This window comes from Pantoea sp. PGP6, from assembly GCF_053474785.1.
In genome coordinates, this window is the sequence record NZ_JBQBMA010000001.1 from 685,600 (window position 1) to 1,145,256 (window position 459,657).

Genomic DNA, 459,657 nt, shown 5'->3' on the forward strand with positions numbered 1-459,657 from the left:
GCCGGCAACAGTCCGTTTTCCAGAAACAGCGTCAGGAACATTACGCCGTACACCACCCACACTACATCCGGATTCGCCAGCGCGGCAAAATCCTGATGCCAGAGCGCGTGGACAATCTCGTGTAAAACACCCATTAGCTATTCCATCACGTCACAAGGAAAACCCGCCTGTCAGGCTGCCGCGACGGAAAAGTGCTGAACCTGCTTATTCTGCGGAAGCTCAGCGCTTCACCTTCGGCCTGCCGCCTGAACGGTCCGGGACAAATTTTAACAATAATCTTGCCGCCGCCTGGCAATCTCTGCTGGCGGCGGCCACCGCGTTTATCTTCTGTTTAGCTTACTCAGCGCGTCAGGCGCGCAAAACCCGCCTCAAGGTCGTTGAGCAGATCCTCAACATGTTCAAGGCCAATATGCAGTCGTACCAGCGTGCCCGTGAAATCGACCCCACCGGCCGGCCGAATCGCCGCCAGCTCCTCCGGCTGATTCGCCAGGATCAGCGATTCATAACCGCCCCACGAGTAGGCCATGCTGAAATGATGGAAGTGATCGAGATATTCCGCCAGTTGCGCTGGGCTAAGTTTCTGTTTCAGGATAAAGGAGAACAGCCCGCTGCTGCCGTTGAAGTCGCGCTGCCAGAAGGCGTGGCCCTTACTTTGCGCCAGCGCCGGATGGTTAACCCGTTCGACTTCAGGACGCGCCGCCAGCCACTTCGCCACCTGAAGCGCGCTCTCTTCGTGCTGACGCAGTCGGGTGCCAAGCGTGCGCAAACCCCGGCTCGCCATATAGGCGGTATCCGCATCAACCATCTGGCCCATCAGATAGGAGTTCTCACGCAGCTGATCGATGCAGCGCGCATTGGCGACGGCGGTACCGATCATCGCGTCGCTGTGCCCAATCAGATATTTGGTGCCGGCCTGAATTGAGATATCGATTCCATGTGCCAGGGCATTAAACAGAATCCCGGCGGCCCAGGTGTTGTCGATCATGATGATCGCGTCGGGTGCTTTGGCGCGAACCGCCGCAACGATGGCCGGAATATCCTGCACTTCCATAGTGATTGAGGCGGGCGACTCCAGAAACACCACCCGGGTGTTGGGCTGAACCAGCGCACCAATTTCGCTGCCAATGCAGTGATCGAACCAGCCGATCGAGACCTGCATCTTTTGCAGAATTTTATGGCAGAAGTCCTGTGTCGGCTCATAGACCGCGCCGCTCATCAATACGTGATCGCCAGCGCTGACAAACGCCAGAATCGCGTTAGCGACCGCAGCCGCGCCGCACGGGTAGAGCACACAGCCCGCGCCGCCTTCCAGCTCGGTCATGGCGTCCTGCAGGGCAAAGTGGGTCAGGGTGCCGCGGCGGCCATAAAACAGTTCGCCTTTTGCCCGACCGGCGGTGGCGCGTTTTTTGTCCGCAACCGTGTCAAAAACCAGCGAGGAGGCACGCTGAATCACGCTGTTTACCGAGCCCTGAGTATAACGCTTGCTGCGTCCTGCACTGACGAGTGTGGTATCAATTTTTTTGGTGGTCATGAGTCGCCTTTGCCGCTTCTGCCTAAGCCTTCACGTTATCACGAAACGGCCAGCAGGGTTGAGACTCAATGGCGATTATCAGAGTGCGTCGCAGGATAAAAATCGGGCCCGCTAACGGACCCGATTTGGTTGACGCTACATCACGCCCATCAGGCGCGGTAACCAGAGGGAGATGGCCGGAATATAGGTAATCAGCATCAGCACAATAAACAGCATGCCGTAAAACGGCAGCATCGCGCTGACCACCTGCTCGATTTTCTGCTTGCTGACCGCACTGGCGACAAACAGTACCGTACCAACCGGCGGGGTGATCAGGCCGATCCCGAGATTGGTCAGCATGATCATGCCGAAGTGTACCGGATCGACACCGAGTGCGGTGGCGACCGGCAGCAGCACCGGCGTGAGGATCAGAATCAGCGGCGCCATATCCATCAGCGTACCGACCACAAGCAACAGGATGTTGATGCACATCAGAATCACATACTTGTTGTCCGACAGGCTGGTAAACGCCTCGGTGATAATGGTCGGCAGCTGCATAAAGGTCATCACCGCGCCAAACCCGGCGGCGAAGGCGATCAGCACCATCACGATGGTGACGGTTTTAATGGTGCGGAACAGCAGGATATGCAGCTGGTTCCATTTAAAGTCACGATAGATAAACATTGTTACGAAGAAGGCCCAGATACAGGCAATCGCCGCAGACTCCGACGCGGTGAAAATACCGGACAGAATCCCGCCCATAATGATCACCACGGTGAACAGGCCCCAGAACGCATCAAAGAAGATCTTCAGCGCCTGACGAAATGGGATCCGCTCGCCTTTCGGGTAGCCGCGTTTATGGGCAAAACCGAGGCACATTATCATCAGACAGCCACCCAGCATCAGGCCAGGTAAGATACCGGCGACAAACAGCGAAGAGATGGTCACCAGCCCGCCGGTGGCCAGCGAGTAGATTACTGAGTTATGACTGGGCGGGGTTAATACCGCCTGCACCGAACCGCTGGCGGTAACGGCGGCGGCGAAGTCACGCGGATAGCCTTTCTCTTCCATCTGCGGAATCATCACCGAGCCGATCGAGGCGGTATCGGCCACCGATGAGCCGGAAATCGCCCCGAAGAAGGTTGAGGCGACGATATTCACCAGCGACAGGCCGCCGCGGATGAAGCCGACAAAGATGTAGGCGAAATTGACCAGCCGTCGGGCGATGCCGCCTTCAGCCATGATCGCCCCAGCGAGAATGAAGAACGGAATGGTCAACAGCGAGAATTTGTTAATACCGTTGGTAATCTGAATCACCACCGCTTCCAGCGGCAGATCGATCCACCAGGCGCCGATAAAGGCGCTCAGGCCGACCGCAAACGCCACCGGAAAACCCACCAGCAGCAACACCAGCAAACTGCCTATTAAAATCAATGCGTCCATCTTCTGCTCCGGGTTAGTGGGTGCCGCCCAGCGTGACAATCGGCCGCTGGCTCTGATCGCCGGTCAGCAATCGCTCAACAACAAACAGCAGGGTAAAGATCGCGCCAATCGGGATCGGCAGATACATCTCGCCATAGGTAACGGCGGGCAGCGAAGCCAGCGACTGCACCCACAACGCCTCGCACAGCCTGTAGCTGGCCTGAAAGATCACCAGGCAGGTGAGGATCATCAGCAGATCGCAGAACCGCAGCATCAGCCGCTGCCGGCCGGGTGACAGCCGATCGGTGACCATCGAAACGCAGATATGGGTCCCGGCGCGTAAGCCGACCGGCGCGCCGATAAAGGTAAAAATGATCATGCAGATAATGGCGACCGGTTCCGGCCAGGAGAGCGCCCCGTTCATCACGTAGCGGGCAAAAATCCCAATCGGGATCACCGTTACCATGATCATCAGCGCCACGGCGGCAACCAGCATGCACAGCAGATAGAGCCCATCCATCAGACGCGTATAAGCAGCCATAATTGATACCTGATTAAGCACGCCACACGGCAGTGTGGCGCGGGAAGGGTTATTTCACGTCAGCGATCCGGGTCATCAGATCCTGATATTTGCCGCCAAACTGATCGCGCACCGGCTGGGTGGCCTTGACGAAATAGTCGCGGTCAGTTTGCTGGAAGGTGACGCCGCCGGCTTTCATCTTCGCGATCGACTGTTCGGTATAGGTTGCCCACAGCTGACGCTCTTCATCCTGCGCCTCTTTACCGAGTTTCTTCAGCAGTGCCTGATCGTCAGGCTTGAGACGATCCCAGGCGCGTTTCGAGAACAGAATCATCTCTGGCTGAATGAAGTGGCCGCTCAGGGTGTAGTACTTCGCGACTGGCATATAGTTATGGGCGACAAAGGTCGGTGGGTTATTCTCGGTGCCGTCAACCACGCCGGTCTGCATGGCGCTGAACACTTCGCTGACGCCCATCGCCACCGGGTTGGCACCCATCGCTTTCAGCGTGGCCAGGGAGATGGCGCTGTTCTGTACCCGGATCTTCATGCCTTTCAGATCTTCGGGCTTCGCCAGCGGTTTTTTGGTGATCATGTTGCGTTCACCGGCGTCGGTCCAGCCGAGAAACACCATCCGGGCGTTGGGATCTTTATCGAATTTGTCGGCAATCTCTTTGCCGATTTCGCCATCAAGTACTTTGTGCATATGGTCGACGTCGCGGAAAACATAGGGCAGCGTCAATACGCTGGTTTCCGGCGCAATGCTGGTGACCGGTGCCAGCGATACGCGGATCATATCGATTGCGCCCAGCTGCACCTGCTGCAGGGTCTGATCTTCATCGCCCAACACGCCGCCGGCATAAAGCTTCATCTCCAGCCGTCCATCAGTTGCCTGCTTCAGTTTGTCGCCCATGTGTTGCAAAGCCACCACGGTGGGGTAGCCAGCCGGCTGCACTTCTGCCACTTTAATCACCTGTGCCGAGGCGGTGGCGCTCACCATCATTGCCGCCAGGGCACATGCCAGGCGTGTTTGGGTCATTCTCATTATGTTGTCTCCAGCAGAAGAAGGGCGGCGCTCAGGAATCCGGCGTGTGTAGCAAGGGGCCGCGTGCAGCCAGCATAGTGAAAACTGCCGCCGGAGAAATGCGCCGATGCTGATTGAATGAATGAGATCACATTTTGAAACGTTGTTTTAATAAATTTTCATGCAACATCACATTTTCGAAACGAACCTGCAACCTCTGGTGATATTGACGGCGTGGCAGGGCACAGCGAGTGCCAGAGTTTGTAAATACTAATGAGAACGACTATCAATTCGCCGTTATTTTGCTATTATTCGCGCTTGTCTCGCATCCCTGTAGATGAAGTTGGAGAAGCAGCGTGGTAGCCAGTGATTTGATGCAAACGGACCTCTCCGTTTGGGGCATGTATCAACATGCCGATATCGTGGTAAAGGTGGTCATGATTGGCCTGTTATTGGCCTCAGTCGTGACCTGGGCGATCTTCTTTGGCAAATATGCCGAACTGAGCGCCGCTAAACGTCGCCTGAAGCGTGAGCAACTGGCGCTGGGTGAAGCCCGCAATCTGAATGACGCCGCCCGCATTGCCCGGGAGTTCACCGCACACAGTCACAGCAGCGTGCTGCTGAATGACGCGCAGAACGAACTTGAACTCTCCGCTGGCGTTGAAGACACCAACGGCATTAAAGATCGTACCAGCTTCCGCCTTGAGCGCCGCGTTGCCGCCTTTAGCCGCCATGCCGGCCGGGGCAACGGCTTCCTGGCGACCATCGGATCGGTCGCGCCGTTTATCGGTCTGTTCGGCACCGTGTGGGGCATCATGAACAGCTTCATCGGCATCGCCAAAACCCAGACCACCAATCTCGCTGTCGTTGCACCGGGTATCGCGGAAGCGCTGCTGGCAACGGCAATTGGCCTGGTGGCAGCGATTCCGGCGGTGGTGATCTATAACGTCTTTGCCCGCATGATCGCTAACTACAAAGCCTCGCTCGGTGATGTGGCGGCGCAGGTGCTGCTGTTACAGAGCCGTGATATTGACCTGGGAAACGTCGCCACTGACGTTCCGCGTCCTGCGGCGACCCAGAAACTGCGCTTAGGGTAAGCTGTTATGGCCATGCGATTAAACGACGACCTGGAAACAGATGGCGAAATGCATGAGATCAACGTGACGCCGTTTATCGACGTGATGTTGGTTCTGCTGATCATCTTCATGGTGGCGGCGCCGCTGGCAACTGTCGACGTGCGCGTTAATCTGCCTGCTTCCACCAGCGCCCCGCAGCCGCGTCCGGAAAAACCGGTTTACCTGTCGATCAAGGCCGATAAACAGCTTTATGTCGGTAACGATCAGGTGACGCCGGAATCGCTGGTCAGCGTGCTGACCGGTCAGACCGGCGGCAACAAAGAGACCACCATTTTCTTCCAGGCGGACAAGTCGGTGGATTACGAAACGCTGATGAGCGTGATGGATCAACTGCGTACCGCAGGCTATCTGAAAATTGGTCTGATGGGCATGGAAACCGTGAAGAAATAGCGGGTTAACCGGCACAAAGAGAAGGCGGCTGATTCAGCCGCCTTTTTTATTGCCTCAGCCAGACCAGACGAAATCAGGCGAACCGGCTGTTGTACCGATCGGTTATGCTGGTGAAACAGTCATGTTAATTATTTGTTACCACTCAACACAATTTTGTCAAGTGCAATGGTGAGCCAGCTCACATTATTGCCGCATCAGGCAGGCTAAAACGGCTAAAAACCTTCAGGAAGCCGTTATGAGTCACACCCCGTCTTTACAAAAGTCGCCCAAAAGCGCGGCCAGAACCATCTTCAACGTTACCAGCGGTAACTTTCTCGAAATGTACGACTTTATGGTGTTTGGTTATTACGCCACCGCCATTGCCAAAACCTTTTTCCCGGGCGACGACCCGTTCGCCTCACTGATGTTAACGCTAATGACCTTTGGTGCCGGCTTCCTGATGCGTCCGCTCGGGGCGATCATTCTGGGGGCGTACATTGACCATCATGGCCGCCGCAAAGGTCTGCTGCTGACGCTGGGTCTGATGGCGATCGGTACGCTGACGATTGCGCTGGTGCCTGGCTACGCCACGCTGGGCGCGGCGGCACCGATACTGATCCTGCTCGGCCGCTTACTGCAGGGCTTCTCGGCAGGCGTTGAGCTGGGCGGCGTCTCGGTCTATCTGGCGGAAGTGGCGCCAGAAGGACGCAAAGGGTTCTTTGTCAGCTGGCAATCCGGCAGTCAGCAGATTGCGGTCATTTTTGCCGCGTTGCTCGGCCTGGCGCTGAATCATCTGCTGGCGAAAGAGGCGGTCACCGAGTGGGGCTGGCGCATTCCGTTTGTGGTCGGCTGCCTGATCGTGCCGTTCCTGTTCTATATCCGCCGGATGCTGGAAGAGACCGAAGCGTTCAGCAAGCGTAAACACCATCCGCGGATGACCGAGATTATGCGTTCGGTGGCCAGTAACTGGGCGCTGGTGCTGGCGGGGATGCTGATGGTAGTCACCACCACCGTGATGTTCTACATGATCACCGCGTTTACGCCGACCTTCGGCAAAACGGTGCTGATGATGAGCGATAAGCAGGCGTTCCTGGTGACGCTGTGCGTCGGCATCTCTAACCTGATCTGGCTGCCGCTGATGGGATCGCTGTCAGACCGCATCGGCCGTCGCCCGCTGCTGATCGTCTTTACCCTGCTGATGATTGCCACCACCTGGCCGGTGCTGCACTGGCTGGTGGGATCGGCCAGCTTCGCTCACCTGCTGGAAGCGGAATTGTGGCTGTCGTTTCTCTATGCCAGCTATAACGGGGCGATGGTGGTGTATCTGGCGGAAATCATGCCCGCCGAGGTGCGCGCTGCCGGTTTCTCTATGGCTTACAGCCTGGCGACTGCGCTGTTTGGCGGCTTTACCCCGGCGATTTCCAGCTACCTGATCCACGCCACCGGCGACAAAGCGATGCCGGGTGTCTGGCTGACCTTCGCCGCCGTCTGTGGCTTAATCGGCACGCTGCTGATTGGCCGGATGGTGAAGCAGTATCAGGCGCGCCACAGCGGTGCACCGGTCAGCGCCTCGCTCTAAAATGACAAATCCACCACCACGCTGTCGCTGTAGTTTCCGGCTGGCGGCGTGTTCTGGCTGGTCAGGACCCGCGCGGTGTAGTTAAAGCCGCGCGTCAGTCCATCTGCCGAAACCGCCGACGAGGTGGTGCTGCTCCAGCGCTCAGTCCCGCCCGGCCCCCAGCGGTTGCTGGTAGTGCTTTTGTAGATCTCATAGCTCAGTCGATTTGCGCCACTCGCCATGTTCCTGACGCTGCCGACCGGATAGCTGCCGTTGCTCAGGCCGACGGTATAGGTGCTGCCTTTGCTGCACAGTACGTTGATGGTCTGTGACACGCTGGAGAAGCTGCCGACCAGCGGCGCACTGCCAAAGCTGATATTCGGCGCGGTAATGGTGGTGCAGTCATTAGTCAGGATCGCCGTGACGGTAATCGTAATCACCCCGCTGCCGGTCTGTTCGCTTAAGCAGAGATTACCGATCGCGATACTGGTACAGATGCGGTAAGTGACCGCCATATTCAGCGTCACCTGATATGTGCCCGCCGCGACCACCTGACCGGGCACGGTGCGCAGATAGATCGGAATCGTGAAGTTCAGGCTGCCGAGCAGGCCAGCCAGGTTGATCAGGGTTTGCGAACCATAGACAAACGGGGTGCCACCGACCGTCAGTTCAGTAGCGCAGGCGCTGTCGGTACAGAGCCGGACCGGTACATTGTCGCTGCCGGTATCGCCGCTGCGCTTGAGGATGCCGCGGGTGCCGTTACTGTTGGTGGCACCGGTCAGCTGAAAGGTGATCTGGTTATTGCCCAGCAGCGACAGCGCCGCACCGGCGCCACAGTTGACGTTGGCGTTGGTAGTGACAGCGCTGACGGTGCTGTTGGCGACAAAGGTGGTGACGGAGCCGAAGCTGGCCGTGGAGGCGGGCAGGGCGCAGGCGGCGTAGCCGAGTGACGGCAGCAGCAACAACAGGCCGGCGAATAACAGACGATTTATCATGGTGAGTTTCCGGTAGTAAAAGCATCAGCAGGATGGGCGGCGCTGCCAGCCGCCGCTGTCGGCAGCGCGCAGGTCAATGGCCCATAGGTTCTCAGCGCCTGCGGCTGACCGCCGGCAATTTGCAGTTCGGTATCACAGTGGCGGCCATCCGGCGTCACGACCTGTATCGGATTGCTGGCGGTCAGATCTTCCATCCAGACAATGCCATCCCAGCCGACATATTCGGTGGCGTGATTGGGGCGCTGCACCAGGCTCGACACCGGCAACGGCTGGCCCTGCGCATCGTGCAGGATCACGCTGGCGGAGCGCAGTTTTTCCACCGGGAAGTTGAGCAGATAACCGCTCTGACGTTTCACGGCAAAACGCTGCTCTACCCGCGGTGTGGTCATATCCGCGGGCAGGTCGAGGGTATCGATATCATATTTAGCCGGATAGTAGCTGCTGATCGACGGCACCAGCAGATAGCCCTGCTGATTGGTGCGGCCCATCGACTGGTTCTCGTAACGGACCGTGACGTCGGGATAGTTGGTTTTGACCAGCACAAAGGCGTCGTTAATCTCATTGGCGATAAACAGACTGTTATCCATCAACACCAGCGCGCCGGAGAGGTCAGCCCACTGGGTGGTATTGTCATCATCGCCATAAAAGCCCGCCGAGGTATCGATCTGGTTGTTGCGATAGCGCAGACTGCCCTGACGATAATCCCCGCTGTCGCCGCTCTGATTGGCCCACGAGGCGTCCCAGGCGATGCCGCCGTCACTGGGCATAGCGCGCGAGACATAGAGCCGCTGATTATCGCGCCCCAGCTGGTCGCGTTCGGTGCTGATGGCGGCACTGCCCTGTTCGCCGAATGGGATCACCAGCGAAATAGCACCGGTCCAGCTTTTTTCCTGCTGATCGCGGCTGGCTGAAACATAGAGGCTGCTGTTACCCCACAGATTTTTACTCCACGAGAGGTTCCATAACCGGGTGCGATCGCCGCGGCCACCGGTGATGTCGATATAGGCCGCGCCGACGCTGCCGAAGCGGTTGAGCGACACGCTGGCGCTGTACTGGGCGCTGCGGCGCGACAGCGCATAGCTGCTGCCGGCGTCGGTGCCGGCGCGGCTGCCGACCAGCGCCAGATTGCCAAAGTCGCGGCTGCGCTGTGTTTGCTGGGTACCGAGGTTAAACCAGCGGTTGTTGTACTGATAACCCCAGCTGTACTGCGTGCCGGTCTGGCCGTCGAGCTGGCTTTGCGCCACCGCGCCATTCACCACGCCCCAGCTGCCGACGCGCAGCAGGCCGCCGACGCCGCCCATTGCCAGACTGTCGCTTCCTTCAGCGTGGCTCTCCAGCGTCAGCCAGTCGGTCATACCGTAACGATAAGACCCGCTGGCCGCCGCCGCGCCATAATCAAAATTCTTTATCCCGTAGTTCTGACGGATCGCCCCGGCTGAAAACGCGTAGTCGGACAGTCCCGACTTCAGCAGGCTGCTGGAAACGTAGAATGGCAGGGTGGTGGTGATGCGCCGGCCAACCGCATCGGTGGTGGTGATCACCGCATCACCTGCGCCATTCACGAACGGTACGTTGGTCAGTGACCACGGCCCCGGCTGCACATTCGCCTGGCTGGAGCGATAGCCGTTAATAAACAGATCGACGGTCGAGGGCACAGCGGCCTGGCCGGAAAAGGCGGGCAGCGGATAGGTCACCAGATCGGGACGGACGCCAAAGTCACGGCCAATCCGGACGCCGCCCAGCCGCACGCTGTTACTCCAGGCCAGCGAGTCGGTCACCAGGTCGCCGACCTGCCAGCTGATCGCCGCATTTTCGTTTTCATTACTCCACCAACTGTCGTAGCGGATATAGCCGTCATCCTGATAGCTGTTGCTGCCCTCCAGCTGCTGCTGCCAGACGCCGTTGCTGGAGAACTGTCCGGCCGCGCCAAACAGCCGCAGCTCGTTCCAGGCGGAAAGGCGGGTGCCGCTGTTATCGGTCCGGCTGGCGTAGAGGTCGTAATTGATCAGCGCTCCATTGCTGGTGCGTCCGGGGTATCGCGGTCCGTTTTGCGCCTCGCCAATCACCTGGCCAGGCAGCCAGCCCGGCGGTACGGTGAGCAGCAGGCGCTGCCGCGCATCGTCACTCTACTTTGACCTGCGGCAGCGCGCTGACGTCGATTTGTGGCTGCTGGCCCAGCTTATCCAGCGGCAGACCGGCGCGCTGCAGGTCGCCACTGCGCAGCCAGAAGTGGCCGTCACGCTGCTCGACCGTCACGATGTCACCGCGCGCCTGCTGGTTAACCACCAGCTCCAGCATATATTGCTGACCGTTTCCCTGGTTTTGCAGACTGGGCGGCGGCGGCAGGGATGAGTAGGTCTCCGCCAGCGTGGTGCCCGGCGTCAGACAGCAGAAGACGCTGGCAACCGCCAGCGTACAGCGATGGAGGGGAAAAGGTTTCATCTGGCGCTTACTTTAGGGCAGCGCTGCGCCACGAATTCTTATTCACCTCTGCCACCAGTTCACCGCTTACCGCCGCGTTCAGCGGCCAGCGATAGGTGCTGTTAGCCAGCACGTAACCGTATAAGCCTTCGCCCAGCTTGCGGCCACCGACGGTGACGTTACTGAGGCGGGCATGCCCGTTGCCGCGGTTGGTTAGCTGTAACCAGCGTTTGCCGCCTTCGCTGAGCGTCTGCCAGCTGAGATCGGGGCGGGCGCTGTCGGTGTTCAGGCCGTCGCCATAGACAAACAGCGGCACCGAATAGCGCATCTGGAAGGTCAGGCCGGCCTGGTTTTCACCCGGCTGGCGTGGCGTCGGGATCTCATCCAGCACCACCCGATAGGCCAGTTCATGACCGGCAGCCGGTGGGGTCTGCTTGATCAGCCGGACTAACTGCTTCTGGCCGGGCTCCATCCGTACCATCGGTGGACTGGCAACCACCTGCTGCTGCGTCTGGTACTGCTCCTGGCCATTGACCTGCTGCCAGCTGAAGACCCGAACCTGCATCATGGTGGTGGTGTTGCCGCGATTCTCCAGCCACAGCTCGCTGGCCTTCTCCGTCGGGTTGATGGCCGGATCGATCGGCCAGATCATCACCGAGTTGGCGGCAAAGGCCGGCGGCAGCAATGTGGTTCCGATCAGTAATAGCAGGGCGCGCAGTAACTTCATCGTCGTTTCCTTGTTGTTAATCTCGCCTCACCAGCTCAGGGTGACGGTCAGGGTGTCGGTATAGACGCCGGCGCGCGCGGTACCCGGCAGTTTTAGCTGGCCATAAATCGGCAGCGTAATGTTATTGGCATTGCTGTAGCTCAGCGGCACCGCCTGATTCACCGGAATGACCGTGGTGCGGCTGGCGTTGCTGTAGAGCGTATAGGGAACGGTATTGCTGAAGTTCGGCAGTTTCAGGTTGCGCGTCGTGGTGTAATTGTTGCCCTGGTTAATGCTCATGCTCAGCGTGGTGCCCGGCGTGCAGGCGAGGTTGAGGGTAGTGCTTTGCACATAGCTGGCGCTGACAACGCTGGTTGACACTCCCGACTGGGAGCCAAAATTGAGCGTGCCAAAAACGCCGGTATTGGTACCGGATATCACGCAGCCTGCCACAATCGAAGCGGTTACCTGGAAAGTGCTGGTCGGCAGACTCCAGGCGCTAACACTCCATATCAGCAGGGACAGACCGCGTGCAATTGTCAGGCAGGACCGCGTGACAGCCACCCACATTCACCCGTGAATGCAGTTAATAGTTCACGGCGACGTTGATGGTATCGGTGTAGGTGCCAGCCGGGATCAGCGGATTGAAACCGCCGCCGATGACCCGACCGTAAATGGCATAGTTAGTGCCTAAGGTCGGATCGGTAGTGCCGCTGGCCGCAATCGGCGTGTTATTGGCAATCGCCGTGGTAAATGAGGCATCGCTATACAGCGTATAGGCAATTCCCTGAGCGTTATCTGAGCCCAGAACCAGATAGCGCGGTGAAGTGGAGGCCGTACCATAGACGGTGGCGGGCGCAGTATTACTGCTGGTGACCACCACGTTATAGTCCTGACCGGTGGTACAACGGACAAAAATACCGTTACCCGCCGCGCCGACCAGCGTGGCGTTCAGGGTATCGAAGGTTGCCGCACTGCTACCGAAGTTTAAGGTACCGAAATTAACCCCGGCGGTGGCTGACTGACCGTTGACCAGACAACCGGTGGTCAGCGTCAGCGTCGCGTTGATGGTTCCCGAGGTGGTCGCCGCCAGCGTTAATGACGGAAGTGCTGTGGAGATGCCCGCAGCGGCCAAAAGAAAAAGCTTGAATTTCATAATCATTCCTTACCGATTATCCAGAGTCAGTGCTTTTTCACCCGGTGTTAATTTAACGGTTCAACCCAAAAATAGAGAAAATAATCACAACGATGTAAGTAATGCCGGAGTCCTGAGAAATATCCTGGACTTAAGCTAAATGATTTATATCAGTTTTATTTACTATAGAACAGTTAAAGCGTCACGCTAATTACGCCCGGCTATTTTTCATTAATCAAATTGCCTGAAGCGCCGATAACCCAGTAACGGCAAGGCATTACAGGGAGACAGGAAAGCGAAAATCATAATTTTCTTCCCCTCTATCGTCCTTTCTGCTTCGGTGATATGTTCTTGCACCAATCAGACAAAATAACGTTTTACTGCTCAGCAGCGGCCAGCGATAAAAGTCACCCTGCACAGATAGCGGGTTGCCAGGACGGCAGGACAACATCAACCCTGGCGCTAAATAACTTTCACCCGCGGGTGTTTTCAGAGTGTTTTTTCAGGCTTTACACAGCGCCCGTTCACCGGCGGGTGGTGAGGAGTTACACATGCTACTGGTCTCGTGGGATAGCGTTCTGGTCTGCGTTTCGCTAATCGTCGCGTTTATTGCCTCTTTCACTGCGCTGGACACGGCGGGGCGGGTGGCGGTTTCCCATGGCTGGATCGCCCGGCTCTGGCTGCTGGTGAGCGGTACCGCGATGGGCATTGGCGTCTGGGCGATGCACTTCATTGGCATGCTGGCGATGATGATGCCGATGACCCTGCGTTACGACGTCCGGCTGACTATTGTCTCGCTGCTGGTGGCGATTCTGGCGTCGATGCTGGCGTTTGGTCAGACGGTCGGTGGCGCCGACCTGACCCGACGTCGTCTGCTGCGCGGCAGCCTGATCCTCGGCGCGGGCGTGGTGGTGATGCACTACCTGGGCATGTATGCGTTGCTGATCTCGCCGCAGCCTGAGTGGAACCGGCCGCTGGTGGCGCTGTCGATGCTGATTGCCTTTGTCGCGTCAGGCGTCGCGCTGTGGCTGGCGTTTCATCTGCGCCAGGGAGAATACAACCTGCTGATTATGCGCGGGCTGGCGTCGCTGGTGATGGGGATTGCCATCGCCGGGATGCACTATGTCGGCATGGCCGCGGCGGAGTTCAGCCACGTCAGCGCAATGCAGCATAACGGAGTCAGCACTCAGGGGCTGGCGGTGTGGGTCACCATTATTACTCTCATCATTCTTGGCGTCACCCTGCTGAGTTCCATGCTGGATGCACAACTGCGCGCCGCGCGGCTGACCGCCAGGCTCAACCGGGCCAATCAGGAGCTGCGCCAGCTGGCGATGCATGACAACCTGACGGCGCTGCCCAACCGGGTGATGCTGGAGCAGCAGCTGGATCTGGCGATCAAGCAGGCCACGCTGACTGACAGCCGCTTTGCGGTGATGTACATGGATCTCGACGGCTTCAAGGCGGTCAACGATACCTGGGGACATCACGTCGGCGATCGGTTGCTGATTGCCGTGGCGGAACGGCTGCGCAATCAGCTCAGCGAGGCGATACTGCTGGTACGCCTCGGCGGCGACGAGTTTGTGCTGATGGCCGAGGGTTACGATATCAGCGCCGCCAGCCAGCTGGCGCAACAGCTGGTGCGGGTGATTGATGTCGCCTTTGAACTTGATCGCTACTCGCTGCACGTGTCGCTCAGCGCCGGCATTGCTATCTTCCCGCTGCATGGCCGAAACAGGCAGGAGCTGCTGTTGAATGCCGACTCGGCGATGTACCACACCAAATATAACGGGCGCAACGGCTGGTGCCTGTTTGAACCGGCGATGAGTGCCGCAACCCAGCATCAGCTTGAGCTGGCGAACGATCTGTGGAAAGCGATCGAACGCCAGGAGATGCGGCTGTTCTATCAGCCTAAATTTCGCTCCAGCGGCCGCCTGCTGATGGGCTTTGAAGCGCTGCTGCGCTGGCAGCATCCGGTGCGCGGCTTGCTGATGCCGGACCTGTTTTTGCCGCGGGCGGAAAAAACCGGCCAGATTGTTGCGCTCGGTAACTGGGTGATTAATGAAGCCTGTCGCCAGCTGAAGATCTGGCATAATCAGGGGCATAGCGACTGGACCGTCTCAGTGAATCTGTCAGCCTTACAGTTTCATCAGCGCGATCTGCTGACGACCCTCAGCCAAACGCTGGCGCGCCATCAGCTGCCGGCGGGCGCGCTGATGCTGGAGATTACCGAGGCCATCGCCATGCGCGATCCGCTCTTCAGCCAGCAGCGTATTGGTGAGTTGCAGCAGGCTGGCGTCAGTGTGGCGATCGATAACTTTGGTATCGGCTACGCTAATCTGCTGCATCTGAAACATCTGGATGCCAGTGAGCTGAAAATTGACCGCAGCTTTATCAACTGTCTGCGACCCGACAGCGAGGATGCCACGGTAGTGACCGCGATGCTGACGCTGGCTCAGAGCCTGAATCTGCGGATGGTGGCAGAAGGGGTCGAGACGGAGGAACAGCAGCGGTTGCTGACCGGCCTCGGTTTTGACGCGCTGCAGGGATATTTGCTGGGCAGGCCGACGCCAGCCGATCGGGTCGGCGAATTCAGCCTGCCGACGCCGGTGCCCCAGCTGACCGGCGTCTGACGATAGGTTTTAACGCTTGAACACATTGGAAACATGTATCGTGACAGGTTAATTATCCCGCAGATATTGCCGATAACCTGTACAACAAGACAATCCCTGATCCTTACTCACACCACCCAGCTGCTGGCACGGCTTTTCTCGGGAATGCACTATGTTAGTGACCTCATACGACTCTTTTATCGTCATCGTTTCGATTCTTGTTGCGATGCTGGCTTCGTTTACCGCGTTAGATATGGCGGGACGGGTGGTGCATTCAACCGGCAAGGTGGCGCTGGTGTGGCTGTTCGGCGGCGGTTTTGCCATGGGGATCGGCATCTGGGCGATGCATTTCATCGGCATGCTGTCGATGAACATGGAAATGGTGATGAGCTACAACGCCGGACTCACCGCGTTTTCAGCCGGCATCGCGGTCTGCGCCTCCATCTTTGCGCTGTGGCTGGTGTGCAACGGCGATTTGCCGTTACGGCGGCTGGCGGGTGGCGCGCTGATCCTCGGCAGCGGCGTGGTCGCCATGCACTATACCGGCATGGCTGCGTTGATGTTCTCACCGGGTATCGTCTGGAACTGGCGCTGGATCGCCGTGTCGGTGATCATCGCGCTGGCGGCTTCCGGCGCGGCGCTGTGGCTGGCTTTTAACCTGCGCGAAGGCCAGACCGGCCGGGTGACGCTGTTGCGTATCGGTGCCTCGGTGGTGATGGGCGCGGCTATCGCCGGCATGCACTACACCGGCATGATGGCGGCAGAGTTTCCGCTGCACAGCCACCCGACCACCCACGGCGTCAACAGCAACTGGCTGGCGATTCTGGTCACGGTGGTTACCATCTCAATCCTCGGCATCACGCTGCTGGTGTCGATGCTGGATGCCCGCATGCAGGCGCGCACCTCGATTCTGGCCAGTTCGCTGGCCGAGGCGAACCGTGAACTGGCCCAACTGGCGCTGCACGATAACCTGACGCGCCTGCCGAACCGCATTCTGCTGGAGGACCGGCTGGAGCAGGCGATCAACAAGGCGAACCGGGAGCAGACCCAGTTTGCGCTGATGTTCATGGATCTGGATGGCTTTAAGGCGGTTAACGACGCCTTTGGTCACCATATTGGCGACAATCTGCTGATTGGCGTCACCGAGCGGATGAGCCAGCAAATGACCGGCTACTACACGCTGGCGCGGCTGGGCGGCGATGAGTTTGTGCTGCTGATTGAGATTGACGATCCTAATGATGCGGCTGCGGTCGCCGATAAGCTGGTGAAAGCGGTCGATCGTCCGTTTGATATTTCGCGTTATGAACTGGTGGTGTCGCTCAGTATCGGGATTGCGGTCTATCCGGGCGACGGCGAGGATGAGCGTGAACTGATGTTCAACGCCGATGCAGCGATGTACCACACCAAAAACAACGGACGTAACGGCTACACCTTTTTCCAGCCGTCGATGAACCTGCTGGCGCAGAGCCAGCTACAGCTCAATAACGATCTCTGGCAGGCGCTGGATAACAACGAGCTGCGCCTGTTCTATCAACCTAAATATTGTGCGCCACGCGGGCCGATCCTCGGTTTTGAGGCGCTGCTGCGCTGGCAGCATCCGCAGCGCGGTCTGCTGACGCCGGACCAGTTTTTACCGATGGCGGAGAAAACCGGGATGATCGTCGGCATCGGCAACTGGGTGATCAACGAAGCCTGCCGCCAGCTGCGACAGTGGCACCTGCAGGGCCATCCGCACTGGTCGGTGGCGGTGAATCTCTCGGCGCTGCAGTTTGAACAGAGCAACCTGGTGGAGACCGTCACCCGGGCGCTGGCGCAGCATGAGATCCCACCCGAGCTGCTGACGCTGGAGGTGACCGAAACCACCGCTATGCGCGATCCAGATGAGAGCGTTCGTATCCTGACCGAGCTGACTAAGCTTGGCGTGAAAGCCTCGATTGATGATTTTGGCACCGGCTATTCCAGCCTGCTTTATCTGAAACGTTTACCGGCCAGCGAGCTGAAGATCGATCGGGCATTCGTCAATGAACTGCAGCATCACAGCGAAGATGCCACCATCGTCTCGGCGATAGTGGCGCTGGCGCAGTCGCTGCAGCTCAAAGTGGTGGCCGAAGGGGTGGAAACGCCTGAGCAGCAGGCTTTTCTGACCAGCCTCGGTTGTAACACCCTGCAGGGCTATCTGCTGGGTAAACCGATCCCGCCTGACCGGGTCAACGAACTGGCTAATTTTGTCGGCGATGAAAAAGTGGACATCAGCGCGGCGCTGAAGCCTGGTGAACCGCCGTTAGCGGCACAGGTTGCGCCAGCCTGACCCCTGCTGGCAAGATAAGTGGCAAGCCCGGCCTGTCATTAGCCGTCGTGCATGGTAAAGTCTCGCGGGTGAAAAAGGAGAGGCGACCCGTGGCGAAATACCAGCGATTGATGGATGAAATTCAGCAGCAGATAGAGGCAGGCATCTGGTTGCCGGGCACCCGTTTACCCTCGTTGCGCCAGCAGGTTGCGCAGCAGGGGCTTAGCCTGATGACGGTGCTGCACGCCTACGAGCTGCTGGAGAGTCAGGGCTGGATCGTCTCCCGGCCGCAGTCTGGCTACTACGTCGCGCCGCGTGCCTTAGCACCGGCACCGCTCAGCGTCACCATCAGCGAGCAGGTCGATATCAACGACTTTGTGTTTGATGTGCTGCAGGCGACCCGCGATCCGGCCATCGTTCCCTTTGGTTCCGCCTTTCCCGATCCCGCACTGTTTCCGCAACGCCAGTTGATGCGCTCGCTGGCAAACGTCTCCCATCAGCTGACGCCAACCGATGCGCTGCACAATCTGCCGCCCGGCAATGCCACTCTGCGGCAGCTGCTGGCGCAACGCTATGCGCGTCAGGGCATTACCCTGTCGCCGGATGAGATCGTCATTACCAGCGGCGCGCTGGAGGCGCTTAATCTCAGCCTGCAGTCGTTAACCGAGCCGGGCGATTATGTGGTGATTGAGCAGCCGAGCTTTTATGGCGCATTACAGGCGATTGAGCGGCTGAAGCTCAAGGCGCTGGCGATTCCGGTTGATGCCCAGAACGGTATCGATCTGGTGCAGCTGGAAGAGGCGCTGCAGCGCTGGCCGGTCAAAGCGTGCTGGCTGATGACAACGCTACACAACCCGCTGGGCGTCACCTTATCAGCCGAGCGTAAGCAGCAGCTGGTGGCGCTGCTGGCGCGTTACCAGGTGCCGATGATTGAAGATGATGTTTATGCTGAACTCTGGTCAGGCGACACGCCACCGCTGCCCGCTAAAGCCTGGGATCGGCAGGGTCACGTGCTGCACTGTGGCTCGTTCTCAAAGTCGCTGGTGGCCGGATTCCGCGTTGGCTGGGTAGCGGCCGGCCAGCATGCGCAGCGTATTCAGCGTCTGCAACTGATGAGCACCCTGTCAACCAGCGCGCCGATGCAGCTGGCGCTGGCCGATTTTCTCGCCACCCGACGTTACGACACCCACCTGAAACGGCTGCGACAGATTCTGGCGAAGCGCCAGCAGATGGTGCGTCAGGCATTGCTGAAAGTGCTGCCGCCGCAGGCGACGCTGAGCGAAGCGCGCGGTGGCTATTTCCTGTGGGTAACGCTGCCAGACAACATCAACACCACGCAGTTGTATCAGCAGGCGCTGGCGCAGGGGATCAGTATTGCACCGGGGCAGTTATTTTCGGCGGGGGAGCAGTTCAGTCACTGCTTTCGACTCAATACCGCCTGGCCGTGGGATACGCGGGCCGAGGCGGCAATTGAAACGCTGGGTAAGCTGATGGCGCAGGGTCAGACGCGCGCCGCTTCCTGATGTCCCCAGGTCAGGTAGTAGACATCATAAAAATCGACTTCGCCTTTTTGCGTCAGCAGGCGCTGGATACCGCTTTTAACCCGCTCTGGCGTCTCCGGCAGCGACAGGATACGTGACACCGCCTGCTCGGGAACCGGCTGGACGTAATACCATTCGCCGTTGTAGCAGACGCGCAGATCGAGCGCATCAATATCTTCGAAACGGTATTTAGGGTTGATATCCAGCAGCATTAAAAAGCTCATCACCAGCACGAACGCGGTGGCAAACCAGAAGGCTGGCCAGCCGAGCATTTCAGTCGTGAAGATCAGCGCGACGCACAGACCGTAGCACAGGTACATCACCGCCCACAGGCCGGGATGGTTTTTCAGAAATGAGAGGCTAAAGCGCGGCCGATTGTCGCGACGTTCTTCGCGGTTGAGCGTGGCGATCTCGTCGATCAGGATTTGTTTAATGGCTTCCATTTTTTTACCTCACTGTCATCTGTTAGCGATTAGAACAGATAACAGTCAAGAATATCAGAAACAGATTTGTGCACTTTTTATATAACAGTTGCCCTCATCACTGCGCCCGCCGCCTGACATTTTGCAACAATTTCGTGCAGTGATAACCACCATCCTCAACCGCTGCGCTATGGCGTCGCAACATTGTTAACGACACATTTGGCTTTAGTTAGCAATATCAGTTAATTATGTTAATTGTGCTGGCTGGCGCACATTGCATTGTGGCCGGGCTTTGCCACACTTAGAAAAAAACCGGAGAACCTGTATGACTGTTCAATCCTCCAGTCTGATGTTGCTGATGTCGTTCGCCGCGGGCACCTTCTCTGCCGGGGCTTCTGACAATCCCCAGCACCTGATGCTCGCCAGCCCGTCGGGCGGCGTGCCAAATAACCCGTTACCCCTGATTATCTGGCCGCGCGTGGCGCCGGATGAAGAAGAGGATATCGCTGCGTGGTTTGAAACCACCTTCGGACAGCACGGCTGGCCGCCAGCCTGGCGCTATCCGATCTTTCCCTATACCCATTATCACCCGAATACCCACGAACTGCTGGGTGTGGCGGCGGGCTGGGCGGAAGTGCTGTTTGGCGGCGACAGCGGCCGGATGGTGACGCTGCGCGCCGGTGATGCGGTACTGATCCCGGCGGGCGTCGGCCACAGGCAGGTCAGCGCCAGCGAAGATTTTCTGGTCGTCGGCGCTTATCCGCAGGGCATGTCACCGGAAACGCTACGTGACGAACCCGCTAAGCTGAAAACGTCGCAGGCGCAGGTCAAAAACGTTCCGCTGCCGCATCAGGATCCGTTTACCGGCAAAGAGGGTGCCATGACCGATATCTGGCAGCCGATTGCCGCGCTGACCGCACAGCAATAGGCCAGAAACGGCGGCGAGTGCCTGCCAGGGCGTAGCCGCCCGATCGGCTGTCGCCACTCTGAAGCCAGGCTGTCACCGGGCTGTCATCAAACTGTCGTAGCGTTTTGCCCACAACGTTAACGGCAGGGGCAGAATGAGATGGCGGCAATTTCGTTAACCGGACTGCACAAAGCATTCGGGGCGCAGCCGGTACTGGACGCGATTTCGTTACAGATTCACCAGGGCGAGTTTGTTGCCGTTCTGGGACCGTCGGGCTGTGGCAAAACCACGCTGCTGCGGCTGCTGGCGGGTTTTGAAACCCTCGACAGCGGTGAAATCAGCATCGGTGAGCGGCGGGTCGCGGCTGACGGACTGCATCTGCCACCGGAAGCGCGCAATCTCGGCGTGGTGTTTCAGAACTATGCTTTATGGCCGCACATGACGGTGGCGGAAAACGTCGCCTACAGCCTGAAGGTCAACGGCGTGGCACGCGCCGAACGCGAGTTGCGCACCACTCAGGCGCTGACGCTGGTCGGGCTGGAGCGCTTCGCTGCTCGCCGGCCGGCCGATCTCTCTGGCGGCCAGCGTCAGCGCGTGGCACTGGCCCGCTGCCTGGTCGCGCGGCCTACGCTGGTGCTGCTGGATGAGCCGCTGGCCAATCTGGATGTCCACCTGCGCGCCACCATGGAAGAGGAGTTCCGCCGCTTCCATCGTCACAGTGGCGCCACCTTACTCTATATCACCCACGATCAACGCGAAGCGATGGCCTTAGCCGATCGCATCGTGGTGCTCGATCACGGCAAAGTGATGCAGTTCGCCACGCCGCAGACCCTGTGGCGCGAACCGGCTAACGAGATGGTCGCCACCTTTATTGATGAAGGACGGGTACTGCCGGTCAGCGATATTGAACCGCTCGATCCAGGCAAGGCGACCGCCACGCTGTGCGGGCTGCGGGTATTGCTGCGCTGCTCGCCTCAGCAGCGTCCGCTACCGCACGGCAAAGCCAGCTTCCACAACGTCAGTTTCCGCCTGGCGGATAGCGATGAACGTCAGTTTGCCGCCCGCGTCGAGCGGATTATCTTCCGCGGCGGCTATCATCAACTCAATCTGCGCCCACTCAATCAACCGGATGTCAGCCTGTCGCTGACGCTTAACGATGCTGCATTACTGGCGGTGGATGACACCGTCGGCGTCGCCGTCGATGACGGCTGGATTCTTCCTGCATAAAGGGTTTCAGACACCATGAAAAGGGCTTTTCGCACCTCGTTTCACGCGCTGTTGTTGTTATCGGGCCTCACAGCCTCCTCTCTGTCGCTGGCGGCGGACGCGTCCGGCGGCAAGCTGGTGATCTACACCTCTCAGGCACCTGAAATTGCGCAACAGACCATCGACGCGTTTAAGGCCGCTTACCCGACAGTGGAGGTGGAGTGGACCCGCAACGGCACCACCCAGCTGATGAACGTGTTGCACACCGAGATGATGAGCGGCCAGGTCAAACCTGATGTGCTGCTGGTGGCCGACGCGATCAATCTTGGCGCGCTCAAGAAAGAGGGCCAGCTTTATGCCTGGCAGGATGCGCCGGTCAGCCAGCTTAATCCCGCCTATTACGATGCGGATAAAACCTTCTTCGGCACCAAGATTATCGCCACGGTAATCGCTTATAACACCCAGCGCGCCAAACCGGTCACGAGCTGGAAAGCGCTGGCAGTGGCGGAAAACAAAGGCCAGATTGCGGTGCCGAGTCCGCTCTACTCCGGCGCGGCGCTGTACAAGCTGCACACTGACATCAATACGCCGTCCATTGGCTGGGAATTCTATCAGCAGCTGGCCGCCATCGGCATCGCGCCGCAGGGCGGCAACGGACCGGCGCTGAAGGCGGTCGCCAGCGGCATGGATAAGTATGGCGTGATCACCGACGCCGATATTATCCGCGCCAGAAAACAGGGCTCGCCGATCGATCTGGTCTATCCGCAGGAGGGCGTTTCCTACGTCACCGAACCGGTGGCGATCATGAAGTCAGTGCATAACCTGCCAGCCGCCAAAGCGTTTGTTACCTTTATGCTGTCGGAAGCGGGTCAGCAGCTGGTGGCGAAGCAGGGCAACCGGCCGATCGATTCGCGCGTGGCGGCTCCTGAAGGTTTTGCGCCAATTGATCAGATCAAACTGCTGACGCCGGACGTGGCGAAAGCGGTGGCCGATGACGCTGCGGTACGCGAAACCTTTACCGAACTGTTTGGTGGCTGACGATGAGCGTGCTGGGCAATGAATGGCGTAGCAGCCTGGCCGCCAGGCGCGGCAGATGGCGGGCGGAACCGCTGGTACTGGCACTGCTGGTGCTGGCGATCGGCCTGCTGTCGGTGGCGCCGTTTGCCCGGCTGATCGTCACCGCGCTGGCACCCGATGGCGTGGTGGACAGCGATCGCCTGCTGAGATTGCTGGTCAGCCAGCGCGTGCTCAGCGCCACGCTGAATACGCTGGCGATCGGCATCAGCGCAACCCTGCTGGCGCTGCTGCTGGGAACGGTGGCGGCGTGGCTGGTGGCGCTGACCGATCTGCGCGCCAAAGCGGCCTGGGTATTCGCCTTTATCCTGCCGCTGATGATCCCGCCGCAGGTGACCGCGCTGGCCTGGATACAGGCGCTGGCACCGGGAAGCTGGCTGGCCGCGCTGGTCAGCGCGCTGGGGGGAACCTGGCTGGCTGCTGGCGAACAGCCGCTCTATTCGGCAACTGGCATGGTGCTGCTGCTGGGCCTGCACAATGCGCCGCTGGTGTTTCTGACGGTGCGTGCCGGGCTGCGCCGTTTGCCCGCTGAGCTGGTGGAGGCGGCGCGCATCAGCGGTGCATCGCCCTGGCAAATTCTGTTCACGGTGATCCTGCCGCTGGCACGACCCGCAATCTTCGCCGGGGCGGCGCTGGCGTTTGTCGCCGCCGTTGGTAACTTCGGCATTCAGGCGATGCTGGGGATTCCGGCGCGGGTGCCGACGCTGATTACGCTGGTTTATCAGCAACTCAATACGCTCGGGCCGGGGGCGCTGCCCAATACGGCGGTCTATTCGATGCTGATTGCGCTGATTACGCTTGCCGGCATGCTGATCAGCAACTGGCTTGGCGGACGGCGTGACGTGCGGGTCAGTGGCTCGCCGCGTCCCTGGCACCAGCCGCTGCGGCGCGCCCGGCTGCCGGGTGAAATCCTTGCCTGGCTGTGGATGGTGATCACTCTGCTGCTGCCGCTCAGCGCCTTGCTGGTCACCGCCTTAACCCGCGGTTTTGGTCAGGCGCTGAATTGGCAAACCCTGACGCTGGAGAATTTTCAGCAGGCGCTGTGGGGCTATCCGGCGATCCGCCAGGCGTTCGTGACCAGCCTGTGGCTCACCGGCCTCAGCGCGATAGTGCTCAGCGTTATGGCGCTGTTTCTGGCGTTCTTTCTCAGCTGGCGTCGCAGCCGACTGGTGCGCGGGCTGGGGTTCGCCAGTGAGCTGACCTATGCACTGCCCGGCATTGTCACTGGCGTGGCGGCGATGCTGTTTTTCCTGCGGCCTCTGCCGCTGCTGGGGGTTTCCCTCTACGGCACGGTGTGGATCATTCTCGCGGCCTATCTGGCTAATTTCCTGGCGCTGGTGCTCAGGCCGACGCTGGCCGGATTCGCGCAAATCGAACCCTCACTGGATGAGGCGGCGCGCCTGTGCGGGGCGGGGCTGATGCGGCGGATGACTGATATTCTGTTGCCGCTGGCGGCACCCTCGGTGCTGGCTGGTGCGCTGCTGGTGTTCCTCACTGCGCTGAATGAAATACAGGTTTCGGTGCTGCTGGTGACTGCGCAAACCCAGACGCTTGGCCCGACCATTATCTTCCTTGATGAAGGCGGATCGGCACCGCTGGCGGCGGCGGTTGGCTGCCTGATGATTGGCGTGGTGCTGGGCTTAATGTTGCTGGCCAGCCGGCTGACGCGCCGTCTGCCGCAGGGGGTGCTGCCATGGCAAGCCTGACGGTAATCAGCGGCGTCGGCGGTAAACTGCCGGCCGCTTTCCTGCTGGAGGTCGAGGGCTACCGGCTGCTGTGGGATTTGGGCGCCGGGCCGGAGCCTGGCGTCCGGCCCGACGTCGCCGCCATCGGCCAGGTTGATGCGCTCTGCCTGACCCATTCCCACGTTGATCATGCGGCCGCGCTGGATAGCTGGGCCGGGATTGGTTCACCGCCGGTCTATGCCAGTGACATCACCTGGCAGCAGCTGGGCGAGTGCGGCGTACCGCCTGAGGCGCGACGCATCCTGCCGCTGCGTGGCCAGTGCGCGCTGGGGCCGCTGAATTTGTTTACCGGACGCAGCGGGCATTCGCCGGGATCGATCTGGTTTCATCTGCCGATAGCAGGTGGCATCACCTATATGGGCGACTGGAGCCGCGAATCGCTGCTGTTGCCGTTTGATTGCCCGCCGCGCGCCCGGCTGCTGATCACCGATGGCTCCTATGGCGACCGCACCCAACGGCTGGCGCAGCAGGTCGACGCGCTGGCGCTGGCAGCACGCTCGGGCGCGGTGGTCACGGCGCCGCTGCACGGACGCGGACCGGAGATGGCGTTGCAGCTCAGCGCGCGCGGGCTGCCGGTGGTGATGTGCCCGCAGGTGCGGGAAGAGGTGGCGCAGCTGCTGGCGCTCAACAGCCTGCCGGTTGCCGCCACGCTGGCACTGGCCAGATTGCTGCGCGTCGCCACCCCGGACTGCTGGCGACCGGACGCGGTAATCGTCGCGGCGGATGCGGTCGCCGACAGTGGCCTGGCGGCGCAGCTCAGCCAGCAAGCCGGGTTTCGCCTGATCTTCAGCAGCCACGTCTCCGCCGGAACCCGTGCCTTTGAGATGCTGCAAACCGGTACGGCACGCTGGTTGCCGTGGAACGTCCATCCACCGCTCGACGACCAGCTGACGCTGATCAGACAGACGGCCGCCCGGCAAGTGATCGCGGCGTTCGTCGCGCCGGAACAGTGTCAGCAGCTGATAAGACAAAGTCAGGCAACGCTCTGCTGGCAGCCTCATTATCCGCTCTGCTCGCGCTGGGAAAGCGTCGCCTGACGCATCGCCATTGCCGCGTCTCTCCTCTGGCTGACGCGGCGGCACGATTGAATATTTACCCGCTGCTGCCGATAAACCTCCTACTAAGTTTGGTGATTCTTCTTATTGCGCTTGTGATCCCGGCCCATTTCGGCTGTAGTCTGCGCACATTATTAAGAACATTCCTAAGCCACTATCCGGCTACACAGCAGCAGGCTAAAAACAATGGATAATAACGCTGATGTCATCTATCGCATGCTGGTACAAAGCGTGATGGATTACGCCATCACTATGCTAAAACCGGACGGCACCGTCGCCAGCTGGAACCCCGGAGGCCAGCGCACTCTGGGCTATACGGCAGACGAAATTATCGGCCGCAGCGTCATCCTGCTTTACAGCGAAGAGGATCGTCGCCGGGGCCTGCCGCAGCGCGGACTGGATCTCGCCGCCACCGCCGGACAGTATGAAACCGAAGGCTGGCGCTATCGCAAAGATGGCAGCGCGTTCTGGGCGCATGAAGTGATCAATCCGATGCGCAGCGATGCCGGTCAGCTGGTGGGATACGCCCAAATCATCCGCGACTGTACCCGGCAGCAGGAGCATCAGCGCAAAGAACGTGAGCAGGAGGCGCGCTTTCGCCTGCTGGTCGAAGGCGTCACCGATTACGCTATCTATATGCTCGATCACGACGGCAACGTAGTGAACTGGAATGCCGGTGCCCAGCGCGCCAAAGGCTACGTTGCCGAAGAGATTGTCGGCCAGCACTTCTCGCGCTTCTACAGCGCGCAGGATCGGCTCAATCATCTGCCGGCTCAGAACCTGCAAACCGCTTATCGCACCGGCCGTTTCGAAGATGAGGGCTGGCGCTATCGCAAAGATGGCAGCGCGTTCTGGGCGCACGTGGTGATCGATGCGATCCGCGACGATCAGGGCAAACTGATCGGCTACGCCAAAATCACCCGCGACTGCAGCGAGCAGCAGCGCATCCGTAACCTGCAGCGTGACCAGGAGCAGCGTTTCCGCCTGCTGGTCGAAGGCGTAACCGATTACGCTATCTATATGCTGGATATTGAGGGGCGGGTGGTGAACTGGAATGCCGGTGCCCAGCGCGCCAAAGGCTACAAGGCGGACGAGATCGTCGGCCAGCATTTCTCCCTGTTCTACAGCGCGCAGGAACGGCTGAACCGCACGCCGGAAGCCAACCTCGGTATTGCACTGAAGACCGGTCGCTTTGAAGATGAGGGCTGGCGTTACCGCAAAGATGGCAGCGCGTTCTGGGCGCACGTGGTGATCGACGCGATCCACGATGATGACGGCAAGCTGGTGGGCTTTGCTAAAATCACCCGCGATCGCACCGAACGACGTGAACAGGAGCAGCAGGTGCTGCGCGCCCGCGATCTGGCTGAGGCGCAGAGTGCGCAGAAAACCGCGTTGTCGAAGTTCCTCGACAACATCATCGCCAATATTCCCTCCTGCGTGATCGTCGAAGATGCGATCACCCGCGAGATCCTGCTGGTCAACGATCGTTCGCAGCAGCTGTTTGGCCTGTCGAAATCGCTGATCGTCAACAAACGGCCACACGAGTGTATGTCGCCCGAGCTGAGCGACTATTTCAACAACCTTGCCGATGTGGCGCTGCGCAGTGAAGGCATCCATGAGCGTGAGCAACTGCTGATGACCGCCAGCGGCGAACGCATTCTGCATACCCGCGCGACCGCGATCAATGGCCAGGATGCGCGACGTAATTACCTGATGCTGATTGTTGAAGATGTCACCGATCAGCGTGCCGCCGACGCCCGCATTCACCATATGGCGCACCATGATAATCTTACCAGCCTGCCCAACCGCATCCTGTTTCGCCAGCGTCTGAGCGAGGCGTTGCGCACCGCCAGCCAGACTGAGCGTCAGACGGCGGCACTCTGCCTCGATCTGGATAACTTCAAGAACGTCAATGACGCGCTGGGCCACCAGATTGGCGATGAGCTGTTACGCTCGGTGGCAAAACGTCTGCGCAGTACCCTGCGCGATCAGGATACGCTGGCGCGCATTGGCGGCGATGAGTTTGCCATTGTGCTGCCTTCAGTGACCAGCAGCGAGGAAGCCAGCATCGTGGCGCAGCGCCTGATCGAGGCGATTCGGCCGCCGGTTAATATTGAAGGTCATAACCTGTCGGTCGGACTGAGCGTCGGCATCGCGCTCAGCACCACCATCACCAATACGCCGGAACAGCTGCTGCGCTGCGCCGATATGGCGCTGTATGAAGCCAAACGCAATGGCCGTAATCGCTTCGAGCATTTCACCCTGGCGATGGATGACGTGGCGCGCAGCCGGCGCGTGATTGAGAATGATTTGCGCGATGCGATCAGCGGTGGGCACCTCAAGCTCTACTATCAGCCGATCACCAACGGCGACAACAAAACCATCATTGGCTATGAAGCGCTGATGCGCTGGCATCATCCGATCCGCGGGCTGATCATGCCGAACGACTTTATACCGATCGCGGAAGAGACCGGGCTGATCCACATGCTGGGGGCTTTCGCCTTGTATGAAGCCTGCCGTGAAGCATCAAGCTGGGAAGGGGTGCAGTCGGTGTCGGTTAACCTGTCACCGCTGCAGTTCAAAAACAGCTCGCTGGTCTCCGTGGTGGAAGGCGCGCTGACGGAATCGGGGCTCGACCCGGCCCGGCTGGAAGTGGAGATCACCGAGTCGGTATTGCTGGATGACTCGCTCGGCAATATCCGTACCCTGCAAAACCTCAAAGCGCTGGGGGTTCAGATTGCGCTGGATGATTTCGGCACCGGCTACTCTTCCCTGAGTTATCTGCGATCCTTCCCGTTCGATAAGATTAAAATTGATAAGTCGTTCATTAATGATATGGGTGACAGCCGCGAGGCGCTGGCGATTATCCGGGCGATTACCGGCATGAGCCGCAGCCTGGACATTCAGATCACTGCAGAAGGCGTGGAGAGCAACGAACAGTTCGCTAAGCTGCGTGATGAGGGCTGTACGCTGTTCCAGGGCTTCCTGTTCGGACGTCCGCAGCCCTCGGAGCTGCGGCTGAAAACGCTGGATTAATCATACAGGCCATGCTGCTGGACCGGCGCATGGCTAAGATTATCGCGGATGCGGCGCACCGAATCGCGCACCACCAGTTTGCCATTCAGCAGCAGCGTGCCGGGCGGTGCGCCCGGATGCAGCCGCAGTTCCTGCAGCATTCTGACGGCCGCCGCGCCCAGTTCATCACGCGGCACCTGGACTGAGGTCAGCGGAATATCGTGGATGGCGGCCAGATTAAAGCCATCCATGCTCATCACCGAAATATCCTGCGGCACCCGCAGTCCGGCCTGCTCCAGCGCGCTGACCGCACCGGCCGCGATGTAGTCACCGCTGGCCAGAATCGCCGTCGGGCGCAGCGCTTCAGGGCAGTGGCGCAGATATTCACTCAGCCGTTCCGCCGCTTCATTGCTGCTGAAGCTGTTGAGGGTCAGCAGATGCTGACGGCTGTCAAAACGCAGATTCATTGCGTGCCAGGCGTCGCGCACGCCCTGCAACCGCTGCTCCATGGTGTAACGGCGCAGGCAGTGCAGCGACAGAATCTGCCGGTGTCCCTGCTCAAACAGGTAGCGTGCCGAAAATTCACCAATCAGCTGATGATGCGGCGAGACCGAAGGTAAACGCATCCGGCGATCCCGGGCGTTAATCAGCACGCAGGGCTTGTTCATCTCTGCCGCCAGCTGGTGGATATGCTCATCATCAATGCCGATCAGCAGTGCGGCCTCGGTCTGCTGCATCTTATCGATAAACAGCGCCGCATCACTCTCAATCTCCTCCAGCGCGCAGTAGCGCAGCCTGACCTCATGCGGTTCCACCGCCTGACTGATGCCCTGAATCACCTTGTAGTAGAAAATGTCGCTGCGCACGTCAAACGCGCGTGGCGGCGCAAACACCATCAGATTATTCAGCAGCAGGCGACCACTGTGCAGGTTGTCCAGCACGCCCTGCTGCTGAGCAATGGCCAGCACCTTGTCACGGGTGGCGGGGCGGGTATTCGCTTTGCCCGCCAGCACCCGCGATACGGTGCTGATCGAGACGCCACTTAACGCCGCAATTTCACTCACTTTCAGCCTTTGTTTCATTCTGTGATCGCCTTCAAATCTGCTGATGAAAAATTTTTCATAGCGTGCTGAATCGCGTCAGATAAGCGATTGACCACACTTTTTGCGCTGGCGTTAGCCTGCCATGAAAAGAGTTGCAAAAAAGAGGCTGTACCCACGTTTCACACTTTTCTAACGTCGTTGCACAGACACGCGGTACGCCTGCCGGCGGTGTGAGTCATCAATGCATATCAGGAGTGGCACTATGAGCCTCGATTCAACAACCAAGCCGATCAGCGCCTCGCGCACGGTGCGCGTGATTAAAAATTTACGCTGGTGGATGCTGGGGATGTTTCTGCTGGGGGTGACGGTTAACTACATCACCCGCAACTCGCTCGGTATCCTGGCACCGGAGTTAAAAAACAGCCTCAACATGAGTACCGAACAGTATTCGTGGGTAGTGGCGGGATTCCAGCTGGCCTACACCCTGTTCCAGCCGGTCTGCGGCTGGCTGATCGATGTGATTGGCCTGAAGATGGGGTTCCTGATTTGTGCGCTGATCTGGTCGGTGACCTGTCTGCTGCATGCGGGTGCCGGCAGCTGGCTGCATCTGGCGCTGTTGCGTTTCGTGATGGGCGCGTCAGAAGCGGCCGCGACACCGGCCAATGCCAAAGCGATTGGTGACTGGTTCCCGAAACAAGAACGTCCGGTGGCCGCCGGCTGGGCAGGTGTTGGCTTCTCGGTCGGCGCGATGCTGGCCCCGCCGATCATCTACCTTGCCCACATCTCTTTTGGCTGGCAGGGCGCGTTTCTGCTGACCGGCGGGCTGGGTCTGCTGTGGGTCGGGCTGTGGTGGTGGGGCTATCACGCACCCGACCGCCATCCGCGTCTTTCCGATGAAGAGCGCGCCTTTATTAATCAGGATAACGAAGCGGTGGGTGAGAAGCTGCCGTTCTTTACCGCGTTAAAAGTGATCGGCAAAGAGAAGAAATTTTACGGTATCGCCATTCCGGCCTTCCTGGCGGAACCGGCCTGGGCGGTGCTGAGTTTCTGGGTGCCGCTCTATCTGGCGAACGAACGCGGCATGGATCTGAAACAGATTGTGATGTTCGCCTGGCTGCCGTTCCTCGCCGCCGATCTCGGCAGCGTCGCCAGCGGCTATCTGACCAAACTTTATGTGCGCTGGTTCGGCCTGACCCGGGTCAATTCAATCGTCGCCAGTTCCGTCACCGGCGCGCTGCTGATGGTCTCGCTGGCGCTGATGACGCTGGTTGACGATCCCTGGCTGGCGATTGCGCTGATTTCAGTCGGCGGCTTCGGTCACCAGGTGATCTCCTGCATGCTGAGCGCGCTGGTGGTGGAGCGCTTTGATCGCCGCCAGATGGCGACGGTTAACGGTATGCGCGGCTCCTGCGCGTGGATCGCCAGCTTTATTTTCTCGCTGATTATCGGTGTCACCGCCGATACCATCGGCTTCAATCCGCTGTTTGTGGCGATGGGCTTTTTTGACCTGATTGGCGCGGTTTTCCTGGTGATGTTGATCGCCGAACGCCGCCAGCGCCCGGTAAACCATTAAGGATATCCCGATGAAAACCCTGAAGAACTGGACATTGCATCAGCAGGCTGCGCATTTCGTTGAGCTGAAGGTGGAGGATCGTCATTTTCTGCGCATCTATGTGCTCGAAGAGGGACTGATGCGGGTGCTGCTGAAGCGCGACGGCCAGCTGGCGCTGAACCGCACCTGGAGCATTGCGCCCGGTCAGGATGTGCCGTGGCAGGGCCGCGATCGTGAAGCGCTGGACGGTTTTGCGCTGCCCGACTTTACGCTGGTGCATGATGCGCAGCAGGTACAGATCGGCACCGGACGGCTGCGGGTCACGGTACATCAGCCGCTCTGCCTGAGCTGGGAGCAGTTCGATGGTACAAACTGGCAACCGCTGGCGGCTGACCGTCATACCGGTGCCTATTTGCTGAACGTCCACGGCGACGGCGTCGAACACTATCAGCGCCGTCAGCCGCAGGATCGGGTTTATGGCCTGGGTGAAAAGAGCGGCGATCTGAATCGCGCCAACCGTCGCTTCGAGATGCGTAATCTGGATGCGATGGGCTACAACGCCGCCAGCACCGATCCGCTCTACAAACATATCCCGTTTACCCTGACGCAGCGCGACGGCGTCAGTTTCGGCCTGTTTTATGACAATCTCAGCAGCAGCTGGCTCGACCTCGGTAACGAACTGGATAACTACCATCTGCCTTATCGCCGTTATCGCGCCGAGGCTGGCGATCTTGATTACTACATGATGCTGGGGCCGACGCTGCTGGAGGTCACTAAAGCCTTTGTGCGACTGACTGGCCGCACGCTGTTTCAGCCGAAATGGAGCCTCGGCTACAGCGGTTCGACCATGCACTACACCGATGCGCCCGACGCGCAACAGCAGCTGCAATCGTTTATTCGCCTGTGCCGTGAGCATGAAATTCCCTGCGACTCGTTCCAGCTGTCGTCGGGCTATACCTCGATTAACAATAAACGTTACGTCTTCAACTGGAACTACGACAAAGTCCCTGACCCCAATGCGCTGAGCGAGGCGTTTCATCGTGCCGGCATGAAGCTGGCGGCCAATATCAAACCCTGTCTGTTGCAGGATCATCCGCGCTATCAGGAAGTGGCCGCGCAGGGGCTGTTTATTCGTGATTCCGAACAGGACCGTCCCGAGCGTTCGGTGTTCTGGGACGATGAAGGGTCGCACCTCGACTTTACCCATCCGCAGGCGGTGCGCTGGTGGCAGGAGAATGTCACCCGTCAGCTGCTGGAAAAGGGCATTGATGCCACCTGGAACGACAACAATGAGTATGAGGTGTGGGATGGTGAAGCACGCTGCCACGGCTTCGGTCAGCCGATCGCCATCAAGCATATTCGGCCGGTGATGCCGTTGCTGATGATGCGTGCCTCAATGGAAGCGCAGCAGCAGTTTGCGCCCGACAAACGGCCCTACCTGATATCGCGATCCGGCTGTGCCGGGATGCAGCGCTATGTGCAAACCTGGAGCGGCGACAACCGGACCAGCTGGCAAACCCTGCGCTACAACATCCGCATGGGGCTGGGAATGAGCCTCTCCGGACTGTACAACGTCGGCCATGACGTCGGCGGTTTTTCTGGCGACAAGCCCGATGCCGAGCTGTTTGTGCGTTGGGTACAGAACGGCGTGATGCATCCGCGCTTTACCATTCACTCCTGGAATGACGATCACACGGTCAACGAACCCTGGATGTATCCGGAGGTGACGCCGATGATCCGCGAGGCGATCCGGCTGCGCTATCGCCTGATGCCGTATCTCTATACCCTGGCGTGGCAGGCCAGTGAGCAGGATGAGCCGATGCTGCGTCCGACCTTTCTCGATCATGAACAGGACCCGCGCAGCTGGCAGGAGAATGATGACTTTATGCTGGGACGCGATCTGCTGGTCGCCAGCGTGGTTGAGCAGGGCGCGCGGCAGCGTGAAGTTTATCTGCCGCATAACGGCCAGGGCTGGTATGACTGGCACAGCGGCCAGTGGTTTGTCGGTGGTCAGCAGATCACGCTGGATGCGCCGCTCGATCGGCTGCCGTTGCTGGTTCGTGCCGGGGCGGTGATTCCGCTGGGCGAGTGTGAAAGCACCACCGATGCGCAGCGGGATACGGTCCGTCAGTGGCAGTTATGGCCGGCGCCCGCTGATGCGGTATCGCACGGAGAGGTGTTCGACGATGACGGTGAGAGTTATGGCTGGCAACAGGGAAATGCGCTGTGGCTGAACTGGACGCTGAGCAGCAGCGCCACGCGGATCGATTTGACGATTGAAAAACGCGGTGATTACCAGCCAGCATGGCGTGAAATCAGCCTGCGACTGCCCGCGGGTGAAACCCGGCCGCTGTGGGTTAACGGCGAGCCAGCAGACGTTTACCGGCTGGACTAAACAGCGCAGCCGGTGGAAACACCGGCGCAGCAGAAAAAGGTCGGCCCATTTACCGGGCCGATAGTATTACGCGGAGTGGTTTTCGGTGCTCATCCGGCCAAGATCTTTATCGACCAGGAACAGACCGTTACCGCTGTTGCTCACCATTGCCAGTTTATCCAGCACGGTTTTGAACAGCTTCTCTTCTTCGTGCTGCTCAGCCACGTACCACTGCAGGAAATTGAAGGTCGGGTAGTCCTGTGAGGTCATCGCCGCATGCACCAGCTCGTTGATTTTGGTGGTGATCAGCTGCTCGTGCTCCAGCGCCTGCTGCAGGATTTCATTCAGTGAGGTGAAAGAGACCGGCGGCGCGGCAATGGTGCCCAGCACCGGCATCGCGCCAGTGTCGCTCAGATAATCGAACAGGCGCTGCATGTGTTCCATCTCTTCACGTGAGTGCATTTTCAGGAATGAGGCGGCGCCTTCAAATCCTTTGTCGCTGCACCAGGCACTCATTTGCAGATAAAGATTAGCGGAGAAAAATTCCAGGTTCAGCTGGTCGTTCAGACGCCCAGTCATTTCAGCAGTCAGCATGGCCGAGTCCTTATAAGAATATGTTAAATAAACAGGTGAGAGGCGATGAATTATGCATCAAACATGTTAGCAATGTGAAGCCTTTTCGGCAAAACAGGCTAATTTATCTGGTTGATTTAAATAGAATTATTTCACAAATTGAATGCGACGGATTCTCATTTTTCATCAACCTTATGGCTTCACCCACTGGCACCATTATAGTGCGAAACAGGACGGTCTGACTGAATCATGCTGGTGCAGGCTGTTTTCCGTTGATTTAAATTCCAGCAATCTGATTTCAGCCGGCAAATATTATTTTGCTGGTTATCCCTCACCTGCTAATTAATTTCAGCCCGTGCGCACCGAATATTGCTCCGTCAGGCTGGCGATGGCGATAAATAATCAGTCTGCTGGCCGCTCTGGCATAAATCCTGCTTAGAACTTAGTTCCATATATTGAAACTTACCGCGCCGCGAAACCGCCGGCGGGTCAGCCTTATCGGGAGAAAATAATGTCGGAACAGAGTGTGGTTAAGGCGGAAAAGGTCAGTGCCGGAAAAGGCAGCTATGTGGCGTTAATTTTTGCCATTCTGTTTTTCTCCGGGCTGTTTTATCAGGTTGATGGGCTGAAATGGCTGGGGGCATTTGACTTCACCACGCTAGGCGGCAGTTTTGGCACCATGAAAGATCCTGCCAGCAACACCTTTCTGGGGGCTGGCGGACTCAGCGCCAAAGCAGGCTTCCTGTTTGCGTTATCCCTTACGCCGACCGTGATGCTGGCGCTCGGCGTACTGGAAATCTTCACCCACTACGGGGCGATACGCGCGGCGCACCGGCTGCTGACGCCGTTACTGAAACCCTTAATGGGTCTGCCGGGACGCTGCGGGCTGGCATTAATTACCGACCTGCAAAGTACCGATGCGGGTGCGGCGTTAACCAAAGAGATGTATGACCAGAGGCAGATCGGTAAAAAAGAGGTGGTGGTAATGAGCGCCTGGCAATATTCCGGCGCCGGTTTAATCAACAACTATTTTGCTATCGGTTCGGCGCTGTTTGCCTCAATGACGCTGCCAATCATCATCCCGCTGATTTTAATGTTGGTGCTGAAATTTGTCGGTGCGGCGATTACCCGCTTCGTGTTAAACAGTGTTTATAAAAAGGATTTCAGCGATGGAAACCAATAAAGTCGTCAGCGTCAGTAATAACCCGTTTGATGTGTTTGTCACCGGCGCGCGTAAAGGCTTTCATATTGCCATTCATAATCTGATGCCCAATGTGGTGATGGCGTATGTGCTGGCGGAAGTGCTCAATCTGCTCGGTATTATGCAGTTTCTCGGCCAGCTGTTTGCACCGGTGATGGGCGTATTCGGCTTGCCGGGCGAAGCAATTACCGTGCTGCTGACTGCCTGGCTCTCCTCGTCTGCCGGGACCGGTGTGGCGGTCAGCCTGCTGACCAAAGGGCTGCTGACCGGCGCCGATGTGACCGTACTGGCGCCGGCGATCTTTCTGATGGGATCACAACTGCAATATATGGGACGGCTGCTGGGCGTGGCCGATGTGCCAAAAAAATACTGGCCGCTGCTGATGCTGGTGAGCATCATCAATGCGCTGATCGCGATGTTTGTTATGCGTCTGTTTATTCAGGAGTGAAGCCGTGTCTGAGGTATTAGAGCATTACCATTTTCTGCATGAGATCCCGGAACTGGGATTCCAGGAGGTAAAAACCTCCGCTTACATCGCCGGGCATCTGGAGCAGGCGGGTCTGAAGGTGACACGCAACATTAATAACACCACCGGCATTGTGGCGGAGATCGACAGCGGAGTGCCCGGCCCGGTGCTGGCGCTGCGCGCCGATATGGATGCGCTGGGGCACATCATCGATGGCGTGCCCTGCGCGCGTCACACCTGCGGCCATGACGGTCACTCCTCGGTGGTGCTGACGGCGGCGACGGCGCTGCTGAAAGAGGGCGCTGTGAAGCGCGGCCGGCTGAAAATTCTGTTCCAGCCGGCGGAGGAGCTGGGCGCGGGCGCGCTGGCGATGGTAGAAGGCGGCGCGCTGGATGACGTGGAGATGATTCTGGGTTTTCACCTGCGGCCGCTGGAGGAGTGCGTGGTCGGGCAGGCGGTGCCTGCGGTACTCTACTCGGCCTGCAGTACGCTGGAAGCGACCATTAAAGGTCAGCCGGCTCACGCGGCGCGCCCGCATCTCGGTGTCAACGCGCTGGATGCGGCAGTGCAGGCGGTGAATGCGGTCAACGCACTGCACCTTTCGCCGGGCCTTAACTGGAGCGTTAAAGCGACGCGTTTCCTGTGTGACGCGGGCGTGACCAACTCGGTGCCGGACGAAGCGCGGGTGGTGTGGGATCTGCGCTCGCAGGAAAATGCTCCGATGGAGCTGCTGAAAGAGCAGGTCACGCGCGCCATCGTTAACAGCGTGGCGGCGCTGGGGGCCACGGCGCAGGTCAGGGTATTGAAAGAGATGCCTGCGGCAGAGATCGATGATGAGGCGACGGCGGTGATCCGCGCAGCGATTGTCGAGGTGCTGGGAGAAGAGGGGCTGCTGCCGACTAAAACCACCCCAGGCAGCGAGGACTTTTTCTACTACCCGGTAAAACGCCCCGGCGTGAAGGCGGGCTTCTGGGGATTGGGCACCAACCTGACGCCAGGTCTGCATCATCCCGATATGCGCTTCGATCTCGATTCGCTGGAAATTGGCGTGCAGATCTTTAAAGCCTGCGTCCGCAAGGTACTGGGCTGATGATGTCGGGACGGGCGCTGGCCTGTCCCGGCCGTTTGTCGGGTTCAGCGACCTGAGCCACTGACCAAATCCCCCGCCTTCCCCTGTAGGCCGCGCGCGCAAAATATTGTATGCTATGCCGCCTTAAAGCTGACCAGGTAACCGGAATTCACGCCAATGTAACTTCGCGCTGACCCGCCGACGACGTAATGTCGCCTTCGGCACCGTTTACCCGCCGGTAAGGTTCTGCCGGCCACCGTGATTTATCAGCAGCGCCAGACAGAGAGCGCTGCTCCATTGAGAAGAATTCACTCATGTCTAATCCCTTTTTAGAAGAGGTGGCACGCCGCCGCACCTTCGCGATCATTTCGCACCCGGATGCCGGTAAAACCACCATTACCGAAAAAGTCCTGCTGTTCGGACAGGCTATCCAGACCGCCGGTACGGTAAAAGGCCGTGGCTCGAATCAGCACGCCAAATCCGACTGGATGGAAATGGAGAAACAACGTGGTATCTCCATCACCACCTCGGTGATGCAGTTCCCTTACCGTGAAAGCCTGGTCAACCTGCTGGATACCCCGGGCCACGAAGATTTCTCGGAAGATACCTACCGCACCCTGACGGCGGTTGACTGCTGTCTGATGGTGATCGACGCCGCCAAAGGCGTTGAGGATCGTACCCGTAAGCTGATGGAAGTAACCCGTCTGCGCGATACGCCGATCCTGACCTTTATGAACAAACTAGACCGTGATATCCGCGATCCGATGGAGCTGCTGGATGAGGTCGAAAGCGAACTCAAAATCGCCTGTGCGCCGATTACCTGGCCCATCGGCTGCGGCAAATTGTTTAAAGGGGTTTACCACCTTTATAACGATGAAACCTATCTCTACCAGACCGGTAAAGGCCACACCATTCAGGAAGTGCGTATCGTTAAGGGGCTGAACAACCCGGATCTCGATACCGCGGTGGGTGAAGATCTGGCGGCGCAGCTGCGTGAAGAGCTGGAGCTGGTGCAGGGCGCATCACACGAGTTCGAGCAGGAAGCGTTCCTCAACGGTGAGCTGTCGCCGGTATTCTTCGGTACTGCACTGGGTAACTTCGGCGTGGATCATATGCTGGATGGCCTGGTGTCATGGGCGCCGCGTCCGATGCCGCGTAAAACCGATACCCGTACCGTCGAAGCCAGCGAAGAGAAATTTACCGGCTTTGTGTTCAAGATTCAGGCCAATATGGACCCGAAACACCGCGACCGCGTGGCCTTTATGCGTGTGGTGTCGGGTAAATATGAAAAAGGAATGAAGCTGCGTCAGGTCCGCACCGGCAAAGATGTGGTGATTTCCGATGCGCTGACCTTTATGGCCGGCGACCGCTCTCACGTTGAAGAAGCCTATCCTGGCGACATCATCGGCCTGCATAACCACGGCACCATTCAGATCGGCGATACCTTCACTCAGGGTGAAAATATGAAGTTCACCGGTATTCCGAACTTCGCGCCGGAGCTGTTCCGTCGTATTCGCCTGCGCGATCCGCTGAAGCAGAAACAGCTGCTGAAAGGGCTGGTTCAGCTGTCGGAAGAGGGTGCAGTGCAGGTGTTCCGTCCGGTACACAACAACGATCTGATCGTGGGTGCCGTCGGGGTACTGCAGTTCGATGTGGTGGTGGCGCGTCTGAAGAGCGAATATAACGTCGAAGCGATCTATGAAGCGATCAACGTCTCTACCGCGCGTTGGGTTGAGTGCGACGATGCGAAAAAATTCGAAGACTTCCAGCGTAAAAACGAGGTTAACCTCGCGCTGGATGGCGGCGATAATTTGACTTATATCGCGCCGACCATGGTGAACCTGAATATTACCCAGGAACGTTATCCTGACGTCAGATTCCGTAAAACCCGCGAGCACTGATCGCACGCTATCCGGGCCATTCCAGCAGGAAATGGCCCTGTTTTCCCCGCTACAGACTCCTCCTAAAAAACGGCTTTTCCTCTCGTTTTGACGTGTGATCAACCAGTTAGCCAGGCAAATCGCGAAATGCCGTCTATGATTATTCTATCGGACGGCGGAAGAGACTTCTCTTGTCCTTACGTCCTGTAACCCAGCGGCGCCGTTTGCTGCTGTTGCGCCCACAGTTTTGGGCGAGTTAACTGATAGAAGGAATATATCGATGAACAAGACTAAGATTGCCAAAACCCTGATGGCTGCAATGATTGGCTCAGCACTGATCAGCGGCAGCGCGCTGGCCGACGAGTCGCTTTCCCAGAAAGCGTCGCAGACGGCAGACAGCACGGGTGCGAAAATCGATAGTTCTATGAAAAAAGTCGATGGTTATATGGATGACAGCGGCATCACCGCCAAAGCCAAAGCGGCACTGGTTGATGATGACGCGATTAAAAGTACGGATATCTCGGTAAAAACTCATCAGGGCGTGGTGACCTTAAGCGGTTTCGTCACTTCCCAGGATCAGGCCGAAAAAGCTGTGGCCGTGGTGCAGAAAATCGAAGGTGTTAAATCCGTCAGCGACAAACTACACGTTAAAGACAGCAAATCCCAATCGATGAAAGGTTATGCGGGCGATGCCGCTACGACCAGCGAAATTAAAGCTAAGCTATTAGCGGATGATATTGTTCCGTCGCGCAACGTAAAAGTTGAAACCACCGACGGCGTTGTTCAGCTTTCAGGGCAGGTTGCAAATCAGGCACAGTCAGACCGTGCTGAAAGCATCGCTAAAGCCATTGAAGGCGTGAAAAGCGTTAAGAATGACCTGACGGTTAAATCTTAATGGTAACCGTGCGGTCGCGTCACTGCCGGCCGCACGGATAAAAGATACCCATCCGGGGATGAAATAAGCAGTTCGATTTTCAATAGGGTAAGGAGAGGCTTATGTTTCGTTGGGGCATTATTTTTCTGGTGATCGCACTGATTGCTGCAGCGTTAGGTTTTGGTGGTTTAGCAGGTACAGCAGCATGGGCAGCTAAAGTTGTCTTCGTTGTTGGTATTATTCTGTTCCTCATCAGCCTGTTTACCGGCCGTAAAAAGCTTTAGCCGATGAGTCCTGCAGTTTAATGCAAAGCAAGTAAGCATAAAGCGGAGACCAGTCATCTGTAGCCAGATCAGTGAGAAGCGGGATTTTTTCACACGGCTACATGGGCAGCCCCCCTGCGCGGGCTGTCCGGCTAAAGGATTGTATGACTGGTTCTCCGGAATGCTGCTGGATAGACGTTAACATCCATCAGCCTGCCCGTCGGAACCCCATCTGAGGTTCACACAGTGGGTATTCGCATTCCTGTTACGCTCGGCGCCATTGAACCTCTTGCGCTGACCCCTTTCAAATCGCATAAAATTGCGCTGGTCTGTGAAGGCGGCGGTCAACGCGGCATTTTTACCGCCGGTGTGCTTGATGAATTTCAGCGTGCCCGATTTAATCCGTTTCAACTGCTGCTCGGCACCTCTGCTGGCGCGCAAAACCTTTCTGCGTTTGTCTGCGGCCAGCCAGGCTATGCCCGCCGCGTGATCACCCGTTACACCACCAATAAACTCTTTTTTGATCCGCTGCGTTTTGTTCGCGGCGGTAATCTGATCGATCTCGACTGGCTGGTGGAAACCACCCGCAGTGAATTTCCGCTGGCGATGACCAGCGCTGAAAAAATGTTCTCGCGCGGGCTTGAGTTCTACATGTGCGCCTGCCGCAGCGACGACTATACGCCAGGCTATTTCACCCCCACGGCAGACAACTGGCTGGAGCTGATTAAAGCCTCCAGTGCCATTCCCGGCTTCTACCGGCTGGGCGTCAATCTCGAAGGGATTAGCTATCTGGATGGCGGCATCAGCGATGCGATTCCGGTGCGGGAAGCGGCGCGCCGTGGCGCAGACACCATTGTGGTGATCCGCACCGTGCCTTCTCAGATGTTTTATACGCCGAAATGGATTAAGCGGATGGAGCGCTGGCTAAGCACCGGTGCCTTTCAGCCGATGATTAACGTGCTCAATCATCATGAAAAAAGCTACCGGGAAATTCAGCAGTTTATTGAAAATCCGCCCGGTGACTTACGGATTATTGAGATCTTTCCGCCACATGTGCTGGCCAGCAGTGCGCTGGGCAGCCGTATTTCGTCGCTGAACCAGGATTACCATCTTGGACGGCGCTGCGGCCGCTATTTTCTCGCCACGCTGGGCCAGTGGTTAAGCGACGCAGAGCCACTGACGCCGCGTATCGTCACGCCGCCGGCACCGGTGGCCAATGCACCGGACAACCGCGAGATTATTACGCCGCCGCTGGCGGATAATGATGCGGATTACGATAAAGGATCGCTGGCATGAGGTTTATCGATACCCACTGTCATTTTGATTTCCCGCCGTTTGAGGACGATACCGTCGCCAGCCTGGCGCGGGCTGCGGCGGCCGGCGTCGAGAAGATCATCATCCCGGCGATCGATGCCAGCCGCTTCAGCCGGGTGTGCGAACTGGCGGCCGGACATGCTGCGCTCTACGCCGCGCTCGGGCTGCATCCGATTGCCATAGAAGCGCATCAGGAAGCGCATCTCGATCGGCTGGAGGAGAAGCTTAAGCAGCGACCGCGCAAGCTGGTGGCGATCGGCGAGATCGGGCTGGATCTCTACCGCGACGATCCGCAGTTTGATAAGCAACAACGCTTTCTTGATGCCCAGCTTAAGCTGGCGAAACGCTACGATCTGCCGGTGATCCTGCACTCGCGTCGTACCCATGACAAACTGGCCCAGCATCTGCGTCGCCACGATCTGCCGCGTCGCGGGGTGGTACATGGCTTCGCGGGTAGTCTGCAACAGGCGCAGGCGTTTATTAAGCTCGGCTATGCGATTGGGGTCGGCGGCACCATCACCTATGAGCGCGCCAGCAAAACCCGGCAGACGCTGGCGCAACTGCCGCTCTCCTCGTTGCTGCTGGAAACGGATGCGCCGGATATGCCGTTAAAAGGCTTCCAGGGCCAGCCCAACCGGCCTGAACGGGCGCGCCAGGTGTGGGAGACGCTCTGCACCCTGCGCGACGAGCCACCTGAAGTCATTGCCGGGGCGCTGTGGCGCAACAGCCAGCAGCTGTTTCAGCTCGATTCCGCTTTTCCCGCCATCCTTAATCAACCCGCTAAGCTTTAACCTATGCCGGTCTGCGCGACTAAATGTGATAATAGTAACATTTGGCTGGCTGGCGTATAATGGGCTGTTAACGGCGTTAAATGCGATTCTGATCACGGTAAGCGTGGCATAATTGCATCATTTTCTTATTCCGATGTGACTGCTGGCACATAACAGGCCGCCTGACGGTGTTATTATTATAACATTCCGCCGGCCAGCCGGTGGATCGCACCCCGATCCTTTGGAGAGCCTCATGACCGATATCAAACAGCAAGCCCTGCGTGCCCTGAAACTGATGGATTTAACTACCCTGAATGACGACGACACTGACGAAAAAGTGATCGCGCTTTGTCATCAGGCGAAATCCCCGGCGGGTAACACAGCAGCCATCTGCATCTATCCGCGTTTTATTCCGATTGCGCGTAAAACGCTGCGTGAGCAGGGTACGCCAGAGATCCGTATCGCCACGGTAACCAATTTCCCGCACGGCAATGACGACATTGAGATTGCGCTGGCTGAAACCCGCGCCGCTATCGCCTACGGTGCCGATGAAGTGGATGTGGTGTTCCCGTACCGCGCGCTGATCGCCGGTAACAGTCAGGTCGGTTTTGATCTGGTGAAAGCCTGTAAGACCGCCTGTGCTGAGGCGAACGTACTGCTGAAAGTGATTATTGAAACCGGTGAACTGAAGCAGGAAGCGCTGATCCGTCAGGCGTCTGAAATCGCTATCGATGCCGGTGCTGACTTCATCAAAACCTCTACCGGTAAAGTACCGGTCAACGCCACGCCTGAAGTGGCGCAGATCATGATGAGCGTCATCCGTGATAAAGGCGTCAGCCAGCAGGTCGGTTTCAAACCGGCGGGTGGCGTACGCACCGCTGAAGATGCCGCCATCTATCTGCAACTGGCGGAAGATACGCTGGGTGCGGAGTGGGCCGATGCGCGTCACTTCCGCTTTGGCGCATCAAGCCTGCTGGCGAGTCTGCTGAATACTCTGGGTCATCAGAGCGAGACCAGCAAAGCCGGTTATTAAACTCATCCTGCGGCGGTCACCGATCGCCGCTGTCACACCGCATTTCCCTGAGCCAAGGGGGCTACCTTGTTCCTGCCACAAGAAATTATTCGCAAAAAACGTGACGGTCACGCGCTGACTGACGCTGAAATCCGCTTCTTCATCAACGGCGTCCGTGATAACAGCGTCTCTGAAGGCCAGATTGCCGCGCTGGCCATGACCATCTATTTTCATGACATGACGCTGCCTGAGCGCGTGTCGCTGACCATGGCGATGCGTGATTCCGGTACCGTGCTGAACTGGAAATCGCTCAATCTGAACGGGCCGGTAGTGGATAAGCATTCGACCGGCGGCGTTGGCGATGTCACGTCGCTGATGCTCGGACCAATGGTGGCCGCATGCGGTGGTTATATTCCGATGATCTCCGGCCGTGGCCTCGGCCATACCGGCGGCACGCTGGATAAGCTGGAAGCAATTCCAGGCTTCGACATCTTCCCCAGCGACGACCGCTTCCGGGAGATCATCAAACAGGTCGGGGTGGCGATTATCGGCCAGACCAACTCACTGGCTCCGGCCGACAAACGCTTCTACGCCACGCGCGACATTACCGCCACCGTAGACTCGATCCCGCTGATTACCGCCTCGATTCTGGCGAAGAAACTGGCGGAAGGGCTGGATGCGCTGGTGATGGATGTCAAAGTGGGCTCGGGCGCATTTATGCCAACCTATGAAGCGTCAGAGGATCTGGCGCAGTCGATTGTTGGCGTAGCTAACGGTGCCGGCTGCCAGACCACCGCGCTGCTCACCGATATGAATCAGGTGCTGGCTTCGTCTGCCGGTAACGCGCTGGAAGTGCGGGAAGCGGTGCGCTTCCTGACCGGTGAACAGCGTAACCCGCGCCTGCTGGAAGTGACGCTGGCGCTGTGCAGCGAAATGCTGATTTCCGGCAAGCTGGCCGCTAATGAGACAGAGGCGCGCCAGCAGCTGATGAAGGTGCTGGATAACGGCAGGGCGGCAGAAATTTTCGCCCGCATGGTGGCAGCGCAGAACGGGCCGGCCGATTTTGTCGAGCGCTACGATGCTTATCTGCCTGCGCCGACGCTGAGCAAGGCGGTCTATGCCGACCAGCCTGGCATTGTCAGCAGCATGGATACCCGGGCGCTTGGTCTGGCGGTCGTGGCACTGGGCGGTGGACGCCAGCGTGCCAGCGACAGCATCGATTACAGCGTTGGGTTAAGCGAAATGATCACTCTCGGTGAACGCGCCGATGCGCAGCGCCCGCTGGCTATTATCCACGCCAGCAACGAAGCGCAATGGCAACAGGCCGCCGCTGCGGTCAAAGCCGCGCTGGTGATCGGCGATACGGCACCAGCCGCTACGCCAGTGGTCTATCGTCGTGTGAGCGATGTCAGTTAACCGGGCAGTAATCGGTGCCAGCGGCAACGCATTCGGGTATACTGATCTGATCGCTTTTTTTTGACTTGTCACGCGCCATTGCGCAGGAGACTTGCATGAAACGTGCTTTTATTATGGTTCTCGACTCCTTCGGGATCGGCTCCAGTAAAGATGCCGATAAATTCGGTGACGCAGGTTCAGATACGCTTGGTCACATCGCTGAAGCCTGTTTCAAAGGTGAAGCGGACAAAGGCCGTAAAGGGCCTTTACATCTGCCTAATCTGACCGCGCTGGGTCTGGGTAAGGCCGCAGAGCTTTCGACTGGCCGCTTCCCGGCGGGCCTTGACCCGAATGCGAAGATCACCGGCGCTTACGCTTACGCCAGCGAAATCTCGTCAGGTAAAGATACGCCGTCAGGCCACTGGGAAATCGCCGGGGTTCCGGTGCTGTTTGACTGGGGCTACTTCAGTGATCAAGAGAACAGTTTCCCGCAGGAACTGCTCGATAAGCTGGTGCAGCGCGCTGAGCTGCCAGGCTACCTCGGTAACTGCCACTCTTCGGGGACGGTGATTCTCGATCAGCTGGGTGAAGAGCACATGAAAACCGGCAAGCCGATTTTCTACACCTCTGCGGACTCGGTATTCCAGATTGCCTGTCATGAAGAGACCTTTGGCCTGGATCGCCTCTATGCGCTGTGCGAAATTGCCCGCGAAGAGCTGACGGAAGGCGGCTATAACATCGGCCGCGTTATCGCCCGTCCGTTTGTCGGCGACAAAGCCGGTCACTTCGAACGTACCGGTAACCGTCACGATCTGGCGGTTGAGCCGCCGTCAGCCACCATGCTGAAAAAGCTGGTGGATGAGAAGGGCGGTCAGGTGATTTCGGTGGGTAAAATCGCGGACATCTACGCTGAGCAGGGCATCACCAAAAAGGTCAAAGCGACCGGTCTGGATGCGCTGTTTGACGCCACGATTCAGGAGATGAAAATCGCGCCGGATCACTCGATTGTCTTCACCAACTTTGTCGATTTCGACTCGACGTGGGGACATCGCCGTGATGTAGCCGGTTATGCTGGCGGACTGGAGCTGTTTGACCGTCGCCTGCCGGAGCTGATGGAACTGGTCGGTGAGGATGACATTCTGATCCTGACTGCTGACCACGGCTGCGATCCGACCTGGCAAGGCACCGAACACACCCGTGAGCATATTCCGATTCTGATTTACGGACCGAAAGTTGAGCCGGGTTCACTCGGTTATCGCGAAACCTTCGCCGATATTGGTCAGACAATTGCACACTATTTTGGCCTGTCCGACATGGACTATGGCAAGAACATGCTGTAACCCAGCGATTTAACAAGGATAAAGTAACAATGGCAACTCCGCATATTAATGCCGAAATGGGTGATTTCGCTGACGTCGTCCTGATGCCGGGCGACCCGCTGCGTGCGAAACACATTGCAGAAACCTTCCTGGAAAACCCGGTCGAAGTGAACAATGTGCGCGGCATGCTGGGCTACACCGGCACCTATAAAGGCCGTAAAGTCTCCGTAATGGGTCACGGCATGGGCATTCCTTCCTGCTCGATCTACACCAAAGAGCTGATCACCGACTTTGGTGTGAAGAAGATCATTCGTGTGGGATCCTGTGGTGCGGTCCGTGCAGACGTCAAACTGCGCGACATCGTGATTGGTATGGGTGCCTGCACCGATTCCAAAGTGAACCGGATGCGTTTCAAAGATCACGATTTCGCGGCGATTGCTGATTTCGACATGGTGCGTAACGCCGTCGATGCAGCCAAAAATCTGGGTGTTGAAGCCCGCGTCGGTAACATCTTCTCCGCCGATCTGTTCTATACCCCGGATCCGCAGATGTTCGATGTGATGGAAAAATATGGCATCCTCGGCGTGGAGATGGAAGCTGCTGGCATCTACGGCGTGGCGGCAGAGTTCGGTGCTAAAGCGCTGACCATCTGCACCGTATCAGACCACATTCGTACCCACGAGCAGACCACTGCGGCTGAACGTCAGACCACCTTCAACGACATGATTAAAATTGCGCTGGAGTCGGTGCTGCTGGGGGATTAATCCACCTGGCGGGTTAACGTACCTGCCTGCAGCCTGACGTTCCTGCCGGGTCCTCTTCTGATGAGGAGGACCCGAACTTATTCCGCCTTACCCGTGCTGTAACATTCACATCAAATGACACACTTTTCGCCAGGCTTGTGCATCTTCGCGCTGGTACCCCGGCGATAGCGCTTTATCATGTTGCGGAACAACAAATAATAAATAACCGCCTGATAATGCTTCCTGATGAATTTTCGTAACTTCGACGCTGAAGAGAAACTGTTTGCCCGTCGCGCGACGGTGGCTTTTGCTCTGGTCTGTCTCTGCTTCACTATTCTTGCTGTGAACCTGTATCGCCTGCAGGTACGCGACCACAGCTACTACCAGACCCGATCCAACCAGAACGACATCAAAATGATCCCCATCGCCCCGACGCGCGGGCTGATTTATGACCGTAACGGCATCCCGCTGGTACGCAACGTCAGCTGGTACGCCATCACCCTGACGCCGTATAAAATCACCGATATGCAGGCTACGCTGCGGGCGCTGACGCCGATCCTTGACCTGACACCCGATGAGATTGAGACCTTTCAGCACGCGTTAAAACAGACCAGTCGCTACAAGCCGGTGGTGCTGAAAGAGGAGCTGAGCGAGGAGCAGGTAGCACGCTTCGCGGTTAACCAGTTTCGTTTTAGCGGTGCCAGCATCGAAATTTATCAGGATCGTGAATATCCCTACGGTGCCGATCTGGCGCACGTGCTCGGTTATGTGTCGAAAATCAACGATAATGACTACAAACGGCTGAATGCGGCGGGCATCGCCGAGAACTACGCCGCTGACCACAACATCGGGAAACAGGGGATTGAAGGCTATTACGAGACCCTGCTGCACGGTAAGCCGGGCTATCAGGAAGTGGAGGTGGATAACCACGGCCGCATTGTGCGGGTGCTGAAAGAGGTGCCGCCGGTAGCCGGGAAAAACCTCACTCTGACGCTGGATCTGCATCTGCAGCAGTACGCCGAAAGCCTGCTGGCGGGCCAGCGTGCGGCACTGCTGATTGAGGACCCGCGTGACGGTTCGGTGCTGGCGATGGTTTCCAGTCCCAGCTACGACCCCAATCCTTTTGTGAAGGGCATCAGCTATCAGGCCTACAAATCGCTGTTGCAGGATAAGGATCTGCCGCTGATCAATCGCGTTACCCAGGGCCTTTATCCTCCCGCCTCGACGGTGAAGCCCTATATGGCGATGTCCGCGCTGCTGACCCATGTCATTACGCCGCAGTCGCAATTCTTTGGCGCGCCCACCTGGACGCTGCCGGGCACCGATCGCCGCTATCGCGACTGGAAAAAAACCGGTCACGGCATGCTGGATGTCACACGGGCGATTGAGGAGTCTGCGGATACCTTCTTCTATCAGGTGGCGTTCATGATGGGCATCGATCGTATTCACACCATGCTCAGTCAGTTTGGTTACGGCAAATCGACCGGCATTGACCTGAATGAAGAGTACAACGGCTTACTGCCGAGTCGCGAGTGGAAGCAGAAGGTGCACAAAAAAGCCTGGTATCAGGGCGACACCATTTCAGTCGGCATCGGTCAGGGTTACTGGATTGCAACGCCGATTCAGATGGAAAAAGCGATGGTGGCGCTGATCAATAACGGCCGGGTGATTGCGCCGCACCTGCTGCAGAAAGCGCAGCGCGGCAATCTGGTTGAGAACTATCAACCAAAACAGCCGGCGGCGCAGATTGGCGATCCGCATTCGCCGTACTGGTCACTGGTGCGCCACGCGATGTTTGGTATGGCCAATGCACCTAACGGCACCGGTTATAAATATTTTCATACCGCACCTTATGGTATCGCAGCGAAAAGTGGCACCTCGCAGGTGTTTGGTCTGCGACAGAACCAGACTTATAACGCCAAAATGATCCCGGTACGGCTGCGCGATCATATCTTCTATACCGCGTTTGCGCCGTTTAACGCGCCAAAAGTGGCGGTGACGCTGATTCTGGAAAATGGCGGCGGGGAAGGGGTAACGGCAGCGCCGGTGATGCGTGCCATTCTGGATCACATCTTTATCCCGCCCGTGTCGGAAGCACCAGAAGCGCCGGTGGCGGCAGAGAAGAAGTAGCGGTGCAGGGGTAAAAAAAGGGGCCGCGGCCCCTTTGATGTTAAGATTTCAGCGTCTCCGTGACGTGGCTGATAGCGCGCACCACATCCGTTGCGCCTTCACGAATTTCCGCAATAACGCCGCCCGCTTCCTGCGCCAGCTGCACGCCCTGATCGGCACGCTTCAGGTTCGATTCAATCCCCTTCAGCGCCTTATTCGCCAGCGAGTGGTTTTGCTGCACCCGGTTCTCAATCTCTGCGGTGGCGCGGTTGATGTTAGCCGCCAGCGTTCTGACTTCATTGGCGACTACGGCAAAACTGCGCCCATGAGTACCTGCCCGTGCCGCTTCAATCGCCGCATTCAGCGCCAGCAGGTTGGTCTGATCGGCAATGCGGCGGATGCTTTCTACTATAAAGCCGATTCGGTCCGACGATTCGCTCAGGCCGGAGATATCTCCGGAAATTCCCTGTAGTTCGCCCGCCAGCGCATGCATGGTCTGTACGCTATTGGCGATTACCTCTGCGCCGACGCGGGTGCTTTCGTTGGTTTGCAGCGCGGTGTGATAAGCCCGCTGTGCCGCCTCGCGCTCCTGCTGATTCTTCTCGACCTGGGCGGTGACGTCAGTGGCAAACTTCACCACTTTATACAGTTTGCCCTGCTCGTCGAAAACCGGATTGTAAGTGGCGCGTAGCCAGACGGTACGGCCCTGTTTATTCACCCGGGGAAACTGACCCGAGATAAATTCACCGCGATTCAACTGCTGCCAGAGTTCACTGTATTCGCGGCTGTTACGCATCGCTTCTGAACAGAACAGGCTGTGGTGCGCACCCTCAATCTCCTCACGACGGTATCCCATGGTCTTAAGGAAATTGTCGTTGGCTTTAAGCACCTCACCTTTCAGGTTAAAAGCGATCACCGCCATTGAACGCTCAATCGCATTGGTCATCGCGCGCTGTTCCTGCGCATCGTTGATGTGGCCGGTGATGTCAGTCGCCAGCTTAACGATTTTAAATACCCGTCCGTGACGATCCTGCACCGGCACATAGTTGGCTTCGAGCCACACCGGTCGGCTGTTTTTCGCGACGCGGAGAAACTTGTCGCTGAAACTTTCGCCCCGGTTCAGTCGCAACCAGAAGTCGTTGTAGTCTCTGGATTGCAGCTGATCCGGCGTACAGAACAGGCTGTGATGCTGGCCATCAATTTCGGCCAGCGTGTAGCCCATCCGGTCAAGAAACAGGGCATTGGCACCGAGAACGGTGCCTTCGGGCGTGAACTCAATCATGGCGATCGAGTCGTTAAGGGAGGTGAGGGTTGCTGCGGAGTGTGTACGCCTCTGCCAACTGAGGCGGGAAGCAATGCCTGATGTAATGGTGTAAAACATGGTGATCCTTATTATTAGTGTTGGTCTCGTCACATTTATCGGCCTGATAGCGCCACAATTCAGCCTCTGCGGCCATTCTGGTTGAAATTCCGGCAGCCAATAGCACGATTTTTACCGGCAGCGGCGGGGCGGGATGGCGGGTTTGATGGAAAAGCCGTCAGTCGATTTCATTTTGTTGAAAAGCGTTTGACGCTGTCGGGCCGCTTTGGTTTAATGCGCCCCGTTGCCCGAATAGCTCAGTCGGTAGAGCAGGGGATTGAAAATCCCCGTGTCCTTGGTTCGATTCCGAGTCCGGGCACCACTTTCACTTCAATGTACGTCTCCCAAACATCACAAAACTCAAGTATAATCACTGCTATACGCCACTTTCCAACATTACGAACTCCACTGACCTCAACTCGATTCTCTCTAAATCAAGTTGCATCCGGGGGCTTTTCAGGGGGCTCTTTGTGTTCAATGAAAATTGAGGCCCCCATATGGCACTGACAGCCCGGCAGGTCGAGACCGCCAAGCCTAAAGAGAAGGACTATAAACTCTCTGACGAACGTGGCCTTTTTCTCCTGGTAACCACCACCGGAAAACGCTACTGGCGTATGAAATACCGTATCGCCGGTAAAGAGAAAAAGTTATCTATCGGTGTTTATCCTGAAATCTCTCTGGCTGACGCGCGTGTAAAACGCGATGAAGCCAGAAAAGTGATTGCTGATGGCGGCGATCCGAGTGAGAAAAAGCAGCTCGAAAAACTCGCCAAAAAAATATCCGTCGTAAATACCTTCAGGGCACTCGCCATGGAGTGGCATAAGCATAAGTGTATCTCATGGTCGGAAAGCTACGCAGAAAGCGTTCAGGAGGCGCTGGAGAAGGATATTTTCCCGTATGTGGGCAAACGCCCTGTCGCTGAGATCCTGCCTCTGGAGATGCTGGAAGTTTTACGGCTGATTGAAAAACGCGGTTCGCTGGAAAAATTACGTAAGGTCCGGCAGTACTGCAATCAGATCTTCCGTTACGCCATAGCAACAGGGCGTGCGACGATTAATCCAGCTGCGGAACTGACCGGTACTCTGACCGCACCAAAGACCGAGCACTTCCCTCACCTACAGGCATCCGAGTTACCCGCGTTCCTTGCCAGTCTGGCTAATTACCATGGCAGTTGCATTACGCGTATGGCAACCAGTCTGCTGCTACTGACGGGGGTTCGTACGATTGAACTTCGCGCTGCAGAATGGCAAGAGTTTGATCTGGAGAATGCATTGTGGACAATCCCCGAAAGCCGGATGAAAAAGCGCCGCAAACATCTGGTGCCTTTGTCAGACCAGGTTCTGTCGATCCTGCTGGAACTCCGCACTTATACCGGTCAGTATCAACTCGTGTTTCCAGGGCGCTGCAACATCAACAAACCGATGAGTGAAGCCAGTATCAACATGGTTATCAAACGTATCGGCTACGATGGTAAAGCTACCGGACACGGCTTTCGCCACACTATGAGCACCATTTTGCATGAGCAGGGGTTTAATACAGTCTGGATCGAGATGCAGCTCGCTCACGTGGATAAAAACAGCATTCGCGGCACATATAACCATGCACAGTATCTGGATGGAAGACGAGAAATGATGCAGTGGTACGCTGATTATATTGACAATCTTCTCAGTTCATCGACAAAAAGTTAGTGGTTGTTCACCCGCACCTGAAGGTGCGGGGAACGTAATTCTTTTATTTTTTGTTTGTTCTATAACCTTCTGGCATATTTACCGCGCTGTATGGACTTAAACGTGAAGCGATCCAGTACTGCTTTCCCTGTCGGAGCAAGTTCAGGTAAGCAAGACGTTCGGTCAGATCACGCCGTATTGTTTTTTCGCAAATGCTAAATTCGTCAGCAAGGCTCCTGACGGTCAGTGACTCGCCATTGTTGAGGCGGGTTGACCTGATCCCCGTTGATTAATACACCGCGATGTTTGTAATGTCTTCATCAGCAACGTAAGCGATGAGATGGTCTACCCCCTCCTTCACGGCGACTCTCAATACCGTCATGATGGTGGTAATTCAATCAGCGTTGAAAGGGTGAGAAACCATGTCAAGGCTGAACATTATTGGAATTGATCTTGCGAAAACAAATTTTTATCTTTTCAGCCTTTCACCGGAAGGGAAGCCTGGTGGAAGGATTAAGCTCTCTCGTGAAAAGTTGATTGGCTGGTTTACGACACAGTCCAGGATGATTGTCGCCATGGAGGCATGTGGTGCTTCTCATCACTGGGCCAGAGAAATTCAAAAGACGGGGCATGATGTTGTGATGCTACCCGCTCAGCACGTCAGGGCTTATCAGCGTCGCCAGAAAAACGACTATAACGATGCTCAGGCCATTGCCGAAGCCTGCTGGCACGGAACAATTCGCCCAGTTCCGGTAAAAACGCTATCTCAGCAGGATGAACAAACCTTTTTAAAAATGCGACGACTTGTTTCTGAAGAAAGAACGCAGTTAATCAACCATATCAGAGGGTTAATGGCAGAGTATGGTATTGTTTTGCGTAAAGGCGCAACTGAGCTTCGACGTAAATTACCCGAGTTGCTTGAAGATGCAGAGAATGGATTTACGCCCCAGATGCGTGAACTGTTACAACGGCAATATCAGCGGCTGGCGGCTCTGGATGATGAACTCATATGGTATGACAACCGACAGCGAAAAAATGCCGCCGGGGATTCAGTATGCCAGCGCCTACTTTCTATTCCGGGTTTTGGTCCACTGGTTAGTCTGGCAGTGAAAAGCTGGATGGGTGATGGAAAACAGTTTAAAAGAGGTCGGGATGCTTCAGCGGCTCTTGGGTTGGTTCCACGACAATTCAGCACAGGGGGGCAACAGGTTCTTCTGGGGATCACCAAATGTGGAAACAGCTACGTCAGATCAATGCTGATACATGGTGCCCGAGCTGTTTTGTTCAGATCCGCAGGCAAAACGGATCAACTTAGCTCATGGGTTAACCTGGTCCGGGAGAAACGAGGATTTAACAGGGCAGTCGTCGCCCTGGCAAATAAGTTAATTCGTATTGTCTGGGTTATTATCACTCGTAATGAAGTTTACCGGGTTTCGGTAGCATGAAATAAGAAGTTGAAACAGGGTAATTTATACCGTTAACTCCAGCATTGCGTAGAAAGCAGAAACGATGAAAAACAGGTCAAACCTGCATATCGAAAACCTGGGATCGGGGCTTGGCCAGAATTAATCAAGGCCGTGTAAGCGTTAAGGACGATATGCGCGAATGTTTCATCAAGGCCAGAAGCAGTAGCTTCATCAACAGGCCGAATATACGAAAGCAAACCTGTTACTTTCATTGTCACTGCGTTCTTGCAATACGGGGGAAGACCATATAGGTCCCCCTATTAAGAAGCGTTTTTACAACAAAAACCTTCACATGACCGAACGCCGTTTTCCATTCAGGTTACAAAGTGCCTCATCAGCACGATAAACCTCGGCACGGAAGGCTATTCACTTCACATTTAGCATTCTCAAGTACTTACTTTTTCTATTCACGCAGGAAACACAGTGGTATTGTTTTAAGCTAATATCGATGATGTGATACGTACCACCAAACATTGGATGGTAACTTGTTGCTTTCATGAGCCATTTTCCGTACAGCTGAAAGCGCAATCGACGCAGGGACTTAAAATGACCGGAGTATCTAGCGATCAATACGCTGCTGGTGAACAGGGCTTAGGGTATATCTATCAGCCTCGTTTTGCGCTACTTAAGCTTCTTCAGTGGCCAGAAGATACATCTGTTTTGATCGAAAAAGATGATGACCTAGACTTCGTTAGTTTTGATGGTGTCAAAACACTGGCATCGCTCAAACACAAAGGGGATGGGGATACTCTAACCGACCTGTCTACCGATTTTTGGAAGTCAGTCCGCATCTGGCTTGACCGCTATAATCGTGATGGTAAAACCGAAGCAAATCTTCGTTTCTTTTTGTTTACGACCGGATCTATCTCAAACTCCTCGTTCCTGCAACACTTCTTAGTCGAACCGCCAACAAAAGACGATAATTCAGTATCAATAACTCAACTCACCAACACAGCTCTGGCTAGAAGCAAGTCAAAACTGATCACGGCAATAGCCGATGAGTTCAATAAACTGACTGATGAGCAAAAAGATGACTTCTTATCACGGATAATCATATTTGATGGCGGGCCTCGCATTGAAGACCTCCCAACAATTATCAAAAATCAACACATGCGTATCATTAGACGCGATAACCGAGACGCTATTTTTGAACGACTTGAAGGGTGGTGGAATAACACGATAGTCGATCTGCTAACAGGGAAACGTAAAGAGGCGATTTTTGGTTATGAGATTTCCGACAAACTTGCAGCATTTTCTGAAGAGTACAAATCGGACAATCTGCCGATTACGTTCAGAGGAAAAATTCCCGTTGGAGAAATCGATGCGATGAATGATCCCAGGCTCTTTGTTGTGCAACTCCGTGAAATAGGGGTTTCCTCTAATCGTATCCGAAACGCTATTCTCGACTACTACCGAGCATTTGAGCAGCGTTCTTCATGGGCGCGTGAAAACCTTTTGGTAACAGGAGAGATGGAAGATTATGAAGACCGCCTTGTTGATGAATGGAGTCGCTATAAAGACGTAGTTTTTGAAGAATTAGATGAAAATTCAGCTGACGAAGTACTTATTACTGCGGGAAAAGCATTGTATCAATGGGCCGATCTTGAAAGTGGTAATATTCACTCATTGCGAATCCGAGAACGAGTGACTGAGCCTTATGTAGTTCGAGGAGGATTTCACATCCTTGCGAACAGTAGACCACTACCCAAAATTTTCTGGCATCCCCACTTCCTAAATAGAATTGGGCAATTGTTGGGAGCCCAAGCATGAAGCAATGGGATCAGCGTCCATTCGAGATAAGGAATCTTTTCAATCCTGCATTTTGTGGTGTTGTACTATTCAGAGCAATGCAGAGCTACGAAGAGGAAAACTCACAGGGCATGCCATTTTCTCTCGCTCTTTTAGTTTTACCATTATGTCTGCAAAAAGATTCTCGCCAAGTGTTTGCTGAAAATCCTCGCCGCTACCTTTTGAAAACTATAGAAAACAATCCCAAATTACTCATTAATTTTGCTAACCGCGTCAATAATATGCTGCCATTTACGCTTGAAGCTTTTGGAGTGCTCATGGAACGAGGATGTTTTGTCGTAACGCAAGACGGCCGATTGAAAACAATACCTAATAAAGTTCGCAAATCGGTCATAGGGACTGAAGAATCAATCTCATGCCAGCGTGTCGCGCGCTATATAGGAAAAGAATTTGCCCGTATTGCAGATCGCGTTACGGTGTACACGACCTTTGGAATACGCCCATGAAAATTAAGTCGATTCATGTCTACAGCCATGATGGCCAACGTCGGGACCTGCAATTTAAGGTTAATGGTTTAAATGTCATTACTGGCCGTTCCTCAACCGGTAAATCAGCTCTTTCTGAGATCATTGAATACTGTATGGGTCGATCTACTTTTAACGTACCAGAAGGTATTATTCGCGATAAAGTGTCATGGTTCGCAGTCATTTATCAATTTTCACAGGAACAAGTACTAATCGCGAAACCAACACCAAATGCAGGAGCCACAAGCTGTGGCACCGTTATGCTGCGACGAGGAAATGAACTGACCGCACCAAATTTCAAAGACCTCTCGGTTAACACCGATGATGATTCTGTAGTCGCACTGTTGTCACGATTACTTGGCATCCGCGAGAACCGTACAGACGTGGCAATTGGGCACAGCAGAGAAAGCTTTGAAGCAAACATCAAGCATACTTTTTATTACCTTTTCCAAAAGCAGGGCCTTGTAGCAAATAAAGATCAACTTTTTTATCGACAAAATGAGGCATTTCAGCCACAAGCTATTCGCGACACATTACCGATTCTTTTAGGTATTTCATCAAATGATCGCTATGAACTTGAGGCCAAACTCCGAACAGCACAACGAGATCTGAAAATCAACGCCAAACGTCTTGAACAAGCTCGCGATACAATCGATACATCACTGCTAAAAGGTTCTGGGCTTTTATCTGAAGCCAGAGCCGTGGGTATCATCACACAAGACAAAGAGAGAATCGGAACTGACGAAGTAATTGATGTTTTGCGTTCTGCAATGCAATGGATTCCGTCCCCCCTACCTGAAGACGATGGACATAGAATATCCATTCTTGAAAATGAAATTGCTGGTTTACGACAAGACAGACGTCAGACCCAGTCCCGAATTGATTCTGCTCGGATGTATGCCAAGCAATCAGGTAATTTTGAAAACGAAGTTTTAGAGCAGCAAGACCGATTATCTTCTATCAAGGCTCTACCGAAAAATCCGGAAACTGGTGAATGGCAATGGCCATTCTGTGAAGCAAATTTAGCACTGGAATCTCCAATTGCTAAAGCACTCCTGAGCGAACTAACAACTCTCGACGCTGAAATGAGCATTGTGGCTGGCCAACGCCCTAAAATGGATGTTTATCTTACTGAACTAGAAGATGAGGTTCAGACCATTGTAAGTTCGATAAGAGCCAAAGAAGTGGAGCTTGCTGCGGCAATCGCGGCAAACGAAGTTATTGAGCAATTAGGCACACGCAATAATGCTGCGGCAAGAGTAATTGGTCGTATAAGTTTGTTCCTTGAAGACCTTGTACCTAACTCAGAACTGGCCACATATGAAGCAGAAAATCGTCGTCTAAAGCTCAAAGTCGAAGACCTACAAAGGAAATTTGGAGCTGATAGCAGCCATGAAAGACTCATATCTATTCTGAATAACATTTCGTCACAGATTACACGCTACATCCAGGCTTTTGATGCAGAATTTCAGGGGCTCCCTGCACGGTTTGATCTAAGCCAAATGACTATTATCTTTGATCGTACAGATCGTCCGGTACCAATGAGTCGAACTGGCGGTGGCGAAAATCATCTCGCTTATCACCTGTCTGCCTTGTTAGCCCTTCATCTCTTTGCTTCAAAGAACAATTGCCCCATTCCTCAGTTTCTTTTAATTGATCAGCCTACCCAAGTTTATTTCCCTTCTGAAAAAATTTACCAGGAAGCTGATGGTACTGTTCAGAAAACGGAAGCTGATGCTGACTTAGCAGCAGTACGTAGACTGTTTGCGTTACTGCTGAAGTTTACACAAGAAGAAGTCCCAGGCTTCCAGCTTATCGTGACAGAGCACGCAAATCTTCGCGACCAGTGGTTCCAGGATGCTTTAACCGAGCTTCCCTGGACCAAGCCCCCTGCCCTGGTACCAGAAGACTGGCCTTTACCGTCAGAATTACCAAATTAAGCACGAGTTTTGAAAATCCCCGCATCTTTGGTTCGATTGCGAGTCTTGCACCAAATTCATATCAACGGACCTCCATGGTGGTCCGTTTTTGCATTCTAAGCCCGCCGAAATCAACACTTCTACAATACCTTAACTCCGCCTGACCGTAAGCGCACCGTGAAGGACGTGGGGTAAAAATTAGTTTACAGAGAGGGTGACGTTCCAGGGCAGCAGTTCTTTCACGCGGTTGGCGGGCCAGGTGTTGATGACGCTGATCACATGGCGCAGCCAGGCTTCCGGCTCGATGCCGTTAAGTTTGCAGCTACCGATCAGGCTGTACATCACTGCCGCACTGTCACCACCACCATCAGAGCCGAAGAACATGTAGTTACGGCGCCCCAGCGCAACCACCCGGAGGGCGTTTTCATACTGAACCGCCCCGGTTTTCCTGGAGAGAGTTAAGTTCGGAAGTTCAGGCTGCCAGAACCTTGTTCCCGATGGAAGCGTAATACGCTTTTTCTGCCTCTATCGGAGGGATGTGACCAAGTCGTTCCAGCAACCGACGATTGTTGTACCAGTCCCCCCATGCCAGCGTAGCCAGTTCCACTTCTGAGCGCTTCTTCCAGGCCTGACGGTGGATGACCTCCGCTTTGTACAGACCGTTGATACTCTCCGCCATCGCGTTATCATACGAGTCACCGGTACTCCCCGTGGAAGCCAGCAGCTCTGCATCCTGCAACCGCTGCGTGTAGGCCAGCGAGACATACTGAGAGCCTTTGTCGCTGTGATGGATGGTGCCCGAAGGTCGCCGTGACCACAGTGCCTGTTCCAGCGCATCCAGGACGAACGACGTTTCCATCGATGATGAGACCCGCCAGCCCACGATGACGCCAGCGAACACGTCGATAATGAACGCCACATAGGCGAAGCCCTGCCAGGTGATGACGTAGGTAAAATCTGCACACCAAAGCTGGTTGGGACATTCCGCTACGAACTGGCGGTTTACCCTGTCCTGTGCTGCGGTATCTCTGCGACTGGTTGTGGTGCGGACTTTTTTGCCCTGGAGCACGCCTGCGAGCCCCATCAGTTTCATCAACCGTACCACTGTACATCTGGCCACGCCGATGCCCTCCCGCTGTAACTGACGCCAGACCTTGCGGGCTCCATAGACGCCATAGTTATCGTCGTACACCCGCTGTATCTGCACCTTCAGAAGCGCATCACGCTGCGAGCGCAGGCTGTGTTTTTCCGGCGATTGCTGACGTTGCTGATGCCAGTAATATGTCGACGGGGCAATATCCAGCTCGCGGCATACCGGCCCGACCCCGTGGGCACCACTCAGACGTTCGAGCAGTGGCATTATTTTTTCCAGTGGCGGTCGAGCTCCGCCTGAGCAAAATAGGCTGATGCCTGACGCAGAATATCATTGCTGCGACGCAACTCCCGGTTTTCCCTCTCCAGCTCTTTTAAACGTTGACGTTCGTTACTGGTCAGCTCGCCATCACCAGTCCTGACGGGGCTGATACCACCGCGTAAGTCATTTCTGTGCTGGCGTAGCCAGCCTTTCAGGGTATCGTAATGACAACCAATTTTTGACGATATGGCACGGATAGCATCCGGTTCAGAGTCATATTCATCAAGATGCTCAATGAGCATTCTGACAGCGCGCTCACGTAATTCCGGCGGGTAACGATTAGCTGATTTTGATTTCATCAGGGATCTCCTTTTACTGAGAGTTTAGTCTCCAGGATTCCCGGGGCGGTTCAATCGAAGAAGCAATACGGGGCCTCCCTGCAACTGAGCGGCTGGCAGCCAGGCAGTCCCGAAGTAAGCCGCTGCTGATATCCCTGCATGACTGGTTAGTGGAGAAAAGCGCCACTCTGTCGAAAAAATCCCGTCTGGGCGAAGCGTTCGCTTATGCCCTGAACCAGTGGGATGCGCTGTGCTACTACTGTGATGATGGCCTGGCAGAGCCTGATAACAACACAGCCGAACGAGCCCTTCGTGCCGTCTGTCTTGGGAAAAAGAATTTTATCTTCTTCGGCAGCGACCACGGCGGTGAGCGCGGAGCCCTGCTGTATGGTCTTATCGGAACATGCAGGCTCAATGGTATCGATCCGGAGGCCTACCTTCGCCATATCCTGAGCGTACTGCCGGAATGGCCCAGCAACAAAGTGGCGGAACTGCTGCCATGGAACGTGGTTCTTACCGATAAATAACCGTCAATACGGCGCTCGTTTAACGCTTACACATTCCGGCGGTGATCGCGTTGCGTATTCTGGCGGAACGTGAACGCTATTTCTGGTTTTGCGTGAACGCGTATTCCGGCGGAAAATACCCCGATTTTGCACCATGACCAGAATCACTGTTCATTTTGCCAGAATCGGTGTTCACCCGACCGGAATTGCCGTTCACGTTGCCAGAATCATTCTTAACGCATTGATTTTTGATGCTATATCTATCCCTTTTATTCCAGGGTGTGATATATGCCAAACAAGAGAATCGCAATGCATAAAATCCATGAAATTTTAAGGCTGCGTTTTGAAGTCGGCCTGTCCTTCCGCCAGATAAGCCAGTGCGCAGATGTCAGCACGGGTGCCATCCAGAAAATGCTCAAACGACTTGAAGCCGCTGGGATCTCCTGGCCACTTCCGGAAGGAATGTCAGAGCCCCTACTTGCCAGTCTGCTTTATCCTGAGTCTGACAGTCGTCCTGGCGCGCTGGAGGATCCCGACTGGGCTGAAATCCATATGGAGCTGCGTAAAAAGGCGTCACCCGCCACCTGCTGTGGGAGGAATACTGCCAGAGGATGCCGGTTCGGGCGTACAGCTACTCGCAGTTCTGCTGCCGCTACCAGACCTGGTGCCAGTCACAGAAACGCTCCATGCGCCAGCAGCATCTTGCCGGTGAAAAATGCTTTATCGACTATTGTGGACCCACAGTGTCGGTTATCTCACCTGAGACGGGTGAATGCCGGCAGGCCCAGATCTTCGTGGCGGTGCTGGGCGCATCAAACTACACCTTCGCGGAGGCTACCTATACGCAGTCGCTGTCAGACTGGCTTCTCAGCCACGTCAGGATGCTGGAGTTCTTCGGTGGAGTCCCCGAAATCCTGGTTCCGGATAACCTGAAAAGCGGGGTTAGCAAAGCCAGTCGTTACGATCCCGAACTGAATCCCTCCTATCAGCAGCTGGCTGAGCATTATCAGGTTGCGGTGATACCTGCCCGCCCCAGAAAACCCAGAGACAAGCCGAAGGCGGAAGTTGGCGTTCAGATCGTCGAACGCTGGATCCTGGCCCGGCTCCGTCACCAGGTCTTCTTCTCGCTTGCTGAGCTGAACCACTGTATCCGTACGCTGGTAACCGGGCTCAACGAACGTCCCTTCAAAAAACTGCCGGGCAATCGCCGTGAGGCCTTCGAAAGGCTGGACAAAACTGTGCTCAGGCCATTACCGGTGCAGCAGTGGCGCTACCGGCACATCAAAAAAGCGAAGGTGAATATCGATTATCACGTGGAATATGAACAGCATCACTACTCAGTCCCCCATCAGCACGTCGGTAAAACGGTGGAGCTTCATGCCTTCGACAACCTGCTTGAAGTCTGGTCTGACGGGCAGATGATCGCCAGTCACCCGCGGCGTCTTCATCCGGGCAACAGTACGGCAGCAGAACATATGCCGGAGCGCCATCGTCATCATCAGCAGTGGACGCCAGAGCGGCTGAAAAGCTGGGCGGCCGGTGTGGGCTCCGACACCTTCACGTGGGTCAGCGAGCGTCTGGCTGAAAAAGCGCATCCGGAACAGGCCTATCGCCTGTGTCTGGGGCTGCTGAGCCTGACGCGTGAATATCCTTCTGAGCGCGTCAATAACAGCTGTCGGCTGGCCAATGCAGAGGGGTTAACCCGGCTGAAGCAGATAAAGTCGATCCTGAAGAATAACCGCGACCTGGTTCCGGCGGACAAAGATCTGCACCCGTCCCGGGAGCTTCCTCAGGAACATGAAAACATCCGTGGCCCACGCCACTTCCACTGAAACAAGGGATCCGATAATGCCACATACGCTGATGAAACAGCTGACAGAAATGAAACTGACGGGAATGGCGGCCGCGCTGTCCTCACAGATGGAGCAACCCGGCACTTACGAAGAGCTCTCCTTCAGGGAAAGACTGGCGTTGCTGGTCACGCGCGAATCACTCGAAAGGGATCAGCGTAAACAGAAACGTCTGCTACAAAAAGCCCGCCTGAGGCTTGAAGCCTCGGTCCAGGACATCGACTACCAGCCAGCGAGAAACCTGGAACGTTCTCGGATCGCTCAGCTAAGCCAGAACGAATGGGTGGTCAGGGGGCAGAACCTGCTGATAACCGGCCCCTGCGGTTGCGGCAAAACCTATGTGGGCTGCGCCCTTGGCAACAACGCCTGCCAGCAGGGTTACAGCGTACAGTACTGGAGACTGAACCGGTTGCTGGTTGAACTGACGCACAGCCGCGCAGACGGTAGTTACCGAAAGCAGCTGGCTCAGCTGTCAAAAACGCAGCTGCTTATCCTGGATGACTGGGGCCTTGAGCCGTTGCTGCCAGCGCAGCGTAACGATCTGCTGGAACTGATGGATGACAGATACGGAAAGAACGCCACGGTGATGATAAGCCAGCTGCCAACGGATGAGTGGTATGGCTGCGTTGGCGATAACACGCTGGCAGACGCGATCCTTGATCGTCTGATGCATAACTCCCACCGGCTGGAAATGAAGGGTGAGTCGATGAGAAAACGACTGGCACAGGTTGACTGAAAGTGAACGGTCGGTGTAATAAAAAGAAGTTAGGGCGCGTTAGGGAATAACGCGTTCACGTTCCTCCGGAATAACCGTTCAACTTCGCCAGAATACGCACGCGTACTTAATCAGTAGCCGTAACATCATAAACCCTCACTAATCCTGTAAGTTAACTTGCCCTGCACCGACCTATCTCCCCAGCGCAATCCCGGTTTCGCGGTGTCTGTTACGGCCGTATTTTCTCATTTCTCGTCAGCCACAGTGAGGCTCTTTCAAGAGCTGGGTTGTATGAAAACGACAAAAACACAGCCGACAATAATTTACAAAATAACTTGTTGACCCTGTATTTACTACAGGGTTTTTAATACACATCAACAGGTGAGACGGCGATGACGCCGGTATCACCAGATGACCAGATGACCAGATAACCCAAGGAATATGACCATGAAAAACATCAAACTGCTTGCTGCTGCCGGTATGCTCTCCGTAGTTTCTTTCTCCGGCTTCGCCCAGTCCGTCAGCGTTACTGCTGACACCCTGAACAACGCGGAAGCGAAAATTGCCGCTATCGCCCAGGAATCCGGTGCTTCGTCCTACCGCATCACCAGTGCAGACCAGAAAAACGTTGCCCGCGTGACTGCAGTACTTGATAAGTAATCCGGGACGGTATTACCCTGAACCTGAGCAGTAAACGCGTGAGATGGTCGCAGAGGGAACTGCCGGACTGACTGCCACTATAGTGGGGGTCACCTCCGGTTCCGCCGGCGACCTCACATGCGGACACACCCTCCAGGACAACCCTATCCCTGTTGTCCGTTTTCCTTGATGACTGTTTTAGTCAGGTTACCCCCAGGTAGCCTTTTTTTTTGTCCTTATCCCACCAGAAAAAACAGCGTAAGGGTGTTGACCCTGTATGAACCACAGGGTTTTTAATACACATTAACAGGTGAAACGGCGATATCTGATGAAGAGGAATATACAGATGAAAAAATTTAGCGTGACTGCAGTACTGATTCTGACTGGCATGCTCTCATCCGGAGCTATGGCAACCTCGTTCCTGCCGGAAACTTGCTCGGATATGGACATCTCTGTCCGGACAGACTATGTCAACCATGAAGACGTGAGCCACGTCTTTGACTGTCAGCCAGTGATCTGATGTAAAAAAACGGTCGGATTAATTTTCCTTTTAAGTGCGTTAGTGCCTTTGAATTTTTTTCGGGTCCAGAACTTCACCGCGGTCAGACCCAGCGGGAGCCCTGATGTCGTCACTGCCAGGCTCGAATGCATCAGGATCCCACAATTGACACCTGCATCATTCCCCATCTTGATTAGGTGTGATTGCCTGCAAATCCTACTGCATCAGGGTTATCCCGGTGGTAGCCAAATGTTGTGGTGTCCTGAAGCAGTAGAATCTTCTCACCTTGCAGCGCATATATCCTTTGACTGGTAGCCTCGGAATGTCCCTGCAGCAGGTGCTGCTCATCAATCCTGTCACTGGAAAGGAACCGGTAAGCGGCTTTTGTTGCTGCATTATCCTGGCAGGCAAAAGGGAGGCTGTTGCCCATCCCCCGCCAGAGTTTTTGCATGAGACTTTTAAAACGACTGGCACGGCGGCGATCGCTAAAGACAGAAGAATTAATTTCCTCATCGAGCCATGAAAGCGAAGTCTGTTCCTGATTAATCATTCAACCATCCCTGAAAGTAATTTAGCTGATTATCATAATGATTACCTTAATATAATTGTGGGTAGTTGCAAGTCTCGCTGGACGCTTACAATTAACCCAATTCGCTTGATACATCAGATTGATTCCCTCCCTGAAAACAGTGCCGGTCTAAACGGAAGTCTCCTGTCTTACAACCAGCAGAAACACGGTGCATAGGGCCAATCCATGGTATAAGCAGTCAGTCTGAAAAAAAAAGTCTTGACCCTGTAGCCACTTCATGGTTTTTGATATGAACTGGATTCGTACTTAGTGCAGCGGTAAACAAATACCTCATTATTTTCTGCCATTTTCCCTTCGTGTTACCGCGTATATTGATATCAGGCAAGCTAAAGGAATTACCTGAATGAGAATAGTTACACTCGTAATATCTGCTGTAGCTTTGATGCCGGGAGTTACAGTCCCTAATGCGATAGCCGGTTTTATTGAAGACAGTAAGGCCAATCTCACACTCCGCAATTTCTATATTAATACAGATAATCGCAGTGGGGACGGGTTCAGTAAACAGGAAGAATGGGGACAGGGGTTCATCCTCAATTACGATTCAGGTTATACTGAAGGGCCAGTGGGATTCGGACTGAGCACTCTGGGGCTACTGGGCATCAGACTTGACGGAGGAGGTAAAGCAGGCTCACCGGCGTCAGGTCGGCAACCCGGTACAGTATTTCCGCTAGACAATGATGGCAGAGCGGTTCATCAGTTCGGTAGCCTGGGGGTTACCGGCAGGGCAAAAATATCTGATACGGAACTCCGTTATGGAACGCTTCAGCCCAAAAATCCCGTCGTTATATACAACGATGCCCGCCTTTTGCCCATGACATATCAGGGAGGACAAATATCATCAACAGATATCGACGATCTGAGTCTGACCGGCGGCGTTCTCACACATACAAAAGGACGTAACTCCACAGATATGCGCGGAATGTCCATTGCCGGAGCCAATGGAAGTGGTCCCACTTCACGGAGCAGTAATCGTTTTTATTTCGCCGGTGGTGACTATACTCTTATGAAAGACATGACTCTCTCATACTATTACGGTGAGCTGGATAATTTTTACAGACAAAACTATATCGGACTGGCACATAACCTGAAAATCGTTTCCGGGAACCTGAAATCAGATATTCGTATATTCATCAGCGATGCAGACGGAAAGAACGGAAGTGCTGCAGGACGGAGTGCCGGATATGTAAGTACTGGTTATTACGGAAATAATCGCACAAAGGGAGAAGTGGACAACAATGTTTATAGCGGTCAGTTGACATGGTCTTCTGGAGGTCACAGTGTGAGCAGTGGTTATCAGTGGCTGACGGGGAAAAGTGACTTTCCATATCTGAATCGTGGTGATGGAGAAGGAACAAGCACCTGGTTAATTACTGATGCACAATTGCTAAAATTCAGCAGGGCGGGGGAGCGAACCTGGCTGGCACGGTACGCCTATAATTTTGCTGATGCAGGGCTCAAAGGGCTGAATCTAAGTATCCTCTATCTGAACGCCGATAATATTGATACCGGGAATGGGCGAAAGGGGGAATGGGAACGGGATATTGCCCTGAGTTATACTATCCCCGAGGGAATACTTAACGGACTTGGCATCTCCGTAAAAAATGCCACAATGCGCAGCGCTCTGCCTGACACAAGTAGAAAAGGCTCTGCTGGACAGCGTGACCAGGATGAAACCCGGGTTACAGTCAGTTATACCCTTCCTCTTCTCTGATATAGTGTTTCCGGTCTGTTGTGCTGTTGAGCAGGACAGACCGGAATGACGTTCGCAGGCAGCAGAAGATTTATATCTGGCTGTCAGTCCGGTAGTTATTTCTGTCCCGGTTCTCCACTCAGGTCCGACTTAAAACATATCGTTTTTACTGCCATTTAAATAAAGAGTAGCCTTGCATGTCATTATTATCAGTTTTAAAGTATCCGGATCCCAAATTGAAGATCATTGCAATGCCCGTCGAACATATTTCACCGATAACCCGGCAATTTATTAAGGATATGATTACCACTATGTACGGTACATCCAGTGTAGGTTTAACAGCAACCCAGGTTGGTGTTCACCAAAGGATTGCTGTAATTGATGTCCCTGAATCGCTGGTGCAACCAATAGTATTAATTAATCCGGTAATTGCTGAGAGTAAGGAAGAAAAAAATATCACTGAGGAAAAATGTCTTTCTATACCAGGAACCAGTCGTTTTGTATACCGTGCAGAGAAAATAAATGTCACCGCTCTTGATGCTTTTGGGAATACAATAAATTTTAGTGCAAGTGGTACTCTCTCGATCTGTATACAGCATATGATAGACCATATGAACGGGATTCTATTAACTAAGAGCCTATCTCAATAGGACTTTATTCCAGACGATAAGACCACAGGCAAAATGCAACATAGCCTCGTAATTTTCGGCCTTCTTTTTCCATCGGGTCAGAACCCGGCGAAAGCGATTCATCCAGCTATGAGTCCTCTCAACGCCCCAGAGAGGGGCTTTGAAGTCCCTGTTTTTACTGGCGTCAGACTCCTCTTTACGGGACTGAATATGTGGCTCGTAACGGCGACTCTGCAGATACGTTTTCAGCCATCCAGCTTCGTAACCTTTGTCCAGACAGAGCCTGAGTTTCCCCCCGGATGCCCCGCCTGAAGGGCATCGAGCGTATCCGCAACCAATTTGATGTCGTGCGTGTTCGCTGCTGCGACGACCAGCGACAGAGGAAGCCCCCTGGCGTCCGTCAGCAGGCTGCGCTTTACACCTTGTTTCCCTTTGTCCTTAGGATTGCGACCTGTTTTTTGTTCCTGACAGCGGCGATTTGGTCATACAACCGTCCATCGACAACCAGGACCAGTCAATGCTGTCCAGATGCTCGCAGGCAAGCAAACCGTTCTGCCAGAAGCGCTCAAAAATGCCTGAATCGTGCCACTCCTTAAAGCGCCGGTGTGCAGAACTCGATGAACATATCCCGGTGGCGTTCAGACAACCAGTCCTGAGGAAGAAGAATATGGCATCCATGGCAGCGCGGTTATCAACGCGTTTCCTGTATGTATCGAGTGGATGGCTGGTTTTGTGCTCAGGGATACCCGGTCATTTTTTTAGGCTCGATGCAGAAAAACAATGAAGTTTCAATTTTATCATTGCAAGCCTTTCATTCACTAAAACTCCTCGGCCAATCCGAAACTGGTGACTGTAGTAATTTCTTACAGGCTAAGACTTGCAGTAACTTGAAGGTAAGGGGGAGGATGATAAAAATTCATGAAGATCGCACTGAAATAATTCATTAAATCGGTTATTGAGTTGGATTGGCGCAAAATAATTAAAAATGTCTTTAAAACATAGCGTTATCCATTGAATAACATCAGACCACTAAAATGGCCTGATGTAAAGGATGCTAATACCTATCTCAGGCATCAATAGTGATATCACCGGCAGGAATGCACTGGCATGTCAAACATGCACCCTCATCAGAGGGTTCCACACCATTCAGATGCTGCACGTTCCCGGCAATCACCTTAGTTGAACAGCTTTCACATTGTCCAACACGACAACCACTAGGCATTTTAATCCCAAGTTTTTCTCCAAAATTCAGCAGAGTACCTTTATCCGTGGTCCAGATCTCTTCTCTTCCTGATTTTGCAAAAATTACTTTATGACGTAATGAGGGATCATTATTTATTTTTGTCGGAGAACGAAATATCTCGTAGAAAATAGCAAATGCAGGTACACCTCTCTCCTGAAGCCCTCGGGATATCGCATCCATCATAGGCTGCGGACCACACATGTAATAACGAGCATTATTCTCAATAAGATATGCCTCGACATCTCCCGCACCAACATAACCAGCTCTATCATAATCCAATCCTGGAATATCACAGTCGAGGGGCTGGTTGTAGATATTAATTACTTTAAGCCTGTCAATAGACGCATTTAGCTCCGCAATTCTTTTCTTAAACGCATGTAGCCTACTATTTTGATTAGCATAGAAAAGCCAGATTTCCGGACCTTCCGCTTGGGGGTTAATAGACTCCAGATAGGAAATGAATGGAGTAATTCCAATACCGCCAGCAAATATTACGACAGGCTGGACGGCATTGAGCGGGACAATGAAATTCCCCCCAGGAGGCGTAAGTTCAACATCCTTGCCTATCTGCAAATGCGTGTTTATGTAGGATGACATTATTCCTTCTACATATTCACCTTTCTCATCAGTCGCTTTCTGATGACGGACAGAAATGGAATAGGTTTTACGGTCATGAACAAACGCAGGGCCTGTCAGCGAATACGCCCGGGTAACGATCTCTTCAGAATCGCTCATCGGACAACAGCTAACAGTGATATGCTGGCCCGGTTCATAATCAGGTAAGTAGCCTTCACTATTCGATTGGAAGGTAACTGTCGTAACATTATCTGCTTCTTTTTTCAGTTCAATGACTTTGAATGTTTTACGACCTTCCCAGGGGCGTCTTATCAGCTCAAAATCATTCAAGCGGCGAATGCGGCAGCGGAATGAACGCAAAGGTAAAGCACCGCTGACTGGATCATAGCTATCACCGCTGATTAAGCTATTGTAATTGCTACTGTACTCACCTTTAACCGGGTATGAAGGTTTGCCAAAATCAGGACAAGCCTGCCACCACCCAAACTCAGCAATTACAGTTTCATGAGAGAGTTTGGCTTCCACTTTTGCTCTAAATCGAGCAAGACCTGCTCTCGTTTCAATTTCTACCCAATCCCCCGTCTTGATACCTTCTTCGTCAGCCAGAGCTGCCGAAATGTCTACCGTTGGATAAGGTGCTTTTTTTCGTAGGCTAGTCAGGCTTCGATGTTGGCTATGACAGAAGAATCCGCTTTTAACGGATGTCAGCATTAGTGGATAATCAGGATCGTTGCGCTGGTATTCTTGCGGCTGTACATACTCAGGTAAAGGATTGTAACCATAGCGATGAAGGATCTCAGAGTAAAACTCTGCACGTTTTGTTTCTGTATTGAAACCTGCCAGATATCCACTATTTGGGTCTCTGAAAGCATATTTTCTGACTTTATGCTCAAGCGGGATATCGTAACCTTCTGGCTTATTTCTGAGCATCTCAACAGTCAAACCTAATGGTTCTAGTTGATAATTCCAGGCTGCCTCAATATTGCCGTCGAAGAACGCTTCATTCATTCCTAACCGGCATGCAAGATCGAAAACAATCTCAAGGTCGGAACGGCTTTCACCGCGCGGAGAGACCATTTTTTTTCTCAACTGAATGTGGTCCTGAGCAGCAGCACTACTTTCAAACCCGGTTCTTAGGCCTTCGCGCTCCCAGGCAGTGTTTACTGGCAGAAGGATATCAGCATACTTTGATGTAGGCGTTTCAAACAAATCTACATGGGCATAAAACTCAAGTGCCTCAAGCGCCTGTTGTCCGAGAGAAGTATCACTTTGTGAAAGTAATATGTTGGCACCAAAGCCAATTAACCCGCGAATTTTATAGGGTGTACCTTCTAATACTGAATGCCAGATATCCTGAGAATGAACCCAACCTTGTGAAGGCGGCCCGATAGGCCTTTCTTCAAGACCTAATGCTTTATCCCATTGTGATTTTGGCATCAGTGTCGGTGAATTAACCACATTCACCGGGTGGCTGGCATAGATTCGATTACATCCTTCCTGATCGAAACAACCGGTTAAAGCATACAGTGTCGCAATCGCACGTTCTGTTTGGGTGGCATTAGTGTGTTGTGCCACTCCAGACCAACTGTGGTAGGCGATTTTCTTGGCCCCGGCAATCAAACTCGCAGCGGCTTCAATTGATGCAACAGATACCCCGGTGATACGGCTTACGTTTTCTGGGTCATAATTAGCCAACATATCTTTAAAAGATGAAAACGCCGTTTGGCAGGAAATTTTTGCACCATCAGCTATTGCAACTTCAACATTACCCTCAAGTGCAGCTGTAGGCGTCAGCGTTTCTTCAGTTCGAGTCTCGGAATCGATAAATGTGACTTGCTGGTTGTGTTCGTCCCAAACTGTATAGCGATTACTGATGGCAAGTGGGTTAATATCTTTTTCCCGAAGAAAATAACCATTATCATTTCGAACCAACAAAGGACCATTAGTCCAGTTTCGAACAAACTCATGATTAAACAGGTTTCTTTCTACCAGGAGATGGCTTAACCCCAAAGCTAATGCACCGTCAGTTCCAGGATTGACATCAAGCCAGGCATTTGCTTCTTTCGCTAAAGGTGTCGGGCGAGGATCCACGACGATCAGTTTTGCACCGTTATTTCGACCAGTACCAATCGCACTAGCCTGGGCAAGCCAAGTATTCGCGGGGTTATGCCCCCAAAGAAGGATAAGATCGGCATGGGAATAGTCAGCAACAGGGATGCCGCAGCCAAAGGTCCATCGATGTGCAACGTCTTTATGCCAGTTACATATTTCAGTTCCATAGCTGGTGTTTGGGCTGCCATAGATACGAACAAATCGCTCTAACCATTCAATTGCATCGCTGAGGGGGGTACCGCTTGGGCTCGTAAAACCGAAAGCGACAGATTCAGCTCCGTTCTCTCGTTTAAATTTTTCCAGTTGTCCGGCTATCGTTGACATAGCCTCTTCCCAACTTATACGTTTCCAGCCCGGGTTCTCGGCACCTTTAGGATGGGTTCTCTTCATCGGGTACAGAATTCTATTTGCGCTGTCCACCAGCTCAGGTGCCGCTTTGCCCTTCATACACATGGCCTTACCATTAGGATGTTCAGGGTTGGCCCGTACCTTGATCAGGTGGTCATTTGCTACTTCATTCAACGTCCCGCAACGCGAACGGCAAAGTGTGCAATATCCGGGAATAATATCTGACATTGTAAACCTCACTACTAAAAACAGTTAATATATTTTAAAAACCACATTGCTTTCTTTTCACCCAAGAATTACTAACCCAATTAATGTTAATATCATCTTGTTTTGTGGGCGTAATTTCAGTTGAAATTACTGTCATATATGGGTAGCGGCTAAGTAATTTCAGGGCCAGAATCTGATTCCTGCAAACCGTTAACATCTGCAAGATACAGTGCACGCAAAATAGGGCATTCAGGCTTATCATCCCCTGCACAGCAATCAGAAAGCGTTGTAAGTATTGATGCCATACGCTGAAATTCTTGAATTTTTACAGTCAACTCGCGGATGTGTGACTCGACTAATTTTTTCACATCAGCGCTTTGGCGCGAATGGTTACCCCAAAGACAGAGAAGTTCTCCTGTTTGCGCCAGAGAGAAACCTAACTCCCGACATCGACGTATAAAATGCAATTTGTACACATCAATATCGCTGTACATCCGATACCCGGCTGCAGTTCTTGCAACTTCCGGTATTAATCCCGCCTCTTCGTAATAGCGGATCATTTTGGCGGAAACTCCGGATAACCGGGCAGCATCACCAATGTTCATCCTTACCTCCCAAAATGTATTCTGTTAATATCAGATCCAGTTTCAAATGACGTCGTTTCTGACACTCTTACCTTGCATACGTAGTGATACGGTTACCGTTTGGCTCATCAAGACTTAGTCGATATCCAGCCTAGACCTTCCCGTGGTGGTAAGGTCAAGAAAAAAATCATCAAGATAAGCTGTGTAAAAAACCAGATGTGACGAACATACTCATATCCCTTATGACCACATACTTAATGACTCAAAACACTCTTCTTTGGGTTTAGAAAGGATGGTTTCTCTAGTGGCATCATTTTTATATTCACCAACACTCACTAATTCCCATGATTCGACATCATTCAACAGTGCAAGCATCAACTTATTATTTAATGCATGCCCTGACTTATAAGCATGGTAGGCGCCAATAATATTATGGCCTGATACAAAGAGGTCTCCAATCGCATCCAGTGTTTTATGTCGCACAAGTTCGTTATTAAATCGCAGACCTTCCGGATTCAGAACGCTATATTCATCAAGCCCTATCGCATTGTTCAAACTTGCCCCTAACCCAAGACCTTTTTGTTGTAGAAGTTCTACATCACGAACAAATCCGAAAGTTCTGGCATCAGCAATCTCGCTAATATAGTTTTCTTTCGACACTTCAATATTTAATCTATTAGTCTCAGCAGAAATCAAGGGATGCTTAAAATCAATCATAAAATCGATCGAGAACTTTGAGTCTGGATGCAAAAGAGCCCATTTGTCGCCATCTTTTACGGAAACCGTTTTTTTTATCAGAAGATATTTTTTTAGCGCACACTGCTCTATCAAACCAGCGTGCATTATTGAGTCTATGAATCCTCTGGCACTCCCATCGAGAATGGGAAGTTCTGGAGCATCGAGCTCCACCAAGAGGTTATCAAGCCCCATGCTAGACACCGCAGAAAGGAAATGCTCGATTGTTGAAACTCGAACTCCCTGAGGGTTGATAATGCTTGTTGCCAGCATAGTGTCATGAATCTGATCGGCACGGAGCTGAATATCAACAACAGGAGTTACATCTGTTCTACGGAACCGTATGCCACTATCGGCACCAGCAGGCATGATTTTCATGTTAACGGTTTTACCGCTATGCAAGCCAATACCGTTTAATTCAACAATATTCTTGATAGTTTTTTGCTTGATCATGGAGACCTCTGTTTGCTCTAGCGACTAGGCAGAACGTCCGCAACAAGGTTCCATTGATGATTCCCCCTATTGCTCTGTTCATCGTCCTCGCTACTCTCGACTTGGTTCCATTAAAAACCATGAAGTTGATATAGGGTCAAGATTTTATACGATATACACATCAAGCATCTTGCATGAGTCGCACTGACTGACCCGGGTTAGTTACCATCATATTCTTTATGGTTGAGACCATACGGAAATCAGTGAATTAAAAATATTTATTCATCCAAAACACAAATGGTTTTAAGAAAGCCTAATGCCCTTCTTGTAAAATTATTCAAGATAGTCAAGTATGTTTTTTATATTGTCAATTAAGGCGACATGCAGGTCAGGGTCATCACATTCATCTGAATGGCAATAGGAAATATGTTGAAGTATAATTCTTTTTTTGAATTCACTAACTGTACACTCCAACTCATACACCGACCGTACGATATCAATACAAGGTTCATCATCGATTAAAAAATCCTGCATTTTATTATACTTATCAGTCAGATCTTCTATCATAGAAATTAATACGGGGTCATTAACTAACATTGGCATATCTCTCCTCATAATCTGAAAGTAAAGATGGACACAGCGCTGATAAATTCCAATTCCCTTGCTTGCGGTACCGACCGGGAGGAAGATGAAACTTGTTTTTAAAAGCTCTCGTGAAAGTTTGTTGCGAATTAAAACCATACTGAAGTGCAATGTCTAGGACTGTTCTGGAAGTCAATTTCAGATCAATCGCAGCACATGATAATCGACGAGCACGAACATATTCACCCAGCGCAACACCGGTCGTCTGTTTAAACAAACGTTGAAAATGCCATCGTGAATACCCAGACTTCTCAGCAATAAATTCTACTGGCAAGGTTGTATTCAATGAACTTTCAACCCACTGCAAAATATCTTTGACAACACTTTCAGAATATTTCCTGGTGTCCATTCTCTCCCCCCAAACCATATTCTATGAATATATTCAAACCAGAATACGGTCTCTGAGTCTGTCATCCATGAAGAACTCAGGGACCCAACTCTTTATTTTCGTAATAACCTCAGGCCATTTGCCACAACCAGAAGACTGGCACCAACATCAGCAAATACAGCCATCCACATAGTTCCCATTCCCATGAGCGTGAGTACAAGGAATACGGCTTTAATACCTAGAGCGAGGCTGATATTTTGCACGAGTAAGCTGTACGTTTGTCGGGATAATTTTACAAAGGCTGGGATTTTACGCAGGTCATCATCCATTAAGGCTACATCTGCAGTTTCAATCGCCGTATCAGTACCCATTGCGCCCATAGCAAAACCGATATCAGCTGCAGCCAGAGCCGGTGCATCATTGATACCATCACCAACCATCCCAGTGATTCCAATCCGTGAATGCTCTTCAACTGCACGATGTTTATCTTCTGGCAATTGATTCCCTCGAGCCTCATCGATTCCAACCTGAGATGCGATTGCTTTAGCTGTATGTGGGTTATCACCAGTCAGCATAATAGTTTTAACGCCAAGTTCATGAAGTTGTTCAATCGCTTCACGGCTGCTGTTTTTAACAGTATCAGCAACAGCGAACAACCCAAGCACTTGCTTACCATCATTGAGTAAAATAACTGTTTTACCCTGGCTTTCCAGCCTTTGTACTGTTGCTTTAATCTCTGATGGACAATTAAAGTGTTCTTCAGTCAAACGCAGGTTACCAAGGTAAAAATCCTTACCTGTAATCGCGCCATGCACACCTCGCCCAACAATCGCTTCAAAGCTGTCAACATCCTGCTTTTTCAAATCAGCAGAAGCATTCACAATTGCCAGTGAAACAGGGTGATCAGAGTAACTAGCGAGACTAGCTGCAGTAGTACGAACTTCACGCTCGCTCCACCCATTGAATACCATTACGTCGGTTTGTACTGGTTTCCCATAGGTAATAGTTCCTGTTTTATCCAGCGCAAGGGCTTTTAGCTTACGTCCCTGCTCAAGATAAACACCGCCTTTAATGAGAATCCCTTTGCGAGCAGCTGCAGTAAGTCCACTAACAATCGTTACTGGCGTAGAAATAACCAGGGCACATGGACACGCAATGACAAGCATAACTAAAGCTTTATAGATCCACTCCTGCCATGTTCCTGCCCCAAACAATGGTGGCAATACAGCAACCGCAACAGCAATACCCATAACGACGGGGGTATAAATCTGGGAAAAGCGGTCAACAAAACGTTGTGTAGCTGCTTTGGCGCCTTGCGCCTGCTCAACGGCATGAATGATGCGAGCAAGGGTTGTATTATTTGCAGCTGCAGTGACTTTATATTCAAAAGAGCCTGACTGATTTATTGTTCCAGCAAATACAGCATCGCCCGCAATTTTATCGACAGGCATACTTTCACCTGTAATTGGAGCTTGGTTAATGGTGGTTTGGCCTTTGACGATTTCTCCGTCGAGACCAATTCGTTCACCTGGTTTTACCCTGACAATACTGCCCGGTTGTACGCTACTGGCGTCAACTTCCTGCCATGTTCCATCAGCTTGTTGGACCATTGCAGTTTCAGGAGTCAGGTTCATCAGGGAACCTATTGCATTTCTGGCTCTATCAAGTGATTTGGCTTCTATCAGCTCGGCAATGGTGAATAACACCATAACCATCGCCGCTTCTGGCCACTGCCCAAGGACCAAAGCCCCAGTAACGGCAATACTCATTAGTGCATTGATATTCAAGTTGCCATTGCGAATCGAAATCCAACCTTTTTTGTAGGTTGTCAGACCACAAGAAAGCACTGCTATCAAAGCCAACCCAGCTTCTAGCCAGTCAGGCATATCAGCCCAGTGCATCACTTCGGCTGCAAGAGCAGCTACGCCAGCAAGAGCTAATGGCCACCAGGGCTTTTTTTTCTCCTGGGTATTTTTCTTGCCGCTAGTATTATCAGAGACTTCTGGCGCGAATCCCAACGAGCGAATTGCAGCCATGATAGCTTCAAGCGAATCCGGTGTATGGGTTACAGTCAAAACACGCTGCATCAGGTTGAAATCAAGCTCTTTAACAGCGCTCATTCCACCCAGTTTCTTTTTGATAAGATTTTCTTCAACAGGACAATCCATCTGCATAATGCGAATTTCTGTCCGTAATCCACCAGCCACAACCTGCGAGCCCCCTAGGCTACTCAATTGTTCTGGAGCAGCGGAGCAACAATCCCCCTCATGGCCGTGATCGTGGCCTTCATGAGAATGCTCTTGCGCGGCATGAGCATGGTTACATCCCTTATGATTATGCTCATCATGCGAATGCCCTTCGCCGCCATGGCTATGGGCATCATGATTATGGCCTTCATGGTTATGGCCTTCATGGTTATGACCTTCATGGGAATGATCATCACTGCATTTCTTGTGATTATGAGCCTGCTGATCATGTGCATGATCATTTGCTTTATGTGATTCACCAGTATTCTTAACCCGGAGTCCTGTCCCTAAATTGAACGTTTCACAGCAACTAGCCGCTTCGTCTCCTGCAGGGTTTTTGCTATTTTTTACACCACCACTCATTTTCATTGCCTCATCTGTTAACTATACTGACGATTAAAGACCCTAATCTAACTAGAGGGTCAAGCGCATAAGGGGGGAGGCATGAAAATTGGTGAATTGGCCCGTAAGGCGGATTGTCCGGTGGAAACTATTCGGTACTATGAGAAAGAAGGATTACTTCAGGCTCCATTAAGAGATATTGAAAATAACTATCGCCGTTACAACAATACTCATCTGGAAAAGTTATTATTTATCCGACGCTGCCGCTCTCTTGATATGACCCATGAGGAAATACGTGCATTGCTACTGGCAATGAATAATCACGGTAAAGACTGTGGCCCCATTGATGCAATAATCAGTGCCCATCTCACTCATGTTCAGCATCGTATTAAAGAATTAATAGCCCTGGAAATACAACTCAAAGAACTTAATAACTATTGCAGCTCAGACCGGAGCGTGGACGAATGCGGGATAGTACAGAAATTGACTGCTGATGAAGAGAATGGTGATCTTCCTTTAACCGTACCAACTGACCACTTGGGGGGTGTGCATTAGTGGTGTGCGCTTATAAGTTGATTAGACTGATGGCGTAACACAAGCCCATACAGCTTTGTGCTACGCCATCATGCCCTTAAAATAAGGGGTCAGGCTTTTTCCATTTCGTTACCACGAGAACGACGTTGCACTGCCCCTTCTCTCTTACCGGGATGGCTTTTAGCATCAGCGGTCATTAATGTCTGGAGTATTGGGCATTCAACTCGCTCATCCCCAGCACAGCTTTTGATCAGAGCTCTGAGTGTATCTGCCATTCGTCGCATATTTTCCATACGTCGCTCTAAATCATCCATATGCTCTTGTGCCAGACGTTTAACATCGGCGCTCTGGCGAGATTTGTCATTCCATAACTTGAGCAAATCGGCTATCTCTTCAAGAGAAAAACCAAGATCGCGCGCACTGCGGATAAAAATCAGACGATGGACATCATTGGGTGCATAATCACGGTAGCCCGCTTCGGTACGGCCAGTAGCAGGAATCAGACCAATTTGCTCGTAATAGCGAATCATCTTTGCGGAGATTCCTGATTCGTTCGATGCTTTACCAATGTTCATAGCTCCCCTTTTCTTAGTGCTCAGAGTCTTCTGCCAGCGGAGGCTGGAACCGACGCAAACGAAGTGCGTTGCCCAGGACAAATACACTGGATAGCGCCATCGCGCCTGCAGCAAAGATTGGTGAAAGCAGCAATCCATAGGCAGGGTACAGCAGGCCTGCTGCTACAGGGATCAATGCGGCATTATAACCAAACGCCCAAAAAAGATTTTGCCTGATGTTACCTATGGTTGCCTTAGACAATCCAATAGCATTAGGCACACCCTGTAGGTTGCCGGACATTAAGACAACATCAGCAGATTCCACCGCTATATCGGTACCTGTACCAATTGCAAGCCCAATATCTGCCACGGCTAAAGCTGGGGCATCATTAATGCCATCACCAACATAAGCGACCTTACCGTAAGACTCCTTCAACCGACGAACTGCTTCAACTTTCCCTTCTGGCAACACTTCGGCAACCACTTCATCAATACCAAGCTGTCTCGCAATCGCATTTGCTGTATTGGCATTGTCACCGGTAATCATTGCGACTTTGAGCCCCAGTTGGTGCAATGCATTTATGGCAATCGGCGTACTTGATTTAATAGGGTCAGCGACTGCGATAATGGCAGCCAGACGTCCATCAATAGCAACATAGAGTGGCGATTTTCCTTCGTTTCCAAGGCGTATCGCAGTCTTTGAAAAATACTCGATATCCAAGCCTAACTCACGCATAAATCGATCGGCCCCGACCTCTACGCGCTCTCCGTCTACGGTAGCCCTGACGCCCATCCCAGTAATTGAATCAAACTCAGTCAACGCTGGCAGCGATATCTCTTTTCCTAGAGCAGCTTCAACGATAGCGCGGGCAATAGGATGTTCCGAACGTGATTCAACAGCGGCAACTTTTGCTAATACTAAGTCAAGCTCAAACCCTTCGGCCAACTCCAGGTCTGTCATTACTGGGCGCCCTTCAGTCAAAGTACCTGTTTTGTCTACAGCGACAACCCTGGCATCTTTAAGCAACTGCAGAGCTTCTCCCTTACGGAACAAGATCCCCATTTCTGCACCACGCCCAGTACCTACCATGATAGAGGTTGGGGTAGCCAATCCCATTGCACATGGGCAGGCAATGATCAATACAGCCACGGCATTAACCAGTGCGAAAGACAGGGCCGGTGATGGCCCAAATGTTAACCAGGCAAGGAAAGTTAACAACGCTGCCAGCATCACCACAGGAACAAACCATAATGTCACCTTATCGACCACGGCTTGTATAGGTAGTTTAGAGCCCTGGGCTTGCTCTACCATTCTGATTATTTGTGACAACATCGTCTGGCCACCAACGGCTGTTGCACGCAACCTCAATGCTCCTTTCTGGTTAACAGTCCCGCCAACCATTAAGCTTCCGGGAACTTTCTCGACGGGGATAGGCTCCCCCGTTATCATCGATTCATCGACAAAACTTGTTCCTTCACTCACCTCACCATCAACAGGTATCCGCTCACCTGGTCGAACTTCGATAATGTCATCAAGGGCTACATCACTAATGGGAATATCGATGACAATGCCGTTACGCAGCACATGCGCCTCTTTGGCCTGCAATCCAACCAAACGCTTGATAGCCTCAGACGTTCGACCTTTAGCTCGCGCCTCCATAAATCGTCCTAAAAGAATAAGAGCGACGATTACCGCAGCAGCTTCGTAATACACATTGACGGTACCTTGAGGCAAAAGACCTGGAGCAAAGGTCGCAATCATTGAATAACCGAATGCAGCGAGAGTCCCGACGGAGACGAGAGAGTTCATGTCTGGGCCAAGTCTTAATAACGCGGGAATACCTTTCAGGTAAAAGCGCCGCCCCGGAATAGCCAACACCAGCAATGTTAATACAAACTGGAGATACCAGCTTTCCTGGAGCCCAATGGTATCCATTATCCATTGATGCATTCCCGGTATCACATGCGACCCCATTTCCAGAATAAATACTGGTAACGCAAGTACGGTCGCCAGAACTAAATCTTTCTTCAACGCAACCTTTTCAGCATCTTTTTTTTCTGCGGCACTATCATTATTCTGGCTTTGGTTATCAACCAGGCTGGCTTCATAACCGATTTTTTCGATAGCAGTTATGAGGTCATCAACTCCTGCGGTTCCACGTACAGTAGCTCTTTCAGTCGCTAAATTAACAGTGGCTTCTTTTACACCTTTAACCGCTCGGAGCGATTTTTCGACACGCCCTACGCATGATGCACATGTCATGCCCTGAACTGATAACTCTACAGAAGCTTGAGGAACCTCATAACCAACCTTTTCAACTGCTTCAACCAACGCCATACGATTAACGAATGCATTTAGGCGGATATCTGCACGCTCTGTTGCAAGGTTAACGCTTACGTTTTGTACGCCTTCAACCTTAGCCAGAGCGGCTTCAACTCGTCCAACGCAGCTTGCACAAGTCATTCCCTCAATGGGCAAGCTGACTTGAGTTTCACCATCATTAGAATGCTGTTTTTTTTGAATGCTCATGATGTATTTCTCATCGTTATGGTCAGATAAAGAACAACCTTAAGGCTTACCATCGTGGGAAGGTCAAGCGCATTATTTTGAACATGCCGATGCCGTGGAAGGAATGGATATAAAAACCCTTTACATGAACACATATTCATATGTTATATTGAAGGCATCATGTATAACCAACCGCTTGAGGCCCTATGTCACAATCACATGATCACGAGCATGACCATACTCCAGCAGTAACCAGTGCAAACGAGCGTAAAGTCCTTATCTCCTTCCTCATGATATTCACATTTATGGTGGTCGAAGCTGTTGGAGGGATACTTTCTGGCTCATTAGCATTGCTGGCAGATGCAGGCCACATGCTTACAGATGCAGTAGCTTTGGCGCTGGCTTATGCGGCATTCCGTTTTGGCCGTCGAGCTGCTGATAGCAAACGAACCTTTGGATATTTGCGATTTGAAGTCATCGCGGGATTCTTTAATGCCCTGACACTCTTCGCTATTGTGGCGTGGATTGCATATGAGGCATGGGAAAGGTTACAAGCTCCACCAATTATACTGGCAGGCCCAATGCTGATCGTTGCCATTGCAGGATTGTTGGTCAACATATTGGTATTATGGATCATGACCCGTGGTGAGACCGATCATGTTAATGTCAAAGGTGCTATTTTACATGTGATGGGTGATCTATTGGGTTCTGTTGGCGCTATTGTCGCCGCTATTGTCATTTACTACACGGGCTGGACACCGATTGACCCAATACTTTCCGTTCTTGTCGCAGCACTGGTTTTACGTAGTGCCTGGAAATTATTAGCAAAATCGCTGCACATCCTGTTAGAAGGAGCGCCTGAAGATGCCTCCCCAGACAAGGTGGAACAGAGACTAATCAGTTCTGTTAAGGGCTTAGCAGCCGTAAGTCATATTCATGTCTGGCAAATAACCTCAGGTCGGACGATGGCAACACTGGAAGTAAGAGCCAAGGAAGATGTGGACGTAAAAGACGTTGTGAAGCTTGTAAAACAAGAACTTTATGAGCAGTTCAAAATAGAACATGCAACTGTGGGAATCGACTGGAATTACGATCAAAACGATAATACATGCAGCCTTTCACCGACAAAACTGCGTAACGAACACGAACACGAACACGAACACGAACACGAACACGGAAAAAAGCATAACCATTCTAGTCCAGGCCACAAACATTAATCAGGCCTCTGGTGATGCACTATCAATTTAGGAGGGAGAATCATAATGTCCAGCACATCAGATTGCGGCAACATACAAGACTGTTCCGCGACAGATCATGTCGCGGAGCCAGATCTATCAATGCTCTCGCAAAACGACATTGGGCAACTTTCCGAGATTTTCCATCTACTGGGGGACCAGTCAAGACTACGAATCCTGCTTTACTGTATGCGTGGTTCGGTCTCTGTAGGCGACATTGCTGAGTCGCTCCAGTTATCACAATCTCTGGTCAGTCATCATCTGAGGTTGTTACGAAGTGCAAGGCTTGTTCGCGGAGAGAGAAAGGGTAAGTACATATTTTATAGCATAATGGATCACCATGTAAGTCATGTTCTTCAGGACATGGTATTTCACATAGCTGAAGAATAACCCGAATGAATTTTGATAAGTAGAGCTTGTGTAATTCCAACTCACCTTAGTTTTTCATTACTTTGGTGAGTTGTTTCATCATTAATTTATTAAAACCTTAATAATTAACCTTTTAATAATGAAACCTGCCCCCTTCCCTTGTATGTAATAAATACCTGATGGTTCACTATCACCAGATAAAGCGAAGTGAGCAGGCCACCTCATGAAGGAGAAACCTTGCTTTGCAAGCTTATTGAATAGCCACGGATAATCTAGTTTGTCTGCTTCGTGCCAAAAGCGGACATTGCTACATCACAATGCGTTATGGTCAACATCAGAATGCAGCCCTTGTGTTGTGACGTGTAGTCTGGCCTAAACGCAGTTGCACTACATTACCTCGTGGGGTCAGCGACGGCCCCGTTTCAGTTCACGTACACAGGGATCATACTCATCTGCATAGCCACCAAAGTCATGGCTGGGCATGAAGTACCACTTTTCACCTTTCCAACCAGCGATCCGGGTGGTCGGTTTGGTTTTATTCAGAACAACAATACAGACGCCGACGGGAGACACTGGAGGAAGAAGTCGTTGCACCACACACTCACGATTGCCCACATCAATCCAGTCTTTGACGTGAATTTCAGGATGGTTCATTGTTTATCTTCATGTGATGGAATTGCTTACCGTAATGCATCCGATTACCGTGCAAGATCATGTATCCTGTCGCCTTCCTGCTCCCTTGAGGTGGCGCTGCCTTGGTACAGTCAGCACTCTGAATGTCAGGCCCAGCCGCGAGGCCGGAAGCTCATCAGGTCGCTGCGGTAGGGGAAAACGGTCCGGGTAACAGACCGTAATCGCCTGCTGGTGGTTATTGGCCCTGACTGGAGCCGCACTGAAAACTGAAGCGCATTAATATACTCGCGCCTCCGACAGGTCAGGCAATTTCTTCCAGCGCATCGTCATTTGCCGGTGGAGGAGGAAGTATAAGCGCGTCGCACTCCCTGATGACATATTCAGGAATGAGATCAAACCGGGCAGGATCCAGCTGACAGATAAATTCATTTTCAATGTGGTAGGTCTCATTCATGAATTTACGTATTACTGCGTTCTCGAGTCCGGTCTGAAGCAACCTGAACACCTGCAGTTTCTCGTAGCCATTACGGCAGAGCAGATAAAGCGCACGTATACGATCCGGGTCGGTGAGCTGAACGAAAGTGGCCTGGTAGTCAAAGCCGGGAATGCGATCGGCGATTGCCTGGCAGCCGAAGGCAACTTTTTCTGCGGACATTTCAGGATGTCCCACTCCCTGCACAACGGGTTCACGGGTGTCGATGGGCGTTTCACGGTGATGAAAAAGGTTTGACAGCACCTGATAGGCATCACCGAGGTCGTCCATAATTTCATAATGTCGGCGAAGATAGATCAACTTGATGATGTCTTCACTATCAGAGTCAGTGACAGACTGGCAGATCTGAGCAAAAGTGCGGATATCACTTTCACCGATGAGCTGCTCGGTGATGCAGCCTGCGCTGTAGTGCAAGTGTGAGGCCGTAACCAGATTACTGAACAGCTTCCTGACGGACTTCAGTGTATCAATAATAGGCTCAACATCGTGAGTCAGCATCAGTACCGTTTCATTTTTCAGGCACTCACCGGTATTGCGGCGAAACAGCATCTCCAGGATGGCAAATTTCTTGTTCTTATCAAACGATGAAATCGGGTCGTCAAGAATGATCAGGCCTGGCTTCTTGGCTAAGCATTCATACATAAACAGAACAATGGCAAAGGCGTTGCGTTCACCGTAGCTGAGATGCTGGCTGCCGCCGCTGACGTAGCCTTCAAAGTCTTCGTGGCGCAGTTTCAGCCGACATTTATCGCCTTCCCCAGTGATATCCACCTGATAACGATAGCCTGCGTAAGCCAGAAAGGTATTGATATCGGTTTTATGCTTGAGGATCAGCTTCTGCATGCCCTGACGCTGCTTATTTATTTGACCCTGCAGGCGTCCGGCCTGCGTCGTCAGGTCGTCTAAAGAGGTATTGAGACTGGCTACGGTGCGGGCCGTTTTATCCGACTGCAGCTCCGGGAAAAACTTCACGTCTAGGCGACAGGCTTCCAGTGCAGCCTTGACGTTGGTTGAAGCGCTGAACGTAAAGCCGTTAAGAGTCTTAAGGGTATTCAGCATATTTATCAGGCTGTCTGTCTGCTTCTTCACTGTCACGAGATATTCTTCGTGCTGTTTTTCCAGCCCACTTTTTAGGGTTGTAATATCAGCGAGGCGGGCACGGGCAGGCTCTGAAAAATATTCGCCGAGTTTATCTAGCACGCCGATCAGGCCGATCAGGTTTTTAATGACAGCCTTATCATACTCCGCGCTGACGCGGCTAATCTGCTCGGCCTTTTCACGGGAGTCGCCAGTACAGAACGGACAGCAGCCGTCGGATAGCGCGGAGAATTTCTCATACCCCCGGGTCTGCCACTCGATCCACTCTACGCTGCTTTTACTTTGGATGTACGGCTTATAAGATTCCAAACCGTCGGGAATGTGCTGAAGCTTGTTGCCAGCGGATAAGCCTTTCATACCGGTAGACGTTTTTGCAATCCCGGTACTACTCAGCTTAAATGCGGCGCTGAGTTCCCCCAGGTGCGTGATGAATTCTTCAAGCCCGACGTTATCAGCAAACTGCTGCCGTATGGCCACGACCATGGCTTCGATTTCGCGTTCTGTCTCGTGATACGCTTCACTTTTGATGAAGATGTCAAAACTATTACTTACTAACTCGTCTGGTTGAAAAGTGAATTGATCGACATATTTTTCATTAAAGCACATGACGTTTTGCAGGCCATCGACACCAGTTACCCTAGGCTGTACTGCATCGGGATTAGAACCACGGTATCTAAACGGAAGCAGGTCGCTGAGACCCTGTTCATCCCCGTTTACCGTACACTGAATCGCGCGGGAAATGGTGCTTTTTCCGGTGCCGTTAGGCGCAAATTTAATATTTAGTTTTTTTTCTGCCAGAGTTATATTTGCTTTATCGATGTTATTACAGCAATTAATTTCAATTTCCATACCTAATCCTTTACGGCAAAGACACTGAGCAGGCCCCGTATATTGCAGGCCCGATTAATTATTTAAGCTGAAGCCAGAACATATAAGCACCGTTTCATTTTTGAGTAAAGCACTCCGGGATTCGCCCTTGGTACCGCAGCGCCGGAGCAGTTGTTTTATAGAGCGTATGTACGGCGCTTGTGATGTATGTCCGCTTCGTGCCAAGAGCGGACATTTGCACCCTCAGTACCCGCACCAGACTAAGCCGGCTCAGCAATGTCGGCGTTGCTGATACTGACAGACGTTATGCCGTTTTAAAGCGACGTTTCCGGTGTATCACCATGAGAGCGACAATTACCGCCACCGCAATTGTCGCGGTCCCCCGGAAGACGACTGATGAATCTCCTAGGATGATTTCCATGAATGATGATAAAAACTGGCCGGAGAATATAGCCATAGAAAGCCAGGCAAGGTTACGTCCCCGGACGCGAGCGTGACTCTGCTCGACTGTCATATGATTCACAAGCGGCACCGACAGACCAAACCCACAACTCATTAAAACCCCGCCAGCGATGTAGAACACTACATTATCAGCGAATGAAAATATGAAATGTCCGGCAGCGTAGCAGCTAAACGCCGTGTACAGATTTCCGTACTCACGTAAACGCGCTATGAGGCGCGGCATCATCGCAGCAGCCCCGACGGCGACCAGTGAGATAAACGACAGAAAGTATCCGGTTTCTGCTGCCCCAATAGCCATGCAGCTAAACACCTGCGGAATGATGATAATGCTGGTGAAGAAGCAAATCATGGACAGCAGGGCTGCAAAAAGCACAGGCGCTAATCGAGTCGCACTCACCGATTCGCTTTCTCCGGCGTTTTCATTCATGTTTTCTGTCCCAGAGGACAATTGTTACGGCACAAACGCCAGCTGCATAACCAGAAGAACCTAGGCAAAAAGATGAAGCAAAAACGGCCACTGCCAGCCAAGGGTTGCAAGTAATCCGCCTATAAACAGAAAAATGACACCGCCCAGCTCAATCAACATTCCCTGCGAAGGTATCATTTTCAGGCAAGCCTGACCGCTATGAAACGAGGAAATCAATCCGGTTCCTGCTGACATGACGATGGCGGTATCTGACTGAAATCTGGATGTATCTTCTTCCAGATCTACTTAAAACTCGTTCTGATAACCATACCGAGAAATAACTGTCAATCCATCCATATCTAGGGTTTGATATAGTAAAATTACCTATATATAGTTTTTTTAGTTTTCATCTCACTTGGACGCCATTTCATGAAAAGTCACGAGTACATTGTGATTTGCGGTTTTAACCGCAGTAAAGTCGGCCGATATATTGCCATTGTTGCCTCAGTTATATCGTTCGTTCTGATTTTACTAGCACTCACACTAATCGAATGGCTGAAAAACTTTCACATTAACAGCCACATACCTGCCTCAGTTTTTTCACTTATTAGCGCCGGTGGGATCTACATGGGGTTGTATACATGGTTTGATAAAAATCTCTGGCATAACACCTACCTCGGGAAATTTTTATGTGTGCCAAATCTTGCAGGCCGCTGGAATGTTGAAGGCCATACCCGATCTGAAGGTGGTAAACCCTGGGAAGGTGAGCTGAGAATTGTCCAGTCATGGGACAAAGTCAGAATTCATCTGAAAACTCAATCATCGCATTCGGATAGTGTGACAGCCTCCATCATTCATGACGAGGGAATTGGTTACCAGCTGCTTTATAACTACCGCAACCAACCCAAGACAGGTGAAGAACACCTGACTTCACATGTTGGATTCGCAGAGTTCAGGTTCGACGACGGACTCAAATCTGCTGAAGGCCATTATTTTAACGGTCAAGGCCGGGCTACTTACGGAACAATGACAATCACTAGGATCGACAATGTCTAATTCATTTAGTGCGCGAATTGAACGCATGAAGTCTCGTCGTAAAGGGACATTCGATCAATTAAACGTAGCCAGAGAGTCAATCAGTAACCAGAGGATTGATGGACTGGAAAACTATGCTTTGCTAGAAGGTTTCCTGGATTTAAATGAAAGTTGGGAAACCAGGGGAAAACAAGATTCTGCAACCCGCTATGTTATAGGTGCCATGCAACCGGTTGATAACCGCTATACCGAAATTTCTTTTGAAACTGCCAAGCGTATTGAGAACCAACTGGTAAAGAAATTAGATCTTAATCTGGAGTTTCGTGTCCAAGGCTCTGTACCACTGGATATTCATATTAAAAGTTTCAGTGATGTGGATCTGCTGATTATAGACACTCAGATGCTTATTTATGATAGCGACGGTATTGGCCGCTACACCCCTACGAACAAAAATGATGGGGATGTCATCCTTGAACTCAGGGATGCCGCTAGGGATGCCCTGAAAGCAACTTTCCCTGCGGCAGATGTTGATGACAACAACGCCAAATCTTTGAGAATAACGGGAGGGTCTTTGCAGAGAGAAGTGGATGTGGTGCCAAGCATCTGGTGGGATACCAAAGAGTACCAACATACTAAAGATGTAGATCAACGTGGGGTCACTATTATAGATAAAAACACACGTCAACGTATCTACAACCTACCTTTCCTCCACATCAAACGAATTAAAGACAAATGCGATCAATGTAATGGAGGATTGCGTAAGTCTATTCGTTTTCTTAAGACACTAAAAGCGGATAGTGAAGCTGAGGGTACTAAAATTGAACTCAGTAGTTATGATATTGCCTCGCTGATGTACCACGCAGATGGTAACAATCTCCGACATAGCCAATACTACGAGCTGGCTGTCCTTGTAGAGACTCACAGATGGCTAAATTATCTTGCACAGAACCCTAATGCTGCAATGCTGCTCTACGTTCCAAATGGCACCAGAAAGATAATTGACAAGAATGAAACTTTTGCCGAATTGCTTAAACTGACGGGAATGGTCAATAGTATTGTCACTGAGGTGCTGCGTGAAATAACCGGCCAGCCTACTGAATATTACACACCCGCCAAAGGAATTTTACTTATAAAACAAGCGGTTTACTAACAGGATGCTATCAAGATCCACTTAATAAGTGGATCTTGAATCATCCGCGACTATTTGCCGGACAGCGCTAGTCATTCCGGCTTAAGCGCTATTATGAGATTTATTTCCAGTTTAGTATGAGTCTCCGTACTAATCGTTGATTGAAGAGACATACATGCTGGATAACTCTTAATGGGGTCAGTTTGGATATCGAAAATTATTGTACGTTAAGGCTGATTTTTTGTAAGTACCCCACTTAAACGCCCCATTCTCTTTCAGAGACCCTCTGGCACATGGATTAGGTTTTCCGAAAGCGAACTTCCGCTCTTCGCTCATAGATGCCGGTCAAACATCCCGCATTCAGCATGTGAGGCGGTAGCCTCATCTCTGATGTACTGAATAACAGTAACGTCTTGCTGGTGTGTCTATCCCGGCTTTACCATGACGTATAGCGATAGGGTCAGTGGGTTCGTAAATGCTCAACGGCACTCTCAGTGAGAGTCAGTACCGATTTAACGCTGATGCTTATTCTATCGATAATGGCCTGCCGGGGACCATGACGCCATGCTTCGCTATCATAAAAGGTGTCCTGGGCAGTTTTCAGGTGAGAGAGGCTGTTATAAGCCCTGATCAGATAGTAAGCATCGTCGTCATGTGCTGATATACCATAAGAAATAACATCCATTCCCACTGAACGGTGAAGTGGAACACTCACTTCTTTCATTATTCTATGAAAGTCTTTTCCAGTACCGGGTTTGAGGGTGTACAGCAAAAATTCGACAGTTTTCATCTTCGATATCCTATTCTGTTTTTCTCATCATAGCGAATTATGGCGACGTGTAGTCGTGAAACCGAACAGAAGAACTGGACTGCCAGGCTGTCCCCAGCAGTTATGGCTCTGAATGTCTCATGCGTGCCAGGAGCGGACGTTGCTAACATAGAGATGCTCTAATCTGCAAGGAGCAGCTCCCCCTTTATCAGACAATCTTGTCTGACGCTCCGGACAGAAATATGCTGGTTTTATCTGTTCAGAACACTGAACTATGTTCGGGAAATCACAGAGTCAGGCTAACGGAATAGAATAGTGAGCGGTGTCTTAACCCCTTAAATCGTAAAAGCACCGGTTGATAGCTGATGATGAACGCTTCTCTGATTTAACCAAGCATCGGCATTGAGAATGAATCAAAAAAGTGAAAATATCAAAGGGTAATAGCCTCCGTTTGAACCGGACACCTCACCAGTAAGACATAGTCATAGAGCTATGTTTAAGGAGTGTCCTGTGCAAAGAATCGAAGTGATCACTGGCGAGCAAAAACGCCGTCGTTATACTCCTGAAGAGAAAGCCCGTTTTGTTGCGCTCGCCATGCAGCCCGGCTACACCGTCTCACTCGTTGCCCGGCAATATGACATCACACCCAGTCTTCTTTTTAAGTGGAAACGGCTCATGAACGAGGGTGGAAAGTCTGCGATCGTCGCTGGCGACGAGGTCGTCAGTGTCTCCGAGGTCCAAGCGCTGGAGAAAAAAGTCAAACAGCTTGAACAAATGCTGGGCCGCAAGACGATGGAAGCCGAAATCCATAGGAACGCGCTTGAGATAGCCTAGGCAAAAAAGTTGATATCGCGCATGCCATTGCTGCCACCGGACGATACCTCCTCATCCGAATAGCAGAAGTGCTCTGCGTATCGCGTTCGAATCTTTATGAACGGCTGCTAAAGAAGCGCCAGCAGCGGCCAGCCCGCTATAGCAAAGATGATGACGCCCGACTGTTACCGCTTATCCGCCAGATATGCAGCGAGCGGGCGACAAACGGCTACCGTCGCGTGACGGCACACCTCAATCGTGCGCTGAAGGAACAAAACTGGCGGGTTAACCACAAACGCATTTACCGGATCATGCAGGCGAATAACCTGTTGCTGGCAAAATCTGGCCATAGAAAGCCAGAGCACAGTCATACCGGCAACGTCGTGACACTCAAGCCGGATACGCACTGGTGTTGAAATCCGCTGCTTGAATCGGGAAGTCGTGCGGGTAGTGTTCAGCCTTGACTGCTGTGATCGCGAAGCCATCTGCTGGTCGGCGACAACAGGTGGAATAAACAGCGTTATGGTGCAGGATCTGCTGACAGAGAGTGTGGAAAAGCGCTTTGGCAATACGCTTTACCTGCCACATGCCGTTGAGTGGCTGACCGATAATGGCTGTTGCTACATAGCGGACTCAATAAGAACGTTCGCCACCTCACTCAGGTTCATCGTGTGTACGACGCCAGTGCGCAGTCCGGAGAGCAATGGGATGGCTGAATCGTTCGTTAAAACGTTCAAGCGTGACTACGTGTATGTTAATGACCTGCCGGATGCCATGACAGTGATGTGAAAACTGACGGAATGGATGGAAGACTATAATAACTGGCATCCCCATAAAGGGCTGAAAATGCAGTCACCAAGGGAATACAGAAGTTCGCTGCTAGCTATAAATTAACCGTGTCCGTTTTAGCGGGGGCAACTCCACAAAGAGGACGTGGAGCTAAAATATTTGCACGGATAAAAAACCATACTTAACTATTAGTATTACATTAAAAAAATACGGACTCTTTATCAGCAGTCCGCTAAAGTCTATTCAAGGAAAAAACATGTGGCATATCAAGCATTAAAAATTAGTATATAGTGGCAGATTTTATCAAGGTATATATTCCTATAGATACCCTAAAATGATTATCTATTAATCCCCTAATTTAGCGGTCATATGCACTCGATTACCAGTATACGCAGAGAGAATTTTGTATGACGTTTGTGCTTCTTTTGCTTTAGCAGCAATTTTTGCTTCTGCACTGTCAAGAGTGGAAGCAGTTACGCTGACCGTCTGCGCCATACCAGAGAATGAGACAACAGAGAGAAAACCAGCTGCTGCGAGAAGTTTGATATTTTTCATAGTGATAACCCTAGTAAAGTTAATGTTCATCATAAGAGCATACTGCTCGTTTCCTGTTGATGAGCATTAAAAACCCTGCAACTACTATAGGGTCAATACTTTTTATTGTATTTTTTATATAGCGCTGACTGTCTTGAACATCCACTTATCGAGAAATTTTTCTTAAACAATAAAATTCACTCATAATCAATAAGATATGGCAATTTTTATATCGTTTTACACTGAAGATATTTTTTCTTACCCCATTTATATAGGTTTCAAAATATGTCTTTGCAGGTAATTGGAGGCTGGAACTCACGCATTCCTATCCCCTTCCCTTCAAACAACTCTAGCTTTACTCTGATCAAAAGAATAAATACCCAGACATTAAATCACGTGACATGAAATGCCAAAACTGTCTAAATAAACTGGACTGACCCCAGGATTAGATATAACCTTCAATTAGTAATGTCGGTTGGTTTTTCTTCATATTTCCCGTTTCGCCAGCCTGCTGGAAATTCAGCTGGAGTCTGGTAATCCAGCGATGAATGTGGACGGCACTCGTTATAATCCTGCCGCCAGTCATTAATCGTTTTCCTGGTGTGAACTGATCCTACCCACGTAATGTGGACACGGCCCTAAGCAAGGTTCTGGTTTTCAAATTGTTCAGGACTGAGCCCACCACAGGCACTGTGGCGACGCCAGCGATTGTAATCGCACTCAATATAATTAAATACAGTTGTTCTCATCATTTCCCGGCTGATAAAGCGTTCACCGTGGATGCATTCCACTTTCAGCGAGTGGAAGAAGCTTTCCACACACGCATTGTCGTAACAGCAGCCTTTCGCGCTCATGCTCCCGCGCAGATTATGCCGCTTCAGCAACGCCTGATAGTCCGCTGAACAGTACTGGCTGCCACGGTCAGTATGAACAATGACATTTTTCGGGCGTTTACGCCGCCACAGCGCCATCTGCAACGCATCGCAGGTCAGTTGTGCCGTCATTCGCGGTGCCATTGACCAGCCGATGACAGCTCGCGACCACAGGTCAATCACCACTGCCAGATACAGCCAGCCTTCATCGGTGCGTAAGTAGGTGATGTCTCCCGACCACTTCTGATTCGGGCCGCTGGCGTAAAAGTCCTGCTTCAGCAGGTTCTCAGACACAGGCAAGCCATGCTCACGATAACTGACCGGGCTGAACTTGCGGGCTGCCTTTGCCCGAAGCCCCTGGCGACGCAGGCTGCCAGCTATCGTTTTGATGTTGTAGGCCGGGAGCTCATCCGCAAGCCGTGGCGCACCATACCGTTGTTTTGCATCAGTGAATGCTCTGAGAACCGCGGCATCACAGGCCAGACGGAACTGCTGTCGCGTGTTTATCTGATGACGCCGGGAGCACCAGGCATACCAGCCGCTACGGGCCACGCGCAGCACCCGGCACATGGCTTTGATGGTGAACTCAGCCTGATATTTTTCGATAAAAACATACTTCATTTCAGGAGCTTCGCGAAGTATGTCGCGGCCTTTTGGAGAATAGCCAGCTCCTCTGCCTGCTCCGCAAGCTGGCGTTTAAGCCGGGCATTTTCAGCATCCAGTTCGCTTTCGCGTGCAGATGATGTCAGTTGTTGCTGTTGTTTTTTTCGCCAGCCATAGAGTTGCGATTCATACAAACTGAGTTCGCGGGCAGCGGCAGCGACGCCAATGCGTTCAGCAAGCTTCAGAGCTTCCTGGCGGAATTCGGGAGTGTGCTGTTTACGCGGCTTTTTACTGACGGTTACTGATTTAGTCATGTGAGCTACCTCTGGTTGAGAGTTTACTCACTTAGTCGCGTGTCCACTATTGGCGGGTATCTGTGCCAACAGCTCTCAGGCCAAGGGCCGCGTTAAGCGCGCCAACCTGACGCTGCAGGAGCGGCTGGTTAAGGAGATGTGCCTGGAGAATATCACCTGCATTGATGCCGCCAACGCCTGGATCGAAACGTTCATCAGCGACTTCAACCACCGCTTTGCCAGACTGGCAAAATACCCGAAAAACCTTCACCGCACGGTCTAGAGAGCCACCTGGAACTGGACGACATTTTCGCCTGGCAGACGCTTCGGACGCTCTCAAAAGCACTGACTTTTCAGTATGAAAAAATCCTTTATCTGGTTGATCCCACTGACGAAAACTCACGCATAGTCGGAGAAGAAATCCTCGCTTTTGATTATACGGACGGTACGCTCAAATTCCGCCATGGAAACAGAACACTGAAATATCAGATGTTCGATAAGCTGGACTGCATCAGTCAGGGGCGCATCGTTGATAACAAAAGGCTTGACGCGGTGCTGAAGCTGGCGAAGGAAAAACAGGATGAGCTTGAAGCCGCAGGAAAAAGAAAGGCGCAGCCAGAGTATGCCTAAAAGGCGGGCACAGATTCAGGCTCAGCTCAGAGCCATCAATCCGGTTCTGGCTGAACCCTCTCTTTTCAAATCAAGCCTGAAAAAATGAGCTCACTGCCCTTTTTTCTTCATCAGAAATCAGCAGAAAGTGACATTTAAAACCGGGAAATCAGGGTGACATTATCAATAAGGAAAGACAGCGAGTATAATAGTTGTAATATCCGCACCTCCCCAGAACATCTGAATTTGTCTTTGACAGAAAGAACCGCGCTTCCGGCAGGAAGCCGGCCCCCTTGAAAACTCTCTTATCCTGTTAAAAAGCCTGATATGGTTCGGAGTTAGTCGGTGTTTCCTCCGGCAATAGTGCAGTTGGCTTCACAACAGCGTACATTATCACATCAGATTTATGCCAAAACGGCGTAACGCACTGGCCCACAAAAAGAAAATAAGGACGGTTACGACGCAGCAGCTACCCAGCGTGATCCAAAAGCCAAATCGCTGACAGAAAACAGGGAATAGTAAAAACATAGGTAGTGTCGGCACTACATACCAGAATGTATACCACGCATGATTGGCTATTTTTTGCTGACTCTGTCCTTCCAGCTTCATCCACACGAGCACAAGCACAGTAACCAGGGGAAGCGCGGCGACAAGACCACCAAGCCGATCACTACGCTTGGCAACTTCAGAGATAAAAACAACCATTCCGGCGGTGATCGCGTACTTAATCAGTAGCCATAACATCATAAACCCTCACTAATCCTGTAAGTTAACGGCCCTGCACCGACCTATCTCCCCAGCGCAATCCCGGTTTCGCGGTGTCTGTTACGGCCGTATTTTCTCATGCCTCGTCAGCCACGGTGAGGCTCTTTCAAGAGCTGGGTTGTATGAAAACGAAAAAACACAGCCAACAATAATTTACAAAATAACTTATTGACCCTGTATTTACTACAGGGTTTTTAATGCACATCAACAGGTGAGACGGCGATGATGCCGGTATCACCAGATGACCAGATAACCCAAGGAATATGACCATGAAAAATATCAAACTGCTTGTTGCTGCCAGTATGCTCTCCGTAGTCTCTTTCTCTGGCTTCGCCCAGTCAGTCAGTGTTACTGCTGACACACTCAGCAACGCGGAAGCGAAAATTGCCGCTATCGCCAAGGAATCCGGTGCTTCGTCCTACCGCATCACCAGTGCTGACCAGAACAACTTTGCCCGCATGACTGCAGTCCTAGATAAGTAACCCGGGACTGTACTACCCTGAACCTGACCAGTTAACGCAAGAGATGGTCGCAGAGCAAATAGCCGGACTGGCTGTCCCCCAGTGGGATGCATCTGGTTCCGCTGGCGACCTCACACGCAATCCCTCACTGTAACGTTTTCTGATCTCACCACGCTGGCCATAACAGATTGCCCTAGCCACTGCATTACGACCTTCTCTCCGGTTAAGCTGAGTCAGGATACGTCGGCGATAATACTCATCATAAATATAATTAAGAAGGTATAAATTGCTTCATTCGGCGCACTATTGTAAACGTTTTTGGCGGGACAGGATGTACTTGTGTGTACGAAACCGAGGGCCAACAATAAATATTGATTTAATGCAAAGGCCCATATAAGATTGATTTACAAGGTGATGGTGCTCCACCTTTCCCAACCGCCGGTTTTTCAACACCGGATGATGGCGCCTGATATACAGATGAAGTTGTCCTCTTATAGGCATGTATGTCAGGTATAGCTATGCAAAATAAAACCACATTACCGCTTACCGCAGAATCTCTCTCTTTTCAAAGAGATAATCCGATTTATGTCTTCGGTCATCGAAATCCTGACAGCGATGCTATTTGCAGCGCGCTGGTTGTGGCTGACTGGCTTAATTACACCGGTCGTCCCGCAACGCCCTGGCGCCTGGGGGATATCACCCCGGAAACCCGTTATATCCTCAACGCTGCGGGTGTTTCACAACCCGATTTACTCACCGTCGATCTGACAGATAAAACCGTATGGCTGGTTGATTTTACGGATGCAGAGCAGGGACCGTCTTCGCTGATGGACAGCAACGTCATCGGCATCATTGACCATCATCGTATTGGTACCCTTGTTACCCGCAATCCACCGGATGTCTGGGTGCGGGCGGTAGGATGCTGCGGAACAGTAATTCTCTCAATTCTCATGCATGACATTCCGATGCCGCTGACTGCCGCTCAGGCTGTGTTGCTGATGGGGGCGATCCTCAGTGATACCGTTGCGCTGACGGGTCCCACCACCACCACTCAGGATCAGGAATCCGTGGCTGTTTTGCGGGAAATCGCCGGTATCGATTATGACCAGTTTGTGACAGGGCTGCTGCGAGCCAAAACAGATATAACCGGGCAATCCGCGTCGGTTTTACTCAATCGTGACGCCAAAAATTACCGGATCCATGATGTGCCGCTGTTGTTGTCACAAATTGAGGTCCGCGACATGGCTGATATTACTCCCCTGTTGCCTGAGCTACTGCAGGAAATGGATAAAACCTGCAAGGACAGCGTGCTGGACATGGTGATCCTGATGGTGACAGACATTACCAGCCGGAACTCCGTTTTGCTTTTTTCAGACAGCAGCCTGACAGGCTCCCGCCAGGTATCGCTGCCCGGCATGACAAGCCGGAAAAAAGAAATCCTCCCCTGGCTGACCAACCGCTTCGCTTCTTATAAGAGGTGATTTATGCAAATTTACCGGCATGCCTTGTTACTTGTACAGAATGAAACCGATGGTCTGCTGTTGCTTGAGCAGGCAGAACGTCTGGCAAAAGAGATGGGCACCCGTATTACTGTCGGGCATCTCAGTGCTGACTATAGGGAACTGGATTATACCAGTGACTCATTAACCAAAGACCGTCAGTCCCGCGAAGTTATTGATGCAAAGGCAATGCTTAGCCGTCTGGTGGAGTCCAGCAGTATTGATATCAACGTCAGGTCCATCGTCAGCATCCATCGTTTCCGGGACGTTGAGGCCGTTGTTCAGCATGAAGATATCGATCTGGTCATGCTGGGGCATGAAAACCGCCTGTTCGGGGTTTTTTCCTCCTTTTCTTTCGAATTCATCAATCACCTTTCTGTTGATGTTCTGATTAAACATATTCCAGCCCCTTAAAAGAAGGTCAAACTTATGAGCTTTGAAATTGAATGTATCATCGCAAGAGAAATTCTGGATTCCCGCGGTAACCCGACCGTAGAGGTTGAAGTGACTTCTGTAGGGGGCAGTATGGCCCGTGCCTCCGTTCCTTCCGGTGCCAGCACCGGCTCCCGTGAAGCCATCGAGCATCGCGATGATGACAAGACACGTTTTGGCGGTAAAGGTGTTCAGGATGCGGTCCAGTGCGTCAATACCGAAATTAACGATGCCCTGCAGGGCTACGATGTACGCCGCCAGAAAGAAATCGACAACTGTCTGATTGCCCTTGATGGCACAGAAAACAAAGGCCGGCTGGGTGCTAATGCGATCCTTGGCGTATCGCTGGCAGTATCCCGCCTGGCGGCACAACTATCCTCTACCCCGCTCTACCGCTATCTGGGTGGCGTCGGCGCGAATCTGCTGCCGGTTCCCTGTATGAATATCATTAACGGCGGAGTTCATGCCCGCTGGCAGGGCGCTGATTTTCAGGAGTTTATGATTGCACCATGGGGAGCCTCTTCCGTACGCGAAGCTATTCGCTGGGGCAGTGAGGTCTACCAGGCCCTGCGTCAGGTCCTGCTGGAAAAAGGTTTATCCGCCGGCGTGGGCGATGAAGGCGGTTTTGCACCGGCCGTTTCCTCAAACCGTCAGCCGCTGGAGCTTATCGTGGAGGCAATTAGCAAGGCGGGATACCGCCCAGGCGAAGATATCGTTATTTGCATGGATCCGGCCTCCAGTGAATTCTACGTCGATGGGAAATATACCCTGCGTACCGAAAATACCCGGCTCAGCGCCGACGAAATGACCCGCTACTATGAGCAACTGGTGAAGGATTTCCCGATAGTCCTGATTGAAGATGGCCTTGCGGAAGACGACTGGGCCGGCTGGCAGCTCCTGCACCGCGCGCTCGGCGATAAAGTTGAGCTGGTTGGCGATGATATCTTTGTGACCAATGTGAAATATATCCAGCGAGGTATCGATGAAAACCTGGCCAATGCCGCATTGATCAAACTGAACCAGATAGGCACCCTGAGTGAAACCATCGAAGCCGTCCAGTTGTGTCAGGATAACAACTGGGGAACCTTTATTTCGCACCGGAGCGGGGAAACCGTGGACAGCTTCATTGCAGATATGACCGTCGGCCTGCGGGCTGGTCACCTGAAAACCGGTGCACCCAGCCGTGGGGAGCGCATTGAGAAATACAATCAACTGATGCGTATTGAAGATGAATTAGGTGATGCCGCCATCTTCGCCGGTAAAGCCGCCTTCAAAAAACGCTGATTCCGTCACCCTTCCCGTATGCTCAGATACGGGAAGGGGTAGGGTGGTTCTGTGAACGGAAAAATACTCATACTGTAACAGCAACGGGGATCCAGGCAAACTGTCTGGTTTTCCTGATCGCTGATGCCTTTTTTAATATACTGCCGGATGATACCAGTGCCGTTGTAATCGCGCTGTTCATCGGGAGCGGTGCCCATCTTCTGATGCGTCACCTCCTTGACCGGAGTCCAGGTAAATCCGGGTAATCAGTACAAACAACTCAACGGGTTCAGGTCCTTCCGGTTCAGTTGTGGGTGACAGACAGGTAGTTGTTATGGGGAAAATTATTTTACTCCGCCATGGCGAAAGTTAGTTGAATCGCAAAATCGTTTTACCGGATGGGAAAATGTCCCGCTGATGCTGAAAGGAGTGGAGGAAACCCGGCGCGCAGCAAACCTGATAAAACGGTCCGGAATCAGTGTGCCACTACAATCATAGATGGAGCCTGCACATCCGTTCTGAACCGGGCAATTCATTCGCTCTGGCTGATAATGGAAGCGCTGAATCAATTGTGGTTACCGGTGGACAAATCATGGCGGTTAAATGAACGTCATTACGGTGCGCTTCAGGGAATGAACAAAGATGAAGCCACTCAACAGATTGGCCAGAAAATCGTTTATCACTGGCGGAGGAGCTATCGTGGTATCTCCCCTCCGTTGCCGGATGCACCTGCTTCACTTCATCGTGAGGCACGTTATCGTCATGTGTCCCTGACGGATTTGCCGGGGGGAGAAAGTCTGGAAATGACGCAACGAAGGTTGTTGCCTTACTGGCACCACGTCATTGTCCTGCGCGTCGCCAGTGGCGAAACCATGTTGCTGGTCAGTCATGCTAATACACTGCGTGCGCTGACCATGTTTATTGAGCAGATTGATGAAAATAAGGTTCCCGATCTGCATGTCCTGACGGGAATCCCCGTACTGTATGAAATGAATGAAAAACGGGCCATCACCGCACGTTATTCCCTTGAATGACGGTCTGATGGTGCCCTGATTTCAGCGAGGTGGTATGTACAAATCATTATTCGCGGTGGTGATAGGCGGATCGATCGGCTGTGTGATCCGCTGGATACTGTCCATGCGTCTCAATGCACTTTTCCCCAATCTTCCACCTGGTACCCTGGTGGTTAATCTGGTTGGCGGATTTATCATCGGTATGGCACTGGCCTTTTTTGTCCGGCAGCCTCACCTTGATCCCGCCTGGAAGTTTTTTATTACCACCGGCATATGTGGCGGTATGACAACCTTTTCCACCTTTTCTGCTGAGGTGGTGGTGTTACTTCAGAATGGCAATTATGCATGGGCTGTCATTTCCGTACTGACGCACGTAACTGGCTCGCTTCTGATGACTGCCACTGGTTTCTTTGTGATGACACTGCTGTAAAAGCATATGCGCCATACACTTAACCGCGCCATGTCTCCGGCAGATTTTCATTTTATCGCCATAACAACATACCTGACCTGCCGGGTCAGGTATTTCCGGAGAAGGGTGTATGGAGATGCTCCCTGAGAATATCGTGAAGGGACTTTCCGAAGCCGAGGTGCAGACCCGGCTGGGTCAATGTGGCTATAACGAAGTGCGTGAACAGCCTCCGGACCAGGTGCGTGCTATCCTCAAACGTCTGCTGGGTCCCATCCCCTGGATGCTCGAAATTGCGCTGGTACTTGAAGTGGTTCTGGGAAAGACGACTGAACCAGTGCGCGCTCAGACAACGACGAACCATCCATTCACCTCATTCGGAGGTCACAGATAGTCGCTGTCTCACACGCCGAATCCCCTCCTGAGTTCACCACGATCCAGCAGGTCATGGCGGCGTCCGGCGCCATGATCCTAGCAGTCGCAACCGGCAGCGACGGTCATCCCCATATCCGCGGGTTGCAATCATTAGTCGAAGCACTAGGCGATGATACGGCAGGACTCGTCAGGGATACGGTTTCCAGTGAAAGATTAGACTTATTGCTGCCGGCAGTAGTGTCAGCGTTGCCAGTGTGGCTGAAAGCAGCCCACCAATAATGGCAAATGCCATCGGTCCCCAGAAAACATCCCGGGCAATCGGCAGCATCCCGAGAATGGCCGCCGAAGCGGTCAGCATGATGGGGCGTGAACGGTGCAGCGCGGCGACTTTGATCGCCTCATCCGCAGTGAAACCATTTTTCATCCCCACATCCACTTCGCTAATAAGAATGACGGCATTACGGATGATCATCCCGGCCAGTGCAATGATCCCCAGCAGCGCCACAAACCCCATCGGTATGCCAAAAGGCAGCATAGCCACAACTATCCCAGGCAAACCAAACGGTGCCATCAGCAGGGCCAGCAGCATCGACGAAAAGCGTTGTAACTGAATCATCAGCAGTAACAGCATCACCATCAGCGTGACAGGCAATACCGCATACACTGAGCTGTTTCCTTTCTCCGATTCCACAACCACTCCACCTTCCTCCACACTGTAACCCGGCGGGAGACTCTCCCGGAAACCGGCAACCACCGGAGAGAGTGCCGATGACACGGTCTCTGCACGAACGCCGGGCGCGGTATCCGACTGAACCGTGATAAACGGCAACCGCTGCCGACGCCAGATAACCGGATCATCCAGCGTCCATTCTGGCGTGGCGACCTGTCCCAGGGGAACTTTATTCCCGGTCGATGATGTCAGCATCAGAGCATTCAGTAACGCCGGGTTTTGTCGTGAGGCTTCATTTCCCCGCAGCACCACATCAATCTGGCGGTTACGGTCGCGCAGGGTGGTCACGGTGGTTCCGGAAAACAGCGTGGCAAGCGTTCCTGCCAGTGACTGAGACGTCATGCCGGTGGCACGCGCCTGCGTCTGATCCACCCGCAGACGGATGACCCGCTCCGGTTCACCGGACGTCAGATTGACACCCCGGGTATCGGGATTGCGGGCAATCATCCCTGCCAGTTGCGTGGCCAGTTCACGTACACGGGTATTATCCGGCCCGGATACCCGGTATCTGACCGGCCAGCCCACCGGAGGGCCCAGCTCCAGTGTGGATACCCGGGTTGTGAGCGTACTGAAATCTTTCGACAGGATCTGCTCAAGCTGTTTCTGCAGCCGGTTTCTCGCCGCTTCATTTTTCGCCACTACGACCAGCTGGGCAATGTTCTCTTTCTGCAGCAGAACATCCATCGGCAGATAAAAACGCACAGCGCCGGAACCGATGTAGCTTGAGTAATGGTCAATATCAGGATTATCGCGCAACTTCGCTTCAAACTTCAGGACGTCGCGGTGCGTCTGTGCCTGGCTGACATTCTGCGGCAGAGTCAGGCTCACCAGCAGCTCCGGGCGATCGGACGCTGGGAAAAACTCACCCTGCATCAGCAGGGCTCCGCCCCCGGACAATATCAGTATCGCCAGGGCACAACCGAGTGTCTTGCGCCGGTGCTGCATCACCCGGTCGAGCAGGCGGGTATAATGACGGTGAAAGAAACTGTGCTTATGTGACTGATGTGAATGCTGTTCCGGCAGTAACCAGACGCCGGTAAGCGGCGAGAAAAGAACCGCAACCAGCCATGAGCTCAGCAGCGCTGTCAGTACCACCACAAACAGGGAGTAGCAGTATTCTCCTGCGCTCGATGCCGCAAATCCCACCGGTATAAATCCGGCAATCATCACCAGTGTCCCCGTCAGCATCGGGAACGCGGTGGTACGAAATACCTGCGTGGCGGCCACACTCAGGGCATCGCCAGCCTCAAGCCGCGACACCATGGCTTCTACGGTGATCATGGCATCATCAACCAGCAGTCCCAGTGCAATGATCAGGGCACCGAGGGAGATTCGCTGTAGCCCTATTCCGGCCAGTTCCATCCCGGTAAATGTCATGGCCAGCACCAGCGGAATGGCCACGGCGACCACCAGACCTGCCCGGCTGCCCAGCGAAACAAAAGAAACGGCCAGCACAATAATAACGGCCTCAACCAGCACCTGGACGAATCCTCCCACCGCGTCACTGACTACGGCCGACTGGTCTGCCACCTTCTCCACACTGATCCCGTAAGGAAGATGCGTGCGGATCCTGTCCATCGTCGCGTTCAGCGCCCGACCAAAATCAACAATATTTCCACCGCGAGCCATCGAAATCGCCAGCCCGAGTGCTGGTTTACCGTTAACCCTAAACTCCGGTGAGGGCGGATCTGCCTGCTGCAGTGTGACCGTGGCCAAATCGGTGAGTGGGATAAAACGGTTTCCGGTATGCAGCACAATTTGCCGCAGGCTGTCCACGGATGTGAAGGCGCCACTGACTTCCACCGACATATTTTCCTGTGATGTCCGGATACGTCCGGCGGGCGTGACGGCATTCTGTGCCTGCAGAGCCGCCGTCACCTGCTGAAGATCGAGTCCCATTCCCGACAGTTTCAGTGGATCAAAAGCAATCACCACCTGTTGTTCGCTGTCACCCAGCAGCGTAACTTTCCCTGTTCCCGGAACAGCCAGCAGAGATGTCCGGATATCATCGACGGTATCGCGTAACTGCCGGGGAGTGAAGCCGTCCGACGTGAAGCCATAAATTGTGCCGTATGTATCATCGAATTCATCATCCACGGCCGGGGTGGTGGTGCCGTCCGGCAGGGATGCCCGGATGTCGTCCATCTTTTTCCGCACGCTATACCAGATACCCGCAACCTCTGACGGCGGTGTGTCATCACGCAGGTTCACAAAAATCACCGACGAGCCCGGACGCGTGTAACTCTCGATATAATCCAGATGTGGGATTTCCTGGAGCTTCTTCTCCAGCGTGTCGGTGACGAAACTGACGGTATCTTTTACCGTTGCGCCCGGCCACTGTGCCGACACCACGGCGGTCTTAATGGTAAACGCCGGATCTTCGCTGCGCGGCAGATTTAGAAAGCTCATGACGCCTGTCACCGTGACCATCAGCATCAGAAAAGCCACCAGTTGTCGGTGGGCCAGTGCCCAGGCAGAAAGATTAAAACCGCCGGAAGCGTGCATAACATTTTTCATTTTTGGTTCTCCGTCAGCACGTTTTCCCCGTCACGTAACTGACTGACCCCGGCAGTGACCACCTGTTCACCGGCTGTCAGCCCTTTGCGGATGAGCACCGAATCGGTCATATAGGCCGCAATGTCAACGGGTGTCAGGCGCAGGCGATTTTTGCCGGTGTCCACCACGAACACTGCCGGTTTCTGTTCTTTCCTCGTCAGGGCAGATGCCGGTACCTGAAACACTTCACTGCCGCCCAGGGGTAATGACCCGGTGACCGTCGCCCCCATAGCCATTACCGCGGGTGCATTCTCAAGGTCATAGCGTACCCGCCAGGTCCGGGTCTGTGTGTCGGCCTGCGGGCTGATGTCACGCAGCGTTCCGGTTACCGACACCGACGGGTTATCCGCCATACGCAGGGTGAGTGTCTGCTGCTGTTTCAGGGTGTCAGCCAGAGCCCCCGGTACGCTGAAGACCGCATCACGGGCCCCTGACTGCGCCACCCGCAGGATTTCCTGTCCGGTGGTCACTACCTGTCCCGGACCGGCGCTGACGGTGGTGACCACCCCGGTAACCGGTGAGAGCAGTCGCGCATACCCCAGACGGTCCGCTGCACTGCTCAGGTCGGCCTGAGCGCTCTGCAGTTTTGCTGTTGCCGTGTCGCGGTTTGTGCGGGCCTCGTCAAGCTGAACCCGGGCAACCGCACCCTGCGGGGCAAGCAGCGTCATGCGTCGCAGGTTTATCTCAGCAAGCCTGGCGCTTGCCTCGGCTTCCTGTACTGCCGCCTGAGCACTGCGGTACTGATTACGCAAATCGGTATCATCCAGTTCAGCCAGTACCCAGGCATCCAGCAGGGCAAAACGCAGCCACATGCACAGGGCGATAAGCACGACACTGCCGGCCGCCAGCGACAACACCCTGACGCAAATCCAGCGCCATAATGAACGGGACTCTCTTTTTTTCATGGCTGCAGATACCGGTAACCGATCCCTCTCACGCTGGTCAGCACACCGCTGACCCCCGCTTTTTCCAGTTTGCGGCGTAGGTTATAGATGTGTGTATCAACCACCCTCTCCAGCGCATCACTTTCCGGCAGGCAGTGTTCAAGCAGCGTCTGACGGGAACAGACGCTCCGGGGGCGGGTCATCATCATGTCCAGCAGTGAAAACTCGGTGGGGGTCAGCTCAAGGTGCACCCGGTTTTCATCGTGAATAACAGCGACTGACATGGTGTCCCGGTTGAGTTCAACGGCCCCCACCCGGCGATAATTTTCAGCGCTAGCATGCGCTGCCGCCCCACGCCGTAACACCGCCTGCACCCGGGCCACGACCTCACCCGGATCATAAGGTTTGACGACATAATCATCCGCACCGAAGCGTAAGGCCCCGATACGGTCCGGGGCCTCGCCCATTGCGGTGACCATTATCACGGGAACATCGGATTCGCGGCGCAGCCGGCTGAGTATTTCTGTTCCGGTCATACCCGGCAGCATGATATCAAGCAGAATAAGTGCAGGATGCTGGGTAAGGGCGGCTTCAAGTCCTGCTTTTCCATCATGGGCCAGTATGACCCCGAAGTTTTCACGGCGAAGATAGGCTTCGAGCACATTCGCCGCATCCCGGTCGTCCTCGATAATCAGAATACGTTTTGTGTTCATTCATTCTGCCTTGATGGTTTCTTGATGGTTTCCACGCTGAGTCTTGATAAAGCATCGTCATAATCCACTGCGGGTGGCCGGGCGGGTCACAGCTTACCGTAATGCATAAACATAAAACGAGGGATATATGATGGCAACGTATTCGTCTGTAACAGGGTGTACAGTGATCCTGCTGGCAGCGACCTGCGGGTCCGCTATTGCCGACAGCGGCAATCAGGATGGAGTGACGGTGGGGATAATGGGAGAAAACGCCCCCCGCTACAGTGGCGCGGATAAGCAGCACTGGACAGTGATGCCTTCCCTGCAGGTCCGTAAAGGCGCGTTTTTCTTCGACTCAACAAAAGGTATCGGTTATGACCTGCAGACGGATAATGGCCTCTATTTTGAAAATGCGTTCGGATACAGTTTTGGCCGTGCCGATCAAAATTCATCGTGGCGCGATGGTTCTGACAAACTGAAAGGAATGGGAAACATCCGTGGTGCACTGAACACGCAGGTTGCTGTTGGCTGGCAGGTGAACAGCTGGTTTACCCCGGAAATCCGTGCAACTCTGCCGCTGACGGATTCACAGGGGGTACAGTACCAGGCCTCGCTGACGCTCGTGCCCTGGCAGAACGACACAGATACGGTTGCCCTGCAGGGCGCGGCACTTTTTGGTGACGCCCGGTACATTAACACCTGGTACGGCGTTAATGCTGCCCAGAGCCGCACAACCGGTTTCCGGGAATACAACCGTAGCGCAGGATTTTATGCTACGCAGACTACCCTGAGCTGGCAGCATCAGTTTAATGAACACTGGGGCACCCTACTGGGCGCTTCATATGCCTGGCTTGCGGATAAAACCAGTGACAGTCCTGTTGTGTCAGCGCGAGACAATATCAGCGGTTTTGCTGGTATCAACTGGACATTCTGACACGCCAGGAACTGGCAGAGTCTCCGAAAAGTGGACTATCAGAAACATATATTTGAATGTTGATATCAGATGATGTTTTGCGAGTCATCTACTGGCTTGGAAATGGCTTCAAGCCCTGAGTGATATATCACCGGAAGATTACGAGCAGGAGCATGTACTATTACACTTTCAGTGGAGTGGATTATAAGCGCAGGATAATAGCATATGAGGACAGCATTAAAATTCATTACATTCCCAAATCCTTTATCTATATTCTCGCTAGTATAAAATCATGTATAGCGAAAGAAAACCCTAGCACCTTAAATAAGACCGCACCGACAGTCTTTTGCGCCGAGGTTCTTCTCCCCCCCATAAACAATGACCACGAAAATATCAGGAAAACTACGACATCACATGTCAGATGGGCCGAATCCCAGCTTAACCAGAATTGACGAATGAATACTTGAAAAATTTGACATAAATTGAATATCGTCATTCCATAATAGTATGGGCATAGTACGAACTGCCAGCTAGTTTGTTCCGTCCGTTGAGTCTCTAACTGACTATTATTTTAAGACTAACATATCAGTCTCTTTGATTTTTAGATAGCAATAATATTTGCTGATATTACTTCATTGAGTACTTCTACCGCCATACTGGCATCAAGATTCTTGACCGACACATAGACCTTTATATGAGCCTCCACGCTATCGAGAATTATCTCGAACGTACGGTCAAGCTCTTCTGGATAGTAGTTCATCACGCTGTCGAACACGCTATTGTACGATGCCCTGACAATCCCATTACATACCGTAAGGAATAAGGCGATATTTCTCATTCAGAACTGAATCACATGCGGTAGCAGGAGGATGAAAATCAGCTACTGAAGAAACAGGTGGCTGGCCTGAGTGTGGACAAGGAGATGCTTCAGGAGATGCTGAAGCAAAAGTTCTAAGGCCGGCACAGAAATACCAGTCGGTGCATTCTCTGCGGGAAGCATATCGTATCAACGCCTACCGGGGACGCGGGTTACTAATGCAAAGCAGAACTGTTTAACCGCCGCTATCGGACATAAATACTGGATTTTAATCTATTTAGAACTCAGAATGAGGTACGGGAGAATTACATTATGCTGGCTGAGGTAATACAATAACGAGCGGCCTCATGAATCTCTGAATAACCTGATACAGGAAGAGGTATCGGCTGATGACTGAAAACCCGGAGCTATCAAGAAGTGCATGGAACAAAAATGGCATGCTTAAACTTACAGCGTTTGGTTTACGTATACTTCGCTCTTCTTACTTTTTATGATGATAAATTTGGCATACCACCCTGTTCTTAATATATTTAAAAAAAACCAAATACTCCCTCCACAAATACTTGACGTCACATGATACATTAATGAGGCCTTAAAAGAAAAAACCGATGATTTAGTAAATCACACATAAATATTGAACACAATACATTTAACATAGAGAAAAAATTAGTGAGTTAAGTAATAGACATATTAAATCAAAACTACAACTCAAGACATCTAAACACCCCACCATGGTGCATAATAATAACAGAAATACTTCTAACCGTAAGGATACATGATAAAAAATGGTTACCACAGCGGGGAGGTAACCATTTTTAGTTAACTACTCTCTCGGAGGAAAACCTGCCTCACGTAAAGCATTAGCAACTTGTTCAGTAGATAAAGAAGTTTTCACTTCGATCTTACGAGTCGGTGGATCAGTTATGATACTTGCCTCAGGATCAATATTTTGAATCACTTTAGTCACTGTCCGGGCACATCCGCCGCATGTCATATTTTCTAGATGTAATTGCATATATATATCCTATTTAGTTGTAGTAACTTCAATGATAGAACTTGCCACCGTTGTAAGGTCAAGCCCTATCGCCAAAAATTTTCGTGCTTATATTCTCTGACTAAGCGTTTCACCTGAGGTGGGGATATATACTGCCCCAAAGTATTTCAAGTAAACCGTTCAGTTGTGCTTTCTGCCGGCTGTCGGGCAACAAGACGAAGACGTAGCAGTCCTCGCAGTAAAAGAAGTGGTTGCCGCGCCGTAACCCCTTATCCCTACGACAATGCAATACGCGGGCGGTTTTATCCCTCCACCCACGTATTGCCGACCTTATCGCCAGACAGTGGCGTTAACCTGCCCGGAGAGTTATGGCTTAGCCGGAGAGCTTTCTGTCCATCCGCCCCCCAGCGCTTTATACAAATTGACCAAATTGCTCATTCGCGCCAGTCGGGTCTGAACCAGAGTTTGCTGTGCACTGAACAGCGCTCGTTGCGCGTCAAGCTCCGCCAGATTATCGTCAATACCGGCCCGGAAGCGCTGTGAGGCCAATTCATAGTTAGCCTGGCTGGCCTGCACCAACAATTGTTCTGAACGGAATTGATCGTCCAGGGTTTGTCTGCCCGCCAGGCCATCAGCCACTTCGCGGAAGGCAACCTGAATCGCCTTCTCGTAATTCGCAATTTCGATGCGCTTTTGTACCTGGGCTAGGTCCAGATTGGCGCGCAGAGCGCCTCCCCGGAAAATAGGCAACGAGATTTGCGGAACAAAACTCCAGGCCGCTGACCCCGGCTCGAACAACCCGTCCAGACTCGAACTGGCCGTACCAGCCGATCCTGTCAAACTGATTGCCGGGAAAAATGCCGCGCGAGCGGCCCCGATATTGGCATTGGCCGCACGCAGTTGCTGCTCTGCCGCACGGACATCCGGACGACGCACCAGCAATTCTGCCGGCAAGCCCGCCGGCAACGCGGAAGGGATGATGTCATCGGGCAAGGTATTCGCCTTATCCAGGCTGGCCGAGAGTTCGGCCGTCAATGGCTGCCCTAAAAGCAAAACCAGTGCATTGCGATCCTGCGCCGCCACCCTCGTATAAGCAGCCTGACTGACTTCCGCAGTACGCAACGCAATCTCTGCGCGCCGCAAATCAATTTGCGTTGCATTACCCGCATCAAACAGCGCCTGGGTCAATGCGTAAGTCCTCTTTTGCGTGCTCAGCGTATCGTGAGCCAGTTGCAGCAACTCCTGATCCGCACGCAACGTCAGATAAGCGTTTGTCACCTCAGCGAGCAGGCTCAGCCTTGCCGCAATCCGTGTTTCATCCAACGCCAGGTACGTTGCCAGCGCCCGATCGCTGAGGCTACGAACCCGTCCCCACAAATCCAGCTCCCAGGCTGACACCGCACCATTAACGTCATAACTCCGCGTTATCTGCGTTGTACCACTCGGGCTGACATCTGCGGGCAGACGCTGCACGGTAGCGCCCGCATCCACATTCAGTGTTGGCAACATATCGGCACGACGGATCCGGTACTGAGCCCGCGCGGCCTCAACATCCAGCACCGACTTGCGCAGATCGCGGTTGTTTGCCAACGCGACCTCAAGTAATTGTTGCAACAACGGATCACGATAGAAATCGCGCCAACCGATATCAGCCACGGCAGTCTGAGCCGCTGAAACTGTTCCCTGAGCATAAGCCGCTCCCGAAGGATAGCTTGAGCTCGTTGGTGCAGAAGGCCGTTCGTAGTCCGGCGCCATAGTACAACCGGCCAATACCAGCGCCATCGCCAGCACCGAGAGTTTATTAATACGATGGTTCATTTCATACTCTGCTTTCATTATTCTCTCTCCGCCCGTCATGGCCGTGAATCACTGATTGCCCGCTGTGCCTGCTTGATTTCCCGGCGAATAACCAGCTTACGGACCACGACATAGAACACTGGCGTCAACAAGAGTCCGAACAGCGTCACCCCCAGCATCCCGGCAAACACGGCAATCCCCATGGCATGACGCATTTCCGCACCGGCACCGCTCGCGATCACCAAAGGCACAACCCCCGCAATAAATGCCAACGAGGTCATCAGTATCGGGCGCAGACGCAGGCGAGCGGCCTCCAGCACAGCAGCCAGAGGATCGACGCCTTCACTCTCTCTGGCGCGAGCGAACTCGACGATCAGGATTGCGTTTTTCGCCGCCAGTCCCACCAGCACCACAAAACCAATCTGCGTGAAGATGTTGTTATCTCCATTCGATAGCCAAACCCCGGCGATCGCGGAAAGTAATGCCATTGGGGCAATTAACAGCACCGCAAACGGCAGCGACCAGCTGTTGTATTGTGCGGCCAGGATCAGGAACGCCAGGAACACCGCCAACGGGAAGATATACAGCGCCGAGTTGCCAGTCTGCTTCTCCTGGTAAGTCAGATCGGTCCATTCGTATGTCATTCCCTCAGGCAGCGTTTCACTAACGATCTTCTCAATAGCTGCCGTTGCCTGTCCGGAGGAGTAGCCAGGCGCTGCGCCACCGGTAATATCCGCCGACGGATAACCGTTGTAACGCATAACACGGTCTGGTCCAGAGGTACGGGTAATGTTCACCAGCGTTCCCAGTGGGATCATGTCACCCGCGGCATTACGCACTTTAAGCAACCCGATATCTTCAGGCTGCATACGGAATTGCGCATCCGCCTGAGTGATCACCCGATACGTACGACCGAAGCGGTTAAAGTCATTTACATACAGCGACCCCAGATTCACCTGCAACGTATCAAAGATATCGGTCAGTGCGACGCCCTGAGACTTGGCTTTGACGCGGTCGATATCAACCTGCAACTGAGGTGCGTTGGTCTGGAAACTGGCCATCATCCCTGCCAGTTCAGGAGCCTGCATGGCCTTCGCCATAACCATCCCTTGAACACGGGTCAGCTCTTCAAAGCCAAGCCCTGCCCGGTCTTCGATCTGGAGTTTAAATCCTCCCATGCTGCCCAGCCCCGGTACCGGTGGTGGCGGGAAGATCCCGACAAAACCGTCAGGTATCTGGCTAAATTTCCCCATCAGGCTACCGGCAATAGCCTCGGCAGACAGCGAAGGATCCTTACGTTCACTGAAGGGTTTCAGCATGGTAAACATCAATGCGGAGTTAGGCATGTTAGGGCCGTTTACCGACAACCCAGGAAACGCCACGACGCTTTCCACTCCAGGTTCCGCCAGCGCAATTCGGGACATCTCTTTCACTACGGCTTCCGTGCGATCCAACGAGGCGCCGGAAGGCAATTGAGCAATCCCAACCAGATAGTATTTGTCCTGAGCGGGCACAAAACCGTTAGGAACCTGCTGGAACCCCAACAGTGTCAGGCCCAGGAAACCGGCATACAGCACCAGCACGATGATACTGCCGCGTACGGCCCGGCGGACTGCGCCAACGTAGTTGTTCGACAATCTATCGAAGAAAGCGTTAAAGCGACGGAAGAAACCACCGAATACGCGATCCATGATGCGCGTCAACCTGTCGGCCTGCGCCATATCCTGATGGGGTCTAAGCAGAACCGATGCCAGCGCCGGCGACAACGTCAACGAGTTGATCGCAGACAAGATCGTCGAAATGGCGATGGTCAGCGCGAACTGGCGATAGAACTCCCCCTGCAATCCTGACAGGAACGCAGAAGGAATAAACACAGCAGCCAAAACGGAAGTAATGGCTAAAATAGGGCCAGTCACCTCGTCCATGGCCCTTCTTGCCGCTTCTTTCGGAGAACGGCCCTGTGCAATATGCCGTTCGACGTTTTCAACCACCACAATGGCATCATCGACAACGATACCAATCGATAACACCAGACCAAACAACGACAGCGTGTTGAGCGAAAAGCCGAACAAATACATGAGGGCGAAAGTACCGACCAACGAAATAGGTACCGCGACCAGAGGGATGATCGAAGCCCGCCAGGTTTGCAGGAACAGCATCACCACCAGTACCACCAACACCGTCGCCTCCAGCAACGTCATTGCCACTGATTTCAACGAGGCGCTGACAAACACTGTCGGGTCATAAGCGATACGGTATTCGATACCTTCCGGGAAGTTGGCCTGCAGCCTCGCCATCGTCGCCCGAACCGAGGCAGAGACGTCCAGCGCATTGGCGCCTGGCGTCATAACGATGTGCATACCCACGGCATTTTTATCGTCCAGCAGGCTGCGCAGGGAATAGTTGTCCGATCCCAATTCCAGACGCGCAACATCGCGCAGGCGGGTAACCTGCCCGTCAGCGCCAGCTTTGATCACGATATCGCCAAACTGCTCAACGGTGGTCAGACGCCCCTGGGCATTGATACTGACTTCGAAGGCTGAGGAGCTGTTCGGCTGTTGACCGACAGAACCGGCCGCGACCTGGACATTCTGCTCACGAATTGCTGCGGTCACATCACTGGCCGTCAAACCGCGGGAAGCGACTTTGGTCGGATCCAGCCAGACGCGCATCGCGTATTCACCCTCGCCCCCAAGCGTGACGCTGGCAATACCTGGCAAGCGTGATAGCTCATCACGCACGTTCAACATGGCATAGTTGGAAACATAAAGCGGATCGTAGCGATCGCCCTGTGCAAATATATGCACAACCATGAGGATATCCGGTGACGTTTTCTCCGTCACGACACCGATCTGCTGCACCTCAGTCGGCAAGCGCGGCAAGGCCCGAGAAACCCGGTTCTGCACCTGAATCTGCGCAATATCGGGGTCGGTTCCCTGCCGGAATGAAATCGTCAAGACCATTCGACCGTCGGCAGACATCTGGGAACTCATGTACAACATGCCTTCCACCCCGTTGATTGCCTGTTCCAGTGGAGCAGCAACGGTGTCAGCAATCACCTTAGGGTTAGCACCAGGGTAGCTTGCCGAAACCTGCACGGTAGGCGGTGTTACCGATGGGTATTCACTCAGCGGAAGCTGAAAGAAAGCCAGAGCGCCAGCTATCAGCATAAACACCGATAACACAATCGCGAAAATAGGCCGCTGGATGAAGAAGTGTGGGAATTTCATTATTGGCCTCCCCCTTCAACGGAGCCGGCTTTTTCCCCCTCGCTAACCGACGCGCCAGAAGCCTGCATCGGGGTCAAACGCGGCGTCACCGCCATACCGGGACGCACCAGCCCCTTGATAATAATGTTCTCACCGGCTTTCAGGCCACTCTTGACCACGCGCAAACCATCAACCACCGCGCCCAGCTCAATCGGGCGATACTGCGCCTTATTATCCGCACCCACCACCAGGACATAGTTGCGTCCCTGATCGCTCCCTATCGCCTGATCGTCAATCAGAATCGCCTGATGTGCCGCACCGGTGGCCAGCTGCACGCGGGCAAAGGCACCTGGCGTCAGTTTCCCATCGTCGTTAGGGATTACGGCACGTACCCTGACAGTACCGGTACTACGATCGATCTGATTCCCGACAAAATCGAGCGTTCCCTGATGCGGGAAACCTTTTTCTGTCGCCAGCCCAACATGCACGGGTAAACGCTCTTCCACCTTGTTAACTGCGTCAGGACGTGCCTTGCTGACTGAATTAAGGAACGTCGCTTCGTCAATATCAAAGTAAGCGTATAGCGGATTGACGGAAACAATCGTTGTCAATAGCGTCGCAGATCCCGTACCACCGCCGCTGACCAGATTTCCCTCAGTCACCAGCATGCGATCCACGCGGCCGGTAATCGGTGCCACCACGCGCGAATAAGACAAGTCCAGTTTCGCCGCCGCAACCTCGGCCTTTGCAGCCTGCACCTCAGCCTGACGAGCATGACGTGTAGAAGCGGCGTCATCGTAATCTTTCCGGGATACCGCGCCATTGTTCACCAGCCGACCAACTCGTTCAAAATCGCGATTGGCCTGGATAGCCAGCGCTTCTGCCTGCTTGAGTCGTGCTTGCGCGCTGTCAAGAGCCACCTGGAATGGACGAGGATCAATTTGGAACAGCAGCTGCCCCTGACGCACCATGCTGCCTTCAGGTACGCTGACAGCGTCGATGGTACCGCCAACGCGTGGGCGTAGCTCTACGGTTTTTGGGGCCGCCAATGAACCGGTAAACTCTGCCGAAGGGACTATCTGACGCGAGAGCACTTCGGCTACGGGAACCTGGGGAGCCATAGGTGCGGCCGCTGCGGCCGGCTCATCGTTGCCGCCACTATCCCGGGCAAACGCAATCCCGGCAGTGGCGATGATTGCGGCCGACACAATCAGAACCCCAATTTTCATTTTCATAACAGTGATCCTTTCATACGCCACAGGCAGCCCCGGCCCATCCGAAAACGGCGCTGTAGCAATTTCTTACAAGGCTAAAGGTTGATGTTACTGGAAGGTCAAGCACACCAATTAAAAAAAATGAAAAACATCCAATCAGGCTTAATTAATATTTAATGTGTAAGCGTTAAACGAGCGCCGTATTGACGATTATTTATCGGGAAGAACCACGTTCCATGGAAGTAGTTCGGCCACTTTGTTGCTGGACTACTCCGGTAGTATGCTCAAGATATGGCGAAGGTAGTGACCCATGCAGCAATTGAGCTCACCGCTGAAGACTCACGCCAGACCTTCCCCCTTCTCCCGGGATAGCCGCCTGCGGCAGCATGTCATTCGTCATCGCGCTGCCAACCTGACCATTCAGAACCAGCGGCACAACATGCCGCATTTCTTTACGCAACTGGCTGATTTGCTAGCGCGGGACCAGCAGATGATTGGTAGGTGCTTGGCTGTCCGCGTGTCTCCGGGGTCAGACACTGACCTTTACTGACAGCTGGCGGCCCCCATTAAGGTCGGAACCACAGTACTTGGCGGGCTGTGCTGCAGGCGCTGATACTGCCCCAGTACCAGTTCGGCGCTGTTCAGAACATTTAGCATCCAGAACGGGGACATGTCTGCCATGCGCTCGTTACTATAGGGCAGGATCGTCTACCGGGGTGGGGTCAGTCCATCAACGGCTCGGAAGTGTCTAGATTACCCGTGGCGATTCAAGAAGGTTGAATATGATTCCCGACTCATTAATGGAACGCTGCATGATGTTATGCATTACGGGTTGACATTACGATGTGACGGGCCGGGTTAGCTGTATGGAGCCTGTACACAAGTTTGTGTAATTGCCTGATTTTGATATGTTCAATTCAACATCAAAAGCAGGTTACTTTATGGACGAAAAACAGTTGTAGGCTCTGGCTAACGAACTGACCAAAAATCTCAAAACCCCTGACGATCTCAACCAGTTCGATCGCCTGCTGAAAAAAATCAACGTTGAGCGCCGCCTCAACGCCGAAATGCTCCATCACCTCGGCTACGGTAAACATCAGTCTAAACCGGGTGCCAACTCCCGCAACGGCTATTTCACAAAAACCGTTACCACCGGCGATGGCCCGCTGGAACTGCGTACGCCGTGCGATCGTGACGGCTCCTTCGAGCCCCAACTGGTGAAGAAAAACCAGACCCGGATCACCGGGATGGATAACCAAATCCTGTCACTGTACGCCAAAGGGATGACCACCCGTGAGATAGTGGCTGCGTTCAAAGAGTTGTATGACGCGGATGTCTCACCGACGCTGGTAGTCCTTCATGCTCCGGAAGGTCAGACTGATGTTGTCTTCACTGCCATCATCAGCAAGCGTGTTTTTAACGGTAAGATTGACTTTTGGGGAATATTCAGAAATGACAGAATCACAATTATTTTTATTCAAATCAACTTTTTTGCGCTCAGACAAGGGGCAGACTCCTGACCATTACTGAAGTCGCCCGCCACGAGCAATTTCAGGGGGAGCTCCGTTTTCTTGCTCGCACCACCGGTATGCAAATCAAGTTTTAAATTAATACGCGCTTTAGGGATTTCGGACTGAAAGGAAGAATTAGACATGGCTGTCCCTGTTCTATGGAGTGATAGAAACGGTCAATGCCAGTGAAAAATAAATAAGAAAAAATTACCCAGCCAGAACAACTTTCCGGTTCGCGTCATCCGACGTAAATAAAAATCCCGGAACCAAAAAAAGCGGGCGCATTCCATCCACCAGCATGTCGACACTGTATTTTCTGGGTATTTGTCTGAAATGAAAAATTTCGGATAAGGCCCAATGGCTGGAGTTTGGGAACGTTCCCTGCCAGATCGAAAATGAAAAAATGTAACAAAGATTTACATTCCTGGCTTTTAACAAAAAAAATATCATCTTTCTGATTTATAAAAATTTTACACCATAACCCTTCAGGCCCCGCGGGATAAGGATGTACAGAAAATGATCAATTTGGCTTAGGGTGTATATTTGTACAAAATATCACCAGTCACGTGAAATATCTGATTTTGTACTTTTATCAGAAATTGAGAAGCTGGACGTGACTGAGCATGTGAAAAACTGGCGACAGTTTCAGGTTTCCATCATTTCTTATTATTCACGTAAACCGGGCTTATTTATTTTTTTTCAGATTAAAGGAATTGCAACGCCCGGACTTTACGCATATCTCATACCTGTACCAGCGATATGAATATCTCAGCCGCCGGTGCATTAGCGCGACCAGGAACAACACCCGTTCGGTTTACAGAAAGACAGACGTGGACAGTGATGAGCTTTGCTGCGGGTTGAGAACGGTTGTTTTACTGCTCAAGGTTGTAACACGATCCGATTCGACTCCAGCATGACAGCCGACAGTGTATGAGCCGCAAAAACAGCCATACAGGCTGACAAGTCGCCATTCACAAGAAACTCAACCGGCGCAACGAGTTTCCCTCCATCCGAAAATCCGCAGGTCAGTGCCGACTTCCTTACCAGCAGTGCATTCGCATCGCTGTATTCCAGGGCCAGAAGCGTTTCATTGTCCCAGTCCCTGTCACTCACCGCTGCATTGACCCAGCCCCGCGATTTAAGCTGTTCAATTGCGTACGTCAGCCGATACAAATCCGACTGCGCTGACACCGGTCCGGTGCACGAAGACCACAGATATTCCAGACGACTGAATAAGCTGGCGGCAAGGCCTTTGTTACGCCCCAGCGTCAGCAATCCCTCAATATCAGATGCGATTGCACGTGGAAACCGTTTTTGCTTATACGCCACCGTTAACCAGCGCAGTATAAATGCATGCGTGCTGAGTGGCGACAATGCCTGACCATCCTGCTGAGCGGTACGTAAGGCGACAAGGGCGCACCAGGCGAAATGCGCAAGTGCTGTGACGGTTTGTTCCGGGGGTAAGGTATCGTGAGCTTTTTTCATTCAGGGATTATATCGGCGCTGCAGACACCGGGGAAGACCTGGATAACTCCCCCATTAATTAGAGAAGCTATTACTTTCACGGACAAATCATCCCCGTTCTGGCCGTTGCTATTGGCTCTGACATGGCCTTAACATGCACGGTAAGCTGGTTAAAGGGTGTTGCGAAGACTCCCTGAGCGACGCGGTTAATAATGATCTGCGTCATACTCGTTACACCGTCAGTGCAGGCGGTACCGGTCACCTTTTGCCATGCGTCGGCGATGATGGCGTTAAGCCCCGGAGGCGCACTGTCGGTCAGTTGCAGGTTTCGCCCTGTACCCAGCGTATCGAGATTGAGCAGCAGCACCATTTTGCACTCCGGTGCGCTGGCCGTCTCCCATATCCAGCGTAACAGCGTCGGGAGTGAACGATGTCGTGCCTGCTGACGCTGGCGCGAATATTCGCCGGTGCGCTGCCAGACTTCAGAGTGAAAACGCAGAATCAATGACCGGTATTCGCTCATGGCTTCACGATACGGTAGCGCCAGCGTAAAGCTGAATGCCGCCAGTCGCGGGTAATGGTCAACGGCCTGTTGCAGAAATGCACGCGTGCTGACGGCATCCGCGCTGACAGCATCAGACGCCCGTATGTAAGAATGATTCATAATGCAGACTCTCTTTAGGTTAAATCAGGGAGGACACCGCCTCTACGGCGGTATCTGGTTCATAAAGACGGGGAACTATCTGGTACTGCAGCAGTAGTTTCTCTGCCAGTGCGCTTCTTCGATGCTGTAGATACCAGTCAGACACCGGGGACAGTGCTTCACGCCCTGGTAATGGTCGCCGCACCACACGCAGTACCAGGAGAGCACCATTACCGTCGCTTCCAGCCCGTTGATGAGACTGCGCAGCTTTCGGTGCCGGGCTTCGGTTTTCACTTCCGGGTCAAGGTGGGCGCAGGCCATCAGCACATGCCGGGCCACGCTCTGCTGGTCATGTTCAAACCACGGCGGCTCCCCGTATGTCCCCGCATGGAGCACCAGTCGACAGCCGCAGGACGCGCAGCTCCATATCTGCCCCGGCGCACTCACGGCCTCCCCGGCTGTCGCGAAGTGGCCTTCGCGGTCATTGGCCAGATAACATTTCAGCATGCGCATGCCGTCACTTCCTCTATCCGGTTGGTATCAGCACGCACATCACTGTGCTCGCCCGTCCGGCAGGTGAGGCAGTAGCGCTCACCGTGGTAATCACTGCCGCAGCCGTGACAGTGCCAGTCTGCGTAGAAAACCAGGGGACGGGCTTCCGGTACATAAGACTGCAGTTGCCGGATATGGCGGGTCTCCCTCACCCCGGGCTTTACATACGGGCAGTGCTGTCGACCGTTCTCCGAAAGCTTTGCTGCATGATGTTCAAACCACGGACGTTCGGTGTCGTATTCAGGATGGTACTGCAGGGCACTGGCACACAGATGGCAGCTGTAGCGGTCATACGGCGCGGTCTGCGCGGTTATGGCTCCCGTGAGACGGCCGTTGCCGTCCAGAGCCATAAACGATTTTGCATACATAGTGGTACTCTCCTTACCGCCAGACGACACGCAGGCGTCAGCCGTCCCGGTACGGGCAGCGTGGCAGGGTGAATGGCGGTTCAGTTATGCGTTAGCGGGTCGGTACGGTTGGTGGTCGGCACCGGAATACAGAAAGGTTACGGTTGTGCAGGTGCGTCGGTGGGTCTGAAACAAACGGGACAGGGTCTGGCGCCACAGTACTGTCGCCGGCAACGGGGACACGTCCAGCGAACCGGGATGGCCTGTGGCTGAGTGCGGCGTCGTTTTTCCATTCAGATATCCTCCCTGCTCAGACGCCACGGGAATCAGCAATACGCTGCTGCATCCAGGCTTCCACCTCGCTTCTGCGCCAGCGGGAGCTGCGCCCCAGCTTGATGGGTTTCGGAAACAACCCGTCGCCAATCAGTTTGTAAAACCATTTGTCGGTCATCCCGGTAAACGTGGTGATAAAGGTCATGTCGATAAGCGGGTCCTGAGCTGAAAGCAGTGTGTCAGGGCTGGCATTAATATTCGTATTCAACGTGGTCATGGTATTTTTCTCCCTCTGAGGATATGGCTATCGGGAGACGTCCGGTGGTGGTTGAATCATGGGGTTACCGGTTCTCCTCAGAGGATAGGGGAACGTTGTAAAAAATTACCCGGCCCGCACAATCAGGCCTGATGAATCGAGATATGTCTGGCTCAGCCACGGCTGCAACCGAAGTTACGCTCACCGTCACCGGTGATTTTGGTCTCCAGCTTGGCTAAATAGGCCGCCTGCGACAGGGCCTGTTGCAGTTGAGCACCATCGCCACGTGTCAACCATGAGACTGGACTCGCCGGGAAACGAGCCAGAACGGCATGCGCCTGTGCATCCACCTTCAGGGCGCTGCACCACGCTTGTTTAATCATACCTGCAAGCGAATCCGGGTCTTTGTAATCTCCCGGTCCGCACCACGTATCGCGGTTCAGCAACAGCACCGCGTGGTAATGCTTCTTCCCTTTGATTTCACCAAACTCCCGCGCCCAGATAAAACGCAGCGTGGTCGGCCAGACGCGTTTGCCCTCGCGACGTTGACGCGTCTGAAGGGCATCAATCCGGGCTTTCAGGGAATCGGTGAAGCGGGAGATAACAGCAGCATCGGTGGCCGCTGGCGTATCCGGCAGACGGAGGTCAACACGCAGGGCCAGTAAGCGGGTGTAAGCGTTAAGAGCGCAACTGAAGGTATCAGCGATGCGTTGCTGCCAGTAAGGGTCGTATGTGTAACTCATTAAAATGGACTCCGGTGGGTTATCGTTCATAACCATTACCGGTGCTGTTAAAAAAAACTTATTGCCTTCAGCGAGTCCGCCAGTCGATCCCTCAGAGACGGCTGGCTTCAGTAAAATATCGTGGCTGGCAGAATGATTGCGTAAAGGGTAATCGCCTCTCAGAAATCGGTTCTAATGCCGGGTGACCCGAAGGCTGCGAAAAAACAGTCTTCCCGTTAGACGATGGCGGGTACGCTTGACATAAGCGGCGTCAACGAGTTCATCGGGTGGCAAATCACGGGTGATATTACAAATCGTCGCCAGTGCTGTATCGGAGAGTTTAAAACTCCGTGACAAGGCGTAGTAATCCCCGGTTTTTTGGTTACTGATGTTATCGAATAACGCTCTGAAGAAATCCGTCTGTGAAGGTCTGCGGGCGTTGATAATTGCCTCTGTCGCTTCATCCCTGAATGTTACCTCCACCTCTTCCATCCCCAGTGAGCGAATGATCCCGGCAATGTCAGGCCAGTAGCGAAGATCGAAACTGTTAAGTCGCTGCAATTCTGGCTTACAGAAGCAGCTGAAGATTGCGATGCCCTTGTATTGACCTGGACCCAAAATAGGTTGTGGTTACCCTGAAAAGCAAATATTACCCCAGAGGGATGTATATACCCGGGGCAAGAGCCCCTGTACCAGTCCCTCATTGCTGTCATGATATTATTACCCCGTTCAATAAGCCCGATAAATAATCGTTATCGGGACTACTGCTAAAACGCCCTGTAACGCATCAGGAGCGCCATATTCATACTAACCACAGATTTCCACTATCGTGTTATTCAATGCGCTTATGCAGGCTCACAGGAAGCTATGGCGGTATAAGACACTACAGCGCTCAATTACTTATTAAATAGCTTGCGGTGATTACCAGGATAATCACCCTATTCCACGTCACCTCAATCGGGTTATTCTGTTTACGATACAATCATGACTATTATCACCAACACGGATAATGCCCCGTTTACAGTCGTTACCAATGGCCTTGTTTACACATATCAAAAAACTTTCAGGGATAACGGGTCACCGTAGTATCTGTAACTGACAGGTATTGTAAGCGTCAATATCAGGCAGACAGAGCAATACCGACAGGCTTACTACAGGTTAGTTCACTGACTGAGCATTTAACGCTCATCACTAATACGCAGACCAGTAATAAACCATTGATACTCACCTGCTGATTTTCAGGCATGACCATTCACCCAAAACGTTACTGTTAACCAGTAACCACCCTGTCGTTATGATTATTAGATTACTGATGTTAATCATCTTCACTTTTATCCTGACGAGGACTAGTCAATGGTAATATCGACTCAATTCAATTCTGTTTTCTTAATGATAGATTTTTAATGAGTGCTAAACATTCAGGTTGTGACTACATTGAATGGTGTATTTCTTACCTGATGGCAATGATTGCTCAATGGATACCATCCAATAGTACTATCCCCTTAGTGAATACCTTCAGATAATAATACCTCCCAGGCATAACCCACTTACTGATAACACATCATCGATTACTGTTACAAATGATAAGACCCCTTCTTTAATATATTAATACCAATCCAACACGCCAGGCATAACAATAGCTATGAAGATAACCACGCCAGACAGCACTTACCTACAACAAACGCCTGCATCAGTTACTCTGGAATTATCTTTTTTCAATAACATGAAAATAGACACCACGTCATATCAAATAACCTCAATCAAATTAACCCCGTATCATCACTGCCCGCAGAAGCCCTCAATCCTGATTATGAGCAACAAAATGGAAATACCTCATGGCAGCCCGACCTGATACCAGAAATGCCCCCTGAAGCGAACCAGGCACCATGATGGGGATGAAAACGAAAGCATGCAGGAGAACAAGATAACCTATTGAGACGATACTCATCCAGTAAACAGAGAAGCATCTGAGAGATAAACAAAGAAAATGACAACTTTAAAACCATGGTAAAACCTTGTCAAAACCAGTATAAATCAACAATAAAACCTCACGATGACTACCAGATGTGTTTTTAAGTGACGATAAAACCATCATCGTGATACTGTGTAGCTACAACAATCACCACCATAACCACTACTATGTAGTTTACGATTACAGGTATCCACAATGGTTGTACATTACGACAATGGCAGACAACATCTTATAAAAACCCGTGACCTGAGAGTCTGTGCTTTTTATGCCGGGTGGCTGGGTGTTAATAAAATAATTAACACCCGTGACATTCCTCACCAGGATGCAGAAAGTTGTCGACAGGCACTCAACAAACTGATTAATCAGTTCATACCGAATGCAGAACAGCGGGCAAGACTTTTTTCTGATATGGAAACAGCCCGTGATGAAAACATCCTTCCGCTGGAAAGTTTTGACTGGCTAGAACAGGATGAACGGGCAACATTCTGGTTATGGGCGTATATTTGCAAGGCCGGAGACTACGAACTTGGTATTGACAAACCAGCAAATGCAGAGTTCGGAAAGAACTGGTATCAGCGAATGAATCTGAGTGTATCTCCGACAAGCCACCAGGAAAGAATTAATATTATCATCTCTTTTTTCGACAACATTATTATTCCGACCCCACCGGTAAATCATCTCAAGCGCCAGGTCATGGACAGGCTGAAAGACCAGTGGAAAAATATTTACAGCAAACCAGCTCCGCTGAAATGGTTACCTAATGAAGAAGACGCGGTACTGTGGGCATGGAACAGCCTCAAATCGCTTCAGGAAGAAAGAAATGCGCCCACTATCGGGCTCTCATTAAATATTTCAACGCCAGGAATGAGTACCTGGTTTACCCCCCTGAGTCATTCTGAACGCAATTTAGCCCTGCGCACGGCGATCGACTTATGGGACGATGCACCGGATACAAAGCGTTTATTCCTTCTGAACCTGAATAAAGCCTGGAACCAGCAAAAATTACGTCAGTCCCGTACCGATAAAAAAGCACTCAATACGTACCTGAAGAACGAAACAAAAACTCGACTGGACTTTATGGCAGAACGTAGCGGAGTTCGCATCAGTGATATGCTGGAAATGCTGATTAATGACCATTACCGAAAAACCTGTGGTGGTGAGTGAGGGCTTTGCGCTAAAAACAAGGTGAGCGGAGGCAGTAATACAGACCAGAAATGACATTCAAAATAATTTCAGACCTATATTACCGGTGTGAGAACGGCAGCAGAAGTGCTGCCGTTTTGTTATTTCACTCACGGAGGTTAATGTGTCCAGTAAGAACAAACGGGGTCCCGATACCCTGTTACCGTCGTTATTCCTTCTCCCGGGTCAACTGTCCCACAAAATACCCGTGCGTATGCTTCTCGCGCTAAGTCACAGCTATGCTTTCTGTTCCGGTACCCAGGTCTCTCTGATACACGGTCCGCCAGCTCATGAAGGCGGCTATTTATTGCCAGTAATAAGGGAGAAAGAAATGCATTGTCCGAATTGCGGTTCGCAAAACATACGACTGCGCCATGTGGGTAAAAAGACGGGTGGGGTCATTGGCGCAACAGCCGGAGGCATTGCCGGGCTTGAAGGAGCCTCCACCGGTGCGCTGATAGGTTCAGTCATTCCGGTTGTCGGTACGATAGCCGGAGGCCTCATTGGTTTTCTGTCCGGCGCCTGTGCTGGTGCGGTGGCAGGCTCTCTGGCCGGAGAACAACTGGACGGTACCGTCTTTGATGAATACGGCTGCACGCAGTGCGAGCATATCTTCAGTGCACCGTAACGTTAATAAGGGTCAGCCCATCCTGCACAAAGCCTGAGCCGCTGACCGTACTCGCTACGGCACGACTGATGACAGGGCGTGTCAGCATGCTGTCGTCATTTCAGCTACCTGGCACTAACCCTTTGTTAATTCTCCTGTTTACTGAAAGATGAATTTTACTTTTTCTTTTCCGCCATTACGGGGGATGGACATAACGTGTCCCTCCCCGCCCGCATAATAACCGCATGAAATATCAACCTATTTATCGCACACGGAGCGTCCATGCAACGACCCGATGAAGAGGCCCGCTACGACCGGCTGGCCGTCAGATTGTCGGTCATTATCAGCCGGTTAATGGCCGGAGAAACGCTGACCCTTCAGACACTGTCCGGTGAGTTTGGTGTATCGATACGCACCCTGCGTCGTGACTTACATCAACGGCTGGTCCACCTCGACATTATCGGGGAGAACGGCACGTATCGGCTCAGTGAGAGCGCCACGCGTGATCACTCTCCGGGGGCCGTTTCCTTTGCCCGCAGTACCGGTATCGCACGCATTATCCCGTCGCAGAACCGGCAACTGATGCACCTGCTGATGAATGAAACGGGCACCTCACCCTGCTTTATCCGGTTTGCGGCAATCTGTTTATCATCTGGCTCGCCGTCTGTTTTGGGCTCGGACGACAGTTCGGCGTGATGGCCTCACCGGACCTGGCGGGCTACTACACGGGCAGCGATACACTGTTGGCCTTAAGCGGCATTCTGTCGCTCACCTGCGGCGTGATGTACATCGTCTGGGCCTTTAAGGCCAGAGCAGCACTGCGACACTATGCGCTGAACACCTTCCGGTTTGACCTGAAGATGAATGCGTTTTATACCGTGGTGCTCAACGTCTTCTACATTACATACTGCATCAACGATATGCCGCAGGCACTGGCGAAGCACCGCATTATTCATGGTCAGGCCCCTGTGCCGCCGGAGTCTCCGTCACCGCAGTAACGCAGCTCTCCTCTTATTATCCGGCCGGGGCATTCCTGTGTGCCCCAGATTCATCCGGATCCCCCCTCTGAGATTTGACCCAATGACATTACTGAAAATCGTGCTCAACACCCTGCGTCAGGTGCTGACGTGGTGCGCCAGCAGCCGGGCGCAGCAGTTTGTGGAAGACCACTTCCGCGAAGAAGGCTATGACGAAGACAGTATTTACATCGCCAGACAGGCGGCAACCCTGCTCGCAGGTGCCTTAATCACAGCGCTCATGGAACAGATACTGCAGCTTATTGCCACACACTTAACCCACTGATGCCCTGCTCACTGAGCGGGGCATTTTGTTTTATGCCATTCATCAGGAACTGAATATGCAAGTCACTGACGATACGTCGTTACCGCCAGGGCAATTCACCCGCCGACAGGCTGAAGCCGTGGTCACGCTTTACCACAACGTCACTATAGAAGATGACCAGGGTACGCACTTTCGGCTGGTTATTCGCGACAGCGAGGGGACGTTAATCTGGCGGGCCTGGAATTTTGAAGCCAGTGCCGGGGAATGGCTTAACCGCTATCTGCTCAGCCACGGGATCCCCAAACACTGACACACCACAGCTTAACCCAATAGCGACCACACAAAAAAGCCATGCTCCCACAGGAGCATGGCTGTTTTGTTTATGCCGTTAAATCAACAATAAGGAATTTACCATGAGACTAGCCAGCCGCTTTGGACGGACAAACCAGATCCGTCGCGATCGTCCGTTAACCCGCGAAGAACTGATGCAGGTCGTTCCCAGCGTATTCAGTGCAGATCGCCACGGTTCCAGGAGCGAAAAATACGCTTACATACCCACCATTACTCTGCTCGAAAATCTTCAACGCGAAGGCTTTGAACCCTTCTTCGCCTGCCAGTCACGCGTACGCGACCCTGACCGCCGGGAGCACACCAAACATCTGCTGCGCCTGCGTCGTACCGGTCAGATAACCGGCCAGCAGGTTCCCGAAATCATTTTGCTTAACTCGCACGATGGTAGCAGCTCATACCAGATGCTGCCGGGGCTGTTCAGAGCCATCTGCACCAACGGGCTCGTCTGCGGACAGTCGTTCGGTGAAATTCGTGTACCGCATCGTGGCGATGTGGCCGGGAAAGTGATTGAGGGGGCTTATGAAGTGCTCGGTGTCTTTGATCGGGTGGAAGAAAAGCGCGAGGCCATGCAGTCACTTCGACTACCAGCACCCGCGCAACATGCCCTGGCGAACGCCGCACTGACATACCGCTTTGGTGAAGAATATCAGCCGGTGACCGCAGCGCAGATACTGACACCGCGACGGTATGAGGACCATCAGGACGACCTGTGGACCGTTTATAACCGCATTCAGGAATCGTTGCTGAAAGGCGGGCTGAGCGGACGCACCGCACAGGGTAAACGTACCCACACTCGTGCGGTTAACGGTATCGACGGGGATATCAAACTCAACCGCGCGCTCTGGGTGATGGCCGAAGAACTGCAGCAGGCACTGAGCTGATGCAGCACATTCCTGCAAATACCCGTCTGACGGCTGTCTGGCCCGTTTCCCTGCAAAACCAGTCCGGCTGCCGTTCCATCTCCGACGATGACCTCTGCGCCTGGTGCAGACATCTTTGCTACCGTCCCGGCGAGCTCAGCCTGTGCCGACTGTCTGTATCTGACAGCATCTGGCCCTCACGGTGCGATGAAGATGGCTATGCGCAGTCCTGCCCGTCACTCCTGCTGAACCAGCATCCCCAACCCGATAAATAAACAAGGAAAAACTAACATGACCGACATTATTAACCTTCACGATACCCTTCCGTTACCGCCACAACCTGCCGGTTCTGCGCCAGCGCTGACCGCCACCCTCGTACAGGACGAGCAGCGCATCGGCTTTTGGCCGCAGTACTTCGGCAGCATACCGCAGTGGATAATCCTTGAGCCGACGGTCTTCGCGTGGATGGACCGTTTCTGCGCCGACTACAACGGCGGTATCTGGAATTTTTATACGCTCAGCAACGGTGGTGCGTTTATGGCCCCGGAAGCGGAGAACAATGAACCGTGGTCGCTGTTCAACACTATGAACGGCAACGGCGGTGAACTCAGTGCCGACGCTGCGGGGATTGCCGTCTGTCTGATGACTTACAGCCACCATGCCATGCGCACCGAATGCGATGCCATGACGGAGCACTACTACCGCCTGCGGGATTACGCGCTCAGTCACCCGGAATGCAGCGCCATCATGCACATCATCGACTGAGCATCCCGCCATGTCGTATGAACTGTCTCACCTGAATACCCTGTGGGATGCGCTGGGGAAAATAACGGTCAGGGATGAGGACGGAGACGTTGTGACCGACGAACTCTTCCTGCATTTTCTGACGGGCACCTCTCTCTTCCCTATCTGGTCATGGTTTGAATCCCAGCACGACGAGTTCGTCGTTGCCGTGAAACTGTACAACACATCAATCCCGGACGGGTCAACATAAAGGAAAAGCCAATGAATATAACCCCTTGCCCCCCCGACAGCGGGGGAATATCTCCCGCCGCACAGCGCACTATCCGACGTGCGCTGACCCTGCTGGAACGCCAGTTACGCGAGCCCGGCGCCTCCTTTACCTCCACCACCGCCGTTCGTGACTGGCTGCGTCTGCAACTCGCCTCACTGGAGCGTGAAGTATTCACTGTACTCTTCCTCGATAACCAGCATCGTCTGATAGCCCACGAAACGCTCTTCACCGGCACCATCAATCATACGCAGGTCCATCCCCGCGAGGTGGTTAAGGCCGGTCTGAAGCATAACTGTGCCGCTGTCATTGTGGCGCATTGCCACCCGTCAGGCCTTGCCGAACCCAGCAATGCAGATCGTCAGGTCACTACGCGTATTCAGCAGGCGCTGGAGCTGGTTGATATCCGACTGCTTGATCACCTGGTGGTGGGCGGCATGGAGATCGTCTCGTTTGCTGAGAGAGGGTGGCTTTAAGGAGAGAATAACGATGAAAATCATCAGCAAACGCCAGGCGATGGCGATATACCGCCAGCATCCGCAGTCCCGGTTGTTTCGCTTCTGTGCCGGCAAATACACATGGTCCGGCAGCATCTGCCACTACGCAGGTCGGGAAGTGCAGGATATCAGCGGCGTGCTCGCCGTCTTCGCAGAACACCGTCAGGACCGCAACGGCCCGTACGTCGTATTACGCAGCGTTACGCTGAATTAATTCACGTTTAAGGAAGGCTAAAATTGTCGAATACAATACCGCCTGTAAACCACGATATCGCCGCCCCTTGGTGGGGGCTTAAACGCGATATCACCCCCTGTTTTGGCGCACGTCTGGTGCAGGAGGGCAACCGGCTGCATTACCTGAACGACCGCGCCAGCATCACCGGCACCTTCAGCGACGCGGATTTACGCCATCTCGACCAGGCATTCCCGCTACTGCTGAAGCAACTGGAGCTGATGCTGCTTTCCGGTGAGCTGAATCCCCGTCATCAGCACTGCGTCACGCTGTATGCAAAAGGGCTGATATGCGAGGCCGACAGCCTCGGCTCGCACGGGTACGTCTATCTCGCAATTTACCCGACACCTGCAACAACAGAATAAACCTCCCGGCAGTTTTCCTTCGTTTAACTCACCAGTAAAGGTTTCCATTATGCAAACACAACCTGTTCCTCCGAAACGGGAGGTTTCGCCACGCCCGTCACCCGTGGCGATCTGGCAGCGCCTCCTGAGTCACCTGCTGGACCGTCACTACGGTCTGACGCTCAACGACACGCCATTTGGCAAAGATGGTGTGATCCAAGAGCATATCGATGCCGGTATCTCACTGTGCGACGCGGTGAATTTCATCGTGGAGAAATACGACCTGGTACGCACTGATCGTCGCGGTTTTAACGCGGAAACTCAGTCGCCGCTTCTCACCAGTATCGATATTCTCCGCGCCCGCAAAGCCACCGGGCTGATGACCCGTCATAGCTACAGGGCCGTTACCGACATCACCACCGGCAAATACCGTGAGGTGCAACCATGAAGCTGTCCCTGACGGTGGAAGCCGATGCCATCAACGTACTGGCCCTCAACATGGGCCGGATCGTCGTAGACATTGACGGTATTGAACTGACCGACCTGATCAATGTGGTGAACCAGAACGGTTATTCGCTTCTCGTTGCTGACGAACCGGGGAAATTGATTGTTGAAGATCCAATTCCGCCCGTTGCCCGCCTGAACGGCATTCAGTGCAGCACTGCACATATCACGGCGGAAGACAATGCTCTGCTGTTTACCCTTTCACACCAGCATGAAGACTTTGGCGAGTCTGAATGGATTAGTTATACCGGCTCGGGTTATCTGCTCCACCTGGGCGCGTGGTCGTTTCCGGTCTTACGCCTCAAACGCCTCGGTCTGTCAAAAGCCTGCCGTCGGTTATTAGTGACGCTTATGCGTCGCTACGCCGCTGGCATTGTTCATCTGGATGCCTTTGGCGAAGTGCTACCAAGTTTTACAACCTTTGACTGGTAACCCCACCTCAATCACCACAAGGTTTTTACATGCCGGAATTAACCACCGAAGTGGCTCTCAACATTCTGATTGGCTGGCTGCAGGACAACATCAGTTGCAACACCGGCATTATTTTCGACAACGACGAAGACAAGACGGATTCAGCAGTGCTGTTGCCCTGGATTGAGCAGGCGCGAAACGATGTTCGTAATCTCCGCCATCTTCAGCTTCTGCAACAGACCAGAACCTGTTAGCCACCGAACCATACTCACCACACACCTATAAGCCCCAGCCCTTACCGGCTGGCGCTTTGCTTTATATAAAGGAAATTAAAATGTCAGATCTTACCCTCACCGAACCTGAAGTGTTAACCGGCCATACCGATGTGATTTGTTCTACCAGTATTGAGCGCATCATCACCGGACGTAATTTCGCGATTGCACAGATTGAAACGCTGATACAACAACTTGACGATATCTCGACGCTGACCCGCAGCATCGGCGGTGGTAAAGCGAATGAATAGGGAATGCGGCAATACAGCTACGACTGCTGGCTGATGGAGGATACTGATACGGCCATGAAAGCCATTACTCGCAATATCGATCGTGGTATATGGCGGGATCTGATGCAACGCTCGGGAATGCTGGCGCTCATGGACGCACAGGTCCGCGACGAGTGGTACAACAGCCTGGAGAAAGACGATATTCCGGCTATCAGTGAAGAGAATATTCTCAACACATTCGAACAACTGCATCTGAATAAAGGTGAGGTGTTTGAACGAGGTGTGATTAACGTGTTTAAAGGTCTGAGCTGGAATTTTAAGACAAACAGCCCCTGTAGGTTTGGCGGGAAAATCATCGTGACGGGGCTTGTCAAATATGACCGGTGGGGATTTGGTCTGAACTGGGGCTGGCAGCGTGACCGGTTAACGGACCTTGAGCGCATGCTGATGCTGCTGGATGGGAAGGCCATCCCCGACAATCGCGCCGACGTCACGCGCCGGTTAAGCGACCATATCCATGAGAACAGGCATAGCACCCGTTATGAGGATGAGATGTCTGTGATTAAGTATTTTCAGAAGGGAACTGTCCATATCACGTTCAGGCGATCGGAGCTGGTCGATAAGCTGAACGACATTATCGCGAAACACTATCCAGGGGCGTTGCCCACTAAACAGTAAGGAACCAAATTATGGTATCATTTTCAAACATGGATGGTGCTCACTGCGATTCCGTAGTAGATCACTATACCTTGCCATCAAATAGTATTCAGATGGATGTAAAAGTTCCTGTTCAACCATCAAATTTTGACCCTTTGCAGAAGGGGGCCTTAATGGGGGCCTCAACGTTTATGGAACAAGATAAAAACCATTCTAATCAATGCAATTACAAAACAAAATCCATTCCGAGTCCGGGCACCACTAATTTTGCATCAAAGCACGCTGGTTAAGAGATGAGAACCTTAACGGGCGGTTAATACAGGGGCCGGTCATTACGGAATGTCCTCCGGTGTAGGCGTATCTGCACTGGTTAACGTTTCTGAATCAGTCCCTCAAGTCAGGGAGCCTGTGTCCGCAGGCTCCCTGTTCTCGATCACTGGCAATAATCCCAGTCAATCAGTTTTGTGTCAATAGTTGTAATTCCCTTTCTACACAGAGATCTGTGTGCAGCGACAATTCTTCTTCCAGTGTTTTTCCCACAATGTCCATATTGAGTTCCACATATTCCATTGTTGTGCTTACGCTACGATGACCCAGTAAATCTTTAACCAACTGAAGATTCCTTTCCGGTGCTTTCATCAGTTCTGTAGCCAGGGTATGTCTGAAACGGTGCGGCGAAACGGCAAAACCACATTCCTTTGACAGACGGCGAAAAAAGGAGCGGATCTTTTGATGCATCACTGTCACATCATTCCTATCAAATTTTGCCTTTTTCCCGGCAATGTAAAAACTGACATCGAAGAGGTTATCTTTTGGCCCGGCTCCAGCCTCCGTTGCCCGTGTAAGAAGAAGCTGTAGCCGCAAACGCAGCTGCTTAACAACGGGAACGCGCCATTCCCTGTGCGTTTTACTCCCCTCAAGGCGCAGATCTATATAACCTTCTGTCAGATTGACGTCCCTGAGCTGAATATGCAGCAGTTGATTTTGCCTCATTCCCGTATATCTGAGCGTATCCAGGACGGTTATCCAGAACCAGGCCGGGTAAAGCGCACTCCGACCGCCACGTGCGAAAATTTTCCGGTTGGATTCAATTTCAGCCTGCTGCATTATCAGATAAAGGCGGGTTAGCTGAGAGCGGTTTAAAGTCCGCTTTTTCTTTCTGTCCCGCTGTACAGTGCAATTGTTAAAAGGGTTTTTGCCCGCAGGCAATAAACCACTTTCCATAGCATAGTTATAGAGGGCCCTGAGATGTGCAATTTTATTGTTCCAGGTCTGCGCCGATTGTTGCTTTTCTCTGAGTACATGTCGCCGCCATCTGAGTACTTCATGATGTGTAACCATTGATGGGGTTATGTCTGCCCCCGTAAATTTCAAGAATCCCTTTACAACCTTTGCGTAGCTCCATTCTGTTGCAGCTCGCAGGTTTCGGGCGAAGAAGTACTCCTCAAGCAATTCTTCCCATGTCGTATAATGGTTTTTGTCAGACATACAGCATTTCCTTTTTCTAAATCAAGCTGCCCTTAAGGGCCCTCATGGACTGCCCCTCCTTCACAGGAAAGACAGAAGCCCGCTGTCTTCAGGGGAAGACGCCCCTCTGAAAAGGTGTGTAGTCTTGACAAGATATCCACTTACAGGTTTAAACGTGCCTTCTTTGCCAGGCGAGTGGTACAGTTTTGCTTTAATAAAACGCTCTCCCCTGCGCACCCTGTGAATATGCAGCTTCTCAAATTCAATTTGTATGGAATCCCTGCTTAGCTCTGCTCCGCTTTCTCTGATGTAAAGATAAAATATGTCCGGAACCCTGAGAAAGATGAACCCTGCAACTGCATGCGCCCTCGAATCAGGCTGATTAATATCAATTCGCTTGCTCTTAAGTCCTTCAGAAAGCCACCTGACAAATTCAGTGCCAGTCTGTTTTTTTATCACTGTTTTTTGTGCGTCAATGTTAATGCTGTGTAAAGGGATGTTATCCTCTACAGCGCGTTCAGGGAAAGAGTCTTCTGCTACTGTCTGATTTATCTCAGGCTTATCAGCTTCGGGACTTAGTTCATTAAGGGGGGAAAATTCTGGCACACTTTCTGCTCTCGTACTGATTGAAGGCTCTTCATCACATGCTTCAGTCCCGGTCATATCAGGCTCTGCAATTGCACTGAACAGACTTAGCAGCATCTCTGTATCAGCCTTCTCTGTTTCGTTTGGATCACATTCCGTAATCTCGCCTGCCTTTTCATTGCTGACGAGATTGCTGTCATCAGCCATCGGCACCGGTGCAATAGAAGATGCGAGTTGAATACCCTGCAAATCTGGAACTTCTGGCGATGCAGTTTTAAGTTTTGCTTCTACTGACGGTTCTGATTCAATCTCTTGATCAGACGGCGTTTGCGTAACTGAAAGGGCCGGCTCTATGAGGGTGTTAACTTTCTCATTTGCCCCGGATACCTCCAGCGAAGGCGATTCCACCTTTTCAGCAGCTTGCTTCATTAAGCTTCTAATAAGTGGCATCGCCGGATGCTGGTTCCATAAGGCCCCGGTAAGATTGCCCAGAGCTTCGGGATTTTCTGCCAGCCATCCTGTCGCCTCTGCTGGCACAAGTTGTCCTGCTGCCAGCGCTGCAAAAGCTGAGGAGTTGTCAGCTTCCCGGAAGCGAAATCGATAAGGTGAGTCCGGAACGGTTATTCCCGGAAGCCAGCTTTTACCATCAAGCAGCTCACCCTCCAGAGACGCCAGGAGCGGCAAATGCCAGAACAGTGCAGACCAGAAAATGACTGCATTCCACATCACGTTTTGCTCTGCCTGCTCTTCTGGCGCAGCTCCGGGTGGAAACATGTATCCTTTGGCCAGTCTGACCGCACAGGTTGTGAACTGCAGCGTAAGGTCCCCGAAGCCGTCTGACTGCGACCACCTTCCCTGCTGTGTTGCCGGCACATTCTGTACCCTGGCCAGTAAGCCATGCAGTGGCGTTATATAAAACCGGTGATAAACATCCGCCGGAAGTGAGCTGTTTTCCCATATTTGTTGCAGGCAGGTTTTTCTCAACGGACTACAGCACAGCGTATCGACCGTACGCGGAGTGTGGTAGCCGACAGGTGTGACAGCGGATACATGATGTGCTGGTTCCGGTTCACCTTTTGAAAACAGAAACCTAAGGGTCCTGATTCTGTCGCGCATGATTTTCTCCTGGTATAGGGCTGCCCAGTGTTGTGACACTCCCCGCGCTTCACCATAAAAAACCAGTTACTCACTCTCAGAAGTTTTTCCCGTTTCTTCGTGCCTGTCGTCGCTCTCTCCATTTCCGGACGGTATGGTTTCGTGCGTCGTCTCGCGGTTTTTCCCGCCTTCATCGCTCAGCCAGCGCATCAGTTCGTTAAGCACAAGCGTTCTTCTGGCCCGGGTGACAGCTACGTACAGCAGGTTAGTCTCATCCTGCCGCTCATCCTGCGAAAGAAGCGGGTCGGTAATGTCAGTAAAATCCTCACTCAGCATTACCACCGGCCATTCCAGCCCTTTGCTGCGGTGTGCGGTTGAAACCGTGACCTGAGCGTCTTTCTCATGGGTTACCACCTGACGGCGCATGATGGCCAGCTTTTGCGGTAGTGGGAAAAAGTCATCGAGAAGACGAATGGCCTGGTTCATCTCCACGTCCTGTGTGGCTTTTGCTATTGAGCAGTATTCATCAAAATCCCGGTAGTCCCGGCTGAGGCGCGGGGACTGCATCTTTTCAGGCATATCGGCGGAGAACCAGTACAGGTTTTCCAGCTCCTCTGTTTTGTAGCCTTCAATCCCCCCGACCCAGAAGACATTTTTCTCCATAAGGCTCGCCGTCAGGGCACTGCCGATCACGCCGGATACCGTCCGGCTCAGTACAGCAATATGCTCAGCCCCTGCCGGAAGGCTGCTGACGACAGCATCCTGCCCCCCGTTACCTGTCACGCGCTTTTCCTCTCCGGCACGTTCAAGCAGGATGTTGGCCATCCGCGCGACCTCAGGGCCAAACCGAAAACTCGCTGTCAGCCACAACCGGTCTGCCTGCACCAGCTGCGGGGCACTCAGTGCATTATCTGCCCCCCGAAACCGGTATATCTGCTGGTAACGGTCGCCGACCAGAATGACCCGGCAGGGCTGATTCAGTACAAATGCACTGGTCACCGGATTGGCGTCCTGTGCCTCGTCGAAGAGGATGGTGTCCCAGCGTTTTGACAGGTCAGGATGAGAGAGCTGGAACAGTTTAAGGTAGGTGTCGTGCGTGACGGGAAAGACTGAATCAGTACGGCTCATTTCATACCAGAGGATTTGTATTGCCCCCAGAATTTTACCGGCATCGAGACCGTGGCGATCATCCTCAGACGGCAGATGTATCAGCCCCGGCTCGGGGTCAGCACTGCAGAGGAACATGTTCAGCCCGCTGAGCGCCAGCCGCGCCAGCGCCCAGTGGCGGGTATTGAGCTTTCTGGCCACATCCGTAATGCGCAGACTGGCTGTCAGCCGGTCACGGAAATGTTTGCCGAAACGGGCCCATGCAAGCTGATGCGACGTTTTACACTCTACGTTATAGGGGAATTTGCGTTCAGCCTCATCCCGCACAGCGCGATTATAGGCGAGGTAAAGCATTTTACTTTCCGGGTTGGCTTCAGCGTAACTCACTAAAGTGGAGGTTTTACCTGTACCGGCAAAGGCATTCACCACGAGATGATTGCCCTTCCACTCGATGATGGCGTTTTGTTCGGCTGTTGTTTTCCAGGTCACTGTGTTCTCCCGCAGCAGCAGATGTAAAAAAACAGCCTGACAGCGGGAAGCGTGCACTTCGAGAAAAAACCAGATCCCTTTTTTCAAAGATAAAAAACGCCCCCGAGCGGGAGCGTAAAAATGATGATCTTATTTTTTTATACTACGTATACATGACAAGTTAGCAACATCCACAAACTTGCGCTGACGTTAACAATAATCGCTATCAATTATCTTAATTGGTCTTTCATTCACGGTAATGACTCCAACTTACTGATAGTGTTTTATGTTCAGATAATGCCCGATGACCTTGCCATGCAGCTCCACCGATTTTGAGAACGACAGTGACTTCCGTCCCAGCCTTGCCAGATGTTGTCTCAGATTCAGGTTATGTCGCTCAATGCGCTGAGTGTAACGCTTGCTGATAACGTGCAGCTTTCCCTTCAGGCGGGATTCATACAGCGGCCAGCCATCCGTCATCCATACCACGACCTCAAAGGCCGACAGCAGGCTCAGAAGACGCTCCAGTGTGGCCAGAGTGCGTTCACCGAAGACGTGCGCCACAACCGTCCTCCGTATCCTGTCATACGCGTAAAACAGCCAGCGCTGACGTGATTTAGCACCGACGTAGCCCCACTGTTCGTCCATTTCAGCGCAGACAATCACATCACTGCCCGGTTGTATGCGCGAGGTTACCGACTGCGGCCTGAGTTTTTTAAGTGACGTAAAACCGTGTTGAGGCCAACGCCCATAATGCGTGCACTGGCGCGACATCCGACGCCATTCATGGCCATATCAATGATTTTCTGGTGCGTACCGGGCTGAGAGGCGGTGTAAGTGAACTGTAGTTGCCATGTTTTACGGCAATGAGAGCAGAGATAGCGCTGATGTCCGGCAGTGCTTTTGCCGTTACGCACCACGCCTTCAGTAGCGGAGCAGGAAGGACATCTGATGGAAATGGAAGCCACGCAAGCACCTTAAAATCACCATCATACACTAAATCAGTAAGTTGGCAGCATTACCAGAGACGGCATCTGATTAAAAAATAGCCTTAACGTACAATAATTTTCGATATCCAAACTGACCCCATATAACCCGGCGTCATTTTTTTCCTGACGGCTTCGCGCGTATCTTCCGGACTCAGTCCCGGGAAAACCGGTACCGTGGGGGTGTCTTCGGTAAAAAGGATCCGCTGACGGTCTTCCGCTGGCAGATTTTTCCAGGGAGTGTCGATGTCATACCCCAGCGTCACCAGAATATCCCGCAGATTCTGTCCGTGCCAGGCCGGGGGCCAGGAAGCAATAGCCCTTTCACGGATACTAAGTGAAGGATCGGGCACCATCAGTGTTTCAGTTACCTCATAGATATGGCCCAGACAATGGCAAGAAGGGCATGCCCCCTGCGGCGTGTTGGGAGAAAAATCCTCGGCATACAGCATCGGCTGTCCGGCAAGATAAGCGCCCGCCCGTGAGTACATAGACGGCAGGCGAGCTGTGTTACGCAGTCAGGTTCTGGAACTGCATAACATCAGCCATGGCTCTGCTGGCGCAAGAAGTATCGCCATCATGGCAACCCTGAGAGACTTCAAAATGGGACGCTGGCTTGCTGGCAGGCTCATGAAAGAACTGGGGCTGGTGAGTTGTCAGCAGCCTACCCACCGGTATAAACGTGGTGGTCATGAACACATCGTTATCCCGAATCACCTTGAGCGACAGTTCGCAGTGACAGAACCTACCAAGTGTGGTGTGGCGATGTGACGTATATCTCGACAGGTAAACGTTGGCCTTACCTCGCTGTTGTTCTCGATATGTTCGCAAGGAAACCGGTGGGCTGGGCAATGTCATTCTCGCCGGACAGCAAGCTGACCATCAAAGCGCTGGAAATGGCGTGGGAAGCTCGCGGTAAACCAGCCGGAGTGATGTTCCATAGTGACCAGGGTAGCCTCTATACAAGCAGGCAGTTCCGGCAGTTACTGTGGAGTTGCCGGATCGGGCAGAGTATGAGCCGACGTGGAAACTGTTGGGACAACAGCCCGATGGAACGCTTCTTCCGTAGTCTGAAAAACGAGTGGGTGCCGGTGACAGGTTATATAAACTTTAGCGAAGCTGCTCATGCGATCACAGACTATATCGTCGGGTATTACAGCTCGCTAAGGTCGCATGACTATAACGGTGGATTACCCCCAAACGAATCGGAAAACCGATACTGGAAAAACTCTAAAGCGGTGGCCAGTTTTAGTTGACCATATATGGACGCCCCGGGTGATGCAAGTACTAGTTCGATGCGGTTTGCGACCATATATCCGGCGTCGTTAGTAGGTTCAATGACCTGCGCCATGATGTTATCCGAGCCCTGTTTCCTAATCACTACACCGGTATTTGATTACCCAGGTCAACTTCAGGCTGTTACAGGGACGGCAACCGTGTCAGCACATCCTTGAGATAGGCATACGGATCGTGCCCATTATTACGGGCCGACTGGATCAAACTCATGATCGCAGCAGCGCGCTTGAGCATGCGAACCCACGCCGAGCATTTGAGAAGGCAACGGGATGAACGCTGGCTGGATAGCCGTGGTTTTGTGGGTAGGCAGCCGAATCCATTTGTGGTCGAGGTTGGCATTGAGGCTGTAGCCCAAGGCGATGTTTGCGATGGAGGCACCGGGTTCAGAACACTCCTGAATGACCTGAGCCTTGAAAGATTTGCTGTAGGTACGGCGCTGAGGGCGCATGGAAAATCCGCTTGATGGGCCATGGCCTTCGGAGGCGGTGTCGGGAAGGTGTGTTGGCCGGACGGATACTGTTGAACTACGTTGTCTGGGGCAACGGAAGTGTTTCGGCCCGACTCTGGAACGCGATCCGCAGCGACGACTGGGCAATTCCGCACGTTGGCCTGAGCAGCCTCGGGGAAATCGTCGTCTGGGCGCGCCCAGACGAGTTTCCGCCAAGGAACATGCAGACGAGCAAGGGGCTGCGGGCACTCGGCTACAACGTGAGGATCGGTGTTTGATCGAGGCGCCTGTGGCACACACAGGCTGAGGAGCCAGGCGCTGTCCATTGCCTGATCAGGCCGCCCCCCTGTGCCTTGCCTGAGCAGTTGACCTGCATCAATGGGGCGGGAGAACGCTGCACATTGACTCTTGACTCTTGAGGTTTTTCATAGTAGGTCTAATATTACAAAGTATTGCAAGGATATCCTTGGCCGGAACCGCAAAGCGACGCGATTGGAGAGGGTGAGATGAAAGCGCACCTACAGGTGATTTTCACGCTCGATGAATTGGCTGCGTACTTGAAAGTCGGCAAGCGGACGCTTTATCGGCTCGCCGCACACGGGGAAATTCCGGCTTTCAAGGTGGGCGGGACGTGGCGGCTTCGTCAAAGTGAAATCGATCAGTGCATCAATGATCAGACCCGAGCCGGAGCAAAGAAGGAGGTGATGCGCAAGCGTGAACAGCAGAAGTCATCCGAGCAGCCCGTGTCGCCTGGGCGCACTGCCCGTCGCAGCAGGCAAAGGGCTTGAGTAACTCGTTTTCCAATTTTTCTGGAGGTATGACATGGACATCGATTTCAAGAAGTTGGCTCCCTGGAACTGGTTCAAGAACGAGCAGCAAGAGCAGCAGACCGCCTCCTCCCTGCCGGTGCAGCGCAATGACCTGCCAGCGGCGAGCGGGCCAGTCAGCCCGATCCTGCAACTGCATCGGGAAATCGACCGGCTGTTCGATGACGCATTCCGGGGCTTCGGTTTTCCGGCGTTGAACATGCCGCAGTGGCCATCCGATTGGTCGGGCATGCTGAAGCCGGCCCTGGACATCCAGGAAACCGACAAGCAGTACAAGATTGCCCTGGAAGTGCCCGGTGTCGAGGAGAAGGACATCCAGATCACCCTCGACAACGACGTGCTGATGGTGCGTGGCGAGAAGCGCCAGGAACAGGAGAAGAAGGAAGGTGGCTTCCACCGTGTGGAGCGCTCCTACGGCAGCTTTCAGCGTGCCTTGAACCTGCCTGACGACGCCAACCAGGATTCGATCAAGGCATCGTTCAAGAACGGGGTGCTCACGGTCACGATCGACAAGCGCGAGGTCAGCGCGCCGAAGCAGGGACGCTCGATCCCGATCAACGGCTGACGTCGCCGGCTCGTTCGTCACAAGAAAAACCCGGCCCGAGACGAGGTGTCGCGGCTCGCGATGCCTCGTCGCCTCAACCTTTTCAACCTTCTAAGGAGCATCAGCATGGCCAGAAAACAATGCCAGGTCTGCGGCCAACCCGCCACCGTGCGGGTGGAAGCCAATCTCAACGGTCGTCACAGCACCATGCTGTTGTGCGACGACCATTACCGGCAATTAGTGCGCCAGCAAAAGCGCACCGTTTCGCCGCTGGAAGCCTTGTTCGGTTCGCGCAGCGGCCTGTTCGAGGACTTCCTCGGCAGTGACTTCTTCCGCATCGGCGACGACGCGACGCCAGTTGCCGCCGATACCGATGACGTGGTCGATGCCTCGTTTGGCGAGCCCGCCGCCGCAGGTTCGGGTGCGCCGCGCCGTCGCGGCAGTGGGCTGGCCAGCCGCATCAGCGAACAGTCGGAAGCCTTGTTGCAGGAGGCCGCCAAACACGCTGCCGAATTTGGCCGCTCCGAGGTGGATACCGAACATCTGCTGCTGGCGCTGGCCGACAGCGACGTGGTCAAGACCATCCTGGGTCAGTTCAAGATCAAGGTCGATGACCTCAAGCGGCAGATCGAGTCTGAGGCCAAGCGCGGGGACAAGCCCTTCGAGGGCGAGATCGGCGTGTCGCCGCGCGTGAAGGATGCGCTCAGCCGCGCCTTCGTGGCCTCCAATGAACTCGGCCATTCTTATGTCGGTCCAGAGCATTTCCTGATCGGTCTGGCCGAGGAAGGCGAAGGGCTGGCCGCCAACCTGCTGCGCCGCTACGGCCTGACGCCGCAGGCGCTGCGCCAACAGGTCAGCAAGGTGGTCGGCAAGGGCGCCGAGGATGGACGCGCTGAGACGCCGACCAACACGCCAGAACTCGACAAGTACTCGCGCGACCTGACCAAGATGGCGCGCGACGGCAAGCTCGACCCGGTGATCGGCCGCGCGCAGGAGATCGAAACAACCATCGAGGTGCTGGCCCGGCGCAAGAAGAACAACCCGGTGCTGATCGGCGAGCCGGGTGTGGGCAAGACCGCCATCGTCGAAGGGCTGGCGCAGCGCATGGTGGCGGGTGAAGTGCCCGAGACCTTGCGCGACAAGCGCCTGGTGGAACTCAACATCAACGCCATGGTGGCCGGCGCCAAATATCGCGGCGAGTTCGAGGAGCGCGTGCAGAAGGTGCTGAAGGAGGTGACCGAGCACCAGGGCGAGCTGATTTTGTTCATCGACGAGGTGCACACCATCGTCGGTGCCGGCCAGGGCGGTGGCGAAGGCGGGCTGGACGTGGCCAACGTGTTCAAACCGATGATGGCGCGCGGTGAACTCAACCTGATCGGCGCCACGACGCTGAACGAGTACCAGAAATACATCGAGAAGGATGCCGCACTGGAGCGGCGCTTCCAGCCGGTGACGGTGCCCGAGCCGACGGTGGCCCAGGCCATCATGATTCTGCGCGGCCTGCGCGACACCTTCGAGGCGCACCACAAGGTCAGCATCTCCGAGGACGCGATCATCGCGGCGGCCGAGTTGTCCGACCGCTACATCACGGCGCGCTTCCTGCCGGACAAGGCGATCGACCTGCTCGACCAGGCGGCCGCGCGCGTCAAGCTGTCGGCCACGGCCCGGCCGGTGGCCGTGCAGGAGCTGGAGTCCGAACTGCACCAGCTGCGGCGTGAACAGGATTACGTGGCCGCGCGCAAGCAGTACGACCAGGCCGCCGAGCTCGGCAAGCGCATCGAAGCCAAGGAGGCCGAGCTCAAGAAGCTCGTCGAGAACTGGGAGCGGGAGCGGGCCTCCGGCAGTGCCGAGGTCAAGGCGGAACACGTGGCGCAGATCGTCTCGCGCCTGACCGGCATCCCGGTCAACGAGTTGACGGTGGAAGAGCGCGAAAAGCTGCTGCACTTGGAACAACGGCTGCACGAGCGCCTGGTGGGACAAGACGAGGCGGTCCGTGCCGTGGCCGATGCCGTGCGGCTGTCCCGCGCCGGCCTGCGCGAAGGCAGCAAACCGGTGGCTACCTTCCTGTTTCTGGGCCCGACCGGGGTGGGCAAGACCGAGCTCGCCAAGGCATTGGCCGAATCGATCTACGGCGATGAGCACGCCCTGTTGCGCATCGACATGTCGGAATATGGCGAACGCCATACCGTGGCGCGGCTGGTGGGCGCGCCTCCGGGCTATGTCGGTTACGACGAAGGCGGTCAGCTCACCGAGAAGGTGCGGCGCAAGCCCTACAGCGTGCTGCTGCTCGACGAGATCGAGAAGGCACACCCTGACGTCTACAACATCCTGCTGCAAGTGTTCGACGACGGTCGCCTCACCGACGGCAAGGGCCGGGTGGTGGATTTCACCAACACCATCATCATCGCCACGTCCAACCTGGGTTCGGACATCATCCAGCGACGGCTGAAGGCGCGTGGGGCGGCCGACGAGGAGTACGAAAAGACCAAGACCGAGGTCATGGACGTGCTGCGCGGCCACTTCCGGCCCGAGTTCCTCAACCGCATCGACGAGATCATCGTCTTTCATGCGCTGGGCAAGGAGGAGATCCGCCACATCGTCGGCCTGCAGCTCGATCGCGTGGCGCGCAGCGCCGCCAGCCAGGGCGTGACGCTCACTTTCGATCAGACGCTGATCGACCATTTCGCGGAAGAAGGCTACAAACCCGAGTTCGGTGCGCGTGAACTCAAGCGCCTGATCCGCAGCGAGCTGGAAACTGCGCTGGCGCGCGAGATGCTCGGTGGCAGCATCGGCAAGGGCGATCACGCCAGCGCACGCTGGGACGACAAGGCCGAACGCGTGGTGTTCGAACGCAAAGAGCTACCGCAGACCCCGGCCGAGCCGGAGCAGCCGGATGTCGCGAAGGCGACCGAGACGCCGCACGGCGACGCTGGCAAAGGCTCGCGCAAGAAGAAGTCGGCGAGCGACGCATCTTGATGGCGGGCGAGGCTGCCGTGTCCGACCCCATCGGCCTGGCATGGGCAGCCTCCCTGGCATCAATCGCGGTGGCGGTCGTGCCCGCGGGTCACGCGGTCGTCTACAAGCGTGATCCGCGGTCGGCCACGCCGTGGGGGCTGCTCATCAGCGGCGGCACTGCCCTCCCGCTCGCTGGCCATCCGTTTGCGTGACGGTGCGGCCCGTCTGTTCACCTGATCCTCTGGCAACTCGACTTTCGAGGAACAAGGCCCATGGAAAAAAAGAATCAATGGAATACCGGCTACTGGATCGTTGCCCTCCTGCTGTTGCTGAGTTTGCAGAGATACTGGCAGACGGCGAAAACCGTCGAGCCGGTGCCCTACAGCGAGTTCGAGAAGGCGCTGGACGAGGGGCGCGTGGCCGAAGTGCTGGTGTCGGATCGTACGGTGACCGGGCGCCTGAAGTCGCCGGACAGCCGGGGCAAGACGACGATCGTGGCAACGAGGGTCGAACCCGATCTTGCCGATCGCCTGTCGAAGTACGACGTGCCCTATGCCCGCGTGTTGGAGAGCACCTGGCTGCGCGATGTGCTGTCGTGGATCCTGTCAGCGGTATCCTTCTTTGGCGTCTGGTTCTTCCTGTTCCGCCGCTTCGCCGAGAAGCAGGGCATGGGCGGGTTTCTCAACATCGGTAAGAGCCGCGCCAAGGTGTTCGTGGAAAAGAACACCGGTGTGACGTTCGCCGATGTCGCGGGGGGGGATGAGGCCAAGGCGGAGCTGGTCGAGATCGTCGATTTCCTGAAGAATTCGCAGGACTATGGCCGTCTCGGGGCGCGCATTCCCAAGGGCGTGTTGCTGGTCGGCCCACCGGGCACCGGCAAGACATTGCTGGCCAAGGCTGTTGCCGGCGAGGCGGCGGTGCCCTGCTTCTCCATCTCCATCTCCGGATCAGAGTTTGTCGAGATGTTCGTCGGCGTGGGTGCGGCCCGTGTGCGCGACCTGTGCGAGCTGGCCCGCGGGCAGGCGCCGGCCATCATCTTCATCGACGAGCTCGATGCGCTGGGCCGCGCGCGCGGCGTCGGCGGCCCCATCGGCGGCCACGACGAGCGCGAGCAGACCCTCAACCAGCTGCTCACGGAGATGGACGGCTTCGACAGCTCGGTCGGGCTGATCATCCTCGCCGCCACCAACCGCCCCGAAATCCTCGACCAGGCGCTGCTGCGTGCCGGCCGCTTCGACCGCCAGGTGCTGGTGGACCGGCCCGACAAGAAGGGGCGGCTGGACATCCTGAAGGTTCATGTCAAGAAGGTGACGCTGGCCCAGGATGTAGACCTCGAACAGGTAGCCGCACTGACCACGGGCTTTTCCGGCGCGGACCTCGCCAATCTGGTCAACGAGGCGGCGCTGGCGGCGAGGAGACGCCGTGCGTCCGCCGTGGAATTGCAGGACTTCACCGCGACCATCGAGCGCATCGTGGCGGGCCTGGAAAAGAAGAGCCGCGTGCTCAATCCCAAGGAGCGGGAAACCGTGGCCCATCACGAGATGGGCCATGCGCTGGTGGCGCTGGCGCTGCCCGAAACCGACCCCGTACACAAGATCTCGATCATCCCGCGCGGCATCGGCGCGCTGGGCTACACCTTGCAGCGCCCCACCGAAGACCGCTTCCTGATGACGCGTACCGATCTCGAGCACAAGATCGCCGTACTGCTGGGCGGGCGTGCCGCCGAAAAGCTGGTGTTCGGCGAGTTGTCTACCGGGGCGGCGGACGATCTGGCGCGAGCCACCGACATCGCCCGCGACATGATCACCCGCTTTGGCATGGACGAGGGCCTAGGCTACATCGCCTTCGAGGCGCAGCGGCCCCGCTTTCTCGATACACCTTAACTGGCCCACGGCGGTTGCCGGGTGGCCGAATCGACCCAGGCGCGCATCGATCAGGCTATCCGCGACATCGTGATGGGCGTGTTCGAGCGCGCCTACCGGATTCTCGACATCAACCGCGCGGTGCTGGAGCGCTGTGCGCGCGAGCTGCTGGCGCGGGAAACGCTCGACGAAAGCGATATCCGTCAATTGGCTCAAGGACTTGTTCGGAACTGAAAACAGTAGTAGGTGCCATTCAGAGTAAACCGACGGCTCTGTTCAGTGCGTCATCCAATTCGTCGGCATTGTTCAAGGAGAACCGATATGTCTGCATTGACTCCGTGGGACCCCTTCCGGGAACTGGATGAATTGCAAAACCGCCTGGCGACGATGTTCGGACGAATACCCCAGCGACAGGGCGCCCGTACCGGCAACGAAGCCATGACCACGGCGGACTGGGCACCAATGGCGGACATCAGCGAGGATGAGAACGCATTCCTCCTCAAGCTGGATCTGCCGGAGGTCCCCAAGGATGCCGTGCGCGTCAGCGCGGAAAACGGTGTGCTCACCATCAGCGGCGAGCGCAAACTGGAAAAAGAGGAGCAGGGCAAGAAGTTCCACCGCATCGAACGTGCGTATGGCCGCTTTGTGCGCAGCTTTGTCTTGCCTGACAACGTTGATCCGACCAAGGTGACGGCTTCCATGAAAGACGGCGTGCTGGAAGTGCGGCTTGTCAAGGCCGAGCAAGCCAAACCGAAACAGATTGAAATCTCAGTCAACTAACTTCAACCAAGAGCCCAAGATCATGAATATCAAACAGCCACAATACACCTTCTCCGCACTTGCCCTGGCGGTCGTCGTCGGACTGAGCGGACCGGCTCTGGCCCAATCGGCGGCAGGTTCTAGCCCAGGTGCTGCAGCACCCTCTGCCGCATCCAAGGCGGCACAGCCACAGGTAGATGACAAGGCCGCCCGGGAAGCCGATAAAAAGCGTGCCGAGCTCACTCAAGACGCCATCACGGCGCTCACCAAGACCCAGGAGGCTTTGACCCTCCTTGATGCAAAGAAGACCAAGGAGGCGCTTGCTGCGCTGGAACTGGCCAGCGGAAAGCTGGAACTGGTATTGGCACGCGACGCCAAACTTGCTTTAGCGCCGGTCGATGTACGCGTCATCACCCACGATATCCACGCCAACGTGGAATCGGTAAAGAAAGCGGTCAAGTTGTCTCGGGAGTTGTTGGGTGATGGCGAGGTGCAAAAGGCCCGGCCCATCGTTGCCAATCTGGCCAGCGAAATCGTAATCCAAACCGACAACCTTCCGATGGCAACGTACCCGGCAGCGATCAAGTCGGCCGTACGGCTCATCGACAGCGGCGAGATCGACAACGCCAAAGCGGAACTCGCCCGAGCACTGAACACGCTGGTGGTGACCTCGGTCGCCTTTCCTCTGCCCGTGCTACGGGCCGAAGCCGCGATGGCAAAAGCTGAAAAGCTGGCCGAGACCGACAGGCGCGATGCCAAGCAGAACGAGGAGCTCAGCACCTTGCTGTCGTCCGTGCGCACGGAGATCGAGATGGCGCAGATCCTGGGTTATGGCAAGAAGGCGGACTTCAAACCCATCTTCGATCAGGTGAAGTCCATTGAGCAAAAGTCGGCTGGTGGCAAAAGCGGCAAGGGATGGTTCGACGAGTTGAAGACGCGCATCCAAAAGCTGTTTTGAGGTGATGAAGGGGCTGACTGCTCTGTCGGTCAGTCTCGCGATGTTCGCATTCAGCCCCAATAGATTCGCCTATTTTCACTATCTCATACGAGGCATATCACCATGAATGAGCAAACACCGAATCCCAATGCGACGAACGAAGGAATAAACGAACAGGCCGCGGTAAGCAGCCTTCCTGTCAGTCCAGAGTCCAAGCCTGAAGTCGTCACGGAGGTACAGCCTGAGGTTCAGAAAGAAACGGACTCGCAGGCGGCAGACAAACGTAAACAAGTCCTCGATGAGGCAGTCTCGGCCTTGTCGCTGACCAAATCCGCGCTGGCCGCACTTGACGGCAAGGACACTGCACGCGCATTGGCAACGCTGGCCGAAGTGACGGGAAAGCTGGAGCTGATCGTCGCGCGCGAACCCACGCTCGCCCTGGCCGGCGTTGATGTGCGCACCATCGTGCACGACTTGTTCGCCAACACGGAAACCATTGAGGCGATGACCGACGAGGCGCTGGATGCCCTCAAACATGGCGAGGTGCAACAGGCTCGCCACGTGCTGGCTTTGCTGGCCAGTGAAATCGTGATCACGGTCACCAACATCCCTTTGGCGTCCTATCCCGCAGCCGTGAAGGCAGTCGTGCCGCTGATCGATCAGGGCAAGATCGAAGAAGCCAAAGCCGCGCTGCAGTCAGCGCTCAGCACGCTGGTCGAGGAGCGCAGCGTGCTTCCGCTGCCCGTCCTGCGTGCGAAGCTGCTCCTGAAGCGCGCCGAGCCCCTGGTAGAAGATGGTCAGCGCAGCGAAGCATCCAATGAGCGCCTGGAGACATTGTTGAACGAAGCCCGGCAGCAGTTGGAAATGGCAGAACTGCTGGGCTATGGAAAAAGGAAGGACTTTGAGCCCCTGTACGCTGAACTCAAGAAAATCAAGGAAAAGACGGGAGGGGGAGGCTGCGGAAAAGGCTGGCTCGATGAAGTCAAGGCAAAACTGTCCAAGTTGTTCTGAAACCCCTGGAGAGGGGGCGCATAGCGCCCCCTCTCTTGTCCCATGAGTGTTTGATTTTTTATTTTGTATAGATCTTTAGGAGATATTGCATGAACACAGACACCATCGCTAATTCCAATGCGGATGACCCCACCAAAGCACTGTGTTCGCTGAGCCAAAATTGGTGGCTTTTTGTGCTGCGCGGTGTCTTGGCATTGATTTTTGCAGCCCTCGCGTTCTGGATGCCACAATCGGCTCTGTTGGCCATGACCATCATGTTCGGCGCATTTTCCTTGGTCAATGGCGCGTTCAACTTGTTTGCAGCGGTGCGCCATATCCAGAAAAAAGAGCGCTGGGGCTGGCTGCTGTTCAGCGGCATTGTCGGCATACTTACGGGCGTCGTCGTCCTGGTTGCTCCTTGGGTCGCCACGATAGTCTTGGCTTCTTTTTTATGGGCTAGCGTGGGCTTCTGGGCGATTTTCACCGGTGTGCTGGAGATATCCGCCGCCGTTCGGCTGCGTCGGGAAATCAAGGGTGAAATCTGGCTTGCCCTCAGTGGACTGCTCTCGATTATCCTTGGCGCTATCGTCTTGTGGATATTTTTTACCCGTCCGGTCGAGTCATTCGTGGCCGCAGGCTGGCTGTTGGGTTTCCATGCGGCAGTCTATGGCGTCACGCTTTTGTTCTTGAGTTGGAGTCTTCGCAAAACGCGCCTGGGGTAAGAGCGTGCCAAACCAAAATCTATGGATATGAGCATCCTCGATTCATACCTCCATAGAAATGACATCGAAGGAGTCATACATGCAGATGCAATATAGCTATCGAGCTATCGACAAAGAGTTTCATGAACCTTGGCAGAGAGCTTTGGGAAATGTGATCGAGCACGCCCTCAAGCCATTGCTCGACAAACACACTAAAGATTCAGCGCAACTTCAAATCGTCCTTGATCGCGACAAGATCAAGCGGCAATTTCTGGCCAGTGGCTATATGCACCTGCCCGGCAAAAAGATTGTCAGCGTTACTGCATCACATGACGAGCTGACGCCCCTCGCGCAGATGCTCGCACAGTCGTTGTTCCGTCAGGCCAAGAAGCATTTTGACCGACTGCATGCTCAGGATCAAATCAAGCGCAAAGCACGACGCGAGCGCTTGCGCGAGCTCAAGGTGCGGATTGCCGCAAAACCCGCATCAGCCGCCCATGAGGCCGAGGTGACCCGAATGCCTCTACTGTCGAAACTTGAGGCTGTCGCAAGGCGTGAGCTGGCTTATCTGCGGGCCGTCGGCGATTTACCGCGCGATTATCCGACGCTGCGCGACGTGGTGGATGAAGCGATTGTCCGAGCTGAGGTGGAATGGCAATCCGTGCCGGGGGAAAAAGAGGCTTACACCGGTCTTTTGAAGCATCTGTTCGCCGTCCTGGATAACGAAGTGGCAAGCAGCCGGCAATTTGGCGAATTCGTTTCTCTGGACGCGCCGGTCGAACCGGATGCCCAAGACGTGGCCGAGGCCATGGTGGAAGAGGAAATCTTCGAATTTTATCAGCCCGATGACACACTCAAGCTGGCCGATATCTTCGCTGGCAGTCAGCATCCCGATGTCGCAACGATCGCGGAACAGGAGGAGCTGATTGATCGGTCGAGCGAGTTCGCTTTTGCATTTGACCTGCTGAAGGACATGCCGCGTTTGTGGCGGCGCATTTTTCTGCTTATCCGTGTGGACGGGCTGAATGCCAGCAGCGTCTCTGAAATCCTGCTGATTCCTAGTAAGGAAGATGCTGTCCGAAGGTGGCTCATGCAGGCCGAAGCATTCATCGCTGCTCATCTGGAAGAGGCCGGAGTAAGCAAAAACGGGAACGATTGGCTCCAAGGCGTTGATTGGTCGGCATTGTCTGTGACCCGAAGCGAGGCAGCCTCACTGTGGTCCAAGGAGGCGAACCATGAAGAATGATCTTCACCTTGTCTGCCCGCATTGCCAGTCCATCAACCGCGTACCGACTGCGAAGCTATCGGAACATCCCAACTGTGGCCGCTGCCAGCAGCCCTTGTTCACGGGCGAGCCCATCGAGTTGACCACGGCGACGTTCTCGCGCCACGTGGAGCGCAGCGATCTGCCGCTGCTGGTCGATTTCTGGGCGCCATGGTGCGGGCCGTGCAAGATGATGGCGCCACAGTTCCAGCAAGCGGCGCACCAGCTCGAACCGAGGATCCGGCTGGCGAAGGTGAATACCGAGGCTGAGCCCCACCTGGCCGCGCAGTTCGGTATCCGCAGCATCCCGACGCTCGCCCTGTTCCAGGGTGGGCGGGAGATCGCCCGTCAGGCCGGCGTGATGGGCGCGCAGGACATCGTGCGCTGGACGTCGACGCAAGTGGGACGCTGACCGATGCAGGGCTTGCTCGGCACTACACTAATCCTGCTGGCGGCTTGCAGCCTGGCGGCGATGGCGACGGCGGCGTTCAGAGTGCCCGCCTTGCTGGGGTATCTCTCTGTCGGCGTTGTACTGGGCCCCTCAGTCATCGGCGTGATCGCGCCGGGGGAGACGCTGAGCTTTCTGTCCGAGCTGGGCGTGGCGCTGCTGTTGTTCATGGTCGGACTGGAATTCTCCCTCGGACACTTCTGGCTCGCCCGCAGGACGGTGCTGATGGCGGGCGCTCTGCAGATGATCGCCGTGGCCCCGCCGCTGATCCTGCTATTGATGTGGCTGGGGCAGCCCGGCCAGAGCGCCGCGCTGCTCGGCACTGCGGCGGCCATGTCGTCCACGGCGCTGGTCAGCCGACAACTGGCCGACCAAGGCGAGCTCACCACCCGCCACGGCCGCAGTGTCATCGCCGTGCTGGTCTTTCAGGACCTGGCCAGCGTGCCCCTGCTGGCCTTGCTGGCGATCTGGGCGCGCGGCGAGTCGCCGAAGATCGAGCATGTGCTGCTCGAAGTATTCGGTGTGCTGCTGCTGTTCGCGGCAGCGGCCCTCGCCTCGCGCCGTCTGTTGCATGGCCTGCTGGGCTGGGTGGCGCGGCGGGGCCACGAGGAATCGTTCGTGCTCGTCTCCTTGTGCGTGGTGGTGGCTGCCGCCGCCGCTGCGCACGCGGTCGGCGTATCCGCCGCCCTAGGGGCCTTCCTCGCCGGGATGGTGCTGGGCGAGAGCGACTTCCGGCACCACATGGAAAGCCACCTCAGGCCGTTTCGCGATGTGTTGTCGGGCGTGTTCTTCGTGACCATCGGCCTGCAACTGGACGCAGCACAGATTCTTTCGGCACCGCTGGCGGTGCTGGCGTGGCTGGTGGTGCTGGTACCGGTCAAGATCCTGCTCAATACGCTGGCCTTGCGGGCGACGCTCCTGTCCGCCCTCGATGCCTGGCGCACGGGCATAGCGTTGGGGCACGGCGGCGAGTTCGCCCTGCTGTTGTTGGGCACGGTCTTGCAGCAGCATCTGATCCCCGCGACCGTCGTCCAACCCATGCTGGTCGCGCTGGTGCTCAGCATGGCCCTGGCACCGCTACTGATCCGCCATCACGATGTACTTGCCCGGTTCTTGAGCCGCACCGGCGGCGTCATTCAGCCACCCCAGGCTGAAGAAGTCGAGATCGCCGCGCAGACGACGCGATATCGAGACCATGTCATCGTTTGCGGCGCGGGCGAGCTTGGCCTGACAGTCAGCGAGATTCTTCGCCACGCCGGCGTGGCGCATCTGCTGCTGGAGGCGGACGCGCAGAAGGTCGAGGCCGCGCGTGCCGCCGGCGCGCCGGTGTTCCATGGCGATGCCAGTCGGCCCGATACCTTGCTGGCTGCCGGCTTGACGCATGCGCACTTGGTGGTGCTGACGTTCGCCCATGCCCAGCAAGCGTTGCGCATCGCCCAGGCGATTGCCGAGCGCCGTCCGGCGCTGACCTTGTGGGTGTCATGCAGAAGTACGACCGCGGCCGATGCATTTCGCGCCATGCCCAACGTGCGCGTGTATCAGCAATCCTTTGCCGCAGCTATTGGGCTGGCGGAACAGGTGATGTCGACGCTTGGCATGTCGACCGAGCTGATTGAAGGACACATCAGCGCAATGCGCCGCCGTCTCGACAGCAGCCGTTTTCCAGGGAGTTCATCGTCATGAAATCAACACGCCTTAACCCATTTCAGGTCTTACGTGACCAATTGGCCATCATGAGTTTTTACGAGCGCTTCGAGCAGGTCGTCGCGCTCGTGCTGTCGGCGGTGATCGCCGTCATCATCGTGGTGTCGCTGTTCCAGCTCATCTCCATCGTCTTCACGCTGCTGGTTCTAGATGCCTTCAATCCCCTGGACCACGAGGTATTCCAGAGCGTGTTCGGCATGATCATGACGCTCTTGATCGCGATGGAGTTCAAGCATTCCATCGTGCGTGTGGCGCTGCGTCGGGACAGCATCATCCAGGTCAAGACGGTGGTCCTGATCGCGCTGATCGCACTCTCCCGCAAGTTCGTGATCCTCGACTCCGACGCGAGCCCCGCAAAGATAGCCGCGCTGGCAAGCGCCACGCTGGCTCTGGGTGCGACCTACTGGCTGCTGCGCAAGCGCGGCGACCGCGCCGCCGAGACCTCTGAGCATGACCCGTCATCATCCCAGTGATCCGCGCACGGCGCTCTTGCAACACCGCTGGCTCAACCGCCTGCAGACCGGGCTGTTGGTCCTGACCCTGGTCGGGATCGCAGCCGCAGCAGGGAGACTGCCGTTTGGGGAAGGCTGCCTGTGGCTCGCGCTGTTTGCCGTTGCAGGTGCGTTGCTGCTGGAACCGGTAGCCGCGTCGGCGCTGAGCTTGCGCCTGTACCGCGTACGGGCCTTGCACCCGCAAGAAGCCCACAAGATGTGGGCCCTGTTGCGCGAGCTGCCCGCCCGTGCCGGTTTGCCCGCCACGCCGGTGCCGCACTATGTGCCCAGTGCCGTCGTCAACGCCTTCGCCACCGGATCGAAGCAGGAGGCATCGATCGCCCTCACCGATGGCCTGCTGCGCAGCCTGAGCCCACGCGAGCTGGCGGGTGTGCTCGTGCACGAGGTCGCGCACATCGCTAATGAGGATCTGCGTGTCATGGGGCTGGCGGATTCCGACAGTCGCCTCACGAGCCTACTGGCCCTTATGGGACAGATCGCGATCCTGCTCAGCCTGCCCGCGCAGCTGGTTGGCGCGGCGGAGGTCTATTGGCCTGGTCTATTGTTATTGGCCGCATCGCCCCTGCTGGCCCTGCTCGCACAGCTCGGCTTGTCTCGTGTGCGTGAGTTCGACGCTGACCGCCTTGCGGCGGAACTGACTGGCGACCCGCAGGGGCTGGCGTCCGCGCTGGCGAAAATCGAGCGGGTCAGCCGCTCCTGGCGTGCCTGGCTATGGCCGGGATGGGGCAATCCCGAGCCCTCCTGCTTGCGCACGCGTCCGGCAACGCAAGAGCGCATCGCACGCCTGCTGACGTTGGCGCCTGGGCCAGCATCAGCGTTGCCACTCCGCGCGCCCCATTTTTTGCCGGAATCCGCTTTGGCGACGCGCCCACCGCGCTGGCGCCCGAGCGGGCTGTGGCGCTGATTGCCCATCAACAGGAGACGTCTCATGGCCTATCTCGACCCGTACCAACGCCCCGCGCCGGACCGCTTCGTCCGGCGCGGGCTCTTCATCACCGCCTGCATTGCCGCGCTCATGCTGCTGTGGCAATTTCTGCCCGCCATCGAGGCATGGTTCAGTCCGCGCGAGGCAGCAGAACGCACCGTGATGGCGCGTGGCGATCTGGCGGCGGACGAGAAAACCACCATCGAACTGTTCGAAAAATCGCGCGCCTCGGTGGTCTACATCACCACCGCGCAATTAGTACGCGATGTCTGGACGCGCAACGTGTTCTCCGTGCCGCGCGGCACTGGCTCGGGCTTCATCTGGGACGACGCCGGCCACGTCGTCACCAACTTCCACGTCATCCAGGGCGCGTCCGAAGCCACCGTCAAACTGGCCGACGGCCGCGACTACCAGGCCGCGCTGGTGGGGACGAGCCCCGCGCACGACATCGCCGTGCTCAAGATCGGCGTCGGTTTCAAGCGCCCGCCGGCCGTGCCGGTCGGCACCAGTGCCGACCTCAAGGTGGGTCAGAAGGTGTTCGCTATCGGCAACCCCTTCGGCCTGGACTGGACGCTCACCACTGGTATCGTCTCCGCGCTCGACCGCTCGTTGCCGGGAGAAGCGGGCGGCCCGGCCATCGATCACCTGATCCAGACCGACGCCGCCATCAACCCCGGCAATTCCGGTGGCCCGCTGCTCGATTCGGCTGGGCGGCTGATCGGAATCAATACCGCCATCTACAGTCCGTCTGGCGCCTCGGCCGGCATAGGCTTTGCGGTGCCGGTCGATACCGTCATGCGCGTGGTGCCGCAACTCATAAAGACCGGCAAGTACATCCGTCCGGCGCTGGGCATCGAGGTGGATGAGCAGCTCAACGCGCGTCTGCAGGCGCTGACCGGCAGTAAGGGCGTATTCGTATTGCGCGTGACGCCGGGCTCGGCGGCGCACAGGGCCGGGCTCGTCGGCGTCGAGGTCACCGCAGGCGGCATCGTGCCCGGCGATCGCGTTATCAGCATCGACGGTATCGCCGTCGACGACGTCACCACATTACAGGCCCGGCTAGACGACAAGAACGTTGGAGATGTTGTGGTCTTGTTAGTGGAGCGGGCCGGCAAGACTCGCGAGATGCTTGTGGAACTACAACCGGGAGTTTGATGGAAAGTGGGTCATGGATCTGCACAGCGAAGCAGCCAAGCGACTTCAGCCTTGCGCCGAACTACGAGCCCTAGCTAGGGATGGTCTGAAGTAGCCCTGTATTTCCGGCTGACTTCAGCCACTGCTGATTTTGAAAGCGGTGAACCGATCAAAAACGATCGGATCACCCGCTCATTTCGGTGCTTTCAGCCGTCGCGAGCACCTTGCGACGGCCATTTTCCGCATTACAGGCGCACCTCTCCTGCGCTTGCCAGCAAATGTCGGCGGGCCATCCATAGGTTCGACAGGGCAAACAGCGTCACCAGTTGTGCAGTGTTCCTCACCAGCCCTCGGAAACGTACCTTGGTGTAGCCGAACTGCCGCTTGATCACGCGAAACGGGGGCTCTACCTTCGCTCGCACTTGCGCCTTGGCCTTCTCGATCTTGCGCTTGGCTTTGTACAGGGCGCTGCGTTTATCGAGCATCTTGTAGGTGCTGCGGCGTGCTGCGACCTGCCAGATCACTTCTCGGTCGGCATGCTCGGAGCGCTTTTCGACGCCTGTGTAGCCGTCATCGGCGCAGACGACGTTCTCGTCGCCGTGCAGCAGTTTGTCGACCTGGGTGACATCCGCCACGGTGGCTGCCGTGCCCACCACGCTGTGTACCAGCCCCGATTCATCATCAACGCCGATGTGCGCCTTCATGCCAAAGTAATACTGGTTCCCCTTCTTGGTCTGGTGCATTTCCGGGTCGCGCTTGCCGTCCTGGTTCTTGGTTGAACTGGGCGCGTGGATCAGCGTGGCATCGGCGATAGTGCCCTGGCGCAGCGACAGACCGCGATCCCCCAGGTAGCCATTGATCACACAGAGGATGCCGGCTGCCAGCTCATGTTTCTCCAGCAGACGACGGAAGTTGAGGATGGTAGTTTCGTCAGGAATACGCTCCAGGCTCAGCCCGGCGAACTGACGTAGGATGGTCGTCTCGTACAGCGCTTCTTCCATGGCCGGATCGCTGTAGCCGAACCAGTTCTGCATCAGATGGATACGCAGCATCGCCATCAAGGGATACGCCGGGCGACCACCTTCGCCTTTCGGATAATGCGGTTCGATCAGGGCAATCAGCCCTTTTCACGGCACCACCTGATCCATCTCGATCAGGAACAGTTCCTTGCGGGTCTGCTTGCCCTTGCCGGCATACTCGGCGTCGGCGAAGGTCATCTGCTTCATGGAAGAACTCGGGTGGCGGGATCAGCGTATTTTGGACTGCCCCCACGCCCGTAGACAAATTCTGTCCTCACGATGAGGCCTGTTCGAAGGCCTCCGGACTGGCGCCGCCGAGGTGACTGTGGCGACGGGCCCGGTTGTAGAACACTTCAATGTAATTGAAGATATCCGGCCGGGCCAGATCCCGAGTTTTGTATATTCTCTTCCTGATGCGTTCTTTTTTCAGTGAACTGAAGAACGATTCGGCCACCGCATTATCATGGCAGTTGCCACGCCGGCTCATGCTCGGTGCAAGGTTATTGGCCCGGCAGCAGCTCTGCCAGTCGTTACTGCCGTACTGACTACCTTGATCGCGATGTACGATGACCTCGCCGTCTGGGTTTCGGCGCCAGACCGCCATCATCAGCGCGTCGAGCGCCAGTTCGCGTGAGAGAGTGGGGTTCATCGACCAGCCGACCACATTACGGGCGAAGAGATCGATAACCACCGCCAGACACAGCCAGCCCTGCCAGGTGCGGATATAAGTAATATCGGTGATTGGCCCGGACAACGGTAAACTGCCGCTGCACACGATTAGGCGCAACCACTAAAGGTCGGCCAGCGATACGACGCGGAGCTTTATAGCCGCGCACGGCTTTAATCCGGTTCAATTGCATAATACGACCCACCCGGTTTTTACCGCAGATTTCCCCGATTTCGTTCAGGTCGCCATGAACCCGGCGGTAACCGTATACGCCTCCGCTCAGTGAATAGGAGTCACGGATAAGCGTCAGCAGACGCTGGCTATCTTTATCACGCGCCGAGGCAGGGTCATGCAGCCACGCATAGAACCCGGCCCGGGCGACATTCAGTACCCGACACATCGTCATCACACCCCATACAGTTCGGTGCTCATTGATAAAGCGGTACTTCAGTCGGGCTCCCTTGCAAAGTACCGCGCGCCCTTTTTCAGGATATACCGTTCTTCTTCGGTGCATTTTAGTTGCGCCCGGAGTTTGGTAATGCTGCCAACTTACTGATTTAGTGTATGATGGTGATTTTAAGGTGCTTGCGTGGCTTCCATTTCCATCAGATGTCCTTCCTGCTCCGCTACTGAAGGCGTGGTGCGTAACGGCAAAAGCACTGCCGGACATCAGCGCTATCTCTGCTCTCATTGCCGTAAAACATGGCAACTACAGTTCACTTACACCGCCTCTCAGCCCGGTACGCACCAGAAAATCATTGATATGGCCATGAATGGCGTCGGATGTCGCGCCAGTGCACGCATTATGGGCGTTGGCCTCAACACGGTTTTACGTCACTTAAAAAACTCAGGCCGCAGTCGGTAACCTCGCGCATACAACCGGGCAGTGATGTGATTGTCTGCGCTGAAATGGACGAACAGTGGGGCTACGTCGGTGCTAAATCACGTCAGCGCTGGCTGTTTTACGCGTATGACAGGATACGGAGGACGGTTGTGGCGCACGTCTTCGGTGAACGCACTCTGGCCACACTGGAGCGTCTTCTGAGCCTGCTGTCGGCCTTTGAGGTCGTGGTATGGATGACGGATGGCTGGCCGCTGTATGAATCCCGCCTGAAGGGAAAGCTGCACGTTATCAGCAAGCGTTACACTCAGCGCATTGAGCGACATAACCTGAATCTGAGACAACATCTGGCAAGGCTGGGACGGAAGTCACTGTCGTTCTCAAAATCGGTGGAGCTGCATGGCAAGGTCATCGGGCATTATCTGAACATAAAACACTATCAGTAAGTTGGAGTCATTACCCGATGCACGGTGATGCTGCCAACTTACTGATTTAGTGTATGATGGTGTTTTTGAGGTGCTCCAGTGGCTTCTGTTTCTATCAGCTGTCCCTCCTGTTCAGCTACTGACGGGGTGGTGCGTAACGGCAAAAGCACTGCCGGACATCAGCGCTATCTCTGCTCTCACTGCCGTAAAACATGGCAACTGCAGTTCACTTACACCGCTTCTCAACCCGGTACGCACCAGAAAATCATTGATATGGCCATGAATGGTGTTGGATGCCGGGCAACCGCCCGCATTATGGGCGTTGGCCTCAACACGATTTTACGTCACTTAAAAAACTCAGGCCGCAGTCGGTAACCTCGCGCATACAGCCGGGCAGTGACGTCATCGTCTGCGCGGAAATGGACGAACAGTGGGGCTATGTCGGGGCTAAATCGCGCCAGCGCTGGCTGTTTTACGCGTATGACAGGCTCCGGAAGACGGTTTGCGCACGTATTCGGTGAACGCACTATGGCGACGCTGGGGCGTCTTATGAGCCTGCTGTCACCCTTTGACGTGGTGATATGGATGACGGATGGCTGGCCGCTGTATGAATCCCGCCTGAAGGGAAAGCTGCACGTAATCAGCAAGCGATATACGCAGCGAATTGAGCGGCATAACCTGAATCTGAGGCAGCACCTGGCACGGCTGGGACGGAAGTCGCTGTCGCTCTCAAAATCGGTGGAGCTGCATGACAAAGTCATCGGGCATTATCTGAACATAAAACACTATCAATAAGTTGGAGTCATTACCCTTTTTTCAACTTCTGATGGATGCGAGTGATTGAACTCATACATTAATGTTTTCCCACGAAGTCTTTTTTCAGGTAAGCCTTCGCACATATCGGTAAATAGCTTGCCTGCTTTTATTTTTTCTGTCATCGACATGTTCATTTTTAACATTCCGTCCTGATAAGTTGGTCGGATAAGGCGCTCGCGCCGTATCCGACATTAATTTCTTAAGCGACTTCATTCACCTGGCGACGCAGCAGGGAAAGTGGGCCGGGGCCGCTAAGCGTGAACACGGAAATTAAGGTGAAGCCCAGCGCCACCAGACCCAGCACCAGGTAAGCGCCCTGGAAACCGATGCTTTCATACATATTGCCCGCCAGAATAGACATAAAAATCATCGCCAGTTGCTTAAAGAAGCAGAAACAGACCAGATAAATCGTCGCTGAAAAACGCACTTCAAACTGGCTGGTAATATATTTAAAGCAGCCCACCAGCAGGAACGGTACTTCAAACATATGCAGCGTTTTCAGAATAACCACTTCCAGTGCTGAGGTAGCGAACGATGAGCCAATAATACGTACTGACATAATAGTGCCTGCCAGCAGCAGGGCGTTTTTCCCACCGATGCGATTAATGATCAGCGGCGCAAAGAACATAATCGAGGCGTTAAGTAATTCGCCCATTGTCGTTACGTAGCCAAATACCCGCGTACCCTGTTCACCGTTGGCAAAAAAAGAAGTAAAGAAATTAGCAAACTGTTGGTCAAAAACATCGTAGGTGCAGGAGACGCCAATAACATACAGTGACAAAAACCACAGTTTTGGCTGTCTGAACAGTTCCAGCGCCAGCTTAAGGCTAAATGCTGAATGGTTGGCACCTACCGCATTGGCAACCGTGGCGGAAGAGGGCGCATCTGTTTTGGCGAAAAAGAGCAAAACGGCGAGGATGAATGCACAGCCAGAACCCAGCCAGAAAACAAACTGATTATTGATGGTAAACATGATGCCGACAATCGAGGCACACATCGCCCAGCCAACACAGCCAAACATCCGCGCGCGACCAAATTCGAAATTACTACGACGGCTGACTTTCTCGATAAATGCCTCTACTGCTGGCGCACCGGCGTTAAAACAAAAGCCAAGATAAATACCACCAACAATCGCTCCTACTAAAATGTTGTATTGTAACAGTGGCCCGAAGATAAAAATAAAGAACGGCGCAAACATCACTAACATGCCGGTAATAATCCACAGCAGGTATTTTCGCAGTCCGAGTTTGTCAGAAATCAGACCAAACAGCGGTTGGAATAATATCGAGAACAGAGAAATAGCGGCAAAAATAATACCCGTATCACTTTTGCTGATATGGTTGATGTCATGTAGCCAAATCGGGAAAAACGGGAAGTAGGCTCCCATGATAAAAAAGTAAAAGAAAAAGAATAAACCGAACATCCAAAAGTTTGTGTTTTTTAAATAGTACATAATGGATTTCCTTACGCAAAATACGGGCAGACATGGTCTGCCTGGTTATTATTATTTTTGACACCAGACCAACTGGTAATGGTAGCGACCGGCGCTCAGCTGGAATTCCACCGACACTGACGGGCTCCAGGAGTCGTCGCCACCAATTCCCATATGGAAACCGTCGATATTCAGCCATGTGCCTTCTTCCGCGTGCAGCAGATGGCGATGACTGGTTTCCATCAGTTGTTGTTGGCTGTAGTGGCTGATGTTGAACTGGAAGTCGCCGCGCCACTGGTGTGGGCCATAACTCAATTCGCGCGTCCCGCAGCGCAGACCGTTTTCGCTCGGGAAAACGTACGGAGTATACATGTCTGACAATGGCAAGTCCCAGCGGTCAAAACAGGCCGCAGTAAGACGGTCGGGATAATTTTCTTGCGGTCCTAATCCGAGCCAGTTTACTCGCTCTGCGACCTGCGCCAGCTGGCAGGTCAGGCCAATCCGCGCCGGATGCGGCGTATCGCTTGCCACTTCAGCATCAACGGTAATCGCCATTTGACCACTACCATCAATCCGGTAAGTTTTCCGGCTGATAAATAAGGTTTTCCCCTGATGCTGCCACGCGTGGGCGGTCGTAATCAGCACCGCGTCGGCAAGTGTATCTGCCGTGCACTGCAACAACGCTGCTTCGGCCTGGTAATGGCCCGCCGCCTTCCAGCGTTCGACCCAGGCGTTAGGGTCAATGCGGGTCGTTTCACTTACGCCAATGTCATTATCCAGCGGTGCACGGGTGAATTGATCGCGCAGCGGCGTCAGCAGTTGTTTTTCATCGCCGATCCACATTTGTGAAAGAAGACCTGACAACCGGTTAAATTGCCAACGCTTATTACCAAGTTCGATGCAAAAATCCGTTTCGCTGGTGGTCAGTTGCGGGATGGCGTGGGGCGCGGAGGGTTGTGTCACGCTGAGGTTTTCCGCCAGACGCCATTGCTGCCAGGCGCTGATGTGCCCGGCTGCTGACCATGTGGTCGCGTTCGGTTGCACTACGTGAACCGTTAGCCAGAGTTGCCCGGTGCTCTCCGGCTGCGGTAGTTCAGGCAGTTCAATCAACTGTTTTCCTTGTGGAGCGACATCCAGAGGCACTTCACCGCTTGTCAGCAGCTTGCCATCCAGCGCCACCATCCAGCGCAGGAGCTCGTTATCGCTATGACGGAACAGGTATTCGCTGGTCACTTCGATGGTTTGCCCGGATAAACGGAACTGGAAAAACTGCTGCTGGTGTTTTGCTTCTGTCAGCGCTGGATGCGGCGTGCGGTCTGCAAAGACCAGACCGTTCATGCAGAACTGGCGATCGTTCGGCGTATCGCCAAAATCACCGCCGTAAGCCGACCACGGGTTGCCGTTTTCATCATATTTAATCAGCGATTGATCGACCCAGTCCCAGACGAAGCCGCCCTGTAAACGGGGGTATTGACGAAACGCCTGCCAGTATTTAGCGAAGCCACCAAGACTGTTACCCATTGCGTGGGCATATTCGCAAAGGATCAGCGGACGCAGTTCTCCAGGCAGCGAAAGCCATTTTTTGATGGACCATTTCGGCACAGCCGGGAAGGGCTGGTCTTCATCCACACGCGCGTACATCGGGCAAATAATATCGGTTGCGGAGGTGTCGGCTCCGCCGCCTTCATACTGTACCGGGCGGGAAGGATCGACAGATTTAATCCAGCGATAGAGCGCATCGTGATTAGCACCGTGGCCTGATTCATTCCCCAGCGACCAGATGATCACACTCGGGTGATTACGATCGCGCTGCACCATTCGCGTTACGCGTTCGCTCATCGCGGGTAGCCAGAGCGGATCATCGGTCAGACGATTCATTGGCACCATGCCGTGGGTTTCAATATTGGCTTCATCCACCACGTACAGGCCGTAGCGGTCGCACAACGTGTACCACAGCGGATGATTCGGATAATGCGAACAGCGCACGGCGTTAAAGTTGTTCTGCTTCATCAGCAGGATATCCTGCACCATCGTCTGCTCATCCATGACCTGACCATGCAGAGGATGATGCTCGTGACGGTTAACACCGCGAATCAACAACGGCTTGCCGTTCAGCAGCAGCAGGCCATTTTCAATCCGCACCTCGCGGAAACCGACATCGCAGGCTTCTGCTTCAATCAGCATGCCGTCGGCGGTGTGCAGTTCAATCACCGCACGGTAGAGATTCGGGATTTCGGCGCTCCACAGCGCCGGGTTTTCGACGTTCAGACGTAGCGTGACGCGATTGGCATAACCGCCACGCTCATCGATAATTTCACCGCCGAAAGGCGCGGTGCCGCTGGCGACCTGTGTTTCACCCTGCCACAAAGAAACCGTCACCCTCAGCTCATCGCGCAGCACGCCGTACATCTGAACTTTTGCCTCCAGTACAGCGCGGCTGAAATCATCATTAAAGTGAGTAACAACATGGAAATCGCTGATTTGTGTGGTCGGTTTGTGCAGCAACGAGACGTCACGGAAAATGCCGCTCATCCGCCACATATCCTGATCTTCCAGATAATTGCCGTTACTCCAGCGCAGCACCATCACCGCGAGGCGGTTTTCTCCGGCGTGTAAAAATGCGCTCAGGTCAAATTCAGACGGCAAACGACTGTCCTGTCCGTAACCGACCCAGCGCCCGTTGCACCACAAATGAAACGCCGAGTTAACACCATCAAAAATAATTCGCGTCTGGCCTTCCTGTAGCCAGCTTTCATCAATATTAAATGTGAGCGAGTAACAACCCGTCGGATTCTCCGTGGGAACATACGGTGGATTGACCGCAATGGGATAGGTCACGTTGGTGTAGATAGGCGCATCGTAACCGTGCATCTGCCAGTTTGAGGGGACGATGACAGTATCGGCGTCAGGAAGATCGCGCTCCAGCCAGCTTTCTGGTACCGCTTCTGGTGCCGGAAACCAGGCAAAGCGCCATTCACCATTCAGGCTGCGCGACTCTTGGGAAGGGCGATCGGTGCGAGCCTCTTCGCTATTACGCCAGCTGGCGAAAGGGGGATGTGCCGCAAGGCGATTAAGTTGGGTAACGCCAGGGTTTTCCCAGTCACGACGTTGTAATACGACGGCCAGTGAATCCGTAATCATTGTCATAGTTGTATCCTGTGTGAATTGTTATCCGCTCACATTTTCGCATAACATACGAGCCGGACACATAGAGTGTAAAGCCTGGGGTGCCTAATGAGTGAGCTGACTCACATTAATTGCGTTGCGCTCACTGCCCGCTTTCAAGTCGGGAAACTTGTCGTGCCAGCTGCATTAAGGAATCTGCCAACGTGCGGGGAGAGGTGGTTTGCGTATTGGGCGGTAGGGTGGTTTTTCTTTTCACCAGTGAGACGGGCAACAGCTGATTGCTCTTCACCGCCTGGCCCTGAGAGAGTTTCAGCAAGCGGTCCACGCTAGTTTTCCCCAGCAGGCGAAAATCCTGTTTGATGGTGGTTAACGGCGGGATATAACACGAGCTGTCTTCGGTATCGTCGTATCCCACTACCGAGATATCCGCACCAACGCGCAGCCCGGACTCGGTAATAGCGCGCATTGCGCCCAGCGCCATCTGATCGTTGGCAACCAGCATCGCAGTGGGAACGATGCCCTCATTCAGCATTTGCATAGTTTGTTGAAAACCGGACATGGCACTCCAGTCGCCTTCCCGTTCCGCTATCGGATGAATTTGATTGCGTGTGAGATATTTATGCCAGTCCGCCAGACGCAGACGCGCCGAGACAGAACTTAATGGACCGGCTAACAACGCGATTTGCTGGTGACCCAATGCGATCAGATGCTCCACGCCCAGTCGCGTACCGTCTTCATGGGAAAAAATAATACTGTTGATGGGAGTCTGGTCAGAGACATCAAGAAATAGGGCCGGAACATTAGCGCAGGCAGCTTCCACAGCAATGGCATCCTCGTCATCCAGCGGATAGTTAATGATCAGACCACTGACGCGTTGCGCGAGAAGGTTATGTACCGCCGCTTTACAGGCTTCGACGCTGCTTCGTTCTACCATCGACACCACCACGCTGGCACCCAGTTGATCGGCGCGAGATTTAATCGCCGCGACAATTTGCGACGGCGCGTGCAGGGCCAGACTGGAGGTAGCAACGCCAATCAGCAACGACTGTTTGCCCGCCAGTTGTTGTGCCACGCGGTTGGGAATGTAGTTCAGCTGCGCCATCGCCGCTTCCACCTTTTCCCGCGTTTTCGCAGAGACGTGGCTGGCCTGGTTCATCACGCGGGAAACGGTCTGATAAGAGACACCGGCATACTCTGCGACATCGTATAGCGTTACTGGTTTCACATTTACCACCCTGAATTGACTCTCTTCGGGTGCTATCATGCCATACCACGAAATGTTTTGCGCCATTCGGAGGGGGCACGCCGAAGTGAGATTCAAAATGCCGACGTCAGTTCACAGGTGGGTAATGATACCAACGTGTTGATTTCGTATTTTCACTGACACCAGGATCATCCTGATGTTACAAGGATTGAATGACTACAGATTAAAATAGTCATCAACAGGTTGACAGCATTACCCAGAATATCGCAGCCTGGCTTAAGTCATCCATTTAATTATTAATCAAGGGATTATCAATGAAAAATATCATGACGTTATTCCTCTCTATAATCCTGCCTTTTTCAGTCTGTGCTCAAACCGTGACGGCAACAGGCGATACACTGGAGCAGACGGAAGAAAAAATTCGCCAGCAGGCTGACAAGCAGGGTGACAGGTATTATAAAATTACCGAAGCCCGCATGGGAAATAAAGTACATATCACAGCAGAAATCCTGCCGAAATAAATAGTTCGGGGTAATACTGCCCCCTGATTTTACAGGTATGGATATTGACGCGGTCAAAGATATTAATATCAATATTACATGCTGAAGGTTTTTATTTTTGATTCATTAATAACTTTATAAACTATCATGGGTGGGGAACTGCGAGTTACCCGTACATGTCGGGTAAAACTCACCCATCATCATGTACAGCAACTCCAGACTCCCCACTGGCAGCAGTACTTGCGGATATCTTGTCAAGAAAAATGCGAATGACTCACACACCCGGAATAAAGAAACGACATTTTTTTGCATGTCAAAACAATTATCAGATTAAAAATAAATCCAACAAGTAAAAAAGAGACAATCAATCCTTTCAGAAACGGAAAGTCAATAAATGAAACAGTAAGACTTGCTGGCGCATCAAGCATTAAAGCTATTCGAACATGTAAATTTACTGATTGATAATTTAAAGAAGCCACAGCCCTGCATGAGCTGTGGCTGTACATCCTGAAAATTCAGTAGCGATACAATCTATTCTGTTTCCTTACGAAAATAAACTTGTTTAATATAACGCCCCCGACCATCTCCATGGCCCAGGTCCATTGAAACTAATGCCTCGGATTCATCGCGACTCATTCCATTTTTAATATGGTGATTTACAGCATCGCGGGAGTAAGCGTAACGTAAACTGTGCGGCGCATTTTTACCATTCATTCCGGCCTCTCTTACAATATTACGGTAGCGATCAATAGCGGTATGCAGAGAGGGTTTATCAATCAGTTTTCCGTTATGTTCACTGACATAACTAATTGCCTTGTCAAGAATTGATAAAACTTTTTCGCGATTAAAAACTGTCGTTTCCCTTGGACGTCCGCCTTTAGTCCCGAAAACAACACGGACACGCTCATGATTATTAATCAGTGCCTGCCTCCATGTCTTTAAAGACTTTGCAGACTGAACGGTTTCTTCTGTTCTCAATCCAAGATATCGGGAAAGTTGCACAGCAAGAGCAACGCCCTCGTCTTTTCTTTGGGCAAAACTGACCACAGCATTAAGTTTTTCGTCTGTAATGGGAAGTTTAGTTCCATCCCGGTTAGCACCAGAAATCCCGAGCGCCTGATTACTCAGGTTAATGTGACTGGGATCGGCCAGTTTATTTCTTCCTGCTGATAATAAAACAGAACGGATAGCAGACATCTCATTCTGTAACGTCCTGAGAGATAAACTATCTGCCTTCCTGCTCTCAATATACTTTTCAATATGGGAAGTTTTGATATGTTTTACGTCCCTGATCTGAATATTCAGTTCAGACAGTCGTTCAGAAAAACGTTCTGCGATTCTTGAACGGTCAGCCACCGTTTTATAACTTCCCCGCCCCTGACGGGCAAGCGTGACGAGTTGTTTGCACAGCTGTTTACTGAATCTGGACATTTCACTCTCTCCAAAGGCATACACGTCCCTCTGCTTGTAAAGAAGCAGACGGATCTGTAGACCAGCAATTCATTCCCCGACGACACGGTTGCTGTTGCGCTTCCTGCGTCTCGACTGGTATCTGTGCATCGGGGCGGCGAATTGTTGAGTTCTTGCGAGGCACCCCAGATCTCTGATCTGTTTGCTGCTTATGCAGAGCTGACTTACGTCAAGCTGCCTCCAACACTACTGCTCGTAGTGTCGCCATCGATACCGAGTCGATTTCCTCCTTACTGATAGTTGAACGTTCAGACGGCCTCCCGTCGTGCTTACGTTGATGTGAAAGTGATTTTAAAACCGCACTGACACGGGCTACATGTTGGTCAGATGGTAGTAAAACGTTGAAAACCACGTCTTACGTGGGTTGAGACGTTATGCGCTGCGCGCGTCACTTGGTAGTGTCTTCGCCACTTCACAAGTGACGCCACGCAGCTTCGTGCTCCTAATGCAACTCCGTAAGCGGCCAAATGTACCAAATGGCCTTATACGTCGGCGCAAAAGTCGTACGAAACTCAGGGCGTATCACTGCAAATGAGAAGACGTTGAACTGATGCCGTTCACAGAACGGAAGTGAATTGAAACTGGCAGCTTTGCTACACAGTAAACCTTCATCGCCGCGTCATAGTGCGCTTTCATAGACGATATCTGCTTTCAAAGGTGAGCAGATTTGCCACATTTTTCATGTACTCCCTTCTAGGCTTAGAGAGTTTTATTGTGCAGTCACCCGAAGGCGCTCCTCACAGACTGCCGGAACATTGGTGGTCGCAGCTTAAGTGCGACTGTAGCCACCCGAAGGCGCTCATCACAGGCTACAAGAGCATTGGTGGTCGCCAGTGCGACAGTACAACAATTTAATAGTACCAACAGGGAAATACGACGTCAAATGGATGTAGACATCGTTTTTTTTGGTGATTAATATGTAGTTTTCTCCGATGAAAATGGTTGATATGCATATTTTCAACCAACGCTTTCTAATTCTTACTTTCGGATTATCTAACTTTTTATTCTTTTATTTATTATTAACCTCTATTGATCTAAATATATTCTTAATGACCAAGCTTAATTTCTCAATATTACATTTGCAGATAATTAAGCCTCTAATAATGCTTGTGTTTTTTTATCCATAACCCACTTATTAAATAACACCTCACCTTACCAAGGATTAACTTGGGGAAAACCTAACAAGCAGTCATTTGTTTTTCTTGCGCTCATAATTATTGCTTACGCTGCTTCATACTACCTTACGCCGAAAGAACCCTTCGTTACAGATTTTACTAAAGGTTTGTCACACGAAATGGCAGCTGTAAAAATTGCAGCCACTATTATTATTTTCCCACTTCTGGAGGAACTGGTTTTCAGAGGAATTATCCTGAGTTCTTTCTTAAACGCTTTTGGTGAAAAGGCGGGCTATATTATCGGCGGATTGACTGTTTCTTTTTTGTTTGCAGTTATACACAAACAATATTCATTCCCCACCAAAATCCAAATGTTTGCACTTTCATTAATTTTCTGTGGAGCAAGATATCAAAGTAGAGGGCTTCTTTTACCAATTCTACTGCATGCTTTTTGTATCGCGCTTGGTCTCTACATCGAATTAAAATAGCAGAATCAAAAAATGGTAGTTATCATTAACACATAATGGTAACTACCTTTTCCCGATTGTCTGACTGCTTCGTGCCAACAGCGGGCGTCATCTACAGAAGTGGCTCGACACAGGTTTCGCGGAAAATACTGAGGATCTGTTCTTCGGATGAACATTTCTGCATGGGGGTGCTCTCAGGTCACTGATAAAGCATTACTAATGCGATATGTTGATGAACAGGGGCACGTCAAACTGATTATTTTAAGTTTTATCAAATTAACCACATTTTATACCATCAATCATCAATTTTATGCTTTCTTAAATCTAAAAGTTGCTTTAACTCAACACTATAGCGTTTTTTATTAATTTAACTTATGCATCCATTGAAGATGATGAATTAAGCACCACTTTAGACTTTGATGAACTGTTTTTTTATTTCCTCTGGAGGTAATCACTTGAACGCAGAAGCCCCCCCCAAGAAAAAAGGTGGAAGATTTAACACCAAATCCGAAGTAAAACAGATGGTATGGGTAAGGATGGCAGGACACTGCGAGCTTTGTGGAACAGACCTGACGCATGATTTTCGCGTGGGCACATCCATGCAGTGGGGTGAGGTCGCACATATACTTCCGGCTAGCCCCAAAGGACCCAGAGGGCGAGAAGAGCATAGTGATGAACAGGCTCAAAATCTTACTAATGACTTCTCAAATCTGATGCTGTTGTGCCCAAATTGTCACGAAAAAATAGATCGCGATGATGACGGTTATCCTGAAGATGATTTGAGTGGCCTGCATGAAAGCTGTCTTGCTCGTATACGCCTTGCAGCCTCTCAGCCTGCTGAAGGACGGGCTATACCGCTAATTGTTCAGAGTCAGCATTTTGCATCTACCAATAATATCCCGGCAGGGGAATTGCTGACAGCGATGTCTTCCGAGGGACTGACTGCGTTTGGTCACACAATTAACATCACTTTCAGAGAGCCTGGCCCCCGCGGAAGGGATGACTTGTACTGGCAATTAATTAAGGACGATATCGAGCAGAAGATTTCAGGGGAATTAGCCAAACGCGGAGGCAGCTTCGGCGATATGCCTGCTTTAGCCCTCGTGGGTCTCGCAGACATCCCTGCATTGATTATGCTCGGACAAGCCATCGGAGACCGCTCTAACCGGTATTTATTTTCCAGAAGTCGCACACATGGTCTTCGCTGGCCATCTAAATCCGCTTCTCCTCCTGATTATATATTCTCTCCAGCACCTCAAGGTAATGGGCCACTGGCCTTAGTCCTTTCGATATCGGCGACTATTCCTGAACGGGATATTGAAGCAGTGCTGCCGGGCGTGCGAATCGCGTCGTTCACTATTCCAGAGCCCTCATATGCGATGGTTTCAAACCGGAATGTTATCAACACATTCCGGGATGAACTTCAAAAGCATTTGAGTCAACTTGAAGCAGAATCGGAGCAACCTATCAGCGTCTTTGCTGCGATCCCTGCAGCGCTTGCAATTGAATTTGGTGCTTTGCTGACGACGCAGCATCAGCACCCTTATGTAATTTTTGATAGAGAGAGTAATTCAAACCAGTTCCGGTCAATGCTGACTATCGGCCACCCTCAGGAGTCACAGAAATGAATAATGAACAGACTAAACACAGCAGCTGGGAATTTTTCCTTCTTCGAGCAGCAAGAGCGATTTCTCTGACCGGTCCGCAGTATGAAAAAATTAATGGCCGCTACGCACAACTGCAGACAATCCTCTCAGCTTCCGATGATCCTATTCTGCAGGATGCACATATTTTTCCGCAGGGATCTATGCGCCTTAAAACTACCATCAACCCCGTGTCTGATGCGCCGGCAGACCTGGGCACAATTGATGCAGATGCAATTGTCTGGCTCCCGAATTCCAGAGGAGTATCAGCGGACACTGTGCTTGAAACGATAGAAAAACGGTTTCAGGAAGGCAGTCGCGTTCATGAGGACATAAAGCCTCTGCGAAGAGGGGTACGTGTTGTTTATGCAGATCAGAACCCAGGTTTTCATATTGACGTGACCCCAGCACGACCCCGCAGCTGGAATGATGAAACTCACGGCCATGGCATGCTTGAAGTACCAGATAGAGAAACTGGGTGGAAAGCGAGCAGCCCTATCCCCTATGCAGACTGGCTCCATGATGCTTCGGAGAGTCAAATCATGCTTGAAAATTATGTTGCTCTCAATAAAAGTCGGGCTGTTGCAGATTCCGCGACCATAGCCCCACTACCCGAATATGAAGAATATCAGACTGAGGATCCACTTAGAGCCAGTATCAAGCTTCTGAAACGTCATCGCGATGAATGGGCTATTCGCACTAAAAATGAAAGATCGCGCCCAATTTCAGCTGTCATCACAACGCTCGCCGCTCACGCCTGGCTGAATGTAGCAATGCAATCGCGGCAAAGGCCATTTACGCCACTTGAAGCCATTCTTGAGATCGTCAGAACTATGCCAAACTTCATTCGAAGCAATGGACAGGAATACATGGTCTGTAATCCAGAGGATAGCGGCGAAAACTTTGCAGAAAAATGGAATCGCCCAGGAGAAGGCTCTGCTTACCAAAGGGCGTTCTATGAATGGCATGAAAGTGCCTGCAAGGCATTCAGCCTTGGACTTGAAAGCTATTCATCCGTGGAATCATTTGCCAAGGCAGTAAACGAAAGCTTCGGAATCGGGCGTTCATTTGTAGATGAAGTAAATACTAGTATCCCCGCTAACTGGACAATGCCGGGTCGGCCTTCAGGTATGAACCGAAACTCTGTTTCAATGGGAGCGCTGTTTGGAGGTGTGGCTGGCAGCGATCAATCTCAGGCTGATACGAAACCGGTAGGTCGACTTGGTTAATATTCCAGATGATGCGGTTGCACAGGGAATTGCCACACTTGAGGCACTCCTAAACACAGGTAATGCCGCAGGTCTACTGCAGCACACCAAAGCGCGCTCAGATGAAACCGTAGCATACCGTTTCCCGCTTCCAACAGATTATCTGGGCATAGAAAGGACATTGCACATAGGATTTCCCAAGGGATTCCCATCCGCTGGTCTCAATCTGTATGTGGATCCCTCACCTTGGCTTGTTTGGCCACACGCAACAAAAGCAGGTCTATGTCTTCACGGGTTTAAAGAAGAGCCAGTTACGGGGTCACCTGACACAGTAGTTCGCGACAGCATTAATCGGCTGAAGAAAATATTGTCTTTATCCATCCAGGGCGCAAACGCAGATAAACGTAATCTCGAATTTCAGAATGAGATTACGTCTTACTGGATAAGACAGCACGGTAGGTCTGTACGGAATGTATTGCTCATTGGGCGGCCAGAATATGCTTCTGAACTATTCGCACTCAGTGATTCTCGATACATCGTTCCCTCAGGCTATGAGTCAGTCTGGTTATCATCAGATATAAAAGCTCTTGGTAGCCATGCCCGCCGGATTATGGGAAGGCAAGTCACGATACGCTCTCCACATGCAGGCGGTTTTTTTGTAAAACTCAAAAGTTTTCCTGGACTCGTGTTTCCAGCACCGGCAGAGCTGTTGTCGTGGATCCTCCCTCATGTATCTGAGGCGGATGCGACAAAACTTTCCACGTGGTTTAGTACCAGTAGCTCACTTATTTCCCGATGGCTGATTCTAGAGTTACCTGGCAAAGCCGGCGCGCCTTTATACACACTGAATGTTTTTGCAAAGGTAGATACTCGTCGCCGTAGCCCATTCTTCGGATCGCGCTCCGCACGTCGGAAACCTCTGGCGATAACCGGGCAACATCCTGCAATTATTTATTCCTCCAGATTAAACGTCATTGATCGTACAGATTTCTATGCGCGAGATTTAAGCGGCAGCATCAGAGGGCTGGAAGCAGCACACGTTGTGTTCATCGGGGTAGGATCGCTGGGTGGGGCTGTTGCATCACAACTTGCAAGGTCGGGACTTAAGCATCTGACTCTTATCGACCCAGATACTTTTGAGTCCGCCAATATGGGAAGGCATGTGCTTGGCATGGATGATTTAGGTAAATTCAAAGTCGATGCACTTAAAACCAGGCTCATGCAGGATCATCCAACTTCTGAGGTCAAAGCTTTTAATACGTATGTGCAATTTGCCTTGGAAGACAAGCCTGACCTTCTTCAAACTGCTGATTTAGTCATCATCACAACAGCTGACTGGGAGTCTGAAGCTAGTTTGTGGAAACTAAAAGCAAAAGGTCAATCATGGGCATTTATTCAGGGATGGAGTGAGCCTCATACGCTTGTGGGACATGCATTAGCGTCACCTCGAGGTGACTATGATGGCAGGCACTTATTCAGTGACAACGGCGACTTTAGTCACAAATATACAGAGTGGCCGGAAGGAGGGGTTGTTCCGCTACCTGCCTGCGGGGAAAGTTTTATTCCCGGGAACGCAGCGGGTATGAATACCATCGCCACAATGATAACGCAGGCATCGATTCAGTATCTGAACGGTATTAAAAAGGAATCGCTCTGGTTAACAAGCATAAACCGCCCTGCTGATGCACAGGTGCAGGGCGGGACGTATATCGGCCCTGACTTACCGACAGGAACCATTCAAACTGTTCTGGAGCGGGCTTGGCCCGAGTCTACACATGAGGGTGGAAAATAATGGAGGTTACCTGGAGTTGGAAATGGCCCGGTGTTGAGGACGTCTTACTGGTATCCCACTCCGCGGCTGATATTTTTCACTGTAATCGGCAAATAAGTGGGGAACATGAGCGAGGGGGTCAGCTTTTTGTCGACCCCAATCATCCAGACGGTATCATTTTGTCTCTTGCAACAGCACCACACAAAGCCGACAACGCAGGGCGAACATGGCTTGAGTTAGACCCTGAACGCTGTAAGAAGGAGATTCAGAAGGCAAATGCTCTTGGGTTACGATTAATAGGATACTGGCATACGCATCCTCAGGTAATACCGCAGATATCGAGTGCAGATATTTCGAGCTTTTCCCGCTTTGCGAAACGTTACTCTCAGGTACTTCCGCATCCTGTAGCCATTATCGTCGGCACCTCTCCAGATACTTCAGGAATTAAAGCTTGGTTATTTAGAGAGGGGGGGTATTTTGAAGCTGTCAGAATGGACTGTCCCTTTTAGCAGAATCACAACTAACGGCCTGATCGCGCGAGTAATAAAGAAAAAAGTTCAGCCTGAAAACGGGCATCATCAAGCGCATTATGCGTGGGTTGGGTTAGAGGGGCAAGGACTGCAGACATATGTGATGATTTTGTGTCTGACCACTCGCACCCCATAGCCCCCATGTAGCAGGCTTTAATGTCTATGGCTGTGAAACCAAAGGGGTTGCTGCCAATATACTTGTGAAAGTAGTAATTGATGAATGACCAGTCAAATGGGGCATTCAGACCGACAAAAATGGGTTTCCGATGTTGAGAAATTAAAGAAGCAAGCCAGTCTTTTAGCTTTAACATAGCCTGTTCTGGAGCAAGTCCCTCGCTCTGTAGTCGGTTAATATCAAGCCCAGTCACAACAAGAGATTCAGCATCATGCTTCTCGCCCTCTGGTTGAAGTTCAAGGTACAGTGCGTTCTCAGGATCACTCACCAGACAAGCCCCAATTGATAGGAGGCTGTAAATTCCGGGAACAGGACCTGACGTTTCAATATCAACTGACACATATATCTCGGAATTGCGCATAGAAATCCTCTGATGAAGAATTTGGTAATCTGGGTAGGGGCTAATCTTACATCAAAGACTGAATAATCATGGCAGTCAATGTTTCCACGAGTTGATGAAATTCGTTGTCTGGTAGGTTATGTTGTGCCCCCCAGATATCTTGCCCCGTTAGCATGTCCGCCTCGTGCTGTGAGTTCAACGGGTCGATGTAACGCTACCTTAATCAAGTGGGACGTTGCCATGAAACGAAGAACTCGGATTAACTACATACCAGAACAGAAGGCGATTATCTGGGACAGATATAAACAAGGTGATTCAAGCGCTGGGCTTACCTCACCGTAGTTCTCGAACTGTTCGCAAGGAAACCAGTGGGATGGGCAATGTCGTTCTCACCGGATAGCAGACTGACTATCAAAGCGCTGGAAATGGCGTGGGAAATTCGCGGCAAGCCTGCCGGGGTGATGTTCCACAGCGATCAAGGCTGCCACTTTACAAGCAGGCAGTTCCGGCAATGTCTGTGGCGATATCGGATCAGACAAGGTATGAGTCGGCGTGGAAATTGCTGGGATAATAGCCCAATGGAACTCTTCTTCAGAAGCCGAAGAATGAGTGGGTGCCAGCGACTGGCTATATAAGCTTCAGCGATACTGCCCATGCGATAACTTACTATATTGTTGGGTATTACAGCGAACTCAGGCCACACGAATATAACGGCGCGTTACCACCAAACGAATCGGAAAAACGATACTGGAAAAACTCAAAGTAGAGGCCAGTTTTAGTTGACCACTACATTACGCATAGAATCCCCTTCTATGATGGCGTAGTCGTAACGCATTGGTAAAAATATTAACCTTATGATTTTAGAGAATTTATTAGGTAGCCCAGAGTGCTGAAACAGTAATTAGCAATTGCTCAAAAAATCCGCTATAGTCCCTGAGAACTCACCTAATTCGGAGGGGGATATGTATCAGTCTCAAGAGAAACGCGCCTGGGAACGTGGTGTTCGTCTCGCTGCAATATGGAAGGGTACCAAAAAAATTTTTACACGTTTAGATCAGCGCTGCGTCATGCTGGCTAAACTATACAAACTGCCGAAGTGGTTAGGCCACATGCCGCTGCTTTTAGCTGTCCTTTGTTCGTTAGTTGCGCTTATAGCAGGCGGTCTCCTGATAAGCTGCAGCGCAGTTTTATTATGGGCTTTAATTGCTGCCATAACACATATCGGATCTGGCTCTGAAAATGCTTCAATAAATAGTTTTAATGAAAAGAAAGGTGAAAATAATTTTCATGATGAATTTGTAATGAATAGCGCCACCAATAATGAATATGATGGCGCTCCTTACAAATCCCCGAGTGAAGATTAGGCCGAATCAACTGTACCAGTAAAACTACCCTTTGGTTGCTTTACTGCCGATAGCATTACCAGCAGCTTCTCCAAGTTTCCCGCCTGTATTCTGAGCAGTTTCAGTACCCTTTTGAAAGGCAGCGCTAACAGCGACACCCACGCTGGCCCCTGCCCACGAAAGAGCTCCCAGCCAGACAGCAGGCAGTACAATAAACATCGCTCCCATCACCAGATTCATAATAAGGTCATCTGAGCTGTTCTGCAGTCCCGCCATATTGAACCGACTGTGTGTATCCGAACTGTACAACGCGGTTAACAACCAGCTGTCGAGCCAGCGCGCCAGTTCCCACCAGAATGTCAGGAAGTTAAGAGCAAACATCACAAAGGTCAGCGTAATAACGGTTTTGAATTCGTAGGCCGCAAATGCCAGGATCAGCGGCAGCATGACATATATTGCCATCAGCAGGATGGCCTGCACCATTGGCAGCGCCTGCCGCATAGCATCGAACGCAGGGAACGCGGCCAGACTGCCGAGAGATGTCCCGCCAATGGCCGCCACGCGTGCTGCTGCATTATCCAGGGTGAAATCGGCGTTGCCGCCATAGCCGGCATACACGTGACCATTCTGTGAGACCGTCAGGCTTTCCGGGCTGACCAGACGACGGATGACGGCTTCCTGGTAGTCACTGTCGTTAAAGCCTGACATTTTCATTGCGGCCGAGATACGCAGCCACATATCGGGGTCGGCCTGGTCCTTCACCCGTGCTTTCAGTCCGGTGTCCGTACTGCTCCACCACTCGCTGCAGGTGGGATAACCGCCTCTTCCGGTATTGGGCCGGCCGCTGTCCCGGCTGTCGCTCCACGGGAACGCCGCCCGTGGCAGTTTCGACTGCAGCGACGGATAGTACCGGCTCAGGAATGTACTGCTGCCAATCCATTCGATATCACGCAGCGTGGTTTTATCTTTTGTCTGTCCCTGGTCCTGCTGCTTCCACAGGTACAGCGCAACCGAATAGCAGTCGTTGGTGAAGTCCTGCAGCTCCTGCGCCAGCGCTTTGTTGTCGATACGCGTATGCTGCACTTCAAAGCGGATCTGCCGCATGTCAGGGCGGCAGGGAATGGTCGCCACCGCCGCCTGGGTTACCCCTTTCGAGAGTTTATGAATCAGCACCCACCATACCGGTGCTGCAGCCGTCTGGTCGTTGAGACTGGTGACCACGCCGGCATAGCCGCTTTCATCCGGCGCTTTTGGCGTCCACACACCACAGCTCTTTGCCCGGGTTGTGTCGTACTGCATCGTACTGAGGCTGACATTAATCAGCGGTACGCAGCAGGCAATCATCACCAGGAAACCGGCATACAGCGCGTTCTCGATACGGGGCAGCGACAGCATCCCCTTGTTGCCTTCATCCTCCCCTTCTTCACGGACCTTCAGCCAGATCCCCACCACCTTAAACGCCAGCGGCAGGACAAAAAGCCCGGTGCTCAGCAGGACATTCCACAGGCCGTTATTGATCACCCAGCCGAGCAGCGTGAGAAAATACTCAAGATAGCTGTTTGTTGTCATCGTCAGGCTCCCGGACCGGTAAACATCGCGTACTCACACAACGCGATAAAAAGCACACTGACCACACTGATGCGCAGCAGCGGCCGCCGGTATGCCTCCCAGAAGCCCGGCGCATGCCGGATTTTCCAGAGGCCCCAGGCAACCAGCGCATACAGCGCCAGTCGCCACATCAGCCAGCCGTAACGCGTCGACTGCATCCAGCTCCGGAATGCAGCAGCTTCAGTCGGATGTTTCATGGCGGTGTCAGCCATCATCAGTGAGACCACCATGAACAGCGCCATGCAGGCGAGGAAGATGCCGGCACGGGTAAGGACTTTCCTGACAGTCGTTTTATTACGCATCCTTATTCCCTCATTCAGCCGACTGCGGCGCTGCCATCTGGTTGAAGCGACTGTCGGTATTGTCATCAGACTGGGTCTGCGGGTTGGTTTCGACGCGCTGGTTCTCCCTGTCGATAATGGTCAGCACCGAATTACGTGATAGTTCGCGCTTCATCTCCATCTCGTTTTTCAGCGCCGCGATTTCCCGGTCCAGCGCCTCGATACGCTGACCGGCGGTATCAATGGCCTTTGGCTGGGCAGCGGCATTCGGCTCCGACATACCGGTAACCATCATGCGACGCATCAGCAGCGCCGTTTCCACCGTGTCAGACATGGCCAGTTCGCCGGCAAGGCGGGCGGTCAGGGCAGCATTATCCGGATCACGCTGCAGGGCTTTAATCACGCCGGCCGTCACCGGCAGTCCGCCGGTTTTCAGCTTCGCCAGATTCGCGGCCGTCGGCTTTTCCGTACCGTTGACGAGCCTGACCAGCTGCTCAGCGTTGGCTTTGGTTGCCTCTTCCAGTAGTGGGGCAAAGCCGGTGCCGGCAACGGTCGTACCGGGCTGGTCATCCGCATCACCGCTGGTACATTCGCTCGCGTTGGCACAGGTGCGCATCGAACGATCGCCCAGCACCTTCACGGTCATGGCCGCCGCCTCTTCCGCGCTGCCGAATTTAGAGCATGCGCCACCGTTACAGCTGCTTTCGCCGACAGTCGAATTAGCGGTGACAGGTAAACCGTTCATCATGTTGTAGCCGGCAGCAACAAGGTCATGGGTGACACGGATGGCGGGCTGCCCCGCCCCCCCACGTTTCTGACCACCAATCCAGTTGTTGCCCGACGTGCCGGTGACTTTCCGCCCCGCCTCATCTGCACGAACCGCATCAGTATCTCCGCTGTTCACAACAGACTTGTATTCATCCATCATGGCCTGCTGCGTCCAGTTACTGCTGTCGCTGAAGTCCATCATTTTTTTCGCCATGTTCTGGCAGTTGAGTTGCGCCTTGTCGAATGACACATTGGCCTGAAGCACGCCGTTGGTGAGCATGTCATACAGACCGGGGTTGGCCCGCTGAATGACCATCGCCGGCAGACTGGCCACCGCGCCGGTGGCCCCCTGAATCACGTCGCCCATCAGGTTTTTAAAGCCGGATGTGACGCCGTTGAGCTGATTGCCGACGGTGGTTTTCAGATCAAAATTGCCGCACATCAGGTCACTGCTCCAGCCGGTATTCAGCCCCAGCTTCTGCATATTGCCGCGCGTGGCCGGCTGGGAAATGACCGAGCCGCCGCCGAGGGTGTAGAAGAGCTTGTCCGACACCGCACCATCGACGGATTTGCCGTAACCGATGGCGCTGTTGTTCACCTGCGGCAGGGACATGTCCAGGATGGTATTGTCATCATCGGCCGCGTGCGCGCCCGGGAGGACAGTCAGCAGGGAGCCGGTCAGCAGCAGGCTTAAGCGAACGGCTGAAAATGAAGGTGATTTTTTCACGGTTTTCCTCATCAGATATCAGTGCTGCCCAGAAATTTCTGCCCGCGCTTTTTGCAGCAACTGTAAGGCTGCCAGAGCGCAAAGGCTTCATTGTTATCGCTCGCGGCGGTATAGCTCCCGTCCGGGAATACGGCACATGACTGAGTCATGTGGGGAGCCAGCCGCTGCCATTTGTGATTGCGCGTGCCGGTGTTTTCCGTGACCTCGCCCGGTGGCCAGTACCCGTCATGACGGCTGCCCAGGAGCACCTGATAAACATGGGGCTGCCCGGCGCGGGTGATAATGTCTGCCACACGCTGCGCCACCACGGCAGAGGCTTTGTCATCATCGGTCTGGCTGATAAACCCCGAACGGGGATAGATGTTGCCCCACATATTGGCTGCTGCCTGACTGCCGATTTCCCGCTGGCCGGGCACAAGAGCTTCCGGATACAGGGACTCCGGTACGCCTGTGCGCCAGGCCGCCGAATCCAGCGTACTCAGGAAGTAAGGCATTAACGGGGTGGCTGCGGTGTCACAGGAATAGCCCGGAATACTGCCGCCAATGAGGGAGGTGGCCGGGTGGCCAATCGCATCGGCATACTTGAAACGCACGGCGGACTTGCGCTGGCCGGGATTTTTCATGTCGGCCGGATTGGCTCCTCCGGCAGAAACACCGGAGAGCCCGCTGGTCACAGCACTTTCCAGCCCGCCGGCGGTCTGGCTGACAAACGCCATTTCCTGCCACGGGTTGCCGCCCGGCGCGACATAGGTCGAAACGACTGTCTGAGGAATGAAGTGGGTGACTTTGACCGACGTGCGCACCTTGCAGCCAAAGGGGGTGCAGAACAGCCAGTAACAGATGCCACTGACACGCCAGCTGATACAGTTTTGCGACACGGCGCTGGCAATAATCTGCGCAGTGTTAAGTGCTGCAACAGCTGCCGGCGCGGTTGCCGTACCCAGTACCGTGGCAACCGCCAGCGAGCACACCGTGGTTCTGATGCGGGAAGGTTTTGTATTCACTGACCACCTCCCCGGTTACGCAGGGATGTGGCCACGGCCACATCCCTGGTGCCGTACACCACATCGCGGTCATCAAACACCACTGCCGGCACTTTTTTAATGCCCAGTTCCCAGGCCCGGACCACCTGGCGATAGGAATCATTCAGCTGCAGCTGTTTTTGTTGCCAGGCAGGAGACGCCATAACCTGCCTGACGTGTGCCTCGGCCTGCTGCGGATCTGCAGGCAGTTCCCCGAATATGTCGGCCTGCAGCCGGTCAGGACCATCAAGAAGGACCACCGGCACGTCCGGCGGCAGATTTGCCGGCAGATGGTGACTGTCGGTGAAGATGGCCGTGCCGGCCAGTACGGATGCCGGCAGCAGAGCCGGCAGGAAAACAAGAGAGGTCAGTTTCATGAATCGGGACTCCGTCAGACTGAATCGCCTGACAGCGTGCCCGTGGCCGCTCAGAAAAACCGTAATAAACTAAAATCCCGTACTCAGAAGTTTTTCTACCACTTAATGAATGTTAGGAGTACAGAGTAACTTTGTGAAAATCTCATTTATATAATAACGGCTTAACTGCCATATGGGTTATCGTGAGAAATTTCTATGAACCAATAAAAATAGGGATCAAAGAACCAGATTCAATCAATGGTTTCTCTTTAAACTCTTGATAAGTAAGGAAAAGCAAGTGAAACTCTTCTCCAGTTTCCGTACCTAACAAACTTAAAGCTTCTACACACTCCTCATAAAGGCCTAGAAGCTCTTCAAAAGGGCAATCTACCACTATCATTATATCGATGTCATTGTAAGTTTGAGCTCGAAAAAAAGATCCAAACCCATATATTCCCACTACGTTACTGCTCCTCTCTAATATGATATTGCGGACTGCCGTTTCTATCTTTTCTATGGAAATTCCAGTAATCATTTTTGAATAAAGCCGCGCCGATTTCTGCCGAATTAAACAACCCAAGTTCTTGCTGTATAGCATGCTCTTTGGCACCAGATGTGTAGCTATTCCAATTACCACCAACAACGATTATATCCACCCCACCAAACTCTTTGATAACTTTGAGTATTTTTGTCACACTCATTGTGTATTCATTCAGAAGAATGATCGTCAACATATCATTTTGAATTTTCCTCTCAACACGAAAGACTATATCCTTTTCGCGAATAAAACCCTTGACATTTTTATGATATTTCAAATAATCGTCAAACCATGAAATCGATGCGAAACTGACACCCCATGAATTATTATTCATAACCGAACTCCTTCTGGAACTCTTCAGGAAATAAAGGATAGGTATCCAATCTATTATACTGATTGTATTCCCAAGCTTCGGCATGATCTCTAAAGTCAATATACAACCGTTTTTGCCTGGCGCTTAATAAACCCATATTACCTTCAATTACATTTATTATTTTACGATTATTAGGCACCATCACACTTAGTTTTTTTAGCTCCCACAATTCTTGAGTATTAGAACCCATATCTTTTGCAGCTTCAGAATATGGTCCATAATGAGTAAAGCATTTATTATTTTCATAAAGCATTAACGCAATTTCTTCTTTAAGTTGCTCAACACTATCAAAAACAGCCTTCTTAAAAGCATTTGCAACAGAAGATTCGTGTTTCTCTTTCCACTGAAAAAGCATTTCATTCGGATAGGCCCCTTCTGGAGCCTTATCGATCATCCTATGATGGGTTGGGCATAAAAGGATCAAATTGTCATAGGTATCAGGTCCTGTACCCTCAGTTGTCCTGGCTGCACCTTTTTTCTTACCGATAACATGAGCCATTTCACCTACATGATAATTGCCTAAACCATCCATGATATGTGTAAGGTCACACTGGCAGTAAGAACAGCGCCCTGCTGCGCGGCCCCACAGTAACTTGATATCTTTTTCTGAAGTACCCGCCATAGCAACTACTCGCTCTTAAAAAGCACTTTGGAAGTTATAATATATTTAGCATTGAAATTGGTTAAACGCTCATAAAAAAACCGGCCCTGGCGGCCGGTATCAAAAAAGCATTAAGTAATTTTTATTATCATGCCCCTGGTGAAGGCAAGTCTGTAGTTATACGTCAAGCCCGTTAATCCACAGCATCAGATACACCAGATCAGCCGAATCCGGCACCGTGATATACCAGCGCGGATGCGCATACTCCTCTTCCTGCGGCCAGCTTGTCTGCCCCGTCACGGTGATAAGGATGTTCACCACCTGCTTCAGCTTTCCCTCAAGATAGATGGCCACGCTGCTGCTGAGTCCCACCCGGTGCGGGTGACAGGTCATTCTGACCGGGCCGGTCAGGCGCTGCCTGAGCATCGCCCGCAGCCTCACAAGGTGCTGATGTGTCGCCGGGAGCACGCCGGGCTCCCCCTGAGGCGACAGGGTGAATAGCGCACCACCACTGTGCTCATGAATGGCGGGTTCACTCAATTAACAATTGATTTTCCGTTGATGAAAAAAAACGCCGGCAAAAGCCAGCGTTTTTCACTAATAGCGCGCTGTCAGGCTACTTTATGGGGACGATGGGTCACATCGCCGCGGCCTTCAAGCAAACCCGCAATAGAAATGTCTTCGTCCAGCGCGTCCCAGTGGATACCACGGGGACTCAGTTCATAGCTGTTAAGCTGTTCAGTTGAAGCATGCAATAGGCGTGGAAACCATGCCAGCGGCACACCGATGGTACGGGCGTCGTTGAGTTCAACCCACATCGTGGCCTCATCGAAGCTGACCCGTTTAGCTGAAATAGTCATTCCAGGCCTCCAGAAACAATGCTTGGTTATCATCAACGATCCCCGTCAGTTCTTTTAATACCCGTGAATTAAACCCATCGTTACTGGCCAGTGCCACTGATGGCGTTAACCAGAATTTGGCTTCACTACCTGCTTGCATTACGTGAATGTGTGCAGGTTCGAGCGGGTTACCTTCATTAGAATAAAAAAAGAACCGGAAACCGTTGATCCTCAGTATAACAGGCATGTCAGTTATCCTTAAATGCTGACCGGATTATGTGTAAGTTCAGAGCAACTGCCATAAAGGCTGTTCAGAGTGCATGGATTGCCGATTTTGGTACTCCATACCCGAATCCAATGAACGGTATATCGTCATCGAAGTCCATCGGTGGCGCACCGGCACTGCTGCCGGAAGCCTGGCCACTGTGAGTCGGTCCGGAAGGTTGCTGAGGCTGGCCCCAGTCATTCCGGGAAGACGTATTCTGACCGCTGCCGGACTGGCGACCGCCAAGCATCTGCATAGTGCCACCAATGTTTACCACCACCTCTGTGATGTATTTCTCCTGGCCGGACTGATCGGTCCATTTGCGTGTGCGCAGCTGGCCCTCGATGTAAACCTGGGAGCCTTTGCGCATATATTCACCCGCAATTTCTGCCAGCTTGCCGAAAATAACCACCCGGTGCCATTCGGTCACTTCTTTCTGTTCACCGGACTGCTTATCACGCCAGCTCTCAGACGTGGCCAGAGAAAGGGTGGCAACTGCACTGCCATTGGGAATATAACGCACTTCAGGATCCTGGCCGAGATTACCGACAAGAATCACCTTGTTAACGCCGCGTGAGGACATAATCATTTCTCCTGTAAAATAAAGAAACACCCCGCGAACGGGGTGTGTCAGGTGCGCATCAGAATGAGTTTTCTGCGTAGTTTTGTTGTGCGGCAGAGCCATTCTGCGGCGGCACGGAGTCAGATTTTTCAGTCTTGTAGACCATGTCCTGGCCTATTTTGATCCAGTCCACCTTTATCAGGCGGGCTTTCAGACTGACACGCTGTTCGCCGGCATGCTCGCCCTTGTTCAGCGTAAATATGTCCGTGGACGGATTACTCAGGTTAAAGCCCAGCAGGACTTTTTTGTCTTCATCGACGGCTTTCTGGCAGCGGGCGATAAGGCTGGTAGCCTCTTTACCTGCGACAGAAATGTCAAAACGGACGTAGGCCGGATTGTCAGTCGGACCGCTCAGTGCATTGATTACGCAGCTGAGGAACGAGCCATTCTGATGGTTAACCTGGCGGATGTTGCTGAGATACCCGATGCCTTTAATAGTCAGGTTGAAGTACTCAGATTTTGCAGATGCAGAAGTATTGTTTGCAGACATGATGTTTTCTCCATGGAGGTAAAAATAGGTACGACGGAGAAACCATCTGCCCTGACGGGAGTGGTTTCCCGTCGGGGGTCAGGATCGGTTGAATCCTGAGAGTCTGGTATGTTGAAGGAACCTTCATCGCCGCGTCGTAATGCGCTTGTACAGGCGATATCTGCTTTCAAAGGTGCGCAGATGTACCAAAGTTTGCTCCCTTTCAGGTTACAGGAGCTTTAGCTGTAGCCACCCGAAGGCGATTCTCACAGGCTACTGAATCATTGGTGGTCGTATGAACGACGGTTTAGCACTTTTATAATTAAACCGTCCTCCCGGAATGTCAACGGTCAAAATGGAAAACGTGATCCGTAAAAATAAAAGGGCACCGTTTCCGGTGCCCTGGGGTCGGTGCCTTAACCTGCGGTCGTCTCATCTGTCTCCGGGGAATAATCCCGACGCGGTTTTCACGGAGTGCATGCGTCTTACAGGTCAGTTAGTGTGCAATAACTTCCTGCCAGGCCTGCTGGGGGTAAATCCCGTTAAAGTTTACCTTACAGCACCGTGGCCAGCGGGGCACCTATGCATCAAAGCCTGGCAACAATAGCAGAACCCGGCCCGGGGTTGTACAGTGAAATAGTTCAATACTGCGCGGATTATTCTGTTTTAGCCTTAACCGATGTTTTTTTACGCTTCGCTGCTTTCTTCTTACCTGTACTGATAATTCCCTCACATTCCGGATAGCGTATGCACCCCCAAAAATCACCATTTTTACCTTTACGTTTACGCGTGGGTCCTTTGCATAACGGGCAGGGAGGCGTGACGGGAGCAGTAATTTTCACACTGTCCTGGCGGCCTTTTTCGACAAGGTGACGGGTCCACTGCAGCTGCTTTTGCATAAAGACCGCAAGCGACATTTTCCCCTGCGAAATATCATCCAGTGCCTGCTCCCATAATGCGGTCATGCCCGGGCTCGTCAGCGTTTCCGGCAGGGCCGCAATCAGCTCCCGGGCCATCTGCGTTGAGTGGATGTGCTTCCCTTTTTTCTCCAGATAGTGTCGTTTGAAGAGGGTTTCAAGCACAGCCGCACGCGTCGCCTCTGTGCCCAGACCGGCGTTATCACGCAGCACTTTCTTGAGCTTGGGGTCACTGACGAAACTGGCCGCGTTCTTCATGGCAGCAATCAGCGTCCCCTCCGTGAACGGTTTGGGCGGACTGGTTTTCATATCCTTAACCTCAGAACCGGTGACAGCGCAAATATCCCCTTTTGCCAGCGCCGGCAGCGCCATACTGTCACCGTCGACGTCCTCTTCATCGTCATCTTTTTCAGCCTGGAACAATGACTTCCAGCCCATCACCACACCGACTTTCCCGCGTGTACGGAACAGCTGGCCACCGATATTGAAAGAGGCCTCCGTCACGTCAGATTCCTGCAGCGGAAGGAACTGGGCGAAATAATGCTGGCGAATCAGCTGGTAGGCCTTCAGCTCATCGGCACTGAGGCGTGACAAATCAAATGCCTGTCGGGTGGGAATGATGGCATGGTGCGCGGTGATTTTTTTGTTATTCCAGACACGCGAGACAAACTGCCTGTCCAGCTGATTCAGTACTGGGGCCACAGCGGGATCGGATTTTGCCACTGCCGCCAGAACGTCGGGTATTTCCTGCTGCATCGAAGTTGGAAGGAAACCGCAGTCTGTCCGGGGGTAGGTGGTCGCTTTATGGGTTTCGTAAAGTGACTGAGCAATGGCGAGCACTTCATTTGCGCCCATGCCGAATTTTCGGGAACAGACCTGCTGAAGGGTGCCCAGGTCAAAACAGAGCGGCGCAGCCGTTTTCTCCCGCTTCTGTGTCACCTCCAGTACCACAGCCCTGCCCTGCTGCTGACAAAGCTGTCCCACCGCCCGGGCTGCCTGGGGATTGATGCAACGCTTTTCCTCGTCACAGTACTGCTCAACGGGCACCCAGCCAGCCCGGAACCGGACGCCCTCTTTTTCAATAAGCGCTTGTACCTGCCACCAGGGCTTTGGCACGAAGGACGTGATTTCATTATCCCTGTTATCTGCGGCCTGCCGAGCCCGGACTCAAGCAGGTCTGGGATCCACGGATAAAGATATTTCAGCGCATCTTCCATACGGCTGACTGTTGAGTAATGGACTGGCAAACCTTCATGGGTCAGTAGCTCTGACAACTGACGCAACGAAACCGTCTTTCCCATCTGCTCTTCATATATAGAGCGGGCTTTATGGATCCCCTGCGCTTTTTCAATAAAGCTCAGCTCCCCGCGCACTTCATTCTCTGCCAGATGGCCGATAACACACTGCAGCCGTCCCGGCCACGGCTTGAACAACACATGGACGCGGAAAAACCGGTCTTCTCCGGTCTCCAGCCACAGTTCTGACAGGATCTGATAACGTGTATTCCCCCCGTCGCTGAAGATGTACATATCGGGCTCACCATCCGGGTCACGGGTGACTTTGGGTACGGTGTCCAGCCCGCGCGAACGGATGGAAGCCTTGATATCGTCATAACGCGGGTTGCGTGATGTTCGCGGATTATCAGGATTCGGGCTTAACTGGTCGAGCGTCAGGACCATGGGCATTTCAGCCGCCGGCATGACGCTGATATTGCCGGCCGCCTGCGACTGGCGTCCGGGCTGCAGCATGGCAGCCCCCACATTAGAACTTTTACGGCTCATGCCTGTTTCCTCCCGCTGCGGTAACCGAAGTCATAGCTGCCTTCCTGAAACTCCGAAAAGAGGGTGTAACGCCCGTCAAATTTGACTTTTACCGTGCCGGTTGGCCCCTGACGCTGCTTGCCGACAATGATCTCAGCCACCCCGGCATCAGGGGTGCCGGGGTTATAAACCTCATCCCGGTAAATAAACATGATGAGGTCTGCATCCTGCTCCAGCGCACCGGAGTCACGCAGGTCACCATTATTGGGGCGTTTATCGGCCCGCTGCTCCACAAGGCGGTTGAGCTGGGAAAGCGCCAGTACCGGACAGCCCAGCTCTTTACCGAGCGCCTTAAGCGAGCGGGAAATTTCCGCTATTTCCTGCGTGCGGTTTTCCTGCTCGGGGGAGCGGACAAGCTGCAGATAGTCCAGCATGATGAGAGAGGGTCTGCCGTATTTGCGGACATAGCGACGGGCGCGGGCGCGCAGTGTGGCCGGGGTCTGGTAACTGGTATCATCAATGATCAGACGGTTTTTCCATTCAATAATGCGACCGGTAGCCGCTGACACGCGAGCCCAGTCTTCATCATCCATGTTGCCGCTGCGAAGCCGGGACAGCTCTACCCGGCCTTCCATCGCCAGCAGGCGCATCATCAGCTGCTCTGAGGGCATTTCAAGACTGAACACAAAGACGTGATCGTCAGGTTTTGCGCCCACGGCCGCGGCGCAGGCGGCCATGGCCAGCGACGTTTTCCCCATGGAAGGACGGGCGGCCAGCAGAGCCAGATCGCCGGGCTGGAGACCACAGGTCATCGCGTCCAGTTCACTGAAACCGGTCGGTGTCCCGGTGAGGCCGTCACTGGCGGGCATGCTTTCCAGATGCGTCAGCAGTTTATCCAGCGCCTCGTTAACGCCGGTCTCACTGTTAAGCTGCATGGCTCCCTGTTCGGCAATGTTAAACAGCTTGCCTTCGGCCGACTCAAGGATGCCGGCCGAGCTGGCTTTCGGGGCCTGCACATCGGAAAGAAGACTGTTACCCACTGTCATCAGCTGCCGCAGGCGGCTTTTCTCCGCCACCACCCCGGCGTAAGCCAGGATATTGGCTGCAGACGGCGTGTTTTTACTCATTTCAGCCAGATAAGCAAAGCCGCCACACTGTTCAAGGTCGCCTCTGTTCTCCAGCCGTTCCGTAATAGTGATGAGATCGAGCGGTAGCCCTTCTCCGGCCAGCTCGGCCATGACGCGGAAGACCATACGGTGCGGCCGGGAAAACAAATCTTCCGGGGAGATTTGCAGTATCACCTCATCCCACCGGTCGTTATCAAGCATCAGGCCGCCTAATACAGCCTGCTCAGCCTCATAAGAGCAGGGCATCATTATCTCAGACATGGCGCACCTCCCGGGTCAGAACGTCACTGAAATGGCTCTGCCACTCAGGGAACAGTTCACACGCGAGGTCGTGCATGGTGACCGCTGCGGCCGGACCTTTGCGACGCGTTTTGTATTCCAGACGATGCACGGGCTGCTGCTTGACGTGTCCCAGTTTGAAAATATCCAGCGCCTCGATACGGGTATTGAGTAAACGATAAACGTCACGGTTGCCCAGCGCAGAGGCGTCGTAATGTTTTTCGTTAATGATGGCGGCAAGACCGTCCATTGCTTCACGGTCAAGCAGAGTGTTTTCGATACAGTTGACGAGAATGGAAATATCAGGAAGGCGGATACCGTAATTTTCATAGGTTTTCAGGCGGGTAAGCATATGAAGGGAGCCGCGGATAAATTCACGGACATCCGGAAGGATGGGTTTAACAACGCCCATCACATTACCGGTTCGGGCACCATCTTTAAAGAACCCGCCTCTGGCGGGTTTTTGCATTTCAGAGCAACGAACCCGGCCCCGAAGGTTCGATGTACTCGCCACTTCCCTGTGGCTCGCCCTGCGGGTCCGCACGCCAGCGTGCGATGCAAAAATGCTCCCGGCATTTTTGTCCGGGTTCGGGCACCATCTTTAAAGAACCCGCCTCTGGCGGGTTTTTGCATTTCAGAGCAACGAACCCGGCCCCGAAGGTTCGATGTACTCGCCACTTCCCTGTGGCTCGCCCTGCGGGTCCGCACGCCAGCGTGCGATGCAAAAATGCTCCCGGCATTTTTGTCCGGGTTCGGGCACCATCTTTAAAGAACCCGCCTCTGGCGGGTTTTTGCATTTCAGAGCAACGAACCCGGCCCCGAAGGTTCGATGTACTCGCCACTTCCCTGTGGCTCGCCCTGCGGGTCCGCACGCCAGCGTGCGATGCAAAAATGCTCCCGGCATTTTTGTCCGGGTTCGGGCACCATCTTTAAAGAACCCGCCTCTGGCGGGTTTTTGCATTTCAGAGCAACGAACCCGGCCTCGAAGGTTCGATGTACTCGCCACTTCCCTGTGGCTCGCCCTGCGGGTCCGCACGCCAGCGTGCGATGCAAAAATGCTCCCGGCATTTTTGTCCGGGTTCGGGCACCATCTTTAAAGAACCCGCCTCTGGCGGGTTTTTGCATTTCAGCCGCCGACTCATCCTTTCACGCGCTCTTTTTTACGCCGGTCTTGACTGAACAGATTTCACGGCGAAACTAATTTGCCGGCTCGCCTCTATGCTGTATTGCCAGGGCCGCACCGCCTGAAATCCTGTCCAGCCTGCAATTCGCCGCGACTAATCGTGTTTTATAAGCCTCTCTTTACACAATCAGCCGGACAGGCACAATAACCTCTTTTACTCCTCTGTTATGGCTATGTCAGAAGAAGCGCTGCGACTACAGATACTGACCCTGAAAAAGCATAATGCGCGACTGAAGCGTATAGCCCATGACGCCCGTAACAAGCTCAGCGCAGCCCTTGATGGTACTGGCCTCTGCCTGTGGCAACTGGATATCCCCAGCGGCAAGCTGGTGATCTTCAACCGACGCTGGGGCGCGATGCTGGGCTTTCAGCCGAAGGAAACCGACGCCAATTTCGAATCCTGGAAAGAGAGCCTGCATCCCGACGATGCCGCTGAAGTATTAAAAGCGTTTAACGATCATCTCGCCGGAAAAGCGCCCTATTATGAAGCGCTGCATCGGATGATCGCTAAAAATGGCAGTATTACCTGGGTGCTGGATCGGGGACGGGTCAGCGAATGGGATGAACAAGGCCGGCCGCTGAAGGTTACCGGCACCCATATCGACATGACCAAAGAGAAGCAGTATGAGGAACAGCTCGCGCTGCTGGCACTGCACGATCCGCTAACCCTGCTCACCAACCGCCATGCGCTGCAAAATCATTTTCGCGAACTTAAAGCTCAGGGTCCGTTATGCGTCGCGTTTATCGACTTAGATAATTTCAAACACGTTAACGATACCTTAGGTCATCGCAGCGGCGATGAAGTGTTAATCCATCTCAGCCAGCGCTTTATCGACGTCTGTCCGCCAGAGGTGATTATTGGCCGTCCGGGCGGGGATGAATTTGTGCTGCTGATACCGTTTTCACGGGATAACCCGCAGGTCAGCCAGCTGGCGCACGCCTGTCTGGATGCGGTCCTGACGCCGTTTGATATGGCTAATGGCCATGCAATGATTGGTGCATCGATTGGCGTGGCCCAGGTGCTGAGAAAGGATGATTTTGATTCTGCTCTGGCGCGTGCGGATGAAGCGATGTATCGCATTAAGAAAAACGGTAAGCGCGGCGTGGCATTTGACCCGCTTTATCCCGATCCTGCCTGAATTTCTTTTGCTGTTGGTCAACCCCTGCCCGATCGGATCGTGCTATCCCGTCACTCTGCGGGTCGACACCTGACACCATAGTAACGCTTGCTCAAACCTGCCTTCATCCACTCTTTACTCGCCTGTTTAGTGCGCATTCACACAAAAAAACATTTTTAGTACTAATCTGAGAAAAAACGGTCCACTGTCAGACAAAACATTTGTCGCGCTTCGCTTATTTAAAACGCCTTTCCGTCCCGCTTTTCTTCACTTTATTATAATATTTTTCGAATAAACAGGGCTATTTGATCATTTATTGATCAATCTGCTCAGGTTTTATCTGGTTTTAATCGTAACTGACGCTTCGCTTATTTTTTACAAAATTAAAAAGCCTTTTAAACCGCTTTCACGCTTCGCTTAGGTAAATTGATCGTTTGTTGATCATCTTCACTAACTGTTTCATATGACGACGTTATCCCACCGCTTCGCTTATATTCTTTTCAATTGGACTTTTTTTGAAAATGATCGATTAATAGAGTTCGCAATAGCTCTGGGAAGGCCTTTGATTTTCCATGGCACCTTTTTCAGTGGTTATGAAGATTAGTTGCGGAGCTTTATCAGCCAGTAAAGCTAATCGCCATAAATTAACCAAAATCAGGCGGAGTTTTCTATTTTTCCACCTTGATAGACGACATTTTATGGCTACATTTATATTTGCTGAATCGGCCTGATGAAGCATTAACTGTGCTATTTCTATTATTAAATCCAATGAGGAACACAGAATGACTCAATATCGTGGTGGAGCGGGAAATTTTGCTGCGGACAGAGAGCGTGCGGCTGAAGCGGGACGTAAAGGGGGCCAGAAAAGCGGCGGGAACTTTAAGAATGATCCCGAGCGCGCCATTGAGGCGGGTCGGAAAGGAGGCAAGGTAAGTCGCCGGAGCTGAACGTCTTTAACTCTGCTGTAACAGCAGTTACCATCATTTCGCTGGGCAATGTTAAATCTATTTAATTCTCCCGCATGATAATTACTGCCAGCATTATGTCAGCGCTTAATCAATAGCGGTGGCAGAGCGGTCGATTAAACCGGAAGGGGTATTCCCTTCCGGTTTTTTTTATTTTTTGTGCTTTTTAACGGTGAGTTTTAATAACGTGCTGTACCGATTAGCCTGCCGGTTAGATTTGTCTGAGGTTTTTTAGCTGAGCAAATTTATACAACTTAATTTTTATTTGTACAGGTTTGCTATCTTAGCGAAGCCGTAATAACAAAAAACATTAGAGCTCTAACGTATTGCTGTAAAAAGGAAAATGCATTATACATGCCACTTCTGGCGTAAATTCGTACCGATGCGGCGTGCGATATAAAAAATCTCCGCTAGAATTTTTAAGTGGCAACGATACGACTGGCGTTGCGTTATTTCTTACTTACGCAACTTTTCAATCAATGAGGCTATCTTATGACAGTGAAAACGCTAAACGATCTCTTCATCCATGATTTGTCTGATGTGTACAGCGCTGAGAAACAGATAACTCGTGCATTGCCGAAAATGGCGCGCGCTGCCAGTGATGAAAAACTTATCGCTGCGTTTAATCAGCATCTTGAAGAGACACGTGGCCAAATCGAACGGCTGGACCAGTTAGTGGAAGCCACGCCAGAGGTTAAAATCAAACGAATGAAATGCCATGCGCTTGAAGGTCTGGTTGAAGAAGCGCAGGAAATCATTGATTCAGTAGAGAAGGGCGAAGTTCGCGATCAGGGCTTAATTGGTGCGGCACAAAAAGTTGAGCACTATGAAATTGCTACCTACGGCACCCTGCATGCGCTGGCATTGAAACTGGGTTACACCCAGGCGGCGAAACTGCTGGAACAGACCCTGAATGAAGAGAAACAGACGGATGAGAAGCTCACTTCGGTGGCGGAATCCATTACTGTGTCTTAAGGAGTAGCAAATGACTGCAATCGAAAATTATCATGACTGGCTGCGCGATGCGCACGCCATGGAAAAGCAGGCTGAAAGCATGCTGAGCAAAATGTCTGGTCGTCTGGAGCACTATCCGGCGCTGGAACAACGTCTGGCTCAGCATCTTGACGAGACTAAACATCAGCTCTCGCTGCTGGAGCGGCTGCTTGACACCCACGGCATTGACCACTCCGTGATGAAAGACGTGATGGGCAAGATGGCAGCGACCGGCCAGGCGGTAGGCGGCATGTTCAATTCAGACGAAGTAGTGAAAGGCGCAATCAGCGGCTATGTCTTCGAAAATGCGGAGATCGCCAGCTACACCAGCCTGATTGCGGCGGCTGAGCAGGTCGGTGATGCCGAAGGCGTCAGAGTGCTGACTGAAATTCGTGAGCAGGAAGTGGCGATGGCTGAGTGGCTGCTTCAGCATCTGCCTGAAGTGACGCAGCAGTTCCTGCAGCGTGCAGCACAGCCAGGCGTTGAAGCTAAGAAATAATATTCAACGCGAAAAAAAGCCGGGCAATTCCCGGCTTTTTTTGTGGCTGATTGTCAGGTAAAGCGGTCAATGTCGGCTGACGCTCAACCATTCCACTCTTGCTGGCTTAATCCGCCATCAGGTGGCCATACATAGTCATCAGACGACGCGTAACGCCGTTGGTCCAGCCAAAACCGTCCTGCAACGGATATTCACCGCCGCCACCAGGACGGGCACGATCGCCGCTGATGTCATATTTCTCGACCAGCTTGTGGTGCAGCTGATAGAAATTATTCACGGTATTCAGCCAGTTCACCGCGATCTCACTCGCCAGCGTCTCTTCGCCATAGTTATTCAGGCCGACAATCGCCATCCACTGCATCGGCGCCCAGCCGTTGGGCTTATCCCACTGCTCGCCGCTTTCCACCATAGAGGTCAGCAGACCGCCGTTGCTCAACAGCAGGTGACGCAGCGCAATCGCCTGCAGATGCGCCTGATGCGGCGTGGCTAAGCCGACAAACAGCGGAACCACCGAGGCGGCAGTAAACGCACCGAAGCGCTCACGACGCCAGTCATAGTCACGGAACACACCAGCCGTGCTGTCCCACAGATAGCGGGTAATTGCGCGTTTACGCGCTTCCGCTTTTTTCTGCCAGGCCAGCGCCGTCAGCTCTTCGCCTTTGGCGTGCGACAGCGTCGCAATCATCAGCTCAAGCTTGTAGAGAAACGCGTTAAGGTCGATCGGGATAAACTGGGTTGTCCGGATGCTCGACAGGCGTTTCGGGTTACGCAGCCAGCGTGACGAATAGTCCCAGCCTGATGCCGCACCGGCACGCAGATCGCGATAGACTTCGCTCGCCGGACGTTTAGACTGGCGCGCCGTTTCCACATCCTCGATCCACGACTCATCGCGTGGCGTATCACGGTCATCCCAGTAGCGGTTCAGCAGCGAACCGTTCGGCATCCGCACCACGTGACGATAAGCCTGGTTCGGCATCAGTGAGCCGGCACCGTCCATCCAGAACTGATACTCCTTCATCAGTTGTTCCTGATAACGCTTGGCACCGCGTACGCCATCCTCTTCAAACAGCTCGACCATCAGCGCAAACACCGGCGGCTGAGAACGGCTGAGATAATAGGTGCGGTTGCCGTTTGGCACATGGCCGTAGTTATCAATCAGCCAGGCGAAGTTATCCGCCATATGACGCAGCAGGTCATCACGGCCCGAGTCGGCGAGGCCGAGCATGGTGAAGTAGGAGTCCCAGTAATAGGTCTCGCCAAAGCGTCCGCCCGGCACCACGTAAGGTTTCGGCAGCGGCAGCAGAGAAGAGTGCGGCATATGTTGCTGCGGCATTTTGGTCAGAACCGGCCACAGATCATCAATATGCTCGTTCAGCGTTTTATCCGGGTTGGAGACATAAAAGCTTTCATTTACGCCAGGCAGATAAAAGTGATCGGCGACAAAACGCGACAGGTCGAAATCACTGCTGCGTTTCTGACGACGATAGCGCATCAGCACATCCAGCGGATCGTATTTTGGCGAGCAGTCGGGGAAGGTTTTACTATCCTCGAAAATGCGCGACATCTGAACGTGTTCAAACAGTTCCAGATAACGATCGGCAGGCGTGAGCGCATCCGGAGCCGGTAAGCCTTCAATCAGCTCGGGCTCCGGTTCAGAATCCTGCATGCGATCCAGTTTCAGTTCATGGGGATCGTATTGATACTCAACTTCCGCCCCGGCACGAACCTCTTCAAGTGCATTTAGTTGCTGGCGATAAGTATTAATAGCGGCCTCCTGAGCGGTCGGGGTTGCACAAAGGACAAATTATAGCCCTCTGATGCTGCGGTACAACAATGCAGAATATCTATGAACGTAATAATAATTGTCTATTAATCGGCGTTTTTGCATAAATTCCAGACAATTCAACCAAATATGCGGTTGTTCATAAAAAACGCATTTCAGATGAATCTCTTAGTCAGCAAAAGAAAAAGATTTTGTCTGAAGAAAATCGGCGTTTATTTACAATTTGTAAGAGAAGTGTGGCGCGAAATCAGGTGCAAAAGATGGCATACGCAACGCCAGAATGGCATGAAAACGCGCCTCAGCCGGATGAAAAGGGCGGGCCAAAGTGGCCCGCTCAGGGAATAATGGCTTAGCGCTTCGCCAGTGCCGCGCCAATCACATCCTGATAAGGGGCGGTCGGACGCCCAATCAGCTGGCTCAGCTGGTGGGAGTCATCAAACAGCCCGCCTTGCTCTGCGCCCGCATCTGAGTCTGCCAGCATCTCTGCCAGGCCCTCAGGTAACCCTGCCGCTTTGAGAGCTGCGGCAAACTCCTGCCGGGACAGATTGACGTAATCCACTTTCTCACCGCTCTGAGCGGCAATCTCAGCGGCAAACTGCGCCAGGGTGTAGCTGTCGTCACCGGCCAGTTCATACACTTTGCCCGCCTGATTATCCCGGGTCAGCACTTCAGCTGCCGCATCGGCATAATCCTGCCGTGCCGCCGAGGCGATCCGTCCTTCGCCTGCCGCGCCAATAAAGGCATGATGCGCCAGCGCCGGGGCGATACTGGCGGCATAGTTTTCGCTGTACCAGCCGTTACGCAGCAGGGCGAACGGTATGCCGGAAGCCTGCAGCAGCGCTTCGGTTGCGCGATGCTCAACGCCCAGTCCCAGCGGAGAGCGATCGGCGTGCAGCAGGCTGGTGTAAGCAATGAAACTCACACCGGCGGTGCGGGCCGCCTCAATCACCGCTTTATGCTGGGCTTCACGCTGGCCCACTTCACTGCCGGAAATCAGCAGCAGCTTGTCGACGCCGGCAAAAGCGGCTGCCAGCGTCTCAGGCTGGCCGTAATCGGCCTGACGAACCACGACGCCACGCGCAGCGAAATCGGCCGCTTTGGCTGGCGTACGCACGGCGGCGACGATTTCGCCCGCCGGGACTTTTTTCAGCAATGCATCAATCACTAAACGGCCGAGCTGGCCGGTGGCACCGGTTACTGCAAACATGGTATCGCTCCGATTATTTCGCTGTTGGTAAAATCAATCCTGGGCTATAAACTAACTTTTCGTAAGTACTTACAGATGAGTTAGTATGGGGTTTGCAAAGTAAATGTCTGAAAAGCTAAGTGAAAAATTTATTAGGGGTGAATTGCTGAATGTGAATTGCCCCTCGCGCGAGGTGCTCAAACGAGTCACCAGTCGCTGGAGCGTCCTGATTCTGCTGGCATTGCAGGATCAGACGCTGCGCTTCAGCGCGCTACGGCGGGTTGTGGGCGGCGTAAGTGAGCGAATGCTGGCGCAGAACCTGCGTCATCTGGAAGAAGATGGTTTCGTGCAGCGCATCGCCTACGATGTGGTCCCCCCCCACGTGGAATATTCTCTGACGCCGCTTGGCCGTGAAGTGAGTGAGCAGGTGGTCGGACTGGCCGACTGGCTGGAGGTCAATCTGAGCCGGATTCTGGCGCAGCGTGAAAAAGCCCAGGCGGGCGGAGAGTAAGTCCGCGCTCAGCAGGCGCAGCGGCTCTGTTTTCCGCCGCACCTTTGCCGCCGCTGACGCCCGCCAGACGCGTGGGTCAGTGCAGATATTTTTCAAACCAGGCCAGAGTTCTTTGCCATGCCAGTTCTGCCGCCGGTTTATCGTAGCGAGGCGTCGAATCGTTGTGAAAGCCGTGATTTACGCCGGGATAGAGGCAGGCCTGATAGATCTTCTGGTGTTGCTTAAGCGCCGCCTCATAGGCGGGCCAGCCAGCGTTGATGTTGTTATCCAGCGCCGCATAGTGCAGCAGCAGCGGAGCCTGTATGCGCGGCACATCTTCCGCTTTCGGCTGCCGGCCATAAAAGGGCACCGCGCAGGCCAGTTCCGGAAAAGCCACCGCCGCCGCATTGGCAACGCCGCCGCCATAACAGAAGCCGGTAATCCCCACTTTTCCGCTCGCCTCCGGATGTTCGATTAAAAACGTCAGCGCGGCAAAAAAATCGTTCATCAGCCGGGTCGGATCGACCTTCGCCTGTAAGGCGCGTCCCTCTTCATCATTACCGGGATAGCCACCGACCGAACTCAGGCCATCGGGTGCCAGCGCGATGTAACCCGCTTTAGCGACCCGGCGCGCCACATCTTCAATGTAGGGATTCAGACCGCGGTTCTCATGCACCACGACCACCGATGGCGGCTTGCCTTTGGGGTTAGCTGGCTTTACCAGATAGCCGCGTACTTCACCGTGCCCCTGCGGCGAAGGGTAGTGGATATACGCTGGTTTGATGTCGGGATCGGTAAACTCAACCTGGGTCGCCAGTGCATAGTTGGGGCTGAGCATACCGAGCAGCGTCGCTCCGGTCATACCGCCAATCGCCAGTTTCCCGGCCATCGCAATAAACTCTCGTTTACTGATGCGGCCATGGGCGTAGTAATCGTAAAGCTCAAGCAGTTCCTGCGGAAAATCCTGTGCGGTCAGACGTGCCATAGCAACTCCTTAACCCGGATAAGAGGATGTGTGCCACCTTACCAAAGCACAGCCTGAGCGCGCAGGCAACCTGCATGCAGCTGCCGATTAAAACGGCGGTAACGAAACGGCAGAGGGAAATAACTCACTCAGCCCGCTCACCCTGATTGCCGCTTATTAAACCGCTTCTGCTGCTGTGGGGAACAGAATATCCGTCGGGGATGCGCTGGCTGTTAATTAGGATTAAGGATCCATTCCAATTTATTAACATATGCGCAGCCGGCAAATTGCCCGAGTTATGCGGCTTCGCCTGCAATTATAATTGCGCTAATAGACAATCTCAGGCAAAAAAGCAAACAAAGCGGCAGGCAAAAATATCTGTCATTCTAACCCATTAAAAAGTAAGTCTATTTCCCTGGGTTATTGTCAAATTTGACCTTTCCCGGAACAGGGTTTATAAAATAATAACACCGAAAAACAGCAGCTTGAGGGCTATTTTTGGGTAAGGGGGGCCATAGCTGCCGGCTCATTTTAAACCGACAAATACCATAACATTCATGTCACATAACTACGCTGTAATTAACCTTTGCACCTTATTTTTAAATAAGTAATTCCCATGAAAAACAATGATCATAATCAAAAAAGACTGTTATAGTTTTCATTAACCCGATTGTTTCTGTTTCCTCGCTGCGAATAGTTTTAAATTTGCGGCGGGAATTACATTAAGCGCAACGAAATTAGTGCGTCAGGCTTAAGTTGTTAATTATAAGTAAATATGTGGTGTTCTATGTGGCAAAGAGGTAAGCAATGTTCGGATTAGATGCCTTTCATCTGGCGAGGATTCAGTTCGCATTTACTGTTTCCTTCCATATTATCTTTCCCGCCATCACCATCGGCCTCGCCAGTTTCCTGGCAGTGCTTGAAGGGATGTGGCTGAAAACCCGCGATCATACCTATCGCGATCTCTACCATTTCTGGTCGAAAATCTTCGCCGTTAACTTCGGTATGGGCGTGGTATCGGGTCTGGTAATGGCGTATCAGTTCGGCACCAACTGGAGCGGCTTCTCGCAGTTCGCCGGCAGTATCACCGGCCCGCTGCTGACGTACGAGGTCCTGACCGCTTTCTTCCTTGAAGCGGGCTTCCTTGGCGTCATGCTGTTCGGCTGGAATCGCGTCGGTCCCGGACTGCACTTCTTTGCGACCTGCATGGTGGCGCTGGGCACGCTGATCTCTACCTTCTGGATCCTCGCCTCGAACAGCTGGATGCACACACCACAGGGTTACATCATTGAGAACGGTATCGTGGTACCGCAGGACTGGTTTAAGATCGTCTTTAACCCGTCGTTCCCGTACCGGCTGTTCCATATGTCCGTGGCGGCCTTCCTCGCCAGCGCCTTCTTTGTTGGATCGTCAGCAGCCTGGCATTTGCTGAAAGGCAAAAACAACCCGGCAATTCGCAAAATGTTCTCAATGGCGTTGTGGATGGCGCTGATTGTCGCGCCGATTCAGGCGATGATCGGTGATGCGCACGGTCTCAACACCTTGGAACACCAGCCAGCGAAGATTGCGGCGATTGAAGGACACTGGGAAAACCCGCCAGGCGAAGCTACCCCGCTGATTCTGTTTGGTATCCCGGATATGGAGCAGGAGCGCACCAAATATGCGCTGGAAGTGCCTTACCTCGGCAGCCTGATTCTGACCCACAGCCTGGATAAGCAGGTCCCGGCGCTCAAGAGTTTCCCGAAAGAGGACCGGCCGAATTCCACCGTGATCTTCTGGTCATTCCGCGTAATGGTGGCGATGGGGCTGCTGATGATTACTCTCGGCGTGCTTAGTCTGTGGCTGCGTTTCAAAGGGCGTCTGTATGAGTCTCGTCCTTTCCTGTGGTTTGCACTGCTGATGGGTCCTTCAGGTCTGATTGCGATTCTGGCGGGATGGTTTACCACAGAAATCGGCCGTCAGCCGTGGGTGGTGTATGGCGTACAGCGCACCATTGATGCAGTCTCGGCGCATGGCGATCTGCACATGAGCATCAGCCTGCTGGCCTTTATTCTGGTCTACAGCTCGGTATTCGGCGTCGGTTATCACTACATGATGCGTCTGATTAAGCAGGGACCTGAAACCGGCGAAGGACACATTACTGAGCAGGGTGGTCCGGGCCAGAAGAAAACGCCGGCGCGTCCACTTTCGGCTGCCACATTTAAGGATGGAGACCACTAAGATGATCGATTTTTCAATTATCTGGTTCGCGATTATCGTCTTCGCCACCCTGATGTATATCGTGATGGATGGTTTCGATCTCGGCATCGGCCTGCTGTTCCCGTTCAATAAGGACGCGGGTGAACGCGACATGATGGTGAATACCGTCGCGCCCGTCTGGGATGGTAACGAAACCTGGCTGGTGCTGGGTGGGGCAGGGCTGTATGGCGCGTTCCCGCTGGCCTACTCGGTGATTGCCGATGCGCTGTCGATTCCGCTGACGGCGATGCTGATTGGCCTGATTTTCCGTGGCGTCGCCTTTGAGTTCCGTTTCAAAGCGGTAGAAGGGCACCGGGCATTCTGGGACAAGTCGTTCATTGCCGGTTCGATCATCGCGACCTTCAGCCAGGGTGTGGCCGTGGGCGCAATGCTGGACGGTATCCCGGTCGAAGGACGTCACTTTGCCGGTTCCGCGATGGACTGGCTGGCACCTTTCCCGCTGTTCTGCGGCGTCGGTCTGGTGGTGGCGTATGCGCTGCTGGGCTGTACCTGGCTGATCATGAAAACCGAAGATGAACTGCATCGCAAAATGTCAGCGCTGGCGACGCCGCTGGTGATTGCGCTGCTGGTGATTGTCGGCATCATCAGTCTGTGGACACCGTTTGCACACGCAGATATCGCGCAACGCTGGTTCAGCAAGCCTAACCTGTTCTGGTTCCTGCCGGTTCCGGTGCTGGTACTGCTTTGCTCGTGGGGTATCGTGCGGGCGATTAAACGTCAGGCGCACTATTCGCCGTTCCTGCTGACGCTGGCGCTGATTTTCCTCGGCTTCTCCGGCCTCGGGATCAGTATCTGGCCTAACATCATTCCGCCGTCCGTCACCATCTGGGCCGCCGCGTCACCGCCGCAGAGTCAGGCCTTTATGCTGGTCGGTAGCCTGCTGATCATTCCGATGATCCTTGGCTACACCTTCTGGAGCTACTACGTGTTCCGTGGAAAAATCAAAGCAGACGCAGGATATCATTGATATGAAAACCGAGCTCAGCAGCATGAAAGATCACAATGAGTCCAGGGCTCCGTGGTGGAAACGCGTGATGTGGCTGGTGGTTATCTACGCCGCAAGCGTGCTGGCACTGGGCGTTGTCGCTTCACTGTTCCGCATGATGATGACCGCCGCTGGGATGCGCAGTCACTGATTGTTACAGACTGTCGCCATCTTTACGGCGACGGTGCACAGGTAAGGCTGACTTCGGTCAGCCTTTTTTAATTAGTCACCTAAGCAATTAATGCGAAATCGTCGCCAGGAGACCGCTCCGGTCAGGCCTTTCCTTACAGACGGTCACATTTTTTGTTATCCTTTTGTGACAAATATCACCCTTCAATCCGCGTCGTAAATCGCCATCATGCTCAGTCAGGCCCTTAAGAAACAGCACATTAACGCTCTGGTAGAGTGGATAGAAGCCCATCTGACCGACGACATCAACATCGATCTGATCACCCTCAAATCGGGCTATTCCAAATGGCACATGCAGCGCATGTTCAAGGAGATGACCGGGCAAACGCTGGCCGCTTACACCCGTAAACGACGCCTGACGATGGCGGCGATGGCACTGCGGTTGACACGAATGCCGCTGATCGACATCGCGGTACGCTTTGGCTTTGATAACCAGCAGAACTTTACCCGGGTGTTTAAAAGCCATTTCTCCCTGACGCCCGGCGCGTTTCGGCGCATTCCTCATCTGCCGGTGAAAAACTTCCATGGCCGGATTCCGGTGCGTTCGCCAATTGAACGCGCAGCGCTGGTTGAGCGGGATGATGATCTGCTTCTGTGTGGCGAGACGCTGGAGTGGGAGTGCCAGTTTGGCGAGTATATTGCCGATCATCAGCATCGGGTGGCCGAGCAGGCGCGGCGGCTGGTGGCGCTGGCCGGCAGTCAGGCCCGGCACGGCTGGCTGGGTTTTCAGTATGGTCCCGGCCACTCATCGGCTGAGCAGCAGAATATCAGCCTGTTTCAGGCGCTGGAGCCGCAGCATGCGGCGCTGCTGGAAGGGCACCGTGAAACCTGGAGCGAGACGCGTGGATTGTATGCGCGGATTGACTGGAGTGGCACGCCCGAGCAACTGACCCGGTTCATTGCGGATATCTACTATCTGCACCTGCCGACGCTGGGCGTGGCGCGTCGCCAGGGCAAAGATCTGCTGCAGCTGGATTTTGCGCTCTGTAAACCCGACTGGCTGAGCGGTGTTTTTTCGATTCCGGTGACTCCAGCCTGAGAGTCAGCACGCTGCGTTAGCCCGATTCGGGCGGCATCAAAGCGACAAATGCATATTCCGTGCGGTAAACCGTGACAAACCGCACGATTTTATAAAATAACTTACCATTCTGGCGTAAAATCCTTCACCGAAACCCTGCTGTGCTCCATTCATCGTGCTTTCCTGGCGGGGCTGAAACAATCATCTGCATTTCTGGCCATTCCTGGCTAAAAACGATAAACGAAGAAAATTATGCGACGCTCAATGTTGTTCCTTATTTCAATGCTTTCGGCATTGCCTATGCTGGCGGCGGCTCAACTGGCAGAACCGTTCTCGCCACCCGCCGGGCTGCACCCGCATTCACAGATCTCTCAGCACGAAATTCTGGGCGACGGCCAGCTGCCGCAGCATAGCCAGAATAATCCTGCCGCATCCGGATTTAACGACACGCTGTAACCGTTCTGCCGGTAATCGAGTGGCCGCCCGTTCACAGGCGCGGCGGGCATTACCGGCAGGATAACCCGCCTGTCACCTGCTGTGACGGTGATAGCGCGTCCCGTCGACCTCGCTCCTGTCTATAGCGCCACCAGCCGGTTATCAATTCGGTTTGCTTCTCCTGCCATCGCTGATCTGCACCTGATACTGACTCTCCGCTCTCGCCCGTCATCTGACGGCTGACCAGCCTTTTCGATCCTGACATGGTTGCCTGAAGGCGATTCAGATGCGCAGCCCGGGCGTAAAATATATCTTAATCCCGGTCGATCGCATTTTTCGTCATTGTGTTGAAGATATATCATAGCTAACCTGAGCCACTCAGATGAGAATGATTTTGATTCCATAATTTAGCTGATGCCCTGACGTGACGGGCATTCACCCCGTTTCAGGAGAGATCTTTTGCCAAACCCTAACTCTGATCGCCTTCCTCAGCGCGTCCGTAACGAACTGCGCTTTCGTCATATTCAGGTAGCGAGTAAAACCAACATTGCCGGTAACTTCTGGCGCATCGAATTCAGCGGCAGCGATCTGGCGGGCTTTACTTCGCCGGGCTTTGACGACCACATTAAGGTCTTCTTTCCTGCCACCGCCGGTGAAACGCCGGTACTGCCGCAGATTACTGACCAGGGGATTGTCTGGCCAGACGGTTTGCGTCCGGCGGCCCGTGATTACACGCCGCTGGCCTTTGATGGCGTCTCATCGCTGACGCTCGATTTCTATATTCATCAGCATGGCGTCGCCAGCGACTGGGCGAGCCAGGCGCAGATCGGCGACAGTCTGATCGTCGGTGGCCCGCGCGGCTCGCTGATTGTACCGACCGATTACGCGTTCCAGCTCTATGTCTGCGACGAAACCGGCCTGCCTGCTTTTGCGCGTCGTAAGCAGGATGCCCGCGCCCAACAGTTGCACCTGTTTGCCTATGCCGATCAGGCCACCGGCCGTGATTATTTAACCGATACGGCGGGGGTTAATCTGAACTGGCTCGGCAGCGGCCAGATGCAACTGGCGCAGCTCAGCCAGTTGACCGCCAGGCTGGATCAACTGGCGATACCGTCGGAAGATTACTTCATCTGGCTTACCGGCGAAGGCGAATTTGTTAAGGCGCTGAGCGATTACTTCACCACTCAGCGCGGCGTAAACAGCGACTACGTGCGGGCCGTGGCGTACTGGCACCAGAAGTAAGCGGGTCCGCCGCCTGTGTTGAATTTTGCCAGGTGGCGGACTACCATCAATCTCCTTTTCTTCTCTCCGGGCAGGCAATGAAAGACCATTCAGCATCTTCATCTGGCGATCAACCCACGCGCGCAGGCGGTTGCGGCAGCCGGCGTAAGCGGCGGGAAAAAATGCTGGAGGCGAGTGATATTCGTCTGCTGATGCTCCATTTTCTGGCGCAGAATGCCGCGCACGGCTATGAGCTGATCAAGTCGGTAGAGGAGTTGTCGAAAGGGGAGTATACGCCCAGTCCGGGCATCATTTACCCCAATCTGACGCTGCTGGAAGAGATGGAGGCGATTGAGGTGGTGGATGCGCAGGCCACCCGTAAAGCGTACCGGCTGACTGAGGCTGGTGAGGCGCTGCTGGCGGCCAACCGCGACCCTATTGCCAGCCTGATCGCGCGTTTATCGTCGCTGGCCATTCTGGTCAACAACCGCAGCATTCCGGCGGTAGAACAGGCAATTCACGACCTGAAAATGGCGCTCAATACGCGACTGGCGCAGCAGGATATCTCCGAGGCCGCGCTGCAGACGCTGATCGCGGCGCTGCAGGACGCGGCAGAAAAAATCACCCGCAGCTGAACGTTCTCCCTGGCGGGTTGCCAGCGGGCAACTTAGCTCACTTCGGACTTGTGCTTATCAATGTGACCCAGCGTACGATCCGGGAAACAGATGTCACGTACCCGCTGCTTCAGGCTGGTGGCGTCAGGAAAGCCGCCATCCCGTTTACGCTCCCACAGCAGATGTTCATCAAGGGTAATCTCAAAGATGCCGCCGGTGCCCGGCCTGAGCGTCACTTCCGCCAGATCGTCAGCGAAGGTGTGCAGCAGCTCCTGTGCCATCCACGCTGAACGCATCAGCCAGTTGCATTGCATACAGTAGTGGATAACGACCACAGGTTTTTGTGCCATAACTCTATTCCTTTAACGTATTGATAAATTACCGGTTAATTGTAGTTAACAAACTGTGCGCTGCAAGATAGAGTTAAATGTAAATAAGATTGATAATGATTAGCAATTGCATTAAATTCCGGACCATAATTTATAGTCAGAAATAAGTCCGATTTTACGGCTTTTGTGCCAGGCCGTTTTGATGATGCCAGTAAGCAAGTGAGCGAATACTAACAATTAATCAGGTAATTCGCGCCCATGTCACTACTTTTTCAGGGATTGACGCAACAGCGTCTGTTTAAACTGGCATTACTTGCCTCTGCCATCCACGCCACCTGCAGTTATGCCGCGCAGAGTGAATCTGCTCTGCTGGCGCGCACCGATAACAGCCAAAGCCCGTCCGAAACGGTGATGACGGTTACGGCGCCCGAAATTAAAAAACAGGCGGGCAGCAAAACCAGCCTGTCGGCGGCCGATCTGCAACAGCGTGGGGCCACCGATTTTGGCTCAATCATGCGTTATGAGCCGCTGATCAGCGCCACCGGCTCGCAGGGCGGATCGTCAGCCGGCAAGAGCGGCTTTGATCGCGCGGGCTATACCGGCTACAACATTCGCGGACTGGAAAGTAACCGGGTCGGGCTGGATGTGGATGGCATCCCGTTACCCCAGGCTACCGGTCGCAGTTACGTCGGACGTGCCGGGCTGGACAGTTTTGGCATTGGCCGGGATTACATCGACCCTTATCTGTTTGGCCGCATCGACATTGAAAAGGGCGCTACTGCGGTGGATCAGCCCAACACCTCGATTGGCGGCAATGTCTCGTTCCGCAACAAATCCCCCGACGATTACCTGCGTCCCGGCAAATCGACCTATTTTGGCTACCAGAGCGACTACGATTCCGCCAGCCGCAGCTGGCATAACGGCCTTACCGCCGCGGCAGGCGACGATGAGCTGCGCGGTATCTTTGTCTACAGCCGCCGCGACGGCCAGCAAACCCGCAATAACAGCGGCACGCTGGATGCGTATCCTGCTAACTGGCACTCCGACGCCTTTATGAGTTCCGGTATCTGGCAGCCCAACGATGCGCATCAGCTGAGCGCCACCCTCGACTACTACCACAAAACCAATCACAGCCATTACGACAGCTGGGATACCTCAGGCAATACGATCTGGGGTACCGCACAGCAGCAGAGCGATACGCGGCGCTGGGGCATCAGCCTTGCTGATGAATACACCCCTTACAATGAGATCATCGACAGCCTGACCAGCCGTATTTACTGGCAACAAACTGAGGCGCACGACAATACCCTGATGCCGTCGAGCGCCACCGCCTGGCAAAACGTCTATTCCGATTACAACAGTGACACCTACGGAATCGACACCCGGGCGACCAAAACCCTGGGACGTCATGAGCTGAGTGGCGGACTGAATGCGCGGCAGGTGGATACCGAGCGGCCGTTCCGTCAGTCGCCGGCCCCCAGTGTTTATAGTGTCATCATGCAGCCGCAGGCCAACAGTCGCAGCTATACGCTGGGCGGCTACCTGCAGGACAAAATCAATTTTGATGCTGACGGACATAAAGCGGCGCTGATCCCCGGCGTGCGGGTGGCATACCAGAACACCAAACCGCGTGATGTCGGAACGCTGACCACCAACAGCAGCGTACTCGATGCCAGTGAAGTCTCCGCGCTGTACGGTTCGGCCAACACCGATACTCAGGTGTTACCGTCGATCGCCTTCCAGTACGATCTCACGCCTGGCCTGATGACCTATCTGCAATATACCCGCGGGGCGCAGTTCCCCAATGATACCCAGCTGTATGGCTCATGGAACCTCGGCTCCAGCTATGCTGGTACCGCGCAGTACGCGCTGATTGGTAACCCGGATTTAAAAACCGAGACCAGCAATAACTATGAGTGGGGCGTGAAAGGCCAGCTGACCGACGGTATTACGATTAATGCCGCGGCGTTTTATAACGACTACAAAAACTTTATCGCCTTTACCCGCTATAGCCGCGCGGCAAATCCGGGTAAGTTCGTTAATGTCCCCAGCAACATCTACACCACTTACCAGGCGGAGAACCGCGATAAAGCCTATATCTACGGCGCGGAAATCAGCAGCAAAGTGAACTTCGGCAGCTGGTTCCAGCAGGTGGATGGCCTGAGCGCCAGGCTGGCGTTTGGCTACACCCAGGGGGCGGCAAAGTCGAGCTACCTCGGCGACCGCTATATCGACCTGGAGAGTGTGGCCCCGATGAAAGCGATTGTCGGACTGGCCTGGGATGATGATGCGCGCGGCTACGGCGCGGCCGTCACCGCCACCTTCGTCAAAGGCAAACAGGCCAGCGCCACCAACCGTAACAGCTATGCCAATAGCGGCGGCAGCCTGACCGGATCCAGCACCGACTACATGCGGGTACCCGGTTACGGCATGGTGGACATGACGGCTTACTGGCGGATGACGCCACAGGTCAGGCTGAGCGGCGGGCTATATAACATCACCGATCGTAAATACCGGGATTACCTCAGCAGCCGTGAACTGACCAGTGCCACCCAGCAGGAACGCAACGATCAGGCGCTGGCGGTGATGCCGGGCCGTACTTTCCAGTTGGGCGTTAACGTCGATTTCTGATCACTGATGCCCGGTGCTGACGCCGGGCATCATCATGGGAGCACATCATTATGAATTCTGTTTATCAGCACTATCTCGCCCTGAAAGGCGAACAACCGAAAAAATATGCCCGTGACCTGGCGGCGTTGATCGGTATCAGCGAAGCGGCGCTGTGCGAGGCGCGAATCGGGATGGATACCCGGCGGCTGAAGTGCGACTTTCCGGCACTGCTGAAAGCGCTGGAGTCGGTCGGCCAGACCAAAAGCATTACCCGTAACGCCTATGCCGTCCATGAACAGCTCGGCGAGTACAAAAACCTGCAGCTCGGTGCCCATGCTGGGCTGGTGCTGAACCCGCGTGCACTGGATCAGCGTCTGTTTGTCGCCCAGTGGCGAAGCGCGTTTGCCCTGCAGGAGCAAACCGCACAGGGCGAACGGCACAGTATTCAGATTTTCGATCGCCACGGTGATGCGGTACTGAAGATCTATGCGACCGATCAGACCGACCAGGCGGCGTGGCAGGCGTTGATCGCCACGTTTACCGAAGCCAGTGCGGCACCGCTGCAGGTGGAACCGGTCGCTACCGTCGCTCTTAACCCTGCGATCGATGCCGCTGCCGTCGATCGCGAATGGCGCGCCATGACCGATGTACATCAGTTTTTCAGCCTGCTCAGGCGGCATAACCTGTCGCGCCAGCAGGCGTTCCGCGCCGCCGGTGACGATCTGGCCTGGCAGACCAGCAACGATGCGCTGGCGCGTCTGTTGCAGATGGCGCAGCAGGCAGGTAACGAAATTATGATTTTTGTCGGTAACCGGGGCTGCACCCAGATTTTCACCGGCGCGATCGACAGGCTGGTGCCGATGGAAAACTGGCTCAACGTCTTTAATCCTCACTTCACCCTGCATCTGATGGCGGACCAGATCAGCGAAAGCTGGATCACCCGCAAACCGAGTGGCGATGGTTTTGTCACCAGCCTGGAACTGTTTGCTGCCGACGGCACGCAGATCGCCCAGTTGTACGGGCAGCGTAGTGAAGGCACGCCGGAACAGAAACGCTGGCGCGAGCAGATCGAGGCCCTGCGCGCGGCGGGAGCAATGGCATGAAATGGCTGACTCTGCTGGGCCTGCTGCTGGTGCTGCCTTCGCTGGCGGCGGAGCGGGTGGTATCGATTGGCGGTGACGTCACCCAGATTATCTATGCGCTGGATGCCCAGCCGCAGCTGGTGGCGCGCGACAGCACCAGTCTGCGCCCGGCGCTGGCCACCCGGCTGCCGGATGTCGGCTACATGCGCCAGCTCAATGCCGAAGGGATTCTGGCGCTTAAACCGACGCTGGTGATCGCCAGTGCGCAGGCTAAGCCGTCGCTGGTATTGCAACAGATTGCCCAGGCCGGGGTACGGGTTGTCACGGTCAGCGGCGAGAACAGCCTGCAGGCGATCCCGCAAAAAATTATCACTATCGGCCAGGCACTCGGCCATCAGAGCGAGGCGCAGGCGCTGGCACAGCAGGTAACGCAGCAGATCAGCCAGCTGCCACAGCAGACGCTGCCGGTGAAGGTGCTCTACATTATGGCCAACAGCGGCATGAAATCGATGGCGGCGGGTAAGCAGACCGCTGCTGATAGCGCCATCCGCAGCGCCGGGCTGGAGAATGCGATGGGCAGCGTGCCGCACTATCAGGCGCTGTCGCAGGAAGGGGTGATCGCTGCCGCGCCGGACCTGGTGGTGGTGGGTGAAGAGGGGTTGCAAACCATTGGCGGCGAACAGCGTTTGTGGCAGCTGCCCGGCCTGGCGCTGACGCCAGCCGGTCAGCAGCATCATTTACTGGTGATCGATACCCAGGCGCTGCTGGGCTTTGGTCTGGATACGCCGCGGGCCATCGTCCGGTTACGTCAGGCTGCGGAATCTCTGATGCATGAACGGTAATACGCTGCGCGGGCTGGCGCTGATGACCATTATGCTGCTGGTATCCATGGTGCTGGCGGCCAACCTTGGCGCGATGTCCCTGTCGCTGCGCGCCCTGTGGCAGGCACCGCTCAGCGATATGATCTGGCAAATCTGGCTGAATATCCGCCTGCCGCGCGTACTGCTGGCGGTGCTGATCGGCATGGCGCTGGCGGTGTCGGGCGCGGTGATGCAGGGCGTGTTTCGTAATCCGCTGGCCGATCCGGGTCTGCTCGGCATCAGCAGCGGTGCCGGTCTGGCGGTAGCGGTGGCAATCATTGTCCCGCTGGCCCTGCCGCCGTCGCTGGCGCTGTGGCTGCCGATGATCGCCGCGTTTATCGGCAGCCTGCTGGTGACGCTACTGATCTTCAGTTTCAGCCGGCTGGCGCGCGGCAACCTGTCGCGGCTGCTGCTGGTGGGCATCGCCATTAATGCGCTGTGTGGGGCGGCGGTCGGCGTGCTGTCGTGGCTGAGCAACGATCAGCAACTGCGCCAGCTGTCGCTGTGGGGAATGGGCAGCCTGAGCCAGGCGCAATGGCCGGCGCTGCTGATTTGCGCGGTGCTGATTTTACCGGCGCTGCTGCTGTTACAGACCGGGGCGCGCCAGCTGAATCTGCTGCAGGCGGGGGAAGAAGATGCCCATTACATGGGCGTTGATGTGAAACGCACTCAGCACCAGTTACTGATCCTCAGCGCGCTGCTGGTCGGCACCGCGGTTTCGGTCAGCGGGGTGATCGGCTTTGTCGGCTTAGTGGTGCCACACGTGATGCGTTTTTGTCTTGGCAGCGATCATCGCTGGCTGCTGCCCGGCTCGGCGCTGGCCGGGGCGATCCTGCTGCTGCTGGCCGATACCCTGGCGCGCACGGTGGTGGTGCCGGCGGAGATGCCGGTCGGCCTGCTCACCAGCCTGATTGGCGGGCCGTGGTTTCTCTGGCTGATCCTGCGTCAACAGCGAGGCATCGAATGAACGAGTTACTGCAGGCCACGGATCTCTGTTTATTCCGCGACGGCAAGGCGATTATCGATCGGCTCGACGTGACGCTGACGGCCGGTGAGATGGTGGCGCTGATAGGCCCTAACGGTGCCGGTAAATCGACATTGCTGCGCCTGCTGACAGGCTTTCTGCCGCCCGATCGGGGGGAATGTCGTCTGGGTGCGGCCCGGCTGGCGGACTGGTCTCGCCATCAGCTGGCACGCCGCCGGGCAGTGATGCGTCAGCAAACCCAACTGACCTTTTCTCAGTCCGCCGAATCGGTGGTGGCGATGGGACGCGCGCCCTGGCCGGATACCGGCAGTCGACAGATTGTGGCTGAGGTCATGCAGCTGACCGGCTGTGATTCGCTGGCACAGCGCGACTACCGCCAGCTTTCCGGCGGCGAGCAGCAGCGGGTGCAACTGGCGCGGGTGCTGGCACAGCTATGGCAGGATGGCGCGCCGCGCGGCTGGCTGTTTCTGGATGAACCGACCTCGGCGCTGGATCTCTTCTGGCAGCAGCAGACGCTGCGTTTATTGCGACAGCTCACCCGTGGCGGTGAGCTTAGCGTCTGCGCCGTGCTACACGATCTGAACCAGGCGGCGTTATGGGCCGATCGCATCCTGCTGCTGCACGCCGGCAGGCTGGTGGCGCAGGGTACGCCGCAGGCGGTGATGACGGAAGCGACGCTGACCCGCTGGTATCAGGCCGAGTTGCAGGTCACGCAGGGGGCGGGCGGGCAGCCGCATATTCAGCTGCGGGTTTAGGCCGTTTCGCTTTTAAAACATTGTGTTGCGAAGTTATGTCTTGCCAGTTTTGCGCCATACTTGTGTTCCTGGGTGAGTTATTAAGGAGACAATAATGGCGCAATCATTAGACCAAACCGCTAAACAACTGGGTGAAATTTTACTCTCTTCCGGACTTCATCTTGCCACTGCCGAATCCTGTACCGCCGGATTGATCAGCATGACGCTGGCGGCGGTGGAGAACAGCGGCAACTTTTATACCAGTGGCTTTGTCACCTATAGCGAGAATGCCAAAATCCGCCTGCTGGGTGTCCGCCCCTCGACGCTGGAGCAGCACACGGCGGTCAGTGAACAGACGGTGCGGGAGATGGCGCAGGGTGCCTGTGCGCGCTCCGGCGAGCCGGTCGGGCTGTCGATCAGCGGCTATGCCGGGCCTGATGGCGGAGAAGATGGTACGCCGGCGGGCACCATCTGGTTTGGCTGGGTATTGCCGAACGGCCGCGACTACGCCGAGTGCCATCAGTTCAGTGGCGATCCCAAATCGGTGATGGAGCAGGGTGCGCAGTTCGCGCTGGAAGGCCTGATTAAACGGCTTCAGCTGCCGGTGGAATAAAGGCGCAATGCTGCGCCTTATCCGGCAGGGGTAATTGCCTTAGCGACAGTCGACGATCAGACGGCCACGAACTTTGCCATCCAGCAGGTCCTGAGCCCCCTGGCGGGCTTCGCTTAAGGGGATCACCTGCGTCAGCTGGCTCAGCAGATCGCTATCGAGCAATTCCCCGAGCCGTTGCCAGGCTTGCTGGCGCTGCGGGATCGGACACATCACACTGTCCACGCCAGCCAGCGTGACGCCGCGTAAGATAAACGGTGCAACGCTGGTCGGCAGCTCCAGTCCCTGCGCCATTCCACAGGCGGCGACCGCGCCGTCACGCTGGGTCGCGGCCAGCACGTTGGCCAGGGTGTGGCTGCCGACGCTGTCTACCGCTGCCGCCCAGCGCTCTTTCATTAACGGCTTACCGGGCTGGGAGAGTTCGTTGCGGTCAATAACCGAAGCTGCACCCAGCGTATCAAGCAGATAAGCGTGGTCGCTGGCGCGCCCACTGGAGGCCACCACCTGATAGCCGAGGCGGGCCAGCAGGCTGACGCTAAAGCTACCGACGCCGCCGCTGGCACCGGTCACCAGCACCGGACCGCGATCTGGCGTAATGCCCTGTTTTTCCAGCGCCATCACGCACAGCATCGCGGTCAGGCCTGCGGTGCCAATCGCCATGGTTTGCAGCGGGCTGAGCGTGGCGGGCACTTCCACCAGCCAGTCGCCGGTCACACTGGCTTTCTGCGCCAGGCCACCCCACTGTTTTTCGCCCACGCCCCAGCCGGTGAGCAGGGCGACGTCGTCCTGTTGCCAGTCGGGATGGCGGCTGGCGGTAACCCGTCCAACAAAGTCGATACCCGGAACCATCGGAAACTGACGCACGATCGGACCTTTATTGCAGATCGCCAGCGCATCTTTATAGTTCAGGGATGAGTAACTGACGTCGAGAGTGACATCGTGGTCGGGCAGTTGAGATTCGGGAAGATCTTTCAGCAGAGAACGGTAACCCTGTTCGTCATTTTCAATGACCAGTGCCTTGAACATGCAGCCTCCGGCAAAATAGGAAAGAGGGGAATAAGTTTACGCCTGGTGGCGTGATTACGGTAGGGACTGGGTCGCTAACGGCTGGCCGCGCCGCTCTCCCCGGCTGCAACGTCGAACTGATTAGCGAAAGAGGTATGCATAAATCAGCATATAATTCAGCTAATTAGTCGAATATTTCAGGTTTAATATTATTTTAGTCAATTAAAACAGTGGGTTGCGATTTTAATGGTTTGACTAATTAATTGCTTTCTGCGGCTTGTTCGCGCCAATAAAAGATGACATCATGACCGCCACTTTTTTGCACTCACTTATCGCTTTCAGAGGACGTTGCCATGTCCGGTTCACCGCGCACTCGCTCTGGTTACCGTTCGTTTTTTCCGGCTTACGCCCGATTATTCTCCGCTCCGCCGATCACGTTCTGCATCACCATGCGGTGAGGCCAGTCTGGCGCTGGCTGCCGGCTATCGGTAAAGATGACGTATTACCGATCACCGGTGGCTGAAAGCGGCCGCATGCCCCTGTTTGACATTATCCGCCGGGGAGATCTCCCCATTGCTGTGCCTCTGGCACTCACGCCCTGACGTTAGGGATTTGCCTTATGACTCCACTGAAAATTGCTGCCAGCGCCGCGGTGGCGCCCAATCTGACTCTTAACACTGCGCGCGACGTGGTGACGCTGGATAACACTGACTTTACCGATGTGGCGGCGGTGGTCGTCTCACTGGCAGATACCCGCAGTGGCGTACTCGCCCTGTTGCGCCACACCGGCTTTAATCTGCCGGTATTTGTGGCTAACGCGTTTGAAGAAGAGGTGATGCATCTGCCTGGCGTCAGCGGTGAACTGAACGGTGAACCGCAGGACTGGATCGCATTGGAAGCCGCCGCGCAGGCGTATGAAGCGGCTCTGCTGCCGCCGTTTTTCGAGACGCTGACCCGCTATGTGGATATGCAGAACAGTACCTTTGCCTGTCCGGGGCATCAGGGCGGGGCATTCTTCAAAAAGCATCCGGCGGGCAAACAGTTCTATGATTTTTATGGCGAGAACCTTTTCCGTTCTGATATGTGCAATGCCGACGTCAAACTGGGCGACCTGCTGATTCACGAAGGATCGGCTAAAGATGCGCAGAAGTTCGCGGCAAAGGTGTTTAACGCCGATAAAACCTACTTCGTGCTTAACGGCACCTCCAGCGCCAATAAAGTGGTGACCAACGCGCTGCTGACGCGCGGCGATCTGGTGCTGTTTGACCGCAATAATCACAAATCGAATCATCACGGTGCACTGATTCAGGCGGGTGCTACGCCGGTTTATCTTGAAGCCGCGCGTAATCCTTTCGGCTTTATCGGCGGCATTGACGCGCACTGCTTCGATGAGGCTTATCTGCGCGAGCAGATTGGCAAGGTGGCCCCGCAGCGTGCCGCGGAAGCGCGTCCTTTCCGACTGGCGATTATCCAGCTGGGCACCTATGACGGCACGGTTTATAACGCGCGTCAGGTGGTGGATCGCATCGGGCATCTGTGTGATTACATCCTGTTCGATTCCGCCTGGCTCGGCTATGAGCAGTTTATTCCGCTGATGGAAGGGTGTTCGCCGCTGACCCTGACGCTGACTGAAAACGATCCCGGCATTTTTGTCACCCAGTCAGTGCATAAGCAGCTGGCGGGCTTTTCGCAGACGTCGCAAATCCATAAAAAAGATAACCACATCCGCGGTCAGCAACGCTTTTGCCCGCATAAACGCCTGAATAACGCCTTTATGCTGCACGCCTCAACCAGTCCGTTCTATCCGCTGTTCGCCGCGCTGGACATCAACGCCCGCATGCATCAGGGCGAGGCGGGACGGCGGATGTGGGATGAGTGTGTTACGCTGGGGATCGAGGCGCGAAAAGCGATCCTTGAGCGGTGTGAGATGATCCTGCCGTTTGTGCCGGAAACGGTCGATGGGCAACCCTGGCAGGCGGCCCCGACTGAGACGATCGCCCGCGATCTGCGCTATTTCAGCTTTGAACCGCAGGCCAACTGGCACGGTTTTGCGGGTTATGCCCGCGATCAGTATCGCGTTGATCCCTGCAAGCTGCTGCTGACCACGCCGGGCATTGATGCGGCGAGCGGTGACTATGCCGGATTCGGGATCCCCGCCACCATTCTGGCGAACTATCTGCGTGAGAACGGGATCGTGCCGGAGAAGTGCGATCTTAATTCGATTCTGTTCCTGCTAACGCCGGCCGAAAGCCCGGAGAAAATGGCCAATCTGGTGGCGATGCTGGCGCAGTTCGAACAGCACGTTAAAGAGGATGCGCCGCTGGCTGAAGTGCTGCCGACGATTTACCGCAAAAATGCTCAACGTTATGCCGGCTATACCCTGCGTCGGCTGTGTCAGGAGATGCACGATCTTTATGTCAGCCATGATGTGAAGAGCCTGCAACGAATGATGTTCCGCGAAGCGGGTCTGCCGCCGGTGGCGGTGAATCCTCAGGATGCACATCAGGCGTATATTCGTGGCGAGGTTGAACTGGTGCCGATCGCTGAAGCCGAAGGGCGTGTCGCTGCGGAAGGCGCATTGCCTTATCCACCGGGCGTGCTCTGCGTGGTGCCGGGTGAAGTGTGGGGCGGGGCGGTGCAGCGCTACTTCCTGGCGCTGGAAGAGGGCGTTAATTTACTGCCAGGCTTCTCGCCGGAACTGCAGGGCGTTTATACCGAGGAGGACGCCGCGGGGCGCAAGTATCTGGTGGCTAATATGATGGTGGGCCGCTGATCTGAGCGTGGGCAGAGGCGGGTAGCGGCCCGCCGGGCCCTGGGTTCGTTGCGCAGGGCTATGAGAGGTTTTCGCCTGGCGGCGGTGTACGCTTTGCAGCGAGCTGACACTTAATGGATTTTCGCCCGCCGGGCCCTGGGTTCGCTGCGCAGGGCTATGAGAGGTTTTCGTTCGCCGGGTAAGCCGGGCTGTTTCAGATTCGCCGCTGCCGGCGACCGACAAGGGGCCGCCAGTCGCCGCGCCCCCTTGACCCCGGGCTCCGGCCTGCTTCACCGCCGCTTCGCGGTCCCTTCGCCTCTTCCGGATTTCTCACGGACCGGCGGGACGCGCCATCCCTGGCACGACCCCGCCTCTTCGCGACCTCCCTGTCGCTCGTCCTGAAATCCCTCATCGGCTCAGCGGTTCTGACGGCCTCCTAACTTCTCGCTGTTATCTCTTCTCAAAAGATTCAGTAGCTTATCGCTGAAGATTTTCGGGATTGTTTTTGGCTTTCAGGCCAGCAGACGACACTTAATCCCAGAAAATAAAAGATATAACAGGCGGGGGTTTGTGAGAGGCGTCCGCAGCGCTGAGGAACAACCGGAGGCCAGGAGAGCCGACAGGAGGTCGGCGAAAGGACGGATCGCGCCACGGATGGCGCGTCCGGCCGGTCCGTCGGCCGCAGGGCGTGACGAAGGAACCGCGCGAAGCGGGGCGCGCAGGCAGCCGGACGCCGGGATTGTGAAGGGGCGGGCGGCCGCCCCTTGACGCGTCCGCCTGCTCAGGCAACCTGAAACTCCCCACCGCCCGGCGGGCGTAACCTCACTCAATGTCAGACCGCAGCAGGTCTAACTAACCCACCAGCCACCAGGCAAAACCAGTCCATATACAAGTCAGAGAGATTACAGACGAGGATTTTACCAGAGGCGTCCGCAGCGCTGAGGAACAACCGGAGGCCAGGAGAGCCGACAGGAGGTCGGCGAAAGGACGGATCGCGCCACGGATGGCGCGTCCGGCCGGTCCGTCGGCCACAGAGCGTGACGAAGGAACCCCGCGAAGCGGGGCGCGCAGGCAGCCGGACGCCGGGATTGTGAAGGGGCGGGCGGCCGCCCCTTGACGCGTCCGCCTGCTCAGGCAATCTGAAACTCCCCACCGCCCGGCGGGCGTAACCTAACTCAATGTCAGACCGCAGCAGGTCTAACTAACCCACCAGCCACCAGGCAAAACCAGTCCATATACAAGTCAGAGAGATTACAGACGAGGGGTTTACCAGAGGCGTCCGCAGCGCTGAGGAACAACCGGACGCCGGGATTGTTAAGGGGCGGGCGTCCGCCCCTTAATACGTCCGCCTGCTCGGGCGATCTGAAACTCCTGGCCGCCCGGCGGGCGGAACCCGCTCAGTGCATACCCGCTGCTAAGCGAACGAAACCTTCTCATAGCGCGTTCGCGCAGCGAACACTCCCCGCTTTAGCGCTGAGTCCATCAGAACCCACGATAACTGCGCTGCGCAGTGCTCACCTTATACAGATAGCGACGTGACTCCGCCGAAGGATGCTGGCTGGTCAGGGTCTGGTAAACCTTGTTCGGTGACATGTTGTTGATTATCGAAAACGCGCGATCTTTATCACTGGAGAAGACCCGCAACACGCTGCCCGCGCCGCCATTGTAGGCGGTGATCACCGCATAACGGCGTGATACCGGGTCCTGAATGCCGCCCAGATAACTGCGTTGCAGCAGCGACAGATAGGCAGTACCGGCATCAATATTATTCTCCGGATCCAGCAGATAGCTGCGACTCGGTTTACCCCATTTCCCTTTCATGCGGAACACATCGACCCCGGCGGTATGCTGCACCACCTGCATCAGACCCAGCGCATCGGCGTGGCTGACGGCGTAGGGGTTAAAGCTCGACTCGGTCTGCATGATTGCCAGAATCAGCGAGGCGTCGACGCCATACTGTTCCGACGCTTTGCGCACCATCGGCAGATATTTGTGCGCACGTTTATCCAGATGGTTAGGCACCATCGGAATCGAGACCGAGTAGATCACATGCAGACCCGAGGTGCGGCGCTGCAATTTATTCTGGATCAGATAATCAGCAAAGGCTTCGGCACGACCCTGCCAGCGGATCGGCTGACCGGTATTGTCGAGCACCTGACCGTAAAGCAGCGGCTCTTTACTGATCACAATGTCATTGGCGTCGGAATAGAGATCGACGTTGCCCGGATCTTCGCCAATCAAAAGGGTGGTCACAATCGCCTGGCGCAGGCTGGCCATCGGATCGGTGCCCGCGATGGTCTCAATCGTCAGCTTACCGCTTTCGAAGTTGATGTGGCTGCGGGTGTAATAGTTGTCGCTATATTTGACGTAGTCTTTCGGTCCGGCGATCAGGACCTCATTAATACCCCAGATATTCTCAATGTTGTGGGCAAACTGACCCATCAGAATATCGAAACCGTTGGTGTCTTTTACCCAATCTTCATGAAACTGCTGTTTTTTTTGTCCGGAGCAGGAAACCAAAAGTGGTGCCATCACCAGCAGGGCGATCAATTTTTTATTCATTGGGAATGCATGCCTGACCTGGATAAAGAGCCTCAACGCTGAGGCCCAAACTGTTTACGCTTCTGGCGGTGTATAGCCTTCGATATGAACTTCTTTGCCTTCAAACAGGAAATTGATCATCTCCTTTTCCAGCACCTTGCGATCTTCCGGATTCATCATGTTGAGCTTTTTCTCATTGATCAGCATGGTCTGTTTCGCCATCCACTTCTGCCAGGCTTCTTTCGAAATCTCGTTGTAAATACGCTTACCCAGGTCACCAGGATAGAGCTGGAAATCCTGCCCTTCCGCGTCGCGTTGTAAAAAAGTACAAAAAATAGTGCGGCTCATTATTCTTCCTCATTGATCTCACAACTGTCTAAAGCCAGTTGTTGGGGATGGCGCAATTCGTGTAACAGGCGCTCAACGGGCGCGGCTAATCCCACAGATGGTGGCAGCGCTAAGTTATACCAGAGACCGCCCGCTTCATCCATCGCCGCCCCGACAGAAGGCCACGCCAGCCACATAGGCACAATGTCCAGATGGAAATGGCTGAAGGTATGACGAAAGGCGGTGAGCTGCTGCGGTCTGGCGTGGATACCGCGTGCTGCCAGCCAGTCAGTCAGCGCCTCTTCACTGGTAAACTGCGGAAAGCAGAACAGGCCGCCCCACAATCCGACCGGCGGACGCTGTTCCAGCCAGACCTGCTCACCATGCTGCATCATCAAAAACCAGCCGCTGCGCTCCGGTAACACCTGCTTCGGTTTTTTACCGGGATAGCTGGCCCAGCTGTTATGAGCATAGGCTTCGCAGCCGCTGTTCAGCGGACAGATATCGCATTTCGGTTTCGAGCGGGTACAGACGATCGCCCCCAAATCCATCATCGCCTGATTAAACTGGCTGACGCCCTCGGCGGGGGTGACGGTTTCGCTGATCTGCCATAAGCGTTTCTCTACCTCTTTTTTACCCGGCCAGCCGCCGACGGCGTAACACCGCGCCAGCACGCGTTTCACATTGCCGTCGAGAATCGGGAAGTGCTGACCCAGCGATAACGACAGGATCGCGCCAGCAGTAGATCGACCCACGCCGGGCAGGGCGGCGACGTCATCGAAATTACGCGGGAACTCGCCCTGATGGACCTCAACAATCTGCTTTGCCGCCTTATGTAGATTACGCGCCCTGGCGTAATAGCCGAGGCCGGTCCATAAATGCAGCACTTCATCCAGCGGTGCAGCCGCCAGATCGCCAACCGTGGGGAAGCGCGCCATAAAGCGTTCGAAATAGGGAATAACCGTGGCAACCTGGGTTTGCTGTAACATCACTTCGGACAGCCACACCTTATAAGGCGTCTTTTCCAGCTGCCAGGGCAGGGTTTTGCGGCCAAAGCGCTGATACCAATCCAGCACTTGTTGCGCGAACTGCGGCGCTTGCATCATAAGAAGGAAATTTTCCGTGTTTACTCTACACTCAGGCAGGAATTCCAGCACATGCGCACCTGGGTGTAAACCGGAAGATTGCAAAGGCTTGCTTCTGCTTATGAACTTTGCATAATGCCCGTTTCCCAGAACAGGCTAACCAGCAGGCTTCGACATGATTAATGACGTCATCACCCCAGAATTTGATGAGAACGGGCGGCCATTGCGCCGGATCCGCAGTTTTGTACGCCGGCAGGGCCGCTTAACCAAAGGGCAGCAGCAGGCCGTTGACACATACTGGCCGGAGATGGGGGTGGAATATCAGCCGGAGCCGATCGATCTGCCCCAGCTGTTTGGCCGTGACGCGCCGGTCACGCTGGAAATCGGCTTTGGCATGGGCGCCTCGCTGGTCACCATGGCGCAAAATACGCCACAGCAGAATTTCCTCGGCATTGAAGTACACCTGCCGGGCGTCGGTGCCTGTCTGGCTTCTGCGAAAGAAGCGGGCGTCGACAACCTGCGCGTGATGTGTCACGACGCGGTGGAAGTGCTGGAGAAAATGATCCCGGACAACTCGCTGCGTATGGTCCAGCTGTTCTTCCCGGATCCGTGGCATAAAGCCCGTCACAACAAACGCCGTATCGTGCAGGTCCCGTTTGCCGAGCTGGTGATGCGCAAGCTGAAGCTGGGCGGCGTATTCCACATGGCAACCGACTGGGAAGCCTACGCGGAACATATGCTTGAAGTGATGAACAGCATTGATGGTTTCCGCAATCAGTCAGAACAGCAGAATTACGTGCCGCGTCCCGAGACGCGTCCACTGACCAAGTTTGAGCAGCGCGGGCAGCGTTTAGGCCATGGCGTATGGGATTTAATGTTTGAGAGGGTGAAATAATGGCCACACAACGCAGCCGCCGTTTACGTAAAAAACTGCACATTGATGAGTTTCAGGAACTGGGTTTCTCCGTCGCCTGGCGTTTCCCGGAAGGTACCAGCGAAAGCGAGATCGATGAGACGCTGAATCAGTTCATTGATGAAGCGATCGATCCTAACGGTCTGGCCTTTGATGGCAGCGGTTATCTGGTGTGGGAAGGTCTGATCTGCCTGCAGAAAACCGGCAAATGCACCGATGAGCATCGCGAACTGGTGCGTAAATGGCTGGAAGAGCGCAAGCTGCAGGACGTGCAGGTGACTGAACTGTTTGATGTCTGGTGGGACTAAGTAACACGACGCCGGGCAGGCTGACGCGTGATGGAGAGATGATCTATCACGGCGAGGCCGCCCGGCCCTTCAGGATCCGGTTCAGACAGAAGGTGAGGGAGATTCAATGATGCGTAAAGCGCTTCTTGCTGTGCTGCTGGTGGCAGCGACTCAGGCCCAGGCTGCCTATGAATGCAGCGTTAAGCCACAGGATGATGTGGTGATCACGCCGCAAAGCGTGCAGGTGGTCGGGACCAACGGCAATCTGCAAATCAGCCCACAGGGCGACGTGCAGTTCAACGGCCAGAAAGTGTCACTGGATACCGCCGATCGTCAGAAAGCGATCGACTACCAGAGCGCATTGCGGCGCGATCTGCCGTGGATTGACAGCGGGGCGACTTCGCGGCTGGAAAAAGGGCGTGCAGCGCTGGATCGGGTGATTGTTGAGAAGCTGGGCGAGAACAGTAATGTGCGTAATCGCCTGACCACCCTGAACGGCCAGCTGAAACAGCAGATGAACCGCATCATCGAACACCGGCCGGATGGCCTGGCCTTCCATCATCAGGCGATCGACAAAGTGCGTGCCGATGGCGAACAGCTGGTGCAGTCAACGCTCGGTGGCGTGATGCAGGACAGTCTGAACGAGATGGGCAGTCAGCAGGCCAGCGGCGGCAGTAATCCGTTGCAGGCCATCATGGGTAATCTGGGTGGTTTACAGCAGTCTATTCAGGCGGAATGGAGCAAGCAGGAGCAGGATTTCCAGAACTTTGGTCACGAAGTCTGTAACCGCGTCATTTCGTTAGAAGATCAGCGTAAAGGTTTGGTTGCCGGTCTGAATAAATAAACCTGTGCCTCAGCCCGCGGACTGAGGCACAGTTGTTACTCTTCTGGCAAAAACAGCTCTAACAGCGAATTCAGGAACAATTTCCCTTTCTCACTGATCTGCCACTGATCAGCGGTTTCCACCACATAACCTGCCGCAATTGCCGCATCCATCTGCGGACGAATCACCTGTTCCGCTAAACCGGTATAACTGACAAATTGACTGCGCGGCGCGGCTTCCAGCAGCCGGAAGCGGTTCATGAAGTATTCGAACGGCTTGTCGATATCGGCGACGTCGTACTGTTTCTCGCGATAATTGCCCTGCATAAAGCCACGCGGATGACGGGTCTTCACCGTGCGGACGATGCGGCCGTCGGGCTGAGTCAGCTTGCCGTGCGCACCGCAACCAATGCCGAGATAGTCCCCGAAGCGCCAGTAGTTGAGGTTATGTTCACAGCGGTAACCCGGTTTGGCGTAGGCGGAGGTTTCATACTGCTGATAACCGGCGGCGCTCAGCAGTTGGTGACCCTGCTCATAAATATCCCACAGCGCATCATCATCCGGCAGTACCGGCGGCCGTGAACCAAACAGTGTGTTGGGTTCGATGGTCAGCTGATACCAGGAGAGATGCGGCGGATTAAGCGCGATCGCCTGACGCAGATCGTCGAGCGCTTCGTCCAGCGACTGATCGGGCAGGCCGTGCATCAGGTCGAGGTTAAAGCTGCGTAAGGCTAATCCCTGCGCCAGCTTAGCGGCACGCTTCGCCTCGTCCGGACCGTGAATACGCCCCAGCCGCTGCAGTTTTTGCGGGCTGAAACTCTGCACGCCAATTGAGATCCGGTTGATGCCGGCCCGCTGATAGGCGCTGAAGCGATCGGCTTCAACGGTGCCGGGATTGGCCTCCATGGTGACTTCCGCGTCTGGTGCCAGCGCCAGACGCGAACGTACGCCATCCATCAGCAGCTGCATCGCACTGCCGCTCAGCAGGCTGGGCGTCCCGCCGCCGATGAAAATGGTGCGTACTTCACGGTCAGCGATCAGCGGTAAATCCTGCTCCAGATCGCGCAGCAGGTGCTGCACATACTCAACGTGCGGCACCTCATCTTTCAGCGCGTGGGAGTTAAAATCACAGTAGGGACATTTCTGTACGCACCACGGAATGTGGATATACAGACTTAACGGCGGCAGATTAGGCATTACGCATCGCTTCCAGCAACAGCGTCAATGCTTTACCCCGGTGAGAAACTTCACCTTTTTCCGCTTTGCTCAGTTCGGCTGCGGTTTTACCCAGCGCCGGAACGTAGAAAATCGGGTCATAACCAAAGCCACCTGCGCCGGCCGCCGCACGGGTGATCTCACCCTGCCAGCTGCCGTGGAACACCAGCGGCGTCGGATCGTCGGCGTGACGCAGATAGACCAGCACGCAGTGGAACTGCGCCTGACGCTGGCCGTCTGGCACGTTTTCCAGCGCCTGCAGCAGCTTCTCCAGGTTCTGCTGATCGCTGGCCTCTTCACCGGCGTAACGCGCAGAGTAGATTCCCGGCGCGCCGCCCAGCGCATCCACCGCCAGGCCGGAATCATCAGCGATCGCCGGTAAACCGGTGATCTGCGCCGCGTGACGTGCTTTGAGAAGGGCATTCTCAATAAAAGTCAGGCCGGTTTCTTCAGCCGATTCCACCCCGAGCTCGGTCTGGGCGACGATATCCAGGCCGAAGGCGGAGAGCAGATCCGCCAGTTCACGCACTTTGCCGGGATTGCCGGTTGCGAGCACAACTTTTTGCATAACAGTTCCAGTTTGGTTCATTTACAGCAGATACCAGAGACCCGGGAACAGGTCCATGCCGAGGAAATTCAGGGCATACAGTACCAGGATGACGATCATGGCGGAGAAATCGATGCCGCCCATCGCCGGCAGCACGCGGCGAATCGGTGCCATCAGTGGTTCGGTCAGCTGGATCAGCACATAATCAATCGGGCCGCGACCCTGACTGATCCAGCTCATCAGTGAACGGATAATGATGACCCAGAACACCAGATAGCCGGCGGATTTAACCAGCGACAACAAGCCGACCAGCAGGTTGGTCGGATCGACCGAGAACACCCCGACCTGAATAAGCAACAGAATCGGATATTTCAGCGTCGTCAGGACAAACGCCAGCAGCAGCGAGGCGGTATCGATCGGACCCAGCGCCGGCAGCACGCGACGCAGCGGCTTGACGATCGGCTGTGTCACTTTCACCACGAACTGTGCCAGCGGGTTATAAAAATCGCAGCGGGACCACTGCATCCAGATGCGTAACAGCAGCACCATGACGTAGAGATCGATCAGCGTTTTTACTAAAAACGTCATTGTTAACATGAAGTTCCTCTATTATTGTTGTGAATTGCGCGCATAATCGCGTGCGCCAAAAATGGCGGTGCCGATGCGCACCATCGTACTGCCTGCGGCGATTGCCGCCTCCATGTCATCGCTCATTCCCAGCGAGAGCGTGTCGATAGCCGGATAGTCCTGCTGCAACTGCCGGAAGGCCTCAGCCATCTGCTGGCACACCGCCAGTTGCCGGTCATAGTCACTTTCCGCTGCCGGTATCGCCATTAGTCCGCGCAGGCGCAACTGCGGCAGCGCAGCGATTTGCTGTGCCAGCCCGGAAACGGCATCCAGCATGATGCCAGATTTGCTGTTCTCGTCACTGATATTTACCTGAATTAACACATTAAGCGGCGGCAGCGTCACCGGACGCTGATCGTTGAGCCGCTGTGCAATGCGCTGACGGTCAATGGTGTGACACCAGGCAAAGTTTTCCGCGACCAGACGACTCTTGTTCGACTGCAGCGGGCCGATGAAGTGCCACTCCAGCTGAGGATGTGCGGTCAGTGCCTGAACCTTTTCAACCCCTTCCTGAACGTAATTTTCGCCAAAGGCGATCTGACCGGCAGCGGCAGCTTCTTCGACTGCGCTCGCAGGTTTGGTTTTACTGACTGCAAGCAGCGTAATTTCTTCTGGTGCGCGGCCGCAACGCGCGGCGGCGGCGGCGATTCGCTGCCGCACTTGCTGTAGGTTGTGCTGGATTGAGGTCATAGTCAGGAGAAATTATGAATCTGGATGAAATGGTGGAGCTTAGTGTAAAGCATAATGCCGCCGATCTGCACCTTTGCAGCGGACATTTGCCCTACTGGCGACGTCAGGGAAAGCTGGAGACGATGCCGCAGCAGGCCAGACTGTCGGCCGCGTGGATGGCGCAGTTTATTGACCACCGGCTCGATGACCCGCAGCGCCAGCAGCTGGAACGCGACCGGCAGCTCGATTTTGCCCTGACGCTGTCAAACGGGCAGCGAATTCGTGCCAGCCTGTTTATGCAGCGTAACGGCCTGTCACTGGCGCTACGCATCATTGCCGCGCAGTGCCCGACGCTGGAAAGCCTGCGGCTGCCGCCGATAGTGCCGGCGTTGCTGGAGCAGCGCGATGGGTTGATCCTGATCACCGGTGCGACCGGCAGCGGCAAATCAACCACGCTGGCGGCGCTGGTGGATGCGCTGAACCGCCAGCAGGCGCGCCATATTATTACGCTGGAAGATCCGATTGAGTTTATCCATCACAGCCAGCAGTCACTGATTCAGCAGCGCGAAATAGGGCTGCACTGTAGCTCTTTCAGCCTCGGGGTCAAAGCAGCGCTGCGGGAAGATCCGGATGTGATTCTGCTGGGCGAACTGCGCGACAGCGAAACCATCCGTCAGGCGCTAACCGCGGCAGAAACCGGTCATCTGGTGCTGGCGACGCTGCACACCCGCGGCGCGGCACAGGCGGTCGATCGGCTGGTCGATGTGTTTCCGGCAGAAGAGAAACCGCTGGTGCGCAGCCAGCTGGCGGGCAGCCTGAAAGCGGTGATTGCCCAGCGGCTGGTGCCGTCGACCGATGAGAAACGCATCGGCCTGTTTGAGGTGCTGGTGGCGACGCCCGCCATCGCTAACCTGATCCGTGAAGGCAAGATGCACCAGATCCCGGCGCTGTTGCAGACCGGCGCACAGGCCGGTATGCAGACCTTTGAGCAGAGCCGGCTGGCCCGCCAGGCAGAAGGGTGGCTTCAGTAATGATTCTCGAACCAGTCCTGCAGAATGATGGCGGCAGATTGTGAGTCGACCGAACCTTTGTTTAACGCGCGATAGCCGCCGCGTTCGAACAGTCCGGCCCGCGCTTCGACCGTGCTGAGACGCTCATCCTGCAGCTCGACCTGGATACCGAAGCGGCCGTGCAACCGGTTAGCGAATTTGCGTGCCCTGGCAGTCAGCGGCTGCTCGGTGCCATCCATATTCAGCGGTAAACCCACTACCACAAAATCGGGTTGCCACTCTTTCAGCAGCTTTTCGATTTGCAGCCAGTCCGGCACGCCGTCCTGCGCTTTGAGGGCCGTCAGCGGACGAGCGGTACCGGTCAGTTGCTGACCTACCGCGACACCAATACTTTTGGTGCCGAAGTCGAAACCTAATAGAGTTTGTGTTGACATCAGGCGTGTCCGGCGTCACTGGCCATGTTGTGAATATCGACGCCAATACTGCGCGCCGCTTCGCGCCAGCGCTCTGAAATCGGCGTCTGGAAAAGAATGTTGCTGTTGGCCGGCGTGGTCAGCCAGGCATTTTCCATCAGCTCATTCTCCAGCTGATCTTTTTCCCAGGCGCAGTAACCCAGCGCCACCAGCACGTTGCTCGGCTGAGAGGCGGTGCCAATCGACTCCAGTACGTCGCGGGAGGTAGTGATCACCGTATTGTCTGAAATACGGATGCTGGAGGTAAACGTGCGTTGAGCCGAATGCAGTATAAAGCCGCGATCTTCCGCCAGCGGGCCACCGGTAAATACCGGCTTATCCAGTTTGATCGTTGGATCGCGATCCTCGGCAGAGATTTTGAGCTTCTTCAGAATGCCTTCAACCGTCAGATTTTCCATCGGTTTGTTGATGATCAGACCCATTGCGCCTTCTTCGTTATGTTCGCAGAGATAGACCACGGAACGTTTGAAGAAAGGGTCCTGCAGTGAAGGCATGGCAATCAAAAAGTGATGCTGTAAATTCATTCTCACACGATGTACCAAAAAAATAACCGGCACGCGACGGCCGCACCGGTATTGGGTTGATCTCGGAGCATGGCCCCGGCGTCATGCTCAGCCCAGGCGCTTCTCAATGGCATCCATCAACATGCCGGTGATGGAGATGGGGAAGGCTGCCTCAATTTCACGCACGCAGGTCGGGCTGGTCACGTTAACTTCTGTCAGTTTATCACCGATGATGTCCAGTCCGACAAAAATCAGCCCTTTTGCTTTCAGGGTCGGGCCGACGCGACGGGCGATTTCCCAGTCACTCTCACTCAGCGGACGGGCTTCACCGCGGCCACCTGCTGCCAGGTTACCCCGGGTTTCACCGCCCTGCGGAATACGGGCCAGGCAGTAAGGCACCGGTTCGCCATCCACCACCAGCACGCGTTTGTCGCCTTCTTTGATCGCCGGAATATAGTTCTGCGCCATGCAAAACAGGCTTTCATGCTCGGTCAGGGTTTCGGTGATGACGCCAAAGTTCGGATCGTCTTTCTTCACGCGGAAAATAGAGGCGCCACCCATGCCGTCCAGCGGCTTCATGATGATGTCGCCATGCTCCTGCCAGAAGGCACGCAGTTTCTCTTTGCTGCGGGTCACCAGCGTGTCCGGCGTGAACTCTGCAAACCAGGCGGTATAAAGCTTTTCGTTACAGTCGCGCAGGCTCTGCGGTTTGTTCACGATCAGCGTGCCCAGCTCTTCTGCGCGCTCCAGAATGTAGGTCGCGTAGATGAATTCGGTATCGAATGGCGGATCTTTACGCATCAGTACTACGTTCAGGTCGGCGAGGGGGATCTCCTGCTCGCTGCCAAACTGATACCAGCTATCCGGATTCTGCTCAACGCTTAACAGACGGGTGCGGGCAAACGCCACACCACCGCGCAGGGAGAGATCGCGCATCTCCATGTAGTGAATTTCATAACCACGGCGCTGTGCTTCCAGCAACATGGCGAAGCTGGTGTCTTTTTTAATATTGATGGACGAAATGGGGTCCATCACGATGCCAAGTTTAATCATTATTATCTCCTCAGGGAGGCGGCGGTTACCGTCTCGTCTCGTTCGGTCAGCAGTGGGCCGTTCAATCAGCACGTCAGAGAACTGGCGTCTGTGACTGCCCGCTGGCAGTATCGCTTAACCCAGGTCGCCAAACCTCACCTGAAGTGCCGTAATGGCGGTCAGCGCGGTGGTTTCGGTACGCAAAACCCGTGGGCCAAGCAGGATGTCAGTAAATTCGTGCTGCGCCGTCATAGCGATTTCGTCAGCGGAAAGCCCGCCTTCAGGACCAATCAGCAACCGCACCCGTTCAACCGGCTGCGGCAGCGTATTGATACTGTGGCTGGCGCGCGGATGCAGATTAAGCTTCAATCCGCTCTCCGCTTCAGCGCACCAGGCTTCCAGCGTCATCGCCGGACGGATTTCCGGCACGCGATTACGGCCGCACTGCTCGCAGGCGGCAATAGCAATCTTCTGCCACTGCTGAATTTTTTTAGCCAGGCGTTCAGCGTCCAGCTTCACGCCACAGCGCTCGGAAAATAGCGGCGTAATGACGTTCACTCCCAGCTCAATTGATTTCTGGATAGTGAACTCCATTTTTTCACCGCGCGACATCACCTGACCCAAATGCAGGTGCAACGGCGACTCGCGATCGTCCGGCTGGCTCTCTGTGACCGATACTTTTACACGCTTTTTATCAACATGCGTGATCTCTGCTGCAAAAGTCAGATTAGTGCCATCAAAGAGTTCCAGATGCTGTCCCGGCGACATGCGAAGCACCCGGCCGACATGATTGGATGCATCTTCATCCAGCGTAATGTCACTGCCAACGCTCAACGGCCCGGCGTGATAGATGCGAGGTATGCGCATAAGGTTCCTGGAACTAAGCGCCGTGTGGAATGACACGGCGTCATCGGGAAAAGAGCTAGTTTAGGGCAGGCTTTTTAGCGCTGGCAAGCCTGCTGCACATAAGGATTGTGATTGCCCTGTACCCGCGCGATACGCTGGTCACGTTCACACTCCCATTTCGTCACCGGATAGAGCTTATCCCAGGCGGTAAACAGCTGGGTTTGCTGGCGCGAAATTCGCAGATGATACTGGTCACGCATATAGAAGTAGGTGCGGGCAATGGCGCCGCGTGCGCGCGCCGGTGGCTCTGCCTGCTTAAGTTTAAAATCCACCTTCATCTCACACTGACCATACTGCTTTTCACTGCCGTTCCATTGACTGTAGGCGAAGTTACCGCGGTCGCCATTCACTTCGCCGATAGCCGGTTGCAGGTTGTGCAGATCGGTTTCGATGCGACGATAGTCCGGATCTTTACTGCAATTTTTACGGCCGCCGTTTTGCCAGCATTGACGCTGATGACCAAATTCCCACGCCGGCATAACGTGTTCCCACTCAATGCGCGCCGCACGATTGGCGTTTTTACGCGCCTGATAGCCACAGCTGTTCAGGTCCGGCACGCCTTTTTTTCCCTGCCAGTTAATTTTACAGCCGCAGTAAAAGGATCCCGGCGCATCGGCGTTGATTTCAGCGGCAAAGGCTTTGGCCTGCTGGAAATTGTTTTGATGGTAATTATTCAGGTTCAGGGCGTCAGCCGCAAAAGGAACCCATAACAGCGCAACGGCCAGACTAATTATGCGAGACATATTCCAGATTTCTACTCAGTGCTCTAAAAAGGGCGGCAGGGTAACAGAATGCGGAATAACGCGGAATGGGAAATCGGCTCAGGCGGGCACAAACTCACCGGCTTTCAGCAGGCTGCCGCAGTGAACGCAGCGATATTCGCTCTCGCCGCGCAGTATCCGATTGTGACGGCGTACCGTGAGCTGATGCTGCTGGCACTGGCAGCGATAAGCAAAGGTGCGGCTACGAACGGACTGCACCTCGAACTGATGGGTACGTCGCGCCGGTACGCCCAGCACCTGCTCCATCATCCACTTCCACTCTTTGCCATGCGGCGCCACGCGACCGAATTTCTTCCACACCAGCAGATGCGCCAGTTCGTGCGGAATCACCTCCTCAATGAACGCCTGCTGGTTTTCCAGCAGCAGGATCGGATTAAGGCGGATTTCCCACGGCTCCAGCCAGGCGGTGCCCGCAGCGGTGCCGCGCTGCTGATAGAGCAACGTCGGTTCAGGATAGTTCGTTTTCAGTGCCAGATTGGCGCGCTCCAGCGCCTGACGCAGCGCGCGCATCACGGCCTGTTGCAGAGCTATGGGGAGACGAGGTGTTTTCATGGCGCTCAGAATAATCGGCGTCACGCGGGAACTCAACCGGGCAGAACAGATCGCCGCTTACCGATGCCGTTTATGCGCCGGCGGCCGGTAGACGGATGCTGCTTCGTCAGGCCTGTGCGCACCGCGACGGCCGGGCTGAAACCGGCGCTACCGCCCGCATCGGCTGTCAGGTGATAATTTTGGTTTAAATATTGTTATGCTCTTTTTTAGAATATCCTATGGTTAAAATTCGCCGCAGGGTGGATGGAGGTCAGGTGAAAGGCACAGGGCACGGATAAAGCGATGAAAGATAATAATAACCTAAAGAAACAACGGATTGTGCTGGTCACTGATTTGATGGCGGGACGCGGTGGGATGGAGAACGTGACCGGTCAGCTGATTACGGCACTGAATGCCGACGCGGAATGCGAAGCCGGGCTGTTTATCATCAACAGCGGCGAAGAAAGTCATTCACGCGCCTGGACCGCCAATGCGGTGTTACAGGAAAGCATCTGCACCCTGCGTAATAAAAAAATAAAGAGCTTCATTCATACGCTGCGAATGGCGGCTTTTTTTCGTCGCTACCAGCCCGATCACGTCATTACCTTAAACACCATTCCCTGCCTGATGACGCGCCGGGCGATTACGCTCTCCGGCCGCAAAATCGTGCTGTCGAGCTGGATGCACCTGCCGCCGCGTGAGCGTTATCGTCCTCACTATCTGTTGCGCGCCGATCACCATTTTGCCATCAGTCAGCAGATCCGGCAGCAGCTGGTCGAGCTGGGTGCCAGCGCGGCGGATATTGACGTGATTTATAACCCGGTAAAACGCAACGACAGCGTGATCGGCAGGCCGGCGGAACTGAAATTTTTATATATCGGCCGGGTCCATTTCGAGCGTCAGAAGCAGCTTAAAGATCTGTTTGATGCGCTCAGCCTGCTTGAAGTGCCGTGGACGCTGGAGATTGTCGGCGACGGAGAGGATCTGGCGCGTTGCCAGGCGTATGTGGCGCAGCGGGGAATTCAGGATCGCATCACCTGGCATGGCTGGCAGGAGAATGCCTGGGATTACGTGATCCGCGAGATTAAACAGGTCACCTGCCTGGTGATGACCTCCAACTTTGAAGGCTTCCCGCTGATCCTGCTGGAAGCGATGTCACGCGGCGTTTACTGCGTCTCCTCTGACTGCGTCAGTGGACCGGCGGAAATCATTAAGCCAGGCATCAACGGTCAACTGTACCAAAAAAATGACAGCGTAGCGCTGGCTGCCATTCTCAGTGCCCTGAGCGGGGAGGTTCACTTTCCCGATCACCAGCTTATTAAACAGAGCATTACCGGTTTTTATGAGGAGAATTATATGAAGCATCTGAAGGACGTGCTTAACCGCCTCTCAGAGGTTAAGCATGACGAATAAGACCGAACTCAATGGATTGTCCTTAGCGGTGAATTTTTCTGTCATCGCGCTTTGCCTGGCGCTTGCGCTGAATATGTTCGTCACCGGCCTGCCACAAAAAATCTTCTACATTGTCTCTTACCTGTCCGTGGCGTCGATAGCCTATGGCCTGGTGCGCCGGAAAATCGCTTTTCAGCCAAACCGCTTTTTTATCGCCCTGTTTATCGTGCTGATTATCTTTTCACTGATTCGCCTGGTCTGGGCGATTCAGGTCAAAGCGATTGAGACAGCCCCTTCGGGCGACAGTATCACCAACATCAGCAACTATCTGCTGGGCGCTAAGCGCCTGCTGCTTGGCGCATTTGTCCTGTTGAGCCTGGCGATTTACGGCCAGCAGGTGTCGCTCAATACGCTGCGGGCAGGGAAAGTTTTGATCCTGCTGGGATTGCTGATCTCCCTGGGCTTCGGCATTCATGAGCATCTCTATACCGCCAACGTGCGGATTAAGCTCACCACCGAAGCGGCGTCAATGTCCTCCTACATGATTCTGTTTATCTACTGCGCCTGGCTCTGGCTGAGTGGCTTTGAGACCCAGGCTTACTGGAAGATTGCTGACGTGGCCGCCTTACTCGTCACCTTTGCGTTGCTCTATCTGTGCGGCACCCGGGTCACCATTATCGCCCTGGTGGCGGTTGGCCTGCTGTTCCTGTTACAGACCTATCGTCTGTCGATGCTGAAAAACTGGCGCATCAGCGTGCTGGTGGTGGGTTTGCTGGCTGTTCTGGTGCTGATGACCAGCAATCGCTGGGTGGAAGGGGTGCAGGATATTGAGAACTACGGTTCCAATAGTTCAACGTCGCTGGGCGCGCGGGTCGCGATCTGGGGCGGGGCAGTTAACTTTATTCAGCATCATTCCGGTTTTGCGACCCCGGATGAGCGGACTACTCAGGCGCGTCAGTTTATTACCGCGCACTACCCGAATAACCTTGAAGGCTACACCAACGTTAAATACAACATGCACAACGAGTTCCTGGAAGTTACCACCTTGCAGGGATGGCTCGGGACCGCGTCGCTGGCGTTGCTGTATCTGGTGGCACTGGCGGGGGGAATGAAGCGCTGCGATCTGCGTGGGGTGGCGCTGCCGCTGCTGGCGCTGTTTGTCGCCGGACTGACCGATTCGGTGCTGCCCTATAACCAGACCGCCACCATTTTCATTATGGCGCTGGCGCTCTGCTGTATACGGCTACCGGTAGCACCATCGCGGATCTAGCGTGAGGCGAGGGATAAAATAAAAACGGCGGGGTTTCCAGAGAAACCCCGCCGTTTTTTTTACGCTTGATGATTAATTCTGTGAACCGATGTCGCGCAGTTTTTTACCGGCCATCAGGTTACGTTCGATGTGCTCCAGCGAGACGTTTTTGGTCTCAGGAATCAGCATCACCGTTAGCAGAATGAAGAACAGGTTCAGCAGCGCGTAGACCCAGAAGGTATTGGCGTTGCCCAGCGTGTTCAGCATTGTCAGGAAGGTCGCACCGACAATCATGTTAGCGATCCAGTTGGTGGTGGTGGAAACGGTGATACCGAAGTCGCGGCCTTTCAGCGGCTGAATTTCGGAACACAGCACCCAAATCAGCGGACCGGCTGACATCGCAAAACCAATGATAAACATCAGCAGCATACCCACGGCGAAGTACTGCGCGCCCGGTGAATGGATGCCGAAATGCAACATGGTACCCAGCACGCCCATACCGGCTGCCATCACCATAAAGCCGAGGATCAGGGTTGGTTTACGACCCCAGCGATCGACCAGACCGATAGCGATAAAGGTTGCCAGTACGTTGATCAGACCAACAATTACCGTGCCCCACATCTGCTCAGTGGTATTGGTAAAGCCGGCGATTTCGAAGATTTTCGGTGCGTAATACATGATGACGTTCATGCCGGTAAACTGCTGCATGACCTGCAACAGAATGCCGAGGTAGACCGCACGACGGAAGTGGCTGCTGCTGGTAAACAGACCCCAGCCAGACTGCTTAATCTTCAGGCTTTCACGAATCTCGTCCAGTTCACGCTTCGCCTGTTCGCTGGTGTCACGCAGACGATCCAGCACCCGTTGCGCATCGCGGAAATTGCCTTTCGCCGCCAGCCAGCGTGGGCTGTTTGGCAGGAAGAAGACGCCAACCAGCAGCAGCAGAGCAGGAATGGTGATGATGCCCAGCATCCAGCGCCAGTTGCCGGTAAAGCTGAATGCGGTATCGGACAGGTAAGCGCCCAGGATACCGATAGTGATCATCAGCTGATAAAGCGAAATCATACTGCCGCGAATTTTTTCTGGTGCAATTTCAGAAAGGTAAAGCGGGGCGGTGTAAGACGCGATACCGACAGCCAGACCCAGCAGGACGCGGGCGCTGATCAGCATTTCCGGGTTAGGTGACATTGCCGACCAGAGTGAACCAATCACGAACAGAATCGCACCGGCCATCAGGCTTTTTTTACGGCCCAGGCGGGAGGACATCCAGCCGCTGCCGATAGCACCCACCGCGGCACCAAACATCATGGAACTGACGATCCACTCCTGCTGATGGGCGGTAACGTTAAAGTCTTTTGCGATAAACGGCAGTGCACCGGCAATCACGCCGATATCCAGACCGAACAGCAGACCCGCAAGGGCCGCCAGAAAGCAGACAAATAAGGTCATCGCCTTATTTGATGTTCTGCTCTTGTGTGTATTGCCAGGCATTTTAGCCTCCAGGTTTATCCATCATTGTTTTTATCAATGTTAAAAAACTCTTTGCGCGAAAAAAGTGAGTCCGATCACATCAGTGTAATCGTTTACACACGCTGAAACCCTGAAATTCAGCATTTTTTGCCCGGAAAGGTTAATTAACCAGTGAGGTATAGCACTCATTAAGTTTCTGACAAGGCTCTATTTATTGGCTATCAGACGACGCTGAAAATAACGCATTTTCAGCAGAATAACTACGTAGAGTAAATCCTAAATAGCAGATAAACAAAGCGTTTCAAATTGTAATCGTTAACATTTTGTTGTCAGAAAAGGCGAAAAGAAGTGTAGCTGAGATCAGAAAATTTGCTGCAGGCAGGGCGCGTAACAGTGGATTTGAGGCTGACTGAACGGCATCAGGCATAAAAAAACCCTGCCACGGCGGCAGGGTTTTGATCATTCCGGCTTAAATCAGAGGCCAGCGGCTTCGCGCAGCTGTGCCGCTTTGTCGGTTTTTTCCCATGGGAAATGTTCGCGACCAAAGTGACCGTAAGCAGCGGTCTCTTTGTAGATTGGGTGCAGCAGGTCGAGCATCTGAATCAGACCATACGGACGCAGATCGAAGAACTCACGCACCAGCAGCGTCAGCTGCTCAGTTGAAACTTTCTCAGTGCCGAAGGTTTCAACCATGATGGAAGTAGGTTCCGCCACGCCAATCGCGTAAGAGACCTGGATTTCACAACGATCTGCCAGACCGGCCGCCACGATGTTCTTCGCGACGTAACGGGCTGCGTAGGCTGCTGAACGGTCCACTTTTGACGGGTCTTTGCCTGAGAACGCGCCGCCGCCGTGACGTGCCATGCCGCCGTAGGTATCAACGATGATTTTACGACCGGTCAGGCCGCAATCGCCCATCGGGCCACCGATAACAAAACGGCCAGTCGGGTTGATGTGATATTTGGTCGAGGCGCTCAGCCATTCTGCAGGCAGAACCGGCTTGATGATCTCTTCCATCACCGCTTCCTGCAGATCTTTCTGGCTGATGGATTCGGCGTGCTGAGTCGAAAGCACCACCGCATCGATGCCCACGATTTTGCCGTCGTCATACTGGAAAGTGACCTGGCTCTTAGCATCCGGACGCAGCCACGGCAGGGTGCCGTTTTTACGCACTTCAGCCTGACGCTGCACCAGACGGTGCGCATAGGTCACCGGCGCAGGCATCAGCACGTCGGTTTCATTGGTGGCGTAACCGAACATCAGACCCTGGTCACCGGCGCCTTGCTCCAGCGGATCGCTGCGGTCGACGCCCTGGTTGATATCCTGAGACTGTTTACCAATCGCGCTTAATACTGCGCAGGAGTTGGCATCAAAGCCCATATCGGAATGAACATAGCCGATTTCACGTACGGTGTTACGGGTGATCTCTTCGATATCGACCCAGGCGCTGGTGGTGATTTCACCGCCAACCAGAACCATACCGGTTTTAACGTAAGTTTCGCAGGCCACGCGTGCTTTAGGATCCTGTTCGAGGATCGCATCCAGCACCGCATCGGAGATTTGGTCGGCGATTTTATCAGGATGTCCTTCTGATACGGACTCAGACGTAAAAAGGTGTTTAGCCATTCTGTTCTTTACCTTACAAATGGTTTGAATTCGACTGCATAGCGCAAGTGAGTATCATCTGACTTAACGCCCCTTCAGGCAAAGCCGCGAGCAGTGAGGTTGTGTCAGCACAGCAGGCCAACACCGCCTGGATATTAACCTGTTTAGATGGAAAACCATCTGGACGGCTATTTTAGGTTACAGGATGAGCGAATTACCAGCCCTTTTTCTGTTTCAGCATTTTACCTGTTGGGCCTATCGGCATAATTTCCTGACACTCCACGCATTTCCCCGATAATCTTTTTGCTTTTTGCAGCTGTAAACTGTATAAAACGCCGCTGCTTTGGTAGCAGCATTCAGGATGACGCCACAGATCGCGTCGCGCCCGTCAGACTCGCGTCTGGCTTTCACCCAGTTGTGTTCCATGTGCCGCTGGCATGTGTGGAGGTGATACGAGTAATGAACCACGTTTTCTCTTCTTGCGGTTCTGCGCGCTGCGGCGCTGCGCTGGCTGTCTCCTGCCTCCCATCTCTTTCTCTGTCCTGCCGACAATATGTTCGATGCGGTAATTTTACCGACACGAGCGTCGGTTAATCTGTACCACTATCCTTACGGTTTTGTCTCTTCTCTGCGCGTGCGCAGCTGAACGACGCACGTTATCCGTGGTCCTCTTATACAAATCTGTTAAATGCGTTCGGTTTCAACGGATATGGCCAGGGTGTTTTACACTTAACTCTCATGCGTGAATCGCGCTGACGGCAACGTCAGGTGAACAGGACATTGCGTTTAATGTGGCAACGAATTTCCAGATTAGCGGCCAGAAAGCCGGTTAACAGTTTCATCTTTCAACGGAAAATTGAGGTTCGCGATGTCTGACGACATAAAGAATATCAAGGGTTCGTCAGCTGGCGAACAGGGTGCACTCCGCTCAATGCAGGAGGTAGCAATGAACGATCAGGATGCGAGCAAAATGTTGCGTACCTACAACATTGCCTGGTGGGGCAACAACTATTACGACGTCAACGAACTGGGCCACATCAGTGTCTGCCCCGATCCGGATCGCCCGGACGTGCGCGTCGATTTAGCCAGGCTGGTCAAAGAGCGCGAAGCGCAGGGCCAGCGTCTGCCTGCACTGTTTTGTTTCCCGCAGATCCTGCAACACCGTCTGCGCTCAATTAACGCCGCGTTTAAGCGTGCGCGTGAATCCTACGGCTACACCGGTGATTACTTCCTGGTTTATCCGATCAAGGTGAACCAGCACAAACGCGTGATCGAATCGCTGATCCACTCTGGCGAACCGCTGGGACTGGAAGCAGGCTCGAAAGCTGAGCTGATGGCGGTACTGGCGCACGCTGGTCAGACCCGTACCGTGATCGTCTGTAACGGCTATAAAGATCGCGAGTACATTCGTCTGGCGCTGATCGGCGAGAAGATGGGCCACAAGGTCTATCTGGTGCTGGAAAAAATGACCGAAGTCCGGCTGGTGCTGGAAGAGGCGGAGCGTCTGAACGTGGTGCCGCGTCTTGGCATCCGCGCCCGTCTGGCCTCTCAGGGCTCGGGTAAATGGCAGTCGAGCGGCGGCGAAAAGTCGAAATTCGGCCTGTCGGCGACCCAGGTACTGAAGCTGGTAGAGATTATGCGTGAAGCGGGCCGCATCGACAGCCTGCAGCTGCTGCACTTCCATCTCGGTTCGCAGATGGCCAACATTCGCGACATCGCCACAGGCGTGCGTGAGTCGGCGCGCTTCTACGTTGAGCTGGCGAAGCTCGGCGTTAACATCAAGTGTTTCGACGTGGGCGGCGGTCTGGGCGTGGATTACGAAGGAACGCGCTCGCAGTCTGACTGCTCAGTCAACTACGGCCTGAACGAGTATGCCAACAACGTCATCTGGGCGATTGGTGATGCCTGTGATGAGCACGGCCTGGAGCATCCTACGGTGATCACCGAGTCGGGACGTGCGGTAACCGCGCACCACACGGTTCTGGTTTCTAACATCATCGGTGTTGAGCGTAACGAGTTCAGTAACCCGGAAACGCCGGATGCTGATGCACCGCGCCCGATTGTCAGCATGTGGGAAACCTGGCAGGAGATGCACGAGCCGAACACCCGTCGTTCGCTGCGTGAATGGCTGCACGACAGCCAGATGGATCTGTTTGATATCCATACCGGTTATTCGTCCGGCACCTACGATCTGAAACAGCGCGCCTGGGCTGAGCAGCTCTATCTGAGCATCTGCCACTACATTCAGCAGCATCTTGATCCGAGCAACCGTGCGCACCGTCCGATCATCGATGAACTGCAGGAACGGATGGCGGATAAGATCTACGTTAACTTCTCGCTGTTCCAGTCGATGCCGGATGCCTGGGGTATCGATCAGCTGTTCCCGGTACTGCCGCTGGAAGGGCTGAACAAGAAGCCGGAGCGCCGCGCCGTGCTGCTCGACATCACCTGTGATTCCGATGGCACCATCGATCACTACGTTGATGGTGACGGCATCGCCACCACCATGCCGATGCCAGAATATGACGTGGATAATCCGCCGATGCTGGGCTTCTTTATGGTCGGCGCTTACCAGGAAATTCTGGGCAACATGCACAATCTGTTCGGTGATACCGAAGCGGTGGATGTCTATGCCCGTGAGAATGGCGACGTCGAAGTTCAGCTGTCGGACGAAGGCGACACCGTGGCGGATATGCTGCGCTACGTGCAGCTCGATCCGAACGAACTGATGGCACTGTTCCGTCATCAGGTGCAGGCCTCCGATCTGGATGACGAGTTGCGTGCGCAGTTCCTCGAAGAATTCGAGAGCGGCCTGTACGGTTACACCTATCTGGAAGACGAGTAATCGGTTCAGATCGCCGGCAATCTCATATTGCAGTTGCCGGTGAAATGTCGATAATCTGACGCATACAATCCCTTCCTCGTCGGGCCTAACGACGCGGAGGGGATTTTTTTCATCTATAGCTTAATGGCTCGCGGGCCTGGCCCGACTGATGCCAACAGAGAGGACGATCTATGTACAATACCCTCGGCAACCAGTACGATAACTCCCTGGTCTCAAACGCCTTTGGTTTCATGCGCTTCCCGCTCAACTTCCAGCCTTACGACAGCGATGCAGAGTGGGTGATCACCGGCGTTCCATTTGACGCCGCCACATCGGGCCGTCCAGGCAGCCGTCTGGGCCCAGGCGCTATCCGTCAGATCTCAACCAACCTTGCGTGGGAAGGCTGCCGCTGGCCGTGGGATTTCGATCTGCGTCAGCGCCTGAAGGTGGTTGACTGTGGCGATCTGGTCTATGCCTTTGGTGACTCGCAGGATCTTTCTGACAAACTGCAGGCGCATGCCGAAAAACTGCTGGCGAACGGCAAACGCATGATGACCTTTGGCGGCGACCACTACGTGACGTTGCCGCTGCTGCGCGCGCATGCGAAGCACTTCGGTAAGATGGCGCTGGTTCACTTTGATGCGCATACCGATACCTATTCCAACGGCCCGACCTTTGACCACGGCACCATGTTCTTCACCGCGCCGAAAGAAGGTCTGATCGATCCACAACACTCAGTTCAGATCGGTATCCGTACCGAGTTTGATAAGAGCCTTGGCTTCAACGTGCTGGATGCGGCGCAGGTTAACGATCGCAGTGTCGATGACATTCTGGCCGAAGTGAAACGCACCGTGGGCGATCTGCCGGTCTATCTGACCTTCGATATCGACTGCCTCGATCCGGCACACGCGCCGGGCACCGGTACGCCGGTCATTGGCGGACTGACCACCGATAAAGCCACCAAGCTGATTCGCGGTCTGCAGGGCATGAACATCGTCGGTATGGATCTGGTGGAAGTGGCGCCAGGCTACGATCACGCCGACCTGACTGCGCTGGCCGCGGCCACTCTGGCACTGGATATGCTGCACGTGCAGGCGGTAAATAAAGGCTGATGCGCCACGCTGGCCGGACTGCGTAAGCCCGGCCAGCTTGTCAGCACTGAAAGCGGCGTTCTGCCTGTCGGGTGGACGCCGCTTTGATCGTCACCACACGTCACGCCCTCTGCACCATCCCCTGCTTTAAACCCCGATTATCTCCTTCAGGTCCGCCAGGCGCGAACCGCTATCTGCAACTAAACTTACAGCGTAAAAATCGCAGAGTGGAGATGACCATGGGCTTTCTTGATGAACTGGCAGGCGCACTGGACGGCGGTCAGAGTGAAGGGCACCCGCCCGGGCAGTTGCAGGCGGTCTGGCACTGGGTGCAGGAGCAGGGCGGTATTGAGGTACTGCTGCATAAGTTCCAGCAGGGGGGATTAGGCGAGATATTCAGCTCGTGGATCGGCACCGGCGATAATCATCCGGTGGGCCACAGCGAGATTCAGTCGGCCTTTGGTCAGGAGGAACTGCAGTCACTGGCGGATAAGCTTGGCACCGACGTCAAAGGCGCATCGGGCACGCTGGCGGCGCTGCTGCCACAGTTGATCGATAAAATGTCGCCGCAGGGACGGATGGATGAGCAGGCGCTGCACGACAATAAGCTGGATTTAGGCTCGATGGTGGATCAGATATTCAAGCGTTAGCGATCTGCCTGACTCAGCGGGCGAAAGCGCGCACCGGGTACGCGCTCCGCAGGTGAAGATTATTTGCTGTCTGCTGCAATGCGCTCGCGGATGTGCTGGGCGCGCGCCTCAGACGCCGGGTGCGAATCAAACATCGAGCTCTGGCGTCCCTGCTCAAGTTTTGCCAGCTTCTCGAAACTGGTCGCCAGACCCATTGGATCGATGTTGCGCTTCTTCATCAGATCGTAAGAGTAATCATCAGCCTGGCTTTCCTGCGTCTGTGAGAACTGGGCATTGACCAGTTTTTCGCCCAGTTCGCCGAGCTGCGACTGCGACAGCGAACCGATCACACCACCGACAGAGGCCGCAGCCGTGCGGGCGGCGGTGGTGGCATACGCCAGCTGCATCGCTTTGCGGGTATGGCCCAGCGCCACGTGGCCCATCTCATGGCCCAGCACGCCTTCCACTTCATTATCATCCATCATATCCATCAGGCCGCTATAGACGCGAATACAGCCATTGGCCATCGCCCAGGCGTTAACGTCTTTGGTCTGATAAACCTTGTAGTTAGCCGGCACGCCATTGATGTTATCGCCCAGCGCGGCGGCAATTTTATTCAGACGCTGCTGATATTCACTGTTGGCGGGTGCAACCTGATTCTCTTTGTCCATCTGCTCACAGGATTGATCGCTCAGCTGCTTCACCTGATCATCGCTCAGGGTGTAGGCCTGATAGGCCTGGGCGCCCGACTGCATCAACGCGTTATTATCTAAACCCTGACAGCCACTCAGCAGCGTTGCCAGCCCAAGAGCTACTACCGTTTTTTGGATTTTCATTCCGTATCCCATTAATAACAAGGTAAGAAAAACAAACACCTGAAACATTGCCAGGTGATTAAACCCTTCGGTTATAGCGCGCCACTCAGCGCTTTGCTAGCAGACATCGCCGGAAAAGCCAGACGAAGCGGGCACATTTAGCGTTTTACAGCATGTACTTTTGCCATGTTTTTCATGTACATTGATCTGCAACTTTTTCCTTGTTTTGCCCGATAACTGATTAATAACAATAAGTTAAGGTGCGAAGCATTAATCCGACCTGGAGTAGAAAATGCCCTCTCGTAAAGAGCTTGCCAACGCCATTCGCGCGTTAAGTATGGATGCAGTACAGAAAGCTAAATCGGGACATCCGGGTGCCCCGATGGGCATGGCGGACATCGCTGAAGTTCTGTGGCGCGGCTACCTGAATCACAACCCAACTAATCCGCTGTGGGCCGACCGCGACCGCTTCGTGCTCTCCAACGGTCACGGCTCCATGCTGATTTATAGCCTGCTGCACCTCACCGGCTACGATCTGCCGATCAGCGAGCTGGAAAACTTCCGTCAGCTGCACTCAAAAACTCCAGGTCATCCAGAATATGGCTACACCGCAGGCGTTGAAACTACCACCGGTCCGCTGGGGCAGGGCATCGCTAACGCGGTCGGTTTCGCCATTGCTGAACGCACGCTGGCGGCACAGTTCAACCGTCCGGGCCATGACATCGTAGACCACAATACCTATGTCTTCATGGGTGATGGCTGCATGATGGAAGGTATTTCACACGAAGTCTGCTCACTGGCCGGTACCCTTAAACTGGGCAAACTGGTGGCGTTTTATGATGACAACGGTATCTCTATCGACGGTCATATTGATGGCTGGTTCACTGATGACACGGCAAAACGCTTTGAAGCCTACGGCTGGCACGTGGTGCGTGGCGTAGATGGTCATGATGCTGATGCGATTGCTAAAGCGATCGACGAAGCGAAAAGCGTCAGCGATAAGCCGTCGCTGCTGATGTGCAAAACCGTTATTGGTTTCGGTTCACCGAACAAAGCGGGCACCCATGACTCGCACGGTGCCCCGCTGGGCGATGATGAAGTGGCACTGACCCGCAAACAGCTGGGCTGGGAACATGCTCCTTTCGTTATTCCCTCTGATATCTACGCCGAGTGGGACGCTAAAGAAGCGGGCCAGGCAAAAGAAGCGGCCTGGGATAAGAAATTCGCCGCTTACGCTCAGGCACACCCTGAGCTGGCCGCCGAGTTCAAACGTCGCGTCAGCAATGAGCTGCCGGCTAACTGGCAGCAGGAGTCGCAGAAGTTTATCGAACAACTGCAGGCTAACCCGGCTAAAATCGCCAGCCGTAAAGCGTCACAGAATGCCATCGAAGCCTTTGGTAAAATCCTGCCAGAATATCTGGGTGGATCAGCCGATCTGGCGCCAAGCAACCTGACTATCTGGTCTGGCTCTAAGCCGATCAACGAAGACGCCGCGGGTAACTACATCCACTACGGCGTGCGTGAATTCGGTATGACCGCGATTGCTAACGGTCTGGCACTGCACGGCGGTTTCCTGCCGTACACCGCTACTTTCCTGATGTTCGTTGAATATGCGCGTAACGCGGCGCGTATGGCGGCACTGATGAAGATCCGTCAGATCATGGTTTACACCCACGACTCAATCGGTCTGGGCGAAGATGGCCCGACTCACCAGCCGGTAGAGCAGATGGCCAGCCTGCGCACCACGCCGAACATGAGCCTGTGGCGTCCGTGTGACCAGGTTGAATCGGCGGTGGCATGGAAATATGCCATTGAGCGTAAAGATGGCCCGACAGCGCTGATCTTCTCGCGTCAGAATCTGGCGCAGCAGGAGCGCAGCACTGAGCAACTGGCTAACGTGGCGCGCGGTGGCTACGTACTGAAAGATTGCGACGCGACGCCTGAACTGATCCTGATCGCTACCGGTTCAGAAGTTGAACTGGCGGTCGGTGCCTGGGATAAACTCACCAGCGAAGGTCGTCAGGTGCGCGTGGTCTCTATGCCATCAACCGATGCGTTCGACAAGCAGAGCGATGCTTACCGTGAATCTGTGCTGCCGAAAGCGGTCAGCGCACGCGTAGCTATCGAAGCGGGTATCGCTGATTACTGGTTCAAATATACCGGTCTGAACGGCGCTATCGTCGGCATGACCAGCTTCGGCGAATCAGCACCGGCCGATCAGCTGTTCGAAATGTTCGGCTTCACCGTCGATAACGTTGTCGCCAAAGCGAAAGCGCTGCTGGCGTAACATCAGTCAGGCGGGTTCACACCCGCCTGATTAAAATCAGAGGACGCCTCAGGCGTCCCTTTCGTTTTTATTCCTGTAGTAATAACTATCTTTTGCGTCGTTTTGTGACGCAGATCCAAATATACGCAGTCCGATTGATCACAATCATTCCTGTTATTCCTCCCATCCTTTATTGTGGCTGAACCGTTTCAGTTGCCGGGCAGATCGCCCCGGTTTCAGACAATGCCGGGTAAGAATCTCCTGTACAAACTACAGCGAAGCGCTCAGGCTAACGGCACGTTTTTTCCGTCTGACGTGGCAGGAGAGAGATGACCATACGGGTAGCAATAAATGGTTTTGGCCGTATTGGACGCAACGTATTGCGTGCGCTGTATGAAACCGGCCGTCGTGCTGAGATCACCGTCGTTGCCATCAATGAGCTGGCCGAAGCGACCGGTATGGCGCATCTGCTGAAATATGACACCAGCCACGGCCGTTTTGCCTTTGATGTGCGGCAGGAACGCGACGTGATGTGGGTCGGCGGCGATACCCTGCGCATTTTACACCGTGCTGAGATTGCCGATCTGCCGTGGCGCGAACTCGACGTCGACGTGGTGCTGGATTGTACTGGTGTCTACGGTTCGCGCGCCGATGGCGAAGCGCATCTGCAGGCGGGCGCGAAAAAAGTGCTGTTCTCGCATCCGGGCGGCAACGATCTCGATGCCACGGTGGTGTATGGCGTCAACCAGCAGTGGCTGAAAGCGACTGACTGCATCGTCTCGAACGCCTCCTGCACCACCAACTGCATTATTCCGGTGATCAAACTGCTGGATGACGCGTTTGGCATTGAGTCCGGCACCGTGACTACCATCCATTCAGCGATGCACGATCAGCAGGTGATCGATGCCTATCACAGCGATCTGCGTCGTACCCGGGCTGCCAGCCAATCGATCATTCCGGTGGATACCCGTCTGGCGGCCGGCATTACCCGTATTTTTCCGAAATTCAACGATCGCTTTGAGGCGATTGCCGTGCGCGTGCCAACGATTAACGTGACGGCGATTGATCTCAGCGTTTCTGTACGCCAGTCGGTCAGGGCGTGCGAAGTTAACGCCTTGTTGCAAAGCGCGGCAGAAGGGGCATTTCGTGGTATAGTTGACTATACGGAATTACCGTTAGTCTCAGTCGATTTTAATCATGATCCGCACAGTGCCATTGTGGACGGCACCCAAACGCGGGTCAGTGGTCAACACCTGATCAAGACCCTGGTCTGGTGTGATAACGAATGGGGCTTTGCTAACCGAATGCTCGACACGACGTTAGCAATGGCCGCAAGCGGTTTCAGGTAGGGCGCGGTTTGCGCCTGGCAAAACTTATGAGAATCAACGAGAGGGTTCACCATGTCTGTAATTAAGATGACCGATCTGGATCTTGCTGGCAAACGCGTTCTGATCCGCGCCGATCTCAACGTACCAGTGAAAGAAGGGAAAGTGACGTCAGATGCACGTATCCGTGCTTCTCTGCCTACCATCGAAGCGGCGTTGAAACAGGGCGCGAAAGTGATGGTTACCTCTCACCTGGGTCGTCCGACCGAAGGTGAATACACTGAAGAGTTCTCGCTGCTGCCGGTAGTTAACTACCTGAAAGAGAAGCTGAGCGGCACCAATGTGACCCTGGCAAAAGATTACCTCGACGGCGTTGAAGTCGGCGCTGGCGAACTGGTGGTGCTGGAAAACGTTCGCTTTAACAAAGGCGAAAAGAAAGATGACGAAGCGCTGTCTAAAAAATACGCAGCCCTGTGCGACGTGTTCGTGATGGATGCGTTCGGTACCGCACACCGTGCGCAGGCTTCTACCCACGGCGTCGGCAAATTTGCCCCAATCGCCTGTGCCGGTCCGCTGCTGTCTGCAGAACTGGAAGCACTGGGTAAAGTGATGAGCAACCCGGAGCGTCCGCTGGTCGCTGTAGTGGGCGGTTCTAAAGTGTCGACTAAATTCGACGTACTGCAGTCGCTGGTGAAAATTGCTGACACCGTCATCGTCGGTGGCGGCATCGCTAACACCTTCGTGGCTATCGACAACAACGTCGGTAAATCGCTGTATGAGCCAGACTTCGTTGAAGCGGCTAAAGGCCTGCGTGACCAGTACGGCATCCCGGTTCCAACCGATTCACGCGTTGGCACGGAATTCTCTGAAACTGCCCCGGCAACCGTGAAAAAGGTTTCGGAAGTGGCGGATAACGAAGAGATTATGGACTTCGGTGATGAAACCGCTCAGGCAATGGCCGCCATTCTGAAGGAGGCAAAAACCATCCTGTGGAACGGTCCGGTTGGCGTCTTTGAGTTCCCGAACTTCCGTAAAGGCACCGAAATCGTGGCGAACGCAATTGCCGACAGCGAAGCGTTCTCTGTCGCAGGCGGCGGTGACACCTTAGCGGCCATCGACCTGTTCGGTATCGAAGATAAAATTTCCTACATCTCGACCGGCGGCGGCGCGTTCCTCGAGTTCGTGGAAGGCAAAAAACTGCCAGCCGTTGCCATGCTGGAAGAGCGTGCGAAGCAGTAATCCTTTGGGGGGCGATGTCGGGTGGCATCGCCTGAAGTCTTGCCCGTCAGGGCGTTTAAATCGAGGTCCCCACAGGGGATCAACGGTCACGAAACAGGACACAATCATGTCTAAAATTTTTGATTTCGTAAAACCCGGCGTTGTCACTGGTGATGACGTACAGAAGATCTTCAAAGTTGCGAAAGAGAACAAATTCGCACTGCCAGCGGTAAACTGCGTCGGTAGCGACTCAATCAATGCGGCACTGGAAGCAGCGGCGAAAGTGAAAGCGCCGATCATCATCCAGTTCTCTAACGGCGGTGCCGCGTTTATCGCCGGTAAAGGTTTCAAAACCGACAAGCCACAGGGCGCAGCCATTTTCGGTGCTATCGCTGGCGCACACCACGTGCACCTGATGGCAGAACAATACGGCGTGCCGGTTATCCTGCATACTGACCACTGTGCCAAGAAACTGCTGCCGTGGATCGACGGTCTGCTGGACGCAGGCGAAGAGCACTTCAAGAAAACCGGTAAGCCACTGTTCTCTTCTCACATGATCGACCTGTCTGAAGAATCACTGGAAGAAAACATCGAAATCAGCAGCAAGTACCTGGCGCGCATGGCGAAAATCGACATGACGCTGGAAATCGAACTGGGCTGCACCGGTGGTGAAGAAGATGGCGTCGACAACAGCCACATGGACGCGTCTGCACTTTACACCCAGCCAGAAGATGTTAACTACGCCTACGAAAAACTGAATGCCATCAGCCCGCGCTTCACCATCGCGGCATCATTCGGTAACGTGCACGGCGTTTACAAGCCAGGCAACGTGAAACTGACCCCAACCATTCTGCGTGATTCGCAGAAATACGTGTGTGAAAAACACGGTCTGCCGCACAACGCGCTGGACTTCGTTTTCCACGGTGGTTCAGGTTCTTCTGCTGCAGAAATCGAAGAGTCTATCAGCTACGGCGTGATCAAGATGAACATCGATACCGATACCCAATGGGCGACCTGGGACGGCATCCTGCAGTATTACAAAAAGAACGAAGGCTATCTGCAGTCGCAGCTGGGTAACCCGGAAGGCGCTGACAAGCCGAACAAAAAATACTACGACCCACGCGTCTGGCTGCGTTCAGCCCAGGCCTCTATGGTGGTCCGTCTGGAGCAGGCTTTCAAAGAGCTTAACGCTGTCGACGTACTGTAATAGTCAGTGAGTTAGCGTACAAAAAAGGCCCGAAAGGGCCTTTTTTTATGCATCTGCGGCAGAAAATTGCGGTTAAACGACCCGCTGTTTGGCGCTTCAAACAATAATTGATTACCCTAGATCACGGGGTGTCGGATTACATCTGGCAGTTTTTGTTTATTCCCGGCGGGAATCCAATTACAGGGCTTATTAATGGAAGATTTACACGTCGTCGATGGCTTAACGAACGCAGGCAGCTGGCTGGTGCGCAATCAGGCGCTGATCCTCAGCTATGCCGTCAATATTGTGGCGGCTATCGCCATCATTATCGTCGGGATGATCATCGCCCGCATCATTTCTAACACCGTAAACCGTCTGCTGCGCGCACGACACATTGATGCCACCGTGGCTGACTTTCTCTCTGCGCTGGTCCGTTACGGGGTGATTGCCTTCACCATTATCGCGGCATTGGGACGGATTGGGGTCCAGACCGCTTCGGTAATTGCGGTACTGGGTGCGGCGGGTCTGGCCGTTGGTCTGGCGCTGCAGGGATCGCTCTCTAACCTGGCAGCCGGCGTATTGCTGGTGACTTTCCGTCCGTTCCGCACCGGCGAGTTCGTCGATCTGGGCGGCGTAATGGGCACGGTACAGCAGGTGCAGATCTTCTCAACCACCCTGAAAACGGCCGATGGCAAAGTGGTGGTGGTGCCGAACGGCAAGATTATCAGTGGGAACATCGTCAACTTCTCTCGTGAACCGATCCGCCGTAATGAGTTCATCATTGGCGTTGCTTACGATGCGGATGTTGATGAGGTGATCGCATTACTGCAGCAGGTAGTTGAAGCCGATAGCCGGGTGCTGAAAGAGATGGGCATTCAGATTGGCCTGAACGAGCTGGCTGCCTCTTCAATGAACTTTGTGGTGCGTTGCTGGAGCAACAGCGGCGATCTGCAGAACGTCTACTGGGACCTGCTGAAGAACTTCAAGCGGGCGCTGGATGCCAAAGAGATCGGCATTCCTTATCCGCAGCTGGATGTGCATCTGCATCAGCAAACACCGTCTGACGCAGTGTCATCTCCGGCTCAGCCACAGTAATCTCTCTCAATGGGCGGCAACCGTTGCCCATTAATTTCTCTAATTACAGATTAATTATTTCAATTTCCGCTAATCATCCAGCCTCTTTATACTGCGTCCCATCTTAACTTTCTCGGGACTTAATCCGGTGCTGACTCTCTATTTTCAAGGGCTTGCTCTTGGTGCTGCGCTCATCCTGCCGCTGGGGCCTCAAAACGCGTTCGTGATGAATCAGGGCGTAAAACGCCAGTATCATTTGATGACCGCCTCACTGTGCGCACTGAGCGATATTGTGCTGATCTGCGGTGGTATCTTCGGCGGCAGCGCCTTGCTGAACCAGTCGCCATTGCTGTTGATGCTGATCACCTGGGCCGGGGTGGCTTTTCTGCTGTGGTATGGCTGGGGCGCGCTGCGTACTGCTTTTAGCGGCAGCGTTGATTTAGCCGACGGCCAGCCGCTGAAGCAGGGAAGGGCGCGGATTATCGCCACGCTGCTGGCAGTGACCTGGCTGAATCCGCACGTCTATCTCGATACCTTCGTGGTACTGGGAAGTCTGGGCGGTCAGCTACCCACCACGACCGCCCGCCAGTGGTTCGCCATGGGCACCATCAGCGCCTCTATCCTGTGGTTTTTTGGCCTGGCGCTGCTGGCCGCCTGGCTATCACCACGGCTGCGCACCGCCAGAGCACAGCGCATTATTAACCTGCTGGTCGGGGTGGTGATGTGGTTTATTGCCCTGCAACTGGCGCGTCAGGGACTCGCCGGTTTTTAAACTTCACCCGAACAGGCTGCGGTAATTGCCGCGCTGAGGGCGAACTTTTGCCATAATGACCACTCAAAGCATGGCGCATACCGATGCGCTTTTGGGCTTCGCCGGTTGGAAGCCGTCATATTGACCTTTTCAAGGAGGACTTTCATGAAACTGAAAGCATTGGCTTTGGCCGCAATAATGAGCGCAGGGGCACTGCCCGGCGTACAAGCTGATGAGTTGCCGAATGGGCCGCACGTCGTGACCTCGGGTAAGGCAACGGTCGATGCCCGTCCGGACATCGCTACCTTATCCATCGTGGTTAACGTGTCATCAAAAGATGCCGCCGATGCGAAAAAGCAGGCCGATAGCCGGGTTGCGCAGTATTTCGATTTTCTGCAGAAAAATGGCATTGAGAAGAAAGATATCGATGCTGCTAACCTGAGTACCCAGCCAGAATACGATTACACCAAAGAGGGTAAATCGGTACTGAAAGGCTATCGTGCCGTGCGTCAGGTGCAGGTGACTCTGCGTCAGTTGGACAAACTCAACGATCTGCTGGATGGCGCGCTGAAGTCCGGCCTGAATGAGGTTCGCAGCGTTGAGTTAGGCGTGGCTAATCCGGAGAGTTATAAGCAGCAGGCCCGCAAAGCGGCAATCAAAAATGCTACTCAGCAAGCTTCAGAGCTGGCAGCCGGTTTCAACGCCCAGCTGGGCTCGATCTACAGCATTCGCTATCAGGTCGCCAACTACCAGCCGATGCCGATGAACCGTATGTATAAGGCCGCCGCTGCTGCCGATACGTCGGCTCAGGAAACCTACGATCAGCAAAGCATCAACTTTGACGATCAGGTCGATGTGGTGTTCGAGATCAAACCGAACACGCCATAATGAAAAACGGGGCCTGCGCCCCGTTTTCTTTTGTGGTTACGCGGCGACGTCATCCTGACGCAGCACGCGATGTCCGTGCGCGATCAGCGCATCGGTCACCCGCCGCATCAGACGGCTCTCCGGCGCGAAGCGATGCCAGTAGAGCATCCGGCGCTGATAGAGGCCGGGCGTCAAATCAATCAGCTCACCGCTCGCCAGCTCGCGCTCAATCTGCAAGTGCGGGATCATACAGCAGGTCGAACCCTGTCGCGCCATCTGCACAAAAGCTTCCGATGAATTGACGATATGGCAGGGCACGCTGCCCGGCGACAGATCGAAGTTTTGCTGCAGAAACGCCTGATGCATATCATCCAGATGGTCAAACGCCACGGCAGGCGCTTTCAGCAGGGCAGAACGGGTGACGCCGTTCGGGAAGAAGCGGTCGGCAAAGTCACGTGATGCGACGAACAGATAGTCGAGCGCACCCAGTTGATCCACCAGGCAACTCGGTAACGGCTGGGGCTGAATACTCACGGCACCGACCACTTCACCACGGCGTAAACGCTCCTGGGTACGGGTTTCATCTTCTACCTGCAAATTCAGCCGTACCGGTGAGTCGGCCAGCACATCTTTCAGCGCAGGCAGCAGCCAGGTTGCCAGACTGTCGGCGTTGACCGCCAGCGACAACAGCAGCGGCGTAGTACCGCTGTTTTCATCGCCCAGCCACTCCTCTTCCAGCAGCTCTACCTGATGCAACAGCGCCAGCAGTTTCTGGCCCTGTTCGGTCGGGCGAGGCGGGACGGTACGCACCAGCAGTGGCTGACCAAACAGATTCTCCAGCTGCTTGATACGCTGTGAAACCGCCGACTGCGTGATACATAATTTCTGTGCGGCGCGTTCGAAACCGCGTTCACGAATCACTGAATCCAGCGCCTGAAGCGTACGATAATCCGGGCGTTTCATTGTTATTTTCTCTCCTTCAGGGTGGACGTTACTATGCCACAAAAGTGTCACCTGTGAGCGACCGCGTGTTTTTTGTGGTCTGGCTTCCAAAGCGATAAATCCGCGTCTGTCACCCGAGCATTTTCAGTCAGCCTTGTTTTATACTACGCGCACTTCGTTGTCGCACAGGTTTTAAACATACCATGACCCAGGATGAACTGAAAAAAGCCGTAGGCTGGGCTGCACTCGATTATGTGCAGCCTGGTACGGTTGTCGGCGTTGGCACCGGATCGACCGCGGCCCACTTTATTGATGCGCTCGCGACGGTCAGGCATCAGATTGAGGGCGCGGTCTCCAGTTCCGACGCCTCAACCCAGAAGCTGAAAAGCCTGGGGATTCAGGTGTTCGATCTGAATGAGATCGACATTCTGTCGGTTTACGTCGACGGTGCCGATGAGATCAATCCGCAGATGCAGATGATCAAAGGCGGGGGAGCCGCGCTGACGCGTGAGAAAATCGTCGCCGCGGTGGCTGAAACCTTTATCTGCATTGCTGACGCCTCCAAAGAGGTCGACGTGCTGGGCCGTTTTCCGCTGCCGGTTGAAGTGATCCCGATGGCGCGCAGCTACGTGGCGCGTCAGCTGGTTAAACTCGGAGGATTACCGGAATACCGTCAGAATGTGGTCACCGATAACGGCAACATTATTCTCGACGTGCATAATCTGCGCATTCTCGATCCTATTGCGCTGGAAAAAACCATCAACGCCTTGCCCGGCGTGGTCACCGTCGGTCTTTTTGCCGCTCGGGGTGCCGATATCGCACTGATTGGCGGGCCTGACGGGGTTAAAACCATCAAAAAATGATCTGTCCGGCGTCATTACGGCGCCGGTTATTTCTGCCCGCAAAACATCTTTTCTCGCCAGGGTGAAATTTGGTGACTTATGTCACATTAGCGTCATCCACAGCGGGTTCGTTCTCCCTTCATCGCAGACATCACGATTTTGTACGGCAATGTGCTGTTGCTGAGCCTTGCCGTGCTGTCGGGCAGGCAATCGTTTGTATTGCCGGACGCGTATTTTTTGATATTTTGACAGAAGGCTGGCTTATGGCAGTCCTCAATGAATTCTGAATAGGGTCGGGAAATGGCAAAGGTATCACTGGAAAAAGACAAGATTAAGTTCCTGCTGGTGGAAGGTGTCCATCAGAGCGCGGTGGAAAACCTGCGGGCTGCAGGCTACACCAACATCGAATTCCACAAGGGCGCGCTGGACTCCGACGCGTTAAAAGCATCGATCCGTGATGCACACTTTATTGGTATCCGTTCCCGCTCCCAACTCACCGAAGAGATCTTTGCCGCAGCTGAGAAGCTGGTCGCGGTCGGCTGTTTCTGCATCGGGACTAACCAGGTTGATCTGCAGGCTGCTGCCAGCCGTGGTATCCCGGTGTTTAACGCCCCGTTCTCCAACACCCGCTCGGTGGCGGAACTGGTGATTGGCGAAATGCTGCTGATGCTGCGCGGCATCCCGGAAGCCAATGCCAAAGCCCACCGCGGTATCTGGAACAAGAACGCCAAAGGCTCGTTTGAAGCGCGTGGCAAAAAGCTGGGCATCATCGGTTACGGCCATATCGGCATGCAGCTGGGCGTGCTGGCTGAAAGCCTGGGGATGCACGTTTTCTTCTACGATATCGAAAACAAACTGCCGCTGGGTAATGCGACTCAGGTACGCCATATGGCGGATCTGCTTAACATGAGCGATGTGGTCAGCCTGCACGTGCCGGAGACGGTCTCCACCCAGAATATGATCGGTGCTGAGCAGCTGGCGCAGATGAAGCCTGGCGCACTGCTGATTAACGCCTCACGCGGTACGGTGGTGGATATTCCGGCGCTGTGCGAGGCGCTGGCCAGTAAACAGGTTGGCGGTGCCGCGATCGACGTCTTCCCGGTTGAGCCTGCGACTAACAGCGATCCGTTCATCTCGCCGCTTAGTGAGTTTGATAACGTGATCCTGACGCCGCACATTGGCGGATCGACGGAAGAAGCGCAGGAGAATATCGGTATTGAAGTGGCCGGTAAGCTGGCGAAATACTCCGATAACGGCTCCACGCTGTCAGCGGTTAACTTCCCGGAAGTGTCACTGCCGATGCATGGCGTCAGCGCCAGCCGTCTGCTGCACATCCATGAAAACCGTCCTGGCGTGCTGACGGCGATCAACCAGATTTTTGCTGAGCAGGGCATCAACATTGCGGCGCAGTATCTGCAGACATCGCCATTTATGGGCTACGTGGTGATTGATATTGATGCTGAGCCAGAGCTGGCTGACAAAGCGTTACAGCTGATGAAAGCGATTCCGGGCACCATCCGCGCCCGTCTGCTTTACTAAGCAAACTGCACCGCAGGTAACGCAACGCGTTGGCCCGGCTACGGGCGTACCTCAGGGATGAGGTGCGTAATCGCGTGGACCGGGCGTGTCATGGATGGCAGCTTTTGCGTCTTTCCGATCTGGCCGTGTTCCCTGCGCTGGCCCGATCTCACCACTCATCGGACAGACTTTGCCAGAAATATCAGGCGCTTCATTGCGCCTCCTTCATTCCAAACGTCTACTCCCACTGCCAGAGTTTTGACGGCGTCATTATCGCTGGCAAAGGCACATCCCAGTCGGCCACCGGCAGGCTATCGACGCGCTGACAGTCGTGCGCCAGGCCCACCGGCAGGAAACCGTGCTGCCGCCAGTTTTGCAGGGTGCGATCGTAAAAACCGCCACCCATCCCCAGGCGCTGTCCATACTGGTCGAAAGCCACCAGCGGCACCATCATCACATCAAGCTGATCCAGGGTAATCAACTGCCGGATGTCCAGCGGCGGCTCGGGAATGCGCAGCTTATTGCGCACCAGTTGGGTTTCGGTTGAGTAGCGCAGAAACAGTAAGTTGCCGGGCGAGAAAGGGTGTAAAACCGGCAGGAAGACCTGCTTTTTCTGCTGCCACAGTCGGGCAATCAGCGGGCGGGTGTTGAGTTCGCCATCGACCGACAGAAACAACGCCACGTTTTGTGCGGCAGTGATCGGGGCGTAATTGAGGGCGTGTTCAGCGAGTTGCTCTGCCGCCTGTTCCTGCTGCTCATCGGTCAGTGCGTGCCGCAGATGACGGACGTGCTGGCGAATAGCCTGGCGCTGGCCTTGAAGCTGGAGCTGAGAAGAGTCAGACATGGTTTCCCCGCCGGATAAGTCGCTGTTGAAGCAACTATAACATGACAGTTGGGGAAAAATACCGGGACCACAAGAGGACGCGCTGGGAACTACAGAAGAGAGATCTCCGAGATGCCGCCGTAGGCTGTAACCCTTGAACCCTTGGTTCAAGGTGAACATGCCGTCGTAACCATCAGGCTTCTCGGACGAACCGAGCATGCACACAGGTCACAGAGCGTCACATTCTGTTTTTTCGAAATATCGGCTCAGGGGACTGGCCCACATGCAAACATCTCAGAGAAAATTTACCTCACCGTTACCTGATTATAGCAACCATGAAGTTTTATTCGAACTTCGCACCCTCACGCTCAGAGATGCGACCTTGCTCAACCAGTGCCTGTTCAATCGTCTGCTGCAACATACGGATACGCTGTTCCATATTAGCAGCATAATCGCGCGTTTTCACTTTCTCTTGCGCCAGCTCGTGGCAGACGTTTAACGCGGCGATGAACACCAGTTGTTCTGTATTGGTGACTCTAGTGCGAACTTTTAGATCTTGCAACCGTTGATTGAGATCTTCAGCCGCTGCATTCAGCGCATCTTGCTGTTCAGGCGGACAATTCACTCTCAACGAACGACCAAAAATTTGTAAATCTACCGGTTGTGCAGACATGCCACCTTCCTGACTGATTACTTCGCCCGCAACTCCCTTAGCAGTCAATGGCTTGGGAGGCGGGCAACTATATAGACCCGCGAAATAAGTTACAACCCCTTTTCTGGAAACCTTGAGGCAGCTAGTGGTAGCATAACACGAACTTATTCTGCCAACGACGATGAAAACTTATGTCCTTACAGAACGCAACCCCCGATTACAACGCGCTGGCGGCGGCGCTCTCACAGCAGGGCGTAGGAATGACCCCCGCAGAAATGCATGGCTTGCTGAGCGGCATCCTGTGCGGCGGCAATCAGGACCCCAGCTGGAAGACTCTGGTGCACGATCTGGCCAATGAAGGCATGGCGTTTTCACAAAGCCTGTCGATGCCGTTACAGGCACTGCATGAAAATATCGCCACCACCCTGGAAGATGAGGGATTCCTGTTTCAACTGCTGTTACCCAGCGATGATGACATCACGGTATTCGATCGCGCCGACGCGCTGGCCGGCTGGGTGAATCATTTTCTGCTCGGCCTTGGCGTGACACAGCCTAAACTGGATAAAGTCACTGGCGAAACCGGTGAGGCGATTGATGATTTACGCACCATCGCCCAGTTGGGTTACGAAGAAGATGAAGATCAGGAAGAGCTGGAGCAGTCGCTGGAAGAGGTGATTGAGTATGTCCGTGTTGCAGCGCTGCTGTGCCACGATACCTTTACCCGTCCACAGCCGACCGCGCCAGAAGTCCAGAAACCGACGCTACACTAAGCTTACGATAACGGGTCACCCGGTCAGTTTAAACAGGTCAGATTACAGGGAGTGCAGAGATGATTTCACTGGACAGATTCCAGCAGCGTCGACAGGCGCTGTTAGCGAAAATGGTTCCTGGCAGCGCCGCGTTGCTGTTTGCCGCGCCTGAAGTGACGCGCAGCAACGACACTGAATACTCATTCCGTCAAAACAGCGACTTCTGGTATTTCACCGGCTTCAACGAGCCGCAGGCGCTGCTGGTGCTGATTAAAAGTGATGAAACGCACAACCATAGCGTCCTGTTTAACCGGGTGCGCGATCTGACAGCAGAAGTCTGGTTCGGGCGTCGTCTGGGTCAGGATGCGGCACCGGCAACGTTGGGTGTCGATCGCGCCCTGCCGTGGAACGATATTGGTGAGCAACTGCACCTGCTGCTCAACGGTCTGGATGTGGTTTACCACGCGCAGGGTGAATATGCGGAAGCTGACACGCTGGTGTTTAACGCGCTGGATAAACTGCGCCGCGGTTTCCGCCAGAATCTTAGCGCACCGGCCACGGTGACAGACTGGCGTCCATGGGTGCATGAGATGCGCCTGTTCAAAGATGCGGATGAGATTGCGCTGTTACGCCGTGCTGGCGAAATCAGCGCGCTGGCCCATACCCGCGCGATGCAGGCCTGCCGCCCAGGGATGTTTGAATATCAGCTCGAAGGCGAAATCCATCACGAATTTAATCGCCACGGGGCGCGCTTTCCCGCCTACAACACCATCGTTGGCGCCGGTGAAAACGGCTGCATCCTGCACTACACCGAGAATGAAAGCGAACTGCGTGATGGCGATTTGGTGCTGATCGACGCTGGCTGCGAATTCCACGGCTATGCCGGTGACATTACCCGCACCTTCCCGGTTAACGGCAAATTCAGTGCCCCGCAGCGCGCACTCTATGACATCGTACTGACATCGTTGTATACCGCGCTCAGCCTGTTCCGTCCGGGGATCAGCATCCGCGAAGTGAATGATGAAGTGGTGCAGATTATGGTCAGCGGTCTGGTAGAGCTGGGTGTACTGCAGGGGGAGGTCGACACACTGATTGCCGAAGAGGCCCATCGTCAGTTCTATATGCATGGCCTCAGCCACTGGCTGGGGTTAGATGTGCATGATGTCGGTCACTATGGCACGCCCAGCCGCGATCGCGTGCTTGAGCCAGGCATGGTCCTGACCATTGAGCCAGGGCTTTACATCGGCCCGGATGCCGATGTACCGGCAGAATATCGCGGCATTGGTATTCGTATCGAAGATGACATTCTGATCACCGAAACCGGCAATGAAAATCTTACCGACAGCGTGGTGAAGGATGCCGCAGCGATCGAAGCATTAATGGCGGCGGCAAAAACAGCATGAGCATTCTGATTGCCGGTGGCGGCATGACCGGCGCGACGCTGGCGCTGGCAATATCCCATCTGACCCAGGGCCGGTTGCCGGTGACGCTGATTGAAAGCAGCGAACCCGCCAGCCGGGCACACCCCGGCTATGATGGTCGCGCCATTGCGCTGGCGGCGGGCACCTGCCAGCAACTGGCCGATATCAACCTGTGGCAGCGTATTGCCGGCTGCGCCACGCCAATTACCCGGATTCATGTTTCCGATCGCGGTCATGCGGGCTTTGTTTCGCTGGCGGCAGCTGATTACGACATTCCGGCGCTGGGGCAGGTGGTAGAGCTGTTTGATGTCGGACAGCGTCTGTTTACTGAACTGAAGAAAGCGCCGGGCGTCACTCTGCGCTGTCCGGCTCGCGTTACTCAGGCCAGCCGCAGCGAGCAACAGGTAACGGTAACGCTTGATAATGGCGAGCAGCTAAATGGCGATCTGCTGGTGGCGGCAGACGGCTCACGCTCTGCGCTGGCCGCCTCCTGCGGCATTCAGTGGCAAACCGATGACTATCAGCAGCTGGCGTTGATTGCCAACGTCACTACGGCGTTGCCACATCAGGGGCAGGCGTTTGAACGCTTCACCGAGCACGGTCCGCTGGCTCTGTTGCCGATGTCAGATCATCGCCTGTCGCTGGTGTGGTGCCACCCGCTGTCACAGCGTGACGCGCTCACGCGCTGGAGCGAAGCCGAATTCCTCAGTGAACTGCAGCGGGCGTTTGGCTGGCGACTGGGCAAATTTACCCATGCCGGTCAGCGGGAATACTACCCGCTGGCGCTGCAACGGGCGGTGCAGCCGGTCACGCATCGTGTGGCGGTGGTCGGCAATGCGGCGCAGACGCTGCACCCAATTGCCGGACAGGGCTTTAACCTTGGCCTGCGTGACGTAATGTCGCTGGCCGAGACGCTGGCGTCAGCCCATCAACAGCAACAGGATCCCGGCAGCTATGCGGTACTGCAACATTATCAGCAGCGCCGTGAGCAGGATCGCGCCGCGACCATCGGTATTACCGACGGCTTAGTGCGTATCTTTGCCAACCGTCATACGCCGTTGGTCATCGGGCGTAATCTGGGTCTGCTGGCGATGGATCATCTGCCGTGGCTACGAAATCAACTGGCTGAGCGCACGCTTGGCTGGGTTAAGCGTTAATAAAGAGGCTTTGATGCAAACTTTTGATGTGGTGATTGCCGGTGGCGGTATGGTCGGACTGGCAGTGGCTTGTGGCCTGCAGGGCAGCGGACTGCGCATCGCGGTACTGGAAAAATCTCCCGAGCCGCCAGCCAGCCTGAGTGATACACCCTCGATTCGCGTCTCGGCTATCAATGCGGCCAGTGAGCGTCTGCTACAGAAGCTGGATGTCTGGTCGACCATTCTCTCGCTGCGTGCCAGTGCGTATCACGGTATGGAAGTGTGGGATAAGGACAGTTTCGGTACCATCGCCTTTGGCGATCAGCAGCAGGGGCTGTCTCACCTGGGCCATATTATCGAAAATCCGGTGATTCATCGCGCCCTGTGGCAACGCGCCAGCGCCTGCAGCGACGTGACGCTGATGGCATCCGCCGAGCTGCAGCAGGTGGCGTTTGGCGATAACGAAGCCTTTATTACCCTGCAGGATGGCAATATGTTAACCGCGCGTCTGATGATTGCGGCTGACGGAGCCAACTCCTGGCTGCGTAACAAAGCCGATATCCCGCTGACCTTCTGGGATTACGATCATCACGCGCTGGTCGCTAACGTCCGCACCGGGATGCCGCACGATGCGGTAGCGCGTCAGGTGTTCCATGGCGACGGTATTCTGGCTTTCCTGCCGATGCAGGACCCGCATCTGAGTTCGATTGTCTGGTCGCTGTCACCGCAGGAGGCGAGCCGGCTGGAAAGTATGCCGGAAGCGTTATTCAATCAGCAGCTGTCGGTGGCGTTTGATATGCGGCTTGGTCTGTGCCAGCTGGAAAGCGAGCGCAAATCGTTTCCTCTGACGGCGCGCTATGCCCGAAATTTTGCCGCGCACCGCCTGGCGCTGGTCGGGGATGCGGCCCACACCATTCATCCGCTGGCAGGACAGGGCGTGAACCTGGGCTTTATGGACGCGGCTGAACTGATCGGTGAAATTCGCCGGCTGCATCAGCAAGGCAAAGATATCGGACAGCACCTCTATCTGCGCCGCTACGAACGCAGCCGTAAGCACAGCGCCGCGCTGATGCTGGCCGGCATGCAGGGCTTCCGTGAGATGTTTGCCGGTAACAACCCGGCAAAAAAACTGCTGCGCGATGTCGGCCTGAAGCTGGCAGACAGCCTGCCGGGCGTTAAACCGCTGATGCTGAAGCAGGCGATGGGCCTGAATGACCTGCCGGCGTGGCTACGCTGAACCCGCTCTGACCCGCTCCCGAGCCAGCATTTGCTGGCTTTTTTTCTGTCCGAAACCCACTCCCGAGCCAGCATTTGCTGGCTTTTTTTCTGTCCGAAACCCACTCTGCACCATCACAAGGCAGCGCCGCACCACTATCGCCCCTCGTTTGATTTATTCTAATTTTGCCGCTCAATTCGCATTACTTTTTCTTATTCGGTGCATCGGCGAGTACCGCATTTTTTTAACATCCTGAACGGCTTCTCGCATAAATTTGCTGCGTTTATTTAACCTTCCTACATTTATTGCGTGATTAATCACAAAATTGCAGTTTTTTATCCTGTCGGTGATTAATCCTGGTTAGGCTGTGCATCAGCTTTCGACCCCGGTTTGCTTATGGTTAATCGCCAGGTTCGGTGGTAACGTCAGCCTAAAGAGAACGTTTGCGTCGGCAGGGTTTGCGGCGCGCTTTGGTACTCACTCGCTTCTGCACAGGATGGTTATGACTCAGCAAACACCTCTGTTTGAACAGCATCAGGCCTGCGGCGCTCGCATGGTGGATTTTCATGGCTGGATGATGCCGCTGCACTATGGCTCCCAGATGGATGAGCATCATGCGGTGCGTAATGACGCCGGCATGTTTGATGTCTCCCACATGACCATTGTTGACCTGAAAGGCCCGCGTACCCGCGAATTTCTGCGCTACCTGCTGGCAAATGACGTGGCAAAACTGACTCAGCCCGGCAAGGCGCTCTATACCGGCATGCTGAATGCATCAGGTGGCGTCATTGATGATTTGATTGTTTACTTTATGAGCGAAGACTTTTTCCGGCTGGTGGTGAATTCCGCAACGCGGGAGAAAGACCTCGCCTGGATCGCTGAACATGCGCAGGGCTACGGCATTACGCTGACCGAACGTGACGATCTGGCGCTGATTGCCGTACAGGGGCCGCAGGCCCAGCAGAAAGCGCAGACGCTGTTCAGCGAGACACAACGGCAGGCGGTATCCGGGATGAAGCCGTTCTTCGGCGTACAGGCGGAGGCGCTGTTTATTGCCACCACCGGCTACACCGGCGAAGCGGGATATGAGATTGCGTTACCGGCAGACGAGGCGGCCGATTTCTGGCAGCGGTTGCTGGCCGCCGGAGTAAAACCTGCGGGTCTCGGTGCACGTGACACGCTGCGGCTGGAAGCCGGCATGAACCTGTACGGTCAGGAAATGGATGAAAGCGTTTCACCGCTGGCTGCCAACATGGGCTGGACGGTGAGCTGGGAGCCGGCCGATCGGGCCTTCATCGGACGTGAAGCGCTGACGTTACAGCGTGAACGCGGCACCGAAAAACTGGTCGGGCTGATCCTGACCGAAAAAGGCGTGCTGCGTAACGGCTTGCCCGTGCGCTTTACCGACGATCAGGGCGAGCCACAGGAAGGGATCATCACCAGCGGTTCGTTTTCGCCCACTCTGGGTTACAGCATTGCCCTGGCACGCGTGCCAGCCAGTATCGGCGACACCGCCATCGTTGAGATCCGTAACCGCCAGATGCCGGTAAAGGTTACCCGACCGATTTTTGTCCGCGCCGGTAAACCGGTCGCCCAGTAAATTTTATTCAGGAGAAATGGCCAATGAGCAATGTGCCAAATACGTTGAAGTACCGCGACAGCCACGAGTGGGTGCGCAAAGAAGAAGATGGTTCTTATACCGTAGGCATCACCGAACATGCGCAGGAACTGCTGGGTGACATGGTGTTTGTCGATCTGCCTGAAGTCGGCGCAACCTTTGCTGCTGGTGAAGAGTGTGCAGTCGCCGAATCAGTCAAAGCGGCCTCCGACATCTATGCACCGATCAGCGGTGAGATTGTTGCGGTTAACGATCTTCTGTCCGATTCGCCAGAGCAGGTCAACAGCGAACCTTATGACGGCGGCTGGTTATTCAAAATCAAAGCCAGCGACGAGTCTGAAATTGACACGCTGCTGGACGCGGATGCTTACAAAGCCTCTATCGACGAGTAATCGTCAGGCGGCCTCGCGCAGAGGCCGCAGATTTCTGTTTGCACTCTCTGTTCCCCAGCCCGATTCAGGATTTACTGCTAATGACTCAGACTCTCAGCCAGCTTGAACACAACGGTGCATTCATTGAGCGCCATATCGGTCCTTCACCCGAGCAGCAAGCGATGATGCTTGAGGCGATTGGCGCCCCCTCGCTGGAGGCGTTAATCGGCACGATTGTCCCGGCCGACATTCAGTTGCCCGGCCCGCCAGCCGTGGGTGAAGCGGCGACGGAACAACAGGCGCTGGCTGAACTGAAAGCGATTGCCAGCCAGAATCTGCGTTACAAATCCTGGATCGGGATGGGATATAGCGCGGTGATCACCCCACCGGTTATCCTGCGCAATATGCTGGAAAACCCAGGCTGGTACACCGCGTATACTCCGTATCAGCCGGAAGTTTCGCAGGGACGACTGGAGGCGTTGTTAAACTTCCAGCAGGTGACCCTCGATCTGACCGGCATGGATATCGCCTCGGCCTCGCTGCTGGACGAAGCGACCGCTGCGGCAGAAGCGATGGCGATGGCCAGACGCGTCAGCAAGCTGAAAAATGCCAACAAATTCTTTATTGCCGATGATATTCATCCGCAAACGCTGGATGTGGTGCGGACCCGTGCCGAAACTTTTGGCTTTGAACTGATTATCGATCGGGCTGAAAAAGCGCAGGATCATGACGATCTGTTTGGCGTGCTGCTGCAACAGGTTGGCACCACCGGTGAAGCGCACGATTACAGCGCGCTGATTGCCGGACTGAAAGCCCGCAAAGTGGTGGTCAGCGTCGCAGCGGATTTCATGTCGCTGGTCCTGCTGGAAGCGCCAGGCAAGCAGGGTGCCGATATTGTCTTTGGCTCGGCACAACGCTTCGGCGTGCCGATGGGGTACGGTGGCCCTCATGCGGCCTTCTTCGCCAGCCGCGATGAGCATAAACGTTCAATGCCGGGGCGCATCATCGGCGTCTCCCGCGATGCCGCCGGTAATACCGCGCTGCGCATGGCGATGCAGACCCGTGAACAGCATATCCGTCGTGAAAAGGCCAACTCCAACATCTGTACCTCACAGGTGCTGCTGGCGAATATCGCTGGCCTGTATGCGGTATTCCACGGTCCGGCCGGACTGAAACGCATTGCCTCACGTATTCATCGTTTTACCAACATTCTGGCGGCGGGCTTGCAACAAGGCGGCCTGACGCTGCGTCATCAGCACTGGTTCGATACGCTGACGGTTGAAGTAACAGACAAAGCGGCGGTCCTGAACCGCGCTCAGAGCTTTGGCGTCAACCTGCGAAGCGATATTCACCATGCTGTTGGCATCACGCTGGATGAAACCACCCGTCGTGAAGATATTCTGGCGCTGTTCGCCATTCTGCTGGGCGATGCGCACGGCCTGGATCTGGATAAGCTCGACAGCGAAGTCGCACTGGAGAGCCAGTCGATTCCAGCCGGTTTGCAGCGCCACAGCGATATTCTGACCCATCCGGTGTTCAACCGTCATCACAGTGAAACAGAGATGATGCGCTACATGCACAGCCTGGAGAAAAAGGATCTGGCGCTGAATCAAGCGATGATCCCTCTGGGCTCCTGCACCATGAAGCTCAACGCCGCGGCAGAAATGATCCCGATTACCTGGCCGGAATTTGCCGAACTGCACCCGTTCTGCCCGGCAGAACAGGCCAGCGGTTATCTGCAGATGATCGGTCAGCTGTCACAGTGGCTGGTGCAGCTCACCGGTTACGATGCGCTTTGCATGCAGCCGAACTCTGGTGCACAGGGCGAATATGCCGGTCTGCTGGCAATTCGTCGTTATCATGAAAGCCGCAATCAGGGCGACCGTCACCTCTGCCTGATCCCCAGCTCGGCGCACGGCACCAATCCGGCGTCGGCCCAGATGGCCGGCATGGATGTGGTAGTGGTGGCCTGTGACAAACAGGGCAACATCGACCTCGGCGATCTGCGTGAGAAAGCGGCACAGGCGGGCGATAAACTCTCCTGCATCATGGTGACCTATCCGTCAACGCACGGCGTTTATGAAGAGACCATCCGCGAAGTCTGCCAGATTGTGCATCAGTACGGCGGTCAGGTTTATCTCGACGGCGCAAACATGAATGCCCAGGTCGGTATCACCACGCCAGGCTATATTGGCGCGGATGTCTCGCACCTTAACCTGCATAAAACCTTCTGTATCCCGCACGGCGGCGGCGGACCGGGAATGGGGCCGATTGGCGTAAAAGCGCATCTGGCACCGTTTGTTCCGGGCCATAGCGTGGTGCAGATCGATAGCGTATTAACCCAGCAGGGAGCGGTGTCAGCGGCCCCGTTTGGCAGCGCCTCTATTCTGCCGATCAGCTGGATGTACATCCGCATGATGGGAGCAGAAGGGCTGAAGCAGGCCAGTTCAGTCGCGATCCTGAATGCCAACTATATTGCCAGTCGTTTGCAGTCCGCCTATCCGGTGCTCTATACCGGCCGTGATGGTCGGGTGGCGCACGAATGTATTCTTGATATCCGGCCACTGAAAGAGCAGACCGGCATCAGCGAACTGGATATTGCCAAACGCCTGATCGACTACGGTTTCCATGCGCCAACCATGTCGTTCCCGGTCGCGGGCACGCTGATGGTGGAGCCGACCGAATCGGAAAGCAAAATCGAGCTGGACCGCTTTATTGATGCGATGCTCTCTATTCGTATGGAGATCGACCGGGTCGCGGCGGGCGAATGGCCGCTGGAAGACAACCCACTGGTGAATGCGCCGCATACCCAACTGGAAATCGTCAGCGAGTGGACGCATCCTTACAGCCGTGAGCTGGCGGTTTTCCCGGCGGGCAGCCACAACAAATACTGGCCGACGGTAAAACGTCTGGATGATGTGTTTGGTGACCGCAATCTGTTCTGCTCCTGCGTACCAATGAGCGACTATCAGTAACTCACGCCAATCGCATAGCCGCTAAGCAAATCTGAGCAGGGCCGATTCGTCGGCCCTTTTTTATCTGGAGGCGAAATGAAATTAGCACTGGTTACCGGCGGCAGCCGCGGTATCGGACGCGCCACGGCGTTATTACTGGCGGCCAGAGGCTATCGGGTGGCGGTCAATTATCGCCAGCGCGAGGCAGAAGCACAGCAGGTGGTGACAGAGATTCAGCAGCAGGGCGGCGAGGCCTTTGCGCTGCAGGCAGATATTGCTGATGAAGCCCAGGTGATGGCGATGTTTGCGCAGCTCGATCAACAGCCAGCGCCGCTGACGCTGCTGGTCAATAACGCCGGGATTCTGTTTCAGCAGTGCCGGGTCGAGCAGCTGGATGCAGCACGCCTGCACAAAGTGTTTGCCACTAACGTCATCGGCACCTTTCTCTGCAGCCGCGAAGCAGTAAAACGTATGGGCACCCATCACGGCGGTCAGGGCGGCGCGATTGTTAACGTCTCGTCAGCCGCCTCACGGCTTGGCGCACCGGGAGAGTACGTCGATTACGCCGCCTCTAAAGGGGCGATGGATACGCTGACCAAAGGGTTATCGCTGGAAGTCGCGCAGCAGGGGATTCGGGTAAATGGGGTTCGTCCGGGATTCATTTATACCGAGATGCATGCCGACGGGGGTGAAGCAGGCCGGGTTGATCGCCTCGCCAGTGTAATCCCGATGGGCCGCGGCGGGCAGGCAGAGGAGGTGGCAGAAGCGATCGTCTGGCTGGCCAGCGAGGCGGCCTCTTATGTCACCGGCAGCATCATTGATGCCGCCGGCGGACGCTAACCGACAGCGCCGCCGCTTTTCAGCCGCGGCGTCATCCGTTACAGGTTTTCGCCGTTGCTGGCGATGACCTGCTGATACCAGTTAAAGCTTTTCTTCTTCGAACGGGAGAAATCGCCGCTGCCGTCGTCGTTTTTATTGACGTGAATAAAGCCGTAACGCTTATCGTACTGGCCGGTGGTAAAGGAGACGCAATCCAGGCAGCCCCACGGCGTATAGCCCATTAATTCCACGCCGTCGTGCGTCACCGCCTTTTTCATCTCTTCGATGTGGGCGCGCAGATAATCGATACGGTAATCATCTTCAATCACGCCCGCGGCGTTTGGCTTGTCGATTGCGCCAAAACCGTTTTCTACGATAAACAGCGGTTTCTGATAACGCTCATACAGCTCGTTAAGCGCGTAACGCAGGCCGACCGGGTCAATCTGCCAGCCCCAGTCTGACGCTTTAACGTGTGGATTTTTTACCACGCCTTCGAAACCGGTGATCGGATCGTCCACGCCGCTGGCATCAGTCTTCACGGCATTACTCATGTAATAGCTGAAACCGACGTAGTCCGCACAGCCTTCACGCAGCGTGTCGGCGTCCTCCGCTTCCATCTGGATCTCATAGCCTTTACGCGCCCACTCTTTCAGCGTGTAGGTCGGATAGTAGCCGCGCATCTGCACATCACTGAACACGTAACGCTGATGCATCGCTTCCTGCGCCAGCACCACATCATCAGGATGACAGGAGAATGGGTAGACCGGCACCATGGCGATCATACAGCCAATCCGGAAGTCAGGATTAATAGCATGACCGAGTTTGACGACCTTAGCGCTGGCGACAAACTGGTGGTGCATTACCTGATACATCGCCTGCTCAGGCTTCTCATGCTCGGTAAAGATCACCCCAGAGCAGCAGTAACCAAACAGCGGATATTGCCAGTTGCGCTGGTTATTGATCTCGTTAAAGGTCATCCAGTATTTCACTTTGTTTTTATAGCGATTCAGCACTACTTCGCTGAAACGCACAAAGAAATCGACCACTTTGCGGTTGTGCCAGCCGCCGTACTGTTTCACCAGGTGATAGGGCATTTCGAAGTGGGAGAGGGTGATGACCGGTTCAATGCCGTACTTCAGCAGTTCATCAAACAGATCGTCGTAGAATTGCAGGCCAGCCTCGTTTGGCTGTTGCTCGTCGCCATTCGGGAAGATGCGGGTCCAGGCAATTGAGGTGCGGAAGCATTTGAAGCCCATTTCGGCAAACAGCGCGACATCCTGTTTATAGTGTGAGTAGAACTCAACGGCCTGATGGTTAGGATAGAAATTGCCGGGCTGGACACCGTCGGTAATGACCCGATCGACGCCGTGTGAACCGCCGGTCAGCACATCAGCGATGCTGACGCCTTTGCCGCCCTGATCCCAGCCGCCTTCAACCTGATGCGCTGCCACCGCTCCGCCCCAAAGAAACCCTTTTGGTAACTGCAATTCTGCACTCATGCTTCACCCCATTACGGATATTGAAATTGGAATGAGTTTAGCAAGGCAATAATGAAAGTCACGATATAACAGCGCGCCAGTAATGTGATCTGTTACATCAGAAAAACAGGCTGTTTTATTTACCCAGTTGGCGGCCAATCGCTTCAATAATATAGGTGACCGGCACCTGCGTCGTAATGTCTGAATTATCAGCCATCCGAATAATCGGGACGTGATAGCAGAGGCTGAAATCACTCATTTTCGCCAGCGAGCAGCTCTCGGTGTTAGTGATGGCAATGATTTTGCACTTGTTGAGGCTGAACTGGCTGGCAATGCGCAGGATCTCTTCGGTCTCGCCGGAGACGGATAAAATAATCGCAATCGCATTTTCATACAGATCAGGGCTGACCGGATAATAGGGATCGTCAATCGCGTGGCTGAATTTACCCAAATTGGAAAAGAAACGGGCGCCATATTTTGCCAGGCTGCCTGAGGTACCGACGCCAATAAAAAATACCCGCTCCGCCCGATTAATCTTTTGCGCCGCCTGGGCAATGATCTGCTCGAACTCCGGGTTATTAATACTTTTAAAAAAACTCAGCATCTCATTGACGCTGGCGGTATTAACCTGCGGCGCAGTCTGCTGCTCGGTTAACCGTAGCCGGATACGGAATTCCGACCAGCCTTCACAGTGCATCTTGCGGCAAAATCGCAGCACGGTAGTGGTGGAGACCGCGGCCTGCTCGGCCAGCTCGCGAATGGTCATATAGCTGACACGTTCACGATGTTTGATGATGAACTGATAAACCTGCATTTCCAGGTCGTTAAGGCGGGCGAGATCGCGGTGCGAAAACATGGGTGGCTCATTGTACAGTTGACCAGCCCGCAGTTTACCAGATTCATCGGCTGGTTTGACCGTTACAAGGTTTCACAGATTAATTTCAGCGTACATGTGTACACCGAAACCGATGTTGGCTACTCTGGATAAGGTTTTTTTTGTATCGCTTCACTTTCAGGACACCTTATGACCACCACGCGTTTACCCTCAACGGGCTACTCACTGACCGAGGAAATTGCCAATAGCATCAGTCATGGGCTGGGCTGTCTGTTTGGCGTTGTCGCACTGGTATTAATGCTTAACCAGGCGAGGGAGACGGGCGCAGATGCCATGGCGATCACCAGCTACAGCCTGTACGGCGGCAGCATGATTTTGCTGTTCCTGGCCTCAACGCTCTATCACGCCATTCCCAACGGACGGGCCAGACCCTGGCTGAAAAAGCTGGACCACTGCGCTATCTACCTGTTGATTGCCGGCACCTATACGCCTTTCCTGCTGGTGGGCCTGAGGTCGCCGCTGGCCTACGGTCTGATGGTGGTGATCTGGAGCCTGGCACTGGCCGGCATCATCTTTAAGCTGACCATTGCGCACCGCTTTAAAGTGCTGTCGCTGGTAACCTATCTCTGCATGGGTTGGCTGTCGCTGATCGTGGTGTATCAGCTGGCGATGACGCTGGCACCCGGCGGTATCTGGCTGCTGGCAATCGGCGGCATCATCTATTCGCTTGGGGTCATTTTCTACGTCGCGCGCCGCATTCCATTCAATCATGCTATCTGGCACGGGTTTGTACTGGGCGGCTGTGTCTGTCACTTCTGCGCGATTTACTTTTATGTCGGATAGCCAGGCGGAGCGATCCTCCGCCTGGCCGCGATCAGAGCTGTGACGCGAGCATATCTTCCAGCTTTTGCTGATCGAGTGCGAACTGGCGGATGCCTTCTGCCAGCTTATCGACCGCCATCGCGTCCTGATTATGCAGCCAGCGAAATTGCGCTTCCGTCAGAGGCGAGGGCGGATTCGACACCGCAGTCGAAGGCGTCAGCTGGCGCGTCACCGGCAAATTACTGTTTTCCAGGCTCTGCAGCAGCTCAGGCGAGATGGTCAGCCGATCGCAACCGGCCAGGGCCAGGATCTGTTCGGTTTTACGAAAGCTGGCCCCCATAATCACCGTCTGATAGCGGTGAGATTTGTAGTAGTGGTAAATATTGCGAACCGATACCACGCCCGGATCGTGCTGCGCTGTGTATTCCGCCTGCGGATTGCGGCTGTGATGCCAGTCAGAGATGCGTCCGACAAACGGCGAAATCAGGAACACCCCCGCTTCGGCACAGGCCTGCGCCTGAGCGAAGGAAAACAGCAGCGTCAGGTTGCACTGAATGCCGTTGCGCTCCAGCGTTTCAGCCGCGCGGATCCCTTCCCAGGTTGATGCCAGCTTAATCAGAATACGTGAGCGGTCGACGCCTTGCTGTTCATACATCCGCACCAGCTTTTCAGCCCGGGTGACGCACATGCCGCGGTCAAATGAGAGCCGCGCATCGACCTCGGTCGAAACCCGGCCCGGCACGCTTTTCAGGATCTCCACGCCCAGATTGACCGCCACCCGATCGCAGGCATTGATGATCTGCGTCTGTTTACTGCCGCCCTGTGTTCTGGCGTAATTCACCGCCTCTTCAATCAGTGGCTGGTAGCGGCTCAGGGTCGCCGCTTTCAGAATCAGTGACGGATTAGTGGTGGCATCCTGCGGATGATAGCGACGTATCGCCTCGATATCGCCGCTGTCGGCGACCACGGTGGTGTACTGTTTCAACGCCTCTAAGGGGTTCATTTTTCACTCCATAATCAGGTCTGCAGCGCCATGGCGGGCACACTTTTCCCTGCGAAAGCAGCGTCGCATTTCTGGTGGTGTCGGTAAGGGGGATCGGGCGAAGCCCTGAGGTGACTGACTTCGCCCGCACAGCAAAGGCGGCTTACTTATTCAGGCTGGCCTGCTCGTAGTACTCAATTTTATCGACTTTAGCGCTCGAGCCGCCGGCTTCAAATTCTGACGCCAGCCAGGCGTTGACGATACTTTTCGCCAGCTCCGGCCCGACCACGCGTGCGCCCATCGTCATCACCTGGGCATTGTTACTTTTACGGGCGCGCTCAGCAGAGAAGGTGTCGTGGCACTGGGCCGCACGGACGCCGGGGACTTTGTTGGCGACAATCGCCACCCCGATTCCGGTGCCGCACAGCAGAATTCCACGCTCATATTTCCCCTGCTGGATAGCGGTTGCCAGCGCAAACGCCACATCCGGATACATCGGCCGGTCATTACGGGCGTCATTGCTGTAATCCACCACTTCGTACTGCTTCTCTTCCAGATGACGTTTAATCAGGTTTTTCAGCTCAATCGCCGCATCATCGGCGCCAATCGCGATCGTTTTCATCGTCTTCTCCAGCAAGTTACCCGCTCAGCCCGCCATGCAACAGCAGGCGCAAAAATGTTCAGCATCAGCCTGACACACTTCTGTTCATATGTTCAAGTCTATTTCATTTGCTTAGAAAGGAAATTCGACCGTGAAGCGCAGGCAAAGGCGGCCTTCACGCCGCACAGCGCGGCGCTTTCGGCGTTTTATCTGAAAAGTGCACCAGATTTAATTCGTTTGAAGAGGATCACAGATCTCATTGTTGCAGTTGAGAGCTGCTCAATTATACGTGTACTGTTCATTTGTTCGCGTAGTGATACCAATGTACAAGAAGACCCATCGAGGACTCGCACATGGATTACCCAGGCTCTGTTTTTTGCACCTGCTTCGACAATGCACCGCGTGCGTTGCCAACACCTGACACTCTCTTTCATCGCGCCCGGACCGGAGGTGCGTCGTGACCCAAACCACAATGACCGCAGTGGAGCAATCCGCGATTCGTAAGATCTCCTGGCGACTGGTGCCGTTCGTCGCCCTGATGTTTTTTATCAACTTCCTCGACCGTACGGCAATTTCGTTCGCCGGGCCGAATGGCATGACGCAGGACCTCGGCCTGACTGCCGTACAGTTCGGCCTCGCCTCCGGCATCTTTTTCATCGGCTATATCCTGCTGGAAGTGCCGAGCAACCTGGCCCTGCATCGCTTTGGTGCCCGCAGATGGCTGGCGCGCATCATGATCAGCTGGGGCATCGTGTCGCTGCTGTTCACCTGGGTCAGCAGCATTAATGGGCTCTATACCCTGCGCCTGCTGCTGGGCATCGCCGAGGCGGGCTTTTTCCCGGGCGCAATCCTCTATCTCAGCATGTGGGTACCGGCGCGCCATCGCAGCAAAATTCTGTCACTTTTTTACCTGGCGCAGCCGCTGACCGTGGTATTTGGCGCACCGCTGGCAGCGTCCTTCATTGAACAGCATGGCCTGTTTGGACTGGCTGGCTGGCGCGTGATGTTCCTCGGCGTCTCGATTCCGGCGATTTTGATCGGCATTGTGGCGCTGTTCTGGCTGGTGGATTCACCGCGGCAGGCGAAATGGCTGACGGCGGATGAGAAAAACTGGCTGACCCGTGAGCTGGATGCTGAGCATCAGGCCAAGCAGCACACCGGACACCAGGGCGTCCGCAGCATTCTGGGTAATGGTCGGGTCTGGATGCTGTGTCTGATCTACTTCGGTTTTATCTATGGCCTGTACGCGCTGGCTTTCTTCCTGCCGACCATCATCGGCGGCTTCCAGCAGCAGTTCGGCACCACCTTCAATGTGATGCAGAAAGGGTTGATCACCGGCGTCCCTTATCTGATTGCGGCGGTCGTGATGTTCTTCTGGTCCCGTGACGCCTCACGTCGTGGCTGCAAAACCTGGCATATCGCTATCCCGGCGGTGACCGGTGGTATCAGCGTGCCGCTGGCGCTGTTCATGGACTCACCGTTCACCACCATCATGGTGATTGCGATTACCGCCAGCTCGATCTTTGCCGCCTTACCCAATTTCTGGACCTTACCGACGCAGTTTCTGACCGGTGCCTCTGCCGCGGCCGCTATCGCCCTGATCAATACGCTGGGCAATGTCGCAGGCTTCTCGGCGGGCTATATCACTGGCGCGCTGCACGATGCAACCAGCAGCTACACCGTACCGATGTTTGTGGTGGGCGGATTTATGCTGCTGTCAGCGGTGCTGATGCTGTTGCTGAATCGCAGTCGCCAGCAGGAACCGACCTCTTTAGCACAGGAGCAATTACCATGACTTACCTGTTTAACCAACCTTCAGCCTTCGCGGCTGAACTGATTGAAGGCTTTGTGGCCGCCAATGCCGATAAAGTGCGTCAGGTGCCTGGCGGAGTGGTACGCAACACCCGCAGCCAGCCGGGCAGCGTGGCGGTGGTGGTCGGCGGTGGCTCCGGCCACTATCCGGCGTTCGCCGGGTTGGTTGGGCAGGGTCTGGCGCACGGCGCGGCAATGGGCAACCTGTTCGCCTCGCCGTCGGCGCAGCAAATTTATAATGTGGCCCGCGCGGCAAACAATGGCGGCGGCGTATTACTGATGTTCGGCAACTACGCCGGTGACGTGCTGCATTTCGGTCAGGCCTGTGAGCGTCTGCGCGGCGAGGGTATTCCGTGCGACATTCTGGCGGTCACCGACGACATTTCCAGCGCCGGCATCGACGAGATTGAAAAGCGGCGCGGGGTGGCGGGGGATCTGACGGTATTCAAAGTCGCCTGTGCCGCCGCAGAAGCAGGCTATGCGCTGCCGGAGGTGCTGCGGGTGGCGCAGCATGCCAATAACCGCACCCGTTCATTTGGCGTGGCATTTTCTGGCTGTACCTTACCCGGCGCATCACATCCGCTGTTTGAAGTTGAAAAAGGGCGGATGGCGCTGGGCCTGGGGATTCATGGCGAACCGGGCATCAAAGAGACGGAGGTGCCAACCGCCGATGAGATGGCTGACATCTTTGTCAGCCGGCTGCTCAGCGAACTGCCGCCGGGCGTCAGCCAGTCGGCGGGACAGCGGGTGGCGGTAATTCTTAACGGTCTCGGCACGGTGAAATATGAAGAGCTGTTTGTGGTCTACCGGCGGGTGGCGCAACTGCTTGAGGCGGCGCGGCTGCAGATCGTCGAGCCGGACGTCGGTGAATTCGTCACCAGCTTCAATATGGCCGGTGCCTCACTGACCTTGATGTGGCTGGATGATGAGCTGGAAACCTTCTGGCGCGCCCCGGCGAATGCGCCGGCCTATCGCAAAGGCAGCGTTATCGTTGCCGAACCGCTGGGTCAGGAGGCCACGCAGGTGCAGGCGGAAGAGAGTCTGCCTGTCGCCAGCGCCGCCTCACAGCAGAGCGCACAACAGATGCTGCAACTGCTGGAGGCGGTGGCCACGATGCTGCAACGCAACGCCGAAAAACTGGGAGATATTGATGCGGTCGCCGGCGATGGCGATCACGGCATCGGCATGGAACGCGGCGTGTTGGGCGCGGTGGAAAAGGCGCGTCAGGTCGCAGCCCGGGGCGCCGGTGCCGGCACGCTGTTATGCCGTGCTGCGGATGCCTGGGCAGACAAAGCGGGCGGCACCTCTGGCGCACTGTGGGGCGTAGCGCTGACCGCCATCGGAACCGCTATCGGTGATAATCAGTCGCCGGACGCTGCGCGAATCGCCAGAGGCATACGACAGGCGCAGGAAGGAATTCAGCACTTTGGTAAAGCGCGGGTCGGCGACAAGACCATGGTTGATGTGCTGGTGCCGTTCAGCGACAGCCTGAATGCGGCCGTCGCACGCGGTGCCTCGCTGACGGACGCCTGGCACGAAGCTGCGCGCGTGGCTGACCAGGCGGCGCAGGCCACGGCACAACTGCTGCCTAAAATGGGTCGCGCCCGTCCGCTGGCCGAAAAAAGTCTCGGTACGCCCGATGCAGGCGCCATTTCGCTGGCAATGATTGTTAATACGGTGGCTGATTTGTTGAAAGATCACGCGACCGCCGGGCAGGGAGTCTGAGCATGACACAACCTGCTCTGTGGCTGGGTGTCAGCCTGAAAATGTACTTCAGCTACCAGCAAACTCTCGACTGGTGCCACGAAGTCGCCGCGCTGGCGCGTCGACATCCGGCGATTCAGCGTGGCGATATCGGGCTGTTCGTCCTGCCTGCCTATCCGGCGATTCCGGCGGTTGCCGCTATTTTTGCCAATACCCCGGTGCGCGTTGGCGGCCAGGATGTTTGCCAGGCCGAAAACGGTGCCTGGACCGGCGAAGTCAGTGCCAGCATGTTGCAGGAACTCGGCTGCAGCCTGGCTGAGATTGGTCACGCCGAACGCCGCCGCCATTTCCATGAAGATGCCGCGCAGATTGCCGCCAAGGTGGCGATGTCGCTCCGCCACGGCCTGACCCCGGTGTTGTGCATCGGTGAAACGCAACAGGGTGAGCCGTCACAGGCGATCGCCCTGTGTCAGCAGCAGCTGGCCGAGGCGCTGTCGCTGGCGCAGCAGCAGGGGCTGACCGGTACGCTATTTTTCGCCTGGGAACCACAGTGGGCGATTGGCGCACCGCAACCGGCTCCGGATCACTACATCCGCGCGGTCTGTGAAGGGCTACGCGAGCTGCCGTCGCCTGCGGGTATTACCCTGCAGGTGATCTACGGCGGCAGCGCCGGCCCGGGCTTGATTCAGCGCCTTGGCGGCGCGGTTGACGGCCTGTTCCTCGGCCGCTTTGCCCATGATCCTGCCGCGCTGGCGCAGATTATCGATGAGGCCAGCGCGCTGCTGGCGGAGCGTCACTCATGAGCCAGATCGGACTCAGCACCTATGCCTTTTTCTGGCGCATGTCAGAGCGGGTCCCGCAGCCGCTGACGCTGGAGCAGATGCTGGAGCAGACCGCCGCGCTGGATTTGTCGCTGTTCCAGATTTGTGATTATCCGGCGATTGAGAGCTGGTCGGATGCTGACCTGCAACGGTTGCGTCAGCGGGCTGATGCGCTGGGCATCACGCTGGAGCTGGGGACTCGCGGGCTGGATACCGCCCATCTGCAACGCTATCTGCAGCTGGCACAGCTGCTCGGCGCGCAGGTGGTGCGCTCCATGTTCTATACCGCCAGCCATCGACCGTCGCTGGAGCAAGCGGCACAGCTGATCGCCAGCGTGCTGCCGGACTACGCACGTCAGCAGGTGCGCCTATGTCTTGAAACCTACGAGCAGGTCAAAACCGCTGACCTGATGTCAGTGATTAACCGCTTTTCATCGCCGTGGCTGGCGGTCTGTCTCGATCCGGCCAACTGCGTCGCCGGGCTGGAGTTACCTGAACAGGTTATCGCGCAGACTGCGGCACGTGTCGGCAATCTTCACATCAAAGACTTTGCCTTTACCCGGCGTGACGGCTGGGTTGGCTTTACCTATGCCGGTTGCCCGATGGGCGAAGGCTTACTGGATTATGACCAGATGATCGCCAGCGTGCGCCCGGCCGAAAGGGGCATTAACCAGATTATTGAACACTGGTTGCCATGGCAGGAGGACGCCGCTACCACCTGTCAGCGTGAGGCGGAGTGGACAGCGCGCAGCGTGGAATTCTTACGTAGTAAACAAAATCGGGAGTAATAATAATGAATCAACTGAAAACCCTTACTGTGATTGGCGCCGGCGGCAAAATGGGCATGCGCATTTCAGCCAACTTCCAGAAAAGCGATTACCAGGTCTTTTACTGCGAGAATTCACCCGCTGCACAGCAGCAGGTTACTCAACAGGGCCGTGAGCTTTCAGATGCCGATTCGGTGGTGCCGTTAAGCGACGTCGTCATTCTGGCGGTGCCGGACATCGTGCTGGGTAAGGTCTCTGAAGCGGTCGTGCCGCAGATGAAGCCAGGCGCGGTACTGTTAACGCTCGATCCGGCGGCCGCTTATGCCAACCTGATCTTCCAGCGTGACGATATCGACTATGCGGTGGCGCATCCGTGTCACCCGTCCGTTTTCCTTGAGCGCTACACCAAAGAAGAGCACGCCGACGCGTTTGGCGGAATTGCAGCTATTCAGCATGTGGCCGCCGCCTGGGAAGCGGGCAGTGAGGCGCAGCGCGACGAACTCAGCAAGGTTATCCGCGTGATGTATGGTCCGGTGGAGCAGGTGCACTGGGTGACCGTAACGCAGCTGGCCTACCTTGAGCCGACGCTGGTGGAGACCGTTGCCTGCATGGTCGGGGCCTTTATGAAAGAGGCGCTGGACGAAACGGTTAAGCACAGTGGCGTACCGGAAGAGGCCGCAAAGGCAATGCTCTACGGGCATATCCAGATTGCGCTGGCGGTGGCGTTCCGCGCCACCAATCCGTTCTCTGATGCCTGCATGATCGCCATGGAGTATGGACGCGAGAAGATTGTGAAGCCTGACTGGAAGCAGATTTTCGAGCAGAAAGAGCTGGATATCGTGATTGCCCGCATGCTGAAAATCGACGCGATTCGTCGCTAATCTGTGACACTGCTAGCGGCTCGCCGCGTCAATGCCTGGCGAGGTGAGCCGTATCAATGGTATAAATTCCCTCCTGAAACGCCTGTGCTTAGTCAGGTAACTCACTGCGAGACAGATAACGCATGGAAAAACACACGCTTTCTCAGGACTCCGAACTGCTGACCGAAATCGCAGTCGCCTATTATCAGGACGAAATTACCCAGGAAGAGATTGCGCGTAAGTTTGGCATTTCACGCATCAAAGTCGGACGGCTGCTGAAGCGCGCCAGGGAAGAGGGCATTGTTGAAATCAACGTGCGTTACCACCCGGTGTTCAGTACCCGTCTTGAGCAACAGCTGCTTGACCGCTTCCCCCACTTACAGCGCGCGCTGATCGCCCTCGACCTGCAGGACAACGATGAGCAGCGACGTCAGGTGGCGGCGCTGGTCTCCTCCTGGCTGGAGCAATCACTTAAAGAGAATTCGGTCGTGGCGGTCGGGCAGGGACGCAATGTGGCGGCTGTCGCCGACCATCCGGGTCAGGTACCGACGCGTAACTGTCACTTTATCAGCGGTATCGGCGGCACGCACCGCCCCGGTGATGCGATCAATGCCGACCATATCAGCCGTCGTCTGGCGAAGAAATTTGGTGGCATCAGCGAAACGCTCTACGCCCCGGCTTATGTTGAAGATCGGGCGCTGAAAGAGGCGTTTATGCAAAACGGCACGATTAAAGAGACGCTGGATCGGGCGCGCAAAGCCGACTTTGCCCTGGTCGGCATTGGCGACATGAATGAAAACAGCTATATGGTGAAATTAGGCTGGTTTACGCCGCATGAAATTATCGACGCCAGTCTGAATCAGGGCGTGACGGGCGATATTGCCGGCTATGATTTTTTCAATTCGCAGGGACAGCACGTCGATACCGTAATGAACGATCGGGTGATTGGTCTGAGCATTGATGAGCTGCGCAAGATCCCCTGCGTTATCGCCATCGCCTCAGAGAACACCAAAGCAATGGCGATTCTCGGTGCGTTGCGTACCGGTGCCATCGACATTATCGCCACCACGGCGCAAAACATCCGCACTCTGCTGAACATGACGCAGAAAACGGAGTAATCGCCGGGCAGGCACGCAGCTTATGCGGCTGCGTGCCTGAGTGGTTACTCTTCCTGCAGCGAGTAGGGCAGCGGCTGAATCGTCAGCTGTCCGCCTTCATCACCCTCAACCCGCAGCACGCTATCCGGCTCCAGATCGTTATTCATCACCACCTGCACCCAACTGACACCGTCATCCAGCTGCACTGCCGCCAGCACGCTGCCGGTACGACGCCAGCGCTCACCCATCCGGAGTTCCAGCGCCGTATTTGCCGCTGGCAGATGGCTGGCCTGGCCCGCCAGCCAGTAGAGCGCGCGTTTGTTCGCACCGCGGTATTTGGCCCGCGCCACCATCTCCTGACCGGTATAGCAGCCTTTTTTAAAGCTGATGGCGTCCAGCGCCTGCAGGTTGGTGGCCTGGGGAATAAACTGCACGCTGGTGGCGGGATCAATCACCGGAATGCCGGCTTCAATGTCCAGCGCCAGCCACTGCTGACTATCATTTAACTGTGCATCATCCGCCAGTTTCTGCTGCAGTGATTCGGCCTGGGCCAGCGAGGTAACGATCAGGAAACGCTCTGCCGGATGCGCGAACCACAGCAGCGTCGTTTCTCCCTGCTGCACCACCGGGGTTTCGCTGTCGGGCAGCTGTTCAAACAGGTTGGCCAGCGCAGCGCGTGCCTGAAAACCAGCCACGCCGAGTAACACTGCCTCATCGTCGGCCGCCAGCGTCACTTTAGAGAACACCGCATATTTCTTTAATTCGCTCAGTTGGGTGTCGCGCAGTTCACGACGAACCAGGTAGGCGTAGCCTTCGCCACGATGGAACAGACGCAGGTTGCTCCACATCTTGCCTTTAGCATCACAGTGGGCGGCGGGCAGATGGTGCGCAGCATCCAGCGCGGCGACGTCCAGCGTCAGCTGACCCTGCAGGTAGGAGGTGCTGTCGGGACCGAAGACGGAAACCAGCGCCCAGGCATCCAGTGAAATCAGCGTTAACGGCAGACGGGACGAGGCTGCAGGCTGGCGCGGCGGTAAGGTAAAGGTTGGCATGGAGATATCCTGAGTAAGAGGGTTCATCCGAAAAGATATCCTCAATGTTAAAAGAGCAGACTGGCAATGCAACCTGTTTACCGATAACGGCGCACAAATCGCGTGATAACCCTGAAAAAATGCGGCTTGCTTTGCGGCCGATTGCACAGTGTGTTGCGCTGCGCCTGCAGCCCGCCACAATCCAGGTTACACTAGCCGCCATGTTGTGAACTGTGGAAACTGACGCATGGATATCAATGATAAATCACGTATTCAGTGGGCCTGCCGCCGTGGCATGCTGGAGCTGGATGTCGCTATTATGCCGTTCTTTAAATATGAATATGACAGCCTGAACGACACCGATAAGCAGGTGTTTATCGCGCTGCTGAAGAGTGACGATCCCGACCTGTTTAACTGGTTGATGAACCACGGTGAACCCAGCGATCCTGAACTGAAGCGGATGGTTAACCTGATTCAGCAGCGTAACCGTGAACGCGGCCCCGTGGCAATGTAAGCTGCGGCCATCCCGCCAGGCGCGCGGCCTGCTGGGCGTCTGGCTGGGGGTGACGGTAACGGCTCTATTGCTGCTGACGTTGCCGGTCAGCGGATGGCTGATTAAACTGGCGATGATCGGACTGCTGCTGGCCGAAGGCTGGCGTAATCATCGACGGCTCAGTCAGCGGCGCGGTTCGCTTCAACGGGAAAGTGCGCAAATCTGGTGCTGGCAGGGTACACGCTGGCGGCCGACTCAGCCGCTGCGCTGGTTGCCGTTTGGCGTGCTGCTGGTGGCGAAAAGCGAGCAGGGCAAGACGCTGCGCTGGTGGCTGATGCAGGACAATATGCAGCCTGGCGAATGGCGGGCGTTACGCGCCTGCTGTTTCAGCGAGGCGCAACACTGACTGCGTCACTAGCGGCATCAGTTGCGGCGTCAGGGCCAAAAGCCACCCGCCGGACCACACCGTTTCGCGATTACAGTAGTTCGGCGGTTTCCGTTAACACCTGCTCGCACCACTGCTCGACGCGCTCGTCGGTGACCTCAAACTGATTCACATCATCGAGCGCCAGACCGACAAACTGCTTCCCATCGGCACTGAGCGGTTTCGGGCTGGTGAACTCGTACCCTTCCAGCGGCCAGTAACCCACAAAACGCACCCCCATCGGCTGCAATAGCTCATGCAGCATACCGAGCGCATCAAGGAACCATTCACCGTAGCCAATCTGATCGCCCATACCATACAGCGCCACAATCTTATTGCGCAGATTCAGGGTCGACAGCTGTGGCCAGATCGCTTCCCAGTCCTCCTGCAACTCGCCAAAATCCCAGGTCGGGATGCCCATGATCAGCAGATCGTACTGTTCCATCAGGCGCGGATCGTCATCTTTGACGTTGTGCAGGGTGACCAGCTCTTCGCCAATAAAATCGCGAATTTTCTCCGCTACGATTTCGGTGTAACAGGTGCTGGAACCGTAAAAAAGACCGATTTTCATGCAGATAACACTCTGTAAATACTGACTTTGGCGCAATTGTACCAGAAGCGCCGTTGAATCAGGCATAATGAGCATGATTTTACAGCGAACGGCGGGGATAACGTGCAAGACAGCGAACTGACTGAACAGTTTCTCGATGCGCTCTGGATTGAACGCAATCTGGCGCAGAATACTCTCTCCTCCTATCGCCAGGATCTCCAGACGCTGACCAGCTGGCTGGCGCATCATAACCTGACGCTGCTCAGCGTGATGCCGCTGGATCTGCAGCAGTTTCTGGCCGAGCGGCTGGAGGGCGGTTACAAGGCGACCAGTTCAGCCCGGCTGCTGAGCGCTATGCGCCGCCTGTTTCAATACCTCTACCGCGAGAAGCTGCGCGCTGACGATCCCAGTGCGCTGTTATCGGCACCAAAACTGCCGCAGCGGCTGCCGAAAGATCTCAGTGAAGCGCAGGTTGAACGCTTGCTACAGGCACCAAATATCGACATCCCGCTGGAGCTGCGCGACAAAGCGATGCTGGAGTTACTCTACGCCACCGGTTTGCGTGTTTCTGAGCTGGTCGGCCTGACGCTGAGTGATATCAGCCTGCGCCAGGGTGTGGTGCGGGTAATCGGCAAAGGCGATAAAGAGCGACTTGTGCCGTTAGGTGAAGAAGCGGTTTACTGGCTGGAGCATTATCTGGAACATGGGCGTCCGTGGTTGCTCAACGGACAGACGCTGGACGTGATGTTCCCGAGCAACCGGGCGCAGCAGATGACGCGGCAGACCTTCTGGCACCGCATCAAGCATTACGCCACGCTGGCCGGCATCGACAGTGAAAAATTGTCGCCCCATGTGATGCGCCATGCGTTTGCTACCCATCTGCTGAACCACGGTGCCGATCTGCGTGTCGTACAGATGTTGCTGGGACACAGCGATCTCTCCACCACCCAAATTTATACGCATGTCGCCACCGAGCGCCTGCGTCAGTTGCATCAACAACATCATCCGCGGGCCTGATCTGCGGGAATAAGGAAAGAGATGAACAAGCATTTTGCCATGCTGGCGCTGTTAGCCAGTGCCTTTTCCGGTCTGGCGCAGGCCGATGACAGCGCCATTCAGCAATCATTGAAAAAGCTCGGCTTAAATCAGACTGAGATTACCTCATCGCCGCTGCCGGGCTTTAAAACCGTGCTGTCGGAAAGCGGCGTGCTCTACGTGACCGATGATGGCAAACACATGATTCAGGGCCCGCTGTATGACGTCAGCGGTGCGCAACCGGTCAACGTAACCAATAAGCTGCTCGATAAAAAAGTCGAGGCGCTGGTGCCGGAAATGATCGTCTACAAAGCGCCGAAAGAGCAGCATGTGGTAACGGTGTTTACCGACATTACCTGTGGCTACTGCCGCAAACTGCATGAGCAGATGGCGGACTACAATGCGCTGGGTATCACCGTGCGCTACCTGGCGTTCCCACGTGAAGGACTGCATGGTCAGATTGAAGGCGCGATGAAAGCGATCTGGTGCAGCGCCGATCGTAATAAAGCCTTTGATGATGCGATGAAGGGCGATGCGCCGAAAATGACCGCGCCTGACAGCTGCAAAATCAATATTGAACAGCATTACAAGCTCGGGGTGCTGTTTGGCATTCAGGGCACGCCAGCCATCCTGACCGACAGCGGCATGATGATTCCGGGCTATCAGGGTCCGCAGGAGCTGAAGCAGGTACTGGATAATCAAAAACGTGGTGGTTAATCGGTGGTAAAAAACGAAGTGGAACTGCGTCGCCGTGAGGTGACGGTCGAAGATGCGCTGCCGGCAACCCTGCCGCCGCTGCTGAAACGTCTTTATCTGCAGCGCGGGGTACGCGACGCGGCTGAGCTGGAGCGCGGCGCGAAAAACCTGCTGCCGTTCCAGGCGCTGAGCGGAATCGATAGCGCGGTAGCGTTGCTGCATCAGGCGCTGCTCGATGGCCGTCGCATTATGGTGGTGGGCGATTTTGATGCCGACGGCGCGACCAGTACCGCGCTGACGGTGATGGCGCTGCGCAGCATGGGCGGCAGCAACGTGCAGTATCTGGTGCCGAACCGCTTCGAAGATGGCTATGGTCTCAGCCCGGAAGTGGTTGAACAGGCGCGTGCGCGCGGTGCGGCGATGATCCTGACGGTGGATAACGGCATCTCGTCGCATGCTGGTGTGGAATGTGCACATCAGCACGGCATTCCGGTGCTGATCACCGATCACCACCTGCCGGGTGAGACCCTGCCGGCGGCGGAAGCGATCGTCAATCCTAACCTGGCGGACTGCAATTTTCCTTCCCGCGCGCTGGCCGGTGTCGGCGTCGCCTTTTATCTGATGCTGGCCCTGCGCGCTTATCTGCGGACGCAGGGCTGGTTTGGCACAACCCGCAGCGAACCCAATCTGGCTGAACTGCTGGATCTGGTGGCGCTTGGCACGGTGGCCGATGTGGTGCCGCTCGACGTCAATAACCGCATTCTGGTGTGGCAGGGACTGAGCCGGATTCGCGCCGGTAAATGCCGTCCCGGCATTCGTGCGCTGCTGGAGATTGCCAACCGCGATGCGCGCCAGCTGGCGGCCAGCGATCTCGGCTTTGCGCTTGGACCACGGCTCAATGCGGCAGGGCGGCTGGATGATATGTCAGTCGGGGTGGCGTTACTGATGACCGACGATCTCAGCCAGGCGCGGATGTTAGCCAGCGAACTGGATGCGCTCAACCAGACGCGTAAAGAGATTGAGCAGGGCATGCAGAGCGAAGCGCTGGCACTGTGTCAGGCGCTGGAACGTGAGCAGAGCGACCTGCCGCTGGGGCTGGCGTTTTATCATCCGGAGTGGCATCAGGGCGTGGTCGGGATTCTGGCCTCGCGGCTGAAAGAGCGCTTCCATCGCCCGGTGATTGCCTTTGCGCCAGCCGGTGACGGCACGCTGAAAGGCTCCGGCCGCTCGATTGCCGGTCTGCATCTGCGTGATGCGCTGGAGCGGCTCGATACGCTGAATCCAGGGCTGATGCTGAAGTTTGGCGGCCATGCAATGGCGGCGGGACTGTCGCTGGAAACCGCACGCTATGAGGAGTTTCGCCAGCGTTTTGCCGAACTGGTCGGCGAATGGCTGGATGGCGAATCGCTGCAGGGCATCATCTGGTCCGATGGCGCGCTGCAGCCGCAGGAATTTTCCCTGCAGACCGCTGAGATGCTGCGTGAAGCGGGTCCCTGGGGCCAGGCGTTCCCGGAGCCAGCGTTCGACGGCAAATTTAAGCTGTTACAGCAGCGGCTGGTCGGTGAGCGGCATCTGAAAGTGATGGTGGAACCGCTGGGCGGCGGCCCGCTAATCGATGGCATCGCCTTCAATGTCGATACCACACTGTGGCCCGACACCAGCGTGCGTCAGGTCGAGCTGGCCTACAAACTGGATATCAATGAATATCGCGGGAACCGTTCGGTGCAGCTGATCATTGATCATCTCTGGCCGATTAACTGACCTCTGGCGGTGGTCGTGCGGCAGCGCGCGGCCGCCCGCCGGGCTCAGGACCGCCTTCTTTTCCTCTGGTGAAACGCCACTCGCCACGCGGTTAATAGATCGCCGCGCCACCACCGCATCAGCGCTACAAACTGTCGTCAGTTTCGGGTAAACTTATGCGTTAATTTTCCTGTCCCATCGAACGCAAAAAAGACGCTAAAGCCATGTTTGAAATCAACCCGGTCAAAAACCGTATTCAGGACCTCAGTGAGCGCAGCGACGTTCTTCGGGGGTATCTTTGACTACGATGCCAAGAAAGAACGCCTCGAAGAAGTAAACGCCGAGCTGGAACAGCCAGACGTGTGGAACGAACCGGAACGCGCCCAGGCACTGGGCAAAGAGCGCTCCTCGCTTGAAGCGATTGTTGACACTCTCGATCAGATGACGCAAGGCCTGGAAGATGTCCAGGGTCTGCTGGAGCTGGCAGTCGAAGCGGACGACGAAGAGACGTTCAACGAAGCGGTGGCCGAGCTGGATGGCCTCGAAAGCAAACTGGGCGAACTCGAATTCCGCCGCATGTTCTCCGGTGAGTACGACAGTGCCGACTGCTATATCGATCTGCAGGCGGGCTCCGGCGGTACCGAAGCGCAGGACTGGGCCAGCATGCTGATGCGTATGTATCTGCGTTGGGCTGAAGCCCGCGGCTTCAAAACTGAAATTATTGAAGAGTCTGAAGGCGAAGTGGCGGGTATTAAATCCGTGACCATTCGTGTGTCAGGCGATTACGCCTTTGGCTGGTTGCGTACCGAAACCGGCGTGCATCGCCTGGTGCGTAAGAGCCCGTTCGACTCCGGCGGTCGTCGTCACACCTCCTTCAGCTCAGCCTTTATCTATCCGGAAGTGGATGACGATATTGATATCGACATCAACCCCGCCGATCTGCGCATTGACGTCTATCGCGCCTCCGGTGCCGGCGGCCAGCACGTTAACCGGACGGAATCTGCGGTACGTATTACCCATATTCCGACCGGCACCGTGACCCAGTGCCAGAACGACCGTTCTCAGCACAAGAACAAAGATCAGGCGATGAAGCAGATGAAGGCGAAGCTGTACGAGCTTGAGATGCAAAAGAAAAATGCTGAGAAACAGGCGCTGGAGGACAACAAGTCCGACATCGGCTGGGGCAGCCAGATCCGTTCTTACGTGCTCGACGATTCGCGCATTAAAGATCTGCGTACCGGTGTGGAAACGCGCAACACCCAGGCGGTGCTGGACGGCGATCTGGATCGATTCATTGAAGCTAGTTTAAAAGCAGGGTTATAAGGAACCGACATGTCTGAACAACAACCGCAGAGCGCTGACGCCGCACTTGAGTTAAACAACGAACTGAAAACGCGTCGCGAAAAGCTGAGCGCGCTGCGTGCAAATGGCGTGGCGTTTCCTAACGATTTCCGTCGTGACACCCTCTCGAACCAGCTGCATGAACGCTATGACGAGAAGAGCAACGAAGAACTGGAAGATCTGGGCATTGAAGTCAGCGTTGCCGGACGCATGATGACCCGTCGTATCATGGGTAAAGCGTCATTCGTTACCCTGCAGGACGTTGGCGGACGCATTCAGCTCTATGTCTCGCGTGACGATCTGGCCGAAGGGATCTACAACGAGCAGTTCAAAAAGTGGGACCTCGGCGATATCCTTGGCGCGCGCGGCAAGCTGTTCAAAACCAAAACCGGCGAACTGTCGATTCACTGTTCTGAGCTGCGTCTGCTGACCAAAGCCCTGCGTCCGTTACCGGATAAGTTCCACGGCCTGGCCGATCAGGAAACCCGTTATCGTCAGCGCTACCTCGATCTGATCGCCAACGATGAATCCCGTAACACCTTCAAAATTCGCTCGCAAATCATGGCCGGTATCCGCCAGTTCATGGTCAGCCGCGACTTTATGGAAGTGGAAACTCCGATGATGCAGGTGATCCCAGGCGGCGCATCGGCGCGTCCGTTTATCACCCATCACAATGCGCTGGACATCGATATGTACCTGCGTATTGCCCCGGAACTCTATCTGAAGCGTCTGGTGGTAGGGGGCTTTGATCGGGTGTTCGAGATCAACCGTAACTTCCGTAACGAAGGCATTTCGCCACGTCATAACCCTGAGTTCACCATGATGGAACTCTATATGGCGTATGCGGATTACAAAGATCTGATCGAGCTGACCGAAAGCCTGTTCCGTACGCTGGCACAGGATGTGCTGGGTACCACCGTGGTGCCGTATGGCGAACATCAGTTCGATTTCGGTAAGCCGTTTGAAAAACTGACGATGCGCGAAGCGATCAAGAAATACCGTCCGGAAACCGACCTGGCCGATCTGGAAGACTTTGATAAAGCGGTAGCGATCGCTGAATCGCTGCACATTAAAGTCGAGAAGAGCTGGGGACTGGGCCGTGTGGTCACCGAGATCTTCGAAGAGACGGCAGAAGCGCATCTGATTCAGCCAACCTTCATCACCGAATATCCGGCTGAAGTATCACCGCTGGCGCGTCGTAACGATCAGAATCCAGAGATCACCGATCGCTTTGAGTTCTTCATCGGCGGCCGTGAAATCGGTAACGGCTTCTCCGAGCTGAACGATGCGGAAGATCAGGCTGAGCGTTTCCTGCAGCAGGTGAATGCCAAAGATGCGGGCGATGACGAAGCGATGTTCTACGACGAAGATTACGTCACTGCGCTGGAACACGGTCTGCCGCCTACTGCGGGTCTCGGTATCGGTATCGACCGTATGGTCATGCTGTTTACCAACAGCCACACCATCCGCGACGTGATCCTGTTCCCGGCGCTGCGTCCGGGCAGCAAGTAAGTCACTTTGCGTTAAGCAGAATGCAGAAAGGCCGGAGACTCCGGCCTTTTTTTTCGTCGCTGTCCGGTTCAGACAACGGCGGTCACGACTTCACTACGCCATCCAGCCACTGCTGAAACCGCGCATAAGGTACATACAGCGCCACGTTCTTATACAGAGTTTTGCCGCTGGTATTGTCATTAATACGGTCGCTGTAGCCGATGATTACTCCCGCCAGCGTATCGTCAGAGGCGTTATACACCGCGCCGCCCGACATCCCTTTCACCACTCCAGCATTGGCCGCCACCACCACGCAGTCCGCCTTGTTCCAGCTGTTCGCCAGCGTGGTATTGATCAGGTTCTGGCCGCTGGAACTGACCGGCATCGCCGAAATAAAGCTGTAGCCGTACAGATTGACCCGATCGCCGATATGACTGTTGCGAAAGCTGGGTGGCAGGCTTGCCTCGCTGTTTTTGTGGTAGACCACCGCCAGATCGCATTGCGGATGCCAGGCTTTGACCCGGTAAAGTGAAAATTTCGCCACGTGCGCGGCGGTCAGACTGTATTCCGCCGTCAGCGGAATCGTGGTACCCAGCGTGCCTAAGCCGAGCACGGTAGGAATGCCGGTCACGGTCATATCGACCCGCTTTTCGGCCTCTTTACTGTACTCATAGTGGCCAACCGAGCAGCCGGTTAAAGCAAAAACCATCAAGGCAATGAGCCGTTGCATTCTTTCTCCCCGCGTCAGAATTCGATCACATCACCTGGCGTTTCATAATGGGGTTATCGGCAACGCTAAAATTTTATTTATTGCTGACACATTAAAAAGGGTAACGGGTGACGGGCAAATGACAACCAGAGATTGCCTGCGGCGGTGATTCCTGGATTTTTCCGCCGTGCCGGAGATGAGCGTCTGGCGGATTGATGACAGAAATTATTGCTGGTGTGGCAATAATCCTTTGCTGCTATTGGGGTATATGGGCTCCAGCGGCTGTGCTGTAATAGCCAGCGTGACGCAGATCAAATTTTAATAAGCGTCGATTGGGCCACGCGTTCGCGCGGTTCACCTGCATTTTCATGGTATTGGGAGAAATGTTATGCCTGTAGCGTTACTGGCGCTGGCGTTGAGTGCGTTCGCCATCGGCACCACCGAGTTCGTCATTATGGGGCTGCTGCCGGACGTGGCGGCCGATCTTCAGGTATCGATTCCGTCAGCGGGCTGGTTAATCAGCGGCTATGCGTTGGGCGTGGCGATTGGCGCACCGATTATGGCGCTGCTGACCGCCCGGCTGCCGCGTAAAAAGACGCTGACGCTGCTGATGGTGATCTTCATCGTTGGCAACCTGCTGTGCGCGCTGGCGTACAACTATAACCTGCTGATGCTGGCGCGCATTGTAACCGCGCTGTGTCACGGTGCTTTCTTTGGCATTGGTGCGGTGGTCGCAGCCAGTCTGGTAGCACCAGGTCGTCAGGCTTCTGCCGTGGCGCTGATGTTTACCGGTCTCACGCTGGCGAACGTGCTGGGCGTGCCGCTTGGCACCTGGTTTGGTCAGCTGTTTGGCTGGCGTGCCACCTTCTGGGGCGTAGCGGTCATCGGCGTACTGGCCTTCATCGCCCTGATTGTCAGCCTGCCGAATAACAAGCAGGAAAAACCGGTCGACCTGGCGAGTGAAGTGAGCGCGCTGGCCAACGGTAAACTGTGGCTGTCGCTGCTGATGACGGTGTTTTTTGCCGCGGCAATGTTTGCCTTGTTCAGTTATATCGCGCCGCTGCTGTTACAGGTGACCGGCATCAGCGACCGTGGCGTCAGCTGGACGCTGTTCCTGATTGGCGCAGGCCTGACGGTCGGCAATATTCTGGGCGGCAAGATGGCGGACTGGAAAGTCTCCTTCAGCCTGATCCTTAGCTTCTCGCTGATTGCGCTCTTCTCCCTGCTGTTTAGCTGGACCAGCCATGCGCTGTGGCTGGCGGAGATCACTCTGTTCCTGTGGGCGATGGCCACCTTTGCTACCGTGCCGGGTCTGCAGATTAACGTGGTACGCCACGGTAAAGAGGCTCCCAATCTGGTGTCGACCCTGAATATTTCAGCGTTCAACGTTGGTAATGCGCTGGGTGCCTGGGTCGGTGGGGCAGTGATTGGTCGGGGCTACGGCCTGACGGCGGTGCCGGTTGCCGCCGCCGCGCTGGCACTGATCGGTCTGCTGGTTTGCCTGATCACCTTCCGCAAATCGGGTGGCGCAACGTCTGCGGTGCGCGCTTAAGCTAAGCGGGCGGCGATGCGCGCCGGGAAGTCAGCCACCTGCTGCTGCAGATGTCTGACAAACGCATCGACCAGCGCCGAGGCGGGGCGGTGATGCGGTCTGACCAGGCTGACGGTAAACGGTACCGAAACGCTGAATCGCCGCATCACCACACCGCTGTCGGCATAATCGAGCGCCGTCAGCGGATTAACGATCGATACCCCGACGCCCGCCCTGACCATCGCGCAGACGGAGGCGGCGCTGTGGGTCTCCAGCACCAGACGACGCTCAACATCCTGCTCATGAAACAACGCATCCAGCAGCTGGCGATAACTGTCGGTGCGCGACAGGCTGACATAATTCTCACCGGCAAAATCCTGCGGCGTCAGCACGGCCCGCTGGCTCAGTGGATGCTGAGGCGGCAACACGCAGACTTCATCGCAGGTTAAGAGCGCATGGCGGTCAGTGCCGGCCGGCGCATGCTGAGTTTCGGTTAAGCCGAGGTCATAGCGCTGCGCCGATAACCACTCCTCCAGCAGCGGCGACTCCTGCGGAATCACATTCAGGCTGACATCCGGGTAGCGCTGCAAAAAAGGCTGACACAGCGGCGGCAGCAGCGACTGCGAAAACACCGGCAGACAGGCGACAGAAAGCTCCCCCTGACGAAACTGACGCAGATTATCAGCCGCCTCCATAATGCGATCCAGCCCGTACCAGGAACGCTGAACCTCTTCAAACAGGCGCAGCCCCTGTACCGTAGGCTGCAGACGTCCGCGTACCCGACCAAACAGCTGTAGCCCCAATTGCTGCTCCAGCCGCGCCAGTTCCCGACTGACCGTAGGCTGAGAGGTGTGCAGCAGAGTTGCGGCCTGCGTCAGGTTACCGCTGGTCATCACCGCGTGAAAAATTTCGATGTGTCGCCAGTTAATGTTCGCCATCAGGTGATGCCATATCAGTTTTGCATAGATGCTATTAAAACAGATATTTTTCGCTATGACACGATTCTGGCTTAATGCGGTTATTGCCACAGGAGATCCCTCATGCCCCGTTCCTTACAGACCACCGAAACCGCGCTCAACGTCACGCATCTGCTGCCGCTGGCACGCCGCTATGCCGGGCCTTTCTGGGCCTACGATGCGCAGATCATTCAGGCACGCATCGCCCAGTTACAGGCGTTTGATGTGGTGCGTTTCGCCCAGAAATCCTGTTCAAATATTCATATTCTGCGCCTGATGCGGGCGGCCGGAGTAAAGGTAGACTCGGTATCACTGGGTGAGATTGAACGTGCGCTGGTGGCGGGGTATCAGCCGGGCGGAGATGAGATCGTCTTTACCGCTGATCTGTTTGATCAGCCGACGCTGGAGCGGGTTGCGGCGCTGCAGGTACCGGTTAATGCCGGTTCGGTCGATATGCTGCATCAGCTGGGCGCTGTCTCGCCGGGTCATGCGGTATGGCTGCGGGTTAATCCCGGTTTCGGGCACGGCCACAGTCAGAAAACCAATACCGGCGGCGAAAACAGCAAGCACGGAATCTGGCATGGCGATCTGGCTTTAGCGCTGGCGGCGATCCAGCAGTACGGTCTGCGGCTGGTGGGGATTCATATGCACATCGGTTCCGGGGTCGATTACGCCCATCTGCAACAGGTGTGTGATGCGATGGTCAGTCTGGTGGTGGAGTTTGGTCAGGATCTGACGGCGATCTCAGCGGGCGGCGGCCTGTCGATTCCTTATCGCTACGGTGAAGAGGCGATCGATACCGATCACTATTTTGGCCTGTGGGATGCTGCGCGTCAGCGCATTGCTCAGCATCTGGGCCACGCCGTCAAACTGGAGATTGAGCCGGGCCGTTTTCTGGTGGCCGAATCGGGCGTGCTGGTGTCGCAGGTGCGGGCGGTCAAAGCGATGGGCAGCCGCCACTTTGTGCTGGTCGACGCCGGATTCAACGATTTAATGCGCCCATCAATGTATGGCAGCTATCACCATATCTCGCTGATGGCGGGCGACGGGCGTCAGATTGATGAGCAGCAGACCCTCGACAGCGTAGTGGCGGGGCCGCTGTGTGAGTCGGGCGACGTCTTTACCCAGCTGGAAGGCGGCAAAGTCGATACCCGTGCGATTCCGGCTGCGCAGGTCGGTGATTATCTGGTATTTCATGACACCGGCGCGTATGGCGCATCTATGTCATCGAACTACAACAGCCGTCCACTGATCCCGGAAGTGCTGTTCGAACAGGGGCAGCCGCGCGAGATCCGTCGCGCGCAGACTATCCAGGAATTACTGGCGCTGGAAGGCGGCTAACCGCTTGCTCAGGCGGTACCTGCTGCCGCCTGTGCGTTAAACAGCTCTTTACGCAGCATCACCATCTCCTCCGCCAGATCGCGACACAGCATCGCATTCATTAAGTGATCCTGAGCATGCACCAGGATCAGCGTCACCGGCAGTTTGCCGCTGCCTTCATCCGCGCCAATCAACTGCGTCTGAATCTTGTGCGCCTGTTTTGCTGCGGCATCGGAGGCGGTCAGCGCCGCGTCGGCAGCCGACCAGTCACGCTGACGCGCAGACTGGATCGCCATCATCGCTGACGATCGTGCTTCACCCGCATTGATCAGCAATTCCATCATGGTTTGTTCGAAATCCATACAATCCTCGCTATTGGTATGCCAAATTGGCTTTTTTAATCATACTGGAATGCCAAAAAACGTTTCCGGGAGCTTTGTCACAGAAATAATGGTTAAGAATCGTCATTTTGGTATGCCACTAACCGGGAAGATACCGACCACTACTGGAATGCCGATCTTACATCTCTGAGGGTTGACCCATGTCTCTACAGGACCGCCTTATCGATTCCCTGGGCAGCTTTGCCACCCGCTTCAATAGTTATCGCTACATCATGGCGATCAAAGCCTCGTTCATCACCCTGATGCCGGTGATCATCGTTGGCGCTTTCTCAGTGCTGATCTCTAACATGGTGCTGGACAGTAAAAATGGCCTCGCCAGCTTTGCTGCACTGGGATTTTTAGCCGACCTGAAACCGATCACCAGCAGCATTAACTACGCCACGCTCAGCTTCCTCAACATTGGCGCGGTGTTCCTGATTGGCATCGAGCTTGGCCGCATCAACGGCATCAAAACCTTGTTCCCTGGCCTGCTGGCGATCATTTGCTTTGTGTCCGTGACGCCGACCACTTTACAGATGATGGTCGACGGTCAGATGCATCTGGTCACCGACGTGCTGGCTAAACAATTCTCCGATACCAAGAGCCTGTTTCTCGGCATGTTTATCGCCATCCTGTCGGTAGAGATCTATTGCCGGCTCGAGCAGGTTGAGCGGCTGAAAATTAAGATGCCGGACACCGTGCCGCCCAACGTTGCCGCCTCTTTCTCCGCGCTGATCCCGTCAATTATCACCGTGACGCTGGTCGCCACCTTTGGCTTTATTTTCCATCGCGTTACCGGCATGTATCTGTATGACGCGGTCTATCAGGTGGTGCAGCAACCGCTGGAGTCGGTGGTACAGAGCCTGTGGGGAATTCTGATTCTGATGTTCGTCGCCCAGCTATTTTGGGTGATCGGCATTCACGGTAATCAGATGGTGAAACCGATTCGTGAACCGCTGCTGCTGGGGGCGATTATGGTCAATATGACCGCCTTTGAGCAGGGTAAAGAGGCGCCGAATATCATCACCATGCCGTTCTGGGATGTCTATATGAGCATTGGCGGGTCCGGCCTGACTATCGGCCTGCTGACCGCGGTGATGCTGGCGACGCGCCGTAAAGAGATGCGCGAAATCGCCAAGCTCTCGTTCGGTCCCGGCATTTTCAATATCAATGAGCCGGTAATATTTGGCATGCCGATTATGCTCAATCCGATCCTGGCGATCCCGTTCATCATCACGCCGCTGGTAACCGGCTCAATCGGCTACTTCGCCACAGTGATGGGGTTTGCCGGCAAAGCGGTGGTGATGGTGCCGTGGACCACGCCGCCGATCATTAACGCCTGGCTGTCGACTGCGGGATCGATGGGCGCGGTGGTGACCCAGATTATCTGCATTATGGTGTCGGTGCTGATCTACCTGCCGTTTGTCAAAGTGGCAGCCCGTCGCGCCGATGCCGCCGAAGCGAAGAATCAACAACCTGAACTGGCCCGAAACCAATCGGAGGTGTTATGAGTCGCCAGCTTATTCAGATCCCGCAGAATTTTATCCTTGGCGCCGCCGCGTCAGCCTGGCAAACCGAGGGCTGGAGTGGCAAAAAAGCCGGGCAGGATTCGTGGCCGGATGCCTGGTATCAGCAGGATCGGCACGTCTGGCATCAGGGCTATGGTCCGGCCGTGGCGACCGACTTCATTAACCGCTTTGCTGAAGATGTAGCGCTGATGAAGGCCAGCGGGCTGACCCACTACCGCACCTCAATCAACTGGTCGCGCTTTCTCACCGATTATGAAAGCGCCACGGTGGATGAGGAGTACGCGGCTTACTATGACCGGCTGATTGATGAAATGCAGCGCCAGGGCATTGAACTGATGCTCTGTCTGGAGCATTACGAGCTGCCCGCTACGCTGCTGGAGCAGTATGGCGGCTGGCAGTCAAAGCACGTGGTTGAACTGTTTATCCGTTACGTCGAGCAGGTATTTAAACGCTATGCCGGCCGGGTAACGCGCTGGTTTGTGTTTAATGAGCCGATTGTGGTGCAGACCCGGGTCTATCTCGACGCGCTGCGCTGGCCGTACGAGCAGAACACCCATAAATGGATGCAGTGGAACCACCACAAAAATCTCGCCACCGCGCGGGTGGTGCAGCTGTTTCGCCAGCAAGGCTATGCCGGTCGTATCGGAACCATCCTCAACCCGGAGGTGACCTATCCACGCTCGTCGGCCGCGCATGACCAGAAGGCGGCGCAGATCTACGACCTGTTCTATAACCGGGTGTTTCTCGATCCGGCTATCAAAGGCGAGTACCCGGCGGAGCTGCTGGCGCTGCTGGATAAACATCAGATTGAGTGGCAGGCCACAGCGGAGGAGCTGGCGATCATCGCCGCCAATACCGTCGATGAGGTCGGGCTTAACCTTTACTATCCGCACCGCGTGAAGGCGCCGTCCCGTGCCTGGCATCCCGATACGCCGTTCCATCCTGCCTGCTATTACGAGCACTTTGAATTGCCGGGCCGGCGGATGAACCGTTCACGCGGCTGGGAAATTCAGCCGGAAATCATCTGGGATATGGCGCAGCGGATGCGTGATGAGTACGGCAACATCCCGTGGTTTGTCGCCGAGAGCGGAATGGGCGTCGAAAACGAAGCGCAATTTAAAAACGCTGAGGGGGAAATTCAGGACGACTACCGCATTCACTTTATCAGCGAGCACCTGCATCAGGCGGTCCGTGCGCATCAGGCGGGCATCAACTGTCAGGGCTATATGCTGTGGGCCTTCACCGACAACGTCTCGCCGATGAACGCCTTCAAAAACCGCTATGGCCTGATCGAAATCGACTTAGATAACCAGCGTCAGCGTCGCATGAAGAAATCCGCCCACTGGTTCCGGGCGCTGCGCGACAGTCAGCAATTTACCCTGTGGCTTGATGATGAGCCGAAATAACAAGAGGAAGCGAGGATGAAACGTATTGTGCTGGCCTGTGCCGCAGGCATGTCGACCTCAATGGTGGTAACGCGGATGGAAAAAGAGGCCGCCGCGCGTGGATTAGCCTTCCACATCTACGCCATTCCCGAGCAGAACCTGCAAGAGGAGCTGCAAAATTACGGCCACGAGGTGGTGGCGGTGCTGCTGGGGCCGCAGGTGCGCTTTAAGCTGGAAGCGAACAAAAAACTGACCGACAGCTATCAGTTGCCGATTGCGGTAATCGATTCTGTTGCCTATGGCACCCTGAATGGCGCAAAGGTACTCGATCAGGCGCTGGCTTTGATACACTGAGTCTCAGTTTGCGGGTCACTTCTCTGGCTCGCGGGCATTGTCGCGCAGGGAACGGCGGCAATGCCGTTAGCGCAATGATTGCAAAGGGTGACAGCGTGGACAAAGCCGAAGCGCCACAAGAAAAAAAACAGTATCAGGAAATTGGTCAGCATCTGCGCCAGCAAATCTGCGACGGACACTATCCGGTGGGATCGCGCCTGCCGCCTGAACGCCAGCTGGCTGAAACCTGGGGCGTCAGCCGGACCATCGTCCGCGAAGCGCTATTAATGCTGGAGCTGGAAGGAACGGTGGATATTCGCCAGAGTTCCGGCGTCTACGTGATGCGCATTCCCTCCGCCAGCGATGATGAAGAAGAGGCCTTTTTCCGCAGCGATGTCGGTCCGTTTGAAATGCTGCAGGCGCGCCAGTTGCTGGAAAGCAACATCGCCGCGTTTGCCGCTAAAATGGCCACCAAAGCGGATATTGAAAATCTGCGCCGCACGCTGGAGCAGGAGCAGCGGGCCATCGCCGCCAACGACAGCAGTCAGGATAACGACAAGTTATTTCATCTGCTGCTGGCGGGAGCCAGTCAGAATCAGATGCTGCTCGACACCGTCACCAGTATCTGGCGTCATCACGACAGCAGTCCGCTGTGGCAGCAACTGCGCCCCCAGTTTGAAACCCGCGCCTACCGCCTGAAATGGCTGGGCGATCACCAGACCATTCTGGCCGCTCTGCGTCGTCGCGATGTGATGGGCGCATGGCAGGCCACCTGGCAGCATCTTGAGAATGTGAAGAATACGCTGCTTGAGCTGTCCGATGCGGATGCGCCTGACTTCGACGGTTACCTGTTTGATTCAGTGCCGATATTCCAGGGGAAACTGATGTAATGGAGATTGTGCCGCTCAGCGCCGTGCCCCATTTTGCCGATCAGATTACCGAATGGCAGTGGCGCGCTTTCGGCGAACCCAGCAGCCGTGACTTCTTCGCCAGCATCGTCGCCAGCAGCCTGAGCGGCGCCGATTTCCCGGTCACTTTTGTCGCCGTTGAGGCAGGCAAGGCGATCGGCACGGCAGGTTTCTGGCGATGCGATCTGATCAGCCGTCAGGATCTGTTCCCGTGGCTGGCCGCACTGTATGTCGATGCGCCCGCGCGCGGCAAAGGCGTCAGCGACGCGTTGCAGCAGCGGGTGATTGCACACGCCCAGGATCAGGGGTATTCGCGGTTGTGGTTATGGTCGACCTTCAGCGGCTACTATGACCGTTTTGGCTGGCAGCCGCAGGGCGAGGCGCTGGAGTATCCCGATAAGCGCGTGCAGCTCTATTATCGGGATATATAAGGTGTGCCAGCCGCACTCGTGGCGGCCGGCAGCGGAGGACTCAGGGTGCCGGATAGGTATAACGGCGGTGGATCGCCTCAATGCCTTCCAGAATCTCTGCATTTAACGTCAGATTGAAGCTGTCGATATTGGTCTGCAGCTGCTCAAGCGTGGTCGCACCGAGCAGGGTGCTGGCAACAAACGGCTGCTGACGCACATAAGCCAATGCCATCTGTGACGGATCAATCTGGTGCTGGCGGGCTAACGCCACATACTCGGCAATCGCCTGCTGCGACTGCTCGCCGCTGTAGCGGGTAAAGCGACTGAACAGGGTATTACGGGCACCGGCAGGCTGCGCGCCATTCAGATACTTACCGCTCAGAGTACCGAACGCCAGGCTGGAGTAAGCCAGCAACTCAACCCCTTCATGCTGGCTGATTTCGGCCAGGCCCACTTCAAAGCTGCGGTTCAGCAGGCTGTAGGGGTTCTGGATGCTGATGATGCGCGGCAGTTCATGCTTCTCCGCCAGTTGCAGATAGCGCATTACGCCCCATGCGGTTTCATTCGACACCCCGATATAGCGAATCTTACCGGCGCGAACCTGCTCGGTCAGCGCTTCCAGCGTCTCCAGCAGCGTCACCTGGGCGGTGGTTTCACTGTACTGATAGCCCAGCTTGCCAAAATAGTTGGTCTGACGCTGCGGCCAGTGCAGCTGATAAAGATCGAGATAGTCGGTATTCAGGCGTTTCAGGCTGGCATCCAGCGCTTCACGGATGTTCTTGCGATCCAGCGCCATGTTAGGGCGAATCGACGCATCATTACCGCGCGACGGGCCCGACACTTTGCTGGCCAGAATGATTTTGTCACGGCTGCCGCGCTGCTTCAGCCAGCTGCCAATGTACTGTTCGGTCAGACCCTGGGTTTCCGGACGCGGTGGTACCGGATACATTTCGGCGGTATCAATAAAATTAATGCCGGAACGAATAGCCAAATCCAGTTGGGCATGGGCGTCGGCTTCACTGTTCTGCTCGCCAAACGTCATGGTGCCCAACCCCAGCTGACTCACTTCCAGCGTGCTATGGGGAATACGATGATAGTGCATTGCCAGCTTCCTTTTCTTTATGGAATGGAATGTTGTGTCCTCAGGGACTATAGCGCGAGCAATGGCGGGGAAGGAAGGGGGAAAAGTCGGGGAAATCGCCTGCCAGCGGGGAATCTGTGGCAGGCGAGACAATTTCGCACTTAGCGTTCAATGATGGTCGAGACCTCATCGCCGTTAATCTGTACTGCGTGACCCGACTGATCGGTGTACTGCACCAGCCCGGTCTCTTTATCAATGGTCGGCTTACCTTCGGTCATAATCATCCGGCCATCTTTCGTTGCCATTACATAATCAGAACTGCATCCGCTTAACATCGCTGCGGTTAGTGCCACAATGGCGATACCTGCCCATCCTTTCATCACGCCTCATCTCCACACATCATCGACTGCAAAAAGTGTAGTAATAAATCGTTTTGCCGGCCGGGTTAATCGTAGGAATCTGAAAATTTGCGGGCGAGCACGCTCGCCCTTGACTTTTCTATGCGGTTTTTTTCTTACTGCGCATCAGGTTAAGGCATTCAACCGCCATTGAGAAGAACATCGCGAAATAAATGTAACCTTTTGGTACATGAACCGCGAAACTCTCCAGAATCAGGGTGAAACCGACCAGAATCAGGAAGGCTAATGCCAGCATTTTGACCGACGGATGGCGCTCAACGAACTCACCAATGCTACGGGCTGCGAACATCATCATCAGCACCGCGATCACTACCGCAGCCATCATGATAAACAGATGATCGGAGAGGCCGATGGCGGTAATCACCGAATCGAGGCTGAAAATAATATCCAGCAGCATGATCTGCACGATTGCACCAAGGAACGAATGGACGTTAGATTTTTGTTCCGCTTCGTTACCTTCAATGGTTTCGTGGATCTCCATGCTCGATTTCCACAGCAGGAACAGACCCCCAGACAGCAGGATCAGATCGCGGGCAGAGAACGCATGGTCCATCAGGGTAAACAGCGGATTCGTCAGTCGGGCGACCCAGGCAATAGAGGCCAGCAGGGCCAGACGCATTAACATTGCGCCTAACAAACCGATACGGCGCGCGCTGGCTTGTTGATGCTTTGGCAGTTTAGCGACCACTAACGACAGGAAAATAATGTTATCAATACCCAGCACCACCTCAAGGATGGTCAGGGTTCCCAGTGCCAGCCAGGCATTGGGATCGGCAATCCACTCAAACATACCTACATTCAATCCTAAACGAAAATTAAACGGGGATTATACGCACTGAATTTGCTTCTCTCCCACAAAATTGCGCCACGTCAGATCAGAATGTCATTGTTAAAGCAGGAAGTGGCGCGCCAGCAGCGGTCCGGTAAAACTCTTTTTCAGGTAGAAACCGCGCGGTAAGGTTAGGATCGGTTGGCCGTGATCGCCAATTCCTTCGGTCAGGGCTTTACTGTTGGCCGCTTTGGGGCGGATTTGTAGCCAGGCACCGTGCCGTGCCGTGATCTGCTCAACCCGACCCAGCACGATCATGTCCATCAGCTCTTCCCAGTCCTGCCGCAGCATCTCATCTTCCTCCGCGTCGGGGCTCCAGAGTAGCGGCGCGCCGACCCGGCGCTGGCGCAGCGGAATGTCCCGCTGACCCTCGACCGGGATCCACAACACCCGCGCCAGTTTGTGTCGCACGTGGCTGGTCTGCCAGGTAACGCCACTGTTACCGGTGAGCGGCGCGACGCAGACAAAGGTGGTTTCCAGCGGTTTGCCACTGGCATCAATCGGGATGGTTTTCAGCTCAATGCCGAGATGGGCGAAATCCTGTTCGGCTTTGCTACCGGCGCTGGCCCCGAGATGCCATTCCAGCAGCATACCCACCCAGCCTTTATCGCGTTTAAGATCGGCAGGCATCGTCAGACCCGCCCGTTCGGCCAGCGTTTCCAGCGTTAACCCGGCTAAATCCTCTGCCCGGGCTAACAGGGTGGCTTCATCTTCAGGTGGTGCTGGCAGGTAGTTCATAGTGAAGACTCGCATTGCTCAAAAAATATACAGTATGTTGCACAGTGGGTTTACCCGAAATATTCACCGTGCTGAGTGGGGATAATAACATGATAGATCGTGCTTTTTTTACCGATTGGCCCTGGCAATATTATCGGACGCTTCAGGTTATCCCAACTTACTCGCAACAATGAACAGGATCTCATACCGGGTTATCCACAGAAAATTGGGATAACCGGCCTGACTGTGCGGTACTGGTTCCATTTACAGCCTTGACTTTCCCACTTTTGACCATAATTTGCCCGCTCTGGCCTAAGGCTGAGCGATTCGTTGTGGATAACATGACGGGTGGTTAAAATTCGCCCAACTGTAAAGAGTGGACAGTTTAATCGGCCATTTAACCTGAGCGTATTTTGTTAATTCATCTATTTTTGTTTTTATAATCATAGGTATAGTAAATTATCGCTTTTTGACGATGCAGACGCGCCTGACAGGGTTATTCAGTTAACTCCCGCGTTCTGCACAAAGCTATCCACAGAAAAGGTGAATAAGATCGGCTTTTCTGACCCCGATTGTTTATAACTAATGGCTTCTCTGTGAGTTATCCCGAAGTTTTACGCTTAACACCCCGTGAATCCAGTGGTTTACCGCCTGTAAGGAGTGTGAAACAATCAGGCTATTCAAATTTAGCTTTGAGGTAGTCCGGTGATCGATGATGATGGCTACCGCCCGAATGTTGGTATCGTAATTTGTAACAGGCAAGGACAAGTGTTATGGGCCAGGCGCTTTGGACAGCACTCCTGGCAATTTCCTCAGGGAGGCATCAATCCCGGTGAAACCGCTGAACAGGCGATGTATCGCGAACTGTTCGAGGAAGTGGGGTTACACCGTAAAGATGTTCGAATACTTGCATCTACCCGTAACTGGTTGCGCTACAAGTTGCCAAAACGTTTGGTGCGTTGGGACACAAAGCCGGTATGTATCGGCCAGAAACAAAAGTGGTTTCTTCTGCAGTTAATGTCTAATGACGCGGATATCAATGTGCAGCACAGCAGCACGCCTGAGTTCGACGGCTGGCGCTGGGTGAGCTTTTGGTATCCGGTGCGTCAGGTTGTCTCCTTCAAGCGCGACGTCTATCGTCGGGTAATGAAGGAATTCGCTGGCGTGGTGATGTCTATGCAGGAGAGTGCGGGGCAGCGAAACAATCCTGCCCATCGACGTAAGAGAGGATAGGCCACGCCCTTTATGCTCACTCAGTTGCGCGAAATTGTAGAAAAAGTGGCGAGTGCGCCGCGTCTGAATGAAGCACTCGACATTCTGGTCAATGAGATCTGTCTGGCGATGGAAACGGAAGTCTGTTCCGTTTACCTCGCCGATCACGATCGTCGCTGCTATTACCTGATGGCGACGCGCGGGCTGAAAAAGCCGCGCGGTCGCACCGTAACGCTGGCGTTTGACGAAGGCATTGTCGGGTTAGTCGGCCGTCTGGCCGAACCGATCAACCTTGCCGACGCGCAGAGTCACCCCAGCTTTAAATATATCCCCGCAGTTAAAGAGGAGCGCTATCGCTCCTTCCTCGGCGTGCCTGTTATCAGCCGTCGCCAGTTGCTTGGCGTGCTGGTGGTCCAGCAGCGGGAACATCGCCAGTTCGATGAGAGTGAAGAATCGTTTCTGGTGACGCTGGCCACGCAGATGGCGGCGCTGCTGTCGCAATCGCAGATGGGCCAGCTGTTTGGCCAGTTCCGCCAGACCCGGGTGCGCGCGATTGCGGCAGCACCCGGTGTGGCAGTGGCACCGGGCTGGGTCGATGAGACGCAGCCGCTGCTCGATCAGGTTTCCGCCGCGTCAACGCTGGATGTTCAGCGTGAACGTGAACGCCTGTCGCTCGCCATGAGCGAAGCTGCCAGTGAGTTCCGCCGCTTCAGCAAACGGTTTAGCGCCAGCGTGCAGAAAGAGAGCGCGGCGATCTTCGACCTTTACTCGCACCTGTTAACCGATGCCCGACTGAAGAAAGATCTGTTCGATGAGATCGAACGTGGATCGGTGGCAGAGTGGGCGGTTAAACAGGTAATCGAGAAGTTTGCCGAACAGTTCGCCCGGCTGACCGACAGCTATCTGCGCGAACGCGCAGGCGATCTGCGGGTGTTGGGTCAGCGGCTGTTATTTCACCTCGATGATTCGCTGGTGGGCACCAATGCCTGGCCGGAGCGCTTCGTGCTGGTGGCCGATGAGCTGACCGCCACCTCTCTGGCCGAGCTGCCGCACGAACGGCTGGCCGGGGTGGTGGTGCGCGATGGTGCCGCCAACTCCCACGCGGCGATCCTGACGCGCGCTATGGGTATCCCGACGGTGATGGGCGCGGATATTCTGCCGCATCAGCTGAATAAACGGCTGCTGATCGTCGATGGTTACCGTGGCGAGCTGTTAATCGATCCCGAACCGGTGCTGGTGCAGGAGTACCAGCGTCTGATCAGCGAAGAAAATGCGCTGAGCAAGATGGCGGAAGGAGTAGTCGATCAACCGGGTGAGCTGAAAAGCGGCGAGCGCGTACAGGTGATGCTCAATGCCGGTTTAAGTCCGGAACATGAGCAGGCGCTGGGCAGCTGGGTTGACGGCATCGGTCTCTACCGCACTGAAATTCCCTTCATGCTGCAAAATGGCTTTCCGTCAGAAGAGGAGCAGGTGGCGCAGTATCAGGGCATGTTGCAGCTGTTTCACAACAAGCCCGTCACGCTGCGCACCCTCGATGTCGGAGCAGATAAACAGCTGCCGTATATGCCGATCAGCGAAGAGAATCCCTGCCTGGGCTGGCGCGGTATCCGCCTGACGCTTGACCAGCCGGAGATTTTTCTGGTGCAGGTCCGGGCGATGCTGCGGGCGAATGCAGCATCCGGCAACCTCAGTATTCTGCTGCCGATGATCAGTCATATTGATGAAATCGACGAAGCGAAACGGCTGATCGATCGCGCCGGTCGTGAAGTGGAAGAGATGCTGGGCTATGCAATTCCCGCGCCGCGCATAGGCATCATGATCGAAGTGCCGTCGATGCTGTTTATGATCCCGCATCTGGCGTCGCGCGTAGACTTTGTTTCAGTCGGCACCAACGATTTGACCCAGTATCTGCTGGCGGTGGACCGCAATAACACCCGAGTGGCCAATCTTTACGACTCGCTGCACCCGGCGATGCTGCGCGCGCTGCATGCCATTGCGCATGAAGCCCGTCTGGCCAATCTGGAACTCTGCCTGTGTGGTGAAATGGCGGGCGATCCGATGTGCGTCGCGCTGCTGGTGGGCATGGGTTATCACCACCTCAGCATGAACGGTAAAAACGTTCCGCGGGTAAAATACCTGCTGCGCCATCTGGATCATGAAGAAGCGCAAAAGTTGAGTGAGCAGGGAATGAATGCGCATACCGCCACCGAGGTTCGTCATCTGGTTTCGACCTTTATGGAGCGTCGTGGACTGGGCGGGCTGATTCGGGGAGGCCGCTAAGCGCCACTTCAGGCTATTTTATTTGCCATTCTGGTCCTGGGCAGTGCTCACAATCCTCACGTACCAGGTGTACGCTCCGGTTGTTGCGCGCTGTACATGACCAGACTGGCTGCAACAATGTACGCCTGACGGGTCAGACTATTTTATTTTATTTGCCATTCTGGCCCCGGGCAGTGCTCACAATCCTCACGTACCAGGTGTACGCTCCGGTTGTTGCGCGCTGTCCGTGACCAGTCTGGCTACAACAATGTACGCCTGATGGGTCAGACTATTTTATTTGCCATTCTGGCCCCGGGCAGTGCTCACAATCCTCACGTACCAGGTGTACGCTCCGGTTGTTGCGCGCTGTACATGACCAGACTGGCTGCAACAATATACGCCTGAAGGGTCAGACTATTTTATTTGCCATTCTGGCCCCGGGCAGTGCTCACAATCCTCACGTACCAGGTGTACGCTCCGGTTGTTGCGCGCTGTACATGACCAGTCTGGCTGCAACAATGTACGCCTGAAGGGTCAGGCTATTTTATTTGCCATTCTGGCCCCGGGCAGTGCTCACAATCCTCACGTACCAGGTGTACGCTCCGGTTGTTGCGCGCTGTACATGACCAGTCTGGCTACAACAATGTACCCCTGAAGGGTCAGACTCTGGGCTTATCCGCGTTTACATTTGCGGGACAATTCACAAAACCGGCTGTGCTATGATGCGCAGCCTTAATTTATGTGCCTGACAACGCCCCTTTTTAGGGTTGAAAAATAGACGGTGAATGATGAATAACGGCTATATTGCATTTCCGCAGTTCGATCCGGTGATCTTCTCGATCGGACCGGTTTCGCTGCACTGGTACGGTCTGATGTATCTGGTAGGCTTCGTTTTCGCCATGTGGCTGGCGGTGCGCCGTGCCAATCAGCCCGGCAGCGGCTGGAAAAAAGAGGAAGTGGAAAACCTGCTGTATGCCGGTTTCCTCGGCGTGTTTCTGGGCGGGCGTATCGGTTACGTGCTGTTCTACAATTTACCGCTGTTCCTCGAAAACCCGCTCTATCTGTTCAAAGTCTGGGATGGCGGCATGTCATTCCACGGTGGCCTGATCGGGGTGATTGTGGTGATGCTGGTGTTCGCTCGCCGTACCAAACGTAACTTCTTCCAGGTGGCTGATTTCATCGCGCCACTGATCCCGTTTGGTCTGGGTGCGGGCCGTCTCGGCAACTTCATTAACGGCGAGCTGTGGGGCCGTGTCGATCCGGGCTTCCCGTTTGCCATGCTGTTCCCGGGATCACGCAGCGAAGATGTGGCGCTGGCTGCCACTAACCCACAGTATCAGGCGCTGCTCAATACCTACGGCGTCCTGCCGCGTCATCCTTCGCAGCTTTATGAACTGATCCTGGAAGGGGTGGTGTTGTTCATCATCCTTAATCTGTTTATCCGTAAGCCGCGTCCGATGGGCAGCGTCTCTGGCCTGTTCCTGATCGGTTACGGTGCATTCCGTATCATCGTCGAGTTCTTCCGCCAGCCGGACGCCCAGCTTGGCCTGTTTGAAGGCGGGATCAGTATGGGACAGATTCTCTCCGTTCCGATGATTATCGCCGGTATTGCCATGATGATTTGGGCCTATCGTCGTCGTCCACAGCCACAATTTCGCGAGGAAAAATGAAACAGTATCTGGACCTGATGCAACATGTGCTGAATGAAGGCACGCCAAAAGCTGACCGCACCGGTACCGGCACGCTTTCAATTTTTGGTCACCAGATGCGTTTCAATCTGCAGGAGGGTTTCCCTCTGGTCACCACTAAAAAATGCCACATCCGTTCAATCATTCATGAACTGCTGTGGTTCCTGAAAGGTGATACCAACATCGGTTACCTGAAGGAAAATAACGTCTCAATCTGGGATGAGTGGGCTGATGAACAGGGCGATCTTGGCCCGGTTTATGGCAAACAGTGGCGCAGCTGGGGCACGGCCAGCGGCGAGCAGATCGACCAGATCAGCAAGGTGATCGCGCAGCTGAAAAGCGACCCCGACTCACGCCGGATTATCGTTTCAGCCTGGAACGTCGGTGAACTGGATCAGATGGCGCTGGCACCGTGCCACGCGTTCTTCCAGTTCTATGTGGCTGACGGCAAACTCTCCTGTCAGCTTTACCAGCGCTCCTGCGATATCTTCCTCGGCCTGCCGTTTAATATTGCCAGCTACGCGCTGCTGGTACATATGGTGGCGCAGCAGTGCGACCTGCAGGTCGGCGACTTTGTCTGGACCGGTGGCGATACCCATCTCTACAGTAATCATCTGGAGCAGGCACGCCTGCAGCTGACCCGCGAGCCGCGTCCGCTGCCGAAGCTGGTGATCAAGCGCAAGCCAGCCTCGCTGTTTGACTACCAGTTTGATGACTTCGAAATTGAAGGTTACGATCCGCATCCGGCGATCAAAGCGCCTGTCGCAATCTGATACCTGCTGTGAAAAAGCCCCGGTGCTGCCCTGCACGCCGGGGCTTTTTTTTACCTGTCTGCGGCAAAATATGCGGCATGGCTCGCAGCGTCATGTCACCAGATGTCCGATGATCGTCTTCTCTGTGACCCTTTTTCCAGCCGCATAACAACCCGCTTGTCCCCGCTTTCTCCACCCGGCACGCTAGCCCAATGAAAACACACTTGTTACGCGGCTTTACCCTGCCGGAACTGCTGGTGGTGATGGTGATTGCCGGAATACTGAGCCTTGGCGCACTTCACGGCTGGCAGCGCTGGCAGCAACGGCAGCAGCTACGCGACACTGCCCAGCAACTGCAGGGTTTTCTGTTGCGGCTTCGTGCACAGGCTTATCGGCAAAATCGCGACCTGGTCCTGTGGTCACGTCCGGGAAAGCCCTGGTGTATTGGCGGCGGCAGTCTGCCGCTCGGGGCGTGTCAGTCAGGAAAGCGTCTGCATTTCATTGCACCCCATGCTGGGGTGATGTTAAACGGGCTACGCGGTGAGCCGGGCTTTTACGGCCGTCGCAACGTCGCCCGGGCAGGCAGCATTGAGCTAAGGAATGAGGCAGGAGAGCTGCGGCTGATTATTTCCACCCGGGCCCGGATCCGCTTTTGTTTTACCGACGCCGGAGCGTGCCGTTGAAAACCGCCGGGTTCAGCCTGCTGGAAATGCTGATGGCGATGGCGATCGGCGCCGTCCTGATGGTCAGTGCCGGACGTTTTTTACCGCTGCTGCTCGGCGAGAATGTCGGGTTGCTGCAGCGGGCGCAGCTGCGCCAGGAGCTGCAGCAGATTATCGCCACGCTGGAAAAGGCGGTGCGACGCGCAGGCTATTGTCACGGTGAGTGCGGCAACAGCGCGCTCACCCTCAGTGAAAACTGCCTGCTGCTGCGCTGGGATGAAAACAGCAACGGTCAGTGGGACGGCGTTAACCAGGCGGCTAGCGATTACTATGGTTATCGCCTGCGGTTGCAGCAACTGGAGATGCAGCGCGGGGTTAATGACTGTCGCGCGGGTAGCTGGGAACGGCTCTCCGATCCGGCTTTCCTGACGCTGGAGCAGTTCAGTGTGACCCGCCAGCAGAGGCAGATCCATTTGCGGCTGCAGGGACGTGCCGGGCGCTGGCTGGAAACGGTAGAGAGCTGGGTGGAGGCTGAAAATCTGTGAGGCAGCACGGCAGCAGTACGCTGGGTATGGTGTTGATGCTGTTAGTCATCGGCAGCCTCACGCTGCACGCCAGCCGAAAAATGTTAGAGCAGGGGATGCTGCTACTGGCTGATGAGCAGCAGTTTATTCAGGATTTCTGGCGGGCGCAGTCAGCGCTGCAATGGGGCCTCTCCCTTAGCTGGTCTGCGGGCGAAACGGTCGGTTGTCAGCATGATGAACGCCAGGGATGGCGCAGTTGCTTACAGCGAGGTGAAGATGGAGAAGGTCTGCTTAAAGGTGAAGCCAGTGGCAGCGGAACGGCAGTGTGGCAGTGGGTCTCGCTCCATCAGAGTCGTATTCAGCCGCTACCGCATGGCTGGATCGACTACTGCCCGCGAGCCAGAACGGACGACTGTCTGTGAGGCGGCGGGATTCAGCCTGCCGGAAGCGTTATTTGCTCTGCTGTTAATGGCATTAAGCAGCAGCGCGCTGCTGCAGTATCATCGCGCGCTCACGTTCGGGTTCAGCCAGCAGTGGAATCAGCGAGAGGCGTGGCGGGTGGCGGAACAACGGCTGATTGGGCATGAGAGTGCTGGCTGGCGCACCACCCTGCAAATCCAGAACGGCCCGGCGGGCTGCCGGCTGGAACGCGCCGACGTGCTGGGACCGCAGCAGCGCAGCGCCAGCCTGACGCGATTACGCTGTTAAACCGCCCGAATGACGCCCTTTTGATGGGCTTCAACCGCGATACGCGGTAGAGTTACCGGGCCGCAATACCGCAGTTATGTTATGAGTCGCCACAGGAGTTTTCATGTTTCACGTTTATCACTCTAATCAGCTTGATGTGCTGAAGATTCTGGCGGCTGCGGTGATTAAACATGATCCTCTGGATGATCCTTTCGCCTCTGAAATGGTGCTGGTGCAAAGTCCGGGTATGGCGCAGTGGCTCCAAATGGAGCTGGCGCAGACCTTTGGTATCGCGGCCAACATTGAATTCCCGTTGCCGGCCAGTTTCATCTGGGAGATGTTTGTCCGGGTGCTGCCCGATATTCCGGTCGAGAGTGCGTTCAGCAAAGCCAGCATGAGCTGGAAGCTGATGCATCGTTTGCCGGTGATGCTGGAGCACGAGGAGTTTATCTCGCTGCGCCACTATCTGCACGACGATGGCGATAAGCGAAAACTGTTCCAGCTGAGCTCACGAGTGGCGGATCTGTTTGACCAGTATCTGGTCTATCGCGCCGACTGGCTCAACAGCTGGGAGCGCGGTGAAACCATTGACGGGCTGGGTGAGGCGCAGCGCTGGCAGGCGGCGCTGTGGCGCGATCTGGTCAGTTATACCGAAACGCTGCGTCAGCCAAAATGGCACCGTGCCAATCTCTATGCGCGATTTATCCAGACGCTGGAGCAGGCGCAACACACGCCGGAAAATCTGCCGAAACGGGTATTCATCTGCGGCATCTCCGCGCTGCCGCCGGTCTATTTACAGGCGTTGCAGGCGCTGGGACGCCACATAGATATTCATTTGCTGTTTACCAATCCCTGCCGCGATTACTGGGGCGATATTCAGGATTATGCCTTTCTGGCTAAGCTGCAAAGCCGCCAGCGTCGGCGTCATGGTGCGGATGAGCAGCGCGGATTATTCCGCGATGTGGAGCAGGCGCCCGCGTTATTCAATGATGCTGGTGAACAACAGCTGACCAATCCACTGCTCGCCTCATGGGGCAAGCTGGGACGCGACAATCTGTTCCTGCTCAGCCAGATGGAGGCCAATGACGACATTGACGCCTTTGTTGAGGTGGAAGAAGACAACCTGCTGCACTGCCTGCAGTCCGATCTGCTTAATCTGCAGGACAACGCGGTGATCGGGCTCGACGCCGCGCAACTGGCGCACAGCGATCAGAAACGCCGGCTCGATCCGCAGGATCGTTCGGTGGCGGTGCAGGTATGCCACAGTGCTCAGCGTGAAGTCGAAGTATTACAGGATCATCTGTTAGCGCTGATGGAGGCTGACCCGACGCTGAAAGCGCGTGACATTATTGTCATGGTGGCCGATATCGACGCCTATGCGCCGTTTATTCAGGCGGTTTTCGCCAATGCCTCCGCAGACCGTTATTTACCCTTCGCCATTTCAGACCGCCGCGCCAGTCAGGCGCATCCGGCCATTGTGGCATTCCTGCATTTGCTGGCGCTGCCGGACAGTCGGTTTGTCTCCGAGGATGTGCTGGCGCTGCTGGATGTGCCGGCGCTGGCCAGCCATTTCGCCATTGATGAAAGCGGGCTGCGTCTGTTGCGGCGCTGGGTCAGTGAATCGGGCGTACGCTGGGGGCTGGATGACGCCAGCGTAGAAGCTTTATCATTACCGATAACCGGCCAGCATACCTGGCGTTTTGGTCTGCAACGCATGCTGCTGGGCTACGCGATGGAGAGCCACAACGGGGACTGGGAAGGGATTCTGCCGTACGATGAATCAAGCGGCCTGGTGGGTGAACTGGCTGGCCATCTGGCGGAGCTGTTGTCCCGGCTTAACCACTGGCGGCAACTGCTGGCCGAGCCGCGGCCACTGCAGGCGTGGCTGCCGTTGTGCCGGGAATTGCTGAACGCATTTTTCAGCCCCGATGCCGAAACCGAAGCGGCGCTGCTGCTGGTGGAAGAGCAGTGGCAGACACTGATTGAATATGGCATGGACGCCAGGTTTGAAGAGGCGATTCCGATCACGCTGCTGCGTGACGATCTTCGCAGCCGGCTGGATCAGCAGCGTATCAGCCAGCGATTCCTGGCCGGGCAGATCAACTTCTGTACCCTGATGCCGATGCGTTCGATCCCGTTCAAAGTGGTCTGTTTACTGGGCATGAATGATGGCGTCTATCCGCGCACTTTAGCGCCGTTAGGTTTCGATCTGATGCAGCAGCAATCACGTAAAGGCGATCGCAGCCGCCGTGATGATGACCGTTATCTGTTTCTTGAGGCGCTGATTTCTGCACAACAGCAGCTCTACATCAGCTATATCGGCCGGGCAATTCAGGATAATACGGAACGCTACCCGTCGGTGCTGGTCACAGAACTGCTGGATTATATCGGGCAGAGTTTTTATCTGGACGGCGATGAAGAGCGCGATCTGGATGAGAGCGCTGCGCGGGTACGGGACCATCTGCAACATCTGCACAGCCGGATGCCGTTTGCTGCCGAGAATTTCCAGCCTGCCGCCAGGCTGCAGAGCTTTGCCCGCGAATGGTTACCTGCCGCACAGGGCGCAGGCCAACCGCAACCCGATTTTGTTCAGCCGCTGGAAGCGCCGTCGATTGAGGCGTTGACGCTGGAGGCGTTTCTGCGCTTCTGGCGCCATCCGGTGCGGGCGTGGTTTCATCAGCGGCTCGGGGTAAATTTCTGGCTGGAAGAGAACGAACTGCCCGACAGCGAACCGTTCGCTCTCGACAATCTGGAGCGTTATCAGATTAACGCGCAGTTGCTGAATGCGCTGGTGGAAGGGGAGGATACCCAGCGGCTCTATGCGCATCACCGTGCGGCGGGTAATCTGCCTTACGGCGCATTTGGCGAACTGTTCTGGCAGGCGCAGCGTGATGAGATGCAGGAAGTGGCGGCAGAAGTGGTGACGCAGCGCAGTGAAGGCGAGAGCTGGGAAGTCAATCTGCAACTGGAACAGGTCAGCCTGACCGGCTGGCTCACCCAGGTGCAGGATGACGGCCTGTTGCGCTGGCGGCCTGGGGTGCTGAACATGAACGACGGGCTGCTGCTCTGGCTGGAACATCTGGTCTATTGCGCACTGGGCGGCACCGGCAGCAGCCGGATGTTTGGCCGACAGCAGAGTCGCTGGCGCTTTCTGGCGGTAAACCCGCCGGCGGCCGTCGCGGCACTGAATGACTATGTGGCGGGCTATTTCGCCGGCATGCGTCAGCCGCTGATGCTGCTCAACAAAAGCGGCGGTGCCTGGTTAACGGCCAGCTATGACAAAAAAAGTCAGCAGCTACTGACCGATGAAGCGACCCAGCTTAAAGCGCGCAATCGCCTGCTGACTGCGTGGTCAGGCAGTTATCAGGTTGAGGGAGAAGGCAGCGATCCTTACCTGCAACGCCTGTGCCGCGTGCTGGATGAAACACAGCTACAACAGATAACTGAGGCGGCACAACGCTGGTATTTACCGGTGCTGGCTGCACATCAGGATGATGAATAGCAGGCCAGACAGCAATTTGCTCACTGGCCAATTACATAGAAAGTTTGCTCTGCTTTGAGCCGCGGTGTCAGGCACTGGCGGTTTATTGGGTAACGTAAGGGGTTTACATGCGGACATACGCACGCTGGTTTGCGGCGCTTCTGATAGGCCTGGTGGCTTGTACTGCCATGGCGCAGACCGAATCGGGCTGGCAACCAATTAACGACATCATTCGCAAGAGTGAACACGATCCCCGTCAGTATCAGGCTATCCGGCTCGACAATGGCATGACGGTATTACTGGTTTCCGATCCGGTTGCCCCCAAATCGCTGGCGGCGCTGACCTTACCGATTGGCTCACTGGACGATCCTGACCAGCAGCTCGGCCTGGCGCACTATCTGGAGCATATGGTGCTGATGGGATCAACCCATTACCCGCAGCCGGACAATCTGGCGGAGTTCCTGAAAAAGCACGGTGGCAGCCACAATGCCAGTACCGCCTCTTACCGCACCGCCTTTTATCTGGAAGTGGAAAATGCTTCGCTGGAGCCGGCGGTGGATCGTCTGGCAGATGCGGTTGCCGCGCCGCTACTTGATCCGGTCAACGCCGATCGGGAACGCCATGCGGTCAACGCTGAACTGACGATGGCGCGCTCGCGCGACGGGTTACGCATGGCGCAGGTCGGGGCAGAAACGCTCAACCCGGCCCACCCGGCGTCGCGTTTTTCCGGCGGTAATCTCGATACGCTCAAAGACAAACCCGACAGCAAACTGCACCAGGCGCTGCTGGATTTCTACCATACCCATTACTCCGCCAATCTGATGAAAGCGGTGATCTACAGCAACAAAACCTTGCCGGAGATGGCGTCAATTGCGGCCAAAACCTTTGGTCGGGTGGCTAACCATAACGCCAGCGTACCGGCAATCAGCGTACCGGTGGTGACGGCTGAGCAGCAGGGCATTCTGATCCATTACGTTCCGGCTCAGCCACGCAAACAGCTTAAGATTGAGTTTCGCATTGCTAATAACAGCGACCGTTTTCGTAGCAAAACCGACACCCTGATTAGCTACCTGATCAGCAACCGCAGTAAAAATACCCTGACCGACTGGCTGCAAAAACAGGGCTTAGCCGACGGGGTGAATGCCGGGGCTGACCCGATGACCGATCGCAACGGCGGCGTGTTTGCGATTACCGCCTCGCTGACCGACAAAGGTCTGGCGCAGCGCGATGAAGTGGTCGCAGCCATTTTTAGCTACATCAACCTGCTGCGTGAGCAGGCAGATGATAAGCGCTATTTCGATGAGGTCTCTCACGTGCTGGCGCTCGACTTCCGCTATCCCTCAATTACCCGGGATATGGATTACATCGAATGGCTGGCGGATACCATGCTGCGGGTGCCGGTTGAGCACACGCTGGATGCGCCTTATCTGGCGGATCAGTATGATGTCGCGGCCATCAAGGCACGGCTGGATCAGATGACGCCACAGCAGGCGCGTATCTGGTATATCAGCCCGCAGGAACCGCACAATAAACAGGCGTACTTTGTTGATGCGCCGTATCAGGTTGAAAAAATTACGCCGGCGACCTTTGCCGACTGGCAACAACGCAGCAGCCAGATTGCGCTTTCGATGCCCACGCTGAATCCTTATATTCCGGATGACTTCACCCTGCTGCCGGCGGACGATAAACACTATTCACATCCGGTCAGGCTGGAAAATGATGCCGGTATGCGTATCTACTGGATGCCCAGTCAGTTTTACGCCAGCGAGCCAAAAGCTGCGATTACCCTGGCGCTGCGTAACAAGAACGCCATCAGTGATGCGCGCCAGCAGGTACTGTTTGGCCTCAATGACTACCTCTCCAGCCTGGCGCTGGATGAGCTGAACTCGCAGGCATCGGTCGGTGGCATCAGTTTTTCAACCGGCGAAAATGAGGGGCTGGTGTTTAGCGCCAGCGGCTTTACTCAGCGCCTGCCAACCCTGCTGAAAAAGCTGGTTGAAGGCTATGCTCACTTCCAGCCGACGCAACAGCAGCTGGAGCAAGCCAAATCCTGGTATCTGGAACGGCTGGAGGCAGCGGACAAAGGTAAAGCTTTTGAACAGGCGATTCAGCCGATGCAGCTGCTGTCGCAGTTGCCCTACACCCAGCGGGAAACGCGTCGCAAGTTGGTCAGTGCTATCACACTTAAGGATGTCACCGCCTATCGCGATGAACTGTTCCGCGCGGCAACGCCGGAAATGATGGTGGTGGGTAACCTGAGTGCCGACAGCGTGATCCAGTTGGGGCGTGAACTGAAGCAGCAGATGCAGAGCACCGGCACTGACACCTGGCGCAGTAAGTATGTGACGTTCGAAAAACCGCTTAAAGCCAACCTGCAACAGAAGGGCAGCAGCACCGATTCTGCCTTAGCGGCGCTCTATATACCGCTCGGCTATGGCGAATACCAGAGTATGGCGAACAGCTCGATGCTGAGTCAGATTGTGCAGCCGTGGTTCTACAACCAGCTACGCACTGAAGAGCAACTTGGCTATGCGGTGTTTGCCTTCCAGATGCCGGTAGGCCGTCAGTGGGGGATCGGTTTCCTGCTGCAGAGCAACAGCAAACAACCGGCCTGGCTGCTGCAGCGCTATCAGGCCTTCTATCCGCAGGCGGAGAAACGCTTACGCACGATGAGTCAGGCCGATTTTGCCCAGTATCAGCAGGCGATGATCAATGATCTGCAGCAGCGTCCTCAGACACTGGATGAGGAGGCGGATCGCTATAGCCGCGACTTTGACCGCCAGAATGACGACTTTGACACACGCCAGAAAGTGATTGCGCAGATTAAACAGCTGACTCCAGCCAGCCTGGCTGATTTCTTCCAGCATGCGGTGATACAACACACCGGTATGGTGATGACCTCGCAGATCGCGGGAAACAGCAACGAAAAAGTGGCCTTTGCCCAGCTGCCAGGCTGGAAAACCTGGAATGAAGTGGCGCAGTTGCAGCAGTCGCTGCCGGTAAAGAGTGAGACCCAATGACGCAGTTACCTGCCGAATCCCTGAATCCCTTAACGCTGCCGCTCAGAGGTGAGCGGCTGATTGAGGCCTCAGCGGGGACCGGAAAAACCTTTACCATTGGTTTGCTCTATCTTCGTCTGCTGTTGGGATTGGGCGGCGAAAATGCTTACAGCCGGCCGCTGTCGGTTGAAGAAATTTTAGTGGTGACCTTCACCGAGGCCGCGACCGCTGAACTGCGCGGACGTATCCGCGAGAATATTCATCAGCTGCGGCTGGCCTGTATTCGCGGTAGCAGCGGCGATCCGATGCATCAGCTGCTGCTTGACCAGATACCGGATTTAGCGCACGCCGCAGCGCAACTGCTGGCGGCCGAGCGGCAGATGGATGAAGCGGCGATCTTTACTATCCACGGTTTCTGCCAGCGGATGCTCAACCTCAACGCGTTTGAATCGGGCATGCTGTTTGAGCAGGAGCTGATTGAAGATGAGCAGGCGCTGCTGAAGCAGTCGACCGCCGATTTCTGGCGGCGGCAGTGCTATCCGCTGTCGCTTGATGTGGCGCGGGTAATTGCGGCGGAATGGAGCGGGCCGGACAGCCTGCTGACCACGCTGCGCCCCTGGCTACAGGGTGAATCGCCCAGCCTGAAGCGGCCACCTGCTGCCGATGAGACTCTGGCGTCACGTCACGCCCGCAATCTGGCGCGCATTACGTCAATCAAGCAGCAGTGGCAGTTGCTCAGTGCCGACGTGGAAGGCATCATCAGCGCGTCCGGCGTTGATAAGCGCAGCTACAGCAGTAAAAACCTGCCGGTCTGGGTGGCGAAAGTCACGCAGTGGGCCAACAGCGAAACGCTGGATTACCAACTGCCGAAAGAGCTGGAGCGTTTTGGTCAGCAGGTGCTGGAGGAGAAAACCAAAAAAGGTGAAGCCCCGCGCCATCCGGTGTTTGACGCAATCGATCAGTTTCTGGCGGAACCGCTGTCGCTGCGGGATGTGATCATTGCACAGGCGCTGACTGACGTGCGCGCCACCGTCCAGCGTGAGAAACGGCTGCGGGCGCTGTTAGGCTTTGATGATCTGCTGAGCAAGCTGGATGAGGCGTTGCAGCAACCGGGCGGCACCCTGCTGGCTGAGACCATTCGGGCACGGTTCCCGGTCGCCCTGATCGATGAATTCCAGGATACCGATCCGCAGCAGTACCGCATTTTCCGCACGCTCTATATCAACCAGCCAGAACAGGCACTATTGCTAATCGGTGATCCTAAGCAGGCGATTTATGCCTTCCGCGGCGCGGATATTTTTACTTATCTGCGCGCGCGAAGTGAAGTTAGCGCTCACTACACGCTCGATACTAACTGGCGCTCGTCACCGGAAATGGTCGATAGCGTTAACCGGCTGTTTTCTCAGCTGGAATCCCCATTTCTGTTCTCCGCTATTCCTTTCCTGCAGGTCAAACCGGCGGCACCGAATCAGGCGCTGAAACTGATCTATGACGATCGGCCGCAACCGGCGCTGCGTTTCTGGTTACAACCCGGTGCAGGCGTCGGCAGCAGCGATTATCAGCAGTTTATGGCGCGTCAGTGTGCGGCGGATATCAGCCGCTGGCTGGTGGCCGGACAGCAGGGACGCGCCTGCTTAGGAAAGGGTGACTCGCTGCGTCCGGTGCGCGCATCCGATATCACCGTGCTGGTGCGTAGTCGTAACGAAGCGGGTTTGATCCGCGATGCGCTCAATGCACTGTCGATTCCCTCGGTCTATCTCTCCAGTCGCGACAGCGTCTATACCACGCCTGAAGCGCGGGAACTGCTGTGGCTGCTGCAAGCGATCCAGGCACCGGAGCAGGAGCGACTGGTGCGCAGTGCGCTGGCGACCTCTATCTTCGCCATTGACGCCGCCACGCTCGATGCACTGACCCAAAATGAGCGCGAATGGGATGCGCTGGTCGAGCAGTTTGCCGTCTGGCAGCAGCTCTGGCACCAGCGTGGTGTGTTGCCGATGCTGCGCGACGTGATGATCAAGCGTCAGCTGGCTGAAAATATGCTGGCCTCCGAAAACGGTGAGCGCCGCCTGACCGATCTGATGCATCTGGGCGAACTGTTACAGGAAGCCTCAGTGCAGCTCGACAGTCCGCATGCGCTGGTGCGCTTTCTGGCCCAGCAGATTGCGCGGCCCAATAGCCAGGCGGCCAGCCAGCAGCTGCGGCTGGAAAGCGATCGCCATCTGGTGCAAATCGTCACCATCCATAAATCGAAAGGGCTGCAATATCCGCTGGTCTGGCTGCCGTTTGCCGCCGGCTACCGTGAGGCGGCCAGTGCGCTTTATCACGATCGTGAAAGTTTTGCCGCCTTGCTGGATGTGCAGGGTGATGCACAGAGCATGGAACTGGCTGAAGAGGAGCGACTGGCAGAGGACTTGCGACTGCTTTATGTGGCGCTGACCCGTTCGGTTTATCACTGCAGCGTCGGTATTGCGCCGTTGATCAAAGGAACGCGTAAAAAAGAGGGCGACAGCGATCTGCACAAGAGCGCGCTCGGTTATCTGGTGCAGCGGGGCGAAGCGGCCGATGCGCAACAGCTCAGCCAGCGGTTAGCGGCGTTAAGCGGCAACGGGATCGAGGTGATCGCTGACGATCTGCGGCCGGGTGAAGTCTGGCAGGATCGGCCGACCGGCGATGAAGCCTTAAGCAGTCGTGAGGTGACGCGCGCGCTGGCCGATGCCTGGCGGGTCACCAGTTACTCGGGCCTGCAACAGCACCACAGCTCCGCACTGCTGGATGCGCTGCCGAATTTCGATATTGATGCGGCAGGCGAAGAGGAGAGCGGCGAAGAAGCGGCTCTCACGCCTCACCACTTTCCACGCGGTGCCGCACCGGGAACCTTTTTGCACGGTCTGTTTGAATCGATCGACTTTGCCGAACCGCCGGATGCGTTCTGGCTGGAAGAACAGTTGCAGCATCATGGCTATCCGCTGAGCTGGTTACCGGTGATCCAGCAGTGGATTGAGCGGGTACTGCATACGCCGCTCAATGATGACGGCCTGACGCTGTCGGCGATAAACAGCAGTGACCGGCTGATCGAGATGGAGTTCTATCTGCCTATCAATAATCTGCTGACCGCTGCCGAGCTTGACGATCTGCTGCGCCGTCACGACCCGCTATCACAACAGGCGGCGGCACTCGATTTTCGTCAGGTGCAGGGCATGCTAAAAGGCTTTATCGATTTGGTGTTCCGCTGGCAGGGAAAATATTATCTGCTCGACTATAAGTCGAACTGGCTGGGAGAGAGCCACGCCGCGTATACCCCACAGGCGATGGCGCAGGCAATGATCGACCACCGCTACGATTTACAGTATCAGCTGTATACCCTGGCGCTGCATCGCTATCTTCAGCACCGTCTGCAGGATTATGATTATCAGCGCCACTTCGGCGGGGTGTTTTATCTGTTTTTACGCGGGATGGATGGCAGTTCGCCGGATAACGGTATTTTCGCCACCCGTCCCAGCGAAGCCTTTATTGAAGAGATTGATGCGTTGTTTGGTCATACCAGGGAGATGTCATGAGTGAAATGCTGAGCTTACTGCTTCAGGCGGTAGAGAAGCGTCTCCTGCGGCCGTTAGATATTCAGTTTGGCCGCCTGCTGGCGGATGAATCACAACCGGCGTTGCTGCTCGCGGCGGCCTGCGTCAGTGCGGAAGCGGGAGAAGGCCATGTCTGTCTGCCGCTGGATAACCTGAGCGAAGCGGGCCTGTTTGCGGGCCGTCAGCCCGCGCTGGCGCAGGCTCTGTGGCAGGCTGCCGGCGCGCCGGATGACTGGCCATCGCTGTTGGCCGGCTGGTCTGCGGTCAGTGACGGCAGCCTGATTACCCCCCTGGTACTCAGTAACCGCCGTCTCTATCTGCATCGTCTGTGGCACAGCGAGGGCAGAGTGGCGAGCTTCTTTGCCCTGCAGGAAGTGAAATCGCCGTTTGACGCCGAGGCGGCCAGTGAGGTGCTGAATACCCTGTTCGGCAATCGTCCGGATGACTGGCAGAAAATCGCCGCCGCTGTAGCGCTGACCCGCAAGACCGCCGTTATTTCCGGCGGGCCCGGCACCGGAAAAACCACTACGGTGGCCAAACTACTCGCCGCACTGATACGGCTTAATCCCAGCAACTTACGGATTCAGTTAGCCGCTCCAACCGGCAAAGCCGCGGCGCGGCTCACCGAATCGCTTGGCAACGCGTTGCAAAATTTAGCCGTCAGCGAGGAAGAACGTCAGCGCTTTCCGACGGAAGCGACCACGCTGCATCGACTGCTGGGCGCGCAGCCGGATACCCAGCGTCTGCGCTATCACGCCGGTAACCGGCTGCATCTCGATGTGCTGGTGGTCGATGAAGCTTCAATGGTCGATCTGTCGATGATGGCGAAGCTGATTGCCGCACTGCCGGCCCATGCGCGGGTAGTCTTCCTTGGCGATCGTGACCAGCTGGCTTCGGTCGAGGCGGGGGCCGTGCTGGGCGATATCTGTCGCTGTACCGAAAGCGGCTACAGTCTGGCACGTGCGGAACAGCTCGCATTGCTGACCGGGTGTGCGCTGCAGGGCAGTGACGATCGGCTGGCGCCTGCCGTTCGCGACAGTATCTGTCTGCTGCAAAAAAGTTACCGTTTTGACGCAAAATCGGGCATTGGCCAGCTGGCTCAGGCAATTAACCTCGGCGATGCACAGCAGGTGAAAGCGGTGTTCGCCGCAGGCTATCAGGATCTCAGCTATCAGCCGTTAACCAGTGGCGAAGCCTATCAGGCGATGCTGGATGATGTGGCGCAGGGCTATCAGCCTTATTTGCAGCTGATCCGGCAACAGGCATCACCGGCCGAGGTGCTGGCCGCCTTTGGCCGCTATCAGCTGCTGTGTGCGTTACGAGACGGGCCCTTTGGCGTTCAGGGTCTTAACCAGCGGGTTGAACAACGGCTGATGCAGCTGCAGCGAATCCGTCGCCCCGCGATCGGCGGGCGCTGGTATGCCGGACGACCGGTGATGATCACCCGTAACGACAGTGCGCTGGGGCTGTTCAACGGCGATATCGGCATTACGCTGCGCGACGAAGAGGGCAACCTGAAAGTCTTTTTCCCGTTGCCGGATGGCAGCATCAAAGCGATTCAGCCGAGCCGCTTGCCCTCGCATGAAACTGCCTGGGTGATGACGGTACACAAATCGCAGGGGTCGGAGTTTGAACATACTGCGCTGGTGATGCCAACCCAGTTTTTGCCGGTATTGACCCGTGAGCTGGTCTATACCGCGATTACTCGCGCCCGCAAACAGCTGACGCTCTACAGCGATCCTGGAGTGTTCCAGCGAGCCGTACAGCTGCAAACGCAGCGGCGTAGCGGTCTGGTTGAGCGGCTGGGCGAGGCAGGATAACCGGCAGGCAAACAGGGCCGGCGGTATTAACCGTCCGGCCCTGCTGGCGATTACAGCGTGTTTCGGCTCAGATCGGCCATCAGGACTTTTGAGCGGCGCTGATAGTTGTACATCTCTTTTTTACTCTCCGGCAGCGACTCAATATCAACCGGCGTAAAGCCGCGTTCCTGGAACCAGTGAATACTGCGGGTGGTTAACACAAACAGCTTTTGCAGCCCCATCTGACGCGCCTGCAACGCCACGCGCTGCAGCAACATTTCACCACGCGATGAACTGCGATAGTCGGGATGGACCGCCACGCAGGCCATCTCACCGATCTTCTCATCCATAAAGGGATAGAGCGCGGCACAGGCGATAGTCAGATTATCGCGCTGAATGATGGTGAATTTATCAATCTCCATTTCCAGCTGTTCACGTGAGCGACGCACCAGAATGCCCTGTTGCTCCAGCGGCCGGATCAGTTCGAGGATGCCGCCGATATCATTGATATTGGCACGACGGATTTGCTCAGCTGACTCCATCACAATCTGGGTGCCGATACCGTCGCGTGAGAACAGTTCCTGTAACAGCGCGCCATCTTCCTGATAGCTGATCAGATGGCTGCGACGCACGCCGCTGCGGCAGGCTTTAACCGCGCCGCGCAGGAAACGGACGGTGCCGGAAAGGTAATCACCGCTGCTTTCAATCTCGTCAATGCGCGCCTGGGCATCATTCGGGAACAGTTCGGAGATGATATTCCCTTCGCTGTCCAGTGCACCCTGTTCAGAGCAGAAGCCGATCATCTTTTCCGCTTTGAGTTTAATCGCCAGTTGGGTCGCAACCTCTTCCGAAGTGAGGTTGAAACTCTCACCGGTCACTGACACCGCCACCGGACCAAGCAGCACAATCGCATCGTTATCCAGCTGACGATGAATCGCCTCTTCATCGATACGACGAATACGCCCGCTGTGACAATAATCGACGCCATCATCGACACCCAGCGGCTGGGCAATAATGAAGTTGCCGCTGACCACATTGATATGCGCGCCCTGCAACGGGGTGTTGTTGAGACTCATCGAAAGACGGGCGGTGATATCTAACTGCAGACGACCGGCCGCCTGTTTCACCAGCTCCAGCGATTGCGCGTCGGTGACCCGGGTAAACTTGTGGTAGACCGGCTCAAGCTGGTGTTCAGCGAGGCTGGCATCAATTTGCGGACGGGCGCCATAGACCACGACCAGGCGGATACCGAGGCTGTGCAGCAGGCCTATATCGTTAACGATGCCCGAGAAGTTCTCATGCTCGATCGCTTCGCCGCCCAGCATGATGACAAACGTCTTACCCCGGTGGGCATTGATATAGGGAACGGTATGGCGAAAACCCTGAACCAGTTCAGTACTACGTTCCTTCACAGCCAGCCCTCAGTGAATGTTTATTCGGATTTTTTGTATTTTTATTCTTTTCGCTGCAATTTTGCAAGCGCTAATCCTGACGAAAATTTACGTTTTTTCGGGTGTCAAAGCCGCTAACAGCCTGCATTATTTAGGGTTTCCGGGGTGACATCACCTTCTGGATTGGATAAAGTTTTCGCCGCCATTTGATTAACTGGCGCTTTTTTAGACATTACACAGCAGCTGGAGCGGCATGTCGGATTTTAATTCCCACTTTTCACGCAGACGATTTTTACAAGGAACCGGCGCGTTACTGTTGTTAAGCGTCAGCCGGGTCGGTATGGCCGCTAAAAACCATATCGTCGCGGTACGCATCTGGCCGTCATCAACCTATTCCCGTATGACGCTGGAATCGAATGTGGCATTGAAGTACAAGCAGTTTGCCCTGAGTCATCCGGAACGGCTGGTGATCGATATTGAAGGTCTGCATCTCAATACGGTACTGAAAGGCGTCGATAAGCAGGTGAGGGTGGATGACCCCTTCATCAAAAATGCGCGTGTCGGCCAGTTTGACAGCAATACGGTGCGGGTGGTGCTGGAGCTAAAGCGCAGCGTAGCGCCGAAGATCTTTAACCTGTCGCCGGTGGCGGGGATCAATCACCGGCTGGTGGTGGATCTCTATCCGAGCAAGGATCAGGTTGAAGACGATCCGCTGCTGGCGTTGCTGAGGGATTATAACCAGGGCGATCTTGAGAAAGATGAAACGGTGCAGGCACCGCTACCGGGTAAAGCCGGGCGCGATCGTCCGATCATTATCATGATCGATCCCGGCCATGGCGGCGAAGATCCGGGCGCGCACGGCAAATATAAAACCCGTGAGAAAGATATTGTGCTGAAGATCGGCCGGCGGCTGAAAGCGTTAATCGATAAAGAGGCCAACATGAAGGCCTACATGACGCGCAATGAAGATGTGTTTATTCCGTTGCGCGTCAGAGTGGCCAAAGCCCGCAAGCAGCGCGCCGATCTGTTCGTCTCAATTCATGCCGATGCGTTCACCAGCCGGGCGGCGCGTGGTTCCTCGGTATTTGCACTCTCTACCAGCGGCGCGACCTCAGCCGCGGCCCGTTTCTTGGCTCAGACCCAGAATGAATCTGACCTGATTGGCGGCGTCAGTAAGAGCGGCGATCGTTATCTCGACCATACCATGTTCGATATGGTGCAGCGGCAGACCATCCATGACAGCCTGAAGTTCGGCAAAGAGGTGCTGCACCGTATGGGGCGGATCAACCATCTGCACAAGCGTACGGTGGATCAGGCCGGGTTTGCGGTTCTGAAAGCGCCGGATATTCCATCTATCCTGGTGGAAACGGCTTTTATCAGTAACGTGGAAGAAGAGCGTAAGTTGCGCACCACCCGTTATCAGCATCAGGTGGCAGAGGCGATTTTGCAGGGAATCAAGGCATACGTGCAGAGTGGGGCGGCGCTGGCGCACCGATAAAGGTTTGCGGGTAGCCTGTGCTATCCGCTGCTGCTTAACGTCAGGCAGCGATGAAGATGAAATCAGGAACGGCAGAAACAAAAAAACACCCTTTCAGGTGTTTAAATGAGTGGTTGCGGGGGCCGGATTTGAACCGACGACCTTCGGGTTATGAGCCCGACGAGCTACCAGGCTGCTCCACCCCGCGTCCGTATTACTCTTTGCACTTATTTTTGCGCTTAGCGTCTTTCACATTTCTACTTCGGTAAACTGCTACAGAAGTATTGGTTGCGGGGGCCGGATTTGAACCGACGACCTTCGGGTTATGAGCCCGACGAGCTACCAGGCTGCTCCACCCCGCGTCCGTATTGCGCTTAGCGACTTTCACATTGTCACTTCTGTAAACTGCTGCAGAAGTATTGGTTGCGGGGGCCGGATTTGAACCGACGACCTTCGGGTTATGAGCCCGACGAGCTACCAGGCTGCTCCACCCCGCGTCCGTGGATGCGCACTATACTCCGCGCGTTATTTGATGCAACCCCTTTTTGCACATAAAGGTCAAATTTACAGTCAGTTGCTGAAGGAATCAACCATCTGGCGAATTATTGAACTGATGGCAAAGGGGAGAAAGCGGATGGATTTCATTCTGTCGGGCGCTTTGCTATCGTCGCGGGACGAACATTTATAAAAAGAGACAACAATGAAAGCACACTGGGCCAGGATTGCACTGACCGGCGCATTGATCGCGTTGCTGGCGAGCTGTAGTTCTAAACCGACCGATCGCGGTCAGCAATATAAAGATGGCAAACTGGAACAGCCGCTGGCGCTGGTTAATCAGCCGAATGCCAAAGGCAGCCCGGTGAATGGCCGGGACTTTGGCGAGCAGGTGCGCCAGATCCAGACCGCCTCGTCAGGGCTGTACAGCCGTCAGAATGGCACCTACAGCGCCATCGAAAGCTGGCTGATGGCCGGTGCGGATACCCGTCAGCTGCAGCAGTTTGGCCTGAATGCCTGGCAGATGGAAGGAACCGATAACTACGGTAACGTGCAGTTCACCGGCTACTACACGCCGGTGGTTGAAGCGCGCTATACCCGTCAGGGCGAATTCCAGTACCCGATTTACCGCATGCCGCCGCGTAAGCGCGGAGAAAAACTCCCGAGCCGCGCTTCTATCTATAGTGGCGGCCTCGACGATCGTTACGTCATCGCCTACAGCAACTCGCTGATTGATAATTTCATGATGGATGTGCAGGGCAGTGGTTACGTCGACTTTGGCGATGGTCGCCCGATGAGCTTCTTTGGTTACGCTGGCAAAAATGGCTGGGGCTACCACAGTATCGGCAAAGAGCTGATCGATCGTGGCGAAGTGAAGCGTGAAGATATGTCGATGCAGGCGATTCGCCAGTGGGCGCAGGAACACTCGCCGCAGGAAGTTCGTGCACTGCTGGAAACCAATCCGTCATTCGTCTTCTTTAAGCCAGAGCCGTTTGCGCCAGTACGGGGTGCCAGCGCGGTGCCGCTGGTGGCAAAAGCGTCGGTTGCGTCTGACCGCTCAATCATTCCGGCCGGTACGGCCCTGCTGGCGGAAGTGCCGCAGTTAAATGAGAAAGGCAAATTCAACGGCAAATATGAGATGCGCCTGATGGTCGCGCTGGATGTGGGTGGGGCGATTAAAGGCCAGCACTTCGACATCTATCAGGGGATTGGGCCGGATGCCGCCCATCTGGCCGGTTTCTATAACCACTATGGCCGCGTCTGGGTGCTGAAAGCCGCACCGGGTGCCGGACAACCGCTGTTCTCCAGCCCGCAAAACGGTAATAATGGTTCACTGCTACTCGGTTCCAACTAATTTCTTCTCTGCGGGCCTGCTGGCCCGCACGACGTTACAGGTTCAACTATGAAAGTGTTAAATGACGCCTGGCACCAGCGGTTTGGTGGCACGGCGCGTCTGTATGGTCAGGATGCGTTGCAGCGTTTTGCGGATGCGCATTTCTGTGTCATCGGCATTGGCGGCGTCGGCTCCTGGGCGGCTGAAGCGCTGGTGCGCACCGGTATTGGCAAAATCACCCTGATCGATATGGACGATGTTTGCATCACCAATACCAACCGACAGATTCACGCGCTCAATGGCAACGTCGGCAAAGCTAAAACCGAGGTGATGGCGGAACGTCTGCGCGCGATTAATCCCGATTGTGACGTGATCTGCATCGACGATTTTATTACGCCGGACAATACTGCAGAGCTGATGGCGGCCGGATTCGATTATGTGATCGATGCTATCGATAGCGTGCGGCCTAAAGCGGCGCTGATCGCCTGGTGCCGCCGTAACAAGATCCCGCTGATCACTACCGGTGGCGCGGGCGGTCAGATCGATCCCACCCAGATCCAGGTCGCCGATCTGGCTAAAACTATTCAGGATCCGCTGGCAGCAAAGCTGCGTGAGCGGCTGAAAACTTTTGGTGTGGTGAAAAACAGTAAGGGCAAACTCGGTATCGACTGCGTCTTTTCTACCGAGGCGCTGGTCTATCCGCAGCCGGACGGCAGCGTTTGTGCCTCACGCAGTACGGCAGAAGGGCCGAAAAGAATGGACTGTGCCGCCGGTTTTGGCGCGGCCACCATGGTGACCGCCACCTTCGGCTTTGTTGCCGTCTCTCACGCGCTGAAAAAATATCTGGCGCGCGCTGCCCGTCAGGCCTGATCGCGCGCCTGACGCGCCGCCTGCTGTACCGCCGTAGAGAGCGCCTGCAAACCACTGCTGCGCGAGGCGCTGAGCTGGGCGCGCAGGCCCAACTGATCGAACAGCGCCAGCGGATCGTTTTCAAGCAGCGCTTGCGGTGTCTGGCCTTCCACCGCGGTTAGCAGCACGGCCAGCAGACCGCGCACGATGCGGCCTTCACTGTCGCCATAGAAGTGCAGGGTGCCATCCGGACGCAACTGGCTGCTCAGCCAGACCCGATTTTCGCAGCCACTCAGCTCAATCTCCGCTTTTTTTAGCGCTTCGGGTAATGGCGGGAGCTGGCGGCTCAGCTGAATCAGCTGACGATAGCGATCCTCCCACTGATGAAAGCGGCTAAACGTCTCCTTCAGGCTGGCAACCGTAATCAGATCGCCAAACGGGTGTGGCGCTAACAGCGGTGAACTCATGATTAAAACTCCGATAACAGCGAAATGGCGCTGCGCATAGCGCGCACCAGGGCATCAACATCCTGCAAATTATTATAGGGCGCAAATGAGGCGCGAAGCGTCCCGCTAACGCCGAGCGCCGCCAGCAGCGGCTGAGCGCAGTGCTGACCGGCACGTAAAGCAATACCCTGCTCAGCCAGCAGAGTGACGATATCGCTGTGGTGCAGGCCGGTGAATTCAAAGGCTAACAGGCTGGCATGGCCGCAGCGGAAACTGCGAAAGCCGGGTAATTCAGCCAACTGCTCCTCTGCCAGACTGGCGAGTTGCTGGCTCCAGCTCTCCGCTTTGGCCAGATCGTGCTGGCCCAGCCAGCTTAGCGCTGCGCTTAATCCCACCACGCCCGCCACGTTAGGCGTTCCCGCTTCGAAGCGCCACGGTACCGGCTGAGGGGTAAAACCGTTGAAATCGACTTCAGTCAGCATCTTGCCGCCACCCTGCCACGGCACCATCTCCTCCAGCAGCGCAGCTTTGCCATACAACACGCCAATTCCCATCGGACCATAGATTTTATGACCGGAGAAGGCGTAGAAGTCGATATCCAGCGCCTGCACATCGGGCGGGCAGTGCACCACGCCCTGCGCACCATCCACCATCACTTTGGCACCGACCGCATGCGCCAGCTGAATGGCCTGAGCGATATCGGGGCAGCCGCCGGTAACGTTGGACATCTGACTCACCGCCAGCAAGCGGGTACGGCTGTTCAGCAACGCCGGCAGCCGGGCGATATCCGGTAACCGATCGGCACCCAACGGCCATTTAACCACCCGGGCGCCGCAGGCCTGCGCCGCCATCAGCCACGGCACCAGATTCGCGTGGTGTTCTGCTTCGCTCACCACGATCTCATCGCCTGGCTGTAAGCGAGGTCGCAGCCAGCTGTTCGCCACCAGATTAATGGCTTCAGTGGTACCCCGCGTCCAGACAATCTGATGGCCATCAGCGGCGTTCAGCCAGCGCGCCACCTGACTACGCGCCTGCTCATAACGCTCGGTTAAGGCACGTGCGGCCGCAAACTGACTGCGGTGCACGGTACCGGCGCTCAGGCTGTAGAACTGCTGAATGCTGTCGATCACCGCCTGCGGCTTCAGCGTTGTCGCTGCGCTGTCGAGGTAGACGCCAGCATCGGCCAGTGCGGGAAATTGCTGGCGAAACGCGGTTGGGTTAAATACGGTCATACGCGGCCCATGATGAGAATAAATAGGACCAGACTGAAAGAGTGGTCTCTGTCTGGCAAAGCTGGAAAAGCGCGTTATGCTGATTATTGCAAGGTTTGAACCAAACCCGCACAACGATCGAACAATATTTGGTCGATCACACTTATCTGCTGCCTATGGTTAGCGTAACGCGGGTGGTTTGATGCAATCAATCTGCAAGGAGATAGAAGATGAAAAAACTCACCGCAGTGCTGGCCGTGTGTACTCTGGCCTTTACCCTGACTGCCTGTTCCAGCAACTATGTCATGCACACCAATGATGGACGCACCATTGTTGCCGACGGCAAACCTAAGGTAGACGATGAAACCGGTATGATCAGCTATAAAGATGCCAATGGCAACGAGCAGCAGATCAACCGCACCGATGTCAAAGAAATGGTTGAGATGGGTCAGTAATTAAGCAAAAAAAAGCACCGCAATTTGCGGTGCTATTTAAAAATCACTATGGACAGACAGGGTAAATCTACAGGAATTAAGAGCTTGATCCGCAACAGTCGGATCAAAAATTGCAAACACAACATCACGACCACAAGCCAAAAGCTTTCAGAAAATCTGCGAACTCACTCACAACTCTAAAAACTTTTCGTTCCGGCTCAGGAAGTGCGGCAACTATAGGTATTTGCTGGAGGTTCCTCAACGGACAAATTATAATGCCTCGGATTAAAAATTCTAATACGTAAAGGCTGCATATAAGCCCGCGTATTTTTCGCCGATCCGGATACGGAAAACCATGTCGAAACGCCTTCCTCCTCTCAACGCACTGCGGGTATTTGATGCCGCCGCGCGCCATTTAAGCTTTACCAAAGCCGCTGAAGAGCTTTTCGTCACCCAGGCAGCTGTAAGCCATCAGATTAAATCTCTGGAAGATTTTCTCGGTCTTAAGCTGTTTCGCCGGAGGAATCGTTCGCTTTTGTTGACCGAAGAAGGGCAAAGCTACTATCTGGATATTAAAGAGATCTTCTCGGCGCTCAATGAAGCCACCCGCAAACTACAGGCACGCAGTGCCAAGGGTGCGCTGACCGTCAGCTTACTGCCCAGCTTTGCGATTCAGTGGCTGGTGCCACGCCTCTCCAGCTTTAATATGGCTTATCCGGGGATCGACGTGCGTATTCAGGCTGTCGACCGTGATGAAGAGAAGCTGGCCGATGATGTCGATGTGGCAATTTTTTATGGCCGCGGTAACTGGCCAGGCCTGCGGGTTGAGAAGCTCTATGCAGAATATTTATTGCCGGTCTGCTCGCCTTCGTTGATGACCGGCGAAAACCCACTTAAAACCCCAATGGATCTGTCGCGATTTACGCTGCTGCACGATGCTTCACGACGTGACTGGCAATCGTATATCCGCCAGCTTGGCCTGCAGCACATCAACGTTCAGCAAGGTCCTATCTTCAGCCACAGTGCGATGGTACTGCAGGCGGCCATCCACGGGCAGGGCGTAGCGCTGGCCAATAATGTGATGGCGCAGAGCGAAATTGAAGCCGGCCGATTGATCTGTCCGTTCAACGACGTATTAGTCAGTAAAAACGCTTTTTATCTGGTTTGTCATGACAGTCAGGCAGAACTGGGTAAAATAGCCGCCTTTCGACAGTGGATCCTGGCAAAAGCTGCAACCGAACAAGAAAAATTCCGCTTTCGATATCAACAATAACGTCTTGATTTAATTGCATTGCGATGCAAACGCACTCTGAGGATCGTTTCATGTCCAGTCGTGCCATGTTTATTTTTGCTGCCATTAGCGGATTTTTGCTGGTGGCGTTTGGCGCTTTTGGTGCCCACGTATTGAGTAAATCGCTCGGACCGGCGGAAATGGCCTGGATTCATACCGGGCTGGAATATCAGGCTTACCACACCTTAGCGGTGATGGGGCTGGGTGCGGCAATGTTACGCCGCGCCAATATCTGGTTTTACTGGAGCAGTGCGCTGATGGCGCTCGGCACCGTACTGTTCAGCGGCAGTCTCTACTGTCTGGCGCTGTCACATCTGAAATTTTGGGTTTTTATCACGCCAGTGGGAGGATTATGCTTCCTTGCGGGTTGGGTATTGATGTTGATTGGCGCGCTGCGTCTTAAACGAAGGGCAGAACGCCATGAATAAAGTTTTACTCTATTGCCGTCCCGGTTTTGAAAAAGAGTGTGCGGCAGAAATCAGTGCGAAAGCCGCTGAACGCGAAGTCTACGGTTTCCCGCGGGTTAAAGATGACTCGGGCTATGTGCTGTTTGAGTGTTATCAGTTTGAGGACGCCGAACGACTGGTGCGTGAGTTGCCGTTTGACGACCTGATCTTTGCGCGTCAGATGCTGGTGGTCGGCGAGCTGCTGCGCGAGCTGCCGCAGGAAGATCGGATCACGCCAATCGTCGGCATGCTGACCGGCGTGGTCGAAAAGGGCGGCGAACTGCGCGTTGAGGTGCCGGACACCAACGAAGCGAAAGAGCTGACCAAATTCTGCCGCAAGTTCACCGTGCCGCTGCGTTCCGCGCTGCGTGAAAGCAAAATTCTGCTGAACTACGAAAGCCCGAAACGTCCGGTGGTGCACGTATTTTTCATTGCGCCGGGCACCTGTTACGTGGGCTATTCATTGCCAGAAAACAGTTCGTCTTTTTATATGGGCATTCCGCGGCTTAAGTTCCCGTCCGATGCGCCGAGCCGTTCAACCCTTAAGCTGGAAGAGGCGTTTCACGTCTTTATCCCGGCGGACGAATGGGATGAGCGTCTGGCCAGCGGCATGTATGCTGTCGATCTCGGTGCCTGTCCTGGCGGCTGGACCTACCAACTGGTGCAGCGCAGCATGATGGTGTATGCGGTCGATAACGGTCCGATGGCGCCGAGCCTGATGGAGACCGGGCAGGTGATGCATGAACGCGCCGATGGATTCAAATTCCGCCCGCCGCGCACCAACATTAGCTGGCTGGTGTGTGACATGGTTGAGAAACCGGTACGGGTAGCGAACCTGATGACCGACTGGCTGGTCAACGGCTGGTGCCGCGAGGCGATCTTCAACCTCAAGTTGCCAATGAAAAAGCGTTACGAAGAGGTGACGCAGAATCTGGCGATGATTGAAGAGCGACTCAGTGAGAACGGCATCAATGCGCAGATCCGGGCGCGTCAGCTCTATCACGATCGCGAAGAGGTCACGGTACACATTCGTCGTATCTGGGCGGCAGTCGGTGGTCGTCGCGACGAACGCTGATCAAACGGCTGAGTGTTTCGGCACTCAGCCGCTGTAACGCAACGTATTCAGATTACCCTGCAACACTAAATCCCGCTTCAGCGTGGCCACCTGGCGACTGATCTCAGCCATCTGCTGGCCGCTGGCTAATTTGTCACGCCATTTTGTCGGCACCTGATCCAGTTGCTGATAGATCCCGTCCAGCGAATGAAACTCTGCCAGCAGTTGTTTTGCGCTTTTAGGGCCGATACCAGCAATGCCTGGGATCTTACTGCTGCTGATGCCACACAATCCCCAAAAATCGGGTAACAGCTGCGGCGCAACGCCATATTCAGCTTCGATAAACGGCAGATCGAGCCAGCGCTTCTGGAAGTAGTCACGAATACGGATTTCCGGCGCCAGTAGCTGACAGTAGCCTTTGTCCGTTGACACGATGGTGGCCTGATGTCCGGCCTGCGCCATTTTTACCGCCAGCGTCGCGGCTAAATCATCCGCCTCATCCTGATCGGCAATCCAGCAGCTGACGCCTGCGGCGCGAAAAGCCTGTTGCAGCGCCGGCATCTCCGCCTGTAAATCTTCCGGCATCGGCGGACGGCCGCTTTTGTAATCCGGTAATAACTGGTGACGCCAGCCCTGATGCCGGGTTTCACCATCAAACACCGCCACTACGTGGGTCGGGCGGGTATGTCCCAATAGTTGACGCAGTGCCGCCACGCAGCCATCGACGCACGGCGATCCTTGTACCGCATGCAGACGGCGTATCAGGTTTAACGCATCTACGATAAGAAGATGAAAAGCCATGAGAATATCGGCAGCCCAGCGGCTGCCTCCTGGTTTATTTGATGATTTCGTAGCAGGGGATGTAGGCGGTACCCGGCAGCTTCATACGTTGCTGCGCGACAAATCCCTGTAGCAGTTCGTCCATGCGATGCATGATGTCGGCGTCGCCATGCAGCTTATAGCGGCCTTTCTCGCGAATTTCGCGGATACCCATCTCTTTCACGTTACCGGCCACGATGCCTGAAAAGGCGCGACGCAAATCGGCGGCCAGTTTTTCCGGCGGCTGGTTGGTGTAGAGGTTGAGGTTGGCCATATTTTCATGGGTCGGCAGGAAGGGTACCTGCAGATCCGGCGCAATACGAATCGACCAGTTAAAGCTGTAGGCGTCGCCGGTTTCGCGTCGATACTCTTTAACCTGCGGCATCGCCTGCTTCATCAGACGCGCCACTTCAGCGGCATCGTTAATGATGATCTGATAGTGCTTGCGCGCCTGCTCGCCCAGCGTACTGACGATGAAGTCATCCAGCACCCGGAAGTAATCCGCACTCTCTTCAGGTCCGGTCAGGATCAGCGGTAACACCTGATCGCTGTTGTGCGGATTCATCATGATGCCGAGCAGATAGAGCAGTTCTTCTGCGGTACCGACCCCGCCTGGGAAGATAATGATGCCGTGCGCGATGCGGACAAACGCCTCAAGACGCTTTTCGATGTCCGGCATAATGATCAGCTCATTCACCAGCGGATTCGGCGGCTCGGCGGCAATGATTGACGGTTCTGTCAGACCAATAAAACGGCTGTCACGGTAGCGCTGCTGAGCGTGGCCTACCGCCGCTCCTTTCATTGGCGCTTCCATTACGCCCGGTCCGCAGCCGGTACAGATGTTCAGTTCACGCAGCCCCAGCTGGGTGCCGACGTTACGGCAATACTGATATTCAACGGCGTTGATCGAGTGGCCACCCCAGCACACCACGGTGTTGGGATACTCGCCAATGTGCAACGCCCGGGCATTACGCAGAATTGAAAAGACGGTATTGGTGATAGCGGCGGAATCATTCTCTTCGGCTGCGCTTAAACGGCCTGGAGCGTTGAGCTGGCCGCTGACAAACAGAATATCGCGCAGCACCGCAAACAGGTTGGCCTGCAGCGAACGGATGATGCGTCCATCAACAAACGCCTCTTCCGGTGGATTGATCAGCTCCAGTTTGACGCCGCGTTCACGACGCAGCACGTTGATATCAAAATTCTCAAAGCGGGAGAGTAATTCGTGGCTGCTGTCGGTCTGGCTGCCAGAGTTCAGCACCGCCAGCGAGCAGTTGCGAAACAGTTGGTACAGGTCGCTGCTGGCCGTGCGTTTCAGCATATCGACTTCCAGCTGCGAGAGCAGATCCATTGAGCCAAGAGGGCTGATATGGGTAATCAAATGAACTCCTTTACACCCGCCTGGGTGACAGTTGACACTGCAATCGCAGTGACGAAAATCCCTGGTCGGCAACCCGCAGATTGCCGCCATCTCCAGAGTAGCCTTGTCGGCCAGCGTAGCTCAAGTGGAACCGCGCCTGCAGCGCACAGCCTGCGAGAGATCTCGCAAACTACTGGCGAACCAGACGCGAATAGCCCGGAGTGAAGGGCACATTGCTCCGCCACGGGTTAATATCGAGTCCGCCACGGCGCGTATAGCGCGCATAGACCGTCAGCGCCTCAGGGTGGCAGAAACGCAGCACGTCATTAAAGATGCGTTCGACGCACTGTTCATGGAATTCGTTGTGCTGACGGAACGACACCAGATAGCGCAGCAGCGCTTCACGGTCGATACGCGGGCCTTTATAACGAATCATCACTGAACCCCAGTCAGGCTGATGGGTGATCAGGCAGTTCGATTTGAGCAGATGGCTGACCAGCGTCTCTTCGACGATCTCGCTGCCGGTGGCATCGGCCAGGTAGTCGGCATTGAAGCGGTAATCGTCAATCGCGATATCCTGCTCATCGATGCAGTAGCCGTCGAAATGGCCGATCGGCTGTCCTTCGACTTCATTCAGCCGGAACAGCGCGACCCGCACATCACCTTCAGCGCAGGCGCTCAGATCGCGCTCCAGCGTCTGGCGTACTTCGCCCCAGTCGGCGAAGCGGGTCTGGTTGAAACTGTTAAGATAGAGCTTAAAGCTTTTCGATTCGATCAGATTGCGGCTCTGCGCATCCAGCACCACTTCACCGACGGCGACCTGTGGCAGCCCTTTGCTGTTAAGCCACGACAGTTCATATAAGGTCCAGATGTCACCGCCGGTAAACGGCAGGCTATCAGGATACAGGCCGAGCGGTTCACGGTTCAGGCTACGCGGCACCGCCTGCAACAAACTGTTGTCATAGCGATCGTGATAGGCTGTGGGTTTGCCCAGCGTCAGGTTGCTGAGGGCCTGATCCTGTTCGTGAGTAGTCATTGCGGTTACCACCAAAATTAATCAAAGTGGCTAAGTGTAACCTATCAGAAGTGAGAATATGAATGACGCAGCAAACTGCCGCCGCACTGCGCGACTTTACTAACCGCTATTGCCAGCACTGGCAGCAGCACACGGGCCATGCGCCAGCCAGCAGCGATCTGTATGGCGTGCCGTCGCCTTGTGCGCTGGAAGATCGTGACCAGCGTGTCCTGTGGCAGCCACAGCCCTTTAGCCTGCCGCCCAGTCTCGACGCGGTAGGACGGGCGATCGACCTCCAGTTGCAACCGCAGATCACCACGTTTTACACCACTCAGTTCGCCGGAGACATGCAGGCCCGTTTCCAGCAACGGAACCTGACGCTTTTGCAGGTGTGGAGTGAAGAGGATTTCCTGCGACTGCAGGAGAATCTGATTGGCCATTTACTGATGCAGCGCCGCCTGCGCCAGTCGCCAACGCTGTTTATCGCCACCACGGAATCAGAACAGGAGATCGTCTCTTTATCGAACCTCAGCGGGGAAGTGGTTCTGGAGCAGCCGGGCCGTAAACAGCGTGAAGTTTTAGCCGAAAATATTGAGATATTTCTTAAGTTATTACAGCCGGTTACCGAGTGACTTGCAGTGATCGCCTGGCTTGCTTGTGAGATATCTCTTACAAGGCGTGTGCGAGATCGTCAGATGTAGCTTGAGACATCTGGATGGCCGGGATGTAAAAATATTGTGAATCATCGACTTAATGGCATTAGTCTGAAATTGTTTCGCTAAGATGCTGAACTTACGCTTTTAGTCACTTGTATGCACAATTAGTTCTGTCAGAATATCTCGCACTGGCAGGATGCTGGGGACAAAGATATCGTCAGGATGAGGATAAGCCAGGAGGCGGGAACGTAACGGAGTTTACGGCACACGGAAGGTTTCAGGCTGAAACAGGACCGCTCAGGATTGAGCAAGGGACACCTCCAGGATGGAGAATGAGAGCCCCTCAGAAAGGTGGTGGGCCAGGAGGCTAAGGATTCATCAGGATGATGCGCGACAGGAGTTCGCACTGGACAAGTTGTCACGGAAGAGCAGGGAGCATTAACGTAGCGGGATGGCTGCAAACGAACCGGGAGCACTGTTTTTACAGTGCTCCCTTTTTTTGTGCCTGCGCCAACAAGTGATATGCTTGCCGCCCGTTTTTTTACTGTCCGCTGGAGGTGGCGCATGACGCCCGAACAATTGATTACGCAGCGGCTGGAGCAGGTTGAAGCGGTGTTGCGTGAGCACGATCTCTGGCAAAGCACACCCCCTGATGCCAGCGCTTTCGACAGCCGCGAGCCGTTTTGCCTTGATACGCTCGAACCGCTGCAATGGCTGCAATGGGTGTTGATTCCCCGAATGCACGCCCTGATTGCGGCCCGGCATCCACTGCCGCAAAACTTCGCTGTTGCCCCCTATTATGAAGTGGCGCTGGCGCCTGACCAGCCCGGTGTTGCGCCGCTGTTACTGACGCTGCGTCAGCTTGATGCGTTACTGAAGGATGCGGCGGTCTGATGCTGGAAATTATTTATCAGGACCGATGGCTGGTGGCGGTGAACAAACCGAGCGGCTGGCTGGTGCATCGTAGCTGGCTGGATCGGCATGAGACGGTGTTTGTCATGCAGACGGTGCGCGATCAGATCGGTCAGCATGTGTTTACCGCGCATCGTCTGGATCGTCCTACCTCCGGCGTGCTGCTGATGGGATTGTCCAGCGAAGTCGGACGGCTGCTGTCGCAGCAGTTTGAGCAACATCAGATGCAAAAAACCTACCATGCGGTAGTACGCGGCTGGCTGGAAACCAGCGGTACGCTGGATTATCCGCTGGTAGAAGAGCTGGACAAAATAGCCGATAAGCATGCCACTGAAGAACGTACGGCGCAGCCGGCGGTCACCGACTATCAGTCACTGGCCACGGTGGAGATGCCGGTGGGTATTGGCCGCTATGCGACATCGCGCTATAGCCTGGTTGAACTGTCTCCGAAAAGCGGTCGCAAACATCAGCTGCGCCGGCACATGTCGCACCTGCGTCATCCGATCATCGGCGACTCTGCACACGGCGATCTGCGGCAGAACCGCGGCGCAGCGCAGCACTTCGGCGCTAACCGCCTGATGCTGCATGCCAGCAGCCTGGCGCTGACCCATCCGGTCACCGGCGAGCCGTTGCTGATCCGTGCCGGGCTGGATAGTGTCTGGCAGAATCTGATGACACAGTTTGGCTGGCAGGATCGCATTCCTGAGGTGCCGCGGGTTGAGTTTGCGGCGGCGCCAGGACAGGATAACGTTTCAGAATAAGGGAGAAGGCAGATGGCAAAGATTGGCATTTTTGTGGGCACGGTATACGGCAATGCGTTGCTGGTGGCGGAAGAGGCAGAGCCGATTCTGCAACAGCAGGGCCACAGCGTGACGGTGTTTGAAGATCCGACGCTGGCAGACTGGCAGGCCTACGCCAGTGATGTAGCGTTGATTGTCACCTCTACCACCGGACACGGCGATTTTCCCGATACCATTTCGGGGCTGTTCCACGCGGTAAAAGATAAGCTGGGTCATCAGCCGACGCTGCGTTATGGCGTCATTGCGCTGGGTGACAGCAGTTATGATCATTTTTGTGGCGCGGGTAAAACCTTTGATGCGTTGCTGCAGGAGCAGAGTGCCCAACGGGTGGGTGAAGTCCTGCTGGTTGATGCCAGTGAAAATCCCGAGCCGGAAGCGGTCACTTCTCCGTGGGTTGAGGCCTGGGGCGCGCTGCTGTAATCCGTAACTGCTTTACGCTCTGCGCCGGCCTCAGGCGTTTTATTGCCGTGGTAGCGGACGAGAACCGGCCCGGATCGCCGCCGTGGCAATCCGGGCGCAGCCTGTGATCAGGTAATCGGTGCCGGGTTAAACACCGCCAGCTGGTTACGTATTCCCCAGCGATCTGACCAGGTCTGTTTGCGGCCGCTGGCAATATCCAGAATCAACTCAAACAGTCGCCAGCCAACCTGCTCAATACTCTCCTCGCCGGTTGCGATAGTCCCGGCATTAATATCCATCAGATCGTGCCAGCGTTCGGCCAGCGCATTACGCGTTGCCATCTTGATCACCGGAATGGCCGCCAGTCCGTACGGCGTACCGCGCCCGGTGGTAAACACCTGCAGGGTAATGCCGGAGGCCATCTGTTGGGTCCCGCAGACGAAATCACTGGCGGGGGTGGCGGCATAAATTAATCCGCGACGGGTAGGGCGCTGTCCCGGTGACAGCACTTCTACAATCGCGCTGCGGCCCGATTTCGCAATGGAGCCGAGCGCTTTTTCGACCACGTTGGCCAGCCCGCCTTTTTTATTGCCGGGCGAAGGGTTAGCGCTGCGGTCAGTCTGACCCTGGTTGAGATAGTCGTCATACCAGGCCATCTCCTCCAGTAAGCGCTTACCAACCTCTTCATTAATCACCCGCGGCGTCAGCAGATGAATCGCATCACGAACTTCCGTGACTTCAGAGAACATCACCGTGGCACCACAACGCACCAGCAGATCTGAGGCAAAGCCCACGGCGGGATTGGCGGTCACGCCAGAGAAGGCATCGCTGCCGCCGCACTGCATGCCGACGATCAGCTCTGAGGCGGGACAGGTTTCGCGCTGGCGCTGATTCAGTCGCTTAAGGTGGCGCTCGGCGACCTGCAATATTTCGTCAACCATTGCACCAAAGCCCACCAGCTTTTCATCCTGCAGACGCACAATGTCATGCTCCTCCAGCGAGATCGGCTGTACGTCTGGCGTGCCGGTCAGCAGCCGTTCCGGCTGTAATTTTTCGCAGCCCAGACTCACAATCATCACTTCGCCGCCGAAATTGGCGTTCAGCGCCAGGTTGTGGATGGTGCGAATCGGCACCACAGCCGCCGGGGCATTGATCGCCACGCCGCAGCCATAAAGATGATTCAGGGCGACAACGCCATCGACGTTGGGATAGCGCGGCAGCAAATCACGCTCAATCAATTGCACAACATGATCCACCACGCCCGCCACGCAGTGCACGCTGGTGGTGATGCCGAGCAGGTTACGCGTTCCGACGCTGCCATCGGCGTTGCGATAGCCTTCGAAGGTATAGCCTTCCAGCGCAGGCAGTTCGGCAGGGACCTGCGTCGCCAGCGGCAGGCTGGCAAGCGGCGGCGCTTCCGGTAGCGTCACCAGGGACTCATCAATCCAGCTGCCCTCGGCAATATCGCGCAGCGCATAACCAATGATTTCGCCGTAGCGCACAATTGCTGCGCCCTGCGCAATCGCGCTCAGCGCAACTTTATGCCCTTGCGGCACATGCTCAGTCAGCGTCAGGCCATCAGCAAAACGGGTGCCGGCTGGCAGTCCGAGGCTGTTAACCACAATTGCGACGTTGTCGTGCTCATGGACTTTGATATAGAGCGGTTGTTCGGTTGTTGTTGGGGTCATCGCTCACCTTCCCGTCTGTCGTACCGTACTTGTGCGGTGCGTTGTTGTCGTGGTGTTACCTGTCAGTCGCTCACTGTTTGCCAGCTTCAGTATAGGGAGGCGCTGTGGGCTGTACATTGTGCAATTGACCGGCTTTGAAAAGATTTATAGCCCCGTTTTGGGTCGATTAACCAAAAGCAAGTGAAGACCCTCACAAACAGCGTGGGAAACTGGCTTTCTGGCCGGTTACGCGTCCGATATTTACAGGTTCCGTGAGCCATGCCGCAGGATTCTGTGCAAACGCCAAATAATCCCGCAAACATCAATTCTATTCCAGGGCGATACTCCAATGTCATCGCGGCAGGCTGTTCTTATACTGATTTTCGTTAACCCAGGTCAGGTTATCCGTCACGACGCTTTACCCGGTTTGTTGCCTGTTGCACCGGCCTTGTCCGCCCTCGCTGATGAGGTGCTGTTAACCGGCAGGCAGTCGCTGAAACAGCGAAGGGGTAATAAAGATTTGCCAAAAAAAAAAGATCGCCGTGTTTAACCTCATTTCTCTCTGATACCCAACGCGATGTGTATGCAGTCAGAGCGAATGTAGCTCACGCTATATTTCAGGAGTGCATCATGAATAGTTTCAGCCAGACAGCGGAAGCGGTGCAGAAGCGCACCAATGCCCGTTACTGGATTGTGGTGATGTTATTTATTGTTACCTCATTCAACTACGGTGACCGCGCAACCATTTCGATTGCCGGTTCGGCGATGTCCAAAGATATAGGCCTCGATTCAGTCGGACTTGGCTATATCTTCTCCGCCTTCTCATGGGCGTACGTTATTGGTCAGATTCCGGGCGGCTGGCTGCTCGACCGCTTCGGCTCAAAACGCGTCTATTTCTGGAGCATCTTTACCTGGTCGCTATTTACCTTCCTGCAAGGGTTTGTCGATCTGTTCAGCGGCTTCGGTATCATCATGTCATTGTTTATGCTGCGTTTCCTGGTAGGGCTGGCCGAAGCACCTTCCTTCCCTGGCAACAGCCGCATTGTCGCGGCCTGGTTTCCGGCGCAGGAGCGCGGCACGGCGGTGGCGATCTTCAACTCGGCACAATACTTCGCTACCGTCATCTTCGCGCCGATCATGGGCTGGCTGGTCTCTTCAGTGGGCTGGGCACACGTGTTCTGGTTCATGGGTGGACTCGGCATCATCCTCAGCTTCATCTGGCTGAAAGTGATCCACGATCCCACCGATCACCCTGGCGTGAATAAAGCCGAACTGGAGTATATGGAACAGGGCGGTGCGCTGATCAATATGGATGTCAAAAAGGATAGCCGCAAAGTGAGCTGGAGCGAGAAGTGGTTCCAGATCAAACAGCTGCTGACCTCACGCATGATGTTAGGCATCTACCTCGGTCAATACTGCGTTAACGCCTTAACCTACTTTTTCATTACCTGGTTCCCGGTCTATCTGGTACAGGCGCGCGGCATGTCGATTCTTAAAGCGGGCTTTATTGCCTCGATTCCAGCGGTGTGCGGCTTCCTCGGCGGCGTCCTGGGCGGGGTGATTTCCGACTGGCTGATGCGCAAAACCGGCTCGCTGAATATCGCGCGTAAAACGCCGATAGTGCTCGGCATGCTGCTCTCCATTTCGATGGTGATGTGTAACTACACCGATACCGAGTGGGTGGTAGTGTTCTTCATGGCGCTGGCGTTCTTCGGTAAAGGAATCGGTGCGCTGGGCTGGGCGGTGATGGCAGATACCGCGCCGAAAGAGATCAGTGGCCTGAGCGGCGGTCTGTTCAACATGTTTGGTAACTTTTCTGGCATCGTGACGCCTATCGCCATCGGTTACATCATCGCCACCAGTGGATCCTTTGAAGGCGCGCTGATTTATGTCGGTATTCACGCCTTTGTCGCCGCATTCAGCTTCCTGGTGATAGCGGGCGATATCAAACGTGTCGAACTGAAAACCTGGTCCGGTAAGGATGCCTCATGAATACACAAAGTTCACCGGTGATCACCGGGATGCAGGTTATCCCGGTCGCCGGTTATGACAGCATGCTGCTCAATATTGGCGGTGCGCACAACGCCTGTTTTACCCGCAACATTGTGGTACTCACCGACAGCGCCGGTCACACCGGCGTCGGTGAAGCGCCAGGCGGCGACACCATCTATCAGACGCTGGTTGAGGCGATTCCGCAGGTCAAAGGCCAGCAGATTGCGCGAATGAACCACCTGGTGCAGCAGGTGCACAAGGGCAATCAGTCGGCTGACTTCACCACTTTCGGTAACGGTGCCTGGACCTTTGAGTTGCGGGTCAATGCGGTGGCGGCGCTGGAAGCGGCGCTACTCGATCTGCTGGGACAGTGCCTCGGCGTGCCGGTGGCAGAGTTACTGGGGCCCGGCAAGCAGCGTGATGAGGTCACGGTGCTGGGCTATCTGTTCTACCTTGGCGATCGCCGCAAGACCGATCTGCCTTATCTGAGCGGTGAACAGGCCAGTCATGAGTGGTATCACCTGCGTCATCAGGAAGCACTGAGTAGCGAAGCGGTGGTGCGACTGGCAGAGGCGGCGCAGGACAAATATGGCTTTAAAGATTTCAAACTCAAAGGCGGCGTGCTGCCAGGCGAACAGGAGATCGCAACCGCCGCGGCGCTGAAGCAGCGCTTCCCGGATGCGCGCATTACCGTCGATCCCAACGGGGCCTGGCTACTGGATGAAGCGATCGCCCTGTGCAAAGGAATGGCGGATGTCCTGAGCTATGCCGAAGATCCCTGCGGTGCAGAACAGGGCTACTCAGGACGCGAGGTAATGGCGGAGTTCCGGCGCGCCACTGGCTTACCGGTCGCCACCAACATGATCGCCACCAACTGGCGCGAGATGAACCACGCGGTGATGCTCAACGCAGTCGATATTCCGTTAGCCGATCCGCACTTCTGGACGCTGAGCGGTGCCGTGCGGGTGGCGCAACTGTGCGACGAATGGGGCCTGACGTGGGGCTGCCATTCCAATAACCACTTCGACATTTCGCTGGCGATGTTTACCCACGTTGGCGCAGCGGCACCGGGCAATCCGACCGCCATTGATACCCACTGGATCTGGCAGGAGGGCGATCAGCGCCTGACCAAAAATCCCCTTCAAATCCGCAACGGCAAAATCACCGTGCCGGATGCGCCAGGCCTCGGCATCGAGCTTGACTGGGACCGCGTGCATCAGGCCCATCAGCTTTTCCAGTCACTGCCTGCGGGTGCCCGTAACGACGCCACAGCGATGCAATATCTGATTCCCGGTTGGACATTCGACCGTAAGCGCCCGGCATTTGGCCGCGCAACAGCATAAGGAGCAGGAGATGAGTTCAACACCGAAAGTTACCGCCATGCAGGTCATTCCGGTTGCCGGCCACGACAGCATGCTGCTTAACCTCAGCGGCGCGCATTCGCCATTCTTCACCCGCAACATTGTGATTATCAAGGATAACGCTGGCCACACCGGCGTCGGCGAAATCCCGGGCGGTGAAAAAATCCGTCAGACGCTGGAAGATGCGGCTTCGCTGGTGATTGGCAAAACTGTGGGTGAATACAAAAACATCCTCAGCCTGGTGCGCAGCACCTTTGCCGATCGGGATGCCAGCGGGCGCGGCACCCAGACCTTTGATCTGCGCACCACTATCCATGTGGTGACCGGCATTGAAGCGGCGCTGCTCGACCTGCTGGGTCAGCATCTGGAGGTGAATGTGGCCTCGCTGCTGGGTGACGGACAACAGCGCGACCGCGTTGAGATGCTCGGCTATCTGTTCTATATCGGCGACCGCCGCAAGACGTCCCTGCCTTATCAGAGCCAGGAGAGCGATCCCTGTGACTGGTATCGCCTGCGCCACGAAGAGGCGTTAACCCCGGAGACGGTGGTACGGCTGGCGGAAGCGGCTTATGAAAAATACGGTTTTAACGATTTCAAACTGAAGGGCGGCGTACTGCGCGGTGGCGAAGAGGCAGAAGCAGTTACCGCACTGGCGAAGCGTTTCCCCGAGGCGCGTATCACCCTCGATCCTAACGGCGCCTGGTCGCTGAACGAAGCCATCATGCTGGGTAAGCAACTGAAAAATGTGCTGGCCTACGCTGAAGATCCCTGTGGTGCAGAGCAGGGCTACTCAGGACGGGAAGTGATGGCGGAGTTCCGTCGCGCCACGGGTATGCCGACCGCCACCAATATGATCGCCACCGACTGGCGGCAGATGGGCCATACGCTGTCATTGCAGTCGGTCGATATTCCGCTGGCCGATCCGCATTTCTGGACCATGCAGGGCTCGGTGCGGGTTGCGCAGATGTGCCATGACTTTGGCCTGACCTGGGGTTCGCACTCGAATAACCACTTCGATATTTCGCTGGCGATGTTTACCCACGTTGCCGCCGCCGCGCCGGGCGCAATCACCGCGATTGATACCCACTGGATCTGGCAGGAGGGCAATCAGCGCCTGACCAAAGAGCCGTTCCAGATCAAAGGCGGCATGGTGCAGGTGCCGCAGAAACCGGGTCTCGGCGTTGAGCTGGATATGGATCAGGTGATGCAGGCCAATGCGCTGTATCAGAAGCAGGGGCTGGGCGCACGCGATGATGCTCAGGCGATGCAATTTCTGGTGCCGGGATGGACCTACGACAATAAACGTCCCTGCCTGGTACGTTAACCTTTTCGGCTCCCCCGGGAGCCACCGCCACAGGAGTTAACCATGAGTAATGCAGCCTGGCCGAATGGATTTCGTCGTCGTTTGTTAGCGGGTGAAACCCTGATCGGCAGCTGGTGTGCGCTTGCCAGCCCGATTTCTACCGAGATTTTAGGTCTGGCCGGTTTTGACTGGCTGGTACTGGATGGCGAACATGCGCCAAACGATATCACCACCTTTGTGCCGCAGCTGATGGCGCTGAAGGGCAGTCACAGTGCGCCCGTGGTGCGTCCTCCCTGCAATGAGCCGGTAATCATCAAGCGGCTGCTCGACATCGGCTTCAGTAACTTCCTGGTGCCGTTTGTTGAGACGGAAGAGGAAGCGCTGCGCGCAGTGGCATCAACCCGCTATCCTCCCGCCGGCATCCGCGGCGTGTCGGTTTCGCATCGCAGCAACATGTACGGCACCCTGCCGGACTACAACAGCAGCATCAACGACAACATCACCGTGCTGGTGCAGATTGAAACCCAGCAGGCGGTGGACAACATCGACGCCATCGCAGCGGTAGATGGAGTTGACGGCATCTTTGTTGGCCCGGGCGATCTCTCCGCCGCTCTCGGCTATCTCGGTCAGCCAGCACACCCGGAAGTGCTGAAAGTGATTAAACACATCTTCGAACGCGCCAAAGCCGCGGGCAAACCCAGCGGCATTCTGGCACCGGTGGAAGCCGATGCGCGCCGCTACCTGGAATGGGGCGCAACCTTCGTGGCGGTCGGCAGCGATCTCGGTGTGTTCCGCAACGCCACACAGGCGCTTTGCGACAAATTTAAGCGCTAATCAATCAAGGGGAAACGCAATGAAAATTGGATTTATCGGCCTGGGAATCATGGGCAAACCAATGAGTAAAAATCTGGTGAAAGCCGGTTATTCGCTGGTGGTCCGTGACCATAATCCTGAGAACGAAGCGGAACTGGTTGAGCTGGGCGCGACCGTTGCGAAATCAGCCAGAGAGCTGGCTGAGCAGTGTGACGTGGTGATCACCATGGTGCCTAATTCGCCACAGGTCAAAGAGGTCTGTCTCGGCGAAGAGGGCATTATCGCGGCGGAAAAACCGGGCCTGATTGTGATCGACATGAGTTCAATCGCCCCGCTTGCCAGCCGCGAAGTTCACGATGCGCTGGCGACAAAGCAGATCAAAATGCTGGATGCGCCGGTCAGCGGCGGCGAACCCAAAGCGATCGAAGGCACGCTGTCAGTGATGGTGGGCGGCGACAAAGCGGTCTTCGATCACTGCTACGACATCATGAAAGCGATGGCGGCCTCGGTGGTCCATACCGGCGATATCGGGGCGGGCAACGTGACCAAGCTGGCTAATCAGGTGATTGTGGCACTGAACATTGCCGCGATGTCCGAAGCGTTATCACTGGCAACCAAGGCGGGCGTTAATCCGGATCTGGTTTATCAGGCGATCCGTGGCGGCCTGGCGGGCAGTACCGTGCTGGACGCCAAAGCGCCGATGGTGATGGATCGCAATTTTAAGCCCGGCTTCCGTATTGATCTGCATATCAAGGACCTGGCGAATGCGCTGGATACCTCACACGGCGTTGGCGCGCACCTGCCGCTGACGGCGGCGGTGATGGAGATGATGCAGGCGCTGCGTAATGATGGTCAGGGTTCATCCGACCACAGCGCGCTTGCCTGCTATTATGAGAAGTTAGCGAAGGTTGAAATCGCCCGCTAAAACCCGGTGCCGGTGTCTGCGGATGCCGGACTGGTTTCAGAGCATTTCAATCCCTTAACAGCGCTCGGATTGCCTATGAAAATCGTAATCGCACCGGATTCATATAAAGAGAGTTTATCCGCCCTGGATGTGGCATCGGCGATAGAAACGGGTTTCCGTGAAATTTTCCCCGATGCGCATTATGTGAAAATACCGGTCGCCGACGGTGGTGAAGGCACGGTAGAAGCGATGGTGGCGGCGACGAAAGGAAAAATCGTCAGGTTAAAGGTTACCGGGCCGCTTGGCGCGCAGGTCGACGCTTTTTATGGTTTGTCCGGTGACGAGCGCACGGCCTATATCGAAATGGCGGCTGCCAGTGGCCTCGAACGGGTGCCCGCCGCGCAACGCGATCCGCGGGTGACCACCTCCTTTGGCACCGGCGAACTGATTAAAAACGCGCTGGATAAGGGCGTCGGACATATCATTATCGGCATCGGCGGCAGCGCCACCAATGACGGCGGGTCTGGCATGATGCAGGCGCTCGGTGCCCGACTGCTGAACGCCCAAGGCAGTGAAATCGGTTATGGCGGCGGCGCACTGCCTGACCTCGCCTCGATTGATATCAGCCAGCTGGATAGCCGCATTTCACAGTGCCGGATCGAGGTGGCCTGTGATGTGACCAATCCGCTGACCGGCGAAGAGGGTGCCTCGGCGATTTTCGGCCCGCAAAAAGGGGCGACGCCGGCGCTGGTGCAGCAGCTTGACCAGGCGCTGGCCCACTACGCGGCGATTATTCACCGCGATCTGGATATCGATGTGTTGCATATTCCCGGCGGTGGCGCGGCGGGAGGTATGGGAGCGGCGCTGCATGCGTTTTGTCAGGCTGATTTACGCCGCGGTATTGAGATTGTCACCGAAGCGCTGGGGCTGGCGGAACAGGTCAGGGACGCCGATCTGGTGATTACCGGTGAAGGGCGCATCGACAGCCAGAGTATTAATGGCAAGGTGCCGATTGGCGTCGCCAGCGTGGCAAAACGCTTCAATAAGCCGGTAATCGGCATCGCTGGCAGCCTGACGGCGGATGTCGGCGTGGTGCATCAGCACGGTATTGATGCGGTATTCAGCGTGCTCTACAGCATCTGTTCACTGGACGAGGCGCTGGCCAGCGCCGGCAGGAACGTCCAGCTGACCGCACGTAACGTCGCGGCGACGCTGAAGCTGGCCGGTTTCCGCTAACCGGGCGGGCAATTCAGCGCGTCGGCATTGCTGATGACGCGCTGTCTGATGAAGGCTGAGTCACCCGCCGGTGCGGCAGCAGGGCAATGCCGTGCCGGTATTATTCGACGCCCAGTATCCGCCGGGCTTCTCTGGCGACATTCTCCATCTCATCCTGCAACTCCAGCAGTTCAGGTTCCAGCGCGGCAATATCGCTGGCCTGAAGCAGTTCGCGCTCCAGCTGATGGCAAAGTTGCTTCATGCGTGGCACGCCGCTGTAGCTGGCGCTGCCGTGCAGCTTGTGAATGATCTCACGCAGCGCGCTCACCTCATTACTGGCCATAAACTGCGCGATTTTTGCGTGGACCTCAGGTAAAAACTCCAGCAGCATCCGCAGCAGATCGCGCGCCAGATCCGGCTTGTTGGCTGCCTGTCGCAGCGCCAGCTGCCAGTCGAGCGTCGGCAGAATGTGCGGCAGTTCCGGAACTGCGGCGGCTGGCGGTGGCGTGTAGCGCGCCAGGAGCTGGCTTAGCTTACTTTCATCAATCGGTTTGGCCAGATAGTCATTCATCCCCGCTTTAATCAGCTGTTCGCGCTCGCCGTCAATCGCATGGGCGGTGACCGCGACAATCGGCGTACTGGCATGATGTGGCAGGCTGCGAATGATTTCGCTGGCGCGGATACCGTCAATATCAGGCATCTGAATATCCATCAGGATCACATCCAGCGCCTGCTGGCGGGCTTCGCGAATCGCGTGTTCGGCACTGTTACACAGCACGATGCGTTGTACCTGCTCCTCAAGTAAAGCGCCGATCAGCTTGAGATTGGCCGGATTGTCATCCACCGCCATCACCGTTAACGGCAGGCGCGGCGAAAGCGGCAGTTCACTGCTCTGACGGGTGTGCAGATCCAGCAACATCGGCAGCAGGCGGGTCAGGGAGATCGGTTTAGCGATACAGCTATCAATGCCGCGCACCTTCAGCTCATCGGCCAGCAGCATCATCGGGCTGGGCAGTGCCATCAGCACATGATCGGCCCGATCCAGCAGGGCATTAATCTGGCTTTCCGCCAGTAACTGATGCTGGCTGACATTAACCGGCATCGCCATCAGCAGCAGCGGATAGTGCGCCTCGCTTAAGCCCTCCAGCGTCTCGCTATAATCGATCTGCAGCGGCGTCGCGCTTAACATCTCCAGTGCCGCCCGGGCTACTGCAGGATTGGCTTCCACATAGGCGATACGCGCATGCGACAGCGCCTCCAGCACCCGTGGCATACCTGGCGCATTCGGGTTGAGATCCAACTGCACCCGAATCACGAAGGTGGAGCCGTGATCGGGCTGGCTGCTGAAGGTGATTTCCCCGCCCATCTCCCGCACCAGTTTCTGGGTGATCACCAACCCCAGTCCGGTCCCGCCGTGACGGCGAGAAATGCTGGCGTCCGCCTGACGGAACGCCTGGAACAGCTGGGTCTGCTGCTGCTCAGAGATGCCGATACCGGTATCCTCGACCTGAATTTCCAGCTCGACCCGGGTATGGGTGATTACCCGCTGTCCGACGCGCAGGCCAATGGTGCCTTTTTCGGTAAATTTAATCGCGTTGCCAATCAGGTTGATCAGGATCTGCTGCAGGCGCAGCGCATCGCCAATCACGTTATCCGGTACGCTGCTGTCGCACACTACCGTCAGCTCCAGACCTTTGTCATGGGCCGACGGTGCCAGCAGCACCAGCGTTTCATCCAGCGTGGCGCGCAGCGGAAAGGGGATCGCCTCCAGCATCAGCTTGCCCGCTTCCAGCTTCGAGAAGTCGAGCACATCGTTGATAATGCTGAGGAGGTTATTGGCCGAGCGCTCAATGGTCTGCATATAATCGCGCTGGGTGGCGCGCAACTGGGTCTTCAGCATCTGACGGGTAAAGCCGAGTACGCCATTCAGCGGCGTGCGCAGTTCATGCGACATGTTGGCTAAAAATTCGGACTTGATGCGGGCGGCTTCCTGTGCCCGTTTTTTCGCCAGATCCAGCTCAACGTTCTGTATCTCCAGCTGCTCCAGCGTCTCGCGCAGGTCGTAGGTCGCCTGATCGATATTATGCTGCATCTCTTCGTGGTAGGCAGTAAGCGACATCGCCATCGCGTTGATGCCGTTTTTAAGAATGCTCAGCTCCCCCAGCATGTAGCCTTCGACCCGGCTGTCGAGCTGACCCCGACGAATCCGGTCCACGGTGGTGACCATATTGCGGATCGGGCCGGTGACGTCGCGCATCAGGCGGTAGGCGAACAGCATCGCAATACAGAGACAGAACAGCAGCATCAGCGTCGCGACAAACACTTCTTTGTACTGCTGCAGCCGCACCGACTGCAGATCCAGCTCAATCGCCACATAGCCCAGCGGATTACCCGCCGGTTTGGCATCTTCATCCGGTAATTCGTCCACGTCATAGCGTTCGGTGGTAATCGGGGTACGCAGAATCAGCAGACTGCCGTGCCGTTCCATTGAGACATCATCGGGCAGGGCGCGAATATCATCCTGCTGCAGCAGGCTCAGGTTCTGCTTGTGGTTGGAGGTGACGTAGAGTTGGTTATGGTTGTCGAACACCGAAATCGCCCGGACAATACCGGAGTGGCGGCGGTGCAGCAGACTGACCAGTTCGCGCATCGCATCGCGATTATGCCAGGTCATGCTGTATTCGCTGGAGATCGCCAGCGGTTCGATGATGTTGGCACCGGCATCCATCACCTGCCGTTGCAGTTCGTTGTAGCGATGCACCACAAAAAATGAGCTGAGCAGCAGGCCAACCATCAGCGTGGGTGCCAGGATTAAAATCATCATTCGCGCCCGCAGGCTGTATTTGGTCATAATAGTCGCCTGGCTACTCCGGCTTAACGTCCCTGTGCATCCGTCGACAAACCTGTGCACATCGTTTTTAGAGAAAGAGAATTAACAACACTATGGCGCAATTTTACGCTGCAAAACAGCGCGTGGCGACGCAACAACGCCTTACCGTCACCATTGAAGAGCTTGATCCGTTCGGACAGGGTGTGGCGCGTCATAAAGGCAAAACCATTTTTGTCAGCGGTGCGCTGCCTGGCGAACAGGCAGAAATTACGCTGACAGAGGATAAACGGCAATTTGCCCGAGCGAAAGTGACGCGGCTGTTAAACACCAGTCCGGCGCGCGTCACGCCGCGCTGTCCGCATTTTCAGCGTTGCGGTGGCTGCCAGCAGCAGCATGTGGAAGTGGCACTGCAGCAGCAGAGCAAAGCCCGGGCGCTGAGCCGGATGCTGAGCCAGGCGGCACAGCAGCCGGTGGCGGTTGATGAGGTGATTGCCGGTGAGCCCTGGGGCTATCGCCGTCGCGCCCGGCTGGGCCTGCAGTGGCACAACAAGCAGCAGCGCCTGCAGATGGGCTTCCGCCAGGAAGCGAGCAACGATCTGGTCGATATCCAGCAATGCCCCATTTTGATGCCCGAACTTGAGGCATTGATCACGCCGCTGCGCCAGTGCCTGAGTGGCTTACGCGCCGTCAGGCGCCTCGGCCACGTTGAGCTGGTGCTGGCGGACAACGGTCCACTGATGATCCTGCGCCATCTTGATGCGCTGCAGGCGGAAGACCGTGAAAAGCTGGAACAGTTTTCGCATAAGCATCAGCTGATGCTGTTACTGGATGCAGGTGATGAGACATTAACGCCGTTAACCGAAGCGAAGCCGTTTTATCACTCTCATCAACTTAAGCTAACCTTCAGTCCACAGGATTTCATTCAGGTAAATGATGCGGTGAACCAGCAGATGGTGGCACAGGCGCTAAGCTGGCTCGATCTGCAGCCGGAAGACCAGGTGCTGGACCTGTTTTGCGGTATGGGAAACTTCACACTTCCTATCGGAATCTTCGTACAAAATGTAGTTGGTGTGGAGGGCATTGCAGCATTAGTACGGCAGGCAGCGTATAATGCTGAGCTGAATAATCTTAAAAATGTTCGCTTTTTCCAGCATAACCTGGAGGAAGACGTGTCGCGCCAGCCGTGGGCGGCACAGGGATTTAACAAGGTATTACTCGATCCGGCTCGTGCCGGGGCTGCTGGCGTTATGGCGCATGTGGTTAAACTTGCACCAGAACGCGTGGTCTATGTTTCGTGTAATCCCACCACACTCGCGCGTGACAGCCAGACATTGCTGTCAGCGGGCTACCAATTGGAAAGGGTCGCGATGCTGGATATGTTCCCTCATACCCGTCATCTCGAATCCATGGTGCTGTTCAGAAAAACAGAAGCGATGGGCTAAGTCGCTGTGCAGGAGAGGATATGGTTGCGGTCAGAAGTGCGCATTTAAATACTGAGGGGGAATTCGCCCTCGACCAGTGGATCGCCAGTCTCGGTATTGCTAACCCGCAATCATGTCAACGCGTCGCCGAAACCTGGCGCTACTGTGAAGCGCAAACCCAGGGCCATCCCGATCAGTCGCTGCTGCTGTGGCGCGGCATCGAGATGGTCGAAATCCTCTCGATGCTCAGTATGGATATTGAAAGCCTGTGTGCGGCGCTGATCTTCCCGCTGGCTAACGATGAAGTGGTGAGCGAAGAAGATCTGGAAAAAACCATCGGCAAAGGCATTGTCTCGCTGGTGCATGGCGTGCGCGATATGGACGCGATCCGTCAGCTGAAAGCGATTCACAATGACTCGATGGCGTCTGAGCAGGTGGATAACGTCCGCCGGATGCTGCTGGCGATGGTGGAAGATTTCCGCTGCGTGGTGCTCAAACTGGCCGAACGCATCATGAACCTGCGCGAAATGAAAGACGCGCCGGAAGATGAGCGAGTGCTGGCGGCTAAAGAGAGTACCAATATCTATGCGCCGCTGGCCAACCGGCTCGGCATTGGTCAACTGAAGTGGGAGCTGGAAGATTACTGCTTCCGCTATCTGCATCCCGACGAATACAAACGCATCGCCAAACTGCTGCATGAACGACGCATTGACCGTGAGCAGTACATCGACAACTTCGTCAACAATCTGCGTAAAGAGATGGCCAAAGAGGGCGTACGTGCCGAAGTCTATGGCCGGCCGAAGCATATCTACAGTATCTGGCGCAAGATGCAGAAGAAGTCGCTGGCTTTCGATGAGCTGTTCGACGTGCGGGCGGTGCGCATCGTCGCTGAGCGCTTACAGGATTGCTACGGCGCGCTGGGCACGGTCCACACGCTTTATCGTCATCTGCCGAGCGAGTTTGATGACTACGTGGCAAACCCCAAGCCAAATGGCTACCAGTCAATTCACACCGTGGTGTTAGGCCCGCAGGGTAAAACGGTGGAGATCCAGATCCGTACCCGCCAGATGCACGAAGATGCCGAGCTGGGCGTAGCGGCGCACTGGAAATATAAAGAGGGGCCGACTTCCAGCAGCGCACGCGGCGCAGCGGGGCATGAAGAGCGTATCGCCTGGCTGCGTAAGCTGATCAGCTGGCAGGAAGAGATGGCGGATTCCGGTGAACTGCTGGAAGAGGTGCGCAGCCAGGTGTTCGATGACCGGGTGTACGTGTTTACACCGAAAGGGGATGTGGTGGACTTGCCCGCCGGCTCAACGCCGCTCGACTTCGCTTACCACATCCACAGTGACATCGGTCACCGCTGCATCGGCGCAAAAATCGGCGGCCGTATCGTGCCGTTTACCTATCAGCTGCAGATGGGCGATCAGGTTGAAGTGATCACTCAGAAACAGCCGAACCCGAGCCGGGACTGGCTCAACCCTAACCTCGGCTATATCACCACCAGCCGCGGCCGGTCAAAGATTCACAACTGGTTCCGCAAGCAGGATCGCGATAAGAACATCATCGCCGGACGGCAGATTCTGGATAACGAGCTGAATCAGCTGGATATCAGCCTGCGTGAAGCGGAGAAGCTGCTGCTGCCGCGCTATAACGTTACTTCTCTGGAGGAGTTGCTGGCGGCGATTGGTGGTGGTGATATTCGCCTTAACCAGATGGTTAATTTCCTGCAGGCCCGGCTCAACAAGCCGAGCGCCGAAGAGCAAGATCGCGAAGCGCTGCGCCAGTTGACCCAGAAGTCCTACACGCCACCGTCGCGCAAAGAGAGCGGGCGCGTGGTGGTCGAGGGCGTGGGCAACCTGATGCACCACATTGCACGTTGCTGCCAGCCGATTCCGGGCGACGATATCGTCGGCTTTATTACCCAGGGGCGCGGTATTTCGATTCACCGTGCCGACTGTGACCAGCTGGCTGAGCTGATCTCCCATGCGCCGGAACGCATCGTTGACGCGGTATGGGGTGAAAGTTACTCCAGCGGTTATTCGCTGGTGGTACGGGTGACAGCCAACGATCGCAGCGGGCTGCTGCGCGATATCACCACCATCCTCGCCAATGAAAAAGTCAATGTACTGGGCGTGTCGAGCCGCAGCGATACCAAAAAGCAACTGGCGACTATCGACATGGATATCGAGATTTATAACCATCAGGTGCTGGGACGGGTACTGGCACGCCTGAATCAGGTCTCTGATATCATCGACGCCCGCCGTTTACACTGACACTACTGGCCGCCGGTCCGGTTTTCGCCGCAGAGGCGAACGGCCGGGCTGGCGTGCTGCACTTCAGGCGCCGTATACGCGCCACTTCAAGACCAACCGCAAAGGATTTTCCTGAATGAACGCCATCGATCGCCTGCTTGGCATTATGAAAACCCTGCGCGATCCGCAACACGGCTGTCCGTGGGATCGTGAGCAGACCTTCGCCACCATCGCCCCGTATACGCTGGAGGAGACCTATGAAGTGCTGGACGCTATCCAGCGCGAGGATTTTGACGATTTGCGCGGCGAACTGGGCGATCTGCTGTTCCAGGTGGTGTTTTATGCCCAGATGGCCAGCGAGCAGGATCGCTTTACCTTCGAGGATATCTGCCACGCCATTAGCGACAAGCTGGAGCGCCGTCATCCGCATATTTTTGCTGACGCCAGCGCGGAAACCAGCGGCGAGGTGCTGAAAAACTGGGAAGCGATAAAAACTGCCGAGCGGGCGGAAAAAGCCCAGCATTCGGCGCTGGACGATATTCCCAGAGCATTGCCGGCGCTGATGCGCGCCCATAAAATCCAGAAGCGTTGCCACAATGTCGGCTTTGACTGGGACACGCTGGGGCCGGTGGTCGCCAAAGTGCACGAAGAGATCGATGAAGTGATGCACGAGGCGCAGCAAAGTGTGGTGGACAGCCAGAAGCTGGAGGAGGAGATCGGTGACCTGCTGTTCGCCACGGTGAACCTGTCGCGCCATCTTGGCAGCAAAGCTGAAACCGCGCTGCAAAAGGCTAATGACAAGTTTGAGCGTCGCTTCCGCCAGGTTGAAGCGATCATTGCCGCGCAGGGGCTGAGCATGCCTGGCGCCACGCTGGAACAGATGGAAGCGGCCTGGCAGCAGGTGAAAATCAGCGAGAAATGCTGATTATTCCAGCGCTGTGTATAAAATCGCCGCTTGAGCTTACACGATTCAGCGCGGCGACAACTTTGTGACGTACATCAACATTTCATTAACGGCTATCCGCTATGTTAGCCGCAGCACTGCGTTGGAGGATGGCTGTGATTCATCAATTGTGGCTGATAGCGGTTTCCAGTATACTGTTTTCCCGTCCTGGTTATTCCACCGTCTTTAAACCTAAACTCTCAGGTTCAGCATGACAACGAATTATATTTTTGTGACCGGCGGGGTCGTATCCTCTCTGGGTAAAGGCATTGCCGCAGCCTCCCTCGCAGCCATTCTCGAAGCCCGTGGTCTTAACGTGACCATCATGAAGCTGGACCCGTATATCAACGTGGATCCAGGCACCATGAGCCCGACTCAGCACGGTGAAGTTTTCGTCACTGATGATGGGGCTGAAACCGATCTGGATTTGGGTCACTACGAGCGCTTCATTCGCACTAAAATGTCGCGTCGTAATAACTTCACCACTGGCCGTATCTACTCTGAAGTGCTGCGTAAAGAACGTCGCGGCGACTATCTGGGTGCCACTATTCAGGTGATTCCACACATCACCAACGCCATTAAAGAGCGCATCATTGAAGGCGGCGAAGGCCACGATGTGGTGCTGGTCGAAATCGGCGGCACGGTCGGCGATATCGAATCACTGCCTTTCCTTGAAGCCATTCGTCAGATGGCGGTGGATGTAGGCCGTGAGCACACCATGTATATGCACCTGACGCTGGTGCCGTATATGGCAGCAGCCGGTGAAGTGAAAACCAAACCGACCCAGCACTCGGTCAAAGAGCTGCTCTCTATCGGTATTCAGCCTGACGTGCTGATCTGCCGTTCTGACCGCGCCGTTCCAGCCAACGAACGCGCCAAAATCGCGCTGTTCTGTAACGTGCCGGAAAAAGCGGTTATTTCGCTGAAAGATGTCGATTCGATTTACAAGATCCCGGGCATGCTGAAGTCGCAGGGCCTGGATGACTACATCTGCAAACGCTTCAACCTGAATGCACCGGAAGCCAATCTGGCCGAGTGGGAGCAGGTGATTTACGAAGAAGCCAATCCGGGCGGTGAAGTCACCATCGGGATGGTGGGCAAGTACGTTGAATTGCCGGATGCCTACAAATCGGTGATTGAAGCGCTGAAGCACGGCGGCCTGAAAAATCGCGTCACCGTGAACATCAAACTGATCGACTCGCAGGATGTCGAATCACGCGGTGTCGAATTACTGAAAGATTTGGATGCGATTCTGATTCCAGGTGGCTTCGGTTACCGTGGCGTCGAAGGCAAGCTGATGACCGCGCAGTACGCACGTGAAAATAACGTGCCGTATCTCGGCATCTGTCTTGGCATGCAGGTGGCACTGATGGAGTTCGCCCGTAACGTCGCCGGGATGGAAGGCGCCAACTCCACTGAATTTGTGCCAGACTGTAAATATCCGGTAGTGGCGTTAATTACCGAATGGCGTGACGAAAACGGCAACGTTGAAGTGCGCAGCGAGCAGAGCGATCTGGGCGGCACCATGCGTCTGGGCAGCCAGCAGTGTCAGTTAACGCCGGGCAGCCAGGTTCGCCAGCTGTACGGTTCTGACACCATCGTTGAGCGCCATCGCCATCGTTATGAAGTTAACAACATGCTGCTGAAGCCAATTGAAGCAGCCGGTCTGCGGGTTGCGGGTCGCTCAGGGGATGATCAACTGGTTGAGATTATCGAAATCCCGAACCATCCGTGGTTTGTGGCTTGCCAGTTCCACCCGGAGTTTACCTCGACACCACGTGATGGCCATCCGTTGTTTGCCGGCTTTGTGAAAGCGGCACATGAGCATCAGAAGCGTTTAGCGAAGTAAGATTCACGAGCAGCGCGCGAACTTTTCGCGCGTTGTTTGTCTTAGGATTGACTAACTTGTACTGAGGAAAAACGTAATGTCCAAAATCGTAAAAGTCATCGGTCGCGAAATTATCGACTCACGTGGTAACCCGACTGTTGAAGCAGAAGTGCATCTGGAAGGCGGTTTCGTTGGTCTGGCAGCAGCGCCATCAGGAGCTTCTACTGGTTCACGCGAAGCACTGGAACTGCGTGACGGTGACAAATCTCGTTTCCTGGGCAAAGGCGTGACCAAAGCTGTTGCTGCGGTAAACGGCCCGATTGCTGAAGCGGTAAAAGGCAAAGACGCGAAAGATCAGGCGAACATCGATAAAATCATGATCGACCTGGACGGTACTGAGAACAAATCCAACTTCGGTGCTAACGCCATTCTGGCCGTGTCACTGGCGGCGGCGAAAGCGGCGGCAGCCTCTAAAGGTCAGCCACTGTATGAGCACATCGCTGAACTGAACGGCACCCCAGGCAAATATTCTATGCCACTGCCAATGATGAACATCATCAACGGCGGCGAGCATGCCGACAACAACGTTGATATCCAGGAATTCATGATTCAGCCGGTTGGCGCTTCAAACGTGAAAGAAGCGATCCGTATGGGTTCTGAAGTATTCCATAACCTGGCGAAAGTGCTGAAAAGCAAAGGCATGAGCACTGCGGTAGGTGACGAAGGTGGCTATGCGCCAAACCTGGGTTCCAACGCTGAAGCGCTGGCCGTTATCGCTGAAGCGGTAAAAGCAGCAGGCTACGAGCTGGGCAAAGACATCACGCTGGCGATGGACTGTGCGGCCTCTGAGTTCTACAAAGATGGCAAATACGTGCTGGCCGGTGAAGGCGGTAAAGCCTTTACTTCAGAAGAGTTCACCCACTTCCTGGAAGATCTGACTAAGCAGTATCCGATCGTCTCTATCGAAGATGGCCTGGACGAATCAGACTGGGATGGCTTCGCGTATCAGACTAAAGTTCTGGGCGACAAAATCCAGCTGGTGGGTGATGACCTGTTCGTGACCAACACCAAAATCCTGAAAGAAGGTATCGAAAAAGGTATCGCTAACTCCATTCTGATCAAATTCAACCAGATCGGTTCTCTGACCGAAACGCTGGCAGCGATCAAAATGGCGAAAGACGCGGGCTACACTGCCGTGATCTCTCACCGTTCAGGCGAAACCGAAGATGCAACCATCGCTGACCTGGCGGTAGGTACTGCAGCGGGCCAGATCAAAACCGGTTCAATGAGCCGTTCTGACCGTGTTGCTAAGTACAACCAGCTGATCCGTATCGAAGAAGCGCTGGGTTCTAAAGCGCCATTCAACGGTCTGAAAGAAGTTAAAGGTCAGTAATGACTGTGCGTTGATGTCGCGTTAAGTGACATTATCGGCCTCTGAAGCCCCGCCTTGTGCGGGGCTTTTTTGTTGGTGGCGGTGTGCGGACGCGGATGGCAAGGCCCGATCGCAAAGACGCAAAAGCGTCATCCCTGCCGGCTCGGCCCGCGTGATTACACACCTCATCCCTGAGGTGCGCCCGTTACCGGGCCAACGCTTTGCGTTGTTCAAAAACGCTCCCGGCATTTTTGTCCTTTGCGCGGGACGCTTTGTTATTCGATCCTTGCCATCCACCTTTTGAGCCTGTTAGCCGTCTGAAGTCCCTCTTTGTGACGTTTTAGCTTTTGTCCGGCGCGGAGAAAAGGCACAACGCGTGGTTGAGCTGCGCGGCAAATCTGCCATAATCAGCGCCCTGTTTTTTTCAAGCGAGTCCGTAATGCAATACCCGATTAACGAAATGTTCCAGACGCTACAGGGCGAAGGTTTTTATACCGGCGTACCCGCCATCTTCATCCGCTTACAGGGATGTCCGGTGGGCTGTAGCTGGTGTGATACTAAACATACCTGGGAAAAGCGGGCGGATCGGGAAACGTCGCTGGGCGATATTTTAATTAAAACCGTGGAAAGTGATGCCTGGGGCGATGCCGATGCGGCAACCTTGCTGAACGCCATCCAGCAGCAGGGCTGGACCGCGCGCCATGTGGTGATCACCGGCGGTGAACCGGCGATTTACGATCTGCTTCCGTTAACCACGGTACTGGAGCAGCACGGCTTCCAGTGCCAGATTGAGACCAGCGGCACCCATGAGATCCGCTGTTCTGAACAGACCTGGGTGACGGTTTCACCCAAGGTTAATATGCGTGGCGGCTACGATGTGCTGCCGCAGGCGCTGGTTCGGGCCGATGAAATCAAACATCCGGTGGCGCGCCAGCGTGATATCGAGGCACTGGATGCGCTGCTGGCCAGCCTTGATGACGCGAAATCGCGCATCATTGCCTTACAGCCGATCAGCCGCAAAGATGAAGCGACCCGACTCTGCATCGAGACCTGCATTGCGCGCAACTGGCGTTTGTCGATGCAAACCCACAAATATCTCAATATCGCCTGACAGAAGCGGGCGGTAGGCAGCGGCACCTCAGCCATGGGGTGACCGGGCAGGCGTGCGGTCCGCAGGGGAGTTAACCGTTTCGGGGAATCAGGGGAGCAGCAGCGCCGGATCGAAGGGTTCGATCCGACAGCGTTAACCGCGGTAGACGCAACCGGCAGTACAGGTCTCTTTGATCATCACTGCGCTGAGCAGCGGCAGGCGAGGCTTCATCTGATCCCAAATCCATTTTGCCAGCACTTCGCTGGTCGGGTTTTCCAGCCCAGGAATATGATTGAGATAGTAGTGGTCGAGACGATCGTAGACCGGCTTAAACGCCGCTTTCAATTCGGCAAAGTCGATCACCCAACCGGTGTGCGCATCCACTTCGCCGGTAATCTCCAGACGAACCAGGAAGGAATGACCGTGCAGACGACCGCATTTGTGTCCGGCCGGCACATTAGGTAAATGGTGTGCGGCTTCGAACTGGAACTCTTTAAATAAAGTGGTAGACATAGTGGTTCTCAGACATTAAAAAACCGCTAAATTCTACCTGATAACCGTATTTTTCGCACTCAGATCACACAATGCGCCCGCGTTGTGGCCCATTTCCTTCCCCGGTCCCAGCTAATTAACTGATATATCGCCGCTTTACTTACCACTTTTGCCGATTAATCCTACCAGGAAAACCATTTAGTCATTTTGGTTATTTGATATGTCGAAGGTGTATTTAATCGTTAATATACGGGCCGGTAACCTACGCACTCTTCCGCCATTTTACGGTCCGGACTTCTGATACTGGAATTTTTAACGCGATGACGACTCAGGCACCAGGTTCACTGCTTCCGCTCTCCCCGGAACAACTCGCTCGCTTACAGGCGGCGACGACCGATTATTCCCCCACCCAGCTGGCGTGGCTGTCAGGTTATTTCTGGGGCAGGGTAGAACAGACCCCGGGTAACGCAGTGGCCAGCGCCCCGGCACCGGCCGCAGCAGAAGCGCCAGCGATTACGTTGCTCTCGGCTTCGCAAACCGGCAATGCCCGCCGCCTGGCTGAACAGTTGCGTGATGACCTGCAGGCAGCCAGACTGAATGTAAACCTGGTGAATGCCGGCGATTATAAATTCAAACAAATCGGTCAGGAAAAGCTGCTGGTCGTGGTGACCTCCACCCAGGGCGAAGGGGAACCGCCGGAAGAGGCGGTGGCACTGCATAAGTTCCTGATGTCGAAAAAGGCCCCGAAAATGGATGGCGCCGCGTTTGCGGTGTTTGGCCTGGGCGACACCTCTTATGAGTTTTTCAGCAAAGCAGGCAAAGATTTTGACAGCCGGCTGGCGGAACTGGGCGCAGAGCGGTTGCTGGATCGGGTGGATGCTGACGTTGAGTATGCCGATCAGGCCACCGCCTGGCGCAGTGCGCTGACAGAGATTTTAAAGCAGCGCGTGCCGACCGAATCACCGACGCAGGCCGCCGCCACTGCCGCGGGCAGCGTCAATGAAGTCACTACCAGCCCGTACACCAAAGAGGCGCCGCTCAGCGCCACGCTGGCGGTGAACCAGAAAATTACCGGTCGCGATTCTGACAAAGATGTCCGCCACATCGAAATCGATCTTGGTGAGTCAGGTCTGCGCTACCAGCCCGGCGATGCGCTGGGTGTCTGGTATGAAAACGATAGCGCCCTGGTCAGCGAACTGCTGGAACTGGTCTGGCTGAAAGGGGACGAGCCGGTTGAGGTACAGGGCGCGACCCTGCCGCTGGCCGAAGCGCTGCAAAAACATTTTGAGCTGACGGTTAATACGGCGCAGATCGTCGCGCAGTATGCCCAGCTGTCGCGTGATGCCGAGCTGCTGGCGCTGGTCGATGATAAAGCCCGGCTGCAACAGTATGCGCAGCGCTATCCGATTGTTGACATGATCCGGCTGGCGCCGGCGGAACTGAGTGCAGCGCAGCTGACCTCACTACTGCGTCCCCTGACGCCGCGGCTCTACTCTATCGCTTCTTCGCAGGCGGAAACCGATACTGAAGTGCATATCACCGTCGGTGCAGTACGCTTTGATATTGAAGGTCGCCAGCGCGGCGGCGGCGCCTCAACCTGGCTGGCCGATCGGGTCGAAGAAGAGGGCGAAGTGCGGGTGTTTATCGAGCACAACGATAATTTCCGCCTGCCCGCTAACCCGGACGCACCGGTGATCATGATTGGACCAGGCACCGGCATCGCGCCGTTCCGCGCCTTTATGCAGCAGCGCGAAAACGACGGTGCCAGCGGCAAAAACTGGCTGTTCTTTGGCAATCCACACTTCACCGATGATTTCCTCTATCAGGTGGAGTGGCAGAAATATGTGAAAGAGGGTCTGCTGACCCGAATCGATCTGGCCTGGTCACGCGATCAGGCAGAGAAGGTGTACGTACAGGATAAGATCCGCGCCAACGGAGCGGAAGTGTGGCGCTGGTTGCAGGAAGGCGCGCACCTTTACGTCTGCGGCGATGCGAATCGCATGGCGAAGGACGTTGAGCAGGCATTACTGGATGTGGTGGTCGAGCACGGCGGAATGGATCGTGAAGCGGCCGACGAATTTTTAAGTGAGCTGCGCATTGAGCGCCGTTATCAGCGAGACGTTTACTAATGAGCGAAAAACACCCTGGACCGCTGGTTGTAGAAGGCAAATTAGCCGACGCTGAGCGCCTGAAGAAGCAGAGTAACTATCTGCGCGGCACCATTCGTGAAGATCTCGAAGAGGGCCTGACCGGCGGCTTTACCGGCGACAACTTCCTGCTGATCCGTTTTCACGGTATGTACCAGCAGGACGACCGCGATATTCGTGCCGAGCGTGCTGAGCAGAAGCTTGAGCCGCGTCATGCGATGATGCTGCGCTGCCGTCTGCCGGGCGGGATTATTACCCCAACGCAGTGGCTGGCGATTGACAAGTTTGCCAGCGAGAAGACCCCGTATGGCAGCATCCGTCTGACCAACCGTCAGACCTTCCAGTTTCACGGCATTCTGAAAAAGAACGTTAAACCGACTCACCAGATGCTGCATGAAGTCGGACTGGATGCACTGGCAACCGCCAACGATGTTAACCGCAACGTGCTTTGCACCTCTAACCCGGTGGAGTCGGAACTGCATCAGGAAGCGTACGAGTGGGCGAAAAAACTCTCTGAGCACCTGCTGCCGCGGACCCGTGCCTACGCTGAGATCTGGTGGGATCAGGAGAAAGTCGCTACCACCGATGAAGAACCAATCCTCGGTGAGACCTATCTGCCGCGTAAATTTAAAACTACCGTGGTGATCCCACCGCATAACGATGTGGATCTGCACGCCAACGATCTTAACTTCATCGCCGTGGCCGAGAAGGGCAAGCTGGTGGGCTTCAACCTGCTGGTCGGTGGTGGACTGTCGATTGAGCACGGTAACAAAGCCACTTACGCCCGTACCGCCAGCGAGTTTGGTTACTTCCCGCTGGAGAAGATCCTTGATGTGGCCGAAGCGGTGGTGACCACCCAGCGCGACTGGGGTAACCGCACCGATCGTAAGAATGCCAAAACCAAATACACCCTGGAACGCGTCGGCGTTGATACCTTCAAAGCGGAAGTGGAGAAGCGGGCTGGCGTCACCTTTGAACCGATTCGTCCATACGAATTCACTACCCGTGGCGATCGGATTGGCTGGATTAAAGGCATCGACAATAAATGGCACCTGACGCTGTTTATTGAGAATGGTCGTCTGCTGGACTATCCCGACCGTCCGCTGAAAAGCGGTGTGGCCGAGATTGCCAAAATCCACCAGGGCGATTTCCGCCTGACGGCCAACCAGAACCTGATTGTGGCGGGCGTGCCGGAAAGCGAGAAAGCGAAGATTGAAGCGATTGCCCGTGCGCATGGGCTGATGGAAAACGTCTCGGCGCAACGTGAGAACTCAATGGCCTGCGTCGCGTTCCCGACCTGTCCGCTGGCGATGGCTGAAGCTGAACGCTTCCTGCCTGCCTTCGTGACCAAAGTCGAAGCGATCATGCACGGTCACGGCGTGGGTGATGAGCACATAGTGTTACGCGTTACCGGTTGTCCCAACGGCTGCGGCCGTGCCATGCTGGCTGAACTCGGTCTGGTTGGCAAAGCGCCAGGCCGCTACAACCTGCATATCGGCGGCAATCGCATCGGCACACGCCTTCCGCGAATGTACCGTGAAAACATTAACGAAAACGAAATTCTCGCCACCATTGATGAACTGGTGGGACGCTGGGCCAAAGAGCGCCATGCCGCTGAAGGCTTTGGTGACTTCGTGATCCGCGCGGGCATCGTTGCGCCTGTGCTGGACCCGGCGCGCGATTTCTGGGAGGAGGCAAAATGAGTCAGATTGACCTCGCAGCACTGAATGAAATGTCCAAAGTCCAGCGCGCGATGGCGCTGGCGGCCACCAATGCGCAGCTGGAGAAGTCGTCTGCTGAAGCGCGTGTGAGCTGGGCGCTGGAGAATCTGCCGGGCGCCTATGTGCTCTCCTCCAGCTTCGGCATTCAGGCGGCGGTGTCACTGCATATGGTGACGCGTCAGCAGCCCGATATCCCGGTGATCCTCACCGATACCGGCTACCTGTTCCCGGAAACCTATCGCTTTATTGATGAGCTGGCAGACCAGCTCAATCTTAACCTCAAGGTGTTCCGTGCTGAGACCTCACCGGCCTGGCAGGAAGCGCGCTACGGCAAGATGTGGGAGCAGGGCGTTGAGGGAATTGAGAAGTACAACGACATCAATAAAGTGGAACCGATGAATCGCGCACTGGAAACGCTCGGTGCGCAGACCTGGTTTGCTGGCCTTCGTCGCGATCAATCCGGCAGCCGGGCCAATCTGCCGGTGCTCGGCGTGCAGCGCGGGGTGTTTAAGCTGCTGCCGATCATCGACTGGGATAACCGCCAGATTCATCAGTACCTGCAGCAGCACAATCTGAAATACCATCCGCTGTGGGATCAAGGCTATCTGTCGGTCGGCGATACCCACACTACCCGCAAATGGGAGCCCGGGATGGCAGAAGAAGAGACGCGCTTTTTCGGCCTCAAGCGCGAGTGCGGTCTGCACGAAGGGTAACGGTTTTGTGTCCGGCTTCTCTGCGGTTATGCCGCCAGAGAAGCCGGTTGTTTATAGATCTTTCAGGCCCGCAAACTCGGTCGCCGCCCGCGTAACGTTCACGCGGGTCACCGTGTAGTGCGCCACCGCAACAAACGGATCTTCCGCCAGCAGCGCATCCAGCTGCTCGCGCGGCATCTCTTTCAGCAGCAGTAACCCGCCGGTCCGCGGATCTTTGCGTCCCGCTGCGATCACTGCTCCAGCATCAAAATAGCGATCCAGCCATGCAATATGCGCTGCCAGCAACGCTTCTACTTCTTCCATCGGACGAAAATAATCGAGAGACACGACGTACATAACCGTTCCTTAGACTTTAGGGTTAGTGAGCTCACTCAGCAGCGGCAGCAAAACGTTAACGCTGTCGCGGGTGCGGACGGTAATCCGGCCGGGCAGCCAGCGGTCGAGGTAACTGAGGTTATCCCGATCGGTCTGATGTCGGGTGGTACCCTCAGGAAAATGGCTGCTGCGATGACGCTGCTGCGCCCCGTCCTGGTTGCCCAGCGTCCAGTTGCTGGCCGTCACGTCAAGCAGCGGAAAGCCCGCTTTATCAAAGGCGTTCAGGCCGTCGGCATCCTTGCGGTTTAACTGATGACTGGCGGCAGAAATGCCGTGCTGGCGCGCCAGTAGTAGGGCGCGTTCGCTGGTCTGCTTGCGTACCGCTCGTGGCGTATTCATTCCGCTATTGAAATAGAGGTGATCGCCGGTAATCAGGCTGTTGAGATCGATCACCAGCAGGGTGTTCTTCTTCTCTCTGGCGCTCATCCGTTCAACGTAATCGTCCATACCGTGCATCTCCGCCTCACCGGCACTGAGCGCCACGAAGCGCACGCCGTAGTGCAGTGGTCGCTGACTGAGCTGTTGCGCCAGTTCCAGCATCACGCCGAGGCCTGAGGCGTTATCATCCACCCCCTGCAGGCGAAGGCCGCCGAGGTTCTGGTTAGTCTGACTGCTGTTGTGCGGCGTCCAGGTATCCAGATGCGCGACGATCAGAATCTCCTGCGGTTCACTGCCGGCGCGGGCCGCAATCACCGAGGTCGCCGTCAGCTTACGCCAGCGTAACTTGCCGTCGTTTTCCTGCCAGTTATAGCCGGTGTTGAACTGCCGGGTATTGGTCTTGAAACCGAGTGCGGTAAATTGCTGTTGCAGATAGTCGGCCGCCATCAGTTCGGCTGGACTGCCGGTCATCCGGCCAGGGAACCAGGTGGCGATGTGGCGAACCTGCTGTTCGGCAAAGTGGCCGGGCTGGCTGGCAAGTGCCAGCGGGGAAATTAGCGCGCCAATTAAAACCGCCGCCGCCCTCAATCGGAGGGAAGAAAACATAGTGCATCCTTTTTCATTTTTCAGATACCGGTCCGGCATGCTGCACCGGGCCCGTCATGCCGGGCGCTATTATAGCCTTTTTGCTGCGGTGCACTATCGACAGAATCAGGCCGGCTGGCGTAGCGAACGGCGCTTCGGCTGGCCATTGTCTGTTTTTGATGGAGGACAGCCGGTTTTTTGCGGCCTCCGCCAGCCGATAATCTGTGAGCACGGTCACGGATAACCCATTAATTATCCGTCGTTAAGATCAAATTGTTCTGTGCTTAGCGGGGCCGTTATTCCATTCGGTAACTACTCATTCCAATTCGTAATTTCATCTGGATAAACTCAGGGACGTATAGTCGCGTTAACGCAAAGTTACAACACTAAGGTTAACGTGGACTATCTGCCCCTTTTTGCCGATCTCTCTGGCCGCCCGGTTCTGGTTGTCGGCGGTGGAGATATCGCAGCGCGAAAAATTGAACTGCTGCGTCGTGCGCGTGCGCGCGTGCAGATTGCCGCGCGCGAACTCTGCCCTGAACTGCAGGCGCTGCTCGAGACGCAGCAGCTGGAGTGGCTGGCGACCGCGTTTGATCCTGCCCAGCTCGACGGCGTGTTCCTGGTGATCGCCGCCACCGATGACAATGCCCTCAACGCGGCGGTCTTCGAGGCTGCCAACGCGCGCCAGAAGCTGGTGAACGTGGTGGACGATCAACCGAAATGCAGCTTTATCTTCCCCTCGATTGTTGACCGCTCACCGCTGGTGGTCGCGATCTCCTCCAGCGGCACTGCGCCGGTGCTGGCGCGTATGCTGCGTGAAAAACTGGAGACGCTACTGCCCGCTAACCTCGGCCAGATGGCTGAGGTGGCCGGACAGTGGCGTGACAAAGTTAAACAGCGTTTTCACCGCATGTCTGACCGCCGCCGTTTCTGGGAGCGGGCATTCAACGGCCTGTTTGCCAGCCAGATGTCGGCTGGCAATGTGGATGAGGCGAAACGCACGCTGGACCGTGAGCTGCTCGATGAACCAGGCCGACAGGGTGAAATTATTCTGGTGGGGGCCGGTCCGGGCGACAGCGGTCTGCTGACGCTGCGCGGCCTGCAGGTGATGCAACTGGCCGATGTGGTGCTGTATGACCATCTGGTCAGTGACGAGGTGCTGGAGCTGGTTCGCCGCGATGCCGATCGCATCTGCGTCGGTAAACGGGCGGGTGCGCATTCGGTGCCGCAGGAAGAGACCAATCAGATGCTGGTTAAGCTGGCGCTGCAGGGCAAGCGGGTTGTGCGCCTCAAGGGGGGCGATCCGTTTATCTTTGGCCGCGGCGGCGAAGAGCTGCAGGCGGCACAGCAGGCTGGCATTCCGTTCCAGGTGGTGCCGGGCGTCACCGCCGCCGCCGGAGCCACCGCTTACGCCGGTATTCCGCTGACTCACCGCGATTACGCGCAGAGCGTGATGTTTATTACCGGTCATTGTCGTCCGGATGGTGACGACATTGACTGGCCGTCGCTGGCGCGTGCGCGTCAGACGCTGGCGATCTATATGGGCACGGTGAAGGCGGCGCTGATTAGCGAAGCGCTGATTCAGCACGGCCGCGCGCCGTCGACGCCGGTGGCGGTGATCAGCCGCGGCACCCGTCAGGATCAACAGGTAGTGACCGGTACCTTAGAACAACTCGAGGCGCTGGCCGCCTCGGCACCCACTCCGGCACTGCTGGTGATCGGAGAAGTGGTCAATTTGCACGGGCAACTCGCCTGGTTTCAACATTCGGCACAGCAGGGGGCTCGCGAGTCCGCCGTTGTCAATCTGGCTTGAGGGAAAATCATGGACCAAAAACGACTCACTCATCTGCGTCAGCTGGAGGCGGAGAGTATCCACATCATTCGCGAAGTGGCGGCGGAGTTCAGCAACCCGGTGATGATGTACTCAATCGGTAAAGACTCCTCAGTGATGCTGCACCTGGCGCGTAAAGCCTTTTATCCTGGCACGCTGCCGTTCCCGCTGCTGCATGTGGACACCGGCTGGAAATTCCGCGAAATGTACGAATTTCGCGATCGCACCGTCAAAGCGATGGGCGCGGAGCTGCTGGTTCACCGCAACCCGGAAGGGGTGGCGATGGGCATTAACCCGTTTGTGCACGGCAGCGCCAAACATACCGACATCATGAAAACCGAAGGGCTGAAGCAGGCGCTGAACAAATACGGTTTTGATGCTGCTTTCGGTGGCGCACGTCGTGATGAAGAGAAGTCGCGCGCTAAAGAGCGTATCTACTCGTTCCGTGACCGCTTCCATCGCTGGGACCCTAAAAACCAGCGTCCGGAGCTGTGGCACAACTACAACGGCCAGATCAACAAGGGCGAAAGCATCCGCGTTTTCCCGCTGTCGAACTGGACTGAACTGGATATCTGGCAGTACATCTTCCTGGAAAACATTGAGATCGTGCCGCTTTACCTCGCCGCACCGCGTCCGGTACTGGAACGCGATGGCATGCTGATGATGATCGATGACGATCGTATCAACCTGCAGCCGGGTGAAGTGATCAAACAGCGCATGGTGCGTTTCCGTACTCTCGGCTGCTGGCCGCTGACCGGCGCGGTGGAATCTGAGGCGCAGACGCTGCCGGAGATCATTGAAGAGATGCTGGTCTCCACCACCAGTGAGCGTCAGGGTCGGGTGATCGACCGCGATCAGTCCGGTTCGATGGAACTGAAAAAACGTCAGGGTTATTTCTAAGGAGACGCCAGATGAATACCGTAATTGCACAACAGATTGCCGACCAGGGCGGCGTTGAAGCCTGGCTGACCGCACAACAACACAAGAGCCTGCTGCGTTTTCTCACCTGCGGCAGCGTCGATGATGGCAAAAGTACCCTGATTGGACGCCTGCTGCATGACACCCGTCAGATCTATGAAGATCAGCTCTCTTCGCTGCATAACGACAGTAAGCGTCACGGCACCCAGGGCGAAAAGCTCGATCTGGCGCTGCTGGTAGACGGTCTGCAGGCGGAGCGGGAACAGGGCATCACCATTGATGTGGCCTATCGCTATTTCTCTACCGAAAAGCGCAAGTTTATCATTGCCGATACTCCGGGCCACGAGCAGTACACCCGTAACATGGCGACCGGCGCGTCAACCTGCGATCTGGCGATCCTGCTGATTGATGCGCGTAAAGGGGTGCTGGATCAGACCCGTCGTCACAGCTTTATCTCGACGCTGCTGGGCATCAAACACCTGGTGGTGGCGATCAACAAGATGGACCTGGTGGATTACAAACAGGATATCTTCGAGCAAATCAAACAGGATTACCTCGATTTTGCTGCCCAGCTGCCGGAAGATCTCGATATTCGCTTTGTGCCGATGTCGGCGCTGGAAGGGGATAACGTGGCGTCAGCCAGCCAGACTATGCCATGGTACAGCGGCCCGACGTTGCTTGACGTGCTGGAGACGGTTGAACTGAAGCGGGTGGTGGATCATCAGCCGATGCGTTTCCCGGTACAGTACGTTAACCGTCCGAACCTCGATTTCCGTGGCTATGCCGGTACGCTGGCGTCGGGCAGCGTGCAGGTTGGACAGCGGGTCAAAGTGCTGCCATCTGGTGTCGAATCCAGCATTGCCCGCATTGTGACCTTTGATGGCGATCTGCAGGAAGCCGGGGCCGGTGAAGCGATTACGCTGGTGCTGCAGGATGAGATTGATATCAGCCGTGGCGATCTGCTGGTGGATGCCAGCGCTGAGCTGAGTGCCGTCCAGTCCGCCAGCGTGGATGTGGTCTGGATGGCAGAGCAGCCGTTGCAGGCTGGCCAGAGCTACGACGTGAAAATCGCCGGCAAGAAAGCGCGTGGCCGGGTTGAGAAAGTGCTGCATCAGGTGGAGATCAACTCGCTGGAAACGCGCCATGTCGATTCGCTGCCGCTCAACGGCATTGGTCTGATTGAGATGACCTTTGATGAGCCGATGGTGCTCGACAGCTATCAACAGAACCCGGTGACCGGCGGCATGATCTTTATCGATCGCCTGAGCAACGTCACCGTGGGTGCCGGCATGATCCATCAGCCGAAACAGGATGCGCCGACCCATCAGGGACAGTTCAGCGCCTTCGAGCTGGAACTGAATGCGCTGGTGCGCCGTCATTTCCCACACTGGAACGCGCGCGATCTGCTGGGCGGTCAATAATGGCCGGCCACGATGATAATGTGGTGTGGCATGACCATCCGGTGACCCGCGGCGCACGTGAACAGCAGCATGGCCATCAGGGCGTGGTGCTGTGGTTTACCGGGCTGTCTGGCTCGGGAAAATCAACCGTGGCGGGCGCGCTGGAGCAGGCGCTGCATCGCATTGGCGTCAGCACCTACCTGCTGGATGGCGACAATGTGCGTCACGGGCTGTGCCGCGATCTCGGCTTCAGCGATGACGATCGCAAAGAGAACATTCGTCGGGTCGGCGAAGTGGCGAAACTGATGGTGGATGCCGGACTGGTGGTGCTGACCGCCTTTATTTCGCCGCACCGCGCCGAGCGTCAGATGGTGCGCGATCTGCTGGAACCGGGCCAGTTTATTGAGGTGTTTGTCGATACGCCGCTGGCGGTATGCGAAGCGCGCGATCCCAAGGGACTCTATCGCAAAGCACGCGCTGGTGAACTGCGTAATTTCACCGGTATCGATAGCGTATACGAGGCGCCAGAAAGCCCGGATATCCAGCTTGAGGGCGAACAATTGGTTACAAAACTTGCCGCCCAATTGTTAGACCTGCTGCGTGACCGCGATATCATCAGATCCTGAACAGACAGCGGCAAATCGAAGCTGATTTGCCGCCTTCGCGTCAACAGGACCCCTATGCAAAACATTACCCCCATGCTGGCTCGCAAAGATGAACGCACCCCGGATGAGCCGCACTCATCACTGCCGGGCGGCATCATCGGCTTTGTTGCTTACTGGTGCGCCCTGGCCATACCGTTCCTGTTGTACGGCTCTAATACCTTGTTTTTCTTTCTCTACACCTGGCCGTTTTTCCTTGCGCTGCTGCCGGTATCGGTGCTGATGGGTATCGCGCTTAACACCTTACTGCGTGGACAACTGCTGTGGACCACACTCGCCACGGTGATTCTGGTGATTTGCCTGTTCTGGTTAATGTTCGCCTTTCTCTCCGGCTGGTAACCGCCATTGCCGCCACGCTGATGTGCAAACGCATCGGCAGGTTACAAAACTTTTCCCGCCTGGTTTACCCCACTGATTCATATTTTGCGCAGACGCGCAGCAAAGCGCGCCATTTTCGCCGCTGGTGTGGAGTCCTGCGCAAAGTTATGGGATGATTGGGCCGTTTTTAGGGGGCGGGATGGGAAAACTGACGTTACTGCTATTGGTGCTGCTTGGCTGGCTGCAATATTCATTGTGGCTGGGAAAAAATGGCATCCATGACTATACGCGCGTCAACGATGACGTCGCGGTGCAACAGGCGAATAACGCCAAACTTAAATCGCGTAACGATCAACTGTTTGCCGAAATTGACGATCTCAATGGCGGCTCTGAAGCGATCGAGGAACGCGCACGCAATGAATTGGGCATGATTAGGCCTGGTGAAACCTTCTATCGCCTGGTGCCTGACCAGAACAAACGCAACGCGCAACAAGCAGCGCTTAACCAACAACGATAAAACATGAACAATCTGTCCTCCCTTGCGGATGTGATTGCCGTGGTGCCCGCTGCCGGGATCGGCAGCCGGATGCAGGCAACCTGTCCTAAACAGTATCTGACGATTGGTCAGCACACCCTTCTGGAACACAGCATTGCACGCCTGTTTTCCCATCCCGCTATCAAACAGGTGATTGTCGCCCTGAGTCCCGATGACCAGCATTTTGCCGCGTTGCCGCTGGCACGCGATCCGCGTGTGGTGCGGGTCATCGGCGGAGAGACGCGCGCTGAATCGGTACTGGCCGGACTGCAGGCAGCGAAAGGCTCCGCATGGGTGCTGATGCACGATGCGGCGCGCCCCTGCCTCCATCCGGACGATCTTCAGCGTCTGCTAAACGTGCGGCATCAGAGCCACGTTGGCGGGATTCTCGCTGCCCCGGTGCGCGACACCATGAAGCGGGGCGAGCCGGGCAAAGCGGCCATCGCCCATACCGTGGAGCGCGAGGATCTGTGGCACGCCTTAACCCCGCAATTTTTCCCGCATGCATTGCTCACCGCCTGCCTGACGCGCGCGCTGAATGAAGGCGCGACCATCACGGATGAGGCGTCGGCGCTGGAGTACTGCGGCTACCATCCGGAGCTGGTGAGCGGACGCAGCGATAACATCAAAGTCACCCGGCCAGAAGATCTGGCGCTGGCGGCTTTTTATCTGAGTCAGATTCAATTAAAGGAGAGCGCATGATGCGTATCGGTCACGGTTTTGACGTTCACGCCTTCGGTGGCGAGGGTCCGCTGGTGATTGGCGGCGTGCGAATCCCGTTTGAACACGGTTTTATCGCCCATTCTGATGGCGACGTGGCGCTGCATGCGCTGACTGACGCGCTGTTAGGCGCGGTGGCAATGGGTGATATCGGGAAGCTGTTCCCGGATACCGATCCCGCCTTCAAAGGCGCAGACAGCCGCGGCCTGCTGCGTGAAGCCTGGCGACGTATTGAAGCCAAAGGCTACCGCATCGGCAACGTCGATGTCACCCTGATTGCCCAGGCGCCGAAAATGCTGCCACACGTGCCGCAAATGCGCATCAATATCGCTGAAGATCTCGGCTGCCATATGGATGCGGTCAACGTAAAAGCCACTACCACCGAAAAGCTTGGTTTTACCGGTCGTGGCGAAGGGATCGCCTGTGAGGCGGTGGCCCTGCTGCTCAAAGCCGACAGCCAGTGATGCTGCATTATCTGCACGGTGTGCCTGCTGTTACCGGCGTAATCAAAGCTAAGCCAGAAGATTTTGTGGTGGTTGAGGATCTCGGCTATGGCGCGGATGGGGAAGGCGAGCATCTGCTGGTGCGCATCCGCAAAGTGGGTGCCAATACCCGCTTTGTCGCTGAAGCGCTGGCCAAATACCTCGGCATTCACCCGCGTGATATGAGCTACGCCGGCATGAAAGATCGGCATGCGGTTACCGAGCAGACGCTCTGTTTTCGCCTGCCGGGCAATGCGATGCCGGATCTGCGCGGTTTTGCACTGGAAGGGGTAGAGATTCTGCAGGCGGTGCGCCACAAGCGTAAGCTGCGCATCGGTGCGCTGGCGGGCAATGCTTTCCGTCTGGTCATTCGCCAGATCAGCGATCGGCAGGCGGCGGAAGCCCGGCTGGCGCAGATACGCGATGCTGGCGTGCCGAACTATTTTGGCGAGCAGCGTTTTGGCCGCAACGGCAACAATCTGATCATGGCGGAGAAGTGGGCGCGCAATGAGATTATGGTGCGCGACCGGAATAAGCGCAGCCTGCTGCTGTCATCTGCGCGCAGTGCACTGTTTAATCAGGTCACCAGCGCGCGCCTGCAACAGCAGGGTAGTCTCAGCCAGGTGATGAACGGTGATGCGCTGCAGCTTACCGGTCGCGGCAGCTGGTTCGTCGCCCAGCCCGATGAACTTGTATCCTTACAAACACGCGTCGATCAGCACGAGCTGCGCATTACCGCTCCGTTGCCCGGCGATGGTGAAGCCGGGCCACAGGCCGATGCGCTGGCTTTTGAACAGCAGGCGCTGGCTGATGCCACCACCTTGCTGAGCCTGATGACGCGCGAACGTGTCGATGCCGCCCGCCGGGCGATGCTGGTGGTGCCGCGGGATTTGCACTGGAACTGGTGTGATGAGGCGACGCTGGAACTGGCTTTCTGGCTGCCTGCGGGTAGCTTTGCCACCAGCGTGGTGAGAGAACTGCTCACCCACGCCGATGCGCTTGATAATATTGACGAGTAATCCCTGCTGCAACATTACCCCGATTGTGGGTATTGTTGCGGCAAACCCCCGCAGTAGTATGATTTACGCCTACCACTTCGTTGCGTGCCTCGCTAGAATGCAAAAATCGCTGTCCGGTCTTCACCTGTTGCCATGCAGTTCAAACGGGTCCAGTCACGGCGACCAGTCGAATAAAAAAAGGTCAGAACAAAATGCGGATATTGCTCAGCAACGATGACGGCATTCATGCGCCAGGTATTCAAACGCTGGCGAAAGCCCTGCGGCACTTTGCTGACGTGCAGGTCGTCGCGCCCGATCGTAACCGAAGCGGTGCCTCGAACTCCTTAACCCTGGAAACGCCGCTGCGCACCTTTACTCATGAGAATGGCGATATTGCGGTGCAGATGGGCACCCCGACAGATTGCGTCTATCTGGGCGTCAACGCGCTGATGCAGCCGCGTCCCGACATCGTGGTATCCGGTATCAACGCCGGTCCTAACCTGGGCGATGATGTGATCTACTCCGGCACGGTGGCGGCGGCGATGGAAGGGCGTCATCTTGGCTTACCCGCCGTCGCGGTATCGCTTAATGGCCACCAGCACTATGCCACTGCGGCAGCGGTCACCTGCGCTATCCTTAAGGCCCTGACTCAGCAACCGCTGCGCACTGGCCGCATTCTTAACATCAACGTGCCGGATCTGCCGCTGGCCGAGCTGAAGGGCATCCGCGTTACGCGTTGTGGTAGCCGGCATCCTGCCGATCAGGTGATCGCCCAGCAGGATCCGCGCGGCAATACGCTTTACTGGATTGGCCCGCCGGGTGAGAAACTGGATGCAGGCCCGGATACCGACTTTGCCGCGGTTGATCAGGGCTATGTTTCGATCACGGCTCTGCATGTCGATTTGACCGCGCACAGCGCGCAGGATGTGCTGAATGACTGGCTGGCTAAAGCTGAGGTGAATCTGGCATGGTGAATCGGCGTATTGAGACATTGCTGTCACAGCTGCGTCAGCAGGGGATTGATGATGAAAACCTGCTGAAAGCCATCAGCGATGTGCCACGTGAACGTTTTATCGACGAGGCTTTTGAACACAAGGCCTGGGATAATGTGGCTCTGCCGATCGGCTCCGGCCAGACCATCTCGCAACCTTATATGGTGGCGCGAATGACGGCGCTGCTGGCGCTGAATCCGCATTCTCGGGTGCTGGAAATCGGCACCGGTTCCGGCTATCAGACCGCGATTCTTGCCCATCTGGTGGATCATGTGTATTCGGTTGAGCGCATCAAAGGGTTGCAGTGGCAGGCCAAGCGCCGACTGAAGCAGCTCGATCTGCATAATGTCTCGACCCGACATGGCGATGGCTGGCAGGGCTGGCCGTCACGCGGGCCGTTCGACGCCATCATCGTCACCGCCGCCCCGCCTGAAATTCCGATTGCGCTGATAGCGCAACTGGCAGAAGGCGGCATTATGGTGCTGCCAGTTGGTGAAGACCAGCAGGTGCTGAAACGTCTGCGTCGTCAGGGCGAAGAAATTATTGAAGAGACGATTGAGCCGGTGCGGTTTGTGCCGCTGGTTCAGGGCGATCTCGCCTGACCCGCTTCGTATTTCTTCACAACTGTTTCATGGCACCACGTACTTGATATTGTTACTATCCATTTTAATCAACGAAAACGCATATTTTATCGCGCCGTGCAGAGTATTCTGCTGGCAAGTACAGTGAAACAGGTACATCAGGGTTGCCATCACGGGGGATCAATGAGCACGGGAAGCACAATTTTTCAGTTACGCCGTCTGGCGGCGCTTTCACTGGTAGGTTTTTGGCTGGCAGGCTGTAGCTCCAGCGACAACACACAAGCACCCATTAGCCGCGTTGGTGATGGTGGCGGCATGAACAGCAGCCAGAGTGGCGCGGCAAGCGCCTCAGGCGGTGTTCCCACTATGCCGGGGCAGGGAGGAATGTTAAGCGGAAATGCAGCATCTGCGCCCAGCAGTGGTGGAATGATTAGTACCAATAATAATGTTGAGACGCAAAACGGCCGAATTGTGTACAACCGCAGTTATCAGAATATTCCTAAAGGTAGCTACTCCGGTGAAACATATACCGTAAAACGCGGCGACACGTTGTTTTACATCGCCTGGATTACCGGCAACGATTTCCGTGATTTAGCCCAGCGTAACAACGTTCCTGCGCCTTACAGCCTGAATGTCGGGCAAACTTTGCAGATCGGCAACGGTTCCGGCCAGCCGATTACCGGTGGCAATGCCATTACCGTTGCTGATGCAACGCAGGGCGGCGTCCCGACCGCGCCACAAATTAAATCTGCCGCTGTTGCACAGCAACCTGTTATTACGTATTCTGATGATTCGGGTAGTTCGGGCGGCAGTAAATTGCTGCCTTCGAAAGGAGCAAATGTTGCATCGACAACAGCTCCAGTGGTTACCGCACCGCCAACGGTCAGCAGCACAACCAATAGCTCTACGCCGGTAGGAAGCTGGCGTTGGCCGACCGATGGTAAGATTATCGATAACTTCTCTGCCGCCGAAGGGGGCAACAAGGGTATCGATATCGCCGGAACGCGCGGACAGTCTGTCGTCGCCACCGCTTCAGGAAGGGTGGTTTACGCAGGTAACGCACTCCGGGGTTACGGTAATCTGATCATCATTAAACACAATGATGATTATCTGAGTGCTTACGCCCATAACGATACAATGCTGGTCCGGGAACAACAGGAAGTTAAGGCGGGGCAGAAGATCGCGACCATGGGTAGCACCGGAACCAGTTCAGTAAGATTACACTTTGAAATTCGTTACAAGGGGAAATCCGTAAACCCGTTGCGTTATTTACCGCAGCGATAATCCGGCAGAACGCACCTTTTGATGTTCTGCCCTGGAATCACGGGTAGGAGCCGCTTATGAGCCAGAATACGCTGAAAGTAAACGAGTTACATGAGAACGCGGAATTCGAGGAGAATGGAGCTGAGGTTTTTGATGAGAAGGCTCTCGTCGAAAACGAACCTGGTGATAACGACGTAGCGGAAGAAGAGTTGTTGTCCCAGGGTGCGACGCAGCGTGTATTAGATGCGACGCAGCTCTATCTCGGGGAGATTGGCTATTCTCCGTTGTTAACGGCCGAGGAAGAAGTGCTGTTTGCTCGCCGTGCATTGCGAGGTGACATTCCTTCCCGCCGCCGCATGATCGAAAGTAACTTACGCCTGGTAGTGAAGATTGCCCGTCGTTACAGCAATCGTGGTTTAGCCCTGCTGGACCTGATTGAAGAAGGTAACCTCGGCCTGATTCGTGCCGTTGAGAAGTTTGACCCGGAGCGCGGGTTCCGTTTCTCAACTTATGCTACCTGGTGGATTCGTCAGACTATTGAACGGGCGATCATGAATCAAACCCGTACCATTCGTCTGCCGATTCATATTGTTAAAGAACTGAATGTTTATCTGCGTACTGCGCGTGAACTCTCCCACAAGCTTGACCATGAGCCAAGCGCGGAAGAGATCGCAGAGCAGCTGGATAAACCGGTTGATGACGTAAGCCGTATGTTGCGTCTCAACGAACGCATTACGTCAGTCGATACGCCGTTAGGCGGTGATTCTGAAAAAGCGCTGCTGGATATTCTGGCCGATGAGAAAGACAACGGTCCGGAAGACACCACGCAAGACGATGACATGAAACAAAGCATCGTCAAATGGCTGTTCGAACTGAACGCCAAGCAGCGTGAAGTGCTGGCACGTCGTTTTGGCCTGTTAGGCTATGAAGCGGCAACGCTTGAAGATGTGGGCCGTGAAATCGGTTTAACCCGTGAGCGTGTCCGTCAGATTCAGGTTGAAGGTTTGCGTCGTCTGCGCGAAATCCTGCAGGCGCAGGGCCTCAACATCGAAGCACTTTTTCGGGAATAATCGCGTCGTGAGTCTCTGATTCAGGTGTGAATCTAAAAAGCGGTGGTGAAAACCACCGCTTTTTTTATGCCTGCAGAAAGGTGATTTGCCGGGTGAAAGGTGATTTGCATTCAGGGAGCTGATTTGCGTGCAGATAGGTGATTTGTTCACAGAGAACTGATTGACCTGCAGAAAAATGTTTTGCCAGTCGATAAGCGATTTGTGTTCAGATAACTGATTCTGCGGCAGAAAATCGATCTGCGCGCAGAGAACTGATTTGCCTGCAGGCAACGGACTTCCATTTAAAATAATAGTTGCCCGCAGCTAAGCGACTCACCCGCAGAAGAAGTGCTCAGCGCCTTACCCTGGCGCGCCTGCAAAGCCTGCGCGCATCGGGCTTCAGCCCGATGCGCGCAGTTATTACACCAGTGACTTTAGACGATAGATCCAGTCCAGCGCCTGACGTGGGGTCAGGGTATCCGGGTCCAGCGCTTCAAGGGCTTCCACCGCCGGCGAGGTCTCTTCAACCAGCAGCGGCAGTTGCGAACCATCCACCGTCGATGAGGCGGTATGGTTTGAAACCGTCTCCAGCTCCTTCAGCTTGTTACGCGCCCGCTTGATCACTTCCTTCGGTACGCCCGCCAGTGCGGCGACAGCAAGACCATAACTCTTACTGGCCGCGCCATCCTGCACGCTGTGCATAAAGGCGATGGTGTCACCGTGCTCCACCGCATCAAGATGCACATTGACTACACCTTCCATTTTTTCCGGCAGGGTGGTCAGCTCAAAGTAGTGCGTTGCGAACAGCGTCATCGCCTTGATGCGGTTTGCCAGATTTTCGGCACAGGCCCAGGCCAGCGACAACCCGTCGTAGGTTGAAGTACCGCGGCCAATCTCATCCATCAGCACCAGGCTGTTTTCAGTGGCGTTATGCAGAATGTTGGCCGTTTCGGTCATCTCTACCATAAAGGTCGAGCGGCCGGACGCCAGATCGTCAGCCGCGCCGACACGGGTGAAGATACGGTCAAGCGGCCCAATCAGCGTCTCATCAGCTGGCACAAAGCTGCCGATCCAGGCCATCAGTGCAATCAGCGCGGTCTGCCGCATATAGGTACTTTTACCGCCCATATTGGGGCCGGTAATGATCAGCATCCGGCGCTGCGGTGCCAGCGAAAGCGGGTTAGCAATGAACGGCTCTTTCAGAACCTGTTCAACCACCGGATGGCGGCCGCCGCTGATTTTTATCCCCGGTTTGTCCTGCAACACCGGACGGCAATAGTTGAGTGACCAGGCGCGTTCCGCCAGGTTGCTCAGCACGTCCAGCTCTGCCAGCGCGGCGGCGCTAAGCTGCAACGCTTCCAGATGCGGCAGCAGCTGGTCAAACAGCGCCTCATACAGACTTTTTTCCAGCGCCAGCGCCTTGCCTTTCGAAGTGAGCACCTTGTCTTCGTACTCTTTCAGTTCCGGAATGATGTAGCGCTCGGCATTTTTCAGCGTCTGGCGGCGGACATAGTGCATCGGCACCTGATGGCTCTGACCGCGGCTGACCTGAATGTAGTAACCATGGACCGCATTGAAGCCGACCTTAAGGGTATCCAGCCCCAGCTTTTCGCGTTCGCGTATCTCCAGCTTGTCGAGATAATCGGTGGCACCGTCGGCGAGGGCGCGCCACTCATCCAGCTCGGCGTTGTAGCCGGGCGCGATTACCCCGCCGTCGCGGATCAACACCGGCGGCGACTCAATCACCGCCTGCTCCAGCAGTTCGCGTAAAGCGGTAAACTCGCCCATCTGGGTACGCAGCTGTTTTAACTGGGTCGACTCAACTTCCGCCAGCAGCTGATTCAGCTCAGGCAGCTGCTGGAACGCATGACGCATCCGCGCCAGATCGCGCGGACGCGCGGTACGCAATGCCAGACGCGCCAGGATACGCTCGAGGTCACCCACCTGGCGCAGCACCGGTTGCAGGGTTTCGCTGAGATTTTGCAGCTCGGCAATCGACTCCTGACGCTGATTGATGATGCGCGCATCGCGCAGCGGCATGTGCAGCCAGCGCTTCAGCATCCGGCTGCCCATTGGGGTGACGGTTTTATCCAGCACCGCCGCCAGGGTGTTGTCGGTACCGCCGGCCAGGTTCTGGGTGATCTCCAGGTTACGCCGGGTCGCCGCATCCATAATGATGCTGTCCTGCTGCCGTTCCATACTGAGGGAACGGATGTGGGGCAGGGTAGTGCGCTGGGTATCTTTAACATATTGCAGCAGACAGCCCGCCGCACTTAAGCCAAGATGCGCGTTTTCGACGCCAAAACCGTTCAGATCACGGGTGCCGAACTGCAGATTGAGCTGCTGACGTGCGGTATCGATCTCAAATTCCCACAGCGGACGACGACGCAGGCCACGACGCTGATCGATCAGCGACATCGCCTGAAAATCTTCCGGATAGAGCAGTTCGGCAGGATTAGTGCGCTGCAATTCTGCTGCCATGGTTTCCGCATCGCCCGGTTCACTCAGACGGAAACGGCCAGAACTGATGTCCAGCGTTGCGTAGCCAAAGCCGCGCGGGCTCTGAACAATCGCCGCCAGCAGGTTATCGTGACGCTCCTGCAGCAGTGCTTCGTCACTGATAGTGCCGGGCGTGACGATGCGTACCACTTTGCGTTCAACCGGCCCTTTGCTCAGGGCGGGATCGCCAATCTGCTCGCAGATGGCGACGGATTCGCCCAGCTGCACCAGCTTCGCCAGATAACTCTCAACGGCGTGATAGGGCACGCCAGCCATCGGAATCGGTTCGCCAGCCGAAGCGCCGCGTTTGGTGAGTGAAATCTCCAGCAACTGCGAGGCGCGTCTGGCGTCGTCATAAAACAGCTCGTAGAAATCGCCCATCCGGTAAAACAGCAAAATGTCAGGATGTTCCGCCTTGAGTCGCAGGTATTGCTGCATCATCGGCGTATGGGAAGGAAAATCCTTTTCGGTTGGCTCTTGCATAGGGTTTTAACTCATTTTTAAAGCGGTAAGATTCTGGCTGCCGACGTCGCTGAACCGAAGCGGCTCAGCGTCAGCGTGCAGGATAAGCAGATGATAACGAATAGGGCGGGGCATATACCAGTCTGATGCATCGCCGTTACCTTCAGCCGTTGTTGCCTGACCGGCACCCTATCAAACACCAGGCGCGGCTGGCGACTGAAAAAAACGGTTTTTCCGGCTGTTTAGCTGCGGCTGCGAGCCTGCTCGCGAATTCTGCTGCCTGAATCCTTATCCCGCCGGTCTCCTGTTCAGATCGCGGCTACTTAACGTTGTCCGCTCTGTAATGCCCAGACGGCTGCCTCCAGCCGGGATTTCAGGTTCATCTTTTTCAGCAGGTATTTGACGTGAACTTTGACCGTGCTTTCACTGATGCCCAGTTTGCGCGCAATGGCTTTATTGGTCATCCCGGCGCTGATCAGCTGCAGAATATCGCGCTCGCGGCGGGTCAGCTGATTGATATCCCGGGCCGGGGCCGGGCGATCTTCCCGTAAGCGGGCCACCAGTATCGGGGTTAAGGTTTCGCTGAGGACAGTCTGCCCGGCCGCCGCCTGGTGCAGGGCTTTCAGCAGCGCTTCCGGCTCCATATCTTTCAGTAAATAACCGTCGGCACCGCGTTTTAAGGCGGTGACCACATCTTCCTCATCATCAGAAACGCTGAAAACCACTACCCGACCCGAGAGCGATATCTCGCGCAGCCGGCTCAGCGTATCCAGTCCGTTGAGGCCCGGCATATTCAGATCGAGCAGGATCAGGTCAGGATCGTGCTGCTGTGCCAGCGCCACCCCCTCTATGCCGTTGCCTGCTTCGGCCACCACTTCCAGCCTCTCATCCAGCGCGATCAGCTGTTTCAGCCCGTTACGCAGCATCGGATGGTCGTCGATAAGTAAGAGCGTAAACTTGTCTGTCGTCACATCTCTGCTCCTGCTCAGTGGATTCGCGCGTATCGCGAAGTGAAGTAAAGGCGGTATCTTACCGGGGAAGACGGGTGGCTATATACCCCTTATGGACTACTCCTTTATTTCCCACTGCCGGCGCGCTTGTGACAGGTTTTATGCAACTGTTTTAAAAACCACTGATTCACAAAGGTTATTTGCTGGCTGTTCATCTACTTAACCGGGATATCTGCGCGCCAGTGTCGCATAACTACCTGCTTTGCCGTTGATTTGTATCAAGCTGCTCATCAGGTCGGATGCGCAGGATATGCACAATTAATATCCTGTAGATGAGAAAGCTATGACCCAACCTGTCCCTCTGCAAACCGACACCCGCCGCGCGGTAATCCAGGACTGGCAGCCTGAAAATGAGGCTTTCTGGCAGTCGCACGGCAAACGTATCGCCAGCCGTAACCTGTGGATTTCCGTCTTCTGTCTGCTGCTCGCCTTCTGCGTCTGGATGTTGTTCAGCGCCGTTGCGGTCAACCTGAATAAAGTTGGTTTCAGTTTCACTACCGATCAGTTGTTTCTGCTGACGGCACTGCCGTCGGTTTCCGGCGCGCTGCTGCGCGTTCCATACTCTTTCGTCATCCCGCTGGTTGGGGGACGTCGCTGGACCGCCTTTAGCACCGGCATCCTGATGATCCCTTGCCTGTGGCTCGGTTTCGCGGTGCAGGATAGCCAGACGCCGTTCAGCACCTTTGTGATTATTTCTCTGCTGTGCGGTTTTGCCGGGGCTAACTTCGCTTCCAGCATGGGCAACATCAGCTTCTTCTTTCCAAAAGCCCGTCAGGGCGGCGCGCTGGGCATCAATGGCGGCCTCGGTAACCTCGGTGTCAGCGTGATGCAGTTTGTCGCGCCGCTGGCGATCTCCTGTGCCATCTTCGGTTTTTCGGATGCGGGTCAGACTACCGTTAATGGCGAAGCGATCTGGCTGGAAAACGCCGCCTGGATCTGGCTGCCGTTGCTGGCGGTCGCCACGCTGGCCGCCTGGCTGGGAATGAACGACCTGGCGGCGGCGAAATCTTCGCTGCGTGAGCAATTGCCGGTACTGAAACGGCCACACCTGTGGGTGATGGCGCTGCTCTATCTGGCGACGTTCGGATCATTTATCGGATTTTCTGCCGGTTTCGCCATGCTGACCAAAACGCAGTTCCCGGACGTAGTGATTCTGCACTACGCCTTTTTTGGTCCGTTTATTGGCGCGCTGGCCCGCTCAGCGGGCGGCATCATTTCTGACCGTTTCGGCGGTACCCGCGTCACGCTGATCAACTACGTGCTGATGGCGCTGTTTGCCGCACTGCTGTTTTTCACCTTACCGGGCGCTGACGGCCACGGCTCGTTTATCGCTTTCTTCGCCATCTTTATGGGGCTGTTCTTCACTGCCGGACTGGGCAGCGGCTCAACCTATCAGATGATTGCGGTGATTTTCCGCAAGCTCACTCTGGAACGCATTAAAGCCGAAGGCGGCGACGATGCGCTGGCGCTGCGTGAAGCCGGGACTGAAACCTCCGCCGCGCTGGGCTTTATCTCCGCGATTGGCGCGCTGGGCGGCTTCTTTATTCCGCAGACCTTTGGCCTCTCGCTCTCTATGACCGGCTCGCCAGCCGGCGCGATGAAAATTTTCCTGGTGTTTTACCTCTGCTGTATCGCCATTACCTGGCTGGTTTATGGACGCAAGTCCCGCGCCTGATAACAACAATGCCGGCGTGGCGCGCCGGCCATTATTCACTTTCTGCGTCCTCACCGACGCAGAGTTAGCAATGTCACATTAAGCCTTCAGGAGTATTCCGGATGAGCAAGTTTCTCGATCGGTTTCGCTATTTTAAACAGCTGGCGGAGCCTTTCTCTGGCGAACATGGCCAGTCACTGAACAGCAACCGCGACTGGGAAGATGGTTACCGCAGTCGCTGGCAGCACGATAAAATTGTCCGCTCCACGCATGGGGTCAACTGCACCGGCTCCTGCAGCTGGAAAATCTACGTGAAAAATGGCCTGGTGACCTGGGAGACGCAACAGACCGACTATCCGCGTACCCGTCCCGATCTGCCTAATCACGAACCGCGTGGCTGTCCGCGTGGTGCCAGTTATTCCTGGTATCTCTACAGCGCCAACCGGCTGAAATATCCACTGATGCGTAAGAAGCTGATTCAGCTGTGGCGCGAGGCGAAACAGCAGCACAGCGATCCGGTTGATGCCTGGGCCTCGATTATCAGCAACCCGGAAAAAGCCAAAAGCTATAAGCAGGCGCGCGGCCGCGGTGGGTTTGTGCGGTCCAGCTGGCAGGAGGTCAATGAGATGATCGCCGCCGCTAACATCTGCACTGCGAAAACCTACGGTCCGGACCGGGTGATGGGTTTCTCACCTATCCCGGCGATGTCGATGGTCTCCTATGCGGCAGGCGCGCGTTATCTGTCGTTGATTGGCGGTACCTGCCTGAGTTTTTACGACTGGTATTGCGATCTGCCTCCGGCATCACCGATGACCTGGGGCGAACAGACCGACGTGCCGGAATCGGCCGACTGGTACAACTCTTCTTACATCATCGCCTGGGGCTCAAACGTGCCGCAGACGCGTACCCCTGATGCGCACTTCTTTACCGAAGTGCGTTACAAAGGCACCAAAACCGTGGCGGTGACGCCGGACTATGCCGAGGTTGCCAAGCTGTGCGACCAGTGGCTGAATCCGAAACAGGGCACCGACAGTGCAATGGCGCTGGCGATGGGCCACGTGATGCTGAAGGAGTTTCATCTCGATCGCGAAGTCAGCTATTTCAGCGACTACGTGCGTCGTTATACCGATATGCCAATGCTGGTGTTGCTGGAGCCGCGTGAAGGTGGCTTTTACGCCGCCGGACGCCAGCTGCGAGCCAGCGATCTGATCGATGGTCTCGGTCAGGATAATAATCCTGAATGGAAAACGGTGGCGATCAACGAGGCGACCGGCCAACTGGTGGCACCGCAGGGTTCAATCGGCTTCCGCTGGGGTGAAAAAGGTAAATGGAACCTTGAGCAGCGTGACGGGACGACGCAGCAGGAAGTTCAACTGCAGCTCAGTCTGCTGGGTGGCCATGACGAGGTGGTTGAAGTTGGTTTCCCTTACTTTGGCGGGATCACCAGTGAGCATTTCAACAGCGTCGCGCTGGATGAAATCCTGCTGCATAAGCTGCCGGTAAAACGTCTGCAACTGGCCGATGGCAGCGAAGCGCTGGTCACCAGCGTTTACGATCTGACGCTGGCAAACTACGGTCTGGAGCGCGGACTGGGTGATGCCAACTGCGCGCAAAACTACGACGAGGTGAAAGCGTACAGCCCGGCCTGGGCCGAGCAGATCACCGGCGTTTCGCGCCAGAATATCATCCGCATTGCCCGTGAATTTGCCGACAATGCCGAGAAGACCCGCGGCCGTTCAATGATTATCGTCGGTGCCGGTATGAACCACTGGTATCACATGGACATGAACTACCGTGGCCTGATGAACATGCTGATCTTCTGCGGCTGCGTCGGTCAGAGCGGCGGTGGCTGGGCGCACTATGTGGGTCAGGAGAAACTGCGTCCGCAGACCGGCTGGGCCCCGCTGGCATTTGGCCTCGACTGGCAACGTCCGCCACGTCAGATGAACAGTACCTCGTTCTTCTATAACCACTCCAGCCAGTGGCGTTATGAAACCCTCGCCACCAGCGAGCTGCTGTCGCCGCTGGCAGATAAAAGTCGCTACAGCGGCAGCCTGATCGACCTTAACGTGCGTTCTGAGCGCATGGGCTGGCTCCCGTCGGCGCCGCAGCTCAACGTTAACCCGCTGCGTATCGCCGCGCAGGCGCAAGCCGCTGGCCTGTCGCCGCTGGATTACACCGTTGAGAGTCTGAAAAAAGGCACGCTGCGTTTCGCCGCCGAACAGCCAGACGATCCGCAGAACTTCCCGCGTAACCTGTTTGTCTGGCGTTCTAACCTGCTCGGCTCATCCGGTAAAGGGCACGAATATATGCTGAAGTACCTGCTGGGTACTGAAAACGGCATTCAGGGTAAAGATCTGGGTAAGCAGGGCGGCGTCAAGCCTGAAGAGGTGGAGTGGCTGGATCAGGGGGCTGAAGGCAAACTGGATCTGGTGGTGACCCTCGATTTCCGTATGTCGAGTACCTGCCTCTACTCTGATGTGGTGCTGCCAACCGCCACCTGGTATGAAAAAGACGACATGAATACCTCGGATATGCATCCGTTTATTCATCCGCTCTCTGCCGCGGTCGATCCAGCCTGGGATTCAAAAAGCGACTGGGAAATCTATAAGGGCATCGCAAAAGCCTTCTCCGATCTCTGCCCTGGCCATTTAGGGGTAGAAACGGATGTGGTCACGCTGCCGGTACTGCACGATTCGCCAGCCGAACTGGCGCAGCCGTTTGACGCCAGAGACTGGAAGAAAGGCGAATGTGAGCTGATTCCAGGTAAAACCGCGCCACACATCATGCTGGTAGAGCGTGATTATCCGGCCACCTGGGCGCGCTTTACCTCACTGGGTCCGCTGCTTGATACCCTGGGTAACGGCGGCAAAGGCATCGGCTGGAATACTGAGAAAGAAGTCGATTTCCTTAAGCAGCTTAACTATGTCAAAGCGGATGGCCCGGCAGCGGGACGGCCGAATATCGACACGGCCATCGACGCGGCAGAAGTGATCCTGACGCTGGCCCCGGAAACCAACGGTCAGGTAGCCGTTAAAGCCTGGCAGGCGCTGGGTGAGATTACCGGCCGCGACCATACCCATCTGGCGCTGAACAAGGAAGATGAAAAAATTCGCTTCCGCGATATCCAGGCACAGCCGCGCAAAATCATCTCCAGCCCAACCTGGTCTGGTCTGGAAGACGAACATGTCTCCTACAACGCCTGCTACACCAACGTTCACGAGCTGATTCCGTGGCGCACCCTGAGTGGCCGCCAGCAACTGTATCAGGATCATGAGTGGATGCGTGCCTTTGGTGAAAGCCTGCTGGTCTACCGTCCGCCGATTGATACCCGTGCCGCCAAACCGCTGCTCAACAGCAAACCTAACGGTAATCCGGAGAAGGCGCTGAACTTCCTGACGCCACACCAGAAGTGGGGCATTCACTCCACCTACAGCGATAACCTGCTGATGCTGACCCTGTCGCGCGGCGGACCGATTGTCTGGATGAGCGAAGACGATGCCCGTGAACTGGGGATTGTCGATAACGACTGGATTGAGGCGTTCAATGCCAACGGTGCGCTGACCGCGCGTGCGGTGGTAAGCCAGCGTATTCCGGCCGGGATGACCATGATGTATCACGCCCAGGAACGTATTGTGAATATTCCGGGTTCAGAGATCACCAGCCAGCGCGGCGGTATTCATAACTCCGTCACCCGTACCTGTCCGAAACCGACCCATATGATCGGCGGCTATGCCCAGCTCTCCTGGGGCTTTAACTATTACGGCACCGTCGGTTCTAACCGCGATGAATTCGTGGTGGTAAGAAAAATGAACAACATTAACTGGTTAGACGGGGAAGGCAACGATGCCTGTCAGGGCAGCCAGCAGGAGGTAAAACCATGAAAATTCGCTCACAGGTCGGCATGGTGCTGAACCTCGACAAATGTATCGGCTGCCACACCTGCTCGGTAACCTGCAAAAACGTCTGGACCAGTCGTGAAGGGATGGAATATGCCTGGTTCAACAACGTAGAGAGCAAGCCCGGCGTCGGTTATCCCCACGCCTGGGAAGATCAGCAGAAATGGAAGGGCGGCTGGATCCGGAAAATCAACGGCAAGCTGGAGCCGCGCATGGGAAACCGTGTCGGCGTGCTGTCAAAAATCTTCGCTAACCCGGATGTGCCGGCGCTGGATGATTACTACGAACCGTTCGATTTCGATTACCAGCATCTGCACAATGCGCCGGCCGGTAAGCACCAGCCGATTGCGCGCCCGCGTTCACTGATCACCGGTCAGCGGATGAAAAAAATCGAAAATGGCCCGAACTGGGAAGAGATCCTCGGCGGTGAATTTTCCAAACGTTCACAGGATAAAAACTTCGACAATATCCAGAAGGATATTTACGGCCAGTTTGAACACACCTTCATGATGTATCTGCCGCGCCTGTGTGAGCATTGCCTCAACCCTGCCTGCGTGGCGACCTGTCCGAGTGGTGCCATCTACAAGCGTGAAGAAGATGGCATTGTGTTGATCGACCAGGATAAATGCCGTGGCTGGCGTATGTGCCTTACCGGCTGCCCGTACAAAAAGATCTACTTCAACTGGAAGAGCGGCAAATCAGAAAAATGCATTTTCTGCTATCCGCGTATTGAAGCCGGCCAGCCGACCGTCTGCTCGGAAACCTGTGTCGGACGTATCCGCTATCTCGGCGTACTGCTGTATGACGCAGACCGTATTGAACAGGCCGCCTCAGCAGAGAACGAAAAAGATCTCTATCAGAGCCAGCTGGATATCTTCCTCGATCCACACGATCCGGCGGTGATCGCCCAGGCGCTGAAAGATGGCGTAGCGCAAAGCGTGATTGACGCGGCGCAACGTTCGCCGGTGTACAAAATGGCGATGGACTGGAAGCTGGCGCTGCCGCTGCATCCGGAATATCGCACCCTGCCGATGGTGTGGTATGTGCCGCCGTTGTCACCGATTCAGTCAGCCGTCGACGGTGGTGCACTGGCGCACACCGGCGTGCTGCCGGACGTTGAAAGCCTGCGTATTCCGGTCGAGTATCTGGCGAACCTGCTGACCGCCGGTGATACCGCGCCGGTGCTGCTGGCGCTGAAACGCATGCTGGCGATGCGTCATTACAAGCGGGCAGAAAGCGTCGAAGGTAAACGCGATGTCCGGGCGCTGGAACAGGTCGGTCTGAGCGAAGCGCAGGCGCAGGAGATGTACCGGTATCTGGCTATCGCCAACTACGAAGATCGCTTTGTGGTGCCGTCCAGCCATCGCGAACTGGCACGTGAAGCCTTCCCGGAAAGTAAAGGCTGCGGCTTTAGCTTCGGCGATGGCTGCCACGGCAGCGACAGCAAATTCAACCTGTTCAACAGCCGCCGTATCGATGCCATCGACATCACTAAACAAACCGTACGCCCGGAGGATGCATCATGATTGCGCTACGTGTGCTGTCGCGCCTGCTGGATTACCCGGATGAGGCGCTGTTTAGCCACCATCAGAACCTGATTGAGGCGCTGGAAAGCGCCCCTGAACTCGACCCAGCGCAGAGGGCACGGCTGGTGGACTTTATCCACCAGCTCTGCGCCCGGCCACTGCTCGACGTTCAGGCTGATTACTGCGAACTGTTTGATCGCGGCCGCGCCACCTCGCTGTTGCTGTTTGAACATGTGCACGGTGAGTCACGCGATCGCGGTCAGGCGATGGTCGATCTGCTGGCGCAGTATCGGGCCGACGGACTGGAGCTGGATAGCAAAGAGCTGCCTGATTATCTCCCGCTTTACCTTGAATACCTCGCCTGTAAAACGGCTGATGAGGTGCGTCAGGGTTTAGAGGATATCGCGCCGATCCTGGCGCTCCTGGCGGCGCGGCTGGTGGAACGTGAAAGTCCCTATGCCGATCTGTTCAGTGCGCTGTTAACGCTTTCGGGTACCGCTATTCAGCCTGACGCCTTACGGCCGCAGGTGGCACAGGAAGCGCGCGACGATACCCCGGCGGCCCTGGATGCCGTCTGGGAAGAGGAGCAGGTTAAATTTCTTGGCGAACAGGGCTGCGCCTCGGCGCAACAGGCCGCGCATCAGCGCCGTTTCGCCGCAGCGGTTGCGCCGCAGTATCTGGATATCGCTCAGGCTACTCCGCGCGCCACAGGAGAATCAGCATGAATTTTCTCAACACTTTCTTCTTTGATATTTACCCCTACCTTGCCGGGACGGTCTTTCTGGTCGGCAGCTGGCTGCGCTACGATTACGGGCAGTACAGCTGGCGCGCCGGTTCCAGCCAGATGCTGGATAAAAAAGGGATGCGGCTCGCCTCTAACCTGTTCCACATCGGCATCATCGGTATCTTTTTCGGCCATATCGTCGGGATGCTGACGCCTCACTGGATGTATCAATCCTTTCTGCCGCTCGACGTGAAGCAAAAGCTGGCGATGATTGCCGGTGGCGTGTTTGGCGCGATGACGCTGGCCGGTGGCGCACTGTTGCTGAAACGCCGTCTGACTAACCCTCGGGTGCGGGCAACCAGCAGCGTCGGTGATATCCTTATCCTGAGCTTACTGGTGGCGCAGGCTACCCTCGGACTGCTGACCATTCCTTTCTCGGCACAGCATATGGATGGCAGCGAGATGATGAAGCTGGTGGGCTGGGCGCAGGCAGTGGTGACCTTCCATGGCGGTGCATCCCATCATCTTGACGGCGTGGCTCTGATCTACCGGCTACATATGGTGCTGGGAATGACGTTATTCCTGCTGTTTCCATTCTGCCGCCTGGTGCATATCTGGAGCGCGCCGGTGGAGTATCTCACCCGTCGTTATCAACTGGTGAGAAATCGCCGCTGACGAGGTGACGGTCACCGGCACAGCGCGTCCGGTGACCGTTTTTCGGGGCAGTTTCTTGACGTTTTTTTAAGAATTTGACCTGTATGTCGTTGCGCTGAACGACTACTATTAGCGCATCTGAATCTACCCCCTCGTTTATGGATTACCGATGCGTCTCAAGCTAGCTCTCCTTGCGTTCATCCCGTTACTGGCCTCCTGCAGCAGCAAACCTGAAGTCCCCCAACAGCAAAAGATGCTGGCTGCACCGCAAGGTGGATTCTTGCTCCAGCCGTCGCACAGTGGATCCGCGATGTTTGGTGACTTTGCCGGCAACCCGGCGGCAGAACAATTTATCGATCAGATGGTGGAGAAGCACGGCTTCGATCGCCAGCAACTGCACAACATTATTGGTCAGGCAAAGCGGCTGGACTATGTGCTGCGCCTGATGGATCGCCAGGCACCGAGCTATACGCCGGCACCGGGACCTAACGGTGCCTGGATTCGCTATCGCAATAAGTTTATTACGCCGGACAACGTCCAAAACGGCGTCGCCTTCTGGGATCAATATCAGGATGCGCTGCAACGCGCGCAGCAGGTCTACGGCGTGCCGCCTGAAATCATCGTCGGCATCATTGGCGTTGAAACCCGCTGGGGGCGCGTGATGGGGAAAACGCGTATTCTGGATGCGCTCGCGACCTTATCCTTCAACTATCCGCGTCGCGCGGCTTACTTCAGCAGCGAACTGGAAACCTTCCTGTTGATGGCGCGTAATGAGCAGGACGATCCGCTGGCGCTGAAAGGCTCGTTTGCCGGGGCGATGGGCTATGGTCAGTTCATGCCATCGTCCTACAAAGAGTACGCGGTGGACTTCAACGGTGATGGCCACGCCAACCTGTGGGATCCGGTTGATGCCATCGGCAGCGTGGCGCACTACTTCCAGCAGCACGGCTGGCGCAGCGGCGAAAACATTGCGGTCCCGGCCAGTGGTCAGGCGCCCTTGCTTGAAGATGGCTTCAAGACTCGCTACAGCGTAGGCATGCTGGCTGCCTCCGGCCTGTCGCCGCAGGGCTCACTCAATGGCAACGACCAGGTGAGCCTGCTACGGCTTGATTTGGGCACCAGCTATCAGTACTGGTACGGTTTACCCAACTTTTATGTCATTACCCGTTATAACCACAGCACCCATTACGCGATGGCGGTGTGGCAGTTAGGCGAGGCCGTTAGCAAGGCGCGGCAGGGCGGAATGCTATAAAGACTGTCCTTATCAACTGTAAGGTTATATGATGACGCCCTTTTTCAGGCCCATCAGCCCTTGTTATCTCTGGAGTCGTTATGTCTTTACCTGCCTGCCCAGCCTGTCACGCCGATTACACCTGGCAAGATGGCGATAACCTTAACTGTCCTTCCTGTGGTCATATCTGGACTGAGGCGGAAAGTGACAGCAGCAATCAGTCGCTGGAAGTGCGTGACGCTAACGGCAATCTGCTGGCAGATGGCGACAGCGTCACAGTGATTAAAGATCTCAAGGTGAAGGGGAGTTCTTCGTCGCTGAAGATTGGCACCAAAGTGAAAAGCATCCGTCTGGTTGAAGGGGACCACAACATCGACTGTAAGATCGACGGTTTTGGTCCGATGAAATTGAAGTCTGAGTTCGTCAAAAAGAACTGAGGCTGGCGGGCGCAGGGAGGCGCCCGTAATGCTGATTAGCTGAATAACCGATCGAGCGCCGCACACTGTTGCGCGTCTAAAGTGCCACCGTAATTACGCGATGCGCTACGCATTGAATCATAGCGACGCGACACCGCGGTTTTTATCGTGGTCACAAAGTCATCACCGATGCTGTAAATCGCCATCATCCGGCCAATCTGTTGCTGGATACGCGTCAGTTCAGCCATATTGCCGTCACGCCACGCCTGCATCATTTGGGCAAAAACCTCCGGCACAATATTGTTCAGTCCCGAGATTACCCCGGCGCCACCCGCCAGCAGATTGGGCAACAGATATTCGTCATAGCCCGACAGCACCGCAAAATCGCTGCGTACCTTTTTCGTCTCGTCAATCATTGCCCGGTTATGCGACAGGCAGTCGACGGTATCCTTAATGCCGATGAAATTCGGCAGTTTTGCCGCTAACGCGGCGACCAGCGTGGGGGAGAGGTCGCAGCCGGTGCGCGCCGGAAAATTATAGGCAAACCACTTGCCGCCTAACTGCTGATCGAGCGTTTCAAAATAATGCATCAGCTGGTTCTGCGTCTGGCCGTAGTAGTAGGGCGGCAGAACCATCACCGCGTCGTAACCACTTTCCCATGCCGCTTCAGCCAGCGACAGCATATCCGCGACGCAGGTAGCGGAGACATTAGCCACCATTGTCAGCGGCGATAGGGGACGGGCTTCTTTAATCAGCTGTAAGCGTTCCTGCTGCGTCAATGAGGCGAACTCGCCAATACTGCCCATGATCAGTAAGGTATCAATGCCTGAACGGTTGAGGCGCGAAAAATGGCGTCCGAGCGCATCGATATCGATCGCACCCTGCGCATTAAACGGGGTTACCGAGGGACACCAGACGCCGGCAAAGGCAGATTCTGCAGTCATGACTCACTCCTGAGTAGCGTTTAGGGAAAATGAAACAGTGTTTTAACTTAATTATTCCGCCTTAGCACCGCCAGTATTCGATTCAGAAATGAGCAACAGGTCGCACTTTTCCGCGTTTAAAGCGTCTTATCGATCGGTCACGTCAGATAACCAAACCGGAGGTGAGCATGAAAGAGTGGGATCCTGAGTTGTATCGCAAGTTTGAGGCGGAACGCACCCGCCCGGCACGTGAACTGCTGGCGCACATCAGCGTTGAAGAGGTTGAGCAGGTGACCGATTTGGGCTGCGGTCCGGGCAACAGCACCGAATTGCTGGCTGAAGCCTGGCCGCTGGCCACGGTCTGCGGGCTCGACAGTTCAGCAGCGATGTTAGCCCAGGCGCGCGAACGGTTACCGCACTGCCGCTTTGTACAGGCGGACATTCGCAGCTGGCAGGCAGAAACGCCTCAGCAGGTGATCTATGCCAATGCGTCGCTACAGTGGCTGGATAACCACGCGACGCTGTTTCCTCATCTGGTGGAACAACTGGCACCCGGCGGCGTGCTGGCAGTGCAGATGCCCGATAATCTCAATGAGCCCTCGCATCGATTGATGCGCGACGTGGCGGCGTCTGAACCCTGGCATTCCCGTATTGATGCCAAAACGGCGGACCGTAAACAGCTGCTCCCGACCGGCGACTATTACGATCTGCTCACCGGCACCGGCTGTGACGTGGATATCTGGCGCACCACCTATTATCACGTGATGGCCGATGCACAGGCGATTATCAGCTGGCTACAGGCGACCGGCCTGCGCCCGTTTCTGGCCATGCTGGATGAAGCCGAACAGGCGGATTTTCTGGCGGCCTATCATCAGCGTTTGCTCAGCGCCTATCCGGCGCAGCGCGATGGTCAGGTTCTGCTCGCTTTCCCGCGTCTTTTTATCGTTGCCGTGAAAAAAAGCTGAGGTTAAGGGAAAACAGGCCGCAAAAAGCGGGCAATACTTAAGACAGGGCTTGAAAAAGTGGCGGTGTTGCACCACTTTCATTGCACCACCTGAGGGAGAAACACGATGGATGATCGGCAGTTGCAGGCGCTTAGCGCGCAGATCGGTGAGAAGCTTAAGCAGCAAAACGCCACCGTAACCTGTGCAGAATCCTGCACCGGAGGGTGGATTGCCAAGGTGTTTACTGACATCAGTGGCAGCTCAGCCTGGTTTGAACGCGGCTTCGTGACCTACAGTAATGATGCCAAGCAGCAGCTGGTGGGCGTTCAGGCAACGTCGCTGGAACAGTACGGAGCGGTGAGTGAAGCCGTGGTGCGCGAAATGGCGCTGGGCGCAAGGCACGCCGCCCGGGCAGACTACGCCATCTCCGTGAGCGGTATTGCCGGGCCGGATGGCGGCAGTGCGGAAAAACCGGTCGGCACCGTCTGGTTCGGTTTTGCCGGTCCGCAGGATAAGGTCCTGACTTTTCAGCAGCATTTCTCCGGTGACCGTGAGGCGGTACGCCGCCAGTCCGTCGCCTGGGCACTACGGCGGCTGTATGGCGAATTTCTGACAAATTAAACTTGATACTGTATGACTATACAGTATAATTGTCGGCAACAGAAAGAGTGCAGGCACCCCTGAGTGCGTGTTTACCCGGCTTGATTAGGAGTTGAAATGGCGATTGATGAAAACAAACAAAAGGCTTTAGCTGCCGCGCTGGGCCAGATTGAGAAGCAATTTGGTAAAGGCTCCATCATGCGCTTGGGTGAAGACCGCTCAATGGATGTGGAAACCATCTCTACCGGTTCGCTGTCGCTGGACATTGCGTTAGGCGCAGGCGGTCTGCCAATGGGCCGTATCGTTGAGATTTACGGGCCAGAGTCTTCAGGTAAAACCACGCTGACCCTGCAGGTAATCGCGTCAGCACAGCGTAAAGGCAAAACCTGTGCCTTTATCGATGCTGAGCATGCGCTGGATCCGGTTTACGCCAAGAAACTGGGCGTAGACATCGACAACCTGCTTTGTTCGCAGCCAGACACCGGTGAGCAGGCGCTGGAGATTTGTGATGCGCTGGCCCGCTCAGGCGCGGTTGACGTAATCATTGTCGACTCCGTGGCGGCACTGACGCCGAAAGCGGAAATCGAAGGTGAAATCGGTGACTCACACATGGGCCTGGCGGCACGTATGATGAGCCAGGCGATGCGTAAGCTTGCCGGTAACCTGAAGCAGTCCAACACCCTGCTGATCTTCATCAACCAGATCCGTATGAAAATTGGTGTGATGTTTGGTAACCCGGAAACCACTACCGGTGGTAACGCGCTGAAGTTCTACGCTTCTGTCCGTCTTGATATCCGCCGTATCGGCGCTATCAAAGAGGGCGATAACGTGGTGGGCAGTGAGACTCGCGTTAAAGTGGTGAAAAACAAAATCGCGGCGCCATTTAAACAGGCAGAGTTCCAGATCATGTACGGCGAAGGCATCAACACCTTCGGCGAACTGGTCGACCTGGGCGTGAAGCACAAGCTGATCGAAAAAGCGGGTGCATGGTACAGCTACCAGGGCGATAAGATTGGTCAGGGTAAATCGAATGCCAGCAACTTCCTCAAAGAGAATGCGGCTGTCGCAAACGAGATTGATCTGAAGTTACGTGAAATGTTACTGAACGGCGCTGACGATAAGCTTGCCGCAGAGCAGTCTGCTGACAAAGTTGAAAACGCAGCCAGTGAAGCGAACGAAGACTTCTAATCACTCACGCGGGGGTGGAGAAATCCACTCCCGTTGTTTTTTACCACTTACCCTCTCTTTCTTACCTTTCTTCTCTCCCGATCTGTCGCCATAATCCCCTTCCCGTTAGTACAAGGTGCGCAGTATGTCTGAACAATCCCAGCCCCAACCCAACATTGTCTCTTTTTCTCGTCTGCTCGACCGTGCGATGCGCATTCTTGGACAGCGCGATCACAGTCGTGCCGAATTAGCGCGTAAGCTGCAACAGTCGGCGCAGCGTGCGGCGTGGGCACAGCAGAAAGAGCCGGAAATCGTCACCGAAGAGCTGCTGGAAAAAGTGCTCAACTGGTGCCAGGAAAATGGCTGGCTAAACGACGCGCGTTTCACCGAACGTTTTATTCAGAGCCGAAGCCGCAAAGGTTTTGGTTCACAGCGGGTACGTCTGGAACTGGCGCAGAAGGGGATCGATCGCGAGGCGATTGATATTGCGATGGAAGAGACCGAGGTGGACTGGTCTGCCTGTGCTGCCCAGCTGGCTGAACGTAAATTCGGACACCCGTTACCGAAAGAATGGAAAGAGAAAGCCAAAGTACTACGCTATCTACAGTCAAAAGGCTTCATGAGCGAAGATATTCAGTCCGTTTTCAGAAATTTTGACGACTAAAAGCCGATGTAATTTTACTTCCCACTGAAGAAAATTTATCTTATTCCCACTTTTTGTTCCTCTAATCAGGCGCCGCCAGGATGTGGCATCGCGGAAAAGATGGAACGTTCGTTAGCGTGATTCCAGGATATATATGAGCAAGAGCACTGCTGAGATCCGTCAAGCGTTTCTCGACTTTTTTCATAGCAAGGGACATCAGGTTGTAACCAGCAGCTCCCTCGTACCGAATAACGATCCGACGTTGCTGTTTACCAACGCCGGAATGAACCAGTTCAAAGATGTTTTCCTCGGCCAGGACAAGCGTGATTACTCACGTGCGACCACTTCACAGCGCTGCGTGCGTGCCGGTGGCAAACACAACGATCTTGAAAATGTCGGCTACACCGCACGTCACCACACTTTCTTTGAAATGCTGGGTAATTTCAGCTTTGGTGACTACTTCAAGAAAGAGGCAATCGCTTTTGCCTGGGAACTGTTGACGAGCGAGCAGTGGTTCGGCCTGCCAAAAGAGCGTCTGTGGGTTACGGTATATGAAACCGATGATGAAGCTTATGCCATCTGGGCCAACGAGATTGGCGTGCCGCACGAACGCATTATCCGTATCGGCGACAACAAGGGCGGGGCTTACGCGTCAGATAACTTCTGGCAGATGGGCGACACCGGCCCTTGCGGTCCCTGCAGCGAAATTTTCTACGATCACGGCGATCACATCTGGGGTGGACCACCAGGCAGCCCGGAAGAGGATGGCGACCGCTACATTGAGATCTGGAACATCGTCTTCATGCAGTTCAATCGTCAGGCGGATGGCACCATGCTGCCGCTGCCGAAACCGTCGGTTGATACCGGCATGGGCCTGGAGCGCATTACTGCCGTACTGCAACACGTCAACTCTAACTATGAAATCGACCTGTTCCAGAAACTGATCCAGGCGGTAGCGCAGGTGACCGGTGCCACCGATCTGAGCAATAAATCACTACGCGTGATTGCCGATCATATCCGCTCCTGTGCATTCCTGATTGCCGATGGCGTGATCCCGTCGAATGAGAACCGTGGTTACGTGCTGCGTCGCATCATTCGTCGTGCCGTACGTCATGGCAACATGCTGGGCGCGAAAGACGCATTCTTCTATAAGCTGGTCGCGCCGCTGGTTGAGGTGATGGGATCGGCCGGTGAAGAGTTACAGCGTCAGCAGGCTCAGGTTGAGCAGGTGCTGAAAAGCGAAGAAGAGCAGTTCGCTAAGACTCTGGAACGCGGCCTGGCGCTGCTGGACGAAGAGCTGGCGAAACTGCAGGGTGATACGCTGGATGGCGAAACGGTCTTCCGTCTGTACGATACCTTTGGCTTCCCGGCTGACCTGACGGCTGATGTCTGCCGCGAACGCAATCTGAAGATCGACGAAGCGGGCTTCGAGCAGGCGATGGAGCAACAGCGCCAGCGCGCACGTGAAGCGAGTGGTTTCGGCGCGGATTACAGCAACGTTATTCGTATCGATGCGGCGTCCTCGTTCAAAGGCTACGACCAGCTGGATTTAGCCGCGACGGTGAAAGCGCTGTACGTGGCAGGCGAGTCGGTGAATGAAGTCACCGAAGGCCAGGAAGCGGTTGTGGTACTGGATGAAACGCCATTCTATGGCGAATCAGGCGGTCAGGTCGGCGATACCGGCGTGCTGACAGGGAAGAATGCTGAATTTAGCGTACAGGACACACAAAAATATGGTCAGGCAATCGGTCATATCGGTAAGCTGACGGCAGGGCAGTTACGTATCGGCGATCGCCTTGAAGCAAAAGTTGATGCGGCACGCCGGGCGCGTATCCGTCTTAACCACTCTGCAACCCACTTATTGCATGCCGCGCTGCGTCAGGTATTAGGTGAGCATGTTGCACAGAAGGGATCTCTGGTTAACGATAAATACCTGCGTTTTGACTTCTCGCATTTCGAAGCGATGAAACCTCAGGAGATTCGCCAGGTCGAAGATATTGTCAACGCGCAGATTCGTCGCAACTTGCCGGTTGAAACCGACGTGATGGATCTTGAGGCGGCGAAATCTAAAGGTGCCATGGCGCTGTTTGGCGAAAAATATGATCAGCGCGTGCGCGTCCTGACCATGGGTGATTTCTCGGTTGAGCTGTGCGGCGGCACGCACGCGGCACGTACCGGCGACATCGGTCTGTTCCGTATCCAGGCTGAGTCAGGCACTGCGGCGGGTGTTCGTCGTATTGAAGCGATTACCGGTGAAGGCGCCCTGGCGCAGGTCAATGCGCAGAGCAGCCAGCTGCACGATCTGGCGCAGCTGGTGAAAGCCAACAGCAGCAACCTGAATGAAAAAGTACGTGGTCTGGTGGATCACGTACGGGCGCTGGAGAAAGAGTTGCAGCAACTGCGCGATCAGCAAGCAGCGCAGGAGAGCGCGTCTCTGAGCAGCAGTGCCATCGATGTGAAAGGCGTGAAGCTGCTGGTCAGTGAGCTGAATAACGTTGAGCCGAAAATGTTGCGTACCATGGTGGATGACCTGAAAAACCAGTTGGGTTCGGCCATCATTGTGTTAGCGACGGTTGCGGAAGGTAAAGTGTCGTTAATCGCTGGCGTGACCAAAGATCTGACTGACCGGGTTAAAGCCGGTGAACTGATTGCAGGCCTGGCGCAGCAGGTCGGCGGCAAGGGCGGTGGACGCCCGGATATGGCGCAGGCTGGCGGAACCGATGTGGCGGCCCTGAAAGGCGCGTTAGCAGGGGTTGAGGACTGGGTCAGCAGCCGTCTGTAAGTGAATTAAAACAAGGCATCGTATAAAGCGTCAGAACGGTTGTTCCGGCGCTTTTTCATACGATGTCAGAGTAGCAAATGACAAAGTCAGGTTGATGTAGTGTATTCCGGCTAAACTAACTATCAGCAGAATGTATTAGCGCATCGATGTGCATTGGTGTATTTGTCATACTCATTGTGCAGCGTTAAATGATGGATAATGCCGGGAGCCTGTACAAGCCCGACTCTTTTAATCTTTCAAGGAGCAAAGAATGCTTATTCTAACTCGTCGAGTTGGTGAAACCCTCATGATCGGTGATGAGGTGACTGTAACGGTGCTGGGTGTTAAAGGTAACCAGGTTCGCATCGGGGTTAACGCTCCGAAAGAAGTGTCTGTGCATCGCGAAGAGATCTATCAACGCATCCAGGCTGAAAAAACGCAACAAACCAGCGTTTAACGGATTCAGCGTCTCGCACCTGTGCGAGGCGCTACCGCTTTATCGACCCATTCCCCCCTTTTTCTTTTCTCCCCCTTATTCCCTTTTTTGTTAACTGCATCATCTTTCATTGTTGATAATTCACTCTTTTTGCCGTCATTTTGGCCCAATTGTCTGTCATTTGTTCAATCAAACAAACCTTCGGAAAAATTGTTTGACTTATAAGTGCGGGAAAGTAATATGTGCGCCACGCAGTGCCGATGAGCGGAAACAAAGTTCAGCGGCGCAGTTCGGAAGAACGCGTAAGGTGAGGTGGCCGAGAGGCTGAAGGCGCTCCCCTGCTAAGGGAGTATACGGTCAAAAGCTGTATCGAGGGTTCGAATCCCTCCCTCACCGCCATTTCCGATGCATCCATAGCTCAGCTGGATAGAGTACTCGGCTACGAACCGAGCGGTCGGAGGTTCGAATCCTCCTGGATGCACCATATTTTCGAATGTGGAGAAGTGCCTCAGTGTGACATGACGCAATTAGTGTTCAGGTCGTACTAAGGAGGTTAACGTTGCATCAGCAACGGCCCGCAGGGCGAAGCGCAAGCTGAGTAATCCTCCTGGATGCACCATCGGAATAAAAACAAAGTGAACTAGCAATTCCTTTCATGGTGAGTAGTTAGCACCCTGCGTTGTACAAGAATTAAATCAATGCATCCATAGCTCAGCTGGATAGAGTACTCGGCTACGAACCGAGCGGTCGGAGGTTCGAATCCTCCTGGATGCACCATATTTTCGAATATGGAAAGTGCCTCAGTGTGTCATAGCGTGAAAATCGTCAGACTGCACTAAGGAGGATAACGTTGCTTCAGCAACGGCCCGCAGGGCGAAGCGTAAGCTGAGTAATCCTCCCGGATGCACCATTCTTCGTATCATTCCCAGGTTGATTTCTGAAAGTCCATAAAAAGTAATTCCCCAATGCATCCATAGCTCAGCTGGATAGAGTACTCGGCTACGAACCGAGCGGTCGGAGGTTCGAATCCTCCTGGATGCACCATATCTTCGGATAGGGAAGTGCCTTAGTGTGTCATAGCGTGAAAATCGTCAGACTGCACTAACGAGGATAGCGTTGCCTCAGCAACGGCCCGCAGGCCGTAAAGTAAGCTGAGACATTATCCGCGATGCACTCTTCACTTTGCTGTTTTGCCGGTTAGCAACCTGCTCCGCAATCCCCCAGATTTCCGTTGCATCCATAGCTCAGCTGGATAGAGTACTCGGCTACGAACCGAGCGGTCGGAGGTTCGAATCCTCCTGGATGCACCATCTCTTTCGATATCATTATCTCCTCAGCGTTTTATAGCGTTCTCATTGTTCAGGCTGCACTAACGTGCATAACGTTGCCTCAGCAACGGCCCGCACTGGTGCCTCCTCTGAATGAGCCCTTTGCATTTCTTCCTCTACTGCTCACGTTTAATCGCAAAACCTATCTGCTTTATCAACCCGGCTAACAGGCTGTCTGGCCTGGCTCTTTCTGCTGACGGTTAGCGCGTAAATCCGGTTTTCTATTGCTGGCTTTTAATTGATGCCAGCCAGCTCCGGTTTACCCTCTGCGGATAAAAAATGCTGCAATTTCGTACGGTTATTGCCGGTCGCAGACGATCACCTTTATCTGAAAAGAAAAATTGCTAATGCTTTCAAAGCATTTGCTGTTCATCCCCCCTGGCGACAACCTGTGCACATTAGGCTAAAGTAATGTCTCATTTGTTGGAGGTCCGGAGTGACTATGTACGATCAATACGACGCCCTGATTTTCGATATGGACGGCACCATTCTCGATACTGAGCCGACACATCGAAAAGCGTGGCGTCAGGTACTGGCGCGTTATGGAATGACGCTGGATGAAGCGCGTATTGTCGGCTTTAATGGTGCTCCTACCTGGCGACTGGCGCAGTTCATCATCGAAACGAATCAGTCGTCTCACGATCCTCATCTTCTTGCCGCCGAAAAGACCGCCGCAGTGAAAGCCATGCTGTTGGAAAATGTTCAGCCGCTTCCTTTGATGGAGGTGGTGAAGGCTTACCACGGGCGTCGTCCTATGGCAGTCGGTACCGGCAGTGAACACAGCATGGCAGATGCGTTACTGACGCAGCTGGGCGTGCGTGAGCTGTTTTCCGCCGTGGTCGGCGCTGATGACGTACAGCGGCATAAACCTGAACCAGATACCTTCTTACGCTGCGCCGAGCTGATGGGCGTGGCGCCAGAGCGCTGTGTGGTTTTCGAAGATGCAGATTTTGGCGTTCAGGCGGCGAAAGCGGCAGGGATGGATGTGGTGGACGTCCGCTTACTGTGAGTGAGATGCTCGCCTATGCCTCATTGTTCGGCAGCAGTTTTTTAAGTGCGACGCTCCTGCCAGGAAGCTCTGAAGCACTGCTGATAGCACTATTAATTGCAAAAAAGACGTCAGTTTATGGGTTGCTTTTGGCCGCATCACTGGGAAACACCTTGGGCGGCTTAACCAACATTTTTCTTGGTCGCTTGCTGCCGTTAAAACGTCAGGGGCGATGGCATGACACAGCAATGACGTGGTTGCACCGATTGGGTCCTGCAGCACTGTTATTTAGCTGGTTACCAGTGATAGGTGATCTGCTCTGCGTGCTTGCAGGCTGGTTACGCTTCGCCTGGTTACCGGCGATGTTGTATCTCGCTGTCGGTAAAACACTGCGTTATATCGTTATCGCGACCGCCACATTACAGGGTATGCAATGGTGGCATTGATTCGCACAGATTCGAGGCTACGGTTAACATTATGCTGAACAAAAATAAATTATTCTCACAGCGGGAGGTTAATGTGATCCCGGACGTATCTAAAGCGCTCTCCTGGCTGGAAGCGCATCCTGATGCCCTCAAGGGTATCGGCCGTGGCATCGAACGTGAAACGTTGCGCGTGCAGGCAGACGGTAAGCTGGCGGAAACCGGTCACCCCGAATCACTGGGTTCGGCGCTGAAGCATGACTGGATTACCACAGACTTTGCCGAAACGCTGCTGGAGTTCATTACGCCAGTGGATCACAGCATCGATCACATGCTGGCTTTCCTGCGTGATATTCATCGTCATGTTGCCCGTGAACTCGGCGAAGAGCGTATGTGGCCCTTCAGCATGCCGTGCGAGATTGACGATGCGAACAAGATTGAACTGGCACAGTATGGGAAATCCAATATTGGCCAGATGAAAACGCTGTACCGCCAGGGGCTGAAAAACCGCTACGGCGCGTTAATGCAGACCATCTCCGGTATTCACTATAACTTCTCGCTGCCGCTCTCTTTCTGGCAGGAATGGGCCGATGTGAAAGATCAGGAAAGCGGGAAAGAGACCATCTCTGCCGGCTATCTGCGACTGATCCGTAACTATTATCGTTTTGGCTGGGTGATCCCGTATCTGTTTGGTGCGTCGCCCGCCATCAGTTCCAGCTTCCTGCAGGGCCGCGAGAGCGCACTGCCGTTTGAAACTAACGATAAAGATACCCTGTGGCTGCCGTATGCCACCTCGCTGCGTCTGAGCGATTTAGGCTATACCAACAAATCCCAGAGCGCGCTGGGCATTACCTTCAATTCACTGGAAGGCTATGTCACTGCGCTGAAGAAAGCGATCAAGACGCCGTCGGAAGAGTATGCTGAGATGGGCACCAAAGATGCCGACGGCAACTGGCTCCAGCTCAACACTAACGTGCTGCAGATTGAAAATGAACTCTATGCGCCTATCCGGCCTAAGCGCGTTACGCGCTCGGGTGAAGCGCCTTCTGACGCGCTGCTGCGTGGCGGCATTGAGTACATTGAAGTGCGCTCGCTGGATATTAACCCGTTCTCAGCGATTGGCGTGGACGAGAACCAGGTGCGCTTCCTCGACCTGTTCCTGATCTGGTGTACGCTGGCTGACGCGCCGGAAATGAGCGCTGACGAGCTGCAGTGTACCCGTAAAAACTGGAATAGAGTGGTGCTGGAAGGGCGTAAGCCGGATCAGAAAATTGCGGTCGGCTGTGGTGAAGCGGAGCATTCGCTGGTTGAAGTCGGTAAGACACTGTTTGCCGATCTGCGTCGGGTGGCGGAAGTTTTAGACAGCAACAACCAGGGCAGCACGCAATATCAACAAGTTTGCGATCAACTGGTGGCATCGTTCGACGATCCTGAGCTAACCTATTCGGCGCGCATCCTTCAGGCGATGAAGGACAATGGTGTTACCGGTACCGGTGTGGCGTTAGCGGAACAGTATCGCCATCTGCTTTGCGAAGAGCAGCTGGAAGTGCTGAGCGAAGACGATTTCAGTCGTCAGGCGAAGGAGTCTGTGGCAGCACAGCAGGCGCTTGAAGCCGATGACAAACTGGATTTTGAGGCTTATCTGGCGAGCCGGGAAGGATAGAAAAGAAAAAGGCCACATCAATGTGGCCAAATTAACATCTCTGTTGTCAGGGATGATGATAACAAATGCGCGTCTTTCATATATTCAGACGTTGGGCGAACAGAAAAGTTTCATCGTTTTAAAAAAAATTCTTAAAACAGGAGGTGACGTATGCCACTACTGGACAGTTTTACCGTTGATCACACTATCATGGCCGCTCCCGCCGTACGCGTTGCGAAAACCATGAAGACTCCGCATGGCGATACGATTACCGTTTTTGACCTGCGTTTTTGCCGCCCGAACATTGATATCCTCACTGAACGTGGCATTCATACGCTGGAGCACCTGTTTGCCGGTTTCATGCGTAATCATCTGAACGGTGACGGCGTTGAAATCGTTGATATCTCGCCAATGGGTTGCCGTACTGGCTTCTACATGAGCCTGATTGGTACGCCAGACGAGCAGCGCGTAGCAAAAGCGTGGAAAGGGGCGATGGAAGACGTTCTGAAAGTTAAAGATCAGAACCAGATCCCTGAGCTGAACGAATACCAGTGCGGCAGCTACAAGCTGCACTCGCTGGAAGAAGCGCAGCAGATCGCCCGCAATGTGCTGGCACATGATATCGGTGTTAACCGCAACGAAGATCTGAAACTGCCTGCTGAGAAGCTGAAAGAACTGCACATCTAGTCAGGACTTTTCTGCTAAAAAAAACGCCGCATTATTATTGCGGCGTTTTTTTATGGCTTAAGAGCCGATAGATTTCTTTAACGGCGTGGTCGGTGTGATGCGGACCTGTTTAATCATGTTATCCTGCACATCGAGGATGTCGATGTTGTACTGACTGATTTGCACCCGGGTCTGCACCTCAGGAATCTCCTCCAGCGCCTCCAGCAGCATGCCATTGATGGTGCGGGCTTCCTGCTCCGGCAGATGCCAGTTAAACGCCTTGTTGATTTCACGCACGTTGGCGCTGCCTTCAACCAGCACCGATCCATCATTCTGCGGCATCACTTCTTCAGCCAGCGAAGGCGACATCGAGGTGGTGAAATCGCCGACGATCTCTTCCAGAATATCCTCTATCGTCACCAGTCCTTTGATATCGCCATACTCATCAACCACCAGTCCGGCTTTCTTCTTATTGCGCTGAAACTTCACCAGTTGGGTGTTGAGCGGCGTGCCTTCCGGGATGTAGTAGATCTCATCGGCAGCGCGCAGCAGCGTCTCTTTGGTGAACTCTTTTTTCTCGGTCATCATGCGCCAGGCCTCACGCACCCGCAGCATGCCGACGCAGTCATCCAGCGAATCCCGGAACAGCACGATGCGGCCGTGTGGCGAATGACTTAACTGGCGGACCACCGATTTCCAGTCATCGTTGATGTTGATGCCGACGATCTCATTACGCGGCACCATGATGTCATCCACACTGACCTTCTCGAGATCGAGGACGGACAACAGCATGTCCTGATTACGGCGTGATATCAGGTTACGCGATTCGTAAACAATGGTACGCAGCTCTTCTTTACTCAGCGCGGAATTGACAGAACCGTCAGCGCGAATACCGACCATCCGCATCAGCAGACGGGTAATGGTGTTCAGCAACCAGACCAGCGGCAACATAATGTATTGCAACGGACCCAGCAGGAAGCTACTGGGATAGGCGACTTTTTCCGGATAGAGCGCCGCCACGGTTTTTGGTAACACTTCGGCAAACACCAGCACCACGAAGGTCAGTACACCGGTGGCGATGGCAACGCCGGCATCACCATACAGGCGCATCCCGACGATGGTACCGAGGGCAGAAGCAAGAATGTTGACCAGGTTGTTGCCGATCAGCACCAGGCTAATCAGGCGGTCAGGGCGGCGCAGCAATTTTTCGACGCGACGGGCAGCGCGGTGGCCATTTTTAGCCTGATGGCGCAGCTTGTAGCGATTGAGAGTCATCATGCCGGTTTCAGAGCCCGAAAAATAAGCCGAAACCAGCACCATGATGATCAGCGTAACAATCAGCGTGGTGGTTGAAACATGTTCCAACGCAGAACTTCCTTTTTAACGAGAGGTAGGGATAAGCAGGTGCTGTAGGATGCGACTGCCAAAGTAGGCCATGGTTAATAACAATGCGCCGCTGCAGTTAAACCACACCACACGACGTCCACGCCAACCTTCATGATAGTGCCCCCACAGCAAAACGATATACACAAACCAGGCGATGATGGAGAGCACCGCTTTATCGACGTTTTCCGCGCTGAAAAGATCCTGCATGTAAAACAAGCCGGTACACAGCACCAGCGTCAGCAGCACTACGCCGACCTGGGTGATGTGAAACATCTTGCGTTCAATCGTCAGCAGTGGCGGCATGTCCTGGGTAAAGGTCAGTCGCTTGTTTTTCAGCTGATAATCGATCCACGCCAGTTGCAGCGCATACAGCGCCGCGATGATCAACGTCGCGTAGGCAAACAGCGAGAGGCCGATATGAATCATCATGCCTGGGGTGGTTTCCAGATGAGTGATAAACGCATTGGGCACAAAAGTAGCAAAGGCGAGGTTGATCAGCGCGAAGCTATAAACAATCGGCAGCAGTAACCAGCCACGGTTGCGGGACGCCACAATGGTCATGATGGCACAGATCAACAGACTGACCAGCGAGCCGATATTGAGCAGGCTTAAGTTCTGTCCACTGTCGACGGCAAAAATACGTTGCTGCAAGGCCACCGCGTGAGTAATCAACGCGACGCAGGCAGAGAGCATCGCCATTCGCCGCCAGCCGCCGTTACGTTTCAACAGGCTGGGAATGATCAGTGCAAGACTAAGGGAGTAGGCGAACAGCGCCACTATCGCGAAAACGAACATAGATCCTTTCGGGTATCAGTCAGATAAGGAAAACGGCAGTATAGCGCCAGCCGCAGCTGGCACCAAACGATCTGAGGGGCAATTGCAGAGATCGCTGAGGCTTCGTGTTATAATCCGCCGCATTCTGCCGATCAGGCGCCTCGCGATCTTTTTAAGTGAGAGACCATGTTTGATAATTTAACCGATCGTTTGTCGCAAACCCTGCGCAATATCAGCGGCCGCGGAAGGCTGACTGAAGAGAACATCAAAGAGACCCTGCGTGAAGTTCGCATGGCACTGCTTGAGGCAGACGTTGCGCTGCCGGTAGTGCGTGACTTCATTAATCGCGTGAAAGAGAGCGCGGTTGGGCACGATGTGAATAAAAGCCTGACGCCAGGTCAGGAGTTCATCAAGATCGTCCGTAACGAACTGGTTGCGGCGATGGGTGCAGAAAACAATGCGCTGGATCTGGCTGCGCAGCCGCCTGCCGTAGTGCTGATGGCCGGCCTGCAGGGTGCGGGTAAAACCACCAGCGTCGGTAAGCTGGGTAAGTTCCTGCGTGAGAAGCATAAAAAGAAAGTCTTAGTGGTTTCTGCCGACGTTTATCGTCCGGCGGCAATCAAACAGCTGGAAACGCTGGCGCAACAGGTGGGTGTAGACTTCTGTCCATCCGATCTGAGCCAGAAGCCGGTCGACATTGTTAACCATGCGCTGCGTGAAGCACGCCTGAAGTTTTACGATGTTCTGCTGGTGGATACTGCGGGTCGTCTGCACGTTGACGAAGCGATGATGGACGAAATCAAACAGGTTCATGCCGCGATTAATCCGGTAGAAACGCTGTTTGTGGTCGATGCCATGACCGGTCAGGATGCGGCGAATACCGCCAAAGCCTTTAACGAAGCGCTGCCGCTCACCGGGGTTATCCTGACCAAAGTGGATGGTGATGCGCGCGGTGGTGCGGCGCTGTCGATTCGTCATATCACCGGCAAGCCGATTAAGTTCATGGGTGTCGGTGAGAAGACTGATGCACTGGAGCCGTTCTATCCGGAGCGTATCGCTTCGCGTATCCTCGGCATGGGCGATGTGCTGTCGCTGATCGAAGATATCGAAAGCAAGGTTGACCGCGATCAGGCGGAGAAGCTGGCGAAGAAGCTGAAAACCGGTGACGGTTTCGATCTCAATGACTTCCTTGAGCAGCTAAAGCAGATGCGTAACATGGGCGGGATGGCCAGCCTGATGGGCAAACTGCCAGGCATGGGGCAGCTGCCGGATAACGTGAAGTCACAAATGGATGACAAGGTGCTGGTGCGCATGGAAGCGATCATCAACTCGATGACGCGTAAAGAACGCCAGAAGCCTGAAATCATCAAAGGCTCGCGCAAGCGCCGTATTGCTACCGGCTCCGGTATGCAGGTGCAGGACGTTAACCGCTTACTGAAGCAGTTCGACGACATGCAGCGTATGATGAAGAAAATGAAGAAGGGCGGAATGGCGAAAATGATGCGCGGCATGAAAGGTATGATGCCGCCAGGTTTCCCTGGACGCTAAGTGTTCCACAAAAAAGCCCGAAAGGACGCGGTTTAGGTTGCTTTTTGCGCCAAAATGAGTAAAATTTTCGGGCTTTTTATACAGCACCCGGACCCCGTTCCTCGATGGGGGCCGGGTGTTTTATTAACTGAAGAGGATGTTATGGTAACAATTCGTTTGGCACGTCACGGCGCTAAAAAGCGTCCGTTCTATCAGGTCGTCGTCACTGACAGCCGCAATGCACGCAACGGTCGTTTCATCGAGCGCGTTGGTTTCTTCAACCCGATCGCATCTGGTCAGGCTGAAGGTCTGCGTCTGGATCTGGATCGTATCGAGCACTGGGTTGGCCAGGGCGCAACACTCTCTGATCGCGTTAACGCGCTGGTCAAAGAAGCTAAGAAAGCAGCTTAATCTGTCACGGTGGTGAGCATGAGCAGACAACTTGCCGCACAGCCTCCCGTTAATCCACTGGTGTTGGGTAAAATGGGAGCCGCCTACGGTATTCGCGGCTGGCTCAAAGTGTTTTCCTCCACTGAAGACGCTGAAAGCATCTTCGACTACCAACCCTGGTTTATCCAGCGCGCCGGTAAATGGCAGCAGATCGAACTGGAGAGTTGGAAGCACCATAATCAGGACCTGATCATCAAAGTTAAAGGCGTTGACGATCGGGATGCGGCGGCTCAGTTAACCAATTGCGAAATTCAGGTTGACTCGACGCAGTTGCCATCGCTGGAAGAGGGCGACTACTACTGGAAAGACCTTATGGGTTGCCAGGTGGTTAACCTCGACGGCTACGAGATGGGTAAAGTCATCGATATGATGGAAACCGGCTCGAACGACGTTCTCGTCGTTAAGGCAAACCTGAAGGATGCGTTCGGTGTGCAGGAGCGGTTAATTCCGTTTCTTGATGAACAGGTTATCAGGAAAGTCGATCTCTCTACTGGCGTTATTGAAGTAGATTGGGATCCTGGTTTTTGATCTCCGAATCGAACGGTAACGTAACGGCGAATACAATGTGGATTGGTGTAATTAGCCTGTTTCCAGAAATGTTTCGCGCTATTACCGATTACGGGGTAACTGGCCGGGCAGTAAAAAACGGTCTGCTCAGCATTCAAAGCTGGAGTCCTCGTGACTTCACGCACGACCGGCACCGTACCGTAGACGACCGTCCATACGGCGGCGGACCGGGAATGCTGATGATGGTACAACCCTTACGGGATGCCATCTCCGCAGCGAAAGCAGCGGCAGGTGATGGGGCCAGGGTGATATATCTTTCACCTCAGGGGCGCAAACTGGACCAACAGGGCGTTTGCGAACTGGCGGCACGGGACAAGTTAATTCTGGTCTGTGGCCGTTATGAAGGGATAGATGAGCGCGTAATCCACGCCGAAATTGACGAAGAATGGTCAATCGGTGATTACGTTCTCAGCGGCGGGGAACTGCCAGCTATGACGATGATTGACGCTGTCGCCCGGTTTATTCCCGGCGTACTCGGCAAGCAGGCGTCAGCCGAAGAGGATTCGTTCTCGGAGGGGCTGCTGGACTGTCCGCACTATACCCGACCTGAAGTGTTAGACGGTGTGGAGGTTCCGGCAGTATTACTGTCAGGCAACCATGCTGATATTCGCCGTTGGCGCCTGAAGCAGTCGCTAGGCCGTACCTGGCTGAGAAGACCTGAACTTCTGGAAAACCTGGCTCTGACTGAAGAGCAAGCAAGGTTGCTAAGTGAGTTCCAGCGGGAATTTCATCAGCAACAAAACGATGATGTGGAAGAGTGATCTTCCCCGACTATCAGTTTACCCAGGATATGAGATTTAATTATGAGCAACATTATCAAGCAAATTGAACAAGAGCAGATGAAACAGGACGTACCTTCCTTCCGCCCGGGTGATTCCGTGGAAGTGAAAGTATGGGTCGTTGAAGGTTCTAAAAAACGTCTGCAGGCATTCGAGGGCGTGGTTATCGCTATTCGTAACCGCGGTCTGCACTCTGCATTCACTGTTCGCAAAATTTCTAACGGCGAAGGCGTTGAGCGTGTATTCCAGACTCACTCGCCGGTTATTGACAGCATCACTGTCAAACGTCGTGGCGCTGTGCGTAAAGCCAAACTGTACTACCTGCGTGAGCGTACTGGTAAGTCTGCTCGTATTAAAGAGCGTCTTAACTAAGGTATCGCTAACGCGACATCTAAAAGTTAATAGCAAACAAGGGGTTGGCGTGATGCCAGCCCCTTTTTTTATCTTAATGCCCAACCAAAGATGATAATTCGTCGGCATCCGGTCGCGGAAAATGGTAAATCGCCGTATTCACCGCGCCGCTCTCCAGCACAATCAACCCGTAGCGGCAGCCAATAAACTCACCGCCACATTTCTCTGCCACTGCCCGACTGGCCAGATTTTCCTCTGCCGCCAGGATCTCTATACCGCGCGTTTCAGGTCGAGAAAACCCCAGCGTCAGCAAAGCCTTCACGGCCTGGCTGGCGATCCCCTGACGTTGTGCATCGCTGCGTACCCAGTAGCCTAAGGCGCTGAAGTCGCCGGGATGACGGGCGAATCGGATACCGGCCCCTCCGAGCAGGCGATCGTGTTGATCAACGATGGCAAATTCCTCCGCCTGTGCCTTAATTCGTTGCCAGTGGGTGAAGCGGATCCAGCTTTCCGCTTCGTGCGGCTGATAATTCGGGTGTGCCCAGGCCATCCACGGCATCAGGCTTTCCAGCGAGGCGTTAACCGCCTGGGTGAATGCGTCTATGTCATTGAGGGTAAAAGGGCGCAGCTTAATGTTTGCAGCAGTCTGTGGCATAGCACACTCGGTAATCGTCAGGTTGATGGCTTCATTCTGCCAGCGACGTGCGGGAAAACAATACCCAGCAGTGTAAATAAAAACGTACACTTGAGTAAGGTTGGTGAATTAAGTCGATGAGTTTAATTAATTGATTTTTATCAATATTTCAACTTTTTGATGAGATGAGTAATTTAAGTGGTAATAAAAGTGTACGTTTATAGTTGTGTCATGTATTCGCTGTGATACAGTGTGCTCCATCCTCCATGAGGATCCCATGACCGCATACACGAGCAAAAAGGATCGCCATCATGCAAAAAGACGCGCTGAACAATGTGCATATCGCCGACGAACAGGTACTTATTACCCCGGAAGAGCTGAAAGCAAAATTTCCGCTGACCGCTGAGCAACAGGCTCAGGTTGCTGCCTCTCGTCAGACTATCTCCGACATTATTGCCGGCCGCGATCCTCGCCTGCTGGTGGTGTGCGGACCTTGTTCAATCCACGATACCGAAGCGGCTCTGGATTATGCTCGTCGTTTGCAAACTCTGTCTGAACAGTTGAAGGATCAGCTGTATCTCGTGATGCGCGTCTACTTTGAAAAACCCCGTACCACCGTCGGCTGGAAAGGGTTGATCAACGATCCTTACATGGATAACTCATTCGATATGGAAGCAGGTCTGCACATTGCCCGTAAACTGCTGGTGAACCTGGTTGAAATGGGTTTACCGCTGGCAACTGAAGCGCTGGATCCTAACAGCCCGCAGTACCTTGGCGATCTGTTCAGCTGGTCAGCCATCGGCGCGCGTACCACTGAATCGCAGACGCACCGTGAAATGGCCTCTGGCCTGTCGATGCCGGTGGGTTTCAAAAATGGCACCGACGGCAGTCTGGGCACCGCGATTAATGCGATGCGCGCAGCGTCAATGCCGCACCGCTTTGTCGGCATCAATCAGGCGGGGCAGGTTTGCCTGCTGCAGACGCAGGGCAATCCGGATGGACACGTCATTCTGCGCGGCGGAAAAGCGCCTAACTACGGTCCGGAAGATGTTACGCAATGTGAAAAAGAGATGCTCAAGGCGGGACTGCGTCCGGCCTTAATGATAGATTGCAGCCATGGTAACTCTAATAAAGACTACCGTCGTCAGCCTGGCGTAGCGGAATCCGCTATCGCCCAGATCAAAGATGGAAACCGTTCAATTATTGGTTTGATGCTGGAAAGCCATATCAATGAAGGTAACCAGTCTTCTGAGCAGCCTCGCAGTGAAATGAAATATGGCGTCTCTGTCACCGATGCCTGCATCAACTGGGACGTCACTGAAACGTTGCTGCGTGAGATGCATCAGGATCTGCAGGGAGTGCTGTCGGCGCGTCTGTCACACGAGGTGTAAGAGCAATGGTGGCTGAACTAAGCGCGTTACGCGATCAAATTGATAGTGTCGATAAGGCGCTGCTTGACCTGCTGGCCAGACGGCTTGAACTGGTCGCCGAGGTGGGCGAAGTCAAGAGCCGTTATGGACTGCCGATTTATGTTCCTGAGCGTGAGGCCTCCATGCTGGCTTCGCGTCGTAAAGAAGCTGAAGCGCTCGGTGTTCCGCCGGATCTGATTGAGGATGTGTTGCGTCGGGTAATGCGCGAATCCTATACCAGCGAGAACGACAAAGGCTTCAAAACATTGTGTCCTGAACTGCGGCCGGTAGTGATCGTCGGCGGTAATGGTCAGATGGGGCGGCTGTTTGAGAAAATGCTGCGGCTTTCGGGCTATACGGTGAAAACGCTGGATAAAGATGACTGGCCACAGGCAGAGAATTTACTCAGCAATGCCGGCATGGTGATCATCAGCGTACCGATTCATTTGACCGAACAGGTCATTGCCCAACTGCCGCCGCTGCCAGAGGATTGTATTCTGGTCGATCTGGCGTCGGTGAAGAACCGGCCGTTGCAGGCGATGCTGGCTGCTCATAGCGGTCCGGTGCTGGGGCTGCACCCGATGTTTGGCCCGGATAGCGGCAGCCTGGCAAAACAGGTGGTGGTCTGGTGTGATGGTCGTCAGCCCGAAGCCTATCAGTGGTTTCTGGAGCAGATTCAGGTCTGGGGCGCGCGCTTACACCGCATCAGTGCGGTTGAGCACGATCAGAATATGGCATTCATTCAGGCGCTGCGTCACTTCGCAACGTTTGCTTACGGCCTGCATTTAGCGGAAGAGAACGTTAACCTCGATCAGCTACTGGCGCTGTCGTCACCGATCTACCGGCTGGAGCTAGCGATGGTCGGACGATTATTTGCTCAGGACCCGCAGCTCTATGCTGACATCATCATGTCGTCAGAGAGCAACCTGGCGCTGATTAAACGTTATTACCAGCGCTTCGGTGAGGCGATTGCCTTGCTGGAACAGGGTGATAAGCAGGAATTTATTGCCAGCTTCAATCGGGTTGAACACTGGTTTGGCGATCACGCGAAACGCTTCCTGGTTGAAAGTCGCAGCTTATTGCGTTCGGCGAACGACAGTCGTCCTTAAACAGAAAGGCATCCCGCGGGATGCCTTTTTTGTCTATTCTCCCGGTTCGACCGGCACCACATTCTCACTGGGATAACAGCCCAGCACCTTCAGTGAACGGGTCATGGTCTGCAACTCCTGCAGCGCCTGCTGCATTCTTTCCGACTGCAGGTTGCCCTGAACGTCGATATAAAACATCTCTTCCCATGGATTGCCGTTAATCGGCCGCGACTCCAGCTTGCTCATGATCAGATTATGCTGGCGCAGCACCAGTAAGGCATCAACCAGCGCACCCGCCTGCTGACCCGTTGCCATGATCAACGTCGTTTTGGCCGGAACCTGATCTGAAACCTCGATTGCTTTGCGTGCCAGCACGATAAAGCGCGTATGGTTCTGCTGCTGGTTCGCCAGGTTACGCTCCAGCACCTGCAACTGGTAGAGTTCACCGCCGGCTTCACTGCCCAGTGCCGCCACTTTCGGTGAGTTAAGCGCCGCGACTTTCTCCATTGCTGCCGCAGTGCTTTCGGTATATTCGATTTTCCAGTGCGGGAATCGGTTAATGAACTGACTACACTGCTGGAATGGCTGAGGATGGCTGTAGACCGTCTCGATCTGCTGCAAGTCAGTAGGGCCATTGACCAGTACGCAATGGTCAATCGGCAGCGTCATTTCTCCGACGATCGATAAGCTGGTCTGCTGCAGCAAATCGTAGACGTCATTGATTGAACCTGAACTGGTGTTCTCAATCGGCATCACCGCGTAATCAGCTGCGCCGTTCTCTACCTGCTTGATAATGTCGTGAAACTTCAGGCAACCGCATTCAACCATATTGTCGAAATGACGGGCGGCATATTTGCGTGCCGCCAGATGGGAGTAAGAACCTTTAGGGCCGAGAAAGGCGATACGTGCCGCATGGGCATGCGGATGATTCAGGTTTTTTTGCAATAACGCCTGCTGGGTTAACACCGAGTCTTCGATCACCAACTGAAACAGCCGGGTGATGTAATGTGCATCCAGATTATGCGCTTTGCCCAGCACAATCAGGTTTTCCAGCAGCGCTCGCTCACGTTCGACGTCACGAATCGGGCGGTGGATAGCCAGTTTGGCCTGCGCAACTTCCACTGCCAGCAGGCGGCGTTCGGCTAAAAGCGTCAGGAGTTTTTTATCAACTGCGCTGATTTTATCGCGTAGCGCCAGCAGTGGATTGTCGGGATTCATAAGGCTCACCTGTAAGCTGTCCAATAAAAAAGCCTCCCGGTTGGGAGGCTTTGTTGTTCGTCTTCGCTTTAGTTTTCACACGACGAATGGCCTCCCGTTCAGGGGAAGGTAAAAAAGAAAGCGAAGAAAAACAGGTCATGTTTCATAGGTATGTCCGAAAAAAGTGTGTTCTGAGAGTAACCGTACTGATTTAAAGCTGTCAATAAAAAACGCGCCCGCAGGCGCGTTAACCGAATCAGATCAGGATTGTTCGTCAGCAGGGATAATGTCTTTCACGCTGGCACTGGCGCGGCGCGCTTCAGATTTATGCTGTACTTTATTCAGCTGGCGCTCGAGCTTGGCGATCAGATCGTTGATAGCGGTGTACATATCCTCGTGTTTGGCACTGGCCACCAGCGTCCCGTTAGGCGTATTAATGGTGGCATCGGCCACAAATTCTTTGGGCTCTTTGGACAGGACGATATGGGGATTAATCAGGTCGGTTTGCCATTTTTCAAGCTTGGCGAGACGGTCTTCAACATGGTTGCGGATAGCCGCAGTGATTTCCATTTGTTTGCTGGTAATGTTCAGGATCATCAGTCTTACCTCTCTGTCATTTCCGTCTTGGTAGGTCCAGCATAGCGCGATAAAGGGTTAATTGCGTGATTTTGATCACGAAAAAATGTCACTTTTTGTCAAGCCAGACAATTTGTGAGAAAGGCAGAGAATGTGGCCGAAAAGCCTTGAAGCGAAGCGATTCTCGCGGCATTCTTGATGAGTTAACTTGCCAGCAAATATCTGTGACTGGTTATGCAATAAGCAAAAAAAAGCAGCCCATTCAGGCTGCTTTTTTATGGCCGATAATCTACAGACGATCAGTGACTGTTCGCTGCAATGATTTTCGCCACTTTATCTGCTTCAGCGTTCAGCTGCAGATGACGGTAAGCATTTTCCATCAACGGCAACGCATCATGTGTTGCCTGCGTATCCGGATAATCGCGCATCATGCCCTCTACCCGGTTAACAACCGCGACATAAGCCTCACGCTTAGTATAGAATTGCGCCACTGAAAGCTCATATTTAGCCAGACGATCTTTCAGGTAGACCAGACGTTTCTGAGCATCAGCCGCATACTGGCTATTCGGGTAACCGCGCAGCAGCTGAGAGAAGTCGCGGAAAGCATCACGAGCGTGCGTCGGATCGCGGTCAGACCGATCGATACCAAAGAAGCCCTGCAGCGCCGAATCATCCAGCGCCATGTCCGTCAGACCTTTCATGTAGATGACATAGTCAATGTTCGGATGCGTCGGGTTCAGACGCATGAAGCGAGCGATGGCAGCCTGCGCCAGGGGCAGATCGGCATTTTTATAGTACGCGTAGATTAAATCCAGCTGAACCTGCTGCGAATAAGGACCGAACGGATAACGATTATCCAGCGCTTCCAGTTGCTTAATCGCGGCTTTAAAGTTACCGTCCTGCAGCTTTTGCTGCGCTGTAGCATAAATTTCAGAAGGCGGGCTGTCCGGTACCGCGTCATTTGAGCCGGAACAACCAACAAGTGCCAGGCTCAGTGTGGCAGCAGCCACCAGATGTTTCATACGCGTCATGACGAAGTGATTATCCTCAAAATGTTATGGCGGAAGCTGTCCGTATAGCTCCCGGTAATGACCAGGTACGATAGCACATTATATTAAACGGCATCGCCGTGAAAACCCAACGTTAACGAAGAAGCTGTATATGGCACAACAAGTTCAACTCACCGCAACGGTATCCGAATCACAACTCGGACAACGCTTAGATCAATCTTTGGCGGAATTGTTCCCTGATTATTCACGTTCTCGCATAAAAGAATGGATCCTCGATCGTCGCGTCACAGTCAATGGCGTAACGGTTGATACACCGAAAGAAAAAGTGTTGGGCGGCGAGCTGGTCGCCATTAACGCTGAGATCGAAGAAGAGCAGCGCTGGGAACCGCAAGCTCTGCCGCTCGACATTGTTTATGAAGATGAAGACATTATTGTCATCAACAAGCCGCGTGATTTCGTGGTGCACCCTGGCGCCGGCAATCCCGATGGCACGGTGCTAAACGCCTTACTTCATCACTATCCGGCGATTATGGATGTGCCGCGTGCCGGCATCGTTCACCGTCTGGATAAAGACACCACCGGTTTGATGGTGGTCGCGAAGACCGTACCGGCGCAGACGCACCTGGTGGAATCGCTGCAGAGGCGCGAAATCACCCGTGAATATGAAGCGGTCGCGATTGGCAACATGACCGCAGGTGGCACCGTTGATGAGCCTATCAGCCGACACTCGACCAAACGCACCCACATGGCAGTCCATCCGATGGGTAAGCCAGCGGTGACGCATTACCGCATCATGGAGCATTTCCGCGCGCATACCCGTTTGCGTCTGCGTCTGGAAACCGGTCGTACTCACCAGATTCGTGTGCATATGTCGCACATCAATCATCCGCTGGTGGGTGATCCGCTTTACGGCGGTCGTCCTCGCCCACCAAAAGGGGCATCGGATGCGTTCATTGCGACCCTGCGCGGTTTCGATCGACAGGCACTGCACGCCACTATGCTGCGTCTGTATCACCCGATCAGCGGTATCGAGATGGAGTTCCACGCAGCGATTCCGCAGGATATGGTCGATTTGATCGCAGCGCTGAAAGCCGATACTGAGGCTTTCAAGGACCAGATGGACTGGTGATGCAGATGATTATTCCTCAATGGCCGGCACCGGCGCGCGTCCGGGCTTGCTCGACGCAGCGTCAGGGCGGCGTCAGCCTGTCGCCCTGGGATGCACTCAATCTCGGCGGGCACGTGGGGGATAAGCCAGAGCACGTTGCACAGAACCGACAGTTACTGGTTGAACAGGCGGGTTTGCCAGCGATGCCACAGTGGCTGGAGCAGGTGCATGCCACTGATGTGGCGCGTCTGTCCTCGGGCGGCACTGAGCCGTTGCGTGCTGATGCCTGCATTACCGCCGAAGCAGGCGTGGTGTGCGCGATCATGACCGCCGACTGTCTGCCGGTGCTGTTTTGTTCAGCGGATGGAAGCGAGGTCGCTGCGGCGCATGCGGGCTGGCGGGGATTGTGTGCTGGCGTGCTGGAAAACACGCTGGCGCAGTTCCGTTCGCCAGCGCATCAGATTCACGCCTGGCTGGGGCCGGCGATTGGTCCGGATGCGTTTGAAGTGGGTGCCGAGGTTCGGCAGGCGTTTATGGAACAGGATCCTCGCGCTGCAGAGGCTTTTCGTCCAGCTGGTGAGAAGTTTTATGCCGATATCTGGCAACTGGCGCGCTTACGTCTGCAGGCCGTAGGCGTGCAATCCATCAGTGCTGACAGCCGTTGCACCTTCACCGAAGGTAACGATTTCTTCTCGTTCCGCCGTGATGGAATCACCGGGCGTATGGCAACTTTAATCTGGCTGTTATAACCTTACGCCATAAGACGGTCCAGTTAGCGTATTTTTTACTCAAATCTCAGGTCATTAACCTTGAAATTTTGAGGGATGACCTCATTTAATCTCCAGTAGCATTTTGACCTGTAATGGGAGGAATTATGCGTCTGGATCGTCTTACTAACAAATTCCAACTGGCTCTCGCCGACGCGCAGTCCCTGGCTCTGGGACACGACAACCAATTCATTGAACCTCTGCACCTGATGAGCGCGCTGCTTAAACAGGAAGGCGGATCGGTTTCACCTTTATTGACGTCAGCAGGTATCGACGTTGCCTCATTGCGCACTCAGGTTGAGCAGGCTATCGATCGTCTGCCACAGGTGGAAGGCAGCGAAGGGGACGTACAACCCTCATCTGACCTGGTTCGGGTACTGAACCTGTGTGACAAACTGGCGCAGAAGCGCAACGACAACTTTATATCATCTGAATTATTTGTTCTGGCGGCCCTCGACTCACGGGGTTCACTGGCCGATCTGCTGAAAGCGGCAGGCGCAACCAGTGAAAAACTCACCAAGGCTATTGAACAAATGCGTGGAGGGGACAGCGTGAACGATCAGGGGGCTGAAGATCAGCGCCAGGCATTAAAGAAATACACTATCGATCTGACCGAGCGTGCTGAGAAGGGCAAGCTTGACCCGGTGATTGGCCGTGACGAAGAGATTCGTCGCACCATTCAGGTTCTGCAACGCCGGACTAAAAACAACCCGGTACTGATTGGTGAACCCGGGGTCGGTAAAACCGCCATCGTTGAAGGGCTGGCGCAGCGGATTATCAACGGCGAAGTGCCTGAAGGCCTGAAAGGGCGGCGGGTACTGGCGCTGGATATGGGTGCGCTGGTGGCCGGTGCCAAATATCGCGGTGAGTTTGAAGAGCGTCTGAAAGGCGTGCTGAATGACCTGTCCAAACAGGAAGGCAACGTCATTCTGTTTATTGATGAACTGCACACTATGGTAGGTGCCGGTAAAGCTGACGGCGCGATGGATGCGGGCAACATGCTCAAACCGGCGCTGGCACGCGGTGAACTGCACTGCGTGGGCGCGACTACGCTCGACGAATATCGTCAGTACATTGAAAAAGATGCGGCGCTGGAACGGCGTTTCCAGAAAGTCTATGTGGCTGAGCCCACAGTGGAAGACACCATCGCCATTCTGCGTGGTCTGAAAGAGCGTTATGAACTGCATCACCATGTGCAGATTACTGACCCGGCCATTGTGGCGGCCGCGACCTTGTCGCATCGCTATATTGCCGATCGTCAGTTGCCGGACAAAGCGATTGACCTGATCGATGAGGCCGCTTCCAGCATTCGTATGCAGATTGACTCGAAGCCGGAAGCGCTTGATCGGCTGGAACGCCGGATTATTCAGCTCAAGCTGGAGCAGCAGGCGCTGAAGAAAGAGGCAGACGATGCCAGCATTAAGCGTCTTGAAATGCTGGAAAGCGAACTCGACCAGAAAGAACGCGAATACGCCGAGCTGGAAGATGAGTGGAAGGCGGAAAAAGCGTCGTTGTCCGGTACGCAGAACATTAAAGCCGAGCTGGAACAGGCGCGTCTGAATTTAGAGCAGGCACGTCGCCTCGGCGATCTCGCCCGGATGTCTGAGTTGCAGTACGGTAAAATTCCGGCGCTGGAAAAACAGCTGGCCGCAGCCACTCAGGCAGAAGGCAAAACCATGAAGTTACTGCGCAACCGCGTAACCGACGTGGAGATTGCCGATGTGCTGGCGCGCTGGACCGGTATTCCGGTGGCACGCATGATGGAAGGTGAGCGCGATAAACTGCTGCGTATGGAGCAGGATCTGCATGGACGGGTAATCGGACAGGATGAAGCGGTAGAGGCGGTATCGAATGCGATTCGTCGTAGCCGTGCGGGCTTGTCAGATCCTAACCGTCCAATCGGTTCGTTCCTGTTCCTGGGGCCAACCGGTGTCGGTAAGACCGAGCTGTGTAAGTCGCTGGCTAACTTCCTGTTCGACAGTGATGATGCGATGGTGCGTATCGATATGTCCGAGTTTATGGAGAAACACTCGGTGTCGCGTCTGGTGGGTGCGCCTCCGGGCTATGTCGGATATGAAGAGGGCGGTTATCTGACCGAAGCCGTTCGCCGTCGTCCTTATTCCGTGATTCTGCTGGATGAGGTGGAGAAAGCGCATCCGGATGTTTTCAACATCCTGTTGCAGGTGTTGGATGATGGGCGCCTGACGGATGGCCAGGGACGCACGGTCGATTTCCGCAACACCGTGGTAATCATGACCTCTAACCTCGGATCGGATTTGATTCAGGAACGGTTTGGCGATCTGAACTATGCCGAGATGAAAGAGATTGTCATGGGCGTGGTTGGACATCATTTCCGTCCAGAGTTCGTTAACCGTATAGATGAGGTGGTAGTGTTCCATCCGCTGGCGGAGAAACATATCGCGTCGATTGCCCAGATTCAGCTGCAGCGGTTGTACAAACGTCTGGAAGAGCGCGGCTATCAGCTGCATATCTCTGACGCGGCGATCAAACTGCTGGGTGAGAACGGTTATGATCCGGTATATGGCGCGCGGCCGCTGAAACGTGCGATACAGCAACAGATTGAGAACCCGCTGGCACAGCAGATTCTCTCTGGTACGCTGGTTCCCGGAAAAACAATCGAAATGGATGTGGAAAACGACGTTATCACCGCGCATCAGTAATGCAGCATGAAGAAAAACGGGCCTCAGGCCCGTTTTTCTTGTCTATTAGTGGGTGATTTGCTGGTTTTTTATTCATATTGCACGTAAAGTGAACGGTTAGTTAAAAAGTTGAAATTAGCACTTGTCAGCCTCCGGAAACTCCCTATAATGCGCCTCCACTGACACGGAACAACGGCTTACCGGCCGCCGGGTTGAGAGGCACAGGAGACTGCGCCGCCGGAGAAAAACTTCTGAAAAAGAGGTTGACTCTGAGGGAGGAAAGCGTAATATACGCCACCTCGCGACAGACGGTTAACCCGCTGTTCGCACTGCTCTTTAACAATTTATCAGACAATCTGTGTGGGCACTCGCAGGATTGATATCAGCGTCTCCGGACGTAAAAAATATCAAGTCTCACGAGTGAACACATAATGAAATTCATTATGACGTTTTACAGATGAGCACCGCTTAACGTGTTTAAGCAAATCAAACTTAAATTGAAGAGTTTGATCATGGCTCAGATTGAACGCTGGCGGCAGGCCTAACACATGCAAGTCGGACGGTAGCACAGAGAGCTTGCTCTTGGGTGACGAGTGGCGGACGGGTGAGTAATGTCTGGGGATCTGCCCGATAGAGGGGGATAACCACTGGAAACGGTGGCTAATACCGCATAACGTCGCAAGACCAAAGAGGGGGACCTTCGGGCCTCTCACTATCGGATGAACCCAGATGGGATTAGCTAGTAGGCGGGGTAATGGCCCACCTAGGCGACGATCCCTAGCTGGTCTGAGAGGATGACCAGCCACACTGGAACTGAGACACGGTCCAGACTCCTACGGGAGGCAGCAGTGGGGAATATTGCACAATGGGCGCAAGCCTGATGCAGCCATGCCGCGTGTATGAAGAAGGCCTTCGGGTTGTAAAGTACTTTCAGCGGGGAGGAAGGCGATGTGGTTAATAACCGCGTCGATTGACGTTACCCGCAGAAGAAGCACCGGCTAACTCCGTGCCAGCAGCCGCGGTAATACGGAGGGTGCAAGCGTTAATCGGAATTACTGGGCGTAAAGCGCACGCAGGCGGTCTGTTAAGTCAGATGTGAAATCCCCGGGCTTAACCTGGGAACTGCATTTGAAACTGGCAGGCTTGAGTCTCGTAGAGGGGGGTAGAATTCCAGGTGTAGCGGTGAAATGCGTAGAGATCTGGAGGAATACCGGTGGCGAAGGCGGCCCCCTGGACGAAGACTGACGCTCAGGTGCGAAAGCGTGGGGAGCAAACAGGATTAGATACCCTGGTAGTCCACGCCGTAAACGATGTCGACTTGGAGGTTGTTCCCTTGAGGAGTGGCTTCCGGAGCTAACGCGTTAAGTCGACCGCCTGGGGAGTACGGCCGCAAGGTTAAAACTCAAATGAATTGACGGGGGCCCGCACAAGCGGTGGAGCATGTGGTTTAATTCGATGCAACGCGAAGAACCTTACCTACTCTTGACATCCAGCGAACTTGGCAGAGATGCCTTGGTGCCTTCGGGAACGCTGAGACAGGTGCTGCATGGCTGTCGTCAGCTCGTGTTGTGAAATGTTGGGTTAAGTCCCGCAACGAGCGCAACCCTTATCCTTTGTTGCCAGCGATTCGGTCGGGAACTCAAAGGAGACTGCCGGTGATAAACCGGAGGAAGGTGGGGATGACGTCAAGTCATCATGGCCCTTACGAGTAGGGCTACACACGTGCTACAATGGCGCATACAAAGAGAAGCGACCTCGCGAGAGCAAGCGGACCTCACAAAGTGCGTCGTAGTCCGGATCGGAGTCTGCAACTCGACTCCGTGAAGTCGGAATCGCTAGTAATCGTGGATCAGAATGCCACGGTGAATACGTTCCCGGGCCTTGTACACACCGCCCGTCACACCATGGGAGTGGGTTGCAAAAGAAGTAGGTAGCTTAACCTTCGGGAGGGCGCTTACCACTTTGTGATTCATGACTGGGGTGAAGTCGTAACAAGGTAACCGTAGGGGAACCTGCGGTTGGATCACCTCCTTACCTGAAGATACCTTCCGGCGCAGTGTCCACACAGATTGTCTGATAAAAAGTAACGAGCAGAAAAAACCTCTACAGGCTTGTAGCTCAGGTGGTTAGAGCGCACCCCTGATAAGGGTGAGGTCGGTGGTTCAAGTCCACTCAGGCCTACCAAATTCGTACTCATGCTGCGTTATGTTTCCGGCTCGCATAGTTCACTATGCTGCGCGAAAACATGCCTTGCCTGAGCACGAATTGCATTTCTTACGGAATGTACTCGGTTGAGTGGTAGTAGTGGTCTCTGCAGTAACTGTATGGGGCTATAGCTCAGCTGGGAGAGCGCCTGCCTTGCACGCAGGAGGTCAGCGGTTCGATCCCGCTTAGCTCCACCATACCGTTTAACTGTTTTTTCTGAAAAATACTTCAGAGCGTACCGGCAACGGTGTGCTGCGAAGTATTATGCTCTTTAACAATCCGGAACAAGCTGAAAATTGAAACGACATGTCGTTTTCATTCTCCGTAATAAGAATGAAAGCCACGACATGTTCGAGTCTCTCAAATGCTTGCAACACGCAGCGCTGAAAAACGCCTGTGGGTTGTGAGGTTAAGCGACTAAGCGTACACGGTGGATGCCCTGGCAGTCAGAGGCGATGAAGGACGTGCTAATCTGCGTAAAGCGACGGTAAGGTGATATGAACCGCTACAGCCGTCGATGTCCGAATGGGGAAACCCGGTGCACTCAGTGCATCATTGCAGCATGAATACATAGTGCTGCAAGGCGAACCGGGGGAACTGAAACATCTAAGTACCCCGAGGAAAAGAAATCAACCGAGATTCCCCCAGTAGCGGCGAGCGAACGGGGAGCAGCCCAGAGCCTGAATCAGCTTGTGTGTTAGTGGAAGCGTCTGGAAAGTCGCAGGGTACAGGGTGATACTCCCGTACACAAAAACACACATTCTGTGAGCTCGATGAGTAAGGCGGGACACGTGGTATCCTGTCTGAATATGGGGGGACCATCCTCCAAGGCTAAATACTCCTGACTGACCGATAGTGAACCAGTACCGTGAGGGAAAGGCGAAAAGAACCCCGGCGAGGGGAGTGAAACAGAACCTGAAACCGTGTACGTACAAGCAGTGGGAGCCTTCTTTATGGGGGTGACTGCGTACCTTTTGTATAATGGGTCAGCGACTTATATTCTGTAGCAAGGTTAACCGTATAGGGGAGCCGCAGGGAAACCGAGTCTTAACTGGGCGTTAAGTTGCAGGGTATAGACCCGAAACCCGGTGATCTAGCCATGGGCAGGTTGAAGGTTGGGTAACACTAACTGGAGGACCGAACCGACTAATGTTGAAAAATTAGCGGATGACCTGTGGCTGGGGGTGAAAGGCCAATCAAACCGGGAGATAGCTGGTTCTCCCCGAAAGCTATTTAGGTAGCGCCTCGTGAACTCATCTTCGGGGGTAGAGCACTGTTTCGGCTAGGGGGCCATCCCGGCTTACCAACCCGATGCAAACTGCGAATACCGAAGAATGTTATCACGGGAGACACACGGCGGGTGCTAACGTCCGTCGTGAAGAGGGAAACAACCCAGACCGCCAGCTAAGGTCCCAAAGTCATGGTTAAGTGGGAAACGATGTGGGAAGGCACAGACAGCCAGGATGTTGGCTTAGAAGCAGCCATCATTTAAAGAAAGCGTAATAGCTCACTGGTCGAGTCGGCCTGCGCGGAAGATGTAACGGGGCTAAACCATGCACCGAAGCTGCGGCAGCGACACTATGTGTTGTTGGGTAGGGGAGCGTTCTGTAAGCCGTCGAAGGTGTGCTGTGAGGCATGCTGGAGGTATCAGAAGTGCGAATGCTGACATAAGTAACGATAAAGCGGGTGAAAAGCCCGCTCGCCGGAAGACCAAGGGTTCCTGTTCAACGTTAATCGGAGCAGGGTGAGTCGACCCCTAAGGCGAGGCCGAAAGGCGTAGTCGATGGGAAACAGGTTAATATTCCTGTACTTGGTGTTACTGCGAAGGGGGGACGGAGAAGGCTATATCAGCCGGGCGACGGTTGTCCCGGTTTAAGCGTGTAGGTGTGTGTTCCAGGCAAATCCGGTTCACTTTACACTGAGGCGTGACGACGAGGCACTACGGTGCTGAAGTGATAAATGCCCTGCTTCCAGGAAAAGCCTCTAAGCATCAGGTAACACAAAATCGTACCCCAAACCGACACAGGTGGTCAGGTAGAGAATACCAAGGCGCTTGAGAGAACTCGGGTGAAGGAACTAGGCAAAATGGTGCCGTAACTTCGGGAGAAGGCACGCTGGCGCGTAGGTGGAGGGACTTGCTCCCCGAGCCGAAGCCAGTCGAAGATACCAGCTGGCTGCAACTGTTTATTAAAAACACAGCACTGTGCAAACACGAAAGTGGACGTATACGGTGTGACGCCTGCCCGGTGCCGGAAGGTTAATTGATGGGGTTATCCGTAAGGAGAAGCTCTTGATCGAAGCCCCGGTAAACGGCGGCCGTAACTATAACGGTCCTAAGGTAGCGAAATTCCTTGTCGGGTAAGTTCCGACCTGCACGAATGGCGTAATGATGGCCAGGCTGTCTCCACCCGAGACTCAGTGAAATTGAACTCGCTGTGAAGATGCAGTGTACCCGCGGCAAGACGGAAAGACCCCGTGAACCTTTACTACAGCTTGACACTGAACATTGAGCCTTGATGTGTAGGATAGGTGGGAGGCTTTGAAGCGCGGACGCCAGTCCGCGTGGAGCCAACCTTGAAATACCACCCTTTAATGTTTGATGTTCTAACGTGGCCCCGTTATCCGGGGTGCGGACAGTGTCTGGTGGGTAGTTTGACTGGGGCGGTCTCCTCCTAAAGCGTAACGGAGGAGCACGAAGGTCAGCTAATCACGGTCGGACATCGTGAGGTTAGTGCAATGGCATAAGCTGGCTTGACTGCGAGAGTGACGGCTCGAGCAGGTGCGAAAGCAGGTCATAGTGATCCGGTGGTTCTGAATGGAAGGGCCATCGCTCAACGGATAAAAGGTACTCCGGGGATAACAGGCTGATACCGCCCAAGAGTTCATATCGACGGCGGTGTTTGGCACCTCGATGTCGGCTCATCACATCCTGGGGCTGAAGTAGGTCCCAAGGGTACGGCTGTTCGCCGTTTAAAGTGGTACGCGAGCTGGGTTTAGAACGTCGTGAGACAGTTCGGTCCCTATCTGCCGTGGGCGCTGGAGAATTGAGGGGGGTTGCTCCTAGTACGAGAGGACCGGAGTGAACGCACCACTGGTGTTCGGGTTGTCATGCCAATGGCATTGCCCGGTAGCTAAGTGCGGAAAAGATAAGTGCTGAAAGCATCTAAGCACGAAACTTGCCCCGAGATGAGTTCTCCCTGACCCTTTAAGGGTCCTGAAGGGACGTTGAAGACGACGACGTTGATAGGCCGGATGTGTAAGCGCAGCGATGCGTTGAGCTAACCGGTACTAATGACCCGTGAGGCTTAACCTTACAACGCCAGAGGCGTTTTTGAGAGACACAATTTTCAGCCTGTACCGGATAAAAATTAGCGGAAACGAAAGATTTTGCGGCGTGACAAGGCGCAGAGCGAGGACGTCAGCGGGAGCATACTGAAGTATGTGACCGGTGTGGCCGAGCGATGGCAACGCGGTCATGGCGTAAAAGATTCGTTTCGTGCACCAAGATTTGCCTGGCGGCTGTAGCGCGGTGGTCCCACCTGACCCCATGCCGAACTCAGAAGTGAAACGCCGTAGCGCCGATGGTAGTGTGGGGTCTCCCCATGCGAGAGTAGGGAACTGCCAGGCATCAAACGAGTGAAGAAGCCCCGCACGAAAGTGCGGGGCTTTTTTACGTCTGGAGATCGCTGATTTTCATTCCCGTCTGCCATTCTTACTTCCCCTTACTCAGGCAAAATCGGGACGTCCTGCTCTGAACAACCCGCTGATTTTGCAGCAATTAGCGATGTGGCTCACATTTATAATCTCAGAATACACCGCCTTTACCTCCGGTGGACTTAAATGCTTTACTCACTTCTTTAAATGCTGTTGATCAGCAAGGAACAGAGGCAAGGCATGACACCCATAAATAATAAAGATCAGACAGACGATACGAAAAAGCGCATCTGGGCTATCGTTGGCGCGTCATCGGGTAACCTGGTCGAGTGGTTCGATTTCTACGTCTACTCATTCTTTTCTCTCTATTTTGCCCACATCTTCTTCCCACAAGGCGATACCACCACGCAGCTATTACAGACGGCCGGCGTCTTTGCTGCCGGATTCCTGATGCGTCCTATCGGCGGCTGGCTGTTCGGTTACATCGGTGATAAGCACGGACGTAAAAGCTCCATGCTGATCTCAGTGTGCATGATGTGTTTTGGATCGCTGGTGATCGCCTGTTTACCCGGCTATGACGCCATTGGCATCGCGGCACCGATCATTCTGCTGCTGGCGCGGATGTTTCAGGGATTATCCGTTGGCGGTGAATATGGCACCAGCGCAACCTACATGAGCGAAGTGGCGCTGGAAGGACGCAAAGGTTTTTACGCCTCATTCCAGTACGTCACCTTAATCGGCGGTCAGCTGGCCGCGGTGCTGACGGTAGTGGTGCTGCAGTTTGTGCTGAGCGATGCAGAGCTGCGCAGCTGGGGCTGGCGCATTCCATTCTTCCTCGGCGCATTGCTGGCCGTAGTGGCGCTGTGGTTACGTCGCTCACTGGAAGAAACCTCAGACAAAAGCAGCCGTCAGCACCGTGATGCGGGCAGCGTGATAGGCCTGTTACGCAATCATACCCGTCCGTTCCTGATGGTGCTGGGCTTCACCGCCGGCGGATCGCTGAGCTTCTATACCTTTACCACCTATATGCAAAAGTATCTGGTCAACACCTCGGGAATGGATCCTAAGACCGCCAGCGGCCTGATGACCGGTGCGCTGCTGGTCTTCATGTTGCTGCAGCCGGCTATTGGTGCGCTGTCTGACAAAATTGGCCGTCGCACTTCAATGATGATTTTTGGTGCCGGTGCCGCTATCTGTACCGTGCCCATTCTGACCTTGCTGCAAAATGTCCAGAGCCCAGGCGTCGCGTTCCTGTTAATTATGCTGGCGCTGCTGATCACCAGTTTCTACACCGCCATCAGCGGTATTTTGAAGGCAGAAATGTTTCCTCCTCAGGTGCGGGCATTAGGTGTAGGACTCTCTTATGCGGTGGCGAATGCCATCTTTGGCGGATCGGCGGAGTATGTGGCGTTACTGATGAAGCAGCAGGGGATTGAGACCACCTTCTTCTGGTATGTCTCAGCCATGGGCGCGGTAGCCTTTTTGGTGTCGCTATTGCTGCACAAGCGGGGAAAAGGGATTGGGCTGTAACCGCTACTGGCTGAACCGGCTTACTGGCTAAGGTTCCATAAGGCGATGCCGCTGGCGGTACCGGCGGCATCCCAGGCAAAATCTTTCCAGCTCCAGCCGCTCCCTGACGGGCGGCTGTCATACCACTCTTTTCCCGCCCCGAGACTGAGCGAAAATATGATCCCCAGCGTATGACCTTGACGGGTAGAGAGATGCTGACGCTGACCGTATTCTGTTCCTGCTGCGGCCAGGACAGCAGAGGCAACGAAGTGCTGTGCTTTATCCCGCCCGGTCCACCGATCCTCTGCCATATGAGCACATCCACTACACAACAGCACTGCAAACAGCAAAATTCGCATAGCGGATGCCTCGTCGGCGGCGACGATTAAAGAATACGGCTGATTAACCGGTCGATTCGAATCCGGCGCAGACGACGTATCAATTTACGGACTTTAGCCGGGTAATCGGCAATGCTCTCCAGCTCGCGGAAATGCTTCACCACTGTGGTGTGCTGGCGAATCAGCGTCAGCTCTTTTTCGCGTTGATCGGCCAGCTGTTGCAGCGGATCGTGGATCAACACCGCATTTTCCAGATCGAGCCGCCAGGCGCGCGGATTGAGATTATTGCCGGTAATCAGCTGCCATTCGTCATCCACCCACATACCTTTCAGGTGATAGCTGTTATCACCATCTTTCCATAACCGCACCACCAGCTGATCGTTGGTGACGTAATACTGTAGCCGGCTCAGGAAGCGACGCAGGTTAATCTCATACAGATAGGGCAGCGCGCCAATAATTTTAAACGGCTGATCCGGCGCGATATAGAAGTCGTTGGCGGTCTTGTCGCCGACGATGATCTCGACCTGCTTACCCTGCCGCAGCAGATGAATAATGTTACGCACCAGTAAGGCCGGCAGGTTGAAGTAAGGCGTACAGATAGTCAGTTTCTGTTCGGCGCAGGGCATCAGGTGGAAGATAGTCTTATTGAGCAGGCTATGCTTGCCCAGGCCGACCAGCGGCGTCACCGCCAGCTCTTCATTACTGGCATTGCCCTCAAACTGATAATTGAAGCCGCGCAAATCCTGACGAAACTGACGCGTTTCATTTTTGATTTCCGGACTGGAAGGGCGCTCGGCAAAATCGAGCCGGTTGACGGCCTCAGCCTGCTTCAGGTTGAGGTTAATCCACGCGTACATGGTGTCAGCCAGCTGCGGGTTGCGGATAATCTGGTAGCGGTCATAACGATATTTATCATGCTGATGCAGATAAACATCATTGATGCTGGCGCCGCTGTAGATCAGTTCGTCATCAATGATGAAACCTTTCAGGTGCAGCACGCCCAGCGCTTCCCGGGTATTGACCGGAATGCCATACACCGGGATGGCAATATCAGCGTGTTGGGTTGCCAGATCACAATACCAGTCGGCATTGGTCAGGCCGCGTGCCGCGCCAATTCGCCCACGCTGCGCCCGGTGCCAGTCGACCAGGATAGAGATATCCAGCGCTGGCCGCGCCTGTTTTGCCGCATACAGGGCGTTCATCACCGCCCGACCTGCATCGTCGTTTTCCAGGTAAAGTGCAGCGATGCAAATACGGGACTGCGCTGCCGCGATTTTCTCCAGCAGCGTCTGACGAAATTCAGCAGGCGAGTAAAGCGTCGACACATCCGCAACGGATTGTGACAGTTTCGGCAACTGTGCGAGGTGTTGTTGGTGTTTATTACGTTTAAATTTAGACAACATCACAGTGCACTTCTTCTCTGTTCATTGCATGGCCTTTTGCCATCAAATCAGGGTCATAACGACAAATAATAACATCAACTGTCGCGATCCGGGCGTTTTTTACCTTTCTCTACAAGGTTAGCTTAGCGCATCCTGCAGCGACAGTTTGAGGCTGACAATACCGTCATCCAGTTGAATATCAACATGAAAGTTAAGTTTGCGCGCCAGGGTAATCATGCCGCGATTATGCGGCATAGTGATACCGTTCAATTGTTGCAAGCCGTGATGCCGGGTGTAGCGGATCATCTTTTCCAGCAAGCGTCGGCCCATGCCGAGGCCTTTGAGATCGGAGCGCACCAGCACGGAAAACTCGGCGTCAATATTGTCAGCATCAGAGATGGCACGCGTCACGCCAATGATTTCCGACCGTCCCTGCTGCTGACGTACCGCCACGATCGCCATCTCACGGTCGTAATCGATTTGCGTCATATTGGCGAGATCCTCATGCGTAAACTCGCTGATTTCACTGAAGTAACGGTAATAGAGATCTTCTTTGGTTACCTGGCTGATAAAGTCACGTAGCAGCGGTTCATCTTCGGGCAGGATAGGGCGGAACAGGCAGGTTTGCCCATCCTTGAGCTGAACCTGCTCCTCCAGATGTTGCGGGTAGGGACGTATCGCCAGGCGCGCTTCGTTATCGCCATGAAACGGTGCCAGCGTCAGGGTGACATCCAGCAGCGTAAAGTCGTTGCCCGCCGCCAGCAGCGGATGAATATCCAGCCGCTGAATCTCCGGGCAATCAACCACCAGGTTGGAAACCTGCACCAGCAGCTGGCTGAGGCCGGCAATATCCAGCGGATTCAGGGCGCTGCGGCTGCGTATTTTGCCGCTCTTGATTGCCTGAATCACCAGATAGCGCGCCAGAGTCATATTCAGCGGCGGCAGCGCAACGGCGGCTTGTTTATCGGCCTGCCACTCGACGCCGCCTTCGCCCAGCATAATGATCGGGCCAAACAGCGCATCCTGTTCCACCACCACCCGCAGTTCCTGAGCGCCAGCCCGGTTCGCCATGCTTTGCACCAGCAGGCCTTCAATCCGCGCCTGCGGTAGCGTCTGCCTGACCCGATCAAAAATGGCTTCGGCCGCATGTGCTACCTCACTGGCATTGCGCAGGTAAAGCATCACACCCTGCACATCCGATTTATGGGCGATATCCGGCGAGCGCAGCTTCAGCGCCACCGGATAACCAATCTGATCGGCGATGGCGACCGCTGCGGCACTGTCGCTGGCGATCCAGGTTGGCAGCGTTGCCAGCCCGTAGGCCTGCAGTACCGGCTGGACCTCGTGGGTATCCAGCGCCGTAATGCCGCGGTCGAGCGCCTGCGATAACAGCTGGTGGGCATGGGCGCTGTCCTGGGTCAGGCTGGCCGGCAGGGCAGGCGTTTCGCGCAGTTGCTTCTGATTGCGTCGATATTCGACCTGATGCATAAATGCCGTCACGGTGCCTTCGGGCGTGCGCCAGGTCGGGATCCCAGCCTGGGTAAATGCACGACGCGCGGCCTGGGAGGAAAATTCGCCGCTCCAGTTAGTCAGCAGGGTGATTTGCTTACCGCGCGGATGAGCAGCAATGGCGGCAATCAGACGCTCGGCGGTTTCAGTGGCAGGTGCCACCGCGCTCGGCGCATGAATAATCATCAGCGCATCAAGCTCATGACTGTCGAGCAGGCACTCCACGCAGGCCACGTAACGGTCCGGCGTGGCGTCATCCTTCAAATCCAGTGGGTTGCCGTGACCAGCACCGGCTGGCAGCAGGGTTTCCAGCTGTTGACGCATCTCATCGCTGAGCTGGGCCAGTTTACCGTTACGCGCATACAGTTCATCCAGCGCCAGCGCGGCGGGTGCAGCGCCGTTACTGATGATCATCAATCGCTCACCACGCAGCGGCCGCATGTGGCTCAGCGACTCGACGGCGGAGAACAGTTCATGCGTATCCTGCACCCGCAGCAGGCCAGCACGCTGAATGGCGGCGTCCCAGGCCGCATCCAGCCCGCTGTGGCTACCGAGCAGCGCCTGCGCCTGACGGCTGCGGCCGCTCTTGATCACCAGGATCGGTTTATTGCGTGACGCGCTACGCGAGGCGGAAACAAAGCGCCGGGCATCGCTGAGATGTTCTAGATAGAGCAGGATCGCGCTGGTTTTACCGTCGCGCGCCAGAAAGTCGAGCAGGTCATCGACATCAGTGTCGAGACTGTCTCCCAGCGCGATAAACCAGGAAAAGCCCAGGTTACGCTGTTGCGCCCAGTCAAGAATGGTATTGGAGACGGCGGCGGATTGTGAAATGAAGGCAATGCGGCCTTTGGCAATCGGTACCGGCGAGAAGCTGGCGTTTAATCCCTGCCACGGTGCCAGCAGCCCAAGGCTGTTCGGCCCCAGCAGACGGATCTGCCACTGGCTGGCGCAGGCCTGCAGTTCTTCCCGCTGGCTGGCGGGGGCGGAGAGAATAATGCAGGCTTTGCAGCCTTTTTCACCCAGTTGTTGCAGCAGTGTCAGATTACGTTTTGAATGGGTGCAGATAATGGCCAGGTCCGGCGCGAACGGCAAACTGTCGATATCAGGCCAGGCCAGCACGCCGCTGACGGCTTTGTATTTCGGCGTCACCGGCAATACCGGGCCGCTAAAACCACCGGCCAGCAGATTGCGCATCATAAAGTAACCGGCACGTCCCGGCGTTACCGAGGCGCCGATTACCGCAATGGATTTGGGTCTTAACAGCGCTTCCAGTCCGCGTTGGCTCATCTCGCCCTCCAGAGATCGGGATTTGCGTGATTGTAAACGCTTTTTCCCGTCAGTGCTTTCGGGCAGATCGCAGGCTGAGCATCAGGATCACTATGAGGGATCGATTAACCGATCGGCCCGCTGACTGACTGCATCGCTTACGTGGAGGGTGCGTGATGCGGCTTGCCCGCCAGATAGGCGGCGCGGAACTGTTCAAAATGGCGCGATAAAGCCTGAGCTGCCTGACTATCGCCCGCCTGCTCCAGCAGTGCCGCCGCCACTTCAGCGGTACAGTGCTGGCCAACGCCGTGCGCCTCGCGCAGCGTATAGCGCGACGGGGCGGTGACCGTCAGCGACATCACCGGTAAGGCGTCGAGCCACGGACTTTTGCGGAACATTTTGCGCGCTTCGGTCCAGGTGCCGTCCAGCATGATAAACAGCGGCGGTTTACCGCTCAAAGGCGGCGCGGTCAGCACTTCGCGATCGGCGTCGGCATAGGCGGCCGGGAACACCACCAGCGGCTGGTAATCAGGATTGCGTACCGCGTCGAGCAGCAGCGGATCCGGCTCGGTGCGCGACCAGCCAAACGCCTGGGTATCGGGCAGGATATCGGCAATCAGGCGGCCGGTATTACTCGGCTTCATCGGCTCGGTATCAAACATTACCAGGCAAAAGCGGCTGCGCGCCGTTTGCGGCACGATATCACTGCACAGACAGTTCTTCTCAGGCAGCAGACAGCCCTGGCAGCGTAACACGCGATTGCCGCGCGCAAGGAAAGGGCGGGTGGCACGGGCGAGGCGTTGGGTGCGCAAGCGCAAAACAGCATTATCAGACATGAGTATTCAGGGCAGGAAAAACCACAGTGTAATCGAAGCGCCGCCGAAAAGGAAAAGGCCAGCAGAGCTGGCCTTAGCGGATTACAGTGACTCGTCCAGCCACTCGTTGAACGGCGCTTTGGGCATCGCGCCATTCAGCATGTCAACCATCTCACCGTTCTTAAACAGCATAATGGTCGGGATGCTGCGAATGCGAAAACGGCTGCTGAGTGCCGGTTCGGCCTCGGTATTCACTTTAATAAAGCGCACCTTACCGCTGCGTTCGCTAGCAACCTCTTTAAATACCGGCGCAAAGTTGACGCAGGGACCACACCACGGCGCCCAGAAGTCGACGACCACCGGCAAATCATCCTGCAGAAACTTGTCTAAGGTGGTCGCGGTCGCGCTCACCACTTCGCCATCAAATAATCCATTTCCACAGCGACCACATTTTGCGCCTTCGGCAAGCCGTTCTTCCGGAACGCGATTGGTTGCCTGGCAGGAAGCGCATACCGTATTCATAGAAACCTCTGATATTGGAATGTGTCAGTCTGGTAATATTGTCCATTATGAAAGGGGGCGAATGCCCTCTCAATCTGGATCGCTCTATAGGTTCAATAGTTGATAGCTAAGCGCCAGCACATCAGGTAATCTGCGCGCTCTCAATGCAGGAGGAACATATGAACGACGAATTTAAAGGCAAAAGCGGCAAGGTCAAAGTGATGTACGTGCGTGGCGAAGATGATAAGAGCGCGGGTGCGCCAAATCCTCGTACCGGCAAAGGTGGCCGTCCCGCTGCCCGTCAGGATGATAATCGTCGTTCTTCTGGCCCCCGCACTGAACGTAATGAAGAGGGCGGACGCTCTGCTGGCCGTCGTAGTGATAACGGTGCCCGCAGCGGTTCTGCCCGTCGCGATGAGGGCGGCCGTGGTGCGCCACGCCGTAGCGGTGAAGGTGCAGGCCGCCGCAACGAGCGCGCAGAGGATAATCGCGGCGCTTTCAGCAACAGCGACTCGCCGTGGCGTACCGTTTCTCGTGCCCCGTCAGAGCGTCCTGCTGCGACCGAAAGTGATAAGCCCGATCACGGTGGCATCAGCGGTAAGAGCTTTGTCGATCCCGAGCAGATCCGTCGTCAGCGTATGGAAGAGACGCGCGTCTATGGCGAGAACGCCTGTCAGGCACTGTTCCAGAGCCGTCCGGAAGCGATTGTGCGCGCCTGGTTTATTCAGGAAGTGACACCGCGTTTCCGCGAAGCGCTGCGCTGGCTGGCGGCGAACCGCAAAGCTTACCACGTGGTCGAAGATGCGGAGATCACCAAAGCCTCCGGCACTGAGCATCATGGCGGCGTCTGCTTCCTGATCAAAAAGCGCATGGGTATGGCCGTGTCAGAATGGCTGAGCCAGGCGAGCGCCAAAGATTGCGTGCTGGCGCTGGAAGATGTCAGCAACCCGCACAACCTCGGCGCGATCATGCGTAGCTGCGCGCATTTCGGCGTGAAAGGTCTGCTGGTCAACGATGCCTCACTGCTGGAGTCAGGTGCAGCGGTGCGTACTGCTGAAGGCGGCGCGGAACACGTGCAGGCCATCAGCGGCGCGACCTTCAGTGAAGGTCTGGAAGCGTTCCGTAAAGCCGGTTACACCATCGTGACGACCTCCAGCCATCAGGGTACGCCGCTGGCGAAAGCGGAACTGCCGGCCAAAATGGTGCTGGTGCTGGGCCAGGAACGTGAAGGTCTGTCTGACAGCGCCTTCCAGCAGGGTGACATCAGCGTGTCGATTGGCGGTACCGGCAACGTTGAAAGCCTCAACGTTTCGGTAGCGACCGGCGTGCTGCTCGCCGAATGGTGGCGTCAGAACGCATAAAAAAAACGGGCCGAAAGGCCCGTTTTGCTGTCTGAGATTAGTGCGCGCCACCGCCACCGCCGCCAGCACCAAACGGCGGACGGGCAAACCAAATCAGTATCAGCAGGATCAGGAACACCCCCGCCGACGCCCAGAAAATCTCATTTGCCGAGATAATCAGTCCCTGATTGGTTATCTGCTGGGCGATATATGCTGACGCCTGCTGCTGCGTCATTCCCATACTTTCCAGCTGGCTGTACATCTGTTGTGAATTAACGTTGTACGGCGTAATCGACTCGGCCAGATAACTATGATGCATCGACTCGCGATCGGTCCACATGGTCGTGGTGATCGAGGTACCAATCGAGCCGGCCAGCGTACGGACAAAGTTAGACAGGCTGGACGCCGCCGCCAGTCGCTCCGGTGCTAAGCCTGACAGCGTAATGGTGGTCAGTGGCATAAAGAAGCAGGCCACCGCAAAGCCCTGAATAAACTGCGGCCAGGCCGATGCACCAAAATCCATCCCCGGTTCAAAGGTGTAAGCGCGCCAGTAGAAGCAGACGGCATACATAATGAAGCTGAAGGTGACCAGCCGCCGCATATCGAGTTTATGGGCGAAACGACCAATAATTGGCGACAGGATCACCGGCAAAATCCCCACCGGTGCCGAGGCCAGTCCGGCCCAGGTCGCGGTGTAGCCGTAGACCTCCTGCAGCAGCTGCGGCAACAGCACGATCGAGCCGAAGTAGAGCATGTAAGCCAGACTGATCGATAAGCAGCCGATGGTGAAGTTTCGCGACTTAAACAGCGACAGATCGACAATCGGGTGGTCGTCGGTCAGCTCCCACACCAGCAGCACCGCCAGTGCAATCACTGCCACCACCGCCAGAACGATGATCTCGGTGGAACTGAACCAGTCCAGCTCCTTACCGCGGTCCAGCATCACCTGCAGGCAGCCAATCCCGACCACCAGCAACACCAGTCCGACCATATCGATCGGACGGATTTCAGTTTTGGTTTCCCGGCCACGCAGGGTTTGCAGCGTCAGCATCACCACCACCGCGCCAATCGGCACGTTGATGAAGAAGATCCAGCCCCAGTGATAGTTATCACTGATCCAGCCGCCGAGTATCGGGCCGCAGATCGGGGCCACAATCACCGTCATCGCCCATAGCGACAGAGCGATACTGCGTTTGGCCGGAGGATAGTTGCTCAGCAGCAGACTTTGCGACAGCGGGATCAGCGGACCGGCAACGATCCCCTGCAGCACGCGGAAGAAAATCAGCATCTCAAGGCTGTCTGACATGCCGCACGCCCACGAGGCGATGGCAAACAGAATGGTAGCCCAGGTGAACAACTTCACTTCACCGATGCGTTTTGCCAGCCAGCCGGTAATCGGAATCGAAATGGCGTTGGCGACGCCAAACGAGGTGATTACCCAGGTGCCCTGCGAGTTCGAGGCACCGAGGTTACCGGCGATAGTGGGGATGGCCACGTTGGCGATGGTCGAGTCCAGGACCTGCATGAACGTCGCCAGCGACAGCGCAATGGTCATTAAGACCAGCGGCATCCCTTCAAGCGGTTTTTGTGCCATTACAGCCTCCGCGTCATCATCCGGCGTTGGCGCGGACGATATCGGTGATCAGCTGATTGACCGGTGCAAGGTCAATCGCCAGCGCATTGCTGCTGTAAGCCGCCTGCTGACGCACGCTGGTCGCCAGGGTGCTGCCCTCTGTGCTGGTGGTATCGATTTTCACCAGCGTCGACAGACCAATACGCAGCGGATGCTTCTCGATATCCTGCGGGTTAAGCTCGATACGAACCGGCAGACGCTGAACCACTTTGATCCAGTTACCGGTGGCGTTCTGGGCTGGCAGCAGCGAGAACGCGCTGCCGGTGCCCATATCTAACCCGACCACTTTGCCATGATAAACCACGTCGTCGCCGTAGATATCAGCCACCACCGTGGCCGGTTGGCCGATGCGCACGCCCGCCAGCTGGGTCTCTTTAAAGTTGGCGTCGATCCACAGATTGGTCGCCGGCACCACCGCCAGCAGCGGTGTGCTGGTGGAGATTTGCGAACCTACCTGCACGCTACGACGTGAGACAAAACCGTCCATCGGGCTGCGGATCTCAGTACGCTGCAGCGCCAGCCAGGCGTCACGCAGTTCAGCGGCGCTCTGTTTAACCGCTGGCTGGTTCTCCAGCGAGGTATTGAGGATCATCGCCTGATTGGCGTTGTATTGCTGTACCGCCACGTCCAGCTCAGCTTTGGCAGAAGCCACGGCATCACGGGCGTGCTGTAACTCTTCACGGCCAATCAGATTCGAGGCACCCAGCGGCTCACGGCGCTTCAGATCCGCTTCTGCCTGAGCCAGCGCCGTCTGACGTAAGGTGATAGTGGCCTGATACTGCTTCGCGTTAATCATCAGCTGATGCGTCTGACGTACGCTGGTGGCCAGTGCGGTCTGTGCTTTTTCAAACGCCTGTTCCGCATCGGTTTTATCCAGCGAAACCAGCACATCGCCTTTTTTAACGAAGTCGGTATCTTCAAACCAGACTTTGTTCACGCTACCGGAAACCTGTGCCATCACCTGAACCTGGTTACCTGCAACGTAAGCGTCATCGGTCTCCTGAAAATGGCGCAGCACCAGGAACCAGTAGACGCCCCAGGCAATCCCAATCAGCACAAAGATCAGCGCCAGCACGATGAGCACACCTTTGCGCTTCTTCTTTTTGTTAGCTGACGGTTGCGGGCTTTGTGCTTCTGCCGTTGCACTCATGTCTTTCTCCACGTTTTCCATTTAGTCGGGATGCAGCAATCCATTCCCGCAAGTGCCCGAGTCGAAAAAGCCAGCGACTGAGCGCTGGCCGGATAAAAAAGGAAATTAAAATAACGGTTTCGACAGGTGATTGTGTCGCACTTCTTGCTATTAGCGGGACAGCGAGGCGATCAACTGATCTTCGTCCATTTTATCGAGGCGGTTAAGTAACTTACGGGTGATACCTTCCAGCTGGGACTTCTCATCGACCGACAGTGACGACCAGAGATATTGCAGGCTCTGGTGCTGAGGCGGCAGCAGCTGACGTAAGAACTCATTGCCTTTTTCGGTCAGGTGCAGGTGCAGACAGCGGCGGTCATGATCGCTTTCACGACGCTCGATCCAGCCGCGTTTTTCCAGCTCATCAGCAATCCGTGTCGCGTTGGTACGTGATGACCCCAGGGCGGAGCTCAGCTCTGACGGCTGAATACTCTGGTTCTCCTGTGCATCCAGCGTAATCAATGCCATGAACAGGGTTTCGTTGATTCCCTGTGCCTTCAGCATCTTGTTGCGGTTGTCCAGCAGTTTACCCTGCATGTGCATACAGAGACGCGTCAGGATAATTTCCTGTAACGGAAAATCCTTATGGCGATTGGCACGGATGTTTAGCATCTGCTCAATGGGAGTAAACGAACTTTCCATTAAAAAAACCTCACTAATTGCAACTTGTATAATAACTATGGTGACAGATTAAGCGTAGTCACATTTTCGGCAGGTGAGTAGGGCTACGGTCACGCTGCCACCATCTGGCGATTCCAGGCCAATCCGTGGCCCTGGGTTAAAAAACCCGTACGCCCGGCGACAGCGAATGCGCCGGGACGTGATCAAGAAAAGGTGTCGAATTTAATAATTTCGCGAGGAAAAATAACTGAAGTGAATAGGTTTATCACTAACCATAACAAACCTAACCATATGTGACCAGACTCAATCAGCTGTCCGGCCTGCGCTTCAGCTCATTTTCGCTTGCTCATACTGCTGTCCGTTAAACCAAATCAACAAGTTAATCAGCGTCAGGACAGCGCCTGCGCTACATACGCCGTACCAGCCGGACAGATGGTAGGCGGTGGCGGAAAGCAGCGAACCCGCTGCGCCGCCAATAAAATAGCTGGTCATGTAACCGGCATTAAGGCGGTTACGCGCGTCCGGCATCTGGGCATAAATCACACTTTGATTGGTGATATGTACCGCCTGCACCGCCAGATCCAGCAGCAGAATGCCGACGATCAGGGCCGCAAGAGAGTGGGCACCGAGGGCAATCGCGATCCACGACAGCAGCATAATCAGCAAACCGACGCGGGTAGTGAGCTTCGCTTTACCTTTATCTGCCAGCGAACCCGCCTGACGTGCTGCCAGCGCGCCGGCGGCACCCACCAGTCCCAGCAGACCAATTTCGCCCTCTGAAAAGTGATAAGGCGCGGCTGAAAGCAAAAAGGCCATCGAGGTCCAGAGCAGGCTGAAGTTGGCAAACGAGAGGCAGCCGGTCCAGGCGCGGGTACGGATCACCCGATTGCCGGCGTAGAGCCTGAAAATCGACGCCAGCAGCTGACGGTAACTCATCGTTACCGACACGCTGACGCGCGGCAGGAAGCGCCACAACGCCAGCGCCATCACGGCCATTAACAGGCTGGCGGTCCAGTAGACCGTACGCCAGCCGCCAAGTTGCGCCAGCCCGCCAGAGACGGTGCGCGCCAGCAAAATACCCAGCAGCAGCCCGCTCATTACCGTGCCGACAATTTTGCCGCGCCGCTCCGGCTCAGCCAGCGTTGCTGCCAGCGGCACCAGTATTTGCGCCGCCACCGAGAACAGACCGGTCATCAGCGTACCGAGCAGCAAAAACAGGAAAGAGCGGGAGAGGGCGATAATGACCATACCCGCCGCAGCCAGCAGGATCATGGTCACGATCAGGTTGCGTCGTTCGAATCGGTCACCGAGCGGCACCAGCAGCAGTAATCCACAGGCATAGCCCAGTTGCGCGGTGGTAACGATAAAACCGGCGAGGCTGACTGAGAGATCGAACTGGTGAGCAATGGTACTGAGCAAGGGCTGAACGTAGTAATTGCTGGCAACGGACAGCCCGGTGGCTACCGACATCAACAATACTAAAGCAGGCGTCAGACCCTGACGGGATGCATTCATAAACAACAACGGCAGCTAATAATCATAAGAGGTTAATAATAACTCAAAAAACTATTTCACACGCATCTTTATTAACAGGCCATACCAGTGTGTTTAACAGATACAAAAAAGGGCGGAAAAGATCCGCCCGGCAGGAAACGACAGAACTTACTGCGCAGCAGCCTGGGCGTCACTGACCCATTTATCAAATTCGGCCTGGTGTGCTTTAATCCAGCCGTCGACGTGACCATTGATCGCCTCTTCTGACGACTGGCCGGCATGCATCGCGGCGTTTTCAGCATTGATATCTGCCAGCGGCAGTTTCATTTCAGCGAACAGTCTGGCCGCCGCCGGGTTTTTCTCAGCCCAGGCTTTGTTGGCCACAATGTGCATGGTATTCACCGGGAAGCCGTAGTTCGCGCCGTTAGGCAGTTTGGTATCGACATTTTTCTGCTCGCCCGGCATTGAGGAGAACGGCACCTGCAGCCAGGTGACATCGCGGCCCGGCTTCATCACATCGCTGACCCAGTAAGGCGTCCAGGTGTAATAGAGGATAGGTTTAGCCTGCTTAAAGCGGGTAATGGTGTCAGCAATCATGGCGGAATAGTTGCCCTGATTGTGTTCAACGGTTTTGCTCAGGCCAAACGCCTCGATCTGATGATTAATCACCGCTTCACAGCCCCAGCCTGGGGTACAACCGGTCAGGTCCGCTTTGCCGTCACCGTTGGTATCAAACAGCGCGGCGATTTTAGGATCCTTTAACTGCTCAATATTGGTGATGTGATACTGATCGGCGGTTTTTTTGTCGATCAGGTAGCCCTGGGCGGCGCCGGTGACGAATGTGCCCTGACGGTAGAACTTCGCATCACCGCCGGCGGCTTTATACATATCATCGTGCAGCGGCTGCCAGTTAGTGGCAATAAAGGTCGCATCGCCGGCCGCTATCGTGGTGTAGCCAACGTTGTAATCCACTTCACTCGGTTTTTCGACCTGATAACCGAGCTTTTCCAGCGCCCGGCTGACAATCAGGGTCTGAAAAGTCTCTTCAGAAATGGTGCTCTGAATCGGTTTCACCGTAATCCCTTTGCCGGGCAGAGCGGCTGCAGAAACCTGTGAAACGGCAAAGGTGGCTAACACGGCGGCCAGCAGAGGAGCTGTCTTGCGCATAGTAATTCCTTATTTTTTCGATTGTAGCGGAGCGGGCGACACGCGGGTGCCGCCCGAAAACTCATTTCTTACGAAACGGGGAGAGGATCAGACCAATCGGGCCGCTGTGGTACCAGTGACGGTTGCCACGGCTGCGGTTATCGCGACCAAAGGATTGGGTCAGACGGTCGAGAATGATGGCGAGGATCACGATGCCGACGCCGCCGACCGTTGCCAGTCCCATATCGAGACGGCCAATGCCGCGCAGTACCATCTGGCCGAGTCCGCCGACGGCAATCATCGAGGCAATGACCACCATCGACAGCGCCAGCATCAGCGTCTGGTTAACGCCAGCCATAATGGTCGGCATCGCCAGCGGCAACTGCACTTTAAACAGCAGCTGGCGCGGACTGGCACCGAACGATTCGCTCGCTTCGATCAGGTCAGCGGGCACCTGCTTAATCCCAAGAATGGTCAGACGAACAATCGGCGGCAGGGCGAAGATAATCGTCACCACTACGCCAGGCACGTTGCCGATACCAAACAGCATCACGATCGGCACCAGATAGACGAAGGCGGGCGTGGTCTGCATCGCATCCAGCAGCGGCCGGATAATACGCGCGGCGCGCTGACTGCGGGCCAGCCAGATCCCCAGCGGCAGACCGATCAGAATACAGAACAGCAGCGCGGTAAGGACCAGCGCCAGCGTCACCATCGCCTGCGACCAGGCACCAATCGCGCCAATCAGCACCAGCGAAATCAGCGTGGCAATTCCCATCGCCGGGCTGGCGATCTGCCAGGCGATCAGCGCGAAGACCAGAATGGCAACCGGCGCGGGCATGCCCAGCAGCAGTTGCTGAAAGGCACTGAGAATGTAATCGACCGGCACCCGAATACCCTGGAACAGCGGACGGAAATGATTTACCACCCAGTCGATACCGTCAGTGACCCAGTGATCGAGCGGAATCCAGGTTTTGTGAAACGGGTCCAGAATATTGAAGTGTTCAGGCTGGGCCGCCGGTGCGCTGTGCAGCCAGTCACTGCTGGCAGCATCCGGTGTTGCGCTGCCATCCGGCGTACCCCAGGCATCGGTGCTGCTGCTGTTGGCTGGCGCGGCCTGGCTGCTGGTGGTGGTGGCGCTGCCGCTTTCCCACGGATTGCTGGTGTCCTGACTCATGGCTGGGCTCCTTCACGATCTAATGCGCGCAACAGCGTGCTTTTGGAAATGATACCGACGTACTGATTATCCTCACCCACCACCGGCACCGCGCAGGGGGCCTGGGCAACGTGAGAGAGCAAATCGTTCAGTGAGGTATCGGCGGGGACCGCAGCCGGTGCGTCGAGCAGCGCGCTGTCTATCCCTTCGCCGGCTGCCAGCGCGGCTTTCAGCGAATCGGTGGAGACGACGCCGATGAATTTCTGCTTTTCCAGCACGTAGCCGTAATCGCGATCTTCATCCTGCAGCAGTTTGATGGCGGAGCGTGGACCGAAACCGGCAGCCTTACGGATTAGCGCGCCGGCGCTGCGACGGGCAATATCTTTGGCGCTGAAGACGTGACTGATATCCACTCCGCGGAAGAAGGTGCGCACATAGTCATTGGCCGGATTATTCAGGATTTCATCCGGGGTACCGACCTGGACCACTTCGCCGCCCTGCATAATGGCAATTCGATCGCCAATACGCATCGCTTCATCCAGATCGTGGGAAATAAAGACGATGGTACGCTGATGCCGGGCCTGTAAATTGACCAGCTCATCCTGCATCTCGGTACGAATCAACGGATCCAGCGCAGAGAAGGCTTCATCCATTAATAATATATCGGGATTAATCGCCAGCGCGCGGGCTAATCCGACGCGCTGACGCATGCCGCCGGAAAGTTCATCCGGGTAGGCGTGGGCATAATTCTCCAGCCCGACCTGACGTAACGCGTCTAATGCTTTTTCCTGCCGTTCCGCCAGCGGTACTCCGGCTAATTCCATGCCGAATGCACTATTATTTAGTACATTCATGTGCGGCATCAAAGCAAATGACTGGAATACCATGCTGATTTTATTTCTGCGCACCTCGCGCAGTTCGCTGTCGGATATTTTTGCAATATCGACACCGTCAATGATCACCTGGCCGCGTGTCGGCTCTATCAGACGATTGAGAAGGCGAACCATGGTCGATTTTCCTGAACCGGATAACCCCATGATGACGAATATCTCGCCTTCTTCAATGGCCAGACTGGCGTTCTTAACCCCGAGAGAGAGACCGGTCTTCTCAAGGATCACATCTTTGGTTGCCCCCTTTTCAATAAATTTAAATGCGCGGTCCGGATTATCGCCAAATATCTTATAGAGATTTTTTACTTCGAGTTTAATTGCCATGCAGTAATTAAATCCTGGTTGTAATATTTAATATTAATCTGTCTGTCCCACTGAAATTTGAGCAGGCCATACCGTAGCACACTGAGATCATCTGACAACCCTGCAGGCCGATATTGGCGCGCTGTCAGGCCGGTCAATGCCGATTATCGCCAGTGCTCACAAGGGATCAGCGCAGATTAATTTTTTATGAATTGAAAACGAAATTATTGGCATTCTGGCCGGATTGCCGCGCTAAAGGCGGGAAAATGACATTCGCAAACGGCAAATATTGCCAGAATAAAGACGACCGATAGCGGAAAATAATCGTCTCAGTCATCGACATTTTTTAGCAGAATAATCGCCGCTGGAAGAGAGATATTATGACAATACCGGTGCTGGCGAAAAAGGCCAATTCCGGTGAGGCGGCAGGGGCTGAATTCGTGGGGGGAAGCCGCGGCGGGCGGGCTGGGCAGGGAGATGAAACCGGCAGTACCGGGCGCAGCGTGGCAGCGCCCGGCAGGGATCAGAAGTTCCAGTCTTCGTCTTCGGTTTCGACCGCTTTTCCCATCACATAGGAGGAGCCGGAACCGGAGAAGAAATCGTGGTTTTCGTCAGCGTTCGGCGAGAGCGCCGACAGAATGGCCGGATTCACCGCCGTCAGCTCGGCCGGGAACAGCGCCTCATAACCCAGATTCATCAGGGCTTTATTGGCGTTGTAGTGTAAGAAGGTTTTCACCTCTTCAACCCAGCCGACATCGGCGTACAGCGCTTCGGTGTAGGCGACTTCGTTCTCATACAGCGCCAGCAGCAGATCGTAAGCGAACTGTTGCAGCTCTTCGCGGCGCAGATCATCCGCCGTTTCCAGCGCTTTCTGGAACTTATAACCGATGTAATAACCGTGTACCGCCTCATCACGAATAATCAGACGGATCAGATCGGCAGTGTTGGTCAGCTTACCGCGGCTTGACCAGTACATCGGCAGCCAGAAGCCGGAGTAGAACAGGAACGACTCCAGGAACACGCTGGCGATCTTCTTCTTCAGCGGGTCGTCGGCCCGGTAATGCTCAAGAATGATGCGCGCTTTATTTTGCAGCGGCGCATTCTCTTCGCTCCACTGATAGGCCGCATCGACATCCTGCGTGTTACACAGCGTCGAGAAGATCGAACTGTAGGAGCGGGCATGGACCGCCTCCATAAAGCTGATGTTCGACAGCACCGCCTCTTCGTGTGGCGTCAGCGCATCATCCATCAGGCCCGGCGCACCAATCACATTCTGAATGGTATCGAGCAACGTCAGGCCGGTGAAAACCCGGATAGTCAGTTGCTGTTGCTGAGCATCCAGCGTCTGCCAGGCGGGCAGATCGTTGGAGAGCGGCACCTTTTCCGGTAGCCAGAAGTTGCTGGTCAGGCGGTTCCAGACCTCAAGATCTTTATCATCCTGAATCCGGTTCCAGTTAATCGCTTGAATTTGTTTTAGTTGCATAGTTTTTATCACAGCGCGCAGGAGACGCAGCCCTGAACCTCTGTGCCTTGTAGCGCCATCTGGCGCAGTCGGATGTAATAGAGTGTTTTGATGCCTTTTTTCCACGCGTAAATCTGCGCTTTGTTGATGTCACGGGTGGTGACGTCATCGCGGAAGAACAGCGTCAGCGACAGGCCCTGATCGACGTGCTGCGTGGCTTCGGCGTAGGTATCAATAATCGCTTCCGGCCCAATCTGATACGCATCCTGATAGAGATCGAGATTGTCATTGGTCATAAACGGCGCGGGATAATAGACGCGACCGGTTTTACCCTCTTTACGGATCTCAATGCGTGACACGATCGGATGAATGCTGGAGGTGGCATGGTTGATGTACGAGATCGAACCGGTCGGCGGAATCGCCTGCAGGTTCTGATTAAACAGACCGTGCTGCATTACCGCCTCACGCAGCGCCTGCCAGTCCGCCTGGGTCGGCAGCGTAATACCGGCATCAGCAAACAGTTGCGCTACCCGTTCGGTGCGCGGACGCCATGCCTGCTGAACGTATTTATCGAAGTAGCGGCCGCTGGCGTACTGCGAATCAGCAAAACCGTCAAAGCGCTGCTGCCGTTCCCGCGCCAGCTGGTTAGAGGTGCGCAACGCATAGTAGGTGATGCAATAGAAGTAGAGATTGGTGAAGTCCAGCGCTTCCGGTGAACCGTAGGCCATGCCTTCGCGCGCCAGATAGCCGTGCAGGTTCATCTGGCCGAGGCCAATCGCATGTGAGCGGCGGTTACCTTCAGCCACTGACGGCACCGAGCCGATCTCGCTCATCATGGAGACGGCGGTGAGGGCGCGGACCGCCACATCGACAGTGCGGGCCAGGTCACGCGAATCCATGGCGTGGGCAATATTCAGCGAACCGAGGTTACAGGAGATATCTTTGCCGATCCGGCGATAGCTGAGGTCGTCAAAATACTCACTGGCGCTGTTTACCTGCAGGATTTCGGAGCACAAGTTACTCATATTGATGCGGCCGGCGATCGGGTTACTGCGGTTCACGCTGTCTTCAAACATGATGTAAGGGTAGCCCGACTCGAACTGGATTTCGGCCAGCGTCTGGAAGAAGTCGCGCGGCTGAATATAGGTTTTACGGATGCGCTCATCCGCCAGCATCTCGTCATATTTTTCGCTGATGCTAATGTCGCCAAACGCCTGACCGTAGATACGCTCCACGTCATAGGGTGAGAACAGCGCCATTGGCTTGTTCTCTTTCGCCAGCTGGAAGGTGATATCGGGGATCACCACGCCAAGCGACAGGGTTTTAATGCGGATCTTCTCATCGGCATTTTCACGTTTGGTGTCGAGAAAACGGAAAATATCGGGATGGTGAGCGTTGAGCCACACCGCGCCCGCGCCCTGACGCGCACCGAGCTGATTGGCGTAGGAGAAGGCATCTTCCAGCATTTTCATCACCGGTATTACTCCCGATGACTGATTTTCGATGCGTTTGATCGGTGCGCCTGATTCGCGCAGGTTCGACAGCAGGAAAGCGACGCCGCCGCCGCGCTTCGACAGCTGTAGCGCCGAGTTCACCGCGCGGCCAATCGACTCCATATTGTCTTCAATACGCAGCAGGAAGCAGGAGACCAGTTCGCCGCGCTGCTGCTTACCGCAGTTAAGGAAGGTCGGCGTGGCAGGCTGGAACCGGCCGCTGAGCATCTCTTCCAGCAGTGAACGTGCCAGGCTTTCATCACCCTGCGCCAGCGTCAGCGCGACCATACAGGCCCGCTGCTCAAAGCTTTCGAGGTAACGTTTGCCGTCAAAGGTTTTCAGCGTGTAGCTGGTGTAGTACTTCCAGGCACCGAGAAAGGTTTTGAATTCAAAGCCCCAATTTTCCGCCACAGCATGCAGTTCAAGCAGGAAGTCAAAATGGTACTGATTCAGCACCCCGGCTTCGTAATAGCCCTCCGCCACCAGATAGCGCAACCGCTCGGCGTTACTGGCGAAAGGCACGGTATTGGGCTGCACGTGCTGCAGGAAGAACTGACGCGTCGCTTCCCGATCCTTATCAAACTGAATCCGGCCATCGGCGTCGTACAGGTTGAGCATGGCGTTGAGCGCGTGGTAGTCCAGCGTCACGGTGTTGAGGGTATCTGTTGTTGCCAAAATTGGGTTACTCCCGCTTTAACTTTCGCGATATCGTCAGGCGTTCCCATCAGCTCAAAGCGGTAGAGACAGGGAACCTGACATTTTTTTGCAATGATGCTGCCGGCCAGGCAGTAACCGGCACCGAAGTTACGGTTACCGGCTGCGATCACCCCACGGATGCCGCGGCGGTTAGCTTCATCATTAAGAAACTGAATCACCTGACGTGGCACTGCGCCACGACTGCTGCCCCCGCCATAGCTCGGCACCACCAGAATGTAAGGCTGGTCGGTGTGCAGTGACTGTTTAGCATCGAGCGGGATGCGCCGGGCCGGTAAGCCCAGGCGCAGGATGAACCGGTGGGTGTTTTCCGACTGGCTGGAAAAATAGACCAGTGGGAACATCGCTTTACCCTCCGACAGCGGCGAGCTGGCGCAGCGAGGCGATTTTGTCCGGACGGAAGCCGCTCCAGTGATCGTCATCCGCCATCACCACCGGCACCTGGCGGTACCCCAGTGATTTCAGGTTGTCGATCGCCTCTGGCTGGCTGTCCAGGTTGATCAGCTGATAGGCAATACCCTGCCGATCCAGCGCGTTTTTGGTAGCGTTGCACTGGACACAATTATCTTTAGTGTAAATAATAATGCGCATGATTCGTATTTCCCTCTGTATGCGGAGCGGATGCCGGGAAACGAAGCAGGCACCGCAGGTGGCGGGCTTCGTTCAATGGGACATCGGGCGTCGTGCTGATGAGCTAAATACTAGATGTAGTGTTTTGCAGGGTCAAGCCCACCAGATATAGGGTTTTGCGATTTGCATTTGCATCAGCGGGGCAAAGCCAGTGGCGATGCGCCTTCAGGGGCAGGAAATTGATTTGTAAATTTTAACGTTCAAAAAATGGACATAAAAAAGCCCCGCACGGGGCGAGGCTCGGATGATATGAGGCGGTGCGCTTAGCGGCGTGAAGCCAGCAGCACGCCGAATACCAGACCAATGGCGGCACCGACGCCGACACCGTGCCATGGTTTGTCATGCACATAGGTATCAACCTGCGCGCCAGCGTCACGGGCAACCTGAGCCACACGGTTGCTGCCGCCGTTCAGTCGTGCGCGCGTCTGCTTCAACAACGCTTCTGCCTGGCTGCGTGCGGAATCTACTTCATCTTTAGCATCGCTGCCGTAAGATTTCAGCAGTGCTTCAAGTGAATCAGCGAGTTCGTTAACATCCTGATTGATATCAATGTCATCGTTTTTTACGGTTCGATTAAACATTTTTTGGCTCCCTTTGATTTAAAACGTAATACTTAGTGTAGACGACCTTGCGATAAACGAGACGCGAGAATGGGCTTTAGGGAAAATTCCGAATGCCCACTCTGTCATGCTGAGGTAAGGTTGCGAAGCTTTTGAAAGAGGAGAGGATCGAGCATGTATTTACGACCAGATGAGGTAGCGCGCGTACTGGAAAAAGCGGGTTTCGAAGTGGATGAGATCACCCCACGGGCTTATGGTTATCGCCGTGGTGACAACTATGTTTATGTGAATCGCGAAGCGCGTATGGGGCGCACGGCACTGGTGATTCATCCGACACTGAAAGAGAAGAGCCAGCCGTTCGCTGAACCGGCTTCTGAAATGAAGACCTGCGATCACTACACCCAATTCCCTCTCTACCTGGCGGGTGATTCTCAGGAACATTACGGCATCCCGCACGGATTCAGTTCCCGCATGGCGCTGGAACGCTATCTACAAAGCGTTTTCGGCTAACGCATCAGGCCCCGCCGCGACGGGGCACTGAACCCATCTCCCCAATCCCACCCCCGGCAATTCATTGCAATTCACCGCTGTGACGCGTATAAAACTCTTCACTATAGATGTTTAGACGTCCATACGGATAAAAGTGATGAGTGAACAACACCCCCCCGCGCAGGATCAATTCAAACGCACCATGAAAGTGCGCCATCTGGTGATGTTATCGCTGGGCGGCGTCATCGGCACCGGGCTGTTTTTTAACACCGGCTACATCATCTCCACCACCGGCGCGGCCGGTACGCTGCTGGCCTACCTGATTGGTGCCTTAGTGGTGTGGCTGGTAATGGTCTGCCTTGGCGAACTCTCCGTGGCGATGCCGGAGACCGGCGCGTTTCACGTCTATGCGGCGCGCTATCTGAGTCCCGCCACCGGCTACACCGTGGCCTGGCTCTACTGGCTGACGTGGACCGTGGCGCTGGGCTCCAGCCTGACGGCAGCCGGCTTCTGTATGCAGTACTGGTTTCCCCAGGTGCCGGTCTGGATCTGGTGTCTGGTGTTCTGCTGTGCCATCTATCTGCTGAATGTGATCTCAACCCGCTTCTTCGCGGAAGGGGAGTTCTGGTTCTCGCTGATTAAAGTGATCACTATTATTGCCTTCATCCTGCTCGGCGGCGCCGCGATGTTCGGTTTCATCCCGATGAAAGATGGGACCCCCGCGCCCGGCTTAAGCAACCTCACCGCTCACGGCTGGCTGCCGAACGGCGTGTTGCCGATTCTGATGACCATGGTGGCGGTTAACTTCGCTTTTTCCGGCACCGAACTGATTGGTATTGCGGCGGGTGAAACCCAGCAGCCAGAGAAAGTGCTGCCGCTGGCGATCCGCACCACCGTGGCGCGGTTGATCATCTTTTTTATCGGCACGGTGTTGGTGCTGGCAGCGCTGATCCCGATGGATCAGGCCGGGATCGTCAAGAGTCCTTTTGTGCTGGTGTTTGAAAAGATCGGTGTGCCCTGGGCTGCGGATATCATCAACTTTGTCATCCTGACCGCCATTCTGTCAGCCGCCAACTCCGGTCTGTATGCATCGGGCCGCATGCTCTGGTCACTGGCGAATGAAAATACGCTGCCGCGCGCTTTTGCCCGGGTGAATAAACGAGGCGTGCCGCTGCTGGCGATCACCGTCAGCATGATTGGCGGATTGCTGGCGCTGATCTCCAGCGTGGTTGCGCCCGATACGGTATTTGTGGCGCTGTCGGCGATATCCGGCTTTGCGGTGGTCGCCGTCTGGCTCAGCATCTGCGCCTCACATTTTGTCTTCCGTCGCCGCCACCTGCAGCAGGGAAAATCTCTGGCGCAGCTGGGCTATCGCGCGCCGCTCTATCCGCTGACGCCGGTGCTCGGGTTTCTGCTCTGTCTGCTGGCCTGCATCGGACTGGCGTTCGATCCGACCCAGCGCATCGCCCTGTGGTGTGGCATTCCGTTTGTACTGTTCTGCTACGCCGCTTACCATCTGACCCATAAATCATCGCCGAAGCCTGAGGAGGCCAATGATGTCGCATAATCCTGTCGCGCAGGCGCTGTCTGAATCGCCGTTGCTGATCCTCGATGGCGCGCTGGCCACCGAACTGGAAGCGCGCGGCTGCCAGCTGGCCGATGCGCTGTGGTCAGCGAAAGTACTGATGGAAAACCCTGAGCTGATTTATCAGGTTCACTACGACTATTTTGCCGCAGGCGCCCGCTGCGCGATTACCGCCAGCTATCAGGCGACGCCGCAGGGCTTTGCCACACGCGGGCTGGATCAGGCACAGTCGCTGGCGTTGATTGCGCAGAGCGTCGAACTGGCGCGACGCGCGCGCGAAGATTATCTGGCGACACAATCTGAGGCGAAAACCTTGCTGGTGGCGGGATCGGTCGGGCCTTACGGTGCGTTTCTGGCGGATGGTTCGGAGTATCGTGGCGACTACGCGCTGCCGGAAACGGAGATGATGGCGTTTCATCGCCCGCGCATCGCAGCGCTGCTGGCGGCGGGGGCCGATCTGCTGGCCTGCGAAACCCTGCCATCGTTTGCCGAAGCGCAGGCGCTGGCAACACTGCTGACTGAATTCCCGGACAGCACTGCCTGGTTCTCATTTACGCTGCGCGACGCGGGCCACATCAGCGACGGTACGCCGTTATCCGAAGTGGTCGGCTGGCTTAACACCCAGCCGCAGGTGGTAGCGCTGGGCGTCAACTGCGTGGCGCTGGAGAGCGTGACGCCGGCGCTGCAGCAGCTGCAGCAGCTGACCGACAAGCCGCTGGTGGTCTATCCTAACTCCGGCGAACAGTATGACGCCAGCAGCAAAACCTGGCATTCGGCCCCGTCGGGCTGCACCCTGGAACACAAGCTGGATGAGTGGCAGCGGGCAGGCGCGAAGCTGATTGGCGGCTGCTGCCGTACCTCACCCAAAGACATCGCGGCTATTGCGCACGCTTGTCAACCGCAATAAGGCGGTTGAATCGGGCGATGATAGCCCGATTGAGGCGCGTGAAAAGGCGGGAAGGGCGGTTTACACTGTGCTTCCTGACCTTTTTGCGGAACCCTTCATGAAACAGCGAATTCTGGCTCTGGCCGCCGCGCTGCTGCTTAGCGGCTGCGCCACCATTGTCGGCAATGAAACCCAATCGGTACGCATCGACTCCCTGCCGCAGGGCGCGCGTTTTACCGTGCAGGATGAGCGCGGTTTCGCGGTCGCACAGGGTTTCACGCCGCAGACCGTTGAGCTGGAGAAATCCACCGGTCGCTACTTCGGCAAAAAACACTATCTGCTGATGCTGGAAAGCCCGGGCTATGTGCCGGTGACCATGCCGATCGAAGCGCGCGCCAACCTGTGGTACCTGCTGGGCAATATTCCGCTGGGCGGCTTCCCCGGCTGGCTGCTGGTCGATCCGTTCTATGGCGGCATGTACGACCTGAAGCCTGAGCACCCGCGTCCATTTATGAACCCGGTCGGCGCGCGCGGCTGATTACTGCGCGGTCGGTTTCACCATTCCGCCTGGCGTTTTGTGGCGCTCCAGATACTGATGCTGGAAAATGCACATGCGGATGGTGTTACGGTATTCTCCGTTGATAAAAAACTCATGCTTTAGCACGCCTTCAATCTCGAAGCCGAGCTTGGTATAGATGTGGATCGCTTTCTCATTCTCCTGATCGACAATCAGGTAGAGCTTATACAGGTTCAGCACCGAGAAGCCATAATCCATTGCCAGCTTTGCCGCCTGGGTCGCCAGACCTTTGCCCTGATGCGCCGGATCGATAATGATCTGAAACTCGGCGCGGCGATGCACATGATTAATCTCCACCAGCTCGACCAGCCCCGCTTTCTGCCCGTCATGCTCCACCACAAAGCGCCGTTCCGTTTGATCGTGAATGTGCTTGTTGTAAAGATCGGAGAGTTCTACAAACGCCTCATACGGCTCCTCGAACCAGTAACGCATCACGCTGGCGTTGTTATCCAGTTGATGAACAAAATGCAGATCTTCCCTTTCCAGTGGACGCAGTTTTACCGTCATGCTCTTTTCCTTTCGTTAGGCGATTGCCGCGAGTATAACGCACCAGCCTGCGGCCGCGCTGCGCTCAGTTGCACCTTAACGGTGCGCGACGGCCTCTGCTGGCGCTTCTGAAACCATTTTTCAGGCGCGTTTGGCGTTCTGGCACAGCCATTGCTTGGCTTGTATAGATAAGACTATACAACCTTGAGATGTTCACCTTGTGACGGGAGTGGAAGATGAATCAGCAAATCAGGCGGGCGGTCAGTGCAGTGGCGTTATCGGTAGCGATCGGCAGCACGATGGTGGCGCAGGCGGAAGAAACCCCGGTCGCCATCGGCATTTCGGGCTGGACCGGGTTTGCACCGCTGACGCTGGCGGACAAAGCGGGCATCTTTAAAAAGCATGGTCTGGCGGCGGAGGTCAAAATGATCCCGCAGAGCAGCCGTCATCTGGCCGTGGCATCCGGCACCATTCAGTGTGCCGCCACCACTGTGGAAACCTACATCTCGTGGAACGCGGCCGGCGTGCCGATCAAGCAGATTGTCCAGCTCGACAAATCCTACGGTGCTGATGGTCTGGCGGTGCGCGGCGGAATCAACAGTATCAGCGATCTCCGGGGCAAAGTGGTGGGCGTCGACGCACCCGGCACCTCACCTTATTTCGCGCTGGCGTGGATACTCGATAAAAATGGCATGACGATGAAAGATGTCCGTCTGGCCACCCTGTCGCCGCAGGCCGCCGCACAGGCGTTTACCGCCGGGCGAAACGACGCCGCCATGAGTTATGAACCTTATCTCTCTGCAATCCGCAAACAGCCGGCGGCCGGCAAAATTATCGCCACCACTCTCGACTATCCGATGGTGATGGATACTTTAGGCTGCACACCGACCTTCCTGAAAGCCCATCCGCAGGCGGCAAAAGCGCTGGTTGAGAGCTACTTCGATGCGCTGGAGATGATCAAACAGCAACCGGAGAAATCGTACCAAATTATGGGCGCGGCGGTGAAATCGAGCGGCAAAGAGTTCGCCGAATCAGCGAGTTATCTGCGCTGGCAGGGACGCGAAGAGAATCGGGCATTCTTTAACGGTGGCATTCAGAGCTTCAGCGACGAAGCGGGCAAACTGCTGCTGCGCGCCGGCGTGATCAAAACCGTGCCGGATATCAACAGTCTCTACGATGCCAGCTTTGTCCAGTAACGGGAGATCGCCGATGGAGATCAGTAAACCTCAGCCAGCCACGCCGCCGGACACGCTGCCGGACGCACCGAAGCGCTGGCACAATCCCTTAATGGTGCCGCTAAAACCGGTTGCTGCGCGGCTGCGTATCGGCCTCGGCATCGGTTTTTTCGTGCTGTTTGTCGCGGTCTGGGCGCTGGTCACGCTGGGCGGCATGGTGTCGCCCACCTTTCTCGCCGATCCGATCACTATGCTGCAACAGGGCGTAACGCTGTTCACCGAGTACAATTTTGCGCTGGATATCGGCATGACGGTGATGCGGGTGCTTTCGGGATTTGTGCTGGCGGCGGTAATCGCGGTGCCGCTTGGCATCATGATGGGTGCGTTCAAAACCTGGGAAGCGTTTCTTGAGCCTTTCGTTTCGTTTTGTCGTTATCTGCCGGCGTCAGCCTTTGTGCCGCTGCTGATCCTCTGGGCAGGCATTGGCGAGATGCAGAAAATCCTGGTGATCTTTATCGGATCATTTTTCCAGATCGTCCTGATGGTGGCGGTAACGGTCAGCAGTGCCCGGCGCGATCTGGTGGAAGCTGCCTATACGCTGGGCTGTAGCAACCGATCGATAGTGCGACGGGTGTTGATCCCCGGCGCGGCACCCGGCATTGCGGAACTGTTGCGTCTGGTACTGGGCTGGGCCTGGACCTATGTGATCGTTGCGGAGTTGATCGGATCGGAAAGCGGCATCGGTCATATGATCGTCGACAGTCAGGCGCTGCTGAATACCGGACAGATCATCTTCGGCATTATCGTCATCGGCCTGATTGGGCTGCTGTCCGATTACCTGTTTAAGCGGGTCAATCGGCGGCTGTTTGCATGGAGTTACCCGGCATGAAACAGAGCAAACTGAACGTACGCGGCGTCGAACGCTGGTTCAACGGGCCGCAGGGTGAGCAAACCCAGGCGCTGCAACCGATCTCCTGGCGGGTGGAGGAGAACGACTTCGTCACCATTCTCGGCCCGTCCGGCTGCGGCAAATCGACCCTGCTGCGGATTATCGCCGGACTGGACAGCCCGACGCGCGGCGAAATCTGGCTGGATGGTGCGCCGGTCGACGGGCCCGGCGCAGATCGCGGCATGGTCTTCCAGAGCTACACCCTGTTTCCGTGGCTGACGGTAGAAGAGAACGTCTGCTTTGGCCTGCGTGAACGCGGCATCAGCGCCGCACAGCAGCAGCAGCGCTGCGAATACTATCTGCATCAGGTGGGGCTGCGCGGCTTCGCCCGTCACTATCCGCGCCAGCTCTCCGGCGGTATGCAGCAGCGCACCGCCATCGCCCGGGCGTTAGCCAACGATCCGAAAGTGCTGCTGATGGATGAGCCGTTTGGCGCGCTGGATAACCAGACGCGGGTGATGATGCAGGAGCTGTTACTGTCGGTTTGGCAGCAGTCACGCAAAACGGTGCTGTTCGTGACCCACGATATTGATGAGGCGATTTTCATGGCCAACAAAGTGACGATCTTCAGTGCGCGGCCGGGACGAATTAAACAGGAGGTGGCGGTTAACTTCGGCATTGAGCGTGACTACACCCTGAAAACCTCGCCGGCCTTTATGGCGCTCAAGGCGGAGATTACCGAGTCGATCCGCAGTGAAACGCTGCAGGCGCTGGAGCACTAAGCGCCGGACGGCAGGCAGGGGCCGTCCGGCAGTTTTCAGGCACCGATCTGTTCGATGATCCGACCGTGCGCCATCCGTACCGCCCGATCGCACATGTGGTCGATAACGTCAGGATCGTGGCTGACCAGCACCATGGTTAAGCCATCCTGACGCTTCAGATCGTTCAGCAGATTGAGGATCTCCGCCTGTACCGACATATCCAGCGCCGAGGTAGGCTCATCCAGCAGCAGGATCTTCGGCTGCAACAGCAGGGCACGCACAATCGCCACGCGCTGGCGCTGACCGCCGGAAAGCTGGTGCGGATAGCGATCGGCCAGCGCCGGATCGAGCCCGACGTGGCGAAAGCCCTGGTCGATGCGATCGTTGATGTTGTCACGTTTAATCAGCTTCAGCGGCTCGGCCAGCGTCCGGCGCAGCCGGTGACGGGGATGCAGTGAGGCGTAGGGATCCTGAAACACCATCTGCACTTCCTGACGTAGCGCGCCGGTAAAGGCTTTGCCCGGCTCCACCAGATGACCGGCTAATTGCATCCGGCCCTGCCAGTGGGGATTCAGACCGGCCAGCACCCACAGCAGCGACGACTTCCCGCAACCAGAGGGACCCACCAGACCAAAACATTCCCCGGCATTAACCTCAAGGTTGACCTCATGCACCACGGTGCGCAGCTCGTAACCCTGCTTATGGGCGACGCTGAGATCCTGCAACTTAATCATGATGTGCCTCCAGCGCCGCACGATCCAGCACCGGCAGCAGCTGGCCGTGGGTCGCTTTACCCGGACGGCAGGCCCACAGCGTGCGGGTATAAGGATGGGTCGCCCGCGGCAGTTCGGCGGCAGGCAGGGTATCGAGCAGGCGGCCTTTGTACATCACCATCACCCGCTCACAGTGTTCCGACACCTGCTGCAAATCGTGACTGATCAGCAGCAGCCCCATATTACGCGCTTCGACCAGACCGCGAATCAGCGCCAGCACCTGATCGCGCATCGCATGATCGAGTGCTGAGGTTGGTTCATCGGCGATCAGGAAATCAGGATCGGTAATCAGGGCGATCGCCAGCATCACACGCTGGCCCATGCCGCCAGAGAGCTGATGCGGATAGTGCTGCATCAGGCGACGTGGATCGGGCAGGCCGACCGCATCCAGCATCTCGCAGACCTTCTCTTTGCGCTCGGCGCGGCTCAGGTGACGGTGCAGAATCAGCGGTTCTTCAACCTGCCAGCCAATGGTACGCGTCGGGTTAAGCGCATATTTCGGGTCCTGCATCACCATCGCCACCCGGTTACCGCGCAGCTGGCTCCAGCGGCGCTCCGTCAGCGTCAGCGCATCCTCGCCTGCCACCTGTAGCTGCGTAGCCTGCAAATGCAGGGCCGGTGACAGCAGTCCCATCAGGCTGCGGGCGGTCAGCGATTTCCCTGAGCCGGATTCACCGACCAGCGCCACGCGCTCGCGGCCCATAGAAAAACCAATGTTGTCGACCAGCAGCGCATCATCGCTACGGATGATCAGCCCTTCGGCGTGCAGCAGATTATTTGGCATGACGGGTATCCAGTCGGTCGCGCAGGCCGTCGCCTGTCAGGTTAAAGGCCAGGCTGGCAAACAGAATGGCAGCGCCCGGTGCAGCGGCGACCCACCATTGATCGAAAATGACTTTACTGCCTTCGGCCACCATCGATCCCCATTCGGCGGTTGGCGGCTGTACGCCCATGCCGAGAAAACCGAGACCGGCAGCCGCCAGAATGATGCCGCCGAGGCTCAGTGCCGCACGCACTACTGCGGTCGGCAGACAGAGCGGCAGGATATGGCCGAACATCAGACGAAAGCCGGTGATGCCCTGCATCCGCGCGGCGGCAAGGTAGTCGCTACGGCGCAGCGCCAGCGTTTCGGCGCGCGCCTGACGGGCAAACGGCGGCCAGCTGGTCAGCGCCAGCGCCAGCGCACCGTTCATCAGGCCAGGACCGAGAATCGCCACCAGCGCCAGCGCAATCACCAGATTGGGCAGCGACAGGAAGATATCGGTAATCCGCATCAGCAGGCGTTCAGTCCAGCCGCCGACGTAACCGGCGGTGATGCCGATCAGCAGGCCGGCCGGAATGGTCAGCACCAGAATCAGCGACACCAGCAGCAGGGTCGGACGCGCGCCGTAAATCACCCGCGACAGCAGATCGCGGCCAAAGCCGTCGGTGCCGAACCAGTGCTGCGCCGACGGCGCCAGCAGCCGGCTCGACATCGTTTGCAGATTAGGATCGAATGGCGCAACCAGCGGTGCCAGCAGCGCCATCAGGATCAGGATGGCGACCAGCGTCAGCCCAACGGTTAACGAGGTAACGCGTTGGCGGCGACGGCGTGGCCGCAGCGTTTCGAGTTCAGAAAGTTGTTGCGTCATCGGGTTCTCGGATCGGTTAACCAGGTTAAAACATCCGCCAGGGTGTTGATCAGGATAAAGCAGCTGCCGATCAACAGGGTGGAGCCGAGAATCGCCGGCACATCGCCGGAGAACAGGGCATTGGTCATGTAGCGGCCGACACCTGGCCAGGCGAAGACGGTTTCTGTCAGCACCGAGCCTTCCAGCAGCGTGGCGTAGGAGAGGGCGATCACCGTCACCAGCGTGCCCAGCACGTTCGGGAAAATGTGGCGCAGCAGGATGCGGACCCGACCGGCGCCTTTGGCCCGTGCCAGTACCACATACTCTTTGCTGCTCTCTTCCAGCAGCGCGGCGCGCAGCAGACGGGTAATCCCGGCCATTGCCAGCAGCCCGAGGATCACTACCGGCAGCCAGAGGTGTGCGATGGCGTTGCGGAACATCTCCGGCTCACCCGACAGCCAGCTGTCGATCAGCACAAAGCCGGTTTTCGGCTCAAGGGTGTAGACCCAGATATCGTCGAGTCGTCCCGGCCCGGCAGACCAGTGCAGCACCGCATAAAACAGCAGCAGACCCAGCAGGCCGAGCCAGAACACCGGCACCGAATAGCCGAGCAGGGAGATGAAGCGGGCCAGATTATCGATCCAGCTGCCCGGTTTCCACGCCGCCAGCAGCGCCAGCGTGACGCCAAATACCACGGCGAAAATCATTGCGCAGGTTGCCAGCTCAATCGTGGCGGGGAAGGTGGTCATCAGATCGCTGCTGACTGACTGATTGGTCAGCCGCGACACGCCGAGATCGCCCTGTGCCAGATGCGCAATGTAGCGCCAGAACTGCACCAGCACCGGCTGATCCAGCCCGAGATCGTGGCGCACCTGGGCATAAGTCGCTTCACTGGCGTGATCGCCGGCGATCTGCTGCACCGGATCGATCGGCGACAGATGCGACAGCATAAAGGTGAAGGCGAGCAGGCCAAGCAGGGTGACCAGTAGCGACAGGATGCTGCCGATCAGCCGCCCGCCTCGCTGCCAAAAAAGCCGGGCGGACCCGGCTGTAGCAACAGACTGTGCCATTACTTGGTGACCTGCGAGTAGTACACCATGTCAGGGTTGATGCCCTGGACATAGCCTTTCAGGTTGTCGCGCAGGGCGATCAGGTTCTTCGCCTGCATACCAATCACGTAAGGGGAGTTTTTCATGACCTCACGCTGCATCGCTTCATACAGGGCGACGCGTTTTTTCGCATCGCTTTCCGCCGTCGCCGCTACCACCTGCTTGTTCAGCTCCGGAATGTGCCAGTCGGAACGGAAGGCGATGGTTTTGCTGCCATCTTCCGGGTTATAGGCAAACGAGGCGGCGTTGGTGTTGGGATCAAAATAGTCCGAGCCCCAGGCGTTCAGCGTGGCTTCATACTTATGCGCTTTGACATTGGTTGAGACTTCAGAACTCAGGCCCGGAACCACCTCGACCTTCACGCCACCTTTGGCGAAGCTGCCCTGCAGCGCCTGCGCGATGTCGAGATAAGGCGGCTGGTTGCTGGTGGAAAGCTTAAAGCTGACGTTGGTCAGGCCGGCTTTTTTCAGAATCGCTTTGGCTTTCTCAGGATCGTAGCTGTAAGGCGTATCGTTGATTGCGCCGAGGAAGCCTTTCGGCAGGAAGGTCTGGTGCACATCGAACTGGCCTTTCAGCAGCTCATTGGCGATACCTTTGTAATCCCACAGGTAGCGCGCCGCTTCCCAGAATGCCGGGTTCTTCATCGTCTCGTTGGCACCGATGTTGAACTGGATGTAGTAGAGCGAGGCCATCGGAATCGCTTCGGTCTTCACGCCGGGTTTGCCGTTCAGCGCGGCGATCTGATCGGCACCGAGGTTACGGGCGATATCGGCATCACCCTGTTCCAGCAGCAGACGACGCGCGGCCGGTTCCGGCACGTTCTTGATCAGGATGTTCTTCATTTTTGGCGCACCGGCCGGCGAGGTTGGGTTGGCGCTCAGCAGCACCACCTGATGCATCACCACTTTACGGATCTGATACGGGCCGCTGCCGGCTGAATGGGTTGCCAGCCAGCCGTTACCGAAATCGCCATTTTTCTGATTCGCCATCGCGGTTTTCTCGTCGATGATCGACGAAACCGGGGCTGAAAGCAGGCTCAGTACGTAGGTCGGGCTGACGTCAGCGGTCCAGCTGATCTGCACGTGATTGTCATCGACCTTCTTCAGAAAGCCATCAACGTTATCTTTGTTCCAGCCGAGCTGCGTCAGGATGAAAGAGGGATCGAGGTTCAGTTTCACCACCCGGCCCAGCGAGAAGATCACATCTTCCGGACGCAGCGGATTGCCGGTGGAGAATTTCGCGTCTTTACGCAGTTCAAAGGTCAGGCTGCGGTTGTCGCTGCCGGGCTGCCACGAAGTTGCCAGCGTCGGTTTCAGATCGACCGGATTCTGCGGGTCAGACTGAACCAGGCGTTGATAAATATTGGTAAAGGCCTGCACGCTGGTGAGTTCAAACCCTTTGGCCGGATCGAAGCTATCGGCATCGTCGGTAGACTGCGCAATCACCAGTGTATCTTTGGGCGTCGCAGCCTGAGCAGAGAAGGCGGCAGCCAGCGTCAGCGCCAGCAGTGATGGAATTATAGTTTTCATGAAATTTCCTTGCCTTAAAAAAGTTACGCGAGTTTACGAAAGGGCTGATGCGAAGAATAGTCGAATATGGGCTAATCATATGCCAAAAAGGTATAAGCGAAAGGTTGTGGTTATAAGAAGGTAAAGTATTTGTTGTGTTATTTCCGGCAGTGCAGAAACGGAACATCAACGAAACGATAATTGCTATTATTAACCCTTTACCACGACCTTACGCTGTTTATAATAGCGGCAAATTATTTCAGGAGAATTCAGTTGGACAGTCACCCTCGATTTATCTTTATTCCGGCAAGCTGAATTCTTTTCGCTGCTTGCCACCCGGCGGGCAGCAATCCTCTCTGTTAGTGACGATTGCGCTCCTTATTTATCATCCTGTTATCTGAATGAGTGCGCGTTATGCTGCTGTTTATCTTAGCCCTTTTTCCTCCATCCCGACTGGCGTAGCCCAGGCTGCGCCCGATCTCTGCTTTCTGACACCTATTACGCAGCGCTAATTTCGCGTCGCGCGAAATTCTGCACGCCCTTATTTCTGAATACAGGAGGGATATATGGACGATCCCCGAAGGACACTTAATTAAATAACCCGGCAACGCCAGGTCTTCTCCGCATACCTTATTTGGGTGTGCAGGATAACTATTGCTTTAAATCAGGGAGATGTCGAAATGAGCGACATGAAACTGGAACAGGTTGTCATCAAATCTGACGACCACCGCACCATGAAGAAAACCAAAAAACTTTTTGCTATCGCCCGTGAAGCGGTCCAGCCAGTCGACGTCACGCTGGCCAACCTGCGCAGCGACCGCGATGGACTGACCCACGCCGAGGCTGCAGCCCGTCTGAAACAGTATGGCCCGAATGAGGTGGCGCATGAAAAAGCCCCTCCGGCGCTGATTCAGCTGCTGATGGCCTTCAACAATCCGTTTATCTACGTATTACTGGTGCTGGCGCTGGTCAGCCTGTTTACCGACTATCTGCTGCCGCTGCGCGCCGGTGAGGAAACCGATCTATCGGGTGTGATCATCATTTCCACTATGGTGCTGCTGAGCGGACTGCTGCGCTTCTGGCAGGAGTTCCGCACCAATCGTGCGGCGCAGGCGCTGAAGTCACTGGTGCGCAGCCAGGTCACAGTGCTGCGGCGTGATAGCGCCAGTGAAACTGCACAGCGTCACGACGTTGATATGCGCGAACTGGTGCCGGGCGATGTCATTCTGCTGAGCACCGGCGATCAGGTGCCTGCCGATGTCCGGCTGCTGAGTTCACGCAATCTGTTTATCAGCGAAGCGGTGCTGACCGGGGAATCCCTGCCGGTGGAGAAACAGAGTGGCAATATCACCGTCGATCCGCACGGCAAATCTGCCCAGGAGCTGCTGGCGCTCAATAACATCTGCCTGATGGGTACCAGCGTCGCCAGCGGCACGGCGAGCGCAGTGGTAGTAGCGACGGGCGGCGATACCTGGTTTGGATCGCTGGCCGCCTCGCTGGTGGGAAGCCGGCCGCAGACCGCCTTTGATCGCGGGGTTAATAGCGTCAGCCGGCTGCTGATTCGCTTTATGCTGGTGATGGTGCCGGTGGTGCTGCTGATTAACGGCTTCAGTAAAGGCGACTGGATGGATGCCACCCTGTTTGCGCTGGCGGTGGCGGTCGGCTTAACCCCGGAAATGCTGCCGATGATTGTCAGTGCCAATCTGGCCAAAGGCGCGATTGCGATGTCGCGACGCAAAGTGATCGTTAAACGGCTGAACGCCATTCAGAACCTCGGCGCGATGGACGTGCTGTGCACCGATAAAACCGGCACCCTGACTCAGGATACCATCCTGCTGGCGCACCACCTCAACCCGATGGGACAGGAAGATGGGCAGGTTCTGCTGCTGGGCTGGTTAAACAGCGGCAGCCAGAGTGGCGCAAAAAACCTGATGGATCGGGCGGTGCTGATGGCTGGCGACAAAGTGATCTCTCAGACCCGGCGCAGCCAGTTTCATCTGATTGATGAGTTGCCGTTCGACTTCACCCGCCGCCGGGTGTCGGTGCTGGTTGAAGATCTGGCGCATCATCGCTCGCTGCTGATTTGCAAAGGCGCGGTAGAGGAGATGCTGGCGGTGAGCAGTGCGATTCGTCAGGGCGAGACGGTGGTTCCGCTGGATGAACGGCAGCGGGCAGAACTGCTGGCGCTGACCCAACGCTACCATCAGCAGGGCTATCGGGTATTGCTGGTGGCGACGCGCGAAGGTGATTTGCACGCGCCGCTCAGTAACAGTGACGAGCGTGAGCTGACGCTGGAAGGGCTGCTGACCTTCCGCGATCCACCAAAAGCCAGTGCCGGCAAGGCGATTCGGGCACTGCGCGACAGCGGCGTGGCGGTTAAAGTGCTGACCGGCGATAACCCGCTGGTGACCCTGCGCGTCTGTCAGGATGTCGGGCTGAGCGATCCGGCGATGCTGACCGGTGATCAGATTGAGGCGATGGATGATGCGCAGCTGGCGCAGGAAGCGGAGCGTTGTAGCCTGTTTGCTCAGCTGACGCCGCAGCAGAAATCACGCGTGGTGCGCCTGCTGCAACACAACGGCCATACCGTGGGTTTCCTTGGCGATGGTATCAACGATGCGCCAGCGCTGCGCGCGGCCGACACCGGTATTTCTGTCGATAGCGCGGCGGATGTGGCAAAAGCCTCGTCCGATATTATCCTGCTGGAGAAAGATCTGCAGGTGCTGGGTGAGGGCGTGCTGAAAGGACGGGAGACCTTTGGCAATATCATCAAGTATCTCAACATGACCGCCAGCTCAAACTTTGGCAACGTGTTCTCGCTGCTGATCGCCAGCGCCTTTATTCCGTTTCTGCCGATGCTGTCGATTCATCTGCTGATTCAGAACCTGATGTATGACGTTTCCCAGCTGGCACTGCCGTGGGACAAAGTAGACCGTGATTTTCTGCGTAAGCCACGCAAATGGGATGCCGGCAACATTAAACGCTTTATGTTGTGGATGGGGCCAACTTCGTCGATTTTTGACGTCACCACCTTTGCGCTGATGTGGTTTATCTTCAGTGCCAACCACGCTGAGGTGCAATCGCTGTTCCAGTCAGGCTGGTTTATTGAAGGTCTGCTGTCTCAGACGCTGGTGGTGCACATGCTGCGGACCCAGAAGATTCCGTTCATCCAGAGTCGCGCCACCTTACCGGTGATGCTGACCACCCTGACAGTAATGGTGCTGGGCATTCTGATTCCGTTCTCGCCGCTGGGGGCGATGGTCGGGCTGGTGCCGCTGCCATGGCAGTACTTCCCGTGGCTGGTGCTGACGCTATTCAGCTACTGCCTGGTGGCGCAGGGAATGAAACGTTGGTATATCCGCCGTTTCGGCCAGTGGTTCTGAGGAGACGATGATGAAAAATGGCCGGATCGACAAGGTGTTCATCGGCGTGATGCTCATCGGTGTTGTGCTGATCATGTTGACGGTAATTCTGCGCTAAACAGCGGCCGCGGGAAGACTCGCGGCCTGCGGCAATAAAAAAGGCGGCTCAGAAGGCCGCCTTTACTGTTGGTTCACGCCGCTTTCAGCGCTTACTGCTCGTCGCGTTCCCGACTGGCGCGCTGGCGTTCGTAGTATTCATCTTCTGCGGTAATGATCTCATCCAGCAGCGAATCCATATCTACATTGTGCTCTTCTTCAACGAACAGACCGGTGAGCGGCGTTTCAGGGGTTAATTTCCCGTCTTCATACAGCAGCCAGATCTCTTTGGCATAGCGCGTCTGCAACAGCTGCGGGGCGAACTGGCCGTAATAGGCGGTGATATTGTTAACGTCACGCTCGAACATTGATTCGGCGTGGTTGTTCGCCGCGGCATCGACCGCCTGTGGCAGGTCGATAATCACCGGACCTTCGGCATCAAGCAGCACGTTAAATTCTGACAAATCGCCGTGCACGATACCGGCACAAAGCATGCGCACGATATTGCGGATCATGGTGTGGAAATCAGCGATGGCGTCCGCTTCTGACAGGGTGACATCACTCAGCCGTGGCGCAACTGCGCCGTCCGCATCGGTCACCAGCTCCATCAGTAATACACCGTCAATGCACAGATAAGGCTGCGGCACGCGGACACCGGCGTTGGCGAGGCGGAACAGCGCATCAACTTCTGCCGTCTGCCACGACTCTTCCTGCTGCTTGCGACCGAATTTGGTACCTTTCTGCATCGCACGCGCGTTACGGGTGTTACGGGTTTTACGTCCTTCCTGATACTGCACTGCCTGCTTAAAGCTACGCTGCGTCGCCTCTTTATAGACTTTGGCGCACTGGATCTTGTCACCGCATAACACAGTGTAGACGTCAGCTTCCTTGCCACTTTTCAGTCGCTGAAGCACGTCATCAATCAGGCCATCATCGACCAGAGGTTGGATTCTGTTTGGGATTTTCATGCGGCTTTATACCTTATTTCAGCCCCTTTTCGTATCAATAACACCAACGGCGATAATAGAAAAAAATTGGCAACGTCTGAAGGAAGTGACTAATTCTACCCTGGAAAAAGGTTTTAGGAAGGTGATCCTTTATTGACCGGCCAGCATCAGGCGAGTTTAAGCGGAGTCAGGCAATTTGACGGGCTGATTGATGACAATCGGTAAAACGCTTTACCGTCGGCGGGCAATCCTGACGCTATCGCTTTTTAATCAGAATCAGGATTAGCGGAACGAGCAACAGAGTGCCCTGAAGAAAAGGCTATGGCGAAATCCTGCGGCTGAATGGCAGGATTTCGACCAGCGTCACCGGGTTACTTCAGACCTTTGAGCAGTTTCACCGTGCTTTCGATGTCGATCTCATCTTCGGTGAAGATTAAGGTCGAACCCTGGAAGGTAGTGATAGCCAGTTTCTTCAGCGATCGCATTTCACCGGGCTTCACGTCTGATTTCGGTCGGATATTGCTTAACAGCACGCCTACCGACAGCACCGGATTCTCTTTATCGATGCGGGTGTCGACCGGCACTTCTTCGCTGTAGACCAGGTAAGATTTGATCGCGGTGATCTTGATGCGCTCGCCGGCGATAAAGATGTATTTGCTTTCCGGCACCACTTTCACCGCATAGGCCGACAGACCTTTGTTGTTGGTGGTGGGTTCAAAGGTGACGGCAGCGTCTTTCTTGATCAGATCAGGGTTGGCGACCTTAATCACATGAAAATAGCGGTTCTCACCGTTTTCATCTTTGATAAAACCAAAACCCTTATCTTTGAACCAGGTTGTGATTGTTCCGTTCATCGCCATTACCGCCTGTTTAATCGTTTATCTACTCAGTTTTTTACAGCGCGCAGTGTAAAGCACAATGCCTGCGCAGACTATATCAGTGTGGATGATAAATTTTGGTCTGTAAGAGAGCAAGCCGGTGAAGCGCTAAACGGTGCCGGGATAATCGCGGGTCAGGCGTTGTGAAAAAGTTCACCACGCAGTTGCAAAGAGAAGGGACGTTGGCCTGGTCTGGACAGTACGCGGATAAGCGCTGCAGATGATGATGCCGGTCGCATGATCCGGGCAGGTGAGGTCACCATCGTAACCTGCCGCCTGCCCGGCGCGTTCGGGTAAGGTTACTCGTTACCCCATTGGTTCAGGAAGGTCGCAATCTCATCGATACGCTCTGCATCGATGCCCGCTTCAGTGGCCATCTGCTGCTGCGATTCTTCACTGATCTCTTCATTGTTCATCAGACGGGTGATCAGTAACTGGAAATAGTGCGCCAGCGGTGTGCGTTCTGCGTCGCTCACCGGCTTAGCGGATTCGGTCGCATACTCATCTGCGACGTCATAGTACTTGAGGGGAATATCGTTAGTCATAAAGAGTCCGCTAAGTTGAGGTTCCGTTCAGGTGCTGCCTGCGCTCGGTGGTGCAGATAGCCGGGTTATTATTTCGTGTTTGGGTTGGGGCTGTAAAGGTTTGATCGATGAGGGGTTGAGGAAGGGAGAGGGCGGTCAGGGCTTTTAGTCTGCTGCGGTAATTGAGAAGGGTGTTGTGTCCGGCTGCGGAGGTTTTACAAATACAACAGAGCCTGGAGGGCGTAAGGCTTGTGGGCTTTGAGAAGTTCATTAGGCTGGCGGGAGTTGAACACGGCTGAACCCTCCGTAATTAAATGAAATAAAAGCAGTATTTTTTGAAAAGGGTACGCGACTGTTCATGCGGCTCCTTTTGAGGGGTTATCTGCGAGGCGCAGCACTCTTTTAACCGTGTGACCGTCATACTCTTCCAGGTAGGCTCCATAGTGGCGGAACAGCATTTCCGGTCCTTTATGTCCCATCTGCGAAGCCAGCCAGAAAAGGTTTGCGCCCTGACTGATATGTCGGGTGGCGAACGTGTGCCGGGTCTGGTAGGGATTGCGGTACCGGATGCCTGCCTTCTTAATCGTAGGGACCCAGGCCTTTTTGCGTATGGCATCCGCACTCGCCCAGGGCAGTCCGGTTTTCGGATCTTCAAAAACAAACTCTCCCTTTTCAAAGGTGAACATTTTCTGACTGGCGAGTGCCGCGAGAGCATCACCGTTCAGATCCACTTTTCGCCTGCCGGCCCGGGTCTTGGTGGTCTTGATTATGCCAACCACGCTGGCGTTCCGGACGCTGGCCTGGCGCTTCTCTGCATCGATATCTTTCCACGACAGCGCACACAGCTCTGAACTCCGCAGCCCCGTGTTGATAGCAAACCGGAAAAGATTTTCCCATTGCTGATTACCGGCAGCATGAAGCAGGGCGCTGACTTCGTCGGGTGACAGGGGATCGACGACATACCGGCTCTCCTCCGGACGCTGGCTCCGGTAGCGGGACGCCTTGACCAGCGTGACCGGATTTACCGGAATGACACCATCGATTACCGCTTCATCCAGGGCTGAGCGCAGGAATGACAGCTGATTCCTGATGGTCTTTAGCACAGTGGTCTGCGCCTTGATCCAGTTTTTCAGTAACGCCGGCGTCAGCTCAGCCGCGCGCACCTCATGCAGATCCCGCAGCGCATCCATGCATTTTTTATAGCCACGGATTGTCGAGGGGGACAGGTTGCGGGTCTGACAGATGGCCAGATATTCACTCAGGTAGTGTTTAACCTGGCAGGCGTTACCGGTTTTACCAAACAGCCTGAGCTTGGACGATTTTGGAAAGTAATCGGCATAACTGAACGTTCCTCTTCCGATGTGGTTGTAGATCTCACCCAGCAACCTCTCCGCATATCTGATGTTCCTGGCATTTACCGTCAGGTGTGACAGCGGCTCCCTGCACTTCACACCTTTATAGGTAAAGGTAATGTTTATTGTCGTTTCATTCCGGTGCCGGCGGATGGTTACTCCCCGCGGTAGTCTGACGTCTGTCGTGCCCATTTACTGACCTCATTCAAATCGATCCAGCGTTCCTTAGCGCCGCTGACTTTCAGTACCTGAATACCCTCCCGCCAGAAACCCCGCTGCACGCGTTTGGTGATAGCGTCCGGGGTTTCTCCGGTTTCCCTGCAGTAAAGAGAAATAGGAACGCACTGTAGATTCAGCATATTTACCTCTCAGAGTGAAACTGCCGTGGCAGTGGTGATTTATCAAAACGATACCCGGCACAGACCGGGCATCGGCATCAGTGGCTGGACAGCGCGAGCAGCATGGATAAGGATGCCGCGACGCAGAGCAGCCCTGTCATCAGCCCGGCCCCGATCGTTACGGAAACCATGAAGATGCAGCCGAACCGGCGAACGGATTTGAGCAGACCTGCATAAGATGTTTTCCTCATGAGTAACCTGCGGCACGCGGATGTTTTTTCCGGCCGGGTGAAGGAGAGCCGGTGCTGTCGTGCAGTACCAGATGAATGATGGAAAAGACCACAGCCAGCTGGATCAGCATCCCGAGTACAGTCAGCAATACCAGCAGCGTGATGGCTAACAGACTGCAGTCCGTACTGCAAAGTTGTGCATAAGGTATCTCAGAGGCATTCATGTCATTTCTCCTTCTCAGGTTTGATCACGCCCCATTCGCGCCTGAGTGCGTTATCACAGAGCGCGCAGCGTTCTTCCGCCCATTGCCTGTTGCTCTCACGCAGGGCCAGCCCGGCCGCTGCTTTCCAGGCTGCTGCGGCAAATCCGTAAGCACCGGCATTTTCAGCCTCAGCAGCAATCCTGGCCAGCCGCATATAGGGCATGGGCTTCTGCAGGGAAACGGCTTTTTTCATTGCGCCATCCCCCGATTCATACAGACCGTGCCCTGACAGGAGGATACGGCGTTACGCCCGGCCAGACGCTCTGGCTGGTGGACGGGTTCATCAGCGTGGCACCGTGTGTAATTGCGCTGCGCCTGCAGGAAAGCCAGTTTCCAGATGAAATCCTGATAAACATCATCGGCACCGGCCTGTTCACAGCATGCTTTCACTTCCGGATCCTGCCGCCAGTGACGAAAGCCGGCAAGCTGTGGCGGAAAGCGCTGAATCAGCCGTGCGGTTTCGTCATCAATCCACTGCTCTTTTTTTATGGTGGCCAGCTCTTCCGCGCTGAGCTCATCCCGGCGGCGCTCCAGCTGGATATACGGCATCATGGCTTACCCTCCTGCAGAAGAATTTCAA

The 459,657-nt window shown here is 55.1% G+C and carries 405 protein-coding genes, 11 tRNA genes, 3 rRNA genes, 1 other RNA gene, 24 pseudogenes, 1 riboswitch and 2 other annotated features (2 of these 447 cut by a window edge); of the genes and pseudogenes, 267 read left to right on the plus strand and 177 right to left on the minus strand.

Annotation, left to right across the window (positions count from 1 at the left end):
* From ACLIBF_RS03325 to ACLIBF_RS03345, 5 genes are all read right to left on the minus strand, one after another.
* A protein-coding gene (locus tag ACLIBF_RS03325; RefSeq protein ID WP_031376521.1) for a DedA family protein crosses the window boundary here: on the minus strand, positions 1-134 show its start. The gene continues 529 nt to the left of window position 1, outside the view; 134 of the gene's 663 nt are visible here — the first part of the coding sequence; the start codon lies at positions 132-134; its stop codon lies off the left edge, out of view.
* A gap of 206 nt (positions 135-340) precedes the next feature.
* Entirely contained in the window at positions 341-1,531 is a 1,191-nt protein-coding gene (gene metC, locus ACLIBF_RS03330) for a cystathionine beta-lyase (protein ID WP_279810206.1), read from the minus strand.
* A gap of 135 nt (positions 1,532-1,666) precedes the next feature.
* Positions 1,667-2,953 carry a TRAP transporter large permease gene (locus ACLIBF_RS03335; RefSeq protein WP_279810207.1) on the minus strand — a complete coding sequence of 429 codons (1,287 nt, stop codon included), beginning with the start codon at positions 2,951-2,953 and terminating at the stop codon, positions 1,667-1,669.
* Positions 2,954-2,966: 13 nt separating this feature from the next.
* A complete protein-coding gene (locus ACLIBF_RS03340; RefSeq protein ID WP_448309354.1) occupies positions 2,967-3,473 on the minus strand; it encodes a TRAP transporter small permease in 507 nt (168 codons plus the stop codon).
* Positions 3,474-3,522: 49 nt separating this feature from the next.
* Positions 3,523-4,494, minus strand: coding sequence for a TRAP transporter substrate-binding protein (locus tag ACLIBF_RS03345; protein WP_046289249.1), 972 nt, complete (start codon positions 4,492-4,494; stop codon positions 3,523-3,525).
* 353 nt (positions 4,495-4,847) lie between these two features.
* Between ACLIBF_RS03345 and exbB the strand changes: the two genes are divergently transcribed.
* From exbB to tcuC, 3 genes are all read left to right on the plus strand, one after another.
* Positions 4,848-5,570, plus strand: coding sequence for a tol-pal system-associated acyl-CoA thioesterase (gene exbB / locus ACLIBF_RS03350; RefSeq protein ID WP_031376524.1), 723 nt, complete (start codon positions 4,848-4,850; stop codon positions 5,568-5,570).
* Between the two features lie 6 nt (positions 5,571-5,576).
* The gene (gene exbD / locus ACLIBF_RS03355; RefSeq protein ID WP_031376525.1) at positions 5,577-5,999 is read left to right on the plus strand and encodes a TonB system transport protein ExbD; all 423 of its coding nucleotides are present in this window, start codon (positions 5,577-5,579) and stop codon (positions 5,997-5,999) included.
* A 235-nt stretch (positions 6,000-6,234) separates the two neighbouring features.
* The gene (tcuC, locus tag ACLIBF_RS03360; protein ID WP_031376526.1) at positions 6,235-7,557 is read left to right on the plus strand and encodes an MFS transporter; all 1,323 of its coding nucleotides are present in this window, start codon (positions 6,235-6,237) and stop codon (positions 7,555-7,557) included.
* Here tcuC and ACLIBF_RS03365 read toward each other — a convergent pair.
* From ACLIBF_RS03365 to ACLIBF_RS03385, 5 genes and pseudogenes are all read right to left on the minus strand, one after another.
* Complete coding sequence (locus tag ACLIBF_RS03365) at positions 7,554-8,531, minus strand: Csu type fimbrial protein (protein ID WP_448309356.1); 978 nt, start codon at positions 8,529-8,531, stop codon at positions 7,554-7,556. The genes tcuC and ACLIBF_RS03365 overlap by 4 nt on opposite strands.
* A pseudogene (locus tag ACLIBF_RS03370) lies at positions 8,528-10,973 on the minus strand (fimbria/pilus outer membrane usher protein). The gene ACLIBF_RS03365 and the pseudogene ACLIBF_RS03370 overlap by 4 nt, the downstream one beginning before the upstream one ends.
* A 7-nt stretch (positions 10,974-10,980) precedes the next feature.
* Positions 10,981-11,679 carry a fimbrial biogenesis chaperone gene (locus tag ACLIBF_RS03375; protein WP_279810210.1) on the minus strand — a complete coding sequence of 233 codons (699 nt, stop codon included), beginning with the start codon at positions 11,677-11,679 and terminating at the stop codon, positions 10,981-10,983.
* 27 nt (positions 11,680-11,706) lie between these two features.
* Positions 11,707-12,222, minus strand: coding sequence for a Csu type fimbrial protein (locus ACLIBF_RS03380; protein ID WP_046289279.1), 516 nt, complete (start codon positions 12,220-12,222; stop codon positions 11,707-11,709).
* A gap of 22 nt (positions 12,223-12,244) precedes the next feature.
* The gene (locus ACLIBF_RS03385; protein WP_031377793.1) at positions 12,245-12,814 is read right to left on the minus strand and encodes a spore coat protein U domain-containing protein; all 570 of its coding nucleotides are present in this window, start codon (positions 12,812-12,814) and stop codon (positions 12,245-12,247) included.
* 530 nt (positions 12,815-13,344) lie between these two features.
* Between ACLIBF_RS03385 and ACLIBF_RS03390 the strand changes: the two genes are divergently transcribed.
* From ACLIBF_RS03390 to ACLIBF_RS03400, 3 genes are all read left to right on the plus strand, one after another.
* Positions 13,345-15,423: a putative bifunctional diguanylate cyclase/phosphodiesterase gene (locus ACLIBF_RS03390; protein WP_279810211.1), complete on the plus strand. Its 2,079-nt coding sequence runs from the start codon at positions 13,345-13,347 to the stop codon at positions 15,421-15,423.
* A gap of 151 nt (positions 15,424-15,574) precedes the next feature.
* The gene (locus ACLIBF_RS03395; protein ID WP_279810212.1) at positions 15,575-17,710 is read left to right on the plus strand and encodes a putative bifunctional diguanylate cyclase/phosphodiesterase; all 2,136 of its coding nucleotides are present in this window, start codon (positions 15,575-15,577) and stop codon (positions 17,708-17,710) included.
* Between the two features lie 89 nt (positions 17,711-17,799).
* Positions 17,800-19,212 carry an aminotransferase-like domain-containing protein gene (locus ACLIBF_RS03400; protein WP_031377794.1) on the plus strand — a complete coding sequence of 471 codons (1,413 nt, stop codon included), beginning with the start codon at positions 17,800-17,802 and terminating at the stop codon, positions 19,210-19,212.
* Here ACLIBF_RS03400 and ACLIBF_RS03405 read toward each other — a convergent pair.
* On the minus strand, positions 19,191-19,673 hold the full coding sequence (locus tag ACLIBF_RS03405; protein WP_031377795.1) for a YlaC family protein: 483 nt from the start codon (positions 19,671-19,673) through the stop codon (positions 19,191-19,193). The genes ACLIBF_RS03400 and ACLIBF_RS03405 overlap by 22 nt on opposite strands.
* Before the next feature lie 304 nt (positions 19,674-19,977).
* Between ACLIBF_RS03405 and ACLIBF_RS03410 the strand changes: the two genes are divergently transcribed.
* From ACLIBF_RS03410 to ACLIBF_RS03435, 6 genes are all read left to right on the plus strand, one after another.
* On the plus strand, positions 19,978-20,580 hold the full coding sequence (locus ACLIBF_RS03410) for a cupin domain-containing protein (RefSeq protein ID WP_031377796.1): 603 nt from the start codon (positions 19,978-19,980) through the stop codon (positions 20,578-20,580).
* Positions 20,581-20,718: 138 nt separating this feature from the next.
* Positions 20,719-21,786 carry an ABC transporter ATP-binding protein gene (locus ACLIBF_RS03415; protein WP_046289244.1) on the plus strand — a complete coding sequence of 356 codons (1,068 nt, stop codon included), beginning with the start codon at positions 20,719-20,721 and terminating at the stop codon, positions 21,784-21,786.
* A gap of 15 nt (positions 21,787-21,801) precedes the next feature.
* Complete coding sequence (locus ACLIBF_RS03420; protein ID WP_031377918.1) at positions 21,802-22,803, plus strand: ABC transporter substrate-binding protein; 1,002 nt, start codon at positions 21,802-21,804, stop codon at positions 22,801-22,803.
* Positions 22,804-22,805: 2 nt separating this feature from the next.
* Positions 22,806-24,545, plus strand: a complete 1,740-nt coding sequence (locus ACLIBF_RS03425) for an ABC transporter permease (RefSeq protein WP_279810213.1) — start codon at positions 22,806-22,808, stop codon at positions 24,543-24,545.
* On the plus strand, positions 24,533-25,621 hold the full coding sequence (locus ACLIBF_RS03430; RefSeq protein WP_448309360.1) for an MBL fold metallo-hydrolase: 1,089 nt from the start codon (positions 24,533-24,535) through the stop codon (positions 25,619-25,621). The genes ACLIBF_RS03425 and ACLIBF_RS03430 overlap by 13 nt, the downstream gene beginning before the upstream one ends.
* Positions 25,622-25,825: 204 nt before the next feature.
* Positions 25,826-28,675 (plus strand): bifunctional diguanylate cyclase/phosphodiesterase, encoded by a 2,850-nt coding sequence (locus tag ACLIBF_RS03435; RefSeq protein WP_279810215.1) that lies wholly within the window; start codon positions 25,826-25,828, stop codon positions 28,673-28,675.
* Here ACLIBF_RS03435 and ACLIBF_RS03440 read toward each other — a convergent pair.
* The gene (locus tag ACLIBF_RS03440; protein WP_031377067.1) at positions 28,672-29,736 is read right to left on the minus strand and encodes a LacI family DNA-binding transcriptional regulator; all 1,065 of its coding nucleotides are present in this window, start codon (positions 29,734-29,736) and stop codon (positions 28,672-28,674) included. The two genes, ACLIBF_RS03435 and ACLIBF_RS03440, sit on opposite strands and share 4 nt — an antisense overlap.
* 223 nt (positions 29,737-29,959) lie before the next feature.
* Here ACLIBF_RS03440 and ACLIBF_RS03445 point away from each other — a divergent pair, with 223 nt between their 5' ends.
* Both ACLIBF_RS03445 and ACLIBF_RS03450 read left to right on the plus strand, forming a co-directional pair.
* A complete protein-coding gene (locus ACLIBF_RS03445) occupies positions 29,960-31,270 on the plus strand; it encodes an MFS transporter (RefSeq protein WP_031377068.1) in 1,311 nt (436 codons plus the stop codon).
* A gap of 10 nt (positions 31,271-31,280) precedes the next feature.
* Complete coding sequence (locus tag ACLIBF_RS03450; RefSeq protein WP_159222746.1) at positions 31,281-33,644, plus strand: glycoside hydrolase family 31 protein; 2,364 nt, start codon at positions 31,281-31,283, stop codon at positions 33,642-33,644.
* 66 nt (positions 33,645-33,710) lie between these two features.
* Here ACLIBF_RS03450 and ftnA read toward each other — a convergent pair whose 3' ends face one another.
* A complete protein-coding gene (gene ftnA, locus ACLIBF_RS03455; protein WP_089561944.1) occupies positions 33,711-34,217 on the minus strand; it encodes a non-heme ferritin in 507 nt (168 codons plus the stop codon).
* Between the two features lie 490 nt (positions 34,218-34,707).
* On the opposite strand from ftnA, the gene ACLIBF_RS03460 reads away from it, so the two are divergent.
* The 13 genes from ACLIBF_RS03460 (at position 34,708) to mrdA (ending at position 48,632) form a co-directional block, all read left to right on the plus strand.
* Positions 34,708-35,379, plus strand: a complete 672-nt coding sequence (locus tag ACLIBF_RS03460; RefSeq protein ID WP_031377071.1) for a nucleoside recognition domain-containing protein — start codon at positions 34,708-34,710, stop codon at positions 35,377-35,379.
* On the plus strand, positions 35,366-35,845 hold the full coding sequence (locus tag ACLIBF_RS03465) for a YjiG family protein (protein ID WP_031377072.1): 480 nt from the start codon (positions 35,366-35,368) through the stop codon (positions 35,843-35,845). Before ACLIBF_RS03460 ends, ACLIBF_RS03465 begins: the two co-directional genes overlap by 14 nt.
* A gap of 4 nt (positions 35,846-35,849) precedes the next feature.
* Positions 35,850-36,953: a M20 peptidase aminoacylase family protein gene (locus tag ACLIBF_RS03470; RefSeq protein WP_279810216.1), complete on the plus strand. Its 1,104-nt coding sequence runs from the start codon at positions 35,850-35,852 to the stop codon at positions 36,951-36,953.
* A 293-nt stretch (positions 36,954-37,246) separates the two neighbouring features.
* Entirely contained in the window at positions 37,247-38,833 is a 1,587-nt protein-coding gene (prfC, locus tag ACLIBF_RS03475) for a peptide chain release factor 3 (RefSeq protein WP_031377074.1), read from the plus strand.
* 259 nt (positions 38,834-39,092) lie between these two features.
* A complete protein-coding gene (gene osmY / locus ACLIBF_RS03480) occupies positions 39,093-39,707 on the plus strand; it encodes a molecular chaperone OsmY (RefSeq protein ID WP_031377075.1) in 615 nt (204 codons plus the stop codon).
* Positions 39,708-39,808: 101 nt separating this feature from the next.
* The gene (locus ACLIBF_RS03485; protein WP_003848537.1) at positions 39,809-39,970 is read left to right on the plus strand and encodes a DUF1328 domain-containing protein; all 162 of its coding nucleotides are present in this window, start codon (positions 39,809-39,811) and stop codon (positions 39,968-39,970) included.
* A 225-nt stretch (positions 39,971-40,195) separates the two neighbouring features.
* On the plus strand, positions 40,196-41,245 hold the full coding sequence (locus ACLIBF_RS03490; RefSeq protein ID WP_279810217.1) for a patatin-like phospholipase family protein: 1,050 nt from the start codon (positions 40,196-40,198) through the stop codon (positions 41,243-41,245).
* A complete protein-coding gene (locus ACLIBF_RS03495; protein WP_448309366.1) occupies positions 41,242-42,054 on the plus strand; it encodes a TatD family hydrolase in 813 nt (270 codons plus the stop codon). The genes ACLIBF_RS03490 and ACLIBF_RS03495 overlap by 4 nt, the downstream gene beginning before the upstream one ends.
* A gap of 232 nt (positions 42,055-42,286) precedes the next feature.
* Positions 42,287-43,066: a deoxyribose-phosphate aldolase gene (gene deoC / locus ACLIBF_RS03500; protein WP_046289241.1), complete on the plus strand. Its 780-nt coding sequence runs from the start codon at positions 42,287-42,289 to the stop codon at positions 43,064-43,066.
* A 66-nt stretch (positions 43,067-43,132) separates the two neighbouring features.
* A complete protein-coding gene (deoA, locus tag ACLIBF_RS03505) occupies positions 43,133-44,461 on the plus strand; it encodes a thymidine phosphorylase (RefSeq protein WP_031377078.1) in 1,329 nt (442 codons plus the stop codon).
* Positions 44,462-44,556: 95 nt separating this feature from the next.
* The gene (deoB, locus tag ACLIBF_RS03510; RefSeq protein ID WP_046289240.1) at positions 44,557-45,780 is read left to right on the plus strand and encodes a phosphopentomutase; all 1,224 of its coding nucleotides are present in this window, start codon (positions 44,557-44,559) and stop codon (positions 45,778-45,780) included.
* A gap of 29 nt (positions 45,781-45,809) precedes the next feature.
* Complete coding sequence (deoD, locus tag ACLIBF_RS03515; protein ID WP_010248951.1) at positions 45,810-46,523, plus strand: purine-nucleoside phosphorylase; 714 nt, start codon at positions 45,810-45,812, stop codon at positions 46,521-46,523.
* 225 nt (positions 46,524-46,748) lie between these two features.
* A complete protein-coding gene (mrdA, locus tag ACLIBF_RS03520; RefSeq protein WP_279810219.1) occupies positions 46,749-48,632 on the plus strand; it encodes a penicillin-binding protein 2 in 1,884 nt (627 codons plus the stop codon).
* Between the two features lie 40 nt (positions 48,633-48,672).
* Here the strand turns inward: mrdA and ACLIBF_RS03525 are convergent, their stop codons facing one another.
* A complete protein-coding gene (locus ACLIBF_RS03525; protein ID WP_069728832.1) occupies positions 48,673-49,992 on the minus strand; it encodes a methyl-accepting chemotaxis protein in 1,320 nt (439 codons plus the stop codon).
* A 225-nt stretch (positions 49,993-50,217) separates the two neighbouring features.
* On the opposite strand from ACLIBF_RS03525, the gene ACLIBF_RS03530 reads away from it, so the two are divergent.
* Together ACLIBF_RS03530 and ACLIBF_RS03535 are read left to right on the plus strand one after the other, a co-directional pair.
* Positions 50,218-50,293: transfer RNA gene (locus tag ACLIBF_RS03530), tRNA-Phe, on the plus strand.
* Between the two features lie 175 nt (positions 50,294-50,468).
* Positions 50,469-51,659, plus strand: a complete 1,191-nt coding sequence (locus tag ACLIBF_RS03535) for a tyrosine-type recombinase/integrase (protein ID WP_016154414.1) — start codon at positions 50,469-50,471, stop codon at positions 51,657-51,659.
* A gap of 43 nt (positions 51,660-51,702) precedes the next feature.
* Here ACLIBF_RS03535 and ACLIBF_RS03540 read toward each other — a convergent pair whose 3' ends face one another.
* Positions 51,703-51,918, minus strand: coding sequence for a DeoR family transcriptional regulator (locus ACLIBF_RS03540; RefSeq protein WP_223822565.1), 216 nt, complete (start codon positions 51,916-51,918; stop codon positions 51,703-51,705).
* 142 nt (positions 51,919-52,060) lie between these two features.
* Between ACLIBF_RS03540 and ACLIBF_RS03545 the strand changes: the two genes are divergently transcribed.
* The 4 genes from ACLIBF_RS03545 to ACLIBF_RS03560 all read left to right on the plus strand — a co-directional run bounded on the left by ACLIBF_RS03545 (position 52,061) and on the right by ACLIBF_RS03560 (position 57,317).
* Positions 52,061-53,083, plus strand: coding sequence for an IS110 family transposase (locus tag ACLIBF_RS03545; protein ID WP_016154415.1), 1,023 nt, complete (start codon positions 52,061-52,063; stop codon positions 53,081-53,083).
* Between the two features lie 567 nt (positions 53,084-53,650).
* Positions 53,651-54,874 (plus strand): ABC-three component system protein, encoded by a 1,224-nt coding sequence (locus ACLIBF_RS03550; RefSeq protein WP_016154416.1) that lies wholly within the window; start codon positions 53,651-53,653, stop codon positions 54,872-54,874.
* Complete coding sequence (locus ACLIBF_RS03555) at positions 54,871-55,359, plus strand: three component ABC system middle component (RefSeq protein WP_016154417.1); 489 nt, start codon at positions 54,871-54,873, stop codon at positions 55,357-55,359. Before ACLIBF_RS03550 ends, ACLIBF_RS03555 begins: the two co-directional genes overlap by 4 nt.
* Positions 55,356-57,317, plus strand: coding sequence for a DUF3732 domain-containing protein (locus ACLIBF_RS03560; RefSeq protein WP_016154418.1), 1,962 nt, complete (start codon positions 55,356-55,358; stop codon positions 57,315-57,317). The genes ACLIBF_RS03555 and ACLIBF_RS03560 overlap by 4 nt, the downstream gene beginning before the upstream one ends.
* 177 nt (positions 57,318-57,494) lie before the next feature.
* Here ACLIBF_RS03560 and ACLIBF_RS03565 read toward each other — a convergent pair.
* Together ACLIBF_RS03565 and ACLIBF_RS03570 are read right to left on the minus strand one after the other, a co-directional pair.
* A pseudogene (locus tag ACLIBF_RS03565) lies at positions 57,495-57,722 on the minus strand (transposase domain-containing protein); the annotation flags it as partial.
* 46 nt (positions 57,723-57,768) lie between these two features.
* A protein-coding gene (locus ACLIBF_RS03570; protein ID WP_162838707.1) for an IS3 family transposase occupies positions 57,769-59,009 on the minus strand; the annotation gives its coding sequence in 2 pieces (ribosomal slippage) (positions 57,769-58,694 and positions 58,694-59,009; 1,242 coding nt in all).
* Positions 58,585-58,701, minus strand: a sequence feature (AL1L pseudoknot). Its footprint overlaps the gene before it by 117 nt.
* 50 nt (positions 59,010-59,059) lie before the next feature.
* Between ACLIBF_RS03570 and ACLIBF_RS03575 the strand changes: the two are divergent.
* The 4 genes and pseudogenes from ACLIBF_RS03575 to ACLIBF_RS03590 all read left to right on the plus strand — a co-directional run.
* Positions 59,060-59,515 (plus strand): annotated as a pseudogene (locus ACLIBF_RS03575) (IS66 family transposase); the annotation flags it as partial.
* Between the two features lie 267 nt (positions 59,516-59,782).
* Positions 59,783-61,326 (plus strand): annotated as a pseudogene (istA, locus tag ACLIBF_RS03580) (IS21 family transposase).
* 13 nt (positions 61,327-61,339) lie between these two features.
* A complete protein-coding gene (gene istB / locus ACLIBF_RS03585) occupies positions 61,340-62,080 on the plus strand; it encodes an IS21-like element helper ATPase IstB (protein ID WP_269150626.1) in 741 nt (246 codons plus the stop codon).
* Between the two features lie 426 nt (positions 62,081-62,506).
* Positions 62,507-62,719 carry a YdgH/BhsA/McbA family protein gene (locus ACLIBF_RS03590; RefSeq protein WP_016154425.1) on the plus strand — a complete coding sequence of 71 codons (213 nt, stop codon included), beginning with the start codon at positions 62,507-62,509 and terminating at the stop codon, positions 62,717-62,719.
* 671 nt (positions 62,720-63,390) lie between these two features.
* On the opposite strand, the gene ACLIBF_RS03595 is transcribed toward ACLIBF_RS03590, so the two are convergent.
* Entirely contained in the window at positions 63,391-63,747 is a 357-nt protein-coding gene (locus ACLIBF_RS03595) for an IS4/Tn5 family transposase DNA-binding protein (protein WP_016154428.1), read from the minus strand.
* A 382-nt stretch (positions 63,748-64,129) separates the two neighbouring features.
* Here ACLIBF_RS03595 and ACLIBF_RS03600 point away from each other — a divergent pair, with 382 nt between their 5' ends.
* On the plus strand, positions 64,130-65,497 hold the full coding sequence (locus ACLIBF_RS03600; protein WP_016154429.1) for an OprD family outer membrane porin: 1,368 nt from the start codon (positions 64,130-64,132) through the stop codon (positions 65,495-65,497).
* Between the two features lie 176 nt (positions 65,498-65,673).
* On the plus strand, positions 65,674-66,126 hold the full coding sequence (def, locus tag ACLIBF_RS03605; RefSeq protein WP_016154430.1) for a peptide deformylase: 453 nt from the start codon (positions 65,674-65,676) through the stop codon (positions 66,124-66,126).
* Here the strand turns inward: def and ACLIBF_RS03610 are convergent.
* The 7 genes and pseudogenes from ACLIBF_RS03610 to ACLIBF_RS03640 form a co-directional block, all read right to left on the minus strand.
* Positions 66,115-66,849, minus strand: a pseudogene (locus ACLIBF_RS03610) (IS5 family transposase). The gene def and the pseudogene ACLIBF_RS03610 sit on opposite strands and share 12 nt — an antisense overlap.
* Before the next feature lie 322 nt (positions 66,850-67,171).
* Entirely contained in the window at positions 67,172-70,612 is a 3,441-nt protein-coding gene (locus ACLIBF_RS03615) for a molybdopterin-dependent oxidoreductase (RefSeq protein ID WP_023302365.1), read from the minus strand.
* A 149-nt stretch (positions 70,613-70,761) separates the two neighbouring features.
* Positions 70,762-71,196 (minus strand): Cu(I)-responsive transcriptional regulator, encoded by a 435-nt coding sequence (cueR, locus tag ACLIBF_RS03620; RefSeq protein ID WP_023336667.1) that lies wholly within the window; start codon positions 71,194-71,196, stop codon positions 70,762-70,764.
* A gap of 219 nt (positions 71,197-71,415) precedes the next feature.
* Positions 71,416-72,363: a UDP-3-O-acyl-N-acetylglucosamine deacetylase gene (lpxC, locus tag ACLIBF_RS03625; RefSeq protein ID WP_023302364.1), complete on the minus strand. Its 948-nt coding sequence runs from the start codon at positions 72,361-72,363 to the stop codon at positions 71,416-71,418.
* Between the two features lie 312 nt (positions 72,364-72,675).
* Positions 72,676-72,945 (minus strand): hypothetical protein, encoded by a 270-nt coding sequence (locus ACLIBF_RS03630; RefSeq protein WP_223175622.1) that lies wholly within the window; start codon positions 72,943-72,945, stop codon positions 72,676-72,678.
* Positions 72,929-73,333 carry a helix-turn-helix domain-containing protein gene (locus ACLIBF_RS03635; RefSeq protein ID WP_071532327.1) on the minus strand — a complete coding sequence of 135 codons (405 nt, stop codon included), beginning with the start codon at positions 73,331-73,333 and terminating at the stop codon, positions 72,929-72,931. Before ACLIBF_RS03635 ends, ACLIBF_RS03630 begins: the two co-directional genes overlap by 17 nt.
* 92 nt (positions 73,334-73,425) lie before the next feature.
* Positions 73,426-75,921, minus strand: coding sequence for a heavy metal translocating P-type ATPase (locus ACLIBF_RS03640; protein WP_016154432.1), 2,496 nt, complete (start codon positions 75,919-75,921; stop codon positions 73,426-73,428).
* Between the two features lie 81 nt (positions 75,922-76,002).
* Between ACLIBF_RS03640 and ACLIBF_RS03645 the strand changes: the two genes are divergently transcribed.
* Entirely contained in the window at positions 76,003-76,455 is a 453-nt protein-coding gene (locus ACLIBF_RS03645) for a Cd(II)/Pb(II)-responsive transcriptional regulator (protein WP_009654812.1), read from the plus strand.
* 89 nt (positions 76,456-76,544) lie between these two features.
* Here ACLIBF_RS03645 and cueR (ACLIBF_RS03650) read toward each other — a convergent pair whose 3' ends face one another.
* Together cueR (ACLIBF_RS03650) and ACLIBF_RS03655 are read right to left on the minus strand one after the other, a co-directional pair.
* Complete coding sequence (gene cueR / locus ACLIBF_RS03650) at positions 76,545-77,009, minus strand: Cu(I)-responsive transcriptional regulator (RefSeq protein ID WP_016154433.1); 465 nt, start codon at positions 77,007-77,009, stop codon at positions 76,545-76,547.
* A gap of 13 nt (positions 77,010-77,022) precedes the next feature.
* Complete coding sequence (locus tag ACLIBF_RS03655; RefSeq protein ID WP_009654818.1) at positions 77,023-79,518, minus strand: heavy metal translocating P-type ATPase; 2,496 nt, start codon at positions 79,516-79,518, stop codon at positions 77,023-77,025.
* Between the two features lie 185 nt (positions 79,519-79,703).
* Between ACLIBF_RS03655 and ACLIBF_RS03660 the strand changes: the two genes are divergently transcribed.
* Both ACLIBF_RS03660 and ACLIBF_RS03665 read left to right on the plus strand, forming a co-directional pair.
* Complete coding sequence (locus tag ACLIBF_RS03660) at positions 79,704-80,714, plus strand: cation diffusion facilitator family transporter (protein ID WP_032950072.1); 1,011 nt, start codon at positions 79,704-79,706, stop codon at positions 80,712-80,714.
* Between the two features lie 120 nt (positions 80,715-80,834).
* On the plus strand, positions 80,835-81,122 hold the full coding sequence (locus ACLIBF_RS03665; protein ID WP_051541465.1) for an ArsR/SmtB family transcription factor: 288 nt from the start codon (positions 80,835-80,837) through the stop codon (positions 81,120-81,122).
* A 384-nt stretch (positions 81,123-81,506) separates the two neighbouring features.
* On the opposite strand, the gene ACLIBF_RS03670 is transcribed toward ACLIBF_RS03665, so the two are convergent.
* The 3 genes from ACLIBF_RS03670 to ACLIBF_RS03680 all read right to left on the minus strand — a co-directional run bounded on the left by ACLIBF_RS03670 (position 81,507) and on the right by ACLIBF_RS03680 (position 85,042).
* Complete coding sequence (locus ACLIBF_RS03670) at positions 81,507-81,755, minus strand: hypothetical protein (protein ID WP_016154436.1); 249 nt, start codon at positions 81,753-81,755, stop codon at positions 81,507-81,509.
* A gap of 280 nt (positions 81,756-82,035) precedes the next feature.
* Entirely contained in the window at positions 82,036-84,174 is a 2,139-nt protein-coding gene (locus ACLIBF_RS03675) for an AAA family ATPase (RefSeq protein ID WP_009654821.1), read from the minus strand.
* 283 nt (positions 84,175-84,457) lie between these two features.
* Entirely contained in the window at positions 84,458-85,042 is a 585-nt protein-coding gene (locus ACLIBF_RS03680) for an MFS transporter (protein WP_009654820.1), read from the minus strand.
* 408 nt (positions 85,043-85,450) lie between these two features.
* Between ACLIBF_RS03680 and ACLIBF_RS03685 the strand changes: the two genes are divergently transcribed.
* Both ACLIBF_RS03685 and ACLIBF_RS03690 read left to right on the plus strand, forming a co-directional pair.
* Positions 85,451-86,077 (plus strand): Cap15 family cyclic dinucleotide receptor domain-containing protein, encoded by a 627-nt coding sequence (locus ACLIBF_RS03685; RefSeq protein ID WP_016154438.1) that lies wholly within the window; start codon positions 85,451-85,453, stop codon positions 86,075-86,077.
* Complete coding sequence (locus tag ACLIBF_RS03690) at positions 86,070-87,206, plus strand: hypothetical protein (protein ID WP_009654824.1); 1,137 nt, start codon at positions 86,070-86,072, stop codon at positions 87,204-87,206. The genes ACLIBF_RS03685 and ACLIBF_RS03690 overlap by 8 nt, the downstream gene beginning before the upstream one ends.
* A gap of 439 nt (positions 87,207-87,645) precedes the next feature.
* Here the strand turns inward: ACLIBF_RS03690 and ACLIBF_RS03695 are convergent, their stop codons facing one another.
* The gene (locus ACLIBF_RS03695; RefSeq protein ID WP_016154439.1) at positions 87,646-87,975 is read right to left on the minus strand and encodes an NIPSNAP family protein; all 330 of its coding nucleotides are present in this window, start codon (positions 87,973-87,975) and stop codon (positions 87,646-87,648) included.
* Between the two features lie 489 nt (positions 87,976-88,464).
* Here ACLIBF_RS03695 and ACLIBF_RS03700 point away from each other — a divergent pair.
* A pseudogene (locus ACLIBF_RS03700) lies at positions 88,465-89,661 on the plus strand (IS3 family transposase).
* A gap of 240 nt (positions 89,662-89,901) precedes the next feature.
* On the opposite strand, the gene ACLIBF_RS03705 reads toward ACLIBF_RS03700, so the two are convergent.
* The 3 genes and pseudogenes from ACLIBF_RS03705 to ACLIBF_RS03715 all read right to left on the minus strand — a co-directional run bounded on the left by ACLIBF_RS03705 (position 89,902) and on the right by ACLIBF_RS03715 (position 91,879).
* Positions 89,902-90,111 carry a YdgH/BhsA/McbA-like domain containing protein gene (locus ACLIBF_RS03705; RefSeq protein ID WP_032443218.1) on the minus strand — a complete coding sequence of 70 codons (210 nt, stop codon included), beginning with the start codon at positions 90,109-90,111 and terminating at the stop codon, positions 89,902-89,904.
* Positions 90,112-90,548: 437 nt separating this feature from the next.
* Positions 90,549-90,698, minus strand: a pseudogene (locus ACLIBF_RS03710) (integrase core domain-containing protein); the annotation flags it as partial.
* Between the two features lie 30 nt (positions 90,699-90,728).
* Positions 90,729-91,879 (minus strand): IS3 family transposase gene (locus ACLIBF_RS03715; protein ID WP_085954962.1). Its coding sequence is split into 2 segments (ribosomal slippage): positions 90,729-91,618 and positions 91,618-91,879, totalling 1,152 coding nucleotides; the frame shifts between segments, so codons are not numbered across the junction.
* 58 nt (positions 91,880-91,937) lie between these two features.
* On the opposite strand from ACLIBF_RS03715, the pseudogene ACLIBF_RS03720 reads away from it, so the two are divergent.
* A pseudogene (locus tag ACLIBF_RS03720) lies at positions 91,938-92,576 on the plus strand (ISNCY family transposase); the annotation flags it as partial.
* A gap of 284 nt (positions 92,577-92,860) precedes the next feature.
* Here the strand turns inward: ACLIBF_RS03720 and ACLIBF_RS03725 are convergent.
* Complete coding sequence (locus ACLIBF_RS03725; protein WP_016154441.1) at positions 92,861-93,211, minus strand: DUF3147 family protein; 351 nt, start codon at positions 93,209-93,211, stop codon at positions 92,861-92,863.
* A 290-nt stretch (positions 93,212-93,501) separates the two neighbouring features.
* Here ACLIBF_RS03725 and ACLIBF_RS03730 point away from each other — a divergent pair, with 290 nt between their 5' ends.
* Positions 93,502-93,714, plus strand: coding sequence for a YdgH/BhsA/McbA-like domain containing protein (locus tag ACLIBF_RS03730; protein ID WP_009652456.1), 213 nt, complete (start codon positions 93,502-93,504; stop codon positions 93,712-93,714).
* Positions 93,715-93,834: 120 nt separating this feature from the next.
* Here the strand turns inward: ACLIBF_RS03730 and ACLIBF_RS03735 are convergent.
* Positions 93,835-93,978 (minus strand): annotated as a pseudogene (locus ACLIBF_RS03735) (Tn3 family transposase); the annotation flags it as partial.
* Between the two features lie 116 nt (positions 93,979-94,094).
* Positions 94,095-94,169, plus strand: a riboswitch (Fluoride riboswitch).
* Positions 94,170-94,211: 42 nt separating this feature from the next.
* On the opposite strand from ACLIBF_RS03735, the gene ACLIBF_RS03740 reads away from it, so the two are divergent.
* From ACLIBF_RS03740 to ACLIBF_RS03765, 6 genes are all read left to right on the plus strand, one after another.
* Positions 94,212-95,174, plus strand: a complete 963-nt coding sequence (locus ACLIBF_RS03740) for a DHHA2 domain-containing protein (RefSeq protein WP_009652407.1) — start codon at positions 94,212-94,214, stop codon at positions 95,172-95,174.
* Positions 95,175-95,177: 3 nt separating this feature from the next.
* Entirely contained in the window at positions 95,178-95,606 is a 429-nt protein-coding gene (locus ACLIBF_RS03745) for a universal stress protein (RefSeq protein WP_009652460.1), read from the plus strand.
* A 15-nt stretch (positions 95,607-95,621) separates the two neighbouring features.
* Positions 95,622-96,908: a phosphopyruvate hydratase gene (eno, locus tag ACLIBF_RS03750; RefSeq protein ID WP_009652415.1), complete on the plus strand. Its 1,287-nt coding sequence runs from the start codon at positions 95,622-95,624 to the stop codon at positions 96,906-96,908.
* Positions 96,909-97,285: 377 nt separating this feature from the next.
* Positions 97,286-97,921, plus strand: coding sequence for a 2,3-bisphosphoglycerate-dependent phosphoglycerate mutase (locus ACLIBF_RS03755; RefSeq protein ID WP_223175621.1), 636 nt, complete (start codon positions 97,286-97,288; stop codon positions 97,919-97,921).
* 34 nt (positions 97,922-97,955) lie between these two features.
* Positions 97,956-98,330, plus strand: coding sequence for a fluoride efflux transporter CrcB (gene crcB, locus ACLIBF_RS03760; RefSeq protein ID WP_016154442.1), 375 nt, complete (start codon positions 97,956-97,958; stop codon positions 98,328-98,330).
* 109 nt (positions 98,331-98,439) lie between these two features.
* Positions 98,440-98,700: a cation-transporting P-type ATPase gene (locus tag ACLIBF_RS03765; protein ID WP_016154443.1), complete on the plus strand. Its 261-nt coding sequence runs from the start codon at positions 98,440-98,442 to the stop codon at positions 98,698-98,700.
* A gap of 168 nt (positions 98,701-98,868) precedes the next feature.
* Here ACLIBF_RS03765 and ACLIBF_RS03770 read toward each other — a convergent pair whose 3' ends face one another.
* From ACLIBF_RS03770 to ACLIBF_RS03780, 3 genes are read right to left on the minus strand one after another with little or no spacing between them, the layout of a single operon-like run.
* Complete coding sequence (locus ACLIBF_RS03770) at positions 98,869-101,928, minus strand: efflux RND transporter permease subunit (protein ID WP_016154444.1); 3,060 nt, start codon at positions 101,926-101,928, stop codon at positions 98,869-98,871.
* Positions 101,925-102,872 carry an efflux RND transporter periplasmic adaptor subunit gene (locus tag ACLIBF_RS03775; protein WP_165852143.1) on the minus strand — a complete coding sequence of 316 codons (948 nt, stop codon included), beginning with the start codon at positions 102,870-102,872 and terminating at the stop codon, positions 101,925-101,927. Before ACLIBF_RS03775 ends, ACLIBF_RS03770 begins: the two co-directional genes overlap by 4 nt.
* Positions 102,869-103,564: a response regulator gene (locus tag ACLIBF_RS03780; protein WP_009652481.1), complete on the minus strand. Its 696-nt coding sequence runs from the start codon at positions 103,562-103,564 to the stop codon at positions 102,869-102,871. The genes ACLIBF_RS03775 and ACLIBF_RS03780 overlap by 4 nt, the downstream gene beginning before the upstream one ends.
* Before the next feature lie 127 nt (positions 103,565-103,691).
* Here ACLIBF_RS03780 and ACLIBF_RS03785 point away from each other — a divergent pair, with 127 nt between their 5' ends.
* Entirely contained in the window at positions 103,692-104,477 is a 786-nt protein-coding gene (locus tag ACLIBF_RS03785; protein WP_016154445.1) for a MipA/OmpV family protein, read from the plus strand.
* A gap of 1,619 nt (positions 104,478-106,096) precedes the next feature.
* Here the strand turns inward: ACLIBF_RS03785 and ACLIBF_RS03790 are convergent.
* The 5 genes and pseudogenes from ACLIBF_RS03790 to ACLIBF_RS03810 form a co-directional block, all read right to left on the minus strand.
* On the minus strand, positions 106,097-106,288 hold the full coding sequence (locus ACLIBF_RS03790; RefSeq protein ID WP_016154448.1) for a heavy-metal-associated domain-containing protein: 192 nt from the start codon (positions 106,286-106,288) through the stop codon (positions 106,097-106,099).
* A gap of 345 nt (positions 106,289-106,633) precedes the next feature.
* Positions 106,634-108,103 carry an efflux transporter outer membrane subunit gene (locus ACLIBF_RS03795; protein ID WP_009652383.1) on the minus strand — a complete coding sequence of 490 codons (1,470 nt, stop codon included), beginning with the start codon at positions 108,101-108,103 and terminating at the stop codon, positions 106,634-106,636.
* A gap of 17 nt (positions 108,104-108,120) precedes the next feature.
* A complete protein-coding gene (locus tag ACLIBF_RS03800) occupies positions 108,121-111,294 on the minus strand; it encodes an efflux RND transporter permease subunit (protein WP_009652455.1) in 3,174 nt (1,057 codons plus the stop codon).
* On the minus strand, positions 111,294-112,508 hold the full coding sequence (locus ACLIBF_RS03805; protein ID WP_009652401.1) for an efflux RND transporter periplasmic adaptor subunit: 1,215 nt from the start codon (positions 112,506-112,508) through the stop codon (positions 111,294-111,296). The genes ACLIBF_RS03800 and ACLIBF_RS03805 overlap by 1 nt, the downstream gene beginning before the upstream one ends.
* A 546-nt stretch (positions 112,509-113,054) precedes the next feature.
* Positions 113,055-113,180, minus strand: a pseudogene (locus ACLIBF_RS03810) (hypothetical protein); the annotation flags it as partial.
* A 272-nt stretch (positions 113,181-113,452) separates the two neighbouring features.
* Here ACLIBF_RS03810 and ACLIBF_RS03815 point away from each other — a divergent pair.
* Positions 113,453-113,839 (plus strand): annotated as a pseudogene (locus tag ACLIBF_RS03815) (transposase); the annotation flags it as partial.
* Here ACLIBF_RS03815 and tssB read toward each other — a convergent pair.
* The 7 genes and pseudogenes from tssB to ACLIBF_RS03850 all read right to left on the minus strand — a co-directional run.
* Positions 113,837-114,141: pseudogene (gene tssB / locus ACLIBF_RS03820) on the minus strand (type VI secretion system contractile sheath small subunit); the annotation flags it as partial. The pseudogenes ACLIBF_RS03815 and tssB overlap by 3 nt on opposite strands.
* A gap of 736 nt (positions 114,142-114,877) precedes the next feature.
* Positions 114,878-115,483: a DUF2913 family protein gene (locus ACLIBF_RS03825; RefSeq protein WP_009652485.1), complete on the minus strand. Its 606-nt coding sequence runs from the start codon at positions 115,481-115,483 to the stop codon at positions 114,878-114,880.
* A 76-nt stretch (positions 115,484-115,559) separates the two neighbouring features.
* Positions 115,560-116,126, minus strand: coding sequence for a YagK/YfjJ domain-containing protein (locus tag ACLIBF_RS03830; RefSeq protein ID WP_009652434.1), 567 nt, complete (start codon positions 116,124-116,126; stop codon positions 115,560-115,562).
* A 75-nt stretch (positions 116,127-116,201) separates the two neighbouring features.
* Complete coding sequence (locus ACLIBF_RS03835; RefSeq protein ID WP_009652429.1) at positions 116,202-116,618, minus strand: putative zinc ribbon protein; 417 nt, start codon at positions 116,616-116,618, stop codon at positions 116,202-116,204.
* Positions 116,606-117,025 (minus strand): putative zinc ribbon protein, encoded by a 420-nt coding sequence (locus ACLIBF_RS03840; protein WP_016154451.1) that lies wholly within the window; start codon positions 117,023-117,025, stop codon positions 116,606-116,608. Before ACLIBF_RS03840 ends, ACLIBF_RS03835 begins: the two co-directional genes overlap by 13 nt.
* A gap of 289 nt (positions 117,026-117,314) precedes the next feature.
* Positions 117,315-117,554, minus strand: a complete 240-nt coding sequence (locus ACLIBF_RS03845) for a helix-turn-helix transcriptional regulator (RefSeq protein ID WP_009652493.1) — start codon at positions 117,552-117,554, stop codon at positions 117,315-117,317.
* A gap of 152 nt (positions 117,555-117,706) precedes the next feature.
* The gene (locus ACLIBF_RS03850) at positions 117,707-118,276 is read right to left on the minus strand and encodes an inovirus Gp2 family protein (protein WP_016154452.1); all 570 of its coding nucleotides are present in this window, start codon (positions 118,274-118,276) and stop codon (positions 117,707-117,709) included.
* A 2,146-nt stretch (positions 118,277-120,422) separates the two neighbouring features.
* On the opposite strand from ACLIBF_RS03850, the gene ACLIBF_RS03855 reads away from it, so the two are divergent.
* The 17 genes and pseudogenes from ACLIBF_RS03855 (at position 120,423) to ACLIBF_RS03935 (ending at position 128,957) form a co-directional block, all read left to right on the plus strand.
* The gene (locus ACLIBF_RS03855; RefSeq protein ID WP_016154453.1) at positions 120,423-121,391 is read left to right on the plus strand and encodes a hypothetical protein; all 969 of its coding nucleotides are present in this window, start codon (positions 120,423-120,425) and stop codon (positions 121,389-121,391) included.
* A gap of 142 nt (positions 121,392-121,533) precedes the next feature.
* On the plus strand, positions 121,534-122,037 hold the full coding sequence (locus tag ACLIBF_RS03860) for a glycine zipper family protein (protein ID WP_016154454.1): 504 nt from the start codon (positions 121,534-121,536) through the stop codon (positions 122,035-122,037).
* 261 nt (positions 122,038-122,298) lie between these two features.
* Positions 122,299-122,712 (plus strand): HTH domain-containing protein, encoded by a 414-nt coding sequence (locus ACLIBF_RS03865; protein ID WP_227797084.1) that lies wholly within the window; start codon positions 122,299-122,301, stop codon positions 122,710-122,712.
* Entirely contained in the window at positions 122,712-123,014 is a 303-nt protein-coding gene (locus ACLIBF_RS03870) for a hypothetical protein (protein ID WP_420286565.1), read from the plus strand. Before ACLIBF_RS03865 ends, ACLIBF_RS03870 begins: the two co-directional genes overlap by 1 nt.
* Before the next feature lie 82 nt (positions 123,015-123,096).
* A complete protein-coding gene (locus ACLIBF_RS03875) occupies positions 123,097-123,318 on the plus strand; it encodes a hypothetical protein (protein WP_009652443.1) in 222 nt (73 codons plus the stop codon).
* A 55-nt stretch (positions 123,319-123,373) separates the two neighbouring features.
* Positions 123,374-123,607 carry a DUF905 domain-containing protein gene (locus ACLIBF_RS03880; protein ID WP_009652474.1) on the plus strand — a complete coding sequence of 78 codons (234 nt, stop codon included), beginning with the start codon at positions 123,374-123,376 and terminating at the stop codon, positions 123,605-123,607.
* A gap of 103 nt (positions 123,608-123,710) precedes the next feature.
* On the plus strand, positions 123,711-124,529 hold the full coding sequence (locus ACLIBF_RS03885; protein ID WP_009652424.1) for a DUF932 domain-containing protein: 819 nt from the start codon (positions 123,711-123,713) through the stop codon (positions 124,527-124,529).
* A 270-nt stretch (positions 124,530-124,799) separates the two neighbouring features.
* Entirely contained in the window at positions 124,800-125,273 is a 474-nt protein-coding gene (locus ACLIBF_RS03890; protein WP_009652453.1) for an antirestriction protein, read from the plus strand.
* A gap of 10 nt (positions 125,274-125,283) precedes the next feature.
* Positions 125,284-125,502, plus strand: a complete 219-nt coding sequence (locus ACLIBF_RS03895; RefSeq protein ID WP_009652503.1) for a hypothetical protein — start codon at positions 125,284-125,286, stop codon at positions 125,500-125,502.
* Positions 125,503-125,513: 11 nt separating this feature from the next.
* Complete coding sequence (gene radC, locus ACLIBF_RS03900; protein WP_016154455.1) at positions 125,514-125,996, plus strand: RadC family protein; 483 nt, start codon at positions 125,514-125,516, stop codon at positions 125,994-125,996.
* Between the two features lie 13 nt (positions 125,997-126,009).
* Positions 126,010-126,231 (plus strand): DUF987 domain-containing protein, encoded by a 222-nt coding sequence (locus tag ACLIBF_RS03905; RefSeq protein WP_009652392.1) that lies wholly within the window; start codon positions 126,010-126,012, stop codon positions 126,229-126,231.
* Positions 126,232-126,254: 23 nt separating this feature from the next.
* Positions 126,255-126,614 (plus strand): type IV toxin-antitoxin system YeeU family antitoxin, encoded by a 360-nt coding sequence (locus ACLIBF_RS03910; protein WP_009652436.1) that lies wholly within the window; start codon positions 126,255-126,257, stop codon positions 126,612-126,614.
* A gap of 49 nt (positions 126,615-126,663) precedes the next feature.
* A complete protein-coding gene (locus ACLIBF_RS03915; RefSeq protein WP_016154457.1) occupies positions 126,664-127,041 on the plus strand; it encodes a TA system toxin CbtA family protein in 378 nt (125 codons plus the stop codon).
* On the plus strand, positions 127,038-127,529 hold the full coding sequence (locus ACLIBF_RS03920; RefSeq protein ID WP_009652438.1) for a DUF5983 family protein: 492 nt from the start codon (positions 127,038-127,040) through the stop codon (positions 127,527-127,529). Before ACLIBF_RS03915 ends, ACLIBF_RS03920 begins: the two co-directional genes overlap by 4 nt.
* 29 nt (positions 127,530-127,558) lie before the next feature.
* Positions 127,559-127,762 (plus strand): DUF957 domain-containing protein, encoded by a 204-nt coding sequence (locus tag ACLIBF_RS03925; RefSeq protein WP_009652505.1) that lies wholly within the window; start codon positions 127,559-127,561, stop codon positions 127,760-127,762.
* A gap of 80 nt (positions 127,763-127,842) precedes the next feature.
* Positions 127,843-128,688, plus strand: a pseudogene (locus ACLIBF_RS03930) (DUF4942 domain-containing protein).
* Between the two features lie 11 nt (positions 128,689-128,699).
* On the plus strand, positions 128,700-128,957 hold the full coding sequence (locus tag ACLIBF_RS03935; RefSeq protein ID WP_181500193.1) for a hypothetical protein: 258 nt from the start codon (positions 128,700-128,702) through the stop codon (positions 128,955-128,957).
* 166 nt (positions 128,958-129,123) lie between these two features.
* On the opposite strand, the gene ACLIBF_RS03940 is transcribed toward ACLIBF_RS03935, so the two are convergent.
* The 5 genes from ACLIBF_RS03940 to ACLIBF_RS03960 all read right to left on the minus strand — a co-directional run bounded on the left by ACLIBF_RS03940 (position 129,124) and on the right by ACLIBF_RS03960 (position 134,827).
* Entirely contained in the window at positions 129,124-130,155 is a 1,032-nt protein-coding gene (locus tag ACLIBF_RS03940; protein WP_016807923.1) for a tyrosine-type recombinase/integrase, read from the minus strand.
* A gap of 60 nt (positions 130,156-130,215) precedes the next feature.
* Complete coding sequence (locus ACLIBF_RS03945; protein WP_448309389.1) at positions 130,216-131,835, minus strand: TraI domain-containing protein; 1,620 nt, start codon at positions 131,833-131,835, stop codon at positions 130,216-130,218.
* 66 nt (positions 131,836-131,901) lie between these two features.
* On the minus strand, positions 131,902-133,410 hold the full coding sequence (locus ACLIBF_RS03950) for a UvrD-helicase domain-containing protein (RefSeq protein ID WP_448310368.1): 1,509 nt from the start codon (positions 133,408-133,410) through the stop codon (positions 131,902-131,904).
* A 249-nt stretch (positions 133,411-133,659) separates the two neighbouring features.
* Positions 133,660-134,357, minus strand: a protein-coding gene (locus ACLIBF_RS03955) for an IS1 family transposase (protein WP_223862015.1) whose coding sequence is annotated in 2 segments (ribosomal slippage) — positions 133,660-134,108 and positions 134,108-134,357 — 699 coding nt in all. Because the reading frame shifts where the segments join, the coding sequence is not laid out codon by codon here.
* An 83-nt stretch (positions 134,358-134,440) separates the two neighbouring features.
* Positions 134,441-134,827 (minus strand): hypothetical protein, encoded by a 387-nt coding sequence (locus ACLIBF_RS03960; RefSeq protein WP_046050277.1) that lies wholly within the window; start codon positions 134,825-134,827, stop codon positions 134,441-134,443.
* A 40-nt stretch (positions 134,828-134,867) separates the two neighbouring features.
* Between ACLIBF_RS03960 and ACLIBF_RS03965 the strand changes: the two are divergent.
* Positions 134,868-135,631 (plus strand): annotated as a pseudogene (locus tag ACLIBF_RS03965) (IS3 family transposase); the annotation flags it as partial.
* Between the two features lie 163 nt (positions 135,632-135,794).
* Here the strand turns inward: ACLIBF_RS03965 and ACLIBF_RS03970 are convergent.
* Together ACLIBF_RS03970 and ACLIBF_RS03975 are read right to left on the minus strand one after the other, a co-directional pair.
* Positions 135,795-135,911: pseudogene (locus ACLIBF_RS03970) on the minus strand (transposase domain-containing protein); the annotation flags it as partial.
* A complete protein-coding gene (locus tag ACLIBF_RS03975; RefSeq protein ID WP_039185905.1) occupies positions 135,856-136,119 on the minus strand; it encodes a transposase in 264 nt (87 codons plus the stop codon). The gene ACLIBF_RS03975 and the pseudogene ACLIBF_RS03970, both read right to left, overlap by 56 nt.
* A gap of 14 nt (positions 136,120-136,133) precedes the next feature.
* On the opposite strand from ACLIBF_RS03975, the gene ACLIBF_RS03980 reads away from it, so the two are divergent.
* The 16 genes and pseudogenes from ACLIBF_RS03980 (at position 136,134) to ACLIBF_RS04055 (ending at position 151,702) form a co-directional block, all read left to right on the plus strand.
* Positions 136,134-136,397, plus strand: coding sequence for a hypothetical protein (locus ACLIBF_RS03980; RefSeq protein WP_001295708.1), 264 nt, complete (start codon positions 136,134-136,136; stop codon positions 136,395-136,397).
* Between the two features lie 228 nt (positions 136,398-136,625).
* A complete protein-coding gene (locus ACLIBF_RS03985; RefSeq protein WP_000643630.1) occupies positions 136,626-136,907 on the plus strand; it encodes a helix-turn-helix domain-containing protein in 282 nt (93 codons plus the stop codon).
* A gap of 34 nt (positions 136,908-136,941) precedes the next feature.
* Positions 136,942-137,511, plus strand: a complete 570-nt coding sequence (hsp20, locus tag ACLIBF_RS03990) for a small heat shock protein sHSP20 (RefSeq protein WP_000350435.1) — start codon at positions 136,942-136,944, stop codon at positions 137,509-137,511.
* A gap of 105 nt (positions 137,512-137,616) precedes the next feature.
* Positions 137,617-140,466, plus strand: coding sequence for a heat shock survival AAA family ATPase ClpK (gene clpK, locus ACLIBF_RS03995; protein ID WP_019077723.1), 2,850 nt, complete (start codon positions 137,617-137,619; stop codon positions 140,464-140,466).
* The gene (locus tag ACLIBF_RS04000) at positions 140,466-140,657 is read left to right on the plus strand and encodes a hypothetical protein (protein WP_039185901.1); all 192 of its coding nucleotides are present in this window, start codon (positions 140,466-140,468) and stop codon (positions 140,655-140,657) included. The genes clpK and ACLIBF_RS04000 overlap by 1 nt, the downstream gene beginning before the upstream one ends.
* A 60-nt stretch (positions 140,658-140,717) precedes the next feature.
* Positions 140,718-142,541 (plus strand): annotated as a pseudogene (ftsH, locus tag ACLIBF_RS04005) (ATP-dependent zinc metalloprotease FtsH).
* 87 nt (positions 142,542-142,628) lie between these two features.
* Positions 142,629-143,087 (plus strand): small heat shock protein sHSP20-GI, encoded by a 459-nt coding sequence (gene hsp20-GI, locus ACLIBF_RS04010; protein WP_001275372.1) that lies wholly within the window; start codon positions 142,629-142,631, stop codon positions 143,085-143,087.
* A gap of 22 nt (positions 143,088-143,109) precedes the next feature.
* A complete protein-coding gene (yfdX1, locus tag ACLIBF_RS04015) occupies positions 143,110-144,024 on the plus strand; it encodes a heat resistance protein YfdX1 (protein ID WP_057631349.1) in 915 nt (304 codons plus the stop codon).
* Between the two features lie 102 nt (positions 144,025-144,126).
* Positions 144,127-145,014, plus strand: coding sequence for a heat resistance protein YfdX2 (gene yfdX2 / locus ACLIBF_RS04020; RefSeq protein WP_016154558.1), 888 nt, complete (start codon positions 144,127-144,129; stop codon positions 145,012-145,014).
* 89 nt (positions 145,015-145,103) lie between these two features.
* Positions 145,104-145,715: a heat resistance membrane protein HdeD-GI gene (hdeD-GI, locus tag ACLIBF_RS04025; protein WP_001090779.1), complete on the plus strand. Its 612-nt coding sequence runs from the start codon at positions 145,104-145,106 to the stop codon at positions 145,713-145,715.
* 79 nt (positions 145,716-145,794) lie between these two features.
* Complete coding sequence (locus tag ACLIBF_RS04030; RefSeq protein ID WP_050311373.1) at positions 145,795-146,940, plus strand: hypothetical protein; 1,146 nt, start codon at positions 145,795-145,797, stop codon at positions 146,938-146,940.
* Positions 146,930-147,370: a heat resistance system thioredoxin Trx-GI gene (gene trx-GI / locus ACLIBF_RS04035; RefSeq protein ID WP_000786815.1), complete on the plus strand. Its 441-nt coding sequence runs from the start codon at positions 146,930-146,932 to the stop codon at positions 147,368-147,370. The genes ACLIBF_RS04030 and trx-GI overlap by 11 nt, the downstream gene beginning before the upstream one ends.
* Positions 147,371-147,373: 3 nt before the next feature.
* A complete protein-coding gene (gene kefB-GI / locus ACLIBF_RS04040) occupies positions 147,374-149,089 on the plus strand; it encodes a heat resistance system K+/H+ antiporter KefB-GI (protein WP_088222458.1) in 1,716 nt (571 codons plus the stop codon).
* Complete coding sequence (gene psiE-GI / locus ACLIBF_RS04045; protein ID WP_016154556.1) at positions 149,086-149,583, plus strand: heat resistance protein PsiE-GI; 498 nt, start codon at positions 149,086-149,088, stop codon at positions 149,581-149,583. Before kefB-GI ends, psiE-GI begins: the two co-directional genes overlap by 4 nt.
* Positions 149,561-150,526 carry a zinc metalloprotease HtpX gene (locus ACLIBF_RS04050; RefSeq protein ID WP_448309396.1) on the plus strand — a complete coding sequence of 322 codons (966 nt, stop codon included), beginning with the start codon at positions 149,561-149,563 and terminating at the stop codon, positions 150,524-150,526. Before psiE-GI ends, ACLIBF_RS04050 begins: the two co-directional genes overlap by 23 nt.
* Positions 150,527-150,550: 24 nt before the next feature.
* Positions 150,551-151,702 carry a S1C family serine protease gene (locus tag ACLIBF_RS04055; RefSeq protein WP_003847784.1) on the plus strand — a complete coding sequence of 384 codons (1,152 nt, stop codon included), beginning with the start codon at positions 150,551-150,553 and terminating at the stop codon, positions 151,700-151,702.
* Between the two features lie 224 nt (positions 151,703-151,926).
* Here ACLIBF_RS04055 and ACLIBF_RS04060 read toward each other — a convergent pair.
* Both ACLIBF_RS04060 and ACLIBF_RS04065 read right to left on the minus strand, forming a co-directional pair.
* Positions 151,927-152,907 (minus strand): annotated as a pseudogene (locus ACLIBF_RS04060) (IS5 family transposase).
* Positions 152,908-152,974: 67 nt separating this feature from the next.
* A pseudogene (locus ACLIBF_RS04065) lies at positions 152,975-153,907 on the minus strand (IS3 family transposase); the annotation flags it as partial.
* Between the two features lie 49 nt (positions 153,908-153,956).
* On the opposite strand from ACLIBF_RS04065, the gene ACLIBF_RS04070 reads away from it, so the two are divergent.
* From ACLIBF_RS04070 to ACLIBF_RS04080, 3 genes and pseudogenes are all read left to right on the plus strand, one after another.
* A protein-coding gene (locus tag ACLIBF_RS04070; RefSeq protein ID WP_223862015.1) for an IS1 family transposase occupies positions 153,957-154,654 on the plus strand; the annotation gives its coding sequence in 2 pieces (ribosomal slippage) (positions 153,957-154,206 and positions 154,206-154,654; 699 coding nt in all).
* A 78-nt stretch (positions 154,655-154,732) separates the two neighbouring features.
* Complete coding sequence (locus ACLIBF_RS04075) at positions 154,733-155,008, plus strand: IS1-like element transposase (RefSeq protein WP_000179213.1); 276 nt, start codon at positions 154,733-154,735, stop codon at positions 155,006-155,008.
* Positions 155,009-155,052: 44 nt separating this feature from the next.
* Positions 155,053-155,428: pseudogene (locus tag ACLIBF_RS04080) on the plus strand (IS1 family transposase).
* Between the two features lie 14 nt (positions 155,429-155,442).
* Here the strand turns inward: ACLIBF_RS04080 and ACLIBF_RS04085 are convergent.
* From ACLIBF_RS04085 to lacI, 4 genes and pseudogenes are all read right to left on the minus strand, one after another.
* Positions 155,443-155,583: pseudogene (locus ACLIBF_RS04085) on the minus strand (maltose acetyltransferase domain-containing protein); the annotation flags it as partial.
* Between the two features lie 65 nt (positions 155,584-155,648).
* Complete coding sequence (gene lacY / locus ACLIBF_RS04090; protein ID WP_088221856.1) at positions 155,649-156,902, minus strand: lactose permease; 1,254 nt, start codon at positions 156,900-156,902, stop codon at positions 155,649-155,651.
* Positions 156,903-156,953: 51 nt separating this feature from the next.
* Positions 156,954-160,028, minus strand: a complete 3,075-nt coding sequence (gene lacZ, locus ACLIBF_RS04095; RefSeq protein ID WP_088221855.1) for a beta-galactosidase — start codon at positions 160,026-160,028, stop codon at positions 156,954-156,956.
* A 121-nt stretch (positions 160,029-160,149) separates the two neighbouring features.
* On the minus strand, positions 160,150-161,232 hold the full coding sequence (lacI, locus tag ACLIBF_RS04100; RefSeq protein ID WP_016809493.1) for a DNA-binding transcriptional repressor LacI: 1,083 nt from the start codon (positions 161,230-161,232) through the stop codon (positions 160,150-160,152).
* Positions 161,233-161,525: 293 nt separating this feature from the next.
* On the opposite strand from lacI, the gene ACLIBF_RS04105 reads away from it, so the two are divergent.
* Positions 161,526-161,732: a YdgH/BhsA/McbA family protein gene (locus ACLIBF_RS04105; protein WP_050148996.1), complete on the plus strand. Its 207-nt coding sequence runs from the start codon at positions 161,526-161,528 to the stop codon at positions 161,730-161,732.
* Between the two features lie 510 nt (positions 161,733-162,242).
* Here ACLIBF_RS04105 and ACLIBF_RS04110 read toward each other — a convergent pair.
* Complete coding sequence (locus ACLIBF_RS04110) at positions 162,243-163,142, minus strand: integrase domain-containing protein (RefSeq protein WP_039187744.1); 900 nt, start codon at positions 163,140-163,142, stop codon at positions 162,243-162,245.
* A 1,333-nt stretch (positions 163,143-164,475) separates the two neighbouring features.
* Here ACLIBF_RS04110 and ACLIBF_RS04115 point away from each other — a divergent pair.
* From ACLIBF_RS04115 to ACLIBF_RS04135, 5 genes are all read left to right on the plus strand, one after another.
* Positions 164,476-164,784, plus strand: a complete 309-nt coding sequence (locus tag ACLIBF_RS04115; RefSeq protein ID WP_045282308.1) for a CPBP family intramembrane glutamic endopeptidase — start codon at positions 164,476-164,478, stop codon at positions 164,782-164,784.
* Between the two features lie 434 nt (positions 164,785-165,218).
* Positions 165,219-166,391, plus strand: a complete 1,173-nt coding sequence (locus ACLIBF_RS04120) for an HNH endonuclease (protein ID WP_032636827.1) — start codon at positions 165,219-165,221, stop codon at positions 166,389-166,391.
* Positions 166,388-167,635: a nucleotidyltransferase domain-containing protein gene (locus ACLIBF_RS04125; RefSeq protein ID WP_039187746.1), complete on the plus strand. Its 1,248-nt coding sequence runs from the start codon at positions 166,388-166,390 to the stop codon at positions 167,633-167,635. Before ACLIBF_RS04120 ends, ACLIBF_RS04125 begins: the two co-directional genes overlap by 4 nt.
* Positions 167,628-169,406, plus strand: a complete 1,779-nt coding sequence (locus ACLIBF_RS04130) for a HesA/MoeB/ThiF family protein (protein ID WP_077267667.1) — start codon at positions 167,628-167,630, stop codon at positions 169,404-169,406. Before ACLIBF_RS04125 ends, ACLIBF_RS04130 begins: the two co-directional genes overlap by 8 nt.
* The gene (locus ACLIBF_RS04135; RefSeq protein ID WP_077267666.1) at positions 169,406-169,894 is read left to right on the plus strand and encodes a Mov34/MPN/PAD-1 family protein; all 489 of its coding nucleotides are present in this window, start codon (positions 169,406-169,408) and stop codon (positions 169,892-169,894) included. Before ACLIBF_RS04130 ends, ACLIBF_RS04135 begins: the two co-directional genes overlap by 1 nt.
* An 11-nt stretch (positions 169,895-169,905) precedes the next feature.
* Here ACLIBF_RS04135 and ACLIBF_RS04140 read toward each other — a convergent pair whose 3' ends face one another.
* Positions 169,906-170,451, minus strand: a complete 546-nt coding sequence (locus ACLIBF_RS04140; protein ID WP_039187748.1) for a 3'-5' exonuclease — start codon at positions 170,449-170,451, stop codon at positions 169,906-169,908.
* A gap of 296 nt (positions 170,452-170,747) precedes the next feature.
* Between ACLIBF_RS04140 and ACLIBF_RS04145 the strand changes: the two are divergent.
* Positions 170,748-171,196: pseudogene (locus ACLIBF_RS04145) on the plus strand (DDE-type integrase/transposase/recombinase); the annotation flags it as partial.
* A gap of 196 nt (positions 171,197-171,392) precedes the next feature.
* Complete coding sequence (locus ACLIBF_RS04150; RefSeq protein ID WP_048797722.1) at positions 171,393-171,794, plus strand: hypothetical protein; 402 nt, start codon at positions 171,393-171,395, stop codon at positions 171,792-171,794.
* A 24-nt stretch (positions 171,795-171,818) separates the two neighbouring features.
* Here the strand turns inward: ACLIBF_RS04150 and ACLIBF_RS04155 are convergent, their stop codons facing one another.
* From ACLIBF_RS04155 to ACLIBF_RS04235, 17 genes and pseudogenes are all read right to left on the minus strand, one after another.
* Positions 171,819-173,342, minus strand: a complete 1,524-nt coding sequence (locus tag ACLIBF_RS04155) for a conjugal transfer protein TraG N-terminal domain-containing protein (RefSeq protein WP_039187749.1) — start codon at positions 173,340-173,342, stop codon at positions 171,819-171,821.
* A 2-nt stretch (positions 173,343-173,344) separates the two neighbouring features.
* Positions 173,345-173,683 carry a hypothetical protein gene (locus ACLIBF_RS04160; protein ID WP_039187750.1) on the minus strand — a complete coding sequence of 113 codons (339 nt, stop codon included), beginning with the start codon at positions 173,681-173,683 and terminating at the stop codon, positions 173,345-173,347.
* A gap of 10 nt (positions 173,684-173,693) precedes the next feature.
* A complete protein-coding gene (locus ACLIBF_RS04165; protein WP_448309403.1) occupies positions 173,694-175,169 on the minus strand; it encodes an integrating conjugative element protein in 1,476 nt (491 codons plus the stop codon).
* Positions 175,169-176,161 carry a TIGR03756 family integrating conjugative element protein gene (locus ACLIBF_RS04170; RefSeq protein ID WP_039187752.1) on the minus strand — a complete coding sequence of 331 codons (993 nt, stop codon included), beginning with the start codon at positions 176,159-176,161 and terminating at the stop codon, positions 175,169-175,171. The genes ACLIBF_RS04165 and ACLIBF_RS04170 overlap by 1 nt, the downstream gene beginning before the upstream one ends.
* On the minus strand, positions 176,158-176,556 hold the full coding sequence (locus ACLIBF_RS04175) for a TIGR03757 family integrating conjugative element protein (protein ID WP_039187753.1): 399 nt from the start codon (positions 176,554-176,556) through the stop codon (positions 176,158-176,160). Before ACLIBF_RS04175 ends, ACLIBF_RS04170 begins: the two co-directional genes overlap by 4 nt.
* A 193-nt stretch (positions 176,557-176,749) precedes the next feature.
* Positions 176,750-176,935: a hypothetical protein gene (locus ACLIBF_RS04180; protein ID WP_135711188.1), complete on the minus strand. Its 186-nt coding sequence runs from the start codon at positions 176,933-176,935 to the stop codon at positions 176,750-176,752.
* 64 nt (positions 176,936-176,999) lie between these two features.
* On the minus strand, positions 177,000-177,407 hold the full coding sequence (locus ACLIBF_RS04185) for a hypothetical protein (RefSeq protein ID WP_048797723.1): 408 nt from the start codon (positions 177,405-177,407) through the stop codon (positions 177,000-177,002).
* Positions 177,400-178,068, minus strand: coding sequence for an HNH endonuclease signature motif containing protein (locus ACLIBF_RS04190; protein ID WP_039187755.1), 669 nt, complete (start codon positions 178,066-178,068; stop codon positions 177,400-177,402). The genes ACLIBF_RS04185 and ACLIBF_RS04190 overlap by 8 nt, the downstream gene beginning before the upstream one ends.
* Before the next feature lie 156 nt (positions 178,069-178,224).
* Positions 178,225-178,587 (minus strand): acetyltransferase, encoded by a 363-nt coding sequence (locus ACLIBF_RS04195; RefSeq protein WP_448309406.1) that lies wholly within the window; start codon positions 178,585-178,587, stop codon positions 178,225-178,227.
* Between the two features lie 71 nt (positions 178,588-178,658).
* Positions 178,659-178,907, minus strand: coding sequence for a DUF2442 domain-containing protein (locus ACLIBF_RS04200; RefSeq protein ID WP_004115558.1), 249 nt, complete (start codon positions 178,905-178,907; stop codon positions 178,659-178,661).
* The gene (locus ACLIBF_RS04205; RefSeq protein ID WP_045282286.1) at positions 178,891-179,133 is read right to left on the minus strand and encodes a DUF4160 domain-containing protein; all 243 of its coding nucleotides are present in this window, start codon (positions 179,131-179,133) and stop codon (positions 178,891-178,893) included. Before ACLIBF_RS04205 ends, ACLIBF_RS04200 begins: the two co-directional genes overlap by 17 nt.
* A 64-nt stretch (positions 179,134-179,197) precedes the next feature.
* Complete coding sequence (locus ACLIBF_RS04210; RefSeq protein WP_045282285.1) at positions 179,198-179,734, minus strand: single-stranded DNA-binding protein; 537 nt, start codon at positions 179,732-179,734, stop codon at positions 179,198-179,200.
* A gap of 58 nt (positions 179,735-179,792) precedes the next feature.
* A complete protein-coding gene (locus ACLIBF_RS04215; RefSeq protein ID WP_016807974.1) occupies positions 179,793-180,263 on the minus strand; it encodes an STY4534 family ICE replication protein in 471 nt (156 codons plus the stop codon).
* A gap of 635 nt (positions 180,264-180,898) precedes the next feature.
* Positions 180,899-182,302 (minus strand): annotated as a pseudogene (gene topB, locus ACLIBF_RS04220) (DNA topoisomerase III); the annotation flags it as partial.
* A pseudogene (locus ACLIBF_RS04225) lies at positions 182,281-182,940 on the minus strand (ParB family protein); the annotation flags it as partial. The pseudogenes topB and ACLIBF_RS04225, both read right to left, overlap by 22 nt.
* Entirely contained in the window at positions 182,937-184,307 is a 1,371-nt protein-coding gene (dnaB-PI, locus tag ACLIBF_RS04230) for an SPI-7-type island replicative DNA helicase (RefSeq protein ID WP_448309409.1), read from the minus strand. The gene dnaB-PI and the pseudogene ACLIBF_RS04225, both read right to left, overlap by 4 nt.
* Positions 184,300-184,749: pseudogene (locus ACLIBF_RS04235) on the minus strand (ParA family protein); the annotation flags it as partial. The gene dnaB-PI and the pseudogene ACLIBF_RS04235, both read right to left, overlap by 8 nt.
* A gap of 932 nt (positions 184,750-185,681) precedes the next feature.
* Here ACLIBF_RS04235 and ACLIBF_RS04240 point away from each other — a divergent pair.
* From ACLIBF_RS04240 to ACLIBF_RS04255, 4 genes are all read left to right on the plus strand, one after another.
* A complete protein-coding gene (locus ACLIBF_RS04240) occupies positions 185,682-186,647 on the plus strand; it encodes a sensor domain-containing diguanylate cyclase (protein WP_031377081.1) in 966 nt (321 codons plus the stop codon).
* Between the two features lie 761 nt (positions 186,648-187,408).
* On the plus strand, positions 187,409-187,573 hold the full coding sequence (locus tag ACLIBF_RS04245) for a con-10 family general stress protein (RefSeq protein ID WP_031377082.1): 165 nt from the start codon (positions 187,409-187,411) through the stop codon (positions 187,571-187,573).
* A 510-nt stretch (positions 187,574-188,083) separates the two neighbouring features.
* A complete protein-coding gene (locus ACLIBF_RS04250; RefSeq protein ID WP_031377083.1) occupies positions 188,084-188,566 on the plus strand; it encodes a YciE/YciF ferroxidase family protein in 483 nt (160 codons plus the stop codon).
* A 10-nt stretch (positions 188,567-188,576) separates the two neighbouring features.
* Positions 188,577-189,083: a ferritin-like domain-containing protein gene (locus ACLIBF_RS04255; protein WP_031377084.1), complete on the plus strand. Its 507-nt coding sequence runs from the start codon at positions 188,577-188,579 to the stop codon at positions 189,081-189,083.
* A 106-nt stretch (positions 189,084-189,189) separates the two neighbouring features.
* Here the strand turns inward: ACLIBF_RS04255 and ACLIBF_RS04260 are convergent, their stop codons facing one another.
* Together ACLIBF_RS04260 and ACLIBF_RS04265 are read right to left on the minus strand one after the other, a co-directional pair.
* Positions 189,190-190,848, minus strand: a complete 1,659-nt coding sequence (locus ACLIBF_RS04260; RefSeq protein WP_046289239.1) for an alpha,alpha-trehalase — start codon at positions 190,846-190,848, stop codon at positions 189,190-189,192.
* Between the two features lie 367 nt (positions 190,849-191,215).
* Complete coding sequence (locus tag ACLIBF_RS04265) at positions 191,216-192,073, minus strand: SDR family oxidoreductase (protein WP_448309412.1); 858 nt, start codon at positions 192,071-192,073, stop codon at positions 191,216-191,218.
* Positions 192,074-192,176: 103 nt separating this feature from the next.
* On the opposite strand from ACLIBF_RS04265, the gene ACLIBF_RS04270 reads away from it, so the two are divergent.
* Positions 192,177-192,563 (plus strand): winged helix-turn-helix transcriptional regulator, encoded by a 387-nt coding sequence (locus ACLIBF_RS04270; protein WP_031377807.1) that lies wholly within the window; start codon positions 192,177-192,179, stop codon positions 192,561-192,563.
* Between the two features lie 76 nt (positions 192,564-192,639).
* Here ACLIBF_RS04270 and yghX read toward each other — a convergent pair whose 3' ends face one another.
* A complete protein-coding gene (gene yghX / locus ACLIBF_RS04275) occupies positions 192,640-193,527 on the minus strand; it encodes a YghX family hydrolase (protein ID WP_448309414.1) in 888 nt (295 codons plus the stop codon).
* A 786-nt stretch (positions 193,528-194,313) separates the two neighbouring features.
* Here yghX and ACLIBF_RS04280 point away from each other — a divergent pair.
* The 7 genes from ACLIBF_RS04280 to ACLIBF_RS04310 all read left to right on the plus strand — a co-directional run bounded on the left by ACLIBF_RS04280 (position 194,314) and on the right by ACLIBF_RS04310 (position 200,248).
* On the plus strand, positions 194,314-195,726 hold the full coding sequence (locus ACLIBF_RS04280; protein ID WP_031377809.1) for a cytochrome ubiquinol oxidase subunit I: 1,413 nt from the start codon (positions 194,314-194,316) through the stop codon (positions 195,724-195,726).
* Between the two features lies 1 nt (position 195,727).
* Positions 195,728-196,732: a cytochrome d ubiquinol oxidase subunit II gene (cydB, locus tag ACLIBF_RS04285; RefSeq protein WP_031377810.1), complete on the plus strand. Its 1,005-nt coding sequence runs from the start codon at positions 195,728-195,730 to the stop codon at positions 196,730-196,732.
* Between the two features lies 1 nt (position 196,733).
* A complete protein-coding gene (locus tag ACLIBF_RS04290; protein WP_069728837.1) occupies positions 196,734-196,901 on the plus strand; it encodes a DUF2474 domain-containing protein in 168 nt (55 codons plus the stop codon).
* Positions 196,902-197,108: 207 nt separating this feature from the next.
* Positions 197,109-197,978 carry a helix-turn-helix domain-containing protein gene (locus ACLIBF_RS04295; RefSeq protein WP_046289238.1) on the plus strand — a complete coding sequence of 290 codons (870 nt, stop codon included), beginning with the start codon at positions 197,109-197,111 and terminating at the stop codon, positions 197,976-197,978.
* Positions 197,979-198,209: 231 nt separating this feature from the next.
* Positions 198,210-198,413, plus strand: coding sequence for a hypothetical protein (locus ACLIBF_RS04300; protein WP_031377275.1), 204 nt, complete (start codon positions 198,210-198,212; stop codon positions 198,411-198,413).
* A gap of 438 nt (positions 198,414-198,851) precedes the next feature.
* A complete protein-coding gene (locus tag ACLIBF_RS04305; RefSeq protein WP_031377276.1) occupies positions 198,852-199,634 on the plus strand; it encodes a siderophore-interacting protein in 783 nt (260 codons plus the stop codon).
* A gap of 77 nt (positions 199,635-199,711) precedes the next feature.
* Positions 199,712-200,248: a PadR family transcriptional regulator gene (locus tag ACLIBF_RS04310; RefSeq protein WP_031377277.1), complete on the plus strand. Its 537-nt coding sequence runs from the start codon at positions 199,712-199,714 to the stop codon at positions 200,246-200,248.
* Positions 200,249-200,280: 32 nt separating this feature from the next.
* Here ACLIBF_RS04310 and ACLIBF_RS04315 read toward each other — a convergent pair whose 3' ends face one another.
* Entirely contained in the window at positions 200,281-200,577 is a 297-nt protein-coding gene (locus ACLIBF_RS04315; RefSeq protein ID WP_031377278.1) for a SelT/SelW/SelH family protein, read from the minus strand.
* Positions 200,578-200,814: 237 nt separating this feature from the next.
* On the opposite strand from ACLIBF_RS04315, the gene ACLIBF_RS04320 reads away from it, so the two are divergent.
* The 6 genes from ACLIBF_RS04320 (at position 200,815) to ACLIBF_RS04345 (ending at position 207,440) form a co-directional block, all read left to right on the plus strand.
* On the plus strand, positions 200,815-203,187 hold the full coding sequence (locus tag ACLIBF_RS04320; protein ID WP_069728838.1) for a TonB-dependent receptor domain-containing protein: 2,373 nt from the start codon (positions 200,815-200,817) through the stop codon (positions 203,185-203,187).
* Between the two features lie 50 nt (positions 203,188-203,237).
* Positions 203,238-204,269: a hemin-degrading factor gene (locus tag ACLIBF_RS04325; RefSeq protein ID WP_279810952.1), complete on the plus strand. Its 1,032-nt coding sequence runs from the start codon at positions 203,238-203,240 to the stop codon at positions 204,267-204,269.
* Complete coding sequence (locus tag ACLIBF_RS04330) at positions 204,266-205,090, plus strand: heme/hemin ABC transporter substrate-binding protein (RefSeq protein WP_279810949.1); 825 nt, start codon at positions 204,266-204,268, stop codon at positions 205,088-205,090. The genes ACLIBF_RS04325 and ACLIBF_RS04330 overlap by 4 nt, the downstream gene beginning before the upstream one ends.
* The gene (locus ACLIBF_RS04335; protein WP_279810946.1) at positions 205,080-206,075 is read left to right on the plus strand and encodes a FecCD family ABC transporter permease; all 996 of its coding nucleotides are present in this window, start codon (positions 205,080-205,082) and stop codon (positions 206,073-206,075) included. The genes ACLIBF_RS04330 and ACLIBF_RS04335 overlap by 11 nt, the downstream gene beginning before the upstream one ends.
* A complete protein-coding gene (locus ACLIBF_RS04340) occupies positions 206,072-206,848 on the plus strand; it encodes a heme ABC transporter ATP-binding protein (protein ID WP_046289236.1) in 777 nt (258 codons plus the stop codon). Before ACLIBF_RS04335 ends, ACLIBF_RS04340 begins: the two co-directional genes overlap by 4 nt.
* A 94-nt stretch (positions 206,849-206,942) precedes the next feature.
* Entirely contained in the window at positions 206,943-207,440 is a 498-nt protein-coding gene (locus ACLIBF_RS04345) for a CinA family protein (protein WP_046289235.1), read from the plus strand.
* A gap of 39 nt (positions 207,441-207,479) precedes the next feature.
* Here ACLIBF_RS04345 and acuI read toward each other — a convergent pair whose 3' ends face one another.
* On the minus strand, positions 207,480-208,463 hold the full coding sequence (gene acuI, locus ACLIBF_RS04350) for an acrylyl-CoA reductase (NADPH) (RefSeq protein WP_159223243.1): 984 nt from the start codon (positions 208,461-208,463) through the stop codon (positions 207,480-207,482).
* Between the two features lie 283 nt (positions 208,464-208,746).
* On the opposite strand from acuI, the gene ACLIBF_RS04355 reads away from it, so the two are divergent.
* Positions 208,747-208,965: a hypothetical protein gene (locus ACLIBF_RS04355; protein ID WP_164092182.1), complete on the plus strand. Its 219-nt coding sequence runs from the start codon at positions 208,747-208,749 to the stop codon at positions 208,963-208,965.
* A 96-nt stretch (positions 208,966-209,061) separates the two neighbouring features.
* On the plus strand, positions 209,062-211,215 hold the full coding sequence (locus ACLIBF_RS04360) for an ornithine decarboxylase (protein WP_279810936.1): 2,154 nt from the start codon (positions 209,062-209,064) through the stop codon (positions 211,213-211,215).
* 1,461 nt (positions 211,216-212,676) lie between these two features.
* Here the strand turns inward: ACLIBF_RS04360 and mltC are convergent.
* Genes mltC through mutY form a run of 3 tightly spaced genes read right to left on the minus strand, consistent with a single transcriptional unit; the run spans position 212,677 to position 215,168 of the window.
* Positions 212,677-213,756, minus strand: a complete 1,080-nt coding sequence (gene mltC / locus ACLIBF_RS04365) for a membrane-bound lytic murein transglycosylase MltC (protein WP_031375789.1) — start codon at positions 213,754-213,756, stop codon at positions 212,677-212,679.
* A 54-nt stretch (positions 213,757-213,810) separates the two neighbouring features.
* Positions 213,811-214,083 carry an oxidative damage protection protein gene (locus tag ACLIBF_RS04370; RefSeq protein WP_031375788.1) on the minus strand — a complete coding sequence of 91 codons (273 nt, stop codon included), beginning with the start codon at positions 214,081-214,083 and terminating at the stop codon, positions 213,811-213,813.
* A complete protein-coding gene (gene mutY / locus ACLIBF_RS04375) occupies positions 214,083-215,168 on the minus strand; it encodes an A/G-specific adenine glycosylase (protein ID WP_069728843.1) in 1,086 nt (361 codons plus the stop codon). The genes ACLIBF_RS04370 and mutY overlap by 1 nt, the downstream gene beginning before the upstream one ends.
* A gap of 154 nt (positions 215,169-215,322) precedes the next feature.
* Between mutY and trmB the strand changes: the two genes are divergently transcribed.
* From trmB to ACLIBF_RS04390, 3 genes are all read left to right on the plus strand, one after another.
* Positions 215,323-216,042 (plus strand): tRNA (guanosine(46)-N7)-methyltransferase TrmB, encoded by a 720-nt coding sequence (gene trmB, locus ACLIBF_RS04380; RefSeq protein WP_031375787.1) that lies wholly within the window; start codon positions 215,323-215,325, stop codon positions 216,040-216,042.
* Positions 216,042-216,368 (plus strand): YggL family protein, encoded by a 327-nt coding sequence (locus ACLIBF_RS04385; RefSeq protein WP_031375786.1) that lies wholly within the window; start codon positions 216,042-216,044, stop codon positions 216,366-216,368. The genes trmB and ACLIBF_RS04385 overlap by 1 nt, the downstream gene beginning before the upstream one ends.
* Before the next feature lie 106 nt (positions 216,369-216,474).
* A complete protein-coding gene (locus tag ACLIBF_RS04390; RefSeq protein ID WP_046289234.1) occupies positions 216,475-217,191 on the plus strand; it encodes a YggN family protein in 717 nt (238 codons plus the stop codon).
* A gap of 35 nt (positions 217,192-217,226) precedes the next feature.
* Here ACLIBF_RS04390 and hemW read toward each other — a convergent pair whose 3' ends face one another.
* The 4 genes from hemW to ACLIBF_RS04410 are packed head-to-tail and all read right to left on the minus strand — an operon-like array spanning position 217,227 to position 220,248.
* Positions 217,227-218,366 carry a radical SAM family heme chaperone HemW gene (gene hemW, locus ACLIBF_RS04395; protein ID WP_159223246.1) on the minus strand — a complete coding sequence of 380 codons (1,140 nt, stop codon included), beginning with the start codon at positions 218,364-218,366 and terminating at the stop codon, positions 217,227-217,229.
* Positions 218,359-218,952: an XTP/dITP diphosphatase gene (locus tag ACLIBF_RS04400; protein WP_069728846.1), complete on the minus strand. Its 594-nt coding sequence runs from the start codon at positions 218,950-218,952 to the stop codon at positions 218,359-218,361. The genes hemW and ACLIBF_RS04400 overlap by 8 nt, the downstream gene beginning before the upstream one ends.
* A gap of 21 nt (positions 218,953-218,973) precedes the next feature.
* Entirely contained in the window at positions 218,974-219,528 is a 555-nt protein-coding gene (locus ACLIBF_RS04405; protein WP_031375783.1) for a YggT family protein, read from the minus strand.
* A 12-nt stretch (positions 219,529-219,540) separates the two neighbouring features.
* Positions 219,541-220,248, minus strand: coding sequence for a YggS family pyridoxal phosphate-dependent enzyme (locus tag ACLIBF_RS04410; RefSeq protein WP_031375782.1), 708 nt, complete (start codon positions 220,246-220,248; stop codon positions 219,541-219,543).
* 14 nt (positions 220,249-220,262) lie between these two features.
* On the opposite strand from ACLIBF_RS04410, the gene ACLIBF_RS04415 reads away from it, so the two are divergent.
* Positions 220,263-221,258: a type IV pilus twitching motility protein PilT gene (locus ACLIBF_RS04415; protein WP_031375781.1), complete on the plus strand. Its 996-nt coding sequence runs from the start codon at positions 220,263-220,265 to the stop codon at positions 221,256-221,258.
* Here ACLIBF_RS04415 and ruvX read toward each other — a convergent pair.
* From ruvX to ACLIBF_RS04445, 6 genes are all read right to left on the minus strand, one after another.
* Positions 221,252-221,671, minus strand: coding sequence for a Holliday junction resolvase RuvX (gene ruvX / locus ACLIBF_RS04420; protein ID WP_031375780.1), 420 nt, complete (start codon positions 221,669-221,671; stop codon positions 221,252-221,254). The genes ACLIBF_RS04415 and ruvX overlap by 7 nt on opposite strands.
* Entirely contained in the window at positions 221,671-222,234 is a 564-nt protein-coding gene (locus ACLIBF_RS04425; RefSeq protein ID WP_069728847.1) for a YqgE/AlgH family protein, read from the minus strand. Before ACLIBF_RS04425 ends, ruvX begins: the two co-directional genes overlap by 1 nt.
* Positions 222,235-222,321: 87 nt before the next feature.
* The gene (gene gshB / locus ACLIBF_RS04430) at positions 222,322-223,266 is read right to left on the minus strand and encodes a glutathione synthase (RefSeq protein WP_031375778.1); all 945 of its coding nucleotides are present in this window, start codon (positions 223,264-223,266) and stop codon (positions 222,322-222,324) included.
* A gap of 114 nt (positions 223,267-223,380) precedes the next feature.
* A complete protein-coding gene (gene rsmE / locus ACLIBF_RS04435; RefSeq protein WP_069728848.1) occupies positions 223,381-224,112 on the minus strand; it encodes a 16S rRNA (uracil(1498)-N(3))-methyltransferase in 732 nt (243 codons plus the stop codon).
* Between the two features lie 74 nt (positions 224,113-224,186).
* Positions 224,187-224,894, minus strand: coding sequence for a deoxyribonuclease I (endA, locus tag ACLIBF_RS04440; RefSeq protein ID WP_046289233.1), 708 nt, complete (start codon positions 224,892-224,894; stop codon positions 224,187-224,189).
* A 78-nt stretch (positions 224,895-224,972) separates the two neighbouring features.
* Entirely contained in the window at positions 224,973-225,485 is a 513-nt protein-coding gene (locus ACLIBF_RS04445) for a SprT family zinc-dependent metalloprotease (RefSeq protein ID WP_082097610.1), read from the minus strand.
* 282 nt (positions 225,486-225,767) lie between these two features.
* On the opposite strand from ACLIBF_RS04445, the gene ACLIBF_RS04450 reads away from it, so the two are divergent.
* Together ACLIBF_RS04450 and ACLIBF_RS04455 are read left to right on the plus strand one after the other, a co-directional pair.
* On the plus strand, positions 225,768-226,877 hold the full coding sequence (locus tag ACLIBF_RS04450; protein ID WP_448309421.1) for a glycosyltransferase: 1,110 nt from the start codon (positions 225,768-225,770) through the stop codon (positions 226,875-226,877).
* Positions 226,867-228,126, plus strand: coding sequence for an O-antigen ligase family protein (locus ACLIBF_RS04455; protein ID WP_448309422.1), 1,260 nt, complete (start codon positions 226,867-226,869; stop codon positions 228,124-228,126). Before ACLIBF_RS04450 ends, ACLIBF_RS04455 begins: the two co-directional genes overlap by 11 nt.
* Before the next feature lie 72 nt (positions 228,127-228,198).
* On the opposite strand, the gene ACLIBF_RS04460 is transcribed toward ACLIBF_RS04455, so the two are convergent.
* Both ACLIBF_RS04460 and metK read right to left on the minus strand, forming a co-directional pair.
* Positions 228,199-229,596 (minus strand): sugar porter family MFS transporter, encoded by a 1,398-nt coding sequence (locus tag ACLIBF_RS04460; protein ID WP_072051015.1) that lies wholly within the window; start codon positions 229,594-229,596, stop codon positions 228,199-228,201.
* 453 nt (positions 229,597-230,049) lie between these two features.
* On the minus strand, positions 230,050-231,201 hold the full coding sequence (gene metK, locus ACLIBF_RS04465) for a methionine adenosyltransferase (protein ID WP_069728849.1): 1,152 nt from the start codon (positions 231,199-231,201) through the stop codon (positions 230,050-230,052).
* A gap of 847 nt (positions 231,202-232,048) precedes the next feature.
* Here metK and speA point away from each other — a divergent pair.
* The 3 genes from speA (at position 232,049) to ACLIBF_RS04480 (ending at position 235,745) form a co-directional block, all read left to right on the plus strand.
* Positions 232,049-234,025 carry a biosynthetic arginine decarboxylase gene (gene speA, locus ACLIBF_RS04470; protein WP_072051014.1) on the plus strand — a complete coding sequence of 659 codons (1,977 nt, stop codon included), beginning with the start codon at positions 232,049-232,051 and terminating at the stop codon, positions 234,023-234,025.
* A 170-nt stretch (positions 234,026-234,195) separates the two neighbouring features.
* Positions 234,196-235,116: an agmatinase gene (gene speB, locus ACLIBF_RS04475; RefSeq protein ID WP_031375771.1), complete on the plus strand. Its 921-nt coding sequence runs from the start codon at positions 234,196-234,198 to the stop codon at positions 235,114-235,116.
* Positions 235,117-235,334: 218 nt separating this feature from the next.
* Complete coding sequence (locus tag ACLIBF_RS04480) at positions 235,335-235,745, plus strand: YidB family protein (protein WP_031375770.1); 411 nt, start codon at positions 235,335-235,337, stop codon at positions 235,743-235,745.
* A gap of 59 nt (positions 235,746-235,804) precedes the next feature.
* Here ACLIBF_RS04480 and loiP read toward each other — a convergent pair whose 3' ends face one another.
* Positions 235,805-236,560, minus strand: coding sequence for a metalloprotease LoiP (gene loiP, locus ACLIBF_RS04485; protein WP_031375769.1), 756 nt, complete (start codon positions 236,558-236,560; stop codon positions 235,805-235,807).
* Positions 236,561-236,831: 271 nt separating this feature from the next.
* Here loiP and tkt point away from each other — a divergent pair, with 271 nt between their 5' ends.
* The 7 genes from tkt to ACLIBF_RS04520 all read left to right on the plus strand — a co-directional run bounded on the left by tkt (position 236,832) and on the right by ACLIBF_RS04520 (position 245,247).
* Positions 236,832-238,826: a transketolase gene (gene tkt / locus ACLIBF_RS04490; RefSeq protein ID WP_069728851.1), complete on the plus strand. Its 1,995-nt coding sequence runs from the start codon at positions 236,832-236,834 to the stop codon at positions 238,824-238,826.
* Positions 238,827-239,134: 308 nt separating this feature from the next.
* Complete coding sequence (epd, locus tag ACLIBF_RS04495; protein ID WP_031375767.1) at positions 239,135-240,154, plus strand: erythrose-4-phosphate dehydrogenase; 1,020 nt, start codon at positions 239,135-239,137, stop codon at positions 240,152-240,154.
* Positions 240,155-240,205: 51 nt separating this feature from the next.
* Positions 240,206-241,369 (plus strand): phosphoglycerate kinase, encoded by a 1,164-nt coding sequence (gene pgk / locus ACLIBF_RS04500; protein WP_031375766.1) that lies wholly within the window; start codon positions 240,206-240,208, stop codon positions 241,367-241,369.
* Between the two features lie 106 nt (positions 241,370-241,475).
* A complete protein-coding gene (gene fbaA / locus ACLIBF_RS04505) occupies positions 241,476-242,555 on the plus strand; it encodes a class II fructose-bisphosphate aldolase (RefSeq protein WP_031375765.1) in 1,080 nt (359 codons plus the stop codon).
* 192 nt (positions 242,556-242,747) lie between these two features.
* Complete coding sequence (gene mscS / locus ACLIBF_RS04510) at positions 242,748-243,629, plus strand: small-conductance mechanosensitive channel MscS (RefSeq protein WP_069728852.1); 882 nt, start codon at positions 242,748-242,750, stop codon at positions 243,627-243,629.
* A gap of 127 nt (positions 243,630-243,756) precedes the next feature.
* Positions 243,757-244,380, plus strand: a complete 624-nt coding sequence (gene argO / locus ACLIBF_RS04515; RefSeq protein WP_031375763.1) for an arginine exporter ArgO — start codon at positions 243,757-243,759, stop codon at positions 244,378-244,380.
* Positions 244,381-244,524: 144 nt separating this feature from the next.
* On the plus strand, positions 244,525-245,247 hold the full coding sequence (locus ACLIBF_RS04520) for an oxidative stress defense protein (protein WP_031375762.1): 723 nt from the start codon (positions 244,525-244,527) through the stop codon (positions 245,245-245,247).
* A 36-nt stretch (positions 245,248-245,283) separates the two neighbouring features.
* Here ACLIBF_RS04520 and ACLIBF_RS04525 read toward each other — a convergent pair whose 3' ends face one another.
* A complete protein-coding gene (locus ACLIBF_RS04525) occupies positions 245,284-246,189 on the minus strand; it encodes a LysR family transcriptional regulator ArgP (protein ID WP_009087111.1) in 906 nt (301 codons plus the stop codon).
* Positions 246,190-246,371: 182 nt separating this feature from the next.
* Between ACLIBF_RS04525 and rpiA the strand changes: the two genes are divergently transcribed.
* Both rpiA and serA read left to right on the plus strand, forming a co-directional pair.
* Entirely contained in the window at positions 246,372-247,031 is a 660-nt protein-coding gene (gene rpiA / locus ACLIBF_RS04530; protein WP_046289231.1) for a ribose-5-phosphate isomerase RpiA, read from the plus strand.
* Between the two features lie 279 nt (positions 247,032-247,310).
* Positions 247,311-248,549 (plus strand): phosphoglycerate dehydrogenase, encoded by a 1,239-nt coding sequence (gene serA / locus ACLIBF_RS04535; RefSeq protein ID WP_031375760.1) that lies wholly within the window; start codon positions 247,311-247,313, stop codon positions 248,547-248,549.
* A 217-nt stretch (positions 248,550-248,766) separates the two neighbouring features.
* On the opposite strand, the gene ACLIBF_RS04540 is transcribed toward serA, so the two are convergent.
* From ACLIBF_RS04540 to zapA, 3 genes are all read right to left on the minus strand, one after another.
* Positions 248,767-249,372 carry a 5-formyltetrahydrofolate cyclo-ligase gene (locus tag ACLIBF_RS04540; RefSeq protein ID WP_069728854.1) on the minus strand — a complete coding sequence of 202 codons (606 nt, stop codon included), beginning with the start codon at positions 249,370-249,372 and terminating at the stop codon, positions 248,767-248,769.
* A 99-nt stretch (positions 249,373-249,471) separates the two neighbouring features.
* Positions 249,472-249,655, minus strand: a non-coding RNA gene (gene ssrS, locus ACLIBF_RS04545) — 6S RNA.
* A 39-nt stretch (positions 249,656-249,694) separates the two neighbouring features.
* Positions 249,695-250,024, minus strand: coding sequence for a cell division protein ZapA (gene zapA / locus ACLIBF_RS04550; RefSeq protein ID WP_031375758.1), 330 nt, complete (start codon positions 250,022-250,024; stop codon positions 249,695-249,697).
* Between the two features lie 170 nt (positions 250,025-250,194).
* Between zapA and ACLIBF_RS04555 the strand changes: the two genes are divergently transcribed.
* The 8 genes from ACLIBF_RS04555 to ACLIBF_RS04590 all read left to right on the plus strand — a co-directional run bounded on the left by ACLIBF_RS04555 (position 250,195) and on the right by ACLIBF_RS04590 (position 260,308).
* Complete coding sequence (locus ACLIBF_RS04555; RefSeq protein WP_031375757.1) at positions 250,195-250,773, plus strand: YecA/YgfB family protein; 579 nt, start codon at positions 250,195-250,197, stop codon at positions 250,771-250,773.
* A gap of 59 nt (positions 250,774-250,832) precedes the next feature.
* Positions 250,833-252,155, plus strand: a complete 1,323-nt coding sequence (pepP, locus tag ACLIBF_RS04560) for a Xaa-Pro aminopeptidase (RefSeq protein WP_031375756.1) — start codon at positions 250,833-250,835, stop codon at positions 252,153-252,155.
* Entirely contained in the window at positions 252,152-253,330 is a 1,179-nt protein-coding gene (gene ubiH, locus ACLIBF_RS04565; RefSeq protein WP_031375755.1) for a 2-octaprenyl-6-methoxyphenyl hydroxylase, read from the plus strand. Before pepP ends, ubiH begins: the two co-directional genes overlap by 4 nt.
* A 13-nt stretch (positions 253,331-253,343) precedes the next feature.
* Positions 253,344-254,546 carry an FAD-dependent 2-octaprenylphenol hydroxylase gene (gene ubiI / locus ACLIBF_RS04570; protein ID WP_031375754.1) on the plus strand — a complete coding sequence of 401 codons (1,203 nt, stop codon included), beginning with the start codon at positions 253,344-253,346 and terminating at the stop codon, positions 254,544-254,546.
* A 481-nt stretch (positions 254,547-255,027) separates the two neighbouring features.
* Complete coding sequence (gcvT, locus tag ACLIBF_RS04575; RefSeq protein WP_031375753.1) at positions 255,028-256,125, plus strand: glycine cleavage system aminomethyltransferase GcvT; 1,098 nt, start codon at positions 255,028-255,030, stop codon at positions 256,123-256,125.
* 23 nt (positions 256,126-256,148) lie between these two features.
* Positions 256,149-256,535 (plus strand): glycine cleavage system protein GcvH, encoded by a 387-nt coding sequence (gcvH, locus tag ACLIBF_RS04580; RefSeq protein WP_031375752.1) that lies wholly within the window; start codon positions 256,149-256,151, stop codon positions 256,533-256,535.
* Positions 256,536-256,615: 80 nt separating this feature from the next.
* The gene (gcvP, locus tag ACLIBF_RS04585; protein WP_279810348.1) at positions 256,616-259,489 is read left to right on the plus strand and encodes an aminomethyl-transferring glycine dehydrogenase; all 2,874 of its coding nucleotides are present in this window, start codon (positions 256,616-256,618) and stop codon (positions 259,487-259,489) included.
* Between the two features lie 75 nt (positions 259,490-259,564).
* Entirely contained in the window at positions 259,565-260,308 is a 744-nt protein-coding gene (locus ACLIBF_RS04590; RefSeq protein WP_046289229.1) for an SDR family oxidoreductase, read from the plus strand.
* Positions 260,309-260,346: 38 nt separating this feature from the next.
* On the opposite strand, the gene ACLIBF_RS04595 is transcribed toward ACLIBF_RS04590, so the two are convergent.
* Positions 260,347-261,786 carry a 6-phospho-beta-glucosidase gene (locus ACLIBF_RS04595; RefSeq protein ID WP_046289228.1) on the minus strand — a complete coding sequence of 480 codons (1,440 nt, stop codon included), beginning with the start codon at positions 261,784-261,786 and terminating at the stop codon, positions 260,347-260,349.
* A gap of 115 nt (positions 261,787-261,901) precedes the next feature.
* A complete protein-coding gene (locus ACLIBF_RS04600; protein ID WP_031375751.1) occupies positions 261,902-262,621 on the minus strand; it encodes a MurR/RpiR family transcriptional regulator in 720 nt (239 codons plus the stop codon).
* Between the two features lie 168 nt (positions 262,622-262,789).
* Between ACLIBF_RS04600 and trhA the strand changes: the two genes are divergently transcribed.
* Positions 262,790-263,443: a PAQR family membrane homeostasis protein TrhA gene (trhA, locus tag ACLIBF_RS04605; protein ID WP_279810349.1), complete on the plus strand. Its 654-nt coding sequence runs from the start codon at positions 262,790-262,792 to the stop codon at positions 263,441-263,443.
* 31 nt (positions 263,444-263,474) lie between these two features.
* On the opposite strand, the gene tal is transcribed toward trhA, so the two are convergent.
* A complete protein-coding gene (gene tal / locus ACLIBF_RS04610; protein ID WP_069728860.1) occupies positions 263,475-264,425 on the minus strand; it encodes a transaldolase in 951 nt (316 codons plus the stop codon).
* A gap of 142 nt (positions 264,426-264,567) precedes the next feature.
* On the minus strand, positions 264,568-265,026 hold the full coding sequence (gene rpiB / locus ACLIBF_RS04615; protein ID WP_031375748.1) for a ribose 5-phosphate isomerase B: 459 nt from the start codon (positions 265,024-265,026) through the stop codon (positions 264,568-264,570).
* 54 nt (positions 265,027-265,080) lie between these two features.
* On the opposite strand from rpiB, the gene ACLIBF_RS04620 reads away from it, so the two are divergent.
* From ACLIBF_RS04620 to ACLIBF_RS04650, 7 genes are all read left to right on the plus strand, one after another.
* Positions 265,081-265,509, plus strand: a complete 429-nt coding sequence (locus ACLIBF_RS04620; RefSeq protein WP_279810350.1) for a hypothetical protein — start codon at positions 265,081-265,083, stop codon at positions 265,507-265,509.
* Positions 265,478-266,800, plus strand: coding sequence for an MFS transporter (locus ACLIBF_RS04625; RefSeq protein ID WP_236566406.1), 1,323 nt, complete (start codon positions 265,478-265,480; stop codon positions 266,798-266,800). The genes ACLIBF_RS04620 and ACLIBF_RS04625 overlap by 32 nt, the downstream gene beginning before the upstream one ends.
* Positions 266,797-268,542, plus strand: coding sequence for a dihydroxyacetone kinase family protein (locus ACLIBF_RS04630; protein WP_279810351.1), 1,746 nt, complete (start codon positions 266,797-266,799; stop codon positions 268,540-268,542). The genes ACLIBF_RS04625 and ACLIBF_RS04630 overlap by 4 nt, the downstream gene beginning before the upstream one ends.
* Positions 268,543-268,544: 2 nt before the next feature.
* The gene (locus ACLIBF_RS04635; protein WP_279810352.1) at positions 268,545-269,324 is read left to right on the plus strand and encodes a triose-phosphate isomerase family protein; all 780 of its coding nucleotides are present in this window, start codon (positions 268,545-268,547) and stop codon (positions 269,322-269,324) included.
* Complete coding sequence (locus ACLIBF_RS04640) at positions 269,321-270,130, plus strand: sugar phosphate isomerase/epimerase family protein (RefSeq protein ID WP_279810353.1); 810 nt, start codon at positions 269,321-269,323, stop codon at positions 270,128-270,130. Before ACLIBF_RS04635 ends, ACLIBF_RS04640 begins: the two co-directional genes overlap by 4 nt.
* Positions 270,131-270,132: 2 nt before the next feature.
* Positions 270,133-270,990, plus strand: coding sequence for a phosphogluconate dehydrogenase C-terminal domain-containing protein (locus ACLIBF_RS04645; protein WP_122983626.1), 858 nt, complete (start codon positions 270,133-270,135; stop codon positions 270,988-270,990).
* 122 nt (positions 270,991-271,112) lie between these two features.
* Positions 271,113-272,087, plus strand: coding sequence for a sugar-binding transcriptional regulator (locus ACLIBF_RS04650; protein ID WP_046289226.1), 975 nt, complete (start codon positions 271,113-271,115; stop codon positions 272,085-272,087).
* Between the two features lie 44 nt (positions 272,088-272,131).
* Here the strand turns inward: ACLIBF_RS04650 and ygfZ are convergent, their stop codons facing one another.
* Positions 272,132-273,118 carry a tRNA-modifying protein YgfZ gene (gene ygfZ / locus ACLIBF_RS04655; protein WP_031376215.1) on the minus strand — a complete coding sequence of 329 codons (987 nt, stop codon included), beginning with the start codon at positions 273,116-273,118 and terminating at the stop codon, positions 272,132-272,134.
* Positions 273,119-273,344: 226 nt separating this feature from the next.
* Between ygfZ and sdhE the strand changes: the two genes are divergently transcribed.
* Together sdhE and ACLIBF_RS04665 are read left to right on the plus strand one after the other, a co-directional pair.
* Entirely contained in the window at positions 273,345-273,611 is a 267-nt protein-coding gene (gene sdhE / locus ACLIBF_RS04660; protein ID WP_031376214.1) for an FAD assembly factor SdhE, read from the plus strand.
* A complete protein-coding gene (locus tag ACLIBF_RS04665; protein WP_448309433.1) occupies positions 273,586-273,996 on the plus strand; it encodes a protein YgfX in 411 nt (136 codons plus the stop codon). Before sdhE ends, ACLIBF_RS04665 begins: the two co-directional genes overlap by 26 nt.
* A 70-nt stretch (positions 273,997-274,066) precedes the next feature.
* On the opposite strand, the gene fldB is transcribed toward ACLIBF_RS04665, so the two are convergent.
* A complete protein-coding gene (fldB, locus tag ACLIBF_RS04670; RefSeq protein ID WP_031376212.1) occupies positions 274,067-274,585 on the minus strand; it encodes a flavodoxin FldB in 519 nt (172 codons plus the stop codon).
* A 102-nt stretch (positions 274,586-274,687) separates the two neighbouring features.
* Here fldB and xerD point away from each other — a divergent pair, with 102 nt between their 5' ends.
* The 5 genes from xerD (at position 274,688) to lysS (ending at position 280,888) form a co-directional block, all read left to right on the plus strand.
* On the plus strand, positions 274,688-275,581 hold the full coding sequence (xerD, locus tag ACLIBF_RS04675; protein WP_031376211.1) for a site-specific tyrosine recombinase XerD: 894 nt from the start codon (positions 274,688-274,690) through the stop codon (positions 275,579-275,581).
* A 21-nt stretch (positions 275,582-275,602) separates the two neighbouring features.
* On the plus strand, positions 275,603-276,316 hold the full coding sequence (gene dsbC, locus ACLIBF_RS04680; RefSeq protein ID WP_031376210.1) for a bifunctional protein-disulfide isomerase/oxidoreductase DsbC: 714 nt from the start codon (positions 275,603-275,605) through the stop codon (positions 276,314-276,316).
* A gap of 3 nt (positions 276,317-276,319) precedes the next feature.
* The gene (gene recJ, locus ACLIBF_RS04685; RefSeq protein ID WP_046289225.1) at positions 276,320-278,056 is read left to right on the plus strand and encodes a single-stranded-DNA-specific exonuclease RecJ; all 1,737 of its coding nucleotides are present in this window, start codon (positions 276,320-276,322) and stop codon (positions 278,054-278,056) included.
* A 203-nt stretch (positions 278,057-278,259) separates the two neighbouring features.
* A protein-coding gene (gene prfB, locus ACLIBF_RS04690; RefSeq protein ID WP_122983627.1) for a peptide chain release factor 2 occupies positions 278,260-279,358 on the plus strand; the annotation gives its coding sequence in 2 pieces (ribosomal slippage) (positions 278,260-278,334 and positions 278,336-279,358; 1,098 coding nt in all).
* Positions 279,359-279,367: 9 nt separating this feature from the next.
* Complete coding sequence (gene lysS / locus ACLIBF_RS04695; RefSeq protein ID WP_031376208.1) at positions 279,368-280,888, plus strand: lysine--tRNA ligase; 1,521 nt, start codon at positions 279,368-279,370, stop codon at positions 280,886-280,888.
* 82 nt (positions 280,889-280,970) lie between these two features.
* Here lysS and ACLIBF_RS04700 read toward each other — a convergent pair whose 3' ends face one another.
* Complete coding sequence (locus tag ACLIBF_RS04700) at positions 280,971-281,597, minus strand: serine protease (protein WP_031376207.1); 627 nt, start codon at positions 281,595-281,597, stop codon at positions 280,971-280,973.
* Between the two features lie 367 nt (positions 281,598-281,964).
* On the opposite strand from ACLIBF_RS04700, the gene ACLIBF_RS04705 reads away from it, so the two are divergent.
* Positions 281,965-283,128, plus strand: a complete 1,164-nt coding sequence (locus tag ACLIBF_RS04705; protein ID WP_279810355.1) for an MFS transporter — start codon at positions 281,965-281,967, stop codon at positions 283,126-283,128.
* Here the strand turns inward: ACLIBF_RS04705 and ACLIBF_RS04710 are convergent.
* Complete coding sequence (locus tag ACLIBF_RS04710) at positions 283,125-284,045, minus strand: LysR family transcriptional regulator (RefSeq protein ID WP_031376205.1); 921 nt, start codon at positions 284,043-284,045, stop codon at positions 283,125-283,127. The genes ACLIBF_RS04705 and ACLIBF_RS04710 overlap by 4 nt on opposite strands.
* A gap of 102 nt (positions 284,046-284,147) precedes the next feature.
* Between ACLIBF_RS04710 and lysA the strand changes: the two genes are divergently transcribed.
* Entirely contained in the window at positions 284,148-285,404 is a 1,257-nt protein-coding gene (gene lysA / locus ACLIBF_RS04715; protein WP_069728870.1) for a diaminopimelate decarboxylase, read from the plus strand.
* 8 nt (positions 285,405-285,412) lie between these two features.
* On the opposite strand, the gene ACLIBF_RS04720 is transcribed toward lysA, so the two are convergent.
* Entirely contained in the window at positions 285,413-285,745 is a 333-nt protein-coding gene (locus ACLIBF_RS04720; RefSeq protein ID WP_069728871.1) for a PTS lactose/cellobiose transporter subunit IIA, read from the minus strand.
* A gap of 179 nt (positions 285,746-285,924) precedes the next feature.
* On the opposite strand from ACLIBF_RS04720, the gene ACLIBF_RS04725 reads away from it, so the two are divergent.
* The 5 genes from ACLIBF_RS04725 (at position 285,925) to ACLIBF_RS04745 (ending at position 290,349) form a co-directional block, all read left to right on the plus strand.
* Complete coding sequence (locus tag ACLIBF_RS04725; protein ID WP_031376202.1) at positions 285,925-287,274, plus strand: PTS sugar transporter subunit IIC; 1,350 nt, start codon at positions 285,925-285,927, stop codon at positions 287,272-287,274.
* A complete protein-coding gene (locus tag ACLIBF_RS04730) occupies positions 287,271-288,698 on the plus strand; it encodes a glycoside hydrolase family 1 protein (RefSeq protein WP_031376201.1) in 1,428 nt (475 codons plus the stop codon). The genes ACLIBF_RS04725 and ACLIBF_RS04730 overlap by 4 nt, the downstream gene beginning before the upstream one ends.
* Before the next feature lie 15 nt (positions 288,699-288,713).
* Positions 288,714-289,031: a PTS sugar transporter subunit IIB gene (locus tag ACLIBF_RS04735; RefSeq protein WP_031376200.1), complete on the plus strand. Its 318-nt coding sequence runs from the start codon at positions 288,714-288,716 to the stop codon at positions 289,029-289,031.
* 95 nt (positions 289,032-289,126) lie between these two features.
* Positions 289,127-289,900 carry an FCD domain-containing protein gene (locus ACLIBF_RS04740; RefSeq protein WP_031376199.1) on the plus strand — a complete coding sequence of 258 codons (774 nt, stop codon included), beginning with the start codon at positions 289,127-289,129 and terminating at the stop codon, positions 289,898-289,900.
* Entirely contained in the window at positions 289,900-290,349 is a 450-nt protein-coding gene (locus ACLIBF_RS04745) for a GNAT family N-acetyltransferase (RefSeq protein WP_159223262.1), read from the plus strand. Before ACLIBF_RS04740 ends, ACLIBF_RS04745 begins: the two co-directional genes overlap by 1 nt.
* 40 nt (positions 290,350-290,389) lie before the next feature.
* Here the strand turns inward: ACLIBF_RS04745 and ACLIBF_RS04750 are convergent, their stop codons facing one another.
* The 4 genes from ACLIBF_RS04750 to mutH form a co-directional block, all read right to left on the minus strand.
* Positions 290,390-291,430 carry an NADP(H)-dependent aldo-keto reductase gene (locus ACLIBF_RS04750; RefSeq protein ID WP_031376197.1) on the minus strand — a complete coding sequence of 347 codons (1,041 nt, stop codon included), beginning with the start codon at positions 291,428-291,430 and terminating at the stop codon, positions 290,390-290,392.
* 140 nt (positions 291,431-291,570) lie between these two features.
* The gene (locus ACLIBF_RS04755; protein WP_031376196.1) at positions 291,571-291,789 is read right to left on the minus strand and encodes a YgdI/YgdR family lipoprotein; all 219 of its coding nucleotides are present in this window, start codon (positions 291,787-291,789) and stop codon (positions 291,571-291,573) included.
* 118 nt (positions 291,790-291,907) lie between these two features.
* Positions 291,908-292,618, minus strand: coding sequence for a TerC family protein (locus ACLIBF_RS04760; RefSeq protein ID WP_031376195.1), 711 nt, complete (start codon positions 292,616-292,618; stop codon positions 291,908-291,910).
* A gap of 99 nt (positions 292,619-292,717) precedes the next feature.
* Entirely contained in the window at positions 292,718-293,395 is a 678-nt protein-coding gene (gene mutH / locus ACLIBF_RS04765; protein ID WP_425028461.1) for a DNA mismatch repair endonuclease MutH, read from the minus strand.
* Positions 293,396-294,079: 684 nt separating this feature from the next.
* Here mutH and rppH point away from each other — a divergent pair.
* From rppH to recD, 12 genes are all read left to right on the plus strand, one after another.
* Complete coding sequence (rppH, locus tag ACLIBF_RS04770; RefSeq protein WP_031376193.1) at positions 294,080-294,607, plus strand: RNA pyrophosphohydrolase; 528 nt, start codon at positions 294,080-294,082, stop codon at positions 294,605-294,607.
* Between the two features lie 12 nt (positions 294,608-294,619).
* Entirely contained in the window at positions 294,620-296,866 is a 2,247-nt protein-coding gene (gene ptsP, locus ACLIBF_RS04775; protein ID WP_031376192.1) for a phosphoenolpyruvate--protein phosphotransferase, read from the plus strand.
* Positions 296,867-297,633: 767 nt separating this feature from the next.
* Entirely contained in the window at positions 297,634-298,515 is an 882-nt protein-coding gene (lgt, locus tag ACLIBF_RS04780) for a prolipoprotein diacylglyceryl transferase (protein WP_031376191.1), read from the plus strand.
* Entirely contained in the window at positions 298,512-299,306 is a 795-nt protein-coding gene (gene thyA / locus ACLIBF_RS04785) for a thymidylate synthase (RefSeq protein ID WP_069728874.1), read from the plus strand. Before lgt ends, thyA begins: the two co-directional genes overlap by 4 nt.
* Before the next feature lie 191 nt (positions 299,307-299,497).
* Positions 299,498-299,968 carry a prepilin-type N-terminal cleavage/methylation domain-containing protein gene (locus ACLIBF_RS04790; protein WP_069728875.1) on the plus strand — a complete coding sequence of 157 codons (471 nt, stop codon included), beginning with the start codon at positions 299,498-299,500 and terminating at the stop codon, positions 299,966-299,968.
* The gene (locus ACLIBF_RS04795) at positions 299,965-300,492 is read left to right on the plus strand and encodes a prepilin peptidase-dependent protein (RefSeq protein WP_031376188.1); all 528 of its coding nucleotides are present in this window, start codon (positions 299,965-299,967) and stop codon (positions 300,490-300,492) included. Before ACLIBF_RS04790 ends, ACLIBF_RS04795 begins: the two co-directional genes overlap by 4 nt.
* Positions 300,489-300,893 carry a DUF2509 family protein gene (locus ACLIBF_RS04800; protein WP_031376187.1) on the plus strand — a complete coding sequence of 135 codons (405 nt, stop codon included), beginning with the start codon at positions 300,489-300,491 and terminating at the stop codon, positions 300,891-300,893. The genes ACLIBF_RS04795 and ACLIBF_RS04800 overlap by 4 nt, the downstream gene beginning before the upstream one ends.
* Positions 300,844-301,179, plus strand: coding sequence for a prepilin-type N-terminal cleavage/methylation domain-containing protein (locus tag ACLIBF_RS04805; protein ID WP_089561200.1), 336 nt, complete (start codon positions 300,844-300,846; stop codon positions 301,177-301,179). The genes ACLIBF_RS04800 and ACLIBF_RS04805 overlap by 50 nt, the downstream gene beginning before the upstream one ends.
* A 103-nt stretch (positions 301,180-301,282) precedes the next feature.
* Positions 301,283-304,660 carry an exodeoxyribonuclease V subunit gamma gene (recC, locus tag ACLIBF_RS04810; RefSeq protein ID WP_279811188.1) on the plus strand — a complete coding sequence of 1,126 codons (3,378 nt, stop codon included), beginning with the start codon at positions 301,283-301,285 and terminating at the stop codon, positions 304,658-304,660.
* Between the two features lie 107 nt (positions 304,661-304,767).
* Positions 304,768-307,659, plus strand: coding sequence for a pitrilysin (gene ptrA, locus ACLIBF_RS04815; RefSeq protein WP_279811191.1), 2,892 nt, complete (start codon positions 304,768-304,770; stop codon positions 307,657-307,659).
* Positions 307,656-311,195 carry an exodeoxyribonuclease V subunit beta gene (gene recB / locus ACLIBF_RS04820; RefSeq protein ID WP_279811195.1) on the plus strand — a complete coding sequence of 1,180 codons (3,540 nt, stop codon included), beginning with the start codon at positions 307,656-307,658 and terminating at the stop codon, positions 311,193-311,195. The genes ptrA and recB overlap by 4 nt, the downstream gene beginning before the upstream one ends.
* The gene (gene recD, locus ACLIBF_RS04825; protein WP_448309440.1) at positions 311,192-313,033 is read left to right on the plus strand and encodes an exodeoxyribonuclease V subunit alpha; all 1,842 of its coding nucleotides are present in this window, start codon (positions 311,192-311,194) and stop codon (positions 313,031-313,033) included. The genes recB and recD overlap by 4 nt, the downstream gene beginning before the upstream one ends.
* Before the next feature lie 50 nt (positions 313,034-313,083).
* On the opposite strand, the gene argA is transcribed toward recD, so the two are convergent.
* Positions 313,084-314,424 carry an amino-acid N-acetyltransferase gene (gene argA, locus ACLIBF_RS04830; RefSeq protein WP_031374711.1) on the minus strand — a complete coding sequence of 447 codons (1,341 nt, stop codon included), beginning with the start codon at positions 314,422-314,424 and terminating at the stop codon, positions 313,084-313,086.
* Between the two features lie 232 nt (positions 314,425-314,656).
* On the opposite strand from argA, the gene amiC reads away from it, so the two are divergent.
* Complete coding sequence (amiC, locus tag ACLIBF_RS04835) at positions 314,657-315,901, plus strand: N-acetylmuramoyl-L-alanine amidase AmiC (RefSeq protein ID WP_082097605.1); 1,245 nt, start codon at positions 314,657-314,659, stop codon at positions 315,899-315,901.
* Between the two features lie 110 nt (positions 315,902-316,011).
* Here amiC and ACLIBF_RS04840 read toward each other — a convergent pair.
* From ACLIBF_RS04840 to ACLIBF_RS04850, 3 genes are all read right to left on the minus strand, one after another.
* Positions 316,012-316,088: transfer RNA gene (locus ACLIBF_RS04840), tRNA-Met, on the minus strand.
* Between the two features lie 77 nt (positions 316,089-316,165).
* Positions 316,166-316,242, minus strand: a tRNA-Met gene (locus ACLIBF_RS04845).
* Positions 316,243-316,300: 58 nt separating this feature from the next.
* Positions 316,301-316,377 (minus strand) — tRNA-Met (locus ACLIBF_RS04850).
* A 203-nt stretch (positions 316,378-316,580) separates the two neighbouring features.
* On the opposite strand from ACLIBF_RS04850, the gene mltA reads away from it, so the two are divergent.
* Positions 316,581-317,729 (plus strand): murein transglycosylase A, encoded by a 1,149-nt coding sequence (gene mltA / locus ACLIBF_RS04855; protein WP_031374712.1) that lies wholly within the window; start codon positions 316,581-316,583, stop codon positions 317,727-317,729.
* A gap of 48 nt (positions 317,730-317,777) precedes the next feature.
* Positions 317,778-318,578, plus strand: coding sequence for a tRNA cyclic N6-threonylcarbamoyladenosine(37) synthase TcdA (tcdA, locus tag ACLIBF_RS04860; protein WP_031374713.1), 801 nt, complete (start codon positions 317,778-317,780; stop codon positions 318,576-318,578).
* Here the strand turns inward: tcdA and csdE are convergent.
* Both csdE and csdA read right to left on the minus strand, forming a co-directional pair.
* Positions 318,569-319,024: a cysteine desulfurase sulfur acceptor subunit CsdE gene (csdE, locus tag ACLIBF_RS04865; protein ID WP_279810382.1), complete on the minus strand. Its 456-nt coding sequence runs from the start codon at positions 319,022-319,024 to the stop codon at positions 318,569-318,571. The genes tcdA and csdE overlap by 10 nt on opposite strands.
* A 2-nt stretch (positions 319,025-319,026) precedes the next feature.
* Positions 319,027-320,235 (minus strand): cysteine desulfurase CsdA, encoded by a 1,209-nt coding sequence (gene csdA, locus ACLIBF_RS04870; protein WP_279810383.1) that lies wholly within the window; start codon positions 320,233-320,235, stop codon positions 319,027-319,029.
* 209 nt (positions 320,236-320,444) lie between these two features.
* Here csdA and ACLIBF_RS04875 point away from each other — a divergent pair, with 209 nt between their 5' ends.
* The 4 genes from ACLIBF_RS04875 (at position 320,445) to rlmM (ending at position 323,460) form a co-directional block, all read left to right on the plus strand.
* Positions 320,445-320,669 (plus strand): YgdI/YgdR family lipoprotein, encoded by a 225-nt coding sequence (locus ACLIBF_RS04875; RefSeq protein ID WP_031374716.1) that lies wholly within the window; start codon positions 320,445-320,447, stop codon positions 320,667-320,669.
* Positions 320,670-321,003: 334 nt separating this feature from the next.
* On the plus strand, positions 321,004-321,921 hold the full coding sequence (locus ACLIBF_RS04880; protein ID WP_031374717.1) for a transcriptional regulator GcvA: 918 nt from the start codon (positions 321,004-321,006) through the stop codon (positions 321,919-321,921).
* 50 nt (positions 321,922-321,971) lie between these two features.
* The gene (locus tag ACLIBF_RS04885; protein WP_031374718.1) at positions 321,972-322,367 is read left to right on the plus strand and encodes a DUF423 domain-containing protein; all 396 of its coding nucleotides are present in this window, start codon (positions 321,972-321,974) and stop codon (positions 322,365-322,367) included.
* Positions 322,360-323,460 (plus strand): 23S rRNA (cytidine(2498)-2'-O)-methyltransferase RlmM, encoded by a 1,101-nt coding sequence (gene rlmM / locus ACLIBF_RS04890; RefSeq protein WP_279810384.1) that lies wholly within the window; start codon positions 322,360-322,362, stop codon positions 323,458-323,460. The genes ACLIBF_RS04885 and rlmM overlap by 8 nt, the downstream gene beginning before the upstream one ends.
* Positions 323,461-323,484: 24 nt before the next feature.
* Here the strand turns inward: rlmM and xni are convergent, their stop codons facing one another.
* The 3 genes from xni to queF all read right to left on the minus strand — a co-directional run bounded on the left by xni (position 323,485) and on the right by queF (position 326,654).
* On the minus strand, positions 323,485-324,240 hold the full coding sequence (xni, locus tag ACLIBF_RS04895) for a flap endonuclease Xni (protein WP_279810385.1): 756 nt from the start codon (positions 324,238-324,240) through the stop codon (positions 323,485-323,487).
* 34 nt (positions 324,241-324,274) lie between these two features.
* Complete coding sequence (gene ppnN, locus ACLIBF_RS04900) at positions 324,275-325,639, minus strand: nucleotide 5'-monophosphate nucleosidase PpnN (RefSeq protein ID WP_031374721.1); 1,365 nt, start codon at positions 325,637-325,639, stop codon at positions 324,275-324,277.
* Between the two features lie 169 nt (positions 325,640-325,808).
* On the minus strand, positions 325,809-326,654 hold the full coding sequence (gene queF / locus ACLIBF_RS04905) for an NADPH-dependent 7-cyano-7-deazaguanine reductase QueF (protein WP_069728884.1): 846 nt from the start codon (positions 326,652-326,654) through the stop codon (positions 325,809-325,811).
* A 62-nt stretch (positions 326,655-326,716) separates the two neighbouring features.
* Here queF and syd point away from each other — a divergent pair, with 62 nt between their 5' ends.
* The 4 genes from syd (at position 326,717) to ACLIBF_RS04925 (ending at position 329,421) form a co-directional block, all read left to right on the plus strand.
* Positions 326,717-327,265 (plus strand): SecY-interacting protein, encoded by a 549-nt coding sequence (gene syd / locus ACLIBF_RS04910; RefSeq protein ID WP_279810386.1) that lies wholly within the window; start codon positions 326,717-326,719, stop codon positions 327,263-327,265.
* A 588-nt stretch (positions 327,266-327,853) separates the two neighbouring features.
* Positions 327,854-328,183, plus strand: coding sequence for a YqcC family protein (locus ACLIBF_RS04915; protein WP_279810387.1), 330 nt, complete (start codon positions 327,854-327,856; stop codon positions 328,181-328,183).
* The gene (truC, locus tag ACLIBF_RS04920) at positions 328,183-328,962 is read left to right on the plus strand and encodes a tRNA pseudouridine(65) synthase TruC (RefSeq protein WP_069728886.1); all 780 of its coding nucleotides are present in this window, start codon (positions 328,183-328,185) and stop codon (positions 328,960-328,962) included. The genes ACLIBF_RS04915 and truC overlap by 1 nt, the downstream gene beginning before the upstream one ends.
* A 12-nt stretch (positions 328,963-328,974) precedes the next feature.
* Positions 328,975-329,421, plus strand: coding sequence for a flavodoxin (locus ACLIBF_RS04925; protein ID WP_031374725.1), 447 nt, complete (start codon positions 328,975-328,977; stop codon positions 329,419-329,421).
* 107 nt (positions 329,422-329,528) lie between these two features.
* Here the strand turns inward: ACLIBF_RS04925 and garD are convergent, their stop codons facing one another.
* Entirely contained in the window at positions 329,529-331,088 is a 1,560-nt protein-coding gene (gene garD, locus ACLIBF_RS04930; protein ID WP_069728888.1) for a galactarate dehydratase, read from the minus strand.
* Positions 331,089-331,697: 609 nt separating this feature from the next.
* On the opposite strand from garD, the gene ACLIBF_RS04935 reads away from it, so the two are divergent.
* The 6 genes from ACLIBF_RS04935 to ACLIBF_RS04960 all read left to right on the plus strand — a co-directional run bounded on the left by ACLIBF_RS04935 (position 331,698) and on the right by ACLIBF_RS04960 (position 338,676).
* Entirely contained in the window at positions 331,698-333,059 is a 1,362-nt protein-coding gene (locus ACLIBF_RS04935) for an MFS transporter (protein ID WP_031374727.1), read from the plus strand.
* Positions 333,056-334,402 (plus strand): enolase C-terminal domain-like protein, encoded by a 1,347-nt coding sequence (locus ACLIBF_RS04940; protein WP_031374728.1) that lies wholly within the window; start codon positions 333,056-333,058, stop codon positions 334,400-334,402. The genes ACLIBF_RS04935 and ACLIBF_RS04940 overlap by 4 nt, the downstream gene beginning before the upstream one ends.
* A 10-nt stretch (positions 334,403-334,412) precedes the next feature.
* Entirely contained in the window at positions 334,413-335,744 is a 1,332-nt protein-coding gene (gene gudD / locus ACLIBF_RS04945) for a glucarate dehydratase (RefSeq protein WP_031374729.1), read from the plus strand.
* Positions 335,745-335,786: 42 nt separating this feature from the next.
* Entirely contained in the window at positions 335,787-336,557 is a 771-nt protein-coding gene (garL, locus tag ACLIBF_RS04950; protein WP_031374730.1) for a 2-dehydro-3-deoxyglucarate aldolase, read from the plus strand.
* Between the two features lie 19 nt (positions 336,558-336,576).
* Complete coding sequence (gene garR, locus ACLIBF_RS04955) at positions 336,577-337,461, plus strand: 2-hydroxy-3-oxopropionate reductase (protein WP_046289597.1); 885 nt, start codon at positions 336,577-336,579, stop codon at positions 337,459-337,461.
* Positions 337,462-337,536: 75 nt separating this feature from the next.
* Positions 337,537-338,676 (plus strand): glycerate kinase, encoded by a 1,140-nt coding sequence (locus ACLIBF_RS04960; RefSeq protein WP_031374731.1) that lies wholly within the window; start codon positions 337,537-337,539, stop codon positions 338,674-338,676.
* Positions 338,677-338,776: 100 nt separating this feature from the next.
* Here the strand turns inward: ACLIBF_RS04960 and barA are convergent, their stop codons facing one another.
* Positions 338,777-341,506 (minus strand): two-component sensor histidine kinase BarA, encoded by a 2,730-nt coding sequence (barA, locus tag ACLIBF_RS04965; protein WP_031374732.1) that lies wholly within the window; start codon positions 341,504-341,506, stop codon positions 338,777-338,779.
* Between the two features lie 92 nt (positions 341,507-341,598).
* Between barA and rlmD the strand changes: the two genes are divergently transcribed.
* The 6 genes from rlmD (at position 341,599) to queE (ending at position 350,412) form a co-directional block, all read left to right on the plus strand.
* A complete protein-coding gene (gene rlmD, locus ACLIBF_RS04970; protein WP_031374733.1) occupies positions 341,599-342,927 on the plus strand; it encodes a 23S rRNA (uracil(1939)-C(5))-methyltransferase RlmD in 1,329 nt (442 codons plus the stop codon).
* Between the two features lie 20 nt (positions 342,928-342,947).
* A complete protein-coding gene (gene relA / locus ACLIBF_RS04975) occupies positions 342,948-345,179 on the plus strand; it encodes a GTP diphosphokinase (RefSeq protein WP_031374734.1) in 2,232 nt (743 codons plus the stop codon).
* A 115-nt stretch (positions 345,180-345,294) separates the two neighbouring features.
* The gene (gene mazG, locus ACLIBF_RS04980; RefSeq protein WP_031374735.1) at positions 345,295-346,083 is read left to right on the plus strand and encodes a nucleoside triphosphate pyrophosphohydrolase; all 789 of its coding nucleotides are present in this window, start codon (positions 345,295-345,297) and stop codon (positions 346,081-346,083) included.
* A 229-nt stretch (positions 346,084-346,312) separates the two neighbouring features.
* Positions 346,313-347,950, plus strand: coding sequence for a glutamine hydrolyzing CTP synthase (gene pyrG, locus ACLIBF_RS04985; protein WP_031374736.1), 1,638 nt, complete (start codon positions 346,313-346,315; stop codon positions 347,948-347,950).
* 76 nt (positions 347,951-348,026) lie between these two features.
* Positions 348,027-349,322 carry a phosphopyruvate hydratase gene (gene eno, locus ACLIBF_RS04990; RefSeq protein WP_069728892.1) on the plus strand — a complete coding sequence of 432 codons (1,296 nt, stop codon included), beginning with the start codon at positions 348,027-348,029 and terminating at the stop codon, positions 349,320-349,322.
* A 418-nt stretch (positions 349,323-349,740) separates the two neighbouring features.
* Positions 349,741-350,412 carry a 7-carboxy-7-deazaguanine synthase QueE gene (gene queE, locus ACLIBF_RS04995; protein WP_279810389.1) on the plus strand — a complete coding sequence of 224 codons (672 nt, stop codon included), beginning with the start codon at positions 349,741-349,743 and terminating at the stop codon, positions 350,410-350,412.
* 132 nt (positions 350,413-350,544) lie between these two features.
* Here the strand turns inward: queE and queD are convergent, their stop codons facing one another.
* On the minus strand, positions 350,545-350,904 hold the full coding sequence (gene queD, locus ACLIBF_RS05000; RefSeq protein ID WP_448309450.1) for a 6-carboxytetrahydropterin synthase QueD: 360 nt from the start codon (positions 350,902-350,904) through the stop codon (positions 350,545-350,547).
* Positions 350,905-351,203: 299 nt separating this feature from the next.
* On the opposite strand from queD, the gene cysJ reads away from it, so the two are divergent.
* Genes cysJ through ACLIBF_RS05015 form a run of 3 tightly spaced genes read left to right on the plus strand, consistent with a single transcriptional unit; the run spans position 351,204 to position 355,464 of the window.
* A complete protein-coding gene (gene cysJ / locus ACLIBF_RS05005; RefSeq protein ID WP_279810391.1) occupies positions 351,204-353,012 on the plus strand; it encodes an NADPH-dependent assimilatory sulfite reductase flavoprotein subunit in 1,809 nt (602 codons plus the stop codon).
* Entirely contained in the window at positions 353,012-354,733 is a 1,722-nt protein-coding gene (gene cysI, locus ACLIBF_RS05010) for an assimilatory sulfite reductase (NADPH) hemoprotein subunit (protein WP_448309451.1), read from the plus strand. The genes cysJ and cysI overlap by 1 nt, the downstream gene beginning before the upstream one ends.
* A complete protein-coding gene (locus tag ACLIBF_RS05015) occupies positions 354,730-355,464 on the plus strand; it encodes a phosphoadenylyl-sulfate reductase (protein ID WP_448309453.1) in 735 nt (244 codons plus the stop codon). Before cysI ends, ACLIBF_RS05015 begins: the two co-directional genes overlap by 4 nt.
* Before the next feature lie 51 nt (positions 355,465-355,515).
* Here the strand turns inward: ACLIBF_RS05015 and ACLIBF_RS05020 are convergent, their stop codons facing one another.
* Both ACLIBF_RS05020 and ACLIBF_RS05025 read right to left on the minus strand, forming a co-directional pair.
* Positions 355,516-355,800, minus strand: a complete 285-nt coding sequence (locus tag ACLIBF_RS05020; RefSeq protein WP_031374742.1) for a YciI family protein — start codon at positions 355,798-355,800, stop codon at positions 355,516-355,518.
* A gap of 9 nt (positions 355,801-355,809) precedes the next feature.
* A complete protein-coding gene (locus ACLIBF_RS05025; RefSeq protein ID WP_031374743.1) occupies positions 355,810-356,823 on the minus strand; it encodes an aminopeptidase in 1,014 nt (337 codons plus the stop codon).
* A 376-nt stretch (positions 356,824-357,199) separates the two neighbouring features.
* Here ACLIBF_RS05025 and cysG point away from each other — a divergent pair, with 376 nt between their 5' ends.
* The 13 genes from cysG to rpoS all read left to right on the plus strand — a co-directional run bounded on the left by cysG (position 357,200) and on the right by rpoS (position 368,572).
* Positions 357,200-358,615 carry a siroheme synthase CysG gene (gene cysG, locus ACLIBF_RS05030; RefSeq protein ID WP_046289599.1) on the plus strand — a complete coding sequence of 472 codons (1,416 nt, stop codon included), beginning with the start codon at positions 357,200-357,202 and terminating at the stop codon, positions 358,613-358,615.
* Positions 358,616-358,624: 9 nt separating this feature from the next.
* Complete coding sequence (gene cysD / locus ACLIBF_RS05035; protein WP_031374746.1) at positions 358,625-359,533, plus strand: sulfate adenylyltransferase subunit CysD; 909 nt, start codon at positions 358,625-358,627, stop codon at positions 359,531-359,533.
* A gap of 11 nt (positions 359,534-359,544) precedes the next feature.
* The gene (gene cysN / locus ACLIBF_RS05040; RefSeq protein WP_031374747.1) at positions 359,545-360,972 is read left to right on the plus strand and encodes a sulfate adenylyltransferase subunit CysN; all 1,428 of its coding nucleotides are present in this window, start codon (positions 359,545-359,547) and stop codon (positions 360,970-360,972) included.
* Complete coding sequence (cysC, locus tag ACLIBF_RS05045) at positions 360,972-361,577, plus strand: adenylyl-sulfate kinase (protein WP_279810393.1); 606 nt, start codon at positions 360,972-360,974, stop codon at positions 361,575-361,577. Before cysN ends, cysC begins: the two co-directional genes overlap by 1 nt.
* A 54-nt stretch (positions 361,578-361,631) precedes the next feature.
* On the plus strand, positions 361,632-361,952 hold the full coding sequence (locus ACLIBF_RS05050) for a DUF3561 family protein (RefSeq protein ID WP_031374749.1): 321 nt from the start codon (positions 361,632-361,634) through the stop codon (positions 361,950-361,952).
* A 178-nt stretch (positions 361,953-362,130) separates the two neighbouring features.
* Positions 362,131-362,448, plus strand: a complete 318-nt coding sequence (gene ftsB / locus ACLIBF_RS05055) for a cell division protein FtsB (RefSeq protein ID WP_031374750.1) — start codon at positions 362,131-362,133, stop codon at positions 362,446-362,448.
* Positions 362,449-362,451: 3 nt separating this feature from the next.
* Positions 362,452-363,168 carry a 2-C-methyl-D-erythritol 4-phosphate cytidylyltransferase gene (gene ispD, locus ACLIBF_RS05060; RefSeq protein WP_448309455.1) on the plus strand — a complete coding sequence of 239 codons (717 nt, stop codon included), beginning with the start codon at positions 362,452-362,454 and terminating at the stop codon, positions 363,166-363,168.
* On the plus strand, positions 363,168-363,650 hold the full coding sequence (gene ispF, locus ACLIBF_RS05065) for a 2-C-methyl-D-erythritol 2,4-cyclodiphosphate synthase (protein ID WP_031374752.1): 483 nt from the start codon (positions 363,168-363,170) through the stop codon (positions 363,648-363,650). The genes ispD and ispF overlap by 1 nt, the downstream gene beginning before the upstream one ends.
* Entirely contained in the window at positions 363,647-364,687 is a 1,041-nt protein-coding gene (truD, locus tag ACLIBF_RS05070) for a tRNA pseudouridine(13) synthase TruD (RefSeq protein ID WP_084227838.1), read from the plus strand. Before ispF ends, truD begins: the two co-directional genes overlap by 4 nt.
* A gap of 191 nt (positions 364,688-364,878) precedes the next feature.
* Positions 364,879-365,640 carry a 5'/3'-nucleotidase SurE gene (gene surE / locus ACLIBF_RS05075; RefSeq protein WP_031374754.1) on the plus strand — a complete coding sequence of 254 codons (762 nt, stop codon included), beginning with the start codon at positions 364,879-364,881 and terminating at the stop codon, positions 365,638-365,640.
* Positions 365,634-366,260 (plus strand): protein-L-isoaspartate(D-aspartate) O-methyltransferase, encoded by a 627-nt coding sequence (locus ACLIBF_RS05080; RefSeq protein ID WP_031374755.1) that lies wholly within the window; start codon positions 365,634-365,636, stop codon positions 366,258-366,260. The genes surE and ACLIBF_RS05080 overlap by 7 nt, the downstream gene beginning before the upstream one ends.
* 162 nt (positions 366,261-366,422) lie before the next feature.
* Positions 366,423-367,523: a murein hydrolase activator NlpD gene (nlpD, locus tag ACLIBF_RS05085; RefSeq protein WP_031374756.1), complete on the plus strand. Its 1,101-nt coding sequence runs from the start codon at positions 366,423-366,425 to the stop codon at positions 367,521-367,523.
* A 56-nt stretch (positions 367,524-367,579) separates the two neighbouring features.
* Complete coding sequence (rpoS, locus tag ACLIBF_RS05090) at positions 367,580-368,572, plus strand: RNA polymerase sigma factor RpoS (protein ID WP_031374757.1); 993 nt, start codon at positions 367,580-367,582, stop codon at positions 368,570-368,572.
* A 399-nt stretch (positions 368,573-368,971) separates the two neighbouring features.
* Here rpoS and mutS read toward each other — a convergent pair whose 3' ends face one another.
* Positions 368,972-371,533, minus strand: a complete 2,562-nt coding sequence (gene mutS, locus ACLIBF_RS05095) for a DNA mismatch repair protein MutS (RefSeq protein ID WP_046289601.1) — start codon at positions 371,531-371,533, stop codon at positions 368,972-368,974.
* Positions 371,534-371,835: 302 nt separating this feature from the next.
* Complete coding sequence (gene narL / locus ACLIBF_RS05100; protein WP_279810394.1) at positions 371,836-372,483, minus strand: two-component system response regulator NarL; 648 nt, start codon at positions 372,481-372,483, stop codon at positions 371,836-371,838.
* Between the two features lie 322 nt (positions 372,484-372,805).
* On the opposite strand from narL, the gene ACLIBF_RS05105 reads away from it, so the two are divergent.
* From ACLIBF_RS05105 to ACLIBF_RS05135, 7 genes are all read left to right on the plus strand, one after another.
* Entirely contained in the window at positions 372,806-374,197 is a 1,392-nt protein-coding gene (locus tag ACLIBF_RS05105) for a NarK family nitrate/nitrite MFS transporter (RefSeq protein ID WP_046289603.1), read from the plus strand.
* A 101-nt stretch (positions 374,198-374,298) separates the two neighbouring features.
* On the plus strand, positions 374,299-378,060 hold the full coding sequence (locus ACLIBF_RS05110; RefSeq protein ID WP_256149372.1) for a nitrate reductase subunit alpha: 3,762 nt from the start codon (positions 374,299-374,301) through the stop codon (positions 378,058-378,060).
* On the plus strand, positions 378,057-379,601 hold the full coding sequence (gene narH, locus ACLIBF_RS05115) for a nitrate reductase subunit beta (RefSeq protein ID WP_031374760.1): 1,545 nt from the start codon (positions 378,057-378,059) through the stop codon (positions 379,599-379,601). Before ACLIBF_RS05110 ends, narH begins: the two co-directional genes overlap by 4 nt.
* Positions 379,598-380,326 (plus strand): nitrate reductase molybdenum cofactor assembly chaperone, encoded by a 729-nt coding sequence (gene narJ, locus ACLIBF_RS05120; protein WP_279810395.1) that lies wholly within the window; start codon positions 379,598-379,600, stop codon positions 380,324-380,326. Before narH ends, narJ begins: the two co-directional genes overlap by 4 nt.
* Positions 380,323-381,000 carry a respiratory nitrate reductase subunit gamma gene (gene narI / locus ACLIBF_RS05125; protein WP_031374762.1) on the plus strand — a complete coding sequence of 226 codons (678 nt, stop codon included), beginning with the start codon at positions 380,323-380,325 and terminating at the stop codon, positions 380,998-381,000. Before narJ ends, narI begins: the two co-directional genes overlap by 4 nt.
* A 148-nt stretch (positions 381,001-381,148) precedes the next feature.
* Positions 381,149-382,231 carry a lytic murein transglycosylase B gene (gene mltB / locus ACLIBF_RS05130; protein ID WP_031374763.1) on the plus strand — a complete coding sequence of 361 codons (1,083 nt, stop codon included), beginning with the start codon at positions 381,149-381,151 and terminating at the stop codon, positions 382,229-382,231.
* Positions 382,232-382,311: 80 nt separating this feature from the next.
* Entirely contained in the window at positions 382,312-382,647 is a 336-nt protein-coding gene (locus ACLIBF_RS05135; protein WP_031374764.1) for a zinc ribbon domain-containing protein YjdM, read from the plus strand.
* Positions 382,648-382,682: 35 nt separating this feature from the next.
* Here the strand turns inward: ACLIBF_RS05135 and ACLIBF_RS05140 are convergent, their stop codons facing one another.
* The gene (locus ACLIBF_RS05140; RefSeq protein WP_031374765.1) at positions 382,683-383,570 is read right to left on the minus strand and encodes a dihydrodipicolinate synthase family protein; all 888 of its coding nucleotides are present in this window, start codon (positions 383,568-383,570) and stop codon (positions 382,683-382,685) included.
* A gap of 167 nt (positions 383,571-383,737) precedes the next feature.
* Here ACLIBF_RS05140 and tam point away from each other — a divergent pair, with 167 nt between their 5' ends.
* From tam to luxS, 15 genes are all read left to right on the plus strand, one after another.
* On the plus strand, positions 383,738-384,514 hold the full coding sequence (gene tam / locus ACLIBF_RS05145) for a trans-aconitate 2-methyltransferase (protein WP_031374766.1): 777 nt from the start codon (positions 383,738-383,740) through the stop codon (positions 384,512-384,514).
* A 105-nt stretch (positions 384,515-384,619) separates the two neighbouring features.
* Positions 384,620-385,114: a nicotinamide-nucleotide amidase gene (gene pncC / locus ACLIBF_RS05150; RefSeq protein ID WP_279810396.1), complete on the plus strand. Its 495-nt coding sequence runs from the start codon at positions 384,620-384,622 to the stop codon at positions 385,112-385,114.
* Between the two features lie 96 nt (positions 385,115-385,210).
* The gene (recA, locus tag ACLIBF_RS05155) at positions 385,211-386,281 is read left to right on the plus strand and encodes a recombinase RecA (protein ID WP_031374767.1); all 1,071 of its coding nucleotides are present in this window, start codon (positions 385,211-385,213) and stop codon (positions 386,279-386,281) included.
* Between the two features lie 124 nt (positions 386,282-386,405).
* Positions 386,406-386,924, plus strand: coding sequence for a regulatory protein RecX (locus tag ACLIBF_RS05160; RefSeq protein WP_031374768.1), 519 nt, complete (start codon positions 386,406-386,408; stop codon positions 386,922-386,924).
* 133 nt (positions 386,925-387,057) lie between these two features.
* Positions 387,058-389,685 (plus strand): alanine--tRNA ligase, encoded by a 2,628-nt coding sequence (gene alaS, locus ACLIBF_RS05165; protein ID WP_069728902.1) that lies wholly within the window; start codon positions 387,058-387,060, stop codon positions 389,683-389,685.
* 250 nt (positions 389,686-389,935) lie between these two features.
* Positions 389,936-390,121 (plus strand): carbon storage regulator CsrA, encoded by a 186-nt coding sequence (gene csrA, locus ACLIBF_RS05170; protein ID WP_008927091.1) that lies wholly within the window; start codon positions 389,936-389,938, stop codon positions 390,119-390,121.
* 285 nt (positions 390,122-390,406) lie between these two features.
* Positions 390,407-390,499 (plus strand) — tRNA-Ser (locus tag ACLIBF_RS05175).
* Between the two features lie 8 nt (positions 390,500-390,507).
* A tRNA-Arg gene (locus tag ACLIBF_RS05180) sits at positions 390,508-390,584 on the plus strand.
* 216 nt (positions 390,585-390,800) lie between these two features.
* A tRNA-Arg gene (locus tag ACLIBF_RS05185) sits at positions 390,801-390,877 on the plus strand.
* A gap of 190 nt (positions 390,878-391,067) precedes the next feature.
* Positions 391,068-391,144: transfer RNA gene (locus ACLIBF_RS05190), tRNA-Arg, on the plus strand.
* A 189-nt stretch (positions 391,145-391,333) separates the two neighbouring features.
* Positions 391,334-391,410: transfer RNA gene (locus ACLIBF_RS05195), tRNA-Arg, on the plus strand.
* Positions 391,411-391,870: 460 nt separating this feature from the next.
* Positions 391,871-392,437: a fructose-1-phosphate/6-phosphogluconate phosphatase gene (gene yqaB / locus ACLIBF_RS05200; RefSeq protein ID WP_089562569.1), complete on the plus strand. Its 567-nt coding sequence runs from the start codon at positions 391,871-391,873 to the stop codon at positions 392,435-392,437.
* Positions 392,434-392,862, plus strand: coding sequence for a YqaA family protein (locus ACLIBF_RS05205; protein ID WP_031374771.1), 429 nt, complete (start codon positions 392,434-392,436; stop codon positions 392,860-392,862). The genes yqaB and ACLIBF_RS05205 overlap by 4 nt, the downstream gene beginning before the upstream one ends.
* Positions 392,863-392,893: 31 nt before the next feature.
* The gene (gene gshA, locus ACLIBF_RS05210) at positions 392,894-394,501 is read left to right on the plus strand and encodes a glutamate--cysteine ligase (protein WP_031374772.1); all 1,608 of its coding nucleotides are present in this window, start codon (positions 392,894-392,896) and stop codon (positions 394,499-394,501) included.
* 150 nt (positions 394,502-394,651) lie between these two features.
* Positions 394,652-395,167: an S-ribosylhomocysteine lyase gene (gene luxS / locus ACLIBF_RS05215; RefSeq protein ID WP_031374773.1), complete on the plus strand. Its 516-nt coding sequence runs from the start codon at positions 394,652-394,654 to the stop codon at positions 395,165-395,167.
* Between the two features lie 57 nt (positions 395,168-395,224).
* On the opposite strand, the gene ACLIBF_RS05220 is transcribed toward luxS, so the two are convergent.
* Both ACLIBF_RS05220 and ACLIBF_RS05225 read right to left on the minus strand, forming a co-directional pair.
* On the minus strand, positions 395,225-396,511 hold the full coding sequence (locus tag ACLIBF_RS05220) for an HlyC/CorC family transporter (protein ID WP_069728904.1): 1,287 nt from the start codon (positions 396,509-396,511) through the stop codon (positions 395,225-395,227).
* A gap of 15 nt (positions 396,512-396,526) precedes the next feature.
* Complete coding sequence (locus tag ACLIBF_RS05225; protein WP_031374775.1) at positions 396,527-397,327, minus strand: cytochrome C assembly family protein; 801 nt, start codon at positions 397,325-397,327, stop codon at positions 396,527-396,529.
* Positions 397,328-397,492: 165 nt separating this feature from the next.
* Here ACLIBF_RS05225 and ffh point away from each other — a divergent pair, with 165 nt between their 5' ends.
* The 5 genes from ffh to rplS all read left to right on the plus strand — a co-directional run bounded on the left by ffh (position 397,493) and on the right by rplS (position 401,001).
* Positions 397,493-398,854 (plus strand): signal recognition particle protein, encoded by a 1,362-nt coding sequence (gene ffh, locus ACLIBF_RS05230; RefSeq protein ID WP_159223287.1) that lies wholly within the window; start codon positions 397,493-397,495, stop codon positions 398,852-398,854.
* 141 nt (positions 398,855-398,995) lie between these two features.
* Positions 398,996-399,244, plus strand: coding sequence for a 30S ribosomal protein S16 (gene rpsP / locus ACLIBF_RS05235; RefSeq protein WP_003849041.1), 249 nt, complete (start codon positions 398,996-398,998; stop codon positions 399,242-399,244).
* Positions 399,245-399,262: 18 nt separating this feature from the next.
* Complete coding sequence (gene rimM / locus ACLIBF_RS05240) at positions 399,263-399,811, plus strand: ribosome maturation factor RimM (RefSeq protein WP_046289605.1); 549 nt, start codon at positions 399,263-399,265, stop codon at positions 399,809-399,811.
* 35 nt (positions 399,812-399,846) lie between these two features.
* Entirely contained in the window at positions 399,847-400,611 is a 765-nt protein-coding gene (trmD, locus tag ACLIBF_RS05245; RefSeq protein ID WP_031374777.1) for a tRNA (guanosine(37)-N1)-methyltransferase TrmD, read from the plus strand.
* 42 nt (positions 400,612-400,653) lie between these two features.
* Positions 400,654-401,001, plus strand: coding sequence for a 50S ribosomal protein L19 (gene rplS / locus ACLIBF_RS05250; protein WP_031374778.1), 348 nt, complete (start codon positions 400,654-400,656; stop codon positions 400,999-401,001).
* A 73-nt stretch (positions 401,002-401,074) separates the two neighbouring features.
* On the opposite strand, the gene ACLIBF_RS05255 is transcribed toward rplS, so the two are convergent.
* Complete coding sequence (locus ACLIBF_RS05255) at positions 401,075-401,635, minus strand: GNAT family N-acetyltransferase (RefSeq protein WP_031374779.1); 561 nt, start codon at positions 401,633-401,635, stop codon at positions 401,075-401,077.
* Positions 401,636-401,925: 290 nt separating this feature from the next.
* Here ACLIBF_RS05255 and ACLIBF_RS05260 point away from each other — a divergent pair, with 290 nt between their 5' ends.
* Positions 401,926-403,005, plus strand: coding sequence for a 3-deoxy-7-phosphoheptulonate synthase (locus ACLIBF_RS05260; protein ID WP_031374780.1), 1,080 nt, complete (start codon positions 401,926-401,928; stop codon positions 403,003-403,005).
* A gap of 5 nt (positions 403,006-403,010) precedes the next feature.
* The gene (gene tyrA, locus ACLIBF_RS05265) at positions 403,011-404,132 is read left to right on the plus strand and encodes a bifunctional chorismate mutase/prephenate dehydrogenase (protein ID WP_279811125.1); all 1,122 of its coding nucleotides are present in this window, start codon (positions 403,011-403,013) and stop codon (positions 404,130-404,132) included.
* A gap of 33 nt (positions 404,133-404,165) precedes the next feature.
* On the opposite strand, the gene pheA is transcribed toward tyrA, so the two are convergent.
* The 4 genes from pheA to bamD form a co-directional block, all read right to left on the minus strand.
* Positions 404,166-405,329, minus strand: coding sequence for a bifunctional chorismate mutase/prephenate dehydratase (pheA, locus tag ACLIBF_RS05270; protein WP_448309466.1), 1,164 nt, complete (start codon positions 405,327-405,329; stop codon positions 404,166-404,168).
* 22 nt (positions 405,330-405,351) lie between these two features.
* Positions 405,352-405,476: a sequence feature (Phe leader region), on the minus strand.
* Positions 405,428-405,475, minus strand: a complete 48-nt coding sequence (gene pheL / locus ACLIBF_RS05275; RefSeq protein ID WP_193387678.1) for a pheA operon leader peptide PheL — start codon at positions 405,473-405,475, stop codon at positions 405,428-405,430. Its footprint overlaps the feature before it by 48 nt.
* A 93-nt stretch (positions 405,477-405,569) precedes the next feature.
* Positions 405,570-405,905 carry a ribosome-associated translation inhibitor RaiA gene (gene raiA, locus ACLIBF_RS05280; RefSeq protein ID WP_031374783.1) on the minus strand — a complete coding sequence of 112 codons (336 nt, stop codon included), beginning with the start codon at positions 405,903-405,905 and terminating at the stop codon, positions 405,570-405,572.
* Positions 405,906-406,183: 278 nt separating this feature from the next.
* Positions 406,184-406,915, minus strand: a complete 732-nt coding sequence (gene bamD / locus ACLIBF_RS05285; protein WP_031374784.1) for an outer membrane protein assembly factor BamD — start codon at positions 406,913-406,915, stop codon at positions 406,184-406,186.
* Positions 406,916-407,045: 130 nt separating this feature from the next.
* On the opposite strand from bamD, the gene rluD reads away from it, so the two are divergent.
* The 9 genes from rluD to ACLIBF_RS05330 all read left to right on the plus strand — a co-directional run bounded on the left by rluD (position 407,046) and on the right by ACLIBF_RS05330 (position 418,818).
* On the plus strand, positions 407,046-408,023 hold the full coding sequence (rluD, locus tag ACLIBF_RS05290; protein WP_031374785.1) for a 23S rRNA pseudouridine(1911/1915/1917) synthase RluD: 978 nt from the start codon (positions 407,046-407,048) through the stop codon (positions 408,021-408,023).
* On the plus strand, positions 408,023-408,751 hold the full coding sequence (gene yfiH, locus ACLIBF_RS05295) for a purine nucleoside phosphorylase YfiH (protein WP_279811128.1): 729 nt from the start codon (positions 408,023-408,025) through the stop codon (positions 408,749-408,751). Before rluD ends, yfiH begins: the two co-directional genes overlap by 1 nt.
* Positions 408,752-408,864: 113 nt before the next feature.
* Entirely contained in the window at positions 408,865-411,450 is a 2,586-nt protein-coding gene (gene clpB, locus ACLIBF_RS05300; RefSeq protein ID WP_176035899.1) for an ATP-dependent chaperone ClpB, read from the plus strand.
* A 473-nt stretch (positions 411,451-411,923) separates the two neighbouring features.
* A 16S ribosomal RNA gene (locus ACLIBF_RS05305) occupies positions 411,924-413,463 on the plus strand.
* Between the two features lie 73 nt (positions 413,464-413,536).
* Positions 413,537-413,613 (plus strand) — tRNA-Ile (locus ACLIBF_RS05310).
* Between the two features lie 142 nt (positions 413,614-413,755).
* Positions 413,756-413,831 (plus strand) — tRNA-Ala (locus ACLIBF_RS05315).
* 210 nt (positions 413,832-414,041) lie between these two features.
* Positions 414,042-416,947, plus strand: a 23S ribosomal RNA gene (locus tag ACLIBF_RS05320).
* A 198-nt stretch (positions 416,948-417,145) separates the two neighbouring features.
* A 5S ribosomal RNA gene (gene rrf, locus ACLIBF_RS05325) occupies positions 417,146-417,261 on the plus strand.
* Together the 16S, 23S and 5S rRNA genes with 2 tRNA genes alongside form the textbook arrangement of a ribosomal RNA operon.
* Positions 417,262-417,528: 267 nt before the next feature.
* Positions 417,529-418,818 carry an MFS family transporter gene (locus tag ACLIBF_RS05330; protein WP_031376445.1) on the plus strand — a complete coding sequence of 430 codons (1,290 nt, stop codon included), beginning with the start codon at positions 417,529-417,531 and terminating at the stop codon, positions 418,816-418,818.
* 20 nt (positions 418,819-418,838) lie between these two features.
* On the opposite strand, the gene ACLIBF_RS05335 is transcribed toward ACLIBF_RS05330, so the two are convergent.
* From ACLIBF_RS05335 to trxC, 5 genes are all read right to left on the minus strand, one after another.
* Positions 418,839-419,156, minus strand: coding sequence for a YfiM family lipoprotein (locus ACLIBF_RS05335; protein WP_279810594.1), 318 nt, complete (start codon positions 419,154-419,156; stop codon positions 418,839-418,841).
* A gap of 26 nt (positions 419,157-419,182) precedes the next feature.
* Positions 419,183-420,538 carry a CDP-diacylglycerol--serine O-phosphatidyltransferase gene (pssA, locus tag ACLIBF_RS05340; RefSeq protein ID WP_031376447.1) on the minus strand — a complete coding sequence of 452 codons (1,356 nt, stop codon included), beginning with the start codon at positions 420,536-420,538 and terminating at the stop codon, positions 419,183-419,185.
* A gap of 117 nt (positions 420,539-420,655) precedes the next feature.
* Complete coding sequence (locus tag ACLIBF_RS05345; protein ID WP_031376448.1) at positions 420,656-423,313, minus strand: bifunctional acetate--CoA ligase family protein/GNAT family N-acetyltransferase; 2,658 nt, start codon at positions 423,311-423,313, stop codon at positions 420,656-420,658.
* Positions 423,314-423,450: 137 nt separating this feature from the next.
* Positions 423,451-424,128 carry a tRNA-uridine aminocarboxypropyltransferase gene (locus ACLIBF_RS05350; protein ID WP_046288155.1) on the minus strand — a complete coding sequence of 226 codons (678 nt, stop codon included), beginning with the start codon at positions 424,126-424,128 and terminating at the stop codon, positions 423,451-423,453.
* A gap of 81 nt (positions 424,129-424,209) precedes the next feature.
* Positions 424,210-424,629, minus strand: a complete 420-nt coding sequence (trxC, locus tag ACLIBF_RS05355; RefSeq protein WP_031376449.1) for a thioredoxin TrxC — start codon at positions 424,627-424,629, stop codon at positions 424,210-424,212.
* 158 nt (positions 424,630-424,787) lie between these two features.
* Between trxC and ACLIBF_RS05360 the strand changes: the two genes are divergently transcribed.
* Positions 424,788-425,969 carry a tRNA/rRNA methyltransferase gene (locus ACLIBF_RS05360; RefSeq protein ID WP_089562477.1) on the plus strand — a complete coding sequence of 394 codons (1,182 nt, stop codon included), beginning with the start codon at positions 424,788-424,790 and terminating at the stop codon, positions 425,967-425,969.
* Positions 425,970-426,006: 37 nt separating this feature from the next.
* Here ACLIBF_RS05360 and emrB read toward each other — a convergent pair whose 3' ends face one another.
* The 12 genes from emrB to ACLIBF_RS05420 form a co-directional block, all read right to left on the minus strand.
* Complete coding sequence (gene emrB, locus ACLIBF_RS05365) at positions 426,007-427,542, minus strand: multidrug efflux MFS transporter permease subunit EmrB (protein WP_031376451.1); 1,536 nt, start codon at positions 427,540-427,542, stop codon at positions 426,007-426,009.
* 16 nt (positions 427,543-427,558) lie between these two features.
* Complete coding sequence (gene emrA / locus ACLIBF_RS05370; protein WP_031376452.1) at positions 427,559-428,731, minus strand: multidrug efflux MFS transporter periplasmic adaptor subunit EmrA; 1,173 nt, start codon at positions 428,729-428,731, stop codon at positions 427,559-427,561.
* Between the two features lie 150 nt (positions 428,732-428,881).
* Positions 428,882-429,412 (minus strand): transcriptional repressor MprA, encoded by a 531-nt coding sequence (mprA, locus tag ACLIBF_RS05375; RefSeq protein WP_031376453.1) that lies wholly within the window; start codon positions 429,410-429,412, stop codon positions 428,882-428,884.
* 306 nt (positions 429,413-429,718) lie between these two features.
* A complete protein-coding gene (locus ACLIBF_RS05380) occupies positions 429,719-430,906 on the minus strand; it encodes an MFS transporter (protein WP_279810586.1) in 1,188 nt (395 codons plus the stop codon).
* A 147-nt stretch (positions 430,907-431,053) separates the two neighbouring features.
* Positions 431,054-432,052: a glycine betaine/L-proline ABC transporter substrate-binding protein ProX gene (proX, locus tag ACLIBF_RS05385; protein WP_279810584.1), complete on the minus strand. Its 999-nt coding sequence runs from the start codon at positions 432,050-432,052 to the stop codon at positions 431,054-431,056.
* Positions 432,053-432,113: 61 nt separating this feature from the next.
* The gene (gene proW / locus ACLIBF_RS05390) at positions 432,114-433,208 is read right to left on the minus strand and encodes a glycine betaine/L-proline ABC transporter permease ProW (RefSeq protein ID WP_279810582.1); all 1,095 of its coding nucleotides are present in this window, start codon (positions 433,206-433,208) and stop codon (positions 432,114-432,116) included.
* Entirely contained in the window at positions 433,205-434,401 is a 1,197-nt protein-coding gene (gene proV, locus ACLIBF_RS05395) for a glycine betaine/L-proline ABC transporter ATP-binding protein ProV (protein ID WP_279810580.1), read from the minus strand. The genes proW and proV overlap by 4 nt, the downstream gene beginning before the upstream one ends.
* A 502-nt stretch (positions 434,402-434,903) precedes the next feature.
* Positions 434,904-435,863, minus strand: a complete 960-nt coding sequence (nrdF, locus tag ACLIBF_RS05400) for a class 1b ribonucleoside-diphosphate reductase subunit beta (RefSeq protein WP_046288156.1) — start codon at positions 435,861-435,863, stop codon at positions 434,904-434,906.
* An 8-nt stretch (positions 435,864-435,871) separates the two neighbouring features.
* Positions 435,872-438,010 (minus strand): class 1b ribonucleoside-diphosphate reductase subunit alpha, encoded by a 2,139-nt coding sequence (gene nrdE / locus ACLIBF_RS05405; protein WP_084227935.1) that lies wholly within the window; start codon positions 438,008-438,010, stop codon positions 435,872-435,874.
* Positions 437,980-438,393 carry a class Ib ribonucleoside-diphosphate reductase assembly flavoprotein NrdI gene (nrdI, locus tag ACLIBF_RS05410; protein WP_031376458.1) on the minus strand — a complete coding sequence of 138 codons (414 nt, stop codon included), beginning with the start codon at positions 438,391-438,393 and terminating at the stop codon, positions 437,980-437,982. Before nrdI ends, nrdE begins: the two co-directional genes overlap by 31 nt.
* Positions 438,394-438,397: 4 nt before the next feature.
* Positions 438,398-438,640, minus strand: coding sequence for a redoxin NrdH (locus tag ACLIBF_RS05415; RefSeq protein WP_069729696.1), 243 nt, complete (start codon positions 438,638-438,640; stop codon positions 438,398-438,400).
* Positions 438,641-438,942: 302 nt separating this feature from the next.
* A complete protein-coding gene (locus tag ACLIBF_RS05420; RefSeq protein ID WP_031376460.1) occupies positions 438,943-439,260 on the minus strand; it encodes a DUF883 family protein in 318 nt (105 codons plus the stop codon).
* A 153-nt stretch (positions 439,261-439,413) separates the two neighbouring features.
* Between ACLIBF_RS05420 and ACLIBF_RS05425 the strand changes: the two genes are divergently transcribed.
* The 4 genes from ACLIBF_RS05425 (at position 439,414) to ACLIBF_RS05440 (ending at position 442,737) form a co-directional block, all read left to right on the plus strand.
* On the plus strand, positions 439,414-439,749 hold the full coding sequence (locus ACLIBF_RS05425; RefSeq protein ID WP_031376461.1) for a DUF2002 family protein: 336 nt from the start codon (positions 439,414-439,416) through the stop codon (positions 439,747-439,749).
* A 136-nt stretch (positions 439,750-439,885) separates the two neighbouring features.
* Complete coding sequence (mmuP, locus tag ACLIBF_RS05430) at positions 439,886-441,295, plus strand: S-methylmethionine permease (protein ID WP_069729695.1); 1,410 nt, start codon at positions 439,886-439,888, stop codon at positions 441,293-441,295.
* The gene (mmuM, locus tag ACLIBF_RS05435; protein ID WP_031376462.1) at positions 441,285-442,220 is read left to right on the plus strand and encodes a homocysteine S-methyltransferase; all 936 of its coding nucleotides are present in this window, start codon (positions 441,285-441,287) and stop codon (positions 442,218-442,220) included. Before mmuP ends, mmuM begins: the two co-directional genes overlap by 11 nt.
* A gap of 97 nt (positions 442,221-442,317) precedes the next feature.
* Complete coding sequence (locus ACLIBF_RS05440) at positions 442,318-442,737, plus strand: hypothetical protein (protein WP_031376463.1); 420 nt, start codon at positions 442,318-442,320, stop codon at positions 442,735-442,737.
* Here ACLIBF_RS05440 and speG read toward each other — a convergent pair whose 3' ends face one another.
* Positions 442,738-443,283, minus strand: a complete 546-nt coding sequence (speG, locus tag ACLIBF_RS05445) for a spermidine N1-acetyltransferase (protein ID WP_009088567.1) — start codon at positions 443,281-443,283, stop codon at positions 442,738-442,740.
* 278 nt (positions 443,284-443,561) lie between these two features.
* Here speG and ACLIBF_RS05450 point away from each other — a divergent pair, with 278 nt between their 5' ends.
* From ACLIBF_RS05450 to ACLIBF_RS05460, 3 genes are read left to right on the plus strand one after another with little or no spacing between them, the layout of a single operon-like run.
* Entirely contained in the window at positions 443,562-444,458 is an 897-nt protein-coding gene (locus ACLIBF_RS05450; RefSeq protein WP_371601280.1) for an ABC transporter substrate-binding protein, read from the plus strand.
* Between the two features lie 13 nt (positions 444,459-444,471).
* Positions 444,472-445,326, plus strand: coding sequence for an ABC transporter permease (locus tag ACLIBF_RS05455; protein ID WP_069729693.1), 855 nt, complete (start codon positions 444,472-444,474; stop codon positions 445,324-445,326).
* A complete protein-coding gene (locus ACLIBF_RS05460; protein ID WP_279810569.1) occupies positions 445,323-446,108 on the plus strand; it encodes an ABC transporter ATP-binding protein in 786 nt (261 codons plus the stop codon). The genes ACLIBF_RS05455 and ACLIBF_RS05460 overlap by 4 nt, the downstream gene beginning before the upstream one ends.
* A gap of 35 nt (positions 446,109-446,143) precedes the next feature.
* On the opposite strand, the gene ACLIBF_RS05465 is transcribed toward ACLIBF_RS05460, so the two are convergent.
* From ACLIBF_RS05465 to ACLIBF_RS05485, 5 genes are read right to left on the minus strand one after another with little or no spacing between them, the layout of a single operon-like run.
* A complete protein-coding gene (locus tag ACLIBF_RS05465) occupies positions 446,144-446,821 on the minus strand; it encodes an ABC transporter ATP-binding protein (RefSeq protein WP_031376467.1) in 678 nt (225 codons plus the stop codon).
* Positions 446,814-447,644: an ABC transporter ATP-binding protein gene (locus tag ACLIBF_RS05470; protein ID WP_279810566.1), complete on the minus strand. Its 831-nt coding sequence runs from the start codon at positions 447,642-447,644 to the stop codon at positions 446,814-446,816. The genes ACLIBF_RS05465 and ACLIBF_RS05470 overlap by 8 nt, the downstream gene beginning before the upstream one ends.
* On the minus strand, positions 447,634-448,491 hold the full coding sequence (locus ACLIBF_RS05475) for an ABC transporter permease (protein WP_089562473.1): 858 nt from the start codon (positions 448,489-448,491) through the stop codon (positions 447,634-447,636). The genes ACLIBF_RS05470 and ACLIBF_RS05475 overlap by 11 nt, the downstream gene beginning before the upstream one ends.
* Positions 448,488-449,540 (minus strand): ABC transporter permease, encoded by a 1,053-nt coding sequence (locus tag ACLIBF_RS05480; protein WP_159223296.1) that lies wholly within the window; start codon positions 449,538-449,540, stop codon positions 448,488-448,490. Before ACLIBF_RS05480 ends, ACLIBF_RS05475 begins: the two co-directional genes overlap by 4 nt.
* Entirely contained in the window at positions 449,540-451,108 is a 1,569-nt protein-coding gene (locus ACLIBF_RS05485; RefSeq protein ID WP_031378047.1) for an ABC transporter substrate-binding protein, read from the minus strand. The genes ACLIBF_RS05480 and ACLIBF_RS05485 overlap by 1 nt, the downstream gene beginning before the upstream one ends.
* 659 nt (positions 451,109-451,767) lie before the next feature.
* Between ACLIBF_RS05485 and mgtA the strand changes: the two genes are divergently transcribed.
* Positions 451,768-454,470 carry a magnesium-translocating P-type ATPase gene (mgtA, locus tag ACLIBF_RS05490; protein WP_089562471.1) on the plus strand — a complete coding sequence of 901 codons (2,703 nt, stop codon included), beginning with the start codon at positions 451,768-451,770 and terminating at the stop codon, positions 454,468-454,470.
* A gap of 7 nt (positions 454,471-454,477) precedes the next feature.
* Positions 454,478-454,567 carry a magnesium transporter protection protein MgtU gene (gene mgtU, locus ACLIBF_RS05495; protein WP_252867572.1) on the plus strand — a complete coding sequence of 30 codons (90 nt, stop codon included), beginning with the start codon at positions 454,478-454,480 and terminating at the stop codon, positions 454,565-454,567.
* A gap of 91 nt (positions 454,568-454,658) precedes the next feature.
* Here mgtU and ACLIBF_RS05500 read toward each other — a convergent pair whose 3' ends face one another.
* The 9 genes from ACLIBF_RS05500 to ACLIBF_RS05540 form a co-directional block, all read right to left on the minus strand.
* Positions 454,659-455,513: a PA4780 family RIO1-like protein kinase gene (locus tag ACLIBF_RS05500; protein WP_031378049.1), complete on the minus strand. Its 855-nt coding sequence runs from the start codon at positions 455,511-455,513 to the stop codon at positions 454,659-454,661.
* Between the two features lie 350 nt (positions 455,514-455,863).
* Positions 455,864-456,352 carry a cold-shock protein gene (locus ACLIBF_RS05505; RefSeq protein ID WP_031378050.1) on the minus strand — a complete coding sequence of 163 codons (489 nt, stop codon included), beginning with the start codon at positions 456,350-456,352 and terminating at the stop codon, positions 455,864-455,866.
* Between the two features lie 317 nt (positions 456,353-456,669).
* On the minus strand, positions 456,670-456,915 hold the full coding sequence (locus ACLIBF_RS05510) for a YmjA family protein (protein ID WP_031378051.1): 246 nt from the start codon (positions 456,913-456,915) through the stop codon (positions 456,670-456,672).
* A 335-nt stretch (positions 456,916-457,250) separates the two neighbouring features.
* On the minus strand, positions 457,251-458,438 hold the full coding sequence (locus tag ACLIBF_RS05515) for a site-specific integrase (protein ID WP_279810556.1): 1,188 nt from the start codon (positions 458,436-458,438) through the stop codon (positions 457,251-457,253).
* Entirely contained in the window at positions 458,402-458,605 is a 204-nt protein-coding gene (locus ACLIBF_RS05520) for an excisionase (protein ID WP_069729684.1), read from the minus strand. The genes ACLIBF_RS05515 and ACLIBF_RS05520 overlap by 37 nt, the downstream gene beginning before the upstream one ends.
* A gap of 226 nt (positions 458,606-458,831) precedes the next feature.
* Positions 458,832-459,038, minus strand: coding sequence for a hypothetical protein (locus ACLIBF_RS05525; RefSeq protein ID WP_279810554.1), 207 nt, complete (start codon positions 459,036-459,038; stop codon positions 458,832-458,834).
* A gap of 1 nt (position 459,039) precedes the next feature.
* Positions 459,040-459,270 carry an ANR family transcriptional regulator gene (locus ACLIBF_RS05530; RefSeq protein WP_279810552.1) on the minus strand — a complete coding sequence of 77 codons (231 nt, stop codon included), beginning with the start codon at positions 459,268-459,270 and terminating at the stop codon, positions 459,040-459,042.
* Positions 459,267-459,629: a host nuclease inhibitor GamL gene (gene gamL / locus ACLIBF_RS05535; protein ID WP_279810550.1), complete on the minus strand. Its 363-nt coding sequence runs from the start codon at positions 459,627-459,629 to the stop codon at positions 459,267-459,269. The genes ACLIBF_RS05530 and gamL overlap by 4 nt, the downstream gene beginning before the upstream one ends.
* Positions 459,626-459,657: the end of a hypothetical protein gene (locus tag ACLIBF_RS05540; protein WP_279810548.1), read on the minus strand. It continues 172 nt past the right edge of the window; only the last 32 of its 204 coding nucleotides appear in the window; its start codon lies beyond the right edge, outside the window; its stop codon occupies positions 459,626-459,628. Before ACLIBF_RS05540 ends, gamL begins: the two co-directional genes overlap by 4 nt.

What these genes read in the sequence shown, in the direction of transcription:
- metC (WP_279810206.1), bottom strand. Translation starts at nt 1,531, where the DNA reads ATGACCACCAAAAAAATTGATACCACACTCGTCAGTGCAGGACGCAGC.
- ACLIBF_RS03335 (WP_279810207.1), bottom strand. Translation starts at nt 2,953, where the DNA reads ATGGACGCATTGATTTTAATAGGCAGTTTGCTGGTGTTGCTGCTGGTG.
- ACLIBF_RS03340 (WP_448309354.1), bottom strand. Translation starts at nt 3,473, where the DNA reads ATGGCTGCTTATACGCGTCTGATGGATGGGCTCTATCTGCTGTGCATG.
- ACLIBF_RS03345 (WP_046289249.1), bottom strand. Translation starts at nt 4,494, where the DNA reads ATGAGAATGACCCAAACACGCCTGGCATGTGCCCTGGCGGCAATGATG.
- exbB (WP_031376524.1), top strand. Translation starts at nt 4,848, where the DNA reads ATGCAAACGGACCTCTCCGTTTGGGGCATGTATCAACATGCCGATATC.
- exbD (WP_031376525.1), top strand. Translation starts at nt 5,577, where the DNA reads ATGGCCATGCGATTAAACGACGACCTGGAAACAGATGGCGAAATGCAT.
- tcuC (WP_031376526.1), top strand. Translation starts at nt 6,235, where the DNA reads ATGAGTCACACCCCGTCTTTACAAAAGTCGCCCAAAAGCGCGGCCAGA.
- ACLIBF_RS03365 (WP_448309356.1), bottom strand. Translation starts at nt 8,531, where the DNA reads ATGATAAATCGTCTGTTATTCGCCGGCCTGTTGTTGCTGCTGCCGTCA.
- ACLIBF_RS03375 (WP_279810210.1), bottom strand. Translation starts at nt 11,679, where the DNA reads ATGAAGTTACTGCGCGCCCTGCTATTACTGATCGGAACCACATTGCTG.
- ACLIBF_RS03385 (WP_031377793.1), bottom strand. Translation starts at nt 12,814, where the DNA reads ATGAAATTCAAGCTTTTTCTTTTGGCCGCTGCGGGCATCTCCACAGCA.
- ACLIBF_RS03390 (WP_279810211.1), top strand. Translation starts at nt 13,345, where the DNA reads ATGCTACTGGTCTCGTGGGATAGCGTTCTGGTCTGCGTTTCGCTAATC.
- ACLIBF_RS03395 (WP_279810212.1), top strand. Translation starts at nt 15,575, where the DNA reads ATGTTAGTGACCTCATACGACTCTTTTATCGTCATCGTTTCGATTCTT.
- ACLIBF_RS03405 (WP_031377795.1), bottom strand. Translation starts at nt 19,673, where the DNA reads ATGGAAGCCATTAAACAAATCCTGATCGACGAGATCGCCACGCTCAAC.
- ACLIBF_RS03410 (WP_031377796.1), top strand. Translation starts at nt 19,978, where the DNA reads ATGACTGTTCAATCCTCCAGTCTGATGTTGCTGATGTCGTTCGCCGCG.
- ACLIBF_RS03415 (WP_046289244.1), top strand. Translation starts at nt 20,719, where the DNA reads ATGGCGGCAATTTCGTTAACCGGACTGCACAAAGCATTCGGGGCGCAG.
- ACLIBF_RS03420 (WP_031377918.1), top strand. Translation starts at nt 21,802, where the DNA reads ATGAAAAGGGCTTTTCGCACCTCGTTTCACGCGCTGTTGTTGTTATCG.
- ACLIBF_RS03425 (WP_279810213.1), top strand. Translation starts at nt 22,806, where the DNA reads ATGAGCGTGCTGGGCAATGAATGGCGTAGCAGCCTGGCCGCCAGGCGC.
- ACLIBF_RS03430 (WP_448309360.1), top strand. Translation starts at nt 24,533, where the DNA reads ATGGCAAGCCTGACGGTAATCAGCGGCGTCGGCGGTAAACTGCCGGCC.
- ACLIBF_RS03435 (WP_279810215.1), top strand. Translation starts at nt 25,826, where the DNA reads ATGGATAATAACGCTGATGTCATCTATCGCATGCTGGTACAAAGCGTG.
- ACLIBF_RS03440 (WP_031377067.1), bottom strand. Translation starts at nt 29,736, where the DNA reads ATGAAACAAAGGCTGAAAGTGAGTGAAATTGCGGCGTTAAGTGGCGTC.
- ACLIBF_RS03445 (WP_031377068.1), top strand. Translation starts at nt 29,960, where the DNA reads ATGAGCCTCGATTCAACAACCAAGCCGATCAGCGCCTCGCGCACGGTG.
- ACLIBF_RS03450 (WP_159222746.1), top strand. Translation starts at nt 31,281, where the DNA reads ATGAAAACCCTGAAGAACTGGACATTGCATCAGCAGGCTGCGCATTTC.
- ftnA (WP_089561944.1), bottom strand. Translation starts at nt 34,217, where the DNA reads ATGCTGACTGCTGAAATGACTGGGCGTCTGAACGACCAGCTGAACCTG.
- ACLIBF_RS03460 (WP_031377071.1), top strand. Translation starts at nt 34,708, where the DNA reads ATGTCGGAACAGAGTGTGGTTAAGGCGGAAAAGGTCAGTGCCGGAAAA.
- ACLIBF_RS03465 (WP_031377072.1), top strand. Translation starts at nt 35,366, where the DNA reads ATGGAAACCAATAAAGTCGTCAGCGTCAGTAATAACCCGTTTGATGTG.
- prfC (WP_031377074.1), top strand. Translation starts at nt 37,247, where the DNA reads ATGTCTAATCCCTTTTTAGAAGAGGTGGCACGCCGCCGCACCTTCGCG.
- osmY (WP_031377075.1), top strand. Translation starts at nt 39,093, where the DNA reads ATGAACAAGACTAAGATTGCCAAAACCCTGATGGCTGCAATGATTGGC.
- ACLIBF_RS03485 (WP_003848537.1), top strand. Translation starts at nt 39,809, where the DNA reads ATGTTTCGTTGGGGCATTATTTTTCTGGTGATCGCACTGATTGCTGCA.
- ACLIBF_RS03495 (WP_448309366.1), top strand. Translation starts at nt 41,242, where the DNA reads ATGAGGTTTATCGATACCCACTGTCATTTTGATTTCCCGCCGTTTGAG.
- deoC (WP_046289241.1), top strand. Translation starts at nt 42,287, where the DNA reads ATGACCGATATCAAACAGCAAGCCCTGCGTGCCCTGAAACTGATGGAT.
- deoB (WP_046289240.1), top strand. Translation starts at nt 44,557, where the DNA reads ATGAAACGTGCTTTTATTATGGTTCTCGACTCCTTCGGGATCGGCTCC.
- deoD (WP_010248951.1), top strand. Translation starts at nt 45,810, where the DNA reads ATGGCAACTCCGCATATTAATGCCGAAATGGGTGATTTCGCTGACGTC.
- mrdA (WP_279810219.1), top strand. Translation starts at nt 46,749, where the DNA reads ATGAATTTTCGTAACTTCGACGCTGAAGAGAAACTGTTTGCCCGTCGC.
- ACLIBF_RS03525 (WP_069728832.1), bottom strand. Translation starts at nt 49,992, where the DNA reads ATGTTTTACACCATTACATCAGGCATTGCTTCCCGCCTCAGTTGGCAG.
- ACLIBF_RS03535 (WP_016154414.1), top strand. Translation starts at nt 50,469, where the DNA reads ATGGCACTGACAGCCCGGCAGGTCGAGACCGCCAAGCCTAAAGAGAAG.
- ACLIBF_RS03545 (WP_016154415.1), top strand. Translation starts at nt 52,061, where the DNA reads ATGTCAAGGCTGAACATTATTGGAATTGATCTTGCGAAAACAAATTTT.
- ACLIBF_RS03550 (WP_016154416.1), top strand. Translation starts at nt 53,651, where the DNA reads ATGACCGGAGTATCTAGCGATCAATACGCTGCTGGTGAACAGGGCTTA.
- ACLIBF_RS03555 (WP_016154417.1), top strand. Translation starts at nt 54,871, where the DNA reads ATGAAGCAATGGGATCAGCGTCCATTCGAGATAAGGAATCTTTTCAAT.
- ACLIBF_RS03560 (WP_016154418.1), top strand. Translation starts at nt 55,356, where the DNA reads ATGAAAATTAAGTCGATTCATGTCTACAGCCATGATGGCCAACGTCGG.
- ACLIBF_RS03590 (WP_016154425.1), top strand. Translation starts at nt 62,507, where the DNA reads ATGAAAAACATCAAACTGCTTGCTGCTGCCGGTATGCTCTCCGTAGTT.
- ACLIBF_RS03595 (WP_016154428.1), bottom strand. Translation starts at nt 63,747, where the DNA reads ATGATTAATCAGGAACAGACTTCGCTTTCATGGCTCGATGAGGAAATT.
- ACLIBF_RS03600 (WP_016154429.1), top strand. Translation starts at nt 64,130, where the DNA reads ATGAGAATAGTTACACTCGTAATATCTGCTGTAGCTTTGATGCCGGGA.
- def (WP_016154430.1), top strand. Translation starts at nt 65,674, where the DNA reads ATGTCATTATTATCAGTTTTAAAGTATCCGGATCCCAAATTGAAGATC.
- ACLIBF_RS03615 (WP_023302365.1), bottom strand. Translation starts at nt 70,612, where the DNA reads ATGTCAGATATTATTCCCGGATATTGCACACTTTGCCGTTCGCGTTGC.
- cueR (WP_023336667.1), bottom strand. Translation starts at nt 71,196, where the DNA reads ATGAACATTGGTGATGCTGCCCGGTTATCCGGAGTTTCCGCCAAAATG.
- lpxC (WP_023302364.1), bottom strand. Translation starts at nt 72,363, where the DNA reads ATGATCAAGCAAAAAACTATCAAGAATATTGTTGAATTAAACGGTATT.
- ACLIBF_RS03630 (WP_223175622.1), bottom strand. Translation starts at nt 72,945, where the DNA reads ATGCCAATGTTAGTTAATGACCCCGTATTAATTTCTATGATAGAAGAT.
- ACLIBF_RS03635 (WP_071532327.1), bottom strand. Translation starts at nt 73,333, where the DNA reads ATGGACACCAGGAAATATTCTGAAAGTGTTGTCAAAGATATTTTGCAG.
- ACLIBF_RS03640 (WP_016154432.1), bottom strand. Translation starts at nt 75,921, where the DNA reads ATGAGTGGTGGTGTAAAAAATAGCAAAAACCCTGCAGGAGACGAAGCG.
- ACLIBF_RS03645 (WP_009654812.1), top strand. Translation starts at nt 76,003, where the DNA reads ATGAAAATTGGTGAATTGGCCCGTAAGGCGGATTGTCCGGTGGAAACT.
- cueR (WP_016154433.1), bottom strand. Translation starts at nt 77,009, where the DNA reads ATGAACATTGGTAAAGCATCGAACGAATCAGGAATCTCCGCAAAGATG.
- ACLIBF_RS03655 (WP_009654818.1), bottom strand. Translation starts at nt 79,518, where the DNA reads ATGAGCATTCAAAAAAAACAGCATTCTAATGATGGTGAAACTCAAGTC.
- ACLIBF_RS03660 (WP_032950072.1), top strand. Translation starts at nt 79,704, where the DNA reads ATGTCACAATCACATGATCACGAGCATGACCATACTCCAGCAGTAACC.
- ACLIBF_RS03665 (WP_051541465.1), top strand. Translation starts at nt 80,835, where the DNA reads ATGCTCTCGCAAAACGACATTGGGCAACTTTCCGAGATTTTCCATCTA.
- ACLIBF_RS03670 (WP_016154436.1), bottom strand. Translation starts at nt 81,755, where the DNA reads ATGAACCATCCTGAAATTCACGTCAAAGACTGGATTGATGTGGGCAAT.
- ACLIBF_RS03675 (WP_009654821.1), bottom strand. Translation starts at nt 84,174, where the DNA reads ATGGAAATTGAAATTAATTGCTGTAATAACATCGATAAAGCAAATATA.
- ACLIBF_RS03680 (WP_009654820.1), bottom strand. Translation starts at nt 85,042, where the DNA reads ATGAATGAAAACGCCGGAGAAAGCGAATCGGTGAGTGCGACTCGATTA.
- ACLIBF_RS03685 (WP_016154438.1), top strand. Translation starts at nt 85,451, where the DNA reads ATGAAAAGTCACGAGTACATTGTGATTTGCGGTTTTAACCGCAGTAAA.
- ACLIBF_RS03690 (WP_009654824.1), top strand. Translation starts at nt 86,070, where the DNA reads ATGTCTAATTCATTTAGTGCGCGAATTGAACGCATGAAGTCTCGTCGT.
- ACLIBF_RS03695 (WP_016154439.1), bottom strand. Translation starts at nt 87,975, where the DNA reads ATGAAAACTGTCGAATTTTTGCTGTACACCCTCAAACCCGGTACTGGA.
- ACLIBF_RS03705 (WP_032443218.1), bottom strand. Translation starts at nt 90,111, where the DNA reads ATGAAAAATATCAAACTTCTCGCAGCAGCTGGTTTTCTCTCTGTTGTC.
- ACLIBF_RS03725 (WP_016154441.1), bottom strand. Translation starts at nt 93,211, where the DNA reads ATGTTATGGCTACTGATTAAGTACGCGATCACCGCCGGAATGGTTGTT.
- ACLIBF_RS03730 (WP_009652456.1), top strand. Translation starts at nt 93,502, where the DNA reads ATGAAAAATATCAAACTGCTTGTTGCTGCCAGTATGCTCTCCGTAGTC.
- ACLIBF_RS03740 (WP_009652407.1), top strand. Translation starts at nt 94,212, where the DNA reads ATGCAAAATAAAACCACATTACCGCTTACCGCAGAATCTCTCTCTTTT.
- ACLIBF_RS03745 (WP_009652460.1), top strand. Translation starts at nt 95,178, where the DNA reads ATGCAAATTTACCGGCATGCCTTGTTACTTGTACAGAATGAAACCGAT.
- eno (WP_009652415.1), top strand. Translation starts at nt 95,622, where the DNA reads ATGAGCTTTGAAATTGAATGTATCATCGCAAGAGAAATTCTGGATTCC.
- ACLIBF_RS03755 (WP_223175621.1), top strand. Translation starts at nt 97,286, where the DNA reads ATGGGAAAATGTCCCGCTGATGCTGAAAGGAGTGGAGGAAACCCGGCG.
- crcB (WP_016154442.1), top strand. Translation starts at nt 97,956, where the DNA reads ATGTACAAATCATTATTCGCGGTGGTGATAGGCGGATCGATCGGCTGT.
- ACLIBF_RS03765 (WP_016154443.1), top strand. Translation starts at nt 98,440, where the DNA reads ATGGAGATGCTCCCTGAGAATATCGTGAAGGGACTTTCCGAAGCCGAG.
- ACLIBF_RS03770 (WP_016154444.1), bottom strand. Translation starts at nt 101,928, where the DNA reads ATGAAAAATGTTATGCACGCTTCCGGCGGTTTTAATCTTTCTGCCTGG.
- ACLIBF_RS03775 (WP_165852143.1), bottom strand. Translation starts at nt 102,872, where the DNA reads ATGAAAAAAAGAGAGTCCCGTTCATTATGGCGCTGGATTTGCGTCAGG.
- ACLIBF_RS03780 (WP_009652481.1), bottom strand. Translation starts at nt 103,564, where the DNA reads ATGAACACAAAACGTATTCTGATTATCGAGGACGACCGGGATGCGGCG.
- ACLIBF_RS03785 (WP_016154445.1), top strand. Translation starts at nt 103,692, where the DNA reads ATGATGGCAACGTATTCGTCTGTAACAGGGTGTACAGTGATCCTGCTG.
- ACLIBF_RS03790 (WP_016154448.1), bottom strand. Translation starts at nt 106,288, where the DNA reads ATGCAATTACATCTAGAAAATATGACATGCGGCGGATGTGCCCGGACA.
- ACLIBF_RS03795 (WP_009652383.1), bottom strand. Translation starts at nt 108,103, where the DNA reads ATGAAAGCAGAGTATGAAATGAACCATCGTATTAATAAACTCTCGGTG.
- ACLIBF_RS03800 (WP_009652455.1), bottom strand. Translation starts at nt 111,294, where the DNA reads ATGAAATTCCCACACTTCTTCATCCAGCGGCCTATTTTCGCGATTGTG.
- ACLIBF_RS03805 (WP_009652401.1), bottom strand. Translation starts at nt 112,508, where the DNA reads ATGAAAATGAAAATTGGGGTTCTGATTGTGTCGGCCGCAATCATCGCC.
- ACLIBF_RS03825 (WP_009652485.1), bottom strand. Translation starts at nt 115,483, where the DNA reads ATGAAAAAAGCTCACGATACCTTACCCCCGGAACAAACCGTCACAGCA.
- ACLIBF_RS03830 (WP_009652434.1), bottom strand. Translation starts at nt 116,126, where the DNA reads ATGAATCATTCTTACATACGGGCGTCTGATGCTGTCAGCGCGGATGCC.
- ACLIBF_RS03835 (WP_009652429.1), bottom strand. Translation starts at nt 116,618, where the DNA reads ATGCGCATGCTGAAATGTTATCTGGCCAATGACCGCGAAGGCCACTTC.
- ACLIBF_RS03840 (WP_016154451.1), bottom strand. Translation starts at nt 117,025, where the DNA reads ATGTATGCAAAATCGTTTATGGCTCTGGACGGCAACGGCCGTCTCACG.
- ACLIBF_RS03845 (WP_009652493.1), bottom strand. Translation starts at nt 117,554, where the DNA reads ATGACCACGTTGAATACGAATATTAATGCCAGCCCTGACACACTGCTT.
- ACLIBF_RS03850 (WP_016154452.1), bottom strand. Translation starts at nt 118,276, where the DNA reads ATGAGTTACACATACGACCCTTACTGGCAGCAACGCATCGCTGATACC.
- ACLIBF_RS03855 (WP_016154453.1), top strand. Translation starts at nt 120,423, where the DNA reads ATGGTTGTACATTACGACAATGGCAGACAACATCTTATAAAAACCCGT.
- ACLIBF_RS03865 (WP_227797084.1), top strand. Translation starts at nt 122,299, where the DNA reads ATGCAACGACCCGATGAAGAGGCCCGCTACGACCGGCTGGCCGTCAGA.
- ACLIBF_RS03870 (WP_420286565.1), top strand. Translation starts at nt 122,712, where the DNA reads ATGGCCTCACCGGACCTGGCGGGCTACTACACGGGCAGCGATACACTG.
- ACLIBF_RS03875 (WP_009652443.1), top strand. Translation starts at nt 123,097, where the DNA reads ATGACATTACTGAAAATCGTGCTCAACACCCTGCGTCAGGTGCTGACG.
- ACLIBF_RS03880 (WP_009652474.1), top strand. Translation starts at nt 123,374, where the DNA reads ATGCAAGTCACTGACGATACGTCGTTACCGCCAGGGCAATTCACCCGC.
- ACLIBF_RS03885 (WP_009652424.1), top strand. Translation starts at nt 123,711, where the DNA reads ATGAGACTAGCCAGCCGCTTTGGACGGACAAACCAGATCCGTCGCGAT.
- ACLIBF_RS03890 (WP_009652453.1), top strand. Translation starts at nt 124,800, where the DNA reads ATGACCGACATTATTAACCTTCACGATACCCTTCCGTTACCGCCACAA.
- ACLIBF_RS03895 (WP_009652503.1), top strand. Translation starts at nt 125,284, where the DNA reads ATGTCGTATGAACTGTCTCACCTGAATACCCTGTGGGATGCGCTGGGG.
- radC (WP_016154455.1), top strand. Translation starts at nt 125,514, where the DNA reads ATGAATATAACCCCTTGCCCCCCCGACAGCGGGGGAATATCTCCCGCC.
- ACLIBF_RS03905 (WP_009652392.1), top strand. Translation starts at nt 126,010, where the DNA reads ATGAAAATCATCAGCAAACGCCAGGCGATGGCGATATACCGCCAGCAT.
- ACLIBF_RS03915 (WP_016154457.1), top strand. Translation starts at nt 126,664, where the DNA reads ATGCAAACACAACCTGTTCCTCCGAAACGGGAGGTTTCGCCACGCCCG.
- ACLIBF_RS03920 (WP_009652438.1), top strand. Translation starts at nt 127,038, where the DNA reads ATGAAGCTGTCCCTGACGGTGGAAGCCGATGCCATCAACGTACTGGCC.
- ACLIBF_RS03925 (WP_009652505.1), top strand. Translation starts at nt 127,559, where the DNA reads ATGCCGGAATTAACCACCGAAGTGGCTCTCAACATTCTGATTGGCTGG.
- ACLIBF_RS03935 (WP_181500193.1), top strand. Translation starts at nt 128,700, where the DNA reads ATGGTATCATTTTCAAACATGGATGGTGCTCACTGCGATTCCGTAGTA.
- ACLIBF_RS03940 (WP_016807923.1), bottom strand. Translation starts at nt 130,155, where the DNA reads ATGTCTGACAAAAACCATTATACGACATGGGAAGAATTGCTTGAGGAG.
- ACLIBF_RS03945 (WP_448309389.1), bottom strand. Translation starts at nt 131,835, where the DNA reads ATGCGCGACAGAATCAGGACCCTTAGGTTTCTGTTTTCAAAAGGTGAA.
- ACLIBF_RS03960 (WP_046050277.1), bottom strand. Translation starts at nt 134,827, where the DNA reads ATGCTGTATGCCGAGGATTTTTCTCCCAACACGCCGCAGGGGGCATGC.
- ACLIBF_RS03975 (WP_039185905.1), bottom strand. Translation starts at nt 136,119, where the DNA reads ATGCGCCCTCAGCGCCGTACCTACAGCAAATCTTTCAAGGCTCAGGTC.
- ACLIBF_RS03980 (WP_001295708.1), top strand. Translation starts at nt 136,134, where the DNA reads ATGGGCCATGGCCTTCGGAGGCGGTGTCGGGAAGGTGTGTTGGCCGGA.
- ACLIBF_RS03985 (WP_000643630.1), top strand. Translation starts at nt 136,626, where the DNA reads ATGAAAGCGCACCTACAGGTGATTTTCACGCTCGATGAATTGGCTGCG.
- hsp20 (WP_000350435.1), top strand. Translation starts at nt 136,942, where the DNA reads ATGGACATCGATTTCAAGAAGTTGGCTCCCTGGAACTGGTTCAAGAAC.
- clpK (WP_019077723.1), top strand. Translation starts at nt 137,617, where the DNA reads ATGGCCAGAAAACAATGCCAGGTCTGCGGCCAACCCGCCACCGTGCGG.
- ACLIBF_RS04000 (WP_039185901.1), top strand. Translation starts at nt 140,466, where the DNA reads ATGGCGGGCGAGGCTGCCGTGTCCGACCCCATCGGCCTGGCATGGGCA.
- hsp20-GI (WP_001275372.1), top strand. Translation starts at nt 142,629, where the DNA reads ATGTCTGCATTGACTCCGTGGGACCCCTTCCGGGAACTGGATGAATTG.
- yfdX1 (WP_057631349.1), top strand. Translation starts at nt 143,110, where the DNA reads ATGAATATCAAACAGCCACAATACACCTTCTCCGCACTTGCCCTGGCG.
- yfdX2 (WP_016154558.1), top strand. Translation starts at nt 144,127, where the DNA reads ATGAATGAGCAAACACCGAATCCCAATGCGACGAACGAAGGAATAAAC.
- hdeD-GI (WP_001090779.1), top strand. Translation starts at nt 145,104, where the DNA reads ATGAACACAGACACCATCGCTAATTCCAATGCGGATGACCCCACCAAA.
- ACLIBF_RS04030 (WP_050311373.1), top strand. Translation starts at nt 145,795, where the DNA reads ATGCAGATGCAATATAGCTATCGAGCTATCGACAAAGAGTTTCATGAA.
- trx-GI (WP_000786815.1), top strand. Translation starts at nt 146,930, where the DNA reads ATGAAGAATGATCTTCACCTTGTCTGCCCGCATTGCCAGTCCATCAAC.
- kefB-GI (WP_088222458.1), top strand. Translation starts at nt 147,374, where the DNA reads ATGCAGGGCTTGCTCGGCACTACACTAATCCTGCTGGCGGCTTGCAGC.
- psiE-GI (WP_016154556.1), top strand. Translation starts at nt 149,086, where the DNA reads ATGAAATCAACACGCCTTAACCCATTTCAGGTCTTACGTGACCAATTG.
- ACLIBF_RS04050 (WP_448309396.1), top strand. Translation starts at nt 149,561, where the DNA reads ATGACCCGTCATCATCCCAGTGATCCGCGCACGGCGCTCTTGCAACAC.
- ACLIBF_RS04055 (WP_003847784.1), top strand. Translation starts at nt 150,551, where the DNA reads ATGGCCTATCTCGACCCGTACCAACGCCCCGCGCCGGACCGCTTCGTC.
- lacY (WP_088221856.1), bottom strand. Translation starts at nt 156,902, where the DNA reads ATGTACTATTTAAAAAACACAAACTTTTGGATGTTCGGTTTATTCTTT.
- lacZ (WP_088221855.1), bottom strand. Translation starts at nt 160,028, where the DNA reads ATGACAATGATTACGGATTCACTGGCCGTCGTATTACAACGTCGTGAC.
- ACLIBF_RS04105 (WP_050148996.1), top strand. Translation starts at nt 161,526, where the DNA reads ATGAAAAATATCATGACGTTATTCCTCTCTATAATCCTGCCTTTTTCA.
- ACLIBF_RS04110 (WP_039187744.1), bottom strand. Translation starts at nt 163,142, where the DNA reads ATGTCCAGATTCAGTAAACAGCTGTGCAAACAACTCGTCACGCTTGCC.
- ACLIBF_RS04115 (WP_045282308.1), top strand. Translation starts at nt 164,476, where the DNA reads ATGGCAGCTGTAAAAATTGCAGCCACTATTATTATTTTCCCACTTCTG.
- ACLIBF_RS04125 (WP_039187746.1), top strand. Translation starts at nt 166,388, where the DNA reads ATGAATAATGAACAGACTAAACACAGCAGCTGGGAATTTTTCCTTCTT.
- ACLIBF_RS04135 (WP_077267666.1), top strand. Translation starts at nt 169,406, where the DNA reads ATGGAGGTTACCTGGAGTTGGAAATGGCCCGGTGTTGAGGACGTCTTA.
- ACLIBF_RS04140 (WP_039187748.1), bottom strand. Translation starts at nt 170,451, where the DNA reads ATGCGCAATTCCGAGATATATGTGTCAGTTGATATTGAAACGTCAGGT.
- ACLIBF_RS04150 (WP_048797722.1), top strand. Translation starts at nt 171,393, where the DNA reads ATGTATCAGTCTCAAGAGAAACGCGCCTGGGAACGTGGTGTTCGTCTC.
- ACLIBF_RS04155 (WP_039187749.1), bottom strand. Translation starts at nt 173,342, where the DNA reads ATGACAACAAACAGCTATCTTGAGTATTTTCTCACGCTGCTCGGCTGG.
- ACLIBF_RS04160 (WP_039187750.1), bottom strand. Translation starts at nt 173,683, where the DNA reads ATGCGTAATAAAACGACTGTCAGGAAAGTCCTTACCCGTGCCGGCATC.
- ACLIBF_RS04165 (WP_448309403.1), bottom strand. Translation starts at nt 175,169, where the DNA reads ATGAGGAAAACCGTGAAAAAATCACCTTCATTTTCAGCCGTTCGCTTA.
- ACLIBF_RS04175 (WP_039187753.1), bottom strand. Translation starts at nt 176,556, where the DNA reads ATGAAACTGACCTCTCTTGTTTTCCTGCCGGCTCTGCTGCCGGCATCC.
- ACLIBF_RS04180 (WP_135711188.1), bottom strand. Translation starts at nt 176,935, where the DNA reads ATGATAGTGGTAGATTGCCCTTTTGAAGAGCTTCTAGGCCTTTATGAG.
- ACLIBF_RS04185 (WP_048797723.1), bottom strand. Translation starts at nt 177,407, where the DNA reads ATGAATAATAATTCATGGGGTGTCAGTTTCGCATCGATTTCATGGTTT.
- ACLIBF_RS04190 (WP_039187755.1), bottom strand. Translation starts at nt 178,068, where the DNA reads ATGGCGGGTACTTCAGAAAAAGATATCAAGTTACTGTGGGGCCGCGCA.
- ACLIBF_RS04200 (WP_004115558.1), bottom strand. Translation starts at nt 178,907, where the DNA reads ATGACTATTTCAGCTAAACGGGTCAGCTTCGATGAGGCCACGATGTGG.
- ACLIBF_RS04205 (WP_045282286.1), bottom strand. Translation starts at nt 179,133, where the DNA reads ATGCCTGTTATACTGAGGATCAACGGTTTCCGGTTCTTTTTTTATTCT.
- ACLIBF_RS04210 (WP_045282285.1), bottom strand. Translation starts at nt 179,734, where the DNA reads ATGTCCTCACGCGGCGTTAACAAGGTGATTCTTGTCGGTAATCTCGGC.
- ACLIBF_RS04215 (WP_016807974.1), bottom strand. Translation starts at nt 180,263, where the DNA reads ATGTCTGCAAACAATACTTCTGCATCTGCAAAATCTGAGTACTTCAAC.
- dnaB-PI (WP_448309409.1), bottom strand. Translation starts at nt 184,307, where the DNA reads ATGTCTGAGATAATGATGCCCTGCTCTTATGAGGCTGAGCAGGCTGTA.
- ACLIBF_RS04240 (WP_031377081.1), top strand. Translation starts at nt 185,682, where the DNA reads ATGTCAGAAGAAGCGCTGCGACTACAGATACTGACCCTGAAAAAGCAT.
- ACLIBF_RS04245 (WP_031377082.1), top strand. Translation starts at nt 187,409, where the DNA reads ATGACTCAATATCGTGGTGGAGCGGGAAATTTTGCTGCGGACAGAGAG.
- ACLIBF_RS04250 (WP_031377083.1), top strand. Translation starts at nt 188,084, where the DNA reads ATGACAGTGAAAACGCTAAACGATCTCTTCATCCATGATTTGTCTGAT.
- ACLIBF_RS04255 (WP_031377084.1), top strand. Translation starts at nt 188,577, where the DNA reads ATGACTGCAATCGAAAATTATCATGACTGGCTGCGCGATGCGCACGCC.
- ACLIBF_RS04265 (WP_448309412.1), bottom strand. Translation starts at nt 192,073, where the DNA reads ATGTTTGCAGTAACCGGTGCCACCGGCCAGCTCGGCCGTTTAGTGATT.
- ACLIBF_RS04270 (WP_031377807.1), top strand. Translation starts at nt 192,177, where the DNA reads ATGTCTGAAAAGCTAAGTGAAAAATTTATTAGGGGTGAATTGCTGAAT.
- yghX (WP_448309414.1), bottom strand. Translation starts at nt 193,527, where the DNA reads ATGGCACGTCTGACCGCACAGGATTTTCCGCAGGAACTGCTTGAGCTT.
- ACLIBF_RS04280 (WP_031377809.1), top strand. Translation starts at nt 194,314, where the DNA reads ATGTTCGGATTAGATGCCTTTCATCTGGCGAGGATTCAGTTCGCATTT.
- cydB (WP_031377810.1), top strand. Translation starts at nt 195,728, where the DNA reads ATGATCGATTTTTCAATTATCTGGTTCGCGATTATCGTCTTCGCCACC.
- ACLIBF_RS04290 (WP_069728837.1), top strand. Translation starts at nt 196,734, where the DNA reads ATGAAAACCGAGCTCAGCAGCATGAAAGATCACAATGAGTCCAGGGCT.
- ACLIBF_RS04295 (WP_046289238.1), top strand. Translation starts at nt 197,109, where the DNA reads ATGCTCAGTCAGGCCCTTAAGAAACAGCACATTAACGCTCTGGTAGAG.
- ACLIBF_RS04300 (WP_031377275.1), top strand. Translation starts at nt 198,210, where the DNA reads ATGCGACGCTCAATGTTGTTCCTTATTTCAATGCTTTCGGCATTGCCT.
- ACLIBF_RS04310 (WP_031377277.1), top strand. Translation starts at nt 199,712, where the DNA reads ATGAAAGACCATTCAGCATCTTCATCTGGCGATCAACCCACGCGCGCA.
- ACLIBF_RS04315 (WP_031377278.1), bottom strand. Translation starts at nt 200,577, where the DNA reads ATGGCACAAAAACCTGTGGTCGTTATCCACTACTGTATGCAATGCAAC.
- ACLIBF_RS04320 (WP_069728838.1), top strand. Translation starts at nt 200,815, where the DNA reads ATGTCACTACTTTTTCAGGGATTGACGCAACAGCGTCTGTTTAAACTG.
- ACLIBF_RS04325 (WP_279810952.1), top strand. Translation starts at nt 203,238, where the DNA reads ATGAATTCTGTTTATCAGCACTATCTCGCCCTGAAAGGCGAACAACCG.
- ACLIBF_RS04330 (WP_279810949.1), top strand. Translation starts at nt 204,266, where the DNA reads ATGAAATGGCTGACTCTGCTGGGCCTGCTGCTGGTGCTGCCTTCGCTG.
- ACLIBF_RS04335 (WP_279810946.1), top strand. Translation starts at nt 205,080, where the DNA reads ATGAACGGTAATACGCTGCGCGGGCTGGCGCTGATGACCATTATGCTG.
- ACLIBF_RS04340 (WP_046289236.1), top strand. Translation starts at nt 206,072, where the DNA reads ATGAACGAGTTACTGCAGGCCACGGATCTCTGTTTATTCCGCGACGGC.
- ACLIBF_RS04345 (WP_046289235.1), top strand. Translation starts at nt 206,943, where the DNA reads ATGGCGCAATCATTAGACCAAACCGCTAAACAACTGGGTGAAATTTTA.
- acuI (WP_159223243.1), bottom strand. Translation starts at nt 208,463, where the DNA reads ATGTTCAAGGCACTGGTCATTGAAAATGACGAACAGGGTTACCGTTCT.
- ACLIBF_RS04355 (WP_164092182.1), top strand. Translation starts at nt 208,747, where the DNA reads ATGACCGCCACTTTTTTGCACTCACTTATCGCTTTCAGAGGACGTTGC.
- ACLIBF_RS04360 (WP_279810936.1), top strand. Translation starts at nt 209,062, where the DNA reads ATGACTCCACTGAAAATTGCTGCCAGCGCCGCGGTGGCGCCCAATCTG.
- mltC (WP_031375789.1), bottom strand. Translation starts at nt 213,756, where the DNA reads ATGAATAAAAAATTGATCGCCCTGCTGGTGATGGCACCACTTTTGGTT.
- ACLIBF_RS04370 (WP_031375788.1), bottom strand. Translation starts at nt 214,083, where the DNA reads ATGAGCCGCACTATTTTTTGTACTTTTTTACAACGCGACGCGGAAGGG.
- mutY (WP_069728843.1), bottom strand. Translation starts at nt 215,168, where the DNA reads ATGATGCAAGCGCCGCAGTTCGCGCAACAAGTGCTGGATTGGTATCAG.
- trmB (WP_031375787.1), top strand. Translation starts at nt 215,323, where the DNA reads ATGATTAATGACGTCATCACCCCAGAATTTGATGAGAACGGGCGGCCA.
- ACLIBF_RS04385 (WP_031375786.1), top strand. Translation starts at nt 216,042, where the DNA reads ATGGCCACACAACGCAGCCGCCGTTTACGTAAAAAACTGCACATTGAT.
- ACLIBF_RS04390 (WP_046289234.1), top strand. Translation starts at nt 216,475, where the DNA reads ATGATGCGTAAAGCGCTTCTTGCTGTGCTGCTGGTGGCAGCGACTCAG.
- hemW (WP_159223246.1), bottom strand. Translation starts at nt 218,366, where the DNA reads ATGCCTAATCTGCCGCCGTTAAGTCTGTATATCCACATTCCGTGGTGC.
- ACLIBF_RS04400 (WP_069728846.1), bottom strand. Translation starts at nt 218,952, where the DNA reads ATGCAAAAAGTTGTGCTCGCAACCGGCAATCCCGGCAAAGTGCGTGAA.
- ACLIBF_RS04405 (WP_031375783.1), bottom strand. Translation starts at nt 219,528, where the DNA reads ATGTTAACAATGACGTTTTTAGTAAAAACGCTGATCGATCTCTACGTC.
- ACLIBF_RS04410 (WP_031375782.1), bottom strand. Translation starts at nt 220,248, where the DNA reads ATGACCTCAATCCAGCACAACCTACAGCAAGTGCGGCAGCGAATCGCC.
- ACLIBF_RS04415 (WP_031375781.1), top strand. Translation starts at nt 220,263, where the DNA reads ATGAATCTGGATGAAATGGTGGAGCTTAGTGTAAAGCATAATGCCGCC.
- ruvX (WP_031375780.1), bottom strand. Translation starts at nt 221,671, where the DNA reads ATGTCAACACAAACTCTATTAGGTTTCGACTTCGGCACCAAAAGTATT.
- ACLIBF_RS04425 (WP_069728847.1), bottom strand. Translation starts at nt 222,234, where the DNA reads ATGAATTTACAGCATCACTTTTTGATTGCCATGCCTTCACTGCAGGAC.
- gshB (WP_031375778.1), bottom strand. Translation starts at nt 223,266, where the DNA reads ATGATTAAACTTGGCATCGTGATGGACCCCATTTCGTCCATCAATATT.
- rsmE (WP_069728848.1), bottom strand. Translation starts at nt 224,112, where the DNA reads ATGCGCATACCTCGCATCTATCACGCCGGGCCGTTGAGCGTTGGCAGT.
- endA (WP_046289233.1), bottom strand. Translation starts at nt 224,894, where the DNA reads ATGTCTCGCATAATTAGTCTGGCCGTTGCGCTGTTATGGGTTCCTTTT.
- ACLIBF_RS04445 (WP_082097610.1), bottom strand. Translation starts at nt 225,485, where the DNA reads ATGAAAACACCTCGTCTCCCCATAGCTCTGCAACAGGCCGTGATGCGC.
- ACLIBF_RS04450 (WP_448309421.1), top strand. Translation starts at nt 225,768, where the DNA reads ATGAAAGATAATAATAACCTAAAGAAACAACGGATTGTGCTGGTCACT.
- ACLIBF_RS04455 (WP_448309422.1), top strand. Translation starts at nt 226,867, where the DNA reads ATGACGAATAAGACCGAACTCAATGGATTGTCCTTAGCGGTGAATTTT.
- ACLIBF_RS04460 (WP_072051015.1), bottom strand. Translation starts at nt 229,596, where the DNA reads ATGCCTGGCAATACACACAAGAGCAGAACATCAAATAAGGCGATGACC.
- metK (WP_069728849.1), bottom strand. Translation starts at nt 231,201, where the DNA reads ATGGCTAAACACCTTTTTACGTCTGAGTCCGTATCAGAAGGACATCCT.
- speA (WP_072051014.1), top strand. Translation starts at nt 232,049, where the DNA reads ATGTCTGACGACATAAAGAATATCAAGGGTTCGTCAGCTGGCGAACAG.
- speB (WP_031375771.1), top strand. Translation starts at nt 234,196, where the DNA reads ATGTACAATACCCTCGGCAACCAGTACGATAACTCCCTGGTCTCAAAC.
- ACLIBF_RS04480 (WP_031375770.1), top strand. Translation starts at nt 235,335, where the DNA reads ATGGGCTTTCTTGATGAACTGGCAGGCGCACTGGACGGCGGTCAGAGT.
- loiP (WP_031375769.1), bottom strand. Translation starts at nt 236,560, where the DNA reads ATGAAAATCCAAAAAACGGTAGTAGCTCTTGGGCTGGCAACGCTGCTG.
- tkt (WP_069728851.1), top strand. Translation starts at nt 236,832, where the DNA reads ATGCCCTCTCGTAAAGAGCTTGCCAACGCCATTCGCGCGTTAAGTATG.
- epd (WP_031375767.1), top strand. Translation starts at nt 239,135, where the DNA reads ATGACCATACGGGTAGCAATAAATGGTTTTGGCCGTATTGGACGCAAC.
- pgk (WP_031375766.1), top strand. Translation starts at nt 240,206, where the DNA reads ATGTCTGTAATTAAGATGACCGATCTGGATCTTGCTGGCAAACGCGTT.
- fbaA (WP_031375765.1), top strand. Translation starts at nt 241,476, where the DNA reads ATGTCTAAAATTTTTGATTTCGTAAAACCCGGCGTTGTCACTGGTGAT.
- mscS (WP_069728852.1), top strand. Translation starts at nt 242,748, where the DNA reads ATGGAAGATTTACACGTCGTCGATGGCTTAACGAACGCAGGCAGCTGG.
- ACLIBF_RS04520 (WP_031375762.1), top strand. Translation starts at nt 244,525, where the DNA reads ATGAAACTGAAAGCATTGGCTTTGGCCGCAATAATGAGCGCAGGGGCA.
- ACLIBF_RS04525 (WP_009087111.1), bottom strand. Translation starts at nt 246,189, where the DNA reads ATGAAACGCCCGGATTATCGTACGCTTCAGGCGCTGGATTCAGTGATT.
- rpiA (WP_046289231.1), top strand. Translation starts at nt 246,372, where the DNA reads ATGACCCAGGATGAACTGAAAAAAGCCGTAGGCTGGGCTGCACTCGAT.
- serA (WP_031375760.1), top strand. Translation starts at nt 247,311, where the DNA reads ATGGCAAAGGTATCACTGGAAAAAGACAAGATTAAGTTCCTGCTGGTG.
- ACLIBF_RS04540 (WP_069728854.1), bottom strand. Translation starts at nt 249,372, where the DNA reads ATGTCTGACTCTTCTCAGCTCCAGCTTCAAGGCCAGCGCCAGGCTATT.
- zapA (WP_031375758.1), bottom strand. Translation starts at nt 250,024, where the DNA reads ATGTCTGCACAACCGGTAGATTTACAAATTTTTGGTCGTTCGTTGAGA.
- ACLIBF_RS04555 (WP_031375757.1), top strand. Translation starts at nt 250,195, where the DNA reads ATGTCCTTACAGAACGCAACCCCCGATTACAACGCGCTGGCGGCGGCG.
- pepP (WP_031375756.1), top strand. Translation starts at nt 250,833, where the DNA reads ATGATTTCACTGGACAGATTCCAGCAGCGTCGACAGGCGCTGTTAGCG.
- ubiH (WP_031375755.1), top strand. Translation starts at nt 252,152, where the DNA reads ATGAGCATTCTGATTGCCGGTGGCGGCATGACCGGCGCGACGCTGGCG.
- ubiI (WP_031375754.1), top strand. Translation starts at nt 253,344, where the DNA reads ATGCAAACTTTTGATGTGGTGATTGCCGGTGGCGGTATGGTCGGACTG.
- gcvT (WP_031375753.1), top strand. Translation starts at nt 255,028, where the DNA reads ATGACTCAGCAAACACCTCTGTTTGAACAGCATCAGGCCTGCGGCGCT.
- gcvH (WP_031375752.1), top strand. Translation starts at nt 256,149, where the DNA reads ATGAGCAATGTGCCAAATACGTTGAAGTACCGCGACAGCCACGAGTGG.
- gcvP (WP_279810348.1), top strand. Translation starts at nt 256,616, where the DNA reads ATGACTCAGACTCTCAGCCAGCTTGAACACAACGGTGCATTCATTGAG.
- ACLIBF_RS04590 (WP_046289229.1), top strand. Translation starts at nt 259,565, where the DNA reads ATGAAATTAGCACTGGTTACCGGCGGCAGCCGCGGTATCGGACGCGCC.
- ACLIBF_RS04595 (WP_046289228.1), bottom strand. Translation starts at nt 261,786, where the DNA reads ATGAGTGCAGAATTGCAGTTACCAAAAGGGTTTCTTTGGGGCGGAGCG.
- ACLIBF_RS04600 (WP_031375751.1), bottom strand. Translation starts at nt 262,621, where the DNA reads ATGTTTTCGCACCGCGATCTCGCCCGCCTTAACGACCTGGAAATGCAG.
- trhA (WP_279810349.1), top strand. Translation starts at nt 262,790, where the DNA reads ATGACCACCACGCGTTTACCCTCAACGGGCTACTCACTGACCGAGGAA.
- tal (WP_069728860.1), bottom strand. Translation starts at nt 264,425, where the DNA reads ATGAACCCCTTAGAGGCGTTGAAACAGTACACCACCGTGGTCGCCGAC.
- rpiB (WP_031375748.1), bottom strand. Translation starts at nt 265,026, where the DNA reads ATGAAAACGATCGCGATTGGCGCCGATGATGCGGCGATTGAGCTGAAA.
- ACLIBF_RS04620 (WP_279810350.1), top strand. Translation starts at nt 265,081, where the DNA reads ATGTTCAGCATCAGCCTGACACACTTCTGTTCATATGTTCAAGTCTAT.
- ACLIBF_RS04625 (WP_236566406.1), top strand. Translation starts at nt 265,478, where the DNA reads ATGACCGCAGTGGAGCAATCCGCGATTCGTAAGATCTCCTGGCGACTG.
- ACLIBF_RS04630 (WP_279810351.1), top strand. Translation starts at nt 266,797, where the DNA reads ATGACTTACCTGTTTAACCAACCTTCAGCCTTCGCGGCTGAACTGATT.
- ACLIBF_RS04635 (WP_279810352.1), top strand. Translation starts at nt 268,545, where the DNA reads ATGACACAACCTGCTCTGTGGCTGGGTGTCAGCCTGAAAATGTACTTC.
- ACLIBF_RS04640 (WP_279810353.1), top strand. Translation starts at nt 269,321, where the DNA reads ATGAGCCAGATCGGACTCAGCACCTATGCCTTTTTCTGGCGCATGTCA.
- ACLIBF_RS04650 (WP_046289226.1), top strand. Translation starts at nt 271,113, where the DNA reads ATGGAAAAACACACGCTTTCTCAGGACTCCGAACTGCTGACCGAAATC.
- ygfZ (WP_031376215.1), bottom strand. Translation starts at nt 273,118, where the DNA reads ATGCCAACCTTTACCTTACCGCCGCGCCAGCCTGCAGCCTCGTCCCGT.
- sdhE (WP_031376214.1), top strand. Translation starts at nt 273,345, where the DNA reads ATGGATATCAATGATAAATCACGTATTCAGTGGGCCTGCCGCCGTGGC.
- fldB (WP_031376212.1), bottom strand. Translation starts at nt 274,585, where the DNA reads ATGAAAATCGGTCTTTTTTACGGTTCCAGCACCTGTTACACCGAAATC.
- dsbC (WP_031376210.1), top strand. Translation starts at nt 275,603, where the DNA reads ATGAACAAGCATTTTGCCATGCTGGCGCTGTTAGCCAGTGCCTTTTCC.
- lysS (WP_031376208.1), top strand. Translation starts at nt 279,368, where the DNA reads ATGTCTGAACAACAACCGCAGAGCGCTGACGCCGCACTTGAGTTAAAC.
- ACLIBF_RS04700 (WP_031376207.1), bottom strand. Translation starts at nt 281,597, where the DNA reads ATGCAACGGCTCATTGCCTTGATGGTTTTTGCTTTAACCGGCTGCTCG.
- ACLIBF_RS04705 (WP_279810355.1), top strand. Translation starts at nt 281,965, where the DNA reads ATGCCTGTAGCGTTACTGGCGCTGGCGTTGAGTGCGTTCGCCATCGGC.
- ACLIBF_RS04710 (WP_031376205.1), bottom strand. Translation starts at nt 284,045, where the DNA reads ATGGCGAACATTAACTGGCGACACATCGAAATTTTTCACGCGGTGATG.
- lysA (WP_069728870.1), top strand. Translation starts at nt 284,148, where the DNA reads ATGCCCCGTTCCTTACAGACCACCGAAACCGCGCTCAACGTCACGCAT.
- ACLIBF_RS04720 (WP_069728871.1), bottom strand. Translation starts at nt 285,745, where the DNA reads ATGGATTTCGAACAAACCATGATGGAATTGCTGATCAATGCGGGTGAA.
- ACLIBF_RS04725 (WP_031376202.1), top strand. Translation starts at nt 285,925, where the DNA reads ATGTCTCTACAGGACCGCCTTATCGATTCCCTGGGCAGCTTTGCCACC.
- ACLIBF_RS04730 (WP_031376201.1), top strand. Translation starts at nt 287,271, where the DNA reads ATGAGTCGCCAGCTTATTCAGATCCCGCAGAATTTTATCCTTGGCGCC.
- ACLIBF_RS04735 (WP_031376200.1), top strand. Translation starts at nt 288,714, where the DNA reads ATGAAACGTATTGTGCTGGCCTGTGCCGCAGGCATGTCGACCTCAATG.
- ACLIBF_RS04745 (WP_159223262.1), top strand. Translation starts at nt 289,900, where the DNA reads ATGGAGATTGTGCCGCTCAGCGCCGTGCCCCATTTTGCCGATCAGATT.
- ACLIBF_RS04750 (WP_031376197.1), bottom strand. Translation starts at nt 291,430, where the DNA reads ATGCACTATCATCGTATTCCCCATAGCACGCTGGAAGTGAGTCAGCTG.
- ACLIBF_RS04755 (WP_031376196.1), bottom strand. Translation starts at nt 291,789, where the DNA reads ATGAAAGGATGGGCAGGTATCGCCATTGTGGCACTAACCGCAGCGATG.
- ACLIBF_RS04760 (WP_031376195.1), bottom strand. Translation starts at nt 292,618, where the DNA reads ATGTTTGAGTGGATTGCCGATCCCAATGCCTGGCTGGCACTGGGAACC.
- mutH (WP_425028461.1), bottom strand. Translation starts at nt 293,395, where the DNA reads ATGAACTACCTGCCAGCACCACCTGAAGATGAAGCCACCCTGTTAGCC.
- ptsP (WP_031376192.1), top strand. Translation starts at nt 294,620, where the DNA reads ATGCTCACTCAGTTGCGCGAAATTGTAGAAAAAGTGGCGAGTGCGCCG.
- lgt (WP_031376191.1), top strand. Translation starts at nt 297,634, where the DNA reads ATGAATAACGGCTATATTGCATTTCCGCAGTTCGATCCGGTGATCTTC.
- thyA (WP_069728874.1), top strand. Translation starts at nt 298,512, where the DNA reads ATGAAACAGTATCTGGACCTGATGCAACATGTGCTGAATGAAGGCACG.
- ACLIBF_RS04790 (WP_069728875.1), top strand. Translation starts at nt 299,498, where the DNA reads ATGAAAACACACTTGTTACGCGGCTTTACCCTGCCGGAACTGCTGGTG.
- ACLIBF_RS04805 (WP_089561200.1), top strand. Translation starts at nt 300,844, where the DNA reads ATGGCTGGATCGACTACTGCCCGCGAGCCAGAACGGACGACTGTCTGT.
- recC (WP_279811188.1), top strand. Translation starts at nt 301,283, where the DNA reads ATGTTTCACGTTTATCACTCTAATCAGCTTGATGTGCTGAAGATTCTG.
- ptrA (WP_279811191.1), top strand. Translation starts at nt 304,768, where the DNA reads ATGCGGACATACGCACGCTGGTTTGCGGCGCTTCTGATAGGCCTGGTG.
- recB (WP_279811195.1), top strand. Translation starts at nt 307,656, where the DNA reads ATGACGCAGTTACCTGCCGAATCCCTGAATCCCTTAACGCTGCCGCTC.
- recD (WP_448309440.1), top strand. Translation starts at nt 311,192, where the DNA reads ATGAGTGAAATGCTGAGCTTACTGCTTCAGGCGGTAGAGAAGCGTCTC.
- amiC (WP_082097605.1), top strand. Translation starts at nt 314,657, where the DNA reads ATGTCGGATTTTAATTCCCACTTTTCACGCAGACGATTTTTACAAGGA.
- mltA (WP_031374712.1), top strand. Translation starts at nt 316,581, where the DNA reads ATGAAAGCACACTGGGCCAGGATTGCACTGACCGGCGCATTGATCGCG.
- tcdA (WP_031374713.1), top strand. Translation starts at nt 317,778, where the DNA reads ATGAAAGTGTTAAATGACGCCTGGCACCAGCGGTTTGGTGGCACGGCG.
- csdE (WP_279810382.1), bottom strand. Translation starts at nt 319,024, where the DNA reads ATGAGTTCACCGCTGTTAGCGCCACACCCGTTTGGCGATCTGATTACG.
- csdA (WP_279810383.1), bottom strand. Translation starts at nt 320,235, where the DNA reads ATGACCGTATTTAACCCAACCGCGTTTCGCCAGCAATTTCCCGCACTG.
- ACLIBF_RS04875 (WP_031374716.1), top strand. Translation starts at nt 320,445, where the DNA reads ATGAAAAAACTCACCGCAGTGCTGGCCGTGTGTACTCTGGCCTTTACC.
- ACLIBF_RS04880 (WP_031374717.1), top strand. Translation starts at nt 321,004, where the DNA reads ATGTCGAAACGCCTTCCTCCTCTCAACGCACTGCGGGTATTTGATGCC.
- ACLIBF_RS04885 (WP_031374718.1), top strand. Translation starts at nt 321,972, where the DNA reads ATGTCCAGTCGTGCCATGTTTATTTTTGCTGCCATTAGCGGATTTTTG.
- rlmM (WP_279810384.1), top strand. Translation starts at nt 322,360, where the DNA reads ATGAATAAAGTTTTACTCTATTGCCGTCCCGGTTTTGAAAAAGAGTGT.
- xni (WP_279810385.1), bottom strand. Translation starts at nt 324,240, where the DNA reads ATGGCTTTTCATCTTCTTATCGTAGATGCGTTAAACCTGATACGCCGT.
- queF (WP_069728884.1), bottom strand. Translation starts at nt 326,654, where the DNA reads ATGACTACTCACGAACAGGATCAGGCCCTCAGCAACCTGACGCTGGGC.
- syd (WP_279810386.1), top strand. Translation starts at nt 326,717, where the DNA reads ATGACGCAGCAAACTGCCGCCGCACTGCGCGACTTTACTAACCGCTAT.
- ACLIBF_RS04915 (WP_279810387.1), top strand. Translation starts at nt 327,854, where the DNA reads ATGACGCCCGAACAATTGATTACGCAGCGGCTGGAGCAGGTTGAAGCG.
- truC (WP_069728886.1), top strand. Translation starts at nt 328,183, where the DNA reads ATGCTGGAAATTATTTATCAGGACCGATGGCTGGTGGCGGTGAACAAA.
- ACLIBF_RS04925 (WP_031374725.1), top strand. Translation starts at nt 328,975, where the DNA reads ATGGCAAAGATTGGCATTTTTGTGGGCACGGTATACGGCAATGCGTTG.
- garD (WP_069728888.1), bottom strand. Translation starts at nt 331,088, where the DNA reads ATGACCCCAACAACAACCGAACAACCGCTCTATATCAAAGTCCATGAG.
- ACLIBF_RS04935 (WP_031374727.1), top strand. Translation starts at nt 331,698, where the DNA reads ATGAATAGTTTCAGCCAGACAGCGGAAGCGGTGCAGAAGCGCACCAAT.
- ACLIBF_RS04940 (WP_031374728.1), top strand. Translation starts at nt 333,056, where the DNA reads ATGAATACACAAAGTTCACCGGTGATCACCGGGATGCAGGTTATCCCG.
- gudD (WP_031374729.1), top strand. Translation starts at nt 334,413, where the DNA reads ATGAGTTCAACACCGAAAGTTACCGCCATGCAGGTCATTCCGGTTGCC.
- garL (WP_031374730.1), top strand. Translation starts at nt 335,787, where the DNA reads ATGAGTAATGCAGCCTGGCCGAATGGATTTCGTCGTCGTTTGTTAGCG.
- garR (WP_046289597.1), top strand. Translation starts at nt 336,577, where the DNA reads ATGAAAATTGGATTTATCGGCCTGGGAATCATGGGCAAACCAATGAGT.
- ACLIBF_RS04960 (WP_031374731.1), top strand. Translation starts at nt 337,537, where the DNA reads ATGAAAATCGTAATCGCACCGGATTCATATAAAGAGAGTTTATCCGCC.
- barA (WP_031374732.1), bottom strand. Translation starts at nt 341,506, where the DNA reads ATGACCAAATACAGCCTGCGGGCGCGAATGATGATTTTAATCCTGGCA.
- rlmD (WP_031374733.1), top strand. Translation starts at nt 341,599, where the DNA reads ATGGCGCAATTTTACGCTGCAAAACAGCGCGTGGCGACGCAACAACGC.
- relA (WP_031374734.1), top strand. Translation starts at nt 342,948, where the DNA reads ATGGTTGCGGTCAGAAGTGCGCATTTAAATACTGAGGGGGAATTCGCC.
- mazG (WP_031374735.1), top strand. Translation starts at nt 345,295, where the DNA reads ATGAACGCCATCGATCGCCTGCTTGGCATTATGAAAACCCTGCGCGAT.
- pyrG (WP_031374736.1), top strand. Translation starts at nt 346,313, where the DNA reads ATGACAACGAATTATATTTTTGTGACCGGCGGGGTCGTATCCTCTCTG.
- eno (WP_069728892.1), top strand. Translation starts at nt 348,027, where the DNA reads ATGTCCAAAATCGTAAAAGTCATCGGTCGCGAAATTATCGACTCACGT.
- queE (WP_279810389.1), top strand. Translation starts at nt 349,741, where the DNA reads ATGCAATACCCGATTAACGAAATGTTCCAGACGCTACAGGGCGAAGGT.
- queD (WP_448309450.1), bottom strand. Translation starts at nt 350,904, where the DNA reads ATGTCTACCACTTTATTTAAAGAGTTCCAGTTCGAAGCCGCACACCAT.
- cysJ (WP_279810391.1), top strand. Translation starts at nt 351,204, where the DNA reads ATGACGACTCAGGCACCAGGTTCACTGCTTCCGCTCTCCCCGGAACAA.
- cysI (WP_448309451.1), top strand. Translation starts at nt 353,012, where the DNA reads ATGAGCGAAAAACACCCTGGACCGCTGGTTGTAGAAGGCAAATTAGCC.
- ACLIBF_RS05015 (WP_448309453.1), top strand. Translation starts at nt 354,730, where the DNA reads ATGAGTCAGATTGACCTCGCAGCACTGAATGAAATGTCCAAAGTCCAG.
- ACLIBF_RS05020 (WP_031374742.1), bottom strand. Translation starts at nt 355,800, where the DNA reads ATGTACGTCGTGTCTCTCGATTATTTTCGTCCGATGGAAGAAGTAGAA.
- ACLIBF_RS05025 (WP_031374743.1), bottom strand. Translation starts at nt 356,823, where the DNA reads ATGTTTTCTTCCCTCCGATTGAGGGCGGCGGCGGTTTTAATTGGCGCG.
- cysD (WP_031374746.1), top strand. Translation starts at nt 358,625, where the DNA reads ATGGACCAAAAACGACTCACTCATCTGCGTCAGCTGGAGGCGGAGAGT.
- cysN (WP_031374747.1), top strand. Translation starts at nt 359,545, where the DNA reads ATGAATACCGTAATTGCACAACAGATTGCCGACCAGGGCGGCGTTGAA.
- cysC (WP_279810393.1), top strand. Translation starts at nt 360,972, where the DNA reads ATGGCCGGCCACGATGATAATGTGGTGTGGCATGACCATCCGGTGACC.
- ACLIBF_RS05050 (WP_031374749.1), top strand. Translation starts at nt 361,632, where the DNA reads ATGCAAAACATTACCCCCATGCTGGCTCGCAAAGATGAACGCACCCCG.
- ftsB (WP_031374750.1), top strand. Translation starts at nt 362,131, where the DNA reads ATGGGAAAACTGACGTTACTGCTATTGGTGCTGCTTGGCTGGCTGCAA.
- ispD (WP_448309455.1), top strand. Translation starts at nt 362,452, where the DNA reads ATGAACAATCTGTCCTCCCTTGCGGATGTGATTGCCGTGGTGCCCGCT.
- ispF (WP_031374752.1), top strand. Translation starts at nt 363,168, where the DNA reads ATGCGTATCGGTCACGGTTTTGACGTTCACGCCTTCGGTGGCGAGGGT.
- surE (WP_031374754.1), top strand. Translation starts at nt 364,879, where the DNA reads ATGCGGATATTGCTCAGCAACGATGACGGCATTCATGCGCCAGGTATT.
- ACLIBF_RS05080 (WP_031374755.1), top strand. Translation starts at nt 365,634, where the DNA reads ATGGTGAATCGGCGTATTGAGACATTGCTGTCACAGCTGCGTCAGCAG.
- nlpD (WP_031374756.1), top strand. Translation starts at nt 366,423, where the DNA reads ATGAGCACGGGAAGCACAATTTTTCAGTTACGCCGTCTGGCGGCGCTT.
- rpoS (WP_031374757.1), top strand. Translation starts at nt 367,580, where the DNA reads ATGAGCCAGAATACGCTGAAAGTAAACGAGTTACATGAGAACGCGGAA.
- mutS (WP_046289601.1), bottom strand. Translation starts at nt 371,533, where the DNA reads ATGCAAGAGCCAACCGAAAAGGATTTTCCTTCCCATACGCCGATGATG.
- ACLIBF_RS05105 (WP_046289603.1), top strand. Translation starts at nt 372,806, where the DNA reads ATGACCCAACCTGTCCCTCTGCAAACCGACACCCGCCGCGCGGTAATC.
- ACLIBF_RS05110 (WP_256149372.1), top strand. Translation starts at nt 374,299, where the DNA reads ATGAGCAAGTTTCTCGATCGGTTTCGCTATTTTAAACAGCTGGCGGAG.
- narH (WP_031374760.1), top strand. Translation starts at nt 378,057, where the DNA reads ATGAAAATTCGCTCACAGGTCGGCATGGTGCTGAACCTCGACAAATGT.
- narJ (WP_279810395.1), top strand. Translation starts at nt 379,598, where the DNA reads ATGATTGCGCTACGTGTGCTGTCGCGCCTGCTGGATTACCCGGATGAG.
- narI (WP_031374762.1), top strand. Translation starts at nt 380,323, where the DNA reads ATGAATTTTCTCAACACTTTCTTCTTTGATATTTACCCCTACCTTGCC.
- mltB (WP_031374763.1), top strand. Translation starts at nt 381,149, where the DNA reads ATGCGTCTCAAGCTAGCTCTCCTTGCGTTCATCCCGTTACTGGCCTCC.
- ACLIBF_RS05135 (WP_031374764.1), top strand. Translation starts at nt 382,312, where the DNA reads ATGTCTTTACCTGCCTGCCCAGCCTGTCACGCCGATTACACCTGGCAA.
- ACLIBF_RS05140 (WP_031374765.1), bottom strand. Translation starts at nt 383,570, where the DNA reads ATGACTGCAGAATCTGCCTTTGCCGGCGTCTGGTGTCCCTCGGTAACC.
- tam (WP_031374766.1), top strand. Translation starts at nt 383,738, where the DNA reads ATGAAAGAGTGGGATCCTGAGTTGTATCGCAAGTTTGAGGCGGAACGC.
- pncC (WP_279810396.1), top strand. Translation starts at nt 384,620, where the DNA reads ATGGATGATCGGCAGTTGCAGGCGCTTAGCGCGCAGATCGGTGAGAAG.
- recA (WP_031374767.1), top strand. Translation starts at nt 385,211, where the DNA reads ATGGCGATTGATGAAAACAAACAAAAGGCTTTAGCTGCCGCGCTGGGC.
- ACLIBF_RS05160 (WP_031374768.1), top strand. Translation starts at nt 386,406, where the DNA reads ATGTCTGAACAATCCCAGCCCCAACCCAACATTGTCTCTTTTTCTCGT.
- alaS (WP_069728902.1), top strand. Translation starts at nt 387,058, where the DNA reads ATGAGCAAGAGCACTGCTGAGATCCGTCAAGCGTTTCTCGACTTTTTT.
- csrA (WP_008927091.1), top strand. Translation starts at nt 389,936, where the DNA reads ATGCTTATTCTAACTCGTCGAGTTGGTGAAACCCTCATGATCGGTGAT.
- yqaB (WP_089562569.1), top strand. Translation starts at nt 391,871, where the DNA reads ATGTACGATCAATACGACGCCCTGATTTTCGATATGGACGGCACCATT.
- gshA (WP_031374772.1), top strand. Translation starts at nt 392,894, where the DNA reads ATGCTGAACAAAAATAAATTATTCTCACAGCGGGAGGTTAATGTGATC.
- luxS (WP_031374773.1), top strand. Translation starts at nt 394,652, where the DNA reads ATGCCACTACTGGACAGTTTTACCGTTGATCACACTATCATGGCCGCT.
- ACLIBF_RS05225 (WP_031374775.1), bottom strand. Translation starts at nt 397,327, where the DNA reads ATGTTCGTTTTCGCGATAGTGGCGCTGTTCGCCTACTCCCTTAGTCTT.
- ffh (WP_159223287.1), top strand. Translation starts at nt 397,493, where the DNA reads ATGTTTGATAATTTAACCGATCGTTTGTCGCAAACCCTGCGCAATATC.
- rpsP (WP_003849041.1), top strand. Translation starts at nt 398,996, where the DNA reads ATGGTAACAATTCGTTTGGCACGTCACGGCGCTAAAAAGCGTCCGTTC.
- rimM (WP_046289605.1), top strand. Translation starts at nt 399,263, where the DNA reads ATGAGCAGACAACTTGCCGCACAGCCTCCCGTTAATCCACTGGTGTTG.
- trmD (WP_031374777.1), top strand. Translation starts at nt 399,847, where the DNA reads ATGTGGATTGGTGTAATTAGCCTGTTTCCAGAAATGTTTCGCGCTATT.
- rplS (WP_031374778.1), top strand. Translation starts at nt 400,654, where the DNA reads ATGAGCAACATTATCAAGCAAATTGAACAAGAGCAGATGAAACAGGAC.
- ACLIBF_RS05255 (WP_031374779.1), bottom strand. Translation starts at nt 401,635, where the DNA reads ATGCCACAGACTGCTGCAAACATTAAGCTGCGCCCTTTTACCCTCAAT.
- ACLIBF_RS05260 (WP_031374780.1), top strand. Translation starts at nt 401,926, where the DNA reads ATGCAAAAAGACGCGCTGAACAATGTGCATATCGCCGACGAACAGGTA.
- tyrA (WP_279811125.1), top strand. Translation starts at nt 403,011, where the DNA reads ATGGTGGCTGAACTAAGCGCGTTACGCGATCAAATTGATAGTGTCGAT.
- pheA (WP_448309466.1), bottom strand. Translation starts at nt 405,329, where the DNA reads ATGAATCCCGACAATCCACTGCTGGCGCTACGCGATAAAATCAGCGCA.
- raiA (WP_031374783.1), bottom strand. Translation starts at nt 405,905, where the DNA reads ATGATCCTGAACATTACCAGCAAACAAATGGAAATCACTGCGGCTATC.
- bamD (WP_031374784.1), bottom strand. Translation starts at nt 406,915, where the DNA reads ATGACGCGTATGAAACATCTGGTGGCTGCTGCCACACTGAGCCTGGCA.
- rluD (WP_031374785.1), top strand. Translation starts at nt 407,046, where the DNA reads ATGGCACAACAAGTTCAACTCACCGCAACGGTATCCGAATCACAACTC.
- yfiH (WP_279811128.1), top strand. Translation starts at nt 408,023, where the DNA reads ATGCAGATGATTATTCCTCAATGGCCGGCACCGGCGCGCGTCCGGGCT.
- clpB (WP_176035899.1), top strand. Translation starts at nt 408,865, where the DNA reads ATGGGAGGAATTATGCGTCTGGATCGTCTTACTAACAAATTCCAACTG.
- ACLIBF_RS05330 (WP_031376445.1), top strand. Translation starts at nt 417,529, where the DNA reads ATGACACCCATAAATAATAAAGATCAGACAGACGATACGAAAAAGCGC.
- ACLIBF_RS05335 (WP_279810594.1), bottom strand. Translation starts at nt 419,156, where the DNA reads ATGCGAATTTTGCTGTTTGCAGTGCTGTTGTGTAGTGGATGTGCTCAT.
- pssA (WP_031376447.1), bottom strand. Translation starts at nt 420,538, where the DNA reads ATGTTGTCTAAATTTAAACGTAATAAACACCAACAACACCTCGCACAG.
- ACLIBF_RS05345 (WP_031376448.1), bottom strand. Translation starts at nt 423,313, where the DNA reads ATGAGCCAACGCGGACTGGAAGCGCTGTTAAGACCCAAATCCATTGCG.
- ACLIBF_RS05350 (WP_046288155.1), bottom strand. Translation starts at nt 424,128, where the DNA reads ATGTCTGATAATGCTGTTTTGCGCTTGCGCACCCAACGCCTCGCCCGT.
- trxC (WP_031376449.1), bottom strand. Translation starts at nt 424,629, where the DNA reads ATGAATACGGTATGCGCTTCCTGCCAGGCAACCAATCGCGTTCCGGAA.
- ACLIBF_RS05360 (WP_089562477.1), top strand. Translation starts at nt 424,788, where the DNA reads ATGAACGACGAATTTAAAGGCAAAAGCGGCAAGGTCAAAGTGATGTAC.
- emrB (WP_031376451.1), bottom strand. Translation starts at nt 427,542, where the DNA reads ATGGCACAAAAACCGCTTGAAGGGATGCCGCTGGTCTTAATGACCATT.
- emrA (WP_031376452.1), bottom strand. Translation starts at nt 428,731, where the DNA reads ATGAGTGCAACGGCAGAAGCACAAAGCCCGCAACCGTCAGCTAACAAA.
- mprA (WP_031376453.1), bottom strand. Translation starts at nt 429,412, where the DNA reads ATGGAAAGTTCGTTTACTCCCATTGAGCAGATGCTAAACATCCGTGCC.
- ACLIBF_RS05380 (WP_279810586.1), bottom strand. Translation starts at nt 430,906, where the DNA reads ATGAATGCATCCCGTCAGGGTCTGACGCCTGCTTTAGTATTGTTGATG.
- proX (WP_279810584.1), bottom strand. Translation starts at nt 432,052, where the DNA reads ATGCGCAAGACAGCTCCTCTGCTGGCCGCCGTGTTAGCCACCTTTGCC.
- proW (WP_279810582.1), bottom strand. Translation starts at nt 433,208, where the DNA reads ATGAGTCAGGACACCAGCAATCCGTGGGAAAGCGGCAGCGCCACCACC.
- proV (WP_279810580.1), bottom strand. Translation starts at nt 434,401, where the DNA reads ATGGCAATTAAACTCGAAGTAAAAAATCTCTATAAGATATTTGGCGAT.
- nrdF (WP_046288156.1), bottom strand. Translation starts at nt 435,863, where the DNA reads ATGCAACTAAAACAAATTCAAGCGATTAACTGGAACCGGATTCAGGAT.
- nrdI (WP_031376458.1), bottom strand. Translation starts at nt 438,393, where the DNA reads ATGTTCCCACTGGTCTATTTTTCCAGCCAGTCGGAAAACACCCACCGG.
- ACLIBF_RS05415 (WP_069729696.1), bottom strand. Translation starts at nt 438,640, where the DNA reads ATGCGCATTATTATTTACACTAAAGATAATTGTGTCCAGTGCAACGCT.
- ACLIBF_RS05420 (WP_031376460.1), bottom strand. Translation starts at nt 439,260, where the DNA reads ATGTTTAATCGAACCGTAAAAAACGATGACATTGATATCAATCAGGAT.
- ACLIBF_RS05425 (WP_031376461.1), top strand. Translation starts at nt 439,414, where the DNA reads ATGTATTTACGACCAGATGAGGTAGCGCGCGTACTGGAAAAAGCGGGT.
- mmuP (WP_069729695.1), top strand. Translation starts at nt 439,886, where the DNA reads ATGAGTGAACAACACCCCCCCGCGCAGGATCAATTCAAACGCACCATG.
- mmuM (WP_031376462.1), top strand. Translation starts at nt 441,285, where the DNA reads ATGTCGCATAATCCTGTCGCGCAGGCGCTGTCTGAATCGCCGTTGCTG.
- ACLIBF_RS05440 (WP_031376463.1), top strand. Translation starts at nt 442,318, where the DNA reads ATGAAACAGCGAATTCTGGCTCTGGCCGCCGCGCTGCTGCTTAGCGGC.
- speG (WP_009088567.1), bottom strand. Translation starts at nt 443,283, where the DNA reads ATGACGGTAAAACTGCGTCCACTGGAAAGGGAAGATCTGCATTTTGTT.
- ACLIBF_RS05450 (WP_371601280.1), top strand. Translation starts at nt 443,562, where the DNA reads ATGGTGGCGCAGGCGGAAGAAACCCCGGTCGCCATCGGCATTTCGGGC.
- ACLIBF_RS05455 (WP_069729693.1), top strand. Translation starts at nt 444,472, where the DNA reads ATGGAGATCAGTAAACCTCAGCCAGCCACGCCGCCGGACACGCTGCCG.
- ACLIBF_RS05460 (WP_279810569.1), top strand. Translation starts at nt 445,323, where the DNA reads ATGAAACAGAGCAAACTGAACGTACGCGGCGTCGAACGCTGGTTCAAC.
- ACLIBF_RS05465 (WP_031376467.1), bottom strand. Translation starts at nt 446,821, where the DNA reads ATGATTAAGTTGCAGGATCTCAGCGTCGCCCATAAGCAGGGTTACGAG.
- ACLIBF_RS05470 (WP_279810566.1), bottom strand. Translation starts at nt 447,644, where the DNA reads ATGCCAAATAATCTGCTGCACGCCGAAGGGCTGATCATCCGTAGCGAT.
- ACLIBF_RS05475 (WP_089562473.1), bottom strand. Translation starts at nt 448,491, where the DNA reads ATGACGCAACAACTTTCTGAACTCGAAACGCTGCGGCCACGCCGTCGC.
- ACLIBF_RS05480 (WP_159223296.1), bottom strand. Translation starts at nt 449,540, where the DNA reads ATGGCACAGTCTGTTGCTACAGCCGGGTCCGCCCGGCTTTTTTGGCAG.
- ACLIBF_RS05485 (WP_031378047.1), bottom strand. Translation starts at nt 451,108, where the DNA reads ATGAAAACTATAATTCCATCACTGCTGGCGCTGACGCTGGCTGCCGCC.
- mgtA (WP_089562471.1), top strand. Translation starts at nt 451,768, where the DNA reads ATGAGCGACATGAAACTGGAACAGGTTGTCATCAAATCTGACGACCAC.
- mgtU (WP_252867572.1), top strand. Translation starts at nt 454,478, where the DNA reads ATGATGAAAAATGGCCGGATCGACAAGGTGTTCATCGGCGTGATGCTC.
- ACLIBF_RS05500 (WP_031378049.1), bottom strand. Translation starts at nt 455,513, where the DNA reads ATGAAAATCCCAAACAGAATCCAACCTCTGGTCGATGATGGCCTGATT.
- ACLIBF_RS05505 (WP_031378050.1), bottom strand. Translation starts at nt 456,352, where the DNA reads ATGGCGATGAACGGAACAATCACAACCTGGTTCAAAGATAAGGGTTTT.
- ACLIBF_RS05510 (WP_031378051.1), bottom strand. Translation starts at nt 456,915, where the DNA reads ATGACTAACGATATTCCCCTCAAGTACTATGACGTCGCAGATGAGTAT.
- ACLIBF_RS05515 (WP_279810556.1), bottom strand. Translation starts at nt 458,438, where the DNA reads ATGGGCACGACAGACGTCAGACTACCGCGGGGAGTAACCATCCGCCGG.
- ACLIBF_RS05520 (WP_069729684.1), bottom strand. Translation starts at nt 458,605, where the DNA reads ATGCTGAATCTACAGTGCGTTCCTATTTCTCTTTACTGCAGGGAAACC.
- ACLIBF_RS05525 (WP_279810554.1), bottom strand. Translation starts at nt 459,038, where the DNA reads ATGAATGCCTCTGAGATACCTTATGCACAACTTTGCAGTACGGACTGC.
- ACLIBF_RS05530 (WP_279810552.1), bottom strand. Translation starts at nt 459,270, where the DNA reads ATGAAAAAAGCCGTTTCCCTGCAGAAGCCCATGCCCTATATGCGGCTG.
- gamL (WP_279810550.1), bottom strand. Translation starts at nt 459,629, where the DNA reads ATGATGCCGTATATCCAGCTGGAGCGCCGCCGGGATGAGCTCAGCGCG.